416 protein-coding genes, 4 pseudogenes and 1 riboswitch (1 of these 421 only partly in view) are annotated in these 461373 nt (G+C 60.7%); of the genes and pseudogenes, 213 read left to right on the top strand and 207 right to left on the bottom strand.

Going from position 1 to position 461373, the window contains the following annotated elements; genetic code table 11:
* On the top strand, positions 1-1011 hold the 3' end of the coding sequence (locus J5J10_RS03380) for a PAS-domain containing protein (protein ID WP_211928840.1). 2988 nt of this gene lie to the left of the window's left edge; only the last 1011 of its 3999 coding nucleotides appear in the window; its start codon lies beyond the left edge, outside the window; its stop codon occupies positions 1009-1011.
* Here J5J10_RS03380 and mnmD read toward each other — a convergent pair.
* The gene (gene mnmD, locus J5J10_RS03375; protein ID WP_211928839.1) at positions 1000-1731 is read right to left on the bottom strand and encodes a tRNA (5-methylaminomethyl-2-thiouridine)(34)-methyltransferase MnmD; all 732 of its coding nucleotides are present in this window, start codon (positions 1729-1731) and stop codon (positions 1000-1002) included. The genes J5J10_RS03380 and mnmD overlap by 12 nt on opposite strands.
* Here mnmD and J5J10_RS03370 point away from each other — a divergent pair.
* From J5J10_RS03370 to alc, 5 genes are all read left to right on the top strand, one after another.
* The gene (locus J5J10_RS03370) at positions 1730-2908 is read left to right on the top strand and encodes an FAD-binding oxidoreductase (RefSeq protein WP_211928838.1); all 1179 of its coding nucleotides are present in this window, start codon (positions 1730-1732) and stop codon (positions 2906-2908) included. The genes mnmD and J5J10_RS03370 overlap by 2 nt on opposite strands.
* Positions 2909-3013: 105 nt before the next feature.
* Positions 3014-3721: a DUF1045 domain-containing protein gene (locus J5J10_RS03365; protein WP_211928837.1), complete on the top strand. Its 708-nt coding sequence runs from the start codon at positions 3014-3016 to the stop codon at positions 3719-3721.
* A 106-nt stretch (positions 3722-3827) separates the two neighbouring features.
* On the top strand, positions 3828-4748 hold the full coding sequence (gene puuE / locus J5J10_RS03360; protein ID WP_211928836.1) for an allantoinase PuuE: 921 nt from the start codon (positions 3828-3830) through the stop codon (positions 4746-4748).
* 7 nt (positions 4749-4755) lie between these two features.
* Complete coding sequence (gene uraD, locus J5J10_RS03355; RefSeq protein ID WP_208552034.1) at positions 4756-5256, top strand: 2-oxo-4-hydroxy-4-carboxy-5-ureidoimidazoline decarboxylase; 501 nt, start codon at positions 4756-4758, stop codon at positions 5254-5256.
* A gap of 1 nt (position 5257) precedes the next feature.
* Positions 5258-6280 (top strand): allantoicase, encoded by a 1023-nt coding sequence (gene alc / locus J5J10_RS03350; RefSeq protein WP_211928835.1) that lies wholly within the window; start codon positions 5258-5260, stop codon positions 6278-6280.
* Between the two features lie 91 nt (positions 6281-6371).
* Here the strand turns inward: alc and J5J10_RS03345 are convergent, their stop codons facing one another.
* Complete coding sequence (locus tag J5J10_RS03345) at positions 6372-6554, bottom strand: DUF2735 domain-containing protein (protein WP_208552029.1); 183 nt, start codon at positions 6552-6554, stop codon at positions 6372-6374.
* A gap of 399 nt (positions 6555-6953) precedes the next feature.
* Between J5J10_RS03345 and J5J10_RS03340 the strand changes: the two genes are divergently transcribed.
* The 7 genes from J5J10_RS03340 (at position 6954) to J5J10_RS03310 (ending at position 11136) form a co-directional block, all read left to right on the top strand.
* Positions 6954-7994: a glutamine synthetase beta-grasp domain-containing protein gene (locus J5J10_RS03340; protein WP_208552027.1), complete on the top strand. Its 1041-nt coding sequence runs from the start codon at positions 6954-6956 to the stop codon at positions 7992-7994.
* Between the two features lie 132 nt (positions 7995-8126).
* Positions 8127-8417: a nucleotidyltransferase family protein gene (locus J5J10_RS03335; protein WP_211928834.1), complete on the top strand. Its 291-nt coding sequence runs from the start codon at positions 8127-8129 to the stop codon at positions 8415-8417.
* The gene (locus J5J10_RS03330) at positions 8414-8779 is read left to right on the top strand and encodes a HepT-like ribonuclease domain-containing protein (RefSeq protein WP_211928833.1); all 366 of its coding nucleotides are present in this window, start codon (positions 8414-8416) and stop codon (positions 8777-8779) included. Before J5J10_RS03335 ends, J5J10_RS03330 begins: the two co-directional genes overlap by 4 nt.
* Complete coding sequence (locus J5J10_RS03325; protein WP_211928832.1) at positions 8776-9285, top strand: ureidoglycolate lyase; 510 nt, start codon at positions 8776-8778, stop codon at positions 9283-9285. Before J5J10_RS03330 ends, J5J10_RS03325 begins: the two co-directional genes overlap by 4 nt.
* Positions 9282-9638 (top strand): hydroxyisourate hydrolase, encoded by a 357-nt coding sequence (uraH, locus tag J5J10_RS03320; RefSeq protein ID WP_211928831.1) that lies wholly within the window; start codon positions 9282-9284, stop codon positions 9636-9638. The genes J5J10_RS03325 and uraH overlap by 4 nt, the downstream gene beginning before the upstream one ends.
* Position 9639: 1 nt before the next feature.
* Positions 9640-10395 (top strand): metallophosphoesterase family protein, encoded by a 756-nt coding sequence (locus J5J10_RS03315; protein ID WP_211928830.1) that lies wholly within the window; start codon positions 9640-9642, stop codon positions 10393-10395.
* Positions 10396-11136: a metallophosphoesterase family protein gene (locus tag J5J10_RS03310; RefSeq protein WP_211928829.1), complete on the top strand. Its 741-nt coding sequence runs from the start codon at positions 10396-10398 to the stop codon at positions 11134-11136.
* Here the strand turns inward: J5J10_RS03310 and J5J10_RS03305 are convergent, their stop codons facing one another.
* The 5 genes from J5J10_RS03305 to puuD form a co-directional block, all read right to left on the bottom strand.
* On the bottom strand, positions 11137-12288 hold the full coding sequence (locus J5J10_RS03305) for an alpha-hydroxy acid oxidase (protein ID WP_211928828.1): 1152 nt from the start codon (positions 12286-12288) through the stop codon (positions 11137-11139).
* 118 nt (positions 12289-12406) lie between these two features.
* Entirely contained in the window at positions 12407-12844 is a 438-nt protein-coding gene (locus J5J10_RS03300; RefSeq protein WP_249116663.1) for a potassium channel family protein, read from the bottom strand.
* A 16-nt stretch (positions 12845-12860) separates the two neighbouring features.
* A complete protein-coding gene (locus tag J5J10_RS03295; protein WP_211928827.1) occupies positions 12861-13292 on the bottom strand; it encodes a hypothetical protein in 432 nt (143 codons plus the stop codon).
* A 6-nt stretch (positions 13293-13298) separates the two neighbouring features.
* On the bottom strand, positions 13299-14612 hold the full coding sequence (guaD, locus tag J5J10_RS03290; RefSeq protein ID WP_211928826.1) for a guanine deaminase: 1314 nt from the start codon (positions 14610-14612) through the stop codon (positions 13299-13301).
* Entirely contained in the window at positions 14609-15844 is a 1236-nt protein-coding gene (gene puuD, locus J5J10_RS03285; protein WP_211928825.1) for a urate hydroxylase PuuD, read from the bottom strand. The genes guaD and puuD overlap by 4 nt, the downstream gene beginning before the upstream one ends.
* A gap of 234 nt (positions 15845-16078) precedes the next feature.
* On the opposite strand from puuD, the gene J5J10_RS03280 reads away from it, so the two are divergent.
* Complete coding sequence (locus J5J10_RS03280; protein WP_211928824.1) at positions 16079-16411, top strand: hypothetical protein; 333 nt, start codon at positions 16079-16081, stop codon at positions 16409-16411.
* A gap of 30 nt (positions 16412-16441) precedes the next feature.
* Here J5J10_RS03280 and J5J10_RS03275 read toward each other — a convergent pair whose 3' ends face one another.
* Positions 16442-17329: a LysR substrate-binding domain-containing protein gene (locus tag J5J10_RS03275; protein WP_249116662.1), complete on the bottom strand. Its 888-nt coding sequence runs from the start codon at positions 17327-17329 to the stop codon at positions 16442-16444.
* Between the two features lie 265 nt (positions 17330-17594).
* The gene (locus tag J5J10_RS03270) at positions 17595-18530 is read right to left on the bottom strand and encodes a LysR substrate-binding domain-containing protein (RefSeq protein ID WP_211928822.1); all 936 of its coding nucleotides are present in this window, start codon (positions 18528-18530) and stop codon (positions 17595-17597) included.
* A 73-nt stretch (positions 18531-18603) separates the two neighbouring features.
* Between J5J10_RS03270 and J5J10_RS03265 the strand changes: the two genes are divergently transcribed.
* Complete coding sequence (locus tag J5J10_RS03265; RefSeq protein WP_211928821.1) at positions 18604-18861, top strand: hypothetical protein; 258 nt, start codon at positions 18604-18606, stop codon at positions 18859-18861.
* A gap of 2 nt (positions 18862-18863) precedes the next feature.
* Here the strand turns inward: J5J10_RS03265 and xdhC are convergent, their stop codons facing one another.
* Positions 18864-19670 carry a xanthine dehydrogenase accessory protein XdhC gene (xdhC, locus tag J5J10_RS03260; protein ID WP_211928820.1) on the bottom strand — a complete coding sequence of 269 codons (807 nt, stop codon included), beginning with the start codon at positions 19668-19670 and terminating at the stop codon, positions 18864-18866.
* 130 nt (positions 19671-19800) lie between these two features.
* Here xdhC and J5J10_RS03255 point away from each other — a divergent pair, with 130 nt between their 5' ends.
* A complete protein-coding gene (locus J5J10_RS03255) occupies positions 19801-20682 on the top strand; it encodes a hypothetical protein (protein WP_211928819.1) in 882 nt (293 codons plus the stop codon).
* An 18-nt stretch (positions 20683-20700) separates the two neighbouring features.
* Here the strand turns inward: J5J10_RS03255 and xdhB are convergent, their stop codons facing one another.
* Genes xdhB through J5J10_RS03240 form a run of 3 tightly spaced genes read right to left on the bottom strand, consistent with a single transcriptional unit; the run spans position 20701 to position 25339 of the window.
* The gene (xdhB, locus tag J5J10_RS03250) at positions 20701-23040 is read right to left on the bottom strand and encodes a xanthine dehydrogenase molybdopterin binding subunit (protein ID WP_211928818.1); all 2340 of its coding nucleotides are present in this window, start codon (positions 23038-23040) and stop codon (positions 20701-20703) included.
* 4 nt (positions 23041-23044) lie between these two features.
* A complete protein-coding gene (xdhA, locus tag J5J10_RS03245; RefSeq protein WP_211928817.1) occupies positions 23045-24514 on the bottom strand; it encodes a xanthine dehydrogenase small subunit in 1470 nt (489 codons plus the stop codon).
* 51 nt (positions 24515-24565) lie between these two features.
* Positions 24566-25339: a 3-hydroxybutyrate dehydrogenase gene (locus J5J10_RS03240; protein WP_211928816.1), complete on the bottom strand. Its 774-nt coding sequence runs from the start codon at positions 25337-25339 to the stop codon at positions 24566-24568.
* Between the two features lie 248 nt (positions 25340-25587).
* Between J5J10_RS03240 and J5J10_RS03235 the strand changes: the two genes are divergently transcribed.
* The gene (locus J5J10_RS03235; RefSeq protein WP_211928815.1) at positions 25588-26667 is read left to right on the top strand and encodes an LLM class flavin-dependent oxidoreductase; all 1080 of its coding nucleotides are present in this window, start codon (positions 25588-25590) and stop codon (positions 26665-26667) included.
* Between the two features lie 25 nt (positions 26668-26692).
* The gene (map, locus tag J5J10_RS03230) at positions 26693-27442 is read left to right on the top strand and encodes a type I methionyl aminopeptidase (protein ID WP_211928814.1); all 750 of its coding nucleotides are present in this window, start codon (positions 26693-26695) and stop codon (positions 27440-27442) included.
* Positions 27443-27461: 19 nt separating this feature from the next.
* Here the strand turns inward: map and J5J10_RS03225 are convergent, their stop codons facing one another.
* On the bottom strand, positions 27462-27692 hold the full coding sequence (locus J5J10_RS03225; protein WP_211928813.1) for a hypothetical protein: 231 nt from the start codon (positions 27690-27692) through the stop codon (positions 27462-27464).
* 365 nt (positions 27693-28057) lie between these two features.
* Between J5J10_RS03225 and sbmA the strand changes: the two genes are divergently transcribed.
* Complete coding sequence (gene sbmA / locus J5J10_RS03220) at positions 28058-29338, top strand: peptide antibiotic transporter SbmA (protein ID WP_211928812.1); 1281 nt, start codon at positions 28058-28060, stop codon at positions 29336-29338.
* Between the two features lie 61 nt (positions 29339-29399).
* Here sbmA and J5J10_RS03215 read toward each other — a convergent pair whose 3' ends face one another.
* Complete coding sequence (locus tag J5J10_RS03215; RefSeq protein WP_249116661.1) at positions 29400-30401, bottom strand: polysaccharide deacetylase family protein; 1002 nt, start codon at positions 30399-30401, stop codon at positions 29400-29402.
* Positions 30402-30546: 145 nt separating this feature from the next.
* Between J5J10_RS03215 and J5J10_RS03210 the strand changes: the two genes are divergently transcribed.
* From J5J10_RS03210 to der, 3 genes are all read left to right on the top strand, one after another.
* Positions 30547-31134, top strand: a complete 588-nt coding sequence (locus J5J10_RS03210) for an NnrU family protein (RefSeq protein WP_211928811.1) — start codon at positions 30547-30549, stop codon at positions 31132-31134.
* A 97-nt stretch (positions 31135-31231) separates the two neighbouring features.
* Complete coding sequence (locus J5J10_RS03205) at positions 31232-31903, top strand: tetratricopeptide repeat protein (protein WP_211928810.1); 672 nt, start codon at positions 31232-31234, stop codon at positions 31901-31903.
* Between the two features lie 30 nt (positions 31904-31933).
* Positions 31934-33361, top strand: a complete 1428-nt coding sequence (der, locus tag J5J10_RS03200; protein ID WP_208551955.1) for a ribosome biogenesis GTPase Der — start codon at positions 31934-31936, stop codon at positions 33359-33361.
* Between the two features lie 18 nt (positions 33362-33379).
* Here the strand turns inward: der and J5J10_RS03195 are convergent, their stop codons facing one another.
* A complete protein-coding gene (locus J5J10_RS03195; protein WP_349252033.1) occupies positions 33380-34489 on the bottom strand; it encodes a glycosyltransferase family 1 protein in 1110 nt (369 codons plus the stop codon).
* A gap of 188 nt (positions 34490-34677) precedes the next feature.
* Here J5J10_RS03195 and J5J10_RS03190 point away from each other — a divergent pair, with 188 nt between their 5' ends.
* A complete protein-coding gene (locus tag J5J10_RS03190) occupies positions 34678-36336 on the top strand; it encodes an alpha-amylase family glycosyl hydrolase (RefSeq protein ID WP_211928809.1) in 1659 nt (552 codons plus the stop codon).
* Between the two features lie 3 nt (positions 36337-36339).
* Here the strand turns inward: J5J10_RS03190 and J5J10_RS03185 are convergent, their stop codons facing one another.
* Positions 36340-37242, bottom strand: a complete 903-nt coding sequence (locus tag J5J10_RS03185) for an AraC family transcriptional regulator (protein WP_211928808.1) — start codon at positions 37240-37242, stop codon at positions 36340-36342.
* 454 nt (positions 37243-37696) lie between these two features.
* Here J5J10_RS03185 and J5J10_RS03180 point away from each other — a divergent pair, with 454 nt between their 5' ends.
* Positions 37697-37948, top strand: a complete 252-nt coding sequence (locus J5J10_RS03180; protein ID WP_208551952.1) for an Atu4866 domain-containing protein — start codon at positions 37697-37699, stop codon at positions 37946-37948.
* A gap of 27 nt (positions 37949-37975) precedes the next feature.
* On the opposite strand, the gene J5J10_RS03175 is transcribed toward J5J10_RS03180, so the two are convergent.
* The 4 genes from J5J10_RS03175 to ade all read right to left on the bottom strand — a co-directional run bounded on the left by J5J10_RS03175 (position 37976) and on the right by ade (position 41290).
* A complete protein-coding gene (locus J5J10_RS03175) occupies positions 37976-38764 on the bottom strand; it encodes a potassium channel family protein (RefSeq protein ID WP_211928807.1) in 789 nt (262 codons plus the stop codon).
* 137 nt (positions 38765-38901) lie between these two features.
* On the bottom strand, positions 38902-39153 hold the full coding sequence (locus tag J5J10_RS03170; RefSeq protein WP_211928806.1) for a DUF2442 domain-containing protein: 252 nt from the start codon (positions 39151-39153) through the stop codon (positions 38902-38904).
* A complete protein-coding gene (locus J5J10_RS03165) occupies positions 39134-39379 on the bottom strand; it encodes a DUF4160 domain-containing protein (protein ID WP_211928805.1) in 246 nt (81 codons plus the stop codon). Before J5J10_RS03165 ends, J5J10_RS03170 begins: the two co-directional genes overlap by 20 nt.
* Positions 39380-39595: 216 nt before the next feature.
* Positions 39596-41290 carry an adenine deaminase gene (ade, locus tag J5J10_RS03160; protein ID WP_211928804.1) on the bottom strand — a complete coding sequence of 565 codons (1695 nt, stop codon included), beginning with the start codon at positions 41288-41290 and terminating at the stop codon, positions 39596-39598.
* Between the two features lie 160 nt (positions 41291-41450).
* On the opposite strand from ade, the gene J5J10_RS03155 reads away from it, so the two are divergent.
* From J5J10_RS03155 to J5J10_RS03140, 4 genes are all read left to right on the top strand, one after another.
* Positions 41451-41792 carry a metalloregulator ArsR/SmtB family transcription factor gene (locus tag J5J10_RS03155; RefSeq protein WP_211928803.1) on the top strand — a complete coding sequence of 114 codons (342 nt, stop codon included), beginning with the start codon at positions 41451-41453 and terminating at the stop codon, positions 41790-41792.
* Entirely contained in the window at positions 41773-42255 is a 483-nt protein-coding gene (locus J5J10_RS03150; protein ID WP_211928802.1) for an SRPBCC domain-containing protein, read from the top strand. Before J5J10_RS03155 ends, J5J10_RS03150 begins: the two co-directional genes overlap by 20 nt.
* 5 nt (positions 42256-42260) lie before the next feature.
* Positions 42261-42875, top strand: a complete 615-nt coding sequence (locus J5J10_RS03145; RefSeq protein ID WP_211931118.1) for a glutathione S-transferase family protein — start codon at positions 42261-42263, stop codon at positions 42873-42875.
* Positions 42876-43008: 133 nt separating this feature from the next.
* A complete protein-coding gene (locus J5J10_RS03140) occupies positions 43009-43218 on the top strand; it encodes a KTSC domain-containing protein (protein WP_208551941.1) in 210 nt (69 codons plus the stop codon).
* A 12-nt stretch (positions 43219-43230) separates the two neighbouring features.
* On the opposite strand, the gene J5J10_RS03135 is transcribed toward J5J10_RS03140, so the two are convergent.
* Entirely contained in the window at positions 43231-44184 is a 954-nt protein-coding gene (locus J5J10_RS03135) for a pyridoxal-phosphate dependent enzyme (RefSeq protein ID WP_211928801.1), read from the bottom strand.
* Between the two features lie 98 nt (positions 44185-44282).
* On the opposite strand from J5J10_RS03135, the gene J5J10_RS03130 reads away from it, so the two are divergent.
* On the top strand, positions 44283-44762 hold the full coding sequence (locus J5J10_RS03130; protein ID WP_208551936.1) for an Lrp/AsnC family transcriptional regulator: 480 nt from the start codon (positions 44283-44285) through the stop codon (positions 44760-44762).
* On the opposite strand, the gene J5J10_RS03125 is transcribed toward J5J10_RS03130, so the two are convergent.
* From J5J10_RS03125 to J5J10_RS03105, 5 genes are all read right to left on the bottom strand, one after another.
* The gene (locus J5J10_RS03125) at positions 44759-45124 is read right to left on the bottom strand and encodes a hypothetical protein (RefSeq protein WP_211928800.1); all 366 of its coding nucleotides are present in this window, start codon (positions 45122-45124) and stop codon (positions 44759-44761) included. The genes J5J10_RS03130 and J5J10_RS03125 overlap by 4 nt on opposite strands.
* A 216-nt stretch (positions 45125-45340) precedes the next feature.
* On the bottom strand, positions 45341-45748 hold the full coding sequence (locus J5J10_RS03120) for a carboxymuconolactone decarboxylase family protein (RefSeq protein WP_211928799.1): 408 nt from the start codon (positions 45746-45748) through the stop codon (positions 45341-45343).
* A 10-nt stretch (positions 45749-45758) separates the two neighbouring features.
* Positions 45759-46571, bottom strand: coding sequence for a cyclase family protein (locus J5J10_RS03115; RefSeq protein ID WP_211928798.1), 813 nt, complete (start codon positions 46569-46571; stop codon positions 45759-45761).
* Between the two features lie 93 nt (positions 46572-46664).
* Positions 46665-47534, bottom strand: a complete 870-nt coding sequence (locus tag J5J10_RS03110) for an aldose 1-epimerase family protein (protein ID WP_211928797.1) — start codon at positions 47532-47534, stop codon at positions 46665-46667.
* A gap of 93 nt (positions 47535-47627) precedes the next feature.
* Positions 47628-48536, bottom strand: a complete 909-nt coding sequence (locus J5J10_RS03105) for a LysR family transcriptional regulator (protein ID WP_211928796.1) — start codon at positions 48534-48536, stop codon at positions 47628-47630.
* Between the two features lie 95 nt (positions 48537-48631).
* On the opposite strand from J5J10_RS03105, the gene J5J10_RS03100 reads away from it, so the two are divergent.
* Positions 48632-49486 carry an SDR family oxidoreductase gene (locus J5J10_RS03100; RefSeq protein ID WP_211928795.1) on the top strand — a complete coding sequence of 285 codons (855 nt, stop codon included), beginning with the start codon at positions 48632-48634 and terminating at the stop codon, positions 49484-49486.
* Positions 49487-49565: 79 nt separating this feature from the next.
* On the opposite strand, the gene J5J10_RS03095 is transcribed toward J5J10_RS03100, so the two are convergent.
* Both J5J10_RS03095 and J5J10_RS03090 read right to left on the bottom strand, forming a co-directional pair.
* Entirely contained in the window at positions 49566-50672 is a 1107-nt protein-coding gene (locus J5J10_RS03095) for a branched-chain amino acid ABC transporter substrate-binding protein (protein ID WP_211928794.1), read from the bottom strand.
* A 149-nt stretch (positions 50673-50821) separates the two neighbouring features.
* On the bottom strand, positions 50822-52150 hold the full coding sequence (locus J5J10_RS03090) for an aspartate aminotransferase family protein (RefSeq protein WP_211928793.1): 1329 nt from the start codon (positions 52148-52150) through the stop codon (positions 50822-50824).
* Between the two features lie 307 nt (positions 52151-52457).
* Between J5J10_RS03090 and J5J10_RS03085 the strand changes: the two genes are divergently transcribed.
* Positions 52458-54431: a PhoX family phosphatase gene (locus tag J5J10_RS03085; RefSeq protein WP_211928792.1), complete on the top strand. Its 1974-nt coding sequence runs from the start codon at positions 52458-52460 to the stop codon at positions 54429-54431.
* 147 nt (positions 54432-54578) lie between these two features.
* Here the strand turns inward: J5J10_RS03085 and J5J10_RS03080 are convergent, their stop codons facing one another.
* From J5J10_RS03080 to J5J10_RS03060, 5 genes are all read right to left on the bottom strand, one after another.
* Positions 54579-54896, bottom strand: coding sequence for a metalloregulator ArsR/SmtB family transcription factor (locus tag J5J10_RS03080; protein WP_208551902.1), 318 nt, complete (start codon positions 54894-54896; stop codon positions 54579-54581).
* Between the two features lie 112 nt (positions 54897-55008).
* Positions 55009-55758 (bottom strand): pyridoxamine 5'-phosphate oxidase family protein, encoded by a 750-nt coding sequence (locus J5J10_RS03075; RefSeq protein WP_211928791.1) that lies wholly within the window; start codon positions 55756-55758, stop codon positions 55009-55011.
* Between the two features lie 45 nt (positions 55759-55803).
* A complete protein-coding gene (choV, locus tag J5J10_RS03070; RefSeq protein ID WP_208551899.1) occupies positions 55804-56850 on the bottom strand; it encodes a choline ABC transporter ATP-binding protein in 1047 nt (348 codons plus the stop codon).
* Positions 56847-57716 carry a choline ABC transporter permease subunit gene (gene choW, locus J5J10_RS03065; protein WP_208551894.1) on the bottom strand — a complete coding sequence of 290 codons (870 nt, stop codon included), beginning with the start codon at positions 57714-57716 and terminating at the stop codon, positions 56847-56849. Before choW ends, choV begins: the two co-directional genes overlap by 4 nt.
* A gap of 88 nt (positions 57717-57804) precedes the next feature.
* Positions 57805-58761, bottom strand: coding sequence for a choline ABC transporter substrate-binding protein (locus tag J5J10_RS03060; protein ID WP_211928790.1), 957 nt, complete (start codon positions 58759-58761; stop codon positions 57805-57807).
* 289 nt (positions 58762-59050) lie between these two features.
* Between J5J10_RS03060 and J5J10_RS03055 the strand changes: the two genes are divergently transcribed.
* From J5J10_RS03055 to J5J10_RS03020, 8 genes are all read left to right on the top strand, one after another.
* Entirely contained in the window at positions 59051-59443 is a 393-nt protein-coding gene (locus J5J10_RS03055; protein ID WP_211928789.1) for a c-type cytochrome, read from the top strand.
* 211 nt (positions 59444-59654) lie between these two features.
* Positions 59655-60743 carry a hypothetical protein gene (locus J5J10_RS03050; RefSeq protein ID WP_208551885.1) on the top strand — a complete coding sequence of 363 codons (1089 nt, stop codon included), beginning with the start codon at positions 59655-59657 and terminating at the stop codon, positions 60741-60743.
* A gap of 181 nt (positions 60744-60924) precedes the next feature.
* The gene (locus J5J10_RS03045) at positions 60925-62076 is read left to right on the top strand and encodes a hypothetical protein (RefSeq protein ID WP_211928788.1); all 1152 of its coding nucleotides are present in this window, start codon (positions 60925-60927) and stop codon (positions 62074-62076) included.
* Positions 62077-62078: 2 nt separating this feature from the next.
* Positions 62079-63989: an AAA family ATPase gene (locus J5J10_RS03040; protein WP_211928787.1), complete on the top strand. Its 1911-nt coding sequence runs from the start codon at positions 62079-62081 to the stop codon at positions 63987-63989.
* 68 nt (positions 63990-64057) lie between these two features.
* Positions 64058-64315 carry a type II toxin-antitoxin system RelE/ParE family toxin gene (locus J5J10_RS03035; protein WP_211928786.1) on the top strand — a complete coding sequence of 86 codons (258 nt, stop codon included), beginning with the start codon at positions 64058-64060 and terminating at the stop codon, positions 64313-64315.
* Positions 64316-64317: 2 nt separating this feature from the next.
* A complete protein-coding gene (locus J5J10_RS03030; protein WP_211928785.1) occupies positions 64318-64737 on the top strand; it encodes a helix-turn-helix transcriptional regulator in 420 nt (139 codons plus the stop codon).
* A 16-nt stretch (positions 64738-64753) separates the two neighbouring features.
* Positions 64754-66052, top strand: a complete 1299-nt coding sequence (locus J5J10_RS03025; protein ID WP_208551875.1) for a DUF6638 family protein — start codon at positions 64754-64756, stop codon at positions 66050-66052.
* Positions 66045-67154 (top strand): DUF2333 family protein, encoded by a 1110-nt coding sequence (locus J5J10_RS03020; protein ID WP_208551872.1) that lies wholly within the window; start codon positions 66045-66047, stop codon positions 67152-67154. Before J5J10_RS03025 ends, J5J10_RS03020 begins: the two co-directional genes overlap by 8 nt.
* A 6-nt stretch (positions 67155-67160) precedes the next feature.
* Here the strand turns inward: J5J10_RS03020 and J5J10_RS03015 are convergent, their stop codons facing one another.
* The 3 genes from J5J10_RS03015 to J5J10_RS03005 all read right to left on the bottom strand — a co-directional run bounded on the left by J5J10_RS03015 (position 67161) and on the right by J5J10_RS03005 (position 71069).
* Positions 67161-67622 (bottom strand): PAS domain-containing protein, encoded by a 462-nt coding sequence (locus tag J5J10_RS03015; protein WP_211928784.1) that lies wholly within the window; start codon positions 67620-67622, stop codon positions 67161-67163.
* 57 nt (positions 67623-67679) lie between these two features.
* The gene (locus tag J5J10_RS03010) at positions 67680-68402 is read right to left on the bottom strand and encodes a LuxR family transcriptional regulator (RefSeq protein WP_208551868.1); all 723 of its coding nucleotides are present in this window, start codon (positions 68400-68402) and stop codon (positions 67680-67682) included.
* Positions 68403-68789: 387 nt separating this feature from the next.
* A complete protein-coding gene (locus J5J10_RS03005) occupies positions 68790-71069 on the bottom strand; it encodes a TonB-dependent hemoglobin/transferrin/lactoferrin family receptor (protein WP_211928783.1) in 2280 nt (759 codons plus the stop codon).
* Between the two features lie 252 nt (positions 71070-71321).
* Here J5J10_RS03005 and J5J10_RS03000 point away from each other — a divergent pair, with 252 nt between their 5' ends.
* From J5J10_RS03000 to J5J10_RS02985, 4 genes are all read left to right on the top strand, one after another.
* Positions 71322-72998 carry a formate--tetrahydrofolate ligase gene (locus tag J5J10_RS03000; RefSeq protein ID WP_211928782.1) on the top strand — a complete coding sequence of 559 codons (1677 nt, stop codon included), beginning with the start codon at positions 71322-71324 and terminating at the stop codon, positions 72996-72998.
* A 134-nt stretch (positions 72999-73132) separates the two neighbouring features.
* Positions 73133-73642 (top strand): 2Fe-2S iron-sulfur cluster-binding protein, encoded by a 510-nt coding sequence (locus tag J5J10_RS02995; protein ID WP_249116660.1) that lies wholly within the window; start codon positions 73133-73135, stop codon positions 73640-73642.
* Positions 73639-74610, top strand: coding sequence for a xanthine dehydrogenase family protein subunit M (locus tag J5J10_RS02990; protein WP_211928780.1), 972 nt, complete (start codon positions 73639-73641; stop codon positions 74608-74610). Before J5J10_RS02995 ends, J5J10_RS02990 begins: the two co-directional genes overlap by 4 nt.
* The gene (locus J5J10_RS02985; protein WP_249116659.1) at positions 74607-76799 is read left to right on the top strand and encodes a xanthine dehydrogenase family protein molybdopterin-binding subunit; all 2193 of its coding nucleotides are present in this window, start codon (positions 74607-74609) and stop codon (positions 76797-76799) included. The genes J5J10_RS02990 and J5J10_RS02985 overlap by 4 nt, the downstream gene beginning before the upstream one ends.
* Before the next feature lie 63 nt (positions 76800-76862).
* Here the strand turns inward: J5J10_RS02985 and J5J10_RS02980 are convergent, their stop codons facing one another.
* On the bottom strand, positions 76863-77774 hold the full coding sequence (locus J5J10_RS02980) for a LysR family transcriptional regulator (protein ID WP_211928779.1): 912 nt from the start codon (positions 77772-77774) through the stop codon (positions 76863-76865).
* A gap of 110 nt (positions 77775-77884) precedes the next feature.
* Here J5J10_RS02980 and J5J10_RS02975 point away from each other — a divergent pair, with 110 nt between their 5' ends.
* The 3 genes from J5J10_RS02975 (at position 77885) to J5J10_RS02965 (ending at position 79807) form a co-directional block, all read left to right on the top strand.
* A complete protein-coding gene (locus J5J10_RS02975; protein ID WP_211928778.1) occupies positions 77885-78520 on the top strand; it encodes a DsbA family protein in 636 nt (211 codons plus the stop codon).
* A gap of 68 nt (positions 78521-78588) precedes the next feature.
* Entirely contained in the window at positions 78589-79416 is an 828-nt protein-coding gene (locus tag J5J10_RS02970) for an MBL fold metallo-hydrolase (RefSeq protein ID WP_211928777.1), read from the top strand.
* Position 79417: 1 nt separating this feature from the next.
* Positions 79418-79807 carry a nuclear transport factor 2 family protein gene (locus J5J10_RS02965; RefSeq protein WP_211928776.1) on the top strand — a complete coding sequence of 130 codons (390 nt, stop codon included), beginning with the start codon at positions 79418-79420 and terminating at the stop codon, positions 79805-79807.
* Positions 79808-79826: 19 nt separating this feature from the next.
* On the opposite strand, the gene J5J10_RS02960 is transcribed toward J5J10_RS02965, so the two are convergent.
* Positions 79827-80750: an extensin family protein gene (locus J5J10_RS02960; protein WP_211928775.1), complete on the bottom strand. Its 924-nt coding sequence runs from the start codon at positions 80748-80750 to the stop codon at positions 79827-79829.
* 487 nt (positions 80751-81237) lie between these two features.
* Here J5J10_RS02960 and J5J10_RS02955 point away from each other — a divergent pair, with 487 nt between their 5' ends.
* Positions 81238-83427: an anthranilate synthase gene (locus tag J5J10_RS02955; RefSeq protein ID WP_211928774.1), complete on the top strand. Its 2190-nt coding sequence runs from the start codon at positions 81238-81240 to the stop codon at positions 83425-83427.
* Positions 83428-83489: 62 nt separating this feature from the next.
* Here J5J10_RS02955 and J5J10_RS02950 read toward each other — a convergent pair whose 3' ends face one another.
* Both J5J10_RS02950 and J5J10_RS02945 read right to left on the bottom strand, forming a co-directional pair.
* Positions 83490-83804, bottom strand: a complete 315-nt coding sequence (locus tag J5J10_RS02950) for a HigA family addiction module antitoxin (protein ID WP_211928773.1) — start codon at positions 83802-83804, stop codon at positions 83490-83492.
* The gene (locus J5J10_RS02945; RefSeq protein ID WP_211928772.1) at positions 83776-84060 is read right to left on the bottom strand and encodes a type II toxin-antitoxin system RelE/ParE family toxin; all 285 of its coding nucleotides are present in this window, start codon (positions 84058-84060) and stop codon (positions 83776-83778) included. Before J5J10_RS02945 ends, J5J10_RS02950 begins: the two co-directional genes overlap by 29 nt.
* Before the next feature lie 148 nt (positions 84061-84208).
* Between J5J10_RS02945 and J5J10_RS02940 the strand changes: the two genes are divergently transcribed.
* Entirely contained in the window at positions 84209-84835 is a 627-nt protein-coding gene (locus J5J10_RS02940) for a LysE family translocator (RefSeq protein ID WP_211928771.1), read from the top strand.
* 33 nt (positions 84836-84868) lie between these two features.
* On the opposite strand, the gene J5J10_RS02935 is transcribed toward J5J10_RS02940, so the two are convergent.
* Positions 84869-85435, bottom strand: coding sequence for a dual specificity protein phosphatase family protein (locus J5J10_RS02935; RefSeq protein WP_211928770.1), 567 nt, complete (start codon positions 85433-85435; stop codon positions 84869-84871).
* Between the two features lie 253 nt (positions 85436-85688).
* Here J5J10_RS02935 and J5J10_RS02930 point away from each other — a divergent pair, with 253 nt between their 5' ends.
* Both J5J10_RS02930 and queF read left to right on the top strand, forming a co-directional pair.
* Positions 85689-86597 (top strand): cation diffusion facilitator family transporter, encoded by a 909-nt coding sequence (locus tag J5J10_RS02930; protein ID WP_211928769.1) that lies wholly within the window; start codon positions 85689-85691, stop codon positions 86595-86597.
* A gap of 18 nt (positions 86598-86615) precedes the next feature.
* The gene (gene queF, locus J5J10_RS02925) at positions 86616-87080 is read left to right on the top strand and encodes a preQ(1) synthase (protein ID WP_211928768.1); all 465 of its coding nucleotides are present in this window, start codon (positions 86616-86618) and stop codon (positions 87078-87080) included.
* 123 nt (positions 87081-87203) lie between these two features.
* Here the strand turns inward: queF and J5J10_RS02920 are convergent, their stop codons facing one another.
* From J5J10_RS02920 to J5J10_RS02895, 6 genes are all read right to left on the bottom strand, one after another.
* Positions 87204-87959: an amino acid ABC transporter ATP-binding protein gene (locus J5J10_RS02920; RefSeq protein WP_211928767.1), complete on the bottom strand. Its 756-nt coding sequence runs from the start codon at positions 87957-87959 to the stop codon at positions 87204-87206.
* Positions 87956-88636 carry an amino acid ABC transporter permease gene (locus J5J10_RS02915; protein ID WP_211928766.1) on the bottom strand — a complete coding sequence of 227 codons (681 nt, stop codon included), beginning with the start codon at positions 88634-88636 and terminating at the stop codon, positions 87956-87958. The genes J5J10_RS02920 and J5J10_RS02915 overlap by 4 nt, the downstream gene beginning before the upstream one ends.
* A gap of 115 nt (positions 88637-88751) precedes the next feature.
* Complete coding sequence (locus J5J10_RS02910) at positions 88752-89525, bottom strand: amino acid ABC transporter substrate-binding protein (RefSeq protein WP_211928765.1); 774 nt, start codon at positions 89523-89525, stop codon at positions 88752-88754.
* A 243-nt stretch (positions 89526-89768) separates the two neighbouring features.
* Positions 89769-90341 (bottom strand): HupE/UreJ family protein, encoded by a 573-nt coding sequence (locus tag J5J10_RS02905; RefSeq protein ID WP_211928764.1) that lies wholly within the window; start codon positions 90339-90341, stop codon positions 89769-89771.
* Between the two features lie 216 nt (positions 90342-90557).
* Positions 90558-93611 (bottom strand): PAS domain-containing protein, encoded by a 3054-nt coding sequence (locus J5J10_RS02900; protein ID WP_211928763.1) that lies wholly within the window; start codon positions 93609-93611, stop codon positions 90558-90560.
* Between the two features lie 212 nt (positions 93612-93823).
* Positions 93824-94576, bottom strand: coding sequence for an SDR family oxidoreductase (locus J5J10_RS02895; RefSeq protein WP_211928762.1), 753 nt, complete (start codon positions 94574-94576; stop codon positions 93824-93826).
* A gap of 99 nt (positions 94577-94675) precedes the next feature.
* Between J5J10_RS02895 and J5J10_RS02890 the strand changes: the two genes are divergently transcribed.
* Positions 94676-95575, top strand: coding sequence for an AraC family transcriptional regulator (locus J5J10_RS02890; protein WP_211928761.1), 900 nt, complete (start codon positions 94676-94678; stop codon positions 95573-95575).
* A 35-nt stretch (positions 95576-95610) separates the two neighbouring features.
* On the opposite strand, the gene J5J10_RS02885 is transcribed toward J5J10_RS02890, so the two are convergent.
* The 4 genes from J5J10_RS02885 to J5J10_RS02870 form a co-directional block, all read right to left on the bottom strand.
* A complete protein-coding gene (locus tag J5J10_RS02885) occupies positions 95611-96411 on the bottom strand; it encodes an endonuclease/exonuclease/phosphatase family protein (protein ID WP_211928760.1) in 801 nt (266 codons plus the stop codon).
* Positions 96412-96595: 184 nt separating this feature from the next.
* Complete coding sequence (locus J5J10_RS02880) at positions 96596-97054, bottom strand: SRPBCC domain-containing protein (protein WP_211928759.1); 459 nt, start codon at positions 97052-97054, stop codon at positions 96596-96598.
* Positions 97055-97056: 2 nt separating this feature from the next.
* Positions 97057-97383 carry a metalloregulator ArsR/SmtB family transcription factor gene (locus J5J10_RS02875; RefSeq protein ID WP_211928758.1) on the bottom strand — a complete coding sequence of 109 codons (327 nt, stop codon included), beginning with the start codon at positions 97381-97383 and terminating at the stop codon, positions 97057-97059.
* A gap of 99 nt (positions 97384-97482) precedes the next feature.
* Entirely contained in the window at positions 97483-98043 is a 561-nt protein-coding gene (locus J5J10_RS02870) for an NADPH-dependent FMN reductase (RefSeq protein ID WP_211931116.1), read from the bottom strand.
* A gap of 195 nt (positions 98044-98238) precedes the next feature.
* Here J5J10_RS02870 and J5J10_RS02865 point away from each other — a divergent pair, with 195 nt between their 5' ends.
* Entirely contained in the window at positions 98239-98934 is a 696-nt protein-coding gene (locus J5J10_RS02865) for an XRE family transcriptional regulator (protein ID WP_249116658.1), read from the top strand.
* A gap of 12 nt (positions 98935-98946) precedes the next feature.
* Here J5J10_RS02865 and J5J10_RS02860 read toward each other — a convergent pair whose 3' ends face one another.
* From J5J10_RS02860 to J5J10_RS02840, 5 genes are all read right to left on the bottom strand, one after another.
* Complete coding sequence (locus tag J5J10_RS02860; protein ID WP_211928757.1) at positions 98947-100122, bottom strand: peptidase S41; 1176 nt, start codon at positions 100120-100122, stop codon at positions 98947-98949.
* 210 nt (positions 100123-100332) lie between these two features.
* Complete coding sequence (locus tag J5J10_RS02855) at positions 100333-101571, bottom strand: DUF6596 domain-containing protein (RefSeq protein ID WP_211928756.1); 1239 nt, start codon at positions 101569-101571, stop codon at positions 100333-100335.
* Positions 101568-101936 (bottom strand): YciI family protein, encoded by a 369-nt coding sequence (locus tag J5J10_RS02850; protein WP_211928755.1) that lies wholly within the window; start codon positions 101934-101936, stop codon positions 101568-101570. The genes J5J10_RS02855 and J5J10_RS02850 overlap by 4 nt, the downstream gene beginning before the upstream one ends.
* Positions 101937-101983: 47 nt before the next feature.
* On the bottom strand, positions 101984-102430 hold the full coding sequence (locus J5J10_RS02845) for a hypothetical protein (protein WP_211928754.1): 447 nt from the start codon (positions 102428-102430) through the stop codon (positions 101984-101986).
* A gap of 563 nt (positions 102431-102993) precedes the next feature.
* On the bottom strand, positions 102994-103548 hold the full coding sequence (locus J5J10_RS02840) for a DUF612 domain-containing protein (protein WP_211928753.1): 555 nt from the start codon (positions 103546-103548) through the stop codon (positions 102994-102996).
* 221 nt (positions 103549-103769) lie between these two features.
* Between J5J10_RS02840 and J5J10_RS02835 the strand changes: the two genes are divergently transcribed.
* Positions 103770-105227 carry a protein adenylyltransferase SelO gene (locus tag J5J10_RS02835; RefSeq protein ID WP_211928752.1) on the top strand — a complete coding sequence of 486 codons (1458 nt, stop codon included), beginning with the start codon at positions 103770-103772 and terminating at the stop codon, positions 105225-105227.
* 14 nt (positions 105228-105241) lie between these two features.
* On the opposite strand, the gene J5J10_RS02830 is transcribed toward J5J10_RS02835, so the two are convergent.
* Entirely contained in the window at positions 105242-106129 is an 888-nt protein-coding gene (locus J5J10_RS02830) for an SDR family oxidoreductase (protein WP_211928751.1), read from the bottom strand.
* A gap of 108 nt (positions 106130-106237) precedes the next feature.
* Here J5J10_RS02830 and J5J10_RS02825 point away from each other — a divergent pair, with 108 nt between their 5' ends.
* Both J5J10_RS02825 and J5J10_RS02820 read left to right on the top strand, forming a co-directional pair.
* On the top strand, positions 106238-107053 hold the full coding sequence (locus tag J5J10_RS02825) for a helix-turn-helix transcriptional regulator (protein WP_211931114.1): 816 nt from the start codon (positions 106238-106240) through the stop codon (positions 107051-107053).
* 141 nt (positions 107054-107194) lie between these two features.
* Positions 107195-107626, top strand: a complete 432-nt coding sequence (locus J5J10_RS02820) for a pyridoxamine 5'-phosphate oxidase family protein (RefSeq protein WP_211928750.1) — start codon at positions 107195-107197, stop codon at positions 107624-107626.
* A 31-nt stretch (positions 107627-107657) separates the two neighbouring features.
* Here the strand turns inward: J5J10_RS02820 and J5J10_RS02815 are convergent, their stop codons facing one another.
* A complete protein-coding gene (locus J5J10_RS02815; protein ID WP_211928749.1) occupies positions 107658-108713 on the bottom strand; it encodes an AraC family transcriptional regulator in 1056 nt (351 codons plus the stop codon).
* Positions 108714-109132: 419 nt separating this feature from the next.
* Here J5J10_RS02815 and J5J10_RS02810 point away from each other — a divergent pair, with 419 nt between their 5' ends.
* From J5J10_RS02810 to J5J10_RS02795, 4 genes are all read left to right on the top strand, one after another.
* Positions 109133-111694: an FAD-dependent oxidoreductase gene (locus J5J10_RS02810; protein ID WP_211928748.1), complete on the top strand. Its 2562-nt coding sequence runs from the start codon at positions 109133-109135 to the stop codon at positions 111692-111694.
* 94 nt (positions 111695-111788) lie between these two features.
* Complete coding sequence (locus tag J5J10_RS02805) at positions 111789-112091, top strand: hypothetical protein (protein WP_249116657.1); 303 nt, start codon at positions 111789-111791, stop codon at positions 112089-112091.
* A 67-nt stretch (positions 112092-112158) separates the two neighbouring features.
* The gene (locus tag J5J10_RS02800; RefSeq protein WP_211928747.1) at positions 112159-112719 is read left to right on the top strand and encodes a hypothetical protein; all 561 of its coding nucleotides are present in this window, start codon (positions 112159-112161) and stop codon (positions 112717-112719) included.
* A 125-nt stretch (positions 112720-112844) separates the two neighbouring features.
* Complete coding sequence (locus J5J10_RS02795) at positions 112845-113105, top strand: hypothetical protein (RefSeq protein ID WP_211928746.1); 261 nt, start codon at positions 112845-112847, stop codon at positions 113103-113105.
* Positions 113106-113573: 468 nt separating this feature from the next.
* Here the strand turns inward: J5J10_RS02795 and J5J10_RS02790 are convergent, their stop codons facing one another.
* Together J5J10_RS02790 and J5J10_RS02785 are read right to left on the bottom strand one after the other, a co-directional pair.
* Positions 113574-114401, bottom strand: coding sequence for a transporter substrate-binding domain-containing protein (locus J5J10_RS02790; RefSeq protein ID WP_208552533.1), 828 nt, complete (start codon positions 114399-114401; stop codon positions 113574-113576).
* 160 nt (positions 114402-114561) lie between these two features.
* Positions 114562-115491 (bottom strand): LysR family transcriptional regulator, encoded by a 930-nt coding sequence (locus J5J10_RS02785; protein ID WP_211928745.1) that lies wholly within the window; start codon positions 115489-115491, stop codon positions 114562-114564.
* 149 nt (positions 115492-115640) lie between these two features.
* On the opposite strand from J5J10_RS02785, the gene J5J10_RS02780 reads away from it, so the two are divergent.
* The 8 genes from J5J10_RS02780 to J5J10_RS02745 all read left to right on the top strand — a co-directional run bounded on the left by J5J10_RS02780 (position 115641) and on the right by J5J10_RS02745 (position 123634).
* Positions 115641-116816, top strand: a complete 1176-nt coding sequence (locus J5J10_RS02780; RefSeq protein ID WP_211928744.1) for an FAD-binding oxidoreductase — start codon at positions 115641-115643, stop codon at positions 116814-116816.
* Positions 116813-117067 carry a 2Fe-2S iron-sulfur cluster-binding protein gene (locus tag J5J10_RS02775; protein WP_211928743.1) on the top strand — a complete coding sequence of 85 codons (255 nt, stop codon included), beginning with the start codon at positions 116813-116815 and terminating at the stop codon, positions 117065-117067. Before J5J10_RS02780 ends, J5J10_RS02775 begins: the two co-directional genes overlap by 4 nt.
* Positions 117060-118403: an FAD-dependent oxidoreductase gene (locus J5J10_RS02770; RefSeq protein ID WP_211928742.1), complete on the top strand. Its 1344-nt coding sequence runs from the start codon at positions 117060-117062 to the stop codon at positions 118401-118403. The genes J5J10_RS02775 and J5J10_RS02770 overlap by 8 nt, the downstream gene beginning before the upstream one ends.
* Before the next feature lie 4 nt (positions 118404-118407).
* Positions 118408-119808 carry an aldehyde dehydrogenase family protein gene (locus tag J5J10_RS02765; protein ID WP_211928741.1) on the top strand — a complete coding sequence of 467 codons (1401 nt, stop codon included), beginning with the start codon at positions 118408-118410 and terminating at the stop codon, positions 119806-119808.
* A gap of 168 nt (positions 119809-119976) precedes the next feature.
* The gene (gene dapA, locus J5J10_RS02760) at positions 119977-120894 is read left to right on the top strand and encodes a 4-hydroxy-tetrahydrodipicolinate synthase (RefSeq protein ID WP_211928740.1); all 918 of its coding nucleotides are present in this window, start codon (positions 119977-119979) and stop codon (positions 120892-120894) included.
* A gap of 188 nt (positions 120895-121082) precedes the next feature.
* A complete protein-coding gene (locus J5J10_RS02755; protein ID WP_208552547.1) occupies positions 121083-121748 on the top strand; it encodes an amino acid ABC transporter permease in 666 nt (221 codons plus the stop codon).
* Between the two features lie 18 nt (positions 121749-121766).
* Positions 121767-122549 carry an amino acid ABC transporter ATP-binding protein gene (locus tag J5J10_RS02750; RefSeq protein WP_211928739.1) on the top strand — a complete coding sequence of 261 codons (783 nt, stop codon included), beginning with the start codon at positions 121767-121769 and terminating at the stop codon, positions 122547-122549.
* Positions 122546-123634 carry a saccharopine dehydrogenase C-terminal domain-containing protein gene (locus tag J5J10_RS02745; protein WP_211928738.1) on the top strand — a complete coding sequence of 363 codons (1089 nt, stop codon included), beginning with the start codon at positions 122546-122548 and terminating at the stop codon, positions 123632-123634. The genes J5J10_RS02750 and J5J10_RS02745 overlap by 4 nt, the downstream gene beginning before the upstream one ends.
* Positions 123635-123697: 63 nt before the next feature.
* On the opposite strand, the gene J5J10_RS02740 is transcribed toward J5J10_RS02745, so the two are convergent.
* The 6 genes from J5J10_RS02740 to J5J10_RS02715 are packed head-to-tail and all read right to left on the bottom strand — an operon-like array spanning position 123698 to position 127939.
* Positions 123698-124498: an IclR family transcriptional regulator gene (locus tag J5J10_RS02740; RefSeq protein WP_211928737.1), complete on the bottom strand. Its 801-nt coding sequence runs from the start codon at positions 124496-124498 to the stop codon at positions 123698-123700.
* Positions 124499-124516: 18 nt separating this feature from the next.
* Entirely contained in the window at positions 124517-124906 is a 390-nt protein-coding gene (locus J5J10_RS02735; protein WP_211928736.1) for a RidA family protein, read from the bottom strand.
* Positions 124907-124924: 18 nt separating this feature from the next.
* Positions 124925-125695: an amino acid ABC transporter ATP-binding protein gene (locus tag J5J10_RS02730; protein ID WP_211928735.1), complete on the bottom strand. Its 771-nt coding sequence runs from the start codon at positions 125693-125695 to the stop codon at positions 124925-124927.
* A gap of 13 nt (positions 125696-125708) precedes the next feature.
* A complete protein-coding gene (locus J5J10_RS02725) occupies positions 125709-126374 on the bottom strand; it encodes an amino acid ABC transporter permease (RefSeq protein WP_211928734.1) in 666 nt (221 codons plus the stop codon).
* Positions 126375-126376: 2 nt separating this feature from the next.
* A complete protein-coding gene (locus J5J10_RS02720; RefSeq protein ID WP_211928733.1) occupies positions 126377-127039 on the bottom strand; it encodes an amino acid ABC transporter permease in 663 nt (220 codons plus the stop codon).
* A 54-nt stretch (positions 127040-127093) separates the two neighbouring features.
* On the bottom strand, positions 127094-127939 hold the full coding sequence (locus J5J10_RS02715) for a transporter substrate-binding domain-containing protein (RefSeq protein ID WP_211928732.1): 846 nt from the start codon (positions 127937-127939) through the stop codon (positions 127094-127096).
* Between the two features lie 184 nt (positions 127940-128123).
* Between J5J10_RS02715 and J5J10_RS02710 the strand changes: the two genes are divergently transcribed.
* Entirely contained in the window at positions 128124-129203 is a 1080-nt protein-coding gene (locus J5J10_RS02710) for a D-TA family PLP-dependent enzyme (RefSeq protein WP_211928731.1), read from the top strand.
* 22 nt (positions 129204-129225) lie between these two features.
* On the opposite strand, the gene J5J10_RS02705 is transcribed toward J5J10_RS02710, so the two are convergent.
* The 4 genes from J5J10_RS02705 to J5J10_RS02690 are packed head-to-tail and all read right to left on the bottom strand — an operon-like array spanning position 129226 to position 133783.
* A complete protein-coding gene (locus J5J10_RS02705; RefSeq protein ID WP_211928730.1) occupies positions 129226-130065 on the bottom strand; it encodes an alpha/beta hydrolase in 840 nt (279 codons plus the stop codon).
* Positions 130066-130078: 13 nt separating this feature from the next.
* Positions 130079-131542, bottom strand: a complete 1464-nt coding sequence (locus J5J10_RS02700; RefSeq protein WP_211928729.1) for an NAD-dependent succinate-semialdehyde dehydrogenase — start codon at positions 131540-131542, stop codon at positions 130079-130081.
* A gap of 1 nt (position 131543) precedes the next feature.
* Positions 131544-132755, bottom strand: a complete 1212-nt coding sequence (locus J5J10_RS02695; protein ID WP_211928728.1) for an iron-containing alcohol dehydrogenase — start codon at positions 132753-132755, stop codon at positions 131544-131546.
* 23 nt (positions 132756-132778) lie between these two features.
* Positions 132779-133783, bottom strand: coding sequence for an Ldh family oxidoreductase (locus J5J10_RS02690; protein ID WP_211928727.1), 1005 nt, complete (start codon positions 133781-133783; stop codon positions 132779-132781).
* A gap of 105 nt (positions 133784-133888) precedes the next feature.
* On the opposite strand from J5J10_RS02690, the gene J5J10_RS02685 reads away from it, so the two are divergent.
* The 5 genes from J5J10_RS02685 to J5J10_RS02665 all read left to right on the top strand — a co-directional run bounded on the left by J5J10_RS02685 (position 133889) and on the right by J5J10_RS02665 (position 138775).
* On the top strand, positions 133889-134575 hold the full coding sequence (locus J5J10_RS02685) for a GntR family transcriptional regulator (RefSeq protein WP_211928726.1): 687 nt from the start codon (positions 133889-133891) through the stop codon (positions 134573-134575).
* On the top strand, positions 134572-136164 hold the full coding sequence (locus J5J10_RS02680) for a sugar ABC transporter ATP-binding protein (RefSeq protein WP_211928725.1): 1593 nt from the start codon (positions 134572-134574) through the stop codon (positions 136162-136164). Before J5J10_RS02685 ends, J5J10_RS02680 begins: the two co-directional genes overlap by 4 nt.
* Positions 136130-137125 carry an ABC transporter permease gene (locus J5J10_RS02675; protein WP_208552574.1) on the top strand — a complete coding sequence of 332 codons (996 nt, stop codon included), beginning with the start codon at positions 136130-136132 and terminating at the stop codon, positions 137123-137125. Before J5J10_RS02680 ends, J5J10_RS02675 begins: the two co-directional genes overlap by 35 nt.
* Positions 137126-137155: 30 nt before the next feature.
* Positions 137156-138124: a substrate-binding domain-containing protein gene (locus tag J5J10_RS02670; RefSeq protein WP_208552575.1), complete on the top strand. Its 969-nt coding sequence runs from the start codon at positions 137156-137158 to the stop codon at positions 138122-138124.
* A 63-nt stretch (positions 138125-138187) separates the two neighbouring features.
* Positions 138188-138775: a DJ-1/PfpI family protein gene (locus J5J10_RS02665; protein WP_208552577.1), complete on the top strand. Its 588-nt coding sequence runs from the start codon at positions 138188-138190 to the stop codon at positions 138773-138775.
* A gap of 145 nt (positions 138776-138920) precedes the next feature.
* On the opposite strand, the gene J5J10_RS02660 is transcribed toward J5J10_RS02665, so the two are convergent.
* The 3 genes from J5J10_RS02660 to J5J10_RS02650 are packed head-to-tail and all read right to left on the bottom strand — an operon-like array spanning position 138921 to position 141717.
* On the bottom strand, positions 138921-139922 hold the full coding sequence (locus J5J10_RS02660; protein WP_249116656.1) for a LacI family DNA-binding transcriptional regulator: 1002 nt from the start codon (positions 139920-139922) through the stop codon (positions 138921-138923).
* Between the two features lie 50 nt (positions 139923-139972).
* The gene (locus J5J10_RS02655) at positions 139973-140962 is read right to left on the bottom strand and encodes an ABC transporter permease (RefSeq protein WP_211928724.1); all 990 of its coding nucleotides are present in this window, start codon (positions 140960-140962) and stop codon (positions 139973-139975) included.
* A 14-nt stretch (positions 140963-140976) separates the two neighbouring features.
* Complete coding sequence (locus J5J10_RS02650; protein ID WP_211928723.1) at positions 140977-141717, bottom strand: ATP-binding cassette domain-containing protein; 741 nt, start codon at positions 141715-141717, stop codon at positions 140977-140979.
* 147 nt (positions 141718-141864) lie between these two features.
* Here J5J10_RS02650 and J5J10_RS02645 point away from each other — a divergent pair, with 147 nt between their 5' ends.
* From J5J10_RS02645 to J5J10_RS02625, 5 genes are all read left to right on the top strand, one after another.
* Entirely contained in the window at positions 141865-142845 is a 981-nt protein-coding gene (locus tag J5J10_RS02645) for an NAD(P)-dependent oxidoreductase (protein WP_211928722.1), read from the top strand.
* Positions 142846-142887: 42 nt separating this feature from the next.
* Positions 142888-143880 (top strand): sugar-binding protein, encoded by a 993-nt coding sequence (locus J5J10_RS02640; protein WP_211928721.1) that lies wholly within the window; start codon positions 142888-142890, stop codon positions 143878-143880.
* Positions 143881-144006: 126 nt separating this feature from the next.
* A complete protein-coding gene (locus J5J10_RS02635; RefSeq protein ID WP_211928720.1) occupies positions 144007-144954 on the top strand; it encodes a sugar-binding protein in 948 nt (315 codons plus the stop codon).
* 69 nt (positions 144955-145023) lie between these two features.
* On the top strand, positions 145024-146529 hold the full coding sequence (locus J5J10_RS02630) for a sugar ABC transporter ATP-binding protein (protein WP_211928719.1): 1506 nt from the start codon (positions 145024-145026) through the stop codon (positions 146527-146529).
* A gap of 11 nt (positions 146530-146540) precedes the next feature.
* Positions 146541-147551 carry an ABC transporter permease gene (locus J5J10_RS02625; protein ID WP_211928718.1) on the top strand — a complete coding sequence of 337 codons (1011 nt, stop codon included), beginning with the start codon at positions 146541-146543 and terminating at the stop codon, positions 147549-147551.
* Positions 147552-147648: 97 nt separating this feature from the next.
* On the opposite strand, the gene J5J10_RS02620 is transcribed toward J5J10_RS02625, so the two are convergent.
* The 3 genes from J5J10_RS02620 to J5J10_RS02610 form a co-directional block, all read right to left on the bottom strand.
* Positions 147649-148074, bottom strand: a complete 426-nt coding sequence (locus tag J5J10_RS02620) for a response regulator (RefSeq protein ID WP_211928717.1) — start codon at positions 148072-148074, stop codon at positions 147649-147651.
* 10 nt (positions 148075-148084) lie between these two features.
* Positions 148085-149194, bottom strand: coding sequence for a PAS domain-containing protein (locus J5J10_RS02615; RefSeq protein WP_211928716.1), 1110 nt, complete (start codon positions 149192-149194; stop codon positions 148085-148087).
* Positions 149195-149541: 347 nt separating this feature from the next.
* Positions 149542-150009 (bottom strand): Lrp/AsnC family transcriptional regulator, encoded by a 468-nt coding sequence (locus tag J5J10_RS02610; RefSeq protein WP_208552593.1) that lies wholly within the window; start codon positions 150007-150009, stop codon positions 149542-149544.
* 120 nt (positions 150010-150129) lie between these two features.
* Here J5J10_RS02610 and J5J10_RS02605 point away from each other — a divergent pair, with 120 nt between their 5' ends.
* The 11 genes from J5J10_RS02605 to ehuA all read left to right on the top strand — a co-directional run bounded on the left by J5J10_RS02605 (position 150130) and on the right by ehuA (position 162062).
* Positions 150130-151608, top strand: coding sequence for an NAD-dependent succinate-semialdehyde dehydrogenase (locus J5J10_RS02605; protein WP_211928715.1), 1479 nt, complete (start codon positions 150130-150132; stop codon positions 151606-151608).
* A gap of 14 nt (positions 151609-151622) precedes the next feature.
* Complete coding sequence (locus J5J10_RS02600) at positions 151623-153026, top strand: aspartate aminotransferase family protein (protein WP_211928714.1); 1404 nt, start codon at positions 151623-151625, stop codon at positions 153024-153026.
* Positions 153027-153205: 179 nt separating this feature from the next.
* Positions 153206-154654: a PLP-dependent aminotransferase family protein gene (locus tag J5J10_RS02595; RefSeq protein WP_211928713.1), complete on the top strand. Its 1449-nt coding sequence runs from the start codon at positions 153206-153208 to the stop codon at positions 154652-154654.
* 66 nt (positions 154655-154720) lie between these two features.
* The gene (eutB, locus tag J5J10_RS02590) at positions 154721-155740 is read left to right on the top strand and encodes a hydroxyectoine utilization dehydratase EutB (RefSeq protein ID WP_211928712.1); all 1020 of its coding nucleotides are present in this window, start codon (positions 154721-154723) and stop codon (positions 155738-155740) included.
* Entirely contained in the window at positions 155737-156750 is a 1014-nt protein-coding gene (gene eutC / locus J5J10_RS02585) for an ectoine utilization protein EutC (protein ID WP_211928711.1), read from the top strand. Before eutB ends, eutC begins: the two co-directional genes overlap by 4 nt.
* Complete coding sequence (gene doeA / locus J5J10_RS02580; protein ID WP_211928710.1) at positions 156747-157925, top strand: ectoine hydrolase DoeA; 1179 nt, start codon at positions 156747-156749, stop codon at positions 157923-157925. Before eutC ends, doeA begins: the two co-directional genes overlap by 4 nt.
* Before the next feature lie 4 nt (positions 157926-157929).
* Positions 157930-158949, top strand: a complete 1020-nt coding sequence (gene doeB, locus J5J10_RS02575; RefSeq protein ID WP_211928709.1) for a N(2)-acetyl-L-2,4-diaminobutanoate deacetylase DoeB — start codon at positions 157930-157932, stop codon at positions 158947-158949.
* Positions 158950-159005: 56 nt separating this feature from the next.
* Positions 159006-159857, top strand: coding sequence for an ectoine/hydroxyectoine ABC transporter substrate-binding protein EhuB (gene ehuB, locus J5J10_RS02570; protein ID WP_211928708.1), 852 nt, complete (start codon positions 159006-159008; stop codon positions 159855-159857).
* A 60-nt stretch (positions 159858-159917) separates the two neighbouring features.
* Positions 159918-160583, top strand: coding sequence for an ectoine/hydroxyectoine ABC transporter permease subunit EhuC (ehuC, locus tag J5J10_RS02565; RefSeq protein ID WP_211928707.1), 666 nt, complete (start codon positions 159918-159920; stop codon positions 160581-160583).
* A 13-nt stretch (positions 160584-160596) separates the two neighbouring features.
* Entirely contained in the window at positions 160597-161289 is a 693-nt protein-coding gene (ehuD, locus tag J5J10_RS02560) for an ectoine/hydroxyectoine ABC transporter permease subunit EhuD (protein ID WP_211928706.1), read from the top strand.
* Positions 161286-162062 (top strand): ectoine/hydroxyectoine ABC transporter ATP-binding protein EhuA, encoded by a 777-nt coding sequence (gene ehuA / locus J5J10_RS02555; RefSeq protein WP_208552615.1) that lies wholly within the window; start codon positions 161286-161288, stop codon positions 162060-162062. The genes ehuD and ehuA overlap by 4 nt, the downstream gene beginning before the upstream one ends.
* Before the next feature lie 61 nt (positions 162063-162123).
* Here the strand turns inward: ehuA and J5J10_RS02550 are convergent, their stop codons facing one another.
* From J5J10_RS02550 to J5J10_RS02540, 3 genes are all read right to left on the bottom strand, one after another.
* Positions 162124-162843, bottom strand: a complete 720-nt coding sequence (locus tag J5J10_RS02550) for a GntR family transcriptional regulator (protein WP_211928705.1) — start codon at positions 162841-162843, stop codon at positions 162124-162126.
* A gap of 77 nt (positions 162844-162920) precedes the next feature.
* Positions 162921-164321, bottom strand: coding sequence for an MATE family efflux transporter (locus J5J10_RS02545; protein ID WP_211928704.1), 1401 nt, complete (start codon positions 164319-164321; stop codon positions 162921-162923).
* Positions 164322-164333: 12 nt separating this feature from the next.
* Entirely contained in the window at positions 164334-164969 is a 636-nt protein-coding gene (locus tag J5J10_RS02540) for an isochorismatase family cysteine hydrolase (protein WP_211928703.1), read from the bottom strand.
* 341 nt (positions 164970-165310) lie between these two features.
* On the opposite strand from J5J10_RS02540, the gene J5J10_RS02535 reads away from it, so the two are divergent.
* From J5J10_RS02535 to ugpC (J5J10_RS02500), 8 genes are all read left to right on the top strand, one after another.
* Complete coding sequence (locus J5J10_RS02535) at positions 165311-166423, top strand: extracellular solute-binding protein (RefSeq protein ID WP_211928702.1); 1113 nt, start codon at positions 165311-165313, stop codon at positions 166421-166423.
* Positions 166424-166437: 14 nt separating this feature from the next.
* The gene (locus tag J5J10_RS02530) at positions 166438-167490 is read left to right on the top strand and encodes an ABC transporter ATP-binding protein (RefSeq protein ID WP_211928701.1); all 1053 of its coding nucleotides are present in this window, start codon (positions 166438-166440) and stop codon (positions 167488-167490) included.
* A 2-nt stretch (positions 167491-167492) separates the two neighbouring features.
* Positions 167493-168371, top strand: a complete 879-nt coding sequence (locus J5J10_RS02525; RefSeq protein ID WP_211928700.1) for an ABC transporter permease — start codon at positions 167493-167495, stop codon at positions 168369-168371.
* Positions 168368-169168, top strand: a complete 801-nt coding sequence (locus J5J10_RS02520) for an ABC transporter permease subunit (RefSeq protein WP_211928699.1) — start codon at positions 168368-168370, stop codon at positions 169166-169168. The genes J5J10_RS02525 and J5J10_RS02520 overlap by 4 nt, the downstream gene beginning before the upstream one ends.
* Positions 169169-169181: 13 nt before the next feature.
* Positions 169182-169802 (top strand): isochorismatase family cysteine hydrolase, encoded by a 621-nt coding sequence (locus J5J10_RS02515; protein WP_211928698.1) that lies wholly within the window; start codon positions 169182-169184, stop codon positions 169800-169802.
* Position 169803: 1 nt separating this feature from the next.
* Positions 169804-171189: an amidohydrolase gene (locus tag J5J10_RS02510; RefSeq protein WP_211928697.1), complete on the top strand. Its 1386-nt coding sequence runs from the start codon at positions 169804-169806 to the stop codon at positions 171187-171189.
* Positions 171190-171246: 57 nt separating this feature from the next.
* Complete coding sequence (locus J5J10_RS02505) at positions 171247-172122, top strand: MBL fold metallo-hydrolase (RefSeq protein WP_211928696.1); 876 nt, start codon at positions 171247-171249, stop codon at positions 172120-172122.
* Between the two features lie 130 nt (positions 172123-172252).
* On the top strand, positions 172253-173338 hold the full coding sequence (gene ugpC / locus J5J10_RS02500; protein ID WP_211928695.1) for a sn-glycerol-3-phosphate ABC transporter ATP-binding protein UgpC: 1086 nt from the start codon (positions 172253-172255) through the stop codon (positions 173336-173338).
* An 86-nt stretch (positions 173339-173424) separates the two neighbouring features.
* Here the strand turns inward: ugpC (J5J10_RS02500) and J5J10_RS02495 are convergent, their stop codons facing one another.
* The 5 genes from J5J10_RS02495 to J5J10_RS02475 form a co-directional block, all read right to left on the bottom strand.
* On the bottom strand, positions 173425-174267 hold the full coding sequence (locus J5J10_RS02495) for a carbohydrate ABC transporter permease (protein WP_211928694.1): 843 nt from the start codon (positions 174265-174267) through the stop codon (positions 173425-173427).
* A complete protein-coding gene (locus J5J10_RS02490; protein WP_211928693.1) occupies positions 174264-175148 on the bottom strand; it encodes a sugar ABC transporter permease in 885 nt (294 codons plus the stop codon). Before J5J10_RS02490 ends, J5J10_RS02495 begins: the two co-directional genes overlap by 4 nt.
* 83 nt (positions 175149-175231) lie before the next feature.
* Entirely contained in the window at positions 175232-176506 is a 1275-nt protein-coding gene (locus J5J10_RS02485; protein ID WP_211928692.1) for an extracellular solute-binding protein, read from the bottom strand.
* 52 nt (positions 176507-176558) lie between these two features.
* On the bottom strand, positions 176559-178067 hold the full coding sequence (locus J5J10_RS02480; protein ID WP_211928691.1) for an alpha-N-arabinofuranosidase: 1509 nt from the start codon (positions 178065-178067) through the stop codon (positions 176559-176561).
* A gap of 98 nt (positions 178068-178165) precedes the next feature.
* Positions 178166-179089, bottom strand: coding sequence for an ArsR family transcriptional regulator (locus tag J5J10_RS02475; RefSeq protein WP_208552645.1), 924 nt, complete (start codon positions 179087-179089; stop codon positions 178166-178168).
* A 251-nt stretch (positions 179090-179340) separates the two neighbouring features.
* Between J5J10_RS02475 and J5J10_RS02470 the strand changes: the two genes are divergently transcribed.
* The 3 genes from J5J10_RS02470 (at position 179341) to J5J10_RS02460 (ending at position 181515) form a co-directional block, all read left to right on the top strand.
* A complete protein-coding gene (locus J5J10_RS02470) occupies positions 179341-179556 on the top strand; it encodes a hypothetical protein (protein WP_211928690.1) in 216 nt (71 codons plus the stop codon).
* 94 nt (positions 179557-179650) lie between these two features.
* Positions 179651-180145, top strand: coding sequence for a helix-turn-helix domain-containing protein (locus J5J10_RS02465; protein WP_208552649.1), 495 nt, complete (start codon positions 179651-179653; stop codon positions 180143-180145).
* A 332-nt stretch (positions 180146-180477) separates the two neighbouring features.
* The gene (locus tag J5J10_RS02460) at positions 180478-181515 is read left to right on the top strand and encodes a helix-turn-helix domain-containing protein (RefSeq protein ID WP_211928689.1); all 1038 of its coding nucleotides are present in this window, start codon (positions 180478-180480) and stop codon (positions 181513-181515) included.
* A 10-nt stretch (positions 181516-181525) separates the two neighbouring features.
* Here the strand turns inward: J5J10_RS02460 and J5J10_RS02455 are convergent, their stop codons facing one another.
* The 10 genes from J5J10_RS02455 to dctP (J5J10_RS02410) all read right to left on the bottom strand — a co-directional run bounded on the left by J5J10_RS02455 (position 181526) and on the right by dctP (J5J10_RS02410) (position 204778).
* Positions 181526-182233 (bottom strand): L,D-transpeptidase, encoded by a 708-nt coding sequence (locus tag J5J10_RS02455; protein ID WP_211928688.1) that lies wholly within the window; start codon positions 182231-182233, stop codon positions 181526-181528.
* Entirely contained in the window at positions 182233-185970 is a 3738-nt protein-coding gene (locus J5J10_RS02450; protein ID WP_211928687.1) for a TonB-dependent receptor, read from the bottom strand. The genes J5J10_RS02455 and J5J10_RS02450 overlap by 1 nt, the downstream gene beginning before the upstream one ends.
* A complete protein-coding gene (locus J5J10_RS02445) occupies positions 185967-195914 on the bottom strand; it encodes a DUF11 domain-containing protein (protein ID WP_211928686.1) in 9948 nt (3315 codons plus the stop codon). The genes J5J10_RS02450 and J5J10_RS02445 overlap by 4 nt, the downstream gene beginning before the upstream one ends.
* Before the next feature lie 302 nt (positions 195915-196216).
* A complete protein-coding gene (locus J5J10_RS02440) occupies positions 196217-197266 on the bottom strand; it encodes a helix-turn-helix domain-containing protein (RefSeq protein WP_211928685.1) in 1050 nt (349 codons plus the stop codon).
* Positions 197267-197637: 371 nt separating this feature from the next.
* Positions 197638-198660, bottom strand: coding sequence for a helix-turn-helix domain-containing protein (locus J5J10_RS02435; protein ID WP_211928684.1), 1023 nt, complete (start codon positions 198658-198660; stop codon positions 197638-197640).
* A gap of 221 nt (positions 198661-198881) precedes the next feature.
* Positions 198882-200390, bottom strand: coding sequence for a malonyl-CoA synthase (locus J5J10_RS02430; RefSeq protein WP_211928683.1), 1509 nt, complete (start codon positions 200388-200390; stop codon positions 198882-198884).
* The gene (locus J5J10_RS02425) at positions 200387-201820 is read right to left on the bottom strand and encodes a malonyl-CoA decarboxylase (RefSeq protein ID WP_211928682.1); all 1434 of its coding nucleotides are present in this window, start codon (positions 201818-201820) and stop codon (positions 200387-200389) included. Before J5J10_RS02425 ends, J5J10_RS02430 begins: the two co-directional genes overlap by 4 nt.
* Entirely contained in the window at positions 201817-203133 is a 1317-nt protein-coding gene (locus J5J10_RS02420; protein ID WP_211928681.1) for a TRAP transporter large permease, read from the bottom strand. Before J5J10_RS02420 ends, J5J10_RS02425 begins: the two co-directional genes overlap by 4 nt.
* A complete protein-coding gene (locus J5J10_RS02415; RefSeq protein WP_211928680.1) occupies positions 203130-203705 on the bottom strand; it encodes a TRAP transporter small permease in 576 nt (191 codons plus the stop codon). Before J5J10_RS02415 ends, J5J10_RS02420 begins: the two co-directional genes overlap by 4 nt.
* 68 nt (positions 203706-203773) lie before the next feature.
* Positions 203774-204778, bottom strand: coding sequence for a TRAP transporter substrate-binding protein DctP (dctP, locus tag J5J10_RS02410; protein WP_211928679.1), 1005 nt, complete (start codon positions 204776-204778; stop codon positions 203774-203776).
* Between the two features lie 117 nt (positions 204779-204895).
* On the opposite strand from dctP (J5J10_RS02410), the gene J5J10_RS02405 reads away from it, so the two are divergent.
* Positions 204896-205570, top strand: a complete 675-nt coding sequence (locus J5J10_RS02405) for a GntR family transcriptional regulator (RefSeq protein WP_211928678.1) — start codon at positions 204896-204898, stop codon at positions 205568-205570.
* 26 nt (positions 205571-205596) lie between these two features.
* Here J5J10_RS02405 and J5J10_RS02400 read toward each other — a convergent pair whose 3' ends face one another.
* From J5J10_RS02400 to J5J10_RS02375, 7 genes are all read right to left on the bottom strand, one after another.
* Positions 205597-206316 (bottom strand): GSU2403 family nucleotidyltransferase fold protein, encoded by a 720-nt coding sequence (locus tag J5J10_RS02400; protein ID WP_249116655.1) that lies wholly within the window; start codon positions 206314-206316, stop codon positions 205597-205599.
* Positions 206313-206603: a hypothetical protein gene (locus J5J10_RS22350; protein WP_249116654.1), complete on the bottom strand. Its 291-nt coding sequence runs from the start codon at positions 206601-206603 to the stop codon at positions 206313-206315. Before J5J10_RS22350 ends, J5J10_RS02400 begins: the two co-directional genes overlap by 4 nt.
* A 150-nt stretch (positions 206604-206753) precedes the next feature.
* The gene (locus tag J5J10_RS02395) at positions 206754-208253 is read right to left on the bottom strand and encodes an ABC transporter substrate-binding protein (protein WP_249116806.1); all 1500 of its coding nucleotides are present in this window, start codon (positions 208251-208253) and stop codon (positions 206754-206756) included.
* Between the two features lie 48 nt (positions 208254-208301).
* The gene (locus J5J10_RS02390) at positions 208302-209978 is read right to left on the bottom strand and encodes an ABC transporter ATP-binding protein (RefSeq protein ID WP_211928676.1); all 1677 of its coding nucleotides are present in this window, start codon (positions 209976-209978) and stop codon (positions 208302-208304) included.
* Positions 209975-210829 carry an ABC transporter permease gene (locus tag J5J10_RS02385; protein ID WP_211928675.1) on the bottom strand — a complete coding sequence of 285 codons (855 nt, stop codon included), beginning with the start codon at positions 210827-210829 and terminating at the stop codon, positions 209975-209977. The genes J5J10_RS02390 and J5J10_RS02385 overlap by 4 nt, the downstream gene beginning before the upstream one ends.
* Entirely contained in the window at positions 210826-211764 is a 939-nt protein-coding gene (locus J5J10_RS02380; RefSeq protein WP_211928674.1) for an ABC transporter permease, read from the bottom strand. The genes J5J10_RS02385 and J5J10_RS02380 overlap by 4 nt, the downstream gene beginning before the upstream one ends.
* 50 nt (positions 211765-211814) lie before the next feature.
* Positions 211815-212702: a proline iminopeptidase-family hydrolase gene (locus J5J10_RS02375; protein ID WP_211928673.1), complete on the bottom strand. Its 888-nt coding sequence runs from the start codon at positions 212700-212702 to the stop codon at positions 211815-211817.
* Positions 212703-212826: 124 nt separating this feature from the next.
* On the opposite strand from J5J10_RS02375, the gene J5J10_RS02370 reads away from it, so the two are divergent.
* From J5J10_RS02370 to J5J10_RS02330, 9 genes are all read left to right on the top strand, one after another.
* Positions 212827-213609 carry an autoinducer binding domain-containing protein gene (locus J5J10_RS02370; RefSeq protein ID WP_211928672.1) on the top strand — a complete coding sequence of 261 codons (783 nt, stop codon included), beginning with the start codon at positions 212827-212829 and terminating at the stop codon, positions 213607-213609.
* Positions 213610-213674: 65 nt separating this feature from the next.
* A complete protein-coding gene (locus J5J10_RS02365) occupies positions 213675-214577 on the top strand; it encodes a proline iminopeptidase-family hydrolase (RefSeq protein WP_211928671.1) in 903 nt (300 codons plus the stop codon).
* Positions 214578-214774: 197 nt separating this feature from the next.
* The gene (locus J5J10_RS02360) at positions 214775-215911 is read left to right on the top strand and encodes a transporter substrate-binding protein (protein ID WP_211928670.1); all 1137 of its coding nucleotides are present in this window, start codon (positions 214775-214777) and stop codon (positions 215909-215911) included.
* Positions 215911-216492, top strand: a complete 582-nt coding sequence (locus tag J5J10_RS02355; protein ID WP_208553620.1) for an ANTAR domain-containing protein — start codon at positions 215911-215913, stop codon at positions 216490-216492. Before J5J10_RS02360 ends, J5J10_RS02355 begins: the two co-directional genes overlap by 1 nt.
* Entirely contained in the window at positions 216492-217340 is an 849-nt protein-coding gene (locus J5J10_RS02350) for an ABC transporter permease (protein WP_211928669.1), read from the top strand. Before J5J10_RS02355 ends, J5J10_RS02350 begins: the two co-directional genes overlap by 1 nt.
* The gene (locus J5J10_RS02345; protein WP_211928668.1) at positions 217340-218260 is read left to right on the top strand and encodes an ABC transporter permease; all 921 of its coding nucleotides are present in this window, start codon (positions 217340-217342) and stop codon (positions 218258-218260) included. The genes J5J10_RS02350 and J5J10_RS02345 overlap by 1 nt, the downstream gene beginning before the upstream one ends.
* Before the next feature lie 27 nt (positions 218261-218287).
* On the top strand, positions 218288-219907 hold the full coding sequence (locus J5J10_RS02340) for an ABC transporter substrate-binding protein (RefSeq protein WP_211928667.1): 1620 nt from the start codon (positions 218288-218290) through the stop codon (positions 219905-219907).
* An 80-nt stretch (positions 219908-219987) separates the two neighbouring features.
* Positions 219988-220932, top strand: coding sequence for an acetamidase/formamidase family protein (locus J5J10_RS02335; protein WP_211928666.1), 945 nt, complete (start codon positions 219988-219990; stop codon positions 220930-220932).
* Positions 220929-222614 (top strand): ABC transporter ATP-binding protein, encoded by a 1686-nt coding sequence (locus J5J10_RS02330; protein ID WP_211928665.1) that lies wholly within the window; start codon positions 220929-220931, stop codon positions 222612-222614. Before J5J10_RS02335 ends, J5J10_RS02330 begins: the two co-directional genes overlap by 4 nt.
* Positions 222615-222725: 111 nt before the next feature.
* On the opposite strand, the gene J5J10_RS02325 is transcribed toward J5J10_RS02330, so the two are convergent.
* From J5J10_RS02325 to gmd, 4 genes are all read right to left on the bottom strand, one after another.
* A complete protein-coding gene (locus tag J5J10_RS02325; protein ID WP_211928664.1) occupies positions 222726-223682 on the bottom strand; it encodes a radical SAM/SPASM domain-containing protein in 957 nt (318 codons plus the stop codon).
* Positions 223683-223769: 87 nt separating this feature from the next.
* Positions 223770-228194 (bottom strand): glycosyltransferase, encoded by a 4425-nt coding sequence (locus tag J5J10_RS02320; protein WP_211928663.1) that lies wholly within the window; start codon positions 228192-228194, stop codon positions 223770-223772.
* Positions 228195-228497: 303 nt separating this feature from the next.
* Positions 228498-229445 carry a GDP-L-fucose synthase gene (locus J5J10_RS02315; RefSeq protein WP_349252032.1) on the bottom strand — a complete coding sequence of 316 codons (948 nt, stop codon included), beginning with the start codon at positions 229443-229445 and terminating at the stop codon, positions 228498-228500.
* 2 nt (positions 229446-229447) lie between these two features.
* Positions 229448-230590 carry a GDP-mannose 4,6-dehydratase gene (gene gmd / locus J5J10_RS02310; RefSeq protein ID WP_211928662.1) on the bottom strand — a complete coding sequence of 381 codons (1143 nt, stop codon included), beginning with the start codon at positions 230588-230590 and terminating at the stop codon, positions 229448-229450.
* A 531-nt stretch (positions 230591-231121) separates the two neighbouring features.
* Here gmd and J5J10_RS02305 point away from each other — a divergent pair.
* Positions 231122-232750, top strand: coding sequence for a GMC family oxidoreductase N-terminal domain-containing protein (locus J5J10_RS02305; RefSeq protein ID WP_211928661.1), 1629 nt, complete (start codon positions 231122-231124; stop codon positions 232748-232750).
* A gap of 203 nt (positions 232751-232953) precedes the next feature.
* Positions 232954-234153 (top strand): mandelate racemase/muconate lactonizing enzyme family protein, encoded by a 1200-nt coding sequence (locus J5J10_RS02300; protein ID WP_211928660.1) that lies wholly within the window; start codon positions 232954-232956, stop codon positions 234151-234153.
* A gap of 78 nt (positions 234154-234231) precedes the next feature.
* Here J5J10_RS02300 and J5J10_RS02295 read toward each other — a convergent pair whose 3' ends face one another.
* Entirely contained in the window at positions 234232-235719 is a 1488-nt protein-coding gene (locus J5J10_RS02295) for a PLP-dependent aminotransferase family protein (protein ID WP_211928659.1), read from the bottom strand.
* A gap of 135 nt (positions 235720-235854) precedes the next feature.
* Here J5J10_RS02295 and J5J10_RS02290 point away from each other — a divergent pair, with 135 nt between their 5' ends.
* The 6 genes from J5J10_RS02290 (at position 235855) to J5J10_RS02265 (ending at position 242516) form a co-directional block, all read left to right on the top strand.
* Positions 235855-236958 carry a mandelate racemase/muconate lactonizing enzyme family protein gene (locus J5J10_RS02290; protein ID WP_211928658.1) on the top strand — a complete coding sequence of 368 codons (1104 nt, stop codon included), beginning with the start codon at positions 235855-235857 and terminating at the stop codon, positions 236956-236958.
* A gap of 110 nt (positions 236959-237068) precedes the next feature.
* Complete coding sequence (locus J5J10_RS02285; RefSeq protein ID WP_211928657.1) at positions 237069-238364, top strand: FAD-binding oxidoreductase; 1296 nt, start codon at positions 237069-237071, stop codon at positions 238362-238364.
* Between the two features lie 206 nt (positions 238365-238570).
* Positions 238571-239647, top strand: a complete 1077-nt coding sequence (locus tag J5J10_RS02280; RefSeq protein WP_211928656.1) for an extracellular solute-binding protein — start codon at positions 238571-238573, stop codon at positions 239645-239647.
* Between the two features lie 76 nt (positions 239648-239723).
* Positions 239724-240794, top strand: coding sequence for an ABC transporter ATP-binding protein (locus tag J5J10_RS02275; RefSeq protein WP_211928655.1), 1071 nt, complete (start codon positions 239724-239726; stop codon positions 240792-240794).
* Positions 240794-241660, top strand: coding sequence for an ABC transporter permease (locus tag J5J10_RS02270; RefSeq protein ID WP_208552711.1), 867 nt, complete (start codon positions 240794-240796; stop codon positions 241658-241660). The genes J5J10_RS02275 and J5J10_RS02270 overlap by 1 nt, the downstream gene beginning before the upstream one ends.
* Positions 241661-241664: 4 nt before the next feature.
* Complete coding sequence (locus J5J10_RS02265) at positions 241665-242516, top strand: ABC transporter permease subunit (protein ID WP_211928654.1); 852 nt, start codon at positions 241665-241667, stop codon at positions 242514-242516.
* Positions 242517-242545: 29 nt separating this feature from the next.
* Here J5J10_RS02265 and J5J10_RS02260 read toward each other — a convergent pair whose 3' ends face one another.
* The 6 genes from J5J10_RS02260 to J5J10_RS02235 form a co-directional block, all read right to left on the bottom strand.
* Positions 242546-244438 (bottom strand): sugar phosphate isomerase/epimerase and 4-hydroxyphenylpyruvate domain-containing protein, encoded by a 1893-nt coding sequence (locus J5J10_RS02260; RefSeq protein ID WP_211928653.1) that lies wholly within the window; start codon positions 244436-244438, stop codon positions 242546-242548.
* Between the two features lie 37 nt (positions 244439-244475).
* Positions 244476-244925: a type II 3-dehydroquinate dehydratase gene (locus tag J5J10_RS02255; protein ID WP_211928652.1), complete on the bottom strand. Its 450-nt coding sequence runs from the start codon at positions 244923-244925 to the stop codon at positions 244476-244478.
* Between the two features lie 10 nt (positions 244926-244935).
* Complete coding sequence (locus J5J10_RS02250; RefSeq protein WP_211928651.1) at positions 244936-246237, bottom strand: TRAP transporter large permease; 1302 nt, start codon at positions 246235-246237, stop codon at positions 244936-244938.
* The gene (locus J5J10_RS02245; protein ID WP_211928650.1) at positions 246234-246752 is read right to left on the bottom strand and encodes a TRAP transporter small permease subunit; all 519 of its coding nucleotides are present in this window, start codon (positions 246750-246752) and stop codon (positions 246234-246236) included. The genes J5J10_RS02250 and J5J10_RS02245 overlap by 4 nt, the downstream gene beginning before the upstream one ends.
* 66 nt (positions 246753-246818) lie before the next feature.
* On the bottom strand, positions 246819-247814 hold the full coding sequence (dctP, locus tag J5J10_RS02240; RefSeq protein WP_211928649.1) for a TRAP transporter substrate-binding protein DctP: 996 nt from the start codon (positions 247812-247814) through the stop codon (positions 246819-246821).
* 114 nt (positions 247815-247928) lie between these two features.
* Positions 247929-248798 (bottom strand): shikimate dehydrogenase, encoded by an 870-nt coding sequence (locus J5J10_RS02235; RefSeq protein ID WP_211928648.1) that lies wholly within the window; start codon positions 248796-248798, stop codon positions 247929-247931.
* Between the two features lie 206 nt (positions 248799-249004).
* On the opposite strand from J5J10_RS02235, the gene J5J10_RS02230 reads away from it, so the two are divergent.
* Positions 249005-249649, top strand: coding sequence for a TetR family transcriptional regulator (locus tag J5J10_RS02230; RefSeq protein WP_211928647.1), 645 nt, complete (start codon positions 249005-249007; stop codon positions 249647-249649).
* Here J5J10_RS02230 and J5J10_RS02225 read toward each other — a convergent pair whose 3' ends face one another.
* The 7 genes from J5J10_RS02225 to J5J10_RS02195 all read right to left on the bottom strand — a co-directional run bounded on the left by J5J10_RS02225 (position 249650) and on the right by J5J10_RS02195 (position 256104).
* Positions 249650-249982, bottom strand: a complete 333-nt coding sequence (locus J5J10_RS02225) for a cupin domain-containing protein (RefSeq protein WP_211928646.1) — start codon at positions 249980-249982, stop codon at positions 249650-249652.
* The gene (locus tag J5J10_RS02220) at positions 249975-250640 is read right to left on the bottom strand and encodes a cysteine hydrolase (protein WP_211928645.1); all 666 of its coding nucleotides are present in this window, start codon (positions 250638-250640) and stop codon (positions 249975-249977) included. Before J5J10_RS02220 ends, J5J10_RS02225 begins: the two co-directional genes overlap by 8 nt.
* A complete protein-coding gene (locus tag J5J10_RS02215; RefSeq protein WP_211928644.1) occupies positions 250640-252178 on the bottom strand; it encodes an ABC transporter ATP-binding protein in 1539 nt (512 codons plus the stop codon). Before J5J10_RS02215 ends, J5J10_RS02220 begins: the two co-directional genes overlap by 1 nt.
* Positions 252175-252852 carry an isochorismatase family cysteine hydrolase gene (locus tag J5J10_RS02210; RefSeq protein WP_211928643.1) on the bottom strand — a complete coding sequence of 226 codons (678 nt, stop codon included), beginning with the start codon at positions 252850-252852 and terminating at the stop codon, positions 252175-252177. Before J5J10_RS02210 ends, J5J10_RS02215 begins: the two co-directional genes overlap by 4 nt.
* 73 nt (positions 252853-252925) lie before the next feature.
* On the bottom strand, positions 252926-253846 hold the full coding sequence (locus J5J10_RS02205; protein WP_211928642.1) for an ABC transporter permease: 921 nt from the start codon (positions 253844-253846) through the stop codon (positions 252926-252928).
* Positions 253843-254958: an ABC transporter permease gene (locus J5J10_RS02200; protein ID WP_211928641.1), complete on the bottom strand. Its 1116-nt coding sequence runs from the start codon at positions 254956-254958 to the stop codon at positions 253843-253845. The genes J5J10_RS02205 and J5J10_RS02200 overlap by 4 nt, the downstream gene beginning before the upstream one ends.
* A gap of 21 nt (positions 254959-254979) precedes the next feature.
* Positions 254980-256104, bottom strand: coding sequence for a BMP family ABC transporter substrate-binding protein (locus tag J5J10_RS02195; RefSeq protein ID WP_211928640.1), 1125 nt, complete (start codon positions 256102-256104; stop codon positions 254980-254982).
* A 172-nt stretch (positions 256105-256276) separates the two neighbouring features.
* Here J5J10_RS02195 and J5J10_RS02190 point away from each other — a divergent pair, with 172 nt between their 5' ends.
* From J5J10_RS02190 to J5J10_RS02160, 7 genes are all read left to right on the top strand, one after another.
* Entirely contained in the window at positions 256277-257185 is a 909-nt protein-coding gene (locus tag J5J10_RS02190) for a LysR family transcriptional regulator (protein WP_211928639.1), read from the top strand.
* A 147-nt stretch (positions 257186-257332) separates the two neighbouring features.
* On the top strand, positions 257333-258928 hold the full coding sequence (gene ggt / locus J5J10_RS02185; RefSeq protein ID WP_211928638.1) for a gamma-glutamyltransferase: 1596 nt from the start codon (positions 257333-257335) through the stop codon (positions 258926-258928).
* A 271-nt stretch (positions 258929-259199) separates the two neighbouring features.
* Entirely contained in the window at positions 259200-260651 is a 1452-nt protein-coding gene (locus J5J10_RS02180) for an aldehyde dehydrogenase family protein (RefSeq protein WP_211928637.1), read from the top strand.
* Positions 260652-260895: 244 nt separating this feature from the next.
* Positions 260896-263280 (top strand): phosphoenolpyruvate synthase, encoded by a 2385-nt coding sequence (gene ppsA / locus J5J10_RS02175; protein ID WP_211928636.1) that lies wholly within the window; start codon positions 260896-260898, stop codon positions 263278-263280.
* A 74-nt stretch (positions 263281-263354) separates the two neighbouring features.
* A complete protein-coding gene (locus J5J10_RS02170) occupies positions 263355-264071 on the top strand; it encodes an ABC transporter ATP-binding protein (RefSeq protein WP_211928635.1) in 717 nt (238 codons plus the stop codon).
* A gap of 6 nt (positions 264072-264077) precedes the next feature.
* Positions 264078-266429: an FtsX-like permease family protein gene (locus J5J10_RS02165; protein ID WP_211928634.1), complete on the top strand. Its 2352-nt coding sequence runs from the start codon at positions 264078-264080 to the stop codon at positions 266427-266429.
* A gap of 4 nt (positions 266430-266433) precedes the next feature.
* Positions 266434-267648 (top strand): HlyD family efflux transporter periplasmic adaptor subunit, encoded by a 1215-nt coding sequence (locus J5J10_RS02160; protein ID WP_211928633.1) that lies wholly within the window; start codon positions 266434-266436, stop codon positions 267646-267648.
* A gap of 3 nt (positions 267649-267651) precedes the next feature.
* Here J5J10_RS02160 and J5J10_RS02155 read toward each other — a convergent pair whose 3' ends face one another.
* Positions 267652-268848 carry a LysR family transcriptional regulator gene (locus J5J10_RS02155; RefSeq protein WP_211928632.1) on the bottom strand — a complete coding sequence of 399 codons (1197 nt, stop codon included), beginning with the start codon at positions 268846-268848 and terminating at the stop codon, positions 267652-267654.
* Positions 268845-269729 carry an NAD(P)-dependent oxidoreductase gene (locus tag J5J10_RS02150; RefSeq protein WP_211928631.1) on the bottom strand — a complete coding sequence of 295 codons (885 nt, stop codon included), beginning with the start codon at positions 269727-269729 and terminating at the stop codon, positions 268845-268847. Before J5J10_RS02150 ends, J5J10_RS02155 begins: the two co-directional genes overlap by 4 nt.
* Positions 269730-269883: 154 nt before the next feature.
* Here J5J10_RS02150 and J5J10_RS02145 point away from each other — a divergent pair, with 154 nt between their 5' ends.
* The 4 genes from J5J10_RS02145 to J5J10_RS02130 are packed head-to-tail and all read left to right on the top strand — an operon-like array spanning position 269884 to position 273353.
* Positions 269884-270630, top strand: coding sequence for a PIG-L deacetylase family protein (locus J5J10_RS02145; RefSeq protein WP_211928630.1), 747 nt, complete (start codon positions 269884-269886; stop codon positions 270628-270630).
* Between the two features lie 32 nt (positions 270631-270662).
* Positions 270663-271631, top strand: coding sequence for a VOC family protein (locus J5J10_RS02140; protein ID WP_211928629.1), 969 nt, complete (start codon positions 270663-270665; stop codon positions 271629-271631).
* Between the two features lie 2 nt (positions 271632-271633).
* A complete protein-coding gene (locus tag J5J10_RS02135; RefSeq protein WP_211928628.1) occupies positions 271634-272305 on the top strand; it encodes a 4-carboxy-4-hydroxy-2-oxoadipate aldolase/oxaloacetate decarboxylase in 672 nt (223 codons plus the stop codon).
* The gene (locus J5J10_RS02130) at positions 272298-273353 is read left to right on the top strand and encodes a 4-oxalomesaconate tautomerase (RefSeq protein WP_211928627.1); all 1056 of its coding nucleotides are present in this window, start codon (positions 272298-272300) and stop codon (positions 273351-273353) included. The genes J5J10_RS02135 and J5J10_RS02130 overlap by 8 nt, the downstream gene beginning before the upstream one ends.
* 78 nt (positions 273354-273431) lie before the next feature.
* On the opposite strand, the gene J5J10_RS02125 is transcribed toward J5J10_RS02130, so the two are convergent.
* The 10 genes from J5J10_RS02125 to J5J10_RS02080 form a co-directional block, all read right to left on the bottom strand.
* Positions 273432-274691 (bottom strand): glycerate kinase, encoded by a 1260-nt coding sequence (locus tag J5J10_RS02125; RefSeq protein WP_211928626.1) that lies wholly within the window; start codon positions 274689-274691, stop codon positions 273432-273434.
* Complete coding sequence (locus J5J10_RS02120) at positions 274688-275704, bottom strand: LacI family DNA-binding transcriptional regulator (protein ID WP_211928625.1); 1017 nt, start codon at positions 275702-275704, stop codon at positions 274688-274690. The genes J5J10_RS02125 and J5J10_RS02120 overlap by 4 nt, the downstream gene beginning before the upstream one ends.
* 5 nt (positions 275705-275709) lie before the next feature.
* Positions 275710-276873, bottom strand: a complete 1164-nt coding sequence (locus J5J10_RS02115) for a dihydrodipicolinate synthase family protein (RefSeq protein WP_211928624.1) — start codon at positions 276871-276873, stop codon at positions 275710-275712.
* A gap of 3 nt (positions 276874-276876) precedes the next feature.
* The gene (locus J5J10_RS02110) at positions 276877-278463 is read right to left on the bottom strand and encodes a GMC family oxidoreductase N-terminal domain-containing protein (RefSeq protein ID WP_211928623.1); all 1587 of its coding nucleotides are present in this window, start codon (positions 278461-278463) and stop codon (positions 276877-276879) included.
* 9 nt (positions 278464-278472) lie between these two features.
* Complete coding sequence (locus J5J10_RS02105; RefSeq protein WP_211931110.1) at positions 278473-279234, bottom strand: 3-ketoacyl-ACP reductase; 762 nt, start codon at positions 279232-279234, stop codon at positions 278473-278475.
* Positions 279228-280724 carry a GMC family oxidoreductase gene (locus tag J5J10_RS02100; protein WP_211928622.1) on the bottom strand — a complete coding sequence of 499 codons (1497 nt, stop codon included), beginning with the start codon at positions 280722-280724 and terminating at the stop codon, positions 279228-279230. The genes J5J10_RS02105 and J5J10_RS02100 overlap by 7 nt, the downstream gene beginning before the upstream one ends.
* Positions 280721-281833, bottom strand: a complete 1113-nt coding sequence (locus J5J10_RS02095; protein ID WP_211928621.1) for an ABC transporter ATP-binding protein — start codon at positions 281831-281833, stop codon at positions 280721-280723. The genes J5J10_RS02100 and J5J10_RS02095 overlap by 4 nt, the downstream gene beginning before the upstream one ends.
* 4 nt (positions 281834-281837) lie before the next feature.
* Positions 281838-282716 (bottom strand): carbohydrate ABC transporter permease, encoded by an 879-nt coding sequence (locus J5J10_RS02090; protein ID WP_211928620.1) that lies wholly within the window; start codon positions 282714-282716, stop codon positions 281838-281840.
* Positions 282716-283609 carry a sugar ABC transporter permease gene (locus tag J5J10_RS02085; RefSeq protein WP_208552777.1) on the bottom strand — a complete coding sequence of 298 codons (894 nt, stop codon included), beginning with the start codon at positions 283607-283609 and terminating at the stop codon, positions 282716-282718. Before J5J10_RS02085 ends, J5J10_RS02090 begins: the two co-directional genes overlap by 1 nt.
* A gap of 106 nt (positions 283610-283715) precedes the next feature.
* Positions 283716-284921 carry an ABC transporter substrate-binding protein gene (locus J5J10_RS02080; protein ID WP_249116802.1) on the bottom strand — a complete coding sequence of 402 codons (1206 nt, stop codon included), beginning with the start codon at positions 284919-284921 and terminating at the stop codon, positions 283716-283718.
* Positions 284922-285280: 359 nt separating this feature from the next.
* On the opposite strand from J5J10_RS02080, the gene J5J10_RS02075 reads away from it, so the two are divergent.
* Positions 285281-286303, top strand: coding sequence for a LacI family transcriptional regulator (locus tag J5J10_RS02075; RefSeq protein ID WP_211928618.1), 1023 nt, complete (start codon positions 285281-285283; stop codon positions 286301-286303).
* A gap of 57 nt (positions 286304-286360) precedes the next feature.
* Here the strand turns inward: J5J10_RS02075 and J5J10_RS02070 are convergent, their stop codons facing one another.
* From J5J10_RS02070 to J5J10_RS02020, 11 genes are all read right to left on the bottom strand, one after another.
* The gene (locus tag J5J10_RS02070) at positions 286361-287884 is read right to left on the bottom strand and encodes an aldehyde dehydrogenase family protein (RefSeq protein ID WP_211928617.1); all 1524 of its coding nucleotides are present in this window, start codon (positions 287882-287884) and stop codon (positions 286361-286363) included.
* A gap of 2 nt (positions 287885-287886) precedes the next feature.
* Positions 287887-288654 carry an enoyl-CoA hydratase/isomerase family protein gene (locus J5J10_RS02065; RefSeq protein WP_211928616.1) on the bottom strand — a complete coding sequence of 256 codons (768 nt, stop codon included), beginning with the start codon at positions 288652-288654 and terminating at the stop codon, positions 287887-287889.
* Positions 288651-290222 (bottom strand): CoA-transferase, encoded by a 1572-nt coding sequence (locus J5J10_RS02060; RefSeq protein WP_211928615.1) that lies wholly within the window; start codon positions 290220-290222, stop codon positions 288651-288653. The genes J5J10_RS02065 and J5J10_RS02060 overlap by 4 nt, the downstream gene beginning before the upstream one ends.
* On the bottom strand, positions 290219-291220 hold the full coding sequence (locus J5J10_RS02055; RefSeq protein ID WP_211928614.1) for a Gfo/Idh/MocA family oxidoreductase: 1002 nt from the start codon (positions 291218-291220) through the stop codon (positions 290219-290221). The genes J5J10_RS02060 and J5J10_RS02055 overlap by 4 nt, the downstream gene beginning before the upstream one ends.
* A 191-nt stretch (positions 291221-291411) precedes the next feature.
* Positions 291412-291936 (bottom strand): NADPH-dependent FMN reductase, encoded by a 525-nt coding sequence (locus J5J10_RS02050; RefSeq protein ID WP_211928613.1) that lies wholly within the window; start codon positions 291934-291936, stop codon positions 291412-291414.
* 9 nt (positions 291937-291945) lie between these two features.
* Complete coding sequence (locus J5J10_RS02045; RefSeq protein ID WP_211928612.1) at positions 291946-293259, bottom strand: TRAP transporter large permease; 1314 nt, start codon at positions 293257-293259, stop codon at positions 291946-291948.
* A gap of 1 nt (position 293260) precedes the next feature.
* Positions 293261-293818, bottom strand: a complete 558-nt coding sequence (locus J5J10_RS02040; protein ID WP_349252030.1) for a TRAP transporter small permease — start codon at positions 293816-293818, stop codon at positions 293261-293263.
* Positions 293819-293833: 15 nt separating this feature from the next.
* Complete coding sequence (locus tag J5J10_RS02035; protein WP_211928611.1) at positions 293834-294910, bottom strand: C4-dicarboxylate TRAP transporter substrate-binding protein; 1077 nt, start codon at positions 294908-294910, stop codon at positions 293834-293836.
* Positions 294911-294934: 24 nt separating this feature from the next.
* A complete protein-coding gene (locus J5J10_RS02030; protein ID WP_211928610.1) occupies positions 294935-295339 on the bottom strand; it encodes a YciI family protein in 405 nt (134 codons plus the stop codon).
* A gap of 22 nt (positions 295340-295361) precedes the next feature.
* Entirely contained in the window at positions 295362-296507 is a 1146-nt protein-coding gene (locus J5J10_RS02025) for a CaiB/BaiF CoA-transferase family protein (RefSeq protein WP_211928609.1), read from the bottom strand.
* 2 nt (positions 296508-296509) lie between these two features.
* Positions 296510-297328 carry a citryl-CoA lyase gene (locus tag J5J10_RS02020; RefSeq protein WP_211928608.1) on the bottom strand — a complete coding sequence of 273 codons (819 nt, stop codon included), beginning with the start codon at positions 297326-297328 and terminating at the stop codon, positions 296510-296512.
* Positions 297329-297590: 262 nt separating this feature from the next.
* Between J5J10_RS02020 and J5J10_RS02015 the strand changes: the two genes are divergently transcribed.
* The 7 genes from J5J10_RS02015 to repC all read left to right on the top strand — a co-directional run bounded on the left by J5J10_RS02015 (position 297591) and on the right by repC (position 305088).
* Positions 297591-298397, top strand: coding sequence for an IclR family transcriptional regulator C-terminal domain-containing protein (locus J5J10_RS02015; RefSeq protein ID WP_211928607.1), 807 nt, complete (start codon positions 297591-297593; stop codon positions 298395-298397).
* A 37-nt stretch (positions 298398-298434) separates the two neighbouring features.
* Positions 298435-299913, top strand: a complete 1479-nt coding sequence (locus J5J10_RS02010; RefSeq protein WP_249116652.1) for an amidohydrolase family protein — start codon at positions 298435-298437, stop codon at positions 299911-299913.
* A gap of 79 nt (positions 299914-299992) precedes the next feature.
* Positions 299993-300853, top strand: coding sequence for an extradiol ring-cleavage dioxygenase (locus tag J5J10_RS02005; RefSeq protein WP_211928606.1), 861 nt, complete (start codon positions 299993-299995; stop codon positions 300851-300853).
* Positions 300850-301221, top strand: coding sequence for a hypothetical protein (locus J5J10_RS02000; RefSeq protein WP_211928605.1), 372 nt, complete (start codon positions 300850-300852; stop codon positions 301219-301221). The genes J5J10_RS02005 and J5J10_RS02000 overlap by 4 nt, the downstream gene beginning before the upstream one ends.
* Before the next feature lie 276 nt (positions 301222-301497).
* Positions 301498-302685: a plasmid partitioning protein RepA gene (gene repA / locus J5J10_RS01995; protein WP_211928604.1), complete on the top strand. Its 1188-nt coding sequence runs from the start codon at positions 301498-301500 to the stop codon at positions 302683-302685.
* 53 nt (positions 302686-302738) lie between these two features.
* Positions 302739-303725, top strand: coding sequence for a plasmid partitioning protein RepB (gene repB, locus J5J10_RS01990; RefSeq protein WP_211928603.1), 987 nt, complete (start codon positions 302739-302741; stop codon positions 303723-303725).
* 151 nt (positions 303726-303876) lie between these two features.
* Positions 303877-305088: a plasmid replication protein RepC gene (repC, locus tag J5J10_RS01985; RefSeq protein ID WP_211928602.1), complete on the top strand. Its 1212-nt coding sequence runs from the start codon at positions 303877-303879 to the stop codon at positions 305086-305088.
* Between the two features lie 92 nt (positions 305089-305180).
* On the opposite strand, the gene J5J10_RS01980 is transcribed toward repC, so the two are convergent.
* The 5 genes from J5J10_RS01980 to J5J10_RS01960 all read right to left on the bottom strand — a co-directional run bounded on the left by J5J10_RS01980 (position 305181) and on the right by J5J10_RS01960 (position 310449).
* On the bottom strand, positions 305181-306587 hold the full coding sequence (locus J5J10_RS01980; RefSeq protein ID WP_249116651.1) for an FAD-binding oxidoreductase: 1407 nt from the start codon (positions 306585-306587) through the stop codon (positions 305181-305183).
* A gap of 23 nt (positions 306588-306610) precedes the next feature.
* Positions 306611-307510 carry a 4-hydroxy-tetrahydrodipicolinate synthase gene (dapA, locus tag J5J10_RS01975; protein ID WP_211928600.1) on the bottom strand — a complete coding sequence of 300 codons (900 nt, stop codon included), beginning with the start codon at positions 307508-307510 and terminating at the stop codon, positions 306611-306613.
* Positions 307511-307539: 29 nt separating this feature from the next.
* Positions 307540-308841: a TRAP transporter large permease gene (locus tag J5J10_RS01970; protein ID WP_211928599.1), complete on the bottom strand. Its 1302-nt coding sequence runs from the start codon at positions 308839-308841 to the stop codon at positions 307540-307542.
* 3 nt (positions 308842-308844) lie between these two features.
* Positions 308845-309360, bottom strand: a complete 516-nt coding sequence (locus J5J10_RS01965) for a TRAP transporter small permease (RefSeq protein WP_211928598.1) — start codon at positions 309358-309360, stop codon at positions 308845-308847.
* A gap of 78 nt (positions 309361-309438) precedes the next feature.
* On the bottom strand, positions 309439-310449 hold the full coding sequence (locus J5J10_RS01960; protein WP_211928597.1) for a TRAP transporter substrate-binding protein: 1011 nt from the start codon (positions 310447-310449) through the stop codon (positions 309439-309441).
* A 302-nt stretch (positions 310450-310751) separates the two neighbouring features.
* Between J5J10_RS01960 and J5J10_RS01955 the strand changes: the two genes are divergently transcribed.
* Together J5J10_RS01955 and J5J10_RS01950 are read left to right on the top strand one after the other, a co-directional pair.
* Entirely contained in the window at positions 310752-311384 is a 633-nt protein-coding gene (locus tag J5J10_RS01955; RefSeq protein ID WP_211928596.1) for an XRE family transcriptional regulator, read from the top strand.
* Between the two features lie 2 nt (positions 311385-311386).
* Complete coding sequence (locus J5J10_RS01950) at positions 311387-312493, top strand: alpha-hydroxy acid oxidase (RefSeq protein ID WP_211928595.1); 1107 nt, start codon at positions 311387-311389, stop codon at positions 312491-312493.
* Positions 312494-313974: 1481 nt separating this feature from the next.
* Here the strand turns inward: J5J10_RS01950 and J5J10_RS01945 are convergent.
* Genes J5J10_RS01945 through J5J10_RS01935 form a run of 3 tightly spaced genes read right to left on the bottom strand, consistent with a single transcriptional unit; the run spans position 313975 to position 315775 of the window.
* Positions 313975-315120 carry a site-specific integrase gene (locus J5J10_RS01945; protein WP_211928594.1) on the bottom strand — a complete coding sequence of 382 codons (1146 nt, stop codon included), beginning with the start codon at positions 315118-315120 and terminating at the stop codon, positions 313975-313977.
* Positions 315117-315521 carry a type II toxin-antitoxin system VapC family toxin gene (locus tag J5J10_RS01940; protein WP_211928593.1) on the bottom strand — a complete coding sequence of 135 codons (405 nt, stop codon included), beginning with the start codon at positions 315519-315521 and terminating at the stop codon, positions 315117-315119. The genes J5J10_RS01945 and J5J10_RS01940 overlap by 4 nt, the downstream gene beginning before the upstream one ends.
* Complete coding sequence (locus tag J5J10_RS01935; protein ID WP_208552842.1) at positions 315518-315775, bottom strand: type II toxin-antitoxin system VapB family antitoxin; 258 nt, start codon at positions 315773-315775, stop codon at positions 315518-315520. The genes J5J10_RS01940 and J5J10_RS01935 overlap by 4 nt, the downstream gene beginning before the upstream one ends.
* Before the next feature lie 181 nt (positions 315776-315956).
* Between J5J10_RS01935 and J5J10_RS01930 the strand changes: the two genes are divergently transcribed.
* From J5J10_RS01930 to J5J10_RS01860, 15 genes and pseudogenes are all read left to right on the top strand, one after another.
* A complete protein-coding gene (locus J5J10_RS01930; RefSeq protein ID WP_211931107.1) occupies positions 315957-317096 on the top strand; it encodes an RHE_PE00001 family protein in 1140 nt (379 codons plus the stop codon).
* Between the two features lie 29 nt (positions 317097-317125).
* On the top strand, positions 317126-317746 hold the full coding sequence (locus J5J10_RS01925; RefSeq protein WP_211928592.1) for a hypothetical protein: 621 nt from the start codon (positions 317126-317128) through the stop codon (positions 317744-317746).
* 329 nt (positions 317747-318075) lie between these two features.
* Entirely contained in the window at positions 318076-318774 is a 699-nt protein-coding gene (locus tag J5J10_RS01920) for a hypothetical protein (protein WP_211928591.1), read from the top strand.
* Entirely contained in the window at positions 318771-319337 is a 567-nt protein-coding gene (locus J5J10_RS01915; protein WP_211928590.1) for a hypothetical protein, read from the top strand. Before J5J10_RS01920 ends, J5J10_RS01915 begins: the two co-directional genes overlap by 4 nt.
* Before the next feature lie 4 nt (positions 319338-319341).
* On the top strand, positions 319342-322725 hold the full coding sequence (locus J5J10_RS01910; protein WP_211928589.1) for a UvrD-helicase domain-containing protein: 3384 nt from the start codon (positions 319342-319344) through the stop codon (positions 322723-322725).
* A 102-nt stretch (positions 322726-322827) separates the two neighbouring features.
* Complete coding sequence (locus J5J10_RS01905; protein ID WP_211928588.1) at positions 322828-323313, top strand: hypothetical protein; 486 nt, start codon at positions 322828-322830, stop codon at positions 323311-323313.
* 441 nt (positions 323314-323754) lie between these two features.
* Entirely contained in the window at positions 323755-324246 is a 492-nt protein-coding gene (locus tag J5J10_RS01900) for a hypothetical protein (protein WP_211928587.1), read from the top strand.
* Positions 324243-325634 carry a hypothetical protein gene (locus tag J5J10_RS01895; RefSeq protein ID WP_211928586.1) on the top strand — a complete coding sequence of 464 codons (1392 nt, stop codon included), beginning with the start codon at positions 324243-324245 and terminating at the stop codon, positions 325632-325634. The genes J5J10_RS01900 and J5J10_RS01895 overlap by 4 nt, the downstream gene beginning before the upstream one ends.
* Positions 325635-325717: 83 nt before the next feature.
* Positions 325718-326194, top strand: coding sequence for a hypothetical protein (locus J5J10_RS01890; RefSeq protein WP_211928585.1), 477 nt, complete (start codon positions 325718-325720; stop codon positions 326192-326194).
* A 26-nt stretch (positions 326195-326220) separates the two neighbouring features.
* Entirely contained in the window at positions 326221-326937 is a 717-nt protein-coding gene (locus J5J10_RS01885) for a hypothetical protein (RefSeq protein WP_211928584.1), read from the top strand.
* Between the two features lie 24 nt (positions 326938-326961).
* Positions 326962-327705: pseudogene (locus J5J10_RS01880) on the top strand (DNA polymerase Y family protein); the annotation flags it as partial.
* Positions 327657-328067, top strand: a pseudogene (locus J5J10_RS01875) (OB-fold nucleic acid binding domain-containing protein); the annotation flags it as partial. The pseudogenes J5J10_RS01880 and J5J10_RS01875, both read left to right, overlap by 49 nt.
* Positions 328068-328339: 272 nt before the next feature.
* Positions 328340-334324: a DUF3320 domain-containing protein gene (locus J5J10_RS01870; RefSeq protein ID WP_211928583.1), complete on the top strand. Its 5985-nt coding sequence runs from the start codon at positions 328340-328342 to the stop codon at positions 334322-334324.
* A gap of 2 nt (positions 334325-334326) precedes the next feature.
* Positions 334327-335451: a DNA repair exonuclease gene (locus J5J10_RS01865; protein ID WP_211928582.1), complete on the top strand. Its 1125-nt coding sequence runs from the start codon at positions 334327-334329 to the stop codon at positions 335449-335451.
* Positions 335448-338072 (top strand): AAA family ATPase, encoded by a 2625-nt coding sequence (locus J5J10_RS01860; protein WP_211928581.1) that lies wholly within the window; start codon positions 335448-335450, stop codon positions 338070-338072. Before J5J10_RS01865 ends, J5J10_RS01860 begins: the two co-directional genes overlap by 4 nt.
* A 201-nt stretch (positions 338073-338273) precedes the next feature.
* On the opposite strand, the gene J5J10_RS01855 is transcribed toward J5J10_RS01860, so the two are convergent.
* Positions 338274-340631, bottom strand: coding sequence for a hypothetical protein (locus J5J10_RS01855; protein ID WP_211931106.1), 2358 nt, complete (start codon positions 340629-340631; stop codon positions 338274-338276).
* 239 nt (positions 340632-340870) lie between these two features.
* On the opposite strand from J5J10_RS01855, the gene J5J10_RS01850 reads away from it, so the two are divergent.
* On the top strand, positions 340871-342049 hold the full coding sequence (locus tag J5J10_RS01850; RefSeq protein WP_211928580.1) for a Fic family protein: 1179 nt from the start codon (positions 340871-340873) through the stop codon (positions 342047-342049).
* A gap of 123 nt (positions 342050-342172) precedes the next feature.
* On the opposite strand, the gene J5J10_RS01845 is transcribed toward J5J10_RS01850, so the two are convergent.
* The 3 genes from J5J10_RS01845 to J5J10_RS01835 form a co-directional block, all read right to left on the bottom strand.
* A complete protein-coding gene (locus J5J10_RS01845) occupies positions 342173-342484 on the bottom strand; it encodes a hypothetical protein (protein ID WP_211928579.1) in 312 nt (103 codons plus the stop codon).
* Positions 342390-343388: an MFS transporter gene (locus tag J5J10_RS01840; RefSeq protein ID WP_211928578.1), complete on the bottom strand. Its 999-nt coding sequence runs from the start codon at positions 343386-343388 to the stop codon at positions 342390-342392. Before J5J10_RS01840 ends, J5J10_RS01845 begins: the two co-directional genes overlap by 95 nt.
* Positions 343389-343477: 89 nt before the next feature.
* Positions 343478-344092, bottom strand: a complete 615-nt coding sequence (locus J5J10_RS01835) for a TetR/AcrR family transcriptional regulator (RefSeq protein ID WP_211928577.1) — start codon at positions 344090-344092, stop codon at positions 343478-343480.
* A 175-nt stretch (positions 344093-344267) separates the two neighbouring features.
* Here J5J10_RS01835 and J5J10_RS01830 point away from each other — a divergent pair, with 175 nt between their 5' ends.
* The gene (locus J5J10_RS01830; protein ID WP_211928576.1) at positions 344268-344888 is read left to right on the top strand and encodes a LysE family translocator; all 621 of its coding nucleotides are present in this window, start codon (positions 344268-344270) and stop codon (positions 344886-344888) included.
* A gap of 69 nt (positions 344889-344957) precedes the next feature.
* Here J5J10_RS01830 and J5J10_RS01825 read toward each other — a convergent pair.
* The 8 genes and pseudogenes from J5J10_RS01825 to J5J10_RS22590 form a co-directional block, all read right to left on the bottom strand.
* A pseudogene (locus J5J10_RS01825) lies at positions 344958-345233 on the bottom strand (integrase); the annotation flags it as partial.
* 189 nt (positions 345234-345422) lie between these two features.
* On the bottom strand, positions 345423-346112 hold the full coding sequence (locus J5J10_RS01820; RefSeq protein ID WP_211928575.1) for a response regulator: 690 nt from the start codon (positions 346110-346112) through the stop codon (positions 345423-345425).
* A complete protein-coding gene (locus J5J10_RS01815) occupies positions 346109-348799 on the bottom strand; it encodes a sensor histidine kinase KdpD (protein WP_211928574.1) in 2691 nt (896 codons plus the stop codon). The genes J5J10_RS01820 and J5J10_RS01815 overlap by 4 nt, the downstream gene beginning before the upstream one ends.
* Before the next feature lie 7 nt (positions 348800-348806).
* Positions 348807-349376, bottom strand: coding sequence for a potassium-transporting ATPase subunit KdpC (gene kdpC / locus J5J10_RS01810; RefSeq protein ID WP_211928573.1), 570 nt, complete (start codon positions 349374-349376; stop codon positions 348807-348809).
* A gap of 2 nt (positions 349377-349378) precedes the next feature.
* On the bottom strand, positions 349379-351415 hold the full coding sequence (gene kdpB / locus J5J10_RS01805; RefSeq protein WP_211928572.1) for a potassium-transporting ATPase subunit KdpB: 2037 nt from the start codon (positions 351413-351415) through the stop codon (positions 349379-349381).
* Positions 351416-351425: 10 nt separating this feature from the next.
* A complete protein-coding gene (gene kdpA / locus J5J10_RS01800) occupies positions 351426-353135 on the bottom strand; it encodes a potassium-transporting ATPase subunit KdpA (RefSeq protein ID WP_211928571.1) in 1710 nt (569 codons plus the stop codon).
* Positions 353136-353149: 14 nt separating this feature from the next.
* On the bottom strand, positions 353150-353236 hold the full coding sequence (gene kdpF, locus J5J10_RS01795) for a K(+)-transporting ATPase subunit F (protein ID WP_063832233.1): 87 nt from the start codon (positions 353234-353236) through the stop codon (positions 353150-353152).
* Between the two features lie 13 nt (positions 353237-353249).
* Positions 353250-353375, bottom strand: a complete 126-nt coding sequence (locus J5J10_RS22590) for a hypothetical protein (protein WP_282959976.1) — start codon at positions 353373-353375, stop codon at positions 353250-353252.
* 556 nt (positions 353376-353931) lie between these two features.
* A riboswitch (TPP riboswitch) is annotated at positions 353932-354049 on the top strand.
* 463 nt (positions 354050-354512) lie between these two features.
* On the opposite strand from J5J10_RS22590, the gene vapB reads away from it, so the two are divergent.
* Positions 354513-354743, top strand: a complete 231-nt coding sequence (gene vapB, locus J5J10_RS01785) for a type II toxin-antitoxin system VapB family antitoxin (RefSeq protein WP_211928570.1) — start codon at positions 354513-354515, stop codon at positions 354741-354743.
* Positions 354743-355144 carry a tRNA(fMet)-specific endonuclease VapC gene (gene vapC / locus J5J10_RS01780; protein WP_211928569.1) on the top strand — a complete coding sequence of 134 codons (402 nt, stop codon included), beginning with the start codon at positions 354743-354745 and terminating at the stop codon, positions 355142-355144. Before vapB ends, vapC begins: the two co-directional genes overlap by 1 nt.
* Before the next feature lie 386 nt (positions 355145-355530).
* On the opposite strand, the gene J5J10_RS01775 is transcribed toward vapC, so the two are convergent.
* A complete protein-coding gene (locus J5J10_RS01775; RefSeq protein ID WP_249116648.1) occupies positions 355531-358149 on the bottom strand; it encodes a PQQ-binding-like beta-propeller repeat protein in 2619 nt (872 codons plus the stop codon).
* 548 nt (positions 358150-358697) lie between these two features.
* Here J5J10_RS01775 and J5J10_RS01770 point away from each other — a divergent pair.
* The 10 genes and pseudogenes from J5J10_RS01770 (at position 358698) to J5J10_RS22685 (ending at position 366710) form a co-directional block, all read left to right on the top strand.
* Positions 358698-359576 (top strand): c-type cytochrome, encoded by an 879-nt coding sequence (locus J5J10_RS01770; RefSeq protein ID WP_211928568.1) that lies wholly within the window; start codon positions 358698-358700, stop codon positions 359574-359576.
* A complete protein-coding gene (gene ctaD, locus J5J10_RS01765; RefSeq protein WP_211928567.1) occupies positions 359573-361519 on the top strand; it encodes a cytochrome c oxidase subunit I in 1947 nt (648 codons plus the stop codon). The genes J5J10_RS01770 and ctaD overlap by 4 nt, the downstream gene beginning before the upstream one ends.
* A gap of 6 nt (positions 361520-361525) precedes the next feature.
* Complete coding sequence (locus J5J10_RS01760) at positions 361526-362128, top strand: cytochrome c oxidase subunit 3 (RefSeq protein ID WP_211928566.1); 603 nt, start codon at positions 361526-361528, stop codon at positions 362126-362128.
* A gap of 12 nt (positions 362129-362140) precedes the next feature.
* Complete coding sequence (locus tag J5J10_RS01755) at positions 362141-362566, top strand: hypothetical protein (protein WP_211928565.1); 426 nt, start codon at positions 362141-362143, stop codon at positions 362564-362566.
* Complete coding sequence (locus J5J10_RS01750; protein WP_211928564.1) at positions 362566-363453, top strand: cytochrome c oxidase assembly protein; 888 nt, start codon at positions 362566-362568, stop codon at positions 363451-363453. Before J5J10_RS01755 ends, J5J10_RS01750 begins: the two co-directional genes overlap by 1 nt.
* The gene (locus tag J5J10_RS01745; protein ID WP_211928563.1) at positions 363450-363782 is read left to right on the top strand and encodes a cytochrome C; all 333 of its coding nucleotides are present in this window, start codon (positions 363450-363452) and stop codon (positions 363780-363782) included. The genes J5J10_RS01750 and J5J10_RS01745 overlap by 4 nt, the downstream gene beginning before the upstream one ends.
* Positions 363779-364693, top strand: a complete 915-nt coding sequence (locus J5J10_RS01740) for a c-type cytochrome (protein WP_211928562.1) — start codon at positions 363779-363781, stop codon at positions 364691-364693. The genes J5J10_RS01745 and J5J10_RS01740 overlap by 4 nt, the downstream gene beginning before the upstream one ends.
* Positions 364694-364717: 24 nt before the next feature.
* Positions 364718-365959 carry a cation:proton antiporter gene (locus J5J10_RS01735; protein ID WP_211928561.1) on the top strand — a complete coding sequence of 414 codons (1242 nt, stop codon included), beginning with the start codon at positions 364718-364720 and terminating at the stop codon, positions 365957-365959.
* 50 nt (positions 365960-366009) lie between these two features.
* A pseudogene (locus J5J10_RS22345) lies at positions 366010-366376 on the top strand (transposase); the annotation flags it as partial.
* A gap of 118 nt (positions 366377-366494) precedes the next feature.
* Positions 366495-366710, top strand: a complete 216-nt coding sequence (locus J5J10_RS22685; RefSeq protein WP_349252029.1) for a hypothetical protein — start codon at positions 366495-366497, stop codon at positions 366708-366710.
* Positions 366711-366814: 104 nt separating this feature from the next.
* Here the strand turns inward: J5J10_RS22685 and J5J10_RS01725 are convergent, their stop codons facing one another.
* From J5J10_RS01725 to J5J10_RS01705, 5 genes are read right to left on the bottom strand one after another with little or no spacing between them, the layout of a single operon-like run.
* Positions 366815-367804 (bottom strand): TRAP transporter substrate-binding protein, encoded by a 990-nt coding sequence (locus J5J10_RS01725; RefSeq protein ID WP_211928560.1) that lies wholly within the window; start codon positions 367802-367804, stop codon positions 366815-366817.
* A gap of 28 nt (positions 367805-367832) precedes the next feature.
* Entirely contained in the window at positions 367833-369125 is a 1293-nt protein-coding gene (locus J5J10_RS01720) for a TRAP transporter large permease (protein ID WP_211928559.1), read from the bottom strand.
* 9 nt (positions 369126-369134) lie between these two features.
* Positions 369135-369635 (bottom strand): TRAP transporter small permease, encoded by a 501-nt coding sequence (locus tag J5J10_RS01715; RefSeq protein WP_208552869.1) that lies wholly within the window; start codon positions 369633-369635, stop codon positions 369135-369137.
* Complete coding sequence (locus tag J5J10_RS01710) at positions 369629-371053, bottom strand: mannitol dehydrogenase family protein (protein ID WP_211928558.1); 1425 nt, start codon at positions 371051-371053, stop codon at positions 369629-369631. Before J5J10_RS01710 ends, J5J10_RS01715 begins: the two co-directional genes overlap by 7 nt.
* A gap of 10 nt (positions 371054-371063) precedes the next feature.
* Complete coding sequence (locus tag J5J10_RS01705; protein WP_211928557.1) at positions 371064-372194, bottom strand: L-idonate 5-dehydrogenase; 1131 nt, start codon at positions 372192-372194, stop codon at positions 371064-371066.
* A 122-nt stretch (positions 372195-372316) separates the two neighbouring features.
* Here J5J10_RS01705 and J5J10_RS01700 point away from each other — a divergent pair, with 122 nt between their 5' ends.
* Together J5J10_RS01700 and iolC are read left to right on the top strand one after the other, a co-directional pair.
* The gene (locus J5J10_RS01700; RefSeq protein ID WP_208552875.1) at positions 372317-373153 is read left to right on the top strand and encodes a MurR/RpiR family transcriptional regulator; all 837 of its coding nucleotides are present in this window, start codon (positions 372317-372319) and stop codon (positions 373151-373153) included.
* Positions 373154-373310: 157 nt separating this feature from the next.
* On the top strand, positions 373311-375260 hold the full coding sequence (iolC, locus tag J5J10_RS01695) for a 5-dehydro-2-deoxygluconokinase (RefSeq protein WP_211928556.1): 1950 nt from the start codon (positions 373311-373313) through the stop codon (positions 375258-375260).
* Positions 375261-375752: 492 nt separating this feature from the next.
* Here the strand turns inward: iolC and J5J10_RS01690 are convergent, their stop codons facing one another.
* The 4 genes from J5J10_RS01690 to J5J10_RS01675 are packed head-to-tail and all read right to left on the bottom strand — an operon-like array spanning position 375753 to position 379159.
* Complete coding sequence (locus J5J10_RS01690) at positions 375753-377036, bottom strand: ABC transporter substrate-binding protein (RefSeq protein ID WP_211928555.1); 1284 nt, start codon at positions 377034-377036, stop codon at positions 375753-375755.
* Between the two features lies 1 nt (position 377037).
* Positions 377038-378084, bottom strand: a complete 1047-nt coding sequence (locus J5J10_RS01685) for an aldo/keto reductase (RefSeq protein ID WP_211928554.1) — start codon at positions 378082-378084, stop codon at positions 377038-377040.
* Between the two features lies 1 nt (position 378085).
* Positions 378086-378436 (bottom strand): TIGR04076 family protein, encoded by a 351-nt coding sequence (locus J5J10_RS01680; protein ID WP_211928553.1) that lies wholly within the window; start codon positions 378434-378436, stop codon positions 378086-378088.
* Positions 378437-378445: 9 nt separating this feature from the next.
* Positions 378446-379159: a GntR family transcriptional regulator gene (locus tag J5J10_RS01675; protein WP_211928552.1), complete on the bottom strand. Its 714-nt coding sequence runs from the start codon at positions 379157-379159 to the stop codon at positions 378446-378448.
* A gap of 101 nt (positions 379160-379260) precedes the next feature.
* On the opposite strand from J5J10_RS01675, the gene J5J10_RS01670 reads away from it, so the two are divergent.
* The 5 genes from J5J10_RS01670 to J5J10_RS01650 are packed head-to-tail and all read left to right on the top strand — an operon-like array spanning position 379261 to position 384150.
* Positions 379261-380064, top strand: a complete 804-nt coding sequence (locus J5J10_RS01670; protein WP_211928551.1) for an ABC transporter ATP-binding protein — start codon at positions 379261-379263, stop codon at positions 380062-380064.
* Positions 380061-380807 (top strand): ABC transporter ATP-binding protein, encoded by a 747-nt coding sequence (locus J5J10_RS01665; RefSeq protein ID WP_211928550.1) that lies wholly within the window; start codon positions 380061-380063, stop codon positions 380805-380807. The genes J5J10_RS01670 and J5J10_RS01665 overlap by 4 nt, the downstream gene beginning before the upstream one ends.
* The gene (locus tag J5J10_RS01660; protein ID WP_211928549.1) at positions 380804-381715 is read left to right on the top strand and encodes a branched-chain amino acid ABC transporter permease; all 912 of its coding nucleotides are present in this window, start codon (positions 380804-380806) and stop codon (positions 381713-381715) included. The genes J5J10_RS01665 and J5J10_RS01660 overlap by 4 nt, the downstream gene beginning before the upstream one ends.
* Positions 381712-382671, top strand: coding sequence for a branched-chain amino acid ABC transporter permease (locus tag J5J10_RS01655; RefSeq protein WP_211928548.1), 960 nt, complete (start codon positions 381712-381714; stop codon positions 382669-382671). The genes J5J10_RS01660 and J5J10_RS01655 overlap by 4 nt, the downstream gene beginning before the upstream one ends.
* An 18-nt stretch (positions 382672-382689) precedes the next feature.
* Positions 382690-384150 carry an aldo/keto reductase gene (locus J5J10_RS01650; protein WP_211928547.1) on the top strand — a complete coding sequence of 487 codons (1461 nt, stop codon included), beginning with the start codon at positions 382690-382692 and terminating at the stop codon, positions 384148-384150.
* A 38-nt stretch (positions 384151-384188) separates the two neighbouring features.
* Here the strand turns inward: J5J10_RS01650 and hydA are convergent, their stop codons facing one another.
* The 5 genes from hydA to J5J10_RS01625 form a co-directional block, all read right to left on the bottom strand.
* A complete protein-coding gene (gene hydA, locus J5J10_RS01645; RefSeq protein WP_211928546.1) occupies positions 384189-385619 on the bottom strand; it encodes a dihydropyrimidinase in 1431 nt (476 codons plus the stop codon).
* 25 nt (positions 385620-385644) lie between these two features.
* Complete coding sequence (locus tag J5J10_RS01640; protein WP_211928545.1) at positions 385645-386916, bottom strand: cysteine desulfurase-like protein; 1272 nt, start codon at positions 386914-386916, stop codon at positions 385645-385647.
* 29 nt (positions 386917-386945) lie between these two features.
* Positions 386946-387695 carry an amino acid ABC transporter ATP-binding protein gene (locus J5J10_RS01635; RefSeq protein WP_211928544.1) on the bottom strand — a complete coding sequence of 250 codons (750 nt, stop codon included), beginning with the start codon at positions 387693-387695 and terminating at the stop codon, positions 386946-386948.
* Positions 387695-388366: an amino acid ABC transporter permease gene (locus tag J5J10_RS01630; RefSeq protein ID WP_211928543.1), complete on the bottom strand. Its 672-nt coding sequence runs from the start codon at positions 388364-388366 to the stop codon at positions 387695-387697. Before J5J10_RS01630 ends, J5J10_RS01635 begins: the two co-directional genes overlap by 1 nt.
* A 62-nt stretch (positions 388367-388428) precedes the next feature.
* Positions 388429-389223 (bottom strand): ABC transporter substrate-binding protein, encoded by a 795-nt coding sequence (locus J5J10_RS01625; RefSeq protein WP_211928542.1) that lies wholly within the window; start codon positions 389221-389223, stop codon positions 388429-388431.
* Positions 389224-389379: 156 nt separating this feature from the next.
* Between J5J10_RS01625 and J5J10_RS01620 the strand changes: the two genes are divergently transcribed.
* Positions 389380-390078: an FCD domain-containing protein gene (locus J5J10_RS01620; protein WP_211928541.1), complete on the top strand. Its 699-nt coding sequence runs from the start codon at positions 389380-389382 to the stop codon at positions 390076-390078.
* Between the two features lie 320 nt (positions 390079-390398).
* Here the strand turns inward: J5J10_RS01620 and J5J10_RS01615 are convergent, their stop codons facing one another.
* Complete coding sequence (locus J5J10_RS01615; RefSeq protein WP_208552919.1) at positions 390399-391289, bottom strand: hypothetical protein; 891 nt, start codon at positions 391287-391289, stop codon at positions 390399-390401.
* A 229-nt stretch (positions 391290-391518) separates the two neighbouring features.
* Here J5J10_RS01615 and J5J10_RS01610 point away from each other — a divergent pair, with 229 nt between their 5' ends.
* The 8 genes from J5J10_RS01610 to J5J10_RS01580 all read left to right on the top strand — a co-directional run bounded on the left by J5J10_RS01610 (position 391519) and on the right by J5J10_RS01580 (position 402954).
* Positions 391519-393174: a winged helix-turn-helix domain-containing protein gene (locus J5J10_RS01610; RefSeq protein ID WP_208552921.1), complete on the top strand. Its 1656-nt coding sequence runs from the start codon at positions 391519-391521 to the stop codon at positions 393172-393174.
* 146 nt (positions 393175-393320) lie between these two features.
* Positions 393321-395318: a calcium-binding protein gene (locus J5J10_RS01605; protein WP_249116646.1), complete on the top strand. Its 1998-nt coding sequence runs from the start codon at positions 393321-393323 to the stop codon at positions 395316-395318.
* Between the two features lie 217 nt (positions 395319-395535).
* Positions 395536-397683, top strand: a complete 2148-nt coding sequence (locus J5J10_RS01600; RefSeq protein ID WP_211928540.1) for a calcium-binding protein — start codon at positions 395536-395538, stop codon at positions 397681-397683.
* Positions 397684-397950: 267 nt separating this feature from the next.
* Positions 397951-399333, top strand: coding sequence for a hypothetical protein (locus tag J5J10_RS22340; RefSeq protein WP_249116645.1), 1383 nt, complete (start codon positions 397951-397953; stop codon positions 399331-399333).
* Positions 399255-400178 (top strand): calcium-binding protein, encoded by a 924-nt coding sequence (locus J5J10_RS22335; RefSeq protein ID WP_282959995.1) that lies wholly within the window; start codon positions 399255-399257, stop codon positions 400176-400178. Before J5J10_RS22340 ends, J5J10_RS22335 begins: the two co-directional genes overlap by 79 nt.
* Positions 400179-400408: 230 nt before the next feature.
* Positions 400409-401320, top strand: coding sequence for an HNH endonuclease (locus J5J10_RS01590; RefSeq protein WP_211928538.1), 912 nt, complete (start codon positions 400409-400411; stop codon positions 401318-401320).
* A gap of 147 nt (positions 401321-401467) precedes the next feature.
* Positions 401468-401695 carry a helix-turn-helix domain-containing protein gene (locus tag J5J10_RS01585; protein ID WP_142523806.1) on the top strand — a complete coding sequence of 76 codons (228 nt, stop codon included), beginning with the start codon at positions 401468-401470 and terminating at the stop codon, positions 401693-401695.
* Positions 401692-402954: a type II toxin-antitoxin system HipA family toxin gene (locus J5J10_RS01580; protein WP_208552327.1), complete on the top strand. Its 1263-nt coding sequence runs from the start codon at positions 401692-401694 to the stop codon at positions 402952-402954. Before J5J10_RS01585 ends, J5J10_RS01580 begins: the two co-directional genes overlap by 4 nt.
* 562 nt (positions 402955-403516) lie before the next feature.
* On the opposite strand, the gene J5J10_RS01570 is transcribed toward J5J10_RS01580, so the two are convergent.
* The 9 genes from J5J10_RS01570 to J5J10_RS01530 all read right to left on the bottom strand — a co-directional run bounded on the left by J5J10_RS01570 (position 403517) and on the right by J5J10_RS01530 (position 411459).
* A complete protein-coding gene (locus J5J10_RS01570; RefSeq protein WP_211928537.1) occupies positions 403517-404245 on the bottom strand; it encodes an SDR family oxidoreductase in 729 nt (242 codons plus the stop codon).
* A 23-nt stretch (positions 404246-404268) separates the two neighbouring features.
* Positions 404269-404997 (bottom strand): SDR family oxidoreductase, encoded by a 729-nt coding sequence (locus J5J10_RS01565; protein ID WP_211928536.1) that lies wholly within the window; start codon positions 404995-404997, stop codon positions 404269-404271.
* Positions 404998-405022: 25 nt separating this feature from the next.
* Positions 405023-406093, bottom strand: coding sequence for a sn-glycerol-3-phosphate ABC transporter ATP-binding protein UgpC (gene ugpC, locus J5J10_RS01560; protein ID WP_208552336.1), 1071 nt, complete (start codon positions 406091-406093; stop codon positions 405023-405025).
* A 67-nt stretch (positions 406094-406160) separates the two neighbouring features.
* The gene (locus J5J10_RS01555; protein ID WP_211928535.1) at positions 406161-406931 is read right to left on the bottom strand and encodes an SDR family oxidoreductase; all 771 of its coding nucleotides are present in this window, start codon (positions 406929-406931) and stop codon (positions 406161-406163) included.
* Between the two features lies 1 nt (position 406932).
* On the bottom strand, positions 406933-407973 hold the full coding sequence (locus tag J5J10_RS01550; RefSeq protein ID WP_211928534.1) for an NAD(P)-dependent alcohol dehydrogenase: 1041 nt from the start codon (positions 407971-407973) through the stop codon (positions 406933-406935).
* 4 nt (positions 407974-407977) lie between these two features.
* Entirely contained in the window at positions 407978-408184 is a 207-nt protein-coding gene (locus J5J10_RS01545; RefSeq protein WP_208552340.1) for a DUF2160 family membrane protein, read from the bottom strand.
* 1 nt (position 408185) lies between these two features.
* Positions 408186-409019 carry a carbohydrate ABC transporter permease gene (locus tag J5J10_RS01540; protein WP_211928533.1) on the bottom strand — a complete coding sequence of 278 codons (834 nt, stop codon included), beginning with the start codon at positions 409017-409019 and terminating at the stop codon, positions 408186-408188.
* Positions 409016-409894, bottom strand: a complete 879-nt coding sequence (locus J5J10_RS01535) for a sugar ABC transporter permease (protein WP_208552342.1) — start codon at positions 409892-409894, stop codon at positions 409016-409018. Before J5J10_RS01535 ends, J5J10_RS01540 begins: the two co-directional genes overlap by 4 nt.
* A gap of 134 nt (positions 409895-410028) precedes the next feature.
* Positions 410029-411459 carry an extracellular solute-binding protein gene (locus J5J10_RS01530; RefSeq protein WP_211928532.1) on the bottom strand — a complete coding sequence of 477 codons (1431 nt, stop codon included), beginning with the start codon at positions 411457-411459 and terminating at the stop codon, positions 410029-410031.
* Positions 411460-411702: 243 nt separating this feature from the next.
* On the opposite strand from J5J10_RS01530, the gene J5J10_RS01525 reads away from it, so the two are divergent.
* Positions 411703-412626 carry an AraC family transcriptional regulator gene (locus tag J5J10_RS01525; protein WP_211931103.1) on the top strand — a complete coding sequence of 308 codons (924 nt, stop codon included), beginning with the start codon at positions 411703-411705 and terminating at the stop codon, positions 412624-412626.
* 599 nt (positions 412627-413225) lie between these two features.
* Here the strand turns inward: J5J10_RS01525 and J5J10_RS01520 are convergent.
* Together J5J10_RS01520 and J5J10_RS01515 are read right to left on the bottom strand one after the other, a co-directional pair.
* Positions 413226-413870, bottom strand: coding sequence for a hypothetical protein (locus tag J5J10_RS01520; protein WP_211928531.1), 645 nt, complete (start codon positions 413868-413870; stop codon positions 413226-413228).
* Between the two features lie 71 nt (positions 413871-413941).
* Positions 413942-414595, bottom strand: a complete 654-nt coding sequence (locus J5J10_RS01515) for a hypothetical protein (protein ID WP_211928530.1) — start codon at positions 414593-414595, stop codon at positions 413942-413944.
* A 296-nt stretch (positions 414596-414891) separates the two neighbouring features.
* Here J5J10_RS01515 and J5J10_RS01510 point away from each other — a divergent pair, with 296 nt between their 5' ends.
* On the top strand, positions 414892-415572 hold the full coding sequence (locus J5J10_RS01510; RefSeq protein ID WP_211928529.1) for a hypothetical protein: 681 nt from the start codon (positions 414892-414894) through the stop codon (positions 415570-415572).
* A gap of 272 nt (positions 415573-415844) precedes the next feature.
* Here J5J10_RS01510 and J5J10_RS01505 read toward each other — a convergent pair whose 3' ends face one another.
* Positions 415845-416150, bottom strand: a complete 306-nt coding sequence (locus J5J10_RS01505) for a hypothetical protein (RefSeq protein WP_211928528.1) — start codon at positions 416148-416150, stop codon at positions 415845-415847.
* Between the two features lie 561 nt (positions 416151-416711).
* On the opposite strand from J5J10_RS01505, the gene J5J10_RS01500 reads away from it, so the two are divergent.
* The 6 genes from J5J10_RS01500 to J5J10_RS01475 all read left to right on the top strand — a co-directional run bounded on the left by J5J10_RS01500 (position 416712) and on the right by J5J10_RS01475 (position 422512).
* Entirely contained in the window at positions 416712-417323 is a 612-nt protein-coding gene (locus tag J5J10_RS01500; RefSeq protein WP_211928527.1) for a hypothetical protein, read from the top strand.
* 451 nt (positions 417324-417774) lie between these two features.
* A complete protein-coding gene (locus J5J10_RS01495; RefSeq protein WP_211928526.1) occupies positions 417775-418671 on the top strand; it encodes a hypothetical protein in 897 nt (298 codons plus the stop codon).
* A gap of 77 nt (positions 418672-418748) precedes the next feature.
* Positions 418749-419105 carry a hypothetical protein gene (locus J5J10_RS01490; protein ID WP_211928525.1) on the top strand — a complete coding sequence of 119 codons (357 nt, stop codon included), beginning with the start codon at positions 418749-418751 and terminating at the stop codon, positions 419103-419105.
* Complete coding sequence (locus J5J10_RS01485) at positions 419105-421129, top strand: ATP-binding protein (RefSeq protein ID WP_211928524.1); 2025 nt, start codon at positions 419105-419107, stop codon at positions 421127-421129. The genes J5J10_RS01490 and J5J10_RS01485 overlap by 1 nt, the downstream gene beginning before the upstream one ends.
* Positions 421122-421856, top strand: a complete 735-nt coding sequence (locus J5J10_RS01480) for an ATP-dependent Zn protease (protein WP_211928523.1) — start codon at positions 421122-421124, stop codon at positions 421854-421856. Before J5J10_RS01485 ends, J5J10_RS01480 begins: the two co-directional genes overlap by 8 nt.
* A 314-nt stretch (positions 421857-422170) precedes the next feature.
* Positions 422171-422512: a hypothetical protein gene (locus J5J10_RS01475; RefSeq protein WP_211928522.1), complete on the top strand. Its 342-nt coding sequence runs from the start codon at positions 422171-422173 to the stop codon at positions 422510-422512.
* A gap of 422 nt (positions 422513-422934) precedes the next feature.
* Here the strand turns inward: J5J10_RS01475 and J5J10_RS01470 are convergent, their stop codons facing one another.
* From J5J10_RS01470 to J5J10_RS01440, 7 genes are read right to left on the bottom strand one after another with little or no spacing between them, the layout of a single operon-like run.
* Positions 422935-424305 carry an FGGY-family carbohydrate kinase gene (locus J5J10_RS01470; RefSeq protein ID WP_211928521.1) on the bottom strand — a complete coding sequence of 457 codons (1371 nt, stop codon included), beginning with the start codon at positions 424303-424305 and terminating at the stop codon, positions 422935-422937.
* Positions 424302-424625 carry an L-rhamnose mutarotase gene (gene rhaM, locus J5J10_RS01465; protein ID WP_211928520.1) on the bottom strand — a complete coding sequence of 108 codons (324 nt, stop codon included), beginning with the start codon at positions 424623-424625 and terminating at the stop codon, positions 424302-424304. The genes J5J10_RS01470 and rhaM overlap by 4 nt, the downstream gene beginning before the upstream one ends.
* Positions 424622-425632 carry an ABC transporter permease gene (locus J5J10_RS01460; protein ID WP_211928519.1) on the bottom strand — a complete coding sequence of 337 codons (1011 nt, stop codon included), beginning with the start codon at positions 425630-425632 and terminating at the stop codon, positions 424622-424624. The genes rhaM and J5J10_RS01460 overlap by 4 nt, the downstream gene beginning before the upstream one ends.
* Complete coding sequence (locus J5J10_RS01455; protein WP_211928518.1) at positions 425629-426621, bottom strand: ABC transporter permease; 993 nt, start codon at positions 426619-426621, stop codon at positions 425629-425631. Before J5J10_RS01455 ends, J5J10_RS01460 begins: the two co-directional genes overlap by 4 nt.
* A 9-nt stretch (positions 426622-426630) precedes the next feature.
* Positions 426631-428166: a sugar ABC transporter ATP-binding protein gene (locus J5J10_RS01450; protein ID WP_211928517.1), complete on the bottom strand. Its 1536-nt coding sequence runs from the start codon at positions 428164-428166 to the stop codon at positions 426631-426633.
* Positions 428167-428225: 59 nt separating this feature from the next.
* Positions 428226-429221 (bottom strand): rhamnose ABC transporter substrate-binding protein, encoded by a 996-nt coding sequence (rhaS, locus tag J5J10_RS01445; protein ID WP_211928516.1) that lies wholly within the window; start codon positions 429219-429221, stop codon positions 428226-428228.
* A 50-nt stretch (positions 429222-429271) separates the two neighbouring features.
* Positions 429272-430084 (bottom strand): DeoR/GlpR family DNA-binding transcription regulator, encoded by an 813-nt coding sequence (locus J5J10_RS01440; RefSeq protein WP_211928515.1) that lies wholly within the window; start codon positions 430082-430084, stop codon positions 429272-429274.
* Between the two features lie 200 nt (positions 430085-430284).
* Here J5J10_RS01440 and J5J10_RS01435 point away from each other — a divergent pair, with 200 nt between their 5' ends.
* A complete protein-coding gene (locus tag J5J10_RS01435) occupies positions 430285-432381 on the top strand; it encodes a bifunctional rhamnulose-1-phosphate aldolase/short-chain dehydrogenase (RefSeq protein ID WP_211928514.1) in 2097 nt (698 codons plus the stop codon).
* Positions 432382-432426: 45 nt separating this feature from the next.
* Here J5J10_RS01435 and J5J10_RS01430 read toward each other — a convergent pair whose 3' ends face one another.
* Positions 432427-432585: a YqaE/Pmp3 family membrane protein gene (locus J5J10_RS01430; RefSeq protein ID WP_208552399.1), complete on the bottom strand. Its 159-nt coding sequence runs from the start codon at positions 432583-432585 to the stop codon at positions 432427-432429.
* Positions 432586-432663: 78 nt separating this feature from the next.
* On the opposite strand from J5J10_RS01430, the gene rhaI reads away from it, so the two are divergent.
* The 6 genes from rhaI (at position 432664) to J5J10_RS01400 (ending at position 439292) form a co-directional block, all read left to right on the top strand.
* Entirely contained in the window at positions 432664-433956 is a 1293-nt protein-coding gene (gene rhaI, locus J5J10_RS01425; protein WP_211928513.1) for an L-rhamnose catabolism isomerase, read from the top strand.
* Positions 433957-434196: 240 nt separating this feature from the next.
* Positions 434197-435342, top strand: a complete 1146-nt coding sequence (locus J5J10_RS01420) for an ABC transporter ATP-binding protein (protein ID WP_211928512.1) — start codon at positions 434197-434199, stop codon at positions 435340-435342.
* 14 nt (positions 435343-435356) lie between these two features.
* Entirely contained in the window at positions 435357-436265 is a 909-nt protein-coding gene (locus J5J10_RS01415; RefSeq protein ID WP_349252085.1) for a sugar ABC transporter permease, read from the top strand.
* On the top strand, positions 436265-437086 hold the full coding sequence (locus tag J5J10_RS01410; protein WP_208552403.1) for a carbohydrate ABC transporter permease: 822 nt from the start codon (positions 436265-436267) through the stop codon (positions 437084-437086). The genes J5J10_RS01415 and J5J10_RS01410 overlap by 1 nt, the downstream gene beginning before the upstream one ends.
* Positions 437087-437125: 39 nt before the next feature.
* Positions 437126-438418, top strand: coding sequence for an ABC transporter substrate-binding protein (locus tag J5J10_RS01405; protein WP_211928510.1), 1293 nt, complete (start codon positions 437126-437128; stop codon positions 438416-438418).
* A gap of 73 nt (positions 438419-438491) precedes the next feature.
* On the top strand, positions 438492-439292 hold the full coding sequence (locus tag J5J10_RS01400) for a phosphodiesterase (protein WP_211928509.1): 801 nt from the start codon (positions 438492-438494) through the stop codon (positions 439290-439292).
* Between the two features lie 57 nt (positions 439293-439349).
* Here J5J10_RS01400 and J5J10_RS01395 read toward each other — a convergent pair whose 3' ends face one another.
* Positions 439350-440378, bottom strand: coding sequence for a LacI family DNA-binding transcriptional regulator (locus tag J5J10_RS01395; protein ID WP_208552407.1), 1029 nt, complete (start codon positions 440376-440378; stop codon positions 439350-439352).
* A 306-nt stretch (positions 440379-440684) separates the two neighbouring features.
* On the opposite strand from J5J10_RS01395, the gene J5J10_RS01390 reads away from it, so the two are divergent.
* The 7 genes from J5J10_RS01390 to J5J10_RS01360 all read left to right on the top strand — a co-directional run bounded on the left by J5J10_RS01390 (position 440685) and on the right by J5J10_RS01360 (position 448030).
* Positions 440685-442019: an extracellular solute-binding protein gene (locus tag J5J10_RS01390; RefSeq protein WP_211928508.1), complete on the top strand. Its 1335-nt coding sequence runs from the start codon at positions 440685-440687 to the stop codon at positions 442017-442019.
* Positions 442020-442235: 216 nt separating this feature from the next.
* The gene (locus J5J10_RS01385) at positions 442236-443183 is read left to right on the top strand and encodes a sugar ABC transporter permease (RefSeq protein WP_208552411.1); all 948 of its coding nucleotides are present in this window, start codon (positions 442236-442238) and stop codon (positions 443181-443183) included.
* On the top strand, positions 443180-444124 hold the full coding sequence (locus J5J10_RS01380; RefSeq protein WP_211928507.1) for a carbohydrate ABC transporter permease: 945 nt from the start codon (positions 443180-443182) through the stop codon (positions 444122-444124). Before J5J10_RS01385 ends, J5J10_RS01380 begins: the two co-directional genes overlap by 4 nt.
* Entirely contained in the window at positions 444121-444309 is a 189-nt protein-coding gene (locus J5J10_RS01375; RefSeq protein WP_208552416.1) for a hypothetical protein, read from the top strand. Before J5J10_RS01380 ends, J5J10_RS01375 begins: the two co-directional genes overlap by 4 nt.
* Before the next feature lie 3 nt (positions 444310-444312).
* Positions 444313-445410, top strand: a complete 1098-nt coding sequence (locus tag J5J10_RS01370) for an ABC transporter ATP-binding protein (protein WP_211928506.1) — start codon at positions 444313-444315, stop codon at positions 445408-445410.
* Entirely contained in the window at positions 445403-446398 is a 996-nt protein-coding gene (locus J5J10_RS01365) for an ABC transporter ATP-binding protein (protein WP_211928505.1), read from the top strand. The genes J5J10_RS01370 and J5J10_RS01365 overlap by 8 nt, the downstream gene beginning before the upstream one ends.
* A 12-nt stretch (positions 446399-446410) precedes the next feature.
* Positions 446411-448030 carry a dihydroxyacetone kinase subunit DhaK gene (locus tag J5J10_RS01360; protein ID WP_211928504.1) on the top strand — a complete coding sequence of 540 codons (1620 nt, stop codon included), beginning with the start codon at positions 446411-446413 and terminating at the stop codon, positions 448028-448030.
* A gap of 18 nt (positions 448031-448048) precedes the next feature.
* On the opposite strand, the gene J5J10_RS01355 is transcribed toward J5J10_RS01360, so the two are convergent.
* Positions 448049-449371, bottom strand: a complete 1323-nt coding sequence (locus J5J10_RS01355; protein WP_211931102.1) for an MFS transporter — start codon at positions 449369-449371, stop codon at positions 448049-448051.
* A 239-nt stretch (positions 449372-449610) separates the two neighbouring features.
* On the opposite strand from J5J10_RS01355, the gene cyoA reads away from it, so the two are divergent.
* The 6 genes from cyoA (at position 449611) to J5J10_RS01325 (ending at position 455006) form a co-directional block, all read left to right on the top strand.
* On the top strand, positions 449611-450816 hold the full coding sequence (gene cyoA, locus J5J10_RS01350) for a ubiquinol oxidase subunit II (protein ID WP_211928503.1): 1206 nt from the start codon (positions 449611-449613) through the stop codon (positions 450814-450816).
* 12 nt (positions 450817-450828) lie between these two features.
* Positions 450829-452832 carry a cytochrome o ubiquinol oxidase subunit I gene (gene cyoB / locus J5J10_RS01345; protein WP_211928502.1) on the top strand — a complete coding sequence of 668 codons (2004 nt, stop codon included), beginning with the start codon at positions 450829-450831 and terminating at the stop codon, positions 452830-452832.
* On the top strand, positions 452829-453458 hold the full coding sequence (gene cyoC / locus J5J10_RS01340; RefSeq protein ID WP_211928501.1) for a cytochrome o ubiquinol oxidase subunit III: 630 nt from the start codon (positions 452829-452831) through the stop codon (positions 453456-453458). The genes cyoB and cyoC overlap by 4 nt, the downstream gene beginning before the upstream one ends.
* Positions 453458-453868, top strand: a complete 411-nt coding sequence (cyoD, locus tag J5J10_RS01335; protein ID WP_211928500.1) for a cytochrome o ubiquinol oxidase subunit IV — start codon at positions 453458-453460, stop codon at positions 453866-453868. Before cyoC ends, cyoD begins: the two co-directional genes overlap by 1 nt.
* Positions 453869-453880: 12 nt before the next feature.
* Positions 453881-454582 (top strand): SURF1 family protein, encoded by a 702-nt coding sequence (locus tag J5J10_RS01330; RefSeq protein WP_211928499.1) that lies wholly within the window; start codon positions 453881-453883, stop codon positions 454580-454582.
* 124 nt (positions 454583-454706) lie between these two features.
* On the top strand, positions 454707-455006 hold the full coding sequence (locus J5J10_RS01325) for a WGR domain-containing protein (protein WP_211928498.1): 300 nt from the start codon (positions 454707-454709) through the stop codon (positions 455004-455006).
* On the opposite strand, the gene J5J10_RS01320 is transcribed toward J5J10_RS01325, so the two are convergent.
* From J5J10_RS01320 to J5J10_RS01295, 6 genes are read right to left on the bottom strand one after another with little or no spacing between them, the layout of a single operon-like run.
* Complete coding sequence (locus J5J10_RS01320; protein WP_211928497.1) at positions 454969-455847, bottom strand: MurR/RpiR family transcriptional regulator; 879 nt, start codon at positions 455845-455847, stop codon at positions 454969-454971. The genes J5J10_RS01325 and J5J10_RS01320 overlap by 38 nt on opposite strands.
* A gap of 42 nt (positions 455848-455889) precedes the next feature.
* Complete coding sequence (locus J5J10_RS01315; protein ID WP_211928496.1) at positions 455890-456936, bottom strand: ATP-binding cassette domain-containing protein; 1047 nt, start codon at positions 456934-456936, stop codon at positions 455890-455892.
* On the bottom strand, positions 456933-457682 hold the full coding sequence (locus tag J5J10_RS01310; RefSeq protein ID WP_211928495.1) for a glycerophosphodiester phosphodiesterase family protein: 750 nt from the start codon (positions 457680-457682) through the stop codon (positions 456933-456935). Before J5J10_RS01310 ends, J5J10_RS01315 begins: the two co-directional genes overlap by 4 nt.
* A 14-nt stretch (positions 457683-457696) precedes the next feature.
* Positions 457697-458506, bottom strand: a complete 810-nt coding sequence (locus J5J10_RS01305) for a carbohydrate ABC transporter permease (RefSeq protein ID WP_211928494.1) — start codon at positions 458504-458506, stop codon at positions 457697-457699.
* A complete protein-coding gene (locus J5J10_RS01300; RefSeq protein ID WP_211928493.1) occupies positions 458496-459365 on the bottom strand; it encodes a sugar ABC transporter permease in 870 nt (289 codons plus the stop codon). Before J5J10_RS01300 ends, J5J10_RS01305 begins: the two co-directional genes overlap by 11 nt.
* Before the next feature lie 60 nt (positions 459366-459425).
* The gene (locus J5J10_RS01295) at positions 459426-460685 is read right to left on the bottom strand and encodes an ABC transporter substrate-binding protein (protein ID WP_211928492.1); all 1260 of its coding nucleotides are present in this window, start codon (positions 460683-460685) and stop codon (positions 459426-459428) included.
* Positions 460686-461373 lie beyond the last annotated feature (688 nt).

The following is a 461373-nucleotide window of genomic DNA, read 5'->3' as shown; positions in this document are numbered from 1 at the left end:
GTGATCGAAGTGGAGAGCGAAGCCGGGATGGGCTCGGTGTTCACCGTCCATCTGCCGCTCGCGGTTGCCGGTGAACGCAGGCGCCAGACGCAGTTGCCCGTCAACGTCGAAGGCGCGCGCGTCCTTGTCATCGACGACAACCCCGTCAATCGCCAGATCCTGGCAGAACAGCTGCAACAATGGGGTTTCGACGGTGCGGTCGCGGAAGACGCGGCGACCGCACTTGCGATACTCGATGCCGCCTTCCAGGCGGGAGTAAACGTCGACGCGCTGATCGTCGACTATCACATGCCCGATGTGAACGGCATCGATTTCGCCAGACGCGTGCGGGCTGACCGCCGCTTCGATCCGGTTGCCATGGTGTTTCTCACGTCGATGGACATGGGCGGTGATGAACAGGTTTTCGCGTCGCTCGACGTGCAGGCTCATCTGATGAAACCGGCTCGTGCCAATGTTCTGCGAGGCGCCATCATCGAGGCGGTCCGGTCGCGGCGGCGCGGTGCGGGGGATGTTGGACAGCGAGCGGCTACACCGACCCACGGGGTGCCCGAAACGGCGCTCTTGGAAAGGGTCCCGGCACCCGTTGCAACTCAACTTGCAAGCATCGATATCCTCGTTGCGGAGGACAACGAGGTAAACCAGATCGTCTTCACGCAGGTGCTGGAAAGCCTCGGGATGCAGTTCCACATCGTTGGAAACGGTCGGGAGGCCATCGAAGCGTCGGCGCGATTGCAGCCTCGACTTATCCTCATGGACGTCTCCATGCCTGTCATGAATGGGCTGGAGGCGACGCGGGCGATTCGCGAGCGCGAACGGGCAGCGGGAGGGGCGGATCACATCCCCATCATAGCAGTCACCGCGCATGCCATGGACGCGGACAGGGACGCCTGCCTAGCCGCCGGCATGGATGACTACCTGTCAAAGCCGATCAGTCCCGAACTGCTTGGCGGAAAGATTGCTCAGTGGATCAGCGGACCGGCTGACAGTATTCCGCAGCGGTCAGGCGGCTGAGGCGGGCTTTTCGCCCCTTAGCATTTCCCGCTTGCCGGCGAAGCCTGGCCAGCGCTCAACAGCGAAGCCTGCCGAAACAAGATTGCGCCTGACGAAGCCGGCGGCGGCGTAGGTCGCGAAGGTTCCGCCGGGTACGGTGCGGTCGAAGAGCGCACGCATGATCTCCTCACTCCACATTGCGCCATTGCGCGACGGTGCGAAGCCGTCGAGATACCAGGCGTCGAAGGGAAAATCGGTGACGCTCACGCCATCCAGGGCTTCGCCGCAGGTCACGGTCAGCGTCGTCTGGTCGTCAATTTGAATGTCGATGATGCCCTCGGGCCGGTCCGGCCACTGTGACACCAGCCTGAGCCGCTCCTCGTCTATCTCGCTCCAGCGGGAGAGCGCACGGTCGATGTCGGCGGCCCGCATCGGATAAAGTTCGAAGGACATGAAGTGCAGAAGGCCGCCTGTCCGGCGCGTCTGCTTCCACTGCCGCCACGTCTCGCACATGTTGAGGCCGGTGCCGAAGCCGAGTTCGCCGATGCGGAACGTGCCGTCTTTCTGCCAGCGAGCCGGTAGGCCGTTGCCGGTGAGGAAGACGTGGCTGCATTCGAGACGTCCGTCGCTGCGGCAATAAAAATGATCGCCAAAGGCGGTCGAATAGGGCATATCGCCGTCGTGCCAGGTGAGGGCCTCGCCGTCGCTTCCGTCTTCCGGATCGGGATTGGATACTGTCATGGACTCAGCCGATAGAGCGAAGCCGCCGGGCGGTCAATCGTCCGTCGACCTGCTCGTTGTCGGCGGCGGCATCATGGGGCTGTGGGCGACGCTGAAGGCGGGACGACGGGGATTGAAGACGCTCCTGATCGACGAGGGTAGCCTGGCCGGTGGTGCCAGCGGCGGTCTGCTCGGTGCGCTGATGTCGCACACGCCGGATAAGTGGAATGAAAAGAAGCAGTTCCAGTTCGATGCTCTTCTTCAGCTGGAAGACGAGGTTGTGCGTCTCGAGGCGGAGACCGGGCTCGCAGCCGGCTATCGGCGCTGCGGCCGTCTGATCCCTCTCCCAAAGGATCACCTCCGTCCGATCGCCCTGCGGTATGAACTCGATGCGAAGGACAGGTGGCGGAAGACGAGTCGGAGCTTCGAATGGGCTGTCAGGGACGCGGGCGACATTGCCGGCTGGCCCGACGCCGGCTTTACCAAGGCGGGGATCGTCCACGACACCTTCGCTGCCCGCGTTTCGCCCCGACGCCTGGCGGTAATGCTGGTTTCGGCCATCGGACGCGAGGCATCCGTTTCGGTTCGGGAGGATATCGGCCTTGAGAAACTCGACCCTGTGGCCGGGTTCGCCGAACTGACCGATGGGAAGCGCCTGTCCTTCGGTCACGTGATCGTTGCGGCAGGCCACAGATCGTTCCCGCTTCTGGGCGCGGGGCGAGGTCTTGAGAAACCGTTGGGCCAGCCGGTGAAGGGGCAGGCGGCGCTGATCAAGGCTGATATCGATCCGGACTGGCCGCTGCTCTATCTCGACGGGCTCTACATCGTGCCGCATGACGACGGCACCGTTGCGATCGGCTCCACCAGCGAAAACAGTTTTGGCGATCCGCTGTCGACGGACGAACAGCTCGACGCGCTGATCGCCTCGGCACGGCAACTGGCGCCTGTCCTTACTGACGGGATCGTCGTCGAGCGTTGGGCGGGCCTGAGGCCAAAGGCGATCGGACGTGATCCCATGATCGGCCCGGATCCCGAACAGCCCCGGATTGTAGCCCTGACGGGCGGCTTCAAGGTGTCCTTCGGCCTCGCCCACAAGCTTGCGGATGCGGCGCTTGATGCGGTGGAGGGAAAGGCCTTTGCCGTTCCCGAAAGCTTCCGCTTCGAAAGCCATCTCGACCTCTGTTCACGCAAAACGTGAAATTGCCGAACCTACGCGTCGTCAAACTGTTACGCAAATCACCTACCTCCTCGACTATCCCATCGATCGCTAAAGTTCGCGGCGGCGGAAAGAACGAGGTGAGACATGCGCTACGCAATCTTCTTCACGCCCCCCGCGGGCGATCCGCTGACGCTGGCAGCCGCCAGCTGGCTCGGACGCAGCGTCTATTCAGGCGAGGCCGTCGACCATCCCTCTGTCCGGGGCCTCGGCCTTCATGAAATTGCGTTCCATACGGCCCTGCCACGCCGCTATGGCTTCCATGCGGTGCTGATGGCGCCGTTCCAACTGCATCCCGATGTTACTGAGGCCGCGCTGTTGCGAGAGCTCATGCGGTTCGCCGGTACCATCGAGCCTCTTGCCATTCCGCCGCTTCACGTCGGTCGACTTGGTGACCATCTTGGGCTTGTTCCGGAAACACCTTGCCGGATGATTGATCTCCTGGCCGCCACGGTCGTGCAGCAGTTCGACAGTTTCCGGGCGCCGCTGACCGAGGCGGAGATCGAGCGTCGCGACCCGTACGCTCTGACGGCACCGCAGTTTGCCAATCTCTATCGCTGGGGCAATCCCTATGTCATGGACGAGTATCGTTTTCACATCGATCTGACGGGGCCGCTGGATGGCGACACCATGCGCCGGTTCGCCAGTGTCCTGGAGGGGTACTTCGCCCCGGTGATCGGTGATCCCGTGCCGTTTTCGAACCTGGCGCTGTTCGTGGAACGCGAGCAGGGGGCGCCCTTCCAGGTGCATTCGCTGCATCCGATGGGCCGGGTCTCGGCGCGCAGGATCGCCTGATCGACCGCAGGACCGATGCCCTCAAGGCAACGGTCCGGTCGCGCAATTGCATCTCGACAACCCCGACATCGGCGCATACCGTCTCGCCGAAAGACAGGGTGATTTGATGCACAAGAGTTCCTATCCGCGCGATCTCATCGGCTATGGCCGCTCCGCTCCCGATCCGAAATGGCCGAACGACGCGCGCATCGCGGTCCAATTCGTCATCAATTACGAGGAGGGCGGCGAGAGCTGCATTCTCGACGGCGATCCTGCGTCGGAGTGCCTCCTGTCGGAAATCGTGGGCGCCCAACCCTGGGCCGGCCAGCGCAACCTGAACATGGAATCCATCTACGAATACGGTTCGCGCGCCGGCTTTTGGCGCCTGTGGCGCATGTTTACCGAGCGCAATGTGACGGCGACCGTCTACGGCGTGACGCTTGCCATGGCCCGCAATCCGGAAGCGGTGGCGGCCATGAAGGAGGCCGGATGGGAGATCGCCAGCCACGGCTATCGATGGCTGGAGTACAAGGACTTTCCGGAGGAGGTCGAGCGCGAGCATATCCGCGAGGCCGTGCGCCTGCACAAGGAGCTCACCGGCTCCCATCCGCTCGGCATGTATCAGGGCAAGCCGTCGATGAACACGCTGAAGCTGGTCATGGAGGAGGGCGGCTTTGTCTACTCGTCCGATTCCTATGCCGACGACCTGCCATTCTGGGTGCCGGATCTGACCGGAAAGCCGTTCCTGATCATCCCCTACACGCTCGAAACCAACGATATGCGATTTGCGACACCGCAGGGCTTCAACACCGGCGACCAGTTCTTCACCTACCTGAAGGACGCGTTCGATGTGCTTTACGAGGAAGGGAAAAATGGCGCGCCTAAAATGCTGAACGTCGGCCTGCACTGCCGCCTGGTCGGGCGTCCTGGCCGCGCGGCGGCGCTGGCACGCTTCATCGACTATGTGACCGGCCACGAGAAGGTGTGGATCCCGAAGCGCATCGAGATCGCCGAACACTGGCACAAACATCACAAGCCGACCTGGTGAGGCGACGATGATGGAACGTGATGTTTTTGTTTCCTCGTATGGCGGCGTGTTCGAGCATTCGCCGTTTATCGCCGAACGCGCCTTCGATGCCGGGTTGATCGAGGAGCCGTTGACCGCTGCCGGCGTGCATGCGGCTCTGGTCAGGATGTTTCGTGCAGCCTCGCCGGACGAGCGGCTTGGCGTGCTGCGCGCCCATCCCGATCTCGCCGGGCGGCTCGCCGTGGCGGGGGAACTAACCGAAGACAGCCGCAAGGAGCAGGCGGGCGCAGGGCTGGACCGGCTGACGGCGGAGGAGTTCGCCCGCTTCACCGAGCTCAATGCCCAGTATACGCAGAAATTCGGCTTTCCCTTCATCATCGCGGTGAAGGGGCTCAACCGTCACGACATTCTCGCGGCCTTCGAGCATCGTATCGACAACGACCGTGACACGGAGTTCGAGACGGCTTGCGCACAGGTCGAGAAAATCGCAAGGCTTCGTCTTGAAAGCCTGTTACCGGAGACACTCTGACATGATCGAAACCTCCACCGTCACGCTGCCCGACTTCGCGGCCGGCGCGGTCAATCTCGCCTCCGCCCGTCTCGGCGCGAAGGGTGTGTTCACCACGGACGAGTTCTTCGCTCCGCTCGAGCGCATGCTGAACGACGAGCCGGCCTGGTTCGATCCGACGCTTTACGACGACAACGGCAAGTACATGGACGGGTGGGAAAGCCGGCGCAAGCGTGTGCCCGGCCATGACTGGTCGGTGATACGGCTCGCAATGCCGGGCCGTATCTTCGGCTTCGACGTCGATACCCGCTATTTTACCGGCAATTATCCACCGCATTGCTCGATCGAAGCCGCGTTCGTGACGGATGGCGATCCGACGGAGGCGACCGACTGGGTGGAACTGGTGTCGAAGTCGCCGCTTGGGCCGTCGGCACAGCATTTCTTCGAGAATGCCGACCGGGAAAAGGTCTGGACGCATCTGCGCCTGCATATCTACCCTGACGGCGGCGTTGCCCGTCTGCGTGTCTATGGCTCGGCCTTCTTCGACTGGTCGAAGGTAGCCGCGGACGAGGAGATCGATCTCGGCTACATCTTCCACGGCGCCAAGGCGCTCGCGTGGTCGGATGCGCATTATGGCCATCCCGACAAGATTCTGTCTCCTGGACGCGGTACCAATATGGGCGACGGCTGGGAGACCAAGCGCCGTCGCGGACCGGGGCACGACTGGGCGATCATCCGGCTTGGCCATCCGGGGCTTATCAAGCGGGTGATCATCGACACGCATTTCTACAAGGGCAATTACCCCGACACCTGCGAGCTCCTCGGGGCTCATCTTCCGTCGGCAGGCGACACGTTCAGCGATGCCGACATCGCTGCGTCCGAAACCTGGAAGCCGATAGTTGCGCGCACCAAGATGCAGATGGACGCGGAACATCTCTATGAGGGCGACAAGGTAACCAATATAGGCCCCGTCACCCATGTGCGGATCGCGATGCATCCTGATGGCGGCGTAATGCGACTGCGGCTTTTCGGAACGAAGGCCTGAAACGACAAAGCGGGCCATCAGGCCCGCTCTTCCGCACACAGCAAAGTCCCCGGCGCCACTGGTGGTTCCGGGAATTTCCGGTTTATCGCGCCTACTGTTTGCGCGTTTCCTGGTCCTCGCGGATCGCTTCCTCGTGGTACCAGCTGCCGCAGCCGCTTTCGATGATGACGCGGCCGGCCAGCGCCTGGCGCGCCTGCATTTCACGCAGTCTCTGGGCATTCCTTACCGGGAACTCGTAGATCTTCGCCGATTCCCGAACCATGTTCGTTGTCATGCTACTGCCTCTCGTTCGTCACCGATTTCTCGGTCGATGACACTTCCCTAACATAGATTTCAGCCGAATGCACATGAAAAGTGCATATTGCCTATTTTATGTGCAGTATTCCGGCAACAAAATGGATGAGTGGATTTTCATCACCCGCCCTCTGGCCGGCCTGTTCGTGCGGGAAACACGGTATGGCTGTCCTAGTTCCTTCATAATAGTCGGAAAGCCTTAATAAAACTGTCGCAATCCGGGACGATGGGCCCTGGGTGTACCCCCAATTCAGGCAGAGCGCTGGTCCCAGGCTCAAACTGGCACGCTGTGTGCTTGCACGTTGAGTGAGCCCCGGAATTCGGGGAATCACCCCTCTGTGTGCGTCCATGACGGACGCGAGACTGAAGAGAGAGAACCATGACCAAGTACAAGCTCGAGTACATCTGGCTCGATGGCTACAAGCCGGTAGCGAACCTGCGTGGCAAGACGCAGATCAAGGAATTCGACAGCTTCCCGACCCTGGAGCAGCTGCCGCTGTGGGGCTTCGACGGTTCGTCGACGATGCAGGCCGAAGGCCACTCGTCGGACTGCGTCTTGAAGCCGGTCGCCGTCTATCCCGATCCGGCGCGCACCAATGGCGTGCTCGTGATGTGCGAAGTCATGATGCCGGACGGTGTCACGCCGCACGCATCGAACACCCGCGCGACGATCCTTGACGATGAAGGCGCATGGTTCGGCTTCGAACAGGAATACTTCTTCTATGAAAACGGCCGTCCGCTCGGCTTCCCCGAGCAGGGCTACCCGGCTCCGCAGGGCCCGTACTACACAGGCGTCGGCTACAAGAACGTCGGCTCGATCGCCCGCGAAATCGTTGAAGAGCACCTCGACCTCTGCCTTGAAGCCGGCATCAATCACGAAGGCATCAACGCAGAAGTGGCCAAGGGCCAGTGGGAATTCCAGGTGTTCGGCAAGGGTTCCAAGAAGGCCGCCGACCAGATCTGGATCGCCCGCTACTTGCTGCTCCGCCTCTGCGAAAAGTACGGCATCGACGTCGAATTCCATTGCAAGCCGCTCGGCGACACCGACTGGAACGGCTCGGGCATGCACTGCAACTTCTCTACCGCGTTCATGCGCGAGACCGGCGGCAAGGAGTACTTCGAAGCACTCATGGCCGCTTTCGCCAAGAACTGGAAAGAGCACATCGACGTCTACGGTCCGGACAATCACATGCGTCTGACCGGCAAGCACGAGACGGCTCCGTGGAACAAGTTCTCCTACGGCGTTGCCGACCGCGGCGCCTCGATCCGCGTTCCGCACTCGTTCGTCAACAACGGCTACAAGGGCTACCTCGAAGACCGCCGTCCGAACTCCCAGGGCGACCCCTACGCGATCGCTTCCCAGGTCCTCAAGACCATCGCGGAAGTTCCGACCGCAGACTACGCAAAGTCTGCCGCCTGATCCGTCACGGGTTGACCGTAAGAATGCAGCGCCGGTGGTAACGCCGGCGCTGTTTTCGTTTTAGGGGTGCGGAAGTCCGGCGCTTTCTCGCGCTTCGCGTTTGTCCTATAATTGCGGTCAAGGAGGCGAGACATGAGACCGTCCGAAGTGCTGGAGAAAAACAGGCAGGCTATCCGCGATGCGACGGCGCGTCACAAGGCAGCGAACCCGCGTGTGTTCGGCTCTGTCGCGCGGGGTGAGGACGGTCCGGACAGCGATCTCGATATTTTGGTTGACGCGCTGCCGGGCATGACGCTCTTCGATCTCGGAGGACTGCAGGCAGAGATGGAAGGCCTGTTGCCTTGCAGGGTGGACATTGTCACGGCCGGCGGTCTGAAAGCGCGGATGCGCGACCGGATCCTTGCCGAGGCGAGAGCCATATGACCCCGGCAGAGCGCCTGATCGATAATCTCATTGATATGGAGGAGGCGGCACTTGAGGCCATCGGATTCCTTGATGGCGTAAGCTTCGAGGCGTTCGAGTCGGATCTCTTGCGTCAGCGCGCCGTTGCCATGACGTTCGTGCTGATTGCCGCCGCCGCAGTTCGTATCCAGACGCTGTTTCCGGATATCGCGTCAGAGCAACCGGAGATCGCCTGGGCCAAGATCAGGGGCCTGCGCAATCTCGTGGTTCACCAATACGACCGACTGGATTGGCGTATCATTTGGGATACGGTGCAGTCGGACCTTCCAAGACTGGTCCGGCAGATCCACCAGCTCCGACATCCGAATATCCAGGGAGAATGACCCCTTTGCCCCAGAACCTCATCATCCGTTCGTTAACGGCGGAGGCCTTCGCTCCGTTCGGAGACGTGATAGAAGCGCGGCCGGAGACCATGCGGCTGATCAATGGTGGCACGACGGAACGTTTCCATGCCCTTGCTACTCCCGACGTCGTGGGTGACGGCGCCCGGGTGATCATCAATATCTTCCGCGGGCAGCCGCGATCTTTCCCCTACGAGATCGGCATGATGGAGCGCCATCCTCTCGGCAGCCAGAGCTTTTCGCCGCTCAACGGAAGGCCATATCTGGTTGCCGTTTCGCCAGACGAGAGCGGCAAGCCAGGTAAGCCACAGGCGTTTCTGGCGCGCGGCGACCAGGGGGTGAATTATCACCGCAATACCTGGCATCATCCGCTGATCGCGGTTGGCGAGGTGAGCGATTTCCTGATTGTCGATCGCGACGGACCGGGTCACAATCTCGAGGAGTTCTTCTTCGATGCCCCGTTTACGATTCTGGAGCCCAGCTTATGACCGGCCTCACCACCCACGTCCTCGACACCGCCCTCGGCAAGCCAGCGAAGGGGCTGCGGATCCAGTTGGTGCGCATGGCCGGCGAAGCGCCCGAGCTGATCCGGACGGTTTTTACCAATGACGACGGGCGCGTCAACGGCGGTCCCATCCTGTCGGGTGCAGAGTTTGCGGTCGGGCAATACGAACTGATCTTCCACGCCGGCGAATACCTGAAGAACCTCGGCATTCCGCTCACCGATCCGCCGTTTCTCGACGTGATACCGATCCGTTTCGGGATTTCCGACACGACGGTGCATTATCACGTGCCGCTGCTGCTCTCGCCCTATGGCTATTCCACCTACAGGGGCAGCTGATATGCGGTTTGCGGCAATTGCTGACGTGCATGGCAATTGCCTTGCGCTGGAAGCCGTCCTTTCGGACATCGCGGATCAGCGCATCGCGTCATCTGACATCGTCAATCTTGGCGACTGCCTGTCGGGTCCGCTGGAGGCGGGTCGCACAGCCGATCTGCTGGTGTCCCTCGGCCTGCCGACGGTTTGTGGCAATCATGACCGCTACCTGATCGAACATGCCGTCGATGCCATGCACAGCTGGGAAGCGGATTCTTTCGCGCAGCTGACGCCTGCGCATCTGGAATGGCTGCGAAGCCTGCCGTTTTCCATGGTCTGGCGCGAGGAGGTGTATCTCTGCCATGCGACCCCGAAAGACGACAACACGTATTGGCTGGAGACGGTAACACCAGACGGACACGTGGTCATGCGTCGCGCTGGCGAGATTGAAGCCTGGGCCGATGGCATTCCGCAGTCGCTGATCCTGTGTGGACATACACACCTGCCTCGCATGGTCAGGCTTTCCGACGGGCGCCTCATCGTCAATCCCGGCAGTGTCGGCGGGCCAGCATACCAGGACGACACGCCGTATCCGCATAAGGTGGAGGCCGGACATGTTCACGCGAGCTACGCGATCTGCGAGAAGCAGAATGGAGCCTGGTCCGTGACCTTCCGGCAGGTGCCGTACGATCATATGGCGATGGCCGACCTCGCCGCGCGCAACGGTCGGGCGGGGTGGGCGAGCGGTCTTGCCACCGGCTTCATCGATGCGGAGGACTGAGTGCGTTTTGCTGCCATCGCCGACATCCACGGCAATCATCTGGCCCTTGAGGCGGTGCTCGAGGATATTGCAACACTCGGCGTCACCGATATCGTCAACCTCGGCGATATCTTCTCAGGTCCGATCGATGCGGGAAAGACTGCGGCGATCCTCGCGCCGCTGAATCTCCCGACGGTGAGGGGCAATCACGACCGGGCCCTGATCGAGGAGCAGCCTGACGCTCTCGGCGACTGGGAGCGGCCGGCCTATCCGCTGCTGCGCCGGGAGGACTTCGACTGGATCGGGCAATTGCCATTGACGCTCGTCTTCGCCGACGAGGTTCTGCTCTGCCATGCCACGCCGGAAAGCGACTCGGTTGCCTGGCTCGAAACGCTGACGCCCGAGGGCTATTTTCGCCTCAGCGACCGAGACTATATCGAGCGTCAGGCGGCAGGTGTCGATTATCCGCTGATCCTGTGCGGCCATACGCATGTGCAACGCGCCGTAACGCTTTCGGATGGCCGGCTGGTCGTCAATCCCGGGAGCGTCGGTTGCCCCGGGTTTGCCTATCACAAGCCCTGGGAGCACCGGCTGGAGCAGGGCGCGCCCTTTGCCTGCTATGCGATCCTGGAGAAAACGACGCGCGGCTGGCAGCCGACCTTCCGGCAGGTCGCCTACGATCACCTCGCCGCCGCTGAACTCGCACGGCAGCAAGGTTTCGACACATGGGCGCGTGTGCTTTCGACCGGCTGGGCCGGATAATCAGACGGCGAACGGGTTTTCGGCGATGATCGATCCGTCGATGGTCTTGATATCGCGCTTACCGCAAAGGGCCATCGTGATGTCCATCTCCTTCCGGATGATCTCAAGCGCCGTCGTGACGCCCTGCTTGCCGCCGGCACCGAGGCCATAGAGGAAGGGACGTCCGATATAGGTGCCCTTTGCGCCAAGGGCGACGGCCTTCAGCACATCCTGACCGGAGCGGATGCCGCCATCCATATGGACTTCGATCTTGTCGCCGACCGCGTCGACGATGCGCGGTAGCATGGCGATCGAAGAATGGGCTCCGTCCAGTTGGCGGCCTCCATGGTTGGAGACGATGATCGCGTCCGCGCCGGTGGAGAGCGCCATCCTGGCATCTTCCGGATCGAGAATACCCTTGAGGATCAGCGGACCGCCCCAGCGTTCCTTGATCCAGGCGACGTCGTTCCACGACAATTTCGGATCGAACTGCTCCGCCGTCCAGGCAGACAGCGAGGAGAGGTCGGTGACGCTCTTGGCGTGGCCGACGATGTTGCGGAAGGTGCGGCGTTGCGTGCCCAGCATCTTCAGGCACCAGCCGGGTCGGGTCGCCATCTGCCAGATGTGCTTCGGCGTGAACTTCGGCGGCGCGGAGAGGCCGTTGCGGATGTCCTTGTGCCGCTGGCCGAGGATCTGCAAATCAAGCGTCAGTACCAGCGCAGAACACTTCGCCGCCTTGGCGCGGTCGATCAGGTTGATGACGAAATCCCGGTCCTTCATCACATAGAGCTGGAACCAGAAGGGCTTGGTCGTCACCGAGGCGACGTCCTCGATCGAGCAGATGCTCATGGTCGAGAGCGTGAAGGGAACGCCGGCTTCTTCCGCCGCCTGTGCCGCCAGCATCTCGCCATCGGCATGCTGCATGCCCGTGAGGCCGGTCGGCGACAGGGCGACCGGCATCGAGACAGGCTGGCCGATCATTTCGGAGGCAAGCGAGCGGTTGGTCATGTCGACGAGAATGCGCTGACGCAGCTTGATCCTGGAAAAGTCAGTCTCGTTGGCCCGGTAGGTGCCTTCGGTCCAGGCGCCGCTGTCGGCATAATCGAAGAACATCTTCGGCACGCGCCGGCGCGCCAGCTTCTTCAGGTCGGCAATCTCCAGGTTCGCGCCCATTATCCACTCCTCGGCCAGGTTCCCCATCGCCCATATCACGACAGGCGGCGCGCTGGAAACAGGAAGGGACTTAAGAGGTAAAAATATTTTACCTCCGCTCTTTTCGGCCGAGAGATGCTCAAAAATGCTCGCCGGACCGGAACGGGCCGACGCGGATGCCGGCCGCGACGAGGTAGGCCGTGGACCAGCCGATCAGCAAAAAGCCGTCGACGCCTTCCATGCCGGCCAAGAGGCGCCATTCGGGGTGCGGGATGACGTCGCCGTATCCAATGGTCGAGAAGGTGACGGTCGAGAAGTAGAGGGCGACCTCGAAACTGTCGAAGAAACCGATCAGCCAATAACAGATCGCCCACAGCCAGACTTCTGTGGTGAGGACTCCAAAAACCCCCAGCACAACGGTGTTCATCGCGATCAGGCGACTGCGATGACGGTGAAGGCGGATGCGATCGCTGATCGAACTCATCGCCTGGGTCACACCCATCAGGCCGAATGTGTGAATCACGATCGTCAGGGAGATCATGAGCGTGCCAAGGGCCAGATTGAGGAGCATGTTCATTGCGGTGTCCGTGACGTCAACCCAGGCTTCCGCGCTGGTCCTTGCGAAAAACGAATTTCAGGCCCGACCATATATCCGTGACCGCGCATACCTTTATGTCGACGAGACCGATCGGCAGGAATATCGCCCGCAGAACATCCTCGGTTATCGTGGTCTCGACCTTGGAGGCCTTTTTCGGCCAGGAAATCCAAAGCATGCCGGTGGGCTTCAGCATGCCTTTCAGCCGTTCCGCATTGTCCTCCAGTGCTGTGCGCTCTGTTTCGAAGACGTGCAGATAATCAAGACGGACACTCACGCCTTCCGGTATTGACGGCTTAATCCTCGCTCCAGGCAGTTCGTTGGTCAGGTGGCGAAGACCGTCCGGCAGTGCGACGAACAGCGCGGACAGGCCCGGCTTCAATCCGAGCTTCCGGGGAAGGGGCGTGCCGGAATAGCCGCTGTCGCTCATTGTCCCTCACATCGTCGCGACCGGTTTCATTGGCCTACCGGAGACATAGGTCTCGACCACCGACCTGTCGTCGCCCAGGGTCTGCAGCAGGAAGAGTTCCTCCGCCAGCGTTTTCACGACCTCCATCTTGAGCGCCATCGCGGGTGTCGCACTGGCATCCATGACAATGAAGTCGGCATCGGTCCCCGGCTCAAGCGTGCCGATACGGTCTTCAAGCGACAATGCCTCTGCGTTGCCGCGTGTCATCAGATAGAAGCTTTCAAGCGGATTCAGCCGCTCGCCCAGCAATTGCTGGATCTTGTAGGCCTCATCCATGGTTCTCAGCATGGAGTAGCTGGATCCTCCGCCGATATCGGTGGCGACCGCGATCCGGACCGGCTTGTCACGCTTCTGGTACTTCTTCATCGGGAACAGGCCCGAGCCGAGGAAGAGGTTTGACGTCGGGCAATGGACGGCGATCGCGCCCGCCTCGCTGATCGCGTCGGCCTCGCGGTCGGAAAGATGGATGGCGTGGCCCAGCAGGGTCTTGCGGCCCAGCAGTCCATAACGCGAGTAGATGTCGGTGTAGTCGATCGCTTCAGGATAGAGCGAGCAGGTATAGTCGATCTCGGCGAGGTTTTCCGACAGATGCGTCTGGATGTGAAGGTCCGGGAATTCCCGCGCCAAAGCCTGCGTTGCCTCCATCTGGGCCGGGGTCGAGGTGATGGCGAAACGGGGCGTGATGGCGACATGGTTGCGGCCCTTGCCGTGCCATTGCGCGATGACGGCGCGGGTCTCCTCATAGCCGAGCTGCGGTGAGTCCAGCAGGCCCTGCGGCGCGTTGCGGTCCATCATCACCTTGCCGGCGATCATCAGGCTGCCGCGGCGCAGGTTCTCGGCGAAGAAGGCGTCGGCCGAAGCCTTGTGGACCGAGAGGTAGGCCACGGCGGTGGTCGTCCCCTGGCGGAAGAACTCGTCGAAGAAATGCGTCGCGATGCGTTCGGCATGGGCCGTCTCGACGAAGCGACATTCCTCGGGAAAGGTGTAGGTATCCAGCCATTCCAGCAGGTTGGCGGCATAGGAGCCGATCACCTGCATCTGCGGGAAATGCACGTGCGTATCGATCAGCCCCGGCAGGATCAGGTGAGGGCGGTGATCCACGACCTCGATGTCATCCGGGCTCGCGCTCCTAACGGCAGTGAAGTCACCGCATGCGACGATCCGGCCATGTTCCACCAGCAGGGCGCCGTCCGCTTCATAAAGATAGCTATCGTTGTCGTCGACCGAGAGCGGTGCGCGATAGAAGGAGAGCAGCCGTCCCCGGTAGAGCACCGCGCTCATGGCGTGGCGGTCCCGCTGACGGCGCTTTCGTACCAGGCAGCCAGCAAGGCGCGGTCCTGTTCTTCAATCTCTGTGATGTTGCCGGGCGGCATGGCGTGGCTGCGGGCAGCCTGGATGTAGATCTCGCGCGCATGGCTGGCGATTTCCGCGTCGGTTTCCAGCTTCACGCCCTTTGGCGCACGAGCGATGCCTTCCCAAACGGGCTCGGCGGCGTGGCACATGGAGCAACGGCCCTGCACGATGTCACGGGCCGCCTCGTAGTGGGCGTTCTCGACGAAGCGAAGATTGGCGGGAGCGACGGAGAGTTCCGTCTCCGGCGCCGGCTTCTGCACCGTCGACAGCCAGGCAATGACGATGAAGATGATCACCGTCGCCGCCCAGGTCCATGTCGGGCGGCCTTTGCGGGCATGGGTGGTGTTGAACCAGTGCCTTATCGTCACGCCCATCAGGAAGACCAGCGCCGCGATGATCCAGTTATAAGCAGTGGCAAAGGCCAGCGGATAGTGGTTCGACAGCATGAAGAAGATGACGGGCAGCGTCAGGTAATTGTTGTGGAGCGAGCGCTGCTTGGCGATGATCCCGTATTTCGGATCGGGCGTGCGACCGGCGATCAGGTCGGCGACGACGATCTTCTGGTTCGGGATGATGATGAAGAAGACATTGGCCGACATGATGGTGGCGGTGAACGCGCCGAGATGCAGGAAGGCGGCGCGGCCGGTGAAGACCTGGGTATAGCCCCAGGCCATGGCGACCAGCACGATGTAGAGCAGGATCATCAGGCCCCAGGTGTTGCGGCCGAGCGGCGACTTGCAGAGCAGGTCGTAGATCAGCCAGCCGACAGCGAGCGAGGCGAGCGACAGACAGATCGCCTGCCACGGCTCGATGTCGAGCACATGCCTGTCGATCAGGAAAAGATCGGCGCCACCATAATAGACCACGCAGAGCATGGCGAAACCCGAGAGCCAGGTGAAATAGCTCTCCCACTTGAACCAGGTCAGATGCTCCGGCATCGAGGCCGGTGCCACGAGATATTTCTGCACATGGTAGAAGCCGCCTCCATGGACCTGCCATTCCTCGCCGTAAACGCCTGCTGGCATGCCCGGTCGCTTCACAAGTCCGAGGTCGAGCGCGATGAAGTAGAACGACGATCCGATCCATGCGACCGCGGTGATCACATGCAGCCAGCGGACGGCAAACGACAGCCATTCCCAGGCTATGGCGAACTCATACATGCAGCATCCCTTTCTTCCTCCCGACCGGTTACCTTGTCGAAAAAGGCCGGGATTGGAAAGGGAAATCACGGATGAAGGCCAAGCTTTCCTCAGGCTATGGTGCGTTGCGAAAACGCACCCCTGAGAACGTGCATTGGTCCTCATATTTGCGAACTGTTATATTTCTGTCGCAATTCCGCCGGGGAGGTGGTTTGCGTTGGTACCGGCGGAAGGTCTTCAACGGAGAAACCGCCAATGCGCACAATAGCGATGACCTTCGGTGTATTGTTTGCGTTCGATGTTTCGGCTCATGACGCCCATTCCGGATGGCGCTACGATGCCTTCTGCTGCAACGGCAATGAACATTCCGGGGATTGCCAGCAGATTCCGGCGAGCAGCGTCCGCATCATCCAAGGCGGATACCAGCTGACGCTGGCGCCCGGTGACCACAGGCTGGTTACCAGAAGCCACACGTTCAAGTTTGCGCAAGACAGCGCGCGGCGGTCGAAGGACAGCGAGTATCATCTCTGTCTGTTCCCCGACGAAAATACGCCACGCTGCCTCTATGCGCCGGATATGTCGTTCTGAGCCGGAGATCGACGGCTGTGTCGATATTTGTCAACGCTGCCATGCCTCCATGATCCACGCTTTGAAATCGCGGATTTTGGGGATGTTCCGCCGGTTCTCGGGGTAGGCAAGCCAGTAGTCGCAGTCCTCGCTGCACACCAGCGGGAACGGTTGGACGAGCTGGCCTGACGCGAGTTCGGGGCCGTAGAAGGCAGGCGTCAGAATGGCCACGCCCTTTCCGGCGATCGCGACCTGCGCTTCGATGGATTGCGCTCCGAGTTTGCTGCGTGGCCTGCTGTCGAGGTCCGGGTCTGTCACTCCGGCGGCGGTCAGCCATATTCTCCACCAGGGATCGCCCGGATCGATCAGCCTCAGCTTCAAAAGGTCGGCCGGCGAGGAGAGGCCGCCTATGCTTTGCACCAATTGCGGGCTCAGCATGGGCGTGAAGTCTATCTTCATCAGGCGCTGCCGTTCGAGGCCGGGCCAAGGAGCCTTTCCCGCCCGGATTGCCACGTCGGCTTCCGTTTTCTGGAAATCGATCATGTCCTGCGATGTCTCCAGCCTGACCGCGATCTTCGGGTGCCTCAGCTGAAAGTCACCGATATGGTGCGCAAGCCACTGATGCGCGAATGTCGCGGTGGAGTGGATCGTCAGCGTTGTCTGTGTCTTTTCACCCAGGTTCGCCAACGCTTCCTGCATGATGGAAAAGGCTTCGCCCAGCTTCGGCGCCAGCCGCTCGCCCGCCTCCGTCAGCCTCACCTGTCGCGGGCGGCGGAGGAACAGCGGCTCGCCGAGCAGATCTTCCAGCAGCTTGATTTGATAGCTGACCGCCGTCTGGGTCATTCCGAGTTCTTCGCCGGCCCTGGTGAAGCTCAGGTGCCGGGCGGCTGCCTCAAAGACCTTCAGCGCGTTCAGAGGCAGGTTGCGGGAGAGTTTCATGGATGAGTTCTCTTGATCCATCAATACGGATATTCGGTTGGTCTACAATCATTATCCGCACTATTTCCTCTCTCATAGATCAACTGAACAGCATCTTTGTCAACGAGGAACGGCCATGAGCTTCATTGCGCCGAGGCGAATTCTGCGTCTTCTCAAACGGCTTCTTGCTCCTTCGCTGACCCGGCGCAGGAGCGGGCTTCTGTCCGAAGAGATGCTGCGCGACATCGGAGAACGCGAGGCACGTGCGGACCGCCGGGAGGCGCTCTCAAACCGTGACGTCTGGAGACTGGTTGACGGTCCGCCGCGCTTCCTCTGAGGCCTGTATCGCGGTTTCGATCCAGTGATGGAAGGCGCGGATCTTGTGCTGGTTGCGCTTGGCCTTGGGGTAGACGAGGCGGATTGGGTCTCGGGCCTGCAGCGCAAGGTCGAAGGGTTGGATCAGTCGTCCTGATGCCAGCTCGTCGGGAAAGAAGAAGGGACTGACGATCGCAACGCCTTGGCCGGCCAGGGCTGCACTGGCCTCGAGGTCCTGGGATTCGAAAATGTTCTGGCGGGTGGCCGGAAGCTTAGGATCGCTCAGCCCGGCGGCCTGAAACCATTGCAGCCACCAGGAATCGTTCGGGCTGATCAGCGGCAGTTTCAAAAGGTCGGCAGGCGTTTCGATCCCACCGATAGTTGCAGCCAGCTTTGGCGACAGCAGTGGGGAGTAGAAGGGGCGGAGAAGGTCGACGTAGACAAGGTCGTCCCGCTGCTCCCCGCCCCAGAAGATCGACACATCCGCCGTCGTGTTACGGAAGTCCGTGAATTTGGCAATGCGCAGCAACCGCACGGCCACCTCCGGGTGAGCCAGCTGGAAATTGCCCAGATTGCGGGCCAGCCACTGCGAGGCGAAGGTCGGGATCGTGTGAATTTCGAGCGTTTCGCCCCCCGCCTTCTGGGCGCTGGACACTGCCTCGGCCAAAAGGTTGAAGGCGTCGGACACCTTGGGAAGCAGGCGCTCGCCAGCCGGTGTCAGTTGCAGTGCTCGCGGTTTGCGGATGAAGACCGGTTCGCCGAGATGTTCCTCCAAAAGCTTGATCTGGTAACTGACGGCCGTCTGCGTCATGCCGAGTTCCTCGCCAGCGCGGGTGAAGTTTTCGAGACGGGCGACCGTCTCGAAAACGCGCAGCGCATTCAGGGGGAACTGGCGGGCCAATTTCATCTATAAGCTCTCTTGATCGTCGATCACCGTAATTGAATTGGATTTACGCTGCAATCGGCGCGATCAAGGAAGAATGACAATCAGTTTTATTCATCGAGGTGGAGCAGCCGTGCTGTCCGCAAACGCCCTTTCCATGCCTTTGACCCGGCGGCTCTTCGGTCTGTTGAAGGCGCTATTCGTACGATCCGCCGCCCCGTCGAAGGTTACGGCTGACGAGGCTCTCGATGCGCCTCATGATGATATCGGTCTTCCAAACCCCGAGCCGCTCGGGCGCGTCGAGCAATTCTGGGAGCAGCGTCGGCGCGGGCATATGCGCGACCTGCCGTTCTGATGTCACGTCCTGCCGTCAAGCAGGACGCGGCACAGTTCCGCCGCCACCATGGCGGCTATGACGGGCGGTCGCTTGTCGCGAACGGTATCGCCGCCGATCGGCAGCGTCAGCCTGGCGAAGTCATTCGTTTCGCCGCCCTCGCGCTCCAGCCAGTGGCGGAAGGTGGCGCGCTTGGTGGCCGAGCCGATCATGCCGACATAGGCGAGGTCTCTCCGGGCGAGCGCCTGGCGAGCGATCAGGAAATCGAGGGCGTGGTCGTGGGTGAGGATCAGCACCGCTCCGCCCGGTCGGATCGCTGCTATCTCCGCTTCCGGCATGGCGACACGTTTCGCTATGATGTTTCGGGGCAGGGCGGTTTCATCGATTGACCGTGTCTCGATCACCGAAACGTTGAAGGGCAGGGAAGACAGTGCCGATGCCAGCGCCAGGCCGACGTGGCCGGCACCAAAGATCATCACGTCCGGGTCGGCGGCTCGCCGCTCATCCTCTCGGCGTAGCAGGTTTTCGCGCACCGCTTCATCCACGACGATGAATCCGATCCGCGTGCGCCCGCCACAGCACTGGCCGATTTCGGGGCCAAGGGGCACGTCCAGCTCGGCGTCGACATTGTCCCCCGCCAGCAGCCGGCGGGCATGGTCTATCGTCATGAATTCGAGATAGCCGCCGCCGATCGTGCCGGATGTCCCTTCCGTTGCCACAAGCATGAAGGCACCTGCCTCGCGCGGGGTCGAACCCTTGGCTTCAAGAACCTCGACGAGAATCAGGCGCGGATGAGCGGCTAGGAATTCGGAATAGTCTGAGAACGGCATGACAGGCATACTAACATCGAGACGGCGGAACTGGACAGCGTCGCTAGCAGTTTCTTGCGATAGTTTTTGAGGGCATCCGGGCGTCAACGTTCGACATGTGGTTTCATCGTCCCACTGCTGAGGAGCGCATATGACCAGGACCAACGGCACGATCATCTGGCTCAGCGTCGCGACGTTCGCGGTGGCCATTTTCTTTATCAACCCGCTTGCGGATGTTGCTGCCCGATTCAGCCGTGAAGTGATGATCGGCAGTGGCGCGCTTTACGGCACGCTGCGGATCGCGAACTCGCTGATGAGCGTTGCCCGCGATGCCGATATCACCGGTGGCGTCGGCGTGGCGTCGGTTACGGCCAGTCCGGGGCAGTTGCTGCAGCCGGTGATCAATACGATCGAGCGCATGGTCGATCTGTTGTTCTACCTGGCGATCGTGTCCGGCATCCTGTCGCTGGTGCTCGTGCCGGTCGCAAAGGTCGCGGCGGCGGGCCTCGCCGTCTTCGCGTTGGTCTGCGCTGCTCTGACCTCATCGGCACGCCGCGTGCCGCCCTTGCTCGACCGCCTCGCCCGATCCTTCGCGGTCCTGGGACTTCTCGGTGCGGTGCTGCTTCCCGCGTCATATGCAATCGCCTTCTATGCCGGCGACGCCATCACGGACGAAGCCTGGACCAATGCGACGCAGGTTTTCGAACGGGTGAACATGGATGGCGAGGTAGCGGCGGTGGAGCAGCAGGTCGATGCACTGGCCAAGGATCCGCCGGCGGACGCTGATCCCCTGGCGGAACGCGGTGTGTTCGACAGGCTCGGTTCCGCCTTTTCCGGCACGTTGCAGGCGGCGTCCGACATGTCGGAGTCGGTGGCGACCAATGCACAGGTTATCAATGACGGGGTGGCATTGGCGTCCGACCTTTTCAACGCATCGATCGGCATCGCCGTTGCCTATCTGGTCAAGCTGTTGATCCTGCCGATCCTGATCTTGTCCGCCTTCCTCTATCTGCTGCGGACAGCTCTTCGATAAGGGGTGTCTGTCGAGGCTTTACAGTGTCTTCAACCGCTCCACTGCCATCAGCACACGCTCGGGCGTCGCCGGGGCGTCCAGCTTCGGGCACACCTTGTAATCGGCTACCGAGGCCACGGCCATCGAGAGCGCCTCCAGCACGGAGATCGCCAGCATGAAGGGCGGTTCGCCGACGGCCTTGGAGCGGCCGATCGTCGGTTCGGCGTTCGCCGACCATTCGGCGAGCCTTGTGTTGAAGATTTTCGGACGGTCGGAGGCGAGCGGGATCTTGTAGGTCGACGGTGCGTGCGTGCGCAGCCGGCCCTTGTCGTCCCACCAGAGTTCCTCGGTCGTCAGCCAGCCCATGCCCTGCACGAAGGCGCCCTCGATCTGGCCGATGTCGATCGCCGGATTGAGCGACTTGCCGACGTCGTGGAGGATGTCGGTGCGGTCCATCAGGTACTCGCCGGTCAGCGTGTCGATCGATACTTCCGAGCAAGCCGCGCCATACGCGAAATAGTAGAACGGCGTGCCGCGTCCGGCGGCACGGTCCCAGTGGATTTTCGGCGTCTTGTAGAAGCCGGCGGCGGAGAGCTGCACGCGGGCGAAATAGGCCTGCTTGACGAAATCGGGGAAGGGGATTTCCTGGTCGCCGACCCGCACTCTGTTGGGCAGGAACACGACCTCGTCGACCGGCACGCCGAACTTTTCGACCGCGAAGGCGACGAGCCGATCCTTGATCTGGCGGGCGGCATCGTAGGCGGCCATACCGTTGAGGTCGGAGCCGGAGGAGGCAGCCGTGGCCGAAGTGTTCGGCACCTTGGCTGTGGTGGTCGCCGTGATCTTGACGCGCTCGATATCCACCTGGAAGGCATCGGCCAGCACCTGGGCCACCTTGGTGTAGAGCCCCTGGCCCATTTCCGTGCCGCCGTGGTTCAGGTGGATCGAGCCGTCCTGATAGACATGGACGAGCGCGCCGGCCTGGTTGAAGGCGGTCATGGTGAAGGAGATGCCGAACTTGACCGGGGTCAGCGCGATGCCCTTCTTGATCACCGGGCTCGTCTTGTTGAACTCGATGATCGCCTTGCGCCGCGCCTGGTAGTCGCAGGAGGTTTCCAGTTCCTCGACGACGCGGGCGACGATGTTGTCCTCGATCTCCTGATGATAGGGCGTGACGTTGCGGCCCGAGCCGACATCGCCGTAGAAGTTCAGCTTGCGGACCTCGAGCGGGTCCTTGCCGACCGCATAGGCGATTTCCTCGATGATGCGCTCGCCGCCCAGCATGCCCTGCGGTCCGCCGAAGCCGCGATAGGCGGTGTTTGAGACGGTGTGGGTCTTCAGCGGCTCCGATGCCAGCCGGACATGCGGATAAAAGTAGCTCGAATCGGCGTGGAAGAGTGCGCGATCGGTGACCGGTCCAGAGAGGTCGGCGGAGTAGCCGCAACGGGCGGCGAATATTGCGTCGACGGCATGCAACCGGCCCTCGTCATCGAAGGCGACGTCATAGTCGACGATGAAGTCGTGACGCTTGCCAGTGACCACCATGTCTTCGTCGCGGTCGGGGCGGAATTTTACCGCGCGGTTCAGCTTTTTGGCGCCGATGGCAGCCAGTGCGGCGAACAGGTTGCCCTGCGTTTCCTTGCCGCCGAAGCCGCCGCCCATGCGTCGCACGTTGACGGTAACCGCGTTCGAGGGGATGGCCAACACGTGGCCGACAATGTGCTGCACCTCGGATGGATGCTGGGTCGAGGACCAGACGGTCACCTCGTCGTCCTCGCCGGGGATCGCCATGGCGATATGGCTTTCGAGGTAGAAGTGTTCCTGCCCGCCGATTTCCATCCGGCCTTTCAGTCGGCGCGGCGCCTTGTCCAGTTCGTTTTCCGGCTCGCCTCGCTTCAGCACCATGCCGGGCGTCACCAGCGGAGCGGCATTGTCCCGGGCGGTATCGACCGTCAGCCAGTGGGGGAGATCGCGGTATTCGATCTTCGCCAGTCGTGCGGCGCGTCGGGCGGCATCGCGTGTTTCGGCGATGACGGCGAAGATCACCTGGCCGTGGAATTCGACCTTGGTCTCTGCGAACAGCGGTTCGTCGTGGTGCGAGCCGGAGGCGATGTCGTTGTCGCCCGGCACGTCCTTGGCCGTCAGCACGCAGACGACGCCGGGATAGGCTTTCACCTCTGACAGGTCGACGGAAACGATCTCCGCATGCGCCCTATCGGCCATGCCGAGCGCGCCGTGCAGGAGGCCAGCGGGTTCGGGAATATCGTCGATATATTCGGCACTTCCGCTGACATGCTTGTGCGCTGAATCATGCTTGAGCGGCGCATGCATCGGGCCGTTGATGTATTTGTAGAGCTCGTGATCGGCTTTCTTCAGCATGGAATCAAACCTCCTCCACCGCGAAACGCTTCAGTTCCTGCGGCGTGCCCGAGGTTTCCAGGAAGAAGCGGGTCAGCAGGTTCTTTGCCGTCAACTGGCGATACTCGGCGGTGGCGCGCCAGTCGGTCAGCGGCTTGTAATCCTCGTCGAAGGCGGTACGGGCGTCGGCCACCGTCGCCTCGGTCCAGGGCTTGCCGAACAAGGCTGCCTCGACCGCACGGGCGCGTTTCGGTGTCGCTGCCATGCCGCCGAAGGCGATGCGGATGGTGTCGACCTTGCCGTCGGCATTAAGGCCGAGCAGGAAGGCACCGCAGAGCGCCGAGATGTCCTCTTCCCGCCGCTTCGATATCTTGTAGACGGCGTACTGAAGATCTGCCGCGGGGCGGGGCACGAAGATGCTCTCGACGAACTCGCCGGGCTTTCTGTCCTGCTTGCCGTAGGCGATGAAATAATCCTCTAGCGGCAGCTCTCGGGTGCCGCTGGCCGAGCGGAGCGTGAGTTTGGCGCCGAGCGCGATCAAGGCGGGCGGAGTGTCGCCGATCGGGGAGCCGTTGGCGATGTTGCCGCCGATCGTGCCCATGTTCCGCACCTGCTGACCGCCGATACGATCGATCAGCGCGCCGAAGGCCGGGATTTCGTCGGAGAGGGTATCGAAGGCGCGCGCATAGGTAACGCCGGCACCGATGGTGACGCCGGCGTCCGAAACATCGATCGATTGCAGTTCGCTCAGATGGTTGATGAAGATCACCGGGTCGAGGTCGCGCATCTGCTTGGTCACCCAGAGGCCGACATCGGTGGCGCCGGCGACGATGGTGGCCTTCGGTTCCTCCGCCAGAAGGTCGGCGAGCGCCGCGACGGACGGCGGCACGATCAGGCGGCGCCCTTCTGTCGACAACACGATCGTATCGCCGGTCTGCAGCGCGAAGAGGCGGGCGCAGATGTCCTGCCGCTCGCGCTCCAGCGGGTCGAACAGGGCGGAAGGTCTGCTACGGCTCGCAAGTTCCGCGGCCTTGACGATCGGCTCGTAGCCCGTGCAACGACAGAGATTGCCCTGAAGGGCGCGTTCGATGGCGGGCCGGCTTGGGTTGTCGTTGGTCATCCAGAGACCGTAGAGCGACATGACGATGCCGGGCGTGCAGAAGCCGCATTGAGAGCCATGACAGTCGACCATGGCCTGCTGCACCGGATGCAGCGTGCCGTCGGCCGCTGCGAGATGTTCGACGGTGACGACATGCGTCCCGTGCAGCGAACCGACGAAGCGAATGCAGGCATTGACCGTTTCGTAAACCAGTTCACCGGCGACCAACCGCCCGACCAGAACCGTGCAGGCGCCGCAGTCGCCCTCGGCGCAGCCTTCCTTGGTGCCGGTCAGCCGCCGTTTCAGCCTCAGGAAATCGAGAAGCGTTTCCGTCGGCTGCACGTCGCGGAGCGACACGTCCTCGCCGTTCAGGATGAAACGGATGCTGTCGGTCATCAAAAGCCTTCTTCAGTCTTCCCCGTCTCGGGGCGGTTTGAGCAAAACAGGTTACTGCGCGGTCCAGCCGCCATCAATCGAGATATGGGTGCCGGTGATCTGGCGGGCGGCGTCGCTGGCGAGGAAGAGGGCGGTGGCCGCCACCTCCTCGATCGCGACGAATTCCTTGGTGGCCTGCAGACGCAGCATCACATCAGTCTTGACCTCGGCCTCAGAGATGCCGCGCGCCTTGGCGGTATCCGGAATCTGCTTTTCCACCAGCGGCGTCAGCACGTAGCCGGGGCAGATCGCGTTCACCGTCACGCCGAATTCGGCAAGTTCGAGCGCCGCGCTCTTGGTGAGGCCGAGAATGCCGTGCTTGGCGGCGACATAGGCCGCCTTGAAGGGCGAGGCGACGAGGGCGTGGGCGGAGGCGACGTTGATGATGCGGCCGGCCTTCTTCGCCTTCATCGCCGGGATCGCAGCCTTCATCGTATGGAAGGAACTCGTCAGGTTTATGGCGATGATCCGGTCCCACTTGTCTGTCGGGAAATCCTCGACAGGGGATACGTGCTGGATGCCGGCATTGTTGACGAGCACGTCGACCATGCCGAATTCGCCTGCCGCCATCGCCATCATCTCGGCGATCTCGTCGGGCTTGGTCATGTCCGCGCCGTGATAGAGAGCCTTGCCGCCTGCCTGTTCCAGTTCCTTGCGGATCGCCTCGATCTCGTCTGCGTCGCCGAAACCGTTGATGACGAGGTTGGCGCCATCCCTGGCGAAAGCGCGGGCGATCCCGAGCCCGATCCCGCTGGTGGAGCCTGTAACGACGACGGTTCTCTTCATGCTCTCTCTCCCGAACCAAAACCGGCGTTCTGTTGCGCCGCAAAAGCAAGGTTAGTCGCAAAGCGCTCCGGCTGGCAATCGGCTAATTCGAGAGCGGAGCGTTGCCTTTTGGGCAATGGCCGGCATCGTGTATCGACGTTTATTGGTACGCCTGACGAGACGGACTGTTTCCGTGCGGTGACTTGGAGGCGGGCGCCAATCGGCCTATGTGTCGGTGACACGAAACAGCGGACAAGGAAACAGTCACGATGGAACTCGGTCTCTACACATTCGCTGACGTCGATCCGGCCGCCGCCCGCAAGGGCGCGGAGGCCAAGCGCCGCATGGACGAGTTGATGGCCGAGATCGAGCTCGCCGACCAGGTGGGTCTCGACGTCTTCGGCCTCGGCGAACATCATCGGCCGGACTACATGGCTTCCTCTCCCTCGACGATCCTCGCTGCCGCGGCCGTCAAGACGAAGAACATCCGCCTGACGAGCGCTGTGACCGTTCTCTCCTCCGAGGACCCGGTCCGTGTGTTCCAGCAATACGCCACCATCGACCTGCTTTCCGGCGGAAGGGCCGAGATCATGGCCGGTCGCGGTTCCTTCATCGAGAGCTTCCCGCTGTTCGGCTATGATCTCGATGACTACGACAAGCTGTTCGACGAGAAGCTGCAGCTGCTGATGACGATTCGCGACAACGAGGTCGTCACCTGGAAAGGCGAGACGCGGGCGCCGATCGACGGCAGGCCGGTCTATCCGCGGCCCATGCAGGATCCTCTGCCGCTCTGGGTCGCCGTTGGCGGTACGCCGAACTCCGTAGCGCGCGCCGCTTATTTCGGTCTGCCACTGGCGCTTGCCATCATCGGCGGCGAGCCGCGCCGGTTCGCGCCGCTGTTCCAGCTCTATCGCGAGACGGCCAAGAAGGTCGGCCGCGATCCGGCGCAGCTCAAGACCTCGATCAACGTGCACGGCTTCGTCGCCGATACGACCGAGCAGGCGGCGGACATTTTCTACGGTCCGCAGAAGGCGGTCATGGACCGGATCGGTCGCGAGCGCGGCTGGGGTCCGGGAACGCGCGCCCAGTATGACGCGATGCGCGGACCGACCGGGGCGCTGTTCGTCGGCGACCCGGAAACGCTTGCCGAAAAGATCGTCGCGCATCACGCGATCTTCAAGAACGACCGCTTCCTGATCCAGATGGCGATCGGCTTGATGCCGCATAAGGAACTGATGCGCGCCATCGAACTGTTCGGCACGAAAGTGGCGCCGCTGGTCAGAAAGGCGTTGACGTCGGCGGGCGACGGGGTCAAAGCGGGCGCAACCGACGAAAAGAAGGCTGTTTAGGCCTGAAACGTGCATTGGATGCCGGATGATCGTAAGCACTGACGAGGAACTGCTTCGGCTGAAGGAGATCGGCCGGCTCTGCGGGATTGCCATCAAGACGATGAGCGAAGCGCTGGAGCCGGGTATCACGACGCGGGAACTGGACCTGATCGGGCGCAAGGTGCTCGAGGACAGTGACGCGCGTTCGGCGCCGGAGCTCTGCTACCAGTTTCCGGGCGCCACCTGCATCAGCGTCAACGAGGAGGTCGCGCACGGTATTCCGGGCGACCGGATCATCAAGGCGGGCGATCTCGTCAATATAGACGTGTCGGCCGAGAAGAACGGCTATTTCGCCGATGCGGGCGCGAGCTTCATCGTGCCGCCCGGCACGGCCAAGCTCGACCGTCTTGTTCGCGACGGCAAGCGGGCGCTGTGGGTCGGCCTCAACCAGGTGAAGACGGGCGCGAAGATGGCGAGCATCGGCAATGCGATCGGCACGTTCGCGAAGAAGAACCGCTACACGCTGATCCAGAACCTTGCGAGCCACGGCGTCGGCCATTCCCTGCACGAGGAGCCGAAGGAACTTTCGACCTGGCCGGACCCGGACGAGACCCGGATCATGGAGGAGGGTCTGGTGTTCACCATCGAACCCTTCCTCTCGCTCGGCGGCGTCTGGGCCGAGGATGGCGACGATCCGTGGACGCTCTACGCCGAGCCGAAGGCACCGACGGTGCAGTTCGAGCACACCGTTGTCGTGACGAAGAACGGGCCTGTTATCGTCACGCTGGTCGACTGAGCGTCGGCTCGTCGCCGCTTTATTTCGTGAAGCTGACCGCCACGCCCTTCTTGCGGAAATAGGACTGCATCATCTTGCGTCCCTGGCGGTTGTTCTGCGCCAGTTTGCCGGGCTCGAACACCGCTTCCTTCACACCCTCCTTCGCCATGGCGGCTTTCAGCGCGGCGATATGGCTGTCGATGTCCTCGTTGTCGTTGTTGATCGAGGCGTAGATGTTGTCGATGGCCTGCTGCAGGCTGAGGTCGCTCATGGGGGCACTCCGTGATTGTTTGTCCTGAACTAGCGATTTTTGACGGCAGGGCAAGCCGGCAGGTGAGTGCCGCGGTCGCCGCAAGCGATTTCGTTGAGCGCGATTCCAATGCTTTTTGGATGTTGGGCGTTGTCGAATGCACGATTCGCGGCGCAAAAGCCCCATCCCAGCGATCCGCGACTGGTGCTTCGCTGCCGCGAAAGCCGCAAGACGCCACACGGTCGCTTTCCATTCCTCTGTGAATACCAGCATTACAATACCGTCACGTTACCCGTGCTCCATTGCTGGCGACACGGTTCTGCCCTAGTTTCGAGCCAACGACTGTTCCTCACGTCACAGCCTCCGACAGGAAAGCAAGCCATACCGTGTTCCATTCCTTCTTTCCGCGCCCCAAACTGTTCTTCACATCCGCAGTAATATGGACCGCCGTCTGTATCTTCGTGTGGTATACCATCGGCCCGCAGATGGGAGCCGCACTCGGCATGCCGCCTCTGGCCGAAGGGGAGCAGGCGCCGCTCGGACTGGCCTTTTTCGTCAGCCCCGATAATATCTGGTTCTATCTCTACTTCACGATCTTCGTGCTGATCTTCGGCGGGGCCTGGAAACTCATCGATCGCGACCATCCCTGGTCGAACTGGTCGATCTGGGGCTCGGCCTTCATCATCTTCATCGCCTATTTCGTGGTACAGATTTCGGTGGCGATCAACAACTGGCGCGGTCCCTTCTTCGACCTGTTCCAGGCTGCGCTTGAAAAGCAGCCAGGCATCACCGCCGGGCAGTTCTACGAGTTGCAGCTGCGGTTTCTTGAAATCGGCATGGTCAGCGTGGCGATGAATGTCGTGATTGCCTTCTTCACCAGCCACTACGTATTTCGCTGGCGTACGGCGATGAACGACTTCTACCTGTCGAAGTGGGACAAGCTCCGCCACATCGAAGGCGCCTCGCAGCGTGTTCAGGAAGATACGATGCGGTTCGCCTCGATCGTCGAAGGACTGGGCGTCGTCCTGATCAACTCGGTGATGACGCTGGTGGTCTTCCTGCCGCTGCTGTTCCAGATGTCGTCCAACGTCAGCGAACTGCCGATCCTCGGAGCGATCCCGCATTCGCTGTTCTGGCTGGCCCTGCTGTGGTCGCTGTTCGGAACCGTTCTGCTTGCCGTCGTCGGTATCAGGCTACCGGGCCTGCAGTTCCGCAACCAGCGCGTCGAGGCGGCTTTCCGTAAGGAACTCGTCTATGGCGAGGATAATCCCGACCGTGCGCGGCCGCCGACCATGGTGGAGCTGTTCGCCAATGTCCGGAAAAACTATTTCCGCATGTACTGGCACTACACCTACTTCAACGTCGCCCGCTACACCTATGGCCAGCTCGATGCCCTCATCCTGACCTTCATGCTGATCCCGACGATCGTGGCGGGCCGGATCACGATGGGTGTCTGGCAGCAGATTGCGACCGCCTTCGGTCAGGTGAGCGACAGCCTCCAGTATCTCGTCAGTTCCTGGTCCACGATCATCGAGCTTCTTTCGATCCACAAGCGTCTGAAGGCCTTCGAGGCGGCGATCGATGACGAGCCGCTGCCGGAGATCGACCAGCGCTATCTGCAGCGTGAGGCGCAGTTCGGGGAAATCGCGGCCGACAAGCCGTACTGAACGGACAGGAAGAAACGAAACCCGGCCGCGCCTTTCGAGGCGCGGCTTTGTTTTAGCGCTGTTATTGGCTCGGGCCGAACGTTGTCTCGTCGTCCCGTTTCGCCTGCCTCGCCTCCGAGGCCTTCACCACCTCCGCATAAGTCACACAGGCGACGTCCTCCCGCTGACAAACCTCTCCGAGCAGGCGATCAATCGCGCGCCAGTAGGCGCCGTCGTTCATCTGCGGGAAATGCAGTCCGATCTGCAGCGGATTGCGATCGCCGTCGTATTCGCGGTCGAAGGCAGAGCGGAAGGCCTTGTAGGCGCGATCCTCGAATTCGGCCGAGCGGGACGGATTGTTGACCGCCATCGAATGGCGGACGAAGAGGTTGTAATCCATGGCGACGATCTTGCGGGCGCTCGGTCCTTCCGGGATGAGCGGCAGGCCGAAGAGATAAACGCCGCCATCCTCGTCCGGCCATTCCGGTCCGCGTGCAACCGGGCTCGCATCATAGCGGTAGCCGTGCTTGCGTTCGGCCTCGATCAGCGCCGGACCGGTGGAGAGGTAGGGCGCGCGAAAGCCGGTGATCTCGTTCGTGACGAAATCCTGCCAATCCGCAGGCTCGCGGTCGCCGATCCCGGCGTCTTTCCAGGCGTTCTTCAACACGCGGTCGAAGCTCGCCATTTCCGTCAGCCAGTCCTCTCTCGTCCAGTCAGCGCCGTCGAAATGGCCACAGCCGTGGCTGGCGATTTCGTGGCCTTCGGCGCGGGCGTTCCAAATGTGGTCGAGCCGGACGCGGACATCCGCCGTCGTCGGGGCAAAGCCGACATTGGAGCGGCCGGCCTTCCTGCCGGGCGCCTTGTAGCTGTCTGCCCGGGGTCGATCGATGAGATTGGTGCAGGAGAGGAAATAGGTGAAGCGGGCGCCGGTGCGCTTTGCCATCTCGCGGCTTTTCATCCACATCCGGTTCTCGCCCGCGCCATCGAAGGAGACGACCAGCATTTGCGGCGCCTTCGGTCCGGCATGGGCCGGCAGGGTGGCGATCATCGCCAGCAGACAGGCGGCGCTAAGGCTTTGACGCAAGACGGGGACCTCCGGCCGATACGGGGACCATTCAACGGGCTGGCCGGGGTGACACCCAAATACGGCGAAGCTTTGAACGCACTGGTAATTTTGGCGCGATGGCTCTATTCCAGACGGGACATTTCAGCATCCGGCGGGGACATCCATGGCCATTCTCATTCTCGGCATCATTCTGTTCATCGGTACGCATTCGATCCGCGTCGTCGCGCCCGGTCTGCGCACGAGCATGATCGAGAAGCTCGGCCCGCAGGGCTGGCGCGGGGTCTATTCGCTGTTGTCGATCCTCTCGATCGTGGTTCTGGTGTGGGGTTATGCAACCGCGCCGGTGATCAATGTCTGGTTTCCGCCGACCTGGACGGCTCATCTAGCCGTGACGCTGATGCTGCTGGCCATGATCTGTCTTGCCGCCAGTTCGCTGCCGGCCGGACACATCGCGACGAAGACCAAGCACCCGATGGTTCTGTCGGTGAAGATCTGGGCGCTTGCTCACCTGCTCGCCAACGGCGATCTGGCCTCGATCCTGCTGTTCGGTACCTTTCTGGCCTGGGGCGTGGTTGTCCGCATCTCGCTTAAGCGCCGGGAACGCGCCGGTGAACCGGTGCTGCGGTCTTTCGTCTCCGCCCGCAACGACCTGCTTGCCGTTGTCATCGGTGTTGCGGTCTGGCTCGCCTTCCTCTTGAAGCTGCACGAGTGGCTGATCGGCGTGGCCCCCATCCCGGCCATGAGCCTTTGACAGGGATTTGAGGCCAGACCCCTTACAACGGCGGGCAAATGCGGCTAGAAGGCCGTCGAACAGCATTTTCTGATGGCCCCAGGGGCCGGGGAACGACATGGCGAACGAAAACGACAGCTTTATCCGCGAGGTCAACGAGGAACTGCGCTCCGACCAGTTCAAGGGCATATGGCGGAGCTTCGGCCCCTATATCATCGCGCTCGCGGTTCTTATCGTTCTCGGCACCGCCGGCTATCGCGCCTACGAATACTGGCACGACAACCGGGCGTCCGCTTCGGGTGACAAGTTTCTTGCCGCCCTGACGCTTGCCCGCGAAGGCAAGAACGAGGAGGCGCTTGCTGCGCTTTCCGAGCTTGAGAAGGACGGCTATGGTTCTTATCCCGTGCTGGCGCGCATGCGCGCTGCGACCGTTCAGGCCGCCAATGGCGATACGGCTGCTGCCGCCGCGACCTTCTCCGCGCTCGGCAAGGACACGTCCGTACCCGAGGTGATCCGCGACGCGGCGCGCGTGCGGGCCGCCTGGCTGCTGATCGATACGGCGGACTACAATGCAGTCTCGGCCGAGGTCGAGGTTCTGGCCACGCCCGGCAACGCATTGCGCCATTCGGCACGCGAGGCGCTGGGTCTTTCCGCTTACAAGGGCGGCGACATGGGCCGTGCCCGCGAGTGGTTCGAGCAGATCGTCGAGGATACCGACGCGCCGCGCAATGTCGCCAACCGGGCACAGATCATGCTCGACAACATCACGGCGGCCGGCGGCAATTCGTAACCGCGCCGGAGCCTTCAGGAAGACGGGTTCATGAGCTTCACCATCGCCATCGTCGGCCGCCCCAATGTGGGCAAGTCCACGCTCTTCAACCGTCTGGTCGGAAAGAAGCTGGCGCTCGTCGACGACACGCCGGGCGTGACCCGCGACCGTCGCCCGGGTGAGGCCAAGCTCATCGACCTGCGCTTCCGCATCGTCGACACGCCCGGCCTCGAGAAGGCCGCGCCCGACACGCTGCAGGGCCGCATGCGCGCCCAGACCGAACTCGCTATCGATGAGGCCGACCTGACGCTGTTCGTCATCGATGCGAAGGCGGGGCTGACGCCCGTCGACCGGGAAATGGGCGAAATGATCCGCCGCAAGGGAAAGCCGGTCGTTCTCGTCGCCAACAAGTCGGAGGCGCGCGGGTCCGACAGCGGTTTCTATGACGCCTTCACGCTTGGGCTCGGCGATCCGTGTCCGATCTCGGCCGAACATGGTGAAGGCATGCTCGATCTGCGCGACGCGATCGTCGAGGCAATCGGCGAGGACAGGGCCTTTCCGCCGAAAGACCGGGATGAAGACGAGGCCGTCACTGACGTCGTCCTGCCCCAGACCGGGGAGGACGACGAGAACGAGGAGTCGGTCTACGACGAAACCAAGCCGCTGCGTGTGGCAATCGTCGGCCGTCCGAACGCCGGCAAGTCGACGCTCATCAACCGCTTTCTTGGCGAGGACCGGCTGTTGACCGGCCCGGAAGCCGGCATCACCCGCGACTCGATCTCGGTCGAATGGGACTGGCGCGGCCGCACCATCAAGATGTTCGACACCGCGGGCATGCGCCGTAAGGCCAAGGTCACTGAAAAGCTCGAAAAGCTTTCGGTCGCCGATGCGCTGCGCGCCATCCGTTTCGCCGAGACCGTTGTGATCGTGTTCGATGCGACGATCCCCTTCGAGAAGCAGGACCTGCAGATCGTCGATCTGGTGCTGCGCGAGGGCAGGGCAGCCGTGCTCGCGTTCAACAAGTGGGACCTTGTCGAGGATCCGCAGGCGGTGCTCGCCGATCTGCGCGAAAAGACCGAGCGGCTTCTGCCGCAGGCGCGCGGCATCCGCGCGGTCCCGATCTCCGGCCAGACCGGCTACGGTCTGGACAAGCTCATGCAGTCGATCGTCGACACAGACCGGGTCTGGAACAAGCGTATCTCCACCGCGCGGCTCAATCGCTGGCTGGAGCAGACGCAGGTCCAGCATCCGCCACCGGCGGTTTCCGGTCGTCGTCTGAAACTGAAATACATGACGCAGGTAAAGGCTCGTCCGCCGGCCTTCATGATTTCCTGCACCCGTCCCGAGGCGCTGCCGGAGAGCTATGTTCGTTACCTCACGAATGGCCTTCGCGGCGATTTCGAGATGCCGGGCGTGCCGATCCGCATCCACTTCAAGTCCGGTGACAACCCCTTCGCAAATCGGGCGAAGAGGCGCTGATAACCTTCTGTTGGTGAATCACTTTCGGCGCCGTGCCACCGCGCGGGCCGACATCACGTTGTCAAGAAACTGCCGGGTCGCCGCGCGCCAGGAAAAGGTCTGGGCCAGCGATCTGGCAGCGGAGCGCGAGCAGTCCAGCGCCGCGATGCAGGCTTCCCTCAGATCGTTCCGCAACACGCCGGCCCTGCTCTCCGCCGGGATGATGTCGACCGGTCCGGTCACAGGGTAGGCTGCGACCGGAACGCCGGAGGCGAGCGCTTCCAGGATGGTGTTGCCGAAGGTGTCCGTCTTGGACGGGAAGACGAAGACGTCGGCCTGGGCATAGGCTGCGGCGAGGTCCTCGCCGAACTTCACGCCGGTGAACAGCACGTCGGGATACTTTGCAGTGAGCTCGGCCAGCGCCGGCCCGTCACCGACCACCACCTTCGACCCCTCCAAATCGAGGTCGAGGAAGGCGGGCAGGTTCTTCTCCAGGGCGACCCGGCCGACTGTCATGAAGATCGGACGCTTGAGGCCGAAGGGTTCCGGTTCCGCCGGGCGCGGACGGAAGAGGGCGGTGTCGATGCCGCGGCTCCAGAGGCGCAGATTGTGCATCCCGCGCTCGGCGAGCTCGCGTCTGAGGCTTTCGGTCGCCACCATGCAGGCGCCGCCGCGATTGTGGAACCAGCGAACATAGGCGTAGAGCCAGCGGATCGGGATCGGCACGCGGGCGGCGACATATTCCGGAAAGCGCGTGTGATAGCTGGTCGAGAACGGCATGTTGTGGCGGATGCACCAACGTCGCGCCCAAAGACCGAGCGGTCCTTCCGTGGCGATGTGGATGTAGTCCGGCCGCCGTTCTTCGATCGCGCGGGCCACCTGACGGTAGCGGGCCAGTGAGAGCCGGATCTCGCGATAGGTCGGCATCGGTACGCTGCGATAATGCTCCGGCGTGATCATCGAGACGGTGACGCCCATGGCAGCGAGTTCGCGGTTGGTGGTCTCGATCGAGCGGACCACGCCATTGACCTGCGGATGCCAGGCGTCGGTGACGATGGTCAGGCGAGTGCCTTCGTTGGGGGCTTCTGCCGCGGAACTTTCATCCCCCGTTGCAACTTCCTCGGCGATCTTTCGTCTGCTTTCCGTCACTCGGGGCCACCAGCGTCATTGGCGGCTTTATGTGATGGAAATATTACAAGTTGATGTCAGTGGCGGTTGATCGCGAGCATGCGGAACAATCTTGGTGCTTCCGGATTTGCAATTCCGACTCCGGAACGCTTCGCCTATAGTCCGGAGGCTGCAGCCGCCACCCCGATTCCGCCCTTCAGGACCCGCCGATGACCAAAGCTCCGAAAGCCGCGCCTTCCTCTGTCAATCCGGACTGGTGGCGGGGGGCGGTGATCTACCAGGTCTATCCGCGCTCTTTTCAGGACACGGACGGCGACGGGATCGGCGACCTCAAGGGCGTGACGCGGCATCTGCGCTACATCGCTTCGCTCGGCGTCGACGCGATCTGGCTGTCGCCGTTCTTCACCTCTCCGATGGCCGACATGGGTTATGACGTGTCGGACTATTGCGACGTGGACCCGATGTTCGGCACGCTGGCCGATTTCGACGAGATGATGACGGAGGCCCATCTTCTTGGCCTGAAGGTCATCATCGACCAGGTGATCTCGCACAGTTCCGACCAGCACCCCTGGTTCGTTGAAAGCCGGTCGAGCCGCGACAATCCCAAGGCCGACTGGTATGTCTGGGCGAACGCCAAGCCCGACGGGACGGCGCCGACCAACTGGCTGTCGGTCTTCGGCGGTCCGGCCTGGGAGTGGGACGGGGTGCGCAAGCAGTATTACATGCACAACTTCCTGAGTTCGCAGCCCGATCTCAACTTTCACAACAGGGAAGTCCAGGACGCGCTGCTCGATACGCTACGCTTCTGGCTCGACCGGGGCGTCGACGGCTTCCGCCTCGACACCGTGAACTATTATTTTCACGACAAGCAACTCAGGGACAACCCACCGCACATGCCCGACAGCGAGGATGCCGGCCTCGATGCGCCCGATGTGAATCCCTACGGCATGCAGAACCACCTGCACGACAAGACGCAGCCGGAGAACGTCGCCTTCCTGACACGGCTGCGCGCCGTGCTCGACGAATATCCTGACAGGACCACGGTCGGCGAGGTCGGCGACGGCGCGCGCTCGCTGAAGACAGTGGCTGATTATACGAGCGGCGGCGACAAGCTGCACATGTGCTACACCTTCGATCTGCTCGGTCCGCAGTTCACGCCGCAGCATATCAGGGGCTGCGTCACCGCCTTCGAGATGGCTGTCGCCGATGGCTGGGTGTGCTGGGCGTTTTCCAACCACGACGTCAACCGCCATGTCAGTCGCTTCATCCATGGCGAGCACGAGCGCGAGACCGTCGCGAAGCTTGCCATCAGCGTGCTCGCGACACTTAGAGGTTCGATCTGCCTTTACCAGGGCGAGGAACTGGGATTGCCGGAGGCGGAGCTTTCCTTCGCCGACTTGCGCGATCCCTACGGCATCCGCTTCTGGCCCGCCTTCAAGGGCCGTGACGGGTGCCGCACGCCGATGCCTTGGGAGTTCGGCCGCGATCATGCGGGTTTCTCAACGGCCAAACCGTGGTTGCCGGTGCCTGCCGAGCACCGGGCGCTCGCCGTCGACGGGCAGGATGGGCACGCCCATTCGGTGCTCACCCACTATCGCCACACGCTTGCCTTCCGCAAGGCGCATCCGGCCTTGCGCGCCGGTGCTATGACCTTCCTTCCGACCAACGGAAACATTCTCGCCTTTACCCGTGAGGTGGAGGATGAGAAATTGCTTTTCGTCTTCAATCTCAGTCGCGAGGAGCAGGAACTGACGCTACCCGACGATTGTAACGTTTGGAGTGCCATCGAAATGCCCGGCCTCACCGGCACGCATTCCGGCCGGACGGTGACTGTCCCGGCGCTCGACGGGTTCTGCGGCCGGCTCTGACCCTTATGTCTCGGCGTAGCGTTCCGGCTGGGCGCGAAGGCGGTCGATGTCTTTCAGCGGCGGTGCGCCGAACTGGCGACGGTATTCGCGACTGAACTGCGAGGGGCTGTCATAGCCGACCCGACGGCCGGCGGTCGCCGCATCCATCGCCTGCAACAGGATCAGGCGGCGCGCCTCCTGGAGCCTGAGCTGCTTCTGGTATTGCAGCGGGCTCATGTTGGTTACCTGACGGAAGTGCTCGTGCAGCGACGAGGTGCTCATGCGGGCCTCGGTCGCCAACTGTTCGATGCTGAAAGAGCGGGTGTAATTGTCCTTGATCCAGTTGATCGCACGGTTGACGTTCTGCAGCCGGTTGTTCGGCGTCAGCAATTGGCGCAGCACGCCGGCCTGCTCGCCGCGGAGCAGACGATAGAGGATTTCGCGTTCGATGACGGGTGCCAGGATCGCGATGTCATCAGGCGTGTCCAGAAGCCGGACCAGCCTCGCCGCGGCGTCGAGCAGGGCATCGGGTGTCTCACCGAGTCCCACCGCGCGACAGGCGTTCGCCTGGTCGTCAAACCAGTTCATCGCCAGCACGAGTTCGCCAAGCAGTGAAAGATCAAGGTCGAGCTTCACGCAGAGATAGGGCTCGTCCTCCGTCGCCTCGATCACCTGGCCGACCAGCGGCACGTCGACAGAGACGATCAGGTGCCGACCCGGGCCATAGTCGATTACCTTCTCCTCGCAGAGTACAAGTTTCTTGCGTCCCTGGGCGATAATGCAGATGGAGGCGGAATGCACGCCGTGCGTGGGCTCGGTCGGTTTTGACATCCGGACCAGGGAGAGGCGCGGAATTTGCGTTGCATGAACGCCGTCTTCCGCGGCGTGTTGTGCAATCTTTTCGGCAATTTCGCGATATCTGCTCATCGTCTTTCCATGATTATCTGCCTGAATGACCTGTAGATAGGCAGTCCTGCCAAAAATACGATACCCCGGAGTTTTGGACAATCGTGCAATCATTCCGGGCGACTGTTCTATCACTCGCCGAGACGAAGCACCCATATGGGTCTCACCCGCCGATCAGGGGCGGGCGGAGAGATGGAGAATAGTCATGGCAGCATTTCAATGCATGTTGGAAAGTCCGTTTCGCTGGGCGTTCAATCTCGGGTCCGAACTCGTACATCGGGTTGAGGACACGGTCAGCCGCCGCCGCGAGGCATCCTTGCGCAGGTACGAGCCGAATGGCTAGGCGTGCGGCCAACCTCGCCGCACTCGTTGCCACGATTGCGGCGTTTATGTTTGTGTTTGCGATAATTCTGGCCAGCGGTTGATCTGCCGGCTTGATGTTCCAGATACTGATTTGCAAGCGAGGGAGGGATTTATGACCTCAGCCATTGCCACAACGATGTCGCACGTCGGCCTCTGGGCCAGCGAGGACGGGTATATCCGTCAACAGCTTTTTCCCAACGGACGCTATGTGGAGGCGCGGGGCGCACGCGAAGGCGTCTATCGCGGCCGCTACCGGATTGCGGGTGACCATATCGACTATATCGACGACAGCGGTGTTACGGTCTCCGGCGATCTTCGCGGCGGAGCCATACATCATGCCGGTTCGGTGCTTTATCCCGACTGATGCGGGACACGACATCCGGCGAGGGGATCAGAGCCCCTCGTCGGGAATGTTCAGGATATGGCCGCACGCCTTGCAGTGGACGGCATCGGCATCATGCCTCTGGAGGCCGCATTCCGGGCAGGGGAAGGTCACCTTGTAGGGCCTGACGATTGCCTGCGCGAGCCGCACGAACAGCGATATGCCGATGATCATTGTGATGATCGATGTCAGCTTGCCGAATGTGCCCGGCAGCGTGATGTCTCCGAAGCCGGTCGTCGTGACCGTCGCGACGGTGAAATAGAAGGCATCGATGAAACCGGTGCCGGCATCTTCCCGGTAGAAAAAGAAGGTGTAGACGAAGCCCGTCACCAGGAACAGGAAGACGAAGAGGTTGATGAAGGCGGTAACGACGTCGGAATGCTCCTTCAGTCCGAGCCGTCGCAGCATGACATCGAAAATCGGACGCTGTGCCACAGCCCAGATGCGGGCGACCCGCAGGAAGGCGAAGTTGAAGAGCCATTGCGGGAAGAGCAGCGTGCAGAGCACGAAGATATCCACCCAGGTCATCGGTTTCATCAGCATGCGTCGCTTGGACGGCGCCGCCGACCATTGCGCGAAGAGTTCCAGCGCCACCCAGACGGCGATTGCATAGTCGAGGATGAGATAGCTCGGCCTGTCACGCAGATAAGGACCGGCAAGAAAGAAGCCGATGATCGCAAGGTCGACCGCCATCAACGCGAACTGGAACCGGATCGCCGCGGTGTCGCGGCCATAGTAGAGGCGGATGAGGCGCTGCCGAAGGGTCTTGGATGGACGGCTTTCAGTCTGGGTCGCCATGAGGCCTCGTCAGTAATGGTAGCGGCTGCGACCAAGCCGCGTCTCAAACCTATCCGAGCCGATCCAGCGATGGAGGCCGTGAGGGAGCTTGCAGTGCCGGCCGGTTACGTTCGGAATTTTCGGCTCGGAGCTACAGGTCATTCCGCCGCAATGGATGCAGGCTTTGTCTGGTCCCCGCGACCCGACAGCAGTCCAGCGATGGAGATATCTTCATCGAGATCTTCCCAATGAATACCCGTTGAACTTAGTTCGTATTTCAGCAGAGCCGCAGGCCGGGCAGCAAGGAGTCTCGGAAACCATGCAAGCGGCACCCCCAGTATGCGCCCGTCCGAAAGCGAAACCCACATGGTCGCATCTTCGAACCGAACATCAGTTGCCGAAATGCTCATGCCACGCCCTTTCAATCTCGGAGCGGTTCTCGTTCACGATGCGCACAATATCAGAGAGCTCGCGACTGTTGAACCCGTTGCTTTCGGCCAGCGCGATCTGGGGCTCCAACCAGATTTTGGCGTCATCGCCCGCACGGAAGACATGTATGTGAACAGGTTCGCGCGGGGAACCTTCATTCGAATAGAAAAGAAAACGATATCCGTGCTTGCGAAAAACGACCGGCATTGATCTTGCTCCAGTTGCGTGGCTGGGCTCGATTCTAAGTTTTGCCAGGATGCGTTCAGTGCGATCGCATTCGGTTCGGTATTATATTTCCTTATGAGATGGCATTCGGCGGGATGCAGGAAAAGGAACGGCCTTCGTTAGAACAACCTTCGTGGAAAAGTCACATGGTTGACTCCGAAGATCGGTTCACACTGAACTCAGGGCCGGCCTCCATCCTCACCCCATCAGCCTGAACTGATCCACATCCACCATGCCTTTATCCGAAATCTTCAAATGCGGGATCACCGGCAATGGCAGGAAGGCGACCTGGAGGAAGGGTTCTTCCAGAGTCGTTCCAAGAGCATAGGCCGCTTTTCTCAAGTGATGCAGCGTGTCGCGCACGCTCTCGTAGGGCTCGAGGCTCATCAGGCCGGCGACGGGGAGCGGGATTTCGCCGGTGACCTTGCCGTCCTCGACCACGACGAAGCCACCCTTGATCTCGCCCAGCCGGTTGGCCGCGAGTGTCATGTCTTCCTCGGAGACGCCGACGACGCAGATGTTGTGGCTGTCATGGCCGACGGTCGAGGCGATCGCACCCTTCTTCAGGCCGAAACCCTGGACGAAGCCGTTGGCATGGTTGCCGTTCTTGCCGTGCCGCTCGATGACGGCGACCTTGATCACGTCGTTTGCGAGATCGACGGAGGTCTGGTTGCCGGAGGTCGGCAGGCGGTAGCGGCGGTGTTCGGTGATGATCTTGCCGGGCATCACGCCGATCACGGGCGTTTCGCCTTCTGCAACCGGCACGCCGAAATCTGCGGCCTTCACCTCGCGCGCCTTGACGCTGTCGAGGCCGACGGGGGCCACCTCCTTGCGGGTGGCAAAGAGTTCGTCGGTCACGCGCCGGCCTGCGGCAAAGACAATCTCGGCCTTGCAGTTTTCCAGGCTGTCGACGACGACGAGATCGGCCCGCCAGCCGGGAGCAACGAGGCCTCGGTCCCTCAGCCCGAAGGCGCGGGCGGCGGAAATCGAGGCGGCGCGGTAGACGGCGAGCGGTTCGACGCCGTTTCTGATCGCTTCGCGGATCATGTAGTCGAGATGGCCCTGTTCGGCGATGTCGAGCGGGTTGCGGTCGTCGGTGCAGAGCGCCAGGAAAGGCGACAGCCGCTCGGTCAGGATCGGCATCAGCGCGTGCAGGTCCTTCGACACCGAGCCTTCGCGCACCAGGATATGCATGCCCTTGCGGATCTTCTCCATCGCCTCTGCGGCGGTGGTGCATTCATGGTCGGTGCGGATGCGGGCGGAGAGATAGCCGTTCAGATCGCGACCTGAGAGCAGCGGCGAATGGCCATCGATATGGCCGTCCTGAAAGGCTTCGAGCTTGGCCATGCAGATCGGATCCTTGTGGATCACGCCGGGGAAATTCATGAATTCGGCAAGGCCGATCACCTTGGGATGGTTGCGGAAGGGCAACAAACGCTCGATCGGCAGATCGGCGCCGGAGGTTTCCAGATGCGTCGCCGGCACGCAGGAGGAGAGCTGGACGCGGATGTCCATGATCGTCTGCTCGGCGGAGTCGAGGAAGAACTGGATGCCCTCGGTGCCGAGCACGTTGGCGATCTCATGCGGATCGCAGATCACCGTCGTCACCCCATAGGGCAGGACGCAGCGGTCGAATTCATGCGGCGTGACCAGCGAGCTCTCGATATGCAGGTGCGTGTCGATGAAGCCCGGCACCACGATCTTGCCGGTAATGTCGATCACCTCGCTGCCCTCGTAGTCCTCGACCGCACCGATGATGGTGTCGCCGCAGAGGGCGATGTCCGACGCGACCAGTTCGCCGGTGACCAGATCGAAGAACCGCCCACCCTTCAACACGATGTCCGCCGGCTCGCGGCCGGTGCCCTGGTCGATGCGGCGTGCGAGGTCTGTCATGAGGTTACTCCGATTCCGTCTGCGGGATCAGTCTAGCGGCAAGGCCCGCACAGCGAAACTGCAGTTCCGTTTCTTGTAACGCCTGCTCATGGGAGCCTTGACAGTTTGTTTCGCGGAATATATTTAACAGAAATGTTAATTAACAAAAATGCTAAATATCATGGACCGACTGATCGAGACTTTCGCAGCTTTATCTGACCCGACGCGGCTCGCCATCTTCATGCGGCTCGCGGAAGGGGAGGCCACGGTCAACGAGTTGGCCGAGCCGTTCGATATCAGCCTGCCGGCGATCTCGCGGCATCTGAAGGTGTTGGAGGCGGCGCAGCTCATCTCGCGGGGGCGGGAGGGGCAGCATCGTCCGTGCCGGATAGAAGCGGCGCCGCTCAGGGACATTGCCGACTGGGTGGCGAAGTACCGCCTGTTCTGGGACCAGAGCTTCGACAGGCTGGACGCCTATCTTTCTCAAGCCAAAGAGGCAGACGATGACAACGATAACCGCTGAAAAGAAGCCGCTCTACGAACTGCGGATTACCCGTGTGTTCGCGGCGGCGCGCGAGACCGTCTTCAAGGCGTGGACCGATCCGGCAAGGATGGCGCAGTGGGGCGGTCCGGCCGACTTCACGGTTCTTGGCGATCAGATGGATGTGCGGCCGGGCGGGCGTCATCGCGCCTGTCTGGTTGCGCCCAATGGCGACGAGCACTGGGTCAGCGGCGAGTATCTGGAGGTATCTCCGCCGGAGAGGCTCGTCTTCACCCATGCATGGGAACTCTCGGATGGGCAGCGCTCGCCGGAGACGGTGGTCACCGTCGAACTTACGGAAAAGGATGGCGGCACGCTGATGATGTTTCACCAGGCATTCTTCGAGAGCCCAGCCGGGCGCGATGGTCATGAAAGCGGCTGGAGCGAGGCGTTCGAGCGGCTCGCCACGTTGCTCAGTACGGGCAGGGATGCGGACCCGTCATGACCGCCATGAAGCTCTACTATTGCGAGACACTCAATCCGAGAAAGGCATGTGCGGCGGCGCGTTATCTTGATGCCAACGTGGAATTCGTGCGCGTCGATCTGGCGACGGGCGAGCAGCGGACGCTCGGCTTTCTGGCGCTCAACCCCAATGGCAAGGTGCCGGTTCTGCAACACGGCGAGGGGGAAAGTCTATGGGAAGCCAACGCCATCATGTGTTTTCTGTCGGATGCTGTGGGCTCGGATTTCTGGCCGAGGGATGAGCGGCAGGCTGACGTCATACGGTGGCTCAGCTGGGATGCCAGCCATTTCACCCTGCACGGCGCGACACTGTGGTTCGAGAACGAAGTCAAGCCGCTGTTCGGGCAGGGGCCAGATCATGGTATTGTCGCGGAAGCCGAGCGGCAACTCCGGCAGTTTGCCGAGGTGCTGGACGACCATCTGTCACGCAGGACTTTTGTCGTGGCGGATCGCCTGTCTGTCGCCGATTTCGCGCTGGGCGCTGCCTTGCCCTACTGGCGGACGTCCCGATTGCCGCTTGATGGTTTCGAGCATATCGCCCGCTGGAATGACCGGCTGACGACGTTGCCGGCATGGCGCGAGCCGTTTCCGATCGTAGCTTGATACGGGGTTTCGAAGTTCTGCCTAGGGACATCGCGGGATGGGCAATAGCGTCTAACCGAGGGTTAACCCTCTCCGTTCACGGGAATTTCGGAGGATTAAAGTAGCGTCCGGCGAAACATCCAAGGGGATCGCCATGATCGAAGTTCCAGTCACGTCGCGCATCATCAAGTCGGTCTATTTCAGCCAGGAAGACGGGCAGCTGCGCATCTGCTTCAAGAATGGCGAGGAGCGGCGGTTCGAAGGCGTGGCGCAAGCCAAGGTCGCCGAGATGTGCTCGGCGGAGTCGCCCGGTCAGTATTATATCGAGCATATCCGCCGCCAGTTCCGGCGCATCGCTGCCTGAGGCGACGACGCTTCAGGTCGGATCGCGAACATTGCCGCCGCAGAGGATGGTCGCGACCTTCAGGCCGAACATATCCGCTTTCCGAAGCATGATCCCCGCAAGACCGGCGGCGCCGGCTTCCTCCACCACCAGGCCGTAGTGCCGCAGGCAGAATCGTCGCGCCGCCGCGATCGTTTCCTCGTCCACCTCCCAGACCTCGTCAACCGTCGTGTTCATGTTCTCCAGCGCGTAGGGCACGCATTCGCGAACCGCGATGCCATCGGCAGCGGTGGCAGCCGTTTCGGTGGACACCAGAGTGCCGCTCTCGAAGGAGCGCTTCATCGCGGGCGCGGCTGAAGCGACGACGCCGATCACCCGGCATTCCGGCGCGTGCGCCCTGATCCAGGTTCCGACGCCGGTCAGCAGCGCGCCATTGCCGAGCGGCACGACGATCGCATCCAGCCGGATATTTCTCTCCTCCAATTGCCCGGTGATTTCGTGTGCGATGGTTCCGGCGCCCTCGGCGATTTCCTTGAGCGCGCCGTCCTCGACGAAGGCATAGCCGTTGGCCTCGGCGAAGCTGCGGGCGACCGCCTTGGCTGCGTCGAAATCTTCTCCTTCCAGCCGCACCTCGGCGCCGAGCCTCCGCATCGCCTCTATCTTTCCCGGATTGGCGGTGGTGGCGGCGTAGATGATGACGGGGCGCCGGTGCTTGCGGCCGGCATAGGCGAGCCCTTGGCCGAAATTGCCGGCGGAGGCAGAGACGATGGGATCGGTGCTCGCGCGTTGGTTCTGTATCCACCAGTCGGTGCCGCGGCCCTTGAAGGAGCGGATCGGGTTTAGCGTCTCGACCTTGGCGAAAAGCCTGAGCCCCAAAGCGTCGTTGGCGCGCTGCTGCTCGATCAGTGGGCTGTTGGCGAAAAGCCTGTCGATGCTGCCGGAGGCAGTGGCGATGGCGGCGGCGGTAGGAAAGGATTGCTGTGTCATGGCCGACATCATGGCGGCGTCTTTGCGATTGAAGTTCCCGATTTTTGCGCCAGTATGGATAATTATCCCGACCACAGCCTATCAGCCGAGAAAATTCCATGTCAGTCGATAAACCCGACCGTGCCATCCTGCGCGAGATGCAACGCGATGCGACGCTGACGATCGCCGAGCTTGCCGATCGTGTCGGACTCTCTCCTTCGGCCACGCAACGTCGCCTGCAGAAACTGCGGGACGACAAGGTGATCCTTCGGGACGTTTCTGTCATCGATGGCAAGAAGGTCGGCTCCGGCGTCGCGATGCTGGTGGAGCTGGAGCTGGAGCGCGACCGTCCGGAACTCCTGCCGCCGCTTCTCCGCTGGATATCAGAGACACCGGAAGTCCAGCAGGCCTGGTGTGTTACAGGCAGGGGTGATTATACGCTGGTGGTCGTGGCCGGGTCTGTCGAGCATTTCGATGCCTTCGCCGACCGCATGATGGAACGCAATCCGAACATCCGCAAATTCACGACCAGTGTCGTCCTGAAGACGCTGAAACAGACGCTCGCCGTCCACCTGGACCCACCGGCGGGCGAGCGTTAGAGGATCGCCACCCGCGAGCCGAAGGGGGTCTCGTCGTCGAAGTTCTGGGTGCCGATACGCCGGCTCTCGCCAGACAGCGTCTGCTGGTCCGGTTCGCTCTCGGCCTCCTCCCAATCGGGGAGCGGCTCTCCCCATTGCCGGGCATGGGCCTGATCCTCGTCCGTCGCTGTCTCGCCCTCCGCCTGGCGGCGTTCCAGCTCCTCGCGGGCGGCGTTCTCAAGGTCCAGAAGATCGGCGTTGATCTGTGCCTGCCGCGCGGCGATCCAGGCGTTGTAGGCCTCTGAACCGATCGCGAGCGTGCTGCCGACATTCGTCGGGATCGAGGCTTCGCTGGGGGATACGCGTGTCACCGGGTCGACCATGGACTTCTCCTCATGGGGACCTGCCAGCCTATCCGGCGCCGGTTGACCTGATGTCAGCGGCATCTGGGCTGCTGGCTGCTTTCGCGATCGACCGGTCCAGATGCTGTCATCCGCCTCTGGCGCTGGCCGTGCTCATACCCCTACAAGATAGGGCGAACGGGGGTTTTGCGCAAGGAGAGTGGAGTCCGGCGCAGGAGTTGAGGGTTTCAAGCGCCGTCACTCGCCCCTGGTGCTATCGAATCTGTCATCCACCGGAACGCCCAGCGCTGTCGCCAGCGCATTGGTCTGGCTCGCCATGGCGATCACCGCCAGCAGTTCCGCATGCATCTGCGGCGTCATGCCCTTCGCCTTCGCCGAGGCCGTGTGAGAATGTACGCAATAGCCGCAGCCATTGGCCGTGGACACCGCGACGTAGATCAGTTCTTTGACCAGCGGATCGAGCGCGCCGGGGGCCATGACCTTCTGGATGTTCTCCCAGACGGCGCGAAGCTGCGCCGGATCGTGCGCCACAGCGCGCCAGAAATTGTTGACGTAGTCTGTGCCGCGTTTTTCGCGGATGTCGTTGAAGACGGCGAGCGCTTCCGCGCTCGCCTCCTCATCATCAAGGAGTGGAAGGACGGCCATCGTTCGGACCTCAGACCAGGGCCAGAACGCGGGCCGGGCCTCCGGTGCCACCCTTGTGCTTCGGCGCGCCGACGACGATGGTCGCGCCCTTGACCGGCAGTTCCTCCAGGTTGTTGAGGCATTCGATGCCGTAACGGCCGGCCGGAAGCCAGCTGTTGTGCACGGCGAAGTCGGCCGAATTGCCGGGGTCGAGCGACAGCGTATCGACGCCGATGGCGGCAACATCCAGCGTCGCAAGCAGATCGGTCGCCGATTTGCCGAAGCCGGGGAAGGCAAACTTTCCTTCGCCGTCGTTGCGGAACGAGGGGTCCGTTACCTTCTTCGCCCAGCCCGAGCGCAAGGCGACGACGGCGCCGGCGGGGATCTCGCCATTGGCACTGACCCAGGCTTCGACATCGGCGGCCTCCACGGTGGCGTTGGCCTCTTCCTTGGCACGGTCGGTGATGTCGATGATGGCGAGCGGCGCAACGAGCTTTTCCGGCTCGATCTGGTCGACGCTGGTGCCGTCGGCGCTGAAATGGAACGGCGCATCGATATGGGTGCCAGTATGCTCGAAGATGGTCAGCTTGTGCAACTGGTAGCCATTGCCGGCGTACTCCACCGCCCATTCGTATTCAATGCCCGGCTTGCCGTCGAAGGTCGGGAAGGAACCGTCATAGGCATGGGTGAGGTCGACGACCTTGCCCGGGTTCGCCTGCGCCAGCACCGGCGTCGCCGTTCCGCCTGCCACGACCGCAGCACTGGCGACCGCCATTCCCTTGAACAGGGAGCGGCGCGACAGCATGTTCCGTTTCACGTTCTCGATTACGCAGTGATTGCACATCGGTTCACCCTCTTGGTTTTGATTTTTACGCGAAGAGAGTACCGAATGTGGCCACGTCGGCAAGGGGTATGCAGTGCCGGCGTGCGCCCCGCCTCAGTCCACGATCTCGACGCTGAAGCCGAACCGCATCTCCTCGCCCGGCGCCAGCGCCACGGTATAGGGTCGCTCCACCAATTCGGCGGTGCCATCGGCATGCGCCGCCATGCCGTGCCAGGGCTCGATGCAGATGAAGGGGGCGCCGGGCTTCTGCCACAGCGCGAGGTTGGGCAAGTTGTCGAAGCGGAAGCGCAGGGCAGGGCCGCCATCCGCGCCGTAGCTCAGGCCCGCGCCGGCGCCTTCGGGAAAGATCATCGCATCCGCCTCGAACAGTGACGCGTCGAGCACAAGCTTCCCCTGCTTGAACGGCGACGGGCGGCGATCGGGTGAAACGAGACCGTTCTCCAGCCGAATGAGGTCGGGTTCGGCGCTATTGTCGAGCGCGACCGCGTGCGCCTTACCCGCTGCTCCCGGAAGCGGCCAGAGGAAGGCAGGGTGGAAGCCGAGTCCGAACGGCATGGCCGAGGCGCCGGTGTTCCTGACCGTTGCGGTTACGCTGAGGGTCTTGGCCGCGACGCGATGTTCGAGTTCCAGCAGGAAATCGAACGGATAGACCGCCCGCGTCTCGTTGGTCGCGGTCAATTGATGGCGGCAGAAGTCTTCGCCACTGTTGACCACGACGAATTCGCTGCGGCGGGCAAAGCCGTGCTGCTTCATCGGATAGGGCTTGCCCGCAATCAGCAGCGTATCATCGGGCGCCTTCCCGACGATCGGAAACAGGATCGGCGAGCGCCCGGACCACCATGTCGCTTCGCCTTTCCACAGCCAGTCGCGGCCATCGGCGGACTTCAGCGACTGCATCTCCGCCCCCAGCGAGGCGACCTCGACGGTAAGGCTATCGTTCGCGATGCGGATCGTGTCGGTCATGGTCGTCTCCTTCGGCCCTTGTCTTGCGTCGCACCATAAACGTTCGAGAGGGGATTTTCGCCAGGCGGGAAATGAAATTCCGCAACCTCTTGTTCACAGGTCAGACGTTGGCAGTTTGATCTCCTTCAGCACATCGATAAAGGCGCGGAGCGCCGGCGGCACTCTGCGGTGGCCGGGATAATATAGATAGAGGCCGGGGAAGGGCGGGCACCAATCGAGCAGGACCGGTGTCAGCCGGCCGTCCGCGAGCGCCTCGCGGGCGGACTGCTCGGAGACATAGGCGATGCCGAGGCCGGCGATTGCGGCGTCGGTCATCAACGCCTGGTCGTCGAGCGTCAGCCGGCCCGGCACGTCGACCGCCAATTCCTGGCCGTGCCGCTCGAACTCCCAGCGATAGAGCTTGCCGCTCGGCATGCGGTGGCGGATGCAGTCGTGGGCGGCGAGGTCTTCAGGTGTCGCGGGCGTGCTGGCGCGGGCGAGATAGTCCGGCGAGGCAACGCAGATGAACCGCGCCTCGGGTCCGAACCGAATGGCGACCATGTCGCGCGGTACGGTCTCGCCGAGCCTGACGCCCGCATCGAATCCGCCTTCGACAATATCCACCAGCCGCCCTTCGCTGACGATATCGACGGAGACCTGCGGGTGGCGTTTCAGGACTTCCGGCACGACATGGCGCACGAGCAGGCCCACCACGCCGGCGGCGGCGTTGATACGGACGGTGCCGGCCGGTGTCGAGCGATAAGGGTCGACCTCGTCCAGCGCCGAGGCGAGGTCGATCAGCACCGGCGAGAGGCGTGCCAGCAGGCGTTCGCCGGCTTCGGTGACGGCGACGCTGCGCGTGGTGCGGTTCAGGAGTCGTACACCCAAGTCTGTTTCAAGTGACCGCATCGTGTGGCTGAGCGTGGAGGGCGAAACGCCCATCTCGTCGGCGGCCTTGCGGAAGCTGCGATGCGTGGCAACGGCCACGAAGACCTTGAGGTCGCTGAGGGATGGCTCTGTCATTGCTGGTGATTATTCAGCAAGTCATGCGATATTCAAGGGATAATTGCAACAAAGAGCAGCTGCTATCTATCTGGTCAGGACGTCGACACAAGGAGATGAACGTCATGAAGACCTGGATGATCACCGGCGCCAATTCCGGATTTGGCCGTATCCTCACCGAAAAGCTTCTGGAGCGCGGCGACCGCGTGGCGGCGACTGTGCGCCGACCCGAAACGCTTGCCGATCTTTCCGCCGCTCATGGCGACCGGCTTCTCATCGTCACGCTCGACCTGCGCGACGGCGCGGCGATCGAGGCCGCCGTGTCGAAGAGCTTCGACGCTTTCGGCCGTGTCGATTTTGCGGTCAGCAATGCGGGTTACGGCGTTTTCGGTGCGGCCGAGGAGGCATCGGATGTCGAGATGAAAGAGATCATCGACACAAATCTGATCGGCTCTATCCGGTTGATCAAGGCGCTGCTGCCGCGGCTCAGGGCGCAGGGCGGCGGGCGCATTCTGCAGGTCGCATCCGAGGGTGGCCAGATCGCCTATCCGGGCTTCAGCCTCTACCACGCCACCAAATGGGGCATAGAGGGGTTCGTCGAAAGCGTGGCGCAGGAGGTGAGGGGATTCGGCATTCAGTTCACGATCGTCGAGCCTGGCGCAACGCGCACCAACTTCGGCGCCGGTATTGTGATGTCCGAACCAATGGACGCCTATGACGGCACGCCGCCCCGCGCACTCATCGCGGCCGCCCAGAGCGGTGACTGGGTGATCGCCGGCGACCCGGTCCGCATGGTCGACGCGATCATCGCCTCGACGGAACGCGAGGACGCGCCGCTTCGGCTTACGCTTGGCGTCGACGCCTACCATCATGTGCGGGATGGATTGACGGCGCGGCTCGCGGCGCTGGAGGCGCAAAAGGACATCGCGCTTGCGTCTGATTACACGGCGGACGAACTGGCGCGCCTCTAGGATGCGGCCGGGCATCCCATGGAAATGAAGAAGCGGCCATTTCCGGCCGCTTCCTTAGTTGGCACGATGTTCGTCGGTCTCAGTCGACCGAGACGGTCTTGCCGTCTTCCCACTTGTAGACGGCGAAGCTCTGCGAGGTGAGGTCGCCGGTTTCGCCGTAGGTCACGGCGCCGATCGCGGTCGGGATGGCTTCGCCCGACTTCAGCGCTGCGGCAACGGCTTCGGCATCCTCGGCGGAGCCAGCCTTGGCAATGCCGGCGGCGATCACTTCGACGGCGGCATAGGCGTTCAGCGTGAAGGCCTCGGCCGGAATGCCCTTGGCGGTCAGCGCGTCGGCTGCGGCCTTGCTGTCGGCGCTCTTAAGGGCGTCCGCGGCATTGGTGTAGATCGTGCCATTGGCGGCATCGCCGCCGGTGGTGACGTATTCGCTGTTCGACAGGCCGTCGCCGGCGATCAGCTGCACGCTCATTCCAGCATCCTTCATCTGGCGGGCCAGCAGGCCGGCTTCGGGATGATAGCCGCCGAAATAGAGAACTTCTACGCCTTCCGACTTCAGGCGGGTGACGAGCGCTCCGAAGTCCTTGTCTCCGGCGTTGAGCGCGTCGTTGAACACTTCCGTGACGCCACCTGCGTTCAGCGATACCTTGAAGGCATCGGCGAGGCCCTTGCCGTACTGACCCTTGTCGTTGAGAATCGCGACCTTCTTGTCCTTGTAGGTGTCGAGCACGTATTTCGCGGCAACCTCACCCTGCTGGTCGTCGCGACCGCAGGTACGGAATACGGTCGAGAAGCCCTGGGCGGTCAGTTCCGGCGAGGTGGCTGTCGGGGTGACCATCAGCACGCCGTTTTCGGCGAAGACGGCGGACGCCGGGACCGATACGCCCGAGGTCACCGGGCCGACGACGAAGCGGATGCCTTCGCCAACCAGCTGGTTGGCGGCCGATACGCCCTGCTTCGGCTCGCCGGCATCGTCGGTGACCTTCAGCACGAGCTGCTCGCCGTTGACGCCGCCCTTCTTGTTGATTTCCTCGATGGCCGTCTCGGTGCCGTTCTTGATCTGCGCGCCGATGGCGGCGAGCGGTCCGGTGAGCGGCGCGACCATACCGATGGTGATGTCGGCATAAGCGGCGGGTGTGGCGGCGAAAAGCGCGACAGCGGCCGCGCCGGCGAGAAGGTGAAATTTCATGTCCGTCTCCTTGGGTCGGCGCGACCGATCTCTGCCGGTTCTGGCGCCATTTGGGTTATTTTGTTGCTCCCCATCATTGCTTTAGACAAAAACGAAGCATGAAAAAAGGCCGCTGGAGAGCGGCCTTCTGTCTCGGGACGGCGATGTCCTCAGATATTCGCCATCAGCACCTTGCGGAGCTTGTCGAAGAGTTCGTCGATCTGCTCGGTGGTGATGATCAGCGGCGGCGAGAGCGCGATGATGTCGCCGGTTGTGCGGATCAAGAGGCCGGATTCATAGGCCTTCAGGAAGGCGTTGAAAGCGCGCTTGGTCGGTTCGCCGTCGATCGGTTTCAGCTCGATCGCACCGATCAGGCCGAGGTTCCTGATGTCGATGACATTCGGGCAGTCCCGCAGCGAATGCAGCTTCTCTTCCCAGTACGGCGCGATGTCGGCGGCGCGGGTCAGCAGGCCCTCTTCCTTGTAGGTGTCGAGCGTGCCGAGTGCGGCGGCCGAGGCGATCGGGTTGCCGGAATAGGTATAGCCGTGGAAGAACTCGATCATGTGTTCCGGGCCGGTCATGAAGGCGTCGTGGATTTCGGCTGTCACGAAGACCGCGCCCATCGGGATGACGCCGTTGGTCAGGCCCTTGGCGGTCGTGATGATGTCGGGCTTGACGTCGAAATACTGGGCCGCGAAGGGCGCGCCGAGACGGCCGAAGCCGGTGATGACCTCGTCGAAGATCAGCAGGATGCCGTGCTTGGTGCAGAGTTCGCGCAGGCGCTGCAGATAGCCTTTCGGCGGGATCAGCACGCCGGTGGAGCCGGCAACGGGTTCGACGATGACGGCGGCGATGGTCGAGGCGTCATGCAGGGTGACGATGCGCTCCAGTTCGTCGGCGAGATCGCCGCCATGCTCGGGCATGCCCTTGGAGAACGCGTTCTTGCCCGGCTGGTGGGTGTGCGGCATGTGGTCGACGCCGGTCAAAAGCGTACCGAACATCTTGCGGTTGGAGACGATGCCGCCGACCGAGATGCCGCCGAAGTTGACGCCGTGATAGCCGCGCTCGCGGCCGATGAGGCGGGTGCGTGAGCCCTGGCCCTTCACGCGCTGGTAGGCGAGCGCCACCTTGAGCGCCGTCTCGACCGATTCCGAGCCGGAATTGGTGTAGAGCACATGCGCCATGTTGTCGGGGGCGAGGTCGATCAGGCGGTTCGCCAGCTCGAAGGCCTTCGGATGGCCGAGCTGGAAGGCCGGCGCGTAGTCGAGTTCGCCAGCCTGCTCGCGGATCGCCTCGGTGATCATGGGGCGGCAGTGGCCGGCGTTCACGCACCAGAGGCCGGCGGTGCCGTCGAGCACCTGACGGCCGTCATGGGTGGTGTAATGCATATCCTTGGCGCCGACGAAAAGGCGCGGCTCCTTCTTGAACTGCCGGTTCGCGGTGAACGGCATCCAGAAGGCGCGCAGGTCGTTGGGCGTGGACGTAAGACGGTTGGACATCGAAATCTCTCCAGGCCATTTGCGTGACGGGCGGCCGAACCCCGGTTGTTGGCGGCAAATCATGCCTGATATTTTGAGCGCTTGCTCAAATTATCAGGGCGCTTGGGGCCGTCAAGGCGGCATCAGCAAACGTCATGGATTGCCTGTCTGGCGGTGATGATCATGCGCCGGCAACTCGTACCGGTCGAGTCCAAAAAGGGTAACCGTGGTGCCCTGTCATCGGCCCTTCTTGGAGGAGGCGTACGCCTTGGGGCGCACGTGCATTCCCTCATTCATTCCTTGATATCAGTCAATTTTCGGAGGCATCATGTCAGACCGCCAGAAGACGCGCGCGCGTCCCAATCCGCGCCGCCAGATTGCAGAAAGCTACTGTTCCATCCTCAACGAGGGCATCCGCCGCCGTTCCGTGCTCAAGGGCCTCGTCGCCGGCCTCGGCGGTGTCGCGCTTGCACCGCTGCTCTCCTCGCAGCCGGCTGCCGCGGCGGCTGCGGGTTCGCTGTCCTTCAAGGAATTGGAGCGCGTGCGTGACGATCGCGATCACTGGCCGGAGGGCTACGACCGGCAGGTGCTGATCCGCTGGGGCGACGCGCTCTTCCCCGACAGCCCGGCCTTCGATCTCGCCACCCTCGACGGCAAGGCGGCCGAGCGCCAGTTCGGCTACAACAACGACTTCACCTATTTCATGCCGCTGCCGCATGGTGCTGCGACGGCCGACAACGGCCTGATGATCGTCAGCCATGAATATGCCTCGCCCTTCCTGATGTTTCCCGGCCTCACCGATGAGGACTACCGCGACACGCTGACGGACGACCAAATCCGCGCCATCATGGCGAGCGTCGGCCTCAGCATTTTCGAGGTCCGCCGCACCGACGGCAAATGGGCCGTGGTGCTCGACAGTTCCTACAACCGCCGCATCCACATGGGCACCGACATGGCGATCTCGGGACCGGCGGCCGGCGATGACCGGCTGAAGACCAAGGCCGATCCGACAGGCCGGGCCGTGTTCGGCACCATCTCCAACTGCAATGGCGGGATCACCCCCTGGGGCACGATGCTGTCGGGCGAAGAGGGTGCGATGGACGTCTTCGCCGGCGACTACACCGTCCTGCCGAACCAGGAACTGGTTGAGCGACAGGGCTGGGACGAGGAGGACAACGACATTTATGCCGCCGGCCGCCTGGAATCGCGGCTGCGCTTCGAGGACGAGCCGAACGAGTGGATGCGGTTCGACTGGGTGGTCGAGATCGATCCGCTCGATCCATCGGCAAAGCCGGTCAAACGCACGGCGCTCGGACGCTTCACCCATGAGGGCGCGCAATGCGCCGTAGCCCCGGATGGACGCGTCGTCGTGTTCATGGGCGACGACGACGACTTCGAATATCTCTACCGCTTCGTCACCCGCGATCCGTGGAACCCGACCGACCGCGCAGCCAACCGCGACCTGCTGGATGAGGGCACGTTGTCGGTGGCGAAATTCGAGAGCGATGGCACGATGCGCTGGCTGCCGCTCATCGCCGGCGAAGGGCCGCTGACGGCCGAGGCGGGCTTTGCAAGCCAGGCCGACGTGGTGCTCAACACGCGCGCGGCTGCCGACCTCTTGGGTGCGACGCCGATGGATGCGCCGGAGGGGTTCGTCGTGCATCCGCAGACGGGCAAGCTCTATGTGGCGATGACCGAGAACGAGGACCGGCTGGCGGCCGGCGAGGGCGATGAAGCTGAGCAGGTTAATGCCGCCAATCCGCGCGGGCCGAACCCGCACGGCCACCTCCTCGAACTGGTGCCGCCGGATGTAGGCGACAAACCCGACTATGCCGCCGAGACCTTCCGCTGGGACGTCTTCGTGCTCTGCGGCGATCCCGCGGTGGCGGAGGACGGCGCGATGTTCCACGCATCGACGACCGCCAACGGCTGGTTCACCGATCCCGACAATCTGGCGGTCGACCCGGCCGGGCGCCTTTGGGTCGCGACCGACGGTCCGCCGCCGGAAGGCATTGCCGATGCGCTCTACGTGATGGAGACGGAGGGCGAGGGGCGGGCACTGCCGAAGCTCTTCTACATCCCGCCGGTCGGGTCCGAATGCTGCTCGCCGACCTTTACGCCCGACGGCACGTCGGTGTTCATCTCGATCCAGCATCCCGGTGAGCTGCGGATGGATGACAACGAGGATGCCACGTCGATCGCCGACATCGGCACGCTCTGGCCGGACTTTGCCGACGGTATGCCGGCCCGGCCCTCGCTCATCGTTCTCAGCCGCAACGACCAGGCCGTCGTCGGCAGTTGAGCTTCGGCAACGAAAAAGCCGGCGGATCGAGGATCCGCCGGCCAGTCTCTCTTGCATATAACGTCATCCAAAAAGCCGCGACACCATTGGCCTGGTAGTCTTGGACCGCTCTTCCGCCTGCTGTCTGCCTTTATGGCAGCGCTATCATCAGGCGGCGGAACGGCTGGCCTCTGTCTGGCAATAAATGTCTTCCAGCGTCTCAAGAACCTTGATGACGGACTCCGAATTGCTGGAATAATAAATTGTCTGCGCGTCGCGACGCGTCTTGACGAGTTTCTGGGCCCTGAGCTTCGACAGGTGCTGGGAGAGCGCCGACTGGCTGAGGCCGACCTGCTGTGCGAGAACGCCGACCGGCACCTCGCCCTTGACCAGGCTGCACAGGATCATAAGCCGCTTGGGGTTTGCCATCGCCGAAAGAAGGCCGGCAGCGGCTGCCGACTGTTCGGTCAAAGTCTTGGTGTTCATAAGCTCATTCTTCCCTAAAAACCGGTTGCCCACGCGGGCGAACCGCTTGCAATCAGCGTAGTACGAATGCCCGAAAGTGTACCAAGCGGCTAAAAATTGTATATGCCTAAATTTAAGGTATCGGGTATGCTGATTTAGATAAGTCTAATTTAATGTCCCTAAGGTTGTGGCAGGGGGCGCTAAACTCCCACCGGAGGGCAAAATCCCCGGAAATCAGGTCGATTCCGGCCATATCAAGGCCGCAGACCTGCCATTTCAGCGCGTTGTCGCCACCAAGGTGCCCTGCCAGTACTGCCGGGAGATCGGGTAGGTCCCCCATTAATTCTTGCAGTGTCTCGGCCTCCCCACCGGCAAATTCCGCCTGTCCAAAGTTTGCAATGATCAAGTCGTCGGCGGGCAAAATGTATGCACGGCCAAAGCCGCCGTTCAGACTTGCGCCCTGCGGGACCAACCGGAAGAAGCGAAAGTCTGGGAAGTCGATGTAGAGCTTCGACTTGGGGTGGCGGGCAAGAAAGCGGGCGCGAAGACGTGCGTGTACGTCGCTGTCACGGTCCACCGGTTCGGCAAGGCACTGGACGGTCAGTCTGGGATAGGCGAGGGGATCACCCTTGCCGGGTTCTCCGGCCAGCAGCGAGCAGCGGCTGTCGGCTGAGAGCGCGCGTGTGTGGGCCGACAGGTTCGATACGAGAATGACCGGCACGCCGTCGCTGTCTGTTGCGACCAGCACGCGGCTGACGGAGGGAAAATGCGTTTCCGGATCGACGACTGCGAGCGCCACGTAACGCGCCGCCCGCACCAATGTTCGCGCCAGGCGCCTCGCGTCCTCGTCCGTTTCGCGAATCACGGAAGGTTTGTCAGCCATCATCCTGTTCCCGGCCACCCGGCACAGAAGTGCGCGGAACCGGTCTCAGACCGGTTCCTTGCGCCTGTGCCGCGTCAGCCCTGCTATCACTTCATTGGCGCTGATCGTGCCGATGATCGATCCGTTGTCAACAACGCCGATCGTGCCGGGTTGCCGCGCCAGCACGTCGAGGATGTCGACCAGCGGTGTTTGCGGTTTCGCGGTGCCGCTGACGGCGCCCTGGGTGGCGGCGCCCGGTGTCATCACGTCGCTCGCGGTCAGCATGTTGATCGGGTTCATGTTCTGCACGAAGTCGGCGACATACTGGTTGATCGGGTTGCTGACGATCTCCTGCGGTGTGCCGCACTGGATGATGCGGCCGCCTTCCATGATGGCGATGCGGTTGCCGATCCGGAAGGCCTCGTCCAGATCGTGGCTGACGAAGAGGATCGTCTTCTTCAGGCGCGACTGGAATTCCAGAAGCTCGTCCTGGAGGCGCGTGCGGATCAGCGGGTCGAGGGCCGAGAACGGTTCGTCCATCAAAAGGATCGGCGCGCCGGTGGCGAAGGCGCGGGCGAGCCCGACGCGCTGCTGCATGCCGCCCGACAGTTCGTTGACCTTGCGGTCGGCCCATTGCGAGAGGTTCACCAGATGAAGCTGCTCGTCGACCGTCTTCCGGCGCTCCGCCTCGCGAACACCCGCCAGTTCCAAGCCAAAACCGACGTTTTCGGCAACCGTCCGCCAGGGCAGGAGACCGAACTGCTGGAAGACCATCGAGACGGTGTGCATGCGCAGGTCGCGCAGCTTGGCAGCGGAGCATGTGTAGGGATCGACATGTCCGCCCGTCGTCCTGACGGTGACATTGCCGCGAACGACGGGCGCAAGACCGTTCACAGCGCGCAGCAGCGTCGACTTGCCGGAACCCGAGAGGCCCATCAGCACGAGGATTTCCCCTTCGTGCACCGTCAGGGAGGCGCCGGCAACGCCGAGCACCAGTCCCGTCTCGGCACCGATCTCGTCGCGGGTGCGCCCTTGGTCGATCAGTTCGATTGCTTTTTGCGGATTGTCGCCGAATACGATGTCGACGTTGGAGAAAATGACGGCTTCGGTCATGTGTCTTCTCCGGGAATGCGGAAGATCCGGTCGAGGATGATGGCGAGAATGACGATGCAGAGACCTGCCTCGAATCCCCGGGCGATGTTGACGGTGTTCAGCGCGCGGACGACCGGAACGCCGAGACCGCTGGCGCCGACGAGCGCGGCGATCACGACCATCGACAGCGACAGCATGATGGTCTGGGTGAGGCCGGCCATGATCTGCGGCGTCGCAAAGGGCAGTTCCACCTTGCGCAGCACCTGCGTGGGCGTGGCACCGAACGCCACAGCGGCTTCGACCAGCGACGGCGGGGTGGAGATGATGCCGAGACGGGTCAGGCGGATCGGCGCGGGGATCGCGAAGATCACGGTGGCGATCAGGCCAGGCACCATGCCGAGGCCGAAAAGGATCAGCGCCGGGATCAGGTAGACGAAGGTCGGGATGGTCTGCATTAGGTCGAGCACGGGCCGAACGCCGGCATAGAGCCAGGGTCGGCGCGCGCAGGCAATGCCGATCGGCACACCGACGACCATCGACACACCTGTGGCTGCCAGTACCAGCGCCAGCGTTTCCATCGTCTCCTTCCAGTAGCCCTGATTATAGATCAGGAGCAGGCCGATCAGCGTGAACAGCGTCACGCCGAGCGAACGGCGTACCAGCCAGGCGATGGCCGTGAAGATGGCGATCATCAGAAGCGGATAGAGCGCCTCGAGCGGGCTGCCCTTGAGATACGGCGCCTGCAGAACGAAGAGCATCGCGTCGATCGACGCGTCGAGAATGGTCGCGATGAAATCGAAGAAAATTTTGAGATTTGTGGTCAGCCAGTCGACCAAAAGTTTCGACGTCGCCCCGATCGGGATCTTGTAGTCGGTGAGAAAATTCATGCGTGTCCCCGAAATTGGCGCAGAGCAAATGGCTCAGCACCCGCGCGGGAGGACGATCCTTCCGCGCGGGGCCATTTCGTTCGCTCGATCAGAGGCCGAGCGCCGACTTGACGGCTGCGAGGCCTTCGGCGCCGTCCTTGGTCGTCACGCCTGCAAGCCAGGGTTCAACGGCCGACGGGTTGGCCTTCAGCCACTCGGTGGCAGCAGCTTCGGCATCCTCACCGTCGTTCAGGATCTTGCCCATGATCTCGTTTTCCATGGCCAGCGAGAACTTAAGGTTGGTCACGAACTTGCCGACATTCGGGCATTCGGTGGTGTAGCCGGCACGGGTGTTGGTGTAGATCGTCGCGCCACCGAAGTCGGGGCCGAAGACGTCATCGCCGCCAGACAGGTAGGTCAGCTTGAAGTTGGCGTTCATCGGATGCGGTTCCCAGCCGAGGAAAACGATCGGCGTGCCATCCTGTTCGGCGCGGGCGACCTGCGCGAGCATGCCCTGCTCGGAGGATTCGACCACTTCGAAGCTGCCGAGCTCGAACTTGTTGCCGTCGATCATGTCGATGATCAGGCGGTTGCCGTCATTGCCCGGCTCGATGCCGTAGATCTTGCCTTCCAGCGCATCGGCATGCTTGGCGATGTCGGCGAAGTCCTTGATGCCGAGTTCGGCGCCCTTGGCATTGGTGGCGAGCGTGTACTTGGCGCCCTCGAGGTTCGGACCGAAGGTCTCGACCGACTTTTCCTCGCGATAGGGCGCGATATCTGCTTCCATGGTCGGCATCCAGTTGCCGAGGAAGACATCGATGTCCTTGTTCTTCAGCGACGAGTAGGTCACCGGAACGGAGAGCACGGTGGTGGTCGGCTCGTAACCGAGAGCCTTCAGAATCACCGAGGCCGTCGCGGTGGTCGCGGTGATGTCGGTCCAGCCGACGTCGGAGAAGCGGACGGTCGAGCAGCTTTCAGCCTCCGCAGCCCAGACGGGCGCGGCGGACAGCATCAGTGTCGAGGCCAGGGCTGCAAGCGATAGTCGACGGAAAGAGGCATTGGTCATTGAGAGGGCTCCCTTGTTTTTGCTGTTCCCAAGTCAACACCTATAGACAAGATTTGCAAGCGCGACAGGCGCAAATGCGGCGAAATTGCGGTGCGGTTTGCGACGCTTCAGCGGCATTCCCCGCCGCTTTCCGGGCGGAAATCACCAGAGTTGATCATGATCAAGGTCGGGGCCGAGGCTGTCTGCTAGACCGCGTCAAGTCGTCCAATGGAGCCCGATCCTGAATTCCTCCAGAGTGGCGTCGTAACGCCCTCCAATCGGGAGGGATGCAATCGTGTGAGGAAAACGCATGAAACTGCACTGTCTCATTCTCGCCGCGTCGCTGATCCTGCCGGCGGGCGTGGCTCTTGCCGATGGCGACGCGGTCGCCGGAGCGGCCGTCTTCAAGAAGAACTGCATGGCCTGCCATACCGCAACCGAGGCCAAGAACAAGGTCGGCCCGAGCCTCATGGGTGTCGTCGACCGTCCGGTCGCCAGTGTCGAGGGCTTCAAATATTCCAAGGCAATGACGGAGTTCGGCGCGGACGGCAAGGTCTGGAGCGCGGAGGAGCTGGCGCTCTACCTGCCGAAGCCGCGGGATCTGGTCAAGGGAACCACGATGTCCTTTGCCGGGCTGAAGAAGCCCGAAGATATCGCGAACATCATCGCCTATCTCAAGGATCCAGCTGCCGCTGGCCAGTAAGGGTTCCTTTCGCTTCCCGACACGGCAACGGTGGTATCCCGGTGCCGTGTTTTCGCGTGTACCACCTTGTGCGATGGCGCTGCCCTCCATATCTGCAATGTGATCCTCCGCTTTGGCGAGGCGCGGCGCTGTTCAAAGTGCCGAATTGGGATAAGGTCGCCGTGGATTTTCAAATCCTGCGGTTGCGGACAGGGTTCAGGGAGACGAGCGCATGGCTTCACTACAGTCCTTCGACAGCGAAATCGAGAAAACCCGCGGCATCGTCGACGATATGAAGACGAAGCTGGCCCAGTCCGGCCAGGTGCTCGACCAGTTCGCCAAGGCCGACACCAAGCTCGGCGACACGAATTTCGACATCGAGAATGCCCGTATCCAGGATGTGCTTAACCAGCAGAAGGTGATGGAGGCGAACATCGCCGACCTCATCATCGGCCTGGAGGACGCCACCAACGTGTTCGGCTCCGAGTTCGAGAGCATGAAGACCTATTCCGGCTATGAGAAGTTCATCGGCATCTTCTCCAAGCAGCGGGCGCAGCGCATGCGCACCGAGCGCGTCCGCAACATGTCGCTTGCCGGCAACCTGCAGGAACTGCTCGCCAAGTCCGACACGATCGTCGGTATTCTCAAGGATCAGCGTGCCGTTCTCGACCAGCGCTACAAGACCTCCGAAGCGAGCCTGATCCAGGTGATCGAGCGTCGCAAGGGTACGATCGCGAGCCTCGAGGCGACGCAGAAGAAGATCGAGACGCTCAATCCGCAACTGCTCGACATCGAAAACAAGATCGCTGCGTCCACCGACCAGTCGGAGCGCACCGAGCTCGAAGCCCAGCGCTCGAAACTCGCGACCGACTACAACGAGGCGCAGGCCAAGGAGCAGGAGCTTCTCGCCGAGAGCCAGACGCTGGAACGCTACACCTCGATGTTCCAGACCTTTGTCGATTCGCTCAACAACCAGATCGCCGCGCAGAACACGCTGATCAACAAGCTGACGATCGATACCGAACAGCGCATCGTGCTCTACAAGGCGCTTGAGGATTCGTTGAAGACCGCCGCCCAGCAGGAGGTCGCGCACCGGATCAACACGCTCGGCAGCCAGGTGGATACGGCGGCGGAAGAAACCATGGCGGGCATCGGTGCCGCCGCGCAGCGCCATATCGGCGACCTCTTGGAACTGCACGAGAAGAACATGCTCTCGACGCAGGACATCCAGCGCCGCAAGAAGCTCGCCGACGACGCGTTTGCCCGCCGCTTCCAGACGGTCATCGACAAGCACAATTCGGCGAACTACGTGAAGACGTGATGGGCTCGCGGTTGTCAATCGCTGAGGTGGAAGCCAGCCCCTCATCCGGCTGCCGCCACCTTCTCCCCGCAGGCGGGGAGAAGGGATGTGTGGCAAGGCGGTGCTCCATCCCCCTTCTCCCCGTCGAGACGGGGAGAAGGTCCCGGCAGGGGGATGAGGGGCAACGCGCGGGGAGCGCTCCATGAACGCCCCTAACGCCAATCCCGCCGTCACCCACTATTTCAACGCCATCCGCTCGGCCCTCGGCGGGCTCGAAATCTATCTCTCCAATCCGGATGTCACGCTTCCGGCGATGGGATCGGCGGGCGGACTGGTGCTGCCTTATGTCGAGCGGCTCAAAAACTCCTTCGCCTGCTGGGAAAACCGGATCGGCTTCACCGACCAGTTCCGGATTTCCCGCGCCGAAAGCGGGTTTCCGATTTTCCAGAACGTGCTGGAGCTGGAAAACGATCGCGGCAGCGCGCCGAAACGGCTGGCTGCGATCCCCGACGCCAATGCGCTCAGGGCCGAAATCGTTGACTTCATCCTGCGGCAGAAGGAATTTCCGACCGCGCTGCAGACGCAGATGGCTGAACGGCTCTATCTAGAACAGATCGGTCGCGGTGAAATCTTCTCGCCGTTCGTGATGCCGGAGACGGTGCGCGTCACCGTCAACGAGAAGACCCGGCGACCCTACTATGTCGTCACGTGGGCCGTGTTCGACGGGACCAACACGTTGCCGATGATCTACGCGGCGGGCATTGAGGACTCGTCCGACAATGTCGCGAAGCTGCTCGTGACGCCGGACGGCAAACTCAATCCTGACGTTGATATACCGCTGCCTGTCGGCGGACTGCTCAATCCGGAACTGGCCGCCCGCTTCGACGATTTCGCCGCGAAGAACGGCGCCTATTCGCTGACACCGGCGACCGTCATCGGCAACATGGACAAGGATTTCGAGACGCTGCACCCCAAGCAGATGAATCGCGTGGTGCTCGGTCCCTTCTATGCGGCGGGTATCACCGAGAACAACGGTCGCGTCACCGACATCCTCACACGAGTCAGGAAGCCGGAAAACGCCTGGGTACTCACCTGGACGATGCAGGAAATCTTCTCCAAGGCAGAGCGGCCGGCGCAGAAGGGCTTCTTCTCCTCCACGCCGGCGATCCAGGAGTTCCACATCGAGACCGGCGATCTCGAAGCGGCGCGCATGGGTGTCTCGGCTTACCAGAAGCACGCCCTGGTGCCGCATGATGCCTACCAGGCGCTTTATGCCTCGGGCGACGCATCGTCGATCTTCGCCGGCTACAAGGTCCATGTGGTTTCCGGCAGCAATGTCGTGAGCGAGGTCTGAGCATGAACGGATTGAACGCGGGGCTGACGACCATCCACGAGGACGAGATCGCCAAGCACCTCGCGGTCGCGCAAGGGCTGGTAACCCGAACCCTCGTTCTCGATCCCGGCGACGGGCAGGGCGCGACGCTGGCCGGCACCGGGCGACGCTTCGTGCCAACGGTCTCTACAGGGTCGGTCAAGCGCACCCGCGAGATCGAATTGCAAAAGACGATCCAGTCGGTCCGCCCCGCTGATCCGCTCTTGTCGCCGCAGCAGCATGCCGTACTTTACCGCGCCAGGCGCGGCGCGCAGGTGGCGCTCGCGGTGTCCGACGTCTTCGCCCGCCAGACCAACCTCGAACAATTGCAGGCGCGCAATCTTGCCGCACCGCTGGCCGGCGCCGAGGCCGAACAATTCAAGGCGCTGCTGTCGGCGTCCGCCTATGTTGCGGCATTCACCTTCGCCGCCTACCTGCTCTCGACCCTGACCGGCGAGAGCGAGCCCGCGAACGATACCAAAGAGCCGGATTTCCTGTTCGACACGCCGCAGGATGCTCTGAAGAGCCTGATCGCGGGTCTTGATATGGCGCTTTCCGGTGCTCCAGATGATACCGGCCTTTTGATACGGGCTCGCGCCTTGGCCAGGGTGGCGATCGACGGTCTGATCGCCCGCAAGGCGCGCTTCACGGGATTGTCCGCCTTCGAAAACACCCATATCCGCATCGAGTCGGACGACTTCACCCTCGACGGGTTCGATGTCGCACCCGGCGCGCGGCGCAAGCCGCTGTCGATGACGTTTCGCAAGCCGGAGGAGGTGGTCGGCAATCACATCGCCAAATACCAGTCGATCAAGCTCGCCAAGATGCTGATGGCCTATGACTTCGAGCGGCAGATGAACCCGTTCGTGGAGCTCGGCGGCTTTCTCTTCACCTTCATCGGCGACGGCATGCCGGGCACCGGCAAGACGACGCTGATCCAGATGATCGCCGGGCTGCTGCACGATTACTGTCAGGTGGCGGGTTATGCCTTCCACTACGAGAATTTCGGCGTCGACCAGATTTCTTCCTATCAGGGCAAGTCTGGGCAGAACGCCAAGGAATTCGTCACCAACGTGCTGAACCCGAAGGTGATCGGCTTCGGCACGATCGACGATGTCGACCAAGTCACCGCCAAGCGCTCCGACGACCGGGCCTCGTCCGGTCAGCACGAGGTGACGGCGGTGCTGATGGAGAGTTTTGCTGGCGCCTCCACCGTCGTACGCGGCAATGCAAGCTTCGGCATGTTCTCGAACTTTCCAGAAAACGTCGACGACGCGCTGCGCCAGCGCGCCGGCGCCCGCTGGCTGGTCGACGGGCCGCAGACGCAGAACGACTATGTCGATATCTTCGCGCTGCTGATCGGCAAGAACCACAAGATCCCGCTCGGCGAGCACGCGCTCTTTGCCGACCAGGAGATCAAGCGCGCGGTCGCCACCTCCTACGGCCAGCACGATCGTCCGAAGGAAGAGGGGCTCGCCGCCGTCTGGCAGCGCTTCGAAAAGGCGAGGGGCAGGATTGCAACGCTCGCCGACATCGGCGCCTACCTGCACGAGATCAAGCTCGCCGAACCCCGCTTTACCGGCCGCGCGATCAAGAACATCACCGATGCGATCAAGATGCGGGCGATGGACATGGAGCTGCCGGACGACTGGTTCGAAACGCCCGAGGCCTTCCTCCACAAGTCCTACGACGAGAAGAAGGCGATGATCGAGGAACTGCGCGGCCCGATCACGATGGAGATGGTGCTGCAGGAGATCAACCGCTACGCCGACAGCGAATTCCGCTATGCTGACAAGTCCGATGACGCGGCCGTGACAGAGATCGTCAGGCGCGAGAAGCAGAGGGAGAGGGCGGTATCGCAGATAGAGGCGATGAAGCGGGAAGGGCGCTGGTGACAGGACTGAGTGTGGCGTAATTCGCTCCGAGCGAATTGTTGTTGCGACTGACGCGGGGACGGCTTAACATGAAACAAGTCATCTACAGCACGCAGGCGCAGCGAAAACTGGCGCGCATTCCGGCCAACGAGGCCCGGAGGATTCGGTCGAAGGTCCAGCAATATGCTCTCGATCCCCGGTCGTTGGCGAACAATGTGAAGAGGCTTGAGGGCTTGAACTATCTCCGGCTTCGTGTCGGCGACTGGCGGGTGATCTTCCGCGAAGACGGTGTCATCGTCGATGTCGTCAGAATTGCGGCCCGTGGCGAGGCATATGAAGGGATGTGACAATGAACACAGCGACGCCTTTCACGACACCGAGCGGCGAGGAACTGGTCGTTCTCAGCCGCAAGGACTACGACGCACTGATGAAGCTGGTCGAGCGTCTCGAGGACCTTGAGGATTCCCTGGCGATCAAAGCCTTCGAGGAAAAGCTCGCCAGGGGCGAGGAAGAACTGATCCCGGCCGAATTCGTCTACCGGATGATGGATGGCGAAAGCCCCGTGCGCGTCTGGCGCGATTTCCGGGGGCTTTCGGCCAAGGACCTTGCCGCCACCGCCGGCATCAGCGCGACCTATCTGTCGGAGATCGAATCGAAGAAGAAGGAAGGTAGCATTTCGTCGCTGAAGAAGATCGCCCGAGCGCTGAAGGTCGATCTCGAGGATCTTGTCGCCTGGAGCGGCAACGACGAACCCGAGACCAGCGCGTGACGAGAGCCCCTGTCTTATGAACCGCCTGCTTGAAGCTGAACTGATCTACGGCCGGCTGCTTCCGGTCACGGAGCCGCATCTCGTCGACCGCTACAACAAGGCGCTGACGCGTTTCGGCCTGCCGCCGACGGCGCTCACGGAATTCGACATCGACATGACCGGCTTTTCGCCTCAGGTGGCGGACGAACTCGGCGACAAGGACTATCTCGACCCGAAGCGCGTCAATCGCCGCTTCATCGTCATGACGCCCGAGCAGGAGAACCTGCCGGTGGTGCACACGAGCTTTTCCAACACGGCCGGATTGATGCACGAGTTCTTCACCGCCAATGCGCGGTCGATCAACGCGATCACCATCAAGGATGCGATCTACGGCGAGATCGAGGACAGCGTTGCCGAGGTGCGCACCCTTGAAGATCTGCTGTCGATCAACGAGGTGCAATTCCGGGTGCTCTCGGCCGAGGATGTGCTGGGCAAGGCAACGGAGCTTCGGCGGCTCGCCGATCGCGTGGAGACCGAGGCGGATGCCTGGCGCGACGATGCTTTGCTGAACCGCATGGTGGAACTGGCGAAACTCACCGGCGACATCCGCCAGAACGAGCTGGTGCCGGACAAGCTGGTCTTCCGCCACGATGCCTTCTGGGCCAATCATTTCGGCGGTGTCTACGTTTTCGTCGACGACCGGACGACGACTGTCATCTGCGATCCCTCGGCGCCGGGGTTCCGGCGGTCGCGACCGTGGCAGGTCAGCTACATCTCGATCAACGACCGGGAAAAGATCTTCGATTTTCTGGCAAGCACCGGCCGCATCGAGATGCCGCGCGCAAGCTGGGTCGAGCAGTCCGGCCTCTATCGTCACCGGGCCGAAATGGCGCTGATCGCGCTCGTTCGAGATCTCGACCCCGAGGCCGATCTATCGCTGGTGGACACCGTCTGGCTCCAGGCGTTCGCGCAGCGCAATGCCGCACGGATCGCCGAAGACGGCACCTATCCATTCCTCCAGGAAATGATCCGGCAGCTGGCGGCGACGGGCAGCATCCGTCTTGCCCAGGTGCCGGCGGAGCGTCGTTTCCTGCTCGTCAGGCCCAAGCCCGGTCATCCGGACCAATGGCTGACCGGGCGGCTGATCGCGCAGTTCAACCCCAGCGACTTCGTGTCCCGTTTCGTTTTCGACAAGCAGGGTTTCTACTTGGCCTATGAAGGCTTCGGCGAAAGATTCAGGGACTATGTTGTATCGCGCCTGAGCTCCACGTATCTGCAGGACAAGAGAGGCTTCAGGCAACGCCTCTATGCCATAGGAGACGACACAAATGCTTGACCCGGTCATCGCGTTCTTCCAGCGCGTCTTCGCCGCCTTCGGGCGCGGCGTCGGTCTCGTCGTCGCCTGGCTTCTCTGGCCGTTCATGGCCGCCCACGGCTGGTATCAGCGCCGCAACTGGCTGATCAAGGGACCGATCATCCTCGTGCTTCTGGTTCTCGTGATCTTCTACGGACTGCTGTTCTGGCGCACCCAGGTCTGGTACGGCTTCAACCCGGAAATGGCGTCAGGGTATAATCTCAATGAACGCACGGTCGCCGCGGGCGAACCCGTCGCGGGGCAGGCGGGTGTGTGCCAGAATTCGGCGATCGTCACGTTGGCTGCCGATCTGACCGACATGAACGTCAACCAGAACGTCTGGATTTCCTCGACGCTACTCTACAAGACGGGCCTGTTCGGGATGGACTGGGACAATACCCCGTTCTTCGACAACAAGGCCTCCTTCCAGCGTGGTGTGAACCAGGTCGTGCGGCGCGTCGGCATCGAGCTTGCCGACAATCTTGGACGTGTGCGCGGCACCTCCGGCATCAACAACGATCTCCAGGATGCGCGCGGCAACATCCAGTTTGACGAGGGAACCTGGTATTTCGGCACCAATCCGTTCGGCTTCAAGACACCCACGCCGAGCTTTTACCGTGCTGCAGTCAACAGCTGGCGCAAGTTCAACTCCGATCTGGAGCTCTGCAATGCGGTCTTCGACGCGCGCGCGGACAACCTGATGCAACTGCTCGACCGGATGGCGAGCGATCTCGGCAATACCTCGGACATTCTGCGGCGCCGGTCGGAGGAATATAACGCCGGCTGGTTCGATACCCGCGCCGATGACCGTTTCTGGTTCGCCTACGGGCAGCTCTATGCCCAGTATGCGATCCTGCAGGCGGCGAAGGCGGACTTCAGGGACGTCATCCGCGAGCGCAACCTGACCTCGATCTGGGTTGAGATGGAGAAGCAGTTGCAGGCGTCGCTGCGCATTCAGCCGGCGATCATCTCGAATGGCTCGGAAGATGGCTGGATCATGCCGACCCATCTTGCGACCATGGGCTTCTATATCCTGCGGGTACGGTCGAACATGGTGGAGCTGCGGGCGGTGCTCGACCGCTAAGGGCGGTCAGGGCTCGTCGAATTCCGATGCGAAAGCGATCGTGCGAAGGCGCTCGAAAAACTCGTAGGTGATGCCGACGAGCTCGCCGGGCGTGCCTTCTTTTTCCCTAAACTTTCCAACGGTGCGGACGAAGCGGTAGGCGCCTTCCGGACGCTTCACCCTGTATATGTTGTGATATATCTCCTTATGCGTGCTGGCACGTTCGAAGGAGGTCATCAACAGTGGCAGGTCATCGGGGTGGATGTGGTCGCGGAACTCCAGCAGGTTCATCGGACCCGTTTGGTACTCCATGCCGAAGATCGTGTAGACGTCGGGCGTCGCGAAGAAGTGGCCGGTCTCGAGATCGATGCGGAAGAAGCCGTACAGCCTGAAGGCGGTCACGAGTTCGATGATATCACGTGGGGTGATCCCGACGGCGCTGCCGTCCTGAAACGTCTTGCTGTCGATCTGGTCGTAGCGGATCGGCAAGGCACGACCTCTTCCTCTGGTTCATCGTGACGAGGGCTACATGCTTTACTTTAAGCTTTAGTTAATTAGCTTGAGGCGAATAGCCTTGGCAACCAGTTGTGTACGGTTGACGCAATCGAGCTTGCGGATCGCATTCGTCATGTAGGCGTTGACCGTGTGGTCCGAGAGCGAGAGGATTTGCCCGATCTCGACCGAGGTCTTGCCCTGTGCTGTCCAGCGAACGACTTCCAGTTCCCGTGCCGACAGCGCCACCGGAATGGCGATCTCGGACCTGCGCATGCGGTCGAACATGTCGAAGGCATGGATTGTGATCATCGAGAGTTCGTTGATCTCCTGCTGGCATAGGTCGCACCGATTTCCGTCGTAGCGCACCAGGAAACGCGTGGAATCGATCGAGTTCAGCGGGAAGACCATGCCCATCTCGATGCCGAAGCGGCGCCACAGATCGGCCATTTCCGGCGGGCAGTCGTAGGAGAGGGCCGGATCGCGCGATCCGATGCGCCAGCCCTGCGGCAGGATCGAATTGCTCATTCGCGGCAGCAGAGGGCAGGAGCGTAGGAAGTGGTTGCGATCGAACTCCCTGACAAAGGCGCCCGGGATGGTGCTTTCGTGCACAAGCGGCGACAGAAGTATGTCGTTCGGACCCGGAGCCGTGAGGATGCTCGCGTATTCGAAGCCGAATTCGCGCACAACCCGCCCCATGACCTGCATCAGCGCCGCTCGTGTCTCGGTTTTCGAGATGTCGGCGCTTAGCAGCGTTTGTCGCTCGTCGATGATCATCCGCAAAATCTAAGTTGACCAATGGAGAAGTGTTTAAGCCTACAAATATATCAATGACAAGGGACTGCCGGAATTTTTCGCACGATCAGCGGGATGGCAGACCGTCCACATTTGACACGTGGTAAAGAGGCCGCAAATTTCCGCCTCCGGCTGGAATTGCCTACAACTCATGGTGGCGTTTTTCGTGAGGTCCGCCATTCTGCAATCTCACTGGGATAAGAGGCCGAGAATCGCTGCGCTGAGGTCTTCTCCGTAGCGTAGTCTCCCTGATACAAATCGCCTGCTTGTGGAGCGGCAAGCAGAGACTGTGCCGCCGAGAGCCGCATGCCAAACGGCAAACGCCGCGCCCTTTTCCAGCGCGGCGTCCTTCTGCGGATGGATGTCGGTTCAGAATGTCTTCGAGATCGAGACCTTGAAGGTACGGCCCGGTTCGCTGAAGTAGTCGGCCGATGCCGTCGTGGTGCCATCCGGCACGCTCAGGGCATCCCAGTACTTCTTGTCGAACAGGTTGAATACACCGGCCTGAACCCTGAGGCCGGATACATCGACATCGGCAATGCGTTCGGGCGTCCACCAGATGGTGGCGTCGACCACGCCGTAGCCCGGTGCGACGAAGCCGTCGGTGACCTTGTCGCGCTCCGATGCCATCGTCACCGACACGTCGGTGCCCCAGGTCTCCGTGAAGTAGCCGAGGCCGACGATCGCCCGCATCGGCGCAATCGAGTCAAGGTAAGCGCCGGTGTCGCGATCCTCGCCATAGGTCCAGGCGAACGAACCCCAGGTGCGCCAATTCGGCTGGAAAACCCATTCGCCGGCGATTTCGACGCCGTAGATCTGGACGTTGTTGAGGTTCTCGTAGCCGGTGACGCCGCCGACCGGATATTCGCCGCCCGGAGGGGCGAGCATGACGGTATCGATGAAGTTCTTGTAGTAGTTGTTGAACACCGTCGCGCCGATGCGGTAGTCGCCGCCATCATACTTGGCGCCGATCTCGAAGCCATTGCTGGTTTCGGTATCCAGGTCGGGATTGCCGATGCGGGCGTAGGAGCCCGGCGCGCCGAAGTTCTGGTAGAGCTCCTGGGCAGTCGGCGCGCGGAAGCCGCGGGCGTACTGGGCGAAGACCTCCAGTTCCGGCGTCACCTGGTAGGCGAGGCGCAGTTTCGGCGAGAGGCCCATGTCGTCGGTGGATTCGAGGAAGGCCGGGTCGTAGTTCGGATTGTCCTCGTAGGCCGACGTGGACTTCGGATTATGGCTGTACCAGTCGAAACGCAGGCCTGGCGTCACCGTGAGGCGGTCATCCATCAGCTTGATGTCGTCCTCGACGTAAAGGCCGAAGATGTAGCTGTCGACGTCAGGCATGTCTGACGCGTTCGAGTGCAGCATGCGGCATGTCTGCGGTCCGAAGAACTGCGGGATGGTCGTCCAGTCGACGTCGGGGCAATTGTCCTCGCCGGCGGAATACTGGTGCGTCTGCTGCCAGACGAACTCGCCGCCGAAGCGGAACTCGTTGCTGACGCCGCCGATATCGACCTGTTTGGCGGCATTGCCGGTGATGCCGTAGCTCGTCTGCTCGATCATGTTGTCGCGTGAATAGGCGCCCGACGGATAGCCGTAGAAGAACGGGTCGCCCGGAATGATGAAGCCACGCGCGTCGGGAAGGCGGATGCCGCTCGTTGTGTTGTTGATCCTTTCCTTCTGCCAGTAGGCAATCAGGCTCGCGGTATCGACGATCGAGCTGTTGTCAGGCGCGACGTAGTCGTAGGAGGCCGAGATCCGCTTGCGGTCGGTTTCCTCGCCGCCCTTCAGCGTGCCTTCCTCATAGTTGGTCGCGGTGGTGCCGCGCATGTTGTCGAAGTCTTCGTCGCGGTTGAAGATTTCGCCGGTCAGGCCGATGCGGTGGCCGCCTTCCAGATACTGGTGGAACTTGACGAGCAGGTTCTTCTGCACGAAGTCGCCTGGATTGGCCTCGGTGCGTGTGGAGTTGTAGCCGCCGACATCGCCTGATGTCTCGGTCTCGTGACCCTTGGTGTAGCCCCCCTGGACCATGAACCAGGTATCGCCGGAGCGTGCCGCCGCCGCTGCGTTGCCGCCGGTGCTGTCGTTGGCGCTGTCATAGGTCGTCTTCGTCAGGGCGCCGAAATTCTTGCCGTCCTCGATCAGGTCCTCGGGGTTCAGTGTCCGCAGTTCAACGACGCCGCCGAGGGCGCCCGAGCCGTAGCGGCTGGAGTCCGCGCCCTTGGTAATGTCGACCGACGACAGGCTGTCGAAATCGAAGGCGTCGCCGCCGCCCACGGCTGACTCGCGCGGGTCGGTCAGCCACGGCAGGCGAATGCCGTCGATCGTGGTCAAGACGCGGTTGTCCTGCAGGCCGCGCAGGTTGACACTGCCGCTGGCGCTGTCGAAGTTCACGCCCGCATCGATACGGCGGGCAAAATCCTTGTAATCGGTGACCATCTTCTGCTGCACGACGGCGCGGTCCGTGGTCTGGGTTTGCGGTGCCGTTGCGCTGGTGCCCGTTTGCGCCTGACCGTCCACGGTGATGGTATCCAGAACCGTTCCCCCGGCCTGCTGCGCATCCTGCGCGTATGCCGATCCGGTGAACGCGACGACGAGCGCGACCGCTGTTCCATTGAGCAGCCGCGCGCGCGGTGAAAGTCCCCACTTCATACTGATGTCCTCAAAAAAGAGCGCCCTTCGCCCAGGGGCGGGATGCGCCTGATTTCGATGTGCCCCCTGCTGCGTTGCAGCGGTCGGAAACCAGAGTTATTAAATCATGTCAAAAAGAGTCAAGTTTAAAGATGATAAAAATAGTCAACATTTCAGCCTGTGCCTTTTTGGTCACATTGACGCCATGGTTCACAGTTCCCACGACAGACCGGTTTGGCTATCAATGGCGGGTGTGTTGGAGGAAAAGCACCCATGGACATCAAATCGGATATCGAGATTGCCCGTGTCGCCAAAAAGAAGCCGATCACCGAGATCGGCCAACGGCTCGGCATCTCTCATACGGATCTCATCCCCTACGGCCACGACAAGGCCAAGATCAGCCAGGAGTTCATCGCCGGGCTGAAGGACCGGCCGGACGGCAAGCTGATCCTTGTCACGGCGATCAACCCGACGCCGGCGGGTGAGGGCAAGACGACCACGACGGTCGGTCTCGGCGACGGACTGAACCGGATCGGCAAGAAGGCGATCGTCTGCATCCGCGAGGCCTCGCTCGGGCCATGTTTCGGGGTAAAGGGCGGGGCGGCCGGCGGCGGTTATGCGCAGGTGGTGCCGATGGAGGACATCAACCTTCACTTCACCGGCGATTTCCACGCCATCACCTCGGCCCACAACCTTCTGTCAGCGCTAGTCGACAATCACATCTACTGGGGCAACGAGCTCGGCATCGATACGCGCCGCGTGACCTGGCGGCGGGTGATGGACATGAACGATCGGGCGCTGCGCGAGATTGTCTGCGCGCTCGGCGGCCCGGCCAACGGCTTTCCGCGCGAGGCGGGCTTCGACATCACGGTTGCTTCGGAGGTCATGGCGATCCTCTGTCTGGCGCGCGACCTCAAGGATCTCGAAAAGCGGCTCGGCGACATCATCGTTGGTTATCGCCGCGACAAGAGCCCCGTCTTCGCCCGCGACCTCAAGGCCGACGGCGCGATGGCGGTGCTGCTCAAGGATGCCGTGCTGCCGAACCTCGTGCAGACGCTCGAGAACAACCCGGCCTTCGTGCATGGCGGACCGTTCGCCAACATCGCCCATGGCTGCAATTCCGTCGTCGCCACGACGACGGCGCTCAAGCTCGCCGATTACGTGGTGACCGAGGCCGGCTTCGGCGCCGATCTCGGGGCGGAGAAATTCTTCGACATCAAGTGCCGCAAGGCGGGGCTGAAGCCCGCTGCGGCGGTCATCGTCGCCACCGTGCGGGCGCTGAAGATGAACGGCGGCGTCAAGAAGGAGGATCTCGGCACGCCCAATGTCGAGGCGTTGACCAAGGGCTGTGCCAATCTCGGCCGCCACGTCGCCAATGTCCGCAAGTTCGGCGTGCCGGTGGTCGTCGCGATCAACCACTTCATATCCGACACCGAGGCCGAGATCGCCGCCGTGAAGGAGTATGTCGCGCGTCTCGGCTCTGATGCCATTCTCTGCCGCCACTGGGCGGAGGGTTCGGCAGGCATCGAGGAACTCGCCCTCAAGGTGGCCGAACTCGCCGACAGCGGCCAGTCTGATTTCCGCCCGCTTTATCCGGATGCCTTGTCCCTGATGGAGAAGATCGAGACCGTGGCCTCGAAGATCTACCACGCCGGCGAGGTGACGGCCGACAAGGCGGTGCGCGATCAGCTGAAAGCCTGGGAGGCGCAGGGTTACGGCGACCTGCCGGTCTGCATGGCCAAGACGCAGTACTCCTTCTCCACCGACCCCAACCTGCGCGGGGCTCCGGAAGGCCACTCGGTCCATGTCCGTGAAGTCCGGCTGTCGGCCGGCGCCGGCTTCGTCGTCGCGATCACCGGCGAGATCATGACGATGCCCGGCCTGCCGCGCTCGCCGTCTTCGGAGCGAATTTTCCTGAATTCCGACGGAGAGGTTGAAGGCCTGTTCTGAGGCGGTTTCCGTCTCTTCTTCCCTTCGAGATTACCGGGGGCATGCGGCCTTGCTGCACGTGCCCCTGGAACCATTCGTCGGGCGATCGGTTAACGGCAGGGACAAATCTGCAATTCCGACCGCACGAGGACTTCATGAAAACCGACCTGACGATCAACGGCGTTCGGCGATCTCTCACCGCCGACGCCCGCACGTCGCTGCTTGATGCACTGCGGCATCATCTCGGCCTGACCGGCACGAAAAAAGGCTGCGACCACGGCCAGTGCGGCGCCTGCACGGTCATCGTCAACGGCCGGCGTATCAATTCCTGTCTGACGCTCGCCTGCATGCATGACGGCGACGAAATCACCACGATCGAGGGCCTTGGAAGCACTGGCGACCTGTCGCCCCTGCAAACGGCCTTCGTCGAGCATGACGGTTTCCAGTGCGGCTATTGCACCCCAGGCCAGATCTGTTCCGCCACGGCGATGATCGAGGAAGCGAAGGCCGGCTGGCCGAGCCATGTGACCGAGGACATCGCCGCCGAACCGGAGCTTTCCGACGCCGAGATTTCCGAACGCATGAGCGGCAATCTCTGCCGCTGCGCCGCCTATCCCAACATTGTCGATGCTATCAGAGGCGTGGCGAAGGGAGGCGACGCATGAGGCCGTTCGACTACCAGCGGGCGGCGGCCCCGTCCGACCTTTCGTCCGCCGATGCCGCTACCTCGATCATCGCCGGCGGCACCAATCTTCTCGACCTGATGAAGCTCGAGGTGATGACGCCGGAGCGGCTGATCGACATCAACCGGCTCCACCTCAAGTCCATCGAAGAGACGGAAGACGGCGGCCTCAGGATCGGCGCGCTCGTCACCAACAGCGATCTTGCCGCCGACATGCGCGTGCGCCGCCGCTGGCCGGTGCTGTCGCGGGCATTGCTTGCTGGCGCCAGCGGCCAGCTGCGCAACAAGGCGACGACGGGCGGCAATCTGCTGCAGCGGACGCGCTGCTACTATTTCTACGACACCGCCATGCCGTGCAACAAGCGCGAGCCCGGCTCCGGCTGCGGCGCGATCGGCGGGGTCAACCGCATTCATGCGATCCTTGGCGCCAGCGACCACTGCATCGCCACGCATCCGAGCGACATGGCGGTCGCCATGCGGGCGCTCGGTGCCGAGGTCGAGATCCGCGGCCGCGACGGCGAGAGCCGACGCCTGCCGCTTGGCGAGCTCTACCTGCTGCCCGGCGCCACACCCGAACGGGAGACCGTGCTTCAGCCAAGCGACCTGATCACATCCGTCATCCTGCCTGGCCCCGTCACCGGCCGGCAGGTCTATCGAAAGGTGCGCGATCGCGCCTCCTATGCCTTCGCGCTGGTCTCCGTCGCGGCCATCGTCAACGTGAAAGACGGAAAGATCGCGCGGGCCGACATCGCCTTCGGCGGCCTTGCGCCGATGCCGTGGCGGGATGCCGCCGTCGAACAGGCGCTTGTCGGCCAGGCGCCGTCTGAGGCGGCGTTCGACGCGGCGGCCGATGCGCTGCTCGCCGACGCCAAAGGGCAGGGCGGGAACGATTTCAAGATCCCGCTCGCCCGACGCACCCTCAAAGCCGTTCTTCAGGAGGCTACCCGATGACCCGTCACATGAAGATGGACGTCCCCGACACGCGCCGCCGGCTCGATGATATGGCGCAGGGTGCGCTGGGCCTGCCGCTCGATCGCCCCGAGGGGCCTTTGAAGGTGTCGGGTGCCGCGCCGTACGCTGGCGAATGGCAGGACCCTGATCTCTGCCATGGCGTGCTGGTGCGCGCCCCGGCCACGAAGGGTCGGCTCACCGGTCTCGAAGCCGCCGCGGTCGAGGCGATGCCGGGCATTCTGGCCGTCATCAGCGACAAGCGCATGCTGCGCAATCCGGCCCAGGGTATGGCCAACGAGGCGCCGGTCCAGGGACCGGAGGAGATCGCCTATTTCGGCCAGCCGGTGGCGCTGGTCGTCGCCGAGACCTTCGAACAGGCCCGCCACGGCGCCCAGGCGCTGACGCTGACGATCGAGCGGGCGGCGGACGCCGCCGTCGATCCTGATGCGGTCGAGCCCGAAGTTCCGGAGAAGAAGCAGTCGTCGATGGGCGATCTCGATACGGCCATGCGCGAGGCTGCCCACAGCCTCGACGTCACCTACACCACGCCCGGCCATTCCAGCGCGCCGATGGAGCCGCATGCCTCGATCGCCGAATGGCATGGCGACCGGCTGACGCTGCGCGGCAGCTACCAGATGCTGAAGTACAACCGCAATGAACTGGCCGACAGCCTCGGCATCGAGCCCGCGAAGGTCCGCATCCTGTCGCCCTATGTCGGCGGCGGTTTCGGCTCCAAGCTCGGCATCGCGCCGGAGGCGGTGGCGGCGGCGCTTGCGGCGCAGAAGCTCGGTCGCCCGGTGTCGGTGACGATGACCCGGCCGCAGGTGTTCGAGACGACCATGCGCCGGTCGGAAACCCGCCAGCGCGTGCGGCTCGCCGCCGATGCCGAGGGGCGCCTGACCGGCATCGGCCACGAGACGCTGGTGTCCAGCCTGTTCGACGAGAGCTTTTCCGAGCCGGTTACCCAGGCAACGCCCTTCATGTATCGCGGCGAAAACCGCGTGATCGGCCACCGCATAGCCCGGCTCAACCGCACCTGCGCCGGCTCGGTGCGGGCGCCGGGCGAGGCCGTCGGCGTAACGGTCTTCGAAAACGCCATGGACGAGCTCGCCCACACGGCCGGCATCGATCCGGTGGAACTGCGCCTGCGCAACATTCCCGACGAGGACCCGTCGAAGCACATCCCGTTTTCCTCCCACAAGCTTGCCGAGGCGCTCAGCGAGGGCGCCCGCGCATTCGGCTGGAACAGGCGCAAGGCCACTCCCGGCCAGGTGCGCGATGGCGAATGGCTTGTCGGCATGGGCATGGCCTCGGCCTTCCGCGTCAACATGCTGCAGGAGGCCGAGGCGCGCGTGCGGCTCAATCCCGATGGCACCGCCGAGGTCGAGACCGACCAGACCGATATCGGCACCGGCACCTATGCGGTGCTGACCCAGATCGCCTGCGAGATGCTCGGCCTGCAGCCGAAGCAGGTGACCGTCCGGCTCGGCGATACCGACCTGCCGCCCGGTTCCGGCTCCGGCGGCTCGTTCGGCGCAGCGTCGAGCGGCACCGCCGTGTTCCTCGCCTGCGAGGACATCCGCGAAAAGCTTGCCGCAGCAGCCGGCTGCGCCGAAGCGGACCTGACGCTCAAGGACGGCAGGGCGATCTTCGGCAACCGCCAGCGCCCGATCGCCGAACTGCTGGCCGGCCTGCCGCTGGAGGCAAAGGGCCATATCGAACCCGGCGACATCGCCTCCAAGGCCCGCCAGGCGACCTACGGCGCCTATTTCGCCGAGGTCGCCGTCAATGCCGTGACAGGCGAAACCCGCGTGCGGCGCATGACCGGCGCGTTCGCCGCCGGCCGCATCCTCAACGCCAAGACCGCCCGCTCTCAATGCCTCGGCGGCATGATCTGGGGCATCGGCATGGCGCTGACGGAGGAACTTGCCCACGACCCGCGCGACGGCCACATCGTCAACCACGACCTCGCCGAATACCACATCCCCGTCAACGCCGACGTGCCGCAGATCGAGGTGATCCTCCTCGACGAACGCGACGACCACGCCAACCCCCTCCAGGCCAAGGGCCTCGGCGAACTTGGCATCTGCGGCGCGGCGGCCGCGGTGACGAACGCGATCTTCAACGCGACGGGGGTGCGGGTGCGGGAGTATCCGGCGACGCTGGAGAAGGTGATCAAGGGGATGTGAGGTGGGCCAACGCCCACTCAAAACAGCGCAAAGTGCGGAAGCAATCCCCTTTTAAAAGCGCGTTCATCCTTCTCGCTTGATTGGAGGTCGCTTTACTTTGGCTTCCAGCATGGCGACGAAGGCGGTTACCTTTGGTGGGCGAAACCGGGCGGCGGGGTAGACCGCGTGAATGCCGCCTGATGGCAGGGACCAGTCGGGCAGGATCCTAACGAGTGTGCCGCGCTGCAGCGGCTCCGCAATGAGATAATCCGGCAGTACCGACAGCCCCCCTCCGGCCAGCGTCGCGGCAAGCACGGCCGGCGTCGTGTTGATTGTCATCGCCGATCGCATGCGGACGGTGCGACGGTCGAAGTCGGTGCGCGAAAAATGCCAGACCAGCGGCTCGCGCAAGGCGCCGTTGGCGATGAACGGCTGCTGGTCGAGGTCCTCGGGGCTATCAACGGAAAGCGTCCGGGCGAAATCCGGTGCGGCAACGAGAAACTGGCGGAATGCGCCGATCCGGCGGGCCTGCTGGCTGGAATCGTCGAGCCAACCGACCCGGATCGACACGTCGATGTGATGGGTGATGAGGTCAACCTTGGCGTCCGACAGGACGAGGTCGACCGTGCAGGCTGGGTAAGTCCGGCAGAACTCCGCGACCAGCGGCGCGACGGTCGATGTTCCGAAGTCGTTCGGAGCAGCTATCCGCAAGGTTCCGATCGGGCTCGCCGTGACCTCGGCGATCTCTCCGAAGGCATCCTCGGCTTCGCGCAGGATGATAACGGACCGAGCGTGCAGCAAACGGCCTGCCTCCGTCGGTTCGACGCGGCGGGTCGTTCGAAGGAGAAGGCTGGTCCGCAAATCCGCCTCCAGCCGGGCCACCTGCTGGCTGACGACCGTCTTGGTGATGCCCAGCCTCTCGGCGGCCCGCGTGAACGAGCCGGCGTCGACGACCGCGACGAAATAGGCGAGCCGATTGAGATTCATCGCTTCCATGTGTGAACCCAAATTGTAAGCCAAAGGCATACAGTGAGTATAATTGGTCGCTATAGTCAGCGCAATCGCGATCGCATATCTGTTGAGCCACACAACAAGGGACAACCGTTATGCAGATTACCTATCTTGTCGATCCTCTTTGCGGCTGGTGCTACGGCGCCGGTCCGGCGTTGGAAAAGCTGGCGGACATCGACGGCGTGACACTCAGTCTGGCACCGACCGGCCTGTTCGCGGGTGAGGCGTCGCGTCCGATGGACCGGCAGTTCGCCGCCTACGCCTGGCAGAATGACCAGCGCATTGCCCGGCTGACGGGCCAGCCTTTTACAGACGCTTATCGCGAGAATGTTCTGGGCGCAGTGGACGGCCTGTTTGACTCCGCGCCGGCAACACTCGGCCTCGTCGCGGTCGGTCTGACGGAGCCGGCACGCGAGCTTGAAGCTCTGAAGGCGCTGCAGCGTGTCCGTTATCAGGATGGTCGCGACAATTCTGACCTCGCTGTGGTTGTCGAAACCCTCGATGCAGCCGGCTTCGCCGAAGCCGCCCGGCGCGTTCGCAACCCGGACGAGGGTTTGCTTGGCGCTTATCGTGACCGGATTTCCGCGGCGCGCGCCGAGATGGCCCGCTTCGGCGTCCAAGGCGTTCCTGCCCTCATTGTCGACGACGGCGCGTCTGGCCCGCGGCTCGTCCATACGAGCGTCCTGTTCGGTTCTTTCGATGCGCTGGCCGCCCAGTTGCGCGCTGCCTGAGGCGTCGCTGATCTCTGATCCCAAACTTCAACAGACCCCTGACACATTCCACTTTATGGAGAGCAAAAATGCCTAGCAATACGTCCTCGAAACTGACCTGGAAACATTTCCCCGCCGGCCAGACCGGCTTCTTCCGCGCCCCTGTGCTGCTGGAAGGGCCGACCGAAGCGCTGCTTATCGATGGCGGCTTCACCTATCCGGACGGGCGCGCGCTCGCCGAGGCAATCAAGGCGACGGGCAAGACGCTGACGACCATCTACGTCAGCCAGTCCGACCCGGACTACTATTTCAGCCTGAAACCGGTCCGCGAGGCCTTCCCGAACGCCAGGGTGATCGCCGCCGCCGAAACAGTTGCCGCCATCAACGGCAATGTCGAGAAGAAGCTGGCTGTCTGGGGGCCGCAGCTCAAGGAAAATGGTCCGCAGACGCTCGCCGATATCGTGCTGCCCGAGGCCTTCGACAGTTCCGACCTCACGGTTGACGGTGAAACGGTTGAAATCGTCAGCGCGGAAGGGCTCGCGAACCGGCGCTATCTGCGCGTTCCCTCGCTCAATGCCGTATTCGGTGGCGTGCTGATCTTCTCCGGCGTTCATGTGTGGACGGCCGACACGCAGAGCAAGGAAGCCCGCGCCGCCTGGGTCGCCAACCTTGACAGGATCGCCGACCTGAAGCCATCGGTCGTGGTGCCCGGCCATCTCGAGCCGCAGGCCGCCATCGACCTCTCCGCCGTCGCGCACACGAAGGCCTATCTTCTCGCGTTCGAAGAGGAACTGGGCAAGGCCGCCGACTCTGCCGCGCTGAAGGCAGCGATGGAAGCCCGCTTCCCCGGTCTCGGCATGGGCGTTGCGCTCGACATCGGATCGAAGGTTGCTAACGGCGAGATGAAGTGGGGCTGATATGATCAGCAATGTTGACCTGATCCGTGCGACCTACGAAGGCTCGTCGGAAGAGAACGGCCGAAACCTGATGGCCGTTCTTCATCCCGATGTAGAGTGGACGGAGGCGGAAGGTTTTCCGTATGCCGGCACCTATGTCGGCATCGATGCCTTGATGGCGGGCGTCTTCGCCCGCCTCGGCAGCGAGTGGATAGACTACCGCGCCGACGTCCAAACGTACCTTGCCGATGGTGACCGCGTTGCCGCCTTCGGCGTCTACTCCGGCACCTACAAGGCGACCGGCAAGTCGATGCGTGCGGCCTTTGCGCATCTCTACGATATCGAGGATGGCAAGATCCGGCGCATGACTCAGTATGTCGATAGCGTCATGGTGGCGAAGGCGCTTTCCTGACCTCAACCAACTCCCCCCATCACCGGCAATACCGATACCCACCCCGCCGCTCCATCACATCCAGATGCATGTGGTCCTGGTGCGTGGTGTCGCTGCCGGGGGAGAGGACGGTCGTAAAATACAGGCATGCAAACGCGTTGAAGGCGCGCTGGAAGGCGGAGGCGAGGTCGGAGTCCTCGGGCTTGGCGATCTCCATGGCGACCGAGCCCTTCTCGAAGTCGAGCCCGGCGATGTCGACGGCGTTGCCGCGGGCGTGTTCGGAAATCTTGCCGGTCTCGGCGCTGTTACGCTTGCGGCAGACATAGCCGGAGGCCTGGCGTACGGTTTTCAGCTCGCCCATGTCGGCGAGGCCGAGGCCGGCCGCGGGTTCGACGAAATCGCGGGTCATGCGGGCGAGCTGCAGCACGGTTTCGCAGCGCGCGGTCAGCTCCGGCTCGACCGTCACGTCCGATGACAGCGTCGTCGCTGCGATCGGTTTGTCGATGCCGCAGCCGTCGCCATCGTCGATGCGCGGCAGTTCCTTGAACGTCACCCCCAGCGTCTTCAGTTCGCCGATGCAGGCGCGGTATGCCTCTTCGTCCTCCTTCGCAACCGGCGGCGCCGGGGGCGGTGCGGGCGGCTTCGGCGGCCCCTGCATCTCGGCCGGCGGTTCGCTCCCGGGCTCCTCGTTCGGCTTCTTATCCGCGTCCGTCGCCGGCGTCGCGGCCGCGTCGTCGTCCGCCTCAGTCCCGGCAGGCGCGGTCTCAGGCGCTTCCTCCGGCTTCTCGGTTGGCACGGGCACCTCCGCCGGCGCCGGTGCTTCCGCCTCGACAGGCTCGGCCTCCACGGGCCTGGGCTCCATGGGTTTAGGAAGGGGCACCGGCGGCTCGGCGGGGATGGTGTCGGGAGCGGCCAGCGCGGGAAGGGCGAAAAGGGCTGCGGCCAGCGCAAGACGTTTTAGCAAAGGTCCGGTCTCCGTTTCGGGCCTGCCGACAACGGGCGAGGGTGGGGTTTGGTTTCAGCGGGGTATCGTCGGGCTGCCGCCCCTCATCCGCCTGCCGGCACCTTCTCCCCGTTTTGACGGGGAGAAGGGAGATGGAGCGCCGGGGGTGCCACGGGTCCCTTCTCCCCGATCGCGGGGAGAAGGTGGCGGCAGCCGGATGAGGGGCAAACCTCCGGGCAAACCCGCAGACGGTGACGCGGAACGCCGCCGCACGGATTGTTCCCACCCTCCCGCGCAAGACATCTTGCGCCCAAACCCGCTTGCGGTTATGACTTCCGCCATGACGACGTTTTTGAACATTGGCAACTGGTGGTGGGCTCGCTGACGCGGCCTTGACCAGTCATGTCCATGAAAACGTGACCCAAAGCCGCCCGGAGACTTCCTGAGGCGGCTTTTTTGTATTCAGGCGCCAGGGAAACCAGGCCCTGAACATGGAGACGGAACGAGCATGGCCACGATCATAGCGGACGACGGTTCGGAGACCTACGAGACCCGCGGCGGCATCAAGGTGACGCGGGCGCGGCGTCCGACCACCTATGCCGACGCGATCTCCACCTATGTCGACAAGCTCGACGAGCGGCGCGGTGCGGTGTTTTCCTCCAACTACGAATATCCGGGCCGCTACACCCGCTGGGATACCGCGATCGTCGATCCGCCGCTCGGTCTTTCCTCCTTCGGTCGCAAGGTCTGGATCGAGGCCTATAACGGGCGCGGCGAGGTGCTGCTCTCGTTCATCGCGGAAAAGCTCAAGACCGTCGCCGACCTGACGATCGGCGCGTCGTCCGCCACCCGCCTCGATTTGACCGTCAACGAGCCGGACCGGGTGTTCACCGAGGAAGAGCGCTCAAAGATGCCGACGGTGTTCACGGTGCTGCGCGCGATCACCGATCTCTTCTATTCGGAGGCCGACAGCGCCATCGGCCTGTTCGGCGCCTTCGGCTATGATCTCGCCTTCCAGTTCGACGCGATCAAGCTGTCGCTGGTGCGCCCGGAAGACCAGCGCGACATGGTGCTGTTCCTGCCCGACGAGATCCTCGTCGTCGACCACTATTCGGCCAAGGCCTGGATCGACCGCTACGATTTCGAGAAGGACGGCGTGACGACCGACGGAAAATCGGAAGAGATCGCGCCGGAGCCGTTTACGCACACCGACACGATCCCGCCGCGCGGCGATCATCGTCCGGGCGAATATGCCGAGCTGGTCGTCAAAGCCAAGGAGAGCTTCCGCCGGGGGGACCTGTTCGAGGTCGTGCCGGGGCAGAAGTTCATGGAGCGCTGTGAATCGAAGCCTTCGCAGATTTCGAAGCGGCTCAAGGAAATCAATCCGTCGCCCTATTCCTTCTTCATCAATCTCGGCCATCAGGAATATCTCGTCGGCGCCTCGCCGGAAATGTTCGTCCGGGTCAACGGCCGGCGCATCGAGACCTGCCCGATCTCGGGCACGATCAAACGCGGCGACGATCCGATCGCCGACTCGGAACAGATCCTGAAGCTGCTCAATTCCAAGAAGGACGAGAGCGAGCTCACCATGTGCTCGGACGTCGACCGCAACGACAAGAGCCGCGTCTGCGAGCCGGGCTCGGTCAAGGTCATCGGCCGACGCCAGATCGAGATGTATTCGCGCCTGATCCACACCGTCGACCACATCGAAGGGCGCCTGCGCGACGACATGGACGCCTTCGACGGCTTCCTGTCCCACGCCTGGGCCGTGACGGTGACCGGCGCGCCAAAACTCTGGGCCATGCGCTTCATCGAGCAGCACGAAAAGAGCCCGCGCGCCTGGTATGGCGGGGCGATCGGCATGGTCGGCTTCAATGGCGACATGAACACCGGCCTGACGCTCCGCACCGTGCGCATCAAGGACGGCATCGCCGAGGTGCGGGCCGGTGCGACGCTTCTGAACGACAGCATTCCGGAAGAGGAAGAGGCCGAAACCGAACTGAAGGCATCCGCCATGATCGCAGCCATAAGAGACGCGAAGACCGGCAATGACGGCAAGGCCAAGCGCGGCGTCGCCAAGGTGGGCCAAGGCGTCAACATCCTGCTCGTCGACCACGAGGACTCGTTCGTCCACACGCTCGCCAACTATTTCCGCCAGACGGGGGCGACGGTGAACACCGTGCGCACGCCGGTGCCGGAAGAAGTGTTCGAGCGGCTGAACCCGGATCTCGTGGTCCTGTCGCCCGGCCCCGGCTCGCCGTCCGATTTCGACTGCAAGGCGACGATCAAGAAGGCCCGAGCCCGGCAGCTGCCGATCTTCGGCGTCTGCCTCGGCCTGCAGGCGCTCGCGGAAGCCTATGGCGGGGAACTGCGCCAGCTCGCGATCCCCATGCACGGCAAGCCGTCCCGCATCCGCGTGCTGGAGCCCGGCATCGTCTTCTCGGGGCTTTCAAAGGAAGTCACCGTCGGCCGCTACCACTCGATCTTCGCCGACCCCGCCACCCTGCACCGTGATTTCACGATCACGGCGGAAAGCGAGGACGGCACGATCATGGGCATCGAGCACACCAAGGAGCCGGTCGCGGCGGTGCAGTTCCACCCGGAATCGATCATGACGCTCGGCCAGGATGCCGGCATGCGGATGATCGAGAACGTGGTGGCGCATCTCGCCAAGCGGGCGAAGGTGAAGGCGGCTTGAGTCGCCATTCACGCCAGCATTCAGGAGGGCGGCTTTGTTGCCGCCCTTTTTAATGGCCCGTTTTACGCCGCGTGTGGTTGGATCGCTGAAAGATCGTCCTTGATCTCGCGCCGCCTCTGCATCAGGTCATAGTCCGCCTGCAGGCCGAGGAAGAACCCTTCCGACATCCCGAAATATCGCGCCAGGCGCAGATCCGTGTCGGCCGTCATCGACCGCTTGCCCAGCACGATCTCGTTGATCCGTCGCGGCGGCACATGAACGGCGCGGGCAAGCGCGTTCTGGCTCAGCCCCATCGGCTTCAGAAAATCCTCCAGCAGGATGTCGCCGGGGTGGGGGTTCGGCAGCATTTCAGTCATGGTAGTCGACGATCCCGACATCGCTCGGTCCTCCGTCTTTCCATTTAAAACATATCCGCCACTGGTCGTTGATGCGGATGCTGTATTGTCCGGAGCGCTCCCCTTTGAGTGCCTCCAGCCGGTTTCCCGGTGGAACACGCAAATCCTGGAGGCCGCGCGCATTGTTGATGAGACGCAGCTTGCGCAGCGCGACCGCCTCGATATCCGGCGGAAGTCGTCGACTCCTCTCGCCAGTCCAGATGCGCTCCGTTTCTGGATCGGCGAAGCTCCGGATCATGCGATAGTATAACGCGACGCGTTATGAATGGCAATCTGACTCATCCTCCTATGCCGATCCAAAGGGCAGGTGGTGAGGACTTATTCCGAGGATGGAACCAGAACTGCGCCCAAGTCTTTCTCCGTATTCCCGTCAAAGGAGGCTGACGATGACGGCCGCGCAAATCCTGCTTTTTCTCCCCGCTGCCATGATTGTCGCCGCCTCGCCCGGCGCAAACAATCTTCTGTCGTTCGCGAATGGCAGCCGTCACGGCTTCGGCCCGTCGGTGATCGCCTTGCTCGGACGTGGCCTTGCGTTCGCGACCATGATCGCTCTGGTCGTCGTCGGTCTCGGCGCCCTGCTGCAAGCCTCGGAACTCGCTTTCCAGATTGTGAAGTGGGCGGGTGTGGCTTATCTCGCCTATCTCGGGTTCAAGATGATCGTCCACGCTGACCCGCCGCCCGTCGAGGCGAGCGTGGAGACCCGCAGCGCCTACGCGTTGGCGCGGCGGGAGTTTCTTGTCGCCATGACCAATCCCAAGGCGGTTCTGCTCTTTACCGCGTTCGTTCCCCAGTTCGTCAGCCCGGGCGGTGGCGGCTCCGTCACGACACAGCTTGTGGTGCTGGGCGCGATTTATATCGCCGTGGAGTTTTTCGCCGCGATAGGATGGATTCTGGCCGGCAGCGCCATTCACGCTCTGCGACCTTCAGCGCGCCGGATGCTTCTGGTTAACCGGACAACGGGTGCGTTCATGCTCGGCGCGGCCGGAATGCTGGCGTTTACAAGGCGAGCCTAGCGCTACCCGCATTTACGTCGTCCTCGGCCAGCCTCAACTATCCAGCCCGATCGCCTTTTCGAAGGCTTCCCAGGTCTCGTCCATCGCATAGGCGCCGAGGAAGGGCAGGTTCAGGTGGCCGAAGAGGGGGGTGAGCTGCAGTTCGGCGGTTTCCTCGTCGACGCCGGCGATCTGCTGCAGGTAGAGGACGGAGGCAAATCCGGTGCGGTCGGCGCCGCCCTGGCAGTGGACGAGAATGGGGCCCTTGGCATCGCGCATCAGGGCGACGAGTCTGAAGCTTTCTTCCGTCGTCAGTTCGCGTTTCGCCGACATGCGGAAATTGAGATAGACCGCGCCGCGATCCTCTACCGCCTTCATCTCGTCGCGATACCACTGGTCCTGCGGATTTTCGCCGCGCAGGTTGATGACGGTGGCAATGCCGTAGCGGTCGATATAGCCCGCCAGCGCCTCGGGGGAGAGTTGCGCCGACCGGTAGAACTTGCCCGGCAGAACCTCATGGAAATTGCCGCTGAACTGCAGATAGCCGAGCCAGGCGCCCAGACCGAGCACCACGACAAGCGTTCCGAGTCCCGCGCGCTTCAGCAGTCTTTTCCATCTCATATTGGGGTCCCCAGCGTCTGCTGGCCGATGCGGCCGCCGAAATTCGCGATGAAAGCGCATATTATGGTTTTTATATGTACGAAAACGTTATCGATCCACTGATAAAGTCGCACCCATCCGGAGCCGGCATTGACGCTGCCGGGGACTTGTCCTATTGGGCGGCAACTCTCTGAAACCGCCCGCCACCCGTGGGCGGTTTCGTCGTTTCTGGAATTGCTTCTGCAATTCGCTTGCAACAGCAAAGGGGCCGGTTATGGCGACCCAGACTGATACTCTCGTCCAGCGTCTCGCCTTCTGGGGCATTCCGCTGTCCTTCGGCGTCATGGGGCTGAAGCTCGTCGCGTGGTGGGTGACGGGATCGGTGGCGCTGCTCTCGGACGGGCTGGAATCGACGGTCAACGTCGTTGCCGCCTTCATCGCCTATTTCGTGATCCGCTATGCGCAGAAGCCCGCCGACCGCGACCACCCCTATGGTCACCACAAGGCGGAATATCTCTCGGCGGTTCTGGAAGGCGTTCTGATCGTGGTGGCGGCGCTGCTGATCATCCGGGAGGCCGGTGCGGCGCTCAGGTCTCCTGAAATGCTGGATGCACCCGTTCTCGGTCTGGCGATCAACGCGGCCGCCGCCGTCATCAATCTCGTCTGGGCACGGCTTCTGATCAGGGTCGGCAAGAGCCATCGCTCGCCGGCGCTGTCGGCCGACGGCCATCACATCATGTCCGACGTCGTGACATCGGCCGGCGTTCTAGTCGGCCTAGGTCTCGTCATTGCGACCGGCTATGCGATCCTCGATCCGATTCTTGCCATCGTGGTTGCGTGCAACATCATCTGGCAGGGCTGGAAGGTGATTTCGCATTCGGTCGACGGCCTGATGGACAAGGCCGTGGAGCCGGAGGAGGAAGAGGCGATCCGCCAGGCGATCAAGGCGAACTCCGAGGGGTCTCTCGGCGTGCACTATCTGCGGTCGCGGCGCGCCGGTGCCGCCACCTTCGTCGCCTTCGATCTCGTCGTTCCCGCGCGCATGTCGGTCGGCGACGCGCATGTCATCTGCGACCGGCTGGAACTTGCCGTGCACAATGCCGTGCCTGGCACGCGGGTCACCATCCATGTCGAACCCGAAAACGAGATGGCGCACGGCGCCGACGTCGAACTCGGACACTGAACGAAGAGGATTTTCGCAATGAGCAAGACCGATGTGTCCGGGCTGACCCAGCTCGGCCAGAGCGTGGAAGCGCCCGTCAGTCCGGAAACGGCCGTCATGGAACGCGTGCCGAACGGCAATGCCGGCACCGATTATGTCGTGCGCTTCACCGCGCCGGAGTTCACCTCGCTCTGCCCGATGACCGGCCAGCCGGATTTCGCCCATATCGTCATTGATTACATCCCCGGCGACTGGCTGGTGGAATCGAAGTCGCTGAAGCTCTTCCTGTTCTCCTTCCGCAATCACGGCGCCTTCCACGAGGATTGCTCGATCTATATCGCCAAGCGGATTGTCGAGCTTCTCGATCCGAAGTGGCTCAGGATCGGCGCCTACTGGTATCCCCGCGGCGGAATCCCCATCGATGTGTTCTGGCAGACGGGCGAGGCGCCACAGGGTGTCTGGCTGCCGGAGCAGGGCGTTGCGACCTATCGCGGTCGCGGCTAACGCTCTGGATGAAGTTTAGCGATCGCGAAGCTAGGAGTCTTTTCAAGGCTCTATGGTGCGCTGCACACAAAGTGATTCAATGGGTGCGGTATCTCGGCCTCGCGCCGCTATGGATGGCTGCCGCTAAAGCGTCTGCGCCGCGCTGATCGAGGACACGAAGCGCTGGGTGCGCTCGCGCCTGGGTGACTGGAAGATCGCCTCGGCGCTACCGGTCTCCACCACTTCTCCGGCTTCCAGGAACACCACGTTGTTGGCGATCTTCGAGGCGAGCCGGAGATCGTGCGTTGCCATCACCATGGTCGTGCCTTCGCTCGCCAGCGTGCCCAGCACGTCCACGACTTCGCCGGCGAGTTCCGGATCGAGTGCCGAGGTCGGCTCGTCGCAGAGCAGGACCTTGGGCGATGGGGCGAGAGCCCGGGCGATCGCAACGCGCTGTTGCTGGCCGCCGGAGAGGTTGGCCGGCCAGGCGTCGGCCTTGTGCGCCATGCCGACCTTGGTCAAGAGTTCCATGGCGCGGGCATGGGCCTTGTCCTTCGACCATTTCTGCACGGTGAGCAGTCCTTCCACGACGTTCTCGATCGCGGTGCGATGCGGGAAGAGCTGGAAGTTCTGGAACACCATGCCGGTCTCGCAGCGGATTTTCTGGATATCGGCGAAGGGGACCTTGCGGCCGGAGGCGAAGTCGACGCGATTTTCCCCTACCTGCACGCTGCCCTTGCTCGGCAGTTCGAGCAGGTTGATGGTTCGAAGCAGCGTGCTTTTGCCGCCGCCGGAGGGGCCGACCAGCGCGGTTACGCTGCCTTCCGGGAAGGACAGCGAGATGTCCTTGAGGATGACAGCCTCGCCGAAGCGCTTTTCGATATGGGATAGCTCGATCATCGGTTTGCCTGCAGCATGCCGCCATAGCGGGCGAAGCGCGTTTCGAGCCTGGACTGCAGCGCCGACAGGACGGAGCTCATCGCGAGATAGATAAAGGCCGCCTCGATGTAGAGGATCAGTGGCTCGTAGGTCGTCGCAACGATGCGCTGGGCGGACTGGAAGAGTTCCGGCACGGTGATCGCGGCGGCGAGCGACGTGTCCTTAACCAGCGAGATGAAGGTATTCGACAGCGGCGGCACCGCAACGCGGCCGGCCTGCGGCAGGATCGTTCGCCTCATGGCCTGCCGCCAGGTCATGCCGGTCGAATAGGCGGCCTCCCACTGTCCCTTGGGCACCGAGGAAATCGCCGCGCGGATGATCTCCGAGGAATAGGCGCCGACATTGAGCGTGAAGCCGATGACGGCGGCGGGAAAGGCATCGAGCAGGATGCCGATGCTCGGCAGGCCGTAGAAAATGACGAAAAGCTGCACGAGCAGCGGCGTGCCCCTGAAGATCCAAACATAGAAGCGGGCCAGCAGTTCCAGCGGCTTCGGTGCAAAGAGCCGCGTCACCGCCGTCACCAGACCGAGCGACAGTCCCAGCACGAAGGAGATCAGCGTCAGCGGAATCGTGAATTTCAGCCCGGCCCACAAAAGCGTCGGAAGCGAGTCGAGCATCAGTTGCAGCCAGTGCGGCACGGCGGTGGTCCTCGTGGATGGTCAGGAGTAGATAGCCCTCCCGGCCTTTCGAGGGAAGGTGGCAGGTGCGGCAAACCCTTTCTCCCCACCTATGGCGAGAAAGGGTGCTCACATCTTACTTGGAGACGTCGGCGCCGAAATACTTCTGCGAGATCGCCTCGTAGGTGCCGTCGGCCTTGATGGCGGCCAGCGCCTCGTTGATCGCGGCGACCAGATCGGCATCGCCCTTGCGGACGATGATGCCCGAATAGTCGGCGTCGGCTTTCTCGGCCACAACCTTTACCGGCGCGTCCGGCTTCTGCTTCTTGAAGTCGAGGAAGGAGAGGCTGTCGTTGATCGTCGCATCGGCGCGGCCGGTCAGGACGAGCTGGATCGACTGGTCGAAGCCGTCGGTGCCGACGAGTTCAGCGCCGGCCTCCTCGGCCAGCTTGCCGAAGTTGCTGGTCAGCGACTGGGCGGACTTCTTGCCATTGAGGTCTTCGAAGCCCTTGATGTCTTCGTTGTCCTGCTCGACGATCAGTACGGCCTTCGAGGCGATGTAGGGATCGGAGAAGTCGTACTTCTGCTTGCGCGCCTCGGTGATGCCGACCTGGTTGATCACGGCGTCATAGCGGTTGGCGTCGAGACCGGCGATCAGGCCGTCCCACTTGCCTTCGACGAACTCGGCTTTCACGCCAAGCTTTTCGGCGACGGCGCGGCCGATCTCGACGTCGAAGCCGACGAGGTCGTTCGCTGCGTCATGATAGGTGAACGGGGCGTAGGTGCCTTCCGTGCCGATCTTGATGACGCCCGACGACTTGATCTGGTCGAGGTTTTCGCCGGCGAACGCCGGGGTGAGCACAAGTGCCTGCAGGGCAGCCGCTGCGGCGAGGGTCTTGAGCCAGCTCATGGGGTATTCCTTTCACACTGCTGTTCGATGGCCCGTAGATAGGAGCAGATGGTCGGCTTTGCGTGAGAGGAAAATGCAAACAAATTCAGCAAATGAGAATATTTTGCTCATTTGCGCGCGCGGCCGGATCTCCCGAGGTACCAGGCCACTCAAACAGAAAACCGCCGCGAAGGTTCCCGGTACAGGTCCGGTCCTTGCGGCGGTCGAAGTGTGCGGGCGGTCTTGGCCGCCCGGATCGATGGATCAGCCGAGGATCAGGGCCGCGCCGCCGAGGGCCGTCAGCGCGCCGAGAACGCGGGTGACGACCGGGCCGAGACGCGACAGGCCGAGTCCGGCGGCGACGCCGACGGCATGGAGTGCGGCGGTGGCGATCAGGAAGCCGAGGCCGAACTGCAGCGCGCCGGCGGCACCCAGTTCGCCGCCATGGGCATGGCCGTGGAAAAGGGCGAAGACGCCGACGACGGCAGCGGATACGGCGACTGGCAGGCGCACGGCGGTGGCGACCAGAAGGCCAAGACCGATGACGGAGGCAAGGATCGCCGGTTCGACGAAAGGCAGGCCGACGCCCGCGACAGCAAGCGCGAAGCCGAGCGCCATGGTGCCGACGAAGGCAGCAGGAACGGCGATCAGCGCGCGGCCGCCGATCTGCGAGGCCCAGAGGCCGACGGCGATCATCGCCAGGATATGATCTGCGCCGAACAGCGGGTGGGAGACGCCGGCCATGAACGAGCCGTGCTCTGCCGGATCAAGGTGGGCAAAGGCGGGGGCGGCGGCTGCTGCGAAAAAGGTGGCGGTCAGTGAAATGCGCTTGAACATTGTTGTCCCTCTGTTTGGTCGACATGGCGCCCGGACATCGGTCGCGCCAGCCCCGTCTATAGATCGTCGGAAAGACTAGCGTAAGCCTTCAATCGCTGTAAACGGCAAAAGCTTTCGATCCGCAGAATGCGCTTGGCTGGGTCGCCACGCCTGCGAAAACGCGCCGCGCCGATGGCGCCTTCACGACATCGGCCGGCTTTTTTCTGCGCATGAATGTCAGGCCGACGTCTGGCGCCCGGCGCAGCGCAGGTGGATTTCCTTTGCCAGCCGGTCGGGATCGTAGGGTTTGGAAAACACAAGCGCGTTCGATTCGTCGCTGACGCTGCCGGGGTCGCCGGTCGTGAAGACCACGAGGGCATCGGGCCGCATCGTCCGGCATCGCGCTGCGAGCTCGCGGCCCGACACGCGCGGCAGGTTGACATCCGTGACCAGCGCGTCGACATCCGTGCTCTCCAGCACGGTCAGGGCTTCCTGCCCGTCGGCGGCTTCCATCACCTGGAAACCCGCTTCCTGGAAAGCATCGGCCGTGCTCATGCGGATCAATCCGTCGTCCTCGACCAGCAGCACCGTGAACCGGGCAGGGGCCTCGGCCGTCGGGGGTAGTTCCATCGACGTCGGCTGCGGCTCCCGGTTCGGTTGCTGCAGCGCCTCGGTCGCGGCGGGCCGCGCGGTTGCGGTCCTCTGCGCGGTGTTGGCGAGAACATGGCGGATTTTCCGGGCCAGCGCCTCGCGGGTATAGGGCTTCGACAGCAGTTCGACGCCGGGATCCAGCCTGCCGCCGTGGACGATGGAGTTTTCAGTGTAGCCGGAGGTGAAGAGGACCGCGAGGTTGGGCAGCCGCTCCTTGGCCTTGCGCGCCATCTCAGGGCTTTTCAGCTTGCCGGGCATCACCACGTCGGTGAACAGAAGGTCGATCGGAATGCCGCTTTCGATCACGATCAGCGCGCTTGCGGCATCCACCGCCTGCAGCACACGGTAGCCGAGATCGGCAAGCATCGCCACGACCGTCTCGCGCACCGGCGGATCGTCCTCGACAACGAGCACGGTTTCCGAACCGCCGGTGACCGGGCCGTTATTTGTGATAACGGCCACGTCTTCCGATTCGTGGGCGCGCGGCAGGTAGAGCTTGATGGTCGTTCCGTGGCCGACTTCCGAGTAGATCTTGACGTGTCCGCCCGACTGCTTGACGAAGCCGTAGACCATTGAAAGACCTAGGCCCGAGCCCTTGCCTTCCGCCTTGGTGGAGAAAAACGGCTCGAACACCTTGTCGATGATCTCGGGTGGCATGCCGCAGCCCGTGTCGGTCACCGCCATCATCACATACTGGCCCGGCGTCACGTCATCATGGCTCAGCGAATAGTCGTCATCGAGGCGCGTATTGGCGAGCTCGATCGTCAGCTTGCCCTGGCCGTCCATGGCGTCGCGGGCGTTGATCGCCAGGTTGAGGAGGGCATTCTCGATCTGGTTCGGGTCGATGAAGCTGTTCCAGAGACCGCCGCCGACCACGGTTTCCACCTCGATCGCCTCGCCGATCGCGCGGCGGATCATGTCGTCCATGTCGCGGACGAAGCGGCTGATGTTGACGACCTTCGGTTCGAGCGCCTGCCGCCGCCCAAAGGCGAGCAGCTGGCTGGCAAGCTTGGAGCCGCGCGCCACGCCCGCGAGCGCGTTGGCGATCCGGGCCTCGACCCGCTCGTTTCCTTCGGCATCGCGCGCCAGTAGCTGCAGGTTGCCGGAGACGACCTGCAGGATGTTGTTGAAGTCGTGCGCCACGCCGCCGGTCAGCTTGCCGATGGTTTCCATCTTCTGGGCCTGGGCGAGCTTGGCTTCGGCCTGCCGGCGCTCCTCGATTTCGGCGATGACGCGGGCTTCCAGCGTCTCGTTCAGCTGGCGCAGAGCCTCTTCGGCCGCGCGCTGATGAGTGATGTCGGTGTGGACGCCCACCCATTCGAGGATATCTCCGTCCGGGCCAATGATCGGCAGGGCCCGCACGGCAAAACGGCGCCACTCGCCGTCATGTCGGCAAACCCGGTGTTCGTAGACGAAAATGCTCTTGGTGGCGACCGACCTCTGCCACGCTTCGACGGTCCCCGCGCGATCCTCCGGATGGATTGCGTTTGCCCAGCCGTAGCCGCTGTATTGCTCTTCGGTCTGGCCTGTGAGAGCCATCCAGCCGGCCTGGTCACCCAGCATCCGGCCGTCGGCGCTATTGGTCCAGAGCACGCCGTGTATTGCCTGCATCGCGGCACGGAAGCGGCTATTGCTGGCAGCCAGCTCGGCCTCGCGGTCAGCCCGCTCGCCGATGTCGATGCCGAGGATGTAGACGCCGGGGATCGATCCATCAGGCTCGACGCGCGGAATGTATCGGATTTCCAGGCGCAACGGCTTGCCGCTTCTCACGCCGAGATTGGCCTCGTCGGTAAAGCTTTCTCCTGCCAGTGCCCGGTCGATAGCGGAGCGTCGATTGGCATAGACGGTCTCGCCGATCGTGTCTCGGACGTGACGCCCAATGACGTTTTCGAGATCGACGCCGAACCACTCCGCATAGGTGGCGTTGGCAAAGCGGTAGATATGGTCGCGGTCGACATAGGAAATCAGCATCGGCACCGCATCGGTGACGTGGCGAAGCTCGGCCTCGCTTGCAGCCAGCCGTTTTTCCATCTCCGCCCGGTCGCTGTTGTCGACGACGGTGCACAGCACCCCGCCGACGGAGCCGTCCTCCTCGTAGACCGGGGTGTAGAACAGATCGAAGATGAAAGTCTTCGACACGCCGTTGCGGACGAGAACCAGAGGCTGGTCGCGGTAGGAGCGGAGCTCGCCGCGGAAGCCGGCTTCCAGCATCTCGCGGTTCCAGTCCCAGATCTCCGGCCATATCCCCGGCACGGTGCCGCCAAGCGCGGCCGGATGATTGGCGCCGGCGATATCGATATAAGGATCGTTGTAGATCATCACATGATCGGGACCCCACATCAGCACCTTGGCGACCGGGGAATTGGCGACGTTCGCAACTGTCGTGCGCAGTGTCAGCGACCATGTGTCGGAAGGCCCGAGCGCAGTCTCGCTCCAGTCCTTTTCACGGATAAGCCTGCCGCAGATGCCGCCACCGATCAGCCATTCTCCGGAAGGTCGGCCCGCGCGCTCCTTCATCGCCCGCAGGGCGGCGCTGATGACATCGTCAGCGCCGGAATAACCGCCGGACGCAACGCTCTCGTTTATGAAGGCCTCTAGCTCCGGAGAGAGCACGATGCCAAGCGGCTGACGATCTTCCATTCAAGCCTCGTGGCAGAAGGAATTTCCCCTGTCAACGTATGCGGCATACCAAGCGCGTCAGCCGTCGATTTTTCCGGCGCGTGTGTTGTTTGGGGCCGCCTCTTTACGGTTTCCGCGATGGTTCTGTGCCGCTGTCTCCTGTCTTGGCCGGTGATACCTGCACGGGATCGGCATCACCGGGAAGGAGTGGCGCAAACGCCGGGCAATTGCGGTCAGCCTGCCTTTGCCAGCGCCTCGGCATCCGCGCCGGCGGGAATGCTGAGCGGAGCGGTCGGGTCGGTCACGGCGCGCCAGACGGCCCCGGTTACGTCCTCGATGGTCGTCACCGGACCGGTATCCTCGGCCCAGCCGGCGAAGACGCGCTGGACGAGATCGCCATAGGCCTCTGGGAAAGGATTGCCCTCCGGCAGGCGTGCCCGGGCATTGGCGCCGAAGCTCGTCTCCGGCGCCCGTCCCGGCAGGACCAGATGGGTGCGCACGCCGAAGGGTTCGAGTTCCAGTGCCAGTACTTCGGTAAAGGCGTTCACCGCCGCCTTGCTGGCGGTATAGACCGAGAGCAGGGGCAGCGGCTTCAGCGTCACCGACGAGCTGACGTTGACGATGACGCCCGCCCGCCGCTCGCGAAGCTGCGGCAGCACGGCCTGCGTCATCGCGATCGTGCCGAGCGTATTTGTCTTGAAGAGGTCGCGGGCGATTTCCAGCGGGGTGCCTTCCAGCGCGTTCAGCCAGCCGATACCGGCATTGTTGACCAGCGCGTCGATCGGGCCCGCCGCCGCGACCGCCGAGGCGATGCTGGCCGGATCGGTGACATCGAGCGGCAGGATGGTCAGGCGGTCGGAGGCCGGCAGCACATCGGCGCGGGGCGTGCGCATCGTCGCGACGACCTTCCAGCCATGCCCGAGGAAATGCCGGGCGATATCGGCGCCGAACCCCGAGGAGCAGCCGGTGATCAGGATTGTGTTCATGGGAGACGTCCTTCGTTCGTTTCGATGAACCTATCCTAGACGGGAGATGTCGGACTGTTTATGATCAGAAATCCGCAATGCATTCGAATGAGTCCTGTTTTGACAGATCCGGTGTCCGATATCTTCAACCTGCTGCAGCCCAGCGCGCTGCGCTCTAAGATCGCGAGCGGCGCCGGCGCCTGGCGTGTGCGGCGGCAGGAAAGCGGCGGGCCGTTCTATTGCGTGCTGATGGAAGGCACCGCCCGGCTTGCCGTCGACGGGCGTGCACCCGTCGATCTGAAGGCCGGCGATTTCGTGCTGGTCCCCGCCGCCTTCGGTTTCACGATGTCAAGCACCGGACCGGCCGCCGCCGGCGAGACCGATCCCGACGTGGTGACGCTGCTTCCTGGCGAGACCCGGCACGGCGACCCGGATGCGCCGGCCGATGCCCGCATGCTGATCGGCCATTTCTCCTTCGGCTCTCCGGATGCCGACCTGCTGGTACCGCTCCTGCCCGATGTCGTGCATGTGAGCGGCGACCGGCGGCTGTCGATGATCGTCGAGCTCGTTACCGAAGAGGCGAGGGCGGAGCGACCGGCCCGCGAGGTCGTGCTGGAGCGGCTTCTGGAGGTCATGCTGATCGAGGCGCTGCGCTCCTCGTCCGGCCCCACCGCCGCGCCCGGCCTTCTGCGCGGGCTGTCCGACGCAAGGCTGTCTGAAGCGCTTCGCCTGATGCACGCCGAGCCCGGCCGCAGCTGGACGGTCGCCGCCCTCGCCCGCGAGGCCGCTCTCTCCCGCTCCGCCTTCTTCGACCGCTTCACCCGCGCGGTCGGCGTCACGCCTATGGACTACCTGCTTTCCTGGCGCATGGCGCTCGCCAAGACTTTCCTCACCCGCGGCGAGGGCGCGCTGACAGACATCGCCGAACGCCTCGGCTACAGCTCGGCCAGCGCGTTTTCGGTGGCGTTCACAAGGACCGTGGGCGTGCCGCCGTCGGTGTATGCGCGGAGGATAGAGTGATTGTGCTGTCCTGCGGATAACCGCGGAGCCAGAGACTACAGGTCGAGCAGCAGCGGGCAGTGATCGGAAACCTCGGGATCCCTGACTACATCGAAGTCTTTGACCGCTGCTTCTCGACTGACAAGCATGTAATCCGCGAACCGGCCCGGCTTCGTGTAATGCGAGCTTCGGGTCCCGTCGAAGCCACGTCCGGTGACCAGCTCGGTCAGTCCATCCCCGGACAATATCGCAAGCGTCTCGCTTCCGGGCTCGACATTGAAGTCGCCGCAGACCACGACCAGATCTTGCGGCGTGGAGAGCATCCTGGACATGCCGAGCAGCTTCCTTCCCTGCTCGGCGCGTTCCGGTGTGTCGGCCTTGCCATTCAGATCGCGCAGTCCATGCATATGCGTGACGCTGACCGGCCGATTTGCGACGGGGTCGTAAACCCGAACTCCGTGCGCGGTGCGGGATCGCGGATGTTCACCGTATCCGTCGGGGGAATAGTCCTTGTGAACGAACCCTTGTACCTGCCCGATGATCGGCAGGGACCGATGCACGAAGGTCGCCAGTCCCCATTGCGACGGAATGGACCGGTCCCCATCCCACAGAACGCCCTGGGCCGCCGGGCAGAAGATCGCGAGGTGATCGGGCAGGGCACGGGAGACGTCGCGAAAGAAGTTCGCGCGCTGCGGCAGAATGTGGTCGCCATCGCGATAGGTCAGCCAGTCCTTCTCGGAGGCCGGACTGTGAATGACCTCCTGCAGGCATAGGATGTCAGGCGCGGTGGCTTCGACATAGGGAAGCAATGCGTCATGCAGCCTCCCGCCCCAGCCATTCAGGCACATTATCCTCACGGGCCCACCTCTCGAACATCGCAGGCCGGATATTGGCGAGTTCGAAGGCGGTCGGCAATACGGCCTCGTCGGACTCCTCTGGCGGGGGCAGCGAATGGCCGAAGGTAGCCTTCACCGACGTGGCCGATGCCTTCTCGGCGAGCGCGTGTCGGTGGCGGTCACGAGACGGGTGGGAGTGCCGCCGTCAGCCTTTTTTGGCGCGGGTATCCTCGGCGAGATAGGCCGCGAGGCTTTCCAGCAGTGCCCGCCATCCGTGTTCGCGGCCTTCGGCGCCGTCGCTGGGCGGGATCACGCAGAGCTGTTCCACATAGGTGAGCTTCGTTCCGCCGCCATGGTCGGCAAACAGCACCGTTGCCAGCGACACCGTGTGGATGCGTCCGTTCAGCGCCATGGAATAGGCGAAGACGATGCGTGTCTTGGCGCTGATCTCGAAGTAACGGGTCTCGTTGGCATGCGTGCCCATGTCGGTGTCGAAACCGCTCCGCTCGACGCCGCCCTCGCGGAAGTCGAAGTCCTTCAGCCCTTCGCCAAACCAGGCCCGCTTCTTTTCGGCGATCGACCATGCGGCCCAGACATGGTCGACGCAGTTCGGGTAGATGCGTTCGACGGTAATGGTCCTGTGTTCCTGCGCGGCTGGCGTCATGATTATTGCTCCTGATCGAGAAAAACACCCAGCCGGTCGAGGCTGGCTTCCAGGCGCGCCCGGTGATGCCGGACCCAGTGGTCGACCCAGGACAGCGTTTCCGGCACGATCCCCACCGTCCGCACCCGCCCGGCCTTGGCGGAGACGACGAGGCCGGCTTCCTCCAGCACCTTCAGATGCTTGAGAAAGGACGGCCCCGCCATCTCGAACGGAGCGGCCAGCGCGCTGACCGAGGCCGGCCCGTCGAGCAGCCGGTCGATCACCGCAAGCCGCGTCGGGTCGGAGAGCGCGCCGAAGATGCGCGGAAGGTCTTGTCGATAGGTATCCATATGGCTACCTATAGGCTTGTGGCAGACAATCGTCAAGACAGGTAGCCGTACGGCTATCTATTTACCCACCAAGGACGCGCGCCGCAGCCGCCATGCCGGCTAGAGCGTCATGGACTCGGCCCGGTCCGTTGCCCGGTTGCGGCAGAAGGCGGCGAAGTCCTCAAGGAATCGCTCGGCGGCCTGCCGGTTTTCCGGTGTGTCGAGACGCGCGCGGATCGCCTCCGGCGTCTCCTTCATCACCGGCAGCCGGAAGAACAGGGTCTCATTGAAGCCGGAACTGACGGTCGACAGCACGGTGCGCAGCGCCGTCAGCATGTCGTCGCCGCGATGCGAGGCATGGGCGAGGGCGATCGGTTTGCCGACGATCTCGTCGCCGGAGACCAGCCAGTCGATCGCATTCTTCAGCCCGCCGGGAATGCTCCTGACATATTCGGGGCTGGAGATCAGGATGCCGTCGCTCTCTGCAATCCGCCTTTGAAACGCCTGCACGCCCGCCGGCCGCTCCGGCCCCTCCAGATCGGGCGAAAACACCGGAAGATCGCCTATGCCGTTGAACACGTCGACAACCATGCCCTTGGGCGCGACCGCGGCCAGGGCCCGCAAAAGCCCCGTATTGCTCGATCCCCGCCGCGCGCTGCCCGATATCGCCAGTATCCTCATCGCCCGACCGTATCGCGCCGGACGACCGCCGGCAATCGGCCGGGCGGGGGAGGGCGGGATGGTAAACATCCGTGTGCCTCTATCGCTTTGTTTACCTTCGCACGAGCGTGGTGCAACCGCTGCTAGTGGTCTCCGACCTTTGCGGCTATCGTCCGGGTCAGGAACTTACGCGTGCCACGGGAGCCTCTATTGTTAATGATGAAATTTGGCCTCAGGGCCGTCGTCACACTCCAGTTTCTGAGTTTTGCGGTCTTTGGGTCGATCGCGCTGGCCTATTACTGCGTGATGATGTTTCTCGGTCGCATTGAGGAGGCACGGCCTATCCCGCTTTACCTGTTGGCGTTCTTCGGCCTCAGCCTCGCTTTTTCCGCCCACGAGTTGATCAGCAACAGGGTGAAGTACGCCACGTATCTTGATGAAAAAACCAGTGTGGTGCTGCGAAATCGGCGATACCTGTTGGCTGCCGGCTTCCTTGTGGGTTTGTCGCTCGTGCATCGATTTTCCACTGCCTTCTCCCCCTTGAGCCCGGCTGACGTACTGGCGAGTTTCATCGGGTTGGTCCTGGCCTACGGGCTGTTCATCGATCTCGTGTCGTTTCGGTTTCTCGAGTGGCCGCAACCCGTCTCCGCATCAACAAACGAAGCGGTGGCCGATACGTCGGAGGAAGCCGCCAACCTGAAGCTGCGCTCGGCGCTGCTCTACGAAATCCGCAAGGCGGTCCTGGCCTGGAACCTGCCGCCGGAGGAGGCCGCCAGACGCCTCGGGCTGTCTCCCGCCCGCGCCGACGACCTGCTCGCCGGCAAGCTCGCCGAATTCACCCTCGACACGCTCGTCAACATCGCGGCGGCGGCGCACCTGGAGATCGAAGTCAAGGTTCGGGATGCGGCGTGAGGTGGGCTCCGCCTAGTCGTCCAGGCTTGTCAGAACCTGTCGATAAAGCCGGCCCTCTGCGTTCTCAGCGGTAGACGTTTCCACCCATTCCCGGTCCAGGACCAGCTTTCCCGCCGGGACCAGGTGCCGGGCGATCTCGGGCGGTGTGGTCTCGTCGCTCGTTCCGTTCTCCCAGTCGTGAAAGGCTGTCGAGTATCGGACGACCGCGCCGCTGACCGGCAGATCGAGCAGGCCGCCCTCGGCGAAAAACGTGAAGCCGTCGCCCATCTCTTCGCCGATGACTGTGAGCCGATCTCCCAGCCAATGCCTGAGGATGGCGACAAACACGACCGCGGCGGAAAACGTGAATTTGTCGACGAGCACGGCGAACCGCCGGCTTTGGTCTTCACAGATGGCGTCGACCAGCGGCAGCGTTTTGAGGAAGTCGCCGCCGGTGTTGCCGCGAACGTCGATCAGAAGGTTCCTGCTCGGTCCGGTCCTGACATGCTTCGCCGCGCCCGCGATCGCTTCCGGCAGCGCACGCCGATCCGGATCGAAGAAACTCGGCAACACGATCGAAAGCCCGAGCCCAAGCCAGTCGGTGATCTCCGCCAAACTCCCGGGTTTCCAGGCCGGATCGGCCCTGCCATGCTCGCTTCTCGGGTAGAGCATCGATGCGGGAACCGTCCGCCCGTTCTCCACCGTCAGATCGGTGATCCGCCCGTTGTCGTCTCTCAGGCGATACTCCGTCGTGTCCCGGTTCGAGGAAAAACCGAGGCGCGCCAGGGCATGCGGCCATGCGAGAAGGATCGGCCCGATGACCCGCTTTCGCTGAGGCGTTCCCGCCAGAAATGTCGCGGCGGCCGCTTCGATTTCGTCCACGGGCGTGCCGTTGACCGCGACCAGCTCGCCCCGTGGTGCCTCGGTTTCCAGCGCCGTCGCCATCAGCCGCACCGCCGTCCCGAGGCTCACGAACCTGAGCGGCAGCACCTGGATGCCATCGTTCGGTATCAGCCGCGTGTGCCCGTTGCCGGGAAGCGCCAGCAGCCGCATCGCGGCCAACAGAAAGGCCTCCTTCGAGCCTTCCGAAGCCCATCGTCTGGCATCACGGATGCGATCGTCCATCACCGCTGGCTCGATCCGCCGAAAGCTCGGATCGCCTGGCAGGACGGCGTCCAGAATTTTGTCGAGGTCTTGCGTGAGGGACATGGGGCCACGGTGCGCAGAGTTGGGCGGCGATGTCCAGATCGCAGTGCCGGAGTTTGAGATGCGGGCGAGGGCGGCTTTGCGCCTTCATTCCGGACTTCCAAGATTAACCGTGTTTCGCCCAAAAACTGCTGTTTGTTCAGGCTGAACACAGATTCGGCACGGGCGGAAAGCTATCATTTACCGGTTCTTCGCACGAGAAGGACGGCAATCTCACCCCGACTTGAGCGATTGAAGCTGTTCGAGGAGAAACGTCCTGACGGCGGCGTCCTCGGTCAACGAAATCGCGACCGACAGGGCTTCCGCTGCGAGATCCGTCTGCCCCGCGAGAGACGCACACCGACTCCGCGCTACCCACCAGGGCTGATACCTTTTTACTCGCTCCATGGGCAAAACTGCGAGTTCGTCCAGCGCGTCAGCGACCTGTCCCTGTTCAGCGAGAACAACTGCGCGACTGATCCGTGCGCCGATACTGTCGGATTTGGATACCAGTAGGTCGTACAGCGCTCGAAGAGCACTCAGGTTCAAGTGTCCGGTGATCGGCCGTTGGATGTGGACCGACTGGATGGCCGCCTCGCATTGATAGCGGCCGAAGCGGCCGGCGCGTGCTGCGGCCGTGAGAAGCCCCTCGGCTTCGATGATGCGGGTGCGGTCCCACAGACCGGCATCCTGCCGGTCGAGCGGCACGAAGCGTCCGTTCGCGTCCCGGCGCGCCCGGCGTCGTGCGCTGCAATAGAGCATCAGCGCCAAGAGGCCCTTCGGCTCTGGTTCCTCCGCCATCTGCTCCGCAACCAGCCGTGCGAGCCAGATGGCTTCCCCCGTCAACGCGTCCGGCGCGTCGGGGGTATCGAGACTGTCCCAGCCTTGCCCGAAGGCCGCATAGATCGCGTCCAGCACCGCTCCGAGGCGTTCCGGCAGATCGGCAGGCTCGGGGATCGCGAAGCGGAGCCCGGCGTCCCGGATACGCGACTTGGCACGAACGAGGCGTTGCGACATCGCGGCGGGTTCAACCAGGAAGGCCTTGCCGATGGTTCCCGCATCGATCCCCAGTACGGTCTGCAAGATAAGGGGAGCACGCGCTGCGGGGTCGATCGCAGGATGTGCACAAACGAACATCAGTTTGAGGCGATCGTCGCCGACTGGCGCATCGTCATGGGACGTGTCGAACCGCCGGATCAAATCTGGCTCCGCAGCCCGCCGAACGGACTGCGCCCGCGCATCATTCTTTCGCCGGTTTCTGGCTGTCGTCAGCAGCCAGCCTTCCGGATTCAAGGGGACCCCGGTCTCCGGCCAGACCCGAAGGGCGACAAGAAGAGCCTCGGACAATGCATCTTCGGCAGCCGCAATATCACGGTCTCGCGCTGCAAGAACGGACAGCAACCTGCCATAGCTCCAGCGGGCCGCCTGTTCGGCGGCCCACTGCGCGTCTTTTGGATCCAGTTGGCCTGTCATTGCCCTGGCGTAGGCATCGGCGGCAGCACGGGCCGCACCTCGACCGAGGCCGTCAAGGCAGAGGGCGCCTTCGCCGCCCAGTCCAACGCATCATCAAGGTCCGGCACCTCGATGATGAAGTAGCCGGCAAGCTGCTCTTTGGTATCAGCGAACGGGCCGTCCTCGACGACCCGCTTGCCATCCCGGACACGCAGGGTCGTTGCAGTATGGGGCGCATGGAGGCCGTCACCCTTGACGACAACCCCCGCCTGCGCCATCGCGTTGATAAAGGCTGTCCATCCGCCCCAGTAGTCGTTTGCCTGTGTGGGATCATTGCGACGGGCGAAGTCGTCTGACGTCTCGTTCAGAATGAGCATGAATTGCATTGAGAGGTCTCCTTTTGCTTTAGGTTATCACGGACGAAGAGAGAAAATCAGGCCCTTGCGGCCGGGTGCCGGCTGAGGGCGAACAGCACGGCCGCGATGGCCACGACAGTGGTTAGGATGACGATCTGCGGCATGCCCATCGCTGCGAAAACACCGTGGAGGGCATCCCCGATCCAAAGCGCAACATAGGCAGCCAGAGAGATGGCGAGCACCGGCTTGGCGATGTTCAGGCGGAAAAGCAGAAGCACGCTGCCTGCAAGGCCGCCGAAGACCCCGAGGGCGAAGGCAAGGGTCATCCAGCCGGGATAGCCAGTCATGACCGCCGCCTGATTGGCGGTCAGTCCTGAAGCGATCAGGCTCTCTTCGGTTGCGACGAAGGATCCCGCAAGCTGGACTAAGCCAAAGATGTTCCATGCGATGCCGCCCACACTGGCCGCAAGAAACCAGACGGGTGCGCGTGGCGACGATACGGTTGGGAGAATGCTGTTGGACATGGGTGCCTCCATCTGTCTGAAGCGTCCGGGACGGAGGCTTCTGAACGGATGACACGCAACAACAGTCGATTTCGACAGACTAGGTAGATATTTTCTACCCTTCCGAAAATAAGAAGCGGATAGGGATGGCGGACGTAAGCCCGGAAACGAAGACCGTGCTTCCAACAAACCGCCGGTCCGCTTCCCGCCCCGTGAGCTAAGCGGAAGATGCGCGTTTTCTCTTTGGCCAATGGTGGCCAGAGGAAAACTGAAATGGGTATCTCACAATGTGATCCTAGTGCACAGGGTCGACCGGCTTGGAACGCGGGCAAACAAGTTGGCGTCAAGAAACCCCTGAAGCAGCATCAGATCTGGGCAATTCGCTTCTTTGTGGACCGTGACGGAAGGATGCGGACTGAGATTTGACGCGCGTCCCAGATCTGATGCGTCCGCTTCTGTTCTTGGCACGACGGAAGCGGACCGTCATCTATCGACCCATTATCTTCCGTCGCAGCGGATCACCATCTCACCCCCCAGAGGCCGTCCCCACGACGGCCCCCGCCGTTTTCCCAAACCTCACACCCTCACTTCTGCGGATGCGCGTTCAAAACCTCCGCGCACCGCGAAAAGCTCAGTCCTTCCCCGTCCGTATCGTTCGTCGCGCGGATGGCGATGATGCGGCTTGTCGTGTCGGCGGTGATCTGCAGTTCGCAGAACAGGTCCTCGTAGCGCGGCGGCGAGATCATTTGCGGCTGCTGCGGCACGACGACCGTGGTGGTCGTGGTGGTCTCGGTGACCTTCTTGTCCTTATTTTTCTTCTTGTCCTTGTCTTTCTTGTTTTTCTTGCCCGTTTCCGTTGTCGTCTTGGTGGTGGTCTTCTTGATCACCTGTTCGCTTTCCGCCGGGGTTGCGTAGGTCGGGGCGATGTAGCGGGTCGTGTCGCCGCCGCGCCAGCTGTAGATCGTGGCGCCGCTCGCCATCGGATATTCGGCATAGGGCGGGCCGTACTGCGTGAAGAAGACTTCCACCGGCTGGCCGATCCAGCGTGACTGGATGACCTGCTGGGCCTCCTCGGTGGTGGTGCAGCCGGCAAGGATCGCGCCTGCGATCGCAACGATCGCCGCAAGACGGAATTTCATGATCATACCCCCAAAGTAACTGTGCAACGCCGCGTTGTTCGCGCGCGACACTACTGTCCCCGGCGAAACTGCGACAGGTGCCCATGCCGATCAACCCAAATTTGGCCTTGATCGTCCCCAGGCGACAACACGGTTGTGGATCATGCTTGTCCCGTCCGGGTTAGACGCCATATTGGGGGCAAGGACGGCCAGACGGACGAGGCCGGCGAAAGGCAAAACCCATGCGCATATCCTTCGACAACAGCTACATGCGGCTGCCCGACCGGCTCTACCGGCTGGTGCGCCCGGCGGTGGCGCCGCAGCCGAAGCTGATCCGCTTCAACCATGCGCTGGCCGAGGAACTCCGCATCGATGTCGAGGGGCTGTCGGACGACGATCTCGCGGCGCTCTTCGGCGGCGCGCGGGTGCCTGATGGCGCCGCCCCCATCGCCATGGCCTATGCCGGCCACCAGTTCGGCCATTTCAATCCGCAGCTTGGCGATGGCCGGGCGCTGCTGCTGGGCGAGGTGGTGGATCGTGAGGGCCGCCGCCGCGACATTCATCTCAAAGGCTCGGGCGAGACGCCGTTTTCGCGCGCCGGCGACGGCAAGGCCGCACTCGGTCCCGTCATCCGCGAATATATCGTGTCGGAGGCGATGCACGCGCTCGGCATTCCGACGACGCGGGCGCTCGCCGCGGTGCTTACCGGCGAGCCTGTCATCCGCGAAACCGTCCTGCCGGGTGCCGTCTTCACCCGCGTCGCGTCGAGCCATATCCGCATCGGCACCTTCCAGTATTTCGCCGCGCGCGAGGACCACGAGGCGGTCAAGGCGCTCGCCGACCATGCCATCGCCCGCCACTATCCGGAGCTTGCGGGTTCTGAAAGCCCCTATCTCGGCCTGCTCAGGGGCGTGGCCGACAGGCAGGCGCGGCTCATCGCGCGCTGGATGTCGGTCGGCTTCATCCATGGCGTTATGAACACCGACAACATGACGATCTCAGGCGAAACCATCGATTTCGGCCCTTGCGCCTTCATGGATGCCTTCGATCCGATGAAGGTGTTTTCCTCCATCGACCGGCAGGGCCGCTATGCCTATTCCAACCAGCCGGGCATCGGCCAGTGGAACCTGGCGCGTCTTGCCGAAGCGTTGCTGCCGCTGCTGGACGCGGATCAGGACAGAGCGGTCGAGGCGGCCAACGCCATGTTGGTGGATTATGGCCGGGTCTTCCAGCAGGCCTGGCTCGATGCCTTCCGCCTGAAGCTCGGGTTGACGGGTGCCGAGGAGGGCGATCTTGACCTCGTCAACGACCTGCTGACGCTGATGCACCAGGGCGAGGCCGATTTCACGCTCGCCTTCCGGGCGCTCGGCAAGCTCGCCGGCGGCGCGGAGGAGGGCGGTTTCACCGCTCTTCTGTCCGCCCCCGCCGATCCCGCCCCGTGGCTCGCCCGCTGGCACATGAGGCGCGGCGCGACGTCTTCCGAAGTGCAGGCCGCGATGGAGGCCGTCAACCCCGCCGTCATCCCGCGCAACCACCGCATCGAGGAAGCGATCCAGGCCGCCACCTATGACGACTTCTCCTTCTTCGAGCGCCTGCACGCGGCGCTCGCCGAACCCTATGCGGAGAAGCCGGAATACGCGGACTATCGGACACCGCCGACGCCGGAGCAGGTGGTGACGCGTACGTTCTGCGGGACGTGAGGCCGCAGGAGATTTCAGGCGTGGCGCATGGCCGCGAGGTCGTCTAGCAAGGAGGGGCCGGAGGGGGTCCAGCCCAACTGAGCCTGCGTCCACGCGGATGATGCCACCATGTCGAGAACCGCAAAGTGCGCCATCGCGCCGAATTCGTCGGCGGCTTCGTCGGGCGCGATCGATCTGACGGGCAGGTCGAGGCTCTTCCCGATCGCTTCGGCGATCTCCCGCATGCGGATGCCTTCTTCGTGTACGGCATTGTAGCGCGCGCCGGATGTCGCCTTCTCGGCTGCAAGTCGATAGAGGCGGGCGGCATCAGCGACATGGCAGGCCGACCAGCGGGCGTCTCCCCCGCCGACATAGGCCGCTTGTCCGCGCCCGCGGGCGATGTCGAGGAGAAAACTGACAAGGCCCTGGCGCCGGGTGTCGTGAATCTGCGACAGGCGGATGGCCGTGACATTGACGCCGCGCTCCAGCAGATCCTGTCCGGCCCTCTCCGTCGCCGTGCGCGGATTTCTCTGATCAAGGTTCAAGACGTCTTCACGGGCAATCTCGCCGGGCGCGCGGGTTCCCATGCCGACGGCCGAGGTGATCAGCAGCGGTCGGTCCGATCCGATCAGCGGCACGCCGAGAGCCGCGATCGCTGCCGCGTCCTTCCGGCAGTTGGCGGGAAAATCCGAGAAGTCGTGGTCAAAGGCGAGGTGGATGACGGCATCGGCCTGTTCCGCGCCCCGCGTCAGCGTTTCCGGTTCTTCGAGCGTGCCCCGATGCACCTCGACCCCTTGCGCCCTCAATTTGGCTGCGCCCTCTTCGGATCGGGTGAGGCCGACAACCTGATGGCCGGCGGCCTTGAGTTCCGGGATGAGGGCCGAGCCGATGAAGCCTGTCGCGCCGGTAACGAAAATACGCATGTGCTTTTCCTTTGGAGTTGTGACGGGACAAGCAATGACAGATCTGATATACTGTTAAAGTAGTGACTTTATCCTAGTATAATTTCTTCCAGGATCGCGATGACCGTCATGCCCGCCGCCACGCTTGCCACGTTTCTCCGCGATCGCCGGACGCGGCTCGATCCCGCCACCTTCGGGCTTGCCGGCCGCCGGCGTACGCCGGGTCTCCGGCGCGAGGAGGTAGCCCAGCGCGCCAATATCAGCCCCACCTGGTACACTTGGCTGGAACAGGCGCGCGGCGGCGCGCCGTCTGCCGATGTGCTGAACCGCATCGCCCGCGCCATGCTGCTCACCGAAGCCGAGCGCGAGCACATGTTCATGCTGGGTCTCGGCCGTCCTCCCGAGGCGCGCTATGCCTCGGTGGAGGGCGTCAGTCCGCGCCTCCAGCGCTTTATCGATCGGCTGGAGACCTGCCCCGCCGTGGTCAAGACAGCCACCTGGGAGGTGGTCGCCTGGAACCGGGCCGCCACTCTTGTTCTGTCCGACTATGGCAAGCTGCCGCCCGGCGAGCGCAACATGCTGCGCTTCGTCTTCTGCAATCCGGAGGTGCGCGCCAAGCAGCATGACTGGGAGACGATCGCCCGCTTCTGCATCGCCGCCTTCCGGGCCGATGCCGCGCGCGCCGGTGCCGTGTCGCAGATCGGAGCCCTGGTGGAGGAACTCTGCGAGAAGAGCGAGGATTTTCGCCGCATCTGGAATGATAACGAGATCAGCGTTCCTGGCGAAGGGGCGAAGCGTCTGGTGCATCCGATCTTCGGGACCATCGATCTCGAATTTTCCACCTTCGCCGTCGATGGCCGCGTCGACCTCAACCTGATGGTCTACACGCCCGTCGACCCTACAGTAGCGGACCACATTCGTCGTCTGGTGGTGAACGGCCTATGAATTTCGCCCCGGGAACCGTGCGGGTCTTGCGGCGCGCTGGCCTTCCGGCTCGATATGTCATTTCTTCGGCAACGCCCGTCCGGCGGAACAAATCCCGTCCGCCAGCCTTATCCCCGGCCAACCCCAGCCGGAGGATACCCGATGACGCTGACGCTGCCCGACCTTGCGAAGAAGATGGAGAAGATCGATTTCTGCATGATGCTGACGAAGTCGGGCGAGGGCGCGATCGCCAGCCGGCCGATGAGCAACAATGGCGATGTCGCCTATGACGGCGACAGCTTCTTCTTTTCCTACGAAGACACCAACAAGATCCGGCAGATCACTGCCGACCCGACCGTGTCGCTCACCTTCACCGCGCCGCCGAGCTTTCTCGGCAAGCCCGGCATCTTCGTCGCCGTCGAGGGCAGGGCCAGCCTGATCGCCGACCGGGCGGTGTTCGAGGCGCACTGGGTAAAGGACCTCGACCGCTGGTTCCCGCAAGGCGTGGACACGCCCGGCATCATCTTGATCAAGGTCCACGCCGACCGTGTTCACTACTGGGACGGCGAGGACAACGGCACGATCCGGGTTTAATGGCCGCAGGCCGGGCGGACGTCGCTGCGCCTCAGCTATCCAGTCCGAGGAAGCGCCGGCGCGGCGCTTCGAGAATCGGCGTCGCGGGCGAGCCTTCCATGTCCCGCCCGGCCTCGCGCACCTCGCTCGGGGCATAGCCGAACATGGCCTTGAACTGCCGGTTGAAATGCGTGCCCTCGCTGAAGCCGTATTTTTCGGCGATGTCCCGCAATCGTGTGTGCCGTTCGAGATCGAGAAGCTCGACCCGGCAGGCGTTCAGCCGCTGGGCGCGGACATAGTTCATCACCCCGCCATGGGCTGAAAACAGCTTGTGCATCTGCCGGCGCGATACGCCGAGCGCCGCCTGGATGGTTTCCATGCTGAGTTCCGGATTGGCAAGATTGTGCCGGATGAAGCTTTTGGCGAGCTCCTGCTGCGCGGACAGGATGGGGCGTTCGGCGGCTGCGATCGCGTCCGGCGTCAAGGTGATGCAGGCGCGGATCATGTCGATCGTCGCCTGGCGGATGACAGAAGCCTCCGAGTGGCGGATGGTCGGCGCGGCCTTGACGAGAGACAGAAGATAGCCCGGCAGCAAAGCGTGATAGCGGCCGGCAAGATCATCGCGCGAAAGCCGGTCGAGCAGCGGCGCGATGTCGTCGAAATCCTGCCGCGACAGCGGCACGATCATCTGCGTGCTGTTGCCGATCGCGGTATGCGCGTCCCTCATGTTGCGAAGCTCAAGCCCGCCTTTGGGAACGATGATTTCCCGGTCGTCGAGGACCGTTCTCGCGCTGCCATTCAAAAGGCCTGTCAGCATCCAGTAGTCGTCGCCAAAGACGCTGCCGGTGCGTCGATGACGCGTGAGGATCGAGTCCTCGGTCGTCACCGTGCCGATCGGCAGGTCGCCCAGCGCATAGACGGTCATTTCCGCGTAAAAGCCGGTTTTGTGCGCGTCGCGTTTCGGGCTGGTCGCTTCCCCCATGACCGAGGCGACCGTGCGAAACGCGTCCAGCTGTTCATCCGGCGCCAGATAGGCGGTGTGAAACATGAAGGCGGGATTAAGGGTAGGATCCGGATCGGTGGCCGACCCCGTTGCTTCGGTATTCATGTCTATTAGCCCCCTAGTATATGTGGAAATTCTTAAATAGTATTGTCGTCCGTTCTCTTGAGTCTTGCTTTGTTAGACATTGGCGATGCTTGTACATCGACAAGTATTTGAACATCAGACTGAAGATTTTGAAAGGGAATTTCTGCACCGATCCACAGATGTCATGTGTTTTTTACAGTTGGATATGCTGCAGTGCACGCTCGGTCGCGCTGCGATGGCGCAAACGGCAACCGGAGCGGCCGGCCCGCCGACGTGCGCACATAGGTCCCATCACCGGGGAGCGCACCCGATGCGCGCGGCCTGCGGCTTGGTCGCCGGTCCCCTGAAGAATGTCGCAGACAGGCTGCAAATGTGTCATCTTCGCCCCTAATATCCGGGCAGATTTTCCAACACGGTTCGCAGGCAGGGTTTTCAGGGTCATGGCAGAGTTTCCGACCAAGGCAAAAGTCGTCATCATCGGTCTCGGAGGCATTGTCGGCGCCTCCATCGCGCATCACCTGATCGAGCGTGGCTGGGACGACATCGTCGGCATCGACAAGTCGGGCATACCGACCGACATCGGCTCCACCGCCCATGCCTCGGACTTCTGCTACACCACGTCCCACGACTATCTCTCGGTCTGGACCACGCAATACTCCATCGATTTTTACGAGAAGATGGGCCACTACGCCCGCATCGGCGGCCTTGAAGTTGCCCGCACCGGCGACGACACCTGGATGGAAGAGATCAAGCGCAAGCTTTCCTCGGCCCGCGCCTTCGGCACCCGCGCCCACTACGTCTCTCCCGCCGAGATCAAGGAAAAATTCCCGCTGATCGAGGAAGACCAGGTCATGGGCGGCCTGTTCGATCCCGACGCCGGCCTCGTCATTCCGCGCTCCCAGACCGTCGCCGGAAAGCTCGTCGATGCCGCCGAAAAGACCGGCAAGCTCAAGATGTTCGGCAATACGCCGGCCAAGTCCCTGATCGTCGAAGGCGGCCGCATCAAGGGCGTCGTCACCCATCGCGGCACGATCATGGCCGACCACGTCATCGTCTGCGCCGGCATCTGGGGCCGCCTGATCGCCGAAATGGTCGGCGAGGACCTGCCGGTCATGCCGGTCGACCATCCGCTTACCTTCTTCGGCCCCTACAACGAATTCGAAGGCACCGGCAAGGAGATCGGCTATCCGCTTTTGCGCGACCAGGGCAATTCCGCCTATATGCGCGACACCGGCGATCCGAAGACCACCGAGGGCGGCCAGATCGAGTGGGGTTATTACGAGACCACCAATCCGCGCCTCTGCCATCCGCGCGAGATCCTCGAAAAGCACGAGTCGCGCCTGTCGCCCTCGCAGCGCGACCTCGAGATGGAGCAGATTCTCGAGCCGCTCGAACGCGCCATGGAGCTCACCCCGATCCTCGGCGAGCTCGGCTATAACGAGAGCCATTCCTTCAACGGCCTGCTGCAGGTCTCCGCCGCCGGCGGTCCCTCCTGTGGCGAAAGCCAGAAGGTGCGCGGCCTCTGGTACTGCGTCGCCATCTGGGTCAAGGACGGCCCCGGCTACGGCAAGCTGATCGCCGACTGGATGACGGATGGCCGCACGGAAATCGATCATGCCTCGATCGATTACGCCCGTTTCTATCCGCATCAGCTGGAAGAGAAGTTCATCGAGGGCCGCACCTACGAGGCCGCCCAGAAGATCTACTTCCCGGCCGTGCACACCCGCGAGCCCTATGCCACCGGCCGCAATATCAAGCGCTCGCCGATGTACGAGCGCGAGGTCGAGCTCGGCGGCTATTTCATGGAACTCGGCGGCTGGGAGCGCGCCCACGGCTACAAGGCCAACGAACACCTTCTGGAGAAATATGGCGACCGCGTACCGGTTCGTGAAAACGAATGGGATAACAGACACTTCTGGCGCGTTTCGAATGCCGAACATCTGGCGATGAGCGAGGATTGCGGCATCGTCAACCTCAGCCACTTCCACATGGTCGACATCGAAGGTCCTGACCATGTCGAGCTGCTCGAATGGCTGTGCGCCGCCAAGATCGGCGGCGACGCGAATATCGGCAAGGGCATCTACACCCACTTCCTCGACGACGAGGGCATGGTGCGCGCCGACTTCACCGTCTTCCGCATGGCCGACCGCTGCCGCCTCGTCAACGGCGCGGACGCCGGCCCGCGCGACTTCCACTACATGAAACGCGTCGCCCAGGATCGCGGGCTTGACGTCACCATCACCGACACCTCGGAAAAATACATCACCATCGGCATCTGGGGCCCGAACGCGCGGACAACGCTCAAAAAAGCCGTCGCCGATCCCGCTGGTCTCGATCCGGAAAACTTCCCCTTCGCCGCGATCAAGCCGATCGAGATTGCCGGCAAGCCTGTCACCGCATTCCGCATCTCCTATGTCGGCGAGCAGGGCTGGGAACTGCACATGAAATACGAGGACGGCCTCGCCGTCTGGGATGCGCTGCGCGCCACCGGCGTCATGGCCTTCGGCGTCGAGACCTATGCCAACTCCCGCCGCATGGAAAAGAGCCTGCGCCTGCAGAACGCCGATCTTCTGACCCAGTACAACCTCATCGAGGCGGATCTGGCGCGTCCCAAGGTCAAGGACGCCGATTTCCGCGGCAAGGCCAAGCATCTCGAGTACAAGGCGCGCGACAAGCAGCCCGCCATGCTCTGCACGCTTGTCATGACGGACAATGTCGACAGCAAGGGCGTCGCCCGCTACCCCGTCGGCTCCATGCCAGTGGTCGACCCCGCCACCGGCGAAGTCCTGATCGACTCGCTCGGCCGCCGCTCCTACACGACCTCCGTCGCCTTCGGCCCGACCATCGGCAAGAACATCGCACTCGCCTATCTGCCGGCGGAGTATTGCGAGGTGGGACGGAAGCTGAACGTGGAGTATTTCGCCGAGACGTACCCGGTGGAGGTCGCGGCTGTGGGGTACAAGCCGCTGTACGATCCGGAGAACTTGAAGCCGCGCAGCTGATGATGATCAAGAAAAGTCAAGCAACCCGCTGGTGCAATTGTCAGCGGGCTGCTTAAATGTGTTGGCTAGCGTTCCAGTTGAAATGGGGTTGGAGATGCGTGCCAAGGCAAGTGGAATTCGACTTACTGATCAAGATGCCGCGATCGCTAAAGCAATGCTTGCCCGTGGCGATAGGCAGCATGATATCGCGGCTTGGTTTGGCGTGAATGGTGGGCGGATAGGGGAAATAGCGACAGGCGAGAGTTTTGCGCATATCAAGCCGGCTGACAAAGCGAACCTTCCTCCGCCTGGTCCATACCCAAGCGGTAGAGATGCAATGGTAGCGTTGGAAGCATTGGTTGCGGCCAAAAGCGCTCTTGTTTCCGCCGAGCGAGTTATTCGTCAGTATTGCAAATGACTGATGCGCCGCAGTCGCAGGAATAGCGCGGAGTTAAGTCGAGGCTCCAGATGACGTGGATGTGGACGTGAGCGCCAAGGCGGATCAACTGACAATTCTTCGATATCTGTATGATCGGCTAGTTGGTGGAAACACTAGATACTGTACAATTCCTACGATAAAGAAAAACACCGGGCTTAATCGGTCAAATCAATACATTCTCGCGTTAACCGATGATCTGGAGTCCGTGGGTTTAGTGATAACTCGTCAGGCATACCAGATGTCAGGGGGGAGGCTTTTTCAGATAACGGCGTCAGGCCTTGACGCTATCGAAAGCAACGGTGTGTCGGTCGCCATCGACAGTTCCGCATGGACCGGGCGTTTTGATTTATCAGAACATCAGAAAAGCGAAGTTCGGGCGATTCTGAACCAAATGAAATCGGCGATTTTAAACGCTAAGCTCTCAAATGCTCACACGGCCAATGCGATGGCATTAATTGAGGCCGCTGAGAAGCTTATAGAGACTCCGGATCCGTTATGGCCGGAGATAATGCGCCTACTGCGTTCTCCCGTGCTCGGGGGAGTTGTTGGCATAGCTGGTTTATTGCTGGGTTTAGTCCAGATAGTCATGGCTGCCGCAGCGGGTTGAGAGCAGGAACCGCTCCTCGATTCGAACTTTTATTCCCGTTGCGATCACATTGTCCGTAGTTGTCGTGTTGTGGAAAGACATGGAAACCGCGAAACGACTGGCAAGTGAATTGAAGGATTGGCCCAATGACCTCCATTAAGGACATGCCCCGCTTCACCGCCGCTGAGTATCTCGGCACGGCGGAAGCACGCGCCGATTACATGGCTGCGGCGCTTGAGGGGGCGACGCCGTCGAAATCCGCCGGGCACTCAACACTGTCGCCCGCTCGGCATGACCGCCATCGACGAGGAGGTTGGGACGGGAGAGCCCAGACAAAGGGTAGGGCCGCCGGCGGTAGCCGCCCCACCTCCCCCCTTGCGGGGGAGGACGGAAAATCGAAGGCTTAGGCGAGCGCAAGCCGCCTAAACTTCAGATTTTCCTGGAGAGGGGCACAGTTCCCGTGGCACACCCCTCACCGAGCCCCTCTCTGGCGAAATCTGAGGTTTGGCCCTGATCGGGCCAATTCCTCGATTTCGCTTTCTCCCCCGCAAGGGGGGAGATGGCCCGGCGGCGTGCCTCCCGAAAAATTATCTCCCAACAAAATCATAAACTTAAAAGAAAAATCCTCCCGCCCTCGAAAAAATTTCACCGCTGCTTTCCCCCTTCTTTTCCACGCCCGTATCCTTGTTCCCGTTCCGTCGCGGATACACCACAAGGCGTTGTGGCGAGGCGGTCACCATCTCGAGAGCCGTCTGTTCGGGAGCAGGTTTCTTCAACATGTCCCAGTGAATCATAAACCCCCGGATGTAGCCAGGGGTTTGTCAGCAGTCTGACCCTCCCCTTGAGCAAAAGGGGAGGGTTCTTGACGATCGACACTATCCACCGAAACCGAAGCCGACCGGCATGTCCGTCAGGGTGATGCCAAAGGGCTCAAGGCTCTTCAAAATCCAGGTTTGGTTGTTGCCGATGCGGCGGTTGTATTCCGCCCATGCGGATACGAAGCTCTTGAAGGTTTCGTCCGCACCGTAGTTAAGGGCGACGACAGACGGGGTCGACAGAACAGGCGTCGGCACCTTGACCGCGCCGATGGTCGGGGCCTTCTTGGCGATGACCAGGCCATTCAGCATCGTGTTGACAAGCGCGTCGGCCTTGCCGGTCGTGACGGCAACGATCGCTTCGTCGCGGGTCTTGAAACGAAGCACGTTGGCCTTGGGCAGATACTGTTGCGTGATCAGGTCCTGCGCCGAGCCGAGATCGACGGCGAAGGTGTATTTCGGATCATTGAGGTCCGTCCACGCCTTGCCTGACAGCTCTTCCTTGGCGGAAACGAGGACAAAGCTGTTGTAATAGGTGGGGTCCGAAAAGGAGACCGACATGGCGCGTACCGGCGTTGCGGTCACAGCGAAAGCCATGTCGACCTTGCCGCTTTGCACGTCGAGAATTGCGTTGGCCCAGCTCGACTCCACCACTTCCAGTTTTACATCCAGGGTTTTGGCAATGTCGTTGGCCATATCGACGACGAAACCCTGCCACTCGCCGGTGCGCGGATCCTTGTTGAAGTAAGGCGTCTCGTTCAGGATCGCCGGGATGCGCAGGACCCCACGGCTGCGGATGTCGTCAATGGTACCGGCGATGGCGGCACTGCCAACAAACAGCGACAGTGCCATAGCCGCGCCGCTACAAATCTTTAAAAACAATGTCATGGTTTGCTTCTCCGTTGTTCCCCAATATTTCCTTGTCGCCCGTCTCCCGCGTCCGGGCCCTGGCTCGCGGTTTTTCGGTCGGAAACGAGCCTATCGGCGAATTGGCCGGGAACAATGCTAGAGAGTCCGTCGCACTTATCGGCTTTTTTGTATGTCAGCATTACAGCGACGGAAGGGAAAGCTCACTGCTGCGCGGCGGATCCAGTATGGGGCCTACCAATTCGCGTCGGCAATCCTCAAATAGCTGCTGCACCATCGGATGCTTCTGCAGAAAGCCCGCATTGCCAAAGTAAACCCGCACTTCGGGGAGATTGGTCAGTTTCGCGCTGCTGATCGTTCGGTCTTCGGGACCGACGCACCAGGACGGAATGATGGAAAACCCGAGCCCCTCCTCGACGCAGCGCTTTACGCTCGAGCTTCCGGAGGTCGAGACGGCTGGCTGGACGATAGCCCCATCGCGGCCGAGGAAATCAACAGCCAGGTTTCTCAGCGTCTGACCCGGCTCATAGGTGATGAACGGGCGACCTTCCGCCCAGCGCGGGATATCATGTTGTTGAGGCGGCTCACCCCAGTCTTGAGGGTAGACCAGGCTCAGCCGATAGCTTCCCAGCAGTCGCTGCGGAACAACGGGGTCTCCGAAGTAACGTTCGGATATGCAGACGTCGAGACTGCCGTTCTTCACCAGCTCCGCCAGCACCGTGTCGCGCTCATAAACCGCGAACTCCATCTCGGGGAAAGCTTCTCGAAATCGCGCCAAAAGTCGCGGGAACAGATAGAAGAAGATCGCTTGCGGCATGCCGACGCGCAACGATGAGCGCTGGTTCTCGATGAGCTTCGTCAGTCGTTCAAGCATGATGTCGAGTTCGGGATGAAGCAGGCTGTAAAGCGCGCGTCCGCGCGGTGTGAGCGAGATGCGCTTGGCTCCCTGCTCGGAATCGATCAGTTTTCCCTGCAGAATCTGTTCCAGCCGACGAACGTGGTTCGCCGCTGACTGGTAGCTCAGGTTGAGGTCGCGTGCTGCCCCGGAAAACGATCCGTGGCGGGCAACCTGATAGAAGGTCTGGATGAGCGTAAGGCTGATCTTTGCCATGAAGTCGGTCCCCCTCCTTCCCTGTTAAGGGGTGGGGACTTTGTATCGGATACAAATTTCGTGAACAAGCAAGGCCGTCATCTTGTATCGACGGGCAAGCCCCGCCGCCGCCAATATTGGTTCGTCACCAACAAGGCCGGCCTGAACCTATGCTATCCCGTCCACCGTCCAGCGTCATCGTCGTCGGCTCCGGCATTGTCGGAGCGGCGACCGCCTATTTCCTGGCAGAGCGGGGAATTGACGTCAGGCTCCTTGATACTTCGGCGCCCGCGGCCGAGGCGACGGGTGCGGCGGATGGTGCCGTCTCTGTTGCCAGCAAGCGCCCGGGCCCCATGATGACAGCCGCCCTCAAAGGCGTCGCCCTTTACGGTGACCTCGCAGACAAGGGCCTTTTTGCCGGCGCCTTCAAGCGTCGTTCGACCTTCATCGTCGCCATTTCCGAGGAGGAGTGCGCGGTCCTCGATGCCCATTCCGCCGCACTGGCGAGCGCTGGCGTCAAGGTTGAGATCCTACATGGTGTGGCTCTGAGCCGAAAATTTCCAGCGCTGTCGCCTCGGGCAAGGATGGCGGTCGAGGTTTATGGGGAAGGTCATGCGATAGGCTACCAGATCGTCCACCGGCTGCTGAGTGCATCCGGTATCGTTGTCGATCGGAATACGTCCGTTGAGGGACTATCGCTCGTCAACGGCGGCAAACGGATCGGAGCGGTTGTGACGAGCCGAGGCGAGCTTCGTGCGGATGCCGTCGTTATCGCCGCGGGCAACGGTTCCGCACGACTGCTTGGCCTCAAAGACGCCCTGACTCAGCGTAAGGGGCAGCTTCTAGTGACGGAACGGGCCCCTGCTCTCAATGGCTCCTTGCCGGGCGCGATCATGTCCGGTCGGTACCTGTTGAGCAAGGGTAGCCAGAAGTCCACCCATACTCCTCCTCTGCGGGGTCTGGGCCTCGTGATTGATCCGCTTGTGACAGGCCAGTTCCTGATCGGTGGAACACGTGAAGATTCCGGGTCTCGCGAGACGACAGACATCGATGCTGTCTCGCGCATGCTGGCCGATGCGGTTGATCTTGTTCCGGGACTCTCCGGGGTACGGCTCCTCAGGAGCTTTGCGGGTGTCCGAACGGCCGTCGCCGACGGTCTGCCAATCGTGGGGCGAATTCCTGGTCTCGAAAACGGCTTTGTCGCGACTGGGTTCGAAGGCGATGGCATCTGTCTTGGACCGATCGCCGGCAAAAGTCTCGTCCAGTTGATTTGCGGCGACGAACCGGACCTCAGGCTCTCGTCTTTCGATCCTGGTCGATTTGCCGACTGTGGAGTTGCCGCATGACAGTCCAGGCCTTCGACTGGATGGGAACAAGCATTCCCTTTCGTGCGGGCGAAAGCATCGCAGCTGCGCTGGACGCTGCCGGCATCCGGACCTTCGGTGCCGACACGTCTGGCCAGGAGACCCGCTATTTCTGCGGAATCGGTGCGTGCCAGTGCTGCGTGGTTCGCGTTGATGGTGTGGTGCGAGAAGCATGCGTGACGACCGCCATTGCAGGAATGCGGGTCGAAGCCTTGGAGAAATGCCGTGGCTGATCCGGAAGTTCTCGTCATCGGTGGCGGCCCAGCGGGACTGGCTGCGGCGATCGAAGTTGGCCGGTCAGGCTACAGCGTGTGCGTGGTGGAGCAGAGAGATACCCTTGGCGGCGCAATCTACAGGCAGCCGATCAAAGGCGCCGAGCCAATGGCGCAAGGAGCCGCACCACTGGCTCAATGGCGGGCTCTTTCGGAAGCGTTTCGCCACGCGGCTATTCCCGTGCGGTTCAATTCTGTCTGCGTAGGCGTGGACGGTGACGGGCTGGTCCTGGTCGAAGACCGCAATGCCGGACGAATTGAGCAGGTGAAGGCGAAGGCCGTCATTATCGCCACCGGTGCCGTTGAACGGGTTCTTCCCCGGCTTGGCTGGCAAATGGCCGGCGTTGCGACCGCAGGTGGCCTGCAGGTAAGGATGAAGGAGACAGGGCGGGCGCCCGAGGGACGTGTCCTGCTTGCCGGCAGCGGTCCGCTACTCGTTGCGGTCGCGGCGCAGATGGCACGGCTTGGAAATCCGCCTGTCGCGATTGTCGAGGCTGGCGATCCATTCCGGCGGTTTAGGTCTGGTCTGGCCATGCTTGGGCACCTGCGGCTTTTGAAAGAAGCCGGCGGCTATCTTGTAGGCACTTTCCTGAAACGCGTGCCTTGGATACGTGGCGCGACATTGGTTGCAATCGAACGTGAAGGAAGGAGCCTCAAGGCGACCATCCGCCGCCGCTGCGGACAACTGCAGCGGTTAGACGTCGATCGCATCGGTCTCCACGACGGCATACGCCCGAACAGTTTTGGTTTTCCGACGCAGGCGAGCAGTCCCACCAACGGCCCAATCATCCTTCATGCCGGCGATTGCCGGGAAGCACTGGGCGCCCTTGCCGCTTCGGATGATGGACAGCGGGCAGGCCGCGCCGTGGCGGGCCTTCTTTCCGGCAGACCAAAGAGTAGGGGACTTGACCGGACGATCGACCGTGCACGCGCAGCGCAGGCGACGTTGGCGGCACTCTTTGCCCCCGTCGATGCTACGTCGCCCTTTGCTCAACTTCCGGACGAGACGGTCCTTTGCCGATGTGAAGGCAAGACTGTCGGTGAACTGCGTCAACTCTGCCAACGGAAGGACCGACTGTCTGGGCGCGAAGTGAAGCACAACGGTCGCTTCGCCATGGGGTCCTGCCAGGGACGCTTCTGCGCGGACAACACAGCGGCCCTCATGGCCGAAATCAATCCGGACATTGCCCCACCTTCGGTGGAGGACCTCACCGGTCGCCGCTGGCCCATACGTCCGATCTCCATAGCGGCGTTGACCGGTGTCATCACCACGAACAAAGAAGCGAACAAGGATTGACGAAATGATGCAAGCCCAGCGATTGGCCCAGAAAACGAGCAACGCGATTGTCGTCCGCAATCCCTTCGATGGCGCCCGTGTCGGCGAAGTTGCATCGAACACCGTTGGCGAAATTGTTGATGCTGTTATCCGTGCGAAGACAGCGCAGTTGGAGTTTCGGCGCTCGACACCTGCGATACGCCGAGCCATGCTCAATGGCCTCGCGGCGGAGATCGCTACGGACGCCGAAAATCTGGCACGGATCGTTTCAAGCGAGATGGGCAAGACCATCCGCGAGGCTCGCAACGAGGTGCGCCGCGCTCAGAACACGCTGAAACTGTCGGGAGATGCGGCGACGTTCCTGGATGGCGAGGCCTTGCATTGCGCGATCGTGGAAGGCGGTGCCGATCGGCTGGCGACCATCACCTATGAGCCCGTCGGTGTCGTCGGTGCGATCACCCCCTTCAACTATCCGCTCAATCTGCTCTGCCACAAACTGGGCCCCGCAATCGCGGCGGGCAACGCCGTCGTGGCGAAGCCGTCTCCGAAGGCGCCGCTCGCCGCTGCGAGACTTTGCGAACTGGCGCTGAAAGCCGGTTGGCCGCCGGAACTCTTCCAGGTCGTCCACGGCGCGGCAGAGGCTGCCGTTTCGCTTGCGAGATCACCGATCGACCTGCTGTCTTTCACCGGAGGGCCGACAGCCGGGCTTGCGCTCAAGAATGCCAGCGGGCTGATCCGTTGCCTGATGGAGCTCGGCGGCAATGATCCGCTGTTCGTGCTGCCTGATGCTGATCTCGACAAAGCGGTCGCCACTGCAATCGGGCACCGTTTCGAGATTGCTGGACAAAGCTGTGCCGCGGTCAAGAAGCTTTACCTCCACGAGGACATCGAAAAACAATTCACCGAAAAACTGCTGGCCGCTGTCGACGCCGTCGAATTCGGTGACCCATCCGAAGACGATACCGACATGGGCACAGTGATCGACCTCGCTGCAGCCAAAGCCGTAGCCGAACGCGTCAATGCGAGCATTGCGGGCGGCGCAGCCAGACTGCTGACCGGCGGCACGCACGATGGGACCGTCTTCGCGCCGACAGTCCTGGCTGACGTGACTGTCGACGCGCCGGTGATCGCCGACGAGACGTTCGGACCCGTTATAGCAATCCGCTCGTTCACCGATCCGCGTGAGGCCATCGCAGAGGTCAATGCGGGTGCATACGGACTTCAGGCGGGTGTCTTCACCAACGATCACGCCCTGATCAAGACCTTCTCCCGTGATCTCGTCGTCGGCGGCGTCATGATCAATGAGGGTCCGGACTTTCGGGCCGAGCACGTCCCCTTCGGAGGGGTCAAGCGCTCAGGCCTCGGCCGCGAGGGTGTCCGTATCGCACTGCGCGAGATGTCCGAGCCGAAGGTCGTCATCGACTGATGAGGGGAGAAATTACGCGCGTCGCTGTCATGGGGGCAGGGGAGACCGGTTGGCAGGCAGCTCTTCGATTTGATGCTACCAATCCGGGGTGGGCTTCCCGCTGCTTTCGCCTCGTTGCCTAAACCAGACGGATACGTTGAACGACTGACTACAACAGAGGGAATTAAGATGCAGGATATAAGCCATCGCTTCAACGGGGTCTTCACCGCCCTTATTACGCCTTTCAAGAACGGCGCCATCGATCTGGCAGCCTTTGACGCTCTGGTCGACCGCCAGCTCGAAGCAGGTGTTGCAGGCCTTGTTCCCGTCGGGACGACGGGCGAGGCCGCGACACTCTCCGAAGAGGAAGCGGCGGAACTGATCGAGCGCACCGTAAAACGCGCAGCCGGGCGAGCCGTCGTCATGGCGGGAGCGGGGGCCAACGACACGAGAAAGACCATCGAAAAGGTCAAGCGTGCAGAGGCGGCGGGTGCCGACGCTCTCCTGATAGTGACCCCGTACTACAACAAACCAACCCAGGAAGGCCTTGTTGGCCATTACCGTGCAGCGGCGGAGGCCAGTTCCTTGCCGACCATGCTATATTCTGTTCCCGGTCGCTGTGGGGTGGAGATTGCGCCGGAAACCTGTGCGCTTCTGCTGGAGCGGCACGAAAACATCATTGGCATAAAAGAAGCCGGTGGCTCGGCGGCTCGGGTGACGCAGCTGCGCATTGCGTGTGGCGAACGGCTAATCATCCATTCCGGCGACGACGGGCTGACCTTGCCTTTCCTTTCGCTCGGAGCCGTCGGGGTCACCAGTGTCGTTGCCAATGTCGCGCCGCGTGAAATGGTGGAACTGGTGGACGCCTGGAAAAACGGTGACACCGTGCGTGCGCTGGCCCTACATGAACTGATCGCGGAACTGACGGATGGCATGTTCATCGAATCCAATCCGGGACCGGTGAAAGCGGCTCTTGCGCTGGCGAACCTTGCCGGGCCGGAAATGAGGCTGCCCATGGTCCCGGTCTCGGCGGAAAACCGGGAAAAACTCGCCGGCATTCTCGGACGGTTTGCCTCTGCTGCCGCCTCCTTCCAAGAAATGCGGTAAGTGGCGGCATCAGCTTTGCATTGTCCGTTGGGAACGGACGTAGGACTATCGATCGCTGGCGTCGCATCGGTGGCGGGCGGCACAATAAGCAAGGGAACAGGAATGACAAACGGGATTGATCAGAAGGCTGAGACCCATTGCGGGAAAGGCCGGTCTCGGACGTCGATCAGCACTGTCGGAGGTGACCGGTGAACTACACATGGGACTTCCATTCGGTATGGCAGTACTGGGATCTTTTCCTATGGGGCCTTTGGATCACGGTCGTCTACACGTTCGGCTCGATTGCTTTTGGCATTCTGATCGGGTTCGTCACGTGTGCAGCGCGGTTGTCAGGCTGGAAAGTTCTTTCAGGCGTAGCAAGGGTCTACCAGGAAATATTCCGCTGTACGCCGCTCCTCGTCCAGCTTCTCTGGTTCTATTACGCATTCCCGCTCCTCATTGGCGGGTCGATCGACAACCGCATTGCGGCAATGCTGACTCTGTCACTTTACGTGGGCGCCTTCTACGCGGAGATCTTCCGCGGTGGGATCGTATCGATCGACCGCGGACAGCGCGAGGCGGCGGCGGCGATCGGAATGAGCTCATGGCAGTCGATGCGGCGGATCATCCTGCCGCAGGCCATGAAAAGGGTACTGCCATCCTTCATCAACCAGTCGGTCATTCAGTTCAAGAACACCTCGCTGGTGTCGGTCATTTCAGTCGCCGACCTCGCCTACATGGCGGCGGTCGTCAACGGACAAACCTACCGGCCGCTGGAATCCTACACCCTGATGGCGGGCCTCTATATTGCCATGCTCCTGCCTCTGACCCAGGCCGCGGACTGGATCGAGCGGCGTCTGAGGGTCAGCGACTAACGGAACGGATTGACGGACATGACAAACAAACCAGCAGCCAGTGCGACGGTCATCGAAGCGGTCGGCTTGCGCAAGAGCTATGGGACGCACGAAGTTCTCAAGGGTATCGATCTTGGTCTTCACCGAGGTGAAGTGGTCGCTTTGATCGGCCCGTCAGGGTCGGGAAAGTCGACCTTCATCCGATGCTTCAACATGATGGAAACGCCGACCGGAGGAAAGATCCGCTTCCGCGAGAAATCTGTCGGCGAGAGCTTTCGCGACAAGGGCGACAAAATCGGTATTGGTACGCTTCGCCGCCATGTCGGAATGGTGTTCCAGCATTTCAATCTCTTCCCGCACAAGACGGTTCTCCAGAACGTCACGGAGGGACCTATCGTTGTTTGCAAGCGACCGAAGCGGGAGGCGGAAGCCCTGGCGATGGATCTGCTTTCTCAGGTCGGACTGGCTGACAAGCATGCCGCCTATCCGGCCCACCTGTCCGGCGGCCAGAAACAGCGGGTAGCAATCGCCCGGGCCCTTGCCATGGAGCCCGAAGTGCTGCTGCTCGATGAAGTCACGAGCGCGCTCGATCCAGAACTTGTGGGAGAAGTCCTTGCGGTCATTCGCAGGCTTGCGGAGAACGGCATGACGATGGCGATCGTCACGCACGAAATGGCATTTGCAGCCGAGGTCGCGAACCGTGTGATCTTTCTGGATGGCGGCATGATCGCAGAGGCCGGAACGGCAGAGGAGGTCATCCTGAACCCGAAAAATCCGAGGCTGCAGGGTTTCGTTACCCGGTTCCGGGGACAGACCCTATGACGAGCCTTAAAGTCAGCATCTTCGGCGCTGGCGAGATGGGCAGGGCGTTGGCCGAAGTGTTGTCGAAGAGTGGCAAGTTTTCGGTACATGTCATCGATCGCTCCGAGGATGCGCTCGACCGTTTGCGATCGATGGACCTCGACGTGACATTGAAGTCCCTCGGTCATTCCGATGATCTGCGGGGGCTTCTCTTGAACCAGGATGTCGCGGTCGCTGCCGTTCCTGAGACGGCTACGAGCGACATTGCGCATGCCGCCGCCAACGCAAAGGTCCATTATCTGGACTTCAACTGCCCCAATCCAAAGACGCGGGCGATCCTAGACGATCTCTCCAAACATCGCGCTGTCTTCAGCGGATGCGGGGTCTCGCCGGGCCTCATTGGCAACATCGCCTGCGGACTGCTGGACGACGTCTCAAATGTTTCGGATCTGACGATCCGCGTCGGAGCGATACCACGCTATCCGACCAATCGTCTTGGCTATGGCCAGATATGGAACATTGATGGATTGATCGATGAGTACACTCGGCCGAGCGCCGCCATTCGTGATGGCGAACCTGTCATGTTGTCTCCGCTCGAGGGGTGCGAGCGGCTAAGTATCGACGGTGTCGGTTATGAGGAATTCGTGACCTCCGGTGGGGTCCAGGACCTGTCGATCTTTTCGCACGCTGCACCAAAAAACGTAACGTTCAAGACAATCCGCTATCCGGGGCATTTGGACTATATTCGCTTCCTGTTTGACGATCTCAACCTTCGCCATCGGCGGGATATGTTGCGATCGCTGTTCTATAACGGGCTTCCGGTCGTGGAAGAGGATCAGCTACTCCTTGTGGTTACCGCGCGGGGCTACCGTGGCAGGCAGCCGACCGAGCGGACGTGCTGTCATCGTTTCGTGCCGAGCCGTCAACTGCGGCCATTCAATGCGCTGATTTCCACTGCCACCGGTTATGCGGCGACGCTTTTATCGATGCTGAGCCACGGAACCCTTGCGTCCAAAGGATACGTCGCGCATCATCGCATCGACACCAATGCCTTGCTGTCCGGGCCTTTCCTTAGGCCACTTTTGGCATCCTTAGCGTCTGTTTGAGTAACTGAGGAAAAATCCAGCTGAGACGGCACGACATACCCCCGTTCAAGGCGTTGCCCTGTGTCAGCCAGCGATCCGTGTACGCGTATTGTTGAAGCCTAGCTTCTCTGAAATCTCGTTGGCGGCCTTGAGAAGGTTGTCGAGGTAGGTGTCCCGATTGCGCAGCCCGTCTTCGCGCGGTGTGACGAGGCATAGCGTGGCGATGCAGGCGCCGTCCGCCTGGAAGATCGGCACGGCAAAACAGTGGGTGAAGTTCTCCACCTCGCTGTTGAACGTGAAGAAGCCGTCGCGGCTTGCCTGCCGCACCTGTGCGATGAAGTCCTGCGGATCCATGCGTCGGCCGCTCGGAAGCACAAAATCCTCCGGCGGGATGAGGTCGAGGATTTGCTGATCGCTCAGATGAGAGACGAGGAGGCGTCCTGACGCTGTCCAGACGATGGACACGAGTTCGCCGACATTGGACGAGATACGGAACGGCCGGATGCCCTCGCGCATCATCGCGACCGTATACTTCCGGCCCTCAAGCAGACACATCTGCGCCGTCTCGCGGGTTTCTTCGGCAAGCCGCACCAGCATGCGGTCGCATTCCCGCATCAGGTCGAACTGCTCCGCATAGGCAGTTCCGAGGAAATAGAGACGGCGGCCGAGATAGACGCGGCCGTCGCCTCCCTGATAGTCGAGCATGCCGTGGCGAAGCAGCAGGTTGACCAGTTCGTAGACGGTGGAACGAGGCGCGCCGATCTCTGAGGCGATCTCGTTCGGCCGCATGGGCTGACGCTTCACGCGCAGGAACTCGAGGATCTCGAACGCGCGATCCAGTCCCCTTGTGCGTCGCGATACCATGTCGGCTGCCGCCTCGGTCATTCTTCTCTCCAAATCGCCTCAGGCACGATCCGCGCGATACGCCACGCAGTCGACTTCAACTTTACAATCGACCATCATACGCGACTGAACACAAGCGCGGGCTGGCGGATTGGCGCCAAAGTATTCGGCATAAACGCCGTTGAAGCTCCAGAAGTCACGCGGATCGTCGAGCCAGACGCCGACACGGACCACGTCCTCGACGCCGTAACCGGCCTCATGCAGAATGGCAATCAGGTTTTCGATCGCCTTGCGCGTCTCGGCCACGATGCCGCCGCGGACGATTTCGCCGTTTTCCATCGGGACCTGGCCGGAGACATGCAGCCATCCATTGGCTTCGACGGCGCGGGCAAAGGGGAGGGGCTGTCCGCCAGCACCGGTTTCGCCGCCGCCGTAACGTTTGATCGTCATCAGATTCTCTCTTTTCTTCTAGTTGAAGCTTGATGTTTTCAGGAATTCCGCCAGGCGCTCGGTCTTCGGGCTGACGAACATTTCCTTCGGGTCGCCCTCTTCGCAGATGACGCCCTGGTTCATGAAGATCACCCGTGACGACACCTCGTAAGCGAAGCGCATCTCGTGGGTGACCAGCAGCATGGTCATGCCGTCCGCTGCCAACCCCTTGATGACCTGTAGCACCTCGCCCACCAGTTCGGGGTCGAGTGCGGATGTCACTTCATCGAACAGCATCAGTCGCGGGTTCATGGCGATGGCGCGGGCGATCGCCACGCGCTGCTGTTGGCCGCCGGAGAGCTGGCCGGGATAGTGGTCCGCCCGGGCACCAAGCCCGACCCGCTCGAGCCAGCTCTCGGCGATGGTCCGGGCTTGTTTGCGACCCATCTTCTTGACCTTCACGAGGCCCAGCATGACGTTCTCGGCCGCAGACATGTGCGGAAAGAGGTTGAATTGCTGGAAAGCCATGCCGGTCAGCGCGCGCTGACGGGCGATCTCCTTCTCGCTCTTGCGCCGACGCTGAGACCCCTCGGCGTGATAACCGATCTCCTCGCCGTCGAGCCGGATGGTCCCGCCCTGGAATTCCTCCAGCATGTTGATGCAGCGGAGCATCGTCGTCTTACCCGAGCCGGAGGAGCCGATGATCGAGATCACTTCTCCTTCCTTGACCGTGCAGTCCACGCCCTTGAGCACTTCGAGCGGTCCGTAGGTTTTGTGCAGGCCGGCGATTTCGAGAATTGTCTTTGCCATCGGTTTCAAACCCTCAGGTCGGTACGGCGGTCTTGCGTTCGACGTATTTGCCGAAGCGCTCGATGCTGAAATTGACGACGAAATAGAGCAGGCCAGCGAAGAAGTAGAACTGGAGGCTCATGAAGTTGCGGGAGATGATTTCCTGCGTTCGCAGGAGAAGTTCGGCCACGCCGATAACGGACAGAAGCGTCGACGCCTTGACCATCTCGGCTGCTGTGTTGACCCAGGCCGGCAGAAACTGGCGCAGCGCCTGCGGCCACAGCACATAGGAAAAGGTCTGCGTGAACGTCAGCCCGATCGCCTTTGCCGCTTCGCTCTGGCCGATCGGGATAGCCTGCAGGCCGCCTCGGACGATCTCGCCCACATGCGAGGAGCAAAAGATGGCGAGCGCCAGGACGCCGGCCGAGAAAGGTCCAAGATCAAGGCCGGCCGCGGCAGACACATAATAGCTGGCGAGAACGAGCACCAGGACAGGCGTACCGCGGACGATGTCTGTATAGGCACGCACCAGGAGACGTAGCGGTGTCGCCCCGTAGACCAGCGCCAGACCGACCAGAACGCCAAAGGCCGAACCGGCTAGAATTGCAAGTAGCGAAATTGAAACCGTAATGCCAAGCCCGTTCAGGATAACGTATCGGGCGATCCACAGCTGATCCAGGAAAGCTTGAAAATCCGTCATGTTTACCTCGGTACGCTCAGGCGTCGCTCGGCCAGCCGCATCAGAGCCGCGAGCAAGGTGCAGGTTGCGACATAAAGGCCTGAGACGACGATCCAGGTCTCGATCACGCGGAAGGTCTCGACGTTGATCTTGCGGGCCTCGAAGGTCAGTTCGGGTACCGCGATCGCTGCGGCGAGCGAGGTGTCCTTGAACAGCGAGATGATGGTCGACGATAGGGACGGCAGCACATTGCGGAACATCAGCGGCATGACGATTGAGAGCCGGATCTGCATCGGCGTGAGCCCGATCGCCAGTCCTGCTTCGGGCAGGCCCTTGGGGATGGACAGCAGTCCCGCGCGAAATACCTCGGCGAGATAGGCGCCTGAATAGATCGCCAGCACGGCGACGAAGCTCTCGATCTTGCCGAGCCGGACGCCCATCTGCGGCAAAGCGAAATAGGCGAAGAGAACCAGGACCAAGATTGGGAGGTTGCGGATAATCGTGACGTAGAGGGTTGCCGGCCATCTGGCGACCCGATGCCGGGATGTCAGGGCAAACGCCACCACAAGGCCGATCACAACGCCGATCAGGATGGAGCCGACCGCAAGTCCGAGGCTTAGCGCCAGGCCGGCCAGCAACTGGTCAAAACTGCGCCAGACCGCCGCGAAATTCAGTGTATATCCCATGACAATCCGTCGCTGCAGGAAGGGAGCGGGGGCGAACCCCCGCGCCATTGTTGCTTACTTGTATTCGACCGGGAAGCCGATCTGCGGCGGAGCGAGTTCCTTGCCGAACCAGGTCTTGAACGAGGTCGCGTAGAAATCGAACTCGACGCCGGTCATGGCTTCATGGAGCGCGGTGTTGACGAAGTTCAGCCAGTCCTGATCGCCACGCTTGACGGCGCAGGCGTAGGTCTGCGGGTTCCAGCCGTATCCGGCGTCCTTGTAGCGGCCCGGATTCTGGGTCATGTACCAGGCAAGCGATGACTGGTCGGTGGCGGCGGCGTCAGCGCGCCCGGATTCGAGAGCCTGGTAGATCAGGTCGACGGAATCGTACTGGTCTACAGTGGCTTCCGGCAGTGCCGCGTGCACCATGTCCTCGGCATAAACGTTCTGCAGCACCGAAACCGTGACGGACGACCCAGCAGCCTTCAGCGCCTCATAGTCCGCATACTGCCCACCATCCTTGAGCATCAGGCCAACGCCTTCACGGTAGTAGGGGATGGTGAAGGCGACCTGCTGGGCGCGTTCGCCGGTGACCGTCATGAACTGGCACGTAAGGTCGACCTTGTCGGTGGTGATGTTCGGAATGCGGGCATCAGACGACTGGTTCACGTATTCGATCTTGTCCGGATCGCCGAACAGCGCCTTCGCGACAATGCGGCCCATGTCGACGTCGAAACCCTGCAGCTTGTCGTCGGCGCTCTTGAAGTGCCAGGGCGCGTTGGTCGAGCCGGTGCCAAGCACCAGATGGCCGCGAGCCAGAACTTCATCCAGCTTGCTGCCCTGCTGGGCGAGAGCTGGCACGGAAATCAGGAAGGTTGCCGCTGCCAGCGAGAGCGTGGCGGCGCGTAAGGAAATGGTCATGGCGTTCCCCTTGAAACTGAGCGCTTCTATTAATCCAATATACCGGACATATGTCTGTTTTATCGGATTGACATATCAAGTCGTATGGACGATGTCTTGTCAATAGCCACTGCCGAGAATTGATGGAGCCCCGCGCGGCGACGTCATTTGCGGCAACAAAGCCGTGATCAACAGCGGGGACACCATGCCGTTTTCGTCAGCTGATATCGCCGTGCTCAATACGCCAGCCGTATTGATCGACCTCGACATCGCCAGGGCAAACATCGCGCGATTTCAGGCCTATGCGGATCAACACGGTCTGCACGTGCGGCCTCATATCAAGACGCACAAGCTGCCTGCCATCGCCGAAATGCAGCTTGCCGCCGGTGCTGTCGGCATAACCTGCCAGAAGGTGTCGGAAGCTGAGGCAATGATCGCTGGGAGCAGTGCGATCACAGACGTTCTCATCACCTACAATATCATCGGCGAGGAGAAACTTGAGCGTCTGAAAGCGGTCTCCCGGAAAGTGCGGCTGTCGGTGGTGGCCGACAGCGAGGTCGTCGTCAACGGTCTATCTGTCGCGTTTCAAGGCGAGGCCACGCCGCTTTCCGTATTGGTGGAGTGCGATACGGGTGCACACCGGTGCGGCGTTTCTTCGCCGGAAGCTGCGGTGGCTCTTGCCCGAACCATCCACGCGGCGCCGGGGCTCGTGTTCGGCGGGTTGATGACCTATCCTCCGGCCGGCGCGGAAGAGGGTGTCGAGCGTTTCATGACAGCGGCGAAAGCCGGGATCGAGGCATCAGGGACACCGGTCCCGGTCGTCACCTCCGGCGGCACACCCTCCATGATGCACGCAGCCGAAGCGCCGATCACCACGGAGTACCGTCCAGGGACTTATGTCTACAATGACCGCTCGCTGGTTGCTCGCGGAGTATGTGAGTACACCAACTGCGCCTTGACCGTGCTTGCGACCGTTGTTTCGGTACCTGCCGAAAACCGAGCCATCATCGACGCCGGTTCGAAGACGCTGACGTCGGACCTGTTAGGACTGACCGGATATGGACACGTCCTCGGCCGTGACGATATTGCCATCGATCAACTTTCGGAAGAACACGGTCGGCTCGTCAGCAGCGGTCCTGTCGGCCTTGCGGTCGGGGACAAGGTACGGATTGTTCCCAACCACGCCTGCGTAGTTACCAACATGGTCGATGCCGTCTTTGTTTTCGGCGAAGGCATGGAGGCTCCGGAAGTCTGGCCAGTTGCCGCGCGTGGGAAGATCGTCTGATCGAGGTGTCGATGGTCTGCTGTCAGTTCGACGAGATCAAATCCATCATCCTCTGTCCGAGCTGGCCTTGGGGATCGGCAAGATCAAGAACGACGTTCATGTGATTGAGACCCTGCAGGGTCAGCAATTGTGCGGGCTCGCCTGCCATGGTCAGGCGCGATTGCAGAGACGCCGCCTGTGAGTGGAACGGCTCGGTTTCGTCCGCTCCGACGGCGATGATGCGCGAAGGGCAGGGCAGTTGTCTTGATGTCAGCGGCGACCATGATGCGGCTTCCGCCTCTGTCATCCTGGCTTCGTCACGCAGGAAACTTCCGGGAATGCCGGACAGGTCGTAAATGCCGCTGACAAGCAGGAGGCCACGGATTGCGGGCAATGAAGGCCGGTTTTGCTCATCAGGTCCGCATGCAGCAAGAAAGGATGAGAGATGGGCTCCCGCCGAATGGCCGCTGACGGTAATGCGAAGAGGATCGGCGCCAAACCTTCCTGCATTCGACTGAAGCCAGAGCACGGCGCGCCGAACCTGATCGACCAGCAGATCGAGTCGAGATTGCGGCATGAGGTCGTACTCGATGATCGCGGCGACAGCGCCGGCCGCGACGATCGGCTCGGCAACCAGGCGATAGTTTTCCTTTTCGCCTGAACGCCAATAGCCGCCATGAACGAAGACATGAAGCGGCGCGCCAGCCTTCACGTTATTCGGCAGGACGATATCCATGACCTCGCGAGCGCGGTCGCCGTAGCGAATGTCGGAAAGCACGTTCGCGCTTGCCGTCAGGGCCTGACTGCGTGTCGTGAACTCGGCCGAAATCGCATCGAAATCCGGAACGAAATCGCGGATCCTGTAAAGATCTTGATGTGACACCGATTCCTCCCGCTCAGTAATCGACTGCGTAGTACTTTGCCTCCATGAAATCCAGGATGCCAGTGACTCCACCCTCCCTGCCCAGACCGCTCTGCTTGACGCCGCCAAACGGTGCGGCCGGATCCGACATCAGCCCTCTGTTGATGCCAAGCATTCCGGCCTCCAGCCGCTTGCCGATCTGAAGGGCGCGTTTCAGGTCGCGGCTGTAAACATAGGCAGCAAGGCCATATTCCGTTTCGTTGGCCAGCCTTACCGCGTCGTCGTCGCTTTCGAACTTGTAGACGGGAGCGACCGGTCCGAAGATTTCTTCCCGAGCGATCGCAGCGTCGGCAGGCACGTTTTCGAGCACGGTCGGGGGGTAAAAATAGCCGTCCTGACCAAGTGGTTTGCCGCCCGTTACCGCGCGGGCGCCAGACGCCATGGCATCGGAGACGAGGCGGTCGATTTTCCGAACGGCCGCTTTGGTGATCATCGGCCCGCATTGCGTCGATGGATCATATCCCGGGCCGATTTTCAGCGCAGCCATACGGGCGGCGAGGCCAGAAACGAACGCGTCGTGTATTCCCGACTGGACATAGAACCGGTTGGCGGCGGTGCAGGCTTCGCCTGCGTTGCGCATCTTGGCGATCATGGCGCCATCAAGTGCCGCGTCGAGATCGGCATCGTCAAAGACGATGAAGGGGGCGTTGCCGCCGAGCTCCATCGAGCAACTGACCACCGACTTGGCGGCCTCGGCCAGAAGGGTGCGGCCGACACCGGTCGAGCCCGTGAACGAAAGCTTGCGCACTCGCGGATCGGCGAGCATGGCGTTCGTCACCTCCGCTGGTTTGCTCGTTGTGAGAACGTTGACCACGCCGGGTGGCACGCCTGCCTCTTCGCCGAGTCGAGCCATCGCATACGCCGTGAGCGGCGTCTCCGAGGCGGGCTTCAGGATAACCGTGCAGCCAGCGGCAAGAGCCGGGCCGATCTTGCGCGTTGCCATTGCCGCCGGGAAATTCCAGGGCGTGATCAAAACCGCGATCCCGATCGGTTCATGATCAACGAGAATGTGGTGCGAACCGGACGGTGTGTGCCGGAACTCGCCGGGGATGCGTGTTGCTTCCTCGGCGTACCATCGGAAGAACTCGGCGGCATAGGCGACCTCTCCGCGTGCATCAGGTAGGGCTTTTCCGTTTTCCAGGGCGATGAGGGTTGCAAGCTCTTCGGCGCGCGCGCTCATCAGTTCGAACCAGCGCCGGAGGATCTCCGAACGCTTGCGCGATGGCGTTGCGCGCCATCCGGCGGCCCCTGCCTCAGCCGCATCCACAGCGCGGAGCGCGTCCTCGACAGAGGCGTCCGCGACTTCGGCAAGGGGCTCGTCCCTCGACGGGTTCATGACGGTGATACCGCCGGCTTTCAGCCATTTGCCGCCGATATAGAGGCCTTCGGCATGAAGGGCCGGATCTGCATATCCGTTGATCTTGGCGTGAAACGTCATCTCAGAGATCCTTTGAGCTCAGGCTGGACCGGTCGCCTCTATGGGCAGCGGCGACGAGGTTGTACATGTCTTGTTGGGTGAAAGGCCGGGGATTGTTCTGGATGAGGCGTGAGATGCCCATGCTTTGTTCCGCCACCCATCCGATCCTACTTTCTTCGAGGCCGAGCTCGGAAAGCGTCGATGGAATTCCGATCCGCGCAAAAAGCGATGCGAGTTCGGGAATGACCTCTTCGCGACCATCGAGCCCCGCCGCTTGAGCTATTCTTGCAAGCTCATTGCCAATGACAGGCGCGTTCCATGTCATGACATAGGGCATGAGGCAGGCGACCCCGAGGCCGTGGGCGGTATGGGTGAGCGCGCCCACCGGATACTGGATGGCGTGGGCCGCCGCCGTGCCGGCGACGCCGAATGCAAGACCCGCAAGCGTTGCGCCGAGCATGACCTTTTCCCGCGCGGCCCGGTCTCCGCCGTTCCGGCAGGCAGGCTCAAGTCCCTGCCAAAGAAGCGTTATGGCACGCAGTGCGAACTGGTCGGACAATGCGTTCTTGCCGATAAACACACGCTGCCGCGTGATGCCCGGAACGGGATCGCGACGAATTGCCGTGAAGGCCTCTATTGCATGGGTCAGGGCATCAGCCCCGGCAATCGCGGTAAGCATGGGTGGGCAGGACTGCGTCAGTTCGGGATCGCATATGGAGACTGTCGGAATCAGGTGCGGGCTGGAGATGCCGACCTTCAGGCTGCGTTCGGAATCCGAAAGAACGGCGACCGGTGTGACCTCTGAGCCCGTGCCTGCCGTGGTCGGAACGGCGATTATCGGCAACACCGGTCCCGGTACATTGTTCTCGCCGTAGTAGTTCTGCGGGCGCCCGCCATGCGCCAGCAGCAGCGCCACGCATTTGGCCATGTCGAGGCAAGATCCACCTCCGATTCCGATAACCAGATCCGGAGCAAAAGAGCGGGCCTCTTTCGCGCTGGCCGCCGCCGCTTCGACCGGTACATCGGGGAGCGTGGAACTATCGACGAGGACGGCGAGGCCGGCGTCTCTGACTTTTCCGACCATGGCGACGAAATCGTCATCGGCGGCTAATCTCGCGTCTGTGACGATCAAAGCCCTTTGTCCGAGCGCGGCGGCAATGCCGCCCAGTGCGTGACGTTGCCCGGCGCCGAACAACAATTCCTGCGGCGCCCTCAACGTGCCGAAAAGGTTCATTCCCTATCTCCTCCGATTATTGTTTAGGCGGCCTCAAGGGCCAAGAGTTGTTCCAGAAGCGGTTGGGGCAATTCGATCCCGATGCCCTCCGCCGTAGCCCTGCGATCGCGCGCTCCGTCACCTGGAATCGCGACGGGACGTGCCGGATCCGCCGGTCGTGAAGTCCGCAAGCGTTCCAGATAAGCCGAAACCGCCGGTACGCTGCCCGCACCGGCAGCTTTGTCGATCAAGATCACGAGGTCGCCCTTGTTGGCGGCATGAAGGTCGTCGAGCGTCCCGCGTACGTCGGGCGCGATGTCCGAGCCGGCCAGCATCGCCACCAGCAACTCGACCGCGAGGCCCAATCCATAACCCTTCGCGCCGCCGAACGGGCCAATGGCCCCAGCTTTCGCGGCCTTCGGATCCGTCGTCGGTCGACCGGCGGTATCCACCGCCCAGCCTTCGGGGATCGGCTCATTACGCAAGGCATGACTATGAATCTTTCCCATGGAAACCACGCTCGTTGCCAAATCCAGCACAAAAGGTCTGTCATCCATGGGGATACCGATGGCGATGGGATTTGTGCCCAGCATCGCTCGTGTTCCACCAAACGGGTGGACGAGCGCCTCGCTCGTGGACATGACGATAGCAATTTTCTCGTCTCTGGCTGCCGCCTCCGCGTAGTAGGCGAGCATGCCGATGTGGTTGGCATTGCGGATTGCTGCAATTGCGATTCCGTTCTGGTCGACCGCGTGTTGCAAAGCGTCGATCGCATGCATCATGACGACCGGGCCCAACCCCCGGTCGCCGTCGATCGCAAGAAACGACTTTCCACGCCAAGTGCCGCGGCCCTTAACGGTCCCGTCGGACAGACCCTTTTCAAGCCGCGAAAGGATAAGCGGCAATCTCAGCAGGCCGTGTGATGGCGCACCTTTCAGTTCCGCCTCGATCAACACCTCCGCCTGGAGGCGCGCGTTGGCAATCGATACGCCTTTTGCCTCCAGAAGGTTGGTCGCGAGATCTCTCAGGCGAGTGACGGGAAGCCTCATTTCGAAATCCTATATCGGATCGTATACGATATTGTATTTGACATACGATATCTTATTTGCAAGGAATGCATCTCTGTCAAGGCGCTGTTTCGGGAGAATGCGAACGTGGTGATTGCGGTTGAACGGGAAGGCAGGTCGGCGATTGCACGACCCAGCAGCGTCGTCGACGGAGTTTACGACAGCATCTATCACCGCCTGATGTCGCTGGAGATCGCGCCCGGTGCGCGGATTCCGATCGATGTGCTGGCTCGCGAACTCAATGTGTCGCAAACGCCGGTTCGCGAGGCGTTGAGCCGATTGGAGCGCGAAGGTCTGGTGCGCAAGGAGCACCTTATCGGCTACAGCGCCGCACCGCTTTGGACCCGGAAACAATTCGAGGACCTCTATGCCTTTCGTCTTCTGGTGGAGCCGGAAGGTGCGCGCCTTGCGGCCGTCAACATGACGCCCGAGGCGCTCGAGCGGCTCGAAACTTCGGCTGCGGACATGGGCAACGGCGAAGCGCCGGTCGATCGCAACACGCGTTATTCGCGCTTTGCCCGCGCCGATGCGCAGTTTCACGATGCCATTCTCAAGATCGGTGGAAACGAAGTGATCCGCAGCGTGCTGTCCAACCAGCACGTTCACCTTCATATCTTCCGTCTCATGTTCCATACGCGTGTCACGCAGGAGGCGCTGGAGGAACATGAAAATCTGCTCGCGGCTTTTCGAGCGAGGGATCCGCAGGCGGCATTCGACGCCATGCGTATCCATATCGAGCGTTCTCGCGATCGACTGCTTTCGGCCTTCGAATGAACGCGGCTCTCTCGAGAAACGTCGCCGGTCAGCCGCTCGCTCCTCTCGCGGTCGCGTTGAGAGCTGAGGCTATCGGAAAGACCTATGGGCCGATCACCGTCCTGACGGATGTCACCCTGGACGTCCGCGCCGGGGAAGTGCATGCGATCATTGGTGAAAACGGCGCGGGCAAGTCCACGCTGATGAAACTCCTGTCGGGCCATGTCCAGCCGACCGCGGGACGGCTCCTGATGGCAGGCGAACCGGTGTCTTTTCGCAATGCCGTGGAAGCTGAGGAGGCGGGGGTCGTCCTCGTCCACCAGGAAATCCTCCTTGCCCCTCATCTGACCGTCACGCAAAACCTGTTTCTCGGTCGGGAGCTCGGGACCGGGCTGATGGTGAACGATCGGGCGATGAATGCCCGGACCGCCGAATTGCTCTCCCGGGTGGGCTCCGTCGCCAGGCCGCGTGACCGGGTCGGCGACCTGCCGCTGGCGCAGCGGCAACTGGTGCAAATCGCCCGCGCACTTCTGAACGATCACAAGATCATTATCCTCGACGAGCCGACGGCCGTTTTGGCAAATGACGAGGTCACGGCGCTTCTCGATATCGTCCGAAGCCTACGAGCAAACGGCGTTGCCGTTCTCTATATCTCCCATCGCCTCGACGAGGTTCAGGCACTCGCCGACCGGATCACGGTGCTCCGTGACGGACAAATGGTCGGTACCTGGCCGGCAGCTGATCTTGGGCAGCGCGAAATGGCCGAACTCATGGTCGGTCGAAAGCTTGAAATGCTCTATCCGCACAAGCGGCCGGTGCCGACAGCGGAGCCTATCCTTGCTGTCAGCGACCTTGCCGTCGATCACGGTTCGGAGACCTGCTCGTTCAGTGTCCGCCCCGGGGAAGTCCTCGGCATCGGCGGCATGATCGGCGCCGGCCGTACCGAATTGATGGAGGGATTGATGGGCCTTCGCCCGTCAACGGCCGTCAGCGTCGAGCTCAACGGCGCGGCCGTCGGTGACAGGTCCGTGCAAAGTCTCATGAAATCCGGCCTCGTCTACCTTACCGAGGACCGTAAGGGCAAAGGGTTGCTGCTTGACGAAAAGCTCGCGCCCAATCTGACATTGCAGGCGCTGGATGAGGTGAATCCGAGCCCTTACCTCGATCGGAAGGGCGAGCTCGCACGACTTCGGGCCGCAGTGGACGGCTACGACATCCGTGTTCGCTCATTGTCGCTGGAAGCAGGGAAGCTGTCGGGAGGAAACCAGCAGAAACTGCTTCTGGCCAAGGTGATGATGGCCGATCCGTCGGTGGTCATCATTGATGAGCCGACGCGTGGCATCGACATCGGAAACAAGAGCCAGATCTACGACTTCATCGACGCGATGGTGCGTGCCGGCAAGGCCTGCATCGTCATCTCGTCTGAAATGCAGGAACTCGTCGGTCTTGCCGACAGGGTTCTCGTGATGCGCGCAGGGAGGATCGTTGCCGAGCTTATCGGTGACGAGATCAATGAGGAGAACGTCGTCTACGCCGCGACCACGGGCGGATTGGCGCATGTTGAGGAGGACAGACATGAACACAGCGACAATCGCCGCCGCGACGGTTGACGAGGGACCACGAATTCGATGGGCTGATCTCGCGCCTTTTATAGCGCTAGCGTTGATCGTGCTGTTCGGCGCTCTGGTGAATTCCAATTTTATCGCATCGGCGAACCTGATCAACGTGATCACGCGCAGTGCCTTCATTGCGATCATCGCCGTCGGCGCAACATTTGTGATCTCCTCCGGCGGCCTCGATCTTTCCGTCGGCTCGATGATGGCATTCGTCACCGGCATCATGATCATGACGATGAACTATCTGGCGCCCAGTTTCGGGAACCTGGCAATTCCGATGGGCGCAGGCGTCGCCATTGTCGTCGGTTGCCTGTGCGGTCTGTTCAACGGTCTGATCGTCACCCTCGGTCGGATCGAGCCTTTCATCGTCACGCTAGGGACCATGGGCATCTTCCGCGCCTTCATCACCTTCATGACGGATGGCGGCTCCCTGCCTATCGACCGCGGACTGCGGGAAGCGTACCGGCCCGTGTATTTCGGGAGCGTGTTCGGGATTCCTTATCCGGTGCTCATCACCTTCGTCGTTGTCTTGGCGGGCGCCTTTCTTCTCTACAAGACCAAGTATGGCCGACGTCTGACATCGACAGGGTCCAATGTCGAGGTTGCGCGGTTCTCAGGTGTCAACGTCGCTGCCGTGCGCACCATGGCCTACGTCATTCAGGGATTTTGCGTCGCGATCGCCGCGATCTGCTATGTGCCACGCCTTGGCGCCGCTACCCCCACGACAGGTCAGCTTTGGGAACTTCAGGTGATCACTGCCGTGGTGATCGGCGGCACTCTTTTGCGCGGCGGACGCGGTCGCATCGGGGGGACGATTGCCGGCGCGCTGATTCTCGAGGTCATCGCCAATGTCATGGTCCTGTCGGACATGGTCTCGGAATACCTGGTAGCCGCCGTCCAAGGCGCAATCATCATCATCGCCATGCTGGCGCACCGTTTCACTGCCAACCGCTGAAAACAGCACAGACTTCAAAAGGAGGAGAAAATGAAGTCGATTATCCAGAAAACAGGACTTTTGATGTCCACGACCGTCATGGTCTTGACCGTTGCGTTGGGAGGCGCCTCGGCTCAGGACAGGAATGTCACGATCGCTGTATCCATACCGGCAGCAACGCACGGATGGACGGGTGGCGTCGTCTATCACGCAGAGCAGGCGGAGAAGGAAGTCGAGGCGGCCTATCCGAACATCGATGTCGTTCTTTCGACCGCGTCGTCCGCGCCCGCCCAGGTTTCCGCGCTCGAGGATCTCGCGGCGAGCCGCAAGCTCGATGCACTTGTCATTCTTCCGTTCACATCGGAGGAACTCACAGGCCCCGTCGAGCAGATCAAGCAGAACGGCACCTTCATTTCAGTGGTGGACCGTGGCCTCACGGATCCGAGCGTGCAGGATCTCTATGTAGCCGGCGATAACATCGCCGTGGGCGCCAACACTGCTCACTGGCTCGTCGACAAGCTTGGAGGCGAGGGTGAGATCGTCGTGTTGCGTGGCATCCCGACGGTCATCGACGACGAGCGTATCAAGGGCTTTTCGGACGTCATCGCAAAGTCCAACATCAAAATTCTCGATATCCAGTATGCCAACTGGAATCAGGACGAGGCTTTCAGCCTGATGCAGGACTATCTCGCCAAGTATCCGAAGATCGACGCGGTGTGGGCGAACGACGATGACATGTTGCTCGGCGTTCTTGAGGCGGTCGACAATGCGGGCCGGACAGACATCAAGTATGCGCTCGGCGGAAACGGGATGAAACAGGTTATCGAGATGGTGAAGGAAGGAAACGAGCGCACGCCCGTTTCCACACCCTATCCGCCATCAATGATCAAGTCTGCAGTCTACATGACGGCGGCGCAGTTCGCGGGGCAGGCGCCCATGCGGGGATCCTTCCTGCTTGGTGCTCCGCTGATCACGCCTGAAAATGCCGACCAGTTCTACTTCCCGGACTCCCCCTTTTGATTTCAAATGGCGCCCGGTCCTGGCCGGGCGCCGCATCCAGTTCAAGACCATAGGAGATGTGACATGAGCGGCAAGAAGATCCTCATGCTGACCGGCGAATTCACCGAAGAATATGAAATCTACGTATTTCAGCAGGGGATGGAGGCGGTCGGACATACCGTTCACGTCGTTTGCCCTGACAAGAAGGCGGGGGACCGGATAAAGACGTCACTGCATGATTTCGAGGGCGATCAGACCTACACTGAAAAGCTTGGCCACTATGCCGATATCAACAAGACGTTTTCAGAGGTGCGCGTCGAGGAATACGATGCCGTCTACGCGGCCGGTGGGCGTGGCCCGGAATACATCCGAACCGACAAGCGCATTCAAGACATGGTTCGTCACTTCCATGACACCGGCAAACCGATTTTTACCATCTGCCACGGTGTGCAGATACTTATGGCGGTGCCGGGCGTGCTTAAGGGCAAGAAAGTCGCCGGCCTCGGCGCCTGCGAGCCGGAAGTGACGGCGGTTGGCGGGGTCTATATCGATGTGAAACCGACCGAAGCCTATGTCGACGGGAACATGGTTTCTGCCAAGGGTTGGACAGGGCTTGCCGCCTTCATGCGCGAGTGCCTGAACGTTCTGGGCACGAAGATAACGCACACCTGAGGCGATCTTCCAGTTGCATATGCCCCCATGTGTCCACGTGGGGGCATTTTCTATCCGGGAACGTTGGCGATCCATGTGCCGTCTAGAGCCGCAGACTCCGGAGCTATCCTGCTCGGAATAGCTTTTCACGGCCCGATATTCGAATTCATGCCGACTGGCGTTCGACAAGCCGGCACTCGACTTTCAGCTGATCATGCGAGCTGTTCAGGCCGCCGGCAATGTCTGCCAGCATTTCGACGGCCATCGATCCCATCTCGAACATCGGAAGATGGAAGGTCGTCAGTGGCGGCATGGTGAACTGGGCGATGTCGCGATTGTCGAAGCCCACGACCGCGACGTCGGTCGGGATCGACTTGCCGAGCTCCTTGAGCGCCTCGATGCAGCCGAGCGCCATCAGGTCGTTGGCACAGAAAATGCCGTCCGGCGGGTTCGGCAACTTCATCAATGCATGCGTCTTTTCGTAGCCCGACGATGGTTCCCAGTTGCCGTAGTGGACGAGTTCCGGATCATAGGCAAGGTCGTTGCTGGCTAGCGCCTGCTTGTAGCCACGCAACCGGTCGCGTGGATTATCGAGGCCTTCCTGGCCGTTGATCAGCGCGATGCGCCGGCAGCCGGAGGCGATCAATCGTTCCGCCGCTGCTCTTCCTCCCGCAACGTCTCCGGGGACGATCGACGGAAGGCGCCGCTCGTGGTCGTAGCAATTGACCAGTACGGACGGGACCTTGAAAAGAGGCTCGGGCGGATCGATTTTCCGCGTCAGAATAGTCCCGAAGATATACCCGAGCAGGGACTGACTTTCGCAAACGGAGAAGATGCCTCCCTCAGGGTCCTCGTCCTTCCGGAAGACCCCGAGAGTGACCATGATGCCGAGTTCCAGCGCCTTTTCCCGCGCGCCTTCGAAGGCCATCGACATCCAGGGATCCGTGGTCAACTCGTCGACGACGAAAACGACCACCTTGGTACTGGAATTTGCAGGGGCCGCCGCCGATCGGTTGGACAGGCGGTAGCCGAGCTCTTGTGCCGCATCAAGAACGCGCTTCCTTGTGGCTTCGCTGAAGCGTGCACCTGAACTGCCATTGAGAATGAGAGAGACAGTCGCCTGCGATACGCGCGCAAGCGCGGCAACATCCATCATTGTCGGTTTCAACGCATTCTCCCTGGCGAGCACCATGATTTCCGGCGCTACGCTCCGGCCCTTCAGGATCTGAAGTGCCGGACGCGATCGAATGCGACGGCGACCACAATGAAGGTACCTATGAACATTCCTTGCCAGAATGTCGAGATGCCGAGCAGGATCAGGGAGTTGCGAATGACCTCTATCAACAATGCTCCGATCACGGCACCGAGCGCATTGCCTTCGCCGCCGGCGAGGTTTGCGCCACCGATGACAGCCGCCGCAATCACCGTCAACTCCATCGACTGACCGAGGTTGGTCGTCACGCTGCCCAGCCAGCCTGCCATCAGAATTCCCGCAAGCCCCGCAGTGAAGGCGGAGAACATGTAGATGCTGACTTTCATTTGCCGCACCGGTATTCCCGTCAGGAGGGCCGCGTTCTCGTTGCCGCCGATCGCGAAGAGGTGCTGTCCCCAGCGTGTCCACTTGAAGATGCATGACATCACCACCGTCAGTGCCGCAAGCACGAACAGGGGATGAGGAATGCCTATCGTGGATCCGCCGCCGGCCCAAAGCAGGAGATCATGATCGGGGCCGAAGTCCCAGATCATCTTGTTGTCGGAAAGGACCATGGCCAGCGAGCGGGCAGCCGACAAGGTCCCTAACGTGACCACGAATGGTGGCATGCCGGCATAGGCGACGAGCAGTCCGTTCAGCAGCCCAACGAGGAGCGCGGCACCAAGCGCCAGCGGTACTGCCAGCCAGAACGGGGCGCCAGCGGCCATGGTGATGCTAATGATCATGGCACTGAGTACGACGCTCGATCCGACCGACAGGTCGATGCCGCCAGAGGCGATCACGGCGGTCATCCCGATTGCTATGATTGCCACAAAGGCGAAGTTGCGCGCGACGTTGAACAGATTTCTCTCGCTCGCGAACGAGTCAGTGAGCAGAGTCAGCGCAATGCAGGCGGCTACGGCCGCGATAAATACCCAGAACGACTGCAGGCCTGTGATCCTTGACAGCCAGTTCTTGTGCTCGGTTCGTGAAATGACATCGTCGAGTGTGGTCATCGGTTCTTCCTCCCTCACGCTGTTTCGATCGCGCCGGTAATGAGACCGGTGACTTCTTCAGGTGACGACTGATCGGCCTTCTTGTTGGCCACCAGTTCGCCACGTCGAAGAACGGCGATCCTGTCAGAGACGCCAAAGACATCGGGCATGCGGTGGCTGATCAAGATGACGCTGATGCCGTGGTCTCTCAGACGACGAATGACATCGAGGACCTCTGCCACTTGCCGCACCGATATCGCAGCCGTTGGCTCGTCCATCATCACGATCTTCGGTTCGGACAGCAGCGTCCGGGCAATCGCCACCGCCTGTCTTTGGCCTCCCGACATGCGGCGGACGAGATCGCGAGGGCGCGTCTCCGACTTCAGGCGGCGGAAGAGCTCTGCGGCAACCCGGTTCATGTGCGCGTAATTAACATAGCCGAACGGACCGATCCGCTTCACGGGTTCGCGGCCGAGAAAAACATTGGATGCCGCGGTCAGGTTGTTACAGAGCGCCAGGTCCTGGTAGACGACCTCTATCCCTTCCCGCTGAGCGTCGCGTGGATTGTGAAACACGACTGGTTGGTCATCGATCCGTAGTTCGCCCGCAGACGGCGGAAAATTGCCGGCGATGATCTTCACGAGCGTGCTCTTTCCGGCTCCATTGTCTCCCATCAGACCGAGAACCTCTCCGGGTTCGATCGACAGAGACACCCCCTGAAGAGCTTGTATGGCGCCATAATGCTTTGAAATTCCATTAAGTCTTAATCGCGTCACCGCGCACCTCCCGTTTTTCCTCCCGAGCAGACGCAATTTGTGGCGTCCGTCTTTCACCAGAGCGGCCCAATCCTATTAATCGCGTCTTGACTTAATATTATTACTAAATATTAATTGCTTCAATGATGAATGTGGAGGGAGGAAGAAATGAAGCTGCTTGTGACAGGTGCTTCCGGAAAGGTGGGCCAGGCCTTCCTGCCCGCATTCCTTACCGAGCAGCGATTTTCGAGCTGGGAGATGGTGGCGCTCTGCCACAACCGTCTCGTGGAGCCTTCTGAAAGATTGTCGGTCGTGCAGGGATCGATTGCCGATCCTCAGGTCGTGTCGCGGGCTCTGGAAGGGGTCACGCACGTTCTCCACCTTGCCGCGGTGAAGGAGAGCCCGGATCATGTGATCGATGTGGCACTGAAGGGGCTTTTTCTGCTGCTCGAACGTTTTCGACGGATCGCTGATGCCAGGCAGTTCATCCTGCTGAGTGGCGACTGCGTCGTCGGTCACATCTTCCAGAAATACGCCGATCCTATTACCGAGCAATCGCCTCGCCGAGCTTATGAGGGCAGCTACGCTCTCACGAAGGTCCTGGAAGAGGTGATGCTCGAGCAATTCGGTATCCAGTATGGGCTCAACTGGACCACGCTTCGGGCGCCCTGGATCATGGAGAAGGATGATTTCCGATATGCGTTCGATCTCTCCGATGCCCAATTCGGAGGCCCGCCGTGGGACAGCCTGGTCGGCGCGCGGCAGCTCGAACAGATGCGAGACCGGCGAGCTTTTCCGACAATGCGAGACGCGGAGGGGCGGCCTCTCCGTCGCAATTTCATTCACGTCGACGATCTGGTTCGCGCGATCCTGACGAGCATCGACAACGAGAGCGCCTTCGGCCAGCTTTTCAATATCGCCATGAACGAACCTGTCGACTACGGCACGGCGGCGGAGCTTGTCCGTCGGGCCGGAGGGTTAGTGCCATCCGAAATCGACACCCCGTTTCACAGCAACTGGCTCGACAACTCCAAGGCTCGCAAGGTGCTCGGTTGGGAACCCGAGATCGACCTCGCAGGCCTTGTTGATCGGGCATGGAGTTATCGACGCGCCGAGGATGATCCGCGCATCGTTTGGTATCCCGGCTGAGCAGGAGGGCTTTCGCCGGAGACTTGGAGGAGGAGAAAGGCAATGAAATTCAAATATTTGGCATTCACTGCACTACCGGTTCTCATGCTTCTGGCCGGCGAGACGGTCGCGCAGGAGAAGAAGACCCTTGCCATCGTCGTCAAGGGACTCGACAACCCGTTCTTCGAGCAGATCAATCTTGGCTGCAAGAAATGGCTGTCCGAAAATCCGGACAGCGAATACGAATGCCTCTACACCGGCCCTGCCTCGTCAGCCGATGAGGCTGGCGAGGTTCAGATCGTCGATGATCTGCTTACCCGCGGCGTTGCTGCTATCGCCATATCGCCCTCGAACGCACCGGCCATGGCCAACCGGATCCGCGAAATCGCCCCGACCGTGCCAGTGATGACGGTCGATGCTGACTTCCTGGAGAAGGACCACGATCTCCGAAAAACGTATCTCGGCACCGACAACTATCTTATGGGCGTGAAGATGGCTGAGGAGGCCAAGAAGCTCAAGGCGGAGGGCGGCTCGGTCTGCCTGCAGCTCGGCAACGTGGCGGCCGCCAACATCAATGCCCGTGCACAGGGCTTTCGCGACACGATCGCGGGCGCCAAGGATATCGAACGTCTGACGGGCCAGAACGGTTGGACGGAAATCGAGGGTTGCCCGGTCTACACGAATGACCAGGCTGACCTTGCAAACCAGCAGATGTCCGACGTCTTTACTGCCAACCCCGATCTCGATGCCTTCATTCTCGTCGGTGGCTGGGCCCAGTTCGCCCCACAGGCCTACACCCAGGTCACTGACCAGGTGATGGACAAGTTGAAGTCGAGGGATCTGATCATCGTCGCCGGCGACACGCTGCCGCCCCAGACCCAGGCCTTCCGCGAAGGACGCAGTCACGCTCAGGTCGGTCAGCGACCGTTCGAAATGGGCTACAAAGCGCCCGACGTAATGATCCAGTTGATCAAGGGGGAGAGCGTTGAGGACCCGTTGTTTACCGGCCTCGACGTCTGCAACACGGAAGATCCGGGCTTCTGCAAGGACAATTAACGGATGCGGGGGAGAAGCGACCCTCTTCCCCGTCCCAACCAGTAGCGTCCTCCGGATGGCCGAGACGGTCTCCGGATTTCCCTTGAAACAAAGGCGGCCCTGATGAGAGGGCTGCGGGAGGAACATATGAAACGACTTTCAATCACGGCGCTCGCGGCCATTATGGCCATGGCCACGACACCAGTCCTGGCTCAGGAAAAACAGGCACTTGCGTTCGTCGTCAACGCGGCATCGGATTTCTGGAAGCTTGCGGAGGCAGGCGTCAAAGCGGCGCAGGCGGAGCTTCCTGATTTCGATCTGCAGTTCCGCTATCCGGCGCAAGGCACGGCTGCGCTCCAGAACGCGCTGATGGACGATCTCGTTGCGGCGGGCACCGATGCCATCATGATCTCGTCCGTCGATCCGAAGAGTTCGGTTGACGCGTTCAACCGGATCGCCGCACAGGTGCCGCTCTTCACCACCGACAGCGACGCACCTCAGTCAAGACGCATCGCCTATCTTGGCTCCTCGAATACATTGGCGGGGGTCCAGGCCGGTGAAATCGCCGTCAAGGCCCTGCCCAATGGTGGGAAATGCATGGGCTTCGTCGGTTTCCTCGGGGCCGATAACGCCAAGGAACGTATCGACGGCTTCCGCAAGGCCGTTGAAGGCAAGGGCATCGAACTCGTCGATGTCCGCGGCGACGATGTCGATTTTGCCCGCGCCCGCTCGAATGTCGATGACGTGCTCGCAGCAAACCCCGAGATTGACTGCATGGTCGGCTTCTACTCGTACAATCCGCCAAAGATCTACGAGGCGTTGCAGGCTGCCGGCAAGCTCGGCGCGATCACGGTGATAGCCTTCGACGAGGACCCGATCACTCTCGGCGCCGTCCGCGAGGGATCGTTTGCCGGGACAGTCGTGCAGGACCCTTATCAGTGGGGCTATCAGGGGATGAAACTGATGGCGGCCTACCTCAAGGGCGACAAGTCCCAGATACCGGCCGATGGTCTGATCATCGTTCCGACGCAGGTTATCGACAAGGCGAACGTCGATGCGTTCGAAAAGCAGCTGAAGGAACGTGTCGGCGGCTGACCCCGTGTAAAGTCCGGGCCTGCGTGGACGCAAAGCCACGCAGGTCGCTTGTGTGAAACGGGGGTGCGTATGGATCATCGACCAGATACGCCGATCAAGCTCGACCTGCTCGGCATAACCAAGATCTATCCGGGGGTAGTCGCGCTTAACTCCGTCTCCCTTTCGATAAAAGGTGGCGAGGTTGTCGCGCTGATTGGAGAAAATGGTGCTGGCAAGTCCACCCTGATGAAGGTCTTGGGGGGCGCCATAAACCCGGACGAAGGGGAAATCGTGATCGATGACCGCAGGCTATCTGGGCTTACGCCAGCGGACGCTGCCGGTTACGGGATCGCTTTCGTTCATCAGGAGCTCAATCCACTGACCAATCTCGACGTTGCCGGCAATATTCTGCTTGGTCGCGAGATACGTAAACGCCCGTTCGGTCTCATCGACCAGAGCGCCATGGAACACAGGGTTCAACCGTTGCTCGAGCTGCTCGGCGCGCGGTTCTCGCCCTCCACAGCAGTGGACGAACTGTCGCTCGCCGATCTTCAATTGCTGGAGATCGCCAAGGCGCTTTCGATCAATGTCCGGCTCCTCATTCTTGATGAGCCAACGTCGAGCCTTACACTTTCTGAAACTCAACGCCTGCTGGGTGTTGTCCGCAGGCTTCGTGACGACGGGGTCGCCGTCCTCTTCATCACCCATCGCCTATCGGAAGTGGAGCAGGTTGCCGATCGGGTCGTTGCTCTTCGCGACGGAAAAAACGCCGGGGAATTGCCTCGTGACGCCATCGACAGGGACGCGATGGTTCGCCTGATGATCGGACGCGACATCAAGCAGTTCTACGAGAGGCCCAATCTGGAGAAGGGGCCTGTCGTGCTTTGTGCAAAAGGTTTGAGGACCCGAACGTATCCAGAGGCGGAGGTTGATCTCGTGGTGCGGGCAGGGGAGATCGTTGGTCTCGCCGGCCTCATCGGTGCCGGAAGAACCGAGCTTGCAAGGACTATCTTCGGTATCGCGGCACCAGAGGCGGGTGTTGTCGAGGTAAACGGCAAACCCGTTGCTCCAGGGTCTGTTCCCGACGCCATCGGAGCGGGGATTTGTCTCGTTCCGGAGGACCGGAAAAGAGAAGGGCTCTTCCTCGACTTCTCGATCTCCGAAAACGTCGTCATGCCGAACCTCTTCGCCGTTTCGCGAAGGGGTTTCGTCGACCGTCGGGAAGAGCAGGCCCTTGCTGAAGGGTTCAAGAGGCGACTGTCGATCAAGGCGCGTCGTCTCGACCGACCGGCGGGAGAACTATCCGGCGGCAATCAACAAAAGGTGGTCCTTGCGAAGTGGCTGGCGATGCAGCCTGGTCTCGTTATCCTCGACGAGCCAACGCGCGGGATCGATGTCGGCGCCAAGGCCGAGGTCTATCTGCTGATGCGCGACCTCGCAGAGCAGGGCGTCGCGATTTTGATGATCTCGTCCGACATGGAGGAAATCATCGGGATATCGAGCAGGGTCGCGGTCATGTGCCGTGGCAGGATCGTCGGGACACTGGATCGCGACAACCTCTCCGAAGAAGCCATTCTCAAGCTAGCCGTGGAATGAAGGGGCATCAGATGCAGAAGAAGGACATCGGCCTCGGCCTGCTCGTCATCACCGTCGGGGCGGTCGTCGCTCTCGTCAATCCCAGGTTTCTGTCGCCGATCAATCTGGCAAACACCGCCAACCTTATCGGGCTCTTTGGTCTCTTCTCGATCGCCGAGGCCTTCGTCATCGTCACGGCCGGGATTGAGCTTTCCATCGGCTCGGTCATCGCCTTGCTCGGCGTGATCTTCATCGATCTGATCGCGTCGCATGGCGTTCCCTGGCCGATCGCGCTTGTCATCGTGCTGGCGTTGTCGATCGTCATCGGCCTTCTGCACGGCTGGCTCATCACCCGGCTGAAGCTCCAACCCTTCGTCGTCACGTTGTGCGGGCTTCTCATCTATCGGGGCATTGCCCGCTTTTACACGAAGGATGGGACCGCCGGGTTCACATTTGGAACCGACCTTCCTATGCTCGACTATGTGTTTGTCGGGCGCAGCGCCGGGGTACCGCATTCCGTCATCGCCTTCGGCATATTCGCCGTCGCCGCCTGGGTGCTCCTGCATCGCACCGTGTTCGGCCGCCACCTCTTGGCAGTGGGCAAGAACGAGGAGGCGGCTCGCTACTCCGGAATAAACACGAAAAGGGTCATCGTGACCGCCTATGTGCTTTGCATGTTCCTGACCGGCGTCTCCGCCGTGTTTTTCGCCATGTACACGAAGTCCGTGCAGCCGTCCTCGCATGGAAACTTCTATGAACTCTATGGCATAGCTGCCGCCGTGCTCGGTGGATTCTCACTGCGCGGCGGCGAGGGCTCGATTATTGGCGTTGTTCTGGGCGTGGTTCTCCTGCAGATGCTGCAGAACCTCGTAAATCTGCTGGGTATCCCATCATCCCTTAATTTCGCGGTGATGGGGACAGTGATCCTCTTTGGTGTGATTGCCGATACCCAGTTTCGAAGCTATCGCGAAAGACGTCGCCAGGCGACCGCCCGGTCGGCGTTGACGGAGAACAGTGCCGCACCATCGGGCATATCCGCTTGATGCCTTGATTAAAGAATGTGGCTCGACCGGGTTCTCCCGTCAGGCAAAGCGCATGAACCCGGCTGGCCGCGTTACACTGTGCTCTTTGCGTGCGGAATTACGCGCCATTTTCGGTATAGTTGTCCGGAGGCATAACCAGGCTTGGCGGAGGCTCTCTGTTGGCAGCGGTGCCCCCCACATAGCTTTCGATAAAGGCGAGGGCGTTGTTAAGGCCGTTCATCGTGTAGGGCTTTTCGATTGCGCCCAATGCCCCGGCGAAATCCTCCGGTATTCGTTTCAGATTTCCGGACACGAAAACGTAGGGAATGCCGCGCTTGGACAGCTGACGACCAACATCGATGCCGGAGGGACCGTCGCGCAGCGTGATGTCGACGAAGGCGAAATCGGGCGTGGAGGCGTTTATCATCTCCAGAGCACTCTTGCTATCGGCTGCAATGCCCACCACGTCGTGACCCGCCGCATCGATTTCGCTTTCGAGCTCCATCGCCAGCAGCATTTCGTCCTCTATAATCAAGACTCTCACTGTTTCTTCCTTAATCTTTGACGAGCAGGGTCACACGCACATCCGTGGAATGTCCTTCCACCTTGCGTTCGAGTGTCGCCTTCAGCTGGGTTACGCAGGCCTCAAGCATCTTCCGGCTGAAGGCGTCCTCCTCCTCGTCAACCTTTACGGGGGTGACGGTGTCAACGACGCGTATCAGGAAGTGTCCATTGAGACGTCTGACCTCCACGTGAATTTGGCCACCGCCGTCACTCAAACCTCGCCGAACCGCGTCTCCTATGAGCTCGTTTACAATCAGCGCGAGGGGAGAAGCCTTCGTTGCGGGGACCACCACTTCATGCAAATCCGTGGTCATTACGATATCCGTCCGCTTGAGTGCCCCCACGACATCCATCACCAGCGTCTTGGCGAAATCCGCGACGTCGAAATGGCCAACGTCCTCGTCATTGAGCAGCTTGCGTTGAACAGTGCTCAGCGCTTCAACCCTGTTGAGGACTGACATGAGCGTGCGCTCGACTACGTCGCTGCGCGTCATCCGTGCCTGGAGCTTCACGATGGAGGCGATCGTGAGGAGATTGTTTTTCACGCGATGATCGACCTCGTGAACAAGGCTTGTCTTCGCCTTCAGCGCTTCCGATAGCGCCGCCGTTCTCAAGGCCACTTCCTCCTCAGCAAGGTGGCGTGCCCGCGCAAGCTCGGCCTCCTTGCTTTTTATGTTGGTGAAGTCGAGTTGTGACGCGAAGAAATAGATCACATCGCCGGCCTCATCGCGAACAGGGCTGACGAAAAGTGCATTCCAGAATTTTGACCCGTCTTTTCTGTAGTTGAGGATATCCACCGCTATGTCGCGTTCCGCCGCGATCGCGTCACGAAGCTTATCCACGGCCCGCCGATCCGTCTCCGGTCCCTGCAACAGCCGGCAGTTTTCGCCGACAAGTTCTTCAGAGGTGTAACCGGTGAGATCGCAAAAGGCCCTGTTGCAGAAGATGATGGGGTTGTCAGCCTGATGCGGGTCGGTGATCAACATGGGCATTCGCGTTGCCTTGAAGGCAGCTGCAAACGGGTCTTCAGACGCGTGACTGGACACCAGCCGCTGTCCGGCCGTCCGAGCATCTCGTCTGGAAGTGTTGTTTTCAGCCATCTGTTGCCCCAAATGCAGCTTCGTAAGAATGGGCCAGGTCAATCTTTGTTCCCGTTCGCTCCTGGTTATTGGTCAACGCATGTAGTGCTTAAAACCAAGTGAAGAAGGGTGTTCGGGGCGCGGAACGCGGGGCACGTTGGATGCAGGTTATCACACAATGAAGACCAGCCGCGCCAGCTCCGGCCGGATCTCCGTAGTTTGGAGATCACTGCTGCCGTGGGTGACAAATGAGAACTTCGAAATGGTTCCATAATACATATTATGAAATCATTACGTGTAGCGGGGGCGAGTTCAATGATGAAGTGCGACAACGCCTTTGCTAATGCTCCAATCAAAGTCGTGTCCCCCTAGTCGCCGATCGGAAAGGAGAAACCTGCCTTTACGCGATCCATAACAACCATGGTCTTGAAACCCTTGATATCGTGGTTTTCGTAGAAGAACCGACGAGTGAAGGCTTCGTAGTCCTCCATGTCCTTTGCCGTGATCACAAGGATGAAGTCGGCGTCGCCGGTGACATAGTAGCCGATCATAACTTCCTTCGTGCTCCGTATCGCTGCCTTGAACCGATCAACGATGTCGGCGCGTTCGCGCTCCAGTGACACCAGAACGATCATCGTGATCCCGCGTCCGACGGCCTTGGGCGACACGATCGCGACGTCGGCTTCTATCACCCCCTCCTCGCGCAAGCGCTTCAGTCGTCGTTGGCAGGCGGTTGGCGAGAGATTGACCAGCCGAGCAAGTTCTTCCGACGTGAGGCGATTGTTTTTCTGGACGGCATCAAGTAACGCCCGGTCGGCTCGATCAAGGGTGGTCATGCAGAAATACTGCGCAAAAGAGTGAATCTAAGACTGATTTCTGCATAGATTCAATTCCATTCGCAGTCAAATGATTGCTCCCAGCCGCTAGACTGCGGTAAATGATAAGAGGAGTGACGTATGAAAGGTATCGCCAGCACCGCGCTCAAGTCCTTGCGGCGGCCCGATCTGCTCGAGCGCCGGGCCTTTCTCAATGGGACCTGGATTGAGCGGGGCAACATGATATGCGTCACCGACCCCGCAACTGGAGAAAATCTTCTCGACGTCGCGGCCTGTTCGGTCGAAGATGCCGATGGTGCAGTCGAGGCTGCTGGACGAGCGTTCCTGGAGTGGCGCGACATTCTACCCGTGGAACGCGGCCGGATTTTGCGCGCCTGGGCGAAGCTGATGCGTGACCACGCACGAGACCTAGCCGTCATCATGACCGCGGAACAGGGAAAACCGCTGGCGGAGTCCGAAGGCGAGATTTCGTATGCCGCAAATTTCCTCGATTGGTTCGCCGCCGAGGGTGAGCGTGCCTACGGCGAAACGCTTCCGAGCCACCTGCCCGGTGGGCGGATCGCCGTGCAGATGCAGCCGGTGGGTGTCACGGTCGCGATTACGCCATGGAATTTCCCCTCCGCGATGATCACCCGCAAGGCTGGCGCGGCGCTTGCCGCCGGCTGCACCATGATCGTCAAGCCGGCGCCCGAAACACCACTCTCTGCCCTTGCCCTAGCGAAACTCGCCGAGGAAGCCGGCATGCCGGCAGGCGTGTTCCAGGTTTTGACCGGCGAGGCCGCGCCGCTTGCAGGTCGTCTGCTGGAGCACACGCAAGTGCGGGCTTTCTCCTTCACCGGCTCCACCGAGGTTGGACGAATTCTGCTGACCCAGTCGGCCGCGACGATAAAGAAAGCCTCGCTTGAACTCGGCGGCCATGCGCCCTTCATTCTATTCGACGATGCTGACCTGACGTCAGCGGTGAAAGGCTGCATCGGTGCGAAGTTCGCGACGTCGGGGCAGGACTGCCTCGCGGCCAACCGCATCTATGTGCAGCGCGGACTCTATGAGCGTTTTGTTGACGCTTTCGCCAACGCTACTTCTGAACTCAAAGTCGGTCATGGCCTTGAGCCTGGCGTCGACATCGGGCCGATGACGCGCCCTTCTGTTGCCGAAAAATGCCGGCAGCAGATTTCTCAGGCCCTGTCGGCCGGAGCGCGCCTCGTGTGCGGTGGCCAGGACAGTCCCTTGGGCGGCGGTTTCGTCATGCCGACGGTGCTGGCCGATGTCAGCGACGACATGTTGATCGCAAGGGAGGAAACGTTTGGTCCCGTCGCGGCGATATTGCCTTTCGAGGACGAGCGGGAGGTTCTTGCTCGCGCAAACGATACCGAAATGGGCCTGGCGGCTTATCTCTATACCAATGATCTAGGACGAGCCATGCGCCTCACGTACAGGCTCGAATATGGCATGGTGGCCGTCAATACGCCAAAATTCACCGGCGCTCCGATACCCTTCGGGGGGTGGAAACAATCTGGCCTCGGTCGCGAAGGCTCTCGTCACGGCCTCCTGGAATATCTCGAAGCAAAATACGTCTGCTTCGGCAATCTTGCTGCTTGAAAGGATTTTCTCTCATGAACGTCAATCTGACCCAAATCGCCGAGATGGACCGGAACGCCGTCCTGCATCCCTTCACAAATCTCAAGGATTTCGCCAGCGGCAAGATCGGTGATCCCACCATCGTCGAGACCGGCAAGGGCATCCGGATTCAGGATGCCCACGGCAACCAACTGATCGATGGTTTTGCAGGCCTTTATTGCGTCAACGTCGGATATGGCCGGACCGAGGTCGCGGAGGCCATCTCTCGACAGGCCTATCGTCTTGCCTACTACCACTCATACGCCGCCCATACGACGGATGAACTTGCAATCCTGTCGGACCGCCTGGTCAAGATGGCGCCCGGAAAGATGAGCAAGGTCTTCTACGGCATGTCTGGGTCTGATGCGAACGAGACACAGGCCAAGCTGGTCTGGTACTACAATAATCTTCGCGGCAAGCCGAACAAGAAGAAGATCATCTCCCGCGAGCGCGGCTATCACGGCTGCAGTGTCGTCTCCGGCTCGATGACCGGGATGAGTTTTTACCACGACCACATGGACCTGCCGCGAGCGGGTATTCTTCATACCGGCGCGCCGCACCATTATTGGGGCGCCGAAGCGGGCGAGACGGAACTCGAATTCTCCAGACGGCGCGCGGACGAACTTGAAGCGCTGATCCTGCGTGAAGACCCCGATACGATCGGAGGCTTTATCGTCGAACCTGTTTTGGGGACCGGTGGCATCACGCCGCCGCCTGAGGGTTACTGGGAGGAAGTCCAGAAAGTTCTCCGGAAGTACGATATCCTTCTGATCGCTGATGAAGTCATCACCGGCTTCGGCCGCACCGGCTCCATGTTCGGATCGGAGCACTACGGAATCGAGCCGGACCTCATCACTGTGGCCAAGGGCCTGACATCGGCCTACTTCCCTCTCTCTGGCGCAATCGTCGGCGAGAAGGTCTACAAGGTCATGGAGGATGGCGCCGACCGCGTCGGCGCCTTCTCGCACGGTTACACCTATTCCGGTCATCCGATCGGCGCGGCGGCCGCGAATGCGGTTCTCGACATCGTCGAAAAGGAAGACCTCCCGGGCAACGCCCGCGAGGTCGGCGCTTATTTCCAGGCGCAACTGAAGGAGAAGTTTGCCCAGCTTCCCATCGTCGGCGAGGTTCGCGGCGTCGGGTTGATGGGCGCGATCGAGTTCGTCGCGGACCGTGAGAGGAAAACGCGTTTTGCCCCGTCGTTGACGGTTGGCGCGCGCGTCTCGAAGGCAGCCCGCAGCCGCGGTTTGATTGCAAGAGCCATGCCCCATGGCGACATCCTGGGCTTTGCCCCTCCCCTTGTCACGACGAAGGAGGACGTCGACGAAATCGTCGCCATCGCCGAATCTGCCGTTCGCTCCGTCATGGACGAATTGGCGCGGGATGGGGAGAGCATCTGACGCAGTGCCAATCTGGCGGAGGATGCCAATCCCGGTCTGCTGTGGCATACCCCCCGTGGAAGAGCGGTAGCTGTGATTATTTGTAAGGCAATTGCGGCTTAGGATGCTTATCGCTTCATCTTTTGATATGAAGCGTGCATAATGTCATGAAATTATCGTCCGTAGAACGGGACAATTTCATGCGCCGCGAAGCCAATCCTCCGATCCGCGATATCCTTACCGTCGCCAAGCCAGTGGTTTGGCGGCCTGTTCTTGCCAAGCAAAAGGGCGAGACGAAGCATGCCGCGCTGACGGAGCGCCTTATCGCGGATATCGATGCGGGTGTTCTCAAGCCGATGGACCGTCTCCCGACGCATCGTGATCTGGCGCGCGATCTTGGGCTATCGGTCCAAACCGTCAGTCTGTCCTACAAGGAGGCTGAACGTCTCGGCTATCTCAGCGGCGAGATCGGTCGCGGTACCTTCGTAAAGGCGCGCGTGACAGATCGCGCCGGGCGCATGATGCTGGATCATAGCGCCAATGAGGTGCTCGATCTTTCCATCATTCGCGGTGTCTATCTCGACGCGCACGAGAGTGCGTCGCGCGACATCCTTCGCGAACTTTCTGATGGTGACAATGCGGAATTCATGAGGCCCTGCCGTCCCATCGCGGGTCTTGATCGTCATCGGGAAACGGCCCGCACCTGGTTGCGAACACTGAACGTCGATGCCAATGCCGAACGGATCCTTGTCACCAACGGGGCGGCTCACGGCATCTTCCTCGCCTTGAGTTGCATCATACGTTCTGGTGACGTCGTCCTCTGCGAAAATTTGACCGATCACGGCATCATCGGTCTTTCCAACGTCCTTGGTTTCAGCCTCAAGGGGTTGCCCACCGACGATGAAGGTATCGTGCCGGATGCGCTGTCTGCCGCCTGTGCGGCGGGCGGGGTCAGGGCTCTGGTGCTCATTCCGACGCTGAACAATCCGACCGGCCACGTGGCGGGCGCGGAGCGTCGGCGCGAGATCGCCGCGATCGCCGAACGATATGGTGTTTTCGTTGTCGAGGACGAAGTCTATCGACCGATGATCGAGGAGGATCTACCTTCGATCACGGACATGATTCCCGATCTCGGCTTCTTTGTCACCAGCTTCACCAAGGCCGTCCTCACAGGGGTGCGTGTTGGTTATCTGGTCGTGCCGCGTGCCTATTCCATCCGGGCGGCCTCCATTCTGCGCGTCACGAGCTGGAGCGGTACCTATCTCAGCGGCGAGATCGCGACGCGCTGGGTCGAGAACGGCACGGCAAAGCGGTTGGTCGAAATCCAGCGTGAAGAAGCGCGCAAGCGCCAGCAGGTGGCAATGGATATCCTGGGGGATCATGTCGCCTCCAGCCATCCGCTCTCGCTTTGCGCCTGGCTTAGGGTTCCCCCTCACTGGACCGAAGAGAGCCTTGTTCGTTCGCTCGCCAACCAGAACGTTGCAGTCACGCCCTCCGAGCCCTTCATCGCCGGACCCGGTCACGGCGGCGGCATTCGCATTTGCCTCGGCGGGCGTCTTAATGATGCCAGCCTTGTCAAGGCATTGACGACCGTTCGCCAGGCATTCGAACAGTTGCCGCCGGTCTACGACATAGGCTCAATTGGCTGATGAGAATCAGACAATGATTGAATCATTACAATATAATAATTGACATGATTTTACTTCGCTCTCAACATGACAATCATGAAGAGCGAGAACCTCCACCGATTGACTGACACGGACATTCTGCCGGTGACCCTGGCGGACGTCCGACGGGCGTCGCAGAGAATTGAAGGTCGCGTCGTCCGCACCCCTCTCGTTCACTCCCGCTCCCTCTCCGACCTTTCCGGTCAACCGGTGCATCTGAAGCTCGAAACCCGTCAGCCTATCGGCGCTTTCAAGCTGCGCGGCGCTATGAACGCCATTCTTGCTCTTGACGACAAATCCCGCCGACGGGGCCTCGTGACGGCATCGACCGGCAATCACGGACGTGCGGTCGCGTATGCGGCGAGCGAGCTTGGCGTGCCGGCAACCATCTGCATGTCTTCCCTCGTTCCTGCCAACAAGGTCGATGCGATCCGCGCCCTTGGCGCGGAGGTCCGGATCGTCGGTGTCTCGCAGGACGACGCTCAGGAAGAGGTCGAGCGCCTCGTGGAGGAGCGAGGCCTGACCGCCATTCCGCCTTTCGACAACGTTGACGTTGTCGCGGGTCAGGGCACGATCGGTCTCGAAATCCTGGAGGAAATCCCGGATGTCGACGCCGTGCTGGTTCCGCTGTCGGGTGGCGGTCTGGCCGGCGGAATTGCCGTTGCGATCAAAGAATTGCAGCCAAAGGTGCGCCTCACCGGCATTTCCATGGAGCGCGGCGCCGCCATGAATGCATCCATCGCTGCCGGACGGCCGGTGGCGGTTCGAGAAGAGGAAACACTCGCGGATTCCCTGGGCGGCGGGATTGGTCTCAAGAATAAGGTCACCTTTGCGCTGTGCCGCAATCTGCTCGATGACATCGTCCTCCTGACTGAAAGCGAAATTGCAGCCGGTATCCGCCATGCCTGGCATGACGAAGGTCTGTCCGTCGAAGGTGCTGGGGCAGTCGGCATCGTGGCCATTCTGGCGAAGAAGGTTAAGCTGCCAGGTCCAACTGCGGTCATCGTGTCGGGTGCGAATATCGATCCGAAGCTTCATCAAAGGATTTTGGAAGGAGCCGAGGCATGAGCCGCATCACGATCCTGACGGAAAGCGATCTCCGGTCGGTCGTTCAACTGGACGTCACTGCGGTCGATTGTGTCGAGCAGGCGTTTGCGGCGCTTGCGACCCAGGCCGTGGCCATGCCACCTATCCTGCGGCTCGACATCCCCGAGTTTCGCGGAGAGGTCGACGTCAAGACGGCCTATGTCCCTGGTTTCGACGGTTTTGCGATCAAGGTCAGCCCCGGCTTCTTCGACAACCCGAAGCTTGGTCTCCCCAGCCTCAATGGGTTGATGATCCTCTTCAGCGCCAGAACAGGTTTGGTGGAAGCGCTTCTGCTGGACAACGGCTACCTCACGGACGTGCGCACCGCTGCGGCCGGAGCGGTCGCCGCGCGGCATCTCTCGCGGCACGACGCTTCTGTGGCGGCTATTTTCGGTGCCGGCATGCAGGCACGCCTGCAGTTTCAGGCCCTGATGCTGGTTCGCTCGGTCAAATCAGCGCGCATATGGGCACGCGATCGCGCAAAGGCAGGCAAACTGGCAGCGGATCTTGCCAGGGAGTACGGGATTGAAGTGGATGCAGTCGCCGACCCGCGTGAAGCTGTAAGACACGCGGACGTCATCGTCACGACAACGCCTGCCGAAAAGCCCGTCCTGATGGCAGCCTGGTTGGAACCCGGTCAGCATCTGACGGCGATGGGATCCGACGCTGAGCACAAGAACGAAATCGATCCAGCCGTCTTTGCAAAGGCCAAATACATCGCCGACCGCCTCAGCCAGACGCGCCTTCTGGGCGAACTGCATCACGCGATCGAGGCTGCTGCAGTCAGCCCACACCAGCACTTCGACGAACTCGGCGCGGTCATCGCTGGAAAGGCGCCAGGCAGAACGAGCGGCGAAGAAATCACCTTCGCCGACCTGACGGGCACGGGGGTTCAGGACACCGCAATTGCCAATCTGGCCGTCAGCCGGGCGCGGGATGCCGGATACGGACAGACAATCGTTAACAAAATAGCCAAGGGAGACGCCGCGTGAGCGTGACGCTGAACTTTACGCGCGAGGAATACGCCGAGCGCCTTTCGAAAACCCGGCATGCCATGGAGGCACAGGGAATCGATCTTTTAATTGTCACCGATCCTTCGAACATGCATTGGCTGACGGGATATGACGGCTGGTCCTTCTATGTTCACCAGTGCGTGCTCGTTCCGCCGAGCGGTGGACCGATCTGGTATGGCCGCAAGCAGGACGCCAATGGCGCCAAGCGCACCGCTTATCTCGATCATGCGAACATCATCGGCTACCCGGATCACTACGTGCAGTCGACCGAGCGTCACCCGATGGATCTCCTGTCGGAGATCATCGACGACCGCAAATGGTCGAGCCTTACGGTCGGCGTCGAGATGGACAACTACTACTTCTCGGCGGCAGCCTTCGCGTCATTGCAAAAGCACCTGCCAAATGCCCGCTTCAAGGACGCATCCGGCCTCGTCAACTGGCAGCGCTCCGTCAAGAGCCCGACCGAGCTCGATTACATGCGCAAGGCCGGCAAGATCGTCGAACTGATGCACAAGCGGATTGTCGATGTCGTGGAACCCGGCATGCGCAAGTGCGATCTGGTTGCCGAGATCTACGATGCCGGCATTCGCGGCACTTCCGAATTCGGCGGAGACTACCCGGCCATCGTGCCGCTCCTCCCGTCCGGCGCCGATGCCTCTGCGCCCCATTTGACATGGGACGACAAACCCATGCGTCTGGACGAAGGGACATTCTTCGAGATTGCCGGCGCCTACAAACGCTACCATTGCCCCCTCTCCCGTACGGTCTTTCTGGGCAAGCCGACACAGGCCTTTCTCGATGCCGAAAAGGCAACCCTCGAAGGCATGGAGGCGGGACTTGCGGCTGCCAGACCCGGCAACACCTGCGAAGACATCGCCAACGCCTTCTTTGCCGTGCTCAAAAAGTACGGGATCATCAAGGACAATCGCACCGGCTACCCCATCGGCCTCTCCTACCCGCCGGATTGGGGCGAACGAACCATGAGCCTGCGCCCCGGCGATAGAACCGAGCTCAAGCCCGGCATGACCTTCCACTTCATGACCGGCCTCTGGTTGGAGGATATGGGGCTGGAGATCACCGAGAGCATCGCGATTACGGAGAGCGGTGTCGAATGCCTTTCGAATGTTCCGCGGCAGCTGTTCGTGAAGGGCTGACATCATGTTGACCGCCCTTCCCCGCCCCTCGCCGATCACCCCTTCCGTCGACTTCAACGCGAAGGGCGTACAGCACGGACATCTGCGCCTGCCCTACAGTCGCGACGACAGCGCCTGGGGCTCAGTGATGATCCCGATCTGCATCATTGCCAACGGGGAAGGTCCGACTGCTCTTCTCACCGGGGCCAATCACGGTGACGAATACGAGGGACCGGCGGCCCTCTTCGAACTGGCACAAACGCTTGATCCGGCTGAGGTAAACGGTCGTGTCGTTATTGTTCCGGCGCTCAACTATCCGGCCTTCCGTGCCGGCACCCGCACCTCGCCGATTGATCGCGGAAATCTCAACCGCAGCTTTCCGGGTCGCCCCGACGGATCGGTGACGGAGAAGATCGCCGACTATGTAACACGGTATCTCGTCCCGCTTGCCGACTTCGTACTCGATTTCCATTCAGGCGGAAAAACGCTCGATTTCCTGCCCTATGCGGCGGCCCATGAGCTGGCCGACAAGACCCAGGAGGCACGCTGTTTCGACGCCGTTGCGGCCTTTGCAGCACCCTATTCGATGAAGATGCTGGAAATTGATGCCGTTGGAATGCTCGACACGACCGTCGAAGAGATGGGCAAGGTCTTCGTCACCACGGAACTGGGCGGTGCCGGCACAGCAAGTGCCGCTTCCATCCAGATTGCCCGGAAGGGCAGTCTCAACCTTCTACGCCATGCGGGAATATTACCCGGCGCTCCCGACGTTCAGCCGACCCAGTGGTTGGACATGCCGTCGAGCGACTGCTTTGCCTTCGCCGAGGACGACGGTCTCGTCGCCTTTGTGCGTGACCTTGGCGAACAGGTCAAAGCTGGCGAAACCGTTGCCCGCGTCTATCCCGTGGGCAAGACCGGCCTTGCGCCGATCGACTATCGAGCCGCCATCGATGGCGTGCTCGCGGCACGTCACGTGCCCGGCCTGATCAAGGCCGGCGACTGCCTTTCCGTCATCGCCACGGTGACGGGAGAACCTGGCCGGTGAAACGGCACAAGATCCGAAATGGACACACAAAAACAATGAACCAGAGGAGAATTCAAATGCATTACACAAAGATAACCGGGCTTTCCGCCCTTGCACTCATCGCCTCGATCACATCGGCAGGCGCTCTCACTCTCGACGAGGTCAAGGAGCAGGGTTATATCCGTGCGGCGACTGCGAACGAAGTGCCCTACTCCTATATGCAGCCGGACGGCACCTCCGCTGGCATTGGACCCGATGTCGCCAACGCAGTTCTGAAAAAGATCGGGATTGAAGAGGTCAACTGGACGGTCACTCCGTTCGGCACGCTCATTCCGGGCTTGAAGGCCCGCCGTTTCGACTTCGCGGCAGCCGAACAGAACATTTCGCCCGAGCGCTGCAAGCAGGTTTCCTTCACCGAACCGAATTCCTCCTATGGCGAGGGCCTTCTGGTGAAGAAGGGCAACCCCAAGGGCCTGACGACCTATGCCGACATCGCCAAGGATCCGTCGCTGAAGGTCGCAGTCGTGTCGGGTGCGAACAATGTCGATTTCCTTCGGGCGGTTGGGGTGAAGGACGACCAGATCGTCTTCATCCCTGCCAATGCCGATGCGATCCCGACGGTGGAGAACCGCGTCGATGCTTATGCCGCGACGGAGCTGACCGTCTCGGAGCTCGCCAAGGATCAGGAGAATGTCGAACAGGTTTCGCCCTTCGAAGACCCGGTCGTCGATGGTGCACCGGTTCGCAACTACGGCGGCTTCGCGTTCCGGCCAGAAGACCAGGAACTGCGCGATGCCTTCAACGTCGCACTGGTGGAGTTCCGCAAGACGGATGACTACAAAGCCATCCTGGCGAAATACGGCGTTTCCGAAGCCAGCATCGCGGCGGCTGCCGAAAAGAACGTGGCCGATCTCTGCGCCGGAAAATAGCGGCAGCTGGCGCCCGGTACTATCGGGCGCCATTCGACTTGAACCCGAGGGATTTTGCAGATGGACTGGAAAGCCTACCTGCCTATGCTCTGGCAAGGCGCCGTCGTGACGATGACGATCACGCTGGCGTCGATTGTCGTGGGAGCGGCGCTCGCCTTCTTCTTCGGCATTCTGCGCGTCGAAGGCGGCCCGATTCTATCGGCTGTCGCTCTGTGCTATACGGAGGTTTTTCGAGGCACCTCTCTGCTTGTCCAGCTCTTCTGGTTCTACTATGCGCTGCCTTTGGTGGGGCTCAGCTTCGAACCCATCACGACCGGTATCCTGGTTCTAGCAGCGCATGTTGGCGGTTACGGCGCCGAGATCGTAAGAGGCGCGCTTTTTTCAGTATCAACACAACAGTTGGAAGCCGCGCGCGCTCTGAACTTCAACCGCTTCCAGACGCTGTTTCGGATTTCACTTCCCCAAGCGGTGGTGGAGATGATGCCCGCCTTCGGCAATCTCGCCATCGAAACCTTGAAACTGTCCTCGCTCGTCTCCCTCATTTCCATTGCCGACCTGACTTTTTCGGCCCAGTCGATCCGAAACCTGACCCTCGACAGCACGAGCATCTATTCGATCACGCTTGTCTGCTATTTCGCGATGTCGCTGATGCTGATGGTGGCAATCAAGGTGATCGAACGCTTCGTGCGACGCGGCGACGTCCTGTCGCGCGCGGGCCATTCATGAGGATCCTGCCGCCATGATGTATGGTTACGAATGGGATACGACGACCTGGCTCACTTACACGATCTCAATTCTTCCGATCCTGCTGATCGGATTGACCGTGACGTTGAAAGCAGCAGCAGCCGGCTTCGCAATTGCGCTCTCCCTCGGCCTGGTGTTCGCCTTGCTGCGCCGTAGCCGCGTGAAGGCGATTTCCTGGACGACCGCATTCATTGTCGAGTTTCTGCGCGATACGCCGCTCCTGGTGCAGCTGTTCTTTCTCTATTATGTGCTGCCCGAAATCGGGATCGTCCTGCCCGCCTTCCTCACAGGCGCGCTGGCACTCGGACTGCAATACGCCGCCTATACCTCCGAGGTCTATCGCGGCGGGATCGAGGCCGTGCATCATGGCCAATGGGAAGCGGCGACCGCGCTCAATTTGACCCGCATGCAGACCTATCGCGACATCATTATTCCCCAGGCCATTCCACGCATCGTGCCGGCGATGGGCAACTATCTGGTCGCGATGATCAAGGAAACACCCGTGCTTTCCGTGGTCACCGTTCTCGAGATGATGGGCCTTGCCAACATGATCGGCGAACGCACGTTCGAATATCTCGTGCCGCTGACGCTGGTGGGCGTCATCTTCCTTCTCCTGACACTGATCTGCTCGGCAGGCCTCCATCGCCTGCAGAAAGCGCTCCCAAAAGCAGGGATTCCCATGCGATGACTGACAAAGTTGATAGCCCGATTATCGAATTCTCCAACGTCACGAAGCGCTTCGGCATTCTGACCGTGCTCGACCAGTTCAATTTCAGCGTTGCGAAGGGCGAGAAGGTGACCCTGATCGGGCCGTCCGGTTCCGGCAAATCAACGGTTCTGCGCATTCTAATGACGCTGGAGCCTTTCCAGGAGGGTAGCCTGACGCTCGCCGACATGTCCTACCATGAACAGCGCGGCAAAGGGCCGTTCCATGCGTCGGAAAAACATCTGCGCGAGATCCGCAAACATGTCGGCATGGTCTTCCAGAGCTTCAATCTTTTCCCGCACATGACGGTCATGCGCAATGTCGTCGAAGCACCTGTGCGGGTACTGGGTATGGCGCGGGCGGAAGCGGAGGCGCGAGCGATCGAGTTGCTTCAGATGGTGGGACTGGCGGACAAGAAAGATCACTACCCTGTGCAGCTGTCCGGCGGGCAGCAGCAACGCGTCGCGATTGCCCGCGCCCTTGCCATGCGGCCGCGTGTTCTCCTTTTCGATGAGCCGACTTCGGCGCTTGATCCGCAATTGGTGGGTGAAGTGCTGGCCGTTATTCGCGGTTTGGCGCACGAACACGATCTGACCATGCTGCTCGTTACCCACGAGATGCGTTTTGCGCGTGAAGTTTCCGACCGCGTCTGCTTCTTCGACAAGGGTCGCATTTGCGAACAAGGGTCGCCGGACGAGATCTTTGGAGAGCCCAAGCACGAGCGAACGCGGGAGTTTCTTTCTTCGGTTTTGTGATCGCGTCACGAAACCCCTGCGGATTTGCCTCACCCCTGATGTTCAGAGGGAAGAGACGCGGTCAAAACCCAGCGATTGGTCCTTTAAGTCCAGCATACTGTTCATAAGAATCTTCGACCGTCAGAATGTGCTTGCGCATGCTTGATGAGGCCAGTTCGCGGTTGCCCTGGAGGATCGCGACAAGAATTGCGTCGTGTTCCGCATAGGACTTCGCAAGGCGTCCGGCGCTGAGAAACTGCGCGCGGCGGAAGGGCGAGAGACGTTGACGCGTGGCCAACGTGACCTCCACCAGGTAGGCATTGCGGCTTCCAGCATAGATGGCGGCGTGAAAACGTTCGTTGAGCAGATGATATTCGCTCGGATCATTGGCCTTCAGCAAGGCCGCTAGCCCGGCATGGATTTCCTCCAGTTCCCGGCGCTCGGCCGGACCCATGTTGACGGCTGCAAGCCCGGCGCACAGCGCTTCCAGTTCCGCCATCACGTCGAACATCTGGCGCAGTGTTTCCTGCGACGGACGGGTAACGATCGCGCTGCGGTGCGGTCGCGTTTTCACAAGCCCCATTGCGGCGAGATCGCGGATGGCCTCCCGTATCGGTGTTCGCGACACGCCGTAGCTATTGGCGATCGCGGTCTCGTCCAGCGCCATTCCCGGAGCCAGCCGCCCGTCGACGATGTCGTCGGCGAGACGGGCGCGAACCTCCTCGCTACGGGTCAGCTTTCTCGGTGTCCCGCTTCCCTCTTCGGTGTCGGAGGCGACTGGAATGGATGACTGCAATCTCATGCTTTAACCTTGGTTGTATTTTTCACTGAACACACCGATCGTCTCTTATTATGGCAGGGGCGAAGCAAGAGCAATCATCACGCTGCCTCAACCGCAGACGGGATCGTGAGCGACAGGCCGGCGTCCGTGGTCAGTCGCCTCCAGCGCATTAGCAGAAGCGCGCCGACACCTGTTATGCCGATGAGAATGCCGATCCATATACCGATCGCCCCCAAGCCGAAAGAAAATGCCAGGAGTACGGCGACCGGCACGGCGAGAAGCCAGTAGCCGCCCAGTCCGATCAGCATCGGCAAGCGCGTGTCCCTCAGTCCCCTCAGCGCACCGTTGGCCACCGACTGGAGGCCGTCAAAGACAAGAAAGGCCGCCAGGATCAAGAGCAAATGGTGGGTCAGGGTTTCCACGGCGGCGTATTCTGCCGCGTTGCGATCCAGAAAGACCGGAACGATGTGGCCGGCGCCGACGAATATGAGGAGGCCGAGACCAGCCATGAGGCCGACCGCCAACGAAAGCGCCAAATTGCCGGCTTTGCGTGCCGCCACCGGCTGCCCGGCGCCCGCATGATAGGCAACGCGAACGGTCGCCGCCTGGCCAAGCGCGACAACAGGGTTGAAGGCAATGCTGTTGATCGTATGAGCGATCTGGTTGGCGATGATCGCGACCGTGCCGAATTTGCTGACCAGCAGCGTCATCGCCACCGTAAGCCCCAGTTCCGCTGCGTAGATAAGTGCGATCGGCCAGCCGATGCTCCAGACTTGCGGCAGGGTGCGCAGGGCTCCCCGTTTTGCGTCGCGGAGCATGGCGACTGGCAGGAAGCCTGAAAACAGCGATGCAAGCGTCAGTCCAACGGCGATCGCCCACCAAGATATAGCGAAGGCCTGTCCCGCGCCGGCAATTCCCCGCGGGGCAATACCAGCACCGCCAAAGACGAGCAGGTTCAGAAGGCCGAGATAAAGACATGCGCCGACGGCGATCGCTGTCATGACAACCCAGGCTCGACCGCAAACGGAAAAATAAAACCGGATCGGTATGATCCAGAAGATCGCGGGGATGGCGAAAGTCCCTGCCCGAAGGAAGTCGTCCACCCCTCGCATGACAGCCGCTTCGAGCGGGAAGACGCCCAGCAGCGTCGGCAGCTGGGAAAGCAGTGCGGTGGCGACGATCGCGCAAATCGCGGCGGTGGCCACACCGCCGCCAAAAGAGCGGGCCATTCCGCCGTCACCATCACCATCAACGGTCGCGTCGCGACGGCCACGGGCCGCGGCCATCAGCGGGTGCGCGCCCGAGATGAAGCCCTGCGAGACGACGGTGAGCAATTGGATAACGATCGCGCACAGGCCCCCAGCGGCCAAGGCCGCGCCGTCTATCCTTCCAAGAACAAAGCTTGCGGCCAACCCCATCACGAGCTGGCTAAGCTGGGTAACCGCAAGCGGCGCGGCGATGCCGGCAATAGCCGATAGTTCCTTGCGGTTATCATCCATCGTTCTGTCGGATCACCGGCCGCCGGCGTATTGTGCGAAGGCGTCAATTACCTCCTGCGCCTGACGACGAGCGCCAGCCTGCAGGTACTCCATGGCGATCAGCGATGCATCATGTGCTGCCTCGCTGGACCCTGACACGCAGTCCTCGATCACGCGGCAGTAATAGTCGCCCTGATGGGCGTCGGCGAAGCTGTAGTGAACGCAGACATCCGTGAAGCCTCCGACGAAGAAGAGGGTTTCGGCTTTGACGGCCTTCAACAGGATTTCCATCTCGGTGCCATAGAACACCGAGTATCGACGCTTCGTGATCTTGAGGTCGTCTGGCCTCATCTCCAGTTCCTCGATCGGGAACGGCGTGCCGGGCGAGCTTTCGAGGCAATGAACGCTTTCCGATCCATCCAGCTCGCGGCCGAAATCTATCAGGCTATCGCGATGGGCCTCCTGAACGAAGATGATGGGAATTCCGGCTTTGCGCGCGGCATCGATGACCGTCTTGGCTCGATAGTTGCGCTCGATATGGTCTCCCATGAAGGCCAGGCGCGATGTTGCTGGCCGCGGCATGAAACCGCTCTTTTGAATATCGACGACCACAAGGGTGGGTTTGCCGACGATCATCGGCTTCGGCACTATCGGATTTTCAGCAGTCATCAGGAAAAGGCTTTCTTTGGAAGAGGCGGGCGCTTCATCCATCCGGTCGAAGTGGACGGCTGCTGTCGGCACGCCTTGGGCGGAGAAAAAGCGACCCGGCAGCCCGGTTCGCGAGGCCCATTATACATCGCAGAATTCGGTATGCAATATTGTATACAATAAGATTAATTAGTGTGCAAATGCTTCTGGCGTGGCGCTTTTCCCTCCGGACGCCTAACCGGTGTCAGACTTAAGAAATACCATAAGTGATTGTATTAAAGTCATTTTTCTAACTGGCATGCCGATTGCTAGATTTTTGATCGTCAAAGGCCGTGGCCGTCGAGTTTCAACAGGAGAGCAGCATGACATCGAACGAAACGCCCAAGGGCGCAGGTTTGCAGGTTTCCGGAGTTTCCCGCAGAACAGTTCTTAAGGCGATCGGCGGCATAGGCGCCGCGTCTGTGCTGGGCGCCCCCTTTATCAAATCGGCCTATGCCGCCGCGCCGCTGCGGATTTCGAACTTCGGCGGCTTCTTCGAGCAGGCCTTTGCTGAGCACGTGTATCCCGCGTTCACCAAGGCGACGGGCATTGAAGTGCAGTCGATCCCGCAGTCGGGGAGCGCGCAGTTCCTGATCCAGCTTGGACAGGCTGTTCAGTCCGGCCAGGCGCCAATGGACGTCTGCTGCGCCGGGCAGGCGGACGTCATCCGCGGTCGTGACCGCGGCCTTTGGGCGACGGTTGAAAAATCGCGTCTGAAGAATATGGACAATATCATGCCCGGCTTCGTCTACAGCGACGGCGATGCGATCGATGGCGTCGGTGCGATGGCCTGGTACATCACTCTCGTCGCAAATCCCGCCGAGTTCGAAACCCTTCCCGACAGCTGGACGGAGATGTGGAAACCACGGGAATCCGCCTGGGGCATCCAGGGTGGTGGTTCCTCGGTCCTGCTCGACATCGTGGCGTCCGTCTATTTCGAAGGTCCGTCGGTCCTCGACACCGAGGCTGGTATCGACAAGGTCATCGCCAAGATCGCCGAACTCAAGCCGAACGCCAAGCTGTGGTGGACGGACGAAGGTTCGATGCAGAGCGCTTACCAGAACGACGAAATCGTTGGCGGCATGTATTTTCATGACGTGTCGATGATCATGAAGAACGAAGGCACCGACATCGCTTCGATCTTCCCGAAGGAAGGTGCGGTGCTCGGCTACAATGCCTGGTGCCTCCCGAAAGTCGGAACGCCCTCGGATGAGGCGATCGCCTTCCTTGACTGGAGCGCAACGCCTGAGTGCCATGAACTGATCGCGCGCCACGTTGGCGCGGCTCCCCTCATCGAGCGCTCGAAACTAAGCCTGACGGACGAGGAATTCGCCGCCGTCTCCTCGCAGGGCGAGCCTATCGTCGTGGCGTCGGACGCGAAGGTCAAGCATGCCGACTACATCTCCGCGCAGATGTTGAAGATGCTGGGCCAGTAAAGCGGACACATGTGATGCAAGGACTGGAAATAGCCAATCTGACCAAATCGTTCGGCAGCAATACGGTCGTCTCTGACGTATCGCTGCATATCGAGCAGGGGAAATTCGTTTGCTTTCTCGGGCCCTCGGGATGCGGCAAGACAACCTTGATGCGCATCATCGCAGGCCTTGAAGAGCCAACGAGCGGGGATGTGTTGTTCGACGGGCGAAACATAACGTCGCTCCCAACATTTCAGCGCAATTTCGGCATGGTCTTCCAGGCCCTTGCATTGTTTCCTCATCTGAACGTGGCCGAGAACGTAGGGTACAGCCTGCGTTTCCGGACCATGGACAAGCGGCACAAGGCGGACCGGATCGACGAGTTGCTGAGGCTCGTCGATCTGCCCGGCACGCAGACGCGCCGGGTCGATCAGCTTTCCGGCGGCCAGCGGCAGCGCATCGCGATCGCCCGCGCTTTGGCGCAGGAACCCCTGCTCTTCCTCATGGATGAACCGCTGTCAGCACTCGACGCGAAGCTGCGCGACCATATGCAGGTCGAGCTGAAGCAGTTGCAGCGTCGATTGAAGATCACGACGATCTTCGTCACCCATGATCAGCGCGAAGCGATGACGATCGCCGACGAGATCGTCGTTATGGCCAATGGCAGGGTTCAACAGGTCGGCTCGCCGATCGACATCTATCGCCGGCCGGCCAATCGTTTCGTGGCCGACTTCATCGGCCAGAGCAATCTGGCCGAAGGTATTCTTCTTGATCGGACGCATGTCCAGCTTGATGGTCGTACCATCGAGGTGCGATCGGCTCCGTCACAGCTTGCGATCGGCCAGAAAGTGACCGTCTGTGTCCGCCCGGAAGGCACGCTGCTTTCCAGGACGGAAATGTCGAAAGATCTGCCGACAGCCAAGGTGACCTTCGTCCGAGACGTGGGGTCGACAGTGGAGGTGCACCTGGACCGCGCCGGGCAGCAGATGCTGTCGTTCATGTCGCCAGCTGCCTGGGATCTGCTTTCGGATCAGGACGAGTTGGCGATATCGTTCGCGCCGGGTGCGGCGACGGTGCTGGAGGATTGATCATGTCGGCCGCCGCAACAATCTCCTCCAGAGGAAACACAGCCGGCACGGGCGCAACGATAATCGGCCTGCTCTGGCCGTTCTTCATGATCGTTGCCTTTTTCGGCGTGCCGTTCGCATTGCTTCTGCGAGTCAGTCTCGCGCGGCTTGATCCAGCCTATTACCAGGGCAGCGGCTGGACGCTGGACGCCTTTGGAACGCTGTTCCAATCCATGGTGCTGAACGGATTTGTCTCTTCGTTGCAACTGGCATTCACCGTCGCGACACTTGGTATCATCATCGCCTTCCCGGCGACGTATTTCATCACCCGCATGAGCCGGAAGGCGCAGGTCGTTTGGCTGGTCGGCCTTCTGGTCACGCTTGCGTTGTCAGAAGTGCTGATTACCTTTTCCTGGCAGATCATTCTTTCAAAGCGCGTCGGTATATCCAATGTCGCTGTCTTCCTGGGACTGCTTGAAAAACCGGTGTCCCTGACGCCAAGTTTCCTCGGGGTCGTCGGCTGCCTCGTCTATGTCGTCGTGCCCTTCAACGTCATGACGCTTTATCCCGGCCTTTCGCGTCTCGACGCCTCCTATATGGAGGCGGCGGCCACAATGGGGGCACGTCCCTCGCGCGCGTTTTTCGACATACTCGTGCCGCTCATGCGGAAACCGGTGGCGACGGCCTACCTGACGACGGTCGTCATGACGATCGGGGCGTATGTCGCGCCACTCGTGCTCGGCGGTCCGGCCAACTGGACGATCGGGGTCATCATCAGCGAGGTCGCGATCTCGGCCCAGAACCTGCCGAGTGCCGCGGCGATCGCCGTTCTGTTGATGGTGATAACCGGGCTGATGATCCTCATCATCAATCGCATCGGCGGGAAAGGATACGCGTCATGACCCGATCTTTCGCAGCCATGTCCCGTTTGGCCTTCCTGCTCTGTCTCGCCCTGTTTCTCGCGACACCGCTGACGATTGTCGCCGGGGTGAGTTTCAATAGCACCGCGCAGATGACCTTCCCACCGCAAGACATCAGCCTGCGCTGGTACTCCACCTTCTTCTCGGATCCTACCTGGGTATCGGCGCTGACGAGATCGATCCTCATCGCTCTGGCAGCCTCACTCCTGGCGACGAGCATCGCCTTCCCGATTGCCTATATGCAGTGGAAGACGAATTCTCCGCTGGCAAAGATCGTCGCTGGCATGGCGGGCGTTCCGTTCATCCTGCCGCCGGTCGTCATCGCCGTGCTGTTCCTCCTTTTCTGGGGTACCGTCCGGCATGTCGGGAATATCGAGAACATCGTCATCAGCCATGCGATCACGTTCATAGCCGTGCCGCTGGTGATGATCACACTGGGGTTCGCGTCGATCGACAAATCGCTAGTTGAGGCGGCCCGGACAATGGGCGCGCGTGACGGCGATGTCCTGCGTTCCGTCGCACTGCCGATGGTCATGCCATTTGTCGTGTCGAGCTTCGTGTTCGTCGCGATATTCAGCCTCAATGAATATGTCATCGCCTTCATGGTGGCGGGCTTCACCGCCGAAACCATGCCCGTGAAAATCTTCACGAACATGCGAACCGGTTTCTCGCCCACGATGTGCGTCGGCGCGGTTCTTTTCATGCTGATCGGCCTGGCCGGCTTTGTCGCCATCGCCCGGTTCGGCAACCTTCCCAAACTGCTCGGCGCGCGCGCCTGAAAGGAGAATTCTGATGAAGAAGAAGCAGAACCCCATGATCGTTGGCCAGCCGGTCCTTATCGTCGTCGATATCCAGAAGTCAGCCTTCGAAGATGATGGCGCCATTCCTCTGATGCCTGGCATGATCGAACGCATGCGGCGTGCCCGCGCGGTCATCGACGCGGCTCGGGCCGGCGGTATTCCGATCATCTTCCTGCAGGAGAGCCATCGGAAAACGGGCGTGGACTACGGTCGCGAAATGGATGGCGATGAGGACGAGCATCTGCGCGAAGACTGGGAAGGTACCAAGATCGCCGCCGAAGAAGTTGGCCTGCGCGACGACGATTATGTCATCGTGAAGCGACGCTATTCCGGCTTCATTGGCACCGACCTCTCGATTCTCTTGCGCGGCCTGAAAGCGGAAACGCTGATCATGATCGGCGGTCTCACCAATATCTGCGTTCACTACACCTTCGCGGACGGCCACCAGAATGACTATCACTGCCGTGTCGTCGAGGACTGTGTCGCAGGGTCGTCGATCGCTGCTCACGATGCCGCGCTCGCCAATATGGAGTACCTCCAGCATGGCGCTCGCCGCACGTCCGATGAGGTCATAGCGGCCTTCCTCGGCCAGTCCGGACACAAGGCTGCCTGATATGCACACGCAGTATCGGGACCGGGTCCGGGAGATATGGCGTTCCATCGCGCCTGAAATCGAGAGCCTTTTTGCCGAGATGTGGCGGGTGCCGGAGCTTCCAGCCATGGAATACAAGTCGTCGGCTATCCTCTGCGACTTCATCGAACGGCAGGGTTTCGAGGTGGAAAAGGCGGCGGGCGGTGTCCCGACCGCCTTCATCGCACGGATCGGAAGCGGCGCCGGTCCACGGATCGGTATTCTCGTCGAATACGATGCGCTGCCGACGCTCTACAATGACGCCGTTCCCTACAGACAGGGGAACTGGCGGCTGCCGGGTCATGGCTGCGGGCATAACCATATCGGCCCGGCCAATACCGGAGCGGGTATCGCGGCCGGCAAGGCCCTGCTCGAGCTTGGTCTCGCTGGGGAAATTGTGATCGCCGGGTGCCCGGCTGAGGAAATTGGTTGGGGCAAGCTCGCCCTGCAGGCCGCCGGTGTCTTCGACGGTCTCGATGTCGTCCTGACCTCTCACGGGGATTACCAGAACGGTTCCCTCGCCCGCCCGTGCCATGCCATGGCAAGCGGTGAGTTCCGGTTCAATGGTGAAAGTGCGCATGGCGGTAAGGTCGCGCAGCGCAACGCGCTTGAAACAGCCGAAGCGGCGTTTGCCGCCTTCGACCGCATTAGGAGCGAGATTCCGGGCCTTCAGCTGAAGCATGTCTATCGCTCCGCCGGCATCACGCCCGGTGTGACGCCGGAGGAGGTCCGTCTTTGGTCGTCGGTTCGCCATCACGACTTCGAGATGGTCGAACGCGGCTACGCCCTGATGACGGAGACCTATCGCCGGGTTGCCGAGGAGAGAGGCGTCGGCTTTGTCGCGGAGCAGATTGCTGCGTGTCGCGGTTATCTTGGCAATGATACGGTCGGTCGGGTGCTCGATACCTGCCTTAGGGAAATCGGACCGCCGAGGTGGAGTGAGGCCGACCTCAATTGGATGAAGGAGCTATCGGCCGCCTGCGATCCCGGGAATTCCTTCGACCTCCATCGCGAGATCGAGTATTTTGACACAGGTATCGATTATTACGGGCAGGACGACGGTGACATCAGTTGGCAGATCCCGCTTGGACGCGTCAACTGGGCCTATCCGAACAACGTTCCCATCCATCACTGGGCCTGGACCGCTCTCTCCGGCCACTCTTCGAGCAGTCCCGGCCCGCTGATGGCGTCCGAAGCTCTGGCGCTTGGCGCAATCGCTCTGGTTCTGGCCCCCGATCTCGTGAAGGATGCGCAGGACGAGTTGAAGAAACGCACCGGTGGCCGTCCGATCCCAGGGCCTCAGCCGACGATCACGGATATTCTTGCTACCGATCCGCAGGGCTTCTGGGCGGCGACCTGGAGTAGATAATGCGTCGACCATTGTCGTCCCGATCGCGGATTGCGTCGGTGTTGAAGGAAGAAAACCATGACTGATATGATTGAACACCTGCGTATCCTTCAGCCCTATCCGGGCATCTTTGCCTATTATGACGGTCGTATCGCCGGCAAACGGCTTCACGGTCGCGAACCGAACTGGCTGGACGACGGCGCCTTCAAGCTCGGCATTGCGTCGTTCGCGATCGTCAGCGGGGACGAAGCCCTCGTCTATGACACCCATATCTCGCTCGATCATGCCCGTGCGATCCGCGGGCACCTGGAAGGCTTGGGCGTGAAAGAACTGACCGTCGTGCTCAGCCACTTTCACAACGATCACATCGCCGGAAACGAAGTCTTCGCTGATTGTGAGTTCATCGCCAACACCGAGACGGCTCGCCTCCTGGAAGCGGAAAGACCCCGGATTGCGCAGCGCGCACCCATCATTGATCCGGTCATTCCGCCAACAACGCTTTTTGCCGGGACGACCGTGGTGATGGTCGGGGACCTTCGTGTGGAACTGCACCACTTTGATATTCACAGCCCCGACGCCACAGTTCTGTGGCTTCCTGATCGTGGCCTTCTATTCGCTGGCGACACGCTAGAGGATACGGCAACCTATGTGACGGATGCCGACAATCTCGAAGTTCATCTGGGTGAGCTGCAACGCATGGCCAAATGGCCGATCGTGAAAATCCTTCCCTGCCACGGCGACCCAGACCGCATCGCCGCCGGTGGCTATGAGCCGTCTTTCATCAAGGCCACCGAGATCTACGTCAAGCGGCTCATGAGCCTCGAGATAGGCGAGAAGCCGGCATTGAAGGACATGATGGCGGACGAAATCGAGGCGGGAAGCCTGATTTATCTGCCAGACTATGAGGAGGTGCACGAAGAGAACCTAGCGGCGTTCTTCGCCACGAAGGCTTAGCTCTTTCACTTCATCGAAGTAGAATCTCTGTGCTCCGCCGCTGCGCAAGTGGTACGCTGATCGTTTTCATATCTTGACTTCCGATACGTATCGGGAAAGATGATGGAAAACGTCAGGGAGGAGAACGACGATGGCCGAGATCCGGCTGCACAACGTATCGAAGAGCTTCGGAGCCGTTTCCGTCATTCGCGACATATCTTTGACGGTCAATTCCGGCGAGCTGGTGGTATTCCTGGGTCCATCCGGGTCGGGCAAGTCGACACTTCTGCGCATGATCGCCGGGCTTGAGAGCATCGATAGCGGTACCCTCACAATAGGCGGTGTCGAAAGCCAGAACCTGGCGCCGGGGCAGCGCAATGTAGCGATGGTATTCCAGAACTACGCGCTCTATCCGCACATGACTGTGCGCGAGAACATGGCCTTCGGTCTGCGCAATATCGGTCTGCCCAACTCCGAGATCGAAGCGCGTGTCCAGACAGCGGCCCGTATGCTGGAAATGGAGGAACTGCTTGCCCGGCGTCCTGCCCAGCTCTCTGGCGGCCAGCGGCAGCGGGTCGCTATAGGCCGTGCGATCGTCAAGGAGCCAAAGGCTTTCCTATTCGACGAGCCGCTGTCGAACCTCGATGCCGCTCTTCGGGTGCGCACACGCGTCGAACTTGCCCAGCTTCATCAGCGCATGAAGGCGACGATGATCTACGTTACCCATGATCAGACCGAGGCGATGACGCTGGCCGACCGGATCGTCGTCCTCAACCAGTGCCGCATCGAGCAGATCGGCTCGCCGATGGATGTCTATCTCAAGCCCGCCTCTCGTTTTGTCGCAAGCTTCATTGGCAGTCCGGGGATGAACTTCCTGCCCGTCGAGGTGCTTGGGCGCGGGCGTACGCCGGTACGGTTTCGCAATGGCTTCGAGTTCGAGATTGATGCACCCGTTCCCCATCCCGGCCCGTTCGATCTCGGCATCCGTCCCGAAGCCGTGCATGTCGTCACGGACGGTGACGTTCCGGCGGGCAAGGCGACCGACGCCAAGGTAGGCGTCGTCGAGCGCCTGGGAGAACGCACACTCGCCTATTGCACCTTGGAGGATGGAACGCAGCTTGTCGCTCAAGACACGGGCCGTTCCGGCATCCGGCCCGGTGACAGCGTCCGCATCAGCTTCGATCCGACCGCAATTCATCTTTTCGATGCGTCGGGCAAATCCTACCAGGTACAGTGACTGATCAATCGTCGAATTGTCACGGGCCTTGCAATCTTTCGATCGAAGGCCCGTGACAAAAGGCTAAGACGCGGGAGGTGGGCGCCCTAGCCCTTGATGCCGGCGGAAAGCGTGATTGCCTCGGTGACGCGCCGCTGGAAGATCAGATAGGCCAGTGCGACGGGAAGCCCGGCCAGGACGGCGGCGCTCAATTCCCGCGCGTAGTAAACGCCGAACGCGTCGTTGACCTGGGTGATGCCGACGGTGATCGTCATCATGTCGGTGCGGGTGACCGCAAGGAACGGCCACAGGAACGAATTCCAGGACCATATGAAACAGACGATGGCGAGCGCCGTCGTCACGCCCCAGTTCATCGGAATGTAGATGCGTGTCAGGATCCGCCATTCCGAGGCATTGTCCATCACCGCCGCCTCGCGGAAATCCTTCGGCACGCCGTCGAAGAACTGCTTGTAGACGATGATGATGACGGGATGGATGAGCTGCGGAAGTACGATGCCGGCCCAGGTATTGATCAGTCCGAGGTTGGCGACGAGTTCGAAGTGATTGACGATCAGCGTCGGCATAGGGACCATGAAGCTCGCGAGGATCAGCCACCACAACAGTTTCCGGAACGGGAAATGCAGCTGCGAGATTGCGTAGCCGCATAGGAGCGACGACGATACGGTCAGGATCGTCACTGACAAGGCAGTGACGATCGAGTTCAGATACCACCGGCCGATTTCGGTTTCCGTGAGCGCGAAGACGTAGTGAGAAATCGTGAAAGTGTCGGGCCACAGCTCAATGTAGGGCCGGACCACTTCATCCTCGGGTTTCAATGACGACACGACGCCCCAGTAGAGGGGAAAGGCCCAGAGGACCGCCGCGAAAACCGTCAACAGCGTTATGACCAGCCCAGCAATGTTCAGTAGTCTTGCCGTCTGTGCGGTCATCGGTTGCGTCCTCCCGAGAGTCTCGTCAGCTGGAAGTTTAGAACCGAAACGATGATGACGATGAGGAAAAGGACCACGGCAGCCGCGGCCGCCCGTCCACCCTGGTCCGACTGAAACGCTCTAAGGAAGATGTAGTAGACGAGGACGAGGTTGTCGTTCGGTCGCCCGCCGGTCGAAAAGAGGTAAACCTGATCGAAGATTTTCAATTGCGAGATCAGCTGGATGGTCAGGACCAGTGCCGTGATCGGCCACATCAGGGGCCAGGTGATCCGCGAGAAGCTTGCCCATCTGCCCGCATTGTCGAGTGCCGCCGCTTCGTAAATCTCGGCCGGTATCGCCCTTAGTCCCGCCAGGAACAAAAGGATCGAAAACCCCGCGGTCCACCAGATTGTGATGATGCCGACCGCCGGCATGAACCACGCGGTGGATTTGAACACCGGGATGCGCGGAATGCCAAAGAGGTCGAAGAGATACATACCGATGCCGAACTGGAAGTTCAGCGTCCAGTCCCAGATGAGGTAGACGACCGAGACGGGCAGGATGTAGGGCAGGAAGGAGAGGGCCAGGATTGCCGCCTGCAGGCGACCCGAGAGGCGATTGACGCCGAGTGCGATGGCGTAGGCGATCATCGTGCCCGGAACGACCGTCAGAGCAACGAAATAGGCGGTATTCCATAGGGCGGTCGCGAACCGGCGGTCGCCGACGAGCCGGGTGTAGTTTTCAAGGCCGACATAGCTGCCCTCCCCGATCAGCGGCGCGTCGGTGAAGCTGATGCCGAACAGCTTGATCGTCGGGTAGACAAACACCAGTCCGTAGATCGCCACGAACGGCGCCACCAGCGCGAGGGCGAACAACGCCTCGCTGCGTCTGTTCCTGAGCATTCTCTCCCGGGCCTCCTCGAATTTCGCCGGCTGGGATGCCTGCAAATCCAAGCCCGGGCCGCGAACGGCCCGGGCCTGTTGTTTCAGAGGTCTTCAAGGCCGAGCTTGATCTCTTCCACCGCTTCGGCTGGTTCCATCTCGCCATTGAGCGTGGGGACGAAATAGGTCGACATGACATCGAAGATCGGTCCGGCAATGCCGGCGAGTGGCGTCTTCGGATCGAAGATCATGTTGGCTGTCAGCGAGGAATAGGTCGCGTTCGGCTCCATCGCCTTGTATTCGGCGGAATTGGTCACGGGGCCATAGGCCGGAATGTGGCCGGCGGTCGCCCAGAGCAGCGAATTCTTCGAGATCCAACCGATGACTTCCAGCACCGCAGCCCGCTTCTCGGGCGTCATCTCCTTGCCCTTGTTGGCGGGGATGGCGAAGGCGTGGCTGTCGGCATAGGTCGAGGGATGATCGAAGATAACAGGCAGTTCAACGGCACCCCATTCGAAGAGCTTGCCCTCCTTCTGCAGGTCGGTCATCGTCGGGACTTCCCAGACGCCATTGATCATCATGGCGGCTTCGCCGGAGGTGAAGAGTGCGACGGTGGCGGGGTAGTCGGTATAGGTCGACTGCAGACCCTCGGTGGTCCACTCCTGCAGGACCGAAAGCGCATTCTCGAGCTTCGTCGCATTGTCGCCGGCGAGGAATTCGTCGCCGGTCATCAGTTCGCCGTCCTGCTGTCCCATCAGCGAATAGATGGTGCGGAACATGAAATTGCCATCCGCCGTCACGGACCCGAGCGGAAATTTGACGCCAGCGTCCTTGAGTGCTTTCAAGGTCGCGGTGAAGTTCTCACGGGAATCCAGCCCTTTGGGCTTGCCGCTTTCGTCCAGGAGACCGGCTTTGCCGAGTACATCCTTGTTGTAGTAAAGCACGATCGGATGCGTATCTAGGGGAACCGCATACTGCTTGCCGTCGACCGTCACCGCGTCCCAAGTGGCCGGAGCGTAATCGGCCTGCGCCAGACCCATTGTCGTCCAGTCGTCGGCGGTAATCTCCTGCAGGATGCCCTGCTTCACGGCCAGCGGAATGCGGCTGGCGTGATAGGTCATGATATCCGGAGCCTCACCGACGGCTACTGATGTTTGCACCTTCGAGTAGAAGGGCGTGCCCCACTCCAGCGTGGTGGCATCGATCTTGATCTTCCCCTGATGCGCCGCGTTGAAGTCGCTTATAAGCTGCTTCATGCGCACCCCGTCGCCGCCGCTTAGAAAATCCCACCACAGGACTGTTTCTTCAGCGTGCGCCGCCGACGTCATCAACCCCGTCGCAAGCACGAGGGCCTTCGTCATTCTCAACCAATTCTGCATCTCATTCTCCTCCCTGAAAGACAGGCAGCCTCCCCGCCGCCTGTGATTGCACCTAGAGCGTGATCCTGATCATTGAATATGAGTAAGGGGGCACCGAGACACGCACCATATTTCCCTCGATGATGGCGCCTTCTGCCTTGCGTGGCTTCACGTTTTCAGGGTTGTCCCTGGTATTCTTAGCCTCAAGGTCATCATGTTTGATGACAGTATGCTCGACACTTTTGACGGTGCCGAAATGTTCCGTCGCCATCTTGAGGTCGATGTTCTCCTGACCGTTGCGATTGATCGCGAAGAAGCTCAGCGTACCGGTATCGCTGTCATGGACGCCGGCAATGTCGAGATAGGAAACCCGATCGGCGCTATCGGCGGTGTAGTGCTGGCAATCGACATCGAGCTGAAGGGCCGTACCGCGACCATATCGCGACGCAAGATGGAAGGGATGGTAGATCGTCTGCCGCCAGGCAGCGCCACCCGGCTCGGTCATGATGGGTGCGATGACGTTCACCAACTGTGCGATGCAGGCGATCCGTACCCGGTCCGCGCGGCGAATGAAGGTGTTGAGAATGCAGCCGACCTGCAGGACGTCCTCGAAGTTATAGATATCCTCCAGCAGGACAGGTGCATGCGGCCAGTCCCACTCCTTCATGCGCTTGGCGTCGCTTTTGCGCTCGTGATACCAGACGTTCCATTCATCGAAGGAAATCTTCACGTCGCGCTTGGAGCGCTTCTTGCCTTTCACGAAATCGATGACGCCGCCGACCGTTCCGATGTAGCGATCCAGCTTTTCCGGGAGCGCGAGATACTCGGCGGTGTTCTTCTCGTAGTTCTCGAAATACATATGCAGAGATATGTAATCGATCTGGTCGTATGTCTCTTCGAGAACGGTGGCTTCCCATTGCGGGTAAGTCGGCATTTCGGAGTGGGACGACCCGCACACGACAAGTTCCAGGCTGTCGTCGAAAGCCCGTATCGCTTTGGCGGTCTCGTTGGCCAAATGCCCATATTCCGCCGCGCTCTTGTGGCCGACCTGCCACGGACCGTCCATCTCGTTGCCGAGGCACCAGAGTTTGACGTTCCAGGGATCGGTACGGCCGTTCTTACGGCGCAGGTCCGACCAGTGGCTGCCACCGGGATGATTGACGTATTCGACGAAGTTCCGCGCGGCGTCGAGCCCCCGCGATCCGAGATTGACGGCGAGCATCATCTCGGTTCCCGCGGCTTCCGCCCACTCGGCGAACTCGTGGATGCCGACCTGGTTCGACTCGGCCGTGCGCCAGGCCAGATCCAGACGCGTTGGCCTGTCTTCTTTCGGACCGATGCCGTCTTCCCAATTGTAGGCGGAGACGAAGTTGCCGCCGGGATAGCGGCAGATGGGCGTATCGAGATCCCGCACCAGATCGATCACGTCGCGACGCATGCCGTTCGGCAGAGCTGTTGGATGGCCGGGCTCATAGATACCCGTGTAGACGGCGCGACCGAGATGCTCCAGGAATGAACCATAAAGTCGCTTGTCAATGTCCGCGATAGAATAGCGCGCGTGCGCGGTGACCCGAGCGTCCATGTTCCTCCCACCTTTTATATCCAAATTTGCGGTTTGTATCCGTCTTATTGGTAAATAAAGCGCAGGGCCGTCGCGGCGTCAAGCCTTGGTATGACTTTTCAGATATGGATACGCAGCACGATGTCCTGCGCATAGTTTCCGAAACCGCTGCCGAAGATGTTGATTCCACCTGGGTGTTCGGCATCGTCTTTCACCCCGACGCGCATGCGTATAGATCTGTGCTGATCGAGGCCGAGATCATCGAGAGTGACGCTCGATATTCGCACGCCGTCGACAAAGCTTCCCTGCTCGTTGATCCGCCAGTTCTTCAGTTTTCCATATTGCGAGCCTGACAGCTTCCACCAGTCGGGCGTGTAGACGCCGCGCTTGTCGCCGAAGTCACCCGGAGACGTCCACGTGCCGACATCGGTTCCGTTGACCTGCAGGAAGATGTCCGAGGGCCAGTTCGCCGCCGTTCCCGGCACCTCCGAACTGAGTTCCATGGAAAACTCCAGCTCCCGTGGTTTTGCCTTCTTGAGCAGGGTGTTGTTTGGGAACTGATACTCGACGAATCCCCTGGTAAACCATAGCAAACCCGCCTTCATGCGATCGGGATCGAGAAAGGTATCCGGCACGTCTAGAAGCCCGATGACCCCCTCTTTCGAGCAGAGCCCGCACGGTCCCGTCACGTCGAACTGGGTATAGAGGCCGAGCGGCATGGACACCTCGATCATGTTGTCCAAGCTGTCGGTGACCGGGTCGGCAAAGGAGATCAGAATCTCCTGGAAAGCCGAGTGGCACAGCTTTTGGCTTCCCTTGCGGGCCCTCTGGCTTTCGGTATTGATGAGGCCGCAATCCTCAAGAATCTTCAGGTTTATCGACACGGTCGATTGCGGCAGCGCCAGTTCCTCCGCGATCTGGTTGACGTTCTTTGGCCCGCCCGTTCGCAGAAGCTTGAGTATACCGACGCGCACCTCGCTCGCGAGTCCGCGAATAAGGTCCTGCCGTTCGATCGGGTCGATTACCAATACGTTGCCTGTCATTTCCTACCCTCAGCTTGCATGCTTCATATCAAAATTATCGATATGAAAGCAATGACCCGTCATTTGGGTGGTCACGGCAGCTGGGCCCCATCACGACAGAGGTTAGGCGCGATATCGCCATCTCGGTCATGTTGCAGTGTGCACTTATAGTCAAGCGTCACGCACCCACAGTCATTTCAGAACAAATATTGTGGAACTAAGGTGTTCGACAACGCTCCTGATAGTATTTCGTTTAAGGGAGACAGGGAAAAATGTCTGACAAGCGTCACGATGGCGAGAGTGGAGATTTGCTCGATGCCGAACGTTACGAAACATCTGGAACACCGGTGGCCATGGGGCTGGCCGCCATTTCCGGATGTATAGCGTCTATGCTGGCGCACGGCTCTTTTCTTGAGGTGGTTATTGTCATCGGCGCGGGCGCTCTATGTGGATACGCCGGATGGTGGTTCAGGGGAGAAGAAAACTGAAATGAAGCTGAGAGGTATACCATTTGGGCGGAAGCGGAATTCAGCGGTCACTGGAGCTGACGGACACCCCCCGAAGCCGTCCATGCATGACAGATTGTCGAATATCGCGGCAGAGTTGACGTACCTCGCGGGCGAGTCATGCAAACTGGAAATGACATTTGAGAAACGGGTAGCATATCTTTCGGTGCTGTTGTCCGATAAGCCATTCATCACTGTGTCGGCGGAGCCGGAAACGGCTTTTTTTCGGCTTCGGGAATTCGGCGACGCGAGCGACAACATCTTCATGACGACGGATCGGAACCGGATCGTTGATTATGTCGTTCGTCGCCTCTGCAACAGGTCGGATCCCTTGGTCCATAACAGATCAGATCTCCACATCGAACGGCTTGTCGGACTTAGTCTCAACGATGTCGAGCGTCGCCTGGTGGCCCACACGCTCATGCGCTTTTCGGGCCGACGCGACATGGCGGCAGAAACGCTCGGCCTTTCACTGGGCGAATTGGAGAGCAAGCTCCGTTCCTATCTTGCTATCGTGCGTTCAAATCCGAACGGGGACGTCCATCCGTCCATGTTGAGTGAGGTCGATTGACCAATTGCGGCGGCCCGGGGCGCTGAAGCGGGTGCAAATGCGGTCGTTTCGGCGCCCTCGCGGCGTATGCAGTTTCAATGCCTTGCTGCCTGTAGTCAAAAGTGCCTCCTCTGCACGTTTCTGCAAGCTTCGTACACTGCGCGACATTCTGCGAATCTCTCGGGCAAAATAAAAATTAATCAGATTTTTACTTGCACGAGTGGCTCGCATTAATAGCAACACCGAAGCGTAATAAATATTTTTCTTCGACAAATCGGTGAATTTTGTGCGCAAAGCAATTTGCGCAAGTGTATTGCTGCGTCTTCGCTGTGCCATTCGTTCCGGAGAGAACGATGGTTCAGCCCGTATACGTGTTCGATAGCAATAAATATTCAGAAGAAGAGCAGTTCTCTAGTTTTTGTAAAGAAATTTCACTAGGCGATATCTACATTTTGGCCCGGGCTCCCGGTGACCAGAAGAGGTTTAATGCGAATGTTGTCGGATATGATCTGGGAACTCTTAAGGTTGTCGTGAGCCAGTCCGAGGCTTTCCGATTTTCCCCGCAACCTCGCCTAGGTCGGCTGCCGGGCTTTGACTTCTGGCTTATACTTTTGCGCCTGACTGGGCATGCCACCATCGATGGTCCTCACGGACAGATGCGTTATGAGGGCAAGCGTCTCGAAATTCGTAAAGCAGGCGTGGCGCAATCCGGTGAGGTTTCAGCCAATACCACCGTCGGTGTTTATCTTCCACGGAACCAGTTCAGCGGCATGGAAGCCGTTCTGGACCAGCTTGCCCGCAACCCCAACCCTGATGACGGCCTCCATCCGTTGCTTTCGAACTACTTGTCCGCCCTGGTGACGGTTTTGCCTGATGCAGCGCAGAAGGAGATTTTCATGATAGCGGAGACCACGATCTCCATGATCCGCTCCTGCATTTCGGTGCGAGAGAGGGGGCAACTGCTTCAGGCTCCTCTGACGGTTGCTCGGTTGGAGGTCGCCAAAAGGCTCATCTCGTCGAACCTCACATCATCCGTTGATCTCACTCCTGAAACTCTCAGCAGCAAGCTCAATATGTCGCGGCGACAACTTTACAAGCTGTTTGAAAGCGAGGGCGGCGTGGAGCACTACGTTCGGTCACGACGCCTTAACGCATGTTATGAGTCGATTATCAAAGCCGGGCACCTCCGTCCGAGCAGTGCGATCGCGGAAGAATACGGATTTCACGATGCCCCGACATTCAGCCGGCAATTTCGTTTGCAGTTCGGGTGCAGCCCGAGCGAACTCAAGCAATTTTCAAAGGAGCGGCTGCAGGAAACCGCGTTCTCAAGATGGTTGAGGAAAGGCTTGAGCAGCGACCTCAGAGACGCAGGTACCGATACTTTGGAGTAGGCCTTCGGGTTTATAAAACTATTATCGCCGCGCCTGGCTGGACCCGGGCGGCAAGATCGATGACATCCTGGTTGAGCATTCTGATACAGCCGGATGAGGCCTGCCGTCCGATGCTCCACCACTCCGGGGTACCGTGAACACGATAGAGCGTATCCCTACCATTGCGGTGTATGTAGAGTGCGCGCGCTCCCAAAGGGTTTTCCGGGCCGCCGGGCATGCCGCTTCGGTAGCGTTCAAGTTCCGGAAGTCTCGCTCGCATTTCCATGGTGGGCGTCCATTTTGGCCAGGTCGCTATCCGGGCAATTTCACCATTTCCCGACCATCTGTAGCCATCCTTACCAATAGCGATGCCGTATCGTATCGCGGTACCGTCGCCGATAACGAAGTAAAGAAACCGCTCCGCAAGACTGACGAAGACAGTGCCTTCAGTGGCTCCGGTCAGGTCGATTACACGCCTGCGCCAAAATCTTGGGTCAAGCTTCCTGTATCGGACGGAAGGAACATTAAAACCATTATCTTCAAGCGCGACATAAAGCCGTTCGGGATCTGCGGCTTGTATATCATGCGTGCCATTCGGCCGTGTGCCTCCTTGTGCAGCTTGCGACGAGGCGCCAAGGAGTAGCGCGGACAACAGCAGCGCCCGTCGATTCAGGACGACACCATTCGCCAATACACTCTCCATTCCGGGCTCTCCGCCACCACGGTACAGGCGCTTCATCAGTATTTCCCAACGACGTTGAGGAAGACACCTTTGTCATCGAGTGTGAGGTCTCTGAGGTCGTCGGTGAATCGACCGAAATTGTATCCGACGCCCACCTTGAAGTCCTCGCCGACATGCCGATACAGGGCCACCAGGAGTCCGTAGTCGGTCGAGCTTGTCTCTGGAAGGCTGAGAACTCGTCCCTCCACCAGCGCATCCCAGCTTTTCACAAGATGAAGATCGAGACGGCCGGTACCCAGATATGCGGTAGAGACCGCCCATTCGGATCCGTCCGATCCGTCGCGACGATCGCCAAAACGAAGTGCCTGCTTGGTCCCTATCGTCAGCCAAGGCATAAGGTCATAGGAAAGGTCGGCAGACACAATGTGGCTGCGTTGCTCGACGGCCCCTTCGGACACAGCCGTTGACCTTAGATCCTTGAGATCGAGAAGATAGCTGTATTGAAACAGCGCATTAAGCTTATCATTGTCCACTGGACGGTACGCAAAGCCGAGCGATGTTTCCAGATAGTCCCTGTTTTGGACCGATGCGGACTCGCCATGTGCCTGGACGAGATCCAACCCGGCAAGTAGGCGCCAGTCCTCGCTGGTTTTTACGGCGAAGTTTGAGGCAAGAACGTAGGTCGTCGAGTCGCGCGTGTCGTCGGTCGAGTCGTCGTATCTCGCCTCCCCCTTGACGCGGCCTTTCAAACCGTAATCCTCATCGTCGTAATTGACTGCAACGGAAACCGCCTTGCGATCGTAGTCCGAGCGTTCAAGCTTGGTGGAAGGATCGATGGTCTCGTCGCGGATCGATCCCGTCGTCAAGGCCGTATCAACGCTCCACAACGCGTCGGGCGTGTATTCGATGCCATAGGTCTGGGCCAGCGACTTTCGAAGCCCGAACATGTCGTAGGTGCTTTCGGCAAAGGCGGACGTAGAGTCCGAGATTTTCTTCCGAGACCCTGCGGTGATGACACCCCTGTCTGTTCCCGACAGCTCGTTCGTGCTCTCGATCGACGCGGCTCTGTCCGGATCGAGACGATAACCGACATAGTATTTGTCGTCGGCCGTCGGAGCATATTCGGCACCGATTGCCCCTCCCACGCCGGTGGCGCCATGCGAGATTTCCGCGTTGGCTTCCACCTTCTCGGTCAGGCGCGTCTTTCCGCCAACGCCGATCCGATCATTTCGACGTATATCGCCAGATTGCTGGACCGTTCCCTGAGCGAATCCGTATATCGATCTGTCGTCATTTATCTCGTAGTCTGCTCGCAGCCCGCCATCGATGCGCGAGCCGTTATAGCCGCTCTTTCCTGCCGCAAGGGCTGATGCGGACTGCAGCTCCGTACGTGCCGCGCCGACCGTGATCTTTGTGCTGTCGTTGAGCTGCACCGCCACATCGGCGGATGTCTCGACGCTTTTCTTGTTCTCGTCGGTCTTGAGTTGCTCATGCCCGATCGTCACTGAGGTGTTCTCGCCCAGTTCCAAAGCGGTGCCAACGCTCCAGCGCTCCAGTCCGACATCGGAATTGCCGCCGGCAATCGAAAAGCCGTTGCCTCTGTTCTCATAGCTGCCTTTAATGGTGCCCTTGAGATTTTCTATGCCTATGTCAGCCAGATCCAGCTGACCCTTGAGTTTCCAGGCGTTGGCGTCGTCGCTCACCGAGCCCAGTTTCTGCGTCGTTGAGGTGGATAAGCCGCCGTCGGTCGACGTATAACTTGAAGACGAAGCTCCTTTCGAACGCGCCACTTCGACGTCAAGCGAGGTGGTGTCGGAATGACGAAGGCGCAAATCCGCGCTGACAACCTGGTGGTCGCTTGGGCCGGTATTGTCGGTCACTTCCGAGGCGCCGACGCGGACCTTGTCGTTGATCCAGCGTTCAACGCGGGCGCCGTGCGCATAGCCGTCGACATCTGAGGCAAGCGGAGTGTACTCGTATTGAACGATGACGTAGGCGTTGGTGCTGCCTTGCGAGGAAGACCGAACCGCCTCGCCAGGCGCACTCAAGACTGAAGCCGGCCTGCGGAGCAGAAGCAGGCCCTGGAAATAATCGAGTGTATAGTCCTCGTCCGCCACCAGTGTTTTCTCGGTGACAACCGCGCCCGTTACGACGCTCCGGTATTCGATCGAGACGGTCTCGGAACCTTCAGTTACATCCTGTCGCGAAAGAAAGTAGGACGAGCCGCCTGTTGCCAGGAATTCATCGCGCCGCGCCAGGCTGTCCGGTTGTGCCGCATAGACGGCAGCAACGGTTCGCTTCTCGCCAAATGATGTCACATCGTCTGGCGCATACTGAGCGGCTGCCCCGTAGAGAGAGCGTTCTGACTGAGCAAACTCCGTTCCCACGACGCGTGTCTTGAAATTTCCCCAAACGACATGGCTGTCGCCCTTCTCGAGGCGGATATAGAGTTTCCCCCGTGTCGGCGCGTCTTCAACAGTGGTCGATGAGTCGCCGTAGACGGGGTAATACTGGTCGGGATCAATTCTCCGCAGGATCTCGGAGCTCGACTGAGAGTTCAATCCTCGAAAGAGATTTTTCACGTCATCCTCGCCGGTGTCGGCTGATGCCGTAAGGAGATACTCGCCCTTGATCTTGCCCTTCAGATAGAAGGCAAGCCGACCCTTGGAATAAACCCTGTCGTACTCCCCTTCGCGGGCGATTTCGATGCCGTCATCACCCGATTTTCGGCCGACGGTCAGATCTGCAAGCGCAACATAGAACCATTCGTTCTGGGGTATATTGATTTCGCGTATGAAATTGAGGCCGCCTGATTTGGAGACGCCGGCGAGTGAAACGTCGACCTCGTGATCGCCGGGCGGCAGAATTCGCTGGACCACGAAGGACCGTTGTGCGTCGAGCGGGACCTGTGATCCGAGTGCGGTTATCGAATATCCTGGAGGAACATTCCGACCGTAGACAGTCACAGCCCCGCCATGAACGGGAATGTGCCGGACTGCGGTACGATCTTCGGCCACACCAGGTGCCGGCGCCGGAGTCGCGCTGGCGGGCTCAAACACCGCATCGGTCCGCGACAGCATCAATGGTTCGGTTTCGTTGAAGCGTCCCTTGTCATCATAGACGCGCAAAACATAGTCGAAGTCCCGCGTCTCGCTCTCCGGCATGATCCACCGCGCGGTTCCGTTCGGTTCGATCGGCACCACGAACTGCGGCCTGAAGGTGGATCCTCTGTAGGAATCCCCGATTCTGATTTCTGCCTTGGTTATGAACGCCGGGTAGTTCGAGTAGGCTTGGAAAACGACGTCTTCGCCGGCCTGATAGGTTCTTCGAACCGGACTGGTGGACACGTTGAGCATTGTCTTCACATCGAGTCCGTCGAATTTGACCTGGATGTCGACCGCGCTCAGATCCAAATCCGCCTTGCGCTGCCGATCCGCCATTTTGACAGCTGACTTGTCGCCGAGGGGCGCAGAAACGACCTGCATGCTTTCATCGACAACCTGCCCATCCACGCTGATCGAAAAAGGGACTGCGTCCCCTTGCGCAGCGCCTTTTTCGGTGTTCTCTCCCACCACCAGCGTTCGGCTTGATCCGTCGTCCAGCATTTTTCCGCGGATGACGGACGAACATTCCTCATTGACGCACCCGTCAATGTCGAAGCCGCTTTGTGGGAATGCCTGATGTGAAACCCCTATGGAAAGCAGCAAAGCGGTGCCGGCTTTCAGTGTGAGGTGCCTTGATTTCCTGTCGGGGGACTGGTCCCACGTGCGCACGCTGTCGAACAAGGTTGTCATTGGTTTACCTCCACGCGCTTCTCGATTTCGAGGCGATAGGTCCCGCCATAATCGGCCCACAGCTGGGCGATGGTTTTCTGCATTTCGGTCAACCGCCTTGCAGCCAGCTGCGGCTCGGCCTTGCTGTCCACGTAGGAGAGGCGAATGAGGGAGTAGTCCTGCTTGAGCACCTCAAGGAGGCGGATGATCTGGTCGTACCATTGCGCCTTCAGTCGAAGACTTCCGGCTTCGAAGGCATCGTCCGTGAGGTCGATACGGACCAGTCTTCCGATAGAGGCGCCGAAGTTCATCTTCGACATGTTTCCGGCCGTGAGCCGCATGACCCGGGGATTCTCGGTCGTCAGGCGGTAGCCCGTCGGAAGCGTTCTCGTGTCGAGCTTGAGAATGAAGTTCGAGCCGATGCGTTGATCCGGCAGAGCGGCGCAGGGAAGACTGTAGCGCCCATGTTCGTCAGTCGTGATGAGAACACCATTGACGGTTGCCAGACGGACCCCGGGCAATCCGGGCTCGCCATCATCCGGATAGCCGTTCCGGTTGACGTCATCGAACACGCGACCGATGACAGTCGAGCAGTCGAACATCGCCTCGGCAACCACGACGACCGTCGCTGTGCCCGGGGGTGTTGGAATGTCCTTTACCGTGGCGTAGTTCGTGTATCGGCCGGGGACGACGGAGCTGAGAACCACGAGCTTCAACTCGATCTCGATCGCGCTATCCGGAGGGATATCGAGGTCGGCGAACTCGATGTCCCTGCCCTTCACGCTTGGCGTCACCGCAACGCCATCCACCTTCGCCGACCCTTCGATGAAGCGGAACCCGGCGGGAATGCGATCGATCACGGTGACCTGCGCCGGAATGGATGGCGAATTGTTTGCAACCATGATCCGGTAGGGCACCGTGTCACCCCTGCGTACCTCCTTCACATCCGCCACCTTGGTGACGGTGATGTCGGTGGAGGTTGCCGGAGGCGCAAGCGGCGTTACGACACAATACGCGGGAGGATTTTCCGGATCGCAGGGTGGCGAGGTAAAATCCGGGTCTTCGGGTGTTTCGAATGTGAGATTGGTGACCTCTGTCAGACCTTCGGGCAGCTCATCCTTCAGTGTCACAGCGACATGTCGGGTGATTTTCTTGCCGGGAGGCAGAGTATCGATCGTCCAGGTGGTATAGCCGGTTACGGGATCGTAGGTGCCATTCTCCCGTGGTTCTACCTTCTTGACCGCTTCGAGGTCCACGAACTGGTCTGTTACGGAGTAGTCCTCAATCGCCGTACCTCCGGTGTTGATCAGTGTCACTTCGTAGACCAGTGTCTCTCCCGGCTCACCGAGGCCTTCCCTCGTGCCACCGATTTCCTCGATCAGCGTCTTGGTGGGAGAGACCTGTCCTTCGGTCGGATGATCGACGTCGCAGACCAGGATTGCAGTCGGAATGCAGTCCAGGACGATGTTTCTGACACGCTTCAATCCCTGGGGCAGCGGATCGACCAACGTGATGTCGACGGTCCGCGTGACGGTCTCGCCGATTTCAAGGCTGTCGATCACCCATGTCGTTCGACCTGTCGTGGGATTGTACGTCCCATTATCGGAGGCAACCGCCGAGGCGACGGCGTCCGCCGGTTTGAACACCTCGAAAACCTTGACGTCATTGGCATCGCGACCACCATTGTTGGTGACGGTGATCTCGTAGCGCAGGGTTTCCCCGGCTTGAGCAATGCCATTGTTCTCAATACTCTCATTGATGAGCTTCTTCGATCTGTTGATCGATGACGGCGTTGGAAGGACCACCCGGCAAGGAGCGCCGGTTGCTGTGTTCGTGACGGTGCAGTCCTTGACCAGGCGGTTCGTCACCTGCGTGGTACCTGCGGGCAGTGGGTCCTTGAGCGTGAACTTCACCGTATAGTTGACCGGCGTGCCCCGTGCGATTGTCTGGTTTCGCCAGATCACCCTTCCGGTTGCAGGGTCCCATTGTCCACCCTTGTCGGCCTCCACTAGCTCCGCTGTCGCCGGTGGTTCGAAGAAGTCTTCGATGTCATAGCCCATGACAGTCGAGCCGCCCGTATTGGTGACTGTCACGCGGTAGGTGAGCATTTCACCCGGCTCCGCGATACGGTTGTTCGGCACATAGCTTTCGGCCACCAGCGACTTGACCTGATGGATATCGGATTCGGTCGGCGTGACGACCTCACAGGAGCCGGCGAAAAGCTCTTTGCACTCAAGAACCCGGTTCCTGACGGAGGCCAGGCTTGTGGGCAAGGGATCATTGAGCTTGATATCGACCGTGCGTGTTACTTCTCCGCCGAGCTTTCCGATCGAGGGAATGATCCATTCGATGGTCACGGTATTCGCGCCGGGATCGGTCGTTACCGTGCCCCCATCAGCATCAATGTCGGCGACCGAGACCGCAGTGAGGGGGGTGAATTCGTCCCTGAGGACGTAGTTCTCTGCATCCGCATTGCCGATGTTGCGCGCGGTGATCTCGTAGCGCAGGGTTTCGCCGGCCTCGGCAACACCGGTAATGTCGCCCCCATCTTCAACTTTGAGCACCTTGGCATGCTTGACATTCGGAGCCCTAGGCAAATCCGGGCCGCACGTCCGCCCCGGAATGACGACGCAATTCAGGACTTCATTCTTTACGTTCAGAATATCGTCCGGCAGCGGGTCCTTCAGCTTGATCGCGACCCGCAATTTGATGGTGCGGGTGCCGGTCGAAGGTACGGTCAGATTGGTCCATGTAACGATGCCGGTGTTTTCGTCATAGGAGTACGTGTTCCCATCGAGGACCGTCACTTCATCGATCGCGTCCAGGGGTGTGAACTGATCTTGAATCGACACGCCCGTTGCATCGGATCCACCTAAATTCATGACCGTGATTTCATAGGTCAGGGTTTCACCGGGCTCGGCATAGGCATCGTTGTCTTCGGCGCCGCCCGACTGATCCACCAGTTCCTTGGCCTGTTGCAGCAGCGGTCCGGTTGGGGTGTCCACATCGCAGGACTCGCCATCGATCGGCAGGCAATCGAGCAGTCTGTTCGTCACGCCCTGGAGCCCGTCGGGGAGCGGGTCGGCAAAACGGTACTTGATCGTGACTTCCTGGGGCGTTCCCCCAAGGGCGAGCGGCACAAGTGGCCCAATGGTTCTCGTTGCAGTGTTCGTTGCGGCGTTCCAGCTCCAGTCGGCCGGCGTAGGGTCACCATCGAGAAGGCCGGGAACGCCCACCGGATCGAGCTGGTCCTTGACCACAACCGTATTGGCGACGGCGCCACCAACGTTGATCACCCTGATGGTGTAGGTAAGTTCCTCTCCCGGCTGGAGCTTCCGGTCGTTGTTGATGCTGTCGATGGTCAGGACCTTGGACTGCCTGATAATCGGCTCCGGGGGGATAACGGGGTCGCAGATCTTGCCGACGATGATGTTTTCGCAGGTCAAGATATTGGTCAGCTCGGTTAGTCCCTCGGGCAATGGATCGATCAAGGTGATGTCGAGCGTTCTGGTGACAGTTGTTCCTTTTGGCAGCGACGCTATGGTCCATGTGGTCGTGCCATTGACATAGCTTCCGCCGTCCGAGGCGACCGCACTATCAACCACCTCCGGATTGCTGAAGGTGTCCACGACCTGATAGTCGCTGAGGTCGGTGCCACCGGCATTGGTGACGGTGATCGTATACCTCAGAGTCTCGCCGCCTTCGGCATAGGCATCGTTGTCTTCAGCGCCACCGCTCTGGTCGGTCAGTTCCTTGGACTTCTGCACATCGGCGGCGGTCGGTGTCACGACGGTGCAGGAAAAGCCCGGGATGACTTCGACACACGGGGTGACGGCATTCGTCACTTCTTCGGTATTTGGCGGCAGGCTTGGCTGGAGTGTGACGGTGATATCCCAGGTGACCGGCACGTTTGGCTTCAGTTCCGGGATTGTCCATGTGGCAGTTCCGGTGGCGGCATCCGCCGAGCCCTTGCCGGCTTCCGTCGACATGGCCGCAATGGTGTTGACCGGGAGAAACTGGTCTGTGAGCGTGTGGTTGAACGCCGACTGCCCCCCTACGTTCTCCACCGTGATACGGTAGGTCAGCGTTTCGCCTGGCTCCGCGATATTCGGCGCTGAACCGCCCTGCTCTGGGAGAAGAACCTTGGCCGTTCTGATGCGCGGTTGCGTAGGCGTTTTAATGTCGCACGGTTCGCCGGTCACGGCATTGGTGATGACACAATTGTTCGGGAGAAAGTTGCGCACCCACTCCACGCCCGCCGGCAGCGGATTGGCCAGAGTGACGGTCACGGTATAGGTCTTGCTGGTACCAGCCGGAATGTCCTGGCCGGTCCACAAGCTCGTGCCAGTCGCCGCATTGTAGCTGGAATTGAGCGGCGGGTCGAGGACGACGCTTTGAACGGCGGTCTGAGGGCTGGAAAGCCCTTCCGCGGAAAAGACATCCCGGACGGTGTAGCCGAAAGCGTCCGTGCCGCCATTGTTGGTGGCAACGACAGTGTACATGAGCGTTTCACCGGGTTCCGCCACTCCCGTCAATCCTGAAGGTGCAACCGAACTTTCGCTCGTCAGTTGTTTTGCAGTATTGACGGCGGAGGGAGTGGACGTGACGACCACGCACGGTTCCTCGGTTGCGACGTTTGTCGGCACGCAGTCCTTGATGACGCTGTTCCTGACTTCGGCGAGGCCGGGGGTCAGCGGGTTGGTGAGGGTTATGGCGACGGTTCGTTTCACGATGCCGGGCTGGGTCTCGCTGGTTGCGGCCGGAATGGTGACTGCGGGCCATGTGGTGGTGATCTGGTTGGCCGCGACGGCATAGGTGCCTGCATCGCTTGCCACGACGCCGGAGACGATGTCGACGGTATCGGCGGGCTCGAAGACATCCTGAATGTCGTAGTTGGTCATCGGCGTGCCGCCGGTATTGGTCACGGTGACCTCGTATTCGAGGGTCTCGCCGGGTTCTGCTGTGTTGGCGAGGGTGCCACCGGTCTCCGGGAGCAGCCTTTTCGACTGGCTGACCTTCGCGGCGGTCGGCAGGATGACGCCGCAGGGCGCGAGCGTGACGGGGTCGGTCACGACGCAGTCGGTGGTGACGCGGTTGATGACCTGGGTCCATGGCTGGTCGAAGACCGGCTTGAGTGTCACCTCGATCGGGACGGTGATGCTGCCATTGGCGGGAATGGAGAGGTTCGTCCAGGTGGTGACGCCATTGCCCTGGTAGGTGCCGCCGGGAATGGTGGTGCTTCCGACAACGGTGGATGGTGCATTGACCGAAGCGATGATCCCGGCGGGCGTGAATGTGTCCGTCAGGGTGTAGCCGCTTCTGGCCGTGCCGCCGCTATTGGTGATGGTCAGCGCATAGGTGATGGTCTCGCCAGGCTCGGCAACACCCAGCATGCCGGCAGGCGCGACAAGGCTTTCCACCGTCTTCACCTTGCTCGTTGTGATCTTCGACGCCGTGGGCGTCTTCACCACGCACGGTTCCCCGGTTGCTACGTTTGTCGGCACGCAGTCCTTGATGACGCTGTTCCTGACTTCGGCGAGGCCGGGGGTCAGCGGGTTGGTGAGGGTTATTTTGACGGTTCGCTTCACAATGCCGGGCTGGGTCTCGCTGGTTGCGGCCGGAATGGTGACTGCGGGCCATGTGGTGGTGATCTGGTTGGTCGCGACGGCATAGGTGCCTGCATCGCTTGCCACGACGCCGGAGACGATGTCGACGGTATCGGCGGGCTCGAAGACATCCTGAATGTCGTAGTTGGTCATCGGCGTGCCGCCGGTATTGGTCACGGTGACCTCGTATTCGAGGGTCTCGCCGGGTTCTGCTGTGTTGGCGAGGGTGCCACCGGTCTCCGGGAGCAGCCTTTTCGACTGGCTGACCTTCGCGGCGGTCGGCAGGATGACGCCGCAGGGCGCGAGCGTGACGGGGTCGGTCACGACGCAGTCGGTGGTGACGCGGTTGATGACCTGGGTCCATGGCTGGTCGAAGACCGGCTTGAGTGTCACCTCGATCGGGACGGTGATGCTGCCATTGGCGGGAATGGAGAGGTTCGTCCAGGTGGTGACGCCATTGCCCTGGTAGGTGCCGCCGGGAATGGTGGTGCTTCCGACAACGGTGGATGGTGCATTGACCGAAGCGATGATCCCGGCGGGCGTGAATGTGTCCGTCAGGGTGTAGCCGCTTCTGGCCGTGCCGCCGCTATTGGTGATGGTCAGCGCATAGGTGATGGTCTCGCCAGGCTCGGCAACACCCAGCATGCCGGCAGGCGCGACAAGGCTTTCCACCGTCTTCACCTTGCTCGTTGTGATCTTCGACGCCGTGGGCGTCTTCACCACGCAATTGGCAGGGTCCTCGACGGCGCAGGCAGGCAGGCTGTTGATCACTTCGAGGAGACTCGAAGGCAGGTCCGCGACGAGCTTCAATCTGACCGTCCGCGTGATCACCCCGCCGGCACCCAGATTGCTTATCGGCCATGTGGTGGTGACAGCGGTCGGCGTGATCACGGACGTCCCGCCATTACTGACATTCACCACTTCGGCCACCGCACTGCCCGGCGTGAATTCGTCCACCACGTCACCGGACCAGGGCAGGCCGCCGGTATTGGTGATAGTGACGGTGTAGGTCAGGACTTTTCCGGCTTCGGCAATATTGGGCAGCGACTCATCCGCAAGGACTTTCTTCAGCTTTATGCGGGCCTGCGTCGGCGTTTTGACCTGGCAGGGATAGCCGGTACCGGCGTCTTCGATCACGCATTCGCTGTTGGTGACGAGGTTGATGATCTCGGCGATATTGTCGGGGATAGGGTCCTTGAGCGTGACGAACAGCGTTCCGACGAACTCTGCCCCGGGCGCGAGGTCGACGGCGGGCCACTGCGAAACGTAGGAGGTCGTGTCTGGCTGGATATCGACGCCCGTATCAGGCGAGGTGATCGACTGGATGGCCTGAAGCGGCGAGGTTTCGTCCGTCAGTACGAAGCCGGTACGGGTCGTGCCGCCATTGTTCTTCACGACGATCCGGTACTCAAGCGTTTCGCCATCGGAAGCGATGCCGTCGGCATTGTTTACGATCGTCTTGATGATCGAGAGCTTCGCCGGCGTCGGTGTATAGACGCAATGGTCGGTATCGGTCCCAACCGGCAGGCAGTCCGGCTCCGTGTCTCCGGTCTCGAAGACCTTGTTCAGCACTTCGCTGACGCCATCGGGAATCGGGTTCGCAACCCGGGCCTGGAGCGTCACTTCGAGGTAGCCGGGATCTTCGATTCTGGGGTTGGGATAGCCTTCCTCCCCTTCACCCGGCTTACCGGCCGGCACGTTGAGACCGCTGATGGCAATGACCTGACGGCCTGCATCGGTGGTGATCGATATCTGTCCTGCAGGAATGACCACCCCGTCGGCCCTGGCGCTTCCCGCCACATAGGTGAGGTTCGGATCGAGGATATCGGTTAGCTTGTAGTTTGTGTCGGGCGCGCCACCGATATTCTTCAACGAAATCTTGTAAGTCAGGATCTCGCCCGCAACAGCGATGTCATCCCTGGCGATGCTTTCCGCCGACAGTATCTTCTTGAAGGAGATGTTCGGCACGGTAATTATCTCATCAGGGCACTTGATGTCCGGGGGAAAGCAGGGGAAGTCGCCGGCGATGTTGCCGACCTCGCCGATGCCGATGATCGTGCCACTGTCGATCTCGAGCGGATCGACGAGTGTGATATTGATGAAGCGATCGACAGCCTCACCCGCGGCGATCGACGGGATCGTCCACACGGTCTCTCCCGTCAAGGCCCCTGTGTCGTCCGTTATGTTGGTTCCGGGGGGACTATTATTCGGGAACGTGATCGACGCGATCGCTTCCTTCGGAAAGAAGAAGTCGCGCAGGACATAGTCGGTGATTGCCGAACCGCCGATGTTATCGACGGTCAGCTTGTAGCGCAATGTCTCGCCCGGCTCCGCCAGCGGAGAGTTACCGTCGCCGCTTAGGAAGACCTTGGGGGTCAGGACCTGCAAAGTCGGTGTGATCACGCAAAGGGTGCCGTTACGGTCTGCGCCCCCCATCTCGCAGTCGGGTTCCGGGTTTTCGGTCTTGTGAACGGCGTTGATGACTTCCTTGATGCCGATCAGTTTGTCGGCGACCCGCGCATCGACATCGATGGTCAAGGTGCCGGGCGTGTTGGGGTCGGATGTTCCCGGGATCGTCAGGTTCTGCCAGCGGATCACGGTTTTCTGAGTGACCGGGTCATATGTCGGCGCATTGGACGGGGGAAGGGTCGACGAGGAATAGGTCAGGTTGTCGCCGAGAACATCGGTCAGATTATAACCTGTGAAGTCAGCGGTCCCGGTATTCGACAGCGTGATCCGGTATGTCAGGAATTCGCCTTCCTCGGCGACCGCGGGCGTCTGCGGCTTTGTCTGCTGAAAGAGCTGCTTGCGGATGGTGATGGGAGGAAGGTCATCATCCGTGCTCGTGTTGTTGCTGTCGTCGCTGTCATCGAGATCCTCGGTCGTCGGCTCGGCACTGGCCGTGTTGACGAGATTGCCCTTGTAATCTGCGGGAACGGGCAGATTCAGCGTGAAAATCACCGAGGTTGGAGAGATCCCGCCGGAGACGACGTTCACCGGCAGGGAAACCATGTCGTCTATCGGGCCGGACCTGGGGTCTGCGCTTGTCGGCGTTGCCTTGGTGCTGCCGGGCGGGCACACCGGCTTGAGCGTGTCGGACGCACCAAGACCCGCTTTGCAGGACCAGGTGGCAGCTGCTTTCTGCGATGCGGTGAAATTCGCCGGCAGGAGATCCTGCACCCGAACGGCATTGGCGCCGTAGGGTCCGGTGTTTTTCACCTCGATCTCGTAGGTCGTCGTCTGTCCCGGGACATAGTGGTCGGTGGGGAGATCGACAGGCCCCTGCGCCGGCGTATTGGTCTTGGTGACGCTGATGTCGACGGGGAAGGTGATGGTCGCATTGATATCCGACGCGCCGTCGTTCACAACGGTGGCGGCCGTATCACCCATCTTGAAGACGGTTCCATTGGCAAGATCGAACTTGTAGAAACCTGTGCCGTCGTTATCGGCCCCATAGATGCCGAAGCAAGTGCTCTGGAGTGCACCGAAGTTTGCTAGGGGTGATCCTGTCGGGTTTAGACCTTTGGTGCCGTCAGTCACCCCATACATCCTGACCACCGGCCAGGCGGAGACGTCAAAATAGACGAGCCTTGCCATCGTTTTGCCTATTGGGGGCAACACAGAATAGAGCTTGCCATCCTGGGCAAAGGCGAAATCGGCCACCTGCAGTCCCGGATTCGTGACGTCTTGTAAGGTGTCGTTCAGCTTTATTGCGTTGGAGACCTCCGCGGTGAGCGTTCCGCTAAAGGTTCCCGCCTTGAGTTGTGTTACTTTCGTTTGAAAGTCGGTGATTCTCCTGAGGCTGACGGTGCCCTTGGCCTCGGCGATGTAGTAGTCGCCGTTTGCGTCGAAAGCACCGGAAATCATATTAATTTTATTGGGTGCAAGGCCGGCCGGAAGCTGGATGCCGGCAACCTGGTTGTTGGCGTCGATGATGGTCACAGCCCCGGTATTCGGGTCGATTTCGAGCAGTTGGCCTGTTTCGGGATCCTGCACAGAGGCGCCATTTTTGGTGTTGCGAAGAGCGTAAATCTTGCCCAGGGCTGAGTGATAGGCCGTGGCGTTGTAGGGAAAGTCAGCTTGGCCGCCTATAGGCGTGAAAACGACCGGGTTCTGCGTCGTATCTGCCTGCAGAAGCGTCACACGGCCATCGGGTGAGCCTGGAAGGTTTTGCGATAGAAACAGCTTGTTGGACGTCGCGGTGCCGTTGCAGACCGCCTGTGCTTTCGCCGCCTGCTTCTCCGGCTGCAGAATGGGCGGCGCTAGAAGCACGGCAAGCGAGACCGAAGTGGAGAGCGCCAGTGTGGCGAATACAGTTCTCAGCTTTTCGGCGTATCGCGCAGTCATATTGGCAGTCATCTGTCAAATCCCTCGTGGCCATGACCGCATCGGAATTTGTCAGACAGCTAACCCAACCACTTGAGACAACAGTTCCAAAAGTTAAATTTGTGTAAAACTTCTGAACTGACTATCGGGTGCGTCGATATTCAATATAATGCGGACCAGTATCATTCTTATCTTTGCGTTTTACTGATTCGCGGAATGACCGTAGGTGCACGCGCCTTGTGCAATTGTGCACGCGCGACGGATTTGAGGCGGCTCGTCAGGATGTCGCTTGCAAAGAAAAACCGGGTTTCTGGAACGCTTTCTTGTCTTCGGGCTTAATCCCGGAACTGCATCAGCCATTCCCGCAAAGTCGCCGGTCTTTGTTGCAGCGGCCGGTATCCATAGTGCCGAAAATCCCTGGCTTCGGTCGGGCTGTATCCGAACTCCGACAGGAAATTCCGGCTGAACTGCGGGGCGTTCGTGAAGCCATAGTCGTAGGCGATGGTGCTGATGAGGCGGTGATCGGCGGCATCGACGATGGCGTCGTGGCACGCGATCAGGCGACGGCGCCGGATGTATGTGGCAACGCCGCCCAGCTTTTCGAAGACGTAGTAGAGTTGTCGACGAGAGATGCCGATCGCCTTGCAGACCTCGCCTGGCCCAAGATCCGCCGATCGCAGGTTTGCATGGATATAACGCCTTGCCCTCTCAAGAAGGCTTGTCGCTATTGGGGCCGCGGCTTCCTCCAGCGTTTCGCGGCTAAGCTCCAGCGCGGCGCGCAACAGGGTCGTGACCGAGTTCACGATGACAGGCACATCCTCCAGCGTTGCGCTTTCCATCCGTTCGTCGAGAGAAAACAGGAATTCGCGAATGATCCCCTGCATGCTGCCGGTTAGCGGGCGATTGTTCGCCGCATCAAGGCATGAGGCGAGCGAGGCGAAGTTGTCGCGGCTGAGGAACAGCATGATCGAGCGACTTCTGCTGGTCGAAGCCGAAAACGGAGCGGCCAGCGATCTGATGTCGAGCGTTCCGGCCGTGCTCTCCAGCTGCGAACCATCATATCGGGTGACCTCAGTGCCCGACCGCCGGAGCGTCAGAACCCAGTGGTCGATGTCCGATCCCTGGATCAGGCTCGCGCTTCTTTGATACTGGAGGGCGCTCGTGCTGAGAGACACGTGATGCAACCGACCCAGATCATAGGCTCTCGCGCATGCCTTGAAATCGGGTCGCGACGTTCTTTCGATTTCCACGACCGGCGATAGTAAGTCGGCCCAGTAATCGATAGGCGTCAGGTCCGATCGCGCAATGGTGCTGACGAATTCCCCTCGCAGCAAATCCGACCTGGGGGACGTTACCGCTTTTGCGGTCTTGTGACTGTCACTCATCAAGCGCAGGTATCCGATTATGGACGCGCCTGAACAAACTTCTCTTCAATCTCCCATCTCCCCCAAATTTATAAAGTGCCGTATTGTGCTTCTCGACCACAGCGGAAAGTGTAATCCCCGTCTTGGCGCGCCTGTCCGTCGACAAAAGCCGTTTCCGTAACGACTACGTTGCTCTTCCCGCCGCTGTCGAAAGATCAGCCATCGCGGCGTTGCGCCGGTCTTTCTCCGCTTCAACTTGAGCATGAACTCACTTAGGAAATGAGAAAATAATGTATACAATCTGATAAAACTCAACGACAATCTTCTGTTTGACCTGGTGAGGAATCGCTCGGGTAGGCCACGGGGTCTAACTTGTCCGGGTGTCGGTCCGACTAGGCATCAAGACCTCCGGTAAGCCATTTGACAAACCATGCATCCGATGAGAACCCATAACTGGAACGACGCACGTCGCTCGGTCGGCATCCGAACACCGAACTGAATTGTTTGTTGAAATTTGTCCCGCTTTCAAAGCCTGATTGCCGGGCGATTGTGTCGATCGGGGTGGCGCCATCGGATCGGCGAATTCGGTCGAAGCATATCTCCAGACGACGCGTGCGAATAAACCGATCGATTCCGCCCTGCGGTTCGAACAACTTGTAAAGATAGCGCTTCGAGACGTTGAGAAGACGGCAGAGATGGTCGGTGTCGACATTCCTCGTCCACAGATTGTCCTCGACATACTGGCTTGCGATTTCATATTTTGCCGCGGCAATAGGGGAACTGGCAGCCTCGATCGCATCACCAGACTGGACAGCGCAGGCCCGAAGCATGGCGAGTGTCGCCTCCGAGACCGTGTCGCTCTCCTGCACATCTACATTCGCGGCGTTCTTGAAGAGACCCACGAGGTAACGGCCCAGCAGAGGGTGAAGACGGGCGCTCCCTCGCATATTCTTGATGGTATCGAGCAGCCAGTTGATGTCGCTCAGCCTGTCCCTCGAGATAAAGCAATAGAGAACCGTACTGTCAGCCTGGGAAACATTGCGCGGCTCGGCCAGCGAACGCAATTCCAGGCTCCCTTCTTGAACGCGCACCGTTTGGCCGGAAACGTCGACGTCGGCGTGCCCGCGCACCCACACCCCCACAGCCCAGACGCCCCTGATGTCAGGCATTCTCCTGTGTTTCTCGGGTAGCGATACATAGCCTTCGGACTTTACGAGAGCCATTTTTGCCGAGCCAAAGCTGTGCCCGGAAACAGAGATATCAAACCCCTCGTTTTCCTCCTTGCCGTCAACACGGCAACGGTAGCCGATATCGGCCATTCCTCTGTTGAATTCTTTCAACTGCTCGCCCGGCGGCAGCAATTTGTAGTCCGGAAAATCGATTTTCATGAAGTTGAGCCCCCGCTTCAACTTCATGAACTGTATTTTCGCAAACCGTTAAAACAAGGCAGTAATCGTCATAACTCACCGTTATTTCGCAGTGGTTCAGTCAAGACGGTGCATTTAACTCCGTGTTGGACTCGTCGAAGCGCTGCTCCGGCGAAAGTGCCCTTGACGGGGCTTTATCCCAGCCAGATCGCCCGTCGTTTTGTATGCCGCTCCAGCCTGCGCGATTTCCTACCAGTCCCCTTCGAGGGCTAGGTGTAAAGATTGGCATAGGTGTCGCGAAGGACATTCTTTTGCACTTTCCCCATCGTGTTCCGCGGCAGGTCGTCCACGAAGATCACGCGCTTCGGCTGCTTGTAGCGCGCCAGCCTGTCCTTCAGTCCATCCAGGATGATCCGTTCATCGATTGAGGCTCCAGGCTTTTTGACAACGACGGCGGTCACACCCTCGCCGAAATCCGGATGCGGCACGCCGATGACCGCCGTCTCCACAACGCCCGGCATCTGGTCGATCTCCGTTTCGACCTCCTTCGGATAGATGTTGTATCCACCCGAAATGACGAGGTCCTTGCCGCGCCCGACGATGTGCACATAGCCTCGCTCGTCGATCTTGCCGAGGTCGCCGGTGATGAAGAAGCCGTCAGCGCGGAATTCCGCCGCCGTCTTTTCCGGCATACGCCAATAGCCCTTGAAAACGTTCGGGCCCTTCACCTCGATCATCCCGGTTTCGCCATCGGCGACAGGAGCCCCCGTCTCCGGTTCGGTCACCCTCAGCGAAACGCCCGGCAACGGAAAGCCCACCGTTCCCGCAATCCGGTCACCGTCGTAGGGGTTGGAGGTGTTCATGTTGGTTTCGGTCATGCCATAGCGTTCGAGGATAGCGTGGCCTGTCTTTTCTTCGAAGCTACGGTGGGTTTCAGCCAGAAGCGGTGCCGATCCGGAGACGAAGAGGCGCATGCCGGCAGCGGTCTCGCGGGTCAGGCCCGGATGCTGGGCCAGACGCACATAGAAGGTCGGGACACCCATCATTGCGGTCGCCGTCTTCATCAGGCGAAGCACTTCGTCAGCATCAAATTTCGGCAGGAAGTACATTGATGCGCCTGACAGCAGGATGACGTTCGATGCGACGAACAGTCCATGCGTGTGGAAGATCGGCAGGGCATGAATCAGCCTGTCGGCGGCTGTAAAGCGCCAATGGTCGCGGAGTGTCGCGGCATTGGAGAGCAGATTGTCATGGGTGAGCATCGCCCCCTTCGACCGGCCGGTCGTGCCTGAGGTGTAAAGGATTGCGGCGAGATCGTCCGGTCCGCGTTCTACATCGAGGAAATCGCTCCCTCCGTCTCTGGCAAGATCCACCAGCGAGCCGCCACCGCTGTCGTCGAGCGTCTCGACATGGGCGTGATGGTTCGCCGCGAGTTTCGCCATTCCGTCTTTTGCTGCGGGGGTGCAGACAACAAGACGCGGTTCCGCGTCACCGATAAAATAGTCGAGTTCCGCCAGCGTGTAGCCGGTATTGAGCGGCAGGTAGACGGCACCTGCGCGAACGCAGCCAAGATAAAGCATCAGGGCTTCAGGGCTTTTCTCAACCTGCACGGCCACCCGGTCTCCAGGCTGCACACCGAGCGTCTTGAGTACCGAGGCGAAGCGGCCCGACTGCTCGAGCATGTCTCCATAGGTCCACGAACGGCCGTCCGCGCCCAGGATGAAAGGCGAGTCCGGACGCACGGCGTGGCGGATGGCGTCGAACAGATGGTTGCTCATGGCGTGAACTCCTTGCGGCCGTTCTTCAAATCGTTGGCGGCTTCGGTCTTGGGGGTGGGAAGGTTGGTGGCGGGGACCAGACTGCGGACAGCCTTGTCGGCCGGTACGAGGCGACGGATCGACTGCGCCGCAACGACCTCGCCGCGACCGGCGAAGGCTTCATGGTTCGCCTCGATGTCGTCGAGCTTATATAGGTAATTCACCATCAGGCCGTGAGCCTGGCGCAGGGCCTTCGGCGACAGGTCACCGAGGAAGTTGATTCGTTCCAGGCGCGCGCCATTGCCGAGGTGAAAACGGGCGACAGGATCAATCACCCGGCCTTTGGGATTACGTGCCTTCAGGAAATACCATGCCGCAGCGGACATCATGACCGGCTGAACGGTGGCGACGGCATCGGCGCGTTCGGTCCAATCCTGATCGTCGATCACGGCAAGCTTTGCCTTGTCGGCTGGCGTCAGCACGTCGGAACTTTCCGCCTTGCGTTCGCGCGAGAGCCAGCCGGCGAAGCCAGGGACAGGAGACAGCGTCACAAAAGTATCGAGCTTCGGCAGTTCGCGGCGCAGGTCTTCCACCACCTGCTTGATCAGGAAATTGCCGAACGAAATGCCACGCAGACCTTCCTGACAATTGGAAATCGAATAGAAGACGGCGGTTGTCGCTTCGTCGGCTTTGATCTGTGCACGATCCTCTTTGAGGAGATCCGCGATGTTGGAGGGAATCTCGCGCGTCAACGCCACCTCGACGAAAATGAGCGGGTCGTCAATCAGCTGCGGATGGAAAAACGCGAAGCATCGCCGGTCGTCCGGGGCCAGGCGCCGCCGCAGTTCGTCCCAGCCGCCGATGTGATGCACCGCCTCGTAGCGGATGATCTTCTCCAGAATGTCGGCAGGCGTTGACCAACTGACCGGCCGTAGAACGAGGAACCCCCTGTTGAACCAGGAGCCGAAGAGATGCGCGAAATCGGAGTCGACGGCCTCCAGATCCGGATCCTCGACCTTCAGTTCCAGCAGTTTCTCGCGCATGCGCACGAGCGTCGCAATGCCGTTGGGCGCAAGATTGAGGCGGCGTATCAGCTCCTGCCGCCGGGGCTCCGCGGCCACATGCAGTTCAAGGAGTGCCGCAGGGGTCGGATCGGCTTGATAGCTTCCGATGGCCTTTTCCAGACGTTCCGTCTTGGGGCCGAAGCGCCGCAGGAGCATCACCATGAACTCGCGCTGCATGGCCGGATCGAACCGCTGCCAGCGATCGAGGAGATCCTTGGCCATGGCCATGCCGGAGGCTTCGCCCCGGCTGGATAGCAGCGCCTCGCACAAGGTCTCGATGTGATCGAGCGGATTTGTGCCCTCCTCCCGCGGACCCAGCGACAGGAAGCGTCGTCCTCGCTCGGTTATGGTCTGAAGCATATCGCCGAAGAAGGAGGTGGTGTTCATTGCGCAACTCCGAGCATCTGGTTGGGCAACCATGTGGCGATCTGCGGGAAGATGCAAAGCAGCAGGATCGCCAGGAACATCACCAGGACGTAAGGCAGCGCCCCCCACAAGATGTCCTTGGTCCGTACGGTCGGCGCGATCGCGTTGATGACGAACAGGTTGAGACCGATCGGCGGGGTAATAAGCCCGACCTCCATGTTGATCGTCAGAACGATCGCAAACCAGTAGGGGTCGAAACCGGCCTGGGTGACGATCGGAAAGAGCATGGGCGCGGTCATGACGATCACGGCCACGGGCGGCAAAAACATTCCGCAGACCAGCAGGAAGACGTTGATGACGCCCATCAGAACCCAGCGGTTCACATCCATATCGGCAATCGCCGTGGCAACCGTCTGCGTTATGAAAAGCGAGGACAGCGCAAAGGCGAAAAGCTCCGCCGCGGCCATGATCATCATGATCATCACGCTTTCGCGCATGGCCGACCCGAAGATATTGGCCACCGGACGGAACCTGAACAGCCCGTAGGCGATGACCACTACGAGTAGCGTCAGAAGCGCGCCGGCGCCCGCCGCTTCCGAAGGTGTGGCGATGCCGCCATAGAGAACGTAGAGCGTTCCGGCGATGATCAAGAGGAAAGGCAGGATGCGCGGCAGGCCAGCGAGCTTTTCCTTGATTGTATAGCGGATGGCGCGCGCACCGAATTCGTACCCCTTTCGTTTGCAGTCGATGATTGCCCAGATCATGAACATGATCGTCAGCATGATGCCGGGGAGGACGCCGGCCATGAACAGGCGGCCGATGGAAGTCTCGGTGGCAATTCCGTACACGATCAGCGTCACGGACGGCGGGATCAGGATGCCGAGCGTGCCGCCAGCGGCAATCGAACCGGTTGCAACGGAGGTGGGATAGCCCCGCCGTAGCATTTCGGGAATGCCCATCTTGCCGATCGCTGCGCATGTCGCGGGCGATGAGCCGGTCATTCCGGAAAAGATCGCGCAGGCACCGATATTGGAAAGGACCAGTCCGCCCGGAACCCGGTTCAGCCAACGGTCGAGCGACGTATAGAGATCCGATCCGGCTGGGGAAGAAGCCACCGCCGCCCCCATCAGAACGAACATTGGTATGGAGACATAGGCGAGGTTGGCGATGCCGGAAAACATCGTGTCACCCAGAATGTAGAATATGTCGAGGCCGCTTTGCAGGTAGAGTGCGGCAAAGGCGGCCAGCCCGAGGGCAAAAGCGATCGGCATGCCTGTACCGAGCAGAACGAAGAGGGCCGCGATGATCAGCAGGCCGGAGACTGTCGGGCTCATCGGGTCGATCCCTTCATGGAAGTACCGTCGTCGTGTGTTGGGGTTGGTTGCACTGACGCCGCGGCATCATGAACGCCGGTTTCGACCCCCGCACCGTAGAGCTCTGCCAGGATCTGCGCGACGTACTGAAGACACAACATCGCGAAGCCGATCGGCAGTGAGAGCAAGGGGACCCAGAGCGGCGGTGCCCATACACTGGAGTGCTTCCAGTTTCCGAGCCAGGCTTCATGAAACTGGATCCAGGTCGCGGCCAGCATCAGCACGCAAAAAAGCAGGCCGAGGAAACTGCCGACGAGACGCAGACGGGCACGAGCGCGGTCGGCAAGCAGCATCTCGACAACGTCAACGCCGACATGCCCACCTTTGAGGAGAACATAGGGCGCGCCGATGAACATGGCGGACGTGGCCGAGAAGACCACGAAGTCCGTCTGCCAGATGGTCGGCAATCGAAAGACATAGCGTAGGAGGATCATCTGACACACCACAAGCATGGCAGCTATGATCATTGCGGTCGACACGACCGCCAGGGCACGCGACATATTGCCGACAACCCGAATAAAGGCGTTCACCATTGAGGTAGTCCCTGGTGTTGAAAGAAGATGGTGGCGGGCATAATGCCCGCCACGGCCGCGTTGCGGCTTCATTCGACAGCAAGAGCCTTTTCGATCAGCTTATCGCCGTCCGGCACGTTGGCGGCGAAGTTCTTGTAGGAGGACTCCTTGGCGACGGCGAGCCAGGCGTCGTAGTCTTCCTTCGACATTTCTACGACCTCGACACCTGCCTTCTTGTAGGTGTCGATCATCAACTGGTCGCCCTTGCGGACCTCTTCGTTGAAGTAGGCTTCCGCCTTCTCGCCCGCATCAAGGATTGCCTTTTGCTGTTCCGGCGTCAGGCCCTCGAAGACCTTTTTGGACATCAGCACCGGCTCGTACATGAACCACAAAGCGTTTTCACCTGGCGCGGTGAGGCATTTGGCATGCTCGAACAGGCGGTAGGATACGAAGCTCGCCGACGACGTGTTGGCCGCATCCAGAACGCCGGTCTGCATGCCGCTGTAGATTTCCGACGATGGCATCGACGCGATGGAAGCGCCGGCCGCGACCAGCATCTCCTCAAATGCCGGACCGGCCGCGCGGATGACCTGTCCTTTCATCGTCTCGGGCGAGGTGATGCAAGCCTTCTTCGATGCAAAGGCGCCGGAGAGCCATGCATCGGAGATCACCATCGCGCCGGCATCCTCGATGACTTTCTTGATTTCCTGCATGAACTCGGAGTCATTCAGTCGCATCGCCCGGTCGAAATTGCCGACTAGACCAGGCATGAGTGTTGCCGAGAAGATCGGATGACGGCCGGAAGCATAGTCGAGCGGAAAAGACGTGAGGTCGAGCAGTCCGCGCGTGACAGCGTTCCATTGATCGTTCGGTTTGAACAGCGACGAACCTGGAAATACCTGGATTTCCAGGTCCACATTGGCCGCCGCAACGTCGCGGGCGATCATCTGCACCATTTCGTCGCGAATGTCCCCCTTTCCGCCTGGAAACTGATGCGATGCTTTGAGCACTGTCTGCGCGTGCGCACCGGAGACGGCAAGCCCGCTTACGGCGGCAAGCGCTAAGGCGAGCCTTTTCCATCGAAACTTCGTCATTTTTTCCTCCCTGGTATTCCGGCCCTCCTGCCGGTCTGGTATAATACTGATGTCTTCTTGTGCGCAATGTCAATGCTCTCGTATACAAGAATGACACGGGCCTTCAGCGGGTGGGTAATGAGCGAGAATATTTTCTTCAAGCTGCGCGACGAGATCGAGAATGGCATTGTCACGGGAGAGTTTGCGCCTGGTGAGCGTTTGGACGAGACGCAACTCGCCACGCGTTTCGGGGTTTCCCGCACGCCAATCCGTGAAGCACTGATGCAGTTGAGCGCAATCGGGCTCGTGGAAATCAGGCCACGGCGAGGTGCTGTCGTCGCTGATCCGCCAGCTCAACGCGTCTTCGAGATGTTCGAGGTGATGGCAGAACTGGAGGGCATGGCAGGCGCCTTGGCGGCCCGCAGACACACGGACAGCGATCGTACCGCTCTGCTTGCTGCGCATGAAAGATGCCGTGACGCATCCGAAAGCGAGGAGACCGATCGCTACTATTACGAAAACGAGGTTTTCCATCGCGCGATCTATGCCGCGACCGGAAGTGCCTTTCTCGAGGAGCAGTGCGTCGCTCTGCACCGTCGTCTAAGGCCGTATCGGCGTCTGCAGTTGCGCGTTCGAAACCGTATGAAGGTATCGTTCAAGGAGCATGGCGACGTCATCGACGCCATTCTGGCGGGTGACGCGGACGCTGCGCGTGAGCATCTTCGCGGCCACGTCGCCGTGCAAGGCAACCGCTTCGGCGATCTTGTGGCGAACCTCGCCAACCGCGACCGGCGGGCGCGCAAGGAAGCGTAGCACGCTCTGCCTGCCGTCTCCCGCCGCTAGACGCTGCTCAAGATTTCCCGCGTCTTGGGCATCCGTCTCAGCGAGTTTTCGAGGTGCTGGCGCCAGCGCGGCCCTACGTCCATGGCTGTGGCATGTGCGGTGCGGAGGTCATCGGGCCGGTCCTCTGCGAGAGCTTCGATCAGAAACGCCGCCTGCTCGCGGTCTTTGGAGGATTTCAGCGTACCGGCGCCCTCACGCCGCCGGTCGGCTACGATGAGCTTGTGGATCGCGTACCTCTCTGGTCGGGGCACTTGAACCAGAACACCGGATCGATAGATGGCGGCTGCCTGGATGGGTTCGGATATCAGGAAGTTTAGGTAGTTGAGGGCCTGCGCGCTGACTCCCAGCGCCGGCAGCTCTCGAATGGTTTCCTCGCCGAAGGTCGGGGTGAGAAACTCCACCAACTGGCCACTGCCACCCTGCGCCCACCGCCAAGTGCGTGCGGGGTCCAGCCCGGCAGTGGCGTGAATTCGAGCGCCGAGAACGTCTCCGCGAGCCCCGGATCGACATGATCCTCCAGAGCCAGGCTCAGTTTCGAACTGCGCGTTGTCGATTTCGTCTGTGTTGGCGATGGCGCCGATAGGTAGCCGGATCCCAAGTTCGGCGTCGTACAGGCGAAATGCGTTGGTGCCGACGATGGTGCCGCCGAGGCGAAATGTCCCCGCTTGCATCATGGCAGACAGGATCGAACCGGTAGCCCGGTCCGTTGGGGTCATGCCCTCTGCCGCAGCAGACGAACCAACCGCGCCCGTTCAGCCTGCCGCTCCTTCGCCGTCGCCCGCAAAGCCTCGATTTGATCGATGCGGTCGCGCGTTTCGTCACCGTCTTCGCCAATATAGAAGAAGCGCATCTCCGACCCGACGCGGCGCGCGGAATACCAGTACGCCTTGTCTCCGCGATGTTTCAGGGCCGGTTTGCCAGGAATGCCGGAGACGGCATCGTCGTTCAGAAGCCGCACGAGGTCGGTGTAGGCGCTGAGCGCGATGCCACTGAGCGGTGTCATGCCTATCACTTTCAGTTTTTGCTATGCCTACCAAAAAATGAAATTGCTAGGCACATTCCCAAGTGCGTTCCGATTGTTCCCCGATCACGTGGCAGAGCCCGCCCTGATGGTTCAGAGCGGGCCCTTGTTACATTTCGACTGGTCGGAGACTCAGTTCTCGACGGTATCCTCGAGGAAGAAGCGACCGAGCGGGTTCTGGTAGAAATTCTCGATGTTCTTCCGGGATACGTTGATGAACGGGCTGTAGTACAGGTCGATCCAGTGCACGTCGTCCTTCGACATCTTCTGGATATCGACATACATCTGCTCGCGCTTGGCGGGGTCCATTTCCAGACGGGCGGCGGCGACGAGATCCTTCACCGCGTCGTTCTTGTAACGGGTCATGTAGTTCATGTTGGCATCATGACCGACCACGAACGTCGTCTTCTGGTCGGGGTCGAGAATGTCGTTGGTCCAGTACATGACGGAAAGGTCATACTCACCTGCGACCAGCATATCCCAGGTCTGGCTCGGATCCATCTTCTGCAGGTTTACCGTGATGTCGGCTTTCTGCAACTGCTGCTGCAACAGGACGGCGATCTGCTCGTCGACCTCGTTGCCTGCATTGACGAGATAATCGAGCGTCAGCCCGCTGACACCGGCGGCCGCCAGCAGTTCCTTGGCCTTCTCCGGATCGTAGGGACGCTGAAGATTGTCCGCATAGTGGTAGAGAGCGCCCTTGGGGATAAAGGAGTTTGCGACTTCACCGAAGCCGAAGGTAACGGTGTCGACGATCGCTTTCTTGTCGATGGCGTAGTCGAGCGCCTCGCGCACCTCCTTCTTGGCGAGATCGCCATGCTCATGGTTGATGAGCAGGTGGTCTTCGCGGGTGGAGGTGTCGAGATGAACCGTCAGGTTCTCGTCCTTCTTCAGCTCTTCCACGCGGGAGAAGGGCACGAAGATCGCGGCGTCGAGCTGGCCGGCCTGGACGTTCAGCATGCGAGTATTGTCGTCGGGAACCGAAATCCATTCCACGCCGTCAAGCGACACGCGATCGGCTTCCCAGAAATTCGGGTTTTTCTCCAGAATGACCCGATCACCGCGCCGCCATTCCTTGACGGTGAAGGCGCCGGACGCCACCGGCGCTTCCGCATACGTGTCCTCGCCCAGGGATTCCATTCCGGCCTTGGAGATGATCGAAGCGCCCGGCATCGCAAGCGTCGACAGGAAGGGTGCGGAGGGGCCGGAAAGCTTGATCACCAGCGTCTTCGGATCGCTTGCTTCCGCGGTCTCGATCACCTTGTAGGAATCGCTCCAGAGCGAACCCTCGTTGTCGCGGATACGCAGTAGGCTGAAGGCGGCATCGTCAGCGGTGATCGCGCTGCCGTCGGAGAATTTGGCGTCGCGCATCGTGAAGGTATAGATCAGGCCGTCATCGGAGACCGTCCAGCTTTCAGCCAGGCCCGGTTCCAGCTTGGTGCCGGTTCTGTCAACGCGCACGAGCACGTCATAGACGTTGGAGAATACCCAGAAGTCGATGTTTTGCGCGGTCTTGATTGGATCAAAGGTTGTCGAATCCTCACGCCGACCAATGGTGAGCACGCCAGCCGCTTCCGCAAGACTTGCGCCAAGCGACAACGAGGTCAGCACGGTGACCATGCCGATTTTCATCCATTTCTTTAGCATTTTTCATTCCCCTTTTTGTTGACGGTTTCCGTGTCAGGCTGCAGTGGGCGCCGCGATCGTTTTCGGCGCGCGAAGCTTCTTGTCGGGATCGATGTCCGGGACCGCCTCGATAAGGGCGGCGGTGTAGGCTTGTCTGGGCCGTGCGAAGACATCGGCAGACCGCCCCTCCTCGACGACTTCACCGTGGTACATGACAAGCACCCGGTCGCAGAGATTACGGACGATCGCGAGGTCGTGTGCGATGAACAGCAGCGTCAGGTTCATGCGCGTCTTCAACTCGGCGAAGAGATCGACGATCTGTTTCTGGATCGTCACGTCAAGCGCGGCCACGCATTCGTCGGCAATGATCATCCGTGGATTGACCGCAAGCGCCCTTGCAATGCCGACGCGCTGGCACTGACCGCCGCTCATGCTGCGCGGGCGCCGGTCTTTGAACTCTTGGCCAAGGTGGACCAGATCGAGCAGTTCCTCGATGCGGTGAGGGATTTTCGCAACCGGCATACCCTGCACCTTAAGAACCTCGCCAAGCGTTTCACCGACGGTCATACGCGGATTGAGAGCATTGAGCGGATCCTGGAACACCATCGCCGTTTCCCGCCGAAGCTTGGCGAGTGCGTGCTTTGGCTGTTGGGCGAGATCCACACCGTCAAAGGTGACATGCCCCGAGGAGATCGGCGTCAGGCCCAGAATGGCGCGGGCAAGTGTGCTCTTGCCGCTGCCGGATTCCCCGACGATCCCGACGGTATCACCCGGCATGACCTGGAAGCTGACATTCTTCACGGCGGCGACGGTTTTCCGTCCGGAGCTAAAGAGAGAGCCGCCCACATCGAAACGTACGTTGAGGTCGTCGACTTCGAGGAGGGGTCTGATCGCTTTTTCGCTGGCGTCGGAAGCGACTGTCGCCGGCGCGCTTGCGGTCGGCAGTGATGGATGGCTGCCGATCAACATCTGCGTATACTCGTGTTGCGGACGCCCCAGTATCTGGCGCTTCGCACCCTGTTCCACCAGTCGGCCGTTGCGCATGACAGCGATCCGGTCGCAGGTCTGCGCGACGATGCCGAGATCGTGGGTGATCAGGATCACGGACAGCCCGAAGCGATCGCGCAGATCAAGCAGAAGCTCCAAAATTTGTGCCTGGATCGTCACGTCGAGCGCCGTCGTCGGTTCGTCCGCGATCAGGATCTTCGGTTTGCACGACAGTGCGGCGGCGATCATCGCTCTTTGCCGCATGCCGCCGGAGAACTCGTGCGGATAGTTATCGTACTGCCGCGCCGGATCGGGAAAGCCGACCTGCGCCAGCATCTCGATCGCTTCCGTCCGGGCCTGTCTGGAGGTCATGCCCTGGTGAAAACGGATGCCTTCGGCGATCTGGTGGCCGATCTTCATGACAGGATCGAGGTGGCTGGTCGGGTTCTGGAAGATCATCCCGATCTCGCGCCCCCGTACGGCAAGTATGTCGTCGGGCGTCGCCGTCACGAGGTCGCGGCCGTCGAGCTCGACGGAACCGGCGTCGATCGACAGTCTACGGGATGGCAGCAGTCGCATCACGGCGCGGCAGAGCAGGCTTTTGCCCGAGCCGCTCTCACCGACAAGCCCGAGCACCTCGCCCTTGGCGAGATCGAAGGAAACGTGGTCGATCAGCGTTCGCGGTGGGTCTTCTCCGTGAAAATTGACCACAAGATCGCGGATCGAAAGGATGGGTTCGTTCATTCCTGCACCCCCAGCATATCGCCCAGGGCATCGCCGAGCAGACTGAAGGCAAACGCCAGGAAGACGATCGAGAGGCCTGGGAAAAGCGTGATCCACCAGGCGGTCGTCACGAAGGGCTGGCCTTCCGCGACCATGATGCCCCATTCCGCAGTCGGTGGCTGCACGCCGAGCCCGAGATAGCTGATGGCGGCTCCGTTCAGGAGCACCAGAACGGCGTCCGACATCACGAATACCAGCGATCCGGCCACGGCGTTGGGAAGGAGGTGGCGGAACATGATGCGGGTCCGGCTGAAGCCGAGACTCACCGCCGCGACCGCATAGTCGCTGTTCTTCAGGACGAGGATCTGGGCCCGCACCAGACGCGCATAGGAAACCCAGCCGACAAGTGCCATGGCGATATAAAAACTCGTCAGCCCCGGTCCCAGGATGGCGATGATGGACAGCATTAGCACGAGGAAGGGGAAGGCCAGAATGATGTCGATGATCCGCATGAAGATGGTGTCGATGATTCCACCGAAGAAGCCCGCGATCGTGCCGACGAGCGTCCCGATGATGAAAGGGAAGATCACGCCGATGAAGGCGATCTGCAGGTCAATCCTCGTGCCCCAGATGACGCGCGAAAGGATGTCGCGTCCGAAGTTGTCCGTACCAAACGGGTGGCTGAAGGAGGGCGGCTGCAGGCGCGCATCCGCCATCTGCACGACCGGATCGTAGGGTGCGACGACAGGCGCGGCGATCGCGATCAGCACAAAGAAACCCAGTAGCCCTGCCCCCAAGGCAAATGCCAGGTTCTGTCCCAGCCAGCGGCTGAGCCCGATAGAAGACGTAAGCGGCTTCGCGGGGGCGCTCATAGCTTCACCCGCGGGTCGGCGGTCACCGTGATAATGTCGGCCAGGAAGTTGACGAGCACCGTGGCACAGGCAAAAACCATGGCCACGCCCTGAACGACCATGTAGTCGCGGGAAAAGATTGCCCGCACGAGCAACTGCCCCATGCCGGGCAACGCAAAGACGCTTTCCACGACCACGCTTCCCCCGATCAGCCAGCCGATGTTGACGGCGAGCAAGTTGATGGTCGGAACGATCGAATTCGGCAGGACATGGCGCCAGAAAACGATGTTTTCCGGCATGCCGCGTGCGCGCGCCGCCGTTGCGACATCCGAGTGCAACGACTGGATCATGGCCGCCCGAAGGCTGCGCGTGAGAACCGCTGATAGCGACAAGGCAATAGTCAGGCTCGGCAAAGCGAGGTGCCAGAGCTTTTCCGTGAAGGTGTTGTCGTAGCCTGAAACCGGAAAAAGATCGAGTTGAACACTGAAAAAGATGATCAGCATCAATGCCAGCCAGAAGGGCGGGAAGCCGATGCCCATTGTGGAGACGACCCGCACTGCGTGGTCCGCGAGCCGGCCCTGACGCCGGGCCGCGAGTGCCGACATCGGGACGGCAATAAGGATGGAGAGAATGACGCTCGTCAGCACCAGCATCACGGTCGGCTCAATCCTGGCAGCGATCAGCCTCAGCACGTCGATCTTGTAGAGAATCGACTTGCCCATTTCGCCGCGACCGAGATTCTCGATGAAGTAGAAGTATTGAAGCCATATCGGCTCATCCAGCCCATATTGCTCGCGAATACGGGCGATCGCCGTCGGCGTCGCCCGCGTGCCGAGAAGGACTCGGGCGGGGTCCCCCGGAATGAGTCGAACGAGAACAAACGTGATGATGCTGATCCCGAAAAGAACGGGCAGAAGCTGTAGCGGCCGGTAGAGAACGAACCTGTATCGGTGCATGTGTTCTGTTATCGTCTTTGGCTAAAGGTGGCGCGGCGTGCCGGTCGAGGTCATGATCGGTGCCGGGCCAGGAAGTCGATCAGCGCAGGATAATACGCTTCGGCATTCTCGTAGAACGGCATGTGGCTTGCATTTCGGAACACGTGCAACTGAGCATTGGGCAGAGCGTTCTTCATCCGCATCGCACAGGCGGGCGTGAGTTCGTCATGCTCTCCGACCGTGATAAGCACGGGTAAGTCCAGCCCGGGCAGGTCCGGTATGCGGTTCCAGTCTTTCAGGTTGCCGGTATAAAGAAATTCGTTCGGCCCCTGCATGGTCATGTAAGGGCCCATATTCCAGTCATCGAGCGAGCGACGGACGGGTGCCGGCCATTCGGGCAGGCGGCAGACATGGCGGTAGTTGAGGATGGTCACCGCCGCCAGATATTCGGGGTGGCCGAGTGTCCCTTGCGCTTCGTGCTTTTGCATCATTGCGACTGTCTCGGAGCCGAGCGCGGCTCGAAGCCGTTCAAGCTCCGACACCAGATGCGGCATGTCCGCGACGGTGTCTTCCAGGATCAGTGTCTTTAGATTCTCTTTGTATTTAAGCGCGTAGTCGATCGCCAGCCAGCCGCCCCAGGAGTGTCCGAGGAGATGCACCTTGCCGAGGTCGAGCGCCTTTCGGACCGTCTCGGTCTCCTCGACATAGCGATCGATGGTCCAGAGTCCCTCCTCCGTCGGACGATCGGAGGATCCGGTTCCGAGCTGGTCGAAGGCCACCACCCGGTAACCCTGATCCACGAGACAGGAATGGGCGTCGCGGAGATAGTCACACGGCAATCCCGGTCCGCCGTTCAGGCAAAAGACGGTCTCGTCGCCGCTTCCGAAGCTGTAGGCGACAACCTTGAACCCGTCGACCTCGACTTCGATGCGTTCATCCGGAGTGATCTCACGCCACATGTCGCCCTGCCCTCTCGAATTGACTTGACCAAAATTTGAGCATGGCTAACTTTATCGCATCGCGTTATGCGTACCAGCTATTACAAGTGATAGGTGGGCTGCGAACGTCATGCCGGAGTAAGGGATGTTCGACGAAATCAGTGTTCTTGCGGATCGCCTGTCCAGTCGGGAGACGCTTGACGATAGGATCGACGAAGCTTTCAGCGCGATGCGACAGCTTGGCTTCGAGGCGCTGATCTATGACTACACACCCACGCCTTGTGACATCGCAGGACAGGTGGAAATCCCGACGCTCCTGAAGCTGCGGAATGTCGCCGGCGACATGTACGATTATTGGTGCAATCGCGAGTACTTCCGCATTGACCCCGTCCAGCGCCTTGCGATGCAGACATCGGTACCATTCTTCTGGAACTACGATCCCGACGTCGAAACAAAGATCAGCCGCTTCCTTACGGACGATACCAAGCCGGTCTGCGATTTTCTGCGCGAGCATGACATGCTTGCAGGGATAACGGTGCCGGTTCACATGCCGCGCGGCGACTATGCGACCGTAACAGGGGTGCGCTATGGTGCCCGGCGAGACTTCAGTCGGGATGCCATGCGCGTCATCGCCGATTTCAGCCTGCTGGCGCATGTCTTCCACGAGGCCGCCTACGAGCTCTTCGACGACAAGGTGCTGAATGCATCCGGTGTACGCCTCACCGAACGGGAGCGCGAATGTCTGACTTACTCGTCCTATGGGCTGTCGGCGAAGGAGATCTCGCGCATCATCGATCGGTCGGTTCCAACTGTTGTCATGCACTTGAATTCGGCTACCCGCAAACTCGGCGCGAAGAACAGGACGCAGGCCGTTGTCCGGGCAACCCAGTGCCGTTTGCTCTCAAGCGTTCCGGCCTATAAGTTATGATAGCTGCCACCGGTGCCTGAGCATCGCTAAGGTCTTCTCCTGCCCATGAGATCAAGGAGAATGACGTGACCGCCATATCGTCGAGTGAAGGTTATGCGCCTTTCCGGGACTACCGGACCTGGTATCGGATCACGGGTTCCCTTTCCTCCGATCGCCTGCCTCTGGTCGTCGCGCATGGCGGTCCCGGCTGCACCCATGACTACGTCGATGCCTTCAAGGACATTGCTGCGCTGGATGGCCGCGCCGTCATCCACTACGACCAGCTTGGTAACGGCAACTCGACGCGCCTTCCCGACAAGGGCCCTGATTTCTGGACCGTCGAACTCTTTCTGGACGAACTCGACAACCTGCTAAATCACCTCGGCATCCAGGACCGCTATGCATATCTCGGCCAGTCCTGGGGCGGCATGCTCGGCTCGGAGCATGCGGTGCGTCGCCCCGCCGGACTGAAGGCATTCGTCATCGCCAATTCGCCGGCCAACATGCGGACCTGGGTCGCCGAGGCGAACCGGCTTCGCCGGGAACTTCCGGATGACGTCCAGGCGACGCTCCTGCGTCACGAAGAAGCCGGAACGATCACCGATCCCGACTACATTGCTGCCTCCAGGGTTTTCTACGATCGCCATGTGTGCCGTGTGACGCCGTGGCCGGAGGAAGTCGCGCGCACCTTCGCGATCATGGACGAGGACAACACCGTCTATCGCAACATGAACGGTCCCACCGAATTCCATGTCATAGGAACGCTGAAGGACTGGACCATCGAGGACCGTCTTCACCGTATCGCCGCCCCTACCCTGCTCATCTCGGGGCGCCATGACGAAGCAACGCCGCTGGTCGTGAAGCCTTATGTCGACAACGTACCCGGATGCCGCTGGGTGGTATTCGAAAACTCGAGCCACATGCCGCATGTCGAGGAAAAGGCGCTTTGCCTGAGCACTGTGTCGGATTTCCTCAAGCAGTTCGACTAACAGCTGAACAGCGAGATGCGAACGAGGCGTTTGGCCGCTTGACAAAAGGCGAATGGGCATATTTTAATCATGCTCATCATCTGAGCAGAGCGCTCGGACTTCTTACATCGGCGACATCCGTCAACGGGCAATAGAGCCCCACAACGCCCCTATAACAGGGATCCGCGTTGTGGGATTTTTTGCGTTTGGAATTCTCAATGCTGGACCCAGTGAAAATCGGCATCCTCTATTCGACGACAGGGCCTTACGGCGCCATGGGCCGTGACGCCTTCGACGGCGTGGAATTTGCGTTTCACGAATATGCGAAAGCTGGTGGCACACGGGTGCAGCCGGTGTTCTTCGATCCCCACGCCGATCTCTCTGCTTATCTCGAAGGTGCGCGAAGCCTGATCCGCGACAGTGGCTGCCGCCACATCATCGGCACGATCACGTCCGCTGCCCGCAAGGAGGTGCTGCCGCTCGTCGAAAAACATGACGGCCTCTTGTGGTACATGTGCCCCTACGAAGGATTCGAAGCGAACGAAAACGTCATTTATATCGGGGGCTGCCCGAACCAGCATCTGATCCCGCTATTCGAGCATCTCGTTCCCCGCCATGGTGCGCGACCCTACCTCGTCGGCGCCAACTATGTCTGGGGCTGGGAGATGAACCGCCTGGCCCGTGAACTCGTCGCAAATGCCGGCGGAACCGTGCTCGGTGAGCGTTACCTGCCTCTCGAAGAAACGGCGGTCGAACGCATCATCGCCGATATCGCCGAGAAGCGCCCGAGCTTTGTCCTCAACAATCTCATCGGTCCGTCAAGCTACGCCTTCCTCAAGGCCATGCACGAGCTTGGTCAACGTGATCCCGCGTTTCTGCCGGAGAACTGCCCGGTCGCAAGTTGCGATCTGCAGGAAAGCGAACTCGATGAAATCGAGGATGGCGCCGCGATCGGCCAGCTTTGCGCCGCCTCCTATTTCGACACACTCGACACGGCGGAAAACCGCGATTTCAAGACCCGGCTGCGAGCCTTCAAGCCGACGGCCCGCAGGGTCTCCAGTATCTTTGCCAGCGCCTATACCGCCGTGAGCATCTGCATCGGCGCGATCGAGGCGTCCGGCGACGGCGACCCGACGACCGTGCGTCGACAGGTTCATGCCGCCACCTGGCCGGGTCTTTTTGGCGACATGGTCGTCGACCGGGTCACCAACCACGCCGCCCTCCCTTTCCTCCTCGGTCGTATCAATGCCGCGCGTGGTTTCGATGTCATCGCCGCTCGCCCTCCGCTGGCTGCTGATCCTTATCTGACCGGCGGAAGTACGCGGAGCGAGCCTCGATTGAGGGTCGTATCATGATGTCGCGGACACCGAATTTTACGGGATGGCGCGTGGTTATCCTCGCGGAGGAGGACAGCAATACCGAGAAGCTGTGCCGCCAACTCGCTCTCCTGGGTGTCAGCTCATCCCTGCAATGGTTGCCGTTGGCGGACGATGCCTTGCCGGATCTGGTTATCGTCGATGCCGATCGTGGCTGGGATGAGCTCCTGCCGTGGGCACGCCGCAAGCCGGCTCGCCCGGTTGCTGCCTTGCTCGGCTCTGAAGCGCCCGGCCGCATCGCGTGGGCGATCGATTGCGGCGCCGCGTCGTTTATTCCGAAGCCGGTATCGGCTTCGACAGTCTATCCAGCGCTGGTTCTTGCGGTCAGTACTCACGAACAGCGCTTGGAGGACGAGGCGCGCATAGATCGGCTCGAGGAACGCCTGAAGCTGCGTCCTGTCGTCTTTGCGGCGGTCGACCGGCTGAAGGTCGAACGGCAGATCGACGACGAACGCGCCTACGGCCTGCTTCGAAACTGCGCGATGCGGCGGCGCATGCCGATCGAACAGCTGGCGGCGCTCGTCGTCGGCGGCATCGAGACCCTGCGAGAGGTTGGCTGATGCGTGTCCTCAAGGAAATCGGGCGACAGCCCGCTGCGCTGTTCGGCCTTCTTGTCATCATGGTCGTTCTCGTCGCGGCGCTAGGGGCGCCGTTGTTTGCACCCTTCGATCCGGACGAGCAGATGTTCGATGGCCTCACGCTGGAAGGCGCTCCGATGCCGCCGGGCGGCCCTTTCCTCCTCGGCACCGACACGCTCGGCCGTGACCTGCTGTCGCGTATGCTTTTCGGCGCGCGCACCTCGCTTATCATCGGCCTGGTTGCCAATGGTGTTGCCGTCGCGATCGGACTGCTTGTCGGGATCACGGCCGGCTACATGCGCGGCTGGGCTGGCAATCTCATGATGCGGTTCACCGATCTGATGATGGCCTTTCCGGCCCTGCTGCTCGCCATCGTGCTGGCGGCACTCCTCAAACCGAGCCTGTGGATCGTGGCGATGGTGATCGCTCTGGTCAATTGGGTACAGGTTGCACGTATCGTCTACACGGAAACCAGGGGGCTGGTGGAGCGGGACTTCATTCTTGCCGAACGTTCCCTCGGCGCTGGCCACGCCCGCATCCTGTTCCTCCACATTCTGCCGCACCTCATCCCGACAGCGATTGTCTGGGGTACGCTCGGTATCGCCACGACGGTGCTTCTCGAGGCGACGCTGTCCTTCCTGGGCATCGGCGTGCAACCGCCGGATCCATCCTGGGGAAACATCATCTTCGAGAGCCAGAGCTATTTTCAGGCAGCACCATGGCTCGTCTTCTTCCCCGGAGCCGTCATCCTGCTGACGGCGCTTGCCTTCAACCTGGTGGGTGACGCGCTGCGCGACATTCTCGATCCCACCCAGCGGGGGAGAGGCTGATGCTGGCATTGCTCGGAAAACGGCTGCTCCAGTCCGTGCTCATCCTGTTCGGTGTGGCAGCGATTACCTTCATGCTGCTCTACGCCCTCCCGGCAGATCCGGCGCGCATGCTCGCGGGTCGTAGCGCCACCGCCCAGACGGTGGAAAACATCCGGCGCGAGCTCGGCCTCGACCAGCCGCTCGCCGTTCAGTTCGCCCACTATGTCGGTGGTCTGGTCCAGGGCGATCTTGGGCGTTCCTATGCGCAGAAGACCGAGGTCGTGACACTGATCGCAGCACGCTTGCCGGCAACGCTCACTCTCATGGCGGCTGGCATCTTTCTCGAAGTGCTGCTCGGCGTGATCCTTGGCTCGATCGCCGCCCTCAATCGCGGCGGGCTGGTGGACAGAACTGTGATGATGTCGGCTTTTGTCGGCGTATCGGCGCCGCAGTTCGTGGTGGCCCTCCTGCTGCTATACGTCTTCGCCGCCACGCTCGGATGGTTCCCGATGTCCGGATACGGCACGGCCGCCCATGTCGTCCTGCCCGCCGCGACGCTCGGACTACTCGGCGCAGGCTGGTACGCCCGGATGGTGCGATCGGCGATGATCGACGTGCTGAACCAGGATTACATCCGCACCGCGCGCGCCAAGGGGCTTTCGGGAGCGCGTGTCATCCTTCGCCATGTCCTACCCAATGCCATCCTGCCCATAATCGCGATGATCGGCATCGACATCGGCCAGTTCATGGGCGGCGTGGTCGTGGTCGAGGCGGTCTACGGTTGGCCCGGCATCGGGCAACTTGCCTGGCAGGCCATCCAGCAGGTCGACATCCCGATCATCATGGGCGTCACGCTCACCTCCGCCCTTGCCATCATCACCGGCAACTTGGTTGCCGACCTGATTGCGCCGGTCATCGACCCGCGTATCCGTTCACACTGAAGCCTAACGACAAAGGGGAACTTCAAAATGTTCAGACGTCTGCTTCTCAACTCCACGGCGGCGGCCCTCATGGCGCTGATGCCGCTGTCGGTCCATGCCCAGGAAACTCCCAGCCAGGGCGGAGACATCGTCGTCACCTACAAGGACGACATCACCACACTCGATCCGGCCATCGGCTATGACTGGGTCAACTGGTCGATGATCAAGAGCCTGTTCTCGCGCCTGGTCGACTATGAGCCCGGCACGGCGAATATCGTGCCCTCTCTCGCAGAGAGTTTCGAGGTGGCACCCGACGGCCTTACCTACACATTCAAGCTGCGCAAGGGTGTGAAATTCTCCAATGGCCGCGATGTCGTTGCCTCCGACGTCAAGTATTCGATCGAACGCGCCGTCAATCCGAAGACCCAAGGACCGGGTGCCGGGTTCTTCGGCGCCATCGCCGGCTTTGACGACATGATGGGCGGTTCAACGGAAACGCTTTCGGGTATCGAGACGCCAGATGACGGCACCGTGATCTTCAAGCTGTCGCGTCCTGATGCCACCTTCCTGCACGTGCTTGCGATCAACTTCGCCTCGATCGTACCGAAAGAAGCCGTCGATGCAGCCGCTGGCGACTTCGGCAAGAAGCCGGTCGGTTCCGGCACCTTCATCCTGAAGGACTGGACCATTGGCCAGAAACTCGTGTTTGACCGCAACCCCGACTATTTCATCGATGGCATGCCGTATATCGATAAGGTCACAGTCGAAGTCGGCCAGGAGCCGCTGGTGGCGCTTTTGCGTCTCCAGAAGGGAGAAGTCGACATCGCCGGCGACGGCATACCCCCGGCCAAATTCCTCGAGATCAAGAACTCGCCTGAAGGCGCGCAGATGATCGTCGACGGCGAGCAGTTGCATACCGGCTACCTGACGCTCAACACCAAGATCAAGCCGCTGGATGACGTCAAGGTGCGCCAGGCGATTAACATGGCGGTCAACAAGGAGCGCATCACGCGCATCTTGAACGGTCGCGCGACACCTGCAAATCAGCCGCTTCCGCCGCTGATGCCCGGCTACGACAAGGAGTTCACCGGCTACGCCTTCGACGTCGAGAAGGCCAAGGCACTGCTGGCAGAGGCCGGTTATGCCGACGGCTTCGAGACCGTTCTTTACTCGACCAACACCGATCCGCAGCCCCGCATCGCCCAGGCGATCCAGCAGGACCTGGCGGCCATTGGCGTAAAGGCCGAAGTGCGGGCTCTGGCCCAAGGTAATGTCATCGCAGCCGGCGGCACCGAAGGCGAAGCACCGATGATCTGGTCCGGCGGCATGGCCTGGATCGCGGACTTCCCGGATCCGTCCAACTTCTATGGCCCGATCCTCGGCTGCGCCGGCGCGGTGCAGGGCGGCTGGAACTGGTCGTGGTACTGCAACGAAGCGCTCGACAAGCGCGCGGTCGAGGCAGATTCCATGTCCGATCCGGCCAAGGCTGCCGAGCGTCAGGCGCTTTGGAGCAAGATCTACACCGACATCATGGCCGATGCGCCTTGGGTGCCAGTCATCAACGAACGTCGCGTCGTTGCCAAGTCGCTACGCATGGGCGGACCTGACAACATCTACATCGATCCGACCCGCGTCATCAATTACGATGCGATTTTCGTGAAGCAGTGATCGACCTGCCATTGCTCCTCCCTTCCCGGCGGGGGGAGGAGCTTTTCGAGGAAACACCACAACACTCCTGAGGCCTCATCATGTGCGTCGCCTGCAACCACACCATTCATCGCGCCCAGCACAATTTCGGCTGGAACAAGGACTTCCCTCCGGCCCTGACCGCCAAACCTGGCGAGACGATCCTGTTCGAGTGCCTGGACTCTTCCGGCGGGCAACTGGGTCCCGATGCAACGCTCGAGACGCTTGCCAATCTCGATTTCGGCAAGATCAATCCTGTCTCTGGTCCGGTATATGTGGAAGGCGCAAAACCGGGCGACGCGCTGAAGGTGACGATCCGCAAGTTCCATCCGTGCGGGTATGGCTGGACAGCGAACATTCCCGGATTCGGCCTTCTCGCCGACCAGTTCAAGGACCCGGCGCTGCATGTCTGGTCCTACGACACCGCCTCGATGGCTCCCGCCGCCTATGGCCCCGGCGGAAAGGTGCCGCTGAAGCCGTTCACGGGCACCATCGGCGTCGCGCCGGCCGAAGCCGGCCTGCATTCCGTCGTCCCGCCCCGTCGCGTCGGCGGCAACATGGACATCCGCGACCTGACATCGGGCGTGACACTCTATCTGCCGATCGAAGTTGAGGGCGCGCTTTTCTCCGTCGGCGACACCCATGCCGCGCAGGGTGACGGCGAAGTCTGCGGAACCGCGATCGAAAGCCAGATGAACGTCGAGCTGACACTCGACCTCGTGAAAGGTGCCAACCTCAAGACGCCTCGTTTCACCACAACCGAACCGGTGACCCGTCATCTTGACGGGGCCGGCTACGAAGTGACCACCGGCATCGGTCCCGACCTTATGACGGGAGCGCAGGAGGCGGTCATGCGGATGATCGACCTGCTGTGCGCCGAGCACGGCATGAACGCGGTCGATGCCTACATGCTCTGCTCGGTCTGCGGCGATCTCAGGATCAGCGAGATCGTCGACATGCCGAACTGGGTTGTCTCCTTCTACTTCCCAAGGATCGTTCTTTCGTGACAGAGCAACGTCAGGGGCCGGCCCCGGTCCTTTCCGTCCAGCGGCTTTCGGTCGATGCACGCACACCGGGCGGCCTAAAGCGCATCCTCGATCATGTCTCCTTCGATCTTGCGGCCGGCGAGACTTTGTGTCTCGCCGGGGAATCCGGTTCGGGCAAATCGGTCACTTCGCTCGCGATCATGGGACTGCTGCAGAAGGCGTCGTTGCGTATCAGTTCCGGTGAAATCAGGTTGGGTGACAAGGACCTCACGCGAATATCGGAGCGCGCTATGCGGCGTATCCGGGGCGGCGAGATCGCGATGATCTTCCAGGAACCGATGACATCGCTCAATCCCGTCATGACCGTTGGAGCCCAGCTGACGGAGGCGATCCGGGAGCATCGCGACAATCTCGTCGAAAGCCCGGAAACGGTTGCCAGGCAGATGCTGGACGCTGTGCATATGACCGACCCCGCGCGTCGGCTGACCCAGTATCCGCATGAGCTCTCCGGCGGCATGCGCCAGCGCGTGATGATCGCCATGGCTTTGTCGTGTCGTCCGAAGGTGCTGATCGCCGATGAGCCGACGACGGCGCTCGACGTCACAGTGCAGGCGCAGATCCTCAAGCTGATGCGCGAGCTGCGTCACGAATTCAGAACGTCCATCCTGATGATCACCCACGACATGGGGGTGGTTGCCGAAATGGCCGATCGCGTGGCGATCATGCAGTCGGGTCAGATCGTGGAGCAAGGTACCGCGCTTGATATCTTCGAGCGTCCCGCCGAACCCTATACACGGCAATTGCTGGCAGCCGTACCGCGGCTTGGGGCGCTTGCAGGGACCGACGCGCCGCCAAGGGTGACGGCAGCGCCAGCGGCGCCCCTTGCCCCGATCCCTGTTCTCGAGGTTGCCGACCTCCGCGTCACCTATGGACGCAAGACGGGTTGGCTCAACCGCGGGCCGCGGCCGGAACCGACGGTCAAGGACGTCAGCTTCGTCTTGAAGGCAGGTGAAACGCTGGGCCTGGTCGGCGAGAGCGGCTCCGGCAAGTCCACCACCGGCAAGGCTGTACTGGGCCTCATACCCTTTGACGGCAGCGTGCGGATCTCCGGTCAGGAGGTTTTCCCCTCGTCCCACGCGATCATGAGGCCGATCCGTCGCGCCGCCCAGATGATCTTTCAGGATCCCTATGCGTCACTCGATCCGCGCATGAATGTCGGCGCGGCCATCGCTGAGCCTCTGGTCATTCATGATATCGGAAATATCGCTGAACGCAGGGATCGTGTGGCGGCTCTGCTGAAGCGGGTCGGTCTGACGCCGGACGCTGCCGAGCGCTATCCACACGAATTCTCGGGCGGTCAGCGGCAGCGGATCTGCATCGCCCGCGCTCTCGCGCTTGAGCCGAAACTGATCGTCGCCGACGAAAGCGTCGCAGCACTAGACGTCTCTGTCCGGGCCCGTGTGCTCGACTTGATGCTAGAACTGCAGGAACAGATGGGGCTCGCCTATCTCTTCATTTCCCACGACATGGCGGTCATCGAGAAGATGTCCCACCATGTCGCCGTGATGCGAGGCGGCCGGATCGTCGAAATGGGCGCGCGCCGACAGGTATTCGAGAACCCTCAGGACGATTACACTCGCAATCTGATGGAAGCGGTTCCCATGCCCGATCCCAGGCGAAATGGCAAGGCGAGCCGAAGCTAATGTGCGGCCGGTCAACCACGTCCGGTGCGCAATCTGACCCGCGCGTTGTTTCTAACTTTTCTTACTGGCGTCGGTTCAACACAGGCGGCAGTCGTCTCCCGGTCAATAAGTCTAATGCGAAACTTCGAGGATTTTCGAAATATTATTGCTAAGGTTTATACTTTCAGGTGTTTCCTGTAGGACAGCGAATCTGCAGTTTTTGCAAAGACCGCCTTTTTCATCAAAGCCAACAAGTCCCGTTCGCCACTTTGCCAACTTGTTGCTGGTATACACTTCAAAAATATCGGAATCTTTGTCTATTTTTCTAATGACAGCACTTTTATGTTCCGGAACATCAGAGCGAAAATTGCAGCACGGCAATACACTTCCATCGTGATCAATATACATGGCCATGAAGGGCTGTAAACACGGCGAAGTCCGGATATAGTCCGATGCAATGTCTACGGTTCCTCCACGGTTTGTTCCGTTCACATCAAAATTTCTGGCTCGAAGGCCTACGTTCAATCCCTTCAGACTGGCCTTGTATTCGATCCATTCGTCCCTCACATCTTTGACCAGTTCAAAGCTGAGTTTCGTCTTCTCGATCAGCAAGGAAGCACGTTCTTGCATCTTGTCATGATCGTATTTCTCAAAATTCTTCAGGTAAACCTGAATTGTAATGCTGCTAAGTCCCGCCTCTTCCAACTCACAGAGGTAGTCGTGGGTAACGTAATCACCGTTGGTGTTTGTATGCAGCTTCGCATCCGGCAATTTCGCGCGAGCCTCCCGAATGCGATCCAAGATGATGCGGTCGTATAGCGGCTCGTTGTATCGGCTGTACGTGACGGTCTTGTCATATCCTATCGATGCTAGCTGATCGATAATTGATGTATACAGTTCAGGGTCCATCCTGACGTTTTCCTGACGTCGGGAGCCGTCCTTGTTTGGGCAAAACCAGCATACGCGATTGCAATAGGAAAAGGTCTCGATTTCAAAGAGGCGGACAGAATTTTTAAAGATCGCCCTCGCGTCGCTCGACGCAATGCCGCCTTCGAAGTGGAATATATCGACGTTGTTCCAATCTGACATGTATGCACCTCGATAACCAAATACGAAAGTCGGACAATACCGGCGAGGATCACTAGGATAAACCCCGCGACTTGTGCAGTCCACCGACTACGGCGCCGGAACCCTAGTCTTGTTTGCTCCCAGGATCGGGCGCAAGAATGGCATTCGCATTACCACCAGTCGGGCCCACGCTTTTCGATTGGTTGTCATCTTCAGGCACGCGGCTTGCTGCAATTCGCTTGCCTTCTTGCGGTCGCCCGCGCGCCAATACGCCTCCGCTGCATAGCACAGCAGCAGCGGTTCTTCGGGGTTCTCCGCTGCAGCCTCCATGAATGACCGTGCCGCTTCGACATATCTACGAGCTTTGAATTCGCTTTTGGCATGGACTTCCGGGACGATAACTGAACGGAGTTCGATGGCCTGTGGAAATCTAACGTTTGCAGCATGAACGTTTACTTCGTGTAGAATCCATCGGCCCATTGCGGATTTGGTCTTACGTTTGGGCAAATCGCAGGTAACGATGAATTCGTTGTTCCAAGACGAGAACGAAAGATGCAATCGCTCCCCTTTGATCTTCACCTGTGATTTTACCTGTCCGTCGATGTCATAGACGTTGAAATGCGAGCCGACATCAGGGTCCTTGAGGCCCAATGACAACGATATCTCAATTCGAGGCGAAACTCGAAAGGGAGTCACCGCGAATGAGACCGATGATCGATCTGCGAATAGAACCTCGTGACGTATTCCCTTCTTATTTACATTCCTCAATGCCGTGGCAAAGCCTCCAAGCAGAATTACGCCGCTCCCGATGTGTCGCCCTATGACCGTTCCTTCACCACGAGTGAGTTTGTGCGCTTGACGTGCCGCCATTGGCATCTGTCGGAAACATATCTCGCTAATTCGTCTTCGAGCTTCATCTGCGGAAAAGAGGCCGCTTGCGACAGCACGGGGTTCTTCCTTTTTCGCGACCAATTCAAGCCATGCTTTTGAAAGTGACTGCGCAACCGTTGCCGCTGAAAACCACTTTTCAACAAGTTCGATACCTCTTTGGCCAGCTGCTTCTCGCTTGTCTGCCTCCAAAGTATGGCTGAGAACTTCGGCCCATTCTTCCACGTCATCGGTGTGGGTGAAAAAGCCGTCTTTATTGTCCTCCAAATGCTCGGCAAATCCTGTCTTAAACGTGAAGATGGGTTTTCCGAATATCATTCCCTTTACGAGCCTGGATGAGAGCCTGAATTTATTAAACGTGTCATTTATTCCAGGCGCGCAGATAACATCGCTCAGTTTAATAATCTGATTGTAAGCTTTGTCTCCAAGGCGACCAAGATTTATTATTTTGATGTCGTTGTCATTGTCCGACTGTACGTCGGAGCATACAAGAAGAACTATCGATTTCCCGCTCTTTCTCTGCAGAGAGTTCAGGGCTTCGATAAAAATCTGGAACTCTTTGGAATACGTATATATCGTGCCGTTTATGAAATAGACGATAGAGGCGTCCTCAATTCCCAGTTCTCGCCGCAAGTCTTGCTTATCAGCAGCGCTTAAGGGAGTCCTGTCGAAATGCTCAAGGCGCACGACGGGTGGAAGGATTTCCGCTTTTTTTCCGAACCGTTCTTCAAGTCGCTCTGCCATTGGATGCCATATCGCTGAATATCCAGAGGCAGAGTGATAGAGGGTTGACCGTAGTACCGGTTCGACCCATCGATCGAATCCAGGATCGCTGAGAACGTTTGTCAGATGTTCAAGATCGATCGCATTCGTAAGCTTAACGAGGTCGCCTGGGAAAACGACGCTGTTGTCAAGTGTTTCCAGCAGCGACATGTCTGGCTTCGGATATTTGCTTTGGAATGGGACGAACTCATCATCTTCGGCCTGTACGACAAGAACACATTTGTGGGCCACGCAAAGTTCCAGCGCGGCGCGCATCGGTTTTGTTCGTACCCCAACTTGCAGCACAAGGTTCGGTTTAAAGGTGTCGGTGAACTCACGAGTCGATCGGCTTAAAAGAGGACCCTCGAAGTCGAGTGCGTGCCAGCGTATTCCAGTGTCATAGGGAGCAAACGAACCCTCGGCGAGTATGGCGACGTGATGCCCGAGCTTCTGTAGTTCGACAGCAATATCTTGAAGATAGAAACCTGAGCCTGCCCAACTCGGCGAGGGGTGCGTGATGATAATTCGCAGAGAGGTTGGATCTTGCGGTTTCCTGTCATCCTGGAGCAAAGGGTCTGGGCGGCGCGAGGGCATAGTAATTCCAGCAATCCTGGCGCGTAACTGTCTCGCAGTATGCAGGGGTGATGCGCTGACGTCGATCAACTGACTATTACGGAGTCTGTACACATATGCGTCAGTAAATCGCCGCTCGGCCTCATCCATCGGCCGCGCTCGATAGAGAGCCTGAATTTGCGTCTCTGCTTCGCCAGCGCTTGCCAGCATCTCGCACAGCCCGGCTTCGGCATAAAAAGCGCGGCCTAGACAGAGTACTCGTTTTCCTTTGGATAGCATTTCCAAGCCGGACTGCGAGTTTATCGTCACGCCCGCCCTTGCCACGTCCATCAGGCAATAGACGTTTTCGTCAACGTCCTTTCCAACATAGATTATCCCTTGCTTCCCCTCACAATATTCCCGAATCGTCGTATGGTACTGTTCCTTGTCTCCAGGATGTGTTTTGACAATCAATGGTATCGCGTTACGTTCGCATATATCTATTACTGAAAAATACGCGCTAAGACTTGTATCGAAGTTGGGGTTGTCGTAGGTGATAACTGTATCGATAAAGCACTGGCACAACAGAAGTAGCGGGGCGCCTGAGAGGCTTGCGAGATACTCTTTAAATCGCTCAGAAAGAACAGGCTCTGGCTGGGTCTTGGCTTTTCCCTTGTAGTTGCTCTCCACCCACTTCCGTTGGTTCGCGCTTTGAGCCTCGTTTAGAGCAATACGTTGGCTGTACTTGAAAATCCGATTGAACGAAAATTCATTTCCTATCCGACCGTCGGCGTCGAAATGAATACGTGTAGTGTCAAAGGAGAATTCCGTGGCAAACACTGGAACGCCGTGACGTTTGCAAATCAACGTCATGATCCTTGGCTCCAAGAGCATTCCGCCCCACACAACGACACCAGCTGGCCGGTTGTTTTTGATGACCGCTTCAAAAAAGTCGATGAAGTTGATCGCTCGCTCAAATAGTGGCCCAAGCAAATGATTGTACGTTTGGCTGGGCTCAACGGGTGTGGTTTCGGTATTGAGATATCCAGCCTGCCCTCTGCATACATCCCAGAGGTTTATGCCCCTGTACTCGATGAATTCGATACCGGTCTCGGGCAGTTGATACCCTGTCGGCGGTTCATCGGTGCGATAGGGTATATGATGCCGGCCTATTAGTTTTTCGCCCAAGGAACAGATTTCGTAACCTAGAGCTCGAAGTGCGTGGCAGATTTCCAGTTTGACGGCTGCCCCAGGTGCAATCGTGTTGTCAATGATGATGACGCCGCTGCCGTCAGTCGCGAGATTCCTGCGGCGATCCCGCATCAGGAGAGAAATTGCGTCCGCAGCACTGGCTAACTTGCCAAGGTGGGGAGAGATTTGCTCGCTGTAGTCGTCTAGACCCGCCTCTCTGAACGCACGCTGTAGCGCTACAAGCGCCTCCCTCGTCTGTTGATGATGAGAGATCAGCGCCTCAGTTAAATCGATAGCGGCCTCGTAGTTTTCTGTGTCCACGGCCATGACCGCGAGTTTTGCAAGGTCGTTTATGTGTAATTCGTATCCCTGCAATCTTGACGGGTTCTGCGGCGCCTCGCATGGTTGTTCGGCGAGGCGAGTGATAACGTCCCGCCGGAGATACCAACTTGCCGGGCTGGTGTATCGGCCTAGGACACGAACGTAGCCTGCATCTTCGATTTTTGCCAAACGATCAGGGCGTACCTGCAGCCCGTCCTCACCGTCTGCGGCATCTGCCGATGCGTATATCGCGATCGGCTTCGTGCGCTCGAATGGAAACTTGTCCAGGATGTCGTTTCCTATCCCGCCCAGGTTCACCGCCAGGAAATCGATCTCGTCAAGTTGTTCGATTGCAGTTTCTACCAAATCTCCAATCGCGACGGTTTCCACGGTCGCGAGACGGAAGGGAAGAGACCGCAACGATTTCGTTCTGTCTATGCGTGAGGCGTCCAGGTTGAGGACCGACAGCTCCGGACGAGTGTCATAGATGCGTAGCAGGGATTTACTCGCATATCTGCTGGCGGTCACGGCCTTCGCAATATGTCGCACGTTTTGTATCGACGCAAAGGTCATACCATAGTCAGGATGAGGATCTACTACTACGCCGTGCCACCCATTGGTCGCGAGAAGGTGAGTGCTACTCTGTCGATTGGGTGGGCCGGCTCCGATTTCTAAGTAAGTCCCAGGCCTACCGCACTTGGAAAATAGTGCGAACACATCTTGGGCAAGAGATGACGTAATTGAAATATTATCCAATACAAATTTCGCGACTAACTTTTCGACGCGTTCTGTATCATTATTGTCTTCAATTTTAGCCATCATTCTCCCCCTTACGCCTCAGTAATTTTACGTTTTAAAGCACAGACGGTGCATTTCAACGGTTCGGGGGAGTTAGAAAAGTCCCTCGACGCGTAGAGAGAAGGCTGTACCCGGATTCACTTATCTGCAGCACGTGTTGTCCTACCTTGTTACAAGAAAGCCTTGTTGAACTTCTATTTTTCAAACCACAAATTGGCTCCGCATACGAAATTGAGGAAAACGAGCACGCTCCCTTTGGGCAACGCAGAGGCCAACGATTGCGGAAGCGGTGAACTGGGGTTCCAATGCGGAGGACGCTCGATGTTAACGCCTGGACGTATGTTCTTCAGCAAGAAACGCGGCATAGGCATCTCGCAGGCCGTCTTCCAGTGCTATCTTTGGCCTCCATCCCAATGAATGGAGTGTGTCAGTACTCATCAGCTTGCGTGGCGTTCCATCCGGCTTTGAGAGATCGTGAACGATTTCGCCGTCGTATCCCACGATCTTGCACACCAACTTGGTGAGATCCAGAATGGATATCTCCTTACCGGAGCCCACATTCACATGCTGAAAATCTGAATAGTTCTTCAGCAAGAAAACGAGCGCATCTGCGCAATCGTCAGCATGAAGGAACTCGCGCAAGGGTGTGCCTGTCCCCCAGACGACAACCTTTTTTGACGCATTTGCCTTTGCTTCGTGTGCCTTGCGGATCAGTGCCGGTATCACGTGGCTTGACGTTAGATTGTAGTTGTCTCCCGGGCCGTAAAGATTCGTCGGCATGGCGGATATATAGTCGCTGCCGTATTGCTTGCGGTAGGCTTGGGCGAGCTTTATCCCGGCGATCTTGGCAATCGCGTACCATTCATTGGTGGGTTCAAGAGCGCCTGTCAGCAGGAACTCTTCCCGGATCGGTTGTTCTGCGAACTTCGGATATACACATGACGAACCAAGGAAGAGAAGCTTTTGCGTGCCGGCTCGGTGCGCGGCCTCGATGATATTCGCCTCGATCATCAAGTTATCGTAGATAAAGTCGGCGGGGAAAGTGTCATTGGCTACAATCCCGCCCACTTTTGCAGCGGCCAACACAACTGCGTCTGGTTGTACGTCTTTAAAGAAAGCTTCGACGTCGACCTGGCGTCGTAGATCGACGGTCTCGCGTCCAGCAGTTACAATCTCGCAGTTTTCCGAGGTGAGACGGCGTACTACGGCTGATCCAACCATGCCGCGGTGACCGGCAACCCAAATTCGCTTCCCCGACAAATCAAATGACACGTTCAGCTCTCCAGACTCATTGGAAGGTGGAGGCCATGCTGCTTAAGGAGTGCCACACGCCGGGCTGCTTTGTGGTCTTCCGCAACCATTTCGGCGCACATTTCCCGGGCGGTTATTTCAGGGATCCAGCCAAGGTCGCGCTTCGCCTTGCTTGCGTCGCCGAGAAGCGTTTCCACCTCCGCAGGACGGAAGTACCGAGGGTCTATACGAACAATGACATCGCCGGGCTTCAGGGCAGGTGCCATTTCACCCTCTATGGCGTCCACAGTTCCTATTTCGTCGATCCCTGATCCAGAAAATCGAATCGTTATCCCCAATTCGCTTGCGGCCCATCGAATGAACTCGCGCACTGAATATTGAACGCCCGTGGCTATGACGTAATCTTCGGGCTTTTCCTGCTGAAGCATTAGCCATTGCATTCGTACGTAATCTTTTGCGTGGCCCCAGTCGCGTAGCGAATCGATGTTGCCCATGTAAAGGCACGGCTCCAGGCCCATGGCCAAATTGGCCAGGCCACGGGTAATTTTCCGTGTTACAAATGTCTCACCTCGACGAGGTGACTCGTGATTGAACAATATGCCGTTGCAAGCATAAATTCCGTATGCTTCGCGATAATTGACTGTTATCCAATAAGCATACAGCTTGGCCACAGCGTATGGAGACCGCGGATAAAAGGCTGTCGTTTCCTTTTGAGGCGTTTCCTGAACCAATCCATAGAGTTCAGACGTGGAAGCCTGATAGAATCGCGTTTTCTTTTCCAATCCGAGGAAACGAATTGCCTCTAGTAATCGCAATGTCCCGATTGCATCTACGTCAGCTGTGTATTCCGGAGCCTCGAAGCTGACAGCGACATGGGATTGAGCACCCAAGTTGTAAACTTCATCTGGTTCAATATCCCGGATAAGGCGCGTCAAGTTGGATGTGTCAGTCAAGTCTCCGTAGTGAAGTCTGAAGCGCGCGTTCTTGCTGTGCTGATCCTCGTATATGTGGTCAATGCGTGCAGTGTTAAAAAGCGAAGCGCGCCGCTTTATCCCGTGAACTTCATAACCTTTTTCGAGAAGGAACTCCGCAAGATAAGAACCGTCTTGTCCTGTGATGCCTGTAATAAGCGCAACTTTTTGTTCTGAGGGACGGTCAATTTGCATCTTGCTGTCTCATATTCTAGGTATCGTCCCGCTAGCTGTGAACAACCCAACGGGCTTGTAGCAGCCGGTTTATGCGGCATTCCCTTTAGTTGCAAGCACCTTGGCTCCTGTCATCCACGTCATCCGCGCTGAACGGAATTTTAATCGAAGAGCGTGCGGATGGGGCTGTGTGGATGGAAGAAGCGACGGGCAACCGGTTTTTCTATCGGCACGGGTGGAATTCACCCAGGACGGCAATGATCTTCCGCATTACGTCTAGTAGATCCTTAAGGACGCTAGAAGACTTACCTCGTCGGTCCGAATACAAGGAGTGCTTTCGTAAGTGCCGGCAAATAGCTGGTTGCTCATTCCGAGTCCTGGCAACTCGTTGCGTTGCGTAAATTCATTGCGAAAGCCTCTTGAGGCAGACCTCAGCTGTCGCAGGCGAGGTCAAACTGGCATCCCCGCAAACGCTAAGTGGACCGCGACAATACCTGATTTGCCGCTTATCAAATATCCATTCTCAACATGCTTCGGGGTGAATGGTCCATCATGGCGACCGAACAGGTTTTTGATTTCGTAATCGTCGGCGCCGGATCGGCGGGCTGCGTTCTTGCCAACCGGCTCAGCGCCGATCCGAACACCAGAGTTCTTCTGATCGAAGCAGGCGGCAGCGACTTCAATTTCTGGGTCCGCATGCCGATTGGTTATGGAAAGACCTTCTATCACCCGCGGCTCAACTGGCGCTACCAGACCGAAGCCGAAAGCGGGCTGGGAGGTCGGCAGGCCTATTGGCCGCGCGGCCGCGTGATTGGTGGATCCAGTTCCATCAACGCCATGGTCTACGTGCGCGGACAATATCAGGATTTCGACGCCTGGGCGGCGCTCGGCAATCGCGGCTGGTCGGCCGCCGATGTTCTTCCGGTGTACAAGAGGATGGAGGACAACCTGGAAGGCGCCGACGAATGGCGCGGCAAAGGCGGGCCGCTGACGATCACCAGCATGAAGGACGCGGTTCACCCGCTCGCGAATGACTACCTCAAGTCAGCCGAAGCGGCGGGCATCGCGATCAACGAAGACTACAACGGGGCGAGCCAGGAGGGGGCGGCGATCTATCAGGTCACGACGCGCGGTGGCTTCCGGTGCTCGTCCGCGGATGCCTATCTGCGCCCCGCCCGCAAGCGCTCCAACCTGGAGATCATGACCAATACGCATGTCACGCGTATCGTGATGGAAGGCACGCGCGCGGTCGGCGTGGAGTACCTGCGCGATGGCATTCGCGAGACGGTTCGGACGGCAAGGGAGGTCATCCTCTCTGCCGGCGCGGTCAACTCCCCGCAGATCATGATGCTCTCGGGCATCGGAGATGCGAAGCGGCTGTCCTCGCTCGGCGTTCCCCTCGTACATCACGCTCCAATGGTGGGAAAAAACCTGCAGGATCATCTCGGTTTTGACTATATCTACGAAGCGACCCGTCCGACCCTCAACGATGTCTTGCGGCCCTGGTGGAGCCGGTTGGCTGTCGGCCTTCAATATGTGCTGACGCGAAAGGGACCGCTGTCGCTGAGCGTCAATCAGGCCGGTGGGTTCGTCCGCAGTCGTTCCGATCGGTCTCGCCCGAATATCCAGCTCTATTTCTCGCCGCTCAGCTATACGCGGGCTGTTCCCGGAAAACGCGCGCTGATGCGCACCGACCTCTTCTCCGGCTTCATGCTTGGTATTTCCAATTGCCACCCACGCAGTCGCGGCGAGATCGATCTGAAGTCGGTTGACCCTTTTGCCGCGCCACTCATCCGGCCCAACTACCTCTCCGATGCCGCCGATCTTGAGGAAATGGTGGACGCGGCACGCATCTTGCGGCGGATCGCGGCGGAACAGCCGCTGGCGGGGCTGATCAAGCGCGAGATCGTGCCTGGCCCCGATATCGATAGCGACGAGGAGATCGCAGCCGATATCCGCGCGAGAAGCGGTTCGGTCTTCCACGCCTGCGGCACATGCGCAATGGGTCCGGAGCCCGGCCAATCGGTCGTCGATGCTCGTCTGAAGGTTCACGGCATCGAGGGTTTGCGCGTCGTCGACGCCTCGATCTTCCCGCTGATCCCCTCGGGCAATATAAACGCCCCCTCGATCATGGTCGGCGAAAAAGGAGCGGACTTCATCCTTGAAGACTGGCGTAGGTAGCTCTCCCGCCTTTATTTACGTGATGTCGCCCCCTGCCTCGTTTCTCGGCCGCCATAAGCAGCGGAGCTTTCCCGCCCATCAGACTGGCCTTCCCAATTATTCAAATTGGATATCGTGAGCATTCCACTTTCTTCTTAGGGTGGTGCTTGAAAGCCAGCATGGCGATGCAATCGGAAATTTCAGAAATTGCTGGAGGGTTGGAAATGCAGATACTGGACCGGATCGAACTCTATGTCGTGAACGCACCGCTCGCCGCACCGTTCGCCCCGTCATGGATGCCGGGCACCATCCGCCACAATGTGTCTTTCACACTCGCGCGATTGATCACGGACGATGGGGTTGAAGGCTGGAGCGCATTTTCGGGAGGTGGACGCGATCGCGCCGGCATCGGCGATACGATGGCCAACTTGTTTCTCGGCCAGGACCCCGAAGATATCGAGAGGGTTTCAGAGCGAATCCAGATCATGGCCGTAGGCGGCAATTTTAATTGGTGGCTCGAACCGGCCTTCTGGGACATCAAGGCGAAGAATGCCGGCGTACCGCTCTACAAGCTGCTTGGTGGCACACATGATCGCATCAAGCTCTACGCATCCGCTGGCGAAATCAAGGAGCCGGCGGCGCGGCGCGAGGAAGCTGAGGCGCGGCTTGAAGACGGCTTCGACACGATGAAGATTCGCATCCATGATTTCGACGAACGGGTCGATATCGCGCATATCTCCGATGCCGCAACCTACATGCAGGGTCGGATGAAGATTTCGGTGGACTGCAATCAGGCATTTCGCCTGACGCAGAACGGCGCTGCGCCGCTCTGGTCGCTCGACCGTGCGAAGCGTTTCGTCGATGCGGCGGCCGATGTCGGACTGGCGTGGGTGGAAGAGCCGTTGTTCGGCGAGTGGCACGAGGAGATCGCGCGGTTGACGGCCTATTCCCGGGTTCCGATCGCCGGCGGCGAGCTGCATTTGATGGGCTACAACGAACTCGCCCGCATGGCCAAAATGGGCTGCTACAACATCTTCCAGCCCGATGCGATGTGGGCGGGCGGGGTCAAGCAGGGCATGGATCTGAGCAGGCTCTGCCGCGAGCGCGGCCTGAAGTTTACGCCGCATTGCTGGTCGAATGGTTTCGGTTTCATCGTTAACGCTCACGTCTTCGCCGCGAGCGGCTTTGCCGACGAGATGCTCTACGAGTATCCGTTCGCTCCACCGGGCTGGGTTCCGGAGGGGCGGGATGCGATCATCGGGCAACCCTTCGCGCACAACCGCGGCTGGTTCGACATGCCGCAGACGCCGGGCCTCGGATTCGAGATCGATCACCGCGCCCTCGAGAAGCACGGGCGCTGCTTCTTCAAGGCGAGCCGGAAGGAGCGGCACTGGATGCCGGAAGCACTGGCTGACATCCGTTAGGCCTGCCGACCGCTTCTTTGGCAACGGCAATTTGGCGAGGGAGGCCCGGCGACTGCGCGTCGGCCTCGCTTGCTATTTTCACCCGCGCATCTCCCGCAACAGGTCGGCGAGGTCCTGGACGGCCGAAACGGTTGCGCGCGGTGAGACCGCGCTGAAGCCGAGGATCAGGCCCTTTTGCGCCGGTGCGAGCGAAAACCGGCTGAGCGGCGAAACGATGATGCCGCGCTCAAGCGCCTTTGCCGCCACCGCATCCTCATCGATTTCCGACAGAAAGCGTCCGACTGTCTGAAAGCCGGTCGTCGTCGGTTGCACGTCGAGAAGACCGCCCAGGTGCTCCTCCGCCGACGTGATCAACGCGGCCTGCCGTTCCGCGTAAATGCGGCGCATACGTCTCAGATGGGCGTTGAAATGGCCCTGCTCCATGAAGTTCGCCATGATGGCCTGGAGGCTGGAAGGGGCTCCTTGCATGGTGGCGCCGGCCACGCGACGGAACATTTTTGCAAGCTCCGGCGGGGCCACGATGTAGCCGAGCCTGAGTGCCGCGAACATCACCTTCGAGAATGTACCGACATAGATCACGCGTCCGGCCGTATCGACGCTTTTCAGCGTCGGCGCGGGATGGCCGGAATAATAGAACTCGCCATCATAATCGTCCTCGACGATCCAGGCGCCGCAGCGTCCGGCGGCGGAGAGCAGTTCCAGCCGCCGGCCAAGCGACATGGTCACACCGAGAGGGTGCTGGCGCGCCGGCGTCACGAAGGCCATGCGGAACTCCGGGCATGTTTTCAATCCGGCTGCGACATCGATGCCCTGATCATCGACAGGCACCGGGACAAGGCTGGCGCCGCTCGACACGAGACTGTTGCGTGCGCCGATCGGTCCCGGATTTTCAAACCACACCTTGTCTCCCGGATTGAGCAGCATCTGGCCGATCCGGTTGAAGGCGTCCTGAGCGCCATTGAAGATGAAGACGTCGTCGGGTTCGCAGGCGACGCCGCGGTTGGCCTTGAGATGGTTGCAGATCGCCTTGCGAAGTTCATAGAGGCCGACGGGGTCGGGATAACCCAGCACCAGATGGCGCGACTGCCTCCAATACTGGGCCGATAGCCGGGCCCAGAGCGCCATCGGGAACTCGTCATTGGCTGGCATGCCGGTGACGAAAGGTCGTGGCACTGGCGGATGCGACAGGCGAGGGAAATATTGCTCGGAAGCTTCCAGACTGAGACGCGCTAGCCTTGGCGGCGTCGTATCGGCCGGCTCTTGAACCGGCTCCGCCTTCTGCGGACGCTCCTGATCCAGTGTCTCGCTCACATAGGCACCTGCGCCGACGCGGGAATAGATCAGCTCCTCTGCCATCAACTGCTCGTAAACGGTGACCGCCGTCGTGCGCGAAACGCCCTGGTCTTTGGCCAGAGTGCGACTCGAAGGCAATCGCTCGCCCGCGGCCAGCCTTCCCGACAGGATGAGCTCGCGCAGGCCACTGGCCAATTGCGCGGTCACGGAGCTTTCGTCGTCCCTGTCGATCCTGATCGGCGGTATCAGTGCGCCGCCGGCATATTTTACCATTTCCGTCCGTCCGGAAGACTCGATTTTCGATTATTGGCATGAAAACTATTCCAAAATGGACCTTAGTCAAAGGCCAGTTTAGGCACACAGTGAGGCCAATCCATCTTGGCTTTTTGCCCGACGCGAGGTTCGGCAATGAAACTGAAGTCTATCGAAACCTTCTCGACCCGCTATGTCGGCTTCGTTCGCGTGACCGACGAGACGGGTGCCCAGGGGTGGGGTCAGTTGTCGACCTACAATTCCGACATTTCGGCGCTGGTGCTGCATCGGCAGGTCGCACCCTGGACGCTTGGCGTGGAAATCGTCGATCTCGACGATCATCTCGATCTTATCGCGGAACGCGAGCACAAGTTCCCGGGCTCCTATCTGCGTCGCGCCATGGGTGGACTCGATACCGCGATATGGGACCTCAGGGGCAAGCAGGCGGGAAAGCCGGTGGTGTCGCTGCTCGGTGGAACGCCTGGACCCTTGCGGGCCTATGCCTCGTCGATGAAGCGAGACATCACCCCGAAGGATGAGGTGGAGCGCTTCAAGCGTCTGCGCCAGGAGTTCGGTTTCGATGCCTTCAAGTTTCGTGTTGGCGCCGAGGTCGGTCGCAATACGGACGAATGGCCTGGTCGCACCGAGGAGATCATTGCGGCCGTGACCCGGGCGCTTGGAGCGGAGGCGGACCTCCTTGCGGATGCCAACTCCTGCTATTCTCCTCACAAGGCGATCGAGGTCGGGCGCATGATGGAGGACCACGGCATGGTCCACTATGAAGAGCCCTGCCCCTATTGGGAGTTGGAGCAGACCAAGGAGGTCGCCGACGCCCTCGACATCGCCGTAACGGGTGGCGAGCAGGATTGTGACCTGACGATCTGGCGGCGCATGATCGACATGCGGGCGGTCGATATCGTGCAGCCCGACGTCCTCTATCTCGGCGGGATAAGCCGGACGTTGCGGGTTGCCCGCATGGCTGAGGCGGCGCATCTTCCCGTTACCCCCCACTGTGCGAACCTGTCGCTAGTCACGCTCTTCACCATGCATGTGCTCCGAGCCATTCCGAACGCCGGTGACTACCTGGAGTTCTCCATCGAGGAAGCAGATTACTACCCGTGGCAATATGGTCTTTTCCGTAAGGATCCCTACCAGGTCAACGATGGGAAGATAGCGATCGATGATACGCCCGGTTGGGGGGTGGAACTCGACCCGGAATGGCTCGCGAAATCGGCGTACCAAATCAGCGAGCTCGATTGAGCTGATGCCTCTAAAACGCGATTTCGCGCGATCGCGTGACGGAAGGGCCATGTTGCGCCGTAGCCCTATTCCTGCATCATGAGCTGACAGGTCCAGACAGAGAGGCGTGAATGGAGACCATCTTTACTGCCGACGCGAAGATGACGCCCTACTGGTGGGAAAAGTCTCCGCCAAAAAAAATCGAGGAAGCCGCACTTCCGCGCAGTGTCGACGTGATCATCGTCGGGTCGGGATATACGGGCTTGCATGCGGCGATCGAACTCGCCCGCGGCGGCAGGACGGTTCTGGTCTGCGATTCCGGGCCGATCGGTTTCGGTTGCTCGACACGAAATGGCGGTCAGATCAGCACATCTGTAAAGCCGGGTTTCGATAGCCTCGCCAAAGCCCATGGGGAAGCGACCGCACGGCGAATATTCGAGGACGGTCGCCACTCCCTTGCATGGACCGAAGAGTTTATCCGTGCGGAAGGAATTTCCTGTGACTTCTCCGTCGTCGGCCGCTTTCATGTCGCCCATGACCGGAGATCGTTCGAGACGCTGGCGGCGTCGATCATGACACAGCCGAAGGGCCTGGAAATGCCGGCGCATGTCATCCCTCGGGCTGAGCAACGCTCCGAACTCGGTACGGACGTCTACTATGGCGGTGTCGTCTTCGAAAAACATGCCTCGCTCGATCCCGGTCTTTATCATGCCGCTCTCGTGAGCCTGGCGCGACAGGCGTGTGTTGAATTTGCGCCAGATTGCGAGGTCACCGCCATCAGGCGCGAGGGGCGGATGTTCTCCGCTGCCACTGCGCGCGGACAAACCCAGGCTCGTAATGTCGTCCTCGCGACCAACGGCTATTCCGGCGCCCTCTCGCGTTGGCATCGTCGCCGCATCATTCCGATCGGCAGCTACATCATCGCGACCGAGGAATTGCCCGAAGCCCTCGTTGACGAATTGATCCCGAAAAACCGCGTGGTCTCCGATACGAGGCGCGTTCTTTACTACTTCCGGGCCTCGCCCGACCGGCGGCGCATTCTGTTCGGCGGACGTGTCAGCATGGGCGAGACAGACCCGACGAAGAGCGGGCCTCTGCTCTATCGGGAAATGGTGAGGCTCTTCCCCCAGCTTGCGGGCTGTAAGGTCACGCATTCGTGGATGGGCTATGTCGGCTACACCTTCGACACGCTTGCACACACTGGCGAACAGGACGGCATTCACTATGCCATGGGCTACTGCGGTTCGGGTGTCGGAATGGCCGGCTATCTCGGCATGCGCGTCGGACAGACCATTCTCGGCAAGTCTGAGGGCCGAACCGGTTATGGCGAAACGGAATTCCCGTCACGCTCCTACTATTTCGGCAGGCCGTGGTTCCTGGCGCCGGCCGTACATGTCTACCGGCTCCGGGATCGGCTCGGCCTTTGACCGCTAGGACAGCCACGTCAAAGTGGTCTTTAACAATCGAAAGAATGGATATTTGATGGTGACCAGTTTGCGCCTTCAATGCGCAAATGGCGCACGTGGAAAATCCCCGCGCTCGGGGAGCTTCACATGCCGGTCAAGGAACGCCGGTAGCCAGGAAAAGACAACGACGAAAAACAAAGAACGATTGTCACTGAGAGGAGAGAACAATGGGAAAACTGGGAAATCGACTGCTCTGCGCGACCGCTTTTGTACTGATGGCGACCGCTTCGGCCGCCAATGCCGAGACATTGCGCATCCTGACCTGGGGCGGCTATGCGCCTGACGAATTGATCAAGAAGTTCGAGGCCGAGAACCCCGATATCAAGGTGGAGGTGACGCTCTCGAACAACGAGGAGATGGTGGCCAAGCTCCGTGCCACCGGCGGCACCGGCTACGATCTCGCCCAGCCGAGTCACGACCGCATCTACGCTGCGCAACTCGAATACAACATCTACAAGCCGCTTGATCTGTCGAAGATTAATGTCGGTCAGATGGCGCCTAACCTCGTCGATGGCGTGAAGCAGAACACCACGATCGAAGGTCAGGTCTACGCCGTTCCGCACCAGTGGGGTACGTCCGGCATCATGGCGAACAAGAAGGAGGCCCCCGACGCTAAGAGCTGGGCCGATCTCTGCGATCCGAAATACAAGGGCCGCACGTCCATGCGCCTCCGCCGCACGATCCTTCTCGGCACTGCCTTTTCAATGGGGATGAATCCGTTTGATCTCTATGCCGATACCGCTGCCTACAAGGACATGCTCGACAAGGTCACCGACAAGCTGATCGCGTGCAAAGATAACATCAAGACCTACTGGACCGGGGGTGACGATCTTTCAGCGCTGATGCTGTCGGGTGAGGTTATCCTGTCGGAAACCTGGGATTCGACCGCCTTCAAACTTTATTCGCAGAACCAGGACATCGTCTTCGTTCCGCCGGAGACCGGTGCGCTGGCCTGGATCGATACATTCGCCATTCCGCGCGGCGGCGAGGCTGACGATGCCGCCTACAAGTGGATCAACTTCGTGATCCAGCCCGAGAATGTGAAGATTATGTCGGCCTCGACCGGCGCGCTTGCTGCCGTTCCCAATGCCGCGGATCTTCTTCCCGACGACAAGAAGGCGGCCGTACAGGCAGCGTTCACCCAGGCCGACATCGAGAACCTGAAGTTCTTTGCCAACATCCCTCCGGGGATCGAGGATATGGAAGGTATCGCGCTCGAACGCATCAAGGCGGCTTCGAACTGAAGCCTGCTTCAGCGACCACGAAGAGCAGCCGGGGCGTGTTATCGCCCCGGCGGGTTCAAGAAATGGATAGTGCGCGATGTATGACTTGAGCTGTTCCAGCGTTACGAAGAAGTTCGGAGCGTTCACTGCTGTATCGGAGGTGTCGCTCGACATTCCCTCCGGTTCCTTCTTCTCAATCCTCGGCCCCTCCGGCTGCGGCAAGACAACCTTGATGCGAATGATCGCTGGCTTCGAGACGCCGACCTCCGGCGACATACGGATCAAGGGTGAGAGCGTGGTGAAGGTCCCACCGAACCGCCGCAACGTGAAGATGGTCTTCCAGCATCTGGCGCTTTTCCCGATGATGAATGTCGGTGAAAACACTGCCTACGGCCTGCGCTGCCGGGGAGAGGCAAAGGCGGATATCCCGCGCAAGGTTGCGCGAGTCCTGGAGCGTGTCGGTCTGCCCGGTGTCGAGGAAAAACGCATCAGCCAGCTCTCGGGTGGCCAGAAACAGCGCATCGCGATTGCCCGCTGCATGGTGCTGGAGCCAGACGTGCTGCTGCTTGATGAACCGCTCGGCGCGCTCGATCTTAAGCTTCGTGAGCACATGAAGATCGAGCTGAAACAGTTGCAGCACCAGTTCGAGACGACCTTCCTGTACATCACTCACGACCAGTCCGAAGCGCTGGTCATGTCAGACACCGTTGCGGTGATGAATGGCGGACGCTTCGAGCAGATCGGCAGCCCGCGTGAGCTCTACGATGCCCCGGTGTCCGGCTTTGTCGCGGGTTTTGTCGGCGATTCCAACTGCCTGTCGGGGCGGTTGGTGGAGACGCGCGGCGACCTCGCCAGCGTCGATCTCCACGGCGGCGGTCGCGTGGTCGGACGCTTGTCGGGTGCAGGCAGACCGGGCGACGCCGTCGAAATTTTCCTCCGGCCGGAGGCGTTGGCCATCGGGCCGGGCGCGGCGGATGCCGAACTCGTAGGCATTGTAGATAGTCTGCTATTCAACGGTGCGAATTCCCGCATCCTCGTGATGACGGTCCATGGCCAGCTTGTGGAGGTGGCCGACCCCTCCGCCGCATCGACTGTGGCCAAAGGCGATGCCGTGAAGCTCTCCTGGAAGCCGGAACTGGCACGCGTCTTCCCGAGGAGGGCAGGCTGATGGGGCGTGATGCCGGGCGCCTGTCGCTGATCCTGCTGATGGCGCCGTTCGTGTTGTGGATCGGCTTGTTGATCGTGCTGCCGCAGATCGGTATCGGCTACGTGTCCCTGCGGGAGAAAGTGGGCTTCAACCAGTACGAATACGGCTTCGCAAACTACGCGGCCTTTTTCGGGGAGCCAATCTACCGCAACACATTGCTGCGGACCGCTTGGATATCGATCCTCGTGACGGTGATTGCGTTGGTGATGGGATTTCCCGTGGCCTATTACATCGCCAAGATGGCGAGGGAGCGGAGCCGTGCGGCGCTGTTCCTGATGTGCCTCATTCCGCTTTGGGTGAGCGATCTCGTTCGCGCCTATGGCTGGATCGTACTGCTTCGCGAGACTGGCGTAGTCTCGAACGCTCTGGTCAATCTCGGCCTGATCGACCAGCCCGTCGAGATGCTCTACAACGATGTGACCGTGGTGATGGGCCTCGTCTACACGGTCATCCTGTTCATGATCGTCCCGCTCGTTTCCACCCTACAGGGTATGGATGATTCATTGCTCGAAGCGGGCTACAATCTCGGCGGATCGCGTTTCACGGTCTTTCGTCGCATCATCGTGCCCTATGCGATGCCTGGCATCGTCTCCGGCTGCATCATTACCTTCATGCTGGCGGCCGGCAGTTATCTGACGCCCATCCTGCTCGGCGGCAAGAATTCCAGCTGGTTCACCGAGCAAATCTACAACCAGTTCATCACCCGCTACAATTGGGAAGCCGGTGCCACGTTTGGCGTGCTGCTCCTCGCCTTCACCTCCCTCGTCGTCTGGGCGGGCCTTCGGCTGACAGGCCAAAGCCTCGCCACCACTGTCGCGAAGGATTGAGAACATGCGGACCCCTGCTCATCTCCTGTTCGTCTATCGCGCCTATGTGGTGATCTTCTTCCTCTATCTGGTAGCTCCGCTTCTGGCGGCGGGAGCCTTTGCGTTCAACGATTCTCTCTTTCCGTCTCTGCCCTGGCAGGGCTTCACGCTCGACTGGTTCTTCTCATCGACGGAACCCAAGCTCGGCTTCCTGCACGACGAGCGCCTGCTGCGCGGCCTTGGAAACTCCGTCTATATCGGCCTGATCGTGGCAGCACTTTCGGTCGTCGCCGGCACCTGCAACGCGTTTCTCTTCGTGCGCAAGGAGTTTCCGTTCAAGTCCCTACTCTACATCCTGATGGTGGTGCCGCTGGTGATCCCCGGCGTCATCCTCGGCATCTCCATTCTCGTCTTCGCATCCATGATCGCGAACTTCGCCGATCGTGAACTCGGTCTATTCCTCACATGGCTGAGGCCCGGCATTCCCCTGGTCGTGCTTGGACAGTTCTCGTTCCTGACGACGATCACGTCGCTCGTTATCGCGGCGCGTCTGCAGAAGTTCGACATAGCGCTGGAAGAAGCCGCGTTGAACCTCGGCGCCACAAGGCTTCGGGTGCTTTCGACGGTCACGCTTCCCTTCCTCTTTCCAGCGCTGTTCTCCGCCTTCGTCGTCGCCTTCCTGGTCTCGTTCGAAAACTTCAATACCACGCTCATGCTCGTCGGCTCGGACGCGCCGCTGACGGTTACGATGTATGACCGCATGGTGAAAGCTGGTTCGACGCCCGTCCTGAACGCGGTCTCGGTGGTTCTGATGCTGGGATCGGGGCTATTGGCACTGCTGAGCGTGGTGGTGCAGCGCGAAAGGCAACAGCAATAACCCGGGATATGCAGGCGCAAGCGCCGCCGTCACGCTTTCGGCATACCCTTCGGGCGAAGGTGACGACGTAGCGCGGCGATCCGGAAGATGGCATTGGGCGCGCCATAGCCGCCGTAACCGCGCCGTTCGACAATCTCGAAGAAGAAACCTTCGCCGTAGGTGGGTGAGTAGAGCTGGAAATACTCGCCCCCATCGTCGCGGTCGTAGAGGATGTTGGCCGATTTCATCTTTTCGACGAGACCGGAATCCAGCCCGAAACGCGCTTCAAGGTCATCGTAGTAGTTCGGGGATATGGCGAGTGCCTTGAAGCCCCTTGTGGCGAGCATCCTGGCAGTGGCAAAAATGTCGTGCGTTTCGAACGCGATATGCTGGATCCCGGAGCCGAAGGTTTCGGCGATGAACCGTCCCGCCAGTGTGTTGCGGTTTTCGGCGCCGTTGAGCGTGATCCTTAGGTTTCCGCCCGCCGTTTCGACCACTTGGCTGCGCACCAACCCTGCGGGATCGACGATATCGACCATCGGCGTCTTCCGTGTCGCCAGTTGCGACGTGTAAAAGAGCAGCCAGGTCAGCATTTCCTCGTAGCGCGTCGTCTGAGCAAGATGGTCGATGCGCGTAAGACCCACCTCACCCGGCGCATCCATGTCAGGAGCCACAGGGGTGAAATCGACTTCCCAGATTCGGGAAAGCTCGCTCGTCTGATCGAGGAAGTAGACGATGCCGCCACCGACCCCTCGGATCGCGGGGATCTGCAGTTCTCCTTCTTCGACCGATTGCTGGAAGTCCTCCGCCCCGAGAGTTATTGCACGCGCATGCGCCTTCGCGGCGTCATCGACCATAAGAGCGAAGGCATATGCATTTGCCCCGTGCACCAGATATGAGGCGTTCGCGAACCCCCTGGCCTCTCTGTTGAGAATAAGGCGGATATCACCCTGCTGCAGCAGTTTGACCGCTTTCGAGCGATGATGTGCCACAGTCCTGAAGCCAAGCGAGCTCATCAGAGCTTCGAGTTGACGGCCGTCATCATCGCCGACGGCGAACTCGACGAAAGCAATACCGGTTACCTCGGCACGTGGAGGCATCGAGGGTACCGGTATCCGGATATCAGGCTCGTTGTTCCTGACCTGGTCCATGAGATAGACGAGCGAACGCTGCCCGTCCTTCGAAATCGCTTGCGGCGAACCACCACGAAACTGGTCGTTGAAGATTTCGAGTGACAGAAATCCGTCATAACCGGTCGCCGACACCGCTTGCATGAAGGCCGTGACAGGGAGATCGCCTTCTCCTGGCATGTTGCGGAAATGGCGCGACCAGTAAAGTAGGTCCATCTCGATCAACGGTGCGTCGGCAAGCTGGACGATGAAGATCCTGTCACCGGGAATGGCGCGGATTGAGTTGACGTCGATCTTTCGCGCAAGAGTGTGGAAGCTGTCGAGGATAAGGCCAATACTTGGGTGATCGGCGCGCCGTACGATTTCCCAGGCATCACGATGGTCGTTGATATGCCTTCCCCACGCAAGGGCTTCGTATCCAACGCGAAGTCCACGTTTTGCCGCCCGCTCGCCAAGCTCGCGAAAGTCATCGGCGGCACGATCTATGCCGCCGAGCGATACCGGCGAGGCGTTGGAGCAGATCAGCATGAGATCGGTGCCAAGCTCTGCCATCAGATCGAACTTGCGCTCAGCGCGATCGAAGTTGCGGCTCCGGAAGGGTTCTGGCATGCCCTCGAAATCGCGAAAGGGTTGGAAAAGGGAAACCGTCAGGCCTTGGTCGCGAACCATTTTGCCGACGTCGGCCGGAGAGCGGTCAAAGGCCAGGAAATCGTTCTCGAAAATCTCGATCCCATCGAAGCCGGCGCCGGCGATCGCGGAGAGTTTTTCTTCGAATTCACCGCTGATGGAGACGGTCGCTATCGAGGTTTTCATCCCGGTTCTCCCAAATGACCGCAGAAGTCGGACTGCTTCAGCGCTTTCCCTCCTCGACGAGCAGCTTCAAGGCCCGGACGGCGTGCGGATAGCCGGCCGCCCCGAGACCTGCCATGACAGCGGTTGCCGTCATCGAAACCAATGACTTGTGATAGATCGACTCGCGGCGGTGAACATTGCTGATATGGAACTCAATGATCGGTCCCTTGAACATCTTGAGGGCATCGAGGAGTGCGAGAGAGGTGAAGGTGAAGGCCGCGGGATTGATCAGGATGCCCGCGCCCTCGTCGATCGCCTCGTGCACGTCCTCGATAAGCTTCTCCTCACTGTTGGTCTGCCGGAAGATCACGGGCCATTCACCGGCGGCCTCCCGGCACCAGAGTTCGACATCGGCGAGGGTGTGGTGTCCGTAGATCTCCGGCTCGCGCCGGCCAAGCCGGTTGAGGTTCGGGCCATTGAGGATGTAGAGCGGCTTGCGTTCTGTCATGGTTTCTCCATCAGCCCTGGTAGCCAAGAAGACGTGGCAGCCAGAGCACGGCGTCGGGGACAAAGGTGATCACGCCAAGGCACATCACCATCCAGAAAAGGAAGGGGGCGGCGTCGCGGACGATGTCGCGAAGTGGTGCTCCGGAAATCTTGGCAACGATGAAGAGCAACAGTCCGTAGGGTGGTGTCACAAGGCCCAGCATGATGTTCACGACAACCACAACTCCGAAGTGGACGAGGTCGATGCCGAGCGCCTGGGCCGTGGGAATGAAGACGGGAACGATGATCAACAGGATCGCCGTTCCTTCGAGGACGCAGCCGAGCAGTAGCAGAACGATGTTCACGAAGACAAGGAACATGACCGGCGACATGTCCCAGCCGATGAGCACGGTCTTGATGCTTTCGGGAATATTCTCGATGGTCACCACATAGTTGAAGACCAGGGCGCCAGCGATGAGCATTCCGATGGATGCGGATGTCTTCGCACTCGAAAATACTGCCCTGTAGAACGCGATCCAGCTTATGCTTCGATAGACGACCACGGAGATGAAAAGCGCGTAGGCGGCGGCCAATGCCGCGGCCTCCGTCGGGGTGGTGATGCCAGAATAGATACATCCGAGTAGCAGGACCGGCATGAACAAAGCCGGTGCTGCTCTCCAGGTGATGCCCGGGATATCCTTCAGCGGAACCGGCGCTTCGACCGGAAAATTCTTGCGGCGTGCGGTGATCGCCACCTGCGTCATCTGCAAGCTCGCCATGAGCAGTCCCGGCACCATGCCGGCCAGAAAGAGATAGCCGATCGACGCATCCGAGACGAGCGAGTAGATCACCATTGGAATGGACGGCGGAATGATGGGGCCGATGACGGCGGTCACGGCCGTCAGCGCAGCGGCGAAACTCGGCGTATAGCGGCCGCCCTGCGTCATCAGCTTCTGCATCATGCTGCCGGTACCGGCAGCATCGGCGATCGCCGAACCGGACATGCCGGCGAAGATTATGCTTTGCACGACGTTGACCTGCGCAAGCCCGCCGCGGAAACGACCGACCAGCACGTTGCAGAACGACAGCAGCCGTTCGGTCATCGAGCCGATATTCATCAGTTCGGCGGCAAGAATGAAAAGAGGCACGGCCAGAATGACGTAGTTCGAGTACATGCCGTTGAGAAACTGCTCGGCGACGATCCCCATGTCTGCGCCGACGAGCGCCAGATAGAGAATGGAGCCGCAGATCATCGACAGGCCGATCGGCAGGCCGAGGAACGCCAGAGCCGTGATGGCAACGATCGAAAGAGAGAAGGGACTTGTGAGGTTCATACGCCGGAGCTCGCTTTGGTCGGGTCAAAGCCTTCCGGCGCCTTCCCTCTGAAGGCGAGCAGGCAAAGCCAGAGATGGCGGATGATCATGGCGATCGCGAAGACAACGTAAATGGAATAGAGGACGTCGAAACGGATCTTGAGGTAGGCCGTGCTTTCGACCTGCATGAAGCTCACATAATCGATCACGGCGGGCAGCGACCAGATGAAAAGCGCCACCAGCGAGACGGAGCTGATGATCTGCATGATGCGCAGTCCGCCAGCGCTCGCCGCCCCCCAGAACAGATCAAAACGGATTTCGTCCACTTCCCGAACAACAAACGCCGAGCCGAAGAGAACCATCCAGATCCAGAGCGCGACGCTCGCCTCGTGGGTCCAGCCGATCGACAGATTCAACACGTAGCGGAACGTGATCTGAAGCAGGAAGATCACGAACATGGCGAGCAGCATCATCGCCAGCAGATTTTCAGCGCGGCGCCTGAGCCAGAGGCCCCAGTTGGCAAGGCGGTTATTCATGGACGTCGACTTTCTGGTTGTCGGACGAGCCGGCGCAAGGCCGGCTCGCTGGTATCTCGCGCACGCTCAGAGAGCAGCGACCTTCTCCAGAATGCCTTCGGGCCAGGATTGCGCCAGATCCGATGCGAGATATTTTTCCTGGGCAAACGACCGGAAGGCAGCGATGTCCGGCTCGTAGATCTGCAGGCCGGCTGCCTTGAATTCATCGACCAGCGTCTTCTCCTGAGCCAGGTGCTGCTCTTCACTCCACTGCATCGCCTTGTCGGCCGCCGCCTGCACCTTCGCCTGCTGTTCGGGTGAAAGGCTTTTCCACGTCTCCGCCGAAATGGTCAGAAGGTCATAGCCGATCAGGTGCGAAGTCATGACGATCTGCGACATGACTTCATAGAATTTCATGTTTTTGACATTGGGTAGCGGATTGTCCTGACCGTCGATCGCGCCGGTCTGCAGCCCGGTATACACCTCGGCATAGGCCATCGGGACGGGGTTGGCGCCCAATGCCTCACCCAGGAATTGCCAGGCGTCGCCGCCCGGCATGCGAAGCTTCACACCTGAAAGGTCCGCCGGTGTGTTAATCTTCTTGTCGGATTTCAGTCCGACCTGACGGGCGCCGAAATAGGTTGGGCCGAGAATGTAAACGCCGGCCTTGTCTTCGGCCATCTTCTTGAACTCCGCGCCCACATCGCTTGCGAAGAAGGCCCGAACGTGAGCGGCATCGCGGAACAGATAGGCTGAGGTCAGGACCGACCATTCCGGGACCTGCTTTGCGATGTCCTGCGGAGCGATATTGCCCATCTGCAGATTGCCCCGCTGGAGCGCGACAAGCTCGGTACCCTGTTTGAACAGGGTGCCGCCATAGAACGGCTCCACCTTGAACCCGTCCTGGAGTTCCTCTGCGAACATCTTGACCATGCCGGCACGAATGTCCTGCTCGGAAAAGACCGCCGAAAGCTTCAGCGTGACGGGTTCCTGAGCAAGGGCCGGGATCGATACCGTGCTCAGGGCGGCGCCCAGGGCGGCCGAACCCGCCAGAAGCGTGCGGCGTGAAATTTTAAACGTCATGTCTTCCTCCTCTCGTCCTGCCCCTCCTCGGGCTTCGGACCTTCTTCTCCCTGACCGGCCGGGCGGCCGATCGACTAAAACTCTTGTTCTGCTCTAGCCTTTATCGACCTTCGTTCAGGCCATACGTGCAACACTCCTGGTGTCGTATCCGGTGAGTGTTTTGAAGTGCTCAACCATCCTGTCGGCGTCGGGCTGCAGGCCGGTGAATAACGAGAATGCACCGACGGCTTGGAAAACCGCCATGCCGCCACCGTTCGCAACCCGGCAGCCACGGCGACGAGCCGCCTGCAAAAGCGCCGTTTCGAGCGGAAAGTAGACGATCTCTGCGACCCAGAGTGGCGGGTTGAGCAATTCCGCCGGCAAGGGAAGGCCGGGATGCTTGTCCATGCCCATGGGCGTCGCATGCACCAGTCCCGTCGCGCCCGCCATGGCCTGCGCCAGATCATCGCCTGCCTTGATTTTGGCGTCCGGGAAAAGTCTTGTCAGAAGGGCTGTGAGGTCAAGCGCCCGCATGTTGTCGAGATCGAAAATCGTCAAGACGCGTGCGCCCATCTGGAGCATCGCAAAGGCCGTCGCCGCACCGGCACCTCCGGCACCTATCTGTACAACGGAGCCGAGGTCTGCGCCGGGTAGCTGCCGCCGTATTCCCTCGGCGAAACCCCACCAGTCAGTGTTATGACCTATGCGTCTTCCGTCCTGCAATACGACCGTGTTGACCGCGCTGAGCTTTCGCGCATCCTCGGACATCTCGGTGAGCAGCGGTACGATCCTCTGTTTGCAAGGATAGGTGATGTTGAGGCCGCAGAATCCCCTCTCCTCCGCATCGATCACGAGGCTTTCCAATGCGTCCGGCGTCAGATTCCGCTCGTTGAGGTCGATCAGTTCGTACCCGTATTCGATACCCTGGGCCTCGCCCTCTCGCATGTGCATCGCTGGGGTCAGCGAGCGCTGTATGCCAAAACCTATGAGCCCTGCTCGTTTCATATCCCGCCTTCGGCGTTTGTTCGACGCATTCGTTTTGAGAGAGTTCTTGGATGCTTCGTCTCTCGCCCTGGCTTCATCGGTAATGTACTAACTAGTTAGTGTCAATATATGACCCGTTGATACCAGTCTGTTGCGGTACTATGAACGGGATCAGGACTGGATTAGAGCCGCTAAAGATGGCCCGTTCCGCTCGGGGGTGGAGGAACATGACAAAGACGACCGGGGATACGCGGAGGAACGATCCAGAGAAGACGCGGGAAAATATCCTTGACGTTGCGACCCAGGAGTTTGTGGAATTTGGCCTTTCAGGTGCGCGCGTCGATTCCATTGCCGAGAAGACGCGCACGTCCAAACGGATGATCTATTACTATTATGGAAGCAAGGAAGGCCTCTATCTCGCCGTGCTCGAGCGGGCCTACCGCAAGATCCGTTCGCTTGAGGCCGATCTTCAACTGTCCGAGCTGAAGCCTGACGAGGCGCTGCGCCAGCTCATCAGCACGACCTTTGACCACGACGAGCAGAACCCGGATTTCGTCCGCCTCGTCAGCATCGAGAATATCCATCACGCGATGCACATGAAGCGATCGAGCGAAATCGCCGACTTGAACATCTCCGTTATCCGAACGATCCAGGACATTATCGACCGAGGCCTCGACGAGGGCGTCTTTCGCCGCAAGGCGGACGCCATCGACCTTCACATGCTGATCAGCGCGTTCTGCTTCTTCCGTGTGTCCAACCGCTACACGTTCGGAATGATCTTTCAGCGAGACCTCTCGGAACCATCGCTTTACGCGCGCCACAAATCGATGATCGCAGAGGCAGTGCTGGGATATCTCACAGGCGCGGATTAATCAAAGAATCTTCACCGGCCGCGTCCATTGGATCAGCACGACACAGCCTTCTTCCGAGGTCACCGAATGCGAGCTGCCGGCGGCATTTGCAACGAATGAGCCGGCGCTGTAGTGGCCGTATTCGTCGCTTTGCGAACCTGACAGCACCAGAATGGTTTCCAGTCCCTGATGCAGGTGCCGTGGCACCGAGGCGCCAGGTGCATAGCGCAGCAGAGCGACTTCCGGCTCTCCGGTGACGAGACGGCAGATTTCCACGCCCTCACGGAAATATTCGAACCGGCAATGCTGCCAGCCGCCACCGAGAAAGTCGACGAAGCTCAGTGGCTCACCCATCGAGCGCCTCCACGATCTGATCGACGGTTGCCGCCCAGCCGACGATGGCGCCTTGCGCGGTGATCATGTCGATGGCCGCCTTCTTGAGGTCGGGGAAATAGCTCTCTGTGGCGTCGGTCGCGAGCAGGCATTCGAAGCCACGGTCATTGGCCTCACGCATGGTGGTCTGTACGCAGACTTCGGTGGTGACGCCGGCGAAGACCAGTTGGCGGATCTTCCGCTCGGCCAGGATCTCTCCAAGCGGTGTGGCGTAGAAGGCGCCCTTGCCGGGCTTGTCGAGCACGATTTCGCCCTCGACCGGATAGAGTTCTGGAATGATGTCGGCGCCGGGTTCGCCGCAAATGAGGATGCGGCCCATGGGACCGGGATCGCCGATGCGCAGAGAGGGCTTGCCGCGGTCGCGCTTGGCGGGCGGGCAATCGGACAGGTCGGGACGATGGCATTCGCGCGTGTGGATGACAGGCAGTCCGGCAGCGCGGAAGGCGGCAAGCAGCCTTGCCGTCGCCGGAATGATTGTCTGCAGGAGCGCGACCTTGTTGCCCAGTGTTTCGCCGAAACCGCCGGGCTCGACGAAGTCGCGCTGCATGTCGATAATGATAAGGGCCGCATGGTCCCGATCGAGGTCGAAGTCGAAAGGGCGCGCCTGGATGATTGCCATCAGTGATGTCCTGCCATGTGCCGGCCGATCTCGCCGATATCGGCGTTTGCGGCTGGGGTCTCGTAAGCGATGTGTCCTTCCGACATGACCAGGATCCGGTCGGAGAGTTGGAGAATTTCGTCTAGGTCTTCAGAGATCAGGAGCACGGCGGCGCCTGCATTTCTTGCGGCCATGATGCGGGCGCGGATTTCGGCAACGGCCGAGAAATCGAGGCCGAAGCAGGGATTGGTGATGATCAAGAGATCGACGTCGCCGGTGAGTTCGCGGGCGAGAACCGCGCGCTGGACATTGCCGCCGGAGAGCGAGGCGATCGGAGACTGGAGCGAGGCCGTCTTCACCTTGTACTCGCCGACCAGATGGCCCGCCTGTTCGAGCATGCGGCTGCCATCGAGCCAGAACTGGGCGCGGCCTGAACTGAAGTCAAAGTCGCGGAAGAAGATATTCTCGGCCACCGTCATGCGCGGCGCACAGGCGTTCTTCAAGGGCTCCTCGGGCAGATAGCGGACGTTGAGCTTGCGGGCCTCGCCGCGTCGTGCGTGATAGGGCTCCGCCTTGACCCGGATCTCGCCCTTTTCCAGCGGCCGCTGGCCGGTCAGGATCTCCATCAGTTCCATCTGGCCATTGCCGGAAATCCCGGCGATGCCGACGATCTCGCCGGACTTTACGGTGAGATCGGCGATGTCGATGGTCTTCAGGCCGGAGCGATCCGGGGCCCTGACGCCGAACACAGAGAGGACGGGCACGCCCTCGTAGGCGACGCGGGCGGCCGGCTTAACCAGCTCCTTTTCACCGATCATCATCGCCGCCATATCGGAGGTCGAGAGGTCGGAGACCTTTCCGCCGCCGACATATTCGCCGCGTCTCAGGACCGAGACTTCGTCGGCAAAGGCCGTCACTTCGCGGAATTTGTGGCTGATCATCAGGCAGGTGAGTTCACCCGCACTCGTCAAACCCCGGACCATGCCGAGCAATTCGTCGGCTTCCGCCGGTGTCAGCACAGAGGTGGGCTCGTCGAGGATCAGGAAACGGCGGCCGAGATAAAGCTGCTTCAGGAGTTCCAGCTTCTGCTTCTCGCCTGCGGCGAGCCGGCCGACGGGGATGTCGAGCGGCACGGAGAAGGGCATCCGGTCCATGAAGGCGGCGAGCGCCTGGCGCTCCTTCTTCCAGTCGATCAGCGCCGGCGCATCGGCCCGGCTGATGACGAGGTTTTCGGCTGCGGTCAGCGAGGGAACGAGCGTGAAATGCTGATAGACCATGCCGAGCCCAATATCATGGGCGACGCGGGGGGCGGGGATCTCGACTTCGAGGTCTTCGACCATCATCTGACCCGAGGTCGGCTTGTAAAATCCCATCATACACTTGACGAGGGTCGACTTTCCAGCACCGTTCTCACCGAGCAGCACGTGAAAGGAGCCGGCGGCGACACGGATCGAGACTTCGTTCAGCGCCGTGAAGCTGCCGAAGCGCATGGTCATGCCGACGGTTTCCACCGACATGGCGTGATCGGGTGTTTTGAATTCGTCGGCCGGGACCCTCATGGCAGCGCACTCACGAGTTTCTCACTGTCCGAGACGGAGCCGAAGACGCCACCCTGCATCTTCACCATCTTGATCGCGGCAGCATGGTTGCCGGGATCGGTGGCGCCGCAGCAGTCCTCGAGGATGACGCATTCGAAGCCACGGTCATTCGCCTCGCGCATCGTCGTGTGCACGCAGACATCCGTGGTGATGCCTGTTAGCACGATGTTTTCGATGCCACGCGTGCGCAGGATGAGTTCGAGATCGGTGGCGCAGAAGGAGCCCTTGCCCGGCTTGTCGATGATCGCCTCGCCCGGCAACGGGGCCAGTTCGTCGATGATTTCCCAGCCCGGTTCGCCGCGCACCAGAATACGACCACAGGGACCGGCATCGCCGATGCCGGCTCCGATCTGCTGCGAGCGCCAGCGCTTGTTCGGCGGCAGGTCGGAGAGATCGGGGCGATGGCCCTCGCGGGTGTGGATGATGTGGTAGCCCCTGGCGCGCATGGCGGAGAGCACCTTCTTGATCGGCTCGATCGGCGCGCGGGTGAGCGAAAGGTCGTAGCCCATCTTGTCGACGTAGCCGCCGACGCCGCAGAAGTCGGTCTGCATGTCGATGATGATAAGCGCGGTGTTCTCAGGACGAAGATCGCCGTTATAGGGCCAGAGATAGGGGTCTGCCTTAATGGTCGTCATTCCGCCGGCTCCTTGTTGACCACGCCCTCGGGCGACTTGTTGAGACCGCCAAGTCCGTTCATGGATCCTGCTCCTATTTGGTGATGCTGAGTTCGCCAGGCGCCGAGACCATGGCCCGGGTGCGCGAGCTGATCGCGATCAGGAGGCCAAGGGTGAGCACATAGGGTGCGGCGTAGAAGAGGTAGTAGCCCTGGGTGACGCCGACCGACTGAAGTGCGGGGCCGAGAGCGCCCGCGCCGCCGAAAAGCAGCGAGGCATAGAGGCAATGGATCGGGTTCCAGCGAGCGAAGATGACGAGGGCAACCGCCATCATGCCCTGGCCTGAGGAAATGCCTTCGTTCCAGCTGCCGGGATAATAAAGCGAGAGATAGGCGCCGCCGACGCCAGCCAGCGCACCACCCACGGCCGTCGACAAGAGGCGCACACGGTTGACGTTGATGCCAAGCGCCCGCGCCGCATCGGCACTGTCACCCGCGACGCGGATGGTCAGGCCGACTCGGGTGTTTTTCAGAACCCAGGCGGCGAGGAAGGCGAGCGCGATGCCAACGAGGAAGAGGACGTTGACGTTGAGGGCCGCCTGGACCTGCGGGATATCCGACCAGAAACCGAGTGGGATCGAGGGCAGATCGGGGGCGACGGGCTGGACGTAGGGCTTGCCGAAAAAGAAGGCGAGGCCCGAGCCGAAGATCATCAGGGCGATGCCGATCGCGATGTCATTGACCTTGGGAAATTTGCAGATCCATCCGTGCAGGAGGCCGAAAAGAAGACCGCAGAGGGCCGCCGCGAGCGTGCCCGCCCAGGCGGAGCCGGTATGATAGGCGACGGCATAGCCGCTCATCGCACCGAAGACGAGCGTGCCTTCGAGGCCGAGATTGATGCGACCCGAGCGTTCCGTCAGGCATTCGCCGATGCTGACGAAGATGAAAGGGGTGGAGACACGGATGGCGCCGCCGAGGATGGCAAGGGGCACGCCCCAGAGACCGATATCCGTCATGCGCGCTTCCCCTTCAGCAGAAGGCCATCCAGCGTGATGCGATCACGGAACGCGTCGGACAAGAGGATGGCGATGAAGATCATTCCCTGGAAGACCACGATGGTCGCATCCGGCAGGTCGAGCCTTCGCTGGACGAGGCCACTCGACGCCTCGAAGCCGGCAAAGAGCAGGGTGGCGGGAATGATCGCCAGGCAGTTATGACGGGCGAGGAAGGCGATGAGAATGCCCGTATAACCATAGCCGCCAGCAAGTGAGGCATTGGCCGAGCCATGGACGGCCGCCACTTCGAAAGCGCCGGCAAGTCCGGCGAGAGAGCCGCCGAGCGCTGTAAAGCCGATCATCAACAGGCCGGCCGGCAGACCCTGGATCTGGGCGGCTCTGATGTTGCCGCCGACAATGCGGGCCGCAAATCCGAAGGTCGTCTTTTCGATCAGCGCCCAGCAAAGGATGCAGGCGATGATGCCGGCCGCGAGGCCCCAGTGCACACCGATGCCGGGGATTTCACCGATACGGTAGAGTTCCGGCAGGGGTGCCGTGGAGGGTTTGTTGAGGCTGGCAGGATCGCGGAGCGGTCCTTCCACCAGATGGTTCATGAGCGCGATCGCGATATAGGCCAGCAGCAGGCTGGAGATTGTCTCGTTCACTCCGCGGAAATGCCTGAGAGCCCCGATGCCGCCGATCCAGATGGCGCCGACCAAGGCACCTGCGATCATCATGGCGAGAATCCCGACCGGACCCGGCAAACCCGGGGCCAGCATGGCGACTGCACCGGCGCCGACACCCCCCAGCACGATCGCCCCCTCCCCTCCGATGACCACGAGACCAAGCCGGGCCGGCAGGGCGACGCAGAGGGCGGCGAGAAGGAGGGGTGCCGCGCGGGCAAGCGTGTTGGTCCAGGAGAAGGACGTGCCGAAGCCCGCCTTGTAGACGAGGGTGTAGAACTCGATCGGCGAGGTGCCGATCAGGAGCAGAAAGACGGCGAAGAGGAGCATGCCGGCAAGCAGCGCTGCCAGTGGCAGGAAGAGCGGGTCGAGCCAGCGCAGAATGGTCGCAAGCGAGACACTGCGTCTGGCCAGACCCTGCTGGCTTGCAAAATCCGCCGGTGCACTCATGGCATGCCCCTCCCGTCCGTTTTAAGAGGTGGACCCGACGACGCCCTCGACCAGGTAACTCATGCTTTCAAGCGCGACATCGGTTTCCGCGAAGGCCTGGCCCTCGGCGGCGATGACATTGCCCTTGTTGTCCTTGAGCGGTCCCTTGATGACCGAGAAGCCGCCCTTCATGATTTCGGCAAGCGTCGCATCGAACTGCTTGCGCGCCGGTTCGGTGACGGCCGGTCCGAGCGGGCTCATCTTGACGAAGCCCTCAGCAAGACCGCCGCGGACGAAGTTGTCGATGGTGCCGCCTGAAAGCGTCGTGTTGACCATGTCGGTATAGACCTTGGACCAGTTCCACTCGGCGCCGGTGAGATATTTCTCAGGCGCCAGCGGGCTCTGGTTGGCGTGGTAGCCGCAGAGGAACATGCCGCGACCGGCGCCGGTTTCCATCACGACCTTCGGGCCGTCGACATGGCAGGTAACGACATCCACACCCTGATCGGCCAGCGCATTGGTGGCTTCCGCTTCCTTGACGGCGAGCGACCATTCACCGGTGAAGATCACCTGGCAGGTGATCGTGGGATCGACGGCACGGGCGCCGAGCAGGAAGGAGTTGATGTTGAGCAGGACCTGCGGAATGGGCTTTGCCGCAACGAAGCCGATCTTCTTGGTCTTGGTCATGTGACCGGCAACGATGCCGTTCAGATACTGGCCCATACCGATATAGCCGAAATAGGAGCCGGTATTGGCGGGCTTGTCCGGGGTCCAGAGGCCGCCGCAATGCTCGAAGCGGACATTAGGATATTTCGGCGCCATGGTCAGGATGTGGGGGTCGAAATATCCGAAGGAGGTCGGGAAGAGCAGCGTGGCGCCGTCGAAATTGATCATGCTCTCCATGGTTTTCTGGACATCGACCGTTTCCGGTACCTGCTCTTCCTCGACCACGGTCACGCCATCGATCGCCTTGATTGCGGCCGCCCCTTCGGCATGCGCCTGGTTATAGCCGTAGTCGTCCTTCGGGCCGACATAGATAAAGCCGACGGTCAGGCCAGCCGCGTGGGCTATGTTGAACGGCAGGGCGCTGCTGGCGGCAGCAAGGCCCGCGAGACCGGCTGACTGGCGCAGAAACTGTCGGCGGTTCGGCATAAGAAACTGGCTCATGAAGGATCTCCCGGATCAGGATGAACAGTGGATGCTCGGGCGGGCGCTGGTTCCCCAGGTTGTCTATTGCGCTCCGCGTTCACCTTTGAGTAACCCATATGGCGCTGCTTCTGTCTTGTGCTAAGTTTTGGTCAAGCCGCTGCAAATTTTGCATCACCGGGAGAGCCCTCACATGCGTCATCTGACTTCGCTTCGTTACATCGACGCCGTGGCCAAGGCTGGCTCGATTCGCGGTGCAGCGGAATCTCTCGCAATTACATCCACGGCGCTCAACCGTCGCATCCTAGCGCTTGAGGAGGAACTCGGCGTCCCGGTTTTCGAGCGGCTCCCGCATGGGGTGCGACTATCGAGCGCCGGGGAGATCCTTATTCACCACATCCGAAACCAGCTTTCGGACATGGAGCGGGTGAGGTCGCAGATCGCCGACCTCTCCGGCGTGCGGCGAGGCCATGTCTCGATCGCCTGCAGCCAGGCGCTCCTGCCATACTTCCTGCCACAACAGATAGCCATTTACCGCAAGGATCATCCCGCGGTGACGTTCGGTGTCCATCTGCGGGATCGACAGGCGGCGGAGCAGGCGCTGATCGATCACGCCGCGGATATCGCGCTGGTATTCGAGCCGGTCCGAATGGCGGATTTCATGACATTGATGCGGGTTTACCAACCCGTTCATGTGGTCATGGCCTCGCATCATCCACTTGCTCGTAAGGACACGATCAGGCTCGGCGACTGTCTCGCCTACCCCTATTCGCTGCCGACGGCGCCCTTCGGCGTGCGGCATTTGATGGACATGGCTGCCCAGAAATCCTCCTATCGTCTCGAACCGGTGATCGAATCGGACAGTTTCGAGTTCTTGCGAAACCATGCCGTCACGGAAAACATCATCACCTTCCAGATTCCGATCGGTCTCTCGGAGCAAACGGCGGGCGGGGATATGGTGAGCCGACCCCTGGCGAAGAAGGACGTTCCGGCCGGTGTTCTCTACATGGGGCAGTTGAAGGGTAGGACGCTGCCGGTGGCAGCAGCCCGTTTCGCAGCGCAGCTCTCCACCACACTCGCCGCAAAATTCGAGGTATCCTGAGACGGATCGTCAAAATCTGGAATGCCGACGGATCCGCTGGACGAACTGTGTAAATCCAGGCTGGAATGGCTGGCGCCGGCCGGGAGATCGTGGCTATCATCCGCACCACTGGGCAAAGAAACGGGTATCTGCGGGGGACGTCTACACATGCGGAATTTCGAAAGGCCGACACGCTCGGTGGCCGTGGCAAGAAACGCCATGGCGGCGACCTCCCATCCTTACGCAACGCTTGCGGCCGTCAACATCCTGCAGGCTGGCGGCAACGCCATGGACGCGGCCATCGCGGCCTGTGCCGTCCAGTGTGTCGTGGAACCGGGATCGACCGGGATCGGCGGAGACTGCTTCGCGCTCTATGCGCCGAAGGGCGGCGACAAGGTCATCGCCTACAACGGATCGGGGCGGACACCAGCCGCCTTGACGGTCGACTGGTTCGAGGAGCGCGGTCTGACCGAGGTGCCCCGGCAATCGCCGTCCGCTGTGACGATACCCGGCGCTATCGATGCCTGGACGCGGCTCCACGCCGATCACGGCCGCCTACCCTTCGCTCGTATCCTGGCGCCGGCAATCGACTACGCGAAAAACGGCTATGCAATCACACCACGGGTCCATCGGGACTGGAGCCTCGAAGAGAAACTGCTATCCGCCGACAAGACGGCGGCAGAGATTTTCCTCCCTCATGGTTGTGCGCCGCGGATCGGCGAGGTTCATTCGCAGCCTCGCCTTGCTCGAACACTGGAACGCATCGCAGCGGAGGGTCGTGACGCCTTCTACAAGGGATCGATCGCAGCCGATATGGTCGATCGTCTCCGCTCGCTTGGCGGCCTGCACACAGTGGAAGACTTTGCGTCTGCCGGAGGCGAATATGTAACGCCTGTTGCGACAGACTTCCGCGGCTATCGCATCCACGAATGCCCTCCGAACGGACAAGGCATCATCGCGCTGGTAATCCTGAATATTCTGTCGCACTTCGAGGTGGTCGCGGATCCGCAGTCGCCGGACCGGCTTCATCTCGAGATCGAGGCGACGCGCCTTGCCTATGCGGCGCGCGACGCCTGGGTCGCCGACCCCGAGAAGGCGGAGGTGCCCGTCGAGGAGATGTTGTCGCCTGAATTTGCCGCGCGCCTCGCCGGCATGATCGACCTCAAGCACGCGGCGACGGATCTTCCGGACTTCGAGATGCCGCTTCATCGCGACACCGTCTACATCTCGATCGTCGATTCCGAACGCAACGCCGTCAGTTTCATCAACTCGATCTTCGACAGTTTTGGTTCCGGCATCGTCGCGCCTAACTCGGGCATCATCCTGCACAATCGCGGGCAGAGCTTCTCGCTGAAACGGGGGCACCTCAATATGATCGGGCCGGAAAAGCGTCCGTTGCACACGATCATTCCCGGCATGGTGACCCGTCACGGCAAGACGGAGATGTCGTTCGGCGTCATGGGCGGCTACTATCAGGCCATGGGCCATGCCCACCTGATTTCCAAAGTCTTTGATTACGGCATGGATCTGCAGGATGCGATCGATCTGCCGCGCCTGATACCGGTCGGCGGCAAGAACCCGCGCGTCGAGGCGGAGCGAACGGTGCCGGCCAAAACGGTGGCGGAGCTGACACGCCGCGGCTTCGAGATCGTGCCGGCGGAAGACCCGATCGGCGGGGCGCAGGTCGTCAGGATCGATTGGGAAAACGGAACGCTGACGGGCGCATCTGAGTCCCGCAAGGACGGAATGGCGCTTGGCTTCTGAGGTTAACCCAAACTGATTTGGGAAACGATGCCGCCTTCCTTGCCTTTGCGCCGGTACTATTAGTGCCTATATCACGCAACACACTGACGTTGCCCAGACCCAAGCACGCGAGTTCGCGCAATCGGGTCCGCTTCATTCGAAGCGGTTATCGCAACGCATGCTGCGACACCAATCGTCGCCTGCGGCCCCTTGGCTGTTTGCTGCCTGTGCGCTAACCAAGGCGGCGACGATTTAAAAAACGCCGAACCGAAGCCAGTGACGAGGAGAGACCATGATCGAGAAACGTGAATTCTACATCGGTGGCGCTTGGGTGCCCCCGTCAGTTGCGCGCGATCACGCGGTTATCAATCCGACGACCGAGGAACCCTGCGCAGTCATCTCTCTGGGTGACAAGGCCGACACGGACGCTGCCGTCGCTGCCGCCAAGGCTGCCTTTCCCCGATGGGCGGCGACGCCTCCTAAAGAGCGGGCGGGCCTCGTCGCCGGCATACTGGTGCAATACGAAAAGCGACTGCAGGAGTTTGCCGAGGCAATCTCCATGGAAATGGGCGCGCCGATCGACTTTGCGCTCGCCGAGCAGGCGCCGTGCCTGCCCTGGCACACCACGAATTTCTTGAAGGCCTTCGAAGAGATCGAATGGGTACGGCCGCTTGGCGATCACGCGCCGGGTGCCGCCGTTGCGATGGAGCCGATCGGCGTCGTTGGCCTGATTACCCCATGGAATTGGCCGGTGAACCAGATCGCGCTGAAGGCCATACCGGCGATGCTGGCCGGCTGCACCTGCGTCCTGAAGCCTTCGGAAGAAGCCCCGCTCAACGCGATGCTCTTTGCGGAGTTCTGCCATGACGCAGGGATTCCGGCCGGCGTCTTCAATCTCGTCAACGGTGACGGGGCCGGTGTCGGCAGCCAGTTGACTACGCATCCGGATGTCGAGGCGATCTCCTTCACCGGCTCTACACGCGCCGGTATCGCCATCTCGAAGGCAGCTGCCGACAGCCTGAAGCGGGTCATGCTCGAACTGGGCGGCAAGGGTGCGAACCTCGTCTTTGCCGATGCCGACGACAAGGCCATCGAGCGTTCAGTGCGTCGGATGATGGAAAACTCCGGTCAGTCCTGCAATGCGCCCTCGCGCATGCTCGTTGAGCGCAGCATCTATGAAGATGCGGTCGAAAAGGCTGCTGCCGTGGCGAATTCCATCAAGGTCGGCCCCGCCGGAAATCCCGGCGATCACATCGGTCCGGTGGTAAACAAGAGCCAGTGGGAGAAAATCCAGGGCTACATCCACAAGGGAATCGAAGAAGGTGGCCGCCTCGTCGCCGGCGGACCTGGCCTGCCGGAGGAGTTCAATCGCGGATTTTACGTCAAGCCGACGATCTTCGCGGACGTGAAGCCTGGCATGACGATCGAAAAGGAAGAAATCTTCGGACCCGTCATGGCGATGATCCCGTTCGACAGCGAGGAGGAAGCCCTGACGATTGCCAATGACACGGTCTACGGTCTCACAAATTACGTGCAGACCACCGATGCCGAGAGGGCGAACCGGCTGTCGCTGAAGCTCAAGGCCGGCATGATCGAGATGAACGGGAAGTCCCGCGGGGCAGGCTCGTTCTTCGGTGGCGTAAAGCAATCCGGCCGCGCCCGCGAAGGTGGCGTTTGGGGTATTGAGGAATTTCTCGAATCCAAGGCGATTTCCGGCTACGACTTCTCGATCGCGGCGGAGTAGGAAAGGACATTTGTCCTCATCAACGAACTTGGAAACCTCTCGGCCGGAAAATCTGGTCGGGAGGTTTTGTGTTTCGGCGGCGAGCTCGAGGTTGCTTATAGCGGTCCGTCAGTGGCGCTGACGTTGTCGCCCCCGAAGTTCAGCGACCCGATTTGACACGGATCAAGGATCGGGCGCTCCGCCGCCTTTAGCTTCTCCTCCATTGGTTGCCCCTATCGGCAACATTTCCGCGGAGGTTAGCATCATGACCAGTTCTCCCGTTGTCTGGTTCGAACAGCTCCGGCGTGCAGACGTCGCCAAGGTGGGCGGAAAGAATTCGTCCCTGGGCGAGATGATCCAGACCCTTGGCCAGAAGGGTGTGGATGTACCCGCCGGTTTCGCCACCACGGCGGATGCCTACTGGAACTATGTCGAGGAGAACGGGATTCGCGAAGTGATGGGAGAGCTCGTCGCCGACTGGATCGACGGCAGGACCAGTCTTGCCGAAACGGGGGCGGCGGTGCGCAAGCTCTTTCTACGGGGCAGCTGGCCGCAGGCGACAGCCGATGCGATCGTGGCGGCCTATCGGGAGCTGTCGAAACGGGCCGGCCATGATGAGGTCAGTGTCGCGGTTCGCTCGAGCGCAACGGCCGAGGATTTGCCGGATGCCAGCTTCGCGGGGCAGCAGGAGACTTTCCTCAATATTGCCGGCGAGAAGGCGCTGCTCGATGCCTGCCGGCGTTGCTACGCGTCCCTCTTCACGGATCGCGCGATTTCCTATCGCCAGGCCAAGGGCTTCGACCACATGAAGGTGGCGCTGTCGATCGGTGTGCAACAAATGGTCCGCTCGGATATCGGCGGTTCCGGGGTCATGTTCTCGATCGACACCGAGACCGGGTTCGACAAGGTCGTCCTGATCAACGCCGCCTGGGGTCTTGGGGAAAACGTCGTCCAGGGCGCCGTCGATCCCGATGAATATCAGGTTTACAAGCCGCTCCTCGAGGATATGTCGCTGAAGCCTATCATCTCAAGGAAGCGCGGCGCGAAGGCGATCAAGATGATCTACGGCAAGGGCGACCAGCCGACGCGAAATGTTCCGACCTCGAAGGCGGAACGGGCGGCCCTCGTTCTCTCCGATAAGGAGATACTGGTTCTTGCGCGGTGGGCCACGATCATCGAGAAACACTATGGCTGCGCCATGGACATGGAATGGGCCCGCGACGGCGAGACCGGCAGGCTTTACATAGTCCAGGCCCGTCCGGAGACGGTCCAGTCGAACCGGCAGGATGCCCTCTTCAAGACCTACCACATCAGCAAAAAGGGCAAGATGCTGGTCGATGGCCTGTCGATCGGCGACGCTATCGTGTCGGGTCAGGTCTGTCTGATCGAGACCGCGAAGGACATAGACCAGTTCGTCGATGGATCGGTCCTCGTCACCTCCACCACCGACCCTGATTGGGTGCCGATCATGAAACGGGCAGCCGCGATCGTCACCGATCACGGTGGACGGACCTCCCATGCGGCTATCGTCAGCCGGGAACTCGGGCTTCCTGCTGTTGTCGGGACGGGCAATGCGACGGAAATCCTTCATACCGGCCAGGAGATCACTGTTTCCTGCGCCGAGGGGGACGAGGGACGGGTCTATGAAGGTGTGGCGGAATTCCGGATCGAGACGTCCAACATGGCGGACGTGCCGGCGACTCGGACCAAAGTCATGCTCAATTTGGGCAATCCAGGTGCAGCCTATCGCTGGTGGAAGCTGCCGGCCGATGGCGTCGGTCTGGCACGCATGGAGTTCGTCATCTCCAATGCCATACGCATCCATCCGATGGCGCTCGTCCATTTCGACCGGCTGAAGGACGAGGTGGCGAAGGAGGAAATCGCAGCGCTGACTGCGGGCTATGACGACAAGTCGCAATACTTCGTCGACAACCTTGCGGAAGGTTTGGCGCGCATTGCCGCGACGCTCTATCCGAAGCCGGTGATCGTCCGCATGAGCGATTTCAAGACCAACGAATATGCCGGTCTGATCGGCGGCGCGGACTTCGAGCCGAAGGAGGAAAACCCTATGATCGGCTTCCGCGGCGCCTCCCGCTATTATTCGCCGCGGTACCGCGAGGGTTTTGCGCTTGAATGCCGGGCGATCCACAAGCTTCGGGTCGAGATGGGGTTCCGCAACGTGGTGGTGATGATCCCCTTCTGCCGGTCGATCGGCGAGGCTGAAAAGGTGCTCGCGGTGATGGCCGAGAATGGCCTGAAGCGGGGACAGGAGGGACTGCAGGTCTATGTGATGTGCGAGATTCCCTCCAACGTCATCCTGGCTGAGCAGTTCGCCCGCTATTTCGATGGCTTCTCGATCGGATCGAACGATCTGACGCAACTGACGCTCGGCGTGGACCGGGATTCGGGCGAACTCGCCGATCTTTTCGATGAACAGGACGATGCCGTTAAGTGGATGATCGGGAGTGTGATAAAGGAAGCAGGAAAGGCCGGCGCAAAGATTGGTATCTGCGGTCAAGCGCCGAGCGATCATCCGGAGTTTGCGAAATTCCTCGTTGATTGCGGCATCGACAGCATCTCCGTCAGCCCCGACAGTTTCGTCGCGGTGAAGCAGAAAGTGGCGGAGGCGGAGAAGACGGCCAAAGGATGAGCGGGTGCTCTCCGGGCGCCAGCCTTCAAGGCTGGCAGCCAGCGATCGACGACTATTGGGGAAAGGCAGCGGACATGACGGATCAGGCATCCGCGGCTCTTGAAGCCCGCCACCTGAAGAAGATCTACCGCATGGGCGACGTGTCGGTGACGGCGCTCGATGATGTGGATATCGATCTCTTCCAAGGTGAACTCGTGGTCTTGCTTGGGCCCTCGGGCAGCGGCAAGTCCACCCTTCTCAACATCCTCGGCGGCCTCGACCAGCCGACGAGCGGTGAGGTCCGCTTCCGCGATCATGACCTGACACGGGCGAGCGACCGGCTTTTGACGAATTACCGGCGTGATCATGTCGGCTTCGTTTTCCAGTTCTATAACCTCATCCCGAGCCTGACCGCGCGGGAGAACGTGGCGCTCGTCACCGAGATCGCCCGCAATCCCATGCGACCGGAAGAGGCTCTGGCACTTGTTGGTCTGGCCGAACGTCAGAACCACTTTCCGGCCCAGCTGTCCGGCGGCGAGCAGCAGCGCGTTGCGATCGCGCGGGCGATCGCCAAACGTCCGGACCTCCTGCTCTGTGACGAGCCGACCGGCGCGCTCGACAGCAAGACCGGTGTTCTCGTGCTCGACGCGATCCTGCGCATCAACCGGGAACTGGGGACGACGACCGCTCTCATCACGCACAATGCCGGAATCGCGGATGTCGCCGATCGGGTCGTGCTGTTCGCCGACGGGCGTATTGTCGAGACGCGGGTGAACAAGGTCCGTCGCTCGACCGCCGAACTGACGTGGTGAGGCGCCATGCGAAGCCTGGACAAGAAGCTCCTGCGGGACATCTGGCGTCTCAAGATGCAGGTGCTGGCGATCGCACTTGTGATTGCCTCCGGCGCCGCACTTCTCGTCATGGCGTTGACAACGGTGCAGGCTCTTCAGGAAACCACGACCGCCTACTACGAGCGGTCGCGCTTCGCCGATGTCTTCGCCGACGCCAAGCGCGTCCCGCAGCAGGTGTTGCGGGACATTGCCGCCATACCGGGCGTGGCTGTTGCCGAGAGCCGTATCGTCAAGGGTGCCATTCTCGACATCGCGGATTTCGATGAACCCGCGCTCGGGCAAGTGATGTCGCTTCCCTCGCACGGACCTCAACTGCAGAACGTCCTCGTCGTTCGCTCCGGACGTCTGCCTGAACCCGGCAAGATCGACGAGGTGGCCTTAAGCGAATCCTTCGCGGAAGCTCACCAACTGGTTCCCGGCGATACGTTCGCGGCGATCCTCGGATCGCAGAAACGGACACTGCACGTTGTGGGGACAGTACTGAGCCCGGAATTCGTCTATGCCATAGCGCCGGGCGGCATGATGCCTGATGACGAACGGTTCGGCCTCATGTGGATGGATCGCGGGGTGCTGGAGGCTTCGTTCGACATGAAGCAGGCCTTCAACAGCGTGACGCTGACACTGCTGCGCGGCGCGGATTCACGCGATGTCGTCGCGAGGCTCAACACGCTGCTTGGCCCCTACGGCGGCAGCGGTGCCTATGCTCGAGAAGATCAGATTTCCAACTGGTTCCTGCAGAGCGAGATCGAGCAGCAGATCAATATGTCGCGGATCATGCCGACGACTTTCCTCGCCGTGGCGGCCTTCCTCACGAACATGGTGATGGCCCGGCTGATCCAGACAGAGCGCCGTGAGATTGGGCTTCTCAAGGCCTTCGGCTACAGCAACGGTGCGATTGGCTGGCACTATGCAAAAATGACACTGACGATCGCCGTGATCGGGGTCGTCATGGGTTGGGCCCTCGGTGCCTGGCTCGGCCACTGGAACACGACCCTCTACGCCAGTATCTATCGCTTCCCCTTCCTGCTCTATCGTCCCGGTCCGCAAGCCTTCCTGATCGCCGGCGGAGTGAGCCTCGCGGCGGCTCTCGTCGGTTCGCTGACGATGGTGATGCGGGCCGTGCGGCTGCCACCGGCGGAAGCGATGCTGCCTCCCAGCCCGCCGGCCTACAGCCGGTCATCGGCCGCTTTCCGGATGCTCGACGAGCCGACGCGGATTATTCTGCGGCGTATCACCCGCTGGCCGATGCGGGCCGGACTGACGACCCTGGGTCTGGCGATGTCGATCGCAGTACTCGTGCTCGCCCTGCAATGGGCCGACTCGATCACTTATCTCGCCCGTTCCGTCTTCGAGACATCCCAGCGTCAGGACGCGACGATCATCTTCGGCGACGCCGAGCATGTACGCGTTGAAACCGATGTCCGGCATCTTCCGGCCGTCCTCTCGACCGAGCCGTTCCGGAGTGTGGCGGCGGAGATCTCCAACGGTAACCGCGTCGAGCGTCAGGGTATTGTCGGCCTTCCCACAAATGCTGTGCTCAGCCCGATTTACGACAACGAGCGCGGCGTCCTGCCGCCTGCCGGCGAAGGGCTCGTGATGTCCAGTGCCCTGGCGGACCTGCTGGATGTCGGGATTGGCGATCGCGTGAGAATAAGGGTGCTGGAAGGTCGGCGGGCGACGCTCGATCTTCCCGTGATCCAGACCTTCGAAACCTTCATCGGCACGCCCGTTTACATGGAGATCAACGCGCTTAACCGCCTGATGGGAGACGGCCATGTCCTCACCGGCGTTCACGTATTGCTCGATGATGTGCAGCGCCAGGAATTGCTGTCACGACTGAAGGACCTTCCAGGCATAACGGCGATCCTTTTCCGGCAGGCGGCGCTCGACACCTTCTTCAAGACCATGGGCGAGACCATCTTTATCTTCATCGGCTTCTTTGTCGTCTTCTCGATCATCCTCTCGTTCGGGGTCAGCTACAACTCTATCCGGATCGCGCTTTCAGAGCGATCCCGCGAACTGGCAACCCTGGCGGTGCTCGGCTTCAGCCGATGGGAGATATCCTACATCCTGCTGGGCGAGATCGGATTGCTCGCCATAGCCTCGATCCCGCTCGGCGGCGCCATCGGCTATCTGCTGTCGTGGTACATGGCGTCGGCCTTCGAGACGGAGCTCTATCGGATACCGCTGGTGATACAGCCTTCGACCTTTGGTCAGGCCGCCCTCATCGGACTTGCGAGCGTGATCGCCTGTGCGGCGGTGGTTCGGCGAAGACTTGATCGCCTTGATCTCATCGGCGTCTTGAAAACGAGGGAATGATATCGTGAACGTGCTCGGCAGACGTATCATCATCTGGGGCGGCCTGTTCGCCGTTCTCACCGGCGGCATCGTCTACTCCTTCCGGCCACAGCCGGTTGCGGTGGATCTTGCGACGGTTCGCACGGCGCCGCTGCGTGTGGCGATCACGGAAGAAGGCAAGACGCGGGTTAGCGAGGTCTACACTTTACATGCGCCCTTGCGCGGCAATCTCGACAGGCTCACCGTCGAGCCGGGCGACGCGGTTTTGGCCAATGACACCGTTCTCGCCAATATCACGCCGGCGGTACCGGAATTCCTCGACAGTCGTTCCGAGGCTGCGCAGCGCGCCGTGGTCGAGGCGGCTGTGGCGGCTCGGGCGCTGGCGCTGGCCGAACTTGACGGTGCGAAAGTCAATCTTGACTTTGCGCGCGCCGAACTCGATCGCGCGCAGGCGCAAAGCCGACACGAGGCGATTTCCAAGCGTGCGCTGGATGAGGCCGAACGGGCCTTCAAAGTCGCAGAGACTTCCCTTGCCACGGCCCGCGCGGCTCTCGATGTCCGGGAATTTGAGCTCGCGAGGGCCCGTTCGCAGCTCCTGCCTCGCGATGTCATCGACGAACGCGGCGTTGCTTGTGACTGCGTACGTGTCAAATCCCCTGTGAGCGGTGTCGTCCTGCAGGTGCTCAGGCGAAGCGAAGGCGTGGTCGAGGCAGGCTCTGCCTTGCTCGAGATCGGAGATTCCCGGAAGTTGGAGGTGGCCGTCGATCTTCTGTCCGAGGAGGCCGTGACCGTGACGCCGGGCCAGCGCGCGGTTATCCGGGACTGGGGCGGTCCCCAACTGGAGGGTCGGGTCAGGCGCGTCGAGCCTTATGGTGAAACAAAGGTGTCGGCGCTTGGTATCGAGGAGCAGCGCGTCACCGTCGTTCTCGACCTTCTCTCACCGCCGGACGAGTGGAAGTCACTTGGTCACGGCTTTAGGGTCGACGTGGATCTGATCCAGTTCGAGGCGGAGGTGCCGCAACTGCCGCTTGGGGCCTTCTTCCGCGATGGAGAGGACTGGGCCGTGTTCGTTGTCGAGGATGGTCGTGCCAAAGCGCGAAAGGTCAGGATCGGTCATCGGAATACGCTCGCCGTTGAGATCGCCGACGGCGTCGCGGATGGAGACCAGGTGGTCCTTTACCCTGGAAGCCAGATCAACGACGGCCTTTCCGTCGAGCAACGGGAGACTTCTGGGCGGTAATCGCTAGGTGGCGGTGTCGAACATGCCGGCGGATCGGGTGACGTCGGCGACGAGCTTGAACATCAGCGTCTGGATCGAGGTCGGGCGCCAGTTCCGGCGATAGGTGAGGCCGATCGGTCTCATCAGATGGTCGGTCGGATGATCGATTGTGATGAGCATTCCATTGTCGCATTCCGGCTGCGACTGGTGCCGCGACAGGCAGCCGAGATGATCGCTTTCGTTCAGTAGTCCCCGCATCAGGAGAAGCGATCCGGACTCAATGACCCGCGATGGCGGCGACTTGCCTGCGCCGGTGAACAGCGTTTCGAACTGCTCCCGCGTTGGCGTTCCCTGGCGCGGCACCACCCACGGATAGCCGATGAGATCGTCGAGGCTGACATCCTGCTTGCTGGTCAGCGGATGCCTGGGACCTGCCAACAGAGCCAGACGATCATCGAACAGTGCTTCCTGCACGATGTCACCGATCGGTGCCGGATCGCGCAAGGCGCCGATCAGGAAGTCGATCGTCCCGCGTCTCAACCCCCCGAGAAGTTCGTCATAGGGACCGTCCAGGATTTTCACCGGATAGGTGGATTTTAACTCGCGAAACTGGGCAAGCGCCCGGGGCAGGATGGTGGAACGGGCAAGCGGCATGGCGCCGATCACGATCCGGCCGGCTTCCCCGCCGTTGATGCCTGCAAGTTCCGCGTCCGCCTGATCGAATTCGTAGATGGCCAGCCGTGCCGCCTCGATCAGGGCCTGGCACAGCCGGGTCGGCAGAATACCGAACGAGGTGCGCTCGAAGAGGCTGCGTACCGCCTCCTGTTCGACTTGCGTTACCGCACGGTGAACCGTCGGTTGCGCAAGTCCGAGCCGGCGTGCGGCGAGCGTAAAGTTCTCGCTCTCCGCCACGGCGATCACGGCCTGCAGTTGCGAATAGCTGAGCGTAATCTTCAGGCGCGGAGAAATGTCGGCGAGCACCGGGTCGAGAAGCGCGAAGGCGCTCGTCACGCGGTGCTGCAGAACCTCGCCACGATCGGTGAGAAAGAAGCCGTTGGGAGACCGTTCGAACAGTGGGCCTCCGGTTTCGCGCTCCAGCTTGTTGATTGCCTGGGTCACCGCCGGTTGCGAGATATGCCAGTGTTCCGACGCGGCGGTCAGCGTCTTGAGTTCCGCCACCGACGCAAACAGCCGCAGATGTCTGAGGTTGCGCGGGATCATAGCCTGTCCAGCACCCTATCGGAGCGCGAGGCCAAGTCATCCGGGCCGGGGTCAAGATGCAGGTCTGCGAGGCGTCTTTGCCAGCCAACCGTGGCGCGGCTTATCGCGTCCGGCAGGTCGAATGCCGTGAGTGTGGCGCAGACTTCCTCCATCTCGGCGGCGCGGCGGGCTCCATGGACCATCATGCGCTCCAGATTGTAGGTCGCCCGGCTGCGCCAGTCGATGCCGGGATCGGATGCCTGCAGAGATGCGAGGACGGCATCTTCGACGCCCGCCCGACGGGCCGCGAGCAGACATTCCGTTGTTAAAGCCTCGAACCCCTTGATCATCACCGACCGCAGCATCTTGATGCTGGAAGCATCCCCTACGCGCGAGCCGGCGACCTCGGGTCGCATCCCGAGCCGGACGAGGAACTGCATTGCCGCTTCGGCATGCGGACCGGACATCAGCACCGGAACCTCGTGTCGTTTTGGATAGACGGGAGCCATGATCGCGACGTCGACATAGCGACCGCCCGCCGCCTCGATGACGGCTGCCGCCTCGATCTTTGTGTGCGGAGAGCATGAGTTGCCGTCGAGCCAAAGGCAGTCTGCGCTGATGAACGGCGCGCAGTCGCGTGCGGCCTGAAGCACCTGATCGGCGGTAACGAGCGAAAACACCAGTCCGGCAGTCCCAACGGCGTCTGCGGGATCGGTGCAGAGTACGACGTTTGCCTCCTTGCCGCGATGTTGCAGTTGGTCGATGTCAATTCCCTGCCGGAGCTTCATGTCATAGGCGAAAACGTCACTCGGCGGCCGTGTCCAATGCCCGGCGATCGCATGGGCTGCTTCTCCGAAACCAACAAAACCGATCGCCGGGAAGTCGTTTTTTCTCGCCGCCATGGATGTCTCCTTAACCTTCGTCCGAATGTTGCAAAGACGGCGTCGCGTTTCCAGTCACTATAGCTTCATCTTATGGGCCGTCCCGGCGTTTCGATTTGCGTCCAGGACATCTCCAGAGCATGGCTTTGGCAACAACAAACGAGGAGGAAAAGCTATGTCCGGTGAGAAAGGGGCGGTAAAGACCGCGCTTGTCATCAGCGCGCATGCTGCGGATTTCGTTTGGCGATGCGGCGGGGCAATCGCGTTGCACGCGCAAAAGGGTTATGCCGTTACCGTGGTTTGCCTCTCGTTTGGTGAGCGCGGCGAATCTGCCAAGCTCTGGAAGCAGCCGGGCATGACGCTGGACAAGGTGAAGACGGCGCGCCGCGTTGAAGCCGAAAAGGCAGCCGAAGCTCTCGGCGTTTCCAGTCTGATCAGCTTCGACCTCGGGGACTATCCGCTGCGCCTGACGGACGAGGACAAGTACCGGCTGGTCGATGTCATCCGTGATGTCCAGCCGGATTTCATGCTGAGCCATTCGCAGTATGACCCCTACAATACCGATCATATGTACGCGACACAGGTTGCGCTCGAAACGAGGATGATCGCGCAGGCATGGGGTCATAAGCCAGGGGAAAAGGTGCTTGGCGCCCCGCAGCTCTATCTCTTCGAACCGCACCAGACGGAGCAGATGGGCTGGAAGCCGGACGTGTTCCTGGACGTGACGCCGGTCTGGGACAGGAAGCGTGCGGCGATCGAATGCATGGAAGGCCAAGAGCATCTGTGGGAATATTACACCCGCGTCGCCGAAAACCGCGCCAACCACTTCATGCGCAATTCCGGCGGTCAGTCGGGCGGACGAAACGCCAAATATGCCGAAGGCTTCCAGTCGGTCTTTCCGCGCACCGTGGATGAGCTTTGATCGACTGAGCGCCTTTCGGAGAAGGAGAAGACATGTCGCGACCGACCAACCCGTCCTTCGACATCGCGCACCTCGCGCATGTCGAGATGCTCACCGACAAATTCGAGGAGAGCCTGGACTTCTTCACGCGTATTTATGGTCTGAAGCTCTCAGGTCAGGACGAGACGTCGGCCTATCTGCGCGCCTGGGACGACTATGAGCACTGCACGCTGAAGCTGACGCGATCCCATACGACAGGCGTCGGCCACATTGCCTATCGCGCCGCGAGCCCCGAGGCTCTGGAGCGGCGGGTGGAGGCGATCCAGGCATCCGGCTACAAGGTGCTGGGCTGGATCGATGGCGACCAGAGCCATGGCCGTGCGTTCCGGTTCGAGGACCCATTCGGCCACGTCTTCGAAATCTATTGGGAGACGCGCTGGTATGCGCCGGAAGAGGAAAACGAAAGAGCCGCACTCAAGAACACCGCGTCGGCCTTCACCGGTGCAGCGCCGCGTCGGCTCGATCACCTCAATCTCTTGAGTTCCGACGTAACCGAATTCCGTCGTTTTATGGAAACCTGTCTGGGATCGCGGGTGACCGAAATGATCCGCCTCGACAATGGCCGGATCGGCGGGTGCTGGTTCACCATCAACAACAAGACCTATGACCTTGCCTGCACCGAGGAGCATGGCGGTGGTGTCGGCCGCCTGCATCACGTCACCTATGCGACGGACCAGCGCGAGGACATCCTGAGAGCGGCGGACATCTTCCTGCAGAACGGGGTTCACATCGAGACCGGCCCCCACAAGCATGCCATCCAGGGAACATTCTTCCTGTATGTATGGGAGCCGGCGGGCAACCGCGTGGAACTCGCCAATGCCGGCGCTCGCCTCATCCTCGCGCCGGATTGGGAGCCGGTGGTGTGGACGGAGAACGAGCGGAGAAGAGGCCAGGCCTGGGGCCTGAAGACAATCGAGACCTTCCATACGCACGGAACGCCTCCGGTCAAGAAGGAGCATTGATCATGGGGATCGTGGTCCAGAACATCGAGCGAGCATCGGCAGGAGTGATCGCGGGACTGTCTGCCGCCGGTGTGGCGACGGTGCATGAAGCACAGGGTCGCAAGGGCATGCTGGGCAGTTACATGCGCCCGATCTACACTGGTGCCCAGATCGCGGGTTCCGCCGTCACCATTTCCGCGCCGCCTGGCGATAACTGGATGCTGCATGTGGCGATCGAGCAGCTGCGGGACGGCGATATCCTCGTGCTCGCGCCGACAAGCCCCTGTGATAACGGCTACTTTGGCGATCTATTAGCGACGTCCGCCATGGCACGGGGCTGTCGCGGCCTGGTGATCGATGCGGGTGTCCGCGACATTCGCGACCTCACGGCGATGGGCTTCCCGGTCTGGTCGAAGGCGATCTCGGCGCAGGGCACCGTCAAGGCGACGCTCGGTTCAGTCAACGTTCCGATCGTCTGCGCTGGCGCTCATATCGAGGCCGGCGATGTCATCGTGGCGGATGACGACGGCGTCTGTGTCGTCAGGCGCGCGGAAGCGGAAAGCGTGCTGGCAGCGGCCGAGAAACGTCTGGCAAATGAAGAGGTAAAGCGAAAGCGGCTGGCTGCCGGCGAACTCGGTCTCGACATCTACAGCATGCGCGAGGCGCTCGCCGCCAAGGGGCTCAAATATGTCTGAGGGCGGAATTCGCTGCCTGTGGATGCGCGGCGGCACATCCAAGGGTGCGTATTTCCTGAAGGAGGATCTGCCGGTGGACCCCGCTATCCGTGATGATCTGTTGTTGCGGATCATGGGTTCGCCCGATCCGCGCCAGATCGACGGTATCGGCGGGGCAGATCCCCTCACCTCCAAGGTCGCAGTGCTGTCGCGTTCGATGCGCGAGGATGCCGATGTCGACTATCTGTTTCTGCAGGTGTTCGTCGACCAGGCGCTGGTGAGCGACGCGCAGGGCTGCGGCAACATCCTTGCCGGCGTCGGTCCCGCCGCAATCGAACGCGGACTCGTCGCCGCTATGGACGGCGAGACACCCGTGCGCATTCACATGGTGAACACTGGTGAGGTGGCGGTGGCGCGCGTCATGACGCCCGGTGGTCACGTGACCTACCATGGAGGCACCGAAATTGCGGGCGTACCGGGTACGCACGCTGCCATTCCATTGCTCTTCATGAACATCGCCGGATCCATGTGTGGCAGCCTGCTGCCGACCGGAAACGCGGTCGATGTGATCGACGGCGTGGAGGCCACGCTCATCGATAATGGCATGCCCTGCGTCATCATGCGTGCCACCGATTTTGGGCTGACGGGGTGGGAGACGCGCGAGGAGATTGAAGCCGATACGGCTCTCAAGAACCGGATCGAAGCGATCCGTCTCCAAGCCGGCCCCATGATGAACCTCGGCGACGTAACGGCGGCGTCCGTTCCGAAAATGACGCTTGTCTCAGCGCCGACCGAGGGTGGCGCGATCTCGACGCGCAGCTTCATTCCCCATCGTGTCCACGCGTCCGTCGGTGTCTTTGCCGCGATCACTGTGGCCACCGCGACCCGATTGGAAACGGGGCCGGCCCGCGGCCTCGCCGTCCAGCCCGCCGATGGCCGCTATCTTATCGAGCATCCGACCGGCGCGATGGAGGTTTTCCTCGATATCGGTACAGATGGCGAAATCAAGGGCGCCGGTTCGGTGCGGACGGCACGCAAATTGTTCGATGGGCTGGTGTTCGCGCGATAACAAATTCGCTCGGCTGATTTATCCTGAAATTATGGGTGTTCCGCTGGTCAACCCGTGGGGAGCCAAGCAGCATTGTCCCTAAGGGCTTACGAGTACAGCACGGAAATCGTTGACGTTCGTCAACGTCGGACCGGTGACGACCTGCCGGTCGATGGCCTCAAAAAAGCTATGCGCGTCGTTGTCCGCAAGCATCCGCAGAGCATCGATGCCGGCCTCTTTTGCCGCCTTCAGCGTATCTGGCGAAACAATTGCTCCCGCCACTTCCGCCGAGCCATCCACACCATCCGTGTCGCAGGCAATGGCGTGAATGCCATCCGCGCCGTCGAGCGCCATCGCCAGAGCGAGGCAGAATTCTGCATTCGGGCCGCCGACCCCCTGCCCGCGACGCGTCACGGTGAGTTCGCCGCCGGACAGGAGAAGAACCGGGTGATCGCCCGGCCGCAGGCTTGCCTTGATCTTCAGCGCTTGGTTTGCCTGAGCTTTCGCGACGTCGCGCGCCTCCCCTTCCAGATTGTCGCCGAGCATTTTGACCATGCAACCAGCCTCATTCGCCAGATTGGCGGCGGCTTCCAGCGACTGACGCGGTGCGGCAACAATCAGGTTCTCGACCCTCGACAGCCTGGTATCGTCAGGGGCGACAACGCCTGTGGCGCTCTGAAGCGCGCGCCACACGCTTGCGTGAACATCGACCTTCCAGCGGCGAAGGACCTCGGCCGCTTCCTCCCGTGTCGACCGATCCCCGACTGTGGGGCCGGAGCCGATGAAGGCCGGATCGTCGCCGGGCACGTCCGAGATCATCAGTGCTAGCATGCGCGCCGGATAGGCGGCCGCTGCAAGCTGCCCACCCTTGACCCTGCTGAGGTGTTTTCTCACCGTGTTCATACGGTCGATGGGCGCGCCCGAGGCTAGAAGCGCGGCATTGACTGCCCGTTTCTCGTCCAGCGTTACGCCATCCGCCGGCTGCACCAAGAGGGCCGAGGCGCCGCCGGAAATGAGTGCCAGCACGAAATCGTCCTCCGTCGCCGAGCGCAGCAGATCGAGCATCCTTCCGGTTGCCGTCAGTCCTGCCTCATCGGGCACGGGATGAGCCGCCTCGACGATTTCGATTCCCTGGCACGGTCTTGCGTAGCCGTAGCGCGTGATGATCAGCCCCTCGCAAGGACCCCAGGCGGCCTCGACGGCCTCGGCCATGCGCGCGCTCGCCTTGCCGGCGCCGGTGACGATCACGCGGCCTTTGGGCTTCGGCGGAAGGAACCGACCCAACGATCGCATCGGATCGGCCACCTCGACCGCCCGATCGAAGAGCCGTCGCAGAAAGATCTCCGGTTTTTCGATCATGCTCGCTTGCCTCGTCCGCTCGTCTCGCGGACCACCAGTTCGACAGCGCTTAGAGCTTCCGGTGCCGGGGCGCGCTGCTCTTCCAGCCAGCCAAGAATCGTTGTGGCGATTTGTTTTCCGAATTCGGCGATACCGCAATGGACGGTCGAAAGCGTCGGATAGACCTGGCTGCATTCCTCGATGTCGTCGAATCCGACGATGCGAAAATCCTGCCCGACCATACGACCCATCTTCGTAAAGCCGGACACCATGCCGAGCGCCACGAGATCGTTGAAACAGACGGCGGCATCCACATCAGGGTGTTCGCGCGACAGGATTTCCGCGGCTTCGCGTCCGAAGGCGCGGCTGCTTCTCCCCGCAAGGACCAGCGGTTCCATGCCTGCTTCCGTCAAAGCATGCAGATAACCCGACATGCGCTCTTGCGTTACAGCACGTCCCTCAAGCCCGCCGACGAAGGCAATGCGGCGGGCGGAAAGGTCGAGGAGATGCTTTGTGGCAATCAGGCTTCCCGACCGGTAATCGGGGGCTGCAAAAGGAAAGAGGTCGATACGCGGGTCGACCTTGCGCAGCACCTGCATCGTGGGGATGCCGGCCCTGGCGATGAGATCGAAGGTGGCCATTTCTTCGCCGTACGCGGGTGAAATGACAAGAGCCGATACCCCGTGCTCGATAATGGCGGAGACGACCTGTGCCTGGATCGCCGGGTCCTCGTCGGTGTTTGCGAGCACTGTCGCATAGCCACGTTCTGAGAGCGCCATTTGCAGCGACGTCGCGAACTCGGTGAAGAACGGGTTGCGCAGATCGTTGAGGACGAGGCCGATCAGGCCGACATTGGACGAGCGAAGATTGGCGGCCGAGCGGTTGTAGACGTAGCCGATCTTGTCCATCGTCTCGCGCACGAGCCGTCGCGTCTCCTCGCGCACGAGCGGGCTGTTCTGCAGGACGAGGCTGACGGTCGATTTGGACACGCCAGCCACGCGCGCCACGTCCACGATTGTCGGCCTGCGCTCCATGGCTGCTATTCTATCCCGTTCATCTCAAGCAAGAGACGCATCCTTCTCACGGCAAGCTCGGGATCGGCAAGAAGATTTGCCTGATCTGCAAGACGAAAGACCTCGCTATAGTGAACGATGTCGCGGCTCGACTGGAAACCGGCCGGCATGATGAAGTGCCGCTGGTAGCCGTTGAGCCAGGCAAGAAAAGCGATGCCCGCCTTGTAGAACCGCGTCGGTGCCCGGAAGATTTCACGGCTGAGCGGCACGGTTGGTGCGAGAAGCCGGTGATAGGTCTCAAGGTCGCCACCCGCCAGCGCGTCCAGTGCCTGCGAGGCCGCGGGGGCTATGGCCGCGAAAATGCCGAGTAGCGCGTGCGAATAATGCCGGCCGTCTCCGGCTATAAGGTCGGCATAGTTGAAGTCGTCGCCTGTATAAAGCCTGACCCCTTCCGGAAGACGGGCACGGAAGGCCTCTTCATGTGCCTGATCGAGCAGCGAGATCTTGATACCGTCGACTTTGGACGGGTTCTCCTCGATCAGCGTGAGGACGAAGTCGCTAGCCGTAGCAACGTCGTCACTACCCCAATAGCCTTTGAGCGCCGGGTCGAACATGTCGCCGAGCCAGTGCAGGATGACCGGCTTCGCCGCGCCATCGATGAGGCGCCGGTAGACCGTATGATAAATCTCCGGTCCGGCATTGATGGCGGGAAAGGCGCGCGACGCCATGAGGATCAACTGTCCGCCGGCCGCTTCGATCGCCTCGGCCTGATGGTGATAGGCTGCGAGAACCGCATCAGCACTTCGAAGATTTTGTATCGCCACGTGATCCGTGCCGGCGCCGCAGGCAACGCGCGGTTTCATCGGATGGGCTTTGGCGGCAGCCATCGTCCTTTCGATCAATTCAAGCGCCGTCTGCCAGTCGACTCCCATACCGCGCTGGGCCGTATCCATCGCTTCGGCAAGGCCGAGACCCTGGTTCCAGAGGTTCTCGCGAAAGGCAAGGGTGGCGTCCCAGTCGACGGCCGGCCGGCTGTCCCAAGGATTACGCTCGCGCAGCGGATCGGAGACGACGTGCGCGGCGGCGAAGGCGGTACGCGTCAAGGGGCGCGTCGGAGCACGCGGGACGAGCGGCGTGCCTTGCAGCACATAGTCCGCGATACGGTTATTCTGTGTCGGCAAACGTATCATGGCTCATGCTCCGTGATCGGCGCGGATCATGTCGGCGGCCTTTTCGGCAATCATGATCGTGGCTGCATTGGTATTGGAGGAAACGACGGTCGGCATAATCGAGGCGTCGACGACCCGTAAGCCCGCAATGCCGTTGAAGCGCAGTCGGGGATCGACGACCGCAGCCGGGTCAGAGCCCATGCGGCATGTGCCGGCCGGATGGTGGTCTGTCTTTGAGTGCGTGCAGGCGTAGTTGAAGTAGTCTTCGTCGGTCTGGACATCGGGACCTGGCAGGCGCTCCGCCTTCACGAAGGGCTTCAGCGCATCCTGCCGCATGATGTCGCGGGCTATCTTCAGGCCGCGGATCGACATTTCGCGATCGTACGGATCGGCCCAGTAGTTCGGGTCGATCAGGGGCGCGGCCGCAGGATCGGATGAGCCGAGCCGCACGGTGCCGCGAGAGCGAGGGCGAAGATAGGCGGAATTGAGCGTCACGCCGCCGTTTTCCATCGCGGCGACGCCGGCCTCGATGCCCGAGCCGAGCCCCAGGTGAAACTGGATGTCGGGCGAACGAGCCTCCGGATCGGCATACCAGAAGCCACCGGTCTCGAAGAGGCTGGAGGCGACCGGCCCGGTGCGCGAGAGCAGATACTGGAGGCCGGCGAGCACCGAAAGGTGCGGCTTGGCATAACGATCATAGGTATGCGGGCCAGTGCATTCGGCGATCACGAACAGATCCAGGTGATCCTGCAAATTGGAGCCGACGCCGGGCTGGTCGAAGACGACAGGTACGCCGGTGGCTTTCAGATGGTCGGCCGGACCGATCCCCGAAAGCATCAGAAGCCGTGGGCTGCCGATTGCACCGGAGGAAAGGATGACTTCGCGGTCGGCATGGACGATGCCCTCGCCGGCAAGCTCGACGCCTGTCGCGCGACCGTTTTCAGTGACGATCCTCAGGACCTGCGCACCGGTTCGAATGGTCAGGTTCTTCCGATTCCTGGCGGGGTGGAGATAGGCGATCGACGCCGACGAGCGCCGCACGTTGCGTTGGGTGAGTTGATAGTAGCCGACACCATCCTGCTCTTCGCCGGTCATGTCCGGATTGAAGGGGATGCCGAGTTCTCCGGCCGCCTTGAAATACGCCTCGCAGATCGGCAGCGGCGCGGCGGGCTTGCTGACGCCGAGCGGGCCGCCTTTGCCATGATAGCGATTGTCGAACGTATCGTTGTCCTCGGCTTTGCGGAAGTAGGGCAGAACATCGTCGTAGGCCCAGCCCTCGCAGCCCATCTGCCGCCAGCCGTCATAGTCGAGCGCGTTGCCGCGAGTATAAATCTGCGCGTTGATGCTCGATCCGCCTCCCAGCACCTTCGCCTGCGTATAGCGGATCACCATGTCCTTCATGTGCCGCTGCGGTACCGTGTGCCAACCCCAGCTGCCGATGCCCTTGGTCATTTTGGCAAAGCCAGCCGGCAGGTGATAAAAGGGGTGCCAGTCGCGCCCGCCGGCCTCCAGAAGCAGGACTTGGAGGTTCGGGTCTTCCGAAAGGCGTGCCGCCAGCACCGACCCGGCGGACCCTCCCCCGACGATGATGAAATCATAGGACGTTTGCATGCTATGCTCCTAGAGACGCGGGATCGACAGACCGCCGTCGACCGGAATGACAGCACCGGTGGCGAACGCGAGATCGCCCTTGGCCAGCGGCACGACGATCCGGCCGATGTCTTCGGGTTCGCCCCAACGCCGGGCCGGCACGAGGCCATCTTCAATGCGCGCCGTATATTTGTCCTTCACTCCGGCGGTCATGGCAGTTGCGATGATGCCGGGCCTGAGTTCGAAGGTACCGATGCCGTGGGCTGCAAGACGGACCGCAAAGAGCTCCGCCATCATCGCGGCGCCAGCCTTCGAGATGCAGTATTCGGCCCGCTCGACCGACGCCATCGTGGCGCTGACGGACGTGACGAAGATGAGGGAACGGTACGTTTCCGACGGTCTGTCCACCATCCGCCGCGCGACCTCCTGGGCCAGGAAGAAGGTGCCGCGCAGATTGATGCCGAGAACATGGTCGAAGCTGTCGGGCGCCAGCTCCAGCATGTCGCCCCGTATCTTGGCCGGCACGCCCGCGTTGGAGACCAGCGTGGTGACAGGCCCCATCTGATCCTCGATACGGTCGAGCAAGGAGGATACCTTGTCGATCTCCTGCAGGTCGTGCCTGATATAGCGAGCCTTGTCCCCCAGCGTCCCAAGCGCGGCGATGACCTCGGGCGCCTCGGCGTCGAGATGGGCGGCGAGCACGACTTGAAAGCCTGCTCCGACAAGCGCCTCGGCGATCCCAAAGCCGATGCCCTGCTGTCCACCGGTGATCAGCGCAAGCGGAGTCACGATGCGAACTCCGTCTCGTTGATGTGTTTTGCGGCCCTTAGCGCCAGAGCCGCGATAGTGAGGGCCGGATTGACAGCAGCCGACGTCGGCAGGATAGAGGCGTCGACGATGAAGAGATTGTCGTGGTCGTGACTGCGGCCAAAACTGTCGACAACGCTGGTCCGTGGATCGGAGCCCATGCGGGCCGTGCCGCACTGGTGGGAGGGGGTGCGTCGATCGAAGGCGCGCGAGAGTACGATCGGGTAGCCCGCCCGGCGAAGCAGTGCCTTCAGCTTCTCCACCAGTGAAAGATGCGCTTCCCAGTTGGACCGCTTCCAGTCGAGCACGATCTGCCCGTTCTTCAGCGTCACGCGGCTTTCCGGATTGGGCAGATCCTCGGACATGGCGTAGAGATCGAGCGAGCGATTGGCGATCCAGTGCGCAAGCGGACGCGGGAGGGGAGAACTTGCAGCGAGGATCGGGCCGGTGATCTTGCCGAGCAGCTGGATGTTGCCGAGCGGCTCGCCGCCCGGACCGCCGGTCAGGTAGAAGTCGTTCATCATCAGGGTCTTCTGGTAGACCGATGTATTCCGACGCAGGGGATGAAGTGCAAGCACGGCGGAACAGTTGTGATTCATGAAATTTCGGCCGACCTGATCCGACCGGTTGGCGAGGCCGCTCGGATGTTCATCATCCACCGATGCCAGCAAAAGCGCTGCTGATCGCACTGCACCTGTCGAAAGGACAACAAGTGGCGTTTCAATGACGAGGCGCCGGCCGTTTTCCTCGACTTCAACGCCGGTCACACGACCTTGTCGGGCGATCAGGCGTTTCGCTTCGCAGCCGGTTCGAAGGGTGACGTTCGGATGTTTGAGCGCTTGTGCCAGCCCGACAGACTCCGCATCCTTCTTGCCACCACAGGTGTCGGGAAAAGCGTCCCAGGTCGTGCGTCCGTGGGCAAGCCAGCGATCGATGTCGACCCCGAGAGGCAGCGATGCTGGATGCAGGCCAAGCTTTCTCAGTCGGTCGCGCAGATCGGCGATAACCGGCTCGTCCGGAACGGGCGCATGGGAATAATTGCCGGAATGCAAAGGCTCGGTCGGATCTTCGCCCAGAACGCCGCGAACCTGAAACAGGTTTTCAGCCTGCTGGTAGAACGGCTCCATCGCCTCGTAGCCGATAGGCCAGCCGGGCGTCGTGCCACCCATGTGACGGAGTGGTGCGAAGTCTTCTTTCCGGTAGCGTAGCAGCACGGCGCCATAGAACTTGGAGTTCCCACCGACATAGTAGTAGTTGCCGGGATTGAACGGCTGACCGTCTCCGTCAAGCCATTCCTCCTTCGGCCGGAACTTCGCCCTGGCGAAGATTGCCTCTGGATCGCGATCGGCTTCTGATGGCTTCAGCCTCTCGCCCTTTTCAAGGATCAGGATGTTGCGGCCAGACGGCGCCAGTGCCGCTGCAAGCGTCGACCCGCCCATGCCTGAGCCGATGATGATGACGTCTGGCGCGGTCATGGACGGATACGCTCCTCCGTCTTGGGGTCGAAGGCGACGGCCTTTTCCATATTGACGGCAAAGTCGAAGCTCTGGCCGGCGCGGATGTCGATATCGGCGCGCATTCGGGCGATGACGTCTTTCCCGCCCAGGGTCATCGTGATGAACGTGTCGGACCCTGCCGGCTCGGTGATCACGACGCGGTTTTTGAGGCTTACGACGTTTTGCGATTTCCGGTCGGCGCCTTCCGGGTCGGTAATCGCTTCCGGCCGGATACCGAGGAGAATGTCCTTGCCGTCCCATTGGGCGAGGTTTTGCTGGCTGAAGCGCAGAGCCTGTTCGCCGCCCTCGCCATCGCTGACCAACGCATGAGGAACGCCCTCCCGCACGACGACGCGCGCCGGCAGCACGTTCATCGCCGGGCTTCCCATAAACGTCGCCACGAAGACATTGGCGGGCTTGTCGTAGATTTCCTTCGGCGTGCCGAGCTGCTGGATATAGCCCTTGTTCATCACCGCGATGCGGGTCGAGAGCGTCATCGCCTCGATCTGGTCGTGGGTGACATAGACGATCGTCGTCTTCAGCTTCTCGTGCAGCTTCTTAATCTCGGTCCGCATGTCGACGCGCAGCTTGGCATCAAGGTTGGAGAGCGGCTCGTCGAAAAGGAAGACGTCGGGATCACGCACGAGCGCACGGCCCATGGCGACCCGCTGGCGTTGACCGCCCGAAAGCTGGCCGGGTTTCCTGTCGACCAGATGATCGATCTGGAGGAGTTTGGCCACCTCGGCGAGCGCCCTGTCGCGCTCCGGCTTGGCAACACCATGCATTTCGAGGCCGAAGGTGATGTTCTGGCCTACCGTCATGTTCGGGTAGAGCGCGTAGGACTGGAAGACCATGGCGATGTTGCGCTTGGACGGATGGACGCCATTGACGACCCGTCCCTTGATAGAAATTTCTCCCGAGGAGATGTTTTCAAGCCCGGCGATCATGCCGAGAAGCGTGGACTTGCCGCAGCCAGACGGGCCGACGAGAACCAGGAATTCGCCCTCCTCGACCGAGATATCGACGCGGTGGAGCACCTCGAGCTGTCCATAGGACTTGGTGACGTTGGAGATGTCGAGAAAGCCCATCTTGTTATCCTTTGACCGAGCCCGCCATCAGCCCGCGCACGAAATAGCGGCCGGCGACGATGTAGACGAAGAGAGTGGGAAGTGCGGCGATGATCGCGCCGGCGAAGTGGACGTTGTATTCCTTCACGCCGGTCGATGACTGCACGAGATTGTTGAGCGCGGCCGTCATCGGCTGGCTTGTGCCGCCGAAAGAGACACCGAACAGGAAGTCGTTCCAGATATTGGTGAACTGCCAGATGACCGAGACGACAGTGATCGGGCCGGAGATTGGCAGGAGAATCCGCCAGAAGATCCGGAAGAAGCCGGCGCCGTCGATCTGCGCCGCCTTGACGAGTTCCGTCGGGAAGGTGGCGTAGTAATTGCGGTAGTAGAGAGTCGTGAACCCGATGCCGTAGACGACGTGCACAAGGATCAGGCCCGGGACTGAACCCGCGAGGCCAAGCTTGCCAAGAACGAGCGCCATCGGGATCAACACGATCTGGAATGGGATAAAGCAGGAGAACAGCATCAATCCGAAGATGATCGTGTCGTAGCGGAAGCGCCACTTGGTCAGGATATAGCCGTTGAGCGCGCCAAGGATAGTGGAGATGGCGACGGCCGGAACGACCATCAGGATCGAGTTCAGGAAATACGGTCTCAACCCTGTCGGTGAAACCCCGATCTGAGCGGTCGACCAGGCGGATTTCCAGGCCTCAAGTGTCCAGCTCTGCGGCAGCGCCATCATGTTTCCGCCGGTGATTTCCGACAGCGGCTTCAGCGAGTTCACGCCCATGACATAGAGCGGCAGAAGGTAGAAGAGCGCGAAGAGAAGCAGCACGAGATAGATGAAGACCCGTGTGACCCTGCCGGTCCTGACGGCTGTATCCTGGGTGACGGCGGACATCAGTTTTTCTCCTTCAGCTCGGCATAGAGGTAGGGCACCATGATCGCGGCGATCGTCATCAGCATGATCACGGCGGATGCAGCGCCTATACCCATTTGGTTGCGGGTGAAGGTGTAGGAATACATGAAGGTGGCCGGCATCTCGGTTGCACGGCCAGGCCCTCCGCCCGTCAAAGCGATAACGAGGTCGTAGGACTTGATCGCGAGGTGGCTCAGAATGACGAAGGCCGAGAGGAAAGCGGGCCGCAGCATCGGGATGACGATCCGGCGATAGAGCTGGAAGCTCGAGGCGCCGTCGATCTGTGCGGCCTTCAGTATCTCGTTGTCGATGCCGCGAAGGCCGGCGAGGAACATGGCCATGACGAAGCCGCTTGTCTGCCATACGGCGGCGATCACGATCGTGTAGATCGCCATGTCGTTGTCCTTGATCCAGGTGAAAGTGAAACTTTCCCAACCCCAGAGCCGCATGATTCGTTCAAGTCCGATGCCTGGGTCGAGGAACCATTTCCATGCCGTGCCGGTCACGATGAAAGAAAGGGCCATCGGGTAAAGATAAATTGGTCTGAGGACACCCTCTCCGCGGATTTTCTGGTCGAGAAAGATTGCCAGCATCAGGCCAAGGGCAGTGCAGATGACGATGTAGAGGGTGGCAAAGATGGCGATGTTGTAAATGGCGATATGCCAGTTCTGCAGCGCCCAGAGCTTCGTGTAGTTCTCGAAGCCGACCCATTTGTAGAGCGGCAGCATCTTCGAACCCGTGAAGGACAGGAAGACTGTGAAGATGATGAAGCCGTAGACAAACAACAGCGTGGTCGCCAGAGATGGAGCAAGCACGAGCTTTGGCAGCCAATCCTGCATGCGCGTGCGGAAATCGGCTCCGGGTGAGCTGGACATTTGGTTTCTCCCATGGGCGGCGCATGGGCCGCCGATACTGCCCTGGATACGACCTGTGGCAGGTGGAAACGGGCGGCGGCTGAGGACGCCGCCCGAGACGGTTGCCTTACTGGGCGGCTGCTACGGCTTCGGCAAGCGCCGCAGCCGCTTCCGCGCCGTCCTTGTAGCCACCGTTGAACGCCTTGGTTACGACGTCGTAGACGGCGTTCTTGACGGATGCCGGAGCAGCGTGGCCGTGGGCCATGGACCCAAACAGCGAGCCGCTGGTGTTGGCCTCCGCCAGATCTTTCATGCCCTTCTTGCCGCAATCATCGAAGTCGGTATCCGGCACGTCGGTGCGTGCGGGAACCGAACCCTTGACCACGTTGAACGCGGACTGGAACTTCGGGCTTTCGATGGAGGATGCCATTTCCATCTGTGCTTTGACCTTGTCGTCGCCCGAAACGTTGAACATCGCGAACTGATCCGAGTTGAACGTTACCGACCCCTGGGTGCCCGGGAACCGGATGCAGACGAAATCCGCGCCGGGTTTCTGGCCAGCCTTCAGAAACTCACCCTTTGCCCAGTCGCCCATCATCTGCATGCCCGCCTTGCCCTCGATCACCATAGCGGAGGCGAGGTTCCAGTCGCGGCCGGAGAAGTTGTCATCGACATAGGTTCTGAGCTTCATCAGGCGGTCGAACGCATCGGCCATGTCGGCACCGCCGAGCGTATCGGGGTCGAGATCGATGAAGGCCTTCTTGTAGAAGTCGTTGCCCTTGGAGAGAACGACACCGTCGAAGACGGTCGCGTCCTGCCAGGGCTGGCCGCCATGGGCGAGCGGCGTAATGCCGTTTGCCTTCATCTTGTCGAGCATGGCAACGAGTTCGTCCCAGCTTTCCGGTGCCTTGCCGCCAGCGGCATCGAGCGCTGCTTTGTTGATCCAGACCCAGTTTGTCGAGTGCACGTTGACGGGCGCGGCGATCCAGTGTCCGTCATATTTGGAGAACTTCTGAAGCGCTTCGGGTACCACCTTGTCCCAGCCTTCGGCGGCGGCAACCTCATCGAGGTTACCCAGTGCACCCTGCTCGGCCCAGTCGAGAATGTCGAAGCCGAGCATCTGAACGGCGGTCGGCGGATCGCCAGCGGTGACGCGGGCGCGCAGTGCGGTCATCGCGGCTTCGCCGCCGCCACCTGCCACCGGCATGTCGACCCAGCCGATTCCCTTGCTTTGCAGATCTTCTTTTAGGACGTTGAGGGCGGCGGCTTCGCCACCCGAGGTCCACCAGTGCAGCACCTCGACGTCGGTTGCCTTCGCGGCACCCGCCATCATCGTGAGTGCGATTGCTGTCGTTGTCAGAAACTTGCTCATTAAATCCTCCATTCGCAAGTTGGCGAGTCTCCCACCCGCATCCCCGGCGCCGTCGAGCCTCACTTGCGACGTCGGGCATTTCCGCACCTAAGGTGCATACCAATTTAAAACGTTACAAACCTGACAGAGTCAAGAACCTCTCCCAATTACTCGTCATCGGATCATATGCTGCATTGCAGAGCCTGATTGGCTCGTGCAAGTACGGTTGGATATCGACGATGGTTTTTTGGAAACGTTTTAAATTTCTGTCCTGAATGCTTGCCCTCGTTTGGGTGAGACGCTACCCTTGCTTGTTGTTCACGAGCCGAAGACCCTGAAGAGTGCGTAGAACCAGGAACCAGACCGACAAGGCAAATGGGCAATTGCCGCCGGGCAAGCCCACGCTGAAGACCGTTGCGGAAGCTGCGGGCCTTGCGATCACGACCGTGTCGAGAGCGCTTGCGGACGATCCGTTGATCAGCAGCGCCACCCGGGAGCGTGTTCGCGATCTCGCCCGCAGCATGGGTTATGTTCCCGATCGCGCCGCGCAACGCCTGAAGACTGGTCGAACAAACGTCATAGGCGTGCTGCTTGACCCACATGAGGAAATTCTCGGCTTCGGGACGTCGCTGCTCTATGGCGTCACGAAATCGCTCAAGGGGACCCCCTACCACCTGATCGTGATGCCGAATTTCCTCGACACCTCGAATATCGAGGCGGTCGAGCATATCGTCCGAAACAACCTCGCAGATGGCCTCATCTTCACCCGGACGGAAGTGCTCGACCCCCGTGTGCGCCTGCTGATCGAGAAGAATTTTCCCTTCGTCAGCCATGGCCGGACCGAGTTCTCGACGGCCCATCCTTTCGTTGACTACGACAACTACGCTTTCGCCTATGAAGCAGCGCGACGGCTGATCGCCAAGGGACGCCACAAGCTGACGATCATTCTGCCGCCGAGGCATCTGACTTTCAGCCAGCACATGCTGCATGGCTTCATGACGGCTGTCAGGGAGGCCGGTATTGCCTTCGAGCTGGCTGACGGGATCAGTCACGATTCCAAGGCCGGCATGGTGCGCGACTATTTCCGCCAGCGACTTCAACGTTCCGATCCGCCCGACGCACTGATCTGTCCGGGCGAAGTCTCCGCCATGGCTTCTATCACGGGCCTTGCTGATGGCGGCTGGTCGCTCGGGCGCGAATACGACATCGTCGCCAAGCAGACCTCGCAGCTTCTGTCGGATATCCAGCCGGGCGTCGACACGATCTATGAAGACCTGACGGAGGCTGGTGAACATCTGGGCAGTCTGCTCCTCAAGCGGATCGGTGGCGCCGATATTGAGGGCCTGCAGACGATCCTCACCTGACGGTCCGGGATCGGCTTCAAGGCGCTGGCGTTGAACGTGATCGCGCAACATTGTTTCTCAATCCCTGACCCAATTGCCCCGGGTGCGCCCGATCCGCATCACGACGGACTTGATCTCCAGGAACTCCTCAAGACCGTAGGGGCCGTTTTCGCGACCCTGTCCGCTCTGCTTGAAGCCGCCAAAGGTCACCTCGGGAAAGCCGTCCATCCAGGTATTTGTCCAGACGGTACCGGCCTGCGCCCTACGGGCAAAAGCGAGGCAGGTGTGGACGTTTTCGCTCCATACCCCCGCGGACAGGCCGTAAGACGCATCGTTTGTGAGCGAAATCGCTTGCTCGAGTGTCTTGAATGTCAGCACGGACAAAACAGGGCCGAAGACCTCCTCGCGGGCGATTGCCATCTCGGCGGTCACGTCTGCCACGACAGTGGGGCCGAAGAACTGCCCCGGAAGGCCTGGAACCGACACTGGAGTCCCGCCAAGCTTCAGGCTCGCTCCGGCCGCAAGCGCATCCTTGATATAGCCCGCGATCTTGCCCTGATGGGCCGTCGATATGATCGCGCCGACCTGGGTTTCCGGATTGAGCGGATCGCCGAAGGCAACCTTTCTCGACAGCGCCACGACCTTGTCGACGACGGCATCGGCAACGTCCTCATGGACGATGATACGGCTACCGGAATTGCAGCATTCGCCGGCGTTGAAGTAGACGCCGAAGGTGATCGCGTCCGCCGCGCTGTCGAGATCGGCATCCGGGAAGATCACCTGCGGGTTCTTGCCGCCGAGTTCGAGTGCCACCTTCTTCAGCGTTTTGGAAGCTGCCGCCGTGATCGCCTTGCCGACGGCGGTCGATCCGGTGAAACTCACCATGTCGACGTCCGCATGTTCGGCCATCAGCGCGCCCACCGGGTCGCCGTATCCGAGGACGATATTGACCACGCCTGCCGGCAGTCCGGCTTCCATCAAGAGTTCGCCCAGCATTACCGTCGTTGACGGTGTCATCTCGGACGGCTTTATGATGCAGGTGCAGCCCGCCGCGAGCGCGAAGGGCAGCTTCTGGCTGAGGATCCAGAACGGGAAGTTCCAGGGCGTGATGATCGAGACGACCCCGATGGGCTCCTTCAGAACCATCGCGAGCATATCTTCGCCGAGCGAGTTATGGCTGTCGCCATGCTGCGTGCGGGCAAGTGCCGCGGCGTAGCGCCAGAGATCGGCCGCGCCCGATACCTCGCCACGCGCCTGACTGATCGGCTTGCCGCTTTCGAGTGTTTCGATCAGTGCCATGCGTTCGACATTGGCCTTGATCAGATCGGCGACCTTCAGAAGAAATGTCGATCGTTCCTTGCCGGAGATCCGGCTCCAGATGCCGCTGTCAAAGCTATTTCTCGCGGCCGCGATCGCGGCTTCCGTGTCGGCCTTGCTTCCCTTGGCGGAACGGCTGACGAGAATGCCATGCGAAGGCGACAGGCGATCGAAAGTCTGTCCGTCGGCGCTGCCGCGCCACTCGCCATCGATCAGGTGGCGACCCTCAAATGGCGCCTGCGGGAGGGCAGCCTCGACTGCTGGGCTGATGGTCATGTCATTCATCGTTATTGTCCCGAAAAAGCCGGTTTACGTTTGTCCCTGAAAGCCGAGACCCCTTCGTTTCGATCCGCGCTGGCGGCGATCGCCGCACTGCCGAGCGCTTCGACCATCGCCGCCTGATCCTCGCCTCGCCCGGCATGGATCATGAATTTGCCGATCTCGACGGCTCTGGGCGACAGCTCCGTCGTCTTCATCGCGATCGCCTCGGCGACCTCGCGCGGATCGTCCGCCACTTCAGCGACGAAGCCCAGTTGCAGAGCCCGCTCGGCGCCGATGCGGCGGCCGAACAAGGCCATTTCCTTGATCACGGCCTCGGGCAAAAGGCGGGCAAGTCGCTGTGTGCCCGACCAGCCCGGCACAATGCCAACCTGCGCTTCCGGCAGCGCGATCGTCGCCCTCGGCGCCATGACGCGAATGTCGCAGGCGGCCGCAAGTTCGAGGCCTCCGCCAAAGGCATGGCCATTCAGAACCGCGATGGTTGGTTTCGACAGGCGGGCCAGGCGGTCGAAGATCCGGTGGCCGTCACGGACCCAGTGACGGGCAAATTCCGCCGGCGACAGGTCCCCCCATCCGTTGATATCGGCGCCGGCGCAGAAGGCACGTTCGCCTTCGGCGGCTACCAGCACACAGGTGATCGCCCCCAGCCGCTCGACAGTGTCCAGATGTGTGGCAAGCTGTCCGAGCATCTCCACCGTGAAGGCGTTCAGCTTGGCGGGATTGTCGAGCCTGATTTCCGCGATGCGGTCCCTGATTTCAAGATGAACGGCACTCATGGCGTCCACCCCATCGCTTTCTCCGAAAGCAGGCGGCGATCGACTGTGATGGCATCGGCTGCGAGCTTGACCCGACCGGCGGACGCTTTGACGATATCCTGCTGTGGCTCAATGCCCGGCATGATCTCCGTTGCTATGAGCCCTTCGTCCGTCAACCGCATCACGCACCGCTCGGTGATGTAGAGGACATCCTGCCCCTGGGCGCGCGCGCGTTTTCCGGAAAATGTCACATGCTCGACGGCCTCGACCATCTTCGTGAACTTGCCGGGTTTTTCGACCCTAATCCCGTCTTCGCTCAGCCGCACATCCGCGCCGGCCTCGAACCAGCCGGAAAAGACGATCTTCTTGGCATGCGCCGTGATATCGACGAAGCCGCCGCATCCGGCCGTGAGGTAAGGCTTTTTCCCGAGCTTGGAGACGTTGACATTGCCCTCGACGTCGACCTCAAGGAAGGAGAGGAAGGAGACGTCAAAGCCGCCGCCCTGGAAGTAGATGAATTGCTGCGGCGAAGGGACAAAACCGTCGGCGTTCGAGGCGCAGCCGAAGGCGAAGTCGGTGAGCGGCATGCCTCCGACGGCACCCTGCTCGATCGCCCAGGTGACGGCGTCGGGATGTCCCTCTTCAAGCAGGATGCGCGGTACCTGTGCGCTGATGCCGAACCCGAGATTGGCTGTCATGCCGCGTTTCAGTTCGCGTGCGGCCCGCCGTGCAATGACCTTTTCAACACCGTGGTCCGCTAGCTTGAAGCTCGACCAGGGTCGCATGATCTGGCCGGAAATAGCCGGATCATAGGGAGTCTCGCAGGTCTGCTTCTGGTTCGGATCGATGACGACGAGATCGACGAGATGGCCGGGTACTCGAACGTCGTGCGGCCTGAGGCTTCCGGCGGCCGTCATCCGTTGGACCTGCGCGATCACCAGTCCGCCGTGATTGCGAACAGCAATCGCCTGTTCCAGCCCTCCGAGATAGGCTCCTTCGTGTTCGTAGGTGAGATTGCCGCGCTCATCCGCGGTGGTGGCGCGCAGGATACAGACGTTCGGCACGATGTTGGGGAAGTGAAGCCAGGTCTCGCCGGCGAATTCGACCCGCGCGACGATCGGTTCGGCAGAGGCGCGTGCGTTCATCGCGCAGCCTTCGCGCTTTGGATCGACGAAGGTGTCGAGACCGATCCGGGTCAGGACGCCAGGCCGCTTTGCAGCGGTTTCACGATGCATGTCAAACATGATGCCGGACGGCACATTGTAGGCCTCGATGCGATCCTCGACGATCATTTTCCAGATCTCCGGCATCGGCAGGCTCGATGGACCGGAGGGATAGGAGCCTGCGAGGATTCGGCTGATCAGGCCATCCTTGGCGATGTGATCTATACCCTTCACACCGTACATGTCGCCGGCCGCGATCGGGTGCAGCATCGTGAGATTGCGCGGGTGCGCTTCCGCGTCGAACCGCTTGCCGATCGCTTCGAGGACAAGGTCCGGGCATCCAAGCGCCGATGACGAGGATACCGTCACGACCGCGTTGTCCTTGATACGGGCAGCCGCCTCGGCGGCCGTGGCGAGCTGGCTCACTTCACATCTCCATAATGAACATCGACGCGGGCGCCGGTGGCAGCTGCCTCGCGAACGGCCAGAGCCACAGCGAGGGACTTTACGCCGTCCCAGCCTGTCGCCGCCGGTTCGCCTCGGCCTGCAGCTGCCTCATGGAAGCACCGCACAGCCTCCCCATAGAGATCGTATGGCTCATAACCCACGCGTTCGCGACCAGCCGCCGTCACCAGTTCGATCTCTCCGATCGGGTTCTGCGTCATGACGTTCCGCGCAAAGATCGAGCCTTCGGTGCCGTGCACTTCAAGGCCACTGCCGGCAAACGGATGGGTGAAGCTCTCGTGGCTCATGACCATCGTGCCCGACGGCATCGTCCACACCGACATGGCGGAATCCTCGACCCCCTGCCCCAGGCCGGACGACGTCATCTGCGCCACGACCGATTTTGGATCTTCGTCGAGCAGAAAACGGGCGACATCGGCATCGTGCACGGTGATGTCAGGTATCACTCCACCACCTTCGGCCGGTGAATTGATCCGCCACCCTTGGAGGTTGGCCGGCAGATGAACGGCATGATGCAGCCGGAGTGACAGGACACGCCCGATACGACCGTCCCGGACAAGCTGGCGGACGGCGCGATGACTGCCGGAGCAGCGAAGATGATGATTGGTCGCAAACACCACGCCTTTCTGTTCGGCGGCTCGCACCATGGAAGCAGCGTCGGCGACCGACATGGCGAGCGGCTTCTCGCAGAGGACATGCTTCCCTGCCGCGATCGCGGCAAGTGCCTGGGGGAGGTGCTTCTCGTTGGTGGTCGAGATGTAAACCGCATCGACGTCAGCGTCTGAGACGGCTTCCTGGACATCGGTCCCCGGCCGGGGGATTCCATGCTTTACTGCGAAGTCGGCGCCGCGCTCCGACGAGCTGCTGACCACGGTGATGATCTCGCCGCCATGGGCTCGCAGCGCGGGGATCATGTATTGCGCGGCGATCGTACTCGCCCCGATCAATACCCAGCGCATTTTTTCCTCCCGATTTAGATCGTTCCAATTTTATATGGAACGTTCCAAAATTTGTCAATGGTATTCTTTGCCCATTGAAGGTCAGCCCGACAAAGGTGAGCTGGACGGCGCGCGAGATTCCCTGCGACAGGGCGAGCCAGCCCCGAGCGTTGTCCGGTATCGCCACTTCCCCGAATGCTGTTTGATCGCGTTTAAACGTGCAGAATGAAGTCACGCAGCTTTGGCAAGACGAAACCGAGCACTGCCTCGTCTACCAGATGGCCATCCGAGACTTTCTGATTGGCGAGCGGGATCACGATTTCCGGGCAGACATAGACGTTCGCCAGCATGCCGTTCAGTATGTATTTCAGGTGAGCCTGGGCACGGACGCCGCCGAGCGCGCCGCCTGATATGCTGACGATGAAGCAGGGCTTTCCTTTGAACACCGACTCCAAAGCCGGTCTGGAGGCCCAGTCTATGGCGTTTTTCAACACTCCTGGGATGCTGTAATTGTACTCCGGCGTCACGAAAACCAGGCCGTCGGCCTCGGCGATCTGATCGCAAAACTCTTTTACATGCAGATTGTCTGTGAGATCGGCGTTGTAGTGCGGCAGGTTTCCGGGATCGGCGATCGTGCAGGCGGCCTCCCCTTCGACCTTGGAGACGAGGGTGCGCACCGTCGCTCTCGACGCCGATGCCGTGCGCAGACTGCCGGGAATGAAGAGCAGCTTTTTCATGGGTTCACCTTAAAGACGTGCGAGCCAGGTTGCGATCGACGGGAACGCGACGATCAGGGCGATGGATACGAGCATGGCCATGACGAAGGGCCACGTCCCTCTGAAGATCTCTCCCACCTTGAGGTCGGGATCGTCCATGGCCGATTTGATCACATAGACCGACAGGCCGAACGGTGGGGTCAGCAGCCCGACTTCGACGGCCACGACCGTCAATACGCCAAACCAGATCAGATCGAAGCCCGCAGCTTCTGCGATCGGCAAGGCGATTGGCAGCAGGATCAGCATGATGGAAATAGAATCGATTAGGCAGCCGAGGGCTATGATCAGCAAGATGTAGAGCAGCAGGAAGCCGTAGGGGCCGATCGGACCGGCGAGGAAGAGTTCGGCCAGCCCTCTGGGAACGCCTGATAGCGCCAGCATCCGGCTGAAGAAAGTTGCAGCGAGGATGAGGAAAAGGACCGAGACGGTTATCTGACCGGTTTCGACCAGAAGCTTCCAGAAGGTCCGGCCATCCAGCGATCGCCGGAGGATCGCGATGACGAGGGCACCAAGCGCGCCGGCCGCCCCCGCCTCGGTCGGGTTCAGGAAGCCGCCATAGAGCCCTCCGAGGACGACGAGCATGAGCGATACGATCGGAACGGATTTCGTCAATACCTCGCGCGCGCCCATCGCAGGCGGCGTCGCGAAGTCGTCGGCGCTTGCGAACACGAAGTCTTTTCGAAAACGCGCCAGCAGAACGATCGTCACGCAGAATGCCAGCGCCAGCAGCAGACCGGGTCCGAGGCCGGCAAGAAACATGCGGCCGACCGACTCTTCCGCCAGGACGGCATAGACGATCATCAGCAGCGATGGCGGGATCAGCATGCCGAGAACCGACGATCCGGCGACGACCCCGGTCGCAAATTTCCGCGTGTAACCGTGGCGGATCATCTCCGGTACGGCCACCCGGCTGAAGACCGTTGCCGATGCTATCGATATGCCGGTGATCGCGGCAAAAACGGCATTGGCGAAAACGGTCGCGATGCCGAGGCCGGCTGCGATGCGTCCGAAGAGATTTTGGAAGACGTCGAACGTGTCCTTGCCGACCTTCGAGACCGTTACGAGAAGACCCATCAGCACGAACAGTGGCACGACGGCGAAAAGATACTCGCGCAGAGAGTCGTTGGCGACCGCTCCCATCATCCTCATCGACACGCCCTCGCCTCTGATCGCGGCGACGGCGGCGAATGACACGGCAAGCATGGTGATGCCGATCGGCATGCCGAGATAGATGAGGACGAGAAGTGCCGCGATCGCGACGGAGCCGATTTCAATCGGAGACATGTCAGCGCCCTGTCTTGAAGCTGGTCCGGAGCTCGACGATTGCTCCGACGAGAAACTGGATGGATGAGACGGTGAGACCGATGAAAATCAGGGCGCGGAACGGCCATGTCGGGAGCGTTGCGATCCCAGTCACGCCGATGAACTCGCCGCTTGAGAAATCTTTTTGCAGGATAGACCAGCTGGCCCAGGCTATCATTGCAAGGACACCGGCGCCGACCAGGCTGAAGACCGATGACAACAAAGCACCCGATTTCGGGCGCCTTTCCCGAAAGGGGACGAAGAATACCTCCGTCCGTGCGAGGCGGTCGGCTCTCACCGTCGCCGGTAGCTGGAGGCAGACGATCATCACCAGCAGCAACGCCCCCAGTTCCGAGACAAGAGGGAGAGACGCTCCCATTGCGTTGCGGGCGATGATGTCAGCGCAGATGATGATCATCAGAATGCAGATCATCGTCGTTCCGAGCACCGCGAGGCCGTCGACGAATATCGTCCATATCCGGACGAGAGAACCGGGAGCAGGCGTCGGTCCCTTCGAAGCCTGCTCCTCCTCATGTTGCACGCCTGTCGCCACCGCTCATTCGCCCCAGTTGCGCATCGGCTTTTCGCCGCGATCGCGAAGGCCCTGCATGTAGGCCTTCAGGAAGTCGCCTGCGGGAAGACCTTTCGCATCGAGGTCGGCGGCCCACTCGCCGGCGATATCGGGCAGTTTGTCCACCCATGCCTGGCGTTGTTCATCCGACATCTTGATGATGGTGACCTGCGGGTTTTGACCCGCGCCCAGTTCGACCATCTTGTTCAACGCGATCTCGTGGCGTTCAAGCAGGTCCTTGCCATGAGCTTCGGTGTAGTATTTGCCCGCGTCGATCATGGCTTGCTGCACTTCCTCCGGAAGCCCGTCCCAGCTGTCACGATTGATGGCGACCGCGCCGGAGAAAGCCACGCCAGCGTCGAAGCGGTTGATGTAGGGCGCAACTTCGTAGAGCTTTGCCGGCAGCGCGCCGAGAGCCAGGGACAGAACGCCGTCCGAAATGCCGGTCTGGATATCGGTGTAGAAGCTGGTCAGCGAGCCGTCGACGGCGTTCGCGCCCGTGCCCCGTAGCCAGGTGCCAAGCACGCCGGGAGCCGAGAGCTTCATGCCGTCGATGTCGTCTATGCTCTTCAACGGGGTCTTGGTGTAGATGTCGTACATGTCGGTGCTGGTCAGGCCGAGGACCTTCAGATTGTACTGCTCCCACTCCTCCCGCAGCGCCTCATTGTTCTCCATGAGATTCTGCATGACCTCAAGTTGAAGCGGTGGGTTCACCGTCGCGAACGGGGCGTAGCTCGATGCCTGGCTGAGCGGCAGCTTCGCCGGTTCGAGGAACGAAAACACCCAGCCGATATCGGTTATGCCCTGCTCCACCGAGGTCAGTGTGGCATTGGCCTTGTAAAGCTGGCCGCCGAAGGCCTCGTTCCATTCGATCTTGTAGTTGCCATTCTTGGCAAGGATTTCGTCTGTCCGCGCCATGAAGTGGGTCTGCATCATTCCAACCCAGGGAATGACGGTGGGATGACTCGATGCAATGGTCAGGTTGATTGTCTCCTGGGCCGTTGCGACGGAGGCAGGAAGGGCAATCAAGCCCGCCGTGAAAAGTCCGACTAGAATACGCATTGGTCTCCTCCCAAAGTACTGCGCTCAAGTTATTGAAAATGTCTGGCTCGAATAATCGAGCCGGACGGTCACCGTTCCTTCGTTGATCAGCCAGGGCCGGACGCGGAATGTGCGCGCGCCGGCCTTGTGCATTGGGTCACGCTCGGCGATTTCGATCGCCGCCTGGCGGGAGGCGGCGCGCACGATCACCAATCCCTCTCCCTCCCAGCGTTCGCCGTCATCCGTCCACATCGGCCCAGCAGCGAACAGCAGGCCTTCCGTTTCCAGGCCGACCTGGAAGTCGAGATGCTCCCGCATATTGGCGAACACAGGCCCAAGTCCGTTTACCGGCGTGGTGAAGATTGCGTAGAGCTGCTTTTGCAGCATTGCCTTGCTCGCTTCCAAAACCGCCCCTACCGGAACGGCTTGGGGATTTTCCTCCTCGGTCATCCGCGTTCTCCTCCCCGCCGGCTCAGCTTGCGCGACGCCGTTTCAATTCCTCGCGAATTTCATCGCCGTGTTGGTCCAGTGTCGGCGGCGCCGAGACCTCGAATTCGGGTGCGCCATCAAAGCTGTACGGTGCCCGAACCGTTGTCGATTGGCCCTTTTCCGGATGCGTGATCGGCACCGCCAGCCGAAGATGTCGGGCCTGAGGATCCTCAAGCGCTTCATTTGCGTCGTAGGCTGGCGAGTGCGGTACTTCTTCCTTCAGGAGACGCTCGCACCAGACGTCACGGCTTTCGGACTTGAAAACGGGGGTGAGGATTTCGATCAGATCATCCTGATGTTTGATCCGCTGCAATCGCTCCGCAAAGCGTGGATCGGCCGCGAGCGTCTGTTGTCCCGCTGCGTTCAGCAGTCCTTCCCAGAATTTTGGCGGCGACGACATGTGGATTGCGATCCATTTTCCGTCGCTGCATTCGAAGGTGTAGCTCTGTGACACGACCGGGCGCGACAGCGGTCCCATGATCTCGCCGACGGCGTAGTAGTGGGTGAAACTGTCGAGATTGAAATGCGCCATGGCCTCCAGCATGGAGATATCCAGGCGTCGTCCCTTCCCTGTCCGTGATCTTTCGAGCAGAGCCGCCATGATGCCCATCGCCGCGTATTGCCCGGTGATGGCATCTGCGATCGCCGGACCGATGACGCGCGGATTTGTCGGGGGTGTCACGAGACGCAGAAAGCCGCTGGCCGCCTGTGCAACGGTGTCGAACGCCGGCCGGTCGCGCGAGGGGCCGCTTTGCCCGAAGCCGGAGATGGCGCAGTAGATCAGCGAGGGGCTGACCTTGCGCAGGTCTTCCTCTCCGCATCCGAGTTTCTCGGCCACGCCCGGGCGGAAATTCTGGATGAAAACATCTGCTGTGGCAACCAGATCCCGAAAGATCGCGAGATCGTCCGCTTTCGTCGTGTCGAGTGCGATCGAGCGCTTGTTGCGGTTGTAGGTCTGGTAGTGAGGCGAATAGAGGCCTCCTTTGAACGCCCGGAAGGGATCTCCCGTTTCCGGCCTCTCGACCTTGATCACGTCAGCTCCGAGATCTGCCAGGTGCATGCTGGCGGCGGGACCGGTGATATAGGTTCCGAGCTCGACAACCCTGATATCCTTTAAGATTTTGACCATTGTTATCGTCCCTTGTTTTTGTCGGCTGCCCTTGACGCCTGCGGACCGTCATAGGTGATCGCAAGGTCGGCATGATGGGACATGATGAAGCCGATCGATCTCAGGGATTCCTCATAGAGATGCGCGGCAAGCCCGGCCGTGCGGGCCAGAAGCGGGACTGCCTTCAGCGCCTCCAGAGGCCAACCGGCATCCAGCATGACGGCGGGAATTGCGCCCGATACGTTGATGGGGAGCGGGCGCTCCATGATGACCGGCGCGTGCTTGGCCAGCGTACGCAGGGTTTCAACATGGCGGCCGCTAATGCCAAGACTGTCGGACAGCTCAAGCAGGCGATTGGCTCTGGGGTCACCAGCGCTATGTTGCGGGTGTCCGAGCCCTGCAACCTTTTCGCGAGAAGCCTTGAGGCGTTTCAGGCTGCTTATCGCGGCGTCCTCGATCGTCGTTTCGTTCGCATCGGCCTCCGAAATAATCCTTGCAAGATAACGTCCAGCCGATTCGGAACTCCCGGCAACGACACTGCCCATTCCGAGCAGACCGGCGGCGACCGCGCCCTGCCATGCTTCGGGCCCAGCGGCAAGCGTCATGCGTGCCGCCTGGACACTGGGGACCAGGCCATGTTCGGCGATCGCAACAAGGCAGGCGTCGAGTATCTGACGCTGCGCATCGCTCGGGCGTTTTCCGATCACGAGCAGCCAGAAGTAGTCCGTAAATCCGATCTGGCCGATCAGTTCGTTGCACAGGTCCAATCCGCGAACGGTGATTGTTTCAGCATCCGAAGTGGCGATTGCGGTGTGGGCGTTGTCTTGTTTTCCTATTCGCATTGCGCTCCTCATTTTCGCTGTGCGAAATAATTTCCTCTTGCCGAAAACGTTAGCAGCATTTATTTTGCCGTCAAGTCACGATCTCGGTTCCGGGTCTGGAGGCCGGACCGGGAGCGCTGCAGGGGGGAGATGAGCCTTACATGATCGAATTTCACGATCGCGTCGTTTGCCTGAGGGGGAAACAACACTCCGCAAAGTGCCGTGCGCTTTTCGTCGAACGCTCGTATGAACGGGGCTGATCGACGTGCAGGAGGCAACGACAATGATCTCGGGGGATACGGAGCGACCGGCGGAATTCGTCGAAGCGCTGGCCAAGGGAATTGCAATTCTGGAATGTTTTGACGTCTCTCACCCGGAGATGACGCTCAGCGAAGTTGCAAAGCGGGTGGGTCTTTCTCCAGCCGCGGCGCGGAGGAGCCTTCTGACGCTACAGGCGCTTGGCTATGTGCAGCAGACCGGCAAGCGTTTTCACCTTCGGCCGAAGATCATGACGCTTGGGTCCTCGTTCTATTTCTCGGCCCGCATAGAGGAGGTTCTGCAGCCCGATCTTCGCGAACTCGTGGAGAAGTTCGGTGACGCGTCGTCGGCCGGGACGCTTGACGGTGAGGATGTGATCTACGTGGCGCACGTATCGGTGCAACGCGCTCGCCGTGCCGCAGCCGTGATGGGCGCGCGCTATCCGGCCTATGCCACGTCTCTCGGACGTGTCCTGCTCGCTGGGCTGACGGATGACGGTCTCGATCGATATCTGGACAAGGTTCGGCCTAAGGCACTGACGTCGCGCACCATCACCGACACGGACGCCTTGCGCCGCGAGATCCTCGTCGTTCGCGAGACCGGTTACGCTACGACAGTCGATCAGCTCGACTACGGGATTACCGCGCTTGCGGTCCCCATCCGCAACATGGAAGGTCGCACGATCGCGGCGCTGAATACCTCTGGCTACACGGGGATGGTGACGCCGGAGGCATTGGTCGCCGAGCGGCTCCCAGCCCTGCGACAGGCGGCATCCCACATCGCGCACGCGATCACACGATATCCGGTCCTGCAATCCATCATAGGGACCTGACGACGAAAGAAGGCAACACGGCGAGGGAGGAAGAGCCATGTGCAGACTTTGTAGAAATGAAAACCAGTCGCCCTGCCCTACGCGCTTTGAGGCCAGCGCAGCGGAGGGATCGTCGAAATCGGCCGCTGCCCAGGCCGCAGCGGAGGCCAGTCTGCCAAAAGGTATCGGGCAGCCTGGTCGCAGAACATTGATCAAGGGTGGTGTAGTCCTGTCGATGGACGAGCAGATCGGCAATTTCGAACGCGCCGATATCCTTCTTGAGGGCTCGAAAATTGTCGCGGTGGGCCCGGCCCTTGCATCCGACGATGCCGCTGTGATCGACGCGGGCGGCAAGATCGTCATGCCTGGCTTCGTCGATACCCACCATCATCAATTCGAAACGGCACTCCGCGGCCATCTCGCCAATGGCATCCTGATCAATGACGGACGACCGGAGTCCCGCTCAAATTATTACGAGACGATTCTGCAGAAGTTCTCGATGGTCTATCGTCCGGACGACGTCTACATCAACGAGCTCTTCGGCTCGCTGTCGCAGCTCGACGCCGGTGTGACGACGGTGATGGATGTCAGCCAGATTCATCATTCCCCCGAGCACTCCGACGCCGCGATCGAGGGACTGCGCGATGCCGGCCGTCGTGCGGTGTTCGGCTACTTCGAGGGTTGGGGTGAGAAATCCGCCTATCCGGGCGACGCAAGGCGCATCCGCGAAACGTATTTTTCGTCGGACAACCAGCTGCTGACCATGGTCATGGGCGGTGAGATCTATATCCCAGGCTATGAGGAGGCCTGGCGGATCGGCCGAGAGTTGGGCATCCCGATTGCGCTTCATGTCGTCGGCACGTTCGGTATGCAGCCCACTTTCGACGAACTGGGTGCCAAGGGATTGTTCGGGCCGGACAACATCTTCATCCACATGACGGGCATGTCCGAGCAAGGCTGGAAATATGCGGCCGACGCAGGGTCTCACGTATCGCTTTCTGTGCCGATCGAGATGCAGATGCGTCACGGCACCCCGCCGCTGCAGACCTCGATCGATCTCGGGATGAGCATTTCGCTCTCCACCGACGTCGAATGCACGATGACGGCCGATTTTTTCACGCAGATGCGCAGCTTCGTGACGCTTCAGCGCATGGAAGCGAATGCGAAAGCGCTCGCTGGTCAGGAGTATCCGAGGCTTGCCACCGCAAACGATGCGCTGCGCACGGCGACGATCGGTGGTGCGCGCGGCCTCAAGCTCGACCACAAGATCGGATCGCTGACGCCCGGCAAGGAAGCCGACATCATTTTGCTGAGTGCGGACGCACTCAATGTCGCACCCCTCAACAGTGCCGCCGGAGCCGTCGTCACCTTGATGGAGCGCTCGAACGTCGACGCCGTGCTGGTCGCCGGCAAGGTGAAGAAGTGGGACGGACAGTTGCTCGGCTTCGACATCGACCGATTGCGGCATGAGATCGAGAAGAGCCGGGACTACCTGTTCGAAACGGCAGGTATCGAACGCGACCTCTTCGCAGACTGACTGACAGCCGTCGCGCGACCCAGCGCGCGCCGGCATTCGAAAGGCGCGAGGAGCGCCATCATCTTGAGGGAGAAGAACCTTGGCAAAACTCGTTGCGACGCTCGCGTCGACCCACCATCCGTTTTACCTGAAGGCGACCACCGCGCCGCCGGAGCAGCAAATGCCGCAGGCGCCCGAATGGAAGCGCAAGATCGAGGCCTATCGAGAAACGCTGGCAAAAACGGAGCCGGACATCCTGGTGATGGTGGGGTCTGACCATTTCCACCAGATATTCCTCGACAATTGCCCGCAGTTCCTGATCGGCAAGGCCCCGCGCTACGACGCCACCTTCTACAACGAAGAGCGGGAGTTCGGCATTCCGAAATACGTGCTTGATGGCGACGAGGATATGTCTCGCTTCATGCATCAGTCCCTGATGGACCAGAATTTCGATTTCGCCTTTTCCAACGAGTTGAAGATCGATCACTCGATCATCTGCCCGATCATCACCGTTCGTCCGCAGAACGATCTGCCGGTCGTGCCGATCTACACCAATATCTTCGCGCCGCCTCTGCATTCGCCGCGCCGTTTCTACGATCTGGGACGCGCGATCCGCAAGGCGATCGATGACTATCCGTCCGACAAGCGCGTGGCGGCAATCGGCACCGGGCATCTCTCGCTGGAACTCGGCGGTCCCCGCCAGTTCATGGAAACGGGACCGGATCCGGCCTTCGACCGACAGGCCATCGAATGGCTGCGCGCCGGCGATATCGATTCCATTCTGGCCAATGTTACGCACAAGAGCATGGAAGAGAGCGGCAACGCCACGCATGGCTTCCTCAACTTCATCCTCATGCTCGGCATAGCCGGTCCGGAAGGGGCTGATTACGTCGACAATCTCGACCTTTTCCACACGATGGAAGCCTATTTCACCTGGTATCCGAAGGAGCAGGCGGCATGAGCAAATACTACGTCAACAAGTTCCTTTACACGGTCGATCGCGATCCGGAGTACCTGAAGCGCTACACCGAGGACCCGAAGAGCTTCGTGGCCACCTGGGAGCAGTCGATCGGGCCGAAACTTCTTGGCAACGAGGTGGAGGCATCCACCGTGCATCTCCTCACGGACAAGGAACGGGACGCTCTCGTCAACCACGACTTCGTCGCTTTGTTCGAGATGGGTGCGCATTTCTTCCTGAACCTGACGATCTTCATCGGCATCTATGACGAGCCCTATTTCAAGAAGGCGGGGCCCCTCGCCTTCCAGCGGGAATTTGCCGCCAAGCTGCAACACTGGCGCGACCGGCCGTACCCGTCCGTCGAAACCTGACTCGGCATCCAGCGCACGCACGGCGATCCCGCATCGCCTTGCGTGCGTCGTCTCAGCCGTGCGGTACTCGTTCTCACGGCTCTCACGCTCAAGCCACCCTCACGCCTCCGATCCAGCGCCTATAGCTTATGGCCAAAATCCCGTTGCCGGCCGTGCCGCACACTGTGCCATTGGCGTCGCCAGTTTATTTTTCTTGTCACGAATCGGGAATCGGGCGAGTGTCACGATAATTCTGTATTTTGATAGAAATTATCGTGACTGGGCCCGGAGCTCCTGATGAACGTGAAAACGGCCACTTCCGACAAAGTATCGAGCTTTGCCGATACGATACTGGACCAGGGCAGCGACATCTCCTCGAAACTGGATATGCTGCGGCAGGTCAAGTTTCCTCCCAATGCCCAGAAGACCCTGCGTCAGTTCTCGCTGGCCGAGGTTGCGGAGTTCGTGGGCGTTTCGCAAAGCTATCTTAAGAAACTGCATCTGCAAGGCAAGGGCGTGGAGCCTACGACGACTTCAACGGGGCGCCGCTATTACACCGCTTCACAAATCGATGAGTTGCGCGCGCTGCTTGATCGTGTGCCTCGGCGCCAGGCGCACGAGAAACTGCAGGTCATTGCTGTCGTGAACTTCAAAGGCGGGTCTGGGAAGACGACCACGTCGGCCCACCTTGCCCAGTACCTCGCGCTCCGGGGATTTCGCACGCTTGCCGTTGATCTCGACCCACAGGCATCGCTGACGGCGCTTTACGGCATTCAGCCGGAGCTCGACAACAAACCGTCCTTTTACGAGTCGTTGCGCTACGACGAGAACCGTAAGTCGATCGTCGACATCATCCAGCCAACGAACTTCCCCAACCTGGACGTGGTGCCGGCAAACCTGGAACTCCAGGAATACGAATACGAGACGCCGATCGCCATGCAGCGCAAGGATTCAAGCGCCGGCAAGCTGTTCTACACGCGGATCGGCCAGGCGCTGGAGGAGGTCGACGATCGCTACGACGTCGTGGTCGTGGATTGCCCTCCGCAGCTTGGCTATCTGACGCTGACCGCGCTGACGGCGGCGACCTCGGTGTTGATCACCGTTCATCCGCAGATGCTGGATATCATGTCGATGTCGCAGTTCCTGCTGATGCTCGGAGATATCCTGAAAAGCGTCGAGCAGGTCGGTGTCAATGTGTCGCTCGACTGGTTCCGGTATCTGATCACACGTTACGAGCCAACCGACATCCCGCAGCAGCAGATGGTGGGCTTCATGCAGTCCATGTTCGCGCAGCAGATGATGAAGAACCACATGGTCAAGTCGACCGCCGTATCCGACGCCGGGCTGACCAAGCAAAGTCTCTATGAAGTCGAGAAGTCCCAGTTTACGGCCTCGACATACGATCGCGCCCGCGAGTCCATGGACGCCGTGAACGCCGAAGTCGTGGATCTGATGAATGCTGCTTGGGGAAGACGCAATGGCTAACTTCGCCAAGTCCGCCAGAGTCCAGCCGGTTAGCACCGAGAATGAGGTATCCCGTGGCTCGTAAGGATGTATTTGCCAATATTACCGCACCGCCGGGGACGTCACCCGAGCGTCGCGCAACGCCCGGTTATGCGACCAGGGGCGCATCCCGGTCCATGATCAGTTCGCTGAACGAGTTGGCTGAAAAGGCCGCGCTCGCTGAGCAGAACCTGGTTGGCGAAGCGGTGGTCGAACTCGACACGGCCGTTGTGGAGAATTCCTTCGTTTCCGACCGCATGGGAGACGACGCGGCCGCCTACAGCGACCTGCTCGAGGCAATCCGTGAGCGCGGGCAGGACAGCCCCATACTCGTCAGGCCGCATCCGCAAAAAGAGGGTCACTACCAGATCGTCTTCGGTCACCGTCGCGCCAGAGCCGCCCGCGATCTCGGGCGGCCGGTGCGGGCTGTCGTCAAGTCGGTCACCGATGCTGATCACGTCATCGCACAGGGTCAGGAAAACTCGGCCCGCGAAAACCTCTCCTTCATTGAACGGGCGACATTTGCGCAGAAGCTTCTTGAACTCGGGCATGACAAGAAGACGATCCAGTCCGCTCTGTCTGTCGATGCCCCTATGCTGACGCGCATGCTTTTCGTCACGGGACGGGTGCCGGCGCCCATCGTCGCTGCGATTGGCCCGGCGAAATCCGTCGGTCGTGACCGATGGATCGAGTTTGCGCAACAGGTCGAAAGACCGCCGGTACTTTCCCTGGTCAGCGACGTCGTGGCCGGGAACGCATTCAAGGCTCTCGAGTCAGACGGCCGCTTCGACCTCTTGACGGCGGAGCTCAAGAGAGCTGCCCGTCCGGCCAGGAAACCAAGAGCGGTTGCCGAATGGCAGTCCGAGGATGCCAGCGTCCGCGCCGAATTCAAAGGTAGCGGCCGTGCTTATTCAATCACCTTGAAATCGACCGATGCGGCGCGCTTCGGTCGGTTCATTTCCGAGAATCTCGAGCGTCTCCACAAGGAGTTCGTCAACGCATCAAAAGCTGAAGGAACATAGGACCGCAAAAGAAAAGGCCCCCAGACGATGCCGTCGTGGAAGCCTCTCTCATGTTCGCACCCTGAGACTCGCATTTCCACGAATCACAGTCAAGAGTTAATGGCACCGTTCCGGTGATCGATCTTCTTTTGCCCTTTGAGAGGGTAAAGAAATGCAAAGTGGAAATGTAACGACGCCCTTCGGGCGGCGGCGGATGACGCTTGCGCTGGTGAAAAATCAGTTCGATACATCCGACATCAGGAAGGGAAAGACGGCCGACAAGTGGCGGGTGTACCGGGATGCCTGTGACGCAAGATCATTGCTTGGCATCAGGGATCGCGCGCTTGCCGTCCTGAATGCTCTGCTGACGTTCTATCCCGAGAGCGAGTTGAGCGAGGAAGCCAACCTCATCGTCTTTCCGTCGAACGCTCAACTGAGCGCGAGAGCCAATGGGATAGCCGGAACGACATTGCGTGAGAATCTCGCGATCCTCGTCCAAGCGGGGCTCATTCAGCGCCACGACAGTCCGAACGGTAAGCGCTATGTGAGGAAAGGGCGGAACGGAGCGATCGAAACCGCCTATGGCTTCAGTCTTGCTCCTCTCCTCGCGCGCTCCGAGGAACTCGCATTGCTGGCTCAGCAGGTGGCCGAAGACAATCGGCAACTGAAGTTCATCAAGGAGCGCATAACGATTACGCGCAGGGATATCCGCAAGCTTATTTCGGCTGCCATGGATGAAGGTGCCTCGGGCGATTGGGAGGGTTTGGAGCAGCGGTACGTCGAGACCGTCATGCGGCTGCGGCTCGCAAAGGGCCTGAACGACCTCACCCGGATGCTTGAAGAGTTGACCGCGCTCAGAGAAGCCGTACTCAAGGCATTGGAAAATCAGTTCTTTTCACAAAAATCCGACGCCAATGATGCCGTATACCGTCAGCACAAACAGAATTCAAAAACCGAATCCATTAATGAACTTGAACCTAGCTCTCGAAAAGAGCAGGGCGAGCCGGCGGAACCAGAACCTCAGCCAAAGCAACCAGACGTGAGGGCATTCCCATTGGGGATGGTTCTGAGGGGGTGCCCGCAGATGGCGGACTATGGGCCGGGCGGCGCCATTGCGTCCTGGCGCGACCTGATGTCTGCGGCTGTTGTGGTTCGATCCATGTTGGGGATCAGTCCGTCGGCTTATCAGGACGCCTGTGAGATCATGGGGCCGGAAAATGCAGCGATCGCCGTTGCCTGCATGCTCGAGCGCGCGGGTCACATCAATTCGCCCGGCGGGTATCTGCGGGATCTGACCCGTAAGGCTGAGCGTGGGGAGTTTTCATTGGGGCCGATGTTGATGGCGCTTCACCGGCAGAATGCAGATGTCAGAAGTACCGGCTGATGGAGGGGATGCTTATGAGCCCCCTCCCCTGTGTGCCGGCATGGGATCAAAGATCGACTTTGTCACTTCCAAACTCTCTTCTCGCCAGTTGGTTACAGAGAAGCCTTCGGCAACAGCGCACCGGGGTTCAACAGACCTTCAGGGTCCAGAGCCTGCTTGATGCGGGACATGACGTCCAGGCGGACCGGATCAAGCAGTCGCTGCATCTCCCCGGTCAGTTTGCGACCAATCCCGTGTTCAGCGGAAAAGCTGCCGCCATGGGCGGCACATACGTCGTGGATTGCTTCTTCGACTTCGAGTTCCTTTGCCATCTTGTCAGGGTATGACGACCAGACATCATGCGGGAACATCACGATATAATGAACATTGCCGTCGGCCAGGTGTGCAACGATGGCGCGCTCAGCTTCCGGGAAACGCTCGGCTGTCACGCGGTCGGCATGCGCCACGAAATCCGGAATGGCGGATGGACGCACCGACGTGTCGAGAACGACACCAATTCCGTTTATCTTGTTGGCCTCGGTGACCGAGTGTCGGAAATGCCAGATATCATGCGCCTGCTTTTCGCTCTTTGCGATCACAGCATCCACGATCAGTGCATCATCCATTGCAGACGCCATCACATTTTCAAGCTGGGTCGTCAGGTCCTCCCCGACCCCAGGTGACGCGATCTCGATCATCAGCGAATAGGGTGGAAGCTCTGAAAGGGGCATGCGAACATCGGGGATGTGTCTCACCACGTAGCTCGCCTCGGCGCGGTCCACGAGTTCAAGAGCTTCAACCTGGGCGCCAAATGCCTCGCGCAACCGTTTTCCAACCTCAAGTGCTGCCTCGATCGTGTCGAGACCGAGCCAAGCATGAGCGCGACTGCTCATGCGCGGGGCAAGCCTCAATACCGCGCCAGTGACGATACCAAGCGTTCCTTCGGCACCGGCCACAAGTTGGGTGATGGAATAGCCGGTATTATTCTTGCGCAGACCCGCCATCTCGTTCAGCACCTTGCCATCGGCAAGCACCACCTCGACGCCTGCGATGAGGTCGCGCATGGAGCCGTAGCGCAGGACGCCGGTACCACCGGCATTGGTGGAAATTAGGCCGCCGATCTGGGCCGTGCCTTCTGAACCGAGATAAAGGGGAAACTGCATTCCGAGTTTTTCGGCCTGTCGATGCACTTCCGCGAGCGTCACTCCGGCATCGACACTCAGCAGCCCGGATCGACCGTCGGCCTCGCGCAGCGACCGCATTCGCTTCAGTCCCAGAACAACGCCGTCCGTCGGGACCGCGCCATAGCATAAGCCCGTGTTTCCGCCTTGCGGGAAGATCGGGATCTTACGCGAAGTTACCGCGCGCACGGCAAGGGATGCTTCTTGCGTGGTCGCGGGTAGCAACACCGCGAGCGCCCTCCCCGTCCGCCGATTGCGAAAATCGGTCACGAAAGGTGCCATGTCGTCCGGGTCGGTCAACAGACCTTTCGGCCCGAGTATCTCCGACAGTTCGTTCAAGAGACCTTCGGCAATCATCGTCTTCAGGCAGCCTTGTTTTGATCGAAGCTTGAAAGCACGCTTTCCAGCATGGCCCTCGTTTCCTCCGTGGGGCCGGTTAGCGGAAGGCGGACGCCACCCATTGCCTGTCCGGCGAGGTTCATGAAGAACTTGAGTGGACCTGGGTTGGTCTCGCGATAGATGGCCGAAAGTACCGGATCGATCTGGTTCTGCAATGCCAGCGCAGCCTTCAGGTCGCCATTTGACGCCAGTTTGAACACCTTGATCCAAAACTCGGGATAGATCGAGGCTGAGGCCAGGACGCCGCCGACCGCTCCTTGCGCGATATGCGTGGCAAACAGGGGCTCCTCACCCGATAGGATCGCCAGCTTGTCCCCGGCCTCACGCAGCACGGCCAGGAATTCCGGCATGTCGTAGTTCGAATATTTCATGCCGATAATCGCACCGTCGTCGGCCAACTGGGCGTAAGTCGCCGCCGAAAGTGCCGCATTGGTGCGACGGGGAATTTCATATGCCAGAATGGGCAGGTCGATTGCAGCGCGGTAAGCGTTGAAATAACGTCGCATACCTTCCTGGGGGCCAACAGCGTAGTAAGGCGTGACTAACATAAGGCCTGCCGCTCCGGCTTCCTTGAAATCTCGGCCAGCATCAATGGCGTCATGGTAGCCGGTCGACAAAACCCCCGGCATCACGGGCGCACCGTCGGCGGCGTCGACGCATGCAGCAACGATGTCTGCGCGCTCCTTGCGCGACAGAGCCGGGTATTCACCCGTGCCGCCAATCGGTACGATGCCCGTGGCGCCAGCGGCCAACTGGCGCTTGACGAGAGCCTTCAGGGTATCGAAATCGACCGACATGTCCGGAGCGAAGGGCGTTACGATCGCAGTGAAGAGTCCGGAAAGATCAGCTTTCGTGAGAGACATTTTTGTAGTCCTTTTGGGAGAAGTCTGGATCAGATGAAACCGAAAAGCCTCGGCAAAGTTAGCGAAATCTCTGGGATGTACGTGACCAGCAAGAGCACGACGAGGTTGGTGAACAGGAACGGCAAGGACGCAACGACGATCCGCCCGAGCGGAACGCCTGAAATTGACGCTCCGAGATAAAGCGCAAGCCCGTATGGAGGTGTCATCAGGCCGATCATCACGTTCAGCACCATGATCACCCCGAAATGGACGGGGTCTACACCCATGGCCGCGAGGATCGGCGTGAACAGCGGCGCAAACAGCAGTAACTGAACAGAGTCACCGATCCACAGACCGTTGATCAGGAAGAACAGGTTGAGGCAGAGCAGCAGCAACCAGGGCTGCAGATTGTAGTGCAACACAAGGTCCTGCAACTGGTTGGGAAGACGTTCATTGGCCAGCACCCAGGATATGATGGTTGCAAAGCCGACGATCAGGTAGACTGACGCCGATGTACGGGCGGAACGATCCAGAATGGACCAGAGCGCTTTCAGAGTCAGGTTTCTATAGGCAAGGAAACCTACCAGAAGCGCATAGACCACGGCGATCGAGGCAGCCTCGGTTGCCGTAAACACGCCTGAAATGATGCCGCCTATGATAATGAGCGGCATCAGGATCGCGAAGAATGCATTGTAGAGGATGTGCAGTGCCATCTCGAGGTTCAGACCTGCGATCGGATTTGCCTTGAACCCCCGGCGGCGAGCAAGAAAGAAGATCATCGCCATCTGGCCAAGACCAAGCATCATGCCCGGCACTGCACCCGCCAGAAACAGCGCCGCAACAGACGTATTGGTCAGCGCCGAGAACATGATAAGCGGTATTGATGGGGGAATGATCGGCCCTTGGATAGCGGAACTGACGGTCAGTGCTGCTGCGAAATCCTTATCGTAACCGTCCTTTTCCATCATCTCCATCTCGACGGGACCAAGTGCGGAGATATCCGCAAGCGCCGATCCGGAGACGCCTGAAAATAGCATCGAGCCGACAACGTTTACATAGGCCAGGCCGCCCCGCAGCCGCCCGACCATCAGGCGTGACAGATTGACAAGCCTCTCGGTCATGCCGATGGCGCTCATGATCTCGCCGGCGATAACGAACAGAGGAATGGACAACCAGATGAAGACGTCCATGCCCGTGAAGAACTTATGGGCATAGACGTCGAGCATGGCCGACATACCGGGCTTAACGAAGAAATAGGCCAGACCGGCAAAGCCGATAGCGAAGATGACCGGGCTACCGAGCAGCATCAGGAAGAGCAGCAGACCAATGACAACGAGAAGCGGCTGATCCACGGCTCATATCTCCGATTTGAGGATTGATGGGCCTTTGTCCACCGGGTCGCGGAGGATGTCTCTAAAGGCCAGAACCAGCATCTGGAACATCATCAAGCCAGCGCCGACGGGAACCGCGAGATAAATCCAGAAGAATGAAAGGCCGATCGTGACCGACTGTCGGCGTAAGCCGAACAAGGAGTTGTCCAATCCCTTCCAAACGAGGACGGCAAGGAGGCAGACCAGCAACAGGCGGAAAAAGGCGTTGCGATAGCCGATTAGCCAGGTCGGCCAGAAGACGTCAAAAAAGTCGACGCGCACGAGTTGCTCGTCCTTCACAAGCAAGCTTCCGGCGAGCATGACGACCCAGATCATCAGATAACGGGACACCTCTTCCGGCCAAGGCAAGGAGAAGCCGAAGCCGTAACGCAACAACACCTGCGTGAACAAAACAGCGGCGATTATGATCAGGAGGACGCGCGCGACAGCAGAGGCGATGGAGGCCAAGGCGTTTGCGATGCGTTCGAGAACGTTGAGCATAAGAACCCCGCAAAGCAGTGAGCGAATGGACGGGCCCTAGAGAAGAAGGCCCGCCGATCTCATTTATCCAACCGAGGTTCACTCGCCCTTCTGGGCAGCGGCTACGGCAGCCTTGAGCTGATCGATGATATCCTGACCCACGTCCTTGGCCAGAAGCTCTGCGACCGGCTTTTGCGCGGCATCGACGAATTCCTGGAACTCTGCCGGAGTGGGCTGATAAACTTCGACGCCAGCGGCACGGATCTTTGTCAAGTCCTGAGATTCCTTAGCTGTGATCACACCAAGCATAGCGAACGTCGCTTCCGAGGCAGCGTAGTCGAAAGCTTTCTTGTCCTCGTCGGGCAGCGATTGCCAATACTCCTCGTTGATGGTGATGAGCGGCATGTTGATCAGGTGATGATCCAGGGTGTAATATTTCTGAACTTCCTGAAGATTGGCCATCAACATCGTGTAAGGGGCGTTTTCCTGCCCGTCGACAACGCCGGTCTGCAAGGCGCTATAAAGTTCGGCCCAGGCAATTGGGGTCGGCGATGCGCCGAGCGCCTTTACCATCTCGACATGTATCGGCACCTGCTGTGTGCGCATCTTCATGCCCACCATATCGGCTGGCGACTTTATCAGCTTGGTCGACGACGAGAAATTGCGGAAGGCCGAAGGCAGATATGAAAGAATTCGAACGCCGGACGTTTCAGCGATCTTGTCCGACAGCGACGTTCCAAACGGCCCGTTGAGCACAGTGCGGGCAATTGCGGTTGATGGGAACGTATAGGGTAACTCAAGAACAGATGCGATCGGTGCATAGGCAGCAATATGCCCGGCGTTGAGCCCGCCGACCATTTGCAAGGATCCGCGCACGTTCTGTTCGGCAAGCGATTCCAGATCGCCCATCTGTCCGTTGGGAAAGACTTCAAGCTGGTACTTGCCGTTTGTCTGCGTGCTGAGCGTGGATGAGAAAACCTCTGTCCATGTCCAGTAGGTGTTGTTGAGAAGGTCGCCCTCGCCATCAACATGAGCAAAACGAACAGTATCAGCCTGCGCTGTCGCAACACCGACCAGAAGGGCGAGCGAAGCCGTTGCGCCAAGGCGCATTTTTCGCATGAAATTCATGATAGTTCCCTACTTTTTTCGTTGCAGGACGTCGTGTCCAGCTGCCTCTGAAGATTGAGCCAAACATACACATTCGTCAACAATTTTTATTATACGAAAAAAATTACACCATCCATGTGTCCCCTGCCCTATCGAGTTAACCCGCTTCCGTCGCGTTAAGACGCGGGAATTTTCGTGCCGTATGCACGTCAAGGATGACGGGAAATCGGAGAGCATGTAAAAGCTGTCTTTCTTATCGTAGAATTTTTGTCGTATACTGGTAATGGAATGGGTTAGGGAACGATATGAACGAGCAAACGACATTGCTGACTGGCCAAGTTCTGATGGCCCAGAAAGACGCACTGGTCAGTGTTCCGGACGCATCCAGCGAGTCCGTCGCGGAACGGATCGTGCAATTGCGCAAGGAGCGCAAGCTGACCCTGCAGGAGTGCGCGCGACTGACAGGCGTTGCCGCCTCCACGTTATCGAAGATCGAACGCCGGGAGCTGTCGCCGACCATTTCGACACTGCAGAAGATTGCCGAGGGCCTGACCGTTGAACTGACAGAGCTGATTACGCAGACCCGTCCCGTCTATGCCCCTGGCAGACGCGCCGTCAGCCGGGCGGGTGAAGGTAAGAAGCATACGTCCTTATCCTGCGCCAACCTTCTGCTCTGCGGAGATCTGAAGGACAAGCGCATGATCCCCGTACGCACCCGCGTCACCGCACGCAGCCTGGACGATTACCCGGTTTGGGCCCGCTCCGACACGGAGATATTCCTGTGGGTCGTTTCGGGCCGCATGCTTTTGCATTCCAAGGTCTACGAGCCTCTCGAAATGGGCCCAGGGGACTCCGTTTATTACGATGGGAACGGCGAACATTGCTGGACGTCCATCGGTGACGAAGACGCCGAGGTCATTTGGGTCATGAGCGCCTGAACGTGTCTGGCTTCCTCTCGTTCGAGCAGGCACGTCGCGCGGCGCAACGCAAATTGCCACGCGGACTGTTCGACTATATCGATCGTGGTGTGGGCGAAGAGGCATCCCTTCGCGCTTTGCGCACCCGACTTGACGCAACCCAAATTGTACCGCGCGTGCTTTCCGGTGCCGCTCCTCAAACGGATACCATTCTCTTTGGGGAGAGTTTTTCTGCTCCCCTAATTATCGCCCCGACGGCCATGGCCGGACTTGTCCATGGTGGCGGAGAAGAGGCCCTCGCCCGTGCGGCTGCGCAAAGCAGCCTCCCTTTTTGTCTTTCGACACAGTCCCTCAGCAGCGTCGACGAGATCGCGCGGGCCGCTCCGGATCTGACGATATGGATGCAAATCTATCTCTGGGCAGATCTCAATTTTTCCGAGGCGATGTTGCGCCGTGCCTGGGACGCTGGCGCGCGCGTCGCTGTCATGACCGTCGACACACCCGCGGGCTCCCGTAAGGAATGGAACCTGAGGAGTGGCTTCAACATGCCTTACAAGGTGACATCACGCGGCATCATGGATCTGGCATTGCGGCCCAACTGGCTGGTTGGCGTTGCTTTGAACAGAACGATCCGTCGAGGTATGCCGGCTATGAACAACTATCCCGCGGGCCTAAGACCGAAGCTGATCGGCGCAACAATTGACCCGCGGCTGTCTTTGATGAAGGACCTCAACTGGGACCATGTTGGCTGGCTGCGCGATAAATGGCCGGGCAAACTCGTCCTCAAGGGCATACTTTCATGTGAGGATGCGGAAAAGTCTGCGTCCGCAGGCGCTGATGGTATCGTGGTATCTTCCCACGGGGCGAGAAATTTCGATGCCTCTCCGGCGCCGATCGACGTGCTTTCGGACATCGCGGCCGTTTGCGGCCATCGTCTCACCGTGATGGCCGATAGCGGTATTCGACGCGGCCTGGACGTTCTACGCTATCGAAGCCGCGGCGCCACCGCCGTTATGCTTGGACGTTATCCGCTTTGGGCGCTCGCCGCCGAAGGGGAGCCCGGCGTCGTAAAGGCGCTTTCGATCCTGAAGGAAGAATACATAGAGGGGCTGCGATACACGTCAGTATAGTATGCCAAACAGACAGGCGCCCGAGGGATTGCTCAGATTCGATCTGTGAGAGGCTGATCCGGCCACCATTGAATCCGACTTGGGGAGCCGGGGCCGGCATGATGGAGGTGACCGCCGTCATGAACTGGGCCACGCTCAGTCGACTTTCCCATGGTCCAATACTGGAACTGGAAGCGTAGAGGCGTCACCCAAGCAGAGCCCATTGCCGGCTCTTCTACGACCGTCATCCGGCTTATCACCGTTGGCGCCCTCCCCGCCTCGACACAACTGATCGAGGCGAACAACAAGCGGAGCACCTATCGGCGGTCGACTGTCGACGCAAAGACGGGGCTGCCGCTTCGACAGTGCCTGAGTGCATTAATCGGTCCTACGTTATAAATGAGCTGATGTAGCTCCGTGCTCTGACGTGCGGTAAATATCACACAAATATAAACGCGGGTTCTGCGTGCTGTTAATCATCTTAGCGACCGCGTTATTTCGGGCTGCAACTGCCCAGCGCATTCGGCCAAGGGTATACCGACACGTTCTTGCGTCGAGCGCGGTTGCCGCGGAAAGCAGAAGCCGCACGGGCTGCATCTGGATGCGCGATTGTCAGCCGTACAAACTGCCTTTTATTCTCGTAATCACAAAGGGATAGGCGCTTTCTCTTGTAGACAAACATTGTTCTGCGGCGGTGGTTGCGGTTACTGTCTAGCCGGGGACCGGCCCAGCACCATCTAAACGCGCTAGTGTCGCTTTCGCCTGGCAGCCATTTCGATGCTTCCGGAGCATCGTGGTCTTTCATTCGAAGGCGCGACGATCGCTATATGCGCAAGGCATCGCCCGTACCACGCTGAGACGGCATCTGGCGGCGCCTTCGAAGCAGGGCTTGTCGTGAGTGGCGACAGTCGGAACAGCGAGGGAGGCGTCTCGCAGCCGGGAGAGAACAGGCAGGTCTTCGGTTGCGTTCTGGCGCGTCTTCTTCGTCCACAGAAGAGATTCGGCAACGCCTCAGGACATCCTGTCTAAAAGTTTGCGGTTGTTGGAGCAGGGAAGGTTGGCGATCTGCTGAGTAACGTGCGAAAGCTGATCTTGATGGCCACCCTGGAAGTGGTGAAGTGATTGGGGAGTCTTGTGAGAATCTAGAGAACTTCATGGTGCGCATGACACCCCATCGGCATCGTAGAACCTGACAGATTGCTTTGTGTCCTCCGGCCGTGGTTCTGAGGGCTGTCAGGAAACTACCGATTACGGCTTGGGCGTGTGACTTCCCACCGGCGCGAGTTGATGGGCCAAAAAACGTCGCGATGGCGGGCCCAATCCTTCAAAAGTAGGCCAGATCAAACGTCTGGCGGCTATCTTCCCGATATAGCGGGGACGCAGGGGTAGATGACTTCGGTTACGGCCCCATATTGTAATGGCCCAGATGCCGGCGTATGCCCGCAGCGAATGGCAATCGCTTTGAGTTCCGGGGGGGGGGGCGAATGTCGCATCCTCAGGCATCAGTCGAGTATGCGCGAGGCTTGGCTGCCGCGGCGCTGGGCATAGTTGTAGTATTCCGATGCCTGCTGGACGGATCGATGCCGAGACTGTTCCATTGCTTCCGGCAGGGGAATGCCGCGGTTTGCCGCTTCCGTCAGATAGCCGGAGCGCAGGCCATGGGCGGAAAACTCCGCCGGATCGAGTCCGGCCATGGCGGCACGCTGCTTGACGATGTCGTTGATGGCCTGTGGCTCTAGCGGCCAGCGCGAAACATTGCCCCAGCGATCAATCGCCCTGAAGACACTGCCGTTATCGATTTTTGCCGCCGCAAGCCACGCGTTCAGCGCATCGACCGGTCGACCGCTGAGGTAGACCACTTCATCACTGTCGGCGCCGCTGGACTTGGTGCGACCGAGATGAATCGAAAGAGAGGGCAGAGGATAGGCCCCATCAATCTGGATTGGTTCTTCCGGCTGCAGCTGCTCGACCCTGAGGCCCGCAATCTCGCTGCGGCGACGGCCGCCCGAGGCAAAGGCAACCATCAGGATCGCACGGTCTCGGACATCACGCAGGCTTGCCGTCGTGCAGGTTGCGATCAGTCTGGACAGAATATCCCCTGTGACGGCCTTGGCGCTTTTACGCTTCCTTGGCCGAGGTGTCGCACGCACGGCCAGTCGGATTGCTGACCTGAGGGCAGGGGAGCCGAAAAAGCCAACGAGCCCGCGCCATTTGGTCAGCGTCGACCAGGTCGCAAGCCGCCGACGCACGGTATCGGGTGCGTGCGGTCCGGGTGATCGTAGCAATCCTTGAATGCGGAGCTTCTGCTCGACGTCAGCTGGCATGCCGTGATCCGGATCCTGAGTACGCTTTTCCGCATCCCAAAGATGGTGCGCAACAAACTTGAGGAGCAGTGCCTCAGGGGCAGGCCAGGGGAGGGAGCGACCGGTGGCTGCCAGCGACCAGGCCTGCAAATAGGCCAGATCGGAGGTGAGCGCGCGCAGCGTGTTGGCACCCATGCCCTCGCTGACGAGATGACGGAGTGTCTCGACATCCTGGTTCGTCAGCAGCTCGGCGAGTTCGTCGCGCCGGCCGATCGGTAGGACGGCTGCGATCGTGTCTAGGTCTTCAGATCTGCGATCAACGATGGTTCGGCTTCCACGGGTCATGCCGTTGACGATGCTGGATGGAGCTTAAGGTCCGTCTGGCCGAAATCATGGCCTTTGAACAGAAGGGGTGCCTTGGCAACTGCAGCGACAGCGTAAGAAAAGCAGTCACCCATGTTCAGGCTAGCCGGGTGGCGTCCTTTGCCATATCGGTCTAGCGCCGCTTCAGCCTCACGATAGTGCTTCTCGTTGAAGGCGACTGGCATGATGTTCGGTGCGTCAGCGAACCTGGAGACGATGTCAGCGGGATTGGAGAAACCCTTGGCTGTCAGAACCGCTCTTGTTTCAAACAGAGTAGGCCAACCGATAACAATCTCTTCTTGCCGTAGGACTGACTTGAAGGTTTCGGCTTCCGGCTCCTCAAGGACGATTGCAACAAGAACCGAGGTATCGATCGCAATCATATCGGCAGGCCATTTTCGTCATAAAGATCATCATGCGCAGACGTGGTGCCAGCCGGAACATTGCGGCGGCCTTCGGCTGCAAGCTCCCAGACGGCATCCAGCGGATGCTTTTTATCCTGCTGCCTCAATTCGATATCATACCGTTCAAGTGCCAGTTCGACGAGGCGATTGATTGGCTGACCGGTGCGGCGCGAAAGCGCGTGCGCCAGATCTCTCGCCTTGGTGCTACGGATGGAAAGCTGTGGTTCGGACATGGGGCTCCTCCTCGAATGCTAGCGCCAACATAGTGTTTGTGGCGCGAGATGGCAAGAAGGTGAGAAGAGATGGCTGACCATCGATAAGGGTTACTTATCGAAGGTTAGAACCCCAACCGGCAATCATAGCATGTGAGGAACACTAATATTCGTATAGAGTTCCTTTAAGAGATCGTTTACCATAAAAACAATGGCTTACGATCTCACGAAAATCAGCATGAGTGCCCTGATGCAGCCGGCTTTCGACGCCGGCGTCGCGCTGACGCGTCTGGACGAGCGGATTGCGCGTTCGCCAGTCGGCGCAGGTTGGATCGAACGCACCCAATTCACCGATGCCTGCGCCTCGCTGTGGATCGACGGCGAGCTCGTCCATCTCGAAGACCTCGTCCTCCACGACGCCACGCGGGATATCCGCACCCCGACCCATGAGCTGACAATCGCCCGCGACGTCCTGCGCACTCGTCGGCGGATCGCCGGCCAATCCCCGGATTGGGCGCTCTCTGCCGACGGCATCCGCTCTCTGCGGAAAACCTCGGAGATCGGGTCGGGCGGCGGGGACGAGGCGACGACGGCCGAAGTTATTCGGCCGGCGGTCGCAACCGATCCGGAAGGGGAGGGGGAAGATGTCGACGACATCGAAAATTTCCCCGGCGTCGACTACGCCGCCATCGATGCGGTGCTCGTCCGATCAGAGGCGGCGATCGAGAACGCAACCCGGCCCGGCCGCGGAGGTGGCCAAGACAAAGATCCGATGATCTACGATCTCGACTGGGACGAAGACGCGCGGCTGGACGAATGGCGCGCTGTGTTGCATCAGGCAAATGATCTGCCGGCGGTGCTGCAGGCCATCGTCGCCCTCGACGCCTGGAACGAACTTTGCGTGCTACAGCACGCCCCGTGGCTTGGCCGGCTGTTGGCCGCTTCGATTCTGTGCCAGGCCGGCATCACCACGCAAAATCATCTGGCCGCCATCAATCTTGGCCTGAAAACCATTCCCGTCGATCGGCGACGGCATCGCGATCGGGAGACGCGGCTGCTTGCCATTGCTCACGGCCTGATCGCGGCCGCCGAGCTCGGTCTGAAAGAGCATGACCGGTTGGCGTTGGCGCGCACGATGTTTGTGCGAAAGCTGGAACGGCGCCGGACGTCGTCAAAACTGCCGGAACTGGTCGATCTGGTGATGGCGAGACCGCTCGTGTCAGCCGGCATGGTGGCGAAGACGCTGGATGTCACGCCGCAGGCGGCGCGGCGGATCGTTTTGGAACTCGGCCTCAGAGAGATGACGGGGAGGGGGAGGTTTCGAGCGTGGGGTGTTGTATGAAGACGACTCAGTTTGAGCAGTGAGGTGCTATGGCTGACAAAAACATTGCCAACGTATCGGCAGCATCGGCGCGGCTTTTCCGTGCATACTTTAGCCACTGCACGGCTCCTGATCTTGATACCCTGTTTCAACTTCTTGGATCGATACACAGTCTTAATGATAGGGTTACGAAAGGGCTGCACTTTAATTTTCTCAACGTACCCGAGTTTCTTGCGCTGAAATGCTTAAGGAATTTTTTCCACCACCACGACGAACTGAAGCATACCGTTCGATTGATTCCGATCACTAACCTGCCAATCGTATCGGATCTGGTTTACATGTGTTTGACCCGACGCGAATTGGTGGAAGAGGCTATTAAGCAAACTGCGCCGCGCCATGAGGTACAGACACGGGCAGCCTGCCAACAAACTTTTCATTGGTACGGGACGGCCGTGAACATCAATCCGTGTCTGTTCAACTTCGTCGTCCGCGCGTACGAGCGTTTGGCCGCGGCCGGAATACAGATCACGGGTGGCGAGGCCGAAGAATTTAGACGAAGTTACGAATTCGAGAGCGAGATGGGGCATTCCCATTACGTAGACGGTCGCCTTTCCACCCCCGTTGGAAACGTCAATGATCTTCTTTCCGAAATTATGGACAGTTCAGGGTAGGCATTCAGACGTTGCTGCAATCGAGATAACGTCGCCGATGGCGCTCAGAAAGATCGAAGCATTCAGGCCGCGAACTGATGGACAACGGAAACTCTCCGGTGGCTTTAATTCAGTTTAGACCTTTATCTTTGGTCTGCTTCTTTGCTCCTCTGCGTAGTAGAGTCCTAGCGCGAATCAACTGTTAAATAGACTACTGCTCGAATTCGCATTTACCCCTGTCTTCGTGCCTTGCCCCCATTCATTTATCTTTAGGCAAATAGCCAGAGGTTTTTTTGCGATCCCCCCGATGAAGATGGAGCAGGTCCGCAGTCCGTGGCTAAGGTGTGAGTATGCAGCAGGTTCTTTATCATCCGCCACATGTGACGGCGGCTCTCGATCAACTTGACGGCTTGGCCGATGCAGAGCTTCGCAAGTTTATAGCGGCAGGACGCACGCCTGATGGCTTGAAAATGTCAGGTGAGGTTCTCGTCCGTTTAATCCGTCGCGCACAGATAGACGGAGAACGGTTGACCGAGCATGCTGCCTGGAAGCGCCTCTTGGCTGATCTCAAGGTCTGGGCGCGAAAGGCCTACTCGACGCTAGCCGAGGAGGATCGAGAGCAGATCGTGGGCGCCTTGCTTGAGAAGATTGCAAGTGATGTGCAAAAGTCAAGGAAGATAGACTTCTGGGAGATTACCTTTGCCAGAAAACGTGACCGTGCAGCGGCTGACCAATACCAGGAGTATTACGCTGATCGCTACCGGATTGGCCACGTCGAATACGACACCGATGTTCACGGACGAAGCGATGACGGGTCAGAGGTGCGGGACCTGATGGAAACTACCCTGATCGAGGGTTTCGCATCATCCGTGCTGTCGCAGGAAGAGATGCGATATTTTCAACCGCTGATGCTTTCGGACATTCCGCTCTGTAGCCCGGAGGCAAGCATCGATCTTGTCCGTGCACTCGGAAAGCCGGAAGGGACTCTGCGTGAAATCAAAACGAAAATTAAGGCAAAGCTCAAGAGAGCGCTGGAGCGAACGACATGAGTAACGACCTCAGACAGAGGGCGATTGCAGCGGCAGATGAAGTCTTCGAAAACGGATCTCGCACGGACGATATTCGCGCTGCGCTCGCTCAAATTGGAGATGGAAGGAAAACATTCTTTGATCGGCTTGCCGTCCGAGCCATGCTGGAGGCAAGCGTCGACGCCGACGCAAGCGACGGCGAGCAACCGGACGTGAGCGAAGCTGACGTGGAGGGTCTTCTCGCGAAGACCGGTTCTTCTACATCCGCTCCAAGCTTACGCGACCCAAAGACCTGGATGGGCGCAAAATCCTTCTTTGGCAATGATACGCCGTTCATAATGAAACTCTTCGCGGCAAAGGTGTCCACACCCACACCTCGATTTCTACGCGACGCCGCCGACGCGATGGGAGTGGCACTCAGCAGCCTTAAAGTCCACTTTACTGCCGGTGGGACTCCAATGGCCGCCGGTATCGAAAGAAAAGCTTCCGGCAAACAGACTGGACCCGAGGTGGAATCCTTCTCGGACGCAGTGTCGGCTTCGAATTTACCTGACGCGCTGAAAAAGCGCTGGCTATCGGAGTAGCCCTGTGGACGCGTTCGCGCTGGCGAAGTCTAAAGCGCGAACACTTCGCGCAACCATTGGCAAGGGGCTGGTCTCCAGCTTCGACGTGGTCCGGCAGGCGCTTGGAAACAACGGCTACGAAATCAACGCGGTTGACAAGAACGGGGTCCTGCTTCGCGGCGACGATGCCCAGCTCAATCGAGACTTCTCGCAAGTCCTGGTGAGAGATGACGTCTCGGATGAGCAAAAGGCCCTACTGGCGGCTCATGAGCTTGGTCATCTTATCTTGCACAGGCCGCATGATAAATGCGATCTTGGAGACGGGGACCAAGGTGATAAGTCACGGGTGGTTTCTCGAGTGGAAACATATGGTCCACGTGAGAGGCGAGAGCTTCAAGCGAACGTCTTCGCGCGGGAGTTTCTCCTGCCTCGCGACATCGCAAGGCAGCTGTTCCTGGTGGAAAATCTCACGGCCTCGGAGATATCGAAGCGCATCGGAATGCCGCTTCCCCAGGTCCGGCGACAACTTCTCGATGCCATTCTCATCCCTGATATTTCCGTGGGGCATGACGATAGTGGCGCCGGCGCAATCAAGCTCGACTCAAGCCAACAAAAAGCTGTCGACTTCAACGGGCGTGCTTTGCTCGTCGAGGCCGGGCCGGGGTCCGGCAAAACGCGCACCCTCGTCGCGCGCATCGAGCGTCGGCTTAATGACGGTGTCCACCCATCGCGGATTCTTGCCTTGACCTTCTCTAATAAGGCTGCGGGTGAATTGTCGGACCGTATTTCTGCGCGAAGACCGGATGACGCGGTTGAGGTCTGGACGGGGACTTTCCACGCCTTCGGCCTGGAAGTGATGCGACTTCACTATGAAAAGCTCGGACTAGGCGCAAACATCCGCCTTTTATCGCCTTCTCAGGCTGTTGAGATGCTCGAGGAAAGACTTCCTCTCTTGGGCTTGCGGCACTTTCACGACCTTCGAAATCCCGGCAGCAAGTTGAAAGAGATCCTCAAGCCTATCGGGCGAGCGAAGGATGAGCTCGTCAGCCCTCCCGGGTTCCGAAAACTTGCCGAAGATGCGTTTGCTTCCGCACAACGCAGCCTTTCCGGTGCTATTGGGAAGGCTCGAACTAGTGCAGAAAAGGCTGTCTTGACCGCGGAAAAGACGCTGGAGGCGGCGACCGTTTATGAAGTATATGAAGCGCTCCTACGGGAGAACAAGTGCATAGATTTTGCCGATCTGGTTATGCGCGCCACACTGCTCATTGAAAGCGACGAGGATGTCAGGCGATCATTTTTGGAACGGTATGACGAGATTCTGGTCGATGAGTACCAGGACGTTAATAGAGCATGCGCGCGCCTGCTGAAGGCTCTTCACGGGCCAAACGTGACGTTGTGGGTCGTAGGGGACTCGCGACAATCCATCTACCGATTCCGAGGTGCCTCGGCCGTCAATATGGCTCGCTTCACATCCGAATTCGAAGATGCTGAGAGCACGCCTCTGGAATGGAACTACAGATCGAGCGAGCATATCACACAGCTTTCGCAAAGACTTGCGGACGCGATGGATAGGCGCCAAGCGCACGGGGGTACGCCGTACACACCAAGGTCAGCCTATCGGGCGGCTGCCAAGAGGGGCAATGTCGGTTCCAAGACAAGAGTCCTGGTCGGCTTGAATGATGAGATCGAGGCCGACCTCGTCGCGGCCGAAATCAATGCATTGCAGAAAGAAGGGGTCCCATTTTCCCAGCAAACTATTCTGGCGCGAGCCAATGGCCGGCTCGATGAGCTCGCTGAGCAGCTGGCGACAAGGGGAATTCCTACTCTTCATCTCGGCAGTTTCTTCGAGCGAGAGGAAGTACGAGATCTGCTGTCGCTACTGGCGATGATCGCGGAACCGAACGGCGCAGCGCTTGTGCGACTGGCAACCATAGAGGAGTTCAGAGCGCTGGGCTCCGATGCCTCGACTGTGATATCTCACGCCCGAGAAAAAGACGTTGCGCTTGCCGAAGTGTTGGTCGGTGCGACCACTCTTGCAGGAGTAAGTAAAGTTGGGGCCGCGAATTTGGCTCGTCTTGGGCGCTCGATTGCCGGCATGAGTTTGAACATGGCCGCTTTCGACCTCGTCACGGAATGGTTGTTCGAACGCTGCGACTATCTGCGCAGGGTGGCGGAGACGCCCGGCATCGAAGGCGATTTGTCTCGCGCAGCTATCTACCAACTGCTGGAATTCCTGGACCAAACGGATCTGGATGGAAAGCCATTGAATGCAAGAGAAATTCTGAAACGCGTGCGCACGGTCATCTTGATGTCGGATGATAGGGATTTGCGTGATCCCGGGCTCGGGGTCGGTGCGGACGCGGTGAGGCTTATGACCGTGCATGCTGCGAAGGGGCTCGAATTCAAGGCGACGCACATCGTTGGACTACATGAGAACGGATTTCCGTTGCAGTTTCGCAGTCCCATCTGTCAGGTACCGCCCGGCATCGAAGACGGGCGCGATCCTCGCGCGGCTCACGCAGAAGAAGAAGACTGCGCAATGTTTGTCGCGGTAAGTAGGGCAGAAGATCATCTGCGTCTTTATCATACTGAAAAAGCGGTTGTACAAGCCAGAAGCCCGTCGCGCTTCCTATCGGACCTAGCCTTAGCCCCAGAAAAAGGCCCGACTCGCAGCCATGACGCCAATGCTCCCGTGAACGACGGAAGCCGTCCAATCGCGATCGACACGCTGACGCTTTTCGATATTTCGGACTTCGAAAGCTGTCCGCTGAAGATCGCCTATCGTCACCGGCTGTCGATCCGAAGTCGGCGCCATGAGGGACCCTACCTGCAAGCCTCCGGTGTGCTTTACGAGGTTTTGGATAAGGTCGGCACGCTTGCGGACATGCCGGATGCTGACCGCGACACTCTCGTTGAACAGATTTGGTCAGATCGTGGTCCCACCAAGCACAGCCTTGGGTCCGAGTATCGCAAGTTGGTTGACAATAGTCTGTCCAATCTCGATCGGATGCTGCACGGCTTCCGGCGTGCGGCAGACAGCATGGTCGAGATCCCTATCAGTGGGGGACATGTCGTGCTGCCAGCGCCCCTCGTTTCCGCTGACGGGTCGGTTGCTCGATATGTCGATTTACGCACCGTGGACCCGAAGAAAATGCGGGCCGGGATGCTACACGCTGCAGCAAAGATTGCGGTCGGTGAGGATGTAGCGGTCGAAGTTGCGCAGCTGTCGAGCGGAGACATTGTGAAGGTTCGCAGAACGCCGCAAGAGGCGCTTGCGGACAGAGATCAAGCGTCAAACATACTTAAGGCGGTGCGATCTGGCGCACTCAAGCCCCGCCGCGAGATGCGTACTTGCATGCGATGCGCGCACTTCTTCTCTTGCCCGGCCGAGGGTGCAGAGAGAGACTGATAGAAAAATTTAGATTGGTGATGAAGGCGCCAGAGGTTTTTTCGACAGTCGGCCGATGAACTCCTTGAACGGGCCAATCAAGGCCAGAAAGGAGTTCAAAAAATGAGCAAGATCATCGAAATTTTCGTCCGTCAGGAAGGTCAGCGCGATCCGATCCTTCGCGAGACTCACGACGGTGCCACGATCGCGGCGCTCAAGGCGCAGCTTGGGAATGAGGACACATCTTTCTTCCTTTTTGAGGAAGATGCTGATGAGCCGCTTCTCGATGACTACCTTATCCGCCACAATGACGATGGTTTAAAAGTCATTCACCGTCACCGTTGCAAGTCGGTTGACGTCAGCGTTCGTTATGCAGGGCGGCAGGTCTCCCGTGAGTTCGGTCCGGGCTCCACTCTTGACCGCATCAAGCGCTGGGCCGAGCGCAAGCTCAAGATCGATGACGTCGATGCCGCGGAAATGTCCTTGCAGATCAGCGGTTCGGTCGATCGCCCCGACGGTTCCACTCACGTCGGTTCGCTCGTCAGTTGCCCTGGCTGCAAGATCGATTTTGACCTCGTTCCGACCGATCGCGTCAACGGGGGCCAGTAATGACTCCGGACCGCGTGGCACTCGAGCGCGACTTGAGCGCGGCTCCCTTCAAAGAGGGGGTCGCGCGGGGGCGGTGGCGTCTCGTCGACGTTGACTGGCCTTATTTGTTGGTCGCAATCATGGCGAGGGATGCACGAGAGTTTGTCCTTCGACTCGACTGTTGCGGCTTTCCGGCGCAACCCCCGACGGGCGGCTTCTGGGATATCAGTGATAAGCGTTATCTGCTCGAGAACGAGTGGCCAAAAGGCGATGACGTCTTTCAAAGCGTAATACGTTGGGACTGGCGCCAGGGCGCGGCACTCTATTTCCCGCTCGATCGCGTCTCCCGAACGGGGCACCCCGACTGGATCAGCACTCATCCGCACCTCACATGGGATCCAGCGATGGGGTTGATTCAACATATCTCGGAGGTTCATCGTCTCCTCAACTCAAGAGGCTATCGTGGCTAACTCAGACCCAGAGCTCATCATAACCTTCTGGCTCTGGTGGGGCCTTTTCAGCGAGCTCCGCCGGCGTGGCCGTGGTCGCGGGGAATCCGGTGCCTTTATCCTGGGGCGTCGGGACGGCACCAAGCTGCGTGCATCGCGGATCCTCTATTATGACGATATCGACCCCAATGCTCTGAAGACCGGCATTGTTCGCCTTTCGGGATCCGCGATGTCGGCGGTTTGGGAAGTTTGTGAAAGCGAGCAACTCGAGGTGCTTGCAGATGTCCATACTCACCCTGGCAGCTCCGAGCAGAGCAGGTCTGACCAGCAGTATCCGATGATCGCGACCAGCGGCCATATTGCAATGATCATCCCGCGGTTTGCGCGAAGTATGTTCGACCTGTCGGGTGTCGGTCACTTTCGCTACCGCGGCGCTAAAAGGTGGCATGCGATGTCCCCGCCGTCGGTTGGATTTTTCACGCTAAAGTTTGGAGGTCACTCGTGAACTACAACGATCCCGTGGAACTGAAGGAATTCCTCAATCGTACCGCGAAACTGGATGTCGACGGCGGTTCAGTTGCAGATTTTGAACAAGCTGTCCGGCGGTTGGAGACTCATCGTGTTCAGGTGCGTGTGGGTTCCGAAGTTGCTAGGAGCGCTTCACATCAGGCTGCCTTGCTGACCGTTGTAAACATTGCGCATCGTTTTGCCCTCGGCGGCGTTTTCATCGAGGGCGATCTCAGTGCTGCAAGTCTCATCGGCGCAGATATGGGCCTGCCGCTAGGAGAGGCCGTGCGGAAGCTTGGAGGTACTGACGGCAAGTTCGAGCCCGGTTTACCCACGATCGTCATCGGAACGGTGTCCGACCAGTCAGAGCCCGCGATTATCGTGACCTTCGAAGGCTGGAGGGGAGGGGTCGTCCGCCGCAGCTCTGCGCGGTTGAGCGAACTGACAAGCGTGATGCCAGCAGCGGTCCTTGCTGGAGCTATCGCAACCGCCGAGGCCTTTTCTATGTTGCGAGGCAATGTTGAGGCAGGCAGGCGTGCCGTTGGTCTATCTCTTTGGCGCCCCGATGCTTCAGGTGATTGGCTAGGATCGATGAGTAATGGCCCCGAGCTCGTGGCGCTTCCCGATCATCTATGGGTGCTCGGGCTTGGCCATCTTGGTCAGGCGTTTCTCTGGACTTTGATGCTCTGTGATTTCCCTGAGCCTCAGAAGGTACGCCTTACCCTGCAGGACATGGATAGAGTCAGCATTTCAACGCAAAGCACCTCTATCCTGTCGTGGCCGGGCAGGGTCGGAGAGCGAAAAACACGCGACGTGGGTTCTATTCTCGAAGCTCGTGGGTTTCAGACGACGTTGATCGAGCGCCCTTTCGATGGCAACTTCAGGCATGACGGGACAATGGATCCGGCCGTACTTGTATGCGGCGTGGATAATGCTCTGGCGAGGGCCCGACTCGAGACCCCTGGCTTCCCGTTTATTGTTGAAGCCGGCATTGGGCACACTTCAATGGACTTCAGCGCACTCCGCGTTCACACCTTTCCCTCATCGGGTAAGAGCGCTGCTGAACTTTGGAGCGAGCGCGAAGCTCGGCGTATCGCGAATCTGGATAAGCCGGCCTATAAGCGCCTCGCGGACGGAGCACGCAATGTCTGCGGACTGGAACGACTCGCGGAGACGGCGGTGGGCGTGCCGTTTGTCGGCACGGTTGGCGGCTGTATTATGCTTGCAGAGGTCCTACGTCTGCTCAGCGGAGATCAGCCTGACAAGCTCGTAGACCTTGATCTGCGATCGATGAAAAGTCGGCGGGCCTTTGTAAACTCCTTCGATTTTGCAGTGGTGCCCAGTTTTCAGGCTCTGCCCGAGGTTCCGATCGGTGCACAGGTGTAGGTATACACCAAACCGGTTTCCGGACATGATAACGCTTAGCTACGCGCTTGCGTATCGTAAGTGACGGAGAGCGAGGGGCGGCGATGGAAGAGACGATTTCACAGTACATGCTCAGGATGGGAAAATTCGAATTCTTCCTGGTCAGCATGGATATCGAACTTGCGCATGTCAGTGGTGTGAACCAGGCCGTCATGGGGGTGAACTGGACACGTCTCGCCCAGCGGGTCGAAAACCGCTACCCGTTCGCACAGTTCGATTTTGATCATCCTCCCATCCGGATGTTCAAGGAAACGGCGCCCCAGTTTCTGGTGAAGTCCGATCGGGGGGGCCTTAAATGGGATAGCGACGACGCGGCCATCGACTCGTGGGATCGGCTTTTTTCGAGGAGCTTTGCGCAATTGAGGAACAATATCGCGCATGGCAACAAGGCCTTGATGCCTGCGGCCTTTACCCATGAAAGGACAGAACAGTTCATCGCAGCTGGCCATGCGCTTATGGATTTCGTCGGGCAGGCGATATTCCATTGTGGGGACTGGGACGGCCCGATCGCATTCAGATGATCCAACAACAAGATTTGAATAGTAGCATGGAAATGTTCTCTGCCCTTAGCCAGTGGATAGACCGTAAGGTGCCGCAACCGCCGTTTCGCGATATTGCCAACATCGAACTCGATGCAGATATCGGATGCAACGTGGCGCTCGACACGTGGCTTCCTCTCCACCGTGTCCATACCATCAAGGCCCAAAGTCTTCAGGCTTCCTGGCAGGAAGTGCGCTCCTACGTGCAGCATGCCTGTGAGGTGATCGGAGCTGACGAGCCTCTCTTCATCGACAAAGAGGAGAGGGGAATGATCCTCAATCAATGCGGAGATCCACCCCTTCAGTCCTGCCCGCTCTATTTTATCACGGTGCAGCAGGATCAGGAACCCGAAACCATCGTCTATATCGGCAAGACCTCGTCGAGGTCGAAGCGTTTTTCCGGCGGTCATGCAGCGATATCAAAGCTGCATGATCCCAAATTCACTGCGGCTGAAAAGCGCCTCTATCTTGGCTGCGTAACATTTCTGGACAAAGCCGGCGACTATGTACCCCTCGAAATGATCCAGCCCTTGGGGGCGGCAAGGAAGCTGCTTGGCGACCTTGAAATGCAGCTCATTTACCACTTCCAGCCGGAGCTGAACACGGATGGCAAAAGCCAGCGCCGGTGCAAACTCGAGCAGATTGTTCACATCCAGGGGCTGGAAAACTGGAATAAGGACCATTTCCTCTATCCAGGTGAACGATATGCGTTCGATAAACCCTGAATGTCCGGGTGCGGACGCGCGCAAAGCCGTGCCTTTGCCGAGCCGATCGGTGCGGCGGAGACGATCAACAAATATACCGGCCGCCTGATCGTGGCGCTGATCGAAGAACTGCAAAGGCGCGGCCTCAGTGTGCGTCGCGCCGACCTGATCGTCGAGAAAGTCGATGGCACGAAACAGGCGATCCGTGCCGGCACGGTGAAGCCGGTTCGCGATATTGCCTGGCTCACCAAGCTGTTCCGCGACCGGACCGAGAAGATCGAGCCTGGCTTCGGGATCGAGAAGCTGACCCTGGTCGCGGTGATGGCCGAGCCGCTCGAGGAACGGCAGAGATGCTAGTCGCTCGTCGAGGACGAGGTCATCGACGTCACCCCGCTCATCGACATCTTTGGCAACCGAGGTCAGAAGGTCTACCGCTTGGCTCCGGTCGCGTCCGATGTCCCGGAGCGTTCGGTTCAGCGGATCAAGGCTGCGGCAGATCCGATTGAGGTGTCATGGACCAGCCATTGGCGGCGGTCGGTCCGGTTATTGACGCATCCGGAGCCGATCGAGGCCATCGCTTCGCTGCCGGACGGGCCGCCGGTCTCGATCGTCTGGCGCGGCAAGCGCAGAAAGTTCCGGCGGGCAGACGGTCCAGAGCGGATTTTCGCGGAGTGGTGGCAGCTCGATTCCGAGATGGGTCTTGAGACAGGGTCGCATCGCTGGTTCATGCACGGTATATGGCCGGTCTGGTTTTGGTGCGGCAAGAGCCTGGATCGGCGAAGGGGGTGATGTTCATCACCATCGAGGATGAGACTGGCCCCGCGAACCTTGTCGTCTGGCCGACGCTATCCTACAAGCGCCAGAGCGTCGTGCTCGGCGCGTCGATGATACCGATCAACGGACGGATACAGCGTGAAGGTGAGGTGGTCCATCTCGTCGCGCAACAGTTCTTTGATTTGTCGGAAGACCTTGTAGCGCTTGCCGATCGCGATGAAGAGTTCAAGCTGCCCACCAGCCGTGGCGATGAGTTTGCCCATAGTGGCGGGCCTGATCCACGCGATTCACCGAGACAGGTAGCACGACCAAGGGACATGTTTGTGCCTGACCTTCATATCGATACGCTGAAGGTGAAGAGCAGGAATTTTAAATGAAACTCGGTTGGCAGAATAACGGGTCGTTGATACGAGTCCCTTCAACTGCAAATGATTGTGAAATAGCCTGGCATCCAGTTCGTCTTCTTTCACGGGATACTGTTTGCCGCTTCTTTATTCGTTTGCTCCACGAGCGCGGACCAAAAGCGTGAGTGCACAGAACCCAAGTGCCGCAGTTGCGGGCAAAACCATTCAAAAAGTTATTCTGGTCCTAATATTAGTCTTCTTAAAGTTGAGAAACGTCGCTAATCTCCCGCTAGGGGGATATGACGATGCAGTTTTCAGAAATGAGTGGCACGGAGAACCAAGAGGTCAGTAAGCCCGACAATCCTGCCATTGTTGCCGATATTGCCGCATGCTTCACCTATGCGTCCTACCAGAACGCAATCCCGGTCATCCGATCGATCTCGGTCGAGAACAATACGGACAGACACTTCGAGAACTGCCGCATAGAGCTGACGGCGTCGCCAGCTTTCCTGCGGCCGAAGTCATGGATCGTTGATCGCCTGGTGCCGGGGGATCGGCTTGTGCTCGCAGATCGAAAAGTGGAATTCGATCCAGGGTATCTCTCGGGGCTGAACGAAGCAGAGCGCGGCGAGATCACACTTCGCATTGCATCCGGCGGACAAACTCTGGACGAGCGGCGCCTTCCCGTCAGACTGCTTGCACGCGACGAATGGGGAGGAGTGGCCGACATGGTGCAGCTGCTCCCGGCCTTCGTTATGCCCAACGATCCTGGTGTGGCCACCGTTTTGCGAATGGCTGCGGAAAGGCTCAATGCTCATGGCCATTCAGGCGGACTGGATGGGTACCAGTCAAACAATCCCCAGCGCGCCTATATGCTGGCTGCGGCAGTCTACTCAGCGATTGCCGGGACCGGGTTGCACTATGCCGAGCCGCCTGCAAGCTTCGAGAATCGCGGCCAGAAGATCCGGCGTCCGAGCACGGTCGCTGAGGAGCGGCTCGCCACCTGCCTCGATACCACGCTTCTTTTCGCCGCCGGGTTGGAAGCCGCTGGGTTGAACCCCGTGATCTTGATGTTCGAGGGGCATGCTGCCGTTGGTGTGTGGCTTGCGAAGAGAACCTTCGCTCATGCCGTAGAACCGGACCAGATGGAGGTTCGCAAGGCCTTGGCGTCGCGCGAGTTGATCGTCTTTGAAACGACCGGCGTGACACATCGGCCTGCCATGACGTTTGAAAGCGCGCTTCGGGCACTGGACGGCCGGCTTGGAGTGGACGAGGCCCATGCTTTTGTGGCCGCCATTGATGTCAGGCGATCGCGTAGCGGCGGTATCATGCCGCTTGCCTCACATGAGCCTATCCGCCGCAATGTTCAGGAGGATGACTCGGCCCTTGTGGCCGACTTGCCGCTTCCCTCCGCCCCCAGTTTTGCTGAGATGCCTGCTGAAACCGTTGAGGTAAAACCAACCAACGCTGCCGGTCGCATCGACAGATGGCAGAAAAAACTGCTCGATCTCACACTTCGCAATCGACTTCTCAATTTCCCGGATTCCAAGAAAACGATCCCATTTCTCTGCACGGACGTGGCTTATCTCGAAGATCGGCTGGCGAACGGCGCAGCAATACGCATCATATCCTTGCCTGAGCAGAACCCGCTCGGTGAACGGGATGCAGCACTTTATCGGGATGTCCATGGCCGGGATCTCCAACGTGGCTTCGCGGCGGAAGCATTGCTTCGGGACGAGTTGCCCTCGCCCCTCGACGTGCGCCAGCTCGAAGCTCGGTTGATCGATCTCTATCGGCAGGTTCGCAACGATTTTGCCGAGGGTGGCGCCAACACTCTTTTTCTGGCAGTCGGATTCCTCAGGTGGAAGAAGAAGCTGGAAGACGAGCGCAGCTATCGTGCGCCGCTCCTACTTGTCCCAGTCAAACTTGAGCGCCGCAGCGCCAGTTCACGCTTCACCATCCGCTTCCATGAAGATGAGCCGCGTTTCAATGCGACTCTTCTACAGTTTCTGGAACGGGATTTTGACCTGTCCCTCCCACAATTCCACGGCGACCTGCCGCTCGACGACAATGGGATAGACGTGCCGCGCGTATTCTCATTGATGCGCCAGGCAATCCGCGATGTTCCGGGGATGGAGGTTGTGGACGAAACGGCCCTGTCGACCTTCTCCTTCGCAAAATTCCTGATGTGGAAGGATCTCGTCGAACGCACCGACGCCTTGCGCGAGAACAGGGTCGTTCGGCACTTGATCGACACGCCTGAGCAGGCCTTTCATGAAGGAAGCGGAGAAACGACGTTCCGCGACGAGCGCGAGCTCGATCAGGCTTATGCGCCAGCGGACATCATCTGTCTTCTTCCATCAGACTCGTCGCAAACGGCGGCAAGCTTGGCCGCAGCCGAAGGGCGGGATTTTGTCATCGTTGGCCCGCCCGGCACGGGTAAGAGCCAGACGATCGCCAACATGATCGCCAACTGTCTTGCCGTTGGAAAGACGGTGCTGTTCGTCGCTGAAAAGACGGCCGCGCTCGACGTGGTTTATCGCCGCTTGCGGACACATGGTCTTGGAGATCATTGCGTCGAACTGCACTCGAACAAGGCTGATCGCCGCCATTTCCTGGGTCAACTGAAAGCGGCTTGGGAGCATGGTGGACGGAATGATGCGTCCCAATGGATCGCGATCAACGAGCGCCTTCGGTTGCGTCGCGACGAGCTGAACGCCTATGTCGGCGCACTGCACAGACGCTACTCAAACGGATGGACGCCGTATCTCGCGTTGGGCATCGCTCTCAAAGCTGCGGAGGCGCCTGCACCAGGCTTGTCGTGGTTGGAACGCGACGCACATGACTCACAGACGTTACGCGAGCTCGAAGAGCTCGCCAGCGAACTCGGTCTCGTCTTCGGTTCGGTTGAACGTCAGCCGGCACTCGACCTCATCAATGTCAACGAATGGAGTTCCGGCTGGCAGGATGGCGTAATTGCGGCAGCACAGTCGCTGCTGAATGCGATCGAACTGCTGGTTGACTCGGCGAATGGATTTGTCGCCCGCCTTGGCCTCAAACCGCAGGAGCGGCTGTCACGAATTGAGCTGCAGGCACTGTTAAGCTTGGCAGGGGTGCTGCAGAAATCGCGGGGCTATGACGTATCGATCGTCTTTGATCGGGATTTTCCCCGATGCGCGGAAGCGCTGCAAAGTCTCGCCAACTCCATCAATGCCTATCGAGAAGCAGAGCGCGGGGCTGCTGCTTCCTACAGTGCCGCCGCCGTCCGCGACCTCGAGGCTGACGTCCTGGATCGTCAGTGGCGTGAGGCCAGTGCTTCATTCTGGCCGAATGCGATGCTGGGCAAGCGTAAGGTTCAGAAGCTGCTCCAGGGCCATGCCGAGCAGGGTTCCGTGGATCCGGAACGGGATCTTCCCCTTTTGCGGCGCATGAAGGATTGCCTTTCAGCGATCGATCAGAATCTCTTGAACGGCAAGCCTCTGCCGGTCGATGGTCTGGCGACAGAGGTTGGTGCCGTTGCGGCGGTGCTGGACATCGCGCGGGAGCTACGTGCGATAATCCCGTTACCGGGCCGCGATCAGGAAGAGACCCGGACGACGCTCCGCGCTCTTGCGCCGTGTCTTCGTGCGGTGGTCCAAGACGATGTGGTCCGGCATGCAGGCGGCAGGTTGCTGGCGGCGGTCGACGGCATGAAGGAGGCGCAAACGCGCTTCAGCACGATAGCCGGGCGCGACAGTCTTTTTGGGAAGGATGGTGCCGACCTCGCGACGCTGAGGGACAAACTCGATGCCCTTATCGGCGCAAGGCACCTGCTTCGTGATTGGTCAGCCTGGTGCCGGATCAGAAATCAGGCGGTGCAGGCGAATCTGTCATCGCTGGTCGAACAGCTCGAAACAGGCGCCATCCGATCTGATGAAACACGGGCTGCGTTTCGCCTGGCCTATGCCAGGTGGTGGCTTCCAAAGGTCCTCGATGCCGACCCGATTTTGCGAAACTTTAGGCGTTTTCAGCACGAGAACGCGATCAGTGAATTCCGCGACATCGACGATCTCGTGCGCTCACATGCGACCTCGCGCGTCATCAGTGCGATCGCCCACGGATTGCCGCCCGTGCAAAGCGTTCCCCGCAATTCAGAGCTCGGGCTGCTGCGCTATCAGATGGAATTGCAGCGACCGAGCCAGTCCATACGGGACATGATCAGCAAGATGCCGCAGAACTTTTCCAAGCTCGCGCCCTGCATGCTGATGTCACCCTTGTCGATCGCTCAGTATCTACCACCGAACCAGGCGTTGTTCGATGTTGTGATTTTCGATGAGGCGTCGCAGATTACGACCTGGGATGCGGTGGGCGCGATCGCGCGGGCCCGTCAGACGATCATCGTCGGCGATCCAAAGCAGCTGCCGCCGACGAACTTCTTCGGACGCAACGAGGAAGAGGAGGACGTCGCTGACCACGAGAAGGACCTAGAAAGCATTCTCGACGAAGCGAAGGCTGCCGGTATCCCGACGCGCGATCTGCGATGGCACTATCGCAGCCGAAGCGAGTCCCTGATCGCCTTCTCCAATCATCATTACTATCAGAACCGGTTGGTGACTTTTCCGTCGCCGGTCGTCGAAGACCGTGCCGTGCATCTGCGGAAAGTCCCAACGGGGGTCTATGACCGCGGTAAGAGCCGCACCAATCGACCAGAAGCGGATGCTGTCGCAAGAGAAGCCGTTTCTCGAATGAAGGCATGGCTGAAGCTGCCGGAAACCGATCGCCCGACGTTGGGAGTGATCACCTTCAACGGGCAGCAGCAATCGCTGATTCTTGATCTTCTTGACGCCGCGCGCCGCGAGGAGCCGGAACTTGAGTGGTTTTTTGCCGAAGAACGGGTGGAGCCCACCATCGTCAAGAACTTGGAGAACGTTCAGGGCGATGAGCGTGACGTCATTCTTTTCTCGATCACCTTCTGGAAGGATACCGCAGGCAAGCTGACGATGGACTTCGGTGCGCTGAACCGCGATGGAGGCGAACGTCGCCTGAACGTCGCAGTCACACGTGCCCGGCAGGAACTTGTCGTGTTCTCGGGATTCACGGCCGACCAGATCGACCCGACACGCACCAAAGCACTGGCCGTGCATCACCTCAAGACTTTCCTCGACTATGCCGAGCGCGGTCCGGTCGCCCTGCCGGCTGCCGATATCGGCTCTGTCGGCGGTTTCGAGTCTCCTTTTGAAGAGGCGGTGGCAGCGCAACTGGAACGGCGTGGCTGGCGCATTGTGCCGCAGGTCGGCATCTCCGGATTCCGGATTGATTTCGGCATCCGCCACCCGGACCTAGCTGGCACTTTCCTTGCGGGCATCGAATGCGACGGTGCGACGTATCACCGATCAGCCACCGCCAGAGACCGCGACAAGGTCCGTGAACAGGTGTTGAGAGGTCTCGGTTGGAATATACTCCGCGTCTGGTCGACCGATTGGTGGTTCGATGCCACAGGCTGCGCCGAGCGGCTTCATAACAGCCTGGAGGCCCTATTGGAGGAGAGCCGGGCACGTCGTACTGCAGAAACAGAAAGCGCTGTGACCCATTGGGATATGGGACACGAGGTTGAAGGGACGGAAGAAAATCGTATCGACGATACTACGATGTCCGTTCAGCCGATCGAGTTGCCGTCGGTCGCCTTCGAGACCGAAAGCGTTTCTGCGCAGGCGCGGCCACTGTCCGGTAAGCCCCAAACTCCGGAGATGCCACCCACTCCCACCTTGGCCGGCGACAAAACTTCGAACGAGCGGGGATACAAGGTCACCGATCTTTCCAGTTTCCGAGCCGAGCCAGATCAGTTTTTTGAATTTGGCTATCGCGATACCCTGCGTAGGATGATCGAGGCAGTCATCGAAACCGAAAGTCCGTTGCGCGCAGACATTCTTGCCCAGCGTATATCCCGGGCGCATGGCTGGTTGCGCACGGGCGGGCGGATCCGGGAGCGGATAGATCTCCACCTCCGCGGTTATGACAAAACAAAGGAGTCGAGCGGCGAATTCATATGGAAGGCGGGCACCGTTTCAAAGATCATGCCCTATCGGCAGCCGACCAGCGAGGAAGCGCGCAGGTCGATCGCAGATATACCGCTTGCGGAACTCGCCTCCGTCGTCTCCGACAATCCAGATCTGCTGGATCAGCCAGATCCGGCGCGTGATCTGGCTCGGCTGCTTGGTGTCGAGCGCCTCGCCGCCGTTTCCCGCACAAGGCTGGACGAAGCAATTGCAGTGGCGCGGTCGCACGCGTCAATCATCCAAACACCTGAGTAGTCATGTTTCGACTCATCCATTCTAGCGATCTTCATCTTGGAAAGCGTTTCGGCAACTTCGAGGGTGACTTGCCCAGCCGCTTGCGGGAAGCAAGACACTCTGTAATCACGCGGCTGGCTGCACATGCCCGCGAGCAAAACGCAACAACGGTGCTTCTCGCAGGAGACACCTTCGATACCGAGACGCCTGCTTCGCACGTGCGACGCCAGGCTTTTGCCGAGATGGCGCACGATCCCGCGATCAGATGGGTCATCTTGCCCGGAAATCACGATTCCCTGCAGGCCTCCCAACTCTGGACGACGCTGAAGGCAGAAGTGCCTGAAAACGTCGTGCTCGCGGTCGAGCCCTGGCCGATCGAATTGGCGAGCGATGTCGCCCTGTTGCCCGCACCGTGCACCACCCGTCGCCCCGGCCGAGACCTTACGGAATGGATGGATGGTCAAGCCACGCCCGATGGGACGCTGCGAATTGGGCTTGCCCATGGCGCCATTCGCAGTTTTTCAGAAGAGGGAGCCTCTTCCGAGGTGATTGCACCAGACCGGGCAAGACGCGCAGGGCTTGATTATCTCGCGCTTGGCGATTGGCACGGCATGGTCAGTGTAGACCCGCGGACTCATTATTGCGGGACACCAGAGCCGGACCGCTTCAAGCATGACGTGCCGGGTACGGCTCTTCTGGTCACGATTGCCGGCTCGTCGAGCGTCCCAGATGTTCAGGCGTTGCCCACCGCGACGTTCACCTGGCGTAACCTTGATCTTCATCTGCTCGAAAGCGACGCTCTAGAGCCTGCACTCAATTCTGTGCTGCCGGCTTTGCGGGAACGCAGAAACTCCCTCATCCGGGTGGTGGCATCTGGGCACACTCGCCTCGCAGCGCGCGCGGATCTTGTCGCCGCCGTTGAAAGGGCAGGTCCGGATTTCGCTTTTCTTGAACTAGATCAGGATGGGTTGATCACAGAATGCGAGCTGGAAGACCTTAACCAGATCGACCGCGGCGGCGCCCTCCGTGAAGCTGCCAACGCGCTGCTTGCCGAGTCTACAGATGAACGTCGACCTATGTCCGAGCGCGAGATCGCGCGAGGGGCCTTGATGCGCCTCTATTCCTACACACAGGCGATTTCGCCATGAAGATCTCAGCCCTTCGCCTTTTCAACGTCAAACGGTTTGCCGGTCGCGGTGTTGCCATCGAAGGCATTGGAGATGGTGTGAACGTGCTTTGCGCCGCCAATGAGTTCGGCAAATCGACGAGCTTCGAGGCCCTGCATGCACTCTTCTTCCAACCCCATTCCGGCACCCCTGGCGATGTTCAGAGACTGCGCCCCTATGGTGGTGGGAACCCGTTGGTCGAAGCCGATATCACGACCGGCGAGGGCAGCTTCCGAATTACCAAGCAGTACTATGGTGGGCGGTCAGCCCGTGTGGTGCATCTTGGATCCGGCCGTCTCGTCGCTCAGGCTGATGAGGCAGAGAACTTCATCAGCAGCCTCATCAGGGGAGGTACCTCCGGACCTGCGGGTCTCCTCTGGGTGCGTCAGGGTATCACCGGCATGGAGAAGCGAAGCCGGACCGAGGAGGAGGGGGAGAAACAGGTCCGTCAAGGTCTGCTCGAATCCGTCCAGGGCGAGGTGGAAGCCGTCACCGGCGGGCGCCGGATGGCCGAGATCATGGCGGCCGTGAAAGAAGCCCTGTCAGACATGGTCACGGCGACCGGGAGACCAAAAACTGGCGGTCGCTATGCGGCTGCGATCGAGGAACGGGATCGGCTTGCCGCGGATGAGGCGCGGCTGGCAGCCGAGGTGACCCGATTGCGCCAAGCGCTGGATCAACGCGCGACCGCAGCAGCGAGGCTTGTCGAACTCGACAGTCCTGCGGAAAGAGAAGAGCGCAGGACGGCCATTCAGGCAGCCCAGAGCAGGTTTGATGCCGCCAAGGCGCAGAACGAAAAACTGAAGACGGCAGAAGCGGAACTAAAGCTTGTCCGTGAAAGGCGAAACGCAGCAGAGCGGGAATTCAGGGCGTACACCGAAGCTCGGGAAAAGGCAGCTCTTCTTCACGGCAGTCTATCTTCTGCAGAGAGCAAGAGAGCCGAAGCGATCAAGCGGCGTCGAGAAGCGACTGATGCGATCGAAATGGCACGTGAGAACGTGGATCTCGCGGAGGCTGAGGAGCAGAAGGTCCGCGAGCGGCTAACCCACTTTGAGGCGGCAACAAAGGCACGTGAGGCGTTCGAGCGCCTGGCTGACCTGAAGCAGCGATTGGCCGAGGCGGAGAAGGTCCGTCAGAACATTGAAGAGGGTGAGGCTCAACTCGCACTCATGCAAATCCCGACAAAATCCATCGAAGAGCTGCAGGCATGCGAAGTCGAAATCGCCAAGTTGCGTGCTATCGATGAGGCAGTTCGCCCATCAGTCTCAATCCATTACGAGGCAGATGCGGCCGGAACGGTGACCCTCGACGGCAAGATTTTGGCAGATGGGGAAGACCGGACCTATGACGGACAGGCTCGTCTTGACGTCGCAGGAATTGGGACAATCACCCTGCGTTCGAACCGCCCCGGCCGGAACCACAATCAAATAGTGCAGGCAGAAGCGGTACGAACCGCTCTTCTTGCCTCAATGGGCGTCGATAGCCTCTCTGCAGCGCGAGACAGGCAGGCCAAGGCACAGCAGGCCGATGCTGACTTACGGGGGTTGAAAGACCGGCTGTCCTTCATTGCTCCAGAGGGCTTGGCGAAACTGAGAGAGGAAGTCGAAGCAGGTAACACCATCAGCCTTGAGGGTCTCGACTTGGATGAGGATCCGGCGCTCCTACGCACTGCGCTTGCACAAGCAGAAGAACGCCGCAAGCAGGCACGCCTCGCCCTGCGTGAAGTCGAGCCAGACCAGTCTCGTGCCGATGACGCGTTCGTCGTCGCTGAAACAACGCTGGCGTCTCTGATTTCCGATCAGGCGCAGTTTGCTGCGATCCTCGGGCCTGAAGAAGCGCGTGCTGAGCGTGGGCGCTCGTTGTTGGCTACGCTCATCGATCTGGATCAATCGCTTTCGGAGGCTGAGGCCCATGCCCTCAAACTCGGCACAGATGCCGGTGATCTCGCGTCAATCGAGGCGGCGCTGACGCGCGCTCGCTCGGTCGAAGCTGCGGTCGACAAGGAGATCAATGCGCTTCGGGAGACCATGGCCGGACTGAACGCAGAGATACGGGCACAATCAGAAGAGGCCGTGGAAGAGAAGTGGCGGGAGACTTCGGAGGCACTCACTGCTGCGAACGCGCGGATGGCTGCATATGAGAAGGAGGTGGCTGTCCTCCAGCGCGTGACCACCGCCTTGGAAAATGCCAGGTCCGAGGCTCGGGAGCTCTACCTCAAACCTGTTATGGCTGAGCTCGGACCGCTGCTTCGACTGCTCTTCGACGATGTTGCGATCACCTTCGACGACAAGACGCTTCTACCCCAGACCATCCTGCGCAATGGGCAGGAAGAGGATGTCGATCGCCTGAGCGGTGGGATGCGGGAGCAGTTGTCCGTCCTGACGCGGCTGGCTTTCGCCCGGCTTCTCGCCCGCGACGGCCGCCCCGCACCCGTTATCCTCGATGATGCGCTGGTGTATTCGGACGACGACCGCATCGAGAAGATGTTCGACGCACTCCACAGGCAGTCTCGAGACCAGCAGATTATCGTGTTCTCCTGTCGCCAGCGGGCGTTTCAGAAGCTCGGAGGAAATGTGTTACACATGACAGATTGGCAGCCGTAGAGCTGCTTCGACAGCATTTGTTTGTCGAACGGATTCAGCTCATTATTGCCGATGAATTGGCCAAGCATTTGAAAAGACATATTTCTACTGCCTCTCGCAGGTGGTGGGTTCTCGGTTCGAATCCGTTCAGGGCGAAAGACGAGGACGCTCGGCTCAGATACAACAGGTCCTGAGTACCCGAGCCGAGCATCTCATTCGATCCTACGCAGCTTCCCAAACCTGATTGAGGATCTTTGCGGCCAGCGCGGCTTTGTCTTGCGGAAGGAAGCGACCGTAGTGCTGCTGAACTACATCGGGTGTATCCTGAATTGCGTAGCTCGCCTGCTCGTAGGATCCGGTCTGCTTCAGAATATGCGTCGCGAGAATATCCCGCAGGTTATGGGGGCTATGCGGCAACAAGCCTTTGATGGCACCCCGCCCGGTGTAAGGGTTGTAAATTCCATAGCGTTGGATGACTGTCCTCCAAGCTTCGTAGAACGTGGTCGAGTTGTAAGCTGCATCGGTGCTGTTGGTCTTCACCGTTTTGACGAACAGTGTTCCCGGGTCTCTGGCGCCTCCAAGAAGGACACCACGATGACGGTCGATATAGGCATCGAGATATTGGTAGAGGTCGAGCAGGTCCGGCAATATCAGCCGAAATGGTTTCTGTCCGAAGAAGGATGAACCGGAGTTTTTGAATGCGACCGACGGGATAAGGACCTCCCACCCTTGGTCGCGATCACTCCAGCGCAGCTCACCGCATTTCAAATCCTCCAGTCGGCGCTCTGACGTCGGATAGTGTCCGCGGGGGCAGACACGAAGTTGGCGAAGGTTCTTTTGCCGGAGCCCAAGGTGCAGGCCCAGGCGAAGCAACAGGAATGATCTAACGGCCTCGGCGGCCGGTCGAGGATATCTGGCCTCATCCGGCATACGTCTCACGATCTCGTCCGTGATTTTGCGATATTCCGCCAGCGGGCTGTCCGCTTCAAGTACGCACATGATCGGTTCAAATGGATCGCGATGCACGCGCGCCACTCGTTGGATCTCTTTGGAACGGTTAGCGGCATGTCGATGAAACGCATCACAGGCGCCATTCCAGTCGCGAGCTGCGAAATCGATTTCTTCCTGCTCAATCAAGCCGGCAATGGGCCTGACATTTCGAAGCAGCTCCGGATGCTGCCGGATCCAGCCGACGTCCGCGCGAGATAGGGCTTGGGCGACCATCAGCATGTCCTCTTCCCACTTGGTGTAGAAGCCACGTCGCTGCTCTCGCCACTGCAGATACCACTCCCAAACACCGGGAAAGACGAGAAGGCCGAAGCTCAACCGGCTGAGTGGCACACCAAAACCCTTCACGACACCGTTGGGCGATGCGGCAAGGGCACCAAACATCAAGCCGAGGTGCTCAATCTTCTGGGACGCCGTTTCTTCACCCCAGACGCCGCTCCGTTGGAATCCAATCGCCGTGAGCGTCGACGTTTTGAAGCGGATGAGATCGGCCATTTCCATGGCAAGTCTCGGTGGTGCATCGACAACGCCGGAGAGCAGATCAGGATCATCAAGTTCTTCGGCAACGTTCTGATTGGTGCCGGCCGCCGCGGCCAACGACCGAGAGGACAGAAAGCTGCTGCCATAGGTGACGCCGGGAAAGCGGATGGCATATCGCTGTTTGCTGGCCGCCGCCTGATAGCGGCGATATTCCGTAGAGCCGGAAATGATCACCCGGCGCACCCAATCTAGGATCTCCTCGCGCTTGGTAAAGGGAAGGCTGTTGAAGTCCTCGGGTAGGTGTAATGAAATCCGTCGACGCTCAGATGGGCTGATGTCTCCGAGATCGTGACCATAAAGCGAGCGCGCCTGATGCGGCAGTTTCTCTTTGAAATATCCTTCTGCAAGTCGATAGCGTCCCTCGATGCGGCGGAGAATATTGAAACTGGCAACGGATCGGGGCACACGCTCTCCCTGGATCCAGGATAGCAGCGTCTTATTGTCGAAGGTTTCATTCAGATGAACAACGGCGCGGTAAAGCTGCCAATAGGTTTCGCCGAACCGACGCATATGATAGACCAATGCATCTTGAAAGCTTACCGGGTCCTCTGTCGCGTCGAATAGTGGTTCCGGGAAAGGGCTGATCGGTTTTGGAGCAGGCCCACCTGGCGCCGGTTCAGATGGAAGAACCATGCCATCGGCCGTTGCACGTCGCGGCTTTCTGGTTGAAGGCGCGGAGGCTGCTTTTTTGGTGGGCGCCATTTTGTCCGGGCTAGCGGTCGAATTTGGTGGTCGTTGTTCTTCGACTGCTAGCGGTCCTTCTAGCCAACGGATGATTGCGTCCAGGCCTGGCTGGAGCTGCTTTTTCAGTCCTGCAGTCAGCTCAGCTTCGACATCGCAGGCCTGGCCTATAGCCGTCCAGTCGAGTTGGCCGCTCCTGAGCGGGGGCGATCTCCGATAGATGATCAAGCTCATCAGGAAGGGCCGGATGTTCTCCAGCACCCGTTTGGATGTGATCGGCGCGATACGCAGTTCGCAGAATTGGGATATTTTTCGCTGAAAATGACGTGATGAAAGATCGTGTTTGGGCATGCTCATTCCGTTTCCCTAGGCGATAGTGCCGAGGGCGAGCGGAAATATGAGGCGAGCTTTAACAAAGCATGTATAGGGCGTGTCACTTCTGATGGCGCTTGTCGTGTTATCTCCGATGTCGCCCGGATCAAAGCTCTGGAGTTCGACGTCGGCGTTAATTAAGCGCGCTTATCTAAGTCTGTCGATTAATTAAATGAAATGCGCCTTGCTTAAATAAGGCGCGGGGCTGATACTGGGTTATGTCTGATCCCCTATCCAAAAACCGCCAGGGTCGTTTCGTCGAGACAGTCGCCGCCAGTGAAACGGTGCGTGCGTTCGTGCCCCCACCATTGCCGCCCGAACCGGCGATTGATGTGCTTTCATTGTTAGAGCGCCTTAGCTTGGCTGAACGCGCGCTCGGACGCCTGGATGGTATCACAATGCTGCTGCCGAGACAGGAGCTGTTTCTATATATGTATGTGAGAAAGGAAGCTGTTCTTTCCTCGCAGATTGAAGGCACGCAGTCCACGCTTTCCGATCTCTTGCGGTTTGAGACCGAAGCCCAAGCCGGACAGCCGGTTGATGATATCCGTGAGGTATCCAACTACGTAGACGCCATGATGTATGGTTTAGAGCGGCTGGAAACGCTGCGCATGTCGTTGCGTCTGATCCGTGAGATCCACGCTAGGCTCCTACAGAGTGGGCGAGGAGGCACCAAGGATCCTGGAGAGTTCCGCCGCTCGCAAAATTGGATTGGTGGGACGCGCCCCGGTAACGCACTCTTTGTACCGCCACCCGTCAATGAAATGGCCGGTTGCCTAGATGCGTTCGAGCGCTTCATGCATGACGATCAATCGCGGTTACCGGCGCTAATCAAAGCCGGCCTGTTGCATGTGCAGTTTGAAACGATCCATCCGTTTCTCGATGGAAATGGTCGTATCGGTCGTCTGCTGGTGACCCTGTATCTCTGCATCAACGGCGTTTTGCGAAAGCCGCTTCTCTACCTCAGTCTTTATCTGAAGTCTCATCGGAGAGAATATTATCGATTGTTGCAAGAGGTCCGTGAACATGGAAACTGGGAAGCCTGGCTGGACTTCTTCCTGGCCGGCGTCGCGGACACCGCCAAACAAGCGTTTGAGGCTGCCACTCAGATCGTTGATCTTTTCAAGGAAGATCGGGAGCGGATCACGATGGAGAGTGATAGAGCGGGGTCGGCCCTTCGCATTCACGAGCTGTTCCAACAGAATCCTTTTCACACAGCGAACCAGATTGTTCAGATAACAGGTCTGTCCGCGCCAACCGTAAACGCCGCGCTGGCCGATCTAGAGCGATTGGGCATCGTTGGTGAGGTGACCGGCCGCAAACGCGGCCGCGTGTTCAGCTACCAACGATATCTCGCAATTCTGAGCAAAGGCACCGATCCCTTGCCCCTCGGTTAATGAGCAATAGATGGACCGAAGGTTCGATTCCCATCAAGGCCTTTCGATGATCCAGCCATATGGGCGACGGTTGTGTTTGGGAGGGCGGTATGACTGGCTGCCGCCCATGGGGCGAACCCTTGGTCATGATGAAGGAAGACGTAGCGTCCGTTCCATGCTAGCGCCAAGCTGCAGTAGCACCGCTATCGCTCCGACGGCGACCAGCGCGAGCCAGCCTATCGAATAAGTGCCGCTGATCTGGTAACTCAGCCCGCCAAGCCAAGCGCCGAGAAAGGCGCCGATCTGATGGCTGAGGAACATCACGCCGAAGAGGGTGCCGAAGTTGGCGGGCCCGAACAGGCTATTGATGATCCCGCTGACCGGAGGCACGACGCTGAGCCACAGAAAGCCCATCGCGGCAGCGAAGATGAGCGTGGTCTCGACCGTGACAGGCATGGCGAAGAACACCGCGATCGACAGGGTGCGCAAGAGATAGATCATTGCCAGTACAAGCCCGTTTCCCCAGCGCTGGCAAAGATACCCCCGCAAGCAGCGTGCCGAAAGCGTTGCATATGCCGATCAGGGCTAGCGCATTGGCGCCGACGGTGGGGGGTAGGCCGCAGATAGCGATGAAGTTTGGCAGATGAGTAGCAATGAAGATTAGCTGGAACCCGCAGGCGAAGAAGGCCAGGGTCGTGATGACAAAGCTGCGGTTCGACAGGGCTTGGCCAATCGCGCGGCGAGCATTAGGGCGGGGCGGCCCAGCGGCGGCGCGTGGCGCACTGTGGCGAAACAGCAGGGCTATCGTCGTCATCGAGGCCGCCAACAGCGCGAGCCCCGCCAGCGCGCTTTGCCAGCTCCACTGCTCGATCATCACTTGCGCCGCCGGGGCCACGACAAAGGTGCCAAGCGATCCGACCGCGGCAAGTATCGATACAGCCGTGGCCCGGATCATGGGGGAGGCGAGCCGCGAAATTATCCCGACCAGCACGCCGTGCGATGTCGCGGCCACCGCAAGTCCGATCAGAAGCCCTCCGCCGATATAAAGGCCGAGTACACCGCCCGAGATCATCATCGCGAGGCCCGCGCAGTAGAGGAAAGCGGCACAGGCAACGACAAGTCGCCCGCCATACCGATCGCAAAGCGCGCCCATGAAGGGTTGGCCGATCCCCCAGGCCAGGTTCTGAATCGCCATCGCGAATCCAAAGGTCGCTACAGTGACCGCACCGCCGCGCACCATCGGATCCATAAAAAGGCCAAGACTCTGACGAAGCCCCATAGATAGCGATAGGATAGATCCTGCAGCGACCAGCGAGATGACGAGCGCCGGCGTCCAATTTTTGCGCGTCTGTTGTGACATCTGTATTCCCCTTGCAAGAAGAAGCCAACATTAGGCATCGGCAGGGGAAGAAGACATTCACTAGTCGGTAAACTGGTGCCCGCAGGCCTTCAATCGACCTGAGGCAGATAAGCGGCTCTGGCCGCGTGAAGACGCGGCCCGTTCATATCGCTTGCGACAAGACTGGCAGCGGCCTCTCCGGCAGACAGGGCATAGGATGTATCCCCGTGGATGAGCATATAGGCGATCGCGCCTTCGATCATCATGGCGAGATGCAGCGCCAGAGTCCGCGGGTCGCTTGCTCCGCCGGCACCTAGTTCCTGTTCCAGCCAGGCGACAAAGCGCTTCTTGTGCCGCGCGGCCATCAGCACTGCCGGATGTCCCGGCTGACCGGCCAGTTCGACCGCCGCGCGGGTGAAACCGCAGCCGCGCCATCTGGGGTTCCGGGCATGTTCGGCAAGGGCCGCGAACATGGCCTCCACGCGCTCGGGCAACGGTCGGGTAGGACCGCCGAGCCAGGTGCGGTAGCGTTCCACCGTCGCGCTATCGCGCGCCTCCAGATAGGCCGTGATCAAGGCGTCCTTGCTCTGAAAATGGTTATAGAGCGTGCGTTTCGTTACGCCTGCACGCTCGGCAATCGCATCGACACCTACGCTGCGCAGCCCGTGTTCATAGAACAGTGTCTCTGCCGCTGCGATGATGCGGGCTGCCGTTGTTTCGGTCATGTCGATCTGTCCTCCGGGTAATCCAACCGCGTCCTGAAATCCGCATGGTTATGCCCGCAGCGGGAAAGGAAGACGATCTTGCCGCGATCCACCCTGCATCTTCAACCCTGCAACTTGCAGCCACGGTACTCTGATCCTAACCTGTCGCCTTGTCTGTCAAGTGGAGAATATGCTTATGACGTTCACGGGATCGCTGTCGCTTTTCCTGGCCATGATCGCTCTGGCCGCTTTGCCCAGTTCAAGTGTGGCGCTCGTTGTCGTTCGCTCGGCAACCCATGGCGTGCGCCATGGCATTGCAGCCTCGCTGGGGATCGCCATGGGGGACCTGGTCTTTGTCGCTCTGGCCGTCGCCGGGCTGGCCGCGATGGCCGAGGCAATGGGAACATTCTTTACAATGCTGCGCTATGCCGCCGCAGCCTATCTTGTCTGGTTCGGGTTCAGCTTGATCCGGAGCGAGCCTGCCGCGTTGAGAGGCTCCGCCGCGGCGGGCGGGCCGGGCGGTCTGTGGATCAGCTTCGCCGCCGGGATCGGGCTGACACTCGGTGATGTAAAGGCGATCCTGTTTTATGCGGCGCTGCTCCCCGTCTTCGTCGACCTGACCGCTTTGACGATAACCGATATCGCCTTGATTGCGGCCATCACCGTGATTGCAGTAGCGGGCGTGAAGATCGGCTATGCGGTGACCGCGACCAAGCTCGCAAGAGCTTCGCAGGGATGGCCCTACCGCCGCGCAGCGCAACGGGCTGCAGGTGGCGCGATGATCGCTGCGGCCGGGGCTTTGGCCTTGAAATCCTAGAGCCTGCTGCAATCATCCCGCTGTGAAACTGATGGCTTAGGGCCTGTTGACAATCTCGGTCGTGATTTAGAACTGTACGGTCTGCTGGACGACGGTCACACGAGTTCGAATATTATGTCCTGTGACGAGAGCTCCAATTTTCAGCTTTACTAGATCGCAGCCGCGGAGCTTGCTGTCGATGGCAAGATCGAAAAGCGCTCGATCTCGCATCCTTCCTTCACGGTCGAGGAAGAAGCAGACTGCCCAGATCTGGCGCTGCTTGAGAGGCTTCTTAACACCAACTTGTTTACCCGCGTTCCAAGCTGGTCGCCCCAGTGCGGCAGGATCATATTGTGATATACCCATATCAGTTCTCCTTCGGCCACCATTGGCCAAGGGAGAAACGTACAATGCCAGTTCTCTAAACCGCGCTCGTCTGCTATTTCAGTTTGAAGGCAGATTTCTCCTTTGAGTGAAGTAGCAGGAACTGCCCCATGCACCCCGACACCATGCTTTGCCGCGAGTGGCATTCGATGCGACGCGAGAAGTTCGACGTCAATCCTGCTCCGCCATCCGATAGCCTACACCCGGTTCCGTGCGCACGATCCGTGGCTGGGTCGGATCACGCTCAATCTTCTGGCGGAGCTGGCCGATGAAGACGCGCAGATAATGCAGGTCGTCGCCGTGGGCGGGGCCCCAGACGGATGTCAGAAGGGTGCGGTGGGTGACGACCCGGCCGGCATGGCGGGAGAGAAGCAGAAGAAGATCGTACTCCTTCGGCGTCAGGTGCACGGTCTCGCCCTCCCGTGAAACGTTCCGCTTGATCGGGTCGATCGTTAGTCCGTCGATCTCAATGACGGTCGGGATCGCATCGTCCCGCCCGCGATGACGCAGCGCAGTTCGGATGCGAGCCGTCAGTTCGCCGATACCGAAGGGCTTCTCCACATAGTCGTCGGCGCCGAGGTCGAGGGCCGCGATCTTCTCGCTTTCCCGGTCTCGGGCGGAGAGGATGACGATCGGGATATCCGACCATCCGCGCAGACTGGCAATGACCTCCTTGCCATCCATGTCAGGCAGGCCGAGATCGAGGATGACGAGGTCAGGTGCCTGTGTGGCGACCGCCTTCAACGCTTCCGAGCCTGTGCTCGCCTCGATGACGTCGTAGCCTGCCGCCGTGAGCGAGGGCTTGAGGAAACGCTGGATCTGCGGCTCGTCATCGACGACCAGAATGCGGGACTGGTTCATTTGACGTCACCCATCGTTTCATTGCGTGCGGGAAAGCGCATGACGACCCGCGTGCCTCTCTTTTTCAAGGCCGGGCTCTCCGCATGGATCCTGCCGCCCATGGACTCGACGAAGCCTCGGGCGATGGAAAGGCCGAGCCCCGTTCCCGGCGCGCGCCCGTCCGGCTTTCCCCTGCGATAGAATTTTTCAAAGATACGGTCCAGATCCTCTGGCGGAATGCCCTTACCCTGATCGGTCACCGAGATCAGCACGTCCTTGCCGTCCCGACGGGCATAGACATTGATCGGCTCGTCGCCACCGTACTTCACGGCATTGTCCAGAAGGTTGAATAGAACCTGGCCGATCAGCACGCTGTCGCCACGGATCAGGGGGAGGTCGGCGGCGATGCCCGTTTCGACGATCCGTCCTGGAGCATGCTTGCGGGTGCGCTCGACGGCGGACTGCACGACGTCGGCGACATCCACCCAGTCCTGTTTCGGCTTTAGCGTCCCGGCCTCGATGCGTGTCATGTCGAGCAGGTTGGCGACAAAGCGGCTCATGCGGCCGCTTTCCTCCTCGATCGACTGCAACAGATCGTCGCGGTTTTCCGGCGTCATGCGCTCCCCGAGCTGGCGCAGACCTGTGACGGCACCAGTGATCGTCGCGAGCGGCGTGCGCAAATCATGGGAGATGGAGGACAACAGCGCCTCGCGATACCGCTCGCCTTCCAGCCTTGCCGCCTGCTCGACCGTCTCGTCGGCGAGGCGAGCCCGGTCGAGCGCGATCGCCGTCTGGTCCAGGATGGCGGTCAACGAACGCTCGGCATTGAGGTCGAGCCGCTCGCCGGTGTGTTCGATGCCGCAGACGCCGACAATGCCGTGGGGCCCAAGCAGTGGCCGGAACTCGAAGCGGCTGTTCGGCAACGTGCCGGTGCCATGGCCGGCGGGCTCGCGTTTGTCATGGCTCCACCGGGCGGCAGTCATGTCTGTGACGTCGAGTTCAGTATCCGGTGGCCAGGCGGCCGCGACACCCAAGTCGCCCTTGCGCGGGACGAGCAGCACGACCTTGCGCTTGAGGCTCGCCTGCAGTTGCGAGACGGCGAGCCAGATCGCGTCGTCGCCCTTGGCCGTGCTCGCGAGCTTGCGGGAGAAATCGTAGAGCGATTGCAACGCCGTCGCCCTTATCCTAGCCACTTCCGCCTGTTCGCGGATGCGCGAGGCAAAACCGCCGGCGATCATCGCCACGGCGAGGAAGGCGAAGAGCGCGAAGACCTCATGGGGCGCGGCGATCGTGAAAGTGTGGCGGGGGTCGATGAAGAAGAAGTTGTAGGCGAGCGCCGACAGGAGTGCTGCCAGGAATGCCGCGGCGTAGCCGCCGACGACGGAGGCGCCGAGCACGGCAAGCAGGAAGAGTAGCGATATGTTCGGCAGCTCGATAAACAGATCTATCGCCTTGCCCAGCAGCGTCGTCACGGCGACGAAGCCAAGCGCCCAAACGGCAGATTGTCTGAGTGCCGCCGCTCTGGGCAGGTTCAGGGATGGACGCGTGCGTTCGGCCGTCGTTCCATCCGGCGTCACGATGTAAACGCCCAGACCCGAAGCCTTGCGCGCGAGCGCATCCGGCAACGACTGGGTGATGAGTTTCTGCCAGCGGCTGCGCTTGCGGGTGCCGATGACGATCTGGGTCACATGCTCGCGGCGGGCGAGCTTCAGGATCTCCTCGACAAAGTCATTGCCGATGATGCGTCGCGTTTCAGCGCCGAGTTGTTCGGCAAGGCGGAAGAGGGTTTCGATGCGCTGCAGGCGCTCGGGCGTCTCGACCTCCCGGTCGGCCCGCTCGATCGAGACGACGAGCCAGGGCGCATTGAGCCCGGAGGCAAGCCGGCTCGCCACCCGCACGACCTTTTCCGAGAGTGCGTCAGAGCCGACACAGACCAAAAGCCGCTCGCCCGTCGCCCAAGGGCCGTCGATCGCGTTCTGCTTCAGGTAGTCGACCATCTGGTCGTCGACGCGGTCCGCAGTGCGGCGCAGCGCCAGTTCGCGCAACGCCGTCAGATTGCCGAGACGGAAGAAGCGGTCAACGGCGCGGCTCGCGCTTTCGGGCAGGTAGACCTTGCCTTCCTTCAGCCGTTCGATCAGTTCAGAGGGAGAGAGGTCGACGAGCAGCATGTCGTCGGCCCGTTTCAACACCACGTCGGGCACGCGCTCGCGCACGGTGACGCCGGTGATCTGCGCGACCAGATCGGCCAGGCTTTCGAGATGCTGGATGTTGAGTGCCGTCCAGACATCGATCCCGGCTGCGATCAGTTCGTCGATGTCCTGGTAGCGCTTGGGATGGCGGCTATCCTCCGGATTGGTGTGGGCGAGCTCATCGACGATGACGATGCGAGGGCTTCGCTCGAGCGCCGCATCGAGATCGAACTCCTCCAGCATGCGTCCGCGATGGGCTACGTGCCTGCGGGGCAGGATCTCCAGCCCCTCCAGCAGTGCCGCCGTCTCGCTCCGCCCATGGGTTTCGACCAGCCCCACCACGACATCCAGCCCGTCCGCCTTGAGGCGTCGGGCACGCGACAGCATGGCATAGGTCTTGCCGACCCCTGGAGCTGCGCCCAGGAAGACGGTCAGCTTGCCCCGGCGGTCTTTCTCCGCCAGGGCAAGCAGGGCATCGGGATCGGGACGTCTTTCGTCCCTGCGGTCGTCGTCCGCCATCAAGTTCTCATCTGTTCAGGGCATCAAGCGCCAGATTGAGCTCTAGCACATTGACCCTTGCTTCGCCGATAACGCCGAAGTCCGGCCTTTCGATCAACCGACCAACCAGATTGGCGACTTCCGTGGGCGGGAGCCCCCTCGCCTGCGCGACACGATCAACCTGCGCCGCGGCAAAGGCTGGCGAGACATGCGGGTCAAGGCCGGAGCCCGAGGTTGTCACAGCGTCGCCCGGGACGGGTGCCACAAGCCCGGTTGCCTTCAGTCGATCGATGTCGGCGACCACCCGTTCCTTGAGCTTGACCGAGGTCGTGCCGAGGTTCGAGCCCGACGAGGCTGAAGCGTTGTAGGGGTCCGGGCCGGTTGCCGAAGGACGCGGCCAGAAGTAGCGGTCCGAGGTGAAGTTCTGCCCGATCTGGGCCGAGCCGATGATCTGGCCGTCGCGTTCGATGAGGCTGCCATTGGCGTTTGCGGGCATCACCGCCTGGGCAATGCCGTTAATCGCCAGCGGATAGGCCAGGCCGGTGAGCAGGGTCATGATCACGACGAGGGTGAGTGCGGGTCTGAGATGGTTGAGCATGATTACACCAGATGAAGAGCGCTGACGGCGATGTCGATGACCTTGATCCCGGCGAAGGGAAGGATCAGGCCGCCGACGCCATAAACGAGCAAGTTGCGGCGCAGCAGCGCTGCCGCGCCGGAGGGGCGGTAGGCGACGCCCTTCAAGGCGAGCGGGATCAGGGCGACGATGATCAACGCATTGAAGATGACGGCAGACAGGATGGCCGATTGCGGCGACGTCAGCCCCATGATGTTAAGGGCCTCAAGCGCCGGATAGGTGGCGACGAACAGCGCCGGGATGATGGCGAAGTATTTGGCCACGTCGTTGGCGATCGAGAAGGTGGTCAGCGAGCCGCGCGTCATCAGGAGCTGTTTGCCGATCTCGACGATCTCGATGAGCTTGGTCGGGCTTGAATCGAGGTCGACCATGTTGGCTGCCTCGCGGGCGGCCTGGGTGCCGGTCTGCATGGCGACGCCGACGTCGGCCTGGGCAAGGGCCGGTGCATCATTGGTGCCGTCGCCGCACATGGCAATCAGCCGGCCACCCTGCTGCTCGCGCCTGATATAGGCGAGCTTGTCTTCCGGGGTGGCCTGGGCGAGGAAGTCATCGACACCGGCTTCCGAAGCGATTGCCGCGGCCGTGACCGGATTGTCGCCCGTGACCATGACCGTGCGGATGCCCATGGCACGGAGCGCCGCGAAACGCTCCTTGATGCCGGGTTTGACGACGTCCTTGAGGTGGATGACGCCGAGCAGGCGGTCTCCGTCTGCCACGCCGAGCGGCGTGCCGCCCGTACGCGCGACCTGGTCGACGGCGCGGCGGAATTCAGCCGGTGCATCCTGATCGGTGAGACCGGCGAACTTCAGGACCGCATCGACGGCACCCTTGCGCAGGCGGCGCTGACCGATGTCGACGCCGGAAAGGCGGGTTTCGGCGGTGAAGCCGATGACAGCATCGAACTCGGCCTTCGGCATGGGCACACCGAACTCGCCTGTCGCAAGCGCCACGACCGAGCGTCCTTCCGGCGTTTCGTCGGAGAGCGAGGCGATGAGGGCCGCTTCCGCGAGTTCCGCCGGGGTGACACCTGGCGCGGCCAGAAAGTCGCTTGCCATGCGGTTGCCGAAGGTGATCGTGCCCGTCTTGTCGAGAAGCAACGTATCCACGTCGCCGGCAGCCTCGACCGCGCGGCCGGAGGTGGCGATGACGTTGAAGCGGACCAGACGATCCATGCCGGCGATGCCGATGGCCGAGAGAAGACCCCCGATCGTGGTCGGGATCAGGGTCACCAGCAGGGCCGCCAGCACCGTCACCGAGAGCACCGTGCCGGAGTAGCCGGCGAGGCCCCAGATCGCGACGCAGACGAAGAGGAAGATCAAGGTCAGGCCCGTCAGCAGGATCGACAGCGCGATCTCGTTCGGCGTCTTCTGGCGCTGGGCGCCCTCGATCAGCGCGATCATGCGATCGACGAAGGAGGAGCCGGGCTGGACGGTGATCCTGATCTTGATCTCGTCGGAGAGCACTTGCGTGCCGCCCGTGACGGCCGAACGGTCGCCACCGGATTCGCGGATGACGGGGGCAGATTCGCCGGTGATCGCGCTTTCGTTGACCGAGGCGACACCCTCGATCACCTCGCCGTCGCCGGGGATGAGTTCACTCGCCGCGACCAGCACGATGTCGCCGACCTTGAGGCTGGAGGCCGGGATGGTTTCGGTCTGACCGCCTGCGGCGAGCCGGCGGGCAACAAGCTCGGACTTGGTCTTCTTCAGGCTGTCGGCCTGGGCGCGACCCCGGCCCTCGGCCACGGCTTCGGCGAAGGTGGCGAAGAGCACGGTGAACCAGAGCCAGGCGGCGATCTGGCCGGAGAAGCCCGCGCCGCCGGACTGGCTGACGAGATCGCGGATGAAGAGGATCGTGACGACGACGGCAACGATCTCGGTCACGAAGATGACCGGGTTGCGGAGGAGCTTTCGCGGATCGAGCTTGACGACGGCATCGCGCATCGCCGGAAACAGGATCGCCGGGTCCAGAAGATCGGAGGCTTTTTGGTCTTTTGACATGATAGGTCCTTTAGAAGGTCTGGCCGGCGAGCATGGCGAAGTGTTCGACGATCGGGCCGAGCACCAGCGCGGGCAGAAACTGCAGGCCGCCGAGGATGAGGATGATGCCGATCAGCAGGCCAACGAAGAGAGGTCCGTCGGTCGGGAAGGTGCCGGCGGAGGCCGGAGACTTGACCTTGGCGGCAAGCGATCCAGCGATTGCCATGACCGGCACGACATAGGCGAAGCGGCCGAGCAGCATCGCGACGCCAAGCGTCGTGTTGTACCAGACGGTGTTGCCAGTCAGCCCTCCGAAGGCCGAGCCATTGTTGCCGGCAGCTGAGGTATAGGCATAGAGGATTTCCGACAGGCCGTGCGGACCCGCAGTGCCGACGCTCGCCACTGCGAAGGGCAGCATGGCCGAGACGGCGGTAAAGCCGAGGATGACCAGCGGCAGGATCAGGACCGCCAGCATGGCAAACTTCATCTCGCGGCCCTCGATCTTCTTGCCGAGGAATTCCGGCGTGCGACCGACCATGAGACCGGCGACAAAGACGGAGAGCATGGCAAAGACCAGCATGCCGTAAAGACCGGAGCCGACACCGCCCGGCAGCACTTCGCCGAGCTGGATCAGGAACATCGGCACCAGACCGCCTAACCCCGTGAACGAGCCGTGCATGCCGTTGACACCGCCGTCCGAGAGGCCGGTCGTGACCGCCGCATAGAGCGCCGTCATGGCCTGGCCGAAGCGGATTTCCTTGCCTTCCATGTTGCCGAGTGCGGGATCGACGCCGATCGAAGTCAGAATGGTGTTGCCCTGGGCTTCGGCCCAATAGGTGACGGCAACGCCCGTGATGAGGAGAACCGCCATGGCCGAGATCAGCGCCCAGCCCTGTCGGCGGTTTCCGACCATCTGGCCGAAAGTGTAGACGAGCGACGCCGAGATCGACAGCATGGCGAAGATGTTGAGGTAGTTCGACCAGGCCGTCGGGTTTTCGAAAGGATGGGCCGCGTTGACGTTGAAGAAGCCGCCGCCATTGGTGCCAAGCTGCTTGATCGCTTCCTGCGATGCGACGGGGCCCAGCGAAATGACCTGATTGGCGCCTTCGAGCGTCGTGGCGGTCACGGAGCCCTGGAGCGTCTGCGGCAGACCGAGCGCCACGAAGGCAAGCGCGACGACGATCGCCATCGGCAGGAGCACATACAGGGTCGCTCTGGTCACATCGACCCAAAAATTGCCGAGCGTCGAAACCTTCGAGCGGGCAAGCGCGCGGGTGACGGCGACGGCAATCGCCATGCCGGTGGCCGCGGACAGGAAGTTCTGCACCGTCAGGCCTGCCATCTGGCTGAAATGGCTGAGCGTGGTCTCGCCGCCATAGTTTTGCCAGTTGGTGTTCGTGACGAAGGAGACGGCCGTGTTGAAGGCGAGATCCGACGGCATGCCGGCAAAGCCCTGCGGATTGAGCGGCAGATAGGCCTGCAGCCGCAGCATGGCATAGAGCACCAGGAAGCCGGCGAGCGAAAAGGCGAGCATGGCAAGCGTGTAGCCGAGCCAGCTCTGCTCCTTTTCAGGCGTGATGCCGCTCACGCGGTAGAGATCATGCTCGACGCGGCCGAGAATGGGCGAAAGAAAGGTCCGCTCACCGGAAAACACCCGGGCCATGTAGAGACCGAGTGGCTTGATGGCGATGAGAACGGCAAGGAAGAGAAGGCTGATCTGCAGCCATCCGATGGTTGTCATGGAACTGCTCCAGATCAGAAACGCTCGGGACGCAAAAGCGTCACGACGAGATAGGCGCCGAGGGCCAGCGCGACGAAAAGGCCGAAGAGAGGTTCAAGCATCTGCAACCCTTCCTCAAAGCCGGTCGAGTGCGCGGGCGTAAACTGCCAGCACAAGAAGCGTGCTGGCGCCGAGCGCGATGAAGATGAAGTCGGACATATCCCGTGTCTCCTGTTGGTACACGGACAGGATTAAGGGCATCCCGCGTCAGGCTTCGATTGGGAAGAGCGGCGGGCGGAATAAAGAAAAGATAAGGATGGATCAGCAGGGCTAGCTGGAGATCCATGACCGCTGGTGCTCAGAGCACAGGGCAGTCCACTGTCCCTGCGAGCGAGATGTCCGCTATTGAGTACTTCATGCGGTGCCCTCTAGGTCCGACATGAAGGCGCCAAGCTGCCCTCCGGCATCTGGCTACTATGATCGGTTTGGGCCGAATGCGGTCTCCACTTTCGGTCTGCGCCACGAGCGGTCATCGGCAAATGTAAAGTGCCGATCAGAGGCTGTTCAGAAAGTCGGCGACGTCAGATCGGCTCGTCAACCTATATTGTTGCTCGGGTGTTGCTCGTAGAACCGGGGGCGCGCCTCAAAGGAGTTCAGGTGGTTCTTTCGGAGACGGTAGCCACGAGAGCCGGTGGTCTCTCTCGCGCCAGAAGCGGTCACGGATGCCTAAGCAATCGGGCCTCGCCGCGATCAGGTTCGCTGCGACAGATTTCAAACCTAAACCCCATGTGCATCCTTCAAAGGTTCGGCTAGTCTCACCAATACCGAGGGGTGCCCCGCCAAAGGGCTGAGATACTGTTGGGCGAAAGCAGCGCAGTGACCCTTTGAACCTGATCCGGATCATGCCGGCGAAGGGACGGGTGAGACCCCTCTCTCTTTTGCCGGCCTCGTAAAAGGGGCCGCAATGACATTACATAGCCAACTTGGACGGCTGAGCGCACAAGGTCCGTCTAAACTTGTGACGTTGACCCTTCTATGCGCCCTTTCGGTGCTACCACTGAACATCTTCCCGCCGTCGCTGGCGCACATCGCGAGACCATTCGCTCTTGATGTTAAATACGTCCATCCATATTATGCGTGAATGCCGAAACCATCCAACAACATTATCGAGGCGGGCCTGCAGGTGCTGTTTCGCAAAGGTTATCATGGCGGGGTGTGCGTGACGTGGTTGCCTGCCACCTAGTACGACGTCGTAAGAAGATCATTTTTTGACTTGATGGGAGGTGATGATGCGTATCGAAAATTCGCGGCGCGTCCGAATGTATATCCCATTGACATATCCCATGTGGAGCGTTAAGCACATCATATAGAAGGTGATGCAATCCGGAGGGACGTAGGGTGGAACAGGGTGCCGTATTCCAGAGCAATCGAAGCCAAGCTATCCGTCTTCCAAAGGCAGTCGCTTTGCCTGATGATGTAAAGCGCGTCGATATCGTTGCCGTCGGACGTACTCGTATTATAGCACCTGCTGGCGAGGTCTGGGACAGCTGGTTCGAAGGAGCGGCGGCCACATCCGACTTTATGAGTGAGCGTGATCAGGCCGGCTCCCAGGAGCGCGAGGCATTTTAATGCTGAAGTACATGCTGGATACCAATATTTGCATTTTCACGATCAAAAATCGACCACAGCAGGTGCGCGAGGCATTCAATCGTTTCCATGATCAATTGTGCATCAGTTCGGTAAGTTTGATGGAACTGATTTACGGAGCTGAAAAGTCAGCTAGTCCTGAAAAGAACCTTCCCGTTGTGGAGGGCTTCGCGGCGCGCCTCGAAGTGTTGTCGTTCGATGAACCGGCAGCAACCCATACCGGTCAATTGCGGGCCGAACTGGCACGCAGTGGAACTCCAATCGGTCCACATGATCAATTGATTGCAGGACATGCTCGCTCGCGTGGGCTGATTATGGTTACGAACAATCGAAAGGAATTTGATCGCGTTCCCGGCTTACGGGTGGAAGACTGGACGGGTTAGTTTCACATAGCTGTTGAAACCCAGGATGACGTCTCTCCGCAGACACCTACTGCCGGGTCGCAGGTTCGTATTGATTCAACACGACGGATGCCCTGGCGAACTGCAGCTAGGGGTGCTCAAGTTGTTGAGAAGACTTCGCTGTTTTCCTGTCAGAAATAGTAGCTGATTTTGAGCGAAAAACGGCCGAAAAAGGCCTGCCCGGAGTTTTCCTGTCGCGAGCGACCGTGGATGCGATCTTTGCGCCCTGGCTTGGGTGCGACGTCAACATGGCGGGAGAGCGGCAATTATTTCCGCTCGGGCGCAACAGAACTCTTTTCCAGTCAGCAGCCCGCGCTTAAGTCGACACCGCGACGCAAGGCGCTGAGCTTCTTCTCTCGCGACCGTTATCAATCCTCCGGCAGCCCATAAGCGATGATGGTGTCGCTGATGGGGGTCTCCATGAAGTGGTGGCCGCCGGGGTAGATGATCACGAACTGCCGGCCTGCAACCTCAACGACCAGCGGGTTTGCCTGACCGCCTCCGGGAAGTTCATCACTCCACAGCGTCTCGCCGGTTTCAATGTCGATTGCGCGGATCAGATTGTCGGTGGTTGCGGCAATGAAGATCAGTCCGCCGGCGGTGACAGCAGGGCCGCCATTGTTGGGTGTGCCAATCGTGATCGGCAGCATGGAGGGTATACCGAAGGGGCCGTTGTTGCGCGCCGAGCCGAAGGCGTGATCCCAGACCGTTTCGCCTGTCTCAAGCTCGATAGCGCGGATGCCGCCATAGGGCGGCTCCTTGCAGAGGAGCCCGGTATAGGGAACGCGCCAGCCGGCGTTGACGTCGATGGCGTAAGGTGCGCCGATCTGGGGTCCGGCTTCGCCGAGGGGACTTTCCCCCTCGGCCGGTGGCTCGTAGATCGCGCGCAGGCCCGCTTCATCTGCCTCTGCACGGGGTACGAGACGGTTGTGATTGGGCATGTTGTTGTAGTTCGCGATCAGAAGGCCGCGCTCGTGGTCGACTGCGACGGAGCCCCAGTCGTTGCCGCCGTTATAGCCCGGATACTGGATCCAGTGCTGGTCGGTGGTCGGCGGCGTATAGATGCCGTCGTAATGCGAGCGGCGGAACTGAATGCGGCACCAGAGCTGATCGATCGGTGACATGCCCCACATGTTCTTTTCCTCAAGGCGCGGAAAAGCCAACGTGTGATAGGTGGAGAAGGGCTGCGTGGCCGAGATGTAGTCCGGTTCCACGCCGCCCTGAGGCACAGGCCGCTCCTCGACCGGGAAGAGGGATTCACCGGTTTCGCGGTTCAGAATGTAGATGTCGCCCTGCTTGGATGCGAGAATGATGGCGGGGACAGTGCCATTGTCGGTCGGGAAGTCGACCAGTGTCGGCTGGCTGCCGAGGTCGTAGTCCCAGACGTCGCGATGGACCGTCTGAAAATGCCAGGCAGGCTGTCCGGTGGTCACGTCGAGGGCCACAAGCGACGTGGAGAATTCATTCTCCTGCTCGCTGCGGTTCGAACCGTAATAGTCGACGGCCGAGTTTCCGAGTGGCAGGAAGACATACCCCAGGTCTTCATCGCCGGCGGCAACCGTCCACATATTGGGCGTTCCCCGCGTATAGATCTCATCCGGACCGGCCTGGCTGGTGTCGCCAGGACGCCCCATATCCCAGGCCCATTCGAAATCGCCGGTGACGGCGTCGAAGCCGCGGATGACGCCGGAGGGGGAATTCTCCGCATTGCCATCTGTCACCTGGGCACCGACGACCACCACGCCGCGTACGATTGTCGGCGGGGAGGACATGGCGTACCAGCCTGGCACCGTCTCCCCCAGACCATGTTCGAGATAGACCATGCCATTGTCGCCGAACTCGCTGCACAGGCGGCCCGTTTCGGCATCGATGGCGATCAGACGCGCATCGAGCGTGCCCCAGATGATGCGGGTGGCGCAGGGATCATAGGGTTCCGCATCCGGCACCTCGAAATAGGACACGCCGCGGCAGGTGGCGCCATAGGGGATGGCATCCTCCGGCACCTGCGGATCGAAGTGCCATTCTTCCTTGCCCGACTGCGCGTCGATCGAAATGATGCGGCCCATCGGAGTGCAGGTGAAAAGCTTCTCGCCGATCTTCAGCGGGGTGTTTTCCGGCGAGTATTTCCCCTCGGCCTCAGGTGAAGGCAGATCGCCCGTGTGGAACTCCCAGATGCGCTCAAGTTGTCCGACATTTTCTGGCGTGATCTGATCCAATGGCGAGTATTTGGTGCCGTGCAGGTTGCCGCCCCAGGCGGGCCAGTCGGAACCTGTTTCGCGCATCGCCAGGGCCGGCCGTCGGTCCTCTGCCGCCTGACCTTCCGGCGCGGGGTCGCGGGGCGTTTCCAGATTGATGACCGCGTCGCTCTGGCTATCGGGGGAGGGTGCGCCCTGCTGGTCCTGTTCGAGGATCAGGTCGGAGGGGTCGATGGGCGGGTTAATGCTCGGGTCAGCCGGTGGCTGAGCCGTATCGCCTGGTGCAGGTGCAGTCTCGTCCCCTTCCGCCTGCGCGAGAACCCGAGGGGGCTCGATCCAGGGCGCTGCAATCAAGCCAATCCCCAGGACGGCCAGCAACGCGGTCGCGATCGCCGTCCCGCGGCGGTGCGACGCTTGGGCCTGTCGATCGGAACGACGAAGACCGGGGATCGCGAGCAGGACCAGCAGCAGGATGACGGTCGGGGCCACGAGTCGGGGAACGAGGGGCCACCCTTGCAGCCCGACTTCCCACAGCGCCCAGACAATCGTGAAGACATAGGTGGCGACATAGAAGAGCACGCCCGAGTAGCGCCCGAGCATCATCAATGCGCCGGATGCGATCAGGCCGAGCCCGGCGATCGCATAATACCATGAACCGCCAAGCGCGATGAGCCAGACACCGCCAGCTCCAATGACGAGACCGAGCGCAACAAGAAGTATCCCCACAAGAAGCGGATACCAGCCGGCTTTGTTGCGTCGCGAGGTGTGGTGATTTTGGGCTTGATCGGTCAAGGGTCGTCTCCTCCTGAGCCTGGTGTCGACCTTTCCGGAACAAGGCAAAATCAAGATTGTTCCTGACCTATTGCGATCAAAATCGAGCCTTTGGTCGCCTCAGCTTCTCAGGCAAAATTCTGTGATCCCAATTGGAACAATGTCCGCGCCGCCCGGTTCGGAGCGCGAATGAAGTCATCATCTGCACTGATCCCTTCAGCATCCGCGAACGGATTTAGGGGCGGTCTCGCCGGCCTTCGGAATGACCGACGATCGTTTTGAGGGGGCAGTCAGTCCCCCGTCTTTGGTGCGCCCAGCCTGTTTCTCTGACGGCCCGCAGGTCATCGATTTGGGGTTAGGCGGGTAGCATGGGGCAGAACCGAAATCAGAGGGAGACCAGCGTGCCGTGTCAGCGGATCACGATAGGCTTGAAGACGAGAACTCGGCGTCGCTCGTCTTCACTCCTTCCTTCTCCCCGGCGGATCGCCTTGTTTGCTTCCATATCCATGTTGTCTGGCTGCCAAGGGCTGCAAAACGTCCTTGATCCAGCAAGCCGGGATGCCCGGCTGGTGGCGGAACTCTCCTGGTGGATGTTTGCCTCTGCCGTCTTCATCTACATCGTGACGATCGGCTTGCTTGGCGTCGGGGCCGGGATCTTCCGCGGGCGCAACCGGCTCTCCTTCCGCGTAGGGACGACCCTTGTGGTCCTAGGCGGCGTATTAGCGCCGATCGTTGCCATCGTCGCAATTGGCTTCTCGGGCGTCGCCATCGGTGACGAGACCGAAGGTCCAGATGACGGCTCTGCCAAGCTGACGGTGGAGGTGGTGGGAAAGCAATGGTGGTGGGAGCTACGCTATCTCGATGCGGCGGGGGATGTCGTCGCTGTCGCCGCCAATGAACTGCATCTGCCTGTCGGGGAACGGGCGCGCCTCGAACTGCTATCCGACAATGTCATCCACAGTTTCTGGGCGCCGAACCTTCAGGGCAAGACCGACGCCATCCCGGGGCGTCGCAACCTTCTTTACGCGGAGCCAGAGGTGGAGGGCGTATGGCGGGGGCAATGCGCGGAGTTTTGCGGCAAACAGCACACGCTGATGGGGTTCATGGTGATCGCGGAGCCGCGGGAAGATTTCGATCGCTGGCTGGCGCACCAGGCAAGCGATGCGCGCGCCACTGAAGGTCCGGGCCTCGACGTTTTCCTAAAGCTCGGTTGCGGTGACTGCCACACCATCCGCGGCACATCGGCCGCCGGACAAATGGGCCCGGACCTGACACATCTCGCCTCGCGCCGGACGCTTGCCGCCGCAACACTTCAGAACAGCCGCGGCAATCTCGGGGGCTGGATCACCGACACGCACGAGGTCAAACCGGGAGTGCTGATGCCCTCATTCACGCCTGAGCCGCAGGATCTGCACGATCTTCTCGACTATCTGGAGGCGCTGAAATGACGGCCTCGGACCGCGCAACAGAGGGGCGGGACCATGCGCTTGGGCCTTCGAGCTACGACCATCAGGCGGCCGTCGGTCATGACTCCTTCGAGCAGATCGAGAAGACATGGCGCTCGCCGTCAGGCTTCTTCGGCTGGTTCACGCAGGTAAACCACTCGGCCATCGGCCTGCGGTTCATCATCACGGCCTTTGTCTTTTTCATCCTGTCCGGCCTTCTGGCGCTGGCCATGCGGCTGCAACTGGCCATGCCGCTCAACCAGATGCTGTCGCCCGAGACCTATAATCAGGTCATGACGGTGCATGGCACGGCGATGATGTTTCTCTTCGCCATTCCTGCGATGGAAGGCTTTGCCATCTACATCGCGCCGTTGATGGTCGGGGCCCGGGACATGGCTTTCCCGCGGCTCAACGCATTCGGCTACTATGTCTATCTGATCGGCGGATCAGCCTTCTTCCTCTCGCTCGCCTTCGGCATGGCGCCGGATGCCGGCTGGTTCAACTATGTGCCGCTTGCCAACAAGAACTTCTCGGAAGGCTATGGCGTGGACATCTGGACCACGATGATAACTTTTATCGAGCTATCGGCTCTCACCGCTGCCGTGGAACTCATCGTAACCATCATGAAGCTGCGGGCGCCGGGCATGTCGCTCGACCGCATGCCGATCTTCGTCTGGGCTGTGCTGGTCATGTCCTTCATGATCCTCTTCGCCATGCCGTCGGTCATGGTGGCGAGCGCTTTCCTGATGATGGACCGGCTGGTCGATACCCAGTTCTTCATCGTCGAGAACGGTGGTTCGCCGCTTCTGTGGCAGCACCTTTTCTGGTTTTTCGGCCATCCGGAAGTCTACATCATCCTCGTCCCGGCACTCGGGATCGTCACCTCCATCGTCGTCACATTCTCCGGCCGTCCCCTGTTCGGCTATACGGCACTGGTGCTGGCGATCACCGGCATCGGCATGGTCAGCTTCGGGCTCTGGGTGCATCACATGTACGCCACGGGCCTGCCCTTCATGGGCCGCTCCTTCTTCATGGCCGCGTCCTCGATGATTGCCATTCCGAGCGGCGTGCAAGTCTATTGCTGGATCGCGACGCTTTGGGGCGGCAAGGTCCGTTTCGCCACTCCCATGCTGTGGGTTCTCGCTTTCTTCGGCGTCTTTATCGCCGGCGGCCTCACGGGCGTGATGGTCGCCTCCGTCCCCTTCGACCGCCAGGTGCATGACAGCTATTTCGTCGTCGCCCATTTCCACTACGTGCTGATGGGTGGTGCCGTCTTCCCGCTGATGGGAGCGGTCTATTACTGGTTCCCCAAGGCGACCGGGCGCATGCTCTCGGAGCGTCTCGGCGTCTGGAGCTGCCTGACTGTCTTCATCGGCTTCAACATCACGTTTTTCCCCATGCATATCCTCGGACTGCAGGGCATGCCGCGGCGGATCTATACCTATCTCGACGGCCTGGGCTGGGGCGACTTGAACCTGCTCGCGACAGCCGGTGCCTTCCTTCTGGCCTTCGGCTTCGCGCTGACGCTGTTCAACGTCATCCGCAGCGTCCGCCATGGCGCAGCAGCCCCGGACAACCCATGGGGCGGATCGACCCTCGAATGGGCGACCGCTTCGCCACCGCTCAACTGCAACTTCATTCAGCAACCTGTGGTCGAAAGCCGACGCCCCATGTGGGACTGGCGCGAGGCAGATACGCGCACAGTGGTGGCGGGGCTGCGGGAGGACCGCCGGGAGACCATGGTCACCACGCTGCTCGATGCACGACCCCAGTCCGTGATGGTCCTTCCGGGACCGACGCCCTGGCCCTTCGTATCCGCGGTGGCCGCCTCGGCCGGCTTTATCGGTCTGATCTTCAGTCCCTGGTTCTTCCCCATCGGTTTCTTCGCGGTCTTTGCCACCATGGTGCTGTGGTTCTGGCCCCGTCACCCCTGGCGAAAGGAGTGAATGCCCATGCAAACTCGCATCATGGTCGACGCAAGCGAGATCGATCGCTTTGCCCCCCATACCCATCCGCTGTGGTGGGGTGTACTCGGCGCCGTGGCCATCGAGGCGGCGGTGGTCGCGACGCTGCTCACGAGCTATTTCTATCTTGCGGCTCAAAATCCCGACTGGCCACCCCGAGGTGTGGCGCCGCCGGATCTCTTCTGGCCGACGGTGGTGCTGGTACTCCTGCCAATGTCCAGCTTCACCATGTGGTGGGCGGGCAAGGGGTCTGATCGCGGTGACAAACGCCAGCTCTCGATCGGCGTGACCGCGAGCGTGCTGCTGGCCATGCTGGCACTGGCGGCCCGCTCGGTCCAGATCGCCGAGTTTGACGCCTCCTGGAACAACCACGCCTATGGCTCGATACTCTGGGTCATCACCGGATTTCACTACACCCACGTCGTTTCCGCCGTCTGCGGCACCGCCGTCGTCAGCGTGCTGGCCTGGCGGGGTTATTTCACGCCGGAGCGACAGCTCGGTGTCGTAGTGGACACGATCTACTGGTACTTTGTGGCAGGCGTTTTCCTGCCGATCTATCTCGTACTCTACATCGCGCCACGACTGTTGTGAGGAGCGTGGCTGATGTCGAAGATGGACCACTCCCGAAATGCCGACCGCGCCGTAAAGGACACCAAGGATGGTGAGCTGGAACTGGCGCGCCAGGAAGGCTTCGAGGCGTTCACCCCCTGGTTCGGCTGGGGGCTGGCTCCGGCTGCCTGGGCGCTGCATCAGGGCGTCGGTTACGCCATGGTGGAGTGGCTCTGTGGTCTGGGAGAACGCTGGCCCTATCACGCGCTCACGGTGTTTGCCGTCTGTCTCTGCGCCGCGGGCATCGCTGCGGCCATACACGCCCTTAGGCGTTCGCGTCACATTCGTCCGGAGCGCTCGGCCGCCCGCATGCGGATGATGGCACTTGTCGGTCTGATGCTGAGTGCAGCCGCACTGGGCGGAATTACCGTCGAATATGTGCCGACCTTCTGGATCGACACCTGCAAAGGGATCGTATGATGTCCAGATACGCTCTTCTCGTTTTCACACTTGCGGTCGCGCCGATCCCCGCCCTAGCGCACTCCGCCAAGCATACCGTGCCTGGATCCTGGAGCCTGGAGCTGCTCGCCCTTCTCCCCATCATGCTTGCCGGGATTTTCTATCTGCTGGGCCTTGCACGCCTGCGGATCCGGACCGGAACTCTGGCAGCAGCCGGTCCGATAAGGGTGACGCTCTTTGCGTTCGGGCTGCTGCTGTCGGTGGTCCTTCTCGTCTCTCCGCTCGACGGATGGGCGGAACGCTTCCTGTCGGCCCATATGGTGCAGCACTTCGGCCTGATGCTGATTGCGGCACCCCTCCTTGCACTCGGGCGACCCGGCATCGTCTACCTCTGGGCTCTGCCGCAGTCCTGGCGGCAGGATTTCGCCCGCTTCCGCAGCGGCAAGCTCGGCCGCGCGAGCCGCGCGCTGTTTACGCCGTTTGGGGCTTGGCTTACCTATTTTCTCGTGCTTTGGCTCTGGCATTCACCGCCACTCTTCGCCCGCGCCCTGCAGCACGAGGCGGTGCATGCCCTGCAGCATCTCTGCTTCCTGGGGGCAGCACTTTTGTTCTGGAGCGTCGTGATCCAGGGCCCGCGCGGCGAGGGCAGGGCGGCCATGCTCGTCGTCATCTTCACGACAGCCGTCCAGTCGTGTGCGCTTGCAGCGCTGATGACCATGTCGAGCATCCAGTGGTACCCCTTCTACAGTGAGGGGCCGTTCGGCCTTTCGGCGCTCGAGGATCAGCAACTCTCAGGGTTGATCATGTGGGTGCCCTGCTGCGCGATCATGATCGGGGCAGGGGTTGCAACCATGGCAACGCTCTTGCGTGACATCGAAACCCGCATGCAGCAGGCGAGGCGCCGATGAAGTGGGTCATCGCATTCTCCTGCCTCTTAATGGTTGCCGGCTGCAGTGAGGAACCGCCCCGGGATGTTCAGGCGCTCGTCGACGCCCATGGCTGCGGCAGCTGTCACATCATGCCCGGTATCCCCGGAGCCACGGGGCGGACGGGCCCTCCGCTGAAGGAATACCATCGTCAGGTCTATGTCGCGGGCATCCTGCCGAACACGAGAGAGACCCTGGCCCGGTTCATTGAGGATCCGCAGGCGATCGATCCGCGCTCGGCCATGCCTGACGTGGGCGTGACCGCAGAGGAAGCAACCGTCTTGGCCGATTATCTGAGGTCAGAACCATGAGGCGCTTCAGACGATATGCACTGGTCTCCGCCCTCACGCTGGTCGTGGCCGGGACGGCCCTTTTCGGCTTCGGAGAGTTCTGGAGCCTCGGCGCCATCAGCCAGCATCCCTTCTGGCTTTACAAATCGATTGTCCTGGTGCGCGATGCAGTGACCGGGATCGACGCCAAAAACGTCGGACTGCCTGAAGGATTTGCCCCGGTCGCCGATAGAGGCACGGCCTTGCTCTATCGGGAGAACTGCGCCCCCTGCCATGGCGGCCCGGGCGTCGCTCCGGAAGACTTCGCGCTCGGCATGATGCCCGTTCCGCCACCGCTGGCCGGAATTGCAGGCGAGCGTTCGGCGAAAGAGATCTTCTGGTTCATCCGCAATGGCTTGAAGATGAGCGGTATGCCGGCCTGGGAGGGCCGGCTCAGCCGGGCCGAGATGCTCGATCTGACCGCCTTTGTCGAAGCGCTCCCGACGCTGACGCCCGCGGACTATCGCAGATTGATCGGAGAGCTTGAAGCCGCGCCCCGGCAGGATGGTGCCGGCGAGACGTCCATCATCGCCGACACTTCCGCAGCAGATGCGGAGCGTGGCCGGCTGCTGATGAGGCTGCATGCCTGCCGGAGCTGCCACGAAATTCCGGGGCTGGTCGGAGCGAACGTGCATGTCGGTCCTGATCTGAGCGAGGCGGGCAGCCGCCGCTACATCGCCGGCGTGCTGAAGAACACGCCTCAGAACATGGTCCGGTGGATCATCGATCCTCCCGCGGTCGATCCGCTGACGGCCATGCCCGACCTCGGCGTCACGCCGGCACAAGCCGCCGACATGGCCGCCTACCTCTACCAACTGGCACCCCCGCCGAACTCTCGCGCGGGGAAAGACGAGCGGGATCAGGGACAAGAGGTCGAAGACCGCGGGCGATGAGGCAGGGCAGATGGAGCAGGAACCATGGAACAGCTTGATATCGCGCTCGCCTGCATCGGCCTGACCGTTATCCTGGTCGGCCTCCTGTCTGCTGCGATCAAGAAGAGCCTCGTCCAGGAGCCGATGATTGCCGTGTTCGTGGGGATCGCGGTGGGGCCCTTCGGCCTCGGCTGGCTCGACATCGGTCGCTGGGGCGAAGAAACCGCCGTTCTGGAACAGGCTGCCCGACTGACGCTCGCCATCGGTCTCATGGGCGTGGCGCTGCGCATCGACAAGAAGAGCGTTCAGAACCTCTGGCGACCGGTGACGGTCCTGCTTACCCTTGCCATGCTCGGCATGTGGCTGATATCCGCAGCTCTCGTAGCCTGGTGTCTCGCTGTGCCTTTCTGGCTCGCCCTGCTCATCGCCGCTGTCGTGACACCGACGGACCCGGTGGTCGCAAGCTCCATCGTTTCCGGCCCATTTGCCATTAAGCATCTGCCCCTTCGCGTCAGGGACGCGATCTCGCTGGAATCAGGAGCAAATGACGGGCTCGCCTACATCTTCGTCATGCTGCCGATGCTCATGCTGCAACATCCAGTCTCAGAGGCATGGGAGAGGTGGCTGGTGCATTCCTTGCTGATTGGCGTCGTGTCGGCGGCAATCATCGGTATCGTCATTGGTTACGCGGCGGCCAAGGCGATCGCCTATGCAGAACAGCGCGGCTTGGTCGAACAGCAATCGCTGCTGGGCTACACGGTCGCCTTCTCGCTCGTCACCCTGGGCGCTGCCGAACTTATGGGTGCGGATGCTCTGCTTTCTGTCTTCCTCTCGGGTTTCGTCTTCAACCTGGCGACCGACCGACAGGACAAGCAGAACGAGGAGAACATCCAGGAGGCCGTGGCGAAGCTCTTCACGCTCCCGATGTTCGTCATCTTCGGCATCGCGCTGCCGATCGGCGCGTGGCTGGACCTCGGCTGGCCGCTGCTGATCGCAGCGATTTACATTCTCCTGCTGCGCCGTCCGCCGGTCTTGCTTATATTTTACCCGCTCTTGCGCAGGCCGCTAAAGGGAATGGATATCGCCTATATCGGATGGTTCGGCCCAATCGGCGTTGCTGCGATCTACTATGCGAGCCTTGCAAGATCACAACTGCATGACCCCCTGGTCTGGTACGCCGCAAGCGCGATTATCTTCGCCTCGATCATGTTACACGGTATGACCGCGGCGCCGTTTACCCGGGGGTATGCTCGCCATAGATTCCGGCGTGGTGACCTGCTCCCCTGAGATGTTTTCAATTTTTGGGTTAGCCTCTTCCTCAACGAAGGAGACGGGCAATGGAGCGATCACGGTTCTCCGAAGAACAAATCATCGGAATATTGAAGGAGCATCGGACCGGGAAGCCGGCGGGCGATCTGTGCCGCAAGCAATGCTTCAGCGATTCGACCTATTACAGGTGCCGCAAATAGTCGGCGGCATGGAAGTGTCGGAAGCCAGTCGGCTGGAGGCGCTGGAAGAAAAGAACCCGAAGCTGAAGCAGCTTCCGGCGGAGCAGATGATGGATGTCGCCGAACTCCGCGAGATGCTCGGAAAAAACTTCTGGCTCCCGGTTCGAGGAGAAATGCCGTGAACTGGGCTATTGAAGCGAAGAGCTACTCACAGCGCAGATCCATCTGCACAGATGGCATAGTACCACGTGTCTATCCGCCATAGGTCGTCGGCGACAATGGCACCGAGCTAGATCGACCGCCATGTCACCTGGCTACAAGGTTGGGGTGAATGGCAATACATCGCCTCGGGCAGATCCAAGCATGATGGCGTCGTGGAATTGTTCAACGGTCGACTGCGTGAAGACCGTCTCAACGAACATCTGTTCCGCAGCTACCGGCAGCGCGCGAGATCATCGAGGAATGGCGCATCGACTGCAATCCGCACCCCAACACGAGCCTTGGCAGGTTGCACCAAATCAGTTTGCTACCCGGTCCAAGAGTTTGCTTGGAGACCGGTGTGGCTTCTCCAGCAGGCCTACTTTTCATAGGTTTTGGAAATCGCGGGTCTATGCGGCGACCAAAGGACCTAATGAAGGTCAATGAGCGATCAGAGGCTGCGCAGAGCGCAGCCTCGTCAGGTTGTGAAGTTTCTTTACTTTGCAGCGCTTTTGATGATGCCAACCGCCTTTTCGGCCCATTCAGCTCCACCAATCTGTCCATAGAACTGAGGCCAGAGAGCTTGTGCAGAACTCTGCCATTTTTCTTCATCCTTAGGCGCCCCATGAAGGTTGACGCCGCGCTTGGTCAACTCTGCGATCGCTTCATCCGTCTTTTCAGCCGATACTTGGCGGCCATAGTCAACCGCTTCCTTGCCCGCCTTCACGACGACCTGTTGAATGTCTTCGGGATAAGACTGGAAGACGCGCTCGCTGATGATCAGCGGTCCAGTCCATATCATATAGTGAATTTCAGTGATGTCGGACTGCACTTCATAAAAGCGCGATGAAATAGCTGTGGTGTACGGGTTTTCCTGGCCGTCGATCACGCGCTGCTGAAGCGCAGGAAACACCTCGGCCCAGTCCATCGGAATAGGCTCGATTCCCCAGCTCTTGAAGGTCTGGATCGCGATATCGTTCGGTGACACGCGGATCTTCAGTCCCTGGAGATCGTCCAGCGTTTCTACCGGCTTATTGGTGGTGAGAACACGGAACCCCTTTTCCATGAGGCCGAGAGCGCGTACGCCGGCTTCCTGGATGATGCGCTCGTTCAAGGGCTCGAGCAAAGCGTCCATGGCTTTATGTGCCTGGCTGGTGCTGTTGTAGGCATAGGGCAGCATCAGGACGCCCGACGATGGCGCGAGCGGCATGAGGTTGCCGGTATAAAGGATCTCCGCGTCGATCGACCCCATTCGCAGGGCCTGAGCCACTTCGGACTCGCCGCCCAGAGAGTTGTTTGGATAGATTTGAACCTCGACCTTGCCGTCCGAGTACTGTTCGACAAGCTCCTTGAATTTGACGGCGGTCAGATGAGTCGGATTGGTCTCGTTGTCGCCGTGGGACAAGCGAATGGTGTAGTCGGCGGACCAGACGAACTGGCTGCTGGCCAATACCATAGCGGTAGCGGCAATAATGGATTTAAACACGGGCAGTCTCCTCCTTCATTGATATCGATTAGTAGATGAACCCGAGCAACCGCGGCAGGAACAGCGAAAGCTGGGGAACAAAGGTGACGAGCAGCAGCACGCCAATTTCTGCAAGGATAAGCGGAATTGCAGCCTTGCTTACCTCCTCTACCGACGCATTGCTGATTTCGCTTGCGACGAAGAGGTTTACTCCTAGCGGAGGTGTCGAATAGCCAATCTCACAGGCGATGACGAACATGATGCCAAACTGGATTGGGTCGATTCCGGCACTGACGGCGACCGGCAGCAGTAAGGGCGTCAGGATGATGAGCTGTGTGAGCGTTTCCATCCACATGCCGACGAAGATCAGCAAGACAATGATTAAGAGGATCAGCACCACCGGGTTGTCGAAGGTGTTGATCATCAAGTTCGAGAAATTCTGCGGAACCTGGAAAATGGTGAGAATACGCCCGAGAAGTCGGCCGCTGACCAGGACGAACAGGACCACACCGGTCAATCGCACGGCATAGGACATGCTGTCGATGAAGTTGTCCACCGTCACCGAGCGGTAGATGAAAATGCCGACGAATAGCGCATAGAGTACCGATACCACGGAGGCTTCGGTCACGGTGAAGAGACCGGTATAGATACCGCCGAGGATGATGATAGGGGCGAGGATCGCCCAGCGGGCCTCCCAGGCGGCGGCGCCGATCGCCTTGAGACTGCGGCCGTCGGGGTTCGCAACGGCATAGCCGCGACGCTTCGAGATAAGACGTGATGTGGCGGTCAGGGCAAAAGCCAGCAGAAGCCCGGGAATGACGCCGGCAACGAAAAGGCCGGTAATGGATACTTCTGCCGTGATGCCGTAGATGATCATCGGAATGGAGGGTGGGATCACGACGCCGATCCCACCCGCATTCGAAGTGATCGCCGCGGCAAAGGATTTGTGATAACCCTCCTTGATCATCGTCGGGATCATGATTGACCCGATCGCAGCCGCCGTTGCAGGACCGGAGCCGGAGATTGCCGCGAAGAAGGTGCAGGCAACGATAGTCACGGTGGCGAGGCCGCCCGGTGTGGGGCCGACCAGCGAGCGCGAAAACGCGATCAACCTGGATGTAAGTCCGCCCTTCTCCATCAACACGCCAGCAAGCACGAACATTGGCACGGCGATGATCAGGAAGTCGTTGACGGCGGAATAAGCTGCCTGCACGACAAACGATAGTGGGATATTGGCCACAACCATGCCGGCGATGGCTGCCAAGCCGATCGATACTGCGACAGGTACGCCGAGCATGAGAAAGACAAAAAAGGCAAGTGTGAGAATAATTGGTGCGCTCATGATACTGCCTCAGTCGTCCAGCCGTGTGTCGATGACGGTGGGTTCGGCATCAGTCCACCGACGGATCATGACTTGGATGATGCGGATGCTCATTAGCGCGAAGCCAAGCGGGACGATAAGTTGTACCCACACAAGGTTGATGCCCGTGGTTTGCGAAATCAGCGGAAATTGAAACATGTCGGCGATGTAGATCGTGCCGAACCAGATGACTATACCGTTGAAAATCAGCCAAACCAGGTCGGCGATCGTCAACATCACTTTTTGGCCCATTGGTGCCAGCATCATGATCTGAACAGAGACCCGTATGTGACGGTCTTTCGCGGCGGCGATGATAAATCCGAAATAAACAGCCCAGACGAAAAAGAAGCGTGAGACTTCCTCAATCCAGGCAAAAGACCAGCCAAGAACATAGCGGCCAATTACCTGCATGCTCAGCAGCACAAGGACGAGGGTCATCAAGAATGCACCGATCCATTCCTCGATGGACCGCTTTCTCATGAAATTCAGCATATGGTGTCCTCCCCGCGATCAGCGGATGTACGGGCAATCAAGGCGCGCGGCGTTTCGCTCTTGAGAGAGCTCAGCATCGACACAACCCTTGCAAGGAAACCTCGATGCCTGCGAAGCGGTCCTGCGAAGAGATCGAGGGCAAGAAAGCCCTCTGCAAGCTGAGTGGAATCGCCGTTGGCGCCGGCTGTGATCTCAGCAAAACGAGCGGCAAGCGGATCATCGATCGGGATCGCCCGCCCGGCCGCGTCGCGACCTGTGTTGTATTGAATCCACGCCGCAATGATCAGCGCGTAGAGGTCCCGGTGGTCGGCATGGTCGAGATGGCAAACAGCAGCCTCGACAATCCGTTGACCAAGTTTGAACGAACTGTCGGTCCCGATCTGGGTTAGCCTGTGGCGAATATGCGGATTTCTCAACCGTGCCAGCGTCAGCCGGGCATAGGCCTCCAGATCTTCTCCGGCCGGGCATATGAGTGTTTCAGCCTGGGCGAACACGAAGTGGGATAGCCACTTGGCAAGAACGGGGTCAGCAGCCGCCTCCGCAGAGGTGGAAAATCCTGAAAGCACCCCGATATGTGCCAGCGCTGTCTGCGCGCCGTTGAGGATGCGGTGTTTCATCAACTCGTAGGGCGCTACGTCTTCGACTATCTGAACCCCCACGGTTTCGAGCGGGGGGATGGGGCCGGCCAATCGCCTTTCGAGAACCCATTGGCTGAAAGGTTCGGCAGCCACTCCCAGCGCGTCCGGCTGACCGACCAGGGCCGCGATCGCGGCACCGGCTTCTTCATCAACGCGGGGAACGATACGGTCTACCATCGAAACCGGGAATGTGACGTTTTGCGTCATCCAGTCCGAGAGCTCCGGACGGGTGCGCGCAACGAACTCACGCATCACCGCCTCAAGCAGACGTCCGTTGGCAGGAACGTTATCGCAACTGGCAAGTGTGATGCCGGGCAAGCCGGCGCGGCGGCGACGATCCAGGGCAAGCGCGAGCCAACCGATTGCGCTGACGGGTGAATCAGGCGTTGCCAGATCGCCGGAGATTGCGTCGTCGTCCAAGCGCTGCGTGCCCGGAACATGACAGTAGCCCTTTTCTGTCAAGGTCATGGTCACCAATTGCAAGGCCGGATCGCACAGCATATCGTCCGTCGCCGTATCAAGCACCTCGTAGAGGCTTTCCACCTGATGCAATCGCTCTCCCGACTCTTCGCGTAACAAAACATGGTAGCGACCATCCTGTGCAGCATGGGTCGCTGACAGATGAGGAGGGAACAGGCAGATGGCGCGGATACCGGCCTCTGGATGACCGGCGCGTATCATCGCGTCGGCATAGAGCGCCTGATGAGCGCGGTGGAAAGCGCCTGGACCAATATGCAGGATCGAGGGTGCCTTGTTAGGTTGGGATCGTTCCGACGTCATGATCAGCGCCTCAAGTGTCGAAGTGCAGCAGAACCTTGACGTTTCTGCTGCGGTCGGCCGCGGCGACAAAAGCCTCTTCGACCTGGCCCATCGAGTAACGACCGGTAATGAAGGAGGAAAGATCGACGGCGTTGTTGGTGATCTGCTCGACAGCCAGGTCGAATTCTTCCAGAAAGCGATAGGCGCCGAGCAAGCTAATCTCGCGGGTCAGAAGTCCGGCAAGAGACAATGGCGCCGCAGGAGGAAGAAAGCCAACCTGAACAATCTTTCCGCGCGGTCGCGTGAGACGGATCGCCATATCCAGGGCGTTGGCCGAGCCAGCGCACTCCAGCGTCACATCGACCTCGCCAATGACCGCCTCGGCCTCTGCACTCAATTCAGCGCTTCCAACCTGAAAGGTTTCGGCGCCGGTAACCTTTGCTATCCGGGTCAAGGCGGGTTCAGCTATGTCGGTAACAATCAGACGACCAGCTCCTGCGTTTCTCGCGGCGACAGCCACGAGGCTGCCGATCGTGCCGGCACCGGTTACCAGTACGGTGGCTCCCGGCGGAATTTCACCCAGCGCCACGGCATGGAGTGCAACGGCGAAGGGTTCACACAGCGAGGCCACCGCGAGATCAAATCCCTTGGGCAAAACCCGGCATTGGCTGGCAAGAACCACCGGGCGCTCGCTGAAGCCGCCGTTGGTGTGAGGCTGGTGGGCGGCACTGCCCATATAGCGCATGGACCGGCATAAATGGGTCAGGCCTGAACCACATTGATCGCACGTGTTGCATGGGCGCGAAGGATTGACGACAACAGGCTGTCCTATGGACAGCCCTGTTACATCATCACCAGCTTCACAAACTATGCCGCTGAATTCGTGGCCCAGAATCATTGGTTCGCGAACGATCGAGTTGGCAACGCGGCCATGCTGGTAGTAGTGAAGGTCAGACCCGCAAATGCCGCCCCACGCAAAGTCCAGGCGGACCTCGTCCTTACGCAAAGGGGTCTCAGGCCATTGCTCAATCGCTATGTGTCCAGCGGACTTTATCACGCAGGCTCTCATAATTCCTCCCAAGGCCAGCATCGCGTCACCAGCCACGGCGAGGACAATAGAATGAATATTCTTTTTTTTGCAAGCGTAAAATGTACGTTGCATTTTTCATCGCATGCCAATTTCGTTCGTCACGCAGCAACAAGCTGAGAATGGGCCTATACGCAACGTTCCGTGAGAGATAATTTGGAATGAAAATTCCATCGAACGAGGGGAGAGTTTCGCAAATGACCAGTAGCCCCGAGCGGCCTGCCAGTTTTGACGAATTGTGCGAACGACTTGCTCGCGATCGCCACGCCATGCCCAAGCGTCTTTCTCAGACTGCAATCTACATGGTCGGGCACCCGGACGAGGTAGCATTCGGTACGGCAGCCACAATTGCAGAGGCGGCCGGTGTTCAGCCGTCGACACTCGTGCGCTTTGCCAAATCTATAGGGTTTGACGGATTCTCGGATCTGCAAACTTTGTTCCGGGAGCGGCTTCGCGATCGTAATCAGAGCTACGAGGCCCGGTTAAATGCCTTAGACCACAGCAGCGAGGGGGACGAAGGCCGCCAGTTGTTGAAAGGGTTGATCGCAGCAGGTCAAGATTCGCTCGCACGCCTTGAGCAGGACTTTGATAGCCTTGCCTTCGAGCGGGCAAGTACTCTCCTGGCCAATGCCGGGACCATCTACTTGTGTGCACGCCGGCGCGCGTTTCCCCCTCTCATTCAAATGCGTTACGCCTTTGCGAAACTGGGGATAAGAAGCGAAATCTGCGGCTCGATAAACGGGATCGACGAGGATCTCCTTTTAATGGCCACTCCAAGCGATGCCGCTATTGTCGTGAGCTTCCTGCCGTATTCCGACCAGACGATCGCGATGGCCCGGCAGCTAAAGGATCAGGGGGTGCCCATCGCCGCCATTACGGACTCCCCACTTTCTCCGCTCGTCCCCCTGTCGGAAGTTTGCTTCCAGTTGACCGAGGCTGATTTTGCAGGATTTCGGACGCTGGCGGCTGCTATCACACTCGCCATGGCACTCACGGTCTCGGTGGCGGACAGAAGGCGCCGTCTCAGTCGCTAACGCAGCCGTGGTGAAGGAAGCGCAACTGCCATCAGGCTACAAGATGGAACATATATTCCGTATTGACTTGGATTTGGAATTGTAGTTTCACCTACTCCAGTAGACATTCGCCGAATGCCTCGTCGCATTTGGCAAGATCAATTGGGAGGGTGCCTGGATGAGCGCTTCAGCGGGTAACGTGACACAGCAGTTTTCTAAGAAGCCCGCAGATGATCGGGCACTCGACGTGATCACGATCGGACGCTCTTCAGTTGATCTCTATGGGCAACAGATAGGATCCCGGCTTGAGGATATTTCGAGCTTCGCCAAGTCGGTGGGCGGATGCCCGACCAATATCGCCGTGGGGACCGCAAGATTGGGGCTGCGCTCGGGCCTGATTTCCAGGGTTGGCGCCGAACAGATGGGCCGGTTCATTTGTGAACAGCTCGAACGTGAGGGCGTCGATACCAGCGGCGTTCGCACGGATCCAGACAGGCTTACGGCGCTTGTGCTGTTGTCGGTGGAGAACGACCGAAGCTTTCCTTTGATTTTCTATCGTGAAAACTGTGCCGACATGGCGCTGGACGTAGAAGATATCGATCCAGGCCAGATTGCGTCATCCGCATCCGTGCTGGTAACCGGCACTCATTTTTCTCGTGAAAACACCTACGCGGCACAGATGCGGGCCATAGAGATTGCCCGCAGCCATAATCGTAAGGTCGTCTTCGACATCGACTATCGGCCCAATCTATGGGGCCTTGCTGGCCACGCCGCAGGAGACCAGCGTTACATCGCGTCTGGCGAGGTCTCGGCAAAATTGCGCGAGATCCTGCCATTATGCGATCTGATCGTCGGCACGGAAGAAGAGATCCTCATCGCGTCCGGCGAAAATGACTGCCTGGCTGCAGTGCGGGCGATCCGGGCTTTGAGCAATGCCGTGATCGTTCTTAAGCGCGGGCCTATGGGTTGCATAGTCTACGAAGAGGGGGACATCGACGCACTTGAGGATGGCATTGTCGGTCAGGGTTTCCCTATCGAAGTGTATAACGTCCTCGGCGCAGGCGACGCCTTCATGTCCGGATTCCTGCGCGGCTGGCTACGCGGCGAGAGGCTGGAGACCTGTGCCACCTGGGCCAATGCCTGCGGAGCATTTGCCGTTTCCCGGCTGCTCTGTGCGCCCGAAATACCGACATGGCCGGAACTGCAGCATTTCCTTGAACATGGCAGTCCGCATCGCGCTTTGCGGAAGGATGTCGAGCTGAACCATATCCATACTGCCACCACCCGCCGGGCGGATCTGCCACAGGTCATGGCCTTTGCGATCGATCACCGGTCTCAACTTGTGGAGATGGCGGAAAAGGCTGGCGCTTCGCTCGAACGGATAGAAACACTTAAAGTTCTGGCGGTCGAGGCTACGGCAAAGGTCGCGCAGGGACGTCGCGGCTTTGGGATGCTGCTTGATGAGCGTTTTGGACGACAAGCCCTCGCAAGAGCCAGCGAAGTGGGGCTTGATTGGATTGGTCGCCCGGTTGAGGAGCCCGGTTCGAGGCCAGTGAGATTTGAATACGGCCAGGATATTGGAGCGCAATTGGTGGCGTGGCCCGTCACCCATTGCATCAAGGCGCTGACGTTCTACCATCCGGGCGACCCGGAGCCGCTAAAGTCTGAGCAAATCAGCACTCTGCAGCAGCTATGCGCGGCAGCACGATCCGTCGGCCGTGAACTGCTGATTGAGATAATTGCTTCCAAGTCCGGTGAGGTGGACGCCGACACCGTGGCCACTGTTATCCGCGATATCTATTCTGCCGGCATCCGGCCGGACTGGTGGAAACTCGAGCCCCAAGCCGATGCATTTGCATGGCGGAATATTGAAGCTGCGATCGCCGAACATGATCCCTGGTGCCGCGGAGTGCTGCTCCTTGGGCTCGACGCGCCGATCGAAGAAATACGAGAAGCCTTCGCAGTCGCCGCGCAGTCGCCGATCGTCAAGGGCTTTGCCGTCGGACGTACGCTCTTTGGTGCTACCGCGGCGGACTGGCTGGCAGGACGCATCGACGATGAGACCGCGGTCGGGCAAATGGCTGATCGTTTCCAGGTCCTCGTTGACGACTGGCTTTCGTTGCGCTGAACGAGGACTTTGGAGGTCACACCCTGCCTCGAAACGTCGCGGGGCTTCCGGCGACGGCTAGACCGCAAGCGCAATCATCAATCCTTGTGTGGAGATCTCCGCACGATCCTTATCCTGACCTTGGAATGATCGGCTATTTGATCTTCCAAGTCTGTCTGGCGCCTTGCGATCGAAGCACACAGCGGCGCCTCGGTTCGATGGCAGCTCCCTTCGTGCTCTCGCTTGGCCAGCGAGGCTTCGCAGCGGCGCAGGAATTTTGTATTGTCCGCCAGCTACTTGAATTCCCCGGCAGAGCGTCGTCAGACAAACTCCGAAGATTGTAACCGGGGCGGTTAATCGGGCATGCCCGTTGAAGTCTACATCGAAACAGAAGAGCGAAGCGTCATCTGTTACCTTGCGAAACCATTCATGGACCAAGCCATCAAGGGGTTCCGGGAGGATTGAGGGATTGGGCGGCTGAGGAGCCGCCCAGTGTTGATCGCCTTTTAAGAGTTACTTCGCCAAGCTAGCCTTGATTTCGGCCACTGTCTCGGACTCCATCTGGCCGATTGTCGTTACTTCTCCGTCGGTGATCTTCCACAGCCTGAAGGGGCCGGTGATGTCGCCGTACTGGTCGAAACTCACAGGGCCGATGACGCCTTCGTACTTGATCGGCTTGCCGTCCTTGAGCAGGCCGAGCGCCTTCTCGAATTCGGCCTTGCCGGCGTAGATCGGCGTGCCGCCGGGTGCTGTGACTTCCGGAATCGCCGCCTTGATCGCGTCCTTGTCGGCCTTGCCTGCCTTGGCGATCGCGAGAGCGACAATCGCACCGGCATCATAGGAGCGGTCTGCGGCCGGCGCCGATGGCTCGATCCCGCCGGAGAAATCCGCGTAATTCGCGTTGAAGTACTCGGTCGATGCAGTTGGCGTGGTACCGGATGATGTGCCGTAGGCCTCATTCAGATATTGCGGGCCGACGCTGGCGATGAAGTCCTTGGAGTTCATGCCATCATTGAACAGGAATTTCTGGACGCCGCCGCCGGAAACCCAGGCGCGGGCAATCGTGGCTCCGTCCACCGGCGTGGAGATGAGATAAAGCGCATCCGGTTCACCTTCCATGGCAACCGACGCTTCTGATGAGTAGCTGGCCTGCTTCTCGTTATAGGGTGTCGTCGAGGTAATCGTGCCGCCGAGCTTGGTATAGGCAGCGGTGAACTCCTGCATCAGGTTGTTGCCGAAGTCGTTGTTGACGTGAATGATCGCGATCTTCTTCATGCCCTGGTCGAGGGCGTATTTCGCTGCCGCCGTTCCCTGCAGGGCGTCAGATGTGATGGTGCGGAAGAACACGCCATTGGTCTTGCCTTCGCGCCCGAGGGCCGTCAGCGTCGGGGATGAGGATGCCGGCGAGACCTGCACCACACCGGCAGGTGCGGTGACGGAGGTGAGAATCGGGATCGAAACCGAGGAAATGATGCCGCCGATGATGACCGGCACCTTCTTGATGTTGACGAGCTGTGTTGCCTGATCCACGGCGACATTGCCCTGGCTCTGGCTGTCGCGCGTATCCATCACGAGCTTGCAGCCATCAACGCCGCCCGCTTCGTTGAAGTCACGGAAGGCCATCTCGACGGATTTGGCGCCCGCCTTGCCGTATTCGCCTGCGGGGCCGGTGAGCTCCATGACCACACCGACGGTGATGTCGCATTGCTGCGCGAAGGCCGGTGCAGCACCGACGGCAAGGCCGGCAAGCATGGTTGACGTCAGAACGAGGCGTTTCAGTTGATTTCCCTTACTCATGTCATTTCCCTTTGTTGAGATTATATTTCATGATGCTGCCGTGGCGCCCGGTGCGGTCCCGCTCCAGCGTATAGACGTCGCCTTCCAGTTCGCGCGCACCCGCCATGGCGGTCTCGATCTCCGCCAGGTCGGTGTCCGACAGGACGACATCGGAGATGGCGAGGTTGGAGGCGAGGTGATCGCGATTGCGCGCGCCGACGATCACCGCCGTCACGCCTGGCCGGCGGAGCATGGCGGCACTGGCGATCGTGGCGATGTCGGTCGCATGACGGTCCGCCACCTTGCGAAGGGTTGCAAGCAATGCCTGGAACAGATCCCAGCCACCGAGATCGTCGATGATCAGCTTGTATTTGGTCAGCGAACGGTTCTCGAGCGGATGCTCTGGCTCCGTCTTGCCAAGCCAGCGATCGGAGAGGAAGCCACCGGCGACCGTGCCGTAGCAGAACAGCGCGAAATCGTGGCGAGCCGCCAGGTCGACCATGCGCTTTTCCGGGCGCCGGTCGAGCAGCGAATACTGCAGTTGCAGCGAGGTCAGCGGGATCCCGGCATCGAGGATCGCCGTGACATGGTCGGTGTCGAAATTGGTGGCGCTGATCTTGTCGATGCGCCCATCGGATTGCAGCTCCTTCAGCCAGCCAAGCGTGTCCAGCCAGGCTGGCATCTCGTAGTCCCACCAGTGGAACTGGACAAGATCGAGCCGCTCCATGTTCAGTCGCTTGAGCGACGTGTCGATCACACCTTCCACATAGGATCTGGTGATTGTCGGGAGAACGCCGAGATCGGGTACGAATTTGGTGTGAACGCGAATGCGATCGAGTCCGGCCTGGCCGTGCAGGTCGCGGTAGCGCAACCGGAAGCGCCCGATCAGGTCTTCCACGCCGGTGTAGATGTCTGCGCAGTCGAAGGTGGTGATGCCCGCATCGGCAAAGGCCACCATGTCTTCGATGGCCGTCTCCTCATCAATGGCGCCATGGCCACCGGCAAGTTGCCATCCGCCGCGGATGACGCGGGAGATTTCGTAACCGGGGGCGATGGAGATGCGCTGCATGTTACTCTTTTCCTTCGAGGGGCACGGCTGTCGTGGCGGCATGGCTGAACTGGCGAAGCCCGGTGCGCCGAATTCGCAATCGGGTGGAGCAGTTGGGATCCGGACAGGCGATCTCCGCGTCCGTTGTCATCCAGTCATGCGCATGGGTGGGACGTTGCTTGGCGGCGAGAAGGGGGAGCACGGAGGCGAGGGAGTAAATCGAGATGCCCTGTCCTGGCGGGAGATAAAGCATCTCGCCCTGCAGCTCGAAATAATCGCCTGGCTTGGCGCCGCAGTAGACGGCTCCAACTTCGGGGATCACCACCTCGACACGCAGATCAAAGAGCTCGAAGGTATCGTCTTTAGCGCCCATCGATTTCCCTCACGCTGCTTCGTCGCCGGCGTCGAGGCGCCCTCGCACGAGATCGAAGGAGCGTCCGATGTCGTTGGAAAGCGCGTCCACGGCAGCCTCCTCATCGCGTGCTTCGAGAGCTGCGATCAGCGTCCAGTGGTGGTTCGTCGCGGCAAGGCCACCTTGTTCGTCATGGATATGAGCAGCGGCCCGGACCACCGGGCCGGACTGGAGCCAAAGGCTCTCGACCATCGGGATCAGCACACGCGAAGAGGCAGCGCGATAGATGTGGAAATGGAAGCGATGATTGATTTCAGAGGTGACGGGGCCGACGTCCTGGCCATGCCGCTTAAAGGCCGCCTCGCAATCCCGGTTAATCTGTTTCAGGCTTTTGATGTCTTCCGCCGTCAGTCGATTACAGGCGAGCGCCACCAGACGCCCCTCGATCAGGATGCGGGCGCGCTCCAGGTCATCGAGACGGTCACGGGTGATCAGAGGGACCCTGACGGTGCGATTGGGCAGAGCCTCCAGCGCCTGTTCGGAGACAAGGCGACCCAGCGCTTCGCGTACCGGCATGGTGCTGGTCTTCAGGCGGTCCGCCATGTCGACGATCCGCAGCATGTCGCCTGCTGCAAAGCCGCCATTGATCAGGGTGCGGCGCAACTGCTCGTAGACGCGATCCTGTAGCGTCTCTCGCCCGACAGGCGTCAGCAGATCATCCGACTGGGCGACCGTATCCGTCATTCCGCCTCAACTCCCCGGAAATATCGGTTGATTTTCGCGTCTGCGTCAAGTTTGATCAAACATCACGGATCAAATCAAGGCTCATTTTGGAAGCGACAGTCGTGCAGCCCCCATCACCCGCGTCCCTTCCGACGGCCTCGTCATCGCCAGCCATCGAAGCGCGGCAAGTCACGAAGCATTTTGACGGGCTGACCGTGGTTTCCGACATGTCGCTGCAGCTCGCCAAGGGAGAGATTCTCGGCCTGATCGGTCCGAATGGTGCGGGTAAGACCACCATGTTCAATCTGTTAGCTGGTAGCCTCAAGCCCAGCGCCGGCCGGATCTTCATCGAGGGGCAGGACGTTTCCAGCCAAGCGCCCGAGCAGCGCATCGCGCATGGGGTCGCACGGACCTTCCAGATCCCACGCCCATTCTCCGAAATGAGCGTGCTGGAAAACGTACTGGTCGGCGCTCAGAAGCAGACGGGAGAACGGCTGTTTTCCAATTTTCTCCGGCCAAGCCTGGTGCGCCGCGAAGAGAAGGCGGCGCTTGAAAAGGCGCATGTCATGCTCGAGTTCGTCACGCTATCGCGGCTTGCCCACGAGCCCGCCCGCGTCTTGTCCGGTGGCCAACGCAAGCTTCTGGAACTGGCGCGCGTCCTGATGGCCGACCCGCAAGTGATCCTGCTCGATGAACCGGCCGCCGGCGTAAACCCCGCCTTGCTCGAGGTGATCATGGATCGTGTGCTGGCGCTGAACGCGGAGGGCAAGTCCATACTGCTCATCGAACACAACATGGACATGGTATCCAGGCTCTGCTCGCGCGTCATCGCCATGGCGCTCGGCAAGCTGCTGGCCGAGGGATCACCGGCGGACGTTTCCGCCAATCCCGCAGTCATCGAAGCCTATCTCGGTGGTGGTGCATGACAGACGCCGTTCTTGCAACCTCGGCGCTGGTCGCAGGCTACGAACCGGATCTTCCCATCGTTCGCGGCGTCGATCTTGCGGTCGCACGGGGCGAACTCGTCGTGCTTCTTGGCCCGAACGGTGCGGGCAAGTCCACCTTCGTCAAGGCGATCGCCGGCATGGTGCCTGTGCATTCGGGCCGGATCCACCTTGCCGGGCGGGACATTACGGACGTCGCGCCCCATCGGAAAGTGGCGGAAGGCCTGGCCTTCGTGCCGCAGACGGACAATGTCTTTGCCAGCATGAGCATTCTGGAGAACCTGCAAATCGCGGTTTCCCTGCTGCCGAAAAACGCGCGCCGCCTTGCCATCGAGACGATGTTGACCCGTTTTCCCGATCTCGCAATCCAGCCGAAACGCCTTGCCGGGGCGCTCTCCGGTGGTCAGCGGCAGATGCTGGCCGTGGCGCGGGCACTGACCCTTGATCCGCCGGTGCTGATCCTCGATGAACCATCTGCCGGTCTTTCCCCCAAAATCGTCGGCGAAGTCTTTTCCATGCTCAAGCGTATCAATGGCGAGGGCGTGACGATCATTCTGGTCGAGCAGAACGTGAAGGCGGCCATGGCGATTGCCGACCGTGCCGTGATCCTCGCCGAGGGCGTTATTCGGCACGAGGGCACACCGGCGGAGCTCGCCGATGATCCGCTGATCGGGCAGATCTATCTCGGTACCACGGGCCGTGCAGCCAAGGGAGTGTCGAGATGAACCCGCAATTCCTGATGGACGGGCTGATTGCAGGCGCAATCATCGGGCTGGGGGCCGTCGGCGTTACCCTGACTTACTCGATCCTCCGCTTTGCCAATTTCGCCCATGGCGAGCTCTTATCCTGGGGCGCCTATCTCGCACTCGGCATCAGCAGTGCCCTCGGCGTGCTCGGGGCCGGGATGACGACGCCGCTCGGGCCGTTCTCATTTGGTTGGTCGCTTCCGATCGCAGCGCTCCTCGCCATCGCACTGACGGGGCTTCTTGCGCGGGCGGTGGATGCGGCACTGTTCTCGAGCTTCCGGCGACGCGGCAGCGCCATCATCATCATGGTGATGGCAAGCTTCGGTGCATCGCTTGCACTGCGCAGTCTGCTCGAATTCCTGTTTACCTCGAAACCCGCCTATTTCAGCCAGGCGCTGCAGATCGCCATGAAGCTCGGCCTGGGCCTCAGAGCGACGCCGGACCAGTTGGCCATGCTGGCCGTGGCGCTGATTTCGGTCGTCACCGTTCACCTCGTCATGACGCGAACCGATATCGGTCGGGCGATGCGCGCTGTCAGCGAGAACCCGGGCCTTGCCGGTATTGCCGGAATCGATGTCCGCCGGGTCATCCGGACCGCCTGGTTTCTTGGTGCAGCACTGGCCTGTATCGCCGGTATCATGAGCGGGCTGATCATCCAGATCCGCCCCTATCTCGGGCATGACCTGCTGCTGCCCTTGTTTGCAGCCGCGATCCTCGGCGGTATCGGTTCGGTCCCCGGTGCCATGATCGCCGGCCTGCTGATCGGCCTCGCCGAGGCCTTCACGGTCCAGCTCATTGGCGCAGAATGGCGTGCGGCAGTCTCCTTTGCCATCCTGATTGCGGTCCTTCTCGTCCGGCCCCGCGGCCTTTTTGGAAAAGCGGCATGAGCATCGATCTAATCGCCTATGGCGCCTTCTTCCTCACCATGGCATTGACCTATGCGATCATTTGCCTGGGGCTGAATATCCAGTGGGGCATGACAGGCCTGTTCAATGTCGGCATCGCGGCCTTCGTCGCGGTCGGGGCCTATACGTCGGCCATCCTCACCACTCCTGATACTGCGGAACGATTTGGCGGTTTCGGACTGCCGATTGCTGTTGGCTGGCTTGGGGCCGCCATCGTCGCGGGAGCGCTGTCTTGGGCTGTCGGTGCGCTGACGATCCGGCTGAGATCCGATTATCTCGCAATCGCTACCTTCGGCGTCGCCGTTACTGTACAGCTCTGCATGCTCAATCTTCAGAGCGTGACCGGCGGAGCCTTCGGGATTGGCTTCATTCCGCGTCCCTTTGCCGATCTGCAGGGCGATGCGCTGCTTTTCAGTCTCGCCAACTGCGCTCTCATGGCGCTCGTTGTGCTGGTGCTCTATCTCGGTCTGCAGCACTTGTCGCGCAGCCCCTGGGGACGCGTCTTGCGGGCGATCCGCGAAGACGAGACGGCCGCTCAGGCGCTTGGCAAGCGACCCGTTCGCTTCCGCCTGCAAGCCTTTACCCTCGGCGGTGCGATCATGGGCCTTGCTGGCGCTGCCCAGGCCCATTTCATCGGCTTTATCGCACCCGACAACTATATGCCGGTGCTCACCTTCCAGGTCTGGGCCATGCTGATCGTCGGCGGCTCGGGCAACAATCGCGGAGCGATTGCCGGCGCCATTCTGGTCTGGGGGCTCTGGGCTCTGACGGCCGCTGCCGTCTCCGCCTTCGTGCCGCCCGAGGAGCAGGCGCGCGCTGCCGCCTTGCAGATCGTCGCAATCGGCCTGGGGCTCTGCCTGATGCTGTTGCTTCGCCCGCGCGGCCTGTTCGGCGAGGTGAGCCCGCTTGCGCGCCTCAGCCGCACCAAACAACCCTGATCACCAAGGAATCACGCCGTGTCCCAGCATCCCGAACGTATCGCGCTCACGCCTGACCTGTCGATCAGCCGTCTCGTCTGCGGCCTCTGGCAAGTTGCCGATATCGAAAAGAACGGCGCCACGGTCGATCCGGAAGAAGGGGCCAATGCCCTGCAGGCTTATACGGAGGCGGGGTTCGACAGTTTCGACATGGCCGATCATTACGGATCGGCAGAGATCATCACCGGCCATCTCCTGAAGCGCTATGCCACGGGCGAGAAGCGGCCGGTGGCGTTTACCAAATGGTGCCCCGAGCCTGGTCCGATGACGCGCGACGTGGTGCGACGGGGCGTGGAGGACCGACTTGCCCGCCTTGGCGTCGACAAGGTCGATCTTCTGCAGTTCCACTGGTGGACATTCGAACATCCGGCCTGGCTTGATGCCCTGCATGAAATGCAGGCGATGAAAGAAGAAGGCCTGATCGGCGCTCTTGGCCTAACGAATTTCGACGCAGCGCATCTCAATCTTGCACTGTCTGACGGGATCGAGATCGCCAGCAATCAGGTCTCATTCTCCCTGATCGACAGGCGCGCCGCTGGCGATCTATCGACGCTGTGCCTCAAGCGTGGGGTGAAGCTCCTGGCCTATGGTACCCTCTGCGGCGGCTTCCTGTCGGAGAAATGGCTCAATCAGCCTAAGCCGGAAACGATCTCCGACTGGAGCCGTTCGAAATACAAGCGCTTCATCGATACGGCCGGCGGATGGAGCGTCTATCAGGGTATTCTCAGGGCGGCATCCACGATCGCCCGCAAACACGGGGTCTCGATCTCGAATGTCGCCAGCCGCTGGGTTCTCGAACACCCGGCGGTTGCCGCCACGATCATCGGGGCCCGGCTCGGTGAAAACGAGCATCGCAACGACAACCTGAAGGTCTTTGGCTTTGAACTGGACACGGAGGACCGGGACCTGCTCGACAGTGCCTTCGCCAAAGCCACGCCGATTCCCGGCGATTGCGGCGATGAATATCGCAAGCCGCCCTTCTTGACCGCATCCGGCGACCTCAGCCATCACCTCGACGCGATCCCGTCCGTCTACACGGCAGTTCCGGTGCCGGGGCGCGAGGATCGCCTCCGGGTTTCCTCCGGAAGCATATGGGAGCCGCTTGCCGGTTACAGCCGGGCTGTGCGGGTCGGGGACAGGATCCTGGTATCGGGGACCACGGCAACCCATGGCAGCAACCGTTGTGTGGCGCCTGGTGATCCGGGCGCGCAGGCGACCTATATTCTCGACAAGATAGCGGCTTCCATCTCTGGTCTCGGCGGGAAGATGGAGGACGTCGTCCGCACGCGCATCTATCTCAAGGATGCGTCACAGTGGGAGCCGGTCTCGCGAGCGCATGGGCGCTTCTTCGCCGACGTGCTTCCGGCGAACACTCTGATCGAGGCCGGCGCTTTGGTCGGCGATTACGAAGTCGAGATTGAAGCGGAAGCGATGGTTTAGATTTTGTGGGGCTGCAGCGGAGCGGCGCAGACCAGATATCAAGGGCTTAATGAGGCAACCGCAGTGGTGTCCGCAATCAAGTTCGAGCGCTTGCGGCTCTGGTACTGTCCTTGCCCGGCGTCCACGACAGCGCCGCGTTCCATGATCGTCTGGCCTCGAACCAGCAGGCGCACGGGCCAGCCGGTGATCTCCAGCCCCTCGTAAGGGGTGTAGTCGGCGCCGTGCTGGAGGATCTCGTTGGTCAGGGTGACCTTCTTTCTCGGATCCCAAAGCGCGATGTCAGCGTCCGATCCGATCGCGATCGTGCCCTTCTGCGGATACATGCCGTAGAGCTTCGCATGGTTGGTCGATGTGACCGCGACGAAATGGTTGATGTCGATCCGGCCTTTCATCACGCCTTCGGAAAAGAGGATCGGCAGACGGGTTCCCACGCCGGGAATGCCGTTCGGGATCCAGCGGAAATGACGCTTGCCCTTCTCGTTCAGCTTGCCTTGCGGATCATCGAAGCGGAAGGGGCAGTGATCGGAGGAAAAGAGGTCGAAAACGCCCTGTTCGATCCCCTCCCAGCAGGCGTCCTGGCTCGCCTTGTCACGCGGCGGCGGTGAGCAAACGTATTTCGCGCCATCCAGGCCTTCGAGGTCCAGATCATCTGCAGTCAGCATCAAGTATTGCGGGCAGGTCTCGCCGGCGATTTTCTGGCCGCGCTGACGGGCCCGGCGAATTTCTTCCATCGCTTCGCGATTGGAGACATGCACGATGACGATCGGGACATCGACGATTTCGGCAAGCGAGAGTGCGCGGTGGGTCGCCTCGCGTTCTGCCGCGACGGGCCGGGTCGTGGCGTGGTACTTCGGCGCGAGTCTCCCCTCTTCCTCGTGGCGGCCGATGAGATAGCGGATGGCGTCTTCGTTCTCGCAGTGGACCATGACCAGAGCCCCGGTGCGGCGTGCGGTGTCCAGCGTTGCCAGGATCTCGTCATCGCGCAGGCGCAGGCCCTCATAGGTCATGAAGACCTTGAGCGACGTATAGCCATCCTCCACCAGTGCCGGCAGTTCCTGGCCGAGCACGTCCGCCGTGGGATCCGTGATCACCAGGTGGAAGGAGACGTCGATATGACACTTGCCCTCGGCCTTGGCGTGATAAACCTTGAGTGCCTCGCGCAGGGACTGCCCCTTTTCCTGCATGCAAAAGGCAAGCACCGTGCTGTTGCCGCCGATGGCGGCCGAGCGTGTGCCACTGTCGAAGTCATCGGCCATGACAATGCCCTCGCCGGAGGGTTGGTCGAGATGGACGTGGCTGTCGATGCCGCCGGGGAGCACGAAGAGGCCGGTGGCGTCGATGACGTCATCGGCCTCTGTCAGACCGTTCGCGAGCGCCGTGATCCGGCCGTCCTTGATGCCGACATCGCTGACGAAGGTATCGCTCGCTGTCACCACCGTTCCGTTGCGGATCACCGTATCGAAGCGCATCCCATCCATCCTTTCGTGTTGGCCCTCAGCTGGCCTTTGCCATGCCCGCTTCTCCAGCCAGAATGCGGTCGAGAGCAGCCGTGAAGCGATCGACTTCCTCGATCGTGTTGTAGTGGACCATGGAGACGCGCAGCATGCCGCCGTGGTCGGTGAGGCCGAGATATTCGGCTAGCCGGCGAGAGTGAAAGTCGCCGAAGCGCATGGCGATCTTTTCCGCGTCCATCGCCTTGCAGAGGTCGGCCGCCTCGCGTCCATCGAAGCGGAAGGCGATGGTCGGTACGCGCTGGCTCTCCCTGTTCACGGATTGGCCGACGATCATGCAGTCGTTGCGTGACCGCAGATAGGTGAGCAGGCGCTCAGTCAGCGCGTCTTCCTGAAAGGTGATCGCGCCATAGGCCGCTTCGATCTTCTGCCGGATCGTTCCAGTTTCGCCGGCCTGTTCGCCGAGTGAAACGAGATAGTCGAAGATCCCGCAGGTCGAATAGGCGAGCTCGTAGTTCGGGTTACCGGGCTCGAGCTTGCCGGGGACTTTGTCGTAACCGTAGAAGTAGTGATAGAGCGGGTCGAGCGCGAGGAGCAGATCGTACTTGCCGTACATCAGCGCGTAATGCGGCCCATAGGTCTTGTAGAGGCTGAAGACATAGTAATCCACGTCGAAGGCCTGAACGTCGACGGCGCGATGCGGGGCATAGGCGACGGCATCGACGCAGATCTTTGCCCCACGGGCATGTACGAAATCGGCGATCTCGCGGATCGGATTGATCGAGCCCAGAAGGTTCGAGCAATGGGTGACACAGACCAGCCTGGTTTTCTCGGTCATGAGGGCGCCGAGATCAGCAAGGTCGAGCGTCAGGGTCTCCTTGTTGAGGGGCCAGATCTTCAGCACCACGCCGCGTTCCTGCAGGCGATCCCAGGGACCGATATTGGATTCATGATCCGAGACCGTGATGATGATTTCGTCCCCCGGTGACAGCTGGCTGTGCATGGCGCGCGCCAGGTTCTGCAGGAGTGCGGTCGTCGAATTGCCGAAGACGATTTCTTCAGGCCGGTTGGCATTGACGAGATGCATGGCGGCCGTGCGGGCCTCGTAAAGGGCTGCCGCTGCCGCTTGCGAAACCTCGTAGGAGCCGCCGATCTGGACATTCTTTTCATAGAGGAACGTGTTCATGCGTTCGACGGCGCTTTTGAGGATCTGCGACCCACCGGCATTGTCGAAGAAGGTCCATCCACGGGAAAGCCCCGGGAATTGGCTTCGCACATAATCGAGATCGAGCGCCTTCTGGTCTTGGGTCGCCATGGCGGGGTGTCCTCCGGTCTTGTTCTTGTTCAATGGTTGAGGACTGCGCGCAGGAAGCCGCGCGTCCGTTCGTGTTTGGGGCTGTCGAAGATGTCTTCCGGCGGTCCGCTTTCGACCAGACGGCCGCCATCCATGAAGACCACCCGGTCGGCAACCTGACGGGCAAAGCCCATTTCATGCGTCACGACGATCATGGTGACGCCGGATCCTGCAAGCTTGCGCATCACGTCGAGCACTTCGCCGACCATTTCCGGATCGAGTGCCGATGTCGGCTCGTCGAAAAGCAGCACCCGCGGCTCCATGGCGAGCGCCCGCGCAATGGCAACCCGTTGCTGCTGACCGCCGGAGAGCTGGCCGGGGAACTTCTCCGCCTGCTCTGAAATCCCGACGCGGGCGAGAAGCTCGCGCGCCTTGCGCTCGGCTTCCTTTTCCGGCGTGCCGCGCACCCGCATGGGAGCGAGCATGACGTTTTTCAGAACCGTCATGTGGGGAAAGAGATTGAAGGACTGGAAGACCATGCCCACTTCGGCACGGACCTTGGCGAGGCTCGGGCCCGGCTCGACGGTGATGCCATCGACCGTGATGCGGCTTTCCGGCGCGAAGGCTTCCAGATGATTGATGCAGCGGATGAGCGTCGACTTGCCCGAACCCGAGGGGCCGATGACGCAGACGACTTCTCCCTCGGCGATGTCGAGGTCTATCCCATGCAGGACGGTGAAGGTGCCATAGGCCTTGGTGAGGCCGCGGATGGAGATGAGCGGCGCGTTGGTAGCAGTCATCAGCGTTTCCCCCGGCTGAAGTGTTTTTCAAGGCGCGAGACGACCGCGACCATCGGCCAGAGAAGGGCGATATAGATGAGAGCGGCGCCGATCAGCGGGGTCGGATTGGCGGCAAGAGCCTGGGCCTGGATGGCCTGCTTCAAGAGATCCGGCATGGCAACGACGGAGGCAAGGGCCGTGTCCTTCATGACGTTGATGCAGTTGTTCGTCAGTGGCGGAATGACGATGCGAATTGCCTGGGGCAGGATCACGTCCACCATGGTGTGGCGGTTGGAAAGGCCAAGTGCTGCCGACGCCTCGAATTGTCCGTGCGGGATGGCTTCGATGCCGGCACGGAAGATTTCTGCCGTATAGGCCGCCGAGACCAGCGAGAGCGCCGTGACCGCCGACAGGAAGGGCGAGAGGCGAATGCCGACAAAGGGAAGCGCGTAGTAGACGACGATCAAAAGCACCAGCAGGGGGATCGAGCGGAAGATGTCGATATAGATCCGGATGAGGAGCTTGATGAAGGCGGGCGCATAGAGGCGGGTGACCGCGAGAAGGAGACCGCCTGCCAGGCCGACGAGAATGCTGGTGACGCCGATCTGGAGGGTGACCACGAGACCCCAGAGAAGAGCCGGAAGGCTGTTCATGAGGACGTCGAGATTGAAGAAGGTATTGATGAGTGTCATGCCGGACCGGCTCCCATGGCAGGCCGGCGGAACTCTTGCGTTCCGCCGGTTGCGTTTCGAGCTTACATGGCCTTGGGCATGTCGAGGACGGTGACGGTCGAGGTCGTGTCCTCAGCCTTGGCGCCGAACCAGGTCTCGTGCAGCTTTGCGATGAAGCCTTCCTGCTTCAGCGTGGTGATGACAGTGTTCACCTCGGCTGCGAGCGGATCATCCTTGTTGAACATGATCGAGTATTTCTCGCCGGTCGGGATGCGCTCGACCACCTTCAATTCCGGCTTGTCCTTGACGTAATAGAGAAGGGCCGGGATGTCGGAGATGTAGCCATCGATGCGGCCGGCGACGAGATCGAGCATGGCCGGCTGGAGGCCTTCGAAGCGGCGGATCTCGCCAAGCTTGTACTCGCCCTTGTTGGCTTCGGCCCACATGTCGCCGGTCGAGCCGGTGTCGACGCCGACAACCTTGTCGCCCATGTCCTTCAGACCCGTGATGCCGGAGGCGGCAGTGACCGTGAGCGACTGGTCGCTGTCATAATAGGGCTGGGCGAAGGAGACCGATTCGAGACGTTTCTCGGTGATGGTGATCGAGGAGATCGCCATGTTGATGCGGCCTGACTGAACGGCCGGGAAAAGGCCGTTGAAGGGCGTGTTGACGAATTCGACCGTCTTGCCGAGGCGCTTGGCGATTTCGTTGACGAGGTCGACCTCGAAGCCGGTGACCTTGCCGCTGGCGTCTTCGAATTCCCATGGGACATTGCCGATATTGGCACCGACCGTCAGGTCGGCGGCATGGGCGCTGGTCGAGAATGCGGCGAGAAGCCCGGCAAGGAGCGTCGCCTTGACTGTGGTGGAGCGTGTCATGAGAGTTCCCCTTGTTTTTTGAACGTGACTCAATCTACATTGGTCTAACTGGTCAGACCAGTCAGGCCAAACAAGCATGCTGCTTTCCGCTTGGCAAGGGGTGGCCGGAAAAAATACACTTGCCGCTTCGAGACAGTCCGCCGGGGAAGGGACCGCATGTTCAACAAGACGCTCGTGCCGCAATCGGTGGCACGCGAGATCCAGGGCATGATCCAGTCCGGGCAGTTGAAGCCGGGCGAAAAGATCCCGTCGCAGCGGGAGTTTTCCCAGAAATTCGGGATCAGTCGGGCATCCCTGCGTGAAGCGCTGCTGACGCTGGAAACCTTAGGGCTCCTGAAGACGGAGGCGGGCAGGGGGACCTTTGTCGCAAGCCCGTCTGTCTCCGACGCAGGCGTGAGCGGGCATATGGCGCCCTGGCGCTATTCGGACAGCTATTCCGTCTTCGACGTCTTCCAGACGCGCATCCTGCTGGAGGGGGAAATCGCCAGGCTGTCCGCCGGGCGCCTCACGCAATTGCAGCTCGACAAGATGGAGCGGGCGACGCAGACGATGGAGGACTGCTGGGCAAACCAGGATCTGCTCGCCAATGTCGAGGCAGATCTGGAATTCCATGGCGTGATCGTGTCGGCCTGCTCCAATGCCATGTTGAAGGCGCTCTATCAGACCGTGCGCGACCAGGTGACCGAGACGCAACGTCAGCCGATCCCGATCACCGATCCCGAGCGCATGCGCGAATCGATCGGCGAGCACCGCAAGATCATCGCGGCCCTCAGCGCCAATGATGGCTCACGGGCAAAGCACGAAATGGAAACCCATATCCGCAACACCGCGCGCTGCGCCGGGCTGGAGCCGTAAGACAGGTCTGTTGGGCGAGCAGTTAGCGATCTTATGGCTCCGCCATCCACCCTGATCTTGCTCGTCGTAACATATATGGCTTTCTCGGTGGTCGAGAATACGGCCACCGCGGCAAATTCATCCGGCCGGCCATAACGTCCGACCGGCATGGCGGCTGCGGAGTCCGCCGCTACATCCTCGACACTCCTTCAAGTCTTAGCGGTCCGGATATGGGCGCTGCCAATCCTCCGCGCCAGTAGGGCGCTTTCCCCTCCATCGCAATGCCCAGTAGGCCGACCATTCGGCGAACACGTACGTCTCTCGACGCGGAATATCGAGGACTAGCTGTTTACGGCGGCCCAGTAGGCGGCATCGACAATCAGCAGCTTGCGTGCGTGGGCGCGTGCATATTCGGCGTAGAAGTCGGCTGAAATCCAGATTCTCGAATAGCCTCTTGGCCCGGACCACCCGATTCCGCCGATGGATTCGGCGGCGGAGAGTTTGCGGCTGGTGTGGGCTCGCGACAGGCCGAAATTGCGCGCGAGGTAGGAGATCGAAGAGACGTCCGTCAGGTATCCACCATGCGACGGACGAACCTGCCAGTCGATGCCGGATATTAGCCGGTCCATCAAAAGGCCGCCGATATCAGACCATGTGAAGATGGTGTAGAGCGGACCTGGAGCCCTGATGTCCGGATTGGACACGAGGCCTCCGGCGACCTCAGGACCCATGCGGGACAGCAGAGCCAGCGGCTCGGCTTGAAAGTGGACGGCACGCCCCCCGTCGTCAAAGAGATCAAGGGCGTGAAGGTGAATCTCGTACCATTGGGAGAGCAGGGCGAGCGTCTGGGGTGTGGGTGCGGCACTATCGCCGTCCGCCGTCGTGCTTATCATTCCGTATTTCAGGGCTTCATCAAAGAACGCATAGGCGGTGTTACGGCTGGCGATGGCGTTACGAAGCGCGAGATTGCCGAAGCCGGTGCGGGTAATGCCGGCCTTGCCCGCCGCGAGACTGCGAAAGTACTCGCCCAGCGCCACGTGCGACAAAAGCCACCGTTGTTGGGTCGCGAAGATCGCCGACTGTCTCGGTGCGTTCATATGCGTCGTGACGAAGCTGTTCGCAAGATAATCTATCACACCACGAAATACGGGATCGCGGACCATTTCGTCGATGCTTGCCCTAATGGGTTCCCCTCGACTTCGCTCGATCTGCGGCGTCCGCGAAGATGCCATGACGTATTTCCACCAGTTCCTAGATCTGCCTTGCGATCTGCCGAGCAAAAGGGTCTTGATCGGCCGATGCTAGAGGCACCTCCATCCGGCGCTAAGGCAATGGTACGGGGCTGAGATTTTCTGAAGTTTTCTGATGGCTGCCTGTTCAGCCGTTGGCCGTGCTGTCGGTTGACGGCATCCCTGCCGTCTCACTATTGTGGCCGCTCATGGCTGGAGGGGCTCGGGGTCGGTGTTGTTTTTTGCGGGTTTCGTTCTCGATCCGGACCGCATGGAACTGCGTCGCGACGATGGCGCGCTCGTCAGACTTCGACCCAAAGCGTTCGAACTGCTCAAGCTGCTTGCGTCGAACAGTCACCGTATCCTGACCAAGGACGAGATTCTTGCGGCCGTCTGGAAGGATATCCATGTCGGCGAGGACAGTCTCTTCCAGTGCATACGCGAAATCCGGATCGCGCTCGAAGACACGGACCGGCAGATCGTCAAGGTGGTCTCGGGGCGTGGCTATCTGTTCGCGGCGAACGTTTCGGCGGGGCGGCCTGACGAGACGGCCTTTCGCGCTCCAACACGAGCTGTTCGATTGCCGAAGGCGTGGGCTGCTGCCCTTCTCGCGGCCATCGCGGGCCTGCCCGTCGCATGGTTCGCGCTTCCGCTCCCGAGCCTGTTGCCTGATCTCTTTCCGGCGCCCAGACCGGCTCTGATGATCTTGCCGATAGCGGCCCCAGCGGACGACTCGACATCGGAAACACTCGCTTCGGGCATTGCGAGCGAGCTTCTGAGCGGGCTTTCCACCATCCGGTCCGTTGACCTGGTATCCGCCGATACGGCTCGAGAAGTCGGCCCCGCCACGCATGAGGTGCGGCTGGACCTGCACCGCAATGGCGAAAACTGGCACCTCCAGGCGCAGGTTATCTCTGTCGAGGGCCGCCAGGTCGATACGGTTGTCGACACCATATCGGATGCAAGCGATGGCGACGGACGCCAGCTCAGGGCGCGGCTGGCCGCCGGTGTCGGCTATGCTTTGGCCAAGCGCTTCGACGCCTGGGACGAGGCCGAAGGCAGGCGACGCTCGGGGGCCACGGCAAGCGATCTTGCCATCGTGCAAGCAATCGCATCGATCAACCAGACGACGCGCGAGCGATTCACGACGGCGGTTGCGATCCTCACCAAGCAACTTTCGGCCGATCCCGACAATGTGGACCTCAAGATCGCCCTCGCGGCGCTGCAATTGCGAGGCCTGCAACTGAACTGGTACGACACCGAGGCCGGCGCTGAGGCTGAGCGCGACGCGCGGGCCTTGCTTGAGCAGGCGCTCCGAGAGCGGCCGCAGTCCATGGCGGTGCTGGGAGCCTATTGTCGCCTCCTGACGGTCACCAACGAGTTCGCCGACAGTCTGGTCGCCTGCGCGCAGGCGCTTGCGGTCAATCCATGGGATGGAGCCGCGCTTTACAATCTGGGACTGACGCAGACGCAGCTCGGCCGATTCGATGATGCCCTCTCGACGTTTTTGAAAGCCGAGCTGTTCGACACGCCTGACGAGGCCCGATGGACCTGGCTGCTGGGCGCGGGACTGGCCAATCTGCTCCTCGATCGCAACGAGGAGGCGCTCGACTATCTCAATCGCTCGATCGCGATAACCCCCGGTTCCGGTCGCTCCTACCTGCTGGTGGCGGCCGCCCACTGGAGACTGGGTCGCGAACAGGAGGCTCGTGCTGCGCTGGCGAAGGGTATGGCGCTTCGTCCCGGCGCCACCGTGGAGAATGTTGCCCTGCCGACCAAGAACGCGAGTCCCGCATTTCTCGACGCCAGTAGCCGCGTCATGCGGACCCTTGCCGAGATCGGTCTGCCGGCAGGCCCGATCCCGGACGGTGGCGCGGCGGGACAATAACCTGGTCGCAGCGTCCTCTCGCTTTCCCTTGTCCTGACCTGTTGCAGTCTTCGCTGTTCAGCCTATCAGAAATGGACGGCGACACCTCCACCCAGCGCGGCTAGCTATCGCCTGACACGCGACGTTGCGGACTTGAGGAGGGCGAGATGACGACCACAATCGACACGGACTGGTTCGGCACCGGCGCGTACATCGAAACCGAGGCGGGCGATCACTATGTCATCGCCGCCGGTGTCTCGGTGCAATCGCGCGACATCCCCGTCTATATGCAGGGCACGCGGAGCCGTCTCGACGTCAGTGGGTGGCTGATCGGACAGCAGGGCATAAGTCAGGCGGATGGCCAGACGCTTGATGCCGATATCGACATCAGTGGCTCGGTCACGGCGTATTCCGGTTACGGCATCTCCCTAAAAGCCGGCAATCATAATATCTCGATCAGCGGCAGCGTGACGGGATGGCACTGCATTGTAATCGCAGGGTATACGATTGGCGATCCGCCGGTCACGATGACGATCACCAATTCGGGTTATCTGACATCGCTGGGGTCGGCGATCTTCGTCGATTCGGTGCCTGAGGGCAGCGTACTGGAAATCTTCAACAGCCGTGTTATCGAAGGTGGAAACCATATGGCCGTCAGCGGCTTGTACGGATCGGGAGTGATTCGCCTTGTCAACACTGGCTTCTTAGTGGGTCAAGTGTGGTTCGGAGGCGGGGATGATAAATATGATGGCCGTTCCGGCACCGTCACCGGCAGAGTGATCGGCGGTAGCGGCAACGATACGCTCCTCGGCGGCGACGGCGACGAAACCTTTTGGGGCGGACCGGGCAACGACCACCTGGATGGCGGCGCCGGCAATGATGTCCTCAACGGGAATTCGGGCGCCGACATGATGATCGGCGGCATGGGCGACGATACCTTTCATGTCGACAACGCAGATGACGTCGTCGTCGAGGAGCCGGGCAGCGGCAACGATATCGTCATGGCGTCGATCTCCTACGCGCTGACCGAGACCGTGGAAAATCTGGTGCTGACCGGCACCGCCGATATCGCTGGCACCGGCAATGGCCGCTCCAACATCATCACGGGCAATTCCGGGAACAACCGGCTGTTCGGCATGGCCGGAAACGACACGCTTCATGGCGGCGCCGGCGACGATACACTGGAGGGCGGCATCGGCGGAGACCGCATGGTCGGCGGGCTGGGCGATGATACCTTTATTGTCGATGACGTCAGGGACGTGATCGAGGAAGAGGCGGGCGAAGGGACGGACACGATACGCTCAAGCCTTTCCTACGTGCTGGACGACAATGTCGAGAACCTCGTGCTGACAGGGTCAGCCGGTCTCTCCGGCACGGGAAACAACCTCGCCAACGTCATCACCGGCAACGGCGGCCACAACCGGCTGAGCGGCGGTGCGGGACACGATACCCTGCTAGGCGGCGCCGGCAACGACAGCCTTGATGGAGGCACCGGCGCCGACCGGATGGACGGCGGCACAGGTAATGACACCTTTTATGTCGATCATACCGGCGATGTCGTGGTGGAGGCTGCGAACGGCGGCACCGATACCGTCAATGCCTCCCGCTCCTACGCCCTGACCGGCAATGTCGAAAACCTGATACTGACCGGCGCGGGCAACCTGTCCGGCATAGGCAACGCTCTCGACAACACGCTATCGGGAAATGCCGGTAGGAATGCCCTGAGCGGCGGGGCCGGCAACGATGTGCTATCAGGCGGAGGCGGCAACGATACCCTTCGGGGCGATGCCGGCAACGATCGTCTCCTCGGAGGTTCGGGCACCGACAAGCTCTACGGCGGAGCGGGCGCCGACCGCTTAGTTTTCAAGACACTGTCGGACTCGACCGTTGCCTCCGTCGGCCGCGACATGATCTACGACTTCAACCGCAGCCAGGGCGACCGCATCGACCTCTCCGCCATCGACGCCTCGACCAAGAGTTCCGGCAACCAGGCCTTCACCTTCATCGGCGAGGCATCCTATTCCGGCATGGCCGGCGAACTTCGCTACGTCAACAAGAACGGCGATACCTTCGTCTACGCCGACGTCAACGGCGACAAGGTCTCGGACTTCGCGATCCGCGTCGATACCACCATCGATTTCATAAAGGGCGATTTCATCCTCTAAGGCCGAAGGTGGCGCCGCTTCCCGCTCATGCCGACGCCGGCCGAAGAATTCGGCGCTGCCACGATCAAAAATGGACGGCGACTCCGCTTTGCCGTCCCGCTAGCCTCCACGCCAATGACAGGCCGCATCCGAGCCGTATGAGGACGCTCCTTCCCGGGCGTGCCCCATTCGGCTCGCCCGCCTGTCCCAGAAAAACTGCGCAGGAGGCGGAAGGATCATGACGGCAAGAGCAACCGGCGGCAGCGAGACCATCGTTCGTCAAACCAGCGACTATATGGGACAAAGGTCGGTCACCCTGCTGTCGGATGGCGGCTGGATCGTGAACTGGATGGAGTCCGTTCAGTCAGGCGACGTCGACTACGATGACATCTACATGCAGCGTTTCGGCGCCGACGGCGCGGCGATCGGCGAGGCGGTTCAGTTCAATACGACCTTGGGGGGCGAGCAATTCGGCACCGTGGTGACTGCGCTCGACGATGGTGGGTGGGTCATCGCCTGGACGCACTACGATGGTGAGACCGACGACTATGACGTGTACCAGCAGCGGTTCGATGCCGACGGAACGGCGGTGGGCGTCGAGTCGCGTGTCCACACCTCGACCGACGGCTACCAGTACGATGTCTCCCTCACGCCGCTCGCCGACGGCGGCTGGATCGCCACCTGGTTCTCCAATCAAGGAGGCTTCTACCAGCAGCGCTTCGCCGCCGATGGCACGGCGAGCGGTCTGGAAACCCGGGTCGGCGGTTCGGACCCGTACGGCACAAAGGTCGCCACGCTGGCCGATGGCGGCTGGGTCGTGATCTGGACCTTCAGTGGCGAGTACGGAGTTCGAGATATTGGCCAGCAGCGCTTCGCAGCGGATGGCTCGATGGTGGGCGAGGAGCAGAGCGTCGGTGCCTACACATTCTTCGAGCCGTCCGTCACTGGTTTGTCCGATGGCGGCTGGGTGGTGATGTGGCGTTCCAACGACGAGGACGGCGATGTCATCTACCAGCAACGCTTTCGTGCCGACGGCAGCGCTGACGGCGCCGAGCAACGCGTCAACACAACGCCGGTCGACGATCCGACTTTCGCGGTGACGGCGCTTGCCGATGGAGGCTGGGTCACCGTCTGGAACACCGAGCGCGATGACGACTTGCTCATCTACCAGCAGCGCTACGATGCGGCAGGCAATGCTGTGGGAACGGAGACGCTTGTGAATGGCGAAACCGAGGGCTATCAGCTGGCGCCGGCCGTGACGGCGCTGCCCGGCGGCGGCTGGGTCGTGACATGGCGAACGTCGGACGAGCGCGGCTACGGCATACACCAGCGCGTCTTCGCCACCGACATCGACGGCACGGCGCGGGCCGACACGCTGGAAGGCACGGCCTTCGACGAGACTATCCGCGGCTACGGCGGCAACGACATACTCGAGGGCCAAGGCGGCAACGACATCATGCTCGGCGGCTTCGGCAATGACACCTACATCGTCGATAGCGCCGGCGACCAGGTGCAGGAGATGGCTGCCCAGGGCACCGACACCGTCCGCGCCTCGATCAGCTACACCCTCGGCGGCTCGGTGGAGAACCTCGTGCTGACAGGCAGCGCCAACCTCACCGGCACCGGCAACAGCCTCGCCAACGTCATCGCAGGAAACTCCGGCAACAACACGCTCTTCGGTCTCGGGGGTAACGACCGGATCGATGGCGGTGCTGGCGATGACCGGCTCGACGGCGGCACCGGCTCCGACCGCATGGAAGGCGGTTCCGGCAATGATACCTATTACGTCGACAACTCCGGCGATGTGGTCATCGAGGCGGCGAATGCCGGTACCGACACGGTCCGCTCGACGATCAGCCACACGCTGGCAACCAATGTAGAGAACCTGATCCTTTCCGGCTCAGGCAACCTCAATGGCAACGGCAACGCCTCGGCCAACGTGCTCACCGGCAACTCCGGCAACAACTTCCTTAAAGGTCTCGCCGGAAACGACACCCTCAAGGGCGAGGCCGGCAACGACCAGCTCACCGGCGGGGCAGGAGCCGACAAGCTCTACGGCGGAGCGGGCGCCGACCGCTTCATATTCACCGCGACCTCTGACTCCACCGTCTCCTCCACCAGCCGCGACATGATCTACGACTTCTCCCGCAGCCAGGGCGACAAGATCGACCTCTCGGCCATCGACGCCAGCACCAAAAGCTCCGGCAACCAGGCCTTCACCTTCATCGGCGAGAAGGCCTATTCCGGCAAGGCGGGCGAACTGCGCTACGTCAATTCCGGCGGCGATACCTATGTCTACGCCGACGTCAACGGCGACAAGGCGTCCGACTTCGCCATCCGCATCGACGCAAACATCGACCTCGTGAAGGGCGATTTCATCCTCTAGGTGAGCAAAATATCGGCACCGGGCCGTCCGTTAACGCCCCCCGTCGGGAGGCCTGCCGGCGACGGTGCTGTGGTGCCAGGCGTTCGCAGGCGCTGTTCGCCCACGGCGCGCAGAGCTCCTGGCACCTCCTCCCGCACCTTCCCCCCGCAGATCAAAAATGGACGGCGACAGCATGCCGTCGTCGCTCTAGCGTCCACCACAAACGGCCTTTCGCCACCGGTTCGGGGCGTTCGCCGGAAACGGAACCAACCAGGGGAGCACCCGATCATGACAGCAAACGCGACCGGTGGCAGCGAGGCCATCGTCAACCAGACCACCGACAACCGGCAGTCAATATCCAAGATCACGACGCTCGCCGATGGCGGCTGGTTGGTGACATGGATGAGCGAGAACGACGTTGCCAGCGACATCTACATGCAGCGTTTCGGCGCCGATGGCGCCGCGATCGGCGGGGAGGTTCAGGTCACGAGTTCGCCGACGGTATATGAGGAGGACCCGGATGTCACGGCATTGTCCGATGGCGGCTGGGTCGTCGCCTGGAAGCAGTACGCCGACCAGACCAGCCCACCGAACGCCTACCAGCAACGCTTCGATGCCGACGGCGTGGCGGTCGGCGGCGCGGTCCGGACAGGCACCTCCACCGGTGCGTCTGAGCTTAGCGTGTCTCTCGCTGCGCTCTCTGATGGCGGCTGGGTCGCGACCTGGTTCGGCTATGACGGCAATGACGAGTTCATTTGCCAACAGCGCTTCGCGGCGGATGGTTCTGCCAGCGGTGCCGAGACCCGGCTCGGCGTAACGGCATCCAGCGAGGTGTCCTTCCCGCGGGTCGCAGCGCTCTCTGATGGCGGTTGGGTCGTGGCCTGGACCTTCGAGAACGAGGATACCGGCCATTATGACATCTGCCAGCTGCGCTTCGCGGCCGACGGCACGGTCGTGGGCCAGATACAGCGTGTCAATACCTCCTCGACCGACGTGCAGTCCCAGTCATTTGTGACTGGCCTCTCCGATGGTGGCTGGGTTGTAACGTGGCGTTCCGACGACGGGGACGGCGATAACATTTACCAGCAGCGCTTTCAGGCCGATGGAAGCGCTGCGGGCGGCGAGCAACAAGTGGCTACCACGACGGCGGACCAAGACATCTGGCCGGCGGTGGCCGCCCTCGCGGACGGCGGCTGGGTCACTGTCTGGATATCCGAGCGTGGTGGAGAATACGATATCTACCAGCAGCGCTACGACGCGAGCGGCAACGCGGTGGGAACCGAAACGCTGGTGAACGCCGTGACCGGTGGCGCCCAATACTATCCCTCCGTGACGGCGCTGCCCGGCGGTGGCTGGGTTGTGATATGGGCGACGCCGGACGGGAGCGATTCCGGCATCGCCCAGCGTGTCTTCGCCGCCGACATCGAGGGCACCGCTCTGGCCGAGACGCTTGAAGGCACCGCCTTCGACGAGACCATCCGCGGCTATGGCGGCAACGACACGCTCGACGGGCCGGCGGCAACGACATCATGCTCGGCGGCTTCGGCAACGATACCTACATCGTCGACTCGGCCGGCGACCAGGTCCAGGAAATGGCCGCCCAGGGCACCGACACCGTCCGCGCCTCGATCTCCTACACCCTCGGCGGCTCGGTGGAAAACCTCGTGCTGACAGGCAGCGGAAACCTTACCGGCACAGGCAACAGCCTCGCCAATGTCATCACCGGCAATTCGGGCAACAACACGCTCCTCGGCCTCGGCGGCAACGACCGGCTCGATGGCGGTGCGGGCAATGATATGCTCGACGGTGGCGCGGGCGCCGACACGCTGATCGGCGGCGACGGCAATGACAGCCTTGACGGTAGCGCCGGCGTCGACCGCATGGAAGGCGGTTCCGGCAATGACACCTATTACGTCGACAACTCCGGCGATGTTGTCATCGAGGCGGCGAATGCCGGCACCGACACGGTCCGCTCCACGCTCAGCCTGACGCTCGCCACCAATATCGAGAACCTGATCCTCCTGGGCTCGGCCAATCTCAACGGCACCGGCAATGCGCTGGCCAATGTCATCACCGGCAATACCGGCAACAACACGCTCTCCGGCCTTGACGGCAACGACACCCTGAAAGGCGAGGCCGGCAACGATATCCTGACCGGCGGCACGGGCGCCGACAAGCTCTATGGCGGGGCGGGTGCCGACCGCTTCGTCTTCACAGCGCTGTCGGACTCGACCACGGCTTCCTCCGGCCAGGACATGATCTACGATTTCTCGCGCACCCAGGCCGACAAGATCGATCTCTCCGCCATCGACGCATCGACGAAATCCTCCGGCAACCAGGCCTTCACCTTCATCGGCGAGAAAACCGCCTTTACCGGCAAGGCCGGCGAACTCCGCTACGTCAATTCCGGCGGCGACACCTACGTCTACGCCGACGTCAACGGCGACAAGGTCTCGGACTTCGCGATCCGCGTCGATACCACCATCGATTTCATAAAGGGCGATTTCATCCTCTAAGGCCGAAGGTGGCGCCGCTTCCCCGCCATCGTCCTCTTGATCAAAAATGGACGGCGACTCGCTGTCGCCGTGCCGCCAAAACGGCTTTTGTCCCGCGTTTCGAGGGCATCTGCCGGGCAGGTAGGAGTGGACATTTAACAAATGGTATTGCCGCAGCGGAGAGCATTTGGGGCCAGGCTGAGACCCTTATTTCAAATGAAGCATCAAGTGCCTCATGGTAAAGGTTGCAGATGGGATTCGGGGTTTTCATTCACCGGTCAGATTCGATTTACGACGATAGCCCGGCTGAACAATACCAGTTCCCGGGCCAGTATCTCGGTCGTGTCCAGGCTTGTGTGGGTGATTGGATCATCTACTACGAGCCTCGGAAAGTCGCAGCGACCCGCGGCTATTTTGCTGTCGCCAAGGTTGAACGGGTTATTCCTGATCCGAAGGCCCCCGACATGTATCTGGCGCTGATCGAACACGGCAGCTATCTCGACTTCATCAATCCCGTTCCGTTCAGTGGACCAGACGGTGTAATAGAGCGGGGCGTGCTGAATGAAGAGGGCCGTATTTCCGGCAGGGCACAGGCTGCGGTCCGGCCGATGTCCGCAGCTGATTTCAACCGTATCGTATCGATTGGCATAGACGAGCATGAGCCTGAACTGACTCGGCTGGATGAGCCGGGGGTAACGCATGCGGTCGATGGATTTGCAGATGAAGCTCAAGCGCCGTTCATGTTCGAGCAGGAGCGCGACCGGGTCATGCAACTCTCGTCGCGGATCGTTCGAAATCGGCTGTTTCGCCGGCTCGTTCTTCACGCCTATGACAAACGATGCGCCATCACGGGATTGAAGCTCATCAACGGTGGTGGCCGGGCGGAGGTCGACGCCGCACATATCCGGCCGGTGGAAGCGAGCGGGCCTGACATTCTTTCCAACGGAATTGCTCTTTCGGGTACCGCACACTGGATGTTTGATCGCGGTCTGATTGGTCTTTCGGACGATCTTGATATCCTGATATCGCGTCAGGCGAATGATCCTGACAGCATTCAAGGACTCCTCAACAAGACCGGGAAGGCGATCGTGCCTAGTAGGGTCTTAGAGCGGCCACATCCCCTGTTCCTGAGATGGCACCGTGAGAACTGGTTCAAGCAGTGAGCGCCAGGGTAAGTCTGGCGTTGTAGTTTCATCCCGAGCGGGTCTATTTCGGTCGGTCGGCGCCAGTAATGAGAAAATCATCCCGATCGGTTCTTTTGTCTTCCTTTTGCATCATCTGACGATATAATCATCCCGATAGGGGTGATTATGGAAAAGATCAAAGATACAAAAAGCCTCGGCATGCTGATCCGTCACGAGCGCAAACAGCAAGGGTTAACCCAGGAGCAACTCGCCGGGGTGATTGGTGTCGGCGTACGGTTTCTGCGTGAACTCGAGGCCGGAAAAGAGAGCTGCCAGATTGGCCGTGCGATGCAAGTCCTGGCTGGTTTGGGCCTCGTTGTTTCGGTCGGGCGTCGCCAGGGCCCGCGATCATGACCCGCGTCTTGGACGTCTATTTTCGCGACACCAAGGCGGGCGTACTCGGCCAGCTTGACGACGGCCTGCTGACCTTTGCCTATGATGGCGCATATCTCCTGGACCAACGATCGCGTGCGATCTCGTTCTCGATGCCCCTGCAAGAGAAACCATTTGGTGATCAGGTGGTGCGCCCGTTTTTCTCCGGCCTCTTGCCGGACGAAGGCCCGCGGCAACGCCTGGCTGGCGCGCTCGGCCTTTCGGCAGGCAATGCCTTCGGGCTCCTGGAAGTTATCGGGGGCGAATGTGCAGGGGCATTGTCACTCTATCCCACCGGCACGGCGCCCGAACCTCCCGGCCAGTCCCAAGCCGAAATTCTCACTTCGGTACGTCTGGATGAAATTCTCAGCAGGCTGCGGACCCGGCCTTTGCTTGGCGGAGATGAGGGCATTCGCCTATCGCTCGCCGGCGCGCAGGATAAACTGGCGGTCATTGTCGACGGAGATTCCATTGCCTTGGCAAAAGACGGCAGACCAACGACCCATATCTTGAAACCAGTCATCCAGGCGTTGGAAGGCACGGTGGAGAACGAGTATTTTTGTATGCGGCTGGCTGCCCGACTCAAGCTGCCGGTACCTCATGTCGAGATACGCCTAGACGGGGCGACTGCCTTTCTCCTGGTTGAGCGTTATGATCGGACGAAAGCTGCAGACGGCATCATTGAGCGCCTGCACCAGGAAGACTTCTGCCAGGCCCTTGGCGTGCCGCCGGAGCTGAAGTATGAGGCTGAGGGCGGTCCTGGAACAGAACGATCTCTCGGGCTGATCGACCAGGCCTGCGCGAGACCTGTCGCGGATCGGTTGCAGTTCATTCGCATGCTGATCTTCCATTATCTCGTGGGCAACGCCGATGCCCACGGCAAGAACTACGCCCTGCTTTATGGCCCCGATGAGCCGGATCTGGCGCCGATCTACGATGTCGTTTGCACGGCAGTGTATCCCAGCTTGTCAAAGAGGCTCGCCATGAAGATTGGCGGCCGCGATGTGCCCGACACGATCCAACTGCAGCATTGGGCGACATTGGTGCCCGGAACCAAATCTTCTCAGCGCATCCTTGTTCGCGACCTTGCCCAAATGGCGGAAAGGGTTGTGAGCGAGGCCGATGCCCTTGTTGCAGAACTGGCCGATGAGGGTATCACGCACCCCATCCTGAGTGCAATTTGCAAGGTCATCTCAAGTCGGGCTGGTTTGCTACACAGAGCCGCGGAGCAGGTGTCCTAAGCAGTTAAAGGTCGCGGCTCCAACCTCTTCGGTGGCAAAACAGCGATGGCGCAACGGTTCGCTGAGGGTCGTTGGGTGGATGGAATAACTGGTGTTCCGGTGCTGGCTTCAGCTTTGGTTAGTTTCGAGTGCGAGATCACCCGTGCCTTTGATGAGGGGACACACCGGGTTTTGTTCGGACGGGTTCTTGATATCCAAAGTAGTGAAAATGATAGCGCGCTTTTGTATCGTTCTCGGCGCTACATTCTTAATGACGGTGAGGTCGCTTCTGCCTGATCGCGAAATTGCGCTTCCCCTTGAATTTGCGGATTGGGAATAGCTCTCGCCCCGCTGTCGGCGAGGGCAGCGGGGCGATTCTTTCTAAGCAGTTGTTCGGCATAAGTCGGCTGGACTTGCAGCCCGATCGCCCAGTCCATTGAACCGATAGCGGAGGCTGCTAACAGGCATTCCCTTAGTGCAAAGATGAAATCCGTGATGCTGACCTGTGGCTGGACTGCGGATTGATTGCGTTGATCAATGAAAGTGGTGGCGCTGCGCCATTTAATATTCCCATTTCCCCGACCTAAACGTCGAAATTGGTCGGCAAGACGATCATGTCCCGGATCGTGACGTTCCGCGGTCGGGTCAACATGAAGATGATTGCATCGGAGACTTCAGTGGGCTCGATCAGGCTTCCGTTAGCCTTGGCTTTTTCGAGATTCTCCGCAGGCCAATCGGCAAGCAGAGCCGAAACGACGGGGCCGGGTGAGACCTGACCAACTCTGATGCCGTGATTTTTCAATTGCCGACGCATGATCTGGACGAAACTGGTGATTGCCCACTTGGAACTGGAATAGACTGGCTCCCATTGGATCGGCGCATGGCCGGCGACGGAGCAGGTGACCAGGATGTCCCCCGTTCCGCGCTCGATCATGTGCGGAGCGATGTCGCGGACGTTCTTCATGACGGCGTTCACGTTGAGATTGAGCATTCGATCCATTGTCGCCGTATCGGTATCGATGAGATCTCCGCCGATATAGGACCCCGCATTGCAGTGCAGGATGTCGATGTGATCGACCTTTGCAAGTATTTCCGGCACCATGGCCGCGCAACTTGCCGAATCCAGAAGGTCGGTGACCTGCGTGACGACGGCTTCGCCGAATTCCTCGGCGTAAGTCTCGAGCGCGTGCCTGTTGTAGTCTACCATCACGACCGTCGCGCCCGCATCGACCAGCGCTCGGGTCGTTGCCAGCCCGATACCGGATGCTGCACCAGTGACGGCAGCGATTTTTCCTTCAAGTGGTTTGCTCATCTTCTCGTTTCGCCTCTTGGTTTTCAAACAGAAAGGAAGCCGCCGTCGACGGGCAGGACGGCGCCAGTTATCATCGGCGCGTCCTCTGAAACGAGCAGTGCAATCGACCGTGCGACATCCTCGACCTCTGCAAAGCGTCCGAGCGGGTGACGAACCATCATGGGGTCGCGTTTCGAGGGCTCGGACCATGCCTTGGCAGCAAGTTCCGTCATGGTGACCGTCGGCGCCACTGCATTCACTCGTATGCCATAGGCGCCGAGTTCCTTGGCCATGACGCGTGTTGCGCCTTCCAGTCCCGCCTTCGAAGCGGCATAGGCCACGTGATCTACGAAACCACGATGTCCTGCGATCGAAGTCACGTTCACGATCGCGCCGCCGCCGCCCTCTGTGATGCGGGCGCGTGCAAACTCCTGCGCACAGATCAGCGCGGCCCGGAGATTGATGCCGAGAACCTGTTCATACCCCTCCTCGGTCATGTCGAGGACGCTTTCGAGCACGTTCGTTCCCGCGCAATTGATCAGCGCGTCGGCAAGGCCGGCCTTCTTCATCGCCTCGCGTGCTGCGCCATTATTGGCGAGATCCACGGAGATGACAGTCGCGCCAAATGTCTGCGCCAAATCATCGAGATCGGCCTGCGAGCGCGCCATGGCTACGATCCGCGCGCCACGATGGGTGAACAATTCGACACAGGCCCGGCCGATACCCTTGCCGGCCCCTGTGACGATGATGGTTTTCCCGGTAAAGTCTGACATGGGTGATCCCTCCGATGACTCTTGCTCAGGGCGAGATTCGTTGCTCGGTCTGCTTGTCGAACACATGCGCTGCTGACGGATCGACGGCGAGCCGTATCGTGTCGCGCGGCTTCAGTGCGTGGCGTTCGCGAAAGGCGCAGAGAATCCGCTGGCCTGCCAATTGTGCTGCAAGGAGAATTTCCGCCCCTGTCGGCTCGATCAATTCGACAGTTGCCGATGCGCCCTGGTCGCCATGCGCCAATATCCATTGGTCGGGACGGACCCCGTAAATCACGTCCTGGCCGTCCCGCGCCCGCGTGCCTTGCGGGAGGGGAAAGCTCGACCCATCCGCCAACCGTGCCATGTTCGATGAAAGATCGACCTTGGCCGGCAGCATGTTCATCGCCGGCGATCCGATGAATCCTGCGACAAAAGTATTTGCCGGTCTGTCGTAAAGCTCCAGCGGCGCCCCGATCTGCTCCACCTTGCCGTCGCGCAGGACAACAATGCGGTCCGCCATCGTCATGGCTTCGATCTGGTCGTGCGTGACATAGACGGAGGTGGCGCCGAGGCGCTGGTGGAGAGCCTTGATTTCCGAACGCATGTCGACGCGGAGCGCGGCGTCCAGGTTTGAGAGCGGTTCGTCGAAAAAGAACGCTTTAGGGTTGCGAACCATGGCGCGGCCCATAGCGACGCGCTGACGCTGGCCGCCGGATAGTGCCTTGGGATACCGATCGAGATAGGGCGTCAGCCGCAGCATCTCGGCAGCCTTGTCTACCTTGACGTTGCGGTCGGCCAGAGTGTCGCCGCGCAGCTTCAGCGCGAATGCCATGTTCTCCCGCACCGTCATGTGCGGATAGAGCGCATAGTTCTGGAACACCATCGCCACGTCACGGTCTTTCGCGGCGATATTGTCCACCCGTCGCCCACCCAGCTTGATCGTGCCACCGGTGATCTCCTCAAGACCGGCAAGCGTTCGCAGCAATGTGGATTTGCCGCAACCCGAGGGGCCGACAAGCACGACGAACTCACCGTCAGCTATATCGAACGAGATTTTGCGCAATGCGTGATAGGAGCCGTAATGCTTGTCGACCTGGTCGAGTTCGATCGTCGCCATATCTCAATCCTCAGTCAGTTGTGGCGGCAAGGCCGCCGATCCATTCGGGACGGGTGCTCGGGCAGCTTCACCATGAGGTGTACCCCGCATCCGCAACGACGATGCTTCCGGTCATCAGACTGGCAGCATCGGAAGCCAGGAACAGGACGACAGACGCGATTTCCTCGACTGAGCCCATGCGTTTCATCGGCGTCATGTCCATCCAGGCCTTGTCCCAACCGGTCCCTTCGATAGCGGCCTTCGTCATGTCGGTCGCGATATAGGTGGGTGCGATGGCGTTGACGCGGACGCCCCGATCGGCCCATTCGACAGCAAGCGATTTTGTCAGCATGTGAACGGCGCCCTTCGAGGCGTTGTACCCAGCTTGCGGCTGCGGCCGGTTGGCGATGATGCCGGACATCGACCCGATGTTGACGATCGAGCCCTTGCCCGCCTTCAGCATCATGTTTCCGAAGGCGCGATTGCTCCAGAACACGCCGTTGACGTTGACGTTTGCAACCCTCAGCCAGTCCGCATCCGCCATCTCTTCCGCCGGGCTCTGTGCTGAAATGCCGGCATTGGCGACCAGAATGTCCACGCGTCCAAGCTTGGAGGCGATCGCTTTTGCGACACGGTCGGTTTCGCCGGAATCGGTCACGTCGAGGCGCACGAACTCGGCGAGACGCCCCATTCCGGCAAGCTTCGAGACCGCGGACCGACCGAGCTCCTCGTCGAGATCGGTCAGCACCACATGCGCGCCGGCTTCAGACAGCGCATCGGCGCAGGCGTAACCGATGTTTCGCCCCGCACCGGTGACGACGGCCACTCTTCCGCTCAGATCCAACTTCTGCAGGTACATCCTATTTCCCAAGCTCTATCTGGATCTTCACGGACGACGGCCTTGGCTTCACGGCGTAATCGAACGCTTCGATCGAGTCCTCGAAAGCGTAGGTGTCGGTGATCAGTGCATCGACGTTGATCTGGTTCGATCCCAGGAGCGCCACGATGCGCGGATAGACATGGGCGTAGCGGAATACGTGCTCGATGCGCAGTTCCTTTGTCTGGGCGATGACGATATCGAGCGGGACCGGCTTCAGGGGCATGCCGACAAAAACGACGGACCCGCCGGGGCAAGCATGGTTCAAAGTGTCTGCGATCACGTCGGCCGCACCCGAGCATTCGAACACGACATCGACGCCCCAGCCGTCGGTTTCGCGGGCTGTGACAGCCTTCAGATCCTGCGAGCGGACGTTGACGGTCATGATCGCCGGCCCGAGCTTGCGCGCCACTGCGAGCTTCTCATCGACGACGTCGGTGACGATGACTTTGGCGCAGCCAGCCGACAGTGCCGCGATCGCGGTCACCATGCCGATCGGCCCGGCGCCCGTGACGAGAGCGACCGCGCCGGGCGTCAGCCTCGCCTTGGAGACGGCCTGGAAGCCGACGGCCAGCGGCTCGACCATTGCGCCCGCGGCGTAGGAAACATTGTCAGGAAGCTTGAAGGTATAGGCCGCGGGATGGACCACGCTTGGTCTCAGCACCCCATGCACCGGGGGCGTCGCCCAAAAGCGCACCGCGGGATCGAGATTGTAGAGACCCAGCCGCGACGCGCGACTTTGTGGATCGGGAATGCCGGGCTCCATGCAGACGCGGTCGCCCACTTTCAGGTTCTGGACCGCGCTGCCGACTTCCTCGACGATGCCGGCTGCTTCGTGGCCGAGGATCATCGGTTCGCGTACGACGAAAGGACCGATGGCGCCATGGGTGTAGTAGTGAACGTCCGAGCCGCAGACACCGACGGTCTTGATCGCAATGCGCACGTCGGTGGGACCAAGCACCTCTTTCGGGTCCAGGTCGCGAATGCGCAGTTCGTGTTTTCGTTCGAGGACGAGCGATTTCATGTTTTCAGCCTTTTCGGATAATGAACACGGCCAGCGCCAGGCAGAGCACCGTCGCCACCCACAGGGGCAACACGCTCTCCAGGAAGCGCATCCACAGAAGATGCACCAGGATCAGCAGCACCACGGAGATGAAGCCCCTGTCGAAACCGTTGGTTCGGATCGGTAGGAACCCGTCGCGTTCGGTTTTCTGGGGTTGAATGCCAGCCATCATGTTACCCTTTCAAAGCGCCGAACGTCAGACCTGTCACGATGTGCTTCTGGACGAAGCCGAGCACGACCAGGGCCGGCAGCGTGGTGAGGAAGGCCATAGCCGCCATCTCGCCCCAGTTCGTACCGGTGACCGAGACATATTCCGCGAGCGCTGTCGTCACGGTCCGGGCGTCGGCCGAGGACGTGAGCGTGGCGGCAAACAGGTACTCGTTCCAGGCGAAGATCCAGGTCAGGATGAAGGTGACGGCCAGGCCAGGCCGAGCCAGCGGCAGGATGACGTGGGACAACACCTGGCCGGTCGTTGCGCCATCCACCCGCGCCGCTTCGTCAAGCTCCAGCGGGATGCCGTCCAGCATGCCTTTCAGAAGCCAGATGGCGAAAGGCAGGTTGAAGACGCAATAGAGCAGGATCAGGCCGATCTTCGTGTCGAACAGCATGAAATCGCCAAACACGAACCACTTGGTGAACAATAGGAAGAGCGGCAGGAGAAACACGGCTGGCGGCGCCATGCGGTTGGTGATCAGCCAGAAGAACATGTTGTCGCCACCGCTGATCTTGTAACGCGACAGCCCGAATGCGGCGAGCAGCCCCAGCACGCATACCAGTGCGGCATTCGATGTCGCCACGATCAGTGAGTTCCAGAGATATTGCAGGAAGGTCGAGCTGTTCAGCACGGCCAGGAAATTATCCCAGTAGAGATCGTCGATGAGGACCGACTTGGAATAAAGCTTGACGCGCGGACGCATCGAAACGACCAGCATCCACCAGACCGGAAGCAAAGTCAGAAAGGTCAGACATATCCAAAGGACGAAAGAGGCTAGACCCGAGCGTCTCATTGTGCGCCTCCCTTGCGGCCGGTCATGGCGACGAACAGCAGCCAGCTCAAAACGATGGTGACGTAAAGCGTGAGAAGGGACATGGCCGCGCCGTAACCGTAGTCCGTCTTCGGAAAGACGTTGATCCAGATATGGAGGCCGATGAACCGGGTCGCCTCGGCCGGGCCACCCTTGGTCAGCATCCAGATTTCATCGACCGAGCGCAGCGCGTCCATCAGTCGTATGAAAACGGTTGTCAGCAGCACTGGCTTCAACATCGGCACGATCACGTACCAGAAGATCTGCAGCTTGTTGCCGCCGTCGATCTGCGCCTGTTCCAGCGGTTCCTTCGGCAGAGCGGTCAGTCCCGCCATGAGCGATAGCGTGACAAACGGCGTCCAGTGCCAGAGGTCCATGATGATCGCCGTGCCAAAGGCGTGATAGGCATTGGTCGAGATGTTGTAGTCGATGCCGAACCACAGCTTCAGGTAATAGGGCACAATGCCGAAGCCGGGAACGCAAAGCAGCCGCCAGGTTGCGCCGACGGCAATCGGCGCGACAACGATCGGCAGAGTGTGGATCGTGCGAAAGAACTGCCGGCCCCACAACCGGTCCGCCATCAGCGCCCGGGCCAGGACATAGCCCAGCAACAGCTCACTCACGACGACGAAGAAGGCAAAGACCAGTGTACGCGCAAGCGAGTTGAGGAAGGTCGTATCAAAAACAAGGCTGCGGTAATTCTGGAGACCGGCCCAGCGCAAGCTCGGATCGACGGCGTTGGTGTTCCAGTCGAAAAAGCCGACATAGACGATGTAGATGAAGGGAATGAACCCGACGACAAACAGAATTAGCGTCGCTGGTGCTAGAAACAGCCATCCGATATTGGATTGTCTCATCCTGCGCTCCGTCAGATAGTGCCTGGTTCTTGTTCACCCGGCCAGCCGCGTTGGGCTCAGGCCGGAAAGCCGCAGTCGGTGAAGTGACGGCCGCCTTGCTGAAGGCGACCGCCACCCGCCGGGAGGTGTGGGTGTTATTTGCGGTAGCCGAGCTTCACCAGTTCAGCCTCGGCTGCGGCTGCGGCCTGGTCCAGCGCATCGTCCGGCTTGATCTCGCCGATGATCGCCTTGTAGATGAACGGCGCCACGGCTTGCAGGACTTGCGAGTGGAAGGGATACGGCGGAGCGCCGGCAAACAGCTTTCCATCATCGCGCATCAGCGTGTAGTAGCCGTTCATCTTCTTGTCCTGATCGACGATTTTCGGATCGTCGTAGGTCGAGTTCATGACGATGCGGGAGCCGGCGAGCGCCCAGTCAGTCTGAACGGAAGCCTGCCCGATATACTGTAGGAAGAGAAGCGACGCGTCCTTGTTCTTCGACGAATGCGGGATGCCGAAGGCACCACCATCATAGTAGCCGATATAGCCCTTGCCGGCTTCTGCGGCTTCCATGACGCCTGCCTCAACCGGAGGCAATGCCACGCCCACCTTGCCGACGACGGTCGATTTGCTTTCGTCGGTCGCAATCCAGGCAGCGTTTTCACCATAGACCAGGCCCTGGGCCGCACGGCCGGCTGCAAATGTGCCTGCAACTTCGTCCCATGTGGACGACGTTGATTCCGGCGGCGCGTATTGCAGCAGGTCCACCCAGTAGTTCAGCGCCTTCTTGGCGGCGGCGGAGTTCATCTGGCCGCCATTGGCCTCGGCGGCCGCGAACGTCGTGCCATCGATGCCCCAGTTGTACACGCCGAAGGTGGGCGCGACCGACTCGAAGAACTCATAAAAGGCGGCAGGGTGGCTCGACGAGGCCTGAACGGTCGTTCCCCAGAGTTCCTTGTCTGCGCCGTATTCGGTGAAGAACTTGGCGATCTGGGTATATTCCTCATGCGTCGTCGCGGGTTTCAGATCCGCACCGGTCGAATCCTTGTAGGCTTTCTGGATCGCCGGATCCTCGAAGAGATCCTTGCGGTAGAGGTAGGGCTTGATGAAGGCTTCCATGGGAACGCCCATGACATTGCCCGACTTCGGATCCTTGAAATAGTTCAGGAACGTGGTGAAATCCTCCGGCTTGAAATCCGGCGAAGCGATCTTTGCGTTGTCAGCGAGCGACTTTGTGATGTCGACCAGGAAGTTCCGGGCCAGATACGTGTAAACGATGTCCTGCTCGATATAGACGAAGTCGTAGATGCCGGTATTGGCCTCCATGTCCTTGATCGCCTTGTCGTACATCTGGTCCCAGGATGTCGCCTCGAATTCGACCTTGATGCCGGTCTGCTCGGTGAACTTCGGACCGAGGACCTGCTCGACATATTTCGAGGCCGGAGTCGATTCCGAGATGCCCCGGATGGTCGCGCCCTGATAGGGCTCGGCGGCAGTCTTCCACCAGGAGTCCTGCGCAAGAGCAGTTGAGCTCCAAAGGCCAAGCGAGATGAAGCCGACGCCCACGGCTTTTGCAAAATTGATCATGTTCTCCTCCATTGGGATCGCGAAAAAATCGGTCCGGCTGTGCGTGCAACTCTCCTCCGACACGCTCAACGGACCTCGATACTTGTGGAAAGACGGGGTGGACACAAGCGTGGCCGTTGCGCCATACTGATACTCTCATGCGTGAAATGGCGGAAATATCCATGAAATCTTGTGTGCGTTGCACAATCTAATATCGATTGCCGACGAAACGCGAAGGCTGGGAAGCACGGGAGGAGGTTTGCGATGTCGGTTATTTCTCCAACGGTCGCGAGATTCGAATACGTCCTGACAGGCGCTGACGAGACATTCCTCTGGCGCCGTGACGACTATCCGTGGGAACGCAATGTGTGGAATTTCCACCCGGAGGTGGAGATCCACTACATTCCCAATGCCAGCGGCGTTTTGCTCGCGGGCGATCACGTCGGCGCCTTCACGCCGGGCCATATCTCGCTCATCGGCAGCAACCTGCCGCACGACTGGGTGACGCCGCTGGGACCGGATGAGCGTATTCCGGGACGCGACATCGTCATCCAGTTTCACCCGTCCAAACTGGAGCAGGCATCCACCTTCCTCCCGGAACTGGCGGGGCTGCGCGACTTTTTGATCCGTGCGCAGCGTGGGCTTTCTTTCAAGGGGCGAGCGCGGGACAAGGCGGAGGCGTTGATACTCGACATGGAGTTTCAGACCGGCTCCCAGCGCCTTTCGACCTTTCTGTCCCTGCTCTCACTGCTGCGGGACACCGACGAGGTCGATGTGCTGTCGTCAGAGGCCCATGTGCCGGACTTGAGCTATGGTTCTATCGAAGCCTTGCAGCAGGTCTTTGCATACATTTTTGCGAACCTCTCGGATGATATCCGGTTGCCCGACATGGCCCGAATGGTCGGCATGAGCGACAGTTCCTTTTCGCGTTTCTTCAAGAAGAACAGCGGCAACAGCTTCACCGACCACCTCAACAAGCTTCGCATTTGGAAGGCGGGTCAACTGTTGACCGATACCTCCATGCCGATAACGGACATCTGTTTTGAAGTGGGGTACCGCAATCTTTCGAATTTTAACCGAGTTTTTCTCCGACACCACAATTTGACGCCGAGCAGATACCGGAAACTGTCCACCAACCGCAGAACTGTGCCCCTACCTCAGACAGGGAACGTACACGTTTCGCGTTAAGGTCAGCGATCATGCGTCGACCTCAAAGGATGATTTTTGCCAGAAAGCGCCCAGTGCTTAGCTATCCGGGCGCATCAAAAATGCGATCGGCTCATCGACTTCGACGATCTGACCTTGTTTCACAAAGATGACCCGATCTGCGACGTTGATGAAGGCTTGCGATCTTTTTGGCCTTCCGATGTTGTATCCGAGCCGTCCGGGGATTCAGCTAAGTGCGGCACCAATTTTGAATTATCGCTCCGGGAAAAAGTTTCCGGAGTTGAATCGTGGGTTGAGCCGTTTCAGCAATCGCTTGCACATTTGCCAGAAGATCAGCGCCCTTGGGCCCAGATAATTAGAGGGTCCCTACGATCAGCACTGGCCGGGAGCAGGCTTCCGGCCAGTATGCTGTGGCGTCGGCCATTAGGTGAAAGTGGCACCTAGCAGACCCGGCAGGACCTGGCCGAAATCACACTGGCGGATATGCATACGGATCCATTCCGCATCCATCGACTTGGTGACCGAGGTCTGATGAGGTCACGGTTGCAAAAGCCGATACGGGACCCTGGGAGGGCGAGCATGAATGACGGCGCTCCTTCTGCTTTGCGTTGACGGGGTTGTTACCAGTCGCAACGCCAGCGTTCGCCATCGAATCCGAGCCATCCCCGATGCGGACTATAGGAGTAGCAGACTTCGCGCTCGAGGAGGGGCATATCGTCTGGAAACGGAACATCGAGGTCTTCGACGTCCTTGTCCCAACCCTTGTACGTCAACAGAAGCTCGCCGAGCTGTTCGACGTGCCGGCCCTGGGCTTTGGTGTATTTGGCGTCTGGCATGATGTGAACGTGGAGAAAGAAGTCACGCGCGTTGTAGTAGCGGGGGCGTCGATCAAGCATCGAGGTCATGGCGGAGAGGCCGAGCCCGAGCGGGCTTCGTCCGCCGTAACCTTCCGGTGCTGCTGGCATCGGGAACTGGTCGATGATCTTGCCAGTGTCGCCATCGCTAACGACCACGACACCTCCATTCACTGCAGTAGTCATCCGGAACGCAAGTTGCAGCGCTGCCTTGAGCTGTTCTGCATCGACGTAAGTGTACCGCTTGTGCAGTTGCGCCAGGGATGTTGCGGGGCTGATAGTGTTTGCTTCAAGATCACAAAACAGTTGCGCGACGAGATATTTGGCGGACTGCGGGAAGCCCGCTTCTGTCGCGGCGTTTTCTGTCGCAGCGTTCCGGGCGTCCGGTGCGGACAGCTGGGGATTGGTCATGGGAGTCATCCTACGGTTCAAAAGAGATGTGAGGGCCGGCCCTGAGGCCGGAATGAGAGTGGGGCGAGGCCTCAGGCCGGCTCCGTCGCATCGTGGGGCGAAGCGGGCTGATCATCCACGTGCGACCACTCTGCGACCAGGATCGGAAAGCCGGACGTGCTCGGTGGATACCAGACGACGCCGGTCGGCAGGCCAAGGCTGATTGCGACACGTTTGCTGAGCTCCCGGCGATGCGTCAGCCTGTCAGCAGAAATCGTCAGAAAGCGCCTGGCGGCGGCGCCATCATCGCCCTTGTTCAAGAGGATGAAGGAGCCTTCGCCGGAGCGCAGGCCATCGAACGGGAAGATCTCGTAGTCGTACTTGACGTCTGAAGTCGTGCCGAGGGGACCGGTTTTGCGGGTGATGTAGGGTTCGAAGTCCATGTCATCTGGGCCGTTCTCGTGCCAGCGGCCGAGGATTGAAACCTGTTTTGCGCCCTGTCTGAACTCTTTCGCCGTTGCCTTTTGAAGGGCGTTCTTACGACGCGCAACGCATGCCGAGAATGCGTGATCAACCGGGCAGGGCGCATTGTCCAGAACTGCGCGTGTGAGCTGCGGCGTGATGACGATCGCTGCATCCTGGCCGGGCAGGAGCAGCTTGCTGCTGTACTCGATCGTCTGCTCGCGACAGCTGATCTGAGCGATGTCGAAGTCTGCCTCGAAACCTGCGGTCTTCATTGTCAACACTTGTCGTCTCCATGTCTGTTGTTGTGAGATAATGGTCATCTCGAAAAATTCGGATGGCAAGACCAAAAATGAACTTTTTTTATATTAGGAAGAGACCGGCGTTGTTTTTGCGCTCTACCGGTCCCGTCTCCATGGCGTGAATGCCTTGCGTTGCGGGCGTTTGCGAGGGCTCTTCAAAAAATCTCAATGTTGACAATGGCTTTTGGCTTGACGACGACTTTGACCTGCCGAACCATTGGCGGCATGAGGCCTGAACGGACCAAAATCTCAACTGCAGTATGTAAAGTACTGATCGAATGGAAAAAGGAATAAACGTGGGCGAGCCGAGTGTTGACAACGCATCAGAACAAAATGGAAAAGATGACTTGGAGCGGCGGTTCTCGTCGCTTTACCGCATGGTGTCCGCGTATGCGGTCCTGCTGCGCGACAAACTGTTCGACGTAGCCCTGGCGACCGACGACGATGTCGTCCATGGACGACTTCTGCCTTCGGGGTGGGACGCGGCCATCTTCCTCTATTGGGGAGAAGTGTTCTTATGGATCTGCGGCGAACCCGCCGATGACGGACATCCCATCTATGACTTCGTTGAGGAAAGACGGGAGGCAATCCTGACGGAGGTCTCGCACCTCACGTCCGATCCGATCCTGCTGACGGGGCGCTGGGTGGATTTTGATGGGGCAGACGATGGATACTTCGCGCCCTTTGTCGTCACGATCTTCTGCCAGGATGGCCCGAGAGGAACGTTGATTGCCGAAGGCACGTTCGATTGGGAACGACAGGGCGGCTTCCATACTGTGTCGCACCGCATCGAGGAGAGTGCGAGGCAGGACGTGATCATACCGCTCCGCGCTGCTGGCCGCGGAATGATCGAGGCGGCGAATGACGCGCTCTACGAGGGTGAATGGATCGATGGCATCTTGTGGCAAGTCAACACAGGTTCAAAAGGTCGGGCCATCGTCTCGACTAAGGCAGGGTAAGCTTTCGATCCGGTAACGGGGCGGGACGAGAGGCCAGCCTCTGGCAGGCGGGCGGCAAACCGATATGACCTGGACGTACCCCAGCTCTTCTTCGGTATCGTTCGCCAGATCCTTCTTCAAAGCGCATATAGGGGGGCCGCCAGATGACGGCCCCCGCCTTTGTTGGGGCCGCCGTTGTCTCCAATGTCATCGGCCTCCTGAACGTGCCGTGCTGCCCCGTAGCAGGGCCGATGGGGCCGACCGACGTTGTGGTCAGTCGGCCCCACCATCTCTCAGTCTTCGAACACCATGTCGGCCACGTCTTGTGGAACCTCCACCGGCTGATCGTCAATGAAGATCGGCTGGTTTGCCTCGCAGGCGAAGCGGACGAACGGCCTGCCTGCGATCGGGTCGAGGGCGAGTGATCTGATCAGGTCCTCGGGAGATTGCGCGATCAGTTCATCAAGCGAGGCGCAGCCATTGTTGTAGGTCGTTGCGAAGTCGTCATATGCGCGAAAGCCCCAGCTCTCGTCGACAGTGTTGCCGTGGCTGTCGAGTGAGGTGAACCTGGTGCGCTCGATGAAGAGCCTGTTGGACATGTGCTGTTCCTTTCGTTCTGGCGGCCGGTCGGGAGAGCCGCGGGGATTGCCCGACCCTAAGAGACCGGCGCGCTGGACGGCTGGAACAGGACGTGACATTGGCGATGGTACGGCAGAGTTCTGTTGCGGCATGAAACGATCTCCATGAGCCAGGATTGGCTGGCGCTCTTTTTAAAATTGGACGTCGAAAATCCGGGGCGGTCAACAGCCAAGCGGGAAGAATCCGCGCGATCGGGCTCTCTGGCCAAACATCCCGAGGATGCCTTGGGTCATGTGTTGTCCTGCACTGCGGACTGCTGATGGCCGATCCATCGCGCCAGTCAATGTGTATCCTGGATTGCATTCGCATTTGCTTGATTAAAATGCGGAACAAAAAATTTTGCCCTGTTGAATCTCTTGCGGAATTTGGAACGGGTCGGGCTGAATATCAGCTGATTTTGGCGCTTTACCGTTAAAATACAGGTATTTAGAAATCCGGGTTGTAACGGTCTGCGCAAGATCCGTGTCATCATTGTCTCACGGTCGCCTGAATGACCGTCATCAACAGGGAGACGAACACTGATGACAAACCATATACTTCAGCAGGGCATTGATACAACCGGTGCGGTAGAGGCTCAGGGGAAGGCGCGGGAACGGGAACTCCTGACGCTCCGTGCGCGGATCCGGGCTCTCGGGCGGCTCACGGCCGCGGACGTGTTCAAGCTTGGCGGCTGCCTCGTCGAGGCAAAAGCCATCCTACCGGCTGCCTCCTTCGGCCCCTGGGTGAGATCGGCCTGCGGCTTCAGCACGTCGACCGCTCTCAGCTATGTGGCGGTTTACCAGCGGCTTGCTGCTTACCGGGATAGGCTCGAAGGGGTGAGGGTGAACCCTGCCGTTCTCTTCATTGTCGCCTATGCCGAAGAGCCGCTGATCGAGCAGGTCGTCGCCGGGCTCGAAGCGGGACAGGTGCTGACGGCATCGCAGACGCGGCGCGTAACCGGTGTGACTGCCCGGCGCAAGGCCGACGTCGATACGGCCCCTTCGGCGGAAGAGCTGGAGCGCCGGAGGATCGCCGAGGAACAGCTTGTGACGATGCTCAATCGTGCCTTTGGCGGCCTCTTTGGTTCTGGAGAGCGGCCGACAAAGGCGCCGGTCAAGCGTGCGACGCGCCGGCGGGTCACGGTGAAGTGCTGACCGAATGCATTGCGGGCATCGCCAGCTTGCTTGCGGCGGGGTTAATCGCCGTTAACCATACCGGAGCTCTCTTTGTTCCGGATGTGTTCTTATCGCTTGCCGGACTGATTTGTCCGGGCTATGTCGACAAGTGACTGCGGAAAGAGAAGCATCTGCAGCCACTTAGCGGCCTCCATCGGTGCTGGTAACACCGAAGGAGGCCTGACCCGCAACCTTGATATTGAAGGACTTGGGCTATGTCGAGCCTTAACCGCTTCGCTTCCCGCGTGGAAGCATCTTCTCGTCATCCTCCCGCCGAAACCTCGCCTTGGCTTGCGGCATCGCCTCCGGGCGATTGACCGGCCGGTCCTCATCACGATCCAGCCCGTCATCCACATCGCCTGGCAACTGCCCGGACCCCTGGTCCCGCGGCGATTGCGCTGACGGCTGGCCTTTCGACAGGAGCAATAACATGACCATCACGACCGATGGCGGCGTGAGCGTGCCCGCCTACACCCATACCGCTGAGCTTGCGGTCCTTCTGCCGGCCCTCGAATGGCTTGTCGGCGACATCGTCTCGGGAGCGCTCTCGCGAGACATCTTCGGGCGGGCTCTCGACGGCGGGATGGCGCAGCTGAGCACCGTTCTGCGTGCCGTGCCGGCCGCCGAAGGCAAGCTTCTGGAGCGCGGCATCGCGCTCATCGCCGGATGCAATCCGGATCTGGTCGTCCTGACCCAGAACCTTCGCCTGCCCGTTACGAAGGCTGCAAGCGAGCTCGTCGAGATGAACGATCCCGGGCTTTACCGGTCACTCAGCCTCGACGTCGACAGCGGCGGGCGAAAAACATATACGCCCGACCTGCTGATCCTCAACCGGAAGACCGAGGTCGCGCACCTCGTCGACGTCAAGCGTAGCCTTGGCTCCTATGAGCTGTCGCGCATCGCCGATCTCAAGAACAGGATGCTGGCGGCCGCGCTCGTCGTTCCCGACCTGCTTTACAAGGAGCATCGTCGCCTGCGTGTCGGAGAGGTCCGGGTGGTCATTTTGAATGCCGAGAACCAGCGGGCCGACATCGAGGGTGGCGTCTGGCCGCTTTCGCATCTCGACCATCTTCTGGAGGTGGCGGGTGCGGCGAAGGTGATGGCGGAAATCCGTGGGCTCTTCGAACGCGAGGTCGAGTCGAACTGGTCGTCGGCGGTCGCGCGCTGGCGGGCCGAGCCGCAATCGGCGGATGATCGGGGCGGGATCGCGAAGGCCACATCGATCAATCGTACCGACACAGTCTGCCCGCGACCGGCTGCGGACAAGGGCGTGCAATCTCCTGTTCCGATCGGGTTTGCGCGTCCTCCACGGACAGCCTCTGCCTGATCTGGACCTGCTCCCTCTTCCGTTCCAATCCGTTTGACGCTGACCGGTCCCGGTCCGGCGATAAGGAGACGTCTGCGATGACGACGCAACCGAATTCCAACATTCTGTTCTTCCCGCTTGGCGGGCGCATGCCGGAGCCGGACCGACCGTCTCCTGACCCCGTCGGCAATCGGCACTTCGCCGATCCTGACGAGGCAACAGGTGTCCCGAGCGCTGCGGCATGTGACGACCATGCGATCCATGCCGCGACGGTCATGCGGGCATCGATTGCCCATGCGCGCCGCAAGGGGGTTCGTCTCGAGAGCCTTCCGCCGCAACTTCGGACATGGCTCCTCGACCTGTGCGAGGCCGGAGATCCGACATGCAGGATGATCCTGGACTGGCTCAATGGAAACAAGCACTACGACAACGAGCAGCCCCCGGAGGATCTGTGATGGAGGCGTTGAACGATCGGATCACACGCTATCTCATGAAGCGCCTTCGTCGCCACGCCGTGATGACGGCCTACGAACGCGCGGCGGGCGCCGGATTGCTGAATGCGCAATTGGCGGGGCACGTTATGGGACAAATGACGGGCGGCGACGAGCAGCACGGGCGGGTCTGGCGCGTCGGGGAACGGGCCCGCCACGAGCTCACCGGTGTGCCGGTGCTCGATCGCGCCATCGTCGAGCGTATCATGCGCAAGGGTCGGGCGTCGCTCGTCACCAGGGCAGGCCATGATGGATCGGAACGCTTCAGGGACGTCGATGCCAAGGACCGTTTTGACTTTGATCTCCCGACGGAACCGGTCCCGGCCGCGCGGCAAAGGGCGAGAGGCAAAAACGCTCGTGATCCGGATACGGCCGGAGGGGCAAATCCCACGCCGGATATCGGGTTTGCCTACATCGCCGGGCTTTTGCGTGACGAGCTTCCTCCACCAAACCCGGTTCATGTGGCTGTTTGCCTTCTCGTTTCCCGTGCCGTCGCGGCCAGTGCTTCCACATCAGCTGCGTGGAGGGCGGCATTGGCCATGCCGGCGCCATTCGTGCTGCTGAAAGCGCCGGTCGAGCGCTTCGAGATCTGTCTTGCCATGATGTTGGAAGACGGCTTGATCGTGCCGTTCCGGGCAGCCCTGGAAGACGTCCTCTACGGCAATCCGCTGTCCGGCCGCTATCGGCAACACACTGTCCCTGGCGAGCGCAGGCTCAAGACCTTGTCGGGGCGCGCCGTCACCCCCGAAAACGAAAAGTTACTGCGCCGCAAACTGCGTTATGCCCTGACGAACGAGCCGGCTCCCGTCCTTCTGATCGATGAGACCGTCCCGGCACTCACGCCGGTCGTCACGGATACCGCGGATCATGTCTTCGAATGCGCAGGGCTCGACTGCGCCATGATTGCCGAGCTCTTGCATCTTTGCGTCGGCGTCGCGCCGAAGGACAGCCTTCGCCTGATGGACGATATGGCCTTCGATCCGGAAGGGTTGTCGCTCGACGACATCGCGCTTGCGGTTCGTCCGGGACGAAGCGCACGCGATACACTGTCGGTTCTGGCGATGCTTGCGGAGCAATCGGCCCTGAATGAGGGAAACGAGGACGAGCAAGCGGTGAGCCGGGACAACAGCCACCGGAAAAGCGGGTCGACGGGTGGTGGCGAAAAGGCAAAGGCGCCTCCCGAGACTGGCGATCTCGAGCTCATCCAGCCTGTCCCGGAGGCCGGTGGTCAGGATATGAAAGCCGCTACACAAACTGCTCGATCGACCGATCGCATTTTGCGTGTCGAGACACTGTGCGGCTACGGCGCTGCCCGTGAATGGGCTCTCGACCTCAAGGCCGACCTCTCTCTTTGGAGAACCGGCGACCTCGGCTGGGACCAGATGAGCACGCGGCTCCTGTTGTCGGGCCCCCCCGGGACCGGCAAGACGACGTTTGCCCGTGCGCTTTGCAACACCTTGCACGTTCCGCTGTTGGTCACCTCGGTCGCGCACTGGCTGGAGCCCGGCTATCTTGGCGATGTGCTGAAGCGGATGTCGGCGGTCTTTACCGTCGCCGAGAAGAACGCGCCGGCAATCCTGTTCATCGACGAGATCGACAATATCGGCGGACGGCAGACGGAAGGCACCCGAAGCTACGACGACTACTGGACGTCGATGATCAATCGCCTGCTCGAGCTCCTGGACGGGACCGCGAAATCGCAAGGGGTTATCGTGGTCGGAGCGACAAACCTGGCGGACAGGATCGATCCCGCCCTTCTTCGCTCGGGGCGGCTTGAAACCCATGTGCGCATCCCTTTGCCCGATCTCGAGACCCTGATCGGCATCTTCGCCCATCACCTCGGAGCCGATCTTGAGGCCGTGCTTGCTTCGGCGCCTGCTGCGGCCGGCAAGTCGCGACTTCGCCCGCCACCTGCCCGAAACGGCAGGCCCCTTCGCCGCAAGCCACCCGTCACACCGGATACCGACCAAGGACCTCGTCATGACTGACCAATCCTCTTCTCTTGCTTCAGAAAGCCTTCGGCCCCTTGCACTGCTGGCGCTTGGGCGGACCGGTGCGGACATCGAGCGCCTTGTTCGCGATGTCCGCCGCACGCTGCGGCGCGAACGGCGCACCATGGTTTGGGCCGATCTGGAGGCGGTACTGCGATCCGGTCACACGAGAATGTCGGACGACCTTCGTTGGCGGGCAAGTGTCCATGAGGCGGGTCATGCTCTGGTCTATGCGCTGACCGGCATTGCCGAGATCAAAATGGCAAGCGTCGGGCTCCATGGTGTCGGCGTCGTTGCAACCGTGGCGAACGATCGTCTGCCCGAAACCGAAACCTGGTTAATGAACTCGATGGCGGCGTTGCTTGCGGGCCGGGCAGCCGAACTCGTGGTCCTCGGAGACGCCCTTGCAGGGGCCGGCGGTGCGGCAGAGAGCGATCTGGCACGCGCAACGGGCATGGCCCTTGCGGCAGAAACGGCGCTCGGCTTCTCCCGCCATCGTCCCTTGCTGTACCGGCCGTCCGGCATGGCGGCAAACATGCTTGGCCTCGACCAGCAGCTTGCCGGACGTGTGAACGACCGGCTGGAGGCTGCCGAGGCGATCGCACGCCAGCTGATCGAGGATCACCGCGACGTTCATAGCGACATCGCCGAAAAGCTCCGGTCGGTCGGCATCCTCTCGGGTGACGAGCTGGGGGAGATGATCGCCAATATCCGTCAGCGCTGAGCCAATGCCTTGCCGGCAGTCTGGATAAACGCGCGCGCACGGCAATAAGCCGTATCCGCACCTGCGCAGGCATCGAGACACTGTGGCGACGGATCGGTACAGGTTGCGGGCGATTTAAGGCACATCAGCTCAATTTACCCTCACGCGATTCCACGTACCGGATTTGCGTTGCATGACCGCAAAACGGCGATTCATCGGCAAACGACGTTTGCAGGAACACCGTTCGCGTATCAGGAACCTGTCGTCGTGCAAACGGCGTTTGTCGGTTGCATCGCCGGTGGCGACCATGGGCTTCCGCAACAGGAGGCAAACACATGGTCCGCAAATCGAAGAAGCAGAGAAATGCCGAGCAGCGCATTCGCCAGCAAAAGAACAGGGATATGGCACGCGAGTGCAGAAGGCCGACACGCGACGACATTGCCCGGACACTACTGTGGCAGATGATCGTCACAGCGGAGGGACGAGCAAATCGCGAGGCATTCCTGGCCAAATTGCGTGACGAGGTCGTAGCGCAGCTTGTTCGCCAGGGCTTTGATCGGAAAGAGAGCAAGACCGTGTTCGAGGCGATCGCAAGCAAATACCGCGCAGATCAGCCGCCGTTCCGTATCAAGCGACATCTCCACAACACAGTTCCTGCCGACACCGTCGACCAGTAAACCTGGTCAAACATAGAGCTGATCACCTCAACGCTCACACCGAGCTAAGCCGCAGTCAGCGCAAACGATGATCTCACATCACACCCGTATTCTCCCCATTACTTCATCAAACCACGTTTGCAAATCTGATGAAGGGGCACGATCGATGAATATGATGCTGAGCGGCATGCCCTTTCATGAGCTTATTTTGTGACGGTGAAACCGAATCTTTAGTGGCTGGAATTTCGTGCGACGTCGTCCAATTGATCCCGGCAGCACTCAAGAAAAGGAAGGGGGATCATACCCAGCCGGTTGTTCGAGACGCTAAATCCCACTTCCTGACAAGGCGTCGGGATAACTACTTCAAGCAGTGACGACTAAAATAGGCTTACGCTTTTTCTATTGTCAGCTGGAGACCTCTCCAGGGTGGTCGACCTCGCGGATTAAACCGAAGCGAGACGTCGCCAAGTTGCGGCATATTCAGTAAGGCCAGGGATCGTCTCCTCAACCAGATGGACAGAGTGTCTCGGGCGGCTTCCCGCAAGAACCGAAGCGCCTACTGAGGTGCCGGTCTGCGACCCCGACACGCTAACGGGTCTTCCCGTTAGGCTGTGTAACGCCGCAAGGAAAATCGCGTTGGCTGCAAATGGTCCTTCAACGATAATCGGGCCTTGAGAACGGATGATGTCGAGACAGGTCGTGGTCATCAGTGCCTGATAGAGACTCGCTGCAATGCGGATTTCCGCAGCGTCATCTGGCTTGAGGATCCATCGCCCCTCCATCGCCGGGAAGGGACCGCAGCCCTTGACGATGCTCGGCAGAAGCATGCTTCCTCGATCGATGACAGTTGCGAGCATCTGCCATTCGTCTTCCAACGGGCTCAATGGCAGCTCGTGGGTTATCATCTCCCATTCTCGCCCGCCCATGTAGCGGGACGAAGGCACCGGGTTTCCGAAAGCGTCGACGTTGACAAGCGTGTCCCTTGTGGAATCCAGGCTGTCCGGTCGTGCACCCGGCGCGAAGCACACAACCCAGGTGCCTGTAGACACGACTGTGCAGGGCAGGGTGCGATCCACAAGATACGGCAGTAAAGAGGCGTTGGAATCGTGAATTCCGCAATAGACAGGTACCGGCCTCGTAACTCCGATCTCACGCGCAAGGTTCGGGCGAATGTCGCCGAGAACGTCAAAGGCCGACCGAACCGGTGCCATTCTTTCGGCGAGATCAAGTTTCTCTACGAGAGGCGAGAACTGGTTTGAGTACGGCAGCCAGAGGTCGGTATGGCAGCCGAGAGACGTCCGTTCGTTCGCGGCAACACCTGTCAGACGGTAGGCCCAGTATTGCGGGTAGGTGAGGATCGTCTTCACCTTCGCGAATGCGTCGGGAAAGGCGGTCTTCTGGTAGTGCAACTGCGCCCCGATGTTCAGTCCGCCGGTGAGCAGCGGCGAGAACGTGTCGGAGAAAGCCGGCCTTAACTCTCGATAGACTACCGTTACAGTGTCGGGGTAGAGATATTCGTAGTCGAGGACCGGTAGCGCCAGTTTGCCGTCAGCGTCCAAGAGCGCCGCCGAGGCGCCATGGGTGGTGATCGACAGAGCATCGAAACCGGTATTGGCGGCAAAGTCCTTCAGCGTCTTCAGAATGAACTGCCAGAGAGCCTCAATATCATAATGCGGATAGGGCGGGCCTGACAGCACCGCGTTTGCTGTTTTGTGGACGGCAATCTCCTGACCTGTCACCGCATCGACCACAACCACCTTGGCATTGGTCTTGCCGATATCGATGACGGCAATGCGCTCGTGGGACTTTCTCATGGCATGTGGAAGACGGGTTTCAGATCGACGGCCCAGGGGGAGTTGTCCGGATTGGTCGCCATGATGTCGGCCATATGCGCCCACCAGCGCTTCATCACCGGGTGAGAGGGCAGGTCGGCCATCTTGTGCGTCTTCGTCCGCGTGAGAACGCCGATCAGCAGGTTCGTCTCCGGATCGAGATGGATCGTGTAGTCGCTGATGCCGGCCTCATGCAGGAGGTCGACGAGATCAGGCCAGATCTCGTCATGGCGCTTCCTGTATTCGGCCTCCATGCCGGGATTGAGCTTCATCTTGAAGACGTGGCGTTCTGTCTCGCTCATTGCGCGTTCCTCGCGTGCTTGATCCGGCGGGCGACGATCGGCAAGGCAATGGTGATGATCAAGAGCAGGCCGATGAAGATCGACATGACGATACCCGGCACGTTGAGCAGGCCAAGACCGAAGGTGACGAGACCCATGACGAAGGCGGCGATGACAACGCCGACAATTGTGCCCGAACCGCCGAGGATTGAAACGCCGCCGAGCACGACCATGGTGACAACTTCCAACTCCCAGCCTTGCGCGATCGAGGGTCGGGTCGAGCCGAGCCGGGAGGTGAGGCAGACGGCGGCAATGCCGCTCATCAGGCCGGTCAGAAGGAAGAGGATGAACTTCACCCGCTCGACCGGGATGCCGGAGAAGCGTGCGGCGAGCGGATTGTTGCCGATCACATAGACATGGCGGCCAAAATTCGTCCGGTGCAGGAGGATGGCGAAGAGCAATGCCATCACCAGGAAGAGGACGAATTCGAAGGAGATGACCCAGAAGACATAGCCCTGGCCGAAGAAGGCGAATTCCGGCGGGTATTTGCCGAAGGCTTGGTCGCCCAGGACCAGATAGGAGATGCCGCGGAAAAGGCTCATCGTGCCGATCGTCACGACGATCGAGGGCAGCTTCAGGGCGGCGACCAGCAGACCGTTGAAGGCGCCGCAGGCAAGGCCGGTTGTGATCCCGATTGCCACAAGGCCAGGGGCGCCCACGCCGAACTGTGCTGCATAGCCCATGGCTGTCGAGGCGAGCGCGATGATCGCGGCAACCGAGAGGTCGATCTCTCCGGCAATGATCAGAAGCGCCATGGCAAAGGCGATCAGCGCCTTTTCGGTGAAGTTGAAGGTGGCGTCCGACAGGTTCCAGGCGTTCAGGAAGTAGGGCGAGGCCAGCGAGTTGGCGATGAAGATCGCGACCGCCACGCAGAAGAGCAGGACTTCCCAGCTGCCGAGCAGTCGACGGAAGGGTGTTTCAAGCCGGTCGGGAATGACGCGTTTCGTCTGTTGAGTTGTAGTGCTCATGCGGTCACCTCCTTTCCGGCGGCGCGATCGCGCAGGATGATGCGGCCCTTCTTGGCCTCGGCGCGGGCGTTGAAGACGACGGCGAGCACGATGACGATGCCCGAGATCGCCATCTGGGCGAAGGGCGAAATGCCGATGACGGGGAGCGCATTCTTGATGACCCCGAGGAAAAGGGCGCCAAGGACCGTGCCGATCACGGTACCGATGCCACCTGCAATCGAGATGCCGCCGATGACGCAGGCCGCGACACTGTCGAGCTCGAAGCCGGCGGCGATGTCGACATAGGCGACCGCATAACGCGAAACCCAGAGGTAACCGGAGAGGCCGGCAAGCGCGCCCGAGAGCACGAAGGCGAGGAAACGGGCGCGACCGACATCAATGCCGGCATAGACGGCTGCGACGGGATTGCCGCCGGCGGCATAGGTCGAGCGACCGAAGGCCGTGCGGGCGAGAATGAAGCCGACGAGCAGGATGACCGCGATCGCGGCCCAGGAGAGGATCGGCAGTCCCAGCACCGGCAGGCGCGGCACGCCGAGAAAATCCGGCTGCATCTGGTGCGCGTTCACCCAAGCGCCGCCCGAAAGAACGAAGCTCATGCCGCGATAGATGGTCAGCGTGCCGAGTGTCACGACGATCGGCGGGATCTGCAGGGCCCAGACGAGGAAACCGTTGATCGCGCCGAGGGTGGCGCCAATGCCGATTGCAAGGAGAACGAGGAGTGCCAGCGGCAGGCCCGGATAGGCGCTGTCGAGCATGGCGACGGCCATGCCGGTGAAGGCGAGATTGGCGGCAACCGAGAGGTCGATCGACTTGGTCAGGATTACGACCATCTGGCCGAGCGCCAGGATGATCAGGATCGAGGTGTCGTTGAAGATCGTGACCAGATTGTCCGGGTTGGCGAAGTTGGGCGCGCGGGTGGTGAAGCCAAGGATCATGCCGATGATGATCAGGCCCAGCAGCATTTCCCGATTTTTCAAAAGGTTCAGCATGGTCATTCCTCACGCATTGCCAGTGGCGGCGCGCACCAGCGTCTCGGCGGTCAGCCCTTCGCGCTCGAAAATGCCGGCCTGCAGACCCTCCCGCATGACCATGACGCGATCCGACATGCCGAGGATTTCGGGCAGTTCGGACGAGACCATGATGATCGACAAGCCTTCGCTTGCGAGTTCCGAGATGAAGGCGTGGACGGCGGCCTTGGAGCCGATGTCGATGCCCTTGGTCGGTTCGTCGAGAATGATGACCTTGGGCGATGTGGCGAGCCACTTGCCGATGACGACCTTTTGCTGGTTGCCGCCCGAGAGCGTGCCGACGGGCACGGAGAGGGCTGCTGCACGCAGCTCAAGCCGTTCCGCGAAACGGCGCGCGAGCTTAAGCTCGTTCGTTGCCTTGAGAAAACCCGCGACCGAGGTGCGGATCAGCGAGGGCAGGGACATGTTCTGGTAGATCGGCAGTTCCAGCGCCAGACCATGGCGACCGCGTTCCTCTGGCACGTAGACGATGCCGGCTGAAATCGCATCGGAGGTGTTGCGGATTGTGATCTCGCGCCCTTCGAGTTCCACTGTTCCGGCTTTCGGCCGGGTGATACCAAAGATCGACTGGCAGAGTTCCGAGCGTCCGGCACCGATCAGGCCGTAGACGCCGAGGATCTCGCCCTTGCGCAGGGTGAAGCTGATGTCGCGGAACTCGGTTTCGTGGCTGTAGCCGAGGACACTGAGGACCGGAGCGCCGATGACGGCTTCCGTTTTCGGGAACACGTCGTGGACGTCGCGTCCGACCATCATCCGGACAATCTCGTCCTGGGGCGTGTCCTTGAGAACGCCGGAGCCGACCATGCGGCCATCGCGGAAGACGGCGTAGTTGTCCGCGATCTCGTAGAGTTCATCGAACTTGTGGCTGATAAAGAGGATGGCCTTGCCCTGGCGCTTCAGGCCCTCGACGATGCGGAAGAGATCGTCGATCTCCTTGCGCGACAAGGCGGCCGTCGGTTCGTCCATGATGACGATGCGGGCATCGACGGACAGCGCGCGTGCGATCGCGACCAGATGGCGCTGGGCGATCGAGAAGTCCTTGAGCTTGGTGGTCGGGTCGATGTCGCTTTCCAGCGCCTTCATCAGCTGCCGGGACCGCTCGTTGATGGTGCGCCAGTCGATCAGGCGGAAGCGGGTGCGCGGCGCGTGGCCGAGGAAGATGTTTTCGCCGACGGTGAGTTCGTCGAACAGCACGGTTTCCTGGTGGATCGCCGTGACGCCTGCATCAATGGCGTCTTGCGCATTCGAAAAACTCGCCGGCTTGCCGTCGATCAGGATCTCGCCCTCGTTCGGGCGGTAGATGCCGGTCAGGATCTTGACGAGCGTCGACTTGCCGGCGCCGTTCTCGCCGATCAGCGCGGTCACCTTGCCCGGATAGAGGGCAATATTCACCTGATCCAGGGCTTTGACACCCGGGAAGATCTGGGAAATGCCCCGCATTTCGAGAATGGGCTCGCCAGCCGGGGTCGCGCCCGCCGCGAGCTTGGCAGATTGAACGGTCATCATGTGCTTACCGAATGAGTGAAATCCCGGCGGCTTGAGCCGCCGGGTCTGGTCCGCCGAGATCAGAAGATCTTGGAGAATTCCTCGATGTTCGAGGCGTCGTAGACGAAGGGGTCAGCCATGGCGGCTTCGCCACCGTCGCCCACCTTGATCTTGCCCATGCGTCCGGCTTCGATTTCCGAGCCCGGAGCCGCATCGGTTTCGCCCTTGACGATGCGATAGGCGATCTGGGTTGCGGAATAGCCGAGGTCGATCGGGTTCCAGATGGCGAATTCCTTCGTGGCACCCGACTGGATGGCACCCGCCATTTCCGAGGGAAGGCCGAGGCCGGTGACATAGACGTCGCCGATCTTGCCGGCATCCTTGACGGCCTGCGAGGCTGCCAGAACGCCGACGGTCGTCGGGGCAACGATGACCTTGACGTTCGGCTGCGAGGACAGGAGACCGTTGGCTTCGCGGTAGCTCTTGTCGGCGAGGTCGTCACCATAAACGGTGGTCACGAGGTTCAGGCCGGGGAAGTCCTTGAGCTGCGCCTTCATTTCCTCGATCCAGATGTTCTGGTTGGTCGAGGTGGTGGTGGCAGACAGGATGGCGAAGTCACCCTTGCCTTCGGGCAGGTGATTTGCCGCGAGCTGCAGGCACATCTTGCCGATCAGGGCGTTGGACGACGGGTTCAGGTGCATGATGCGGCCTTCGGGGGCGACGCCCGAATCCCAGGAGATCACCTTGATGCCGCGGTCCATGGCCTTCTTGAGAGCCGGAACGACTGCATCCGGATCGTTTGCCGAGATCGCGATGGCATCGACGCCCTGGGCGATCAACGAGTTGATGACCTCGATCTGACCTTCGGCCGTGGTCGAGGTCGGGCCGGTGTAGATCACTTCAACGCCGCCGAGTTCCTTGGCTGCTTCCTGCGCGCCCTTGTTGGCGGCTTCGAAGAAGCCGATGCCGAGCGACTTGACCACGAGTGCGATCTTCATGTCGGCGGCCTGTGCGGCCGAGCCCATGGTTGCGAGTGCAATGGCTGCACCGGCCAGCAAGATTTTCGTCAGTTTCATGTTTTCCTCCCAGGTTGATGAACTGCCTTACTTTCCCTCCCGGTGCCTCCTCAGGCGACCGACGAGGTATCCTCCCTCGCCGCTGAAGCCATCGGCTTCACGGTCATGAGCCTTACGCCCGCGTCGGTGACCATGGCGGCCGCCTCGTCGGAAATTCCGTCATCGGTGATGATCGTCGACACCTTGTCGAGCGCACACAGGATCAGGCTCGAGCGCTTGGCGAACTTGCTGGAGTCGACCATCACAATCAGCTCCTCGGCCTGGCGCACCAGCTTCTGTTCGCTCTGAATGACGAGCGCGTCGGACTCCATTACGCCGAGGGCGTTGATGCCCTGGGCGCCGATGAAGATGCGGCGGGCGTAGAAATTGCGGATCGCGTCATTGTCGAAGGGCGACAGGATCAGGCTCTGGTCGCGATAGATCGCGCCGCCAGGAACCGAAACCGTGCATTTCGAATGCTTCACCAGATGCTCGGCGATCGCGAAGGAATTGGTCATCACCTGCAGGCGGCGCGCCGACATGAAGTGCACCATCTGGAAAGTAGTCGTGCCGCCGTTGATGATGATCGAATCGCCTTCTTCGCAGAGATCCACCGCTGCGCGCGCAATTGCGCGTTTCTTATCGATGTTGACGGATTCGGAAACGCGGAAGGGGCGGGCGGCGAGATTGCCGAGCTGCGGCGGATGGACGGCCTCTGCCCCGCCGCGGACGCGCCGGAGCTTTCCCTGCACGTGAAGCGACGCGATATCACGGCGGATCGTGGCTTCCGAAGCCTCGGTCAGCTCGGCAATATCCTGCACCGTGATCACAGGCTTTTCCTGGATCGCGCTCAGAATGATGCGATGGCGTTCGCGCTCGTGCATGGGGTCCTCCTGATCGTTGATTTATTCGTAATGTTTTTACGCTGTCAATCACAAACGATCAAAAATAATAATATTGCAGCGCACAATGAAAAGAAATGATCGAAACTGATTGACAATTGGCGGATGGCTGCGCGATACCTGCGAACAAGAAGGAGATGATCCGTCGCCGACGGTTCATGAATAATTGCAGGGAGGATGTCATGACGGGCCAAACCCGCCTTCTGGAAAACCGTTGGGATGATGCCCACGCGGCCAAGCTGGATGAGCCCGGCAAGCTTCTTTACCGCTCCAATCTTCTTGGCGCCGACAAGCGCATCACGAATTACGGCGGCGGCAACACCTCCGCCAAGGTGATGGAGATCGACCCGCTGACCGGTGAGAAGGTCAAGGTGCTCTGGGTCAAGGGTTCCGGTGGTGACGTCGGAACGATCAAGCTCGATGGCTTTGCGACGCTCTATCAGGAGAAGCTCGACGCGCTGAAGGGCATCTACAAGGGTGTGCATGACGAAGACCGCATGGTCGGCTTCCTGCCGCATTGCACCTTCAACCTCAATCCGCGCGCGGCCTCGATCGATACGCCGCTGCATGGTTTCGTGCCGTTCACGCATGTCGATCACATGCATCCGGACGCGATCATCGCGATTGCCGCCTCGAAGAATTCGAAGGAATTGACTGAAGAGATCTTCGGCTCGGAGATCGGCTGGCTGCCCTGGCGCCGTCCCGGTTTCCAGCTTGGCCTCGACCTTGAAGCCTTCGTGAAGGCCAATCCGACCGCCAAGGGCGTCGTGCTTGAAAGCCATGGGCTATTCACCTGGGCAAACGACGCCAAGGACTGCTACCTGCTGACGCTCGAGATCATCAACAAGGCGATCGCGTGGTTTGCGAAGGAGACAGAGGGAAAGACGATCTTCGGCGGTGCCGTCGCAAAGAGCCTGCCGGCAGAGGAGCGCCGTGCCATTGCCGCGCGCCTGATGCCCGAGATCCGCGGTCGCATCGGCAAGGGCGAGCGCAAGCTCGGTCATTTCGACGATCAGGAGGCCGTGCTCGAATTCGTCAATTCGAAGAACCTGCAGCCGCTGGGCAGCCTGGGTACCTCTTGCCCCGACCACTTCCTGCGCACCAAGATCCGCCCGTTGATCGTCGATTTCGATCCGGCAAAGCCGGATGTCGATGCGGTTCTTGCGGGTCTGGACAAGGCGCTCGAAGCTTATCGCGCCGACTACACCCGCTATTACGAGACCTGCAAGCACGACAATTCGCCTGCGATCCGCGATCCGAATCCGGTGATCTTCCTGGTTCCCGGCGTCGGAATGCTGTCCTTTGCCAAGGACAAGGCGACGGCGCGGATTGCAGGTGAATTCTACGTCAATGCGATCAACGTCATGCGCGGCGCCTCGACAGTCTCCGAGTATCAGGGCCTGCCGGAGCAGGAAGCCTTCGATATCGAATACTGGCTGCTCGAGGAGGCCAAGCTGCAGCGCATGCCGAAGCCGAAGAGCCTTGCCGGCCGCGTTGCCTTCGTCACCGGTGGCGCCGGCGGCATTGGCCGGGCGACCGCCGATCGGCTGATGGCGGAAGGTGCCTGCGTGGTGCTGGCGGACATCGACGCAGCGGCGCTCGAACAGACCGTCGCCGATTTCTCGAAGCGCCATGGTGCGGATGTGGTCCGCTCCGTGCAGCTCGATGTGACGCGCGAGGATGCGGTTATTCGTTCCTTCGCCGAAGCCTGTGTGGAGTTCGGTGGCGTCGATATCCTCATATCGAATGCCGGGATCGCCTCCTCGGCTCCGGTCGAAGACACGACCCTTGCCATTTGGGACAAGAATATCAGCATCCTGGCCACCGGCTATTTCCTGGTGTCGCGCGAAGCCTTCCGTCTGTTCCGGCGTCAGAAGCTCGGCGGCAACGTCGTCTTCGTCGCATCGAAGAACGGTCTTGCGTCGTCGCCGAACGCCTCCGCCTACTGCACGGCCAAGGCGGCCGAGATCCATCTCGCGCGCTGCCTGGCGCTGGAAGGGGCGGATGCCGGCATTCGCGTCAACACCGTCAATCCGGATGCGGTTCTTCGCGGCTCGAAGATCTGGAACGGCGAATGGCGCGAGCAGCGCGCGGCGTCCTCGAAGATCGAAGTAGACGATCTCGAGGAGCATTACCGCAAGCGCTCGATGCTGAAGCTCAACGTCTTCCCGGAAGACATTGCCGAAGCGATCTACTTCCTGGCGTCCGATCTATCGGCCAAATCGACCGGCAACATCATCAACGTCGATGCCGGCAACGCACAGAGTTTCACGCGATAGACATTCCCAGGGCGGGCCGCGGCGTGAATGCCGCGGCGACGACCGTTACTTGCGCAGGATCACCCAGATGGCATGGATGATGCCGGGAATGTAGCCCAGCAGCGTAAGCAGGATATTGAGCCAGAAATGCAGGCCGATGCCGACCTGCAGGAAGACGCCGACCGGCGGCAGGATAATGGCGAGCAGGATGCGGATGACGTCCATGGAAAGCCTCTTTCGTCGGATGGAATGGGACATAAACGCGGACGGACCACAAACGTTCGCGAGGCCGAGGAGGAAACCATGACGAACCCGACGATTTCGCCCGATCTGATTGCCGACCACAACCAAAGAAACGCTGGCACCTTGAAAGCGGACTACGATGCGCTCGGCGAAAAGTTGTCTCGTGGCAACGTCGATATCGAGACGATCACCAGGAAGGTCTCGGAGTTCTTTGTCGCCGTTCCCTCCTGGGGTGTCGGTACGGGTGGCACGCGCTTCGCACGATTCCCAGGTCCCGGCGAACCGCGCAACATCTTCGACAAGCTGGAAGACTGCTCCGTCATCAACGAACTGACGCGCGCAACCCCGACCGTTTCGCTGCACATTCCCTGGGACAAGGCGGACGCGAGTGAGTTGAAGGCTAAGGGCGATGCGCTGGGCATCGGCTTCGATGCGATGAATTCCAACACCTTTTCGGATGCGCCAGGGCAGGCACATTCCTATAAATACGGTTCGCTCAGCCATGTCGACGCCGCGACGCGGGCACAGGCTGTGGAGCACAATATCGAATGCATCGAGATCGGTCGCACGATCGGCTCGAAAGCTCTGACGGTCTGGATTGGCGACGGCTCGAATTTCCCCGGCCAGAGCAATTTTACAAAGGCCTTCGAACGGTATCTGTCGGCCATGGGCGATATCTACAAGGCGCTCCCGGACGACTGGCGGCTCTTCACCGAGCACAAGATGTACGAGCCGGCTTTCTATTCGACGATCGTGCAGGACTGGGGCACCAACTACCTGATCGCCAACACGCTCGGCCCGAAGGCCTACTGCCTCGTCGATCTCGGGCATCATGCGCCGAACACCAATATCGAGATGATCGTCGCCCGGCTGATCCAGTTCGGCAAGCTCGGTGGCTTCCACTTCAACGATTCGAAGTATGGCGACGACGATCTGGACGCAGGCGCGATCGAGCCCTACCGGCTGTTCCTCGTTTTCAACGAGCTCGTCGATGCCGAGCATCGCGGCGTGAAGGGTTTCCACCCCGCGCACATGATCGACCAGAGCCACAACGTCACCGATCCGATCGAAAGCCTGATTTCGAGCGCGAACGAGATCCGGCGCGCCTATGCGCAGGCTCTGCTGGTCAACCGCGTGGCGCTTGAAGGCTGCCAGTCCGACAATGACGCGCTGATGGCCTCCGAGACGCTGAAACGCGCCTATCGCACCGATGTGGAGCCGATCCTGGCCGAAGCCCGTCGACGAGCGGGTGGTGCCATCGACCCGGTCGCTGCCTATCGGACGAGCGGCTACCGCGCGAGGAAAGCTTCCGAACGTCCGGCCGTGAAGGGTGGCTCGGGCGGCATCGTGTAGCAGCCGATCATCGGCAATCCGCCGGCTCCTTGTCCAAACCGCCTCGGTCGGGGGCGCTGGCTTCCAGCCTGAACGGCTGTCCCAACAGGAGCGCGCCCCTATTTTTGACTTCAGCTGCGGACAGCGTGGCTCGGACGCAGTCGGCAGTGCGACAATGCAATACTGTCATCAAATGTTCTCGAAAGTGTCGTGCGCACGTCATCGCGCGACGCCATACGCGCTTCCACCAAGGAGGTCCGTATGTCAGCCAACTCCCTCGAAATCAGCGGTATCGGAAAAGCCTTCGGCGCGGACGATGTGCTGAAGAATATCGATGTTTCCGTCCGCCCCGGTGAGTTTCTGTCGCTTGTCGGCATGTCCGGTTGCGGCAAGTCGACGCTTCTGCGTGTCATAGCGGGACTCGAGAAGCCGGATCGCGGCCGTATCCTGATTGGCGGCACCGACGTCACCGACATCGATCCGAGCGACCGCAACCTGGCAATGGTCTTCCAGTCCTACGCCCTCTATCCGCATATGACGGTGCGTCAGAACATAGCCACGCCGCTGCGCATGCGCCGGCTGTCGCTTGGCGCCCGTATGCCGCTGATTGGCCGGATGATGTCACCGGCGAATGCTCTTCGGGATATCGAGTCGAGCGTCATACAGGCGGCCGAAACGCTGCAGATCGCGCATCTTCTGGATCGCAAGCCCGCCCAGCTTTCCGGCGGTCAGCGCCAGCGTGTGGCGCTTGCCCGCGCGCTCGTGCGGTCTCCTGCCGCCTTCCTGATGGACGAGCCGCTGTCCAACCTCGATGCGAAGCTCCGAGCGCACATGCGCGACGAACTGGCGGCTCTCCATCGCCGCCTCGGCGCCACATTCATCTATGTCACGCATGACCAGGTCGAGGCGATGACGATGTCGGATCGCATCGCGCTGATGAGCGAGGGCCGGATCGAACAGCTAGGCACTCCGGACGAGCTTTACGGCGAGCCGGCGACCCTTACCGTGGCCCGCTTCATCGGCACGCCATCGATCAATCTTCTGCCGGTCGAGATCGGTGGCGACGGCATCGTGCGCCTGTTCGGTCAGGACCTTCCGATCGCCGCTCCCGTTCGGCATGCCGGGCCCGCCATACTTGGGTTGCGCGCGGAGGATCTGACCATTGCCACTAAAGGCCTGCCGCTGCGCGTGTTCCGGACCGAGATGCATGGGGCCGACCGGTTCGTGCATGGTCATCTTCTCGCCGACGAGAGCCTGATACTGACGCTCAGGCTGTCGACGGGTGAACAGCTTGCCCCCGATGCCGACGGCATGATCCACGTGTCCTTCAACGCCGGCCGCGCGCATCTCTTCGGTGTCGACGAGGCTCGGATCGCCACATCGCTCACCGAGAGGGCGGCGGCATGACGGTGGCTGTTGAGATGGCGGCAGCCGCCGACGTCACGCGGATAAGAGGTTCCAGCACCGAACGACGCATGATGTGGCGTGCGCTCCTGTTCGTCGCGCCCGCCGTCCTACTGCTTGTCTGCATCTATATCCTCCCGGTCATCGTGCTGGCCGGCTTTTCGCTGACGGACTACCAGCTCGGGGCTCTGTCGACCGAGTTCGTCGGCATCGACAATTTCGTCAAGGCCTTCGCCGATCCCGTCTTCCTGCGCTCGCTGACCAATACGGTGGTCTACGCCGTGATCGTCATTCCGCTCGGCGTCACGTTGGCGCTCGGTGTCGCCCTTCTCGTACATGGACGCAAGCGCAGCCGCGCTTTCTGGGAGGCCGCCTATTTCTTGCCCGTGACCGCCACCCTGGTCGCCATGGCAACGGTCTGGCAATTCCTGCTGCATCCCTCGATCGGCCCGGTCAATGCCGCGATCAAGTGGTTCGGCTTCGAGCCGGTCTCCTTCCTCTCCAATCCGGCCCTCCTGATCCCCACCATGGCAGTGATCGGCGTCTGGCAGGTGCTTGGCTTCAACATGGTCCTTTTCCTGGCCGGACTGACGGCGATCCCGAAGGATCTTTACGAAGCGGCCAGGCTCGACGGGGCGAAGAACCCGATCGACCGTTTCCTGACCGTCACCTGGCCGATGCTCGGGCCGACGACGCTCTTCGTCCTCGTCACTACGTCGATCTCGGCCTTCAAGGTCTTCGAGACGGTTGCCGTGCTCACCAAGGGTCGCTCCGGTTCGGAAACGCTGTTGTTCGCGCTTTATCTCGAGGGTTTCGAATACGCGAACACCGGATATGCGGCCGCCCTGACGCTGATCTTCCTTGCCATCATCCTGGTTCTCTCGATCGGGCAGACCATCCATCTCGACCGGAAGGTGCACTACTGATGATGCGATTGCGCCAAATTCTTCCCCATCTGGTGCTCGCGACGGGGGCCTTTGTCGTCCTTCTGCCGTTCTACTGGATGTTCCTGACGTCGATCCGCTCGCCGGCCGAGATCTTCGACGTTTCGCTCTGGCCGATCCCGAGGGAGTTCGCCGCCGCCGACAACTACGGCCGGGCGGCATCCCAGGTGCCGATGGCTCGCTTCATGCTGAATGGCGTCATCGTATGCCTCGGTATCCTCGTGGTGCAGATCGCGACGGCCGTGCCGGCCGCCTATGCGCTCGCCAAACTCAAATTCCCTGGCCGGCGGCTTCTGATGACCCTGGTGATCGCGGCGCTTTGCGTGCCGATGCAGGCTCTGGCGCTGCCGCTCTTCGTCGGCCTTGCGGAGCTCAAGCTTCTCAACACCTATTTCGCGATGATGGCGCCCTTCTTCCTGTCGGTCTTCGCGATCTTTCTGTTTCACCAGTCCTTTCGCAGCTATCCCGACGAGATCATCGAGGCAGCCCGCATGGACGGGTTTTCCGAAATGGAAATCTGCTGGGGTCTCGTCCTGCGCGGCTCGCTGCCGTCGCTCGCGGCGTTCTCGGTCTTTTCGGTCGTTGCCCACTGGAACGATCTCTACTGGCCGATGATCGTCGTCAGCGACATCAACCTCGCGCCGCCGCCGCTCGGCATGCTGTTCTTTTCGGACGTCGAATCCGGCGCCAACTACGGTGCGCTGATGGCCGGCGCCGCCCTGATCACGGCGCCGATGCTCGTCTGTTTCCTTCTTGCGAGACGTCATTTCATCGCGGGCATCACGATGACCGGCGTCAAGTAAGTCCTTCCTCCCCTCCCAAGACATAACCAGGAGATCATCATGCAACTCTATCGCCGTACTCTGATGCAGGGCGTTGCCGCGACGCTTGCCATCGCGGGGCTTTCCACGCCCGCGCTGGCCGAAGAGATCACGCTCAACGTGCTCTACAACCTGCCGGGTTTCACCAAATTCCATCAGCCCCTGGCCGATGAATTCATGAAGAACAACCCGGACATCAAGATCAGCTTTCTTGCTCCAGCCGCCGGCTATAACGAAGGCCAGCAGCAGGTTCTGCGCGCAGCCGTCACCGGCGATCTTCCGGATGTCTATTTCTCGGGCTACAACCTGACGGCCGAGCTGGTTCACACGCTTGCCCCGCGCAACCAGATCACCGACCTTACGCCGTTCATCGAAGCGGAGGGCGGCCAGGCATTCCTCGACAAGAACTACTCCCCGAAGATGGCGGCCCTCGGCCAGATCGACGGCAAGCAGTACGGCCTGCCGGTCAACGCCTCGTCGCCGATCATCTACATCAATGCCGATCTCGTGACCAAGGCCGGCGGCGATCCGGACAACATGCCCAAGACCTTCGACGGTCTCATCGAGCTCGCCGCGAAGATCCATGCCATGGACTCCAAGGTTGCCGGCATGGGCTACGACATCAATGGCTGGCCGGACGACTGGCTGTGGCAGGCCCTGATCTTCCAGCAGGGCGGAAAGCTTGTAGATGAAGAGACCAAGATGGTCGCCTTCGACAACGAGATCGGCCTCAATGCGTTGAAGCTCACCCGCCGCTTCGTAACCGAAGGCGGTCAGAACCTGCTCGACTGGGACCAGTCGCGCCAGCAGTTCGGCGCAGGCCTCACCGGCTTCATCTTCTCGACGCCCGCCCATGTTCAGACCGTCCAGGGTCTGGTCGGCGACCGCTTCCCGCTGAAGACGGCGACCTTCCCGCAGGACAACGCCGAAAAGGGCGGCGTTCCGACGGGTGGCAACTCGGCTGTCATCCTCACCCAGGACAAGGCCAAGCAGGATGCTGCCTGGAAATACCTGAAATGGATCACCGGCCCGGAAGCGCAGAACACCATCGTTCGCATCACCGGCTACCTCCCGACCAACAAGCTCGCCACCGGCCCGGACTATCTCGAGCCGTACTACGTCGAAAATCCGAACGTGAAGACCGCGTCGCTGCAGGTCGATCGTTCGCTGCCGTGGGCCGGCTATCCGGGTGGTGACTCGGTCCGCATTTGGCGCACCCAGCGCGACATCATCGGCACCGTCATGCGCGGCGAAGTTTCGCCGGAAGACGGCCTGAAGCAGATCGTCGAGCAGACCAACGGCCTGATGAACTGAGCCGTCGCGGCCATGCCTTCTGATTGCGGGGTCTCTTCGACCCCGCAATTTTCATGTCGAGGAACGAAGTATCATGAAAATTATCCAGCTGACCGACACCCACCTGATGCCATCAGGCATGGTCGTCAACGGGGTTGACCCCGAACGGCAACTGCGCCGAGCCGTCGCCGACATCTGTGAAAGGCATGCCGACGCCGAACTCCTGGTGATGACCGGGGATCTCTGCAATTTCGGCGACCCGGAAGCCTATCAGCTGTTGAAGGAGATTCTCGAGCCGGTGCCGTTCGAAACGCGCCTGATGCTCGGCAATCACGATCGCCGGCCGGAATTTCGCGATGCCTTTCCCGACCAGCCGGTAGACGGCGCGGGCTATGTCCAGTCGCATATCGACATGCCTCATGGCCGCCTGCTCTTCCTCGACAGCCACGAAGCGGGCGTGATTGGCGGCATCTACGGCGAAGAGCGAATGGTATGGCTGGATCAGGCGCTGACCGAGGCTGGCGACCAACCCGTCACCGTCTTCATCCACCATCCGCCGATGGATTGCGGCATCGCCCATTTCGAACACATCGGCATGCATGACGACGGCCGGCTTCTGGCGCGTCTCAAGGCGCATCCGAAAGGCGTCCGCCACGTTGTCTTCGGCCATATCCACGTACCGCTTGCCGGAACAACAGCCGAAGGCATCGCCTTCAGCTCCGGCCAGGCTTGTTCCCATCGCTTCATCACTGATATCGACGCGCCTGATCCGATGTGGACCGGCGGGAATCCCTGCTATCGGGTGTTGATGCTCGATGAACACGGGTTCCGCGCCTATTCCGCGGAAGTCGGCGAGGTGCCGACCGAGCGCGCCGTGATATGCGAGGGCCCATAGTCGTTCTTTGTTCGTCGCAAATCATCGTGCGAAGGATTGGCGCCGCGAGCGCAACCTTCAAAGACCGAGGTTCTCCTTCAGGACGATCTCGATGCGGATCTTTTCCTGGGAGGCGATCGGCTCGCGTTGTTCTACTCTGGCCCTCATGATGCGGATGGCGCTTCTCACAGCGTGGCCGGGATTTTGAGCTATGACGGCATCAATCCGCTCGTCGAGCAAAGCCTTCTCGCTAAACGGCGTTCGCTCATGAACGATTATGGTCAAGGGACGGGGATCGACCACGGCTTCTATCGCTGACATTGGTACGCGCGCTTCCGCGCTCAGAATGTAGACGCCCGTGATGTCGCCGTTGTGCTCCAGCATGCGCGCGATGACCGTACTGGCGCGGCGCTCGTCTCCATAGGTTTCGATTGAAGGAAGTGACGTCAATTGCGGGAAGTGCTCGTTGATGATCCCATCGAAACCCAGCCGTCTCTCGATACTGTCTTGCGCCATCATCGTCTCGGCGACGACCATGATCTTTCCGGGCTCGCGCCCCAGGAAACGTCCAAGAAGTTTTCCAGCGGTGGCGCCAGCTGCAAAATTGTTTACGCCGACGAAATCCGCAGCTGGAAGTCGTTCCTGACCGGACAGGAATTGCACGACCTTGATGCCGCGCTCGACAAGGCGGGCCATCGCGTCGCGAACTTGCGGCGATTCCGGCGCCATGATCGCCACGCCGTCGATATCGTCGGTGCTCAGGCTTGAAAGGTACTTCGCGACGGCGTGGGGATCGCCGGTAGGCAGCTGCACGACATCGATATCAGTCAGATCGACCCGCAGGGCTTCGCGGGCCTCTCCGATCTGGCGCAAAATCTCCTGCATGTACTGATCGCCCGCGAGCGGCAGGACGAAGCGGAAGCGGTACACCCGATTGCGAGCGAGATTGACTGCAGCCGGATTCCGCACAAAGCCGATCCTCTCGATCGCCTCGGTTACGCGCCGAGCCGCTTTCTCGCTGACATTGGGCCGATCGTTCAGCACGCGATCCACCGTGGCCAAACTCACCCCGGCGGCTTCGGCGAGATCCTTTGCTGTTGGTCTCATAGTGTTTTTCGATCCCCTGCCACGGCTGATCAGCCGTTTCAGGGTTTTCCAACAATTTCAAATGAAACGCAAGAAATTGAGGTGCGCACCTCAAAATTAACTTGCCTTGAGGTGCGCACCTCAACTATACGATATCCAGTGTCGAAGAGAGCGGCTGGGCATCACGTGCATCTGCCGTCGACGCCATTGGATCAGGGGAGGGAAGGCCTCGGATCCGGACGGAATTTCGTATTCCAGTTTTGCCCTGGAGGGGGCGTTGCAGATGTGCCGATGGAGTTCGGGACATCAATTTGGGAGGAGAACGTGATGACATCCGCAGTCATGAAATCTTCAGTCGCGGTGGGCGCCCTGGTCTGGGTTAGCCTGTCGAGTGCCGGCGCCGTGAAAGCCGACGAATTGACCCTGTGCTGGGCCGCGTGGGATCCGGCCAATGCCCTGGTCGAATTGTCGAAAGATTTCGAGGCCAAGTCCGGCCACACCATGAAATTCGAGTTCGTGCCCTGGCCGAACTTCGCGGACCGCATGCTGAACGAACTCAATTCCGGCGGCAAGCTCTGCGACCTGATGATCGGCGACAGCCAGTGGATCGGCGGTGCGGCTGAAAACGGCTGGTATGTGAAGCTCAACGACTTCTTCGACAAGGAAGGCATCAAGATGGATGCCTTCGTGCCGGCGACCGTCACCGGCTATTCCGAATGGCCGAAGAACACTCCGAATTACTGGTCGCTTCCGGCCTTCGGTGACGTTGTGGGCTGGACCTACCGCAAGGATTGGTTTGAGCGTCCCGAAATCCAGACCGCCTTCAAGGAAAAGTTCGGTCGCGACCTGACGCCGCCGGCAACTTTCGACGAACTGAAGCAGGTCGCCGAATTCTTCCAGGGCCGGGAGATCGACGGCAAGACGGTCTACGGCGCCTCGATCTATACCGAACGTGGCTCTGAAGGCATCACGATGGGCGTGATGGACGTGCTCTACAGCTATGGCTTCAAGTACGACAATCCGGAAAAGGCCTACGAGATGGAAGGCTTCGTCAATTCGGAAGGCGCCGTCAAGGGTCTCGAATTCTACAAGTCGCTCTACGATTGCTGCGTCGCGCCGGGCACGTCCAACACGTACATGGGCGAAGGCATCGACGCCTACAAGTCGGGCCAGGTCGCCATGCAGATGAACTTCGCCTTCACTTGGCCGGGGTTCGAGGCTGATCCGAATGTCGGCGGCGGCAAGACTGGCTATCTCGTCAACCCGGCAGGCCCCGGTGGCGAAAAATTCGCTCAGCTCGGTGGTCAGGGCATTTCGATCGTCGCCAACACCGACAACATGGACGGCGCACTGGCCTACATCAAATGGTTCGCGCAGAAGGACGTACAGGACAAATGGTGGTCCATGGGCGGCTTCTCGTGCCTTCGGGCTGTGGTTGAAGACCCTAACTTTGCCAAGAGCCAGCCCTATGCCCAGACCTTCCTCGACAGCATGGCGATCGTGAAGGACTTCTGGGCCGAGCCGTCCTATGCAACGCTCCTCCAGGCTTCGCAGAAGCGGTTCCACGACTATGTCGTGGCGGGTAATGGCACCGCGAAGGAAGCGCTGGACGGTCTGATTGCCGACTGGACGGAAACCTTCGAAGACGAAGGCAAGCTCTGACCCGGCACGGCAATGGCTTCCGGACTTGCATCCGGAGCGGGCCCCTCAAGCTCTTCCCCGGCAACGCCGGGGAAGAGTCAAGAGCCAGCATTGCTGCCGGCGTCAATCTCAGAATCCCTAGAAGCCTGCCGGCACAACCGAGCCTTGCCTCGTTGCCTCATGGGGCACAGCACCGCATGCGGCTGCCCTTTTGGAAACGCCACACGGATCCAGATGATGACCGATACACCTGCAGACCGCCTCGCCCGTGCGACGCCACAACCGGTTGCCAGACGCATCCGGGGCTTGAGCGACAGAGCCATCGCCTGGATATTCGTCGCGCCGACGATCTTCCTACTCCTGTCGATCAACATTTTCCCGCTGATCTGGACGATCCGCCTGTCCTTCACGAACTTCGCCGCCAACAAGCCAAATGCGGAAGTGCAATGGGTCGGATTGCGCAATTACACGCGGATCCTGACGGACGCCGACACCTGGGCCAACATGCAGACGACTGCCCACTTCCTCATCTGGACGATCGTCTTCCAGGTGCTGATCGGCTTTTCCCTGGCCTGGTTGATCAACCGCAAGTTCAAAGGCAACGACCTCGTGACGACACTGATCGTCATTCCGATGATGCTCTCGCCCGCCGTGGTCGGCAATTTCTGGACCTTCCTCTACCAGCCGCAGATCGGCCTCGTGAACTACGCCGTCGAATTCCTGACCGGCATTCCCGCCGAGAGCTTCTCGATGCTCGGCCCCGGCGGCTGGGCACGCTGGGCGATCGTCATCGTCGACACCTGGATGTGGACGCCCTTCGTCATGCTGATCTGCCTTGCCGGCCTGCGCTCCATCCCCGACTACATCTATGAGGCAGCCGAAGTCGACCGTGCCTCGAAATGGCGGCAGTTCTGGACGATCACACTGCCAATGGCCCTGCCGTTCCTGATGTTGGCGGTGCTGTTCCGCGGCATCGAGAACTTCCGGATGTTCGACCTCGTGGTCCTTCTCACCGGTGGCGGACCGGGAGACGAGACGCTGCTCGCCTCGATCGACCTGAAGCGCGAGGCTTTCGAGAAATGGCGAACCGGCTATTCCAGCGCCTACGCCATTGTCCTGTTCGTCACGGTCTTCGGTCTCGCCTCCATCTACGTGAAGGCTCTGAACAAGGTGAAAGAACGATGAGTGCCCATTCCGTCACCGAACCGTCAACCGCCTCGAAATGGATGGCCGGCATCCTCGTTGGACTTTACGCGGTAATCACGCTGATTCCGCTGCTCTGGATCATTTCGACGAGCTTCAAGTCCGGCCCGGATTCGATCAGCTATCCGCCGAAGGTGGTCTTCCAGCCGACGCTCGAAGGTTATGTGAACCTCTTCACGACACAGTCACGCCCATCCGCACAGGACCTTGCCAAGCTGCCTGAACCTACCACCTGGTATGACAAGATCACCCGGGACAGGGGCATGATCATCTCCGGCCCGTCGCGCTTTGGACAAAGGTTTTTGAACTCGGTGATCATCGGCTTCGGCTCGACATTCCTGTCGATCTTCCTCGGGACCCTGGCCGCTTATGCCTTCAGCCGTTTCAGGGTGCCGCTCAAGGATGACCTTCTGTTCTTCATACTGTCGACCCGCATGATGCCGCCGATCGCAGTCGCCATTCCGATCTATCTGATGTTCCGCCAGCTCGGGCTCTCAGATACGCACCTCGGCATGATCCTGCTTTATACGGCGGTCAACCTGTCGCTGTCGGTCTGGCTGCTCAAGGGTTTCATCGACGAGATCCCACGGGAATACGAGGAAGCGGCCTTGATCGACGGCTATACTCGCTTCCAGGCCTTCTACAAAGTCGTGCTGCCGCAGGCAGCAACAGGTATCGCCTCGACCGCGATCTTCTGCCTGATCTTTGCCTGGAACGAATATGCCTTCGCCGTTTTGCTGACGAGCGGCAATGCTCAGACGGCGCCGCCCTTCATCCCGACCATCCTATCGGTCGGTGGCGGCATCGACTGGCCGGCGGTTGCGGCGGCCGCGACCCTGTTCCTGCTGCCCGTCGTCATCTTCACCGTGCTGCTGCGCAAGCATCTGCTCCGCGGCATTACCTTCGGAGCCGTGCGTAAATGATGAACTTCCTTGCCCGCCTGAGCCGGTTTCGCCGGTCCGAATGGGAACTGCTCGCCTCTGCACTCATCGCGCTCGGCGTCGTCATGCTCATGCAGCCGTTGTCGCTGACGCTTTTTACCCTCTCCTTTCCGGTGACGCTGATCGGAACCGTCATGTTCATCGTCGTCAGTCATTTTCCGGAGTAGGTCATGGCTCAGATTCGCGTTCAAAACCTGCGCAAGGAATTCGGTAGCTTCACCGCTGTCCAGTCCTCGACCTTCACCATTGAGGACGGCGAGTTCTTCATGTTGCTCGGCCCGTCCGGCTGCGGCAAGACAACGACGTTGCGCATGATGGCGGGGTTGGAACTGCCGACCAGCGGCGAGATCTATATCGATGGCGAGGAAGTCGGGATGAAACCGGCGAGCCAGCGCGACATCGCCTTCGTCTTCCAGATGTTCGCGCTCTATCCGCACATGAATGTCCGCCGCAACATTTCCTATCCGCTCCTGAGCCAGGGCGTGCCAAAAACCGAGGTTCGCACCCGCGTCCAGGAGGTTGCCCGCATCCTCAGGATCGAGGACATCCTTGACAAGCCGGTGGGTGGCCTCTCCGGCGGCGACCGCCAGCGCGTAGCACTCGGCCGCGCGATCGTCCGCAGGCCTAAGGCCTTCTTCATGGACGAGCCTCTCGGCGCACTCGATGCGGAGTTCCGCGAGCACATGTCCGAAGAACTGCGGGCGTTGCATGACCGCATGGGTGCGACCACCATTTACGTCACCCATGATCAGCTCGAAGCCATGCAGATGGGTGACAAGATCGTCGTGATGAACCATGGCGTCGTCGAGCAGTTCGGCCTGCCGCAGCAAATCTACGATTGGCCGGCGACCCGCTTCGTTGCGAATTTCATCGGGTCTCCCTCGATGAATTTTCTGGACTTCGACGGCATGGTCGGTATCGGCAGCGATCATGTCACTCTTGACGGTCATCGCATCGCCGTCCCGGTCTTGCGGCAGGGTGCCGAGGGGCGGCTGACGCTCGGCGTGCGGCCCGAACATGTCCGTTTTTCAGATCATTCGCCCTATCGCGGCCGGGTGCTCGCCACCGAATATCTTGGCACGACCCAGATCGTGACGCTGGCGACCGCAAACGGCGACATCAAGGCTCGCATCTCCTCGGCGGCCCCGATCAAGTCCGGCGAGAATGTCGGGCTTGAGTTCGACAGCCGGACGTTGACCGTTTTTGCCGGTGAGCGCGGTCATGCGCTGGTCTCGGCCGGCAATGAAGGAGTGTTTCGCCATGGCTGAGGTCATCCTTGCCAACGTCACCAAGCGTTTTGGTGATCATCTCGCCCTCGATAACGTCTCGATGACCGTGCCTGATGGCTCCTTCGTCGTGCTCCTCGGCCCAACCGGTGCGGGAAAGACAACGACGCTGCGCCTCATTTCCGGTCTGGAACGTCCGGACAGCGGCGAGATCCTGATCGATGGCCAGACGACGAAAGGGCTCACGCCTGCCCAGCGCAACGTCGCCATGGTGTTCCAGCAGTATTCGCTGTACCCGCATCTGACGGTACGCGAAAACCTGGAGTTCCCCCTGAAATCACCCATGCTCCGGACTCCGAAAGACGAGATCGACCGCAAGGTAAAGGCGATCGCCGACGTCCTTCAGATCGGACATAAGCTCGACAACAAGGCGACCGCGCTCTCGGGTGGCGAAATGCAGCGCGTCTCGATCGGCCGGGCCCTGGTGCGCAATCCGCAGATCTACCTGATGGACGAGCCCCTAAGTTCGCTCGACGCCAAGCTTCGCGCAGATTTGCGTATCGAGCTGAAGAACATTCAGGCCAATCTGGGCGCGACGCTGCTTTATGTTACCCACGACCAGATCGAGGCCATGACGATGGCGACCCATGTCGGGGTCTTGCATCACGGCCGCCTCGTCCAGTTCGGGTCGCCTCGGGAGGTCTATGAGGAGCCCGTCAGCATCTATGCGGCGGCACGTCTCGGCGTTCCGCGGATCAACATCGTGCCGGCGGAACTGTTTGCCGGCGCTCCGCCGCGCGCTGCTTTCATGGGATTGAGACCCGAGAACATCCAGCAGGGTAGCGGCGAGGACAGCCTCGTTCAACGCGTCGAACGGCTGGGCGACCAGACGCGCTTGCATCTGTCCTGCCGCGGCCAGTCCCTCGTTACCGTGACAGACCCTCACAGCAACCTGCAAAGCGGTGACATCATTAAGATTCAGCCGCACAATCCGCTTTATTTCGACGCGGACGGCATACGCCTCGCATAAGGGAGACTTCCGATGGCACAGTTCATTAACAAGCGGGAAGACGTTGTGGTGGAGGCGATCGAGGGCCTCCTTGCCTCGTCCGGCGTACCCCTTTCGCGGCTTGACGGTTACCCCCATATCCGTGTCGTTGTACGCGCCGACTGGGACAAGACGAAAGTCGCTCTCGTGTCGGGCGGCGGTTCCGGCCATGAGCCGGCCCATGCCGGTTTCGTGGGGGAGGGGATGCTGACCGCGGCGGTGTGCGGCGACGTCTTCGCATCTCCAAGCGTCGACGCGGTGCTCGCCGGTATTCTGGCCGTGACGGGACCGGCGGGATGTCTTCTCATCGTCAAGAACTACACCGGTGACCGGCTGAACTTCGGCCTTGCGGCCGAACGGGCCCGCGCCTTTGGCCTTAACGTTAACATGGTCATCGTCGATGACGACATCGCCTTGCCCGATCTACCACAGGCCAGAGGTGTCGCTGGCACGCTTTTCGTCCATAAGATTGCCGGTGCGCTGGCCGAGGACGGCGCTAACCTCGAGACGGTGACGGAAGCTGCACGTCGCGTCATTGCGGGCACGCGAAGCATCGGTATGTCGCTCGACACCTGCACTGTTCCCGGATCGCCGAAGGAAGACCGCATTCCCCCCGGAATGGCCGAACTTGGTCTTGGCATCCACGGGGAAGCCGGGGTCGAGCAGGTGGATTTTTCCGGCGCGCAATCCGCCATGGCCGCGGTTGCCGCAAAGCTCAAGTCTGCCATCGGCGATGGCACTTATGTCGCCCTCATCAACAATCTCGGCGGCACATCCGTTCTGGAAATGTCGGTCCTCGCCCATGAACTGATCCGTTCCGAGATCGGCGATCGCATCCGTCACCTGATTGGTCCGGCTCCCCTTATGACCTCGCTCGACATGCGCGGCTTTTCAATCTCGCTTCTGGCCGCCAGCGAGGATGACCTTGCATCTCTGGCCCGTCCGGTCGGTCCAGCAGCTTGGCCCGGCCTGTCGACGGTGAGCCCGGTATCGATCCTGTCGCTACCGGATGGCCTGACGCCGATCATGCCCTTGCCGTCTGATCACAAGCCGACGCGGGATTTTCTCGTGGCCTGCTGCAACGTCATGATTGCCGCGGAACAGGATCTCAACGCCCTTGACGCGAAATCCGGAGACGGCGATACCGGCTCGACCCTGGCTGGCGCCGCGAGAGCCCTGGTCAACGCCATGGACCGGCTGCCGCTTTCCGACCATACCCAACTGCTGCGGGCGATCGGGCTTGAGCTCAGCCAGACCATGGGGGGCTCTTCCGGCGTGCTGCTCGCCATCTTCTTCGCCGCTGCCGGTGACGGTGCCTCAAGCGGGCTACCCATGCGGGATGCCCTGAAGGCAGGGCTTGCAAGAATGCAGGAGATCGGCGGCGCGCAGGTTGGCGACCGGACGATGGTCGATGCTCTTGCACCGGCGCTGGACGGGCTGCAAAGCGGCTTGTCGGAGGCCGCGAAGGCTGCCCGGGAAGGGGCCGACCGCACCGCCAAGCTGGTGCGTGCCAAGGCCGGGCGTGCCGCCTACATTAACGCCAAACAGTTGGAGGGTCATGCGGACCCCGGAGCCGAAGCGGTTGCCCGCTTGTTCGAGTTCCTTGCTCGCTGACGTCTCTGAGCAGCCGACCTATTCTTGTTTCGGACGGAGCGAGACCTGGCGGACGACGGCCAGCGACAGCAGCGTGCAGATCGCGCCCGACAACAGATAGAGACCGGCTGCATAAAGCCCGAACCAGGTGGACAGAAGCAGTGCGCACAGCGGCGCAAAACCTGCCCCGAACATCCAGGATAGAGCCGATACGAAAGCCGAACCCGTGTAGCGGTTTCGCTGGTCGAACAGCGACGCGACGGCGCCGGATGACTGGGCGAGATTAAAGCCCAGAATGAGGAAACCAATCAGGACGTAGATGATGACGCCCGCGTGACCGGCGCTCAACAGGACAGGGGCGACGAGAGCAAACGCACCGATTGCCCAGGCGCCCCAGACGAGGATCTTCGGCCGGCCGATCCGGTCGGAGAGCCAGCCGGAGAACAGCATCGCCAGAATGCCGACGCCAGCGCCCGCAGCCTCGATCAGCAGGAACGAGCCCGGCGCCTCGTCGGTGTAAAGGAAAATCCAGGAGAGCGGGAAAACGGTCACCATGTGGAACATGGCGAAGCTCGCGAGCGGCACGAAAATCCCGAGCAGAACAGTCCGGCCATCCTGCACGATCGTCTTGCGAAGACTGGTGGGCGTCAGTTCGTTGGCTTCGAACAGATTCTTGAACTCCGGCGTTTCGACGATACGCAGGCGGGCGAAAAGCGCGACCACGTTGATGGCGAAGGCAACGAAGAAGGGATATCGCCAGCCCCAGTCCAGGAAATCTGCAGCAGACAGGGTCATGACGAGATAGGCAAACAGGACGGCCGCAACGGACAGCCCGACCACCGCGCCAAGTTGCGGAACCATCGCGTAGAAACCCCGGCGGTTTTCGGACGCGGTGATGGCGAGAAGCGGCGCAAGGCCATCCCAGGTTCCACCCAGCGCCAGGCCCTGACCGATGCGCAGCAGGGCGAGCATGGCGATGGCCCACCAGCCCGCGGCTTCGTAGGACGGCACGAGGCCCATCGCGACCGTCGAAGTGCCCAGGAGGAACAATGCGACGGTCAGCTTCACGAAACGGCCGTGTCGCCGGTCAAGCGAGGTGAAGAGCACGGTGCCGAGCGGCCGTGCCACGAAGGCGAGGGCGACGAGGACGAAGGACCACAGGGTTCCTGTCAGCGGATCGAGGAATGGAAATACCCGAGCCGGAAAGACGATGACCGAGGCGATCGCAAACACGAAGAAGTCGAAAAACTCCGAGGTGCGGCCGATGACAACCCCGACGGCGATATCGGAAGGGGACACATGATGATCGTCCTCCGCGTCACGACGGCTCTGCTGCCGATCTTCATAGGTTGTGCCGGTCATGCTCGCCATGGAACCTTACTCTCTTCTCAAACGGTAGAAGTAGGCGCGCGGCGCCAGCCGTCCACCCGAGGACTGTTTTTCGATGACAGCGATGCCGCAGCGGCGCCAAAATTGACAGGTGACAAATTGTCGTATGTGCCGCGATGCGAAATCGAACTAACTAGCTTGACGATCATCAATGGTCGCCGGTGGGTACTGGAGGGGGTCCGCCTGCGATTGAGCCATCGTCAGGGTAAGCTATGCGAAAGCGCCTCCGTCCGAAATTGTTCGCCGCTCTCGGAGCGGTTCTGTTCCTGTCCGCCTGCAAGGCGGAGGTTCTTGCTCCAACGGGAGATATCGCTGCGCAGCAGCGCGACCTTCTGGTGATCTCAACGCTATTGATGCTGATCATCATCGTGCCGGTCATGCTGCTCACCTGCTGGTTCGCCTGGCATTTCCGGTCCTCGAACGCGGCGGCCGTCTACAAGCCGAACTGGTCGCATTCGGCCAAGCTCGAGCTCATCATCTGGGCGATCCCGCTTCTCATCGTGGTCAGCCTGGGGGCGCTGACCTGGGTTGGAACCCACCTCCTCGATCCGTATCGTCCGCTATCCAGAATTTCGAAAGTCGAGCCGATCGCGCCGGACCAGAAGCCGCTGGAGGTGCAGGTGGTTGCGCTGGACTGGAAGTGGCTCTTCATCTACCCGGAATACAGGGTGGCATCCGTCAATGAGTTGCCCGTACCGGTGGATCGTCCGATCCGGTTCTCCCTGACGTCGTCGTCTGTCATGAACGCGTTCTACATCCCGTCGATGGCGGGGATGATCTACGCCATGCCCGGCATGCAGACGACGCTGCACGGCGTCTTCAACGAACCCGGCGAATACCAGGGTCTCGCCTCACATTATTCTGGCGCCGGCTTCTCCGGCATGCGCTTCAAGGCGAAGGCGACCGATGCCGCCGCTTTCGAGGACTGGGTCGAGACGGCGCGGCAGCAGGACCAGGTCCTCGATCGTCCGACCTATCTCGAGCTTGAGCGGCCGAGCGAGAACGTCCGGCCGGTCAGCTACTCCAATGTCGATCCTCAGCTCTTTGCCCGCGTCGTCAACATGTGCGTCGAAGAGGGCAAGATCTGCATGGCCGAGATGATGGCGCTCGATGCGCAGGGCGGCACGGGTCTCGCCGGTACGGTCAACATGAGCGCCCTGATCTACGACAAACACGAACGACGCGGCACGCGCGAGCCTGTGTTCGGCTGGGAGCCGTTCAAGGTCACGGGCTTCTGCTCGACGGAAGAACTCGACCGCATGCTCGCCGCCAAGCCGGCATCGGCTTCGGTCACGCCTGTCGTCTCCGGACCGCTTCGCGGACACGGCATGCCGCAGCCCATGACACCGTTTGGCGATCCTGCCGATCGCTATCTCACACTTATGCAGCCGTCCGCCGGCAGCGCGCAGCAACTTTGACAGGATCCGGCCATGGCTACGGTAGATCATTCGACCTCCCTCCTTCTGGGTCGCCTCAACTGGAGTGCAATCCCAACCGATCCGATCGTCTTGTCGACCTTCGTCGTCGTCGTGATCGGCGGCGTCGCCGCGGTTGCCGCGCTGACCTACTTCCGTCTGTGGGGTTATCTCTGGAAGGAGTGGTTTACATCTGTCGACCACAAGAAGATCGGCATCATGTATATCATCCTGGCGCTGGTCATGCTGGTGCGCGGCTTCGCCGATGCTATCATGATGCGCCTTCAGCAGGTGCTGGCGTTCAACGGATCCGAGGGCTATCTCAACGCCCACCACTACGACCAGATCTTCACCGCGCACGGCGTGATCATGATCTTCTTCGTGGCGATGCCCTTCGTCACGGGTCTGATGAACTATGTGGTGCCGCTGCAGATCGGCGCGCGTGACGTTTCCTTCCCCTTCCTCAACAACTTCTCCTTCTGGATGACCGTCGGCGGTGCCGTACTCGTCATGGCCTCTCTGTTCGTCGGCGAGTTCGCGCAGACCGGCTGGCTCGCCTTCCCGCCGCTGTCGGGGATCGGCTACAGTCCTTGGGTCGGCGTGGATTATTACATCTGGGGCCTCCAGATCGCCGGCGTGGGAACGACGCTCTCAGGCATCAACCTGCTCGTCACCATCATCAAGATGCGTGCTCCGGGCATGACGCTGATGCGCATGCCTGTCTTCACCTGGACCTCGCTTTGCACCAACGTTCTTATCGTCGCGTCCTTCCCGGTGCTGACGATGACGCTGATCCTCCTGACGCTCGATCGCTATGTGGGAACGAACTTCTTCACGAACGATCTCGGCGGCAACGCGATGATGTATATCAATCTCATCTGGATCTGGGGCCATCCGGAGGTCTACATCCTGATCCTGCCGTTGTTCGGTGTGTTCTCCGAGGTGACCTCTACCTTTTCCGGCAAGCGCCTCTTCGGCTACAGCTCGATGGTCTATGCCACGGTCTGCATCACGATCCTCAGCTATGTCGTGTGGTTGCACCACTTCTTCACGATGGGCTCGGGCGCGTCGGTAAACGCCTTCTTCGGCATCACCACGATGATCATCTCCGTGCCGACGGGTGCGAAGATCTTCAACTGGCTGTTCACGATGTACAAGGGCCGGGTCCGTTTCGAATTGCCGATGATGTGGACCGTCGCCTTCATGCTGACCTTCACGGTCGGCGGCATGACGGGCGTTCTCTTGGCTGTACCTCCGGCAGACTTCGTCCTGCACAACTCGCTGTTCCTGGTGGCACACTTCCACAATGTGATCATCGGTGGCGTGTTGTTCGGCTGCTTTGCGGCGATCGCCTACTGGTGGCCCAAGGCTTTCGGCTTCACGCTCAACGTCTTCTGGGGCAAGGTCTCGTTCTGGAGCTGGGTCGTCGGCTTCTGGCTCGCCTTCATGCCGCTCTACATCCTCGGGCTGATGGGCGTAACGCGACGCATGCGGGTCTTTGATGATCCGGATCTCAGGATCTGGTTCATCCTGGCGGCACTCGGCGCCGTTCTCATTGCCGTCGGCATCGCAGCCTTCTTCGTCCAGGTTGCCGTCTCGATCTGGAAGCGCAAGGAGAATCCCGATCTCACCGGCGATCCCTGGGGAGGCCGGACCCTGGAATGGGCAACCTCGTCTCCTCCGCCATCCTACAACTTCGCCTTCACGCCGGTCGTGCACGACCTCGATGCCTGGCATGATATGAAGGAAGCCGGTCAGAAGCGGCCCAAAGCGCCTTATCTGCCGATCCACATGCCGCGATATACGGGCACCGGCGTCATTCTCTCCGCGCTGGCGACCGTCTGCGGCTTCGCACTGGTCTGGCACATCTGGTGGCTGGCGGCGCTATCCTTCCTGGGGATCGTCGCTGTGTCCATCGCCCACACCTTCAACTATGACCGCGACTATTACGTCCCCGTCGATGAGGTCGAGAGCGTCGAAGCCGCGCGCGATCGCCAACTTGCCGGAATGGGAGCATGACCGTCATGGCTACCGTCACGCAGTCCGCCGAGCCGGCGGTTTATTGGGAAACCGAGCCGCACCATCATGAGGAAGGCGGTTCCACCCGCCTCGGTTTCTGGATCTATCTGATGAGCGACTGCCTGATGTTCGCAGTGCTCTTCGCCGTCTTCGGTGTCCTCGGGCAGAGCTATGCGGCGGGTCCCGGACCCAAGGCGCTCTTCGACCTCACCCTGATTGCGATCAACACCGGCTTCCTGCTGGTCTCCTCGATCACCTTCGGCTTCGCCATGCTTGCGATGTACGAGGGCCGGCAGACAAGGATGCAGGTCTGGCTCGCCGTGACGCTGCTCCTCGGCCTCGCCTTCCTTGCGGTCGAAATCTACGAGTTCCATCACCTGATCCATCTGGGCGCCGGACCACAGCGTTCGGCCTTCCTCTCGGCCTTCTTCGCGCTGGTCGGCACCCACGGGCTGCATGTGCTCTTCGGCTCAATCTGGCTCGTCACGCTGATGGTCCAGATGAACCGCAAGGGTCTCATTCCGGCCAATACCCGGCGAATGGAGTGCCTCAGCATGTTCTGGCACTTCCTCGACGTGATCTGGATCGGCGTCTTCACCTTCGTCTATCTCCTGGGGATGATCTGATGTCCAAACATTCCATCGAACCCCATAGCCATCGCGGCGACCACGGCGCTGCGCCACACGACAATACCGGACACGATCACGGCAGCTATCGGTCTTACCTCACCGGCTTCGTGCTCTCGGTCGTGCTTACCTTCATCCCGTTCGCCATCGTCATGAGCGGGGGGTTCGACAGTCGGGTGGTCACGGCGCTGACCGTCATCGGCTTCGCCGTGGCACAAATCCTGGTCCACATGGTCTATTTCCTCCATATGAACAGCCGTTCGGATGAAGGCTGGACCCTGCTGTCGATGATTTTCACGGTGATCGTGGTCGTCATCATGATTTCGGGGTCGCTCTGGGTCATGTACAACCTCAACACCAACATGATGCCGCAGATGGAGCATGAGAGCTTCCAGGGCTTCGGCTCCTGATCGGGGCGGGCCATGGCACGATCCCGTCGCAGATGGATATTGCTCGGGCCCGGCCTTCTGGCGGTGATGGTCCTGCTGGGCCTCGGCGTCTGGCAGGTGCAGCGCCTGCAGTGGAAGACGGCGCTGATCGAACGCGTCGAGACGGGGCTGGCCGCGGCTCCCGTCCCGGCACCCGGTCCGGCGGAATGGTCCCGGTTGTCATTCGACACGGCGGAATACCGAAGGATATCCGCGTCCGGCCGTTTCCTGCCAGCCGATGATATCTTCGTGAAGGCTGTTACCGTGCGCGGCACCGGCTTCTGGGTTATGTCGTTGTTCGAAACCGATGAAGGCTGGCGGCTCTTCATCAACCGCGGCTTCATTCCGGACAGTTTCTCGCCCGACAAGCTCTCTCGGCCCCACGGCCTCGTTGAGGTGTCCGGCCTCTTGCGCCTGACACAGCCCGATGGCGCTTTTCTCCGCTCCAACGATCCCGACGGCGGACGCTGGTTTTCCCGCGATACGGTGGCCATGGCGCGCTCCCTCGGATTTCCAGAGGTCGCCCCGTATTTTCTGGATGCGGATGCCGGAGGCGAGAACCCGCCGATTGGCGGCCTGACCGTTGTTTCGTTTCCCAACAATCATCTCGGTTACGCCATCACCTGGTTCGGGCTTGCAGCCGTGCTGACAGTCCTGCTTGTCAGAGCAAGCCGTCCGTCGAACCACGACCAGTAGCCAATGCCGGCAGCTTCGTCGGAATTCTCCGGTGGATATACTCATCACGATCATGAATCGATGAGGCCGGACCGATTCAAAACACTCGTTGGACCGATCTCGCAGGCTTTGCGATTCTGTCTCCATGACGAGAGCGTTGATCACCCATTACGCAGAACGAACCGATGTCACGCGAAACATGGCCCGTTTCTATGCGCTGGAAATCGTGCCGACATTGTTCGGCGAGACGTGCCTGACGAGACGTTGGGGCCGGATCGGGCGACGAGGACAAAGCAAGGCGCACACCTTCGAAACCGAAGAGGCCGCGGCAAACCTCTTTCGAGAGATCGTCAAACGCAAGCAAGCCCGTGGCTACAGGGTGCCCACCGGGGCGGACGTAGCCCCGGTCAAAGCGGCAAATCGCTCGAGGCCCGAAACGACCTGAACGCTCCAAGCGCCTGAAGGGAGCGTCCGTCGTCGATCGCCGCAAGATCAAGGATGACGGCGTTCGCCACCGTCATCGGCACGACGAGAGACTGGCTCTCGCCCGGCTCGCCGCGAGACACGGCGATCTGATGCTCCGGGGCCGGATCGAGGCGGGCGCAGCGGAGGTCCGTCAGAGCCAGTGTCCGAGCCCCTCGTTTCGTCGCGATCTCCAGAACCTCCCGGATTAGTGGCGGCGGCCGCCGGAAAGCCAAGACCCACACGACGTCATCCGGGGTCAGCGTCGACAGAAGCTCCTCGATCTGGTGCAACTGGCTGGACAAGTCCACGGCCTCATATCCCGACCGGTTCAGCCTGAGGGCGATGAGCGAGGTCAGCGCGGCGGAATGTCCCCGACCGAAGACAAGAATCCGGCGGCAATCGCGCAGGCTTTGCGAAAACACGCGAATATCGGCGTCCGAGACGCTGTTGCGAACCTGCTGCAGGGCGGCGATTTCACTGTCCAGGACGGAGGCGAGCAGACTGCCGTCCTCAGCGCGAACCAGGCGTGCTGCCATTCTCGCGGCCGGGCTCTCGAAATCGCCACCGCCTTCCAGCAGGCTCGACTGCAGGAAGGTCCGGAACTCCGGGTAGCCCTTGAAGCCCAGGCGACGCGCCAGCCGAACGGCGGAGGCTGGATGAACGCCTGCCCTGAACGAGACGGTCTTGCCGTTTTCCATGGCGGCGCGGATCGGGTCCTGCATCAGCACGTCAAGCAGACGTGTGTCCGCATCCGTCAATTGCGGTGAGTGACGGCTGATCAGATCGCCGAGCCGTTCGGGAAGGTCGTTCCTGCCGTTCATTCCGTGTCCAATTCGTGTTCAACCCGGTCGCCAAAGCCAATGCTACAAGCCGCGATCGGTTGCCGGAAGCTCCAGGCGATCGCCCGTCTTGTCGTCGAAGAAGACCGCCTTCTCCAGATCATAGGTGATCCAGAGGCGGTCGGCTCCACGCAATTCGGTGCTCCGTGGTCCCACCACGGTCAGGCGCCCCGCCGGGCTGTCACAATGAAGGATCGCCTCGGCGCCCGTCATCTCGGAAAGCACGACGCGGGCGGGGAGGGCATGGTCTGCGGGTTCGCTGGTCGAGACTGTCAGTGTCTCCGGGCGGAAGCCTGCTGTCAGCCCATTCCGGCCGGCCCAGCCCGGCAGGCGCTCGACGGACACGAAGTTCATCGAGGGCATGCCGAGGAAGCCCGCGACGAAACGGTTTTTCGGGCGATCGTAGATCGCTTCCGGCGTATCGAACTGCTGAAGATGACCGTCCTTCAGGACAGCAATGCGATCGGCCAGCGACAAGGCTTCCGTCTGGTCGTGTGTGACGTAGACGATGGTCGCCTTCAGCGAACGGTGAAGCTCCTTGATCTCCGTCCGCATGGCGACGCGCAGCGCGTTGTCGAGGTTCGACAGCGGCTCGTCCATCAGGAAGGTCGAGGTGTCGCGGGCCATGGCGCGGCCCATGGCGACGCGCTGGCGCTGGCCACCCGACAGGGCCCCCGGCTTGCGGTCGAGATAATCCGTCAGCTGCAACGTCGCGGCGACGGCCTCCGCCCGGGCGTGACGCTCCCGTTTCGCCATGCCGCGCAGTTCGAGGCCGAAGGCGATGTTCTGGCGCACCGTCATGTGCGGATAGAGCGCGTAGTTCTGGAAGATCATGGCGATGTCGCGGTCCTGCGGTGCCAGATCATTGGCCCGTCTGCCGCCGATGGAAAGTTTTCCGCTGTCGCATGTTTCGAGGCCGGCGATCAGCCGGAGCAGCGTTGACTTTCCGCAACCAGACGGTCCGACGATGACGACAAATTCGCCCGGTTCGATATCCATGGAGATGCCGTGCAGGATCTCCGGTCCTCCGGGATAGGATTTGCGGATGTCCTTGAGCGAAATGCCACTCATCGCGGGCTACCCCCTCTTTGCTGGTCCCGGATCGCGATCGCGAGGCTCGGACGATCGGTGGTGAAGACCTTGACCCCGAGGGCGAACGCCTTCTCGATCTGCTGTGCCGTATGCGCCGCCCAGCAACCGAAGGCGAGCCCCGCGTCGTTGACGGTCTGCTTCAGGGAGAGGGTCGCCGTGTCCACGTGGACGCTGATTTCCGGAATGTCGTGCGCCAGGGCCGTCTCGACCACTGCAGGGGCGCCGAGTTGGCCAAGCACCGGCGGACTGACAAGCCACAACAGGGGGCGATCGGTTTCCTTGCCTAGCGCGTCCAGCGAGGGAACGAGAAAGGAGGAGAATGTGGTGCGGTGAAGCATGCCTTCCCGCTCCAGCATCTCCACCACGCGCGGGACGAAATCAGGGTAGGGGATGCCACCCACACCCGGCTTGATCTCGCAGCGGAAGTCCACCTCGCTCTCCCGGAAGATCGCGCAGAGTTCGGGAAGGGAGAGCGGATGGCCGCCGGCGCCATAATCGATCACGGCGGAGCGGACGTCCGCCTCCGTCAACTCCGCGATGACACCGCACCGGTCGGTCGTGCCATCCAGCGTTGCGTCATGATGCACCATGATCGCGCCGTCGGCGGTCGGGTGCACGTCGAACTCGACTTCCTCGAGTGCCATTTGCGCCGTAGCTTTGAAACCACGGGGCGTGCTGTCGCCGAACTCGAGCGTGCCGCCGCGGTGGGATGCGATGCGTGTCATTCCAATTCCTTCGATTATTTCAAGGCGCCCATGGTGATGCCGCGCACCAGGTGCCGTTCCACCAGGAAGAAGCCGAGCAGCACGGGCAGGATGGTGATGGTCGAGGCGGCCATGACCAGCGGCCAGTCGATGAGGCCTTCCCCGGGGTTCACGCGGTAAAGGCGGGCGAGCCCGATCTGCAGCGTGTAGAGATCCTGCTTGCCGATCGCGACGAGCGGCCAGATGTAGTTGTTCCATTCGGTGATGAAGATGTAGAGCCCCATCGAGAAGATGGCGGGCCGGCTGATGGGAACGATCACCCGCCACAGAACCTGAAGCGGTGTCGCGCCATCCATGTAGGCCGCCTCGTCGAGCGCCTTCGGAATTCCGCGGATGTACTGGCGCAGGAAAAATGCGGCAAAGCCGTTGGAGATCGCCGGCAGGATGAGACCCGCGTAGGTATCGAGCAAACCCACCTTGGCCAATGTCAGATAGTTGGGGATCAGGCTGATATGGCTCGGGATCATCAGCGTCGCCACAGTCGCCCCGAACATCAGGTCGCCGCCGCGGAACCGGTAGCGCGCGAAGGCAAAGGCGGCCATCGTTGCGAAGGTGATGCCGAGGATCGTCACCAGGCCGGAGACGATCAGGCTGTTCAGCAGATAGCGGGCGAAGTTGTACTGACCGACGGCACGCGCATAGTTGTCGAGCGTGAATTCGGTCGTCCCGCGATAGTAGGCGTCCACCGTCTGGAACGACATGAAGATCGAATAGAGCACCGGGGACAGGAACAGCAGTCCGGCCACCAGCGCGAGGCCCGTCAGGAGGGGATTGTCACGCTTCATAATGGACCCTCCGGCCGATCACATAGGATTTGACGAACGCGAGCACGACCAGGAAGATGAAGAGAAGGACGGCCAGCGCCGATCCCTGGCCGATATCGAACAGCACGAAACCGATGCGATAGAGCATGTGGACGAGAAGATCGGTCGCGCCTGCCGGTCCTCCACCGGTCATGACGCTGACGATGGTGAAGACCTGGAAGGCCTCGATGACGGAAATCACCAGCAGGAAATAGGTGGTCGGCATCACCAGCGGCACCGTCACCCGGCGGAACACGTGCAGGCGACGCCCGCCGTCGACGGCCGCGGCATCATAGAGTTCCTGGGGCACCGCCTGCAGGCCTGCGATGTAGATGACGATATCGTAGCCCAACTGCTTCCAGGTGTTGACGAGGACAAGCACCCAGAGCGCGATATGCGGATCTTGAAGCCAGGGCACTTTCCCGAACCCGAGAGCGCCCAGAAGCGCATTGACCATGCCATAGTCGGTGGAAAAGACCCAGGAGAACACGACGGCGATGGAGACCGCGGAGGTCACATAAGGCAGGAAGAGCGCCCCACGGAGCAGTCGCGACGCCATGCTTTCGCGGGCGAGATAGGAGGCGATCACGAGGGCAACCGCGAGCCGCATCGGGACGGAAAAGACTGCAAACAGCGTGGTGACCCAGAGCGAGTTCCAGAAATCGCGGGACGTCAGCAATTGTTCGTAGTTCGCCAATCCGACGAACGGCATGTCGGGCGACAGGAAGTTCCAGTGCCGGACGCTGAGGTTGAGGCTGGTGGCGATCGGAACATAGGTGAAGACCGCCATGAAGAGCATCAGCGGCGCGACGAAGAGATAAGGCGTAAGCTTGCGGGGCATGGCGGAACCGGACGACCGACGGACCTCGGCTGGAGGTCCGTCGGGCATGGGTTGGAGGTATCAGTTGCTGGCGCGCTGTTCTTCCTGACGCGTCTGCGCGGCGAAGTCCGTCATGGTTTCTTCGACCGGCCGCTGTCCGAGCGCCATTGCTTCCCACATCTTGTACTCCGTCGAGCGCATCCAGGTGACGACCTCGGTGCGGGCACGGCCGTGGGCATTCGGCAGGGATTGGATGGCGACGTCGATGCCAGGCTGGGTGGCGAGCGCTTCCACCGCGACCGGCAGTTCCGCGCTCTTCTTGTTGATCGGCAGATAGCCGGTGCCGGCGAACCAGATGGCATTGGCTTCCGGCGAGGCCGCGTAGCTGACGAACTTGTAGGCCGCGTCCTGGACCTCCTTAGGTGCGGATGCCATGATGCCGATGCCGGCGCCGCCGATCGGCACGGAGCAGATCTTATTGCAGGGCATCGGACGGACGACGAGATTGTCGCCGAGTGCCTTCTTCGCGCCGACATAGTTGCCCGTCGAGTTCATCATGATGCCGACCTTGCCGGCAAGGAAGGCGTCGCGGCCGACATCCTCGTCCGTCACGCCATCGGGCGAAGCGACCTTGTGCTCGTGCACGAGCGATGCCATCCACTGGTAGGCCTCGATGGTGTTCGGCTTGTCGAGAAGGATTTCACCGCTTTTGGGCTCGATGAGCTCGCTGTCATTGGCCATGACCAGACCCCAGCGGGAGAATTGTCCGGGAGCCGCGATGCCGGAAATCCCCTCCGAGCCAAGCTTCTCGGAAATCGTCTTCGCCGCTGCGAGGATGTCGTCAAACGTCTTCAGCGGGGTGTCTTCTGCGAGACCGGCGCGCGTGAAGATGTCCTTGTTGAAATAGAGGACCGGGGTCGAGGAGTTGAAGGGTACGATGTAGTTCTTGCCGTCGATCACGCCGACTTCGCGGGCGTAGTCGTAGAGATCGTCCTTCAGCGGGTCGGCATCGACATAGGGCGTCAAGTCGGTCAGAACATTGTTTTGGGCGAACAGGCCATAGCGCGTGACTTCCAGGATGACCGCCGCCGGCCCGCGATTGGCCGGTATGGCAGCCTGCAGTTTGGCCACGATATCGTTGTAATTGCCGACGAACTCGCCCTGGATGTCGATGTCGGGATTGGCCGCTTCGAACGCGGCGATGATCTTGTCGAGCGCTTCGCCATTGGTCTTGTTGAAGCTGTGCCAGAAGGTCACGGTGGTGGCGGCTTGAGCGGGGCCGATGGCGGTCAGCAGTGTAAAGGCGCCGGCTGCCAATATGGTATGCAATCTACGTGTCATCGCGTTCTCCTTTGCAATAAAAATTGCACCGTCGTTTGCTGAGGTTTAGCGCTGCTGGACGACAGTCCGGTGAAAGCGGTGCGAAGTTTTCATGACACCGCGATCCCGCCTGGAAAGTTTCGTGCACTCGGCTTGCGGCGTCGGTCGCGCCATTCGAGGCCCTCGCTCCGCGAGGGTACCTCAGGGTGTGGCCGGTGGAGATCGCGACCCCCTCACCAACAAAATCTATGACTTAGCTGCGCTAAGATCATGATTTTGTATCCTCTCCCACAAGGGTAGAGGAGGAGTTGGCCGCGCCGGTGCCGCCCTACCTCTACCCTGGTGGGAGAGGAAGAAAAATCGGCGTCTTAGCGTCAGCTAAGTGCCAGATTTTTCAGGTGAGGGGGCGAGGCGCGGTCCGCGCAGCGGAGCAATCGATCCAGTGAATCGATTGCAGCGCCGAACGCCTTGAGCCAAAGCGAAAGGCCGGGCGGCGTTTCCTCGAAAATTATCTCCCAACAAAATCATACCCTTAAAAGAAAAATCGCCTCTCCCTCGAAAAAATCTCACCGCTGCTTTCCCCCTTCTTTTCCACGCCCGTATCCTTGTCCCGTTCCGTCGCGGATACACCACAAGGCGTTGTGGCGAGGCGGGGCCGGCGCTGGTGGTGGGGGAAGGACGCAAGAGCCTGCCACCGGGGTCCGCGGAA

Source organism: Ciceribacter sp. L1K23 (genome assembly GCF_018122705.1).
Taxonomy (GTDB): domain Bacteria; phylum Pseudomonadota; class Alphaproteobacteria; order Rhizobiales; family Rhizobiaceae; genus Allorhizobium.
Note: the sequence above shows the minus strand (reverse complement) of the source record. Positions and strands in the feature narration are given on the sequence as shown.

Excerpts from the sequence above, each read along its gene's own strand:
- J5J10_RS03370 (WP_211928838.1), top strand. The coding sequence starts at position 1,730 with ATGGACTCAGCCGATAGAGCGAAGCCGCCGGGCGGTCAATCGTCCGTC.
- mnmD (WP_211928839.1), bottom strand. The coding sequence starts at position 1,731 with ATGACAGTATCCAATCCCGATCCGGAAGACGGAAGCGACGGCGAGGCC.
- J5J10_RS03365 (WP_211928837.1), top strand. The coding sequence starts at position 3,014 with ATGCGCTACGCAATCTTCTTCACGCCCCCCGCGGGCGATCCGCTGACG.
- puuE (WP_211928836.1), top strand. The coding sequence starts at position 3,828 with ATGCACAAGAGTTCCTATCCGCGCGATCTCATCGGCTATGGCCGCTCC.
- uraD (WP_208552034.1), top strand. The coding sequence starts at position 4,756 with ATGATGGAACGTGATGTTTTTGTTTCCTCGTATGGCGGCGTGTTCGAG.
- alc (WP_211928835.1), top strand. The coding sequence starts at position 5,258 with ATGATCGAAACCTCCACCGTCACGCTGCCCGACTTCGCGGCCGGCGCG.
- J5J10_RS03345 (WP_208552029.1), bottom strand. The coding sequence starts at position 6,554 with ATGACAACGAACATGGTTCGGGAATCGGCGAAGATCTACGAGTTCCCG.
- J5J10_RS03340 (WP_208552027.1), top strand. The coding sequence starts at position 6,954 with ATGACCAAGTACAAGCTCGAGTACATCTGGCTCGATGGCTACAAGCCG.
- J5J10_RS03335 (WP_211928834.1), top strand. The coding sequence starts at position 8,127 with ATGAGACCGTCCGAAGTGCTGGAGAAAAACAGGCAGGCTATCCGCGAT.
- J5J10_RS03330 (WP_211928833.1), top strand. The coding sequence starts at position 8,414 with ATGACCCCGGCAGAGCGCCTGATCGATAATCTCATTGATATGGAGGAG.
- J5J10_RS03325 (WP_211928832.1), top strand. The coding sequence starts at position 8,776 with ATGACCCCTTTGCCCCAGAACCTCATCATCCGTTCGTTAACGGCGGAG.
- uraH (WP_211928831.1), top strand. The coding sequence starts at position 9,282 with ATGACCGGCCTCACCACCCACGTCCTCGACACCGCCCTCGGCAAGCCA.
- J5J10_RS03315 (WP_211928830.1), top strand. The coding sequence starts at position 9,640 with ATGCGGTTTGCGGCAATTGCTGACGTGCATGGCAATTGCCTTGCGCTG.
- J5J10_RS03305 (WP_211928828.1), bottom strand. The coding sequence starts at position 12,288 with ATGGGCGCGAACCTGGAGATTGCCGACCTGAAGAAGCTGGCGCGCCGG.
- J5J10_RS03300 (WP_249116663.1), bottom strand. The coding sequence starts at position 12,844 with ATGAACATGCTCCTCAATCTGGCCCTTGGCACGCTCATGATCTCCCTG.
- J5J10_RS03295 (WP_211928827.1), bottom strand. The coding sequence starts at position 13,292 with ATGAGCGACAGCGGCTATTCCGGCACGCCCCTTCCCCGGAAGCTCGGA.
- guaD (WP_211928826.1), bottom strand. The coding sequence starts at position 14,612 with ATGAGCGCGGTGCTCTACCGGGGACGGCTGCTCTCCTTCTATCGCGCA.
- puuD (WP_211928825.1), bottom strand. The coding sequence starts at position 15,844 with ATGTATGAGTTCGCCATAGCCTGGGAATGGCTGTCGTTTGCCGTCCGC.
- J5J10_RS03280 (WP_211928824.1), top strand. The coding sequence starts at position 16,079 with ATGCGCACAATAGCGATGACCTTCGGTGTATTGTTTGCGTTCGATGTT.
- J5J10_RS03275 (WP_249116662.1), bottom strand. The coding sequence starts at position 17,329 with ATGAAACTCTCCCGCAACCTGCCTCTGAACGCGCTGAAGGTCTTTGAG.
- J5J10_RS03270 (WP_211928822.1), bottom strand. The coding sequence starts at position 18,530 with ATGAAATTGGCCCGCCAGTTCCCCCTGAATGCGCTGCGCGTTTTCGAG.
- J5J10_RS03265 (WP_211928821.1), top strand. The coding sequence starts at position 18,604 with ATGACAATCAGTTTTATTCATCGAGGTGGAGCAGCCGTGCTGTCCGCA.
- xdhC (WP_211928820.1), bottom strand. The coding sequence starts at position 19,670 with ATGCCGTTCTCAGACTATTCCGAATTCCTAGCCGCTCATCCGCGCCTG.
- J5J10_RS03255 (WP_211928819.1), top strand. The coding sequence starts at position 19,801 with ATGACCAGGACCAACGGCACGATCATCTGGCTCAGCGTCGCGACGTTC.
- xdhB (WP_211928818.1), bottom strand. The coding sequence starts at position 23,040 with ATGCTGAAGAAAGCCGATCACGAGCTCTACAAATACATCAACGGCCCG.
- xdhA (WP_211928817.1), bottom strand. The coding sequence starts at position 24,514 with ATGACCGACAGCATCCGTTTCATCCTGAACGGCGAGGACGTGTCGCTC.
- J5J10_RS03240 (WP_211928816.1), bottom strand. The coding sequence starts at position 25,339 with ATGAAGAGAACCGTCGTCGTTACAGGCTCCACCAGCGGGATCGGGCTC.
- J5J10_RS03235 (WP_211928815.1), top strand. The coding sequence starts at position 25,588 with ATGGAACTCGGTCTCTACACATTCGCTGACGTCGATCCGGCCGCCGCC.
- map (WP_211928814.1), top strand. The coding sequence starts at position 26,693 with ATGATCGTAAGCACTGACGAGGAACTGCTTCGGCTGAAGGAGATCGGC.
- J5J10_RS03225 (WP_211928813.1), bottom strand. The coding sequence starts at position 27,692 with ATGAGCGACCTCAGCCTGCAGCAGGCCATCGACAACATCTACGCCTCG.
- J5J10_RS03210 (WP_211928811.1), top strand. The coding sequence starts at position 30,547 with ATGGCCATTCTCATTCTCGGCATCATTCTGTTCATCGGTACGCATTCG.
- J5J10_RS03205 (WP_211928810.1), top strand. The coding sequence starts at position 31,232 with ATGGCGAACGAAAACGACAGCTTTATCCGCGAGGTCAACGAGGAACTG.
- der (WP_208551955.1), top strand. The coding sequence starts at position 31,934 with ATGAGCTTCACCATCGCCATCGTCGGCCGCCCCAATGTGGGCAAGTCC.
- J5J10_RS03190 (WP_211928809.1), top strand. The coding sequence starts at position 34,678 with ATGACCAAAGCTCCGAAAGCCGCGCCTTCCTCTGTCAATCCGGACTGG.
- J5J10_RS03185 (WP_211928808.1), bottom strand. The coding sequence starts at position 37,242 with ATGAGCAGATATCGCGAAATTGCCGAAAAGATTGCACAACACGCCGCG.
- J5J10_RS03180 (WP_208551952.1), top strand. The coding sequence starts at position 37,697 with ATGACCTCAGCCATTGCCACAACGATGTCGCACGTCGGCCTCTGGGCC.
- J5J10_RS03175 (WP_211928807.1), bottom strand. The coding sequence starts at position 38,764 with ATGGCGACCCAGACTGAAAGCCGTCCATCCAAGACCCTTCGGCAGCGC.
- J5J10_RS03170 (WP_211928806.1), bottom strand. The coding sequence starts at position 39,153 with ATGAGCATTTCGGCAACTGATGTTCGGTTCGAAGATGCGACCATGTGG.
- J5J10_RS03165 (WP_211928805.1), bottom strand. The coding sequence starts at position 39,379 with ATGCCGGTCGTTTTTCGCAAGCACGGATATCGTTTTCTTTTCTATTCG.
- ade (WP_211928804.1), bottom strand. The coding sequence starts at position 41,290 with ATGACAGACCTCGCACGCCGCATCGACCAGGGCACCGGCCGCGAGCCG.
- J5J10_RS03155 (WP_211928803.1), top strand. The coding sequence starts at position 41,451 with ATGGACCGACTGATCGAGACTTTCGCAGCTTTATCTGACCCGACGCGG.
- J5J10_RS03150 (WP_211928802.1), top strand. The coding sequence starts at position 41,773 with ATGACAACGATAACCGCTGAAAAGAAGCCGCTCTACGAACTGCGGATT.
- J5J10_RS03145 (WP_211931118.1), top strand. The coding sequence starts at position 42,261 with ATGAAGCTCTACTATTGCGAGACACTCAATCCGAGAAAGGCATGTGCG.
- J5J10_RS03140 (WP_208551941.1), top strand. The coding sequence starts at position 43,009 with ATGATCGAAGTTCCAGTCACGTCGCGCATCATCAAGTCGGTCTATTTC.
- J5J10_RS03135 (WP_211928801.1), bottom strand. The coding sequence starts at position 44,184 with ATGACACAGCAATCCTTTCCTACCGCCGCCGCCATCGCCACTGCCTCC.
- J5J10_RS03130 (WP_208551936.1), top strand. The coding sequence starts at position 44,283 with ATGTCAGTCGATAAACCCGACCGTGCCATCCTGCGCGAGATGCAACGC.
- J5J10_RS03125 (WP_211928800.1), bottom strand. The coding sequence starts at position 45,124 with ATGGTCGACCCGGTGACACGCGTATCCCCCAGCGAAGCCTCGATCCCG.
- J5J10_RS03120 (WP_211928799.1), bottom strand. The coding sequence starts at position 45,748 with ATGGCCGTCCTTCCACTCCTTGATGATGAGGAGGCGAGCGCGGAAGCG.
- J5J10_RS03115 (WP_211928798.1), bottom strand. The coding sequence starts at position 46,571 with ATGTGCAATCACTGCGTAATCGAGAACGTGAAACGGAACATGCTGTCG.
- J5J10_RS03110 (WP_211928797.1), bottom strand. The coding sequence starts at position 47,534 with ATGACCGACACGATCCGCATCGCGAACGATAGCCTTACCGTCGAGGTC.
- J5J10_RS03105 (WP_211928796.1), bottom strand. The coding sequence starts at position 48,536 with ATGACAGAGCCATCCCTCAGCGACCTCAAGGTCTTCGTGGCCGTTGCC.
- J5J10_RS03100 (WP_211928795.1), top strand. The coding sequence starts at position 48,632 with ATGAACGTCATGAAGACCTGGATGATCACCGGCGCCAATTCCGGATTT.
- J5J10_RS03095 (WP_211928794.1), bottom strand. The coding sequence starts at position 50,672 with ATGAAATTTCACCTTCTCGCCGGCGCGGCCGCTGTCGCGCTTTTCGCC.
- J5J10_RS03090 (WP_211928793.1), bottom strand. The coding sequence starts at position 52,150 with ATGTCCAACCGTCTTACGTCCACGCCCAACGACCTGCGCGCCTTCTGG.
- J5J10_RS03085 (WP_211928792.1), top strand. The coding sequence starts at position 52,458 with ATGTCAGACCGCCAGAAGACGCGCGCGCGTCCCAATCCGCGCCGCCAG.
- J5J10_RS03080 (WP_208551902.1), bottom strand. The coding sequence starts at position 54,896 with ATGAACACCAAGACTTTGACCGAACAGTCGGCAGCCGCTGCCGGCCTT.
- J5J10_RS03075 (WP_211928791.1), bottom strand. The coding sequence starts at position 55,758 with ATGGCTGACAAACCTTCCGTGATTCGCGAAACGGACGAGGACGCGAGG.
- choV (WP_208551899.1), bottom strand. The coding sequence starts at position 56,850 with ATGACCGAAGCCGTCATTTTCTCCAACGTCGACATCGTATTCGGCGAC.
- choW (WP_208551894.1), bottom strand. The coding sequence starts at position 57,716 with ATGAATTTTCTCACCGACTACAAGATCCCGATCGGGGCGACGTCGAAA.
- J5J10_RS03060 (WP_211928790.1), bottom strand. The coding sequence starts at position 58,761 with ATGACCAATGCCTCTTTCCGTCGACTATCGCTTGCAGCCCTGGCCTCG.
- J5J10_RS03055 (WP_211928789.1), top strand. The coding sequence starts at position 59,051 with ATGAAACTGCACTGTCTCATTCTCGCCGCGTCGCTGATCCTGCCGGCG.
- J5J10_RS03050 (WP_208551885.1), top strand. The coding sequence starts at position 59,655 with ATGGCTTCACTACAGTCCTTCGACAGCGAAATCGAGAAAACCCGCGGC.
- J5J10_RS03045 (WP_211928788.1), top strand. The coding sequence starts at position 60,925 with ATGAACGCCCCTAACGCCAATCCCGCCGTCACCCACTATTTCAACGCC.
- J5J10_RS03040 (WP_211928787.1), top strand. The coding sequence starts at position 62,079 with ATGAACGGATTGAACGCGGGGCTGACGACCATCCACGAGGACGAGATC.
- J5J10_RS03035 (WP_211928786.1), top strand. The coding sequence starts at position 64,058 with ATGAAACAAGTCATCTACAGCACGCAGGCGCAGCGAAAACTGGCGCGC.
- J5J10_RS03030 (WP_211928785.1), top strand. The coding sequence starts at position 64,318 with ATGAACACAGCGACGCCTTTCACGACACCGAGCGGCGAGGAACTGGTC.
- J5J10_RS03025 (WP_208551875.1), top strand. The coding sequence starts at position 64,754 with ATGAACCGCCTGCTTGAAGCTGAACTGATCTACGGCCGGCTGCTTCCG.
- J5J10_RS03020 (WP_208551872.1), top strand. The coding sequence starts at position 66,045 with ATGCTTGACCCGGTCATCGCGTTCTTCCAGCGCGTCTTCGCCGCCTTC.
- J5J10_RS03010 (WP_208551868.1), bottom strand. The coding sequence starts at position 68,402 with ATGATCATCGACGAGCGACAAACGCTGCTAAGCGCCGACATCTCGAAA.
- J5J10_RS03005 (WP_211928783.1), bottom strand. The coding sequence starts at position 71,069 with ATGAAGTGGGGACTTTCACCGCGCGCGCGGCTGCTCAATGGAACAGCG.
- J5J10_RS03000 (WP_211928782.1), top strand. The coding sequence starts at position 71,322 with ATGGACATCAAATCGGATATCGAGATTGCCCGTGTCGCCAAAAAGAAG.
- J5J10_RS02995 (WP_249116660.1), top strand. The coding sequence starts at position 73,133 with ATGAAAACCGACCTGACGATCAACGGCGTTCGGCGATCTCTCACCGCC.
- J5J10_RS02990 (WP_211928780.1), top strand. The coding sequence starts at position 73,639 with ATGAGGCCGTTCGACTACCAGCGGGCGGCGGCCCCGTCCGACCTTTCG.
- J5J10_RS02985 (WP_249116659.1), top strand. The coding sequence starts at position 74,607 with ATGACCCGTCACATGAAGATGGACGTCCCCGACACGCGCCGCCGGCTC.
- J5J10_RS02980 (WP_211928779.1), bottom strand. The coding sequence starts at position 77,774 with ATGGAAGCGATGAATCTCAATCGGCTCGCCTATTTCGTCGCGGTCGTC.
- J5J10_RS02975 (WP_211928778.1), top strand. The coding sequence starts at position 77,885 with ATGCAGATTACCTATCTTGTCGATCCTCTTTGCGGCTGGTGCTACGGC.
- J5J10_RS02970 (WP_211928777.1), top strand. The coding sequence starts at position 78,589 with ATGCCTAGCAATACGTCCTCGAAACTGACCTGGAAACATTTCCCCGCC.
- J5J10_RS02965 (WP_211928776.1), top strand. The coding sequence starts at position 79,418 with ATGATCAGCAATGTTGACCTGATCCGTGCGACCTACGAAGGCTCGTCG.
- J5J10_RS02955 (WP_211928774.1), top strand. The coding sequence starts at position 81,238 with ATGGCCACGATCATAGCGGACGACGGTTCGGAGACCTACGAGACCCGC.
- J5J10_RS02950 (WP_211928773.1), bottom strand. The coding sequence starts at position 83,804 with ATGTCGGGATCGTCGACTACCATGACTGAAATGCTGCCGAACCCCCAC.
- J5J10_RS02945 (WP_211928772.1), bottom strand. The coding sequence starts at position 84,060 with ATGATCCGGAGCTTCGCCGATCCAGAAACGGAGCGCATCTGGACTGGC.
- J5J10_RS02940 (WP_211928771.1), top strand. The coding sequence starts at position 84,209 with ATGACGGCCGCGCAAATCCTGCTTTTTCTCCCCGCTGCCATGATTGTC.
- J5J10_RS02935 (WP_211928770.1), bottom strand. The coding sequence starts at position 85,435 with ATGAGATGGAAAAGACTGCTGAAGCGCGCGGGACTCGGAACGCTTGTC.
- J5J10_RS02930 (WP_211928769.1), top strand. The coding sequence starts at position 85,689 with ATGGCGACCCAGACTGATACTCTCGTCCAGCGTCTCGCCTTCTGGGGC.
- queF (WP_211928768.1), top strand. The coding sequence starts at position 86,616 with ATGAGCAAGACCGATGTGTCCGGGCTGACCCAGCTCGGCCAGAGCGTG.
- J5J10_RS02920 (WP_211928767.1), bottom strand. The coding sequence starts at position 87,959 with ATGATCGAGCTATCCCATATCGAAAAGCGCTTCGGCGAGGCTGTCATC.
- J5J10_RS02910 (WP_211928765.1), bottom strand. The coding sequence starts at position 89,525 with ATGAGCTGGCTCAAGACCCTCGCCGCAGCGGCTGCCCTGCAGGCACTT.
- J5J10_RS02905 (WP_211928764.1), bottom strand. The coding sequence starts at position 90,341 with ATGTTCAAGCGCATTTCACTGACCGCCACCTTTTTCGCAGCAGCCGCC.
- J5J10_RS02900 (WP_211928763.1), bottom strand. The coding sequence starts at position 93,611 with ATGGAAGATCGTCAGCCGCTTGGCATCGTGCTCTCTCCGGAGCTAGAG.
- J5J10_RS02895 (WP_211928762.1), bottom strand. The coding sequence starts at position 94,576 with ATGAACACAATCCTGATCACCGGCTGCTCCTCGGGGTTCGGCGCCGAT.
- J5J10_RS02880 (WP_211928759.1), bottom strand. The coding sequence starts at position 97,054 with ATGACGCCAGCCGCGCAGGAACACAGGACCATTACCGTCGAACGCATC.
- J5J10_RS02875 (WP_211928758.1), bottom strand. The coding sequence starts at position 97,383 with ATGGATACCTATCGACAAGACCTTCCGCGCATCTTCGGCGCGCTCTCC.
- J5J10_RS02870 (WP_211931116.1), bottom strand. The coding sequence starts at position 98,043 with ATGAGGATACTGGCGATATCGGGCAGCGCGCGGCGGGGATCGAGCAAT.
- J5J10_RS02865 (WP_249116658.1), top strand. The coding sequence starts at position 98,239 with ATGATGAAATTTGGCCTCAGGGCCGTCGTCACACTCCAGTTTCTGAGT.
- J5J10_RS02860 (WP_211928757.1), bottom strand. The coding sequence starts at position 100,122 with ATGTCCCTCACGCAAGACCTCGACAAAATTCTGGACGCCGTCCTGCCA.
- J5J10_RS02855 (WP_211928756.1), bottom strand. The coding sequence starts at position 101,571 with ATGACAGGCCAACTGGATCCAAAAGACGCGCAGTGGGCCGCCGAACAG.
- J5J10_RS02850 (WP_211928755.1), bottom strand. The coding sequence starts at position 101,936 with ATGCAATTCATGCTCATTCTGAACGAGACGTCAGACGACTTCGCCCGT.
- J5J10_RS02845 (WP_211928754.1), bottom strand. The coding sequence starts at position 102,430 with ATGTCCAACAGCATTCTCCCAACCGTATCGTCGCCACGCGCACCCGTC.
- J5J10_RS02840 (WP_211928753.1), bottom strand. The coding sequence starts at position 103,548 with ATGAAATTCCGTCTTGCGGCGATCGTTGCGATCGCAGGCGCGATCCTT.
- J5J10_RS02835 (WP_211928752.1), top strand. The coding sequence starts at position 103,770 with ATGCGCATATCCTTCGACAACAGCTACATGCGGCTGCCCGACCGGCTC.
- J5J10_RS02830 (WP_211928751.1), bottom strand. The coding sequence starts at position 106,129 with ATGCGTATTTTCGTTACCGGCGCGACAGGCTTCATCGGCTCGGCCCTC.
- J5J10_RS02825 (WP_211931114.1), top strand. The coding sequence starts at position 106,238 with ATGCCCGCCGCCACGCTTGCCACGTTTCTCCGCGATCGCCGGACGCGG.
- J5J10_RS02820 (WP_211928750.1), top strand. The coding sequence starts at position 107,195 with ATGACGCTGACGCTGCCCGACCTTGCGAAGAAGATGGAGAAGATCGAT.
- J5J10_RS02815 (WP_211928749.1), bottom strand. The coding sequence starts at position 108,713 with ATGAATACCGAAGCAACGGGGTCGGCCACCGATCCGGATCCTACCCTT.
- J5J10_RS02810 (WP_211928748.1), top strand. The coding sequence starts at position 109,133 with ATGGCAGAGTTTCCGACCAAGGCAAAAGTCGTCATCATCGGTCTCGGA.
- J5J10_RS02805 (WP_249116657.1), top strand. The coding sequence starts at position 111,789 with ATGCGTGCCAAGGCAAGTGGAATTCGACTTACTGATCAAGATGCCGCG.
- J5J10_RS02795 (WP_211928746.1), top strand. The coding sequence starts at position 112,845 with ATGACCTCCATTAAGGACATGCCCCGCTTCACCGCCGCTGAGTATCTC.
- J5J10_RS02790 (WP_208552533.1), bottom strand. The coding sequence starts at position 114,401 with ATGACATTGTTTTTAAAGATTTGTAGCGGCGCGGCTATGGCACTGTCG.
- J5J10_RS02785 (WP_211928745.1), bottom strand. The coding sequence starts at position 115,491 with ATGGCAAAGATCAGCCTTACGCTCATCCAGACCTTCTATCAGGTTGCC.
- J5J10_RS02780 (WP_211928744.1), top strand. The coding sequence starts at position 115,641 with ATGCTATCCCGTCCACCGTCCAGCGTCATCGTCGTCGGCTCCGGCATT.
- J5J10_RS02775 (WP_211928743.1), top strand. The coding sequence starts at position 116,813 with ATGACAGTCCAGGCCTTCGACTGGATGGGAACAAGCATTCCCTTTCGT.
- J5J10_RS02765 (WP_211928741.1), top strand. The coding sequence starts at position 118,408 with ATGATGCAAGCCCAGCGATTGGCCCAGAAAACGAGCAACGCGATTGTC.
- dapA (WP_211928740.1), top strand. The coding sequence starts at position 119,977 with ATGCAGGATATAAGCCATCGCTTCAACGGGGTCTTCACCGCCCTTATT.
- J5J10_RS02750 (WP_211928739.1), top strand. The coding sequence starts at position 121,767 with ATGACAAACAAACCAGCAGCCAGTGCGACGGTCATCGAAGCGGTCGGC.
- J5J10_RS02745 (WP_211928738.1), top strand. The coding sequence starts at position 122,546 with ATGACGAGCCTTAAAGTCAGCATCTTCGGCGCTGGCGAGATGGGCAGG.
- J5J10_RS02740 (WP_211928737.1), bottom strand. The coding sequence starts at position 124,498 with ATGACCGAGGCGGCAGCCGACATGGTATCGCGACGCACAAGGGGACTG.
- J5J10_RS02735 (WP_211928736.1), bottom strand. The coding sequence starts at position 124,906 with ATGACGATCAAACGTTACGGCGGCGGCGAAACCGGTGCTGGCGGACAG.
- J5J10_RS02730 (WP_211928735.1), bottom strand. The coding sequence starts at position 125,695 with ATGGCAAAGACAATTCTCGAAATCGCCGGCCTGCACAAAACCTACGGA.
- J5J10_RS02725 (WP_211928734.1), bottom strand. The coding sequence starts at position 126,374 with ATGACGGATTTTCAAGCTTTCCTGGATCAGCTGTGGATCGCCCGATAC.
- J5J10_RS02720 (WP_211928733.1), bottom strand. The coding sequence starts at position 127,039 with ATGGGATATACACTGAATTTCGCGGCGGTCTGGCGCAGTTTTGACCAG.
- J5J10_RS02715 (WP_211928732.1), bottom strand. The coding sequence starts at position 127,939 with ATGACCATTTCCTTACGCGCCGCCACGCTCTCGCTGGCAGCGGCAACC.
- J5J10_RS02710 (WP_211928731.1), top strand. The coding sequence starts at position 128,124 with ATGCCGTTTTCGTCAGCTGATATCGCCGTGCTCAATACGCCAGCCGTA.
- J5J10_RS02700 (WP_211928729.1), bottom strand. The coding sequence starts at position 131,542 with ATGACGTTTCACGCCAAGATCAACGGATATGCAGATCCGGCCCTTCAT.
- J5J10_RS02695 (WP_211928728.1), bottom strand. The coding sequence starts at position 132,755 with ATGAACCTTTTCGGCACGTTGAGGGCGCCGCAGGAATTGTTGTTCGGC.
- J5J10_RS02690 (WP_211928727.1), bottom strand. The coding sequence starts at position 133,783 with ATGAGGCTTCCCGTCACTCGCCTGAGAGATCTCGCGACCAACCTTCTG.
- J5J10_RS02680 (WP_211928725.1), top strand. The coding sequence starts at position 134,572 with ATGAACGCGGCTCTCTCGAGAAACGTCGCCGGTCAGCCGCTCGCTCCT.
- J5J10_RS02675 (WP_208552574.1), top strand. The coding sequence starts at position 136,130 with ATGAACACAGCGACAATCGCCGCCGCGACGGTTGACGAGGGACCACGA.
- J5J10_RS02670 (WP_208552575.1), top strand. The coding sequence starts at position 137,156 with ATGAAGTCGATTATCCAGAAAACAGGACTTTTGATGTCCACGACCGTC.
- J5J10_RS02665 (WP_208552577.1), top strand. The coding sequence starts at position 138,188 with ATGAGCGGCAAGAAGATCCTCATGCTGACCGGCGAATTCACCGAAGAA.
- J5J10_RS02655 (WP_211928724.1), bottom strand. The coding sequence starts at position 140,962 with ATGACCACACTCGACGATGTCATTTCACGAACCGAGCACAAGAACTGG.
- J5J10_RS02645 (WP_211928722.1), top strand. The coding sequence starts at position 141,865 with ATGAAGCTGCTTGTGACAGGTGCTTCCGGAAAGGTGGGCCAGGCCTTC.
- J5J10_RS02640 (WP_211928721.1), top strand. The coding sequence starts at position 142,888 with ATGAAATTCAAATATTTGGCATTCACTGCACTACCGGTTCTCATGCTT.
- J5J10_RS02635 (WP_211928720.1), top strand. The coding sequence starts at position 144,007 with ATGAAACGACTTTCAATCACGGCGCTCGCGGCCATTATGGCCATGGCC.
- J5J10_RS02630 (WP_211928719.1), top strand. The coding sequence starts at position 145,024 with ATGGATCATCGACCAGATACGCCGATCAAGCTCGACCTGCTCGGCATA.
- J5J10_RS02625 (WP_211928718.1), top strand. The coding sequence starts at position 146,541 with ATGCAGAAGAAGGACATCGGCCTCGGCCTGCTCGTCATCACCGTCGGG.
- J5J10_RS02615 (WP_211928716.1), bottom strand. The coding sequence starts at position 149,194 with ATGGCTGAAAACAACACTTCCAGACGAGATGCTCGGACGGCCGGACAG.
- J5J10_RS02610 (WP_208552593.1), bottom strand. The coding sequence starts at position 150,009 with ATGACCACCCTTGATCGAGCCGACCGGGCGTTACTTGATGCCGTCCAG.
- J5J10_RS02605 (WP_211928715.1), top strand. The coding sequence starts at position 150,130 with ATGAAAGGTATCGCCAGCACCGCGCTCAAGTCCTTGCGGCGGCCCGAT.
- J5J10_RS02600 (WP_211928714.1), top strand. The coding sequence starts at position 151,623 with ATGAACGTCAATCTGACCCAAATCGCCGAGATGGACCGGAACGCCGTC.
- J5J10_RS02595 (WP_211928713.1), top strand. The coding sequence starts at position 153,206 with ATGCGCCGCGAAGCCAATCCTCCGATCCGCGATATCCTTACCGTCGCC.
- eutB (WP_211928712.1), top strand. The coding sequence starts at position 154,721 with ATGACAATCATGAAGAGCGAGAACCTCCACCGATTGACTGACACGGAC.
- eutC (WP_211928711.1), top strand. The coding sequence starts at position 155,737 with ATGAGCCGCATCACGATCCTGACGGAAAGCGATCTCCGGTCGGTCGTT.
- doeB (WP_211928709.1), top strand. The coding sequence starts at position 157,930 with ATGTTGACCGCCCTTCCCCGCCCCTCGCCGATCACCCCTTCCGTCGAC.
- ehuB (WP_211928708.1), top strand. The coding sequence starts at position 159,006 with ATGCATTACACAAAGATAACCGGGCTTTCCGCCCTTGCACTCATCGCC.
- ehuC (WP_211928707.1), top strand. The coding sequence starts at position 159,918 with ATGGACTGGAAAGCCTACCTGCCTATGCTCTGGCAAGGCGCCGTCGTG.
- ehuD (WP_211928706.1), top strand. The coding sequence starts at position 160,597 with ATGATGTATGGTTACGAATGGGATACGACGACCTGGCTCACTTACACG.
- ehuA (WP_208552615.1), top strand. The coding sequence starts at position 161,286 with ATGACTGACAAAGTTGATAGCCCGATTATCGAATTCTCCAACGTCACG.
- J5J10_RS02550 (WP_211928705.1), bottom strand. The coding sequence starts at position 162,843 with ATGAGATTGCAGTCATCCATTCCAGTCGCCTCCGACACCGAAGAGGGA.
- J5J10_RS02545 (WP_211928704.1), bottom strand. The coding sequence starts at position 164,321 with ATGGATGATAACCGCAAGGAACTATCGGCTATTGCCGGCATCGCCGCG.
- J5J10_RS02540 (WP_211928703.1), bottom strand. The coding sequence starts at position 164,969 with ATGACTGCTGAAAATCCGATAGTGCCGAAGCCGATGATCGTCGGCAAA.
- J5J10_RS02535 (WP_211928702.1), top strand. The coding sequence starts at position 165,311 with ATGACATCGAACGAAACGCCCAAGGGCGCAGGTTTGCAGGTTTCCGGA.
- J5J10_RS02530 (WP_211928701.1), top strand. The coding sequence starts at position 166,438 with ATGCAAGGACTGGAAATAGCCAATCTGACCAAATCGTTCGGCAGCAAT.
- J5J10_RS02525 (WP_211928700.1), top strand. The coding sequence starts at position 167,493 with ATGTCGGCCGCCGCAACAATCTCCTCCAGAGGAAACACAGCCGGCACG.
- J5J10_RS02520 (WP_211928699.1), top strand. The coding sequence starts at position 168,368 with ATGACCCGATCTTTCGCAGCCATGTCCCGTTTGGCCTTCCTGCTCTGT.
- J5J10_RS02515 (WP_211928698.1), top strand. The coding sequence starts at position 169,182 with ATGAAGAAGAAGCAGAACCCCATGATCGTTGGCCAGCCGGTCCTTATC.
- J5J10_RS02510 (WP_211928697.1), top strand. The coding sequence starts at position 169,804 with ATGCACACGCAGTATCGGGACCGGGTCCGGGAGATATGGCGTTCCATC.
- J5J10_RS02505 (WP_211928696.1), top strand. The coding sequence starts at position 171,247 with ATGACTGATATGATTGAACACCTGCGTATCCTTCAGCCCTATCCGGGC.
- ugpC (WP_211928695.1), top strand. The coding sequence starts at position 172,253 with ATGGCCGAGATCCGGCTGCACAACGTATCGAAGAGCTTCGGAGCCGTT.
- J5J10_RS02495 (WP_211928694.1), bottom strand. The coding sequence starts at position 174,267 with ATGACCGCACAGACGGCAAGACTACTGAACATTGCTGGGCTGGTCATA.
- J5J10_RS02490 (WP_211928693.1), bottom strand. The coding sequence starts at position 175,148 with ATGCTCAGGAACAGACGCAGCGAGGCGTTGTTCGCCCTCGCGCTGGTG.
- J5J10_RS02485 (WP_211928692.1), bottom strand. The coding sequence starts at position 176,506 with ATGCAGAATTGGTTGAGAATGACGAAGGCCCTCGTGCTTGCGACGGGG.
- J5J10_RS02480 (WP_211928691.1), bottom strand. The coding sequence starts at position 178,067 with ATGGACGCTCGGGTCACCGCGCACGCGCGCTATTCTATCGCGGACATT.
- J5J10_RS02475 (WP_208552645.1), bottom strand. The coding sequence starts at position 179,089 with ATGACAGGCAACGTATTGGTAATCGACCCGATCGAACGGCAGGACCTT.
- J5J10_RS02470 (WP_211928690.1), top strand. The coding sequence starts at position 179,341 with ATGTCTGACAAGCGTCACGATGGCGAGAGTGGAGATTTGCTCGATGCC.
- J5J10_RS02460 (WP_211928689.1), top strand. The coding sequence starts at position 180,478 with ATGGTTCAGCCCGTATACGTGTTCGATAGCAATAAATATTCAGAAGAA.
- J5J10_RS02455 (WP_211928688.1), bottom strand. The coding sequence starts at position 182,233 with ATGAAGCGCCTGTACCGTGGTGGCGGAGAGCCCGGAATGGAGAGTGTA.
- J5J10_RS02450 (WP_211928687.1), bottom strand. The coding sequence starts at position 185,970 with ATGACAACCTTGTTCGACAGCGTGCGCACGTGGGACCAGTCCCCCGAC.
- J5J10_RS02445 (WP_211928686.1), bottom strand. The coding sequence starts at position 195,914 with ATGACTGCCAATATGACTGCGCGATACGCCGAAAAGCTGAGAACTGTA.
- J5J10_RS02440 (WP_211928685.1), bottom strand. The coding sequence starts at position 197,266 with ATGAGTGACAGTCACAAGACCGCAAAAGCGGTAACGTCCCCCAGGTCG.
- J5J10_RS02435 (WP_211928684.1), bottom strand. The coding sequence starts at position 198,660 with ATGAAGTTGAAGCGGGGGCTCAACTTCATGAAAATCGATTTTCCGGAC.
- J5J10_RS02430 (WP_211928683.1), bottom strand. The coding sequence starts at position 200,390 with ATGAGCAACCATCTGTTCGACGCCATCCGCCACGCCGTGCGTCCGGAC.
- J5J10_RS02425 (WP_211928682.1), bottom strand. The coding sequence starts at position 201,820 with ATGAACACCACCTCCTTCTTCGGCGATATGCTTCAGACCATAACCGAG.
- J5J10_RS02420 (WP_211928681.1), bottom strand. The coding sequence starts at position 203,133 with ATGAGCCCGACAGTCTCCGGCCTGCTGATCATCGCGGCCCTCTTCGTT.
- J5J10_RS02415 (WP_211928680.1), bottom strand. The coding sequence starts at position 203,705 with ATGGTGAACGCCTTTATTCGGGTTGTCGGCAATATGTCGCGTGCCCTG.
- dctP (WP_211928679.1), bottom strand. The coding sequence starts at position 204,778 with ATGACGAAGTTTCGATGGAAAAGGCTCGCCTTAGCGCTTGCCGCCGTA.
- J5J10_RS02405 (WP_211928678.1), top strand. The coding sequence starts at position 204,896 with ATGAGCGAGAATATTTTCTTCAAGCTGCGCGACGAGATCGAGAATGGC.
- J5J10_RS02400 (WP_249116655.1), bottom strand. The coding sequence starts at position 206,316 with ATGACCCCAACGGACCGGGCTACCGGTTCGATCCTGTCTGCCATGATG.
- J5J10_RS22350 (WP_249116654.1), bottom strand. The coding sequence starts at position 206,603 with ATGACACCGCTCAGTGGCATCGCGCTCAGCGCCTACACCGACCTCGTG.
- J5J10_RS02395 (WP_249116806.1), bottom strand. The coding sequence starts at position 208,253 with ATGAAAATCGGCATGGTCACCGTGCTGACCTCGTTGTCGCTTGGCGCA.
- J5J10_RS02390 (WP_211928676.1), bottom strand. The coding sequence starts at position 209,978 with ATGAACGAACCCATCCTTTCGATCCGCGATCTTGTGGTCAATTTTCAC.
- J5J10_RS02385 (WP_211928675.1), bottom strand. The coding sequence starts at position 210,829 with ATGAGCGCCCCCGCGAAGCCGCTTACGTCTTCTATCGGGCTCAGCCGC.
- J5J10_RS02380 (WP_211928674.1), bottom strand. The coding sequence starts at position 211,764 with ATGCACCGATACAGGTTCGTTCTCTACCGGCCGCTACAGCTTCTGCCC.
- J5J10_RS02375 (WP_211928673.1), bottom strand. The coding sequence starts at position 212,702 with ATGTGGCGTGAGATCACTCCGGATGAACGCATCGAAGTCGAGGTCGAC.
- J5J10_RS02370 (WP_211928672.1), top strand. The coding sequence starts at position 212,827 with ATGTTCGACGAAATCAGTGTTCTTGCGGATCGCCTGTCCAGTCGGGAG.
- J5J10_RS02360 (WP_211928670.1), top strand. The coding sequence starts at position 214,775 with ATGCTGGACCCAGTGAAAATCGGCATCCTCTATTCGACGACAGGGCCT.
- J5J10_RS02355 (WP_208553620.1), top strand. The coding sequence starts at position 215,911 with ATGTCGCGGACACCGAATTTTACGGGATGGCGCGTGGTTATCCTCGCG.
- J5J10_RS02350 (WP_211928669.1), top strand. The coding sequence starts at position 216,492 with ATGCGTGTCCTCAAGGAAATCGGGCGACAGCCCGCTGCGCTGTTCGGC.
- J5J10_RS02345 (WP_211928668.1), top strand. The coding sequence starts at position 217,340 with ATGCTGGCATTGCTCGGAAAACGGCTGCTCCAGTCCGTGCTCATCCTG.
- J5J10_RS02340 (WP_211928667.1), top strand. The coding sequence starts at position 218,288 with ATGTTCAGACGTCTGCTTCTCAACTCCACGGCGGCGGCCCTCATGGCG.
- J5J10_RS02335 (WP_211928666.1), top strand. The coding sequence starts at position 219,988 with ATGTGCGTCGCCTGCAACCACACCATTCATCGCGCCCAGCACAATTTC.
- J5J10_RS02325 (WP_211928664.1), bottom strand. The coding sequence starts at position 223,682 with ATGTCAGATTGGAACAACGTCGATATATTCCACTTCGAAGGCGGCATT.
- J5J10_RS02320 (WP_211928663.1), bottom strand. The coding sequence starts at position 228,194 with ATGGCTAAAATTGAAGACAATAATGATACAGAACGCGTCGAAAAGTTA.
- gmd (WP_211928662.1), bottom strand. The coding sequence starts at position 230,590 with ATGCAAATTGACCGTCCCTCAGAACAAAAAGTTGCGCTTATTACAGGC.
- J5J10_RS02305 (WP_211928661.1), top strand. The coding sequence starts at position 231,122 with ATGGCGACCGAACAGGTTTTTGATTTCGTAATCGTCGGCGCCGGATCG.
- J5J10_RS02300 (WP_211928660.1), top strand. The coding sequence starts at position 232,954 with ATGCAGATACTGGACCGGATCGAACTCTATGTCGTGAACGCACCGCTC.
- J5J10_RS02295 (WP_211928659.1), bottom strand. The coding sequence starts at position 235,719 with ATGGTAAAATATGCCGGCGGCGCACTGATACCGCCGATCAGGATCGAC.
- J5J10_RS02290 (WP_211928658.1), top strand. The coding sequence starts at position 235,855 with ATGAAACTGAAGTCTATCGAAACCTTCTCGACCCGCTATGTCGGCTTC.
- J5J10_RS02285 (WP_211928657.1), top strand. The coding sequence starts at position 237,069 with ATGGAGACCATCTTTACTGCCGACGCGAAGATGACGCCCTACTGGTGG.
- J5J10_RS02280 (WP_211928656.1), top strand. The coding sequence starts at position 238,571 with ATGGGAAAACTGGGAAATCGACTGCTCTGCGCGACCGCTTTTGTACTG.
- J5J10_RS02275 (WP_211928655.1), top strand. The coding sequence starts at position 239,724 with ATGTATGACTTGAGCTGTTCCAGCGTTACGAAGAAGTTCGGAGCGTTC.
- J5J10_RS02270 (WP_208552711.1), top strand. The coding sequence starts at position 240,794 with ATGGGGCGTGATGCCGGGCGCCTGTCGCTGATCCTGCTGATGGCGCCG.
- J5J10_RS02265 (WP_211928654.1), top strand. The coding sequence starts at position 241,665 with ATGCGGACCCCTGCTCATCTCCTGTTCGTCTATCGCGCCTATGTGGTG.
- J5J10_RS02260 (WP_211928653.1), bottom strand. The coding sequence starts at position 244,438 with ATGAAAACCTCGATAGCGACCGTCTCCATCAGCGGTGAATTCGAAGAA.
- J5J10_RS02255 (WP_211928652.1), bottom strand. The coding sequence starts at position 244,925 with ATGACAGAACGCAAGCCGCTCTACATCCTCAATGGCCCGAACCTCAAC.
- J5J10_RS02250 (WP_211928651.1), bottom strand. The coding sequence starts at position 246,237 with ATGAACCTCACAAGTCCCTTCTCTCTTTCGATCGTTGCCATCACGGCT.
- J5J10_RS02245 (WP_211928650.1), bottom strand. The coding sequence starts at position 246,752 with ATGAATAACCGCCTTGCCAACTGGGGCCTCTGGCTCAGGCGCCGCGCT.
- dctP (WP_211928649.1), bottom strand. The coding sequence starts at position 247,814 with ATGACGTTTAAAATTTCACGCCGCACGCTTCTGGCGGGTTCGGCCGCC.
- J5J10_RS02235 (WP_211928648.1), bottom strand. The coding sequence starts at position 248,798 with ATGAAACGAGCAGGGCTCATAGGTTTTGGCATACAGCGCTCGCTGACC.
- J5J10_RS02230 (WP_211928647.1), top strand. The coding sequence starts at position 249,005 with ATGACAAAGACGACCGGGGATACGCGGAGGAACGATCCAGAGAAGACG.
- J5J10_RS02225 (WP_211928646.1), bottom strand. The coding sequence starts at position 249,982 with ATGGGTGAGCCACTGAGCTTCGTCGACTTTCTCGGTGGCGGCTGGCAG.
- J5J10_RS02220 (WP_211928645.1), bottom strand. The coding sequence starts at position 250,640 with ATGGCAATCATCCAGGCGCGCCCTTTCGACTTCGACCTCGATCGGGAC.
- J5J10_RS02215 (WP_211928644.1), bottom strand. The coding sequence starts at position 252,178 with ATGAGGGTCCCGGCCGACGAATTCAAAACACCCGATCACGCCATGTCG.
- J5J10_RS02210 (WP_211928643.1), bottom strand. The coding sequence starts at position 252,852 with ATGACGACCATTAAGGCAGACCCCTATCTCTGGCCCTATAACGGCGAT.
- J5J10_RS02205 (WP_211928642.1), bottom strand. The coding sequence starts at position 253,846 with ATGACGGATATCGGTCTCTGGGGCGTGCCCCTTGCCATCCTCGGCGGC.
- J5J10_RS02200 (WP_211928641.1), bottom strand. The coding sequence starts at position 254,958 with ATGAGTGCACCGGCGGATTTTGCAAGCCAGCAGGGTCTGGCCAGACGC.
- J5J10_RS02195 (WP_211928640.1), bottom strand. The coding sequence starts at position 256,104 with ATGAGCCAGTTTCTTATGCCGAACCGCCGACAGTTTCTGCGCCAGTCA.
- J5J10_RS02190 (WP_211928639.1), top strand. The coding sequence starts at position 256,277 with ATGCGTCATCTGACTTCGCTTCGTTACATCGACGCCGTGGCCAAGGCT.
- ggt (WP_211928638.1), top strand. The coding sequence starts at position 257,333 with ATGCGGAATTTCGAAAGGCCGACACGCTCGGTGGCCGTGGCAAGAAAC.
- J5J10_RS02180 (WP_211928637.1), top strand. The coding sequence starts at position 259,200 with ATGATCGAGAAACGTGAATTCTACATCGGTGGCGCTTGGGTGCCCCCG.
- ppsA (WP_211928636.1), top strand. The coding sequence starts at position 260,896 with ATGACCAGTTCTCCCGTTGTCTGGTTCGAACAGCTCCGGCGTGCAGAC.
- J5J10_RS02170 (WP_211928635.1), top strand. The coding sequence starts at position 263,355 with ATGACGGATCAGGCATCCGCGGCTCTTGAAGCCCGCCACCTGAAGAAG.
- J5J10_RS02165 (WP_211928634.1), top strand. The coding sequence starts at position 264,078 with ATGCGAAGCCTGGACAAGAAGCTCCTGCGGGACATCTGGCGTCTCAAG.
- J5J10_RS02155 (WP_211928632.1), bottom strand. The coding sequence starts at position 268,848 with ATGATCCCGCGCAACCTCAGACATCTGCGGCTGTTTGCGTCGGTGGCG.
- J5J10_RS02150 (WP_211928631.1), bottom strand. The coding sequence starts at position 269,729 with ATGGCGGCGAGAAAAAACGACTTCCCGGCGATCGGTTTTGTTGGTTTC.
- J5J10_RS02145 (WP_211928630.1), top strand. The coding sequence starts at position 269,884 with ATGTCCGGTGAGAAAGGGGCGGTAAAGACCGCGCTTGTCATCAGCGCG.
- J5J10_RS02140 (WP_211928629.1), top strand. The coding sequence starts at position 270,663 with ATGTCGCGACCGACCAACCCGTCCTTCGACATCGCGCACCTCGCGCAT.
- J5J10_RS02135 (WP_211928628.1), top strand. The coding sequence starts at position 271,634 with ATGGGGATCGTGGTCCAGAACATCGAGCGAGCATCGGCAGGAGTGATC.
- J5J10_RS02130 (WP_211928627.1), top strand. The coding sequence starts at position 272,298 with ATGTCTGAGGGCGGAATTCGCTGCCTGTGGATGCGCGGCGGCACATCC.
- J5J10_RS02125 (WP_211928626.1), bottom strand. The coding sequence starts at position 274,691 with ATGATCGAAAAACCGGAGATCTTTCTGCGACGGCTCTTCGATCGGGCG.
- J5J10_RS02120 (WP_211928625.1), bottom strand. The coding sequence starts at position 275,704 with ATGGAGCGCAGGCCGACAATCGTGGACGTGGCGCGCGTGGCTGGCGTG.
- J5J10_RS02115 (WP_211928624.1), bottom strand. The coding sequence starts at position 276,873 with ATGATACGTTTGCCGACACAGAATAACCGTATCGCGGACTATGTGCTG.
- J5J10_RS02110 (WP_211928623.1), bottom strand. The coding sequence starts at position 278,463 with ATGCAAACGTCCTATGATTTCATCATCGTCGGGGGAGGGTCCGCCGGG.
- J5J10_RS02100 (WP_211928622.1), bottom strand. The coding sequence starts at position 280,724 with ATGACCGCGCCAGACGTCATCATCATCGGCTCAGGCATGGGCGGGTCG.
- J5J10_RS02095 (WP_211928621.1), bottom strand. The coding sequence starts at position 281,833 with ATGGGCTTTCTCGACATCTCCAACGTCACCAAGTCCTATGGACAGCTC.
- J5J10_RS02090 (WP_211928620.1), bottom strand. The coding sequence starts at position 282,716 with ATGTCCGCCGTCACCCAGGATACAGCCGTCAGGACCGGCAGGGTCACA.
- J5J10_RS02085 (WP_208552777.1), bottom strand. The coding sequence starts at position 283,609 with ATGTCCAGCTCACCCGGAGCCGATTTCCGCACGCGCATGCAGGATTGG.
- J5J10_RS02080 (WP_249116802.1), bottom strand. The coding sequence starts at position 284,921 with ATGATGGCGGGTGCCGCGAAGGCAACCGACGTCGAGGTGCTGCACTGG.
- J5J10_RS02070 (WP_211928617.1), bottom strand. The coding sequence starts at position 287,884 with ATGAATGACATGACCATCAGCCCAGCAGTCGAGGCTGCCCTCCCGCAG.
- J5J10_RS02065 (WP_211928616.1), bottom strand. The coding sequence starts at position 288,654 with ATGAGTGCCGTTCATCTTGAAATCAGGGACCGCATCGCGGAAATCAGG.
- J5J10_RS02055 (WP_211928614.1), bottom strand. The coding sequence starts at position 291,220 with ATGCGCTGGGTATTGATCGGGGCGAGTACGATCGCCGCGCAATACATG.
- J5J10_RS02050 (WP_211928613.1), bottom strand. The coding sequence starts at position 291,936 with ATGAAAAAGCTGCTCTTCATTCCCGGCAGTCTGCGCACGGCATCGGCG.
- J5J10_RS02045 (WP_211928612.1), bottom strand. The coding sequence starts at position 293,259 with ATGTCTCCGATTGAAATCGGCTCCGTCGCGATCGCGGCACTTCTCGTC.
- J5J10_RS02035 (WP_211928611.1), bottom strand. The coding sequence starts at position 294,910 with ATGCGTATTCTAGTCGGACTTTTCACGGCGGGCTTGATTGCCCTTCCT.
- J5J10_RS02030 (WP_211928610.1), bottom strand. The coding sequence starts at position 295,339 with ATGACCGAGGAGGAAAATCCCCAAGCCGTTCCGGTAGGGGCGGTTTTG.
- J5J10_RS02025 (WP_211928609.1), bottom strand. The coding sequence starts at position 296,507 with ATGGTCAAAATCTTAAAGGATATCAGGGTTGTCGAGCTCGGAACCTAT.
- J5J10_RS02020 (WP_211928608.1), bottom strand. The coding sequence starts at position 297,328 with ATGCGAATAGGAAAACAAGACAACGCCCACACCGCAATCGCCACTTCG.
- J5J10_RS02015 (WP_211928607.1), top strand. The coding sequence starts at position 297,591 with ATGATCTCGGGGGATACGGAGCGACCGGCGGAATTCGTCGAAGCGCTG.
- J5J10_RS02010 (WP_249116652.1), top strand. The coding sequence starts at position 298,435 with ATGTGCAGACTTTGTAGAAATGAAAACCAGTCGCCCTGCCCTACGCGC.
- J5J10_RS02000 (WP_211928605.1), top strand. The coding sequence starts at position 300,850 with ATGAGCAAATACTACGTCAACAAGTTCCTTTACACGGTCGATCGCGAT.
- repA (WP_211928604.1), top strand. The coding sequence starts at position 301,498 with ATGAACGTGAAAACGGCCACTTCCGACAAAGTATCGAGCTTTGCCGAT.
- repC (WP_211928602.1), top strand. The coding sequence starts at position 303,877 with ATGCAAAGTGGAAATGTAACGACGCCCTTCGGGCGGCGGCGGATGACG.
- dapA (WP_211928600.1), bottom strand. The coding sequence starts at position 307,510 with ATGTCTCTCACGAAAGCTGATCTTTCCGGACTCTTCACTGCGATCGTA.
- J5J10_RS01965 (WP_211928598.1), bottom strand. The coding sequence starts at position 309,360 with ATGCTCAACGTTCTCGAACGCATCGCAAACGCCTTGGCCTCCATCGCC.
- J5J10_RS01960 (WP_211928597.1), bottom strand. The coding sequence starts at position 310,449 with ATGCGCCTTGGCGCAACGGCTTCGCTCGCCCTTCTGGTCGGTGTTGCG.
- J5J10_RS01955 (WP_211928596.1), top strand. The coding sequence starts at position 310,752 with ATGAACGAGCAAACGACATTGCTGACTGGCCAAGTTCTGATGGCCCAG.
- J5J10_RS01945 (WP_211928594.1), bottom strand. The coding sequence starts at position 315,120 with ATGACCCGTGGAAGCCGAACCATCGTTGATCGCAGATCTGAAGACCTA.
- J5J10_RS01940 (WP_211928593.1), bottom strand. The coding sequence starts at position 315,521 with ATGATTGCGATCGATACCTCGGTTCTTGTTGCAATCGTCCTTGAGGAG.
- J5J10_RS01935 (WP_208552842.1), bottom strand. The coding sequence starts at position 315,775 with ATGTCCGAACCACAGCTTTCCATCCGTAGCACCAAGGCGAGAGATCTG.
- J5J10_RS01925 (WP_211928592.1), top strand. The coding sequence starts at position 317,126 with ATGGCTGACAAAAACATTGCCAACGTATCGGCAGCATCGGCGCGGCTT.
- J5J10_RS01920 (WP_211928591.1), top strand. The coding sequence starts at position 318,076 with ATGCAGCAGGTTCTTTATCATCCGCCACATGTGACGGCGGCTCTCGAT.
- J5J10_RS01915 (WP_211928590.1), top strand. The coding sequence starts at position 318,771 with ATGAGTAACGACCTCAGACAGAGGGCGATTGCAGCGGCAGATGAAGTC.
- J5J10_RS01905 (WP_211928588.1), top strand. The coding sequence starts at position 322,828 with ATGAGCAAGATCATCGAAATTTTCGTCCGTCAGGAAGGTCAGCGCGAT.
- J5J10_RS01890 (WP_211928585.1), top strand. The coding sequence starts at position 325,718 with ATGGAAGAGACGATTTCACAGTACATGCTCAGGATGGGAAAATTCGAA.
- J5J10_RS01885 (WP_211928584.1), top strand. The coding sequence starts at position 326,221 with ATGGAAATGTTCTCTGCCCTTAGCCAGTGGATAGACCGTAAGGTGCCG.
- J5J10_RS01870 (WP_211928583.1), top strand. The coding sequence starts at position 328,340 with ATGCAGTTTTCAGAAATGAGTGGCACGGAGAACCAAGAGGTCAGTAAG.
- J5J10_RS01865 (WP_211928582.1), top strand. The coding sequence starts at position 334,327 with ATGTTTCGACTCATCCATTCTAGCGATCTTCATCTTGGAAAGCGTTTC.
- J5J10_RS01860 (WP_211928581.1), top strand. The coding sequence starts at position 335,448 with ATGAAGATCTCAGCCCTTCGCCTTTTCAACGTCAAACGGTTTGCCGGT.
- J5J10_RS01855 (WP_211931106.1), bottom strand. The coding sequence starts at position 340,631 with ATGCCCAAACACGATCTTTCATCACGTCATTTTCAGCGAAAAATATCC.
- J5J10_RS01850 (WP_211928580.1), top strand. The coding sequence starts at position 340,871 with ATGTCTGATCCCCTATCCAAAAACCGCCAGGGTCGTTTCGTCGAGACA.
- J5J10_RS01845 (WP_211928579.1), bottom strand. The coding sequence starts at position 342,484 with ATGCCTGTCACGGTCGAGACCACGCTCATCTTCGCTGCCGCGATGGGC.
- J5J10_RS01840 (WP_211928578.1), bottom strand. The coding sequence starts at position 343,388 with ATGTCACAACAGACGCGCAAAAATTGGACGCCGGCGCTCGTCATCTCG.
- J5J10_RS01835 (WP_211928577.1), bottom strand. The coding sequence starts at position 344,092 with ATGACCGAAACAACGGCAGCCCGCATCATCGCAGCGGCAGAGACACTG.
- J5J10_RS01830 (WP_211928576.1), top strand. The coding sequence starts at position 344,268 with ATGACGTTCACGGGATCGCTGTCGCTTTTCCTGGCCATGATCGCTCTG.
- J5J10_RS01820 (WP_211928575.1), bottom strand. The coding sequence starts at position 346,112 with ATGAACCAGTCCCGCATTCTGGTCGTCGATGACGAGCCGCAGATCCAG.
- J5J10_RS01815 (WP_211928574.1), bottom strand. The coding sequence starts at position 348,799 with ATGGCGGACGACGACCGCAGGGACGAAAGACGTCCCGATCCCGATGCC.
- kdpC (WP_211928573.1), bottom strand. The coding sequence starts at position 349,376 with ATGCTCAACCATCTCAGACCCGCACTCACCCTCGTCGTGATCATGACC.
- kdpB (WP_211928572.1), bottom strand. The coding sequence starts at position 351,415 with ATGTCAAAAGACCAAAAAGCCTCCGATCTTCTGGACCCGGCGATCCTG.
- kdpA (WP_211928571.1), bottom strand. The coding sequence starts at position 353,135 with ATGACAACCATCGGATGGCTGCAGATCAGCCTTCTCTTCCTTGCCGTT.
- kdpF (WP_063832233.1), bottom strand. The coding sequence starts at position 353,236 with ATGCTTGAACCTCTCTTCGGCCTTTTCGTCGCGCTGGCCCTCGGCGCC.
- J5J10_RS22590 (WP_282959976.1), bottom strand. The coding sequence starts at position 353,375 with ATGCCCTTAATCCTGTCCGTGTACCAACAGGAGACACGGGATATGTCC.
- vapC (WP_211928569.1), top strand. The coding sequence starts at position 354,743 with ATGCTGAAGTACATGCTGGATACCAATATTTGCATTTTCACGATCAAA.
- ctaD (WP_211928567.1), top strand. The coding sequence starts at position 359,573 with ATGACGGCCTCGGACCGCGCAACAGAGGGGCGGGACCATGCGCTTGGG.
- J5J10_RS01760 (WP_211928566.1), top strand. The coding sequence starts at position 361,526 with ATGCAAACTCGCATCATGGTCGACGCAAGCGAGATCGATCGCTTTGCC.
- J5J10_RS01755 (WP_211928565.1), top strand. The coding sequence starts at position 362,141 with ATGTCGAAGATGGACCACTCCCGAAATGCCGACCGCGCCGTAAAGGAC.
- J5J10_RS01750 (WP_211928564.1), top strand. The coding sequence starts at position 362,566 with ATGTCCAGATACGCTCTTCTCGTTTTCACACTTGCGGTCGCGCCGATC.
- J5J10_RS01745 (WP_211928563.1), top strand. The coding sequence starts at position 363,450 with ATGAAGTGGGTCATCGCATTCTCCTGCCTCTTAATGGTTGCCGGCTGC.
- J5J10_RS01740 (WP_211928562.1), top strand. The coding sequence starts at position 363,779 with ATGAGGCGCTTCAGACGATATGCACTGGTCTCCGCCCTCACGCTGGTC.
- J5J10_RS01735 (WP_211928561.1), top strand. The coding sequence starts at position 364,718 with ATGGAACAGCTTGATATCGCGCTCGCCTGCATCGGCCTGACCGTTATC.
- J5J10_RS01720 (WP_211928559.1), bottom strand. The coding sequence starts at position 369,125 with ATGAGCGCACCAATTATTCTCACACTTGCCTTTTTTGTCTTTCTCATG.
- J5J10_RS01715 (WP_208552869.1), bottom strand. The coding sequence starts at position 369,635 with ATGCTGAATTTCATGAGAAAGCGGTCCATCGAGGAATGGATCGGTGCA.
- J5J10_RS01710 (WP_211928558.1), bottom strand. The coding sequence starts at position 371,053 with ATGACGTCGGAACGATCCCAACCTAACAAGGCACCCTCGATCCTGCAT.
- J5J10_RS01705 (WP_211928557.1), bottom strand. The coding sequence starts at position 372,194 with ATGCAACGTACATTTTACGCTTGCAAAAAAAAGAATATTCATTCTATT.
- J5J10_RS01700 (WP_208552875.1), top strand. The coding sequence starts at position 372,317 with ATGACCAGTAGCCCCGAGCGGCCTGCCAGTTTTGACGAATTGTGCGAA.
- iolC (WP_211928556.1), top strand. The coding sequence starts at position 373,311 with ATGAGCGCTTCAGCGGGTAACGTGACACAGCAGTTTTCTAAGAAGCCC.
- J5J10_RS01690 (WP_211928555.1), bottom strand. The coding sequence starts at position 377,036 with ATGAGTAAGGGAAATCAACTGAAACGCCTCGTTCTGACGTCAACCATG.
- J5J10_RS01685 (WP_211928554.1), bottom strand. The coding sequence starts at position 378,084 with ATGCAGCGCATCTCCATCGCCCCCGGTTACGAAATCTCCCGCGTCATC.
- J5J10_RS01680 (WP_211928553.1), bottom strand. The coding sequence starts at position 378,436 with ATGGGCGCTAAAGACGATACCTTCGAGCTCTTTGATCTGCGTGTCGAG.
- J5J10_RS01675 (WP_211928552.1), bottom strand. The coding sequence starts at position 379,159 with ATGACGGATACGGTCGCCCAGTCGGATGATCTGCTGACGCCTGTCGGG.
- J5J10_RS01665 (WP_211928550.1), top strand. The coding sequence starts at position 380,061 with ATGACAGACGCCGTTCTTGCAACCTCGGCGCTGGTCGCAGGCTACGAA.
- J5J10_RS01660 (WP_211928549.1), top strand. The coding sequence starts at position 380,804 with ATGAACCCGCAATTCCTGATGGACGGGCTGATTGCAGGCGCAATCATC.
- J5J10_RS01655 (WP_211928548.1), top strand. The coding sequence starts at position 381,712 with ATGAGCATCGATCTAATCGCCTATGGCGCCTTCTTCCTCACCATGGCA.
- hydA (WP_211928546.1), bottom strand. The coding sequence starts at position 385,619 with ATGCGCTTCGATACGGTGATCCGCAACGGAACGGTGGTGACAGCGAGC.
- J5J10_RS01640 (WP_211928545.1), bottom strand. The coding sequence starts at position 386,916 with ATGGCGACCCAAGACCAGAAGGCGCTCGATCTCGATTATGTGCGAAGC.
- J5J10_RS01635 (WP_211928544.1), bottom strand. The coding sequence starts at position 387,695 with ATGACTGCTACCAACGCGCCGCTCATCTCCATCCGCGGCCTCACCAAG.
- J5J10_RS01630 (WP_211928543.1), bottom strand. The coding sequence starts at position 388,366 with ATGACACTCATCAATACCTTCTTCAATCTCGACGTCCTCATGAACAGC.
- J5J10_RS01625 (WP_211928542.1), bottom strand. The coding sequence starts at position 389,223 with ATGACACGCTCCACCACAGTCAAGGCGACGCTCCTTGCCGGGCTTCTC.
- J5J10_RS01620 (WP_211928541.1), top strand. The coding sequence starts at position 389,380 with ATGTTCAACAAGACGCTCGTGCCGCAATCGGTGGCACGCGAGATCCAG.
- J5J10_RS01615 (WP_208552919.1), bottom strand. The coding sequence starts at position 391,289 with ATGGCATCTTCGCGGACGCCGCAGATCGAGCGAAGTCGAGGGGAACCC.
- J5J10_RS01605 (WP_249116646.1), top strand. The coding sequence starts at position 393,321 with ATGACGACCACAATCGACACGGACTGGTTCGGCACCGGCGCGTACATC.
- J5J10_RS01600 (WP_211928540.1), top strand. The coding sequence starts at position 395,536 with ATGACGGCAAGAGCAACCGGCGGCAGCGAGACCATCGTTCGTCAAACC.
- J5J10_RS22340 (WP_249116645.1), top strand. The coding sequence starts at position 397,951 with ATGACAGCAAACGCGACCGGTGGCAGCGAGGCCATCGTCAACCAGACC.
- J5J10_RS22335 (WP_282959995.1), top strand. The coding sequence starts at position 399,255 with ATGGCCGCCCAGGGCACCGACACCGTCCGCGCCTCGATCTCCTACACC.
- J5J10_RS01590 (WP_211928538.1), top strand. The coding sequence starts at position 400,409 with ATGGGATTCGGGGTTTTCATTCACCGGTCAGATTCGATTTACGACGAT.
- J5J10_RS01585 (WP_142523806.1), top strand. The coding sequence starts at position 401,468 with ATGGAAAAGATCAAAGATACAAAAAGCCTCGGCATGCTGATCCGTCAC.
- J5J10_RS01580 (WP_208552327.1), top strand. The coding sequence starts at position 401,692 with ATGACCCGCGTCTTGGACGTCTATTTTCGCGACACCAAGGCGGGCGTA.
- J5J10_RS01570 (WP_211928537.1), bottom strand. The coding sequence starts at position 404,245 with ATGAGCAAACCACTTGAAGGAAAAATCGCTGCCGTCACTGGTGCAGCA.
- J5J10_RS01565 (WP_211928536.1), bottom strand. The coding sequence starts at position 404,997 with ATGTCAGACTTTACCGGGAAAACCATCATCGTCACAGGGGCCGGCAAG.
- ugpC (WP_208552336.1), bottom strand. The coding sequence starts at position 406,093 with ATGGCGACGATCGAACTCGACCAGGTCGACAAGCATTACGGCTCCTAT.
- J5J10_RS01555 (WP_211928535.1), bottom strand. The coding sequence starts at position 406,931 with ATGTACCTGCAGAAGTTGGATCTGAGCGGAAGAGTGGCCGTCGTCACC.
- J5J10_RS01550 (WP_211928534.1), bottom strand. The coding sequence starts at position 407,973 with ATGAAATCGCTCGTCCTCGAACGAAAACACGAACTGCGCATTCGCGAC.
- J5J10_RS01545 (WP_208552340.1), bottom strand. The coding sequence starts at position 408,184 with ATGATGGCTGGCATTCAACCCCAGAAAACCGAACGCGACGGGTTCCTA.
- J5J10_RS01540 (WP_211928533.1), bottom strand. The coding sequence starts at position 409,019 with ATGAGACGCTCGGGTCTAGCCTCTTTCGTCCTTTGGATATGTCTGACC.
- J5J10_RS01535 (WP_208552342.1), bottom strand. The coding sequence starts at position 409,894 with ATGAGACAATCCAATATCGGATGGCTGTTTCTAGCACCAGCGACGCTA.
- J5J10_RS01530 (WP_211928532.1), bottom strand. The coding sequence starts at position 411,459 with ATGATCAATTTTGCAAAAGCCGTGGGCGTCGGCTTCATCTCGCTTGGC.
- J5J10_RS01525 (WP_211931103.1), top strand. The coding sequence starts at position 411,703 with ATGTCGGTTATTTCTCCAACGGTCGCGAGATTCGAATACGTCCTGACA.
- J5J10_RS01520 (WP_211928531.1), bottom strand. The coding sequence starts at position 413,870 with ATGACCAATCCCCAGCTGTCCGCACCGGACGCCCGGAACGCTGCGACA.
- J5J10_RS01510 (WP_211928529.1), top strand. The coding sequence starts at position 414,892 with ATGGAAAAAGGAATAAACGTGGGCGAGCCGAGTGTTGACAACGCATCA.
- J5J10_RS01505 (WP_211928528.1), bottom strand. The coding sequence starts at position 416,150 with ATGTCCAACAGGCTCTTCATCGAGCGCACCAGGTTCACCTCACTCGAC.
- J5J10_RS01500 (WP_211928527.1), top strand. The coding sequence starts at position 416,712 with ATGACAAACCATATACTTCAGCAGGGCATTGATACAACCGGTGCGGTA.
- J5J10_RS01495 (WP_211928526.1), top strand. The coding sequence starts at position 417,775 with ATGACCATCACGACCGATGGCGGCGTGAGCGTGCCCGCCTACACCCAT.
- J5J10_RS01490 (WP_211928525.1), top strand. The coding sequence starts at position 418,749 with ATGACGACGCAACCGAATTCCAACATTCTGTTCTTCCCGCTTGGCGGG.
- J5J10_RS01485 (WP_211928524.1), top strand. The coding sequence starts at position 419,105 with ATGGAGGCGTTGAACGATCGGATCACACGCTATCTCATGAAGCGCCTT.
- J5J10_RS01480 (WP_211928523.1), top strand. The coding sequence starts at position 421,122 with ATGACTGACCAATCCTCTTCTCTTGCTTCAGAAAGCCTTCGGCCCCTT.
- J5J10_RS01475 (WP_211928522.1), top strand. The coding sequence starts at position 422,171 with ATGGTCCGCAAATCGAAGAAGCAGAGAAATGCCGAGCAGCGCATTCGC.
- J5J10_RS01470 (WP_211928521.1), bottom strand. The coding sequence starts at position 424,305 with ATGAGAAAGTCCCACGAGCGCATTGCCGTCATCGATATCGGCAAGACC.
- rhaM (WP_211928520.1), bottom strand. The coding sequence starts at position 424,625 with ATGAGCGAGACAGAACGCCACGTCTTCAAGATGAAGCTCAATCCCGGC.
- J5J10_RS01460 (WP_211928519.1), bottom strand. The coding sequence starts at position 425,632 with ATGAGCACTACAACTCAACAGACGAAACGCGTCATTCCCGACCGGCTT.
- J5J10_RS01455 (WP_211928518.1), bottom strand. The coding sequence starts at position 426,621 with ATGCTGAACCTTTTGAAAAATCGGGAAATGCTGCTGGGCCTGATCATC.
- J5J10_RS01450 (WP_211928517.1), bottom strand. The coding sequence starts at position 428,166 with ATGATGACCGTTCAATCTGCCAAGCTCGCGGCGGGCGCGACCCCGGCT.
- rhaS (WP_211928516.1), bottom strand. The coding sequence starts at position 429,221 with ATGAAACTGACGAAAATCTTGCTGGCCGGTGCAGCCATTGCACTCGCA.
- J5J10_RS01440 (WP_211928515.1), bottom strand. The coding sequence starts at position 430,084 with ATGCACGAGCGCGAACGCCATCGCATCATTCTGAGCGCGATCCAGGAA.
- J5J10_RS01435 (WP_211928514.1), top strand. The coding sequence starts at position 430,285 with ATGACGGGCCAAACCCGCCTTCTGGAAAACCGTTGGGATGATGCCCAC.
- J5J10_RS01430 (WP_208552399.1), bottom strand. The coding sequence starts at position 432,585 with ATGGACGTCATCCGCATCCTGCTCGCCATTATCCTGCCGCCGGTCGGC.
- rhaI (WP_211928513.1), top strand. The coding sequence starts at position 432,664 with ATGACGAACCCGACGATTTCGCCCGATCTGATTGCCGACCACAACCAA.
- J5J10_RS01420 (WP_211928512.1), top strand. The coding sequence starts at position 434,197 with ATGTCAGCCAACTCCCTCGAAATCAGCGGTATCGGAAAAGCCTTCGGC.
- J5J10_RS01415 (WP_349252085.1), top strand. The coding sequence starts at position 435,357 with ATGGCGGCAGCCGCCGACGTCACGCGGATAAGAGGTTCCAGCACCGAA.
- J5J10_RS01410 (WP_208552403.1), top strand. The coding sequence starts at position 436,265 with ATGATGCGATTGCGCCAAATTCTTCCCCATCTGGTGCTCGCGACGGGG.
- J5J10_RS01405 (WP_211928510.1), top strand. The coding sequence starts at position 437,126 with ATGCAACTCTATCGCCGTACTCTGATGCAGGGCGTTGCCGCGACGCTT.
- J5J10_RS01400 (WP_211928509.1), top strand. The coding sequence starts at position 438,492 with ATGAAAATTATCCAGCTGACCGACACCCACCTGATGCCATCAGGCATG.
- J5J10_RS01395 (WP_208552407.1), bottom strand. The coding sequence starts at position 440,378 with ATGAGACCAACAGCAAAGGATCTCGCCGAAGCCGCCGGGGTGAGTTTG.
- J5J10_RS01390 (WP_211928508.1), top strand. The coding sequence starts at position 440,685 with ATGACATCCGCAGTCATGAAATCTTCAGTCGCGGTGGGCGCCCTGGTC.
- J5J10_RS01385 (WP_208552411.1), top strand. The coding sequence starts at position 442,236 with ATGACCGATACACCTGCAGACCGCCTCGCCCGTGCGACGCCACAACCG.
- J5J10_RS01380 (WP_211928507.1), top strand. The coding sequence starts at position 443,180 with ATGAGTGCCCATTCCGTCACCGAACCGTCAACCGCCTCGAAATGGATG.
- J5J10_RS01375 (WP_208552416.1), top strand. The coding sequence starts at position 444,121 with ATGATGAACTTCCTTGCCCGCCTGAGCCGGTTTCGCCGGTCCGAATGG.
- J5J10_RS01370 (WP_211928506.1), top strand. The coding sequence starts at position 444,313 with ATGGCTCAGATTCGCGTTCAAAACCTGCGCAAGGAATTCGGTAGCTTC.
- J5J10_RS01365 (WP_211928505.1), top strand. The coding sequence starts at position 445,403 with ATGGCTGAGGTCATCCTTGCCAACGTCACCAAGCGTTTTGGTGATCAT.
- J5J10_RS01360 (WP_211928504.1), top strand. The coding sequence starts at position 446,411 with ATGGCACAGTTCATTAACAAGCGGGAAGACGTTGTGGTGGAGGCGATC.
- J5J10_RS01355 (WP_211931102.1), bottom strand. The coding sequence starts at position 449,371 with ATGACCGGCACAACCTATGAAGATCGGCAGCAGAGCCGTCGTGACGCG.
- cyoA (WP_211928503.1), top strand. The coding sequence starts at position 449,611 with ATGCGAAAGCGCCTCCGTCCGAAATTGTTCGCCGCTCTCGGAGCGGTT.
- cyoB (WP_211928502.1), top strand. The coding sequence starts at position 450,829 with ATGGCTACGGTAGATCATTCGACCTCCCTCCTTCTGGGTCGCCTCAAC.
- cyoC (WP_211928501.1), top strand. The coding sequence starts at position 452,829 with ATGACCGTCATGGCTACCGTCACGCAGTCCGCCGAGCCGGCGGTTTAT.
- cyoD (WP_211928500.1), top strand. The coding sequence starts at position 453,458 with ATGTCCAAACATTCCATCGAACCCCATAGCCATCGCGGCGACCACGGC.
- J5J10_RS01330 (WP_211928499.1), top strand. The coding sequence starts at position 453,881 with ATGGCACGATCCCGTCGCAGATGGATATTGCTCGGGCCCGGCCTTCTG.
- J5J10_RS01325 (WP_211928498.1), top strand. The coding sequence starts at position 454,707 with ATGACGAGAGCGTTGATCACCCATTACGCAGAACGAACCGATGTCACG.
- J5J10_RS01320 (WP_211928497.1), bottom strand. The coding sequence starts at position 455,847 with ATGAACGGCAGGAACGACCTTCCCGAACGGCTCGGCGATCTGATCAGC.
- J5J10_RS01315 (WP_211928496.1), bottom strand. The coding sequence starts at position 456,936 with ATGAGTGGCATTTCGCTCAAGGACATCCGCAAATCCTATCCCGGAGGA.
- J5J10_RS01310 (WP_211928495.1), bottom strand. The coding sequence starts at position 457,682 with ATGACACGCATCGCATCCCACCGCGGCGGCACGCTCGAGTTCGGCGAC.
- J5J10_RS01305 (WP_211928494.1), bottom strand. The coding sequence starts at position 458,506 with ATGAAGCGTGACAATCCCCTCCTGACGGGCCTCGCGCTGGTGGCCGGA.
- J5J10_RS01300 (WP_211928493.1), bottom strand. The coding sequence starts at position 459,365 with ATGCCCCGCAAGCTTACGCCTTATCTCTTCGTCGCGCCGCTGATGCTC.
- J5J10_RS01295 (WP_211928492.1), bottom strand. The coding sequence starts at position 460,685 with ATGACACGTAGATTGCATACCATATTGGCAGCCGGCGCCTTTACACTG.